358 protein-coding genes, 5 tRNA genes and 1 pseudogene (2 of these 364 only partly in view) are annotated in these 461,373 nt (G+C 43.2%); 184 read left to right on the top strand and 180 right to left on the bottom strand.

Going from position 1 to position 461,373, the window contains the following annotated elements; all coding sequences use genetic code 11:
- The 4 genes in view from SIO70_RS15285 to SIO70_RS15270 are tightly spaced (at most 31 nt apart) and all read right to left on the bottom strand, a layout consistent with a single transcriptional unit that may run on beyond the window.
- On the bottom strand, positions 1-407 hold the 5' portion of the coding sequence (locus tag SIO70_RS15285) for a thioesterase II family protein (protein WP_320581719.1). It extends 331 nt beyond the left edge of the window; the window shows 407 of its 738 coding nt (coding positions 1-407); the start codon lies at positions 405-407; the stop codon falls past the left edge of the window.
- A 31-nt stretch (positions 408-438) separates the two neighbouring features.
- Positions 439-618, bottom strand: a complete 180-nt coding sequence (locus tag SIO70_RS15280) for a hypothetical protein (RefSeq protein ID WP_143708814.1) — start codon at positions 616-618, stop codon at positions 439-441.
- Between the two features lie 10 nt (positions 619-628).
- Entirely contained in the window at positions 629-1,180 is a 552-nt protein-coding gene (locus SIO70_RS15275; RefSeq protein WP_320581718.1) for a YcjF family protein, read from the bottom strand.
- A 31-nt stretch (positions 1,181-1,211) separates the two neighbouring features.
- Positions 1,212-2,090 (bottom strand): prohibitin family protein, encoded by an 879-nt coding sequence (locus SIO70_RS15270; protein WP_320581717.1) that lies wholly within the window; start codon positions 2,088-2,090, stop codon positions 1,212-1,214.
- A 618-nt stretch (positions 2,091-2,708) separates the two neighbouring features.
- Here SIO70_RS15270 and SIO70_RS15265 point away from each other — a divergent pair.
- Positions 2,709-3,290, top strand: a complete 582-nt coding sequence (locus SIO70_RS15265; protein ID WP_320581716.1) for a response regulator transcription factor — start codon at positions 2,709-2,711, stop codon at positions 3,288-3,290.
- A gap of 269 nt (positions 3,291-3,559) precedes the next feature.
- On the opposite strand, the gene SIO70_RS15260 is transcribed toward SIO70_RS15265, so the two are convergent.
- Positions 3,560-3,946, bottom strand: a complete 387-nt coding sequence (locus tag SIO70_RS15260; RefSeq protein WP_320581715.1) for a cellulase N-terminal Ig-like domain-containing protein — start codon at positions 3,944-3,946, stop codon at positions 3,560-3,562.
- Between the two features lie 186 nt (positions 3,947-4,132).
- On the opposite strand from SIO70_RS15260, the gene SIO70_RS15255 reads away from it, so the two are divergent.
- Positions 4,133-7,060 (top strand): T9SS type A sorting domain-containing protein, encoded by a 2,928-nt coding sequence (locus SIO70_RS15255; protein ID WP_320581714.1) that lies wholly within the window; start codon positions 4,133-4,135, stop codon positions 7,058-7,060.
- Positions 7,061-7,246: 186 nt separating this feature from the next.
- Here SIO70_RS15255 and mrdA read toward each other — a convergent pair whose 3' ends face one another.
- The 12 genes from mrdA to hxlB form a co-directional block, all read right to left on the bottom strand.
- Positions 7,247-9,202 (bottom strand): penicillin-binding protein 2, encoded by a 1,956-nt coding sequence (mrdA, locus tag SIO70_RS15250; protein ID WP_320581713.1) that lies wholly within the window; start codon positions 9,200-9,202, stop codon positions 7,247-7,249.
- A 156-nt stretch (positions 9,203-9,358) separates the two neighbouring features.
- On the bottom strand, positions 9,359-11,512 hold the full coding sequence (locus tag SIO70_RS15245) for a S9 family peptidase (RefSeq protein ID WP_320581712.1): 2,154 nt from the start codon (positions 11,510-11,512) through the stop codon (positions 9,359-9,361).
- Positions 11,493-12,584, bottom strand: a complete 1,092-nt coding sequence (locus SIO70_RS15240; protein ID WP_320581711.1) for a thioredoxin family protein — start codon at positions 12,582-12,584, stop codon at positions 11,493-11,495. The genes SIO70_RS15245 and SIO70_RS15240 overlap by 20 nt, the downstream gene beginning before the upstream one ends.
- 2 nt (positions 12,585-12,586) lie before the next feature.
- Positions 12,587-14,764 (bottom strand): zinc-dependent metalloprotease, encoded by a 2,178-nt coding sequence (locus SIO70_RS15235; RefSeq protein WP_320581710.1) that lies wholly within the window; start codon positions 14,762-14,764, stop codon positions 12,587-12,589.
- Positions 14,765-14,777: 13 nt separating this feature from the next.
- Positions 14,778-17,129 carry a zinc-dependent metalloprotease gene (locus SIO70_RS15230; protein WP_320581709.1) on the bottom strand — a complete coding sequence of 784 codons (2,352 nt, stop codon included), beginning with the start codon at positions 17,127-17,129 and terminating at the stop codon, positions 14,778-14,780.
- 43 nt (positions 17,130-17,172) lie between these two features.
- A complete protein-coding gene (locus SIO70_RS15225) occupies positions 17,173-18,105 on the bottom strand; it encodes a hypothetical protein (RefSeq protein ID WP_320581708.1) in 933 nt (310 codons plus the stop codon).
- A 2-nt stretch (positions 18,106-18,107) separates the two neighbouring features.
- The gene (locus SIO70_RS15220) at positions 18,108-19,577 is read right to left on the bottom strand and encodes a RagB/SusD family nutrient uptake outer membrane protein (protein WP_320581707.1); all 1,470 of its coding nucleotides are present in this window, start codon (positions 19,575-19,577) and stop codon (positions 18,108-18,110) included.
- Positions 19,578-19,595: 18 nt separating this feature from the next.
- Entirely contained in the window at positions 19,596-23,162 is a 3,567-nt protein-coding gene (locus SIO70_RS15215; protein WP_320581706.1) for a SusC/RagA family TonB-linked outer membrane protein, read from the bottom strand.
- A gap of 281 nt (positions 23,163-23,443) precedes the next feature.
- The gene (locus tag SIO70_RS15210) at positions 23,444-24,583 is read right to left on the bottom strand and encodes a FecR family protein (protein WP_320581705.1); all 1,140 of its coding nucleotides are present in this window, start codon (positions 24,581-24,583) and stop codon (positions 23,444-23,446) included.
- Positions 24,584-24,824: 241 nt separating this feature from the next.
- A complete protein-coding gene (locus SIO70_RS15205) occupies positions 24,825-25,415 on the bottom strand; it encodes an RNA polymerase sigma factor (protein WP_320581704.1) in 591 nt (196 codons plus the stop codon).
- Between the two features lie 422 nt (positions 25,416-25,837).
- A complete protein-coding gene (gene hxlA, locus SIO70_RS15200) occupies positions 25,838-26,473 on the bottom strand; it encodes a 3-hexulose-6-phosphate synthase (protein ID WP_083722465.1) in 636 nt (211 codons plus the stop codon).
- Between the two features lie 125 nt (positions 26,474-26,598).
- Positions 26,599-27,183, bottom strand: a complete 585-nt coding sequence (gene hxlB / locus SIO70_RS15195; RefSeq protein WP_320581703.1) for a 6-phospho-3-hexuloisomerase — start codon at positions 27,181-27,183, stop codon at positions 26,599-26,601.
- A gap of 145 nt (positions 27,184-27,328) precedes the next feature.
- On the opposite strand from hxlB, the gene SIO70_RS15190 reads away from it, so the two are divergent.
- The gene (locus SIO70_RS15190) at positions 27,329-28,195 is read left to right on the top strand and encodes a helix-turn-helix domain-containing protein (protein WP_320581702.1); all 867 of its coding nucleotides are present in this window, start codon (positions 27,329-27,331) and stop codon (positions 28,193-28,195) included.
- 488 nt (positions 28,196-28,683) lie between these two features.
- Here the strand turns inward: SIO70_RS15190 and SIO70_RS15185 are convergent, their stop codons facing one another.
- The 14 genes from SIO70_RS15185 to SIO70_RS15120 form a co-directional block, all read right to left on the bottom strand.
- The gene (locus SIO70_RS15185; protein ID WP_320581701.1) at positions 28,684-29,397 is read right to left on the bottom strand and encodes an MbnP family protein; all 714 of its coding nucleotides are present in this window, start codon (positions 29,395-29,397) and stop codon (positions 28,684-28,686) included.
- A 1-nt stretch (position 29,398) separates the two neighbouring features.
- Positions 29,399-30,508: a PepSY-associated TM helix domain-containing protein gene (locus SIO70_RS15180; RefSeq protein ID WP_320581700.1), complete on the bottom strand. Its 1,110-nt coding sequence runs from the start codon at positions 30,506-30,508 to the stop codon at positions 29,399-29,401.
- A 3-nt stretch (positions 30,509-30,511) separates the two neighbouring features.
- On the bottom strand, positions 30,512-32,851 hold the full coding sequence (locus tag SIO70_RS15175; RefSeq protein WP_320581699.1) for a TonB-dependent receptor: 2,340 nt from the start codon (positions 32,849-32,851) through the stop codon (positions 30,512-30,514).
- A gap of 16 nt (positions 32,852-32,867) precedes the next feature.
- Complete coding sequence (locus tag SIO70_RS15170; RefSeq protein ID WP_083722471.1) at positions 32,868-33,794, bottom strand: transporter; 927 nt, start codon at positions 33,792-33,794, stop codon at positions 32,868-32,870.
- 2 nt (positions 33,795-33,796) lie between these two features.
- The gene (locus SIO70_RS15165) at positions 33,797-34,846 is read right to left on the bottom strand and encodes a cytochrome-c peroxidase (RefSeq protein ID WP_083722472.1); all 1,050 of its coding nucleotides are present in this window, start codon (positions 34,844-34,846) and stop codon (positions 33,797-33,799) included.
- Positions 34,827-35,624: an MbnP family protein gene (locus tag SIO70_RS15160; RefSeq protein WP_320581698.1), complete on the bottom strand. Its 798-nt coding sequence runs from the start codon at positions 35,622-35,624 to the stop codon at positions 34,827-34,829. The genes SIO70_RS15165 and SIO70_RS15160 overlap by 20 nt, the downstream gene beginning before the upstream one ends.
- Position 35,625: 1 nt before the next feature.
- Positions 35,626-36,627: a cytochrome-c peroxidase gene (locus SIO70_RS15155; protein WP_083722474.1), complete on the bottom strand. Its 1,002-nt coding sequence runs from the start codon at positions 36,625-36,627 to the stop codon at positions 35,626-35,628.
- A complete protein-coding gene (locus tag SIO70_RS15150) occupies positions 36,624-37,400 on the bottom strand; it encodes an MbnP family protein (RefSeq protein WP_083722475.1) in 777 nt (258 codons plus the stop codon). Before SIO70_RS15150 ends, SIO70_RS15155 begins: the two co-directional genes overlap by 4 nt.
- A gap of 257 nt (positions 37,401-37,657) precedes the next feature.
- Positions 37,658-38,032 (bottom strand): hypothetical protein, encoded by a 375-nt coding sequence (locus tag SIO70_RS15145; RefSeq protein ID WP_143708815.1) that lies wholly within the window; start codon positions 38,030-38,032, stop codon positions 37,658-37,660.
- Positions 38,033-38,262: 230 nt separating this feature from the next.
- The gene (locus SIO70_RS15140; RefSeq protein WP_320581697.1) at positions 38,263-39,714 is read right to left on the bottom strand and encodes a DUF3526 domain-containing protein; all 1,452 of its coding nucleotides are present in this window, start codon (positions 39,712-39,714) and stop codon (positions 38,263-38,265) included.
- Complete coding sequence (locus SIO70_RS15135) at positions 39,714-41,105, bottom strand: ABC transporter permease subunit (protein WP_320581696.1); 1,392 nt, start codon at positions 41,103-41,105, stop codon at positions 39,714-39,716. Before SIO70_RS15135 ends, SIO70_RS15140 begins: the two co-directional genes overlap by 1 nt.
- Complete coding sequence (locus tag SIO70_RS15130; RefSeq protein ID WP_320581695.1) at positions 41,105-41,812, bottom strand: ABC transporter ATP-binding protein; 708 nt, start codon at positions 41,810-41,812, stop codon at positions 41,105-41,107. The genes SIO70_RS15135 and SIO70_RS15130 overlap by 1 nt, the downstream gene beginning before the upstream one ends.
- Before the next feature lie 5 nt (positions 41,813-41,817).
- Positions 41,818-43,920, bottom strand: a complete 2,103-nt coding sequence (locus tag SIO70_RS15125) for a TonB-dependent siderophore receptor (protein ID WP_320581694.1) — start codon at positions 43,918-43,920, stop codon at positions 41,818-41,820.
- Positions 43,921-44,035: 115 nt separating this feature from the next.
- Entirely contained in the window at positions 44,036-44,500 is a 465-nt protein-coding gene (locus SIO70_RS15120; RefSeq protein WP_320581693.1) for a hypothetical protein, read from the bottom strand.
- A gap of 516 nt (positions 44,501-45,016) precedes the next feature.
- On the opposite strand from SIO70_RS15120, the gene SIO70_RS15115 reads away from it, so the two are divergent.
- Both SIO70_RS15115 and SIO70_RS15110 read left to right on the top strand, forming a co-directional pair.
- Entirely contained in the window at positions 45,017-45,178 is a 162-nt protein-coding gene (locus tag SIO70_RS15115; RefSeq protein ID WP_320581692.1) for a hypothetical protein, read from the top strand.
- Between the two features lie 4 nt (positions 45,179-45,182).
- Positions 45,183-45,356, top strand: coding sequence for a hypothetical protein (locus SIO70_RS15110; protein WP_320581691.1), 174 nt, complete (start codon positions 45,183-45,185; stop codon positions 45,354-45,356).
- Between the two features lie 89 nt (positions 45,357-45,445).
- On the opposite strand, the gene SIO70_RS15105 is transcribed toward SIO70_RS15110, so the two are convergent.
- From SIO70_RS15105 to SIO70_RS15075, 7 genes are all read right to left on the bottom strand, one after another.
- A tRNA-His gene (locus tag SIO70_RS15105) sits at positions 45,446-45,519 on the bottom strand.
- A 349-nt stretch (positions 45,520-45,868) separates the two neighbouring features.
- A complete protein-coding gene (locus SIO70_RS15100; RefSeq protein WP_320581690.1) occupies positions 45,869-48,292 on the bottom strand; it encodes a zinc-dependent metalloprotease in 2,424 nt (807 codons plus the stop codon).
- Between the two features lie 21 nt (positions 48,293-48,313).
- Positions 48,314-50,848, bottom strand: a complete 2,535-nt coding sequence (locus tag SIO70_RS15095; protein WP_320581689.1) for a zinc-dependent metalloprotease — start codon at positions 50,846-50,848, stop codon at positions 48,314-48,316.
- A 245-nt stretch (positions 50,849-51,093) separates the two neighbouring features.
- A complete protein-coding gene (locus SIO70_RS15090) occupies positions 51,094-52,479 on the bottom strand; it encodes a RagB/SusD family nutrient uptake outer membrane protein (protein WP_320581688.1) in 1,386 nt (461 codons plus the stop codon).
- A 71-nt stretch (positions 52,480-52,550) separates the two neighbouring features.
- Positions 52,551-55,853: a SusC/RagA family TonB-linked outer membrane protein gene (locus SIO70_RS15085; RefSeq protein ID WP_320581687.1), complete on the bottom strand. Its 3,303-nt coding sequence runs from the start codon at positions 55,851-55,853 to the stop codon at positions 52,551-52,553.
- Between the two features lie 317 nt (positions 55,854-56,170).
- On the bottom strand, positions 56,171-57,316 hold the full coding sequence (locus SIO70_RS15080) for a FecR family protein (RefSeq protein WP_320581686.1): 1,146 nt from the start codon (positions 57,314-57,316) through the stop codon (positions 56,171-56,173).
- Positions 57,317-57,567: 251 nt separating this feature from the next.
- Positions 57,568-58,164 (bottom strand): RNA polymerase sigma-70 factor, encoded by a 597-nt coding sequence (locus tag SIO70_RS15075; protein ID WP_320581685.1) that lies wholly within the window; start codon positions 58,162-58,164, stop codon positions 57,568-57,570.
- A gap of 170 nt (positions 58,165-58,334) precedes the next feature.
- Between SIO70_RS15075 and SIO70_RS15070 the strand changes: the two genes are divergently transcribed.
- Positions 58,335-58,727, top strand: a complete 393-nt coding sequence (locus tag SIO70_RS15070) for a glycoside hydrolase family 97 catalytic domain-containing protein (RefSeq protein ID WP_320581684.1) — start codon at positions 58,335-58,337, stop codon at positions 58,725-58,727.
- A 243-nt stretch (positions 58,728-58,970) separates the two neighbouring features.
- Here the strand turns inward: SIO70_RS15070 and SIO70_RS15065 are convergent, their stop codons facing one another.
- From SIO70_RS15065 to SIO70_RS15025, 9 genes are all read right to left on the bottom strand, one after another.
- Positions 58,971-59,366, bottom strand: coding sequence for a DUF1573 domain-containing protein (locus SIO70_RS15065; RefSeq protein WP_320581683.1), 396 nt, complete (start codon positions 59,364-59,366; stop codon positions 58,971-58,973).
- Positions 59,367-59,442: 76 nt separating this feature from the next.
- A complete protein-coding gene (locus SIO70_RS15060; protein WP_320581682.1) occupies positions 59,443-60,432 on the bottom strand; it encodes a BT_3987 domain-containing protein in 990 nt (329 codons plus the stop codon).
- 11 nt (positions 60,433-60,443) lie between these two features.
- A complete protein-coding gene (locus tag SIO70_RS15055; protein WP_320581681.1) occupies positions 60,444-61,661 on the bottom strand; it encodes a DUF1735 and LamG domain-containing protein in 1,218 nt (405 codons plus the stop codon).
- A 33-nt stretch (positions 61,662-61,694) separates the two neighbouring features.
- A complete protein-coding gene (locus SIO70_RS15050) occupies positions 61,695-62,687 on the bottom strand; it encodes a glycoside hydrolase family 18 (protein WP_320581680.1) in 993 nt (330 codons plus the stop codon).
- Between the two features lie 90 nt (positions 62,688-62,777).
- Positions 62,778-64,394: a RagB/SusD family nutrient uptake outer membrane protein gene (locus SIO70_RS15045; protein WP_320581679.1), complete on the bottom strand. Its 1,617-nt coding sequence runs from the start codon at positions 64,392-64,394 to the stop codon at positions 62,778-62,780.
- A 22-nt stretch (positions 64,395-64,416) separates the two neighbouring features.
- Positions 64,417-67,764, bottom strand: a complete 3,348-nt coding sequence (locus SIO70_RS15040; RefSeq protein ID WP_320581678.1) for a SusC/RagA family TonB-linked outer membrane protein — start codon at positions 67,762-67,764, stop codon at positions 64,417-64,419.
- A gap of 109 nt (positions 67,765-67,873) precedes the next feature.
- The gene (locus tag SIO70_RS15035) at positions 67,874-68,965 is read right to left on the bottom strand and encodes a FecR family protein (RefSeq protein ID WP_320581677.1); all 1,092 of its coding nucleotides are present in this window, start codon (positions 68,963-68,965) and stop codon (positions 67,874-67,876) included.
- Positions 68,966-69,077: 112 nt separating this feature from the next.
- Entirely contained in the window at positions 69,078-69,644 is a 567-nt protein-coding gene (locus SIO70_RS15030; RefSeq protein WP_320581676.1) for an RNA polymerase sigma factor, read from the bottom strand.
- Positions 69,645-70,841: 1,197 nt separating this feature from the next.
- A tRNA-His gene (locus tag SIO70_RS15025) sits at positions 70,842-70,915 on the bottom strand.
- Between the two features lie 161 nt (positions 70,916-71,076).
- Here SIO70_RS15025 and SIO70_RS15020 point away from each other — a divergent pair.
- Positions 71,077-73,515 (top strand): outer membrane beta-barrel protein, encoded by a 2,439-nt coding sequence (locus tag SIO70_RS15020; RefSeq protein ID WP_320581675.1) that lies wholly within the window; start codon positions 71,077-71,079, stop codon positions 73,513-73,515.
- 9 nt (positions 73,516-73,524) lie between these two features.
- On the opposite strand, the gene SIO70_RS15015 is transcribed toward SIO70_RS15020, so the two are convergent.
- Positions 73,525-74,181 carry a protein-L-isoaspartate(D-aspartate) O-methyltransferase gene (locus tag SIO70_RS15015; RefSeq protein WP_320581674.1) on the bottom strand — a complete coding sequence of 219 codons (657 nt, stop codon included), beginning with the start codon at positions 74,179-74,181 and terminating at the stop codon, positions 73,525-73,527.
- Between the two features lie 208 nt (positions 74,182-74,389).
- Here SIO70_RS15015 and SIO70_RS15010 point away from each other — a divergent pair, with 208 nt between their 5' ends.
- Positions 74,390-76,114 carry a phospho-sugar mutase gene (locus tag SIO70_RS15010; RefSeq protein ID WP_320581673.1) on the top strand — a complete coding sequence of 575 codons (1,725 nt, stop codon included), beginning with the start codon at positions 74,390-74,392 and terminating at the stop codon, positions 76,112-76,114.
- Positions 76,115-76,240: 126 nt separating this feature from the next.
- Here SIO70_RS15010 and SIO70_RS15005 read toward each other — a convergent pair whose 3' ends face one another.
- Positions 76,241-76,738: a phosphoribosyltransferase family protein gene (locus SIO70_RS15005; RefSeq protein ID WP_320581672.1), complete on the bottom strand. Its 498-nt coding sequence runs from the start codon at positions 76,736-76,738 to the stop codon at positions 76,241-76,243.
- A gap of 429 nt (positions 76,739-77,167) precedes the next feature.
- Between SIO70_RS15005 and SIO70_RS15000 the strand changes: the two genes are divergently transcribed.
- The 7 genes from SIO70_RS15000 (at position 77,168) to SIO70_RS14970 (ending at position 82,592) form a co-directional block, all read left to right on the top strand.
- The gene (locus SIO70_RS15000; protein WP_320581671.1) at positions 77,168-78,451 is read left to right on the top strand and encodes a (Fe-S)-binding protein; all 1,284 of its coding nucleotides are present in this window, start codon (positions 77,168-77,170) and stop codon (positions 78,449-78,451) included.
- A gap of 12 nt (positions 78,452-78,463) precedes the next feature.
- Positions 78,464-79,243, top strand: coding sequence for a (Fe-S)-binding protein (locus SIO70_RS14995; RefSeq protein WP_320581670.1), 780 nt, complete (start codon positions 78,464-78,466; stop codon positions 79,241-79,243).
- Positions 79,244-79,424: 181 nt separating this feature from the next.
- A complete protein-coding gene (locus tag SIO70_RS14990; RefSeq protein WP_083722487.1) occupies positions 79,425-79,928 on the top strand; it encodes a hypothetical protein in 504 nt (167 codons plus the stop codon).
- Positions 79,929-79,974: 46 nt separating this feature from the next.
- A complete protein-coding gene (locus SIO70_RS14985; RefSeq protein WP_320581669.1) occupies positions 79,975-80,334 on the top strand; it encodes a hypothetical protein in 360 nt (119 codons plus the stop codon).
- Positions 80,335-80,358: 24 nt separating this feature from the next.
- A tRNA-Gly gene (locus SIO70_RS14980) sits at positions 80,359-80,431 on the top strand.
- A gap of 141 nt (positions 80,432-80,572) precedes the next feature.
- A complete protein-coding gene (locus SIO70_RS14975; protein ID WP_320581668.1) occupies positions 80,573-81,652 on the top strand; it encodes an ATP-binding protein in 1,080 nt (359 codons plus the stop codon).
- A gap of 319 nt (positions 81,653-81,971) precedes the next feature.
- Positions 81,972-82,592, top strand: coding sequence for a hypothetical protein (locus SIO70_RS14970; protein WP_320581667.1), 621 nt, complete (start codon positions 81,972-81,974; stop codon positions 82,590-82,592).
- Here SIO70_RS14970 and SIO70_RS14965 read toward each other — a convergent pair.
- The 4 genes from SIO70_RS14965 to SIO70_RS14950 form a co-directional block, all read right to left on the bottom strand.
- Entirely contained in the window at positions 82,589-83,209 is a 621-nt protein-coding gene (locus tag SIO70_RS14965; RefSeq protein WP_320581666.1) for a hypothetical protein, read from the bottom strand. The two genes, SIO70_RS14970 and SIO70_RS14965, sit on opposite strands and share 4 nt — an antisense overlap.
- A gap of 413 nt (positions 83,210-83,622) precedes the next feature.
- On the bottom strand, positions 83,623-84,720 hold the full coding sequence (locus SIO70_RS14960; RefSeq protein ID WP_320581665.1) for an MFS transporter: 1,098 nt from the start codon (positions 84,718-84,720) through the stop codon (positions 83,623-83,625).
- Positions 84,721-84,907: 187 nt separating this feature from the next.
- Positions 84,908-85,837, bottom strand: coding sequence for an AraC family transcriptional regulator (locus SIO70_RS14955; protein WP_320581664.1), 930 nt, complete (start codon positions 85,835-85,837; stop codon positions 84,908-84,910).
- Between the two features lie 96 nt (positions 85,838-85,933).
- A complete protein-coding gene (locus tag SIO70_RS14950; protein WP_320581663.1) occupies positions 85,934-86,887 on the bottom strand; it encodes a hypothetical protein in 954 nt (317 codons plus the stop codon).
- Positions 86,888-87,041: 154 nt separating this feature from the next.
- Here SIO70_RS14950 and SIO70_RS14945 point away from each other — a divergent pair, with 154 nt between their 5' ends.
- The gene (locus SIO70_RS14945) at positions 87,042-87,587 is read left to right on the top strand and encodes a hypothetical protein (protein ID WP_320581662.1); all 546 of its coding nucleotides are present in this window, start codon (positions 87,042-87,044) and stop codon (positions 87,585-87,587) included.
- Positions 87,588-87,701: 114 nt separating this feature from the next.
- Entirely contained in the window at positions 87,702-88,568 is an 867-nt protein-coding gene (locus SIO70_RS14940; protein WP_320581661.1) for a Calx-beta domain-containing protein, read from the top strand.
- 111 nt (positions 88,569-88,679) lie between these two features.
- Here SIO70_RS14940 and SIO70_RS14935 read toward each other — a convergent pair whose 3' ends face one another.
- Entirely contained in the window at positions 88,680-89,174 is a 495-nt protein-coding gene (locus tag SIO70_RS14935; protein WP_320581660.1) for a lysozyme, read from the bottom strand.
- Positions 89,175-89,303: 129 nt separating this feature from the next.
- On the opposite strand from SIO70_RS14935, the gene SIO70_RS14930 reads away from it, so the two are divergent.
- Positions 89,304-89,447 (top strand): hypothetical protein, encoded by a 144-nt coding sequence (locus SIO70_RS14930; protein WP_320581659.1) that lies wholly within the window; start codon positions 89,304-89,306, stop codon positions 89,445-89,447.
- 156 nt (positions 89,448-89,603) lie between these two features.
- Here SIO70_RS14930 and SIO70_RS14925 read toward each other — a convergent pair whose 3' ends face one another.
- The 3 genes from SIO70_RS14925 to SIO70_RS14915 form a co-directional block, all read right to left on the bottom strand.
- Entirely contained in the window at positions 89,604-91,364 is a 1,761-nt protein-coding gene (locus tag SIO70_RS14925) for a DUF885 domain-containing protein (RefSeq protein WP_320581658.1), read from the bottom strand.
- Positions 91,365-91,376: 12 nt separating this feature from the next.
- The gene (locus SIO70_RS14920; protein WP_320581657.1) at positions 91,377-91,856 is read right to left on the bottom strand and encodes a GNAT family N-acetyltransferase; all 480 of its coding nucleotides are present in this window, start codon (positions 91,854-91,856) and stop codon (positions 91,377-91,379) included.
- A 632-nt stretch (positions 91,857-92,488) separates the two neighbouring features.
- The gene (locus SIO70_RS14915; protein ID WP_320581656.1) at positions 92,489-93,289 is read right to left on the bottom strand and encodes a helix-turn-helix transcriptional regulator; all 801 of its coding nucleotides are present in this window, start codon (positions 93,287-93,289) and stop codon (positions 92,489-92,491) included.
- 181 nt (positions 93,290-93,470) lie between these two features.
- Between SIO70_RS14915 and SIO70_RS14910 the strand changes: the two genes are divergently transcribed.
- The 10 genes from SIO70_RS14910 (at position 93,471) to SIO70_RS14865 (ending at position 102,518) form a co-directional block, all read left to right on the top strand.
- Complete coding sequence (locus SIO70_RS14910; protein ID WP_320581655.1) at positions 93,471-94,286, top strand: sensor histidine kinase; 816 nt, start codon at positions 93,471-93,473, stop codon at positions 94,284-94,286.
- Position 94,287: 1 nt separating this feature from the next.
- Entirely contained in the window at positions 94,288-94,956 is a 669-nt protein-coding gene (locus SIO70_RS14905) for a response regulator transcription factor (RefSeq protein ID WP_320581654.1), read from the top strand.
- Between the two features lie 15 nt (positions 94,957-94,971).
- Positions 94,972-96,393, top strand: a complete 1,422-nt coding sequence (gene miaB / locus SIO70_RS14900) for a tRNA (N6-isopentenyl adenosine(37)-C2)-methylthiotransferase MiaB (protein WP_320581653.1) — start codon at positions 94,972-94,974, stop codon at positions 96,391-96,393.
- Positions 96,394-96,452: 59 nt separating this feature from the next.
- On the top strand, positions 96,453-97,709 hold the full coding sequence (locus SIO70_RS14895; RefSeq protein WP_320581652.1) for a sigma-54 dependent transcriptional regulator: 1,257 nt from the start codon (positions 96,453-96,455) through the stop codon (positions 97,707-97,709).
- A gap of 9 nt (positions 97,710-97,718) precedes the next feature.
- The gene (gene lptE, locus SIO70_RS14890) at positions 97,719-98,234 is read left to right on the top strand and encodes an LPS assembly lipoprotein LptE (RefSeq protein WP_320581651.1); all 516 of its coding nucleotides are present in this window, start codon (positions 97,719-97,721) and stop codon (positions 98,232-98,234) included.
- A gap of 45 nt (positions 98,235-98,279) precedes the next feature.
- Entirely contained in the window at positions 98,280-99,434 is a 1,155-nt protein-coding gene (locus SIO70_RS14885; RefSeq protein ID WP_320581650.1) for a hypothetical protein, read from the top strand.
- Between the two features lie 12 nt (positions 99,435-99,446).
- The gene (gene secG, locus SIO70_RS14880; protein ID WP_320581649.1) at positions 99,447-99,788 is read left to right on the top strand and encodes a preprotein translocase subunit SecG; all 342 of its coding nucleotides are present in this window, start codon (positions 99,447-99,449) and stop codon (positions 99,786-99,788) included.
- A gap of 67 nt (positions 99,789-99,855) precedes the next feature.
- Entirely contained in the window at positions 99,856-100,920 is a 1,065-nt protein-coding gene (gene mltG / locus SIO70_RS14875; protein ID WP_320581648.1) for an endolytic transglycosylase MltG, read from the top strand.
- A gap of 18 nt (positions 100,921-100,938) precedes the next feature.
- Positions 100,939-101,883, top strand: a complete 945-nt coding sequence (locus tag SIO70_RS14870) for a YihY/virulence factor BrkB family protein (protein WP_320581647.1) — start codon at positions 100,939-100,941, stop codon at positions 101,881-101,883.
- A 53-nt stretch (positions 101,884-101,936) separates the two neighbouring features.
- Entirely contained in the window at positions 101,937-102,518 is a 582-nt protein-coding gene (locus SIO70_RS14865) for a redoxin domain-containing protein (RefSeq protein WP_320581646.1), read from the top strand.
- 134 nt (positions 102,519-102,652) lie between these two features.
- Here SIO70_RS14865 and SIO70_RS14860 read toward each other — a convergent pair whose 3' ends face one another.
- From SIO70_RS14860 to SIO70_RS14850, 3 genes are all read right to left on the bottom strand, one after another.
- Complete coding sequence (locus SIO70_RS14860) at positions 102,653-105,175, bottom strand: M14 metallopeptidase family protein (RefSeq protein WP_320581645.1); 2,523 nt, start codon at positions 105,173-105,175, stop codon at positions 102,653-102,655.
- 40 nt (positions 105,176-105,215) lie between these two features.
- Positions 105,216-105,560: a hypothetical protein gene (locus tag SIO70_RS14855; protein WP_320581644.1), complete on the bottom strand. Its 345-nt coding sequence runs from the start codon at positions 105,558-105,560 to the stop codon at positions 105,216-105,218.
- Between the two features lie 127 nt (positions 105,561-105,687).
- Positions 105,688-108,459 carry a TonB-dependent receptor gene (locus SIO70_RS14850; RefSeq protein ID WP_320581643.1) on the bottom strand — a complete coding sequence of 924 codons (2,772 nt, stop codon included), beginning with the start codon at positions 108,457-108,459 and terminating at the stop codon, positions 105,688-105,690.
- Positions 108,460-108,580: 121 nt separating this feature from the next.
- On the opposite strand from SIO70_RS14850, the gene ggt reads away from it, so the two are divergent.
- The 5 genes from ggt (at position 108,581) to SIO70_RS14825 (ending at position 113,177) form a co-directional block, all read left to right on the top strand.
- A complete protein-coding gene (gene ggt, locus SIO70_RS14845) occupies positions 108,581-110,266 on the top strand; it encodes a gamma-glutamyltransferase (RefSeq protein ID WP_320581642.1) in 1,686 nt (561 codons plus the stop codon).
- An 11-nt stretch (positions 110,267-110,277) separates the two neighbouring features.
- Positions 110,278-110,799 (top strand): DUF1572 family protein, encoded by a 522-nt coding sequence (locus SIO70_RS14840; protein ID WP_320581641.1) that lies wholly within the window; start codon positions 110,278-110,280, stop codon positions 110,797-110,799.
- Between the two features lie 69 nt (positions 110,800-110,868).
- Positions 110,869-111,273: a hypothetical protein gene (locus SIO70_RS14835; protein ID WP_320581640.1), complete on the top strand. Its 405-nt coding sequence runs from the start codon at positions 110,869-110,871 to the stop codon at positions 111,271-111,273.
- The gene (locus SIO70_RS14830) at positions 111,274-112,323 is read left to right on the top strand and encodes a hypothetical protein (protein ID WP_320581639.1); all 1,050 of its coding nucleotides are present in this window, start codon (positions 111,274-111,276) and stop codon (positions 112,321-112,323) included. It begins immediately after the preceding gene.
- Between the two features lie 2 nt (positions 112,324-112,325).
- A complete protein-coding gene (locus tag SIO70_RS14825) occupies positions 112,326-113,177 on the top strand; it encodes a TraB/GumN family protein (RefSeq protein ID WP_320581638.1) in 852 nt (283 codons plus the stop codon).
- A gap of 3 nt (positions 113,178-113,180) precedes the next feature.
- On the opposite strand, the gene pstB is transcribed toward SIO70_RS14825, so the two are convergent.
- The 4 genes from pstB to SIO70_RS14805 all read right to left on the bottom strand — a co-directional run bounded on the left by pstB (position 113,181) and on the right by SIO70_RS14805 (position 116,621).
- Positions 113,181-113,936 (bottom strand): phosphate ABC transporter ATP-binding protein PstB, encoded by a 756-nt coding sequence (gene pstB, locus SIO70_RS14820; protein ID WP_320581637.1) that lies wholly within the window; start codon positions 113,934-113,936, stop codon positions 113,181-113,183.
- Positions 113,937-113,938: 2 nt separating this feature from the next.
- Positions 113,939-114,772 (bottom strand): phosphate ABC transporter permease PstA, encoded by an 834-nt coding sequence (gene pstA, locus SIO70_RS14815; RefSeq protein WP_320581636.1) that lies wholly within the window; start codon positions 114,770-114,772, stop codon positions 113,939-113,941.
- On the bottom strand, positions 114,769-115,656 hold the full coding sequence (pstC, locus tag SIO70_RS14810) for a phosphate ABC transporter permease subunit PstC (protein WP_320581635.1): 888 nt from the start codon (positions 115,654-115,656) through the stop codon (positions 114,769-114,771). The genes pstA and pstC overlap by 4 nt, the downstream gene beginning before the upstream one ends.
- A 137-nt stretch (positions 115,657-115,793) precedes the next feature.
- Complete coding sequence (locus SIO70_RS14805; RefSeq protein WP_320581634.1) at positions 115,794-116,621, bottom strand: substrate-binding domain-containing protein; 828 nt, start codon at positions 116,619-116,621, stop codon at positions 115,794-115,796.
- 224 nt (positions 116,622-116,845) lie between these two features.
- Here SIO70_RS14805 and SIO70_RS14800 point away from each other — a divergent pair, with 224 nt between their 5' ends.
- Positions 116,846-121,594, top strand: a complete 4,749-nt coding sequence (locus SIO70_RS14800) for a translocation/assembly module TamB domain-containing protein (protein ID WP_320581633.1) — start codon at positions 116,846-116,848, stop codon at positions 121,592-121,594.
- Between the two features lie 60 nt (positions 121,595-121,654).
- Here SIO70_RS14800 and SIO70_RS14795 read toward each other — a convergent pair whose 3' ends face one another.
- On the bottom strand, positions 121,655-122,857 hold the full coding sequence (locus tag SIO70_RS14795; protein WP_320581632.1) for a bifunctional 3,4-dihydroxy-2-butanone-4-phosphate synthase/GTP cyclohydrolase II: 1,203 nt from the start codon (positions 122,855-122,857) through the stop codon (positions 121,655-121,657).
- Positions 122,858-123,328: 471 nt separating this feature from the next.
- Here SIO70_RS14795 and SIO70_RS14790 point away from each other — a divergent pair, with 471 nt between their 5' ends.
- The 7 genes from SIO70_RS14790 (at position 123,329) to SIO70_RS14760 (ending at position 133,194) form a co-directional block, all read left to right on the top strand.
- Complete coding sequence (locus SIO70_RS14790) at positions 123,329-126,511, top strand: carboxypeptidase regulatory-like domain-containing protein (RefSeq protein ID WP_320581631.1); 3,183 nt, start codon at positions 123,329-123,331, stop codon at positions 126,509-126,511.
- Positions 126,512-126,719: 208 nt separating this feature from the next.
- A complete protein-coding gene (locus SIO70_RS14785; protein WP_320581630.1) occupies positions 126,720-127,973 on the top strand; it encodes a M12 family metallopeptidase in 1,254 nt (417 codons plus the stop codon).
- Positions 127,974-128,046: 73 nt separating this feature from the next.
- Entirely contained in the window at positions 128,047-128,754 is a 708-nt protein-coding gene (locus SIO70_RS14780; RefSeq protein WP_320581629.1) for an alpha/beta hydrolase-fold protein, read from the top strand.
- Between the two features lie 93 nt (positions 128,755-128,847).
- Positions 128,848-129,972: a hypothetical protein gene (locus tag SIO70_RS14775; protein WP_320581628.1), complete on the top strand. Its 1,125-nt coding sequence runs from the start codon at positions 128,848-128,850 to the stop codon at positions 129,970-129,972.
- A 169-nt stretch (positions 129,973-130,141) separates the two neighbouring features.
- Positions 130,142-131,242, top strand: coding sequence for a carboxylate-amine ligase (locus SIO70_RS14770; RefSeq protein ID WP_320581627.1), 1,101 nt, complete (start codon positions 130,142-130,144; stop codon positions 131,240-131,242).
- 3 nt (positions 131,243-131,245) lie between these two features.
- On the top strand, positions 131,246-132,019 hold the full coding sequence (locus SIO70_RS14765; RefSeq protein ID WP_320581626.1) for a glutamine amidotransferase-related protein: 774 nt from the start codon (positions 131,246-131,248) through the stop codon (positions 132,017-132,019).
- Positions 132,016-133,194: a hypothetical protein gene (locus SIO70_RS14760; protein ID WP_320581625.1), complete on the top strand. Its 1,179-nt coding sequence runs from the start codon at positions 132,016-132,018 to the stop codon at positions 133,192-133,194. Before SIO70_RS14765 ends, SIO70_RS14760 begins: the two co-directional genes overlap by 4 nt.
- Before the next feature lie 90 nt (positions 133,195-133,284).
- On the opposite strand, the gene SIO70_RS14755 is transcribed toward SIO70_RS14760, so the two are convergent.
- From SIO70_RS14755 to SIO70_RS14740, 4 genes are all read right to left on the bottom strand, one after another.
- On the bottom strand, positions 133,285-133,593 hold the full coding sequence (locus SIO70_RS14755; RefSeq protein ID WP_083722532.1) for a rhodanese-like domain-containing protein: 309 nt from the start codon (positions 133,591-133,593) through the stop codon (positions 133,285-133,287).
- Between the two features lie 46 nt (positions 133,594-133,639).
- Entirely contained in the window at positions 133,640-134,449 is an 810-nt protein-coding gene (locus tag SIO70_RS14750) for a PASTA domain-containing protein (protein ID WP_320581624.1), read from the bottom strand.
- Between the two features lie 45 nt (positions 134,450-134,494).
- On the bottom strand, positions 134,495-135,484 hold the full coding sequence (locus SIO70_RS14745) for a D-alanine--D-alanine ligase (RefSeq protein ID WP_320581623.1): 990 nt from the start codon (positions 135,482-135,484) through the stop codon (positions 134,495-134,497).
- A 175-nt stretch (positions 135,485-135,659) separates the two neighbouring features.
- On the bottom strand, positions 135,660-136,007 hold the full coding sequence (locus SIO70_RS14740) for a 4Fe-4S dicluster domain-containing protein (RefSeq protein ID WP_083722535.1): 348 nt from the start codon (positions 136,005-136,007) through the stop codon (positions 135,660-135,662).
- A 92-nt stretch (positions 136,008-136,099) separates the two neighbouring features.
- Between SIO70_RS14740 and SIO70_RS14735 the strand changes: the two genes are divergently transcribed.
- Complete coding sequence (locus SIO70_RS14735; protein ID WP_320581622.1) at positions 136,100-137,098, top strand: acyl-CoA reductase; 999 nt, start codon at positions 136,100-136,102, stop codon at positions 137,096-137,098.
- A 308-nt stretch (positions 137,099-137,406) separates the two neighbouring features.
- Positions 137,407-138,945, top strand: coding sequence for a trypsin-like peptidase domain-containing protein (locus tag SIO70_RS14730; RefSeq protein WP_320581621.1), 1,539 nt, complete (start codon positions 137,407-137,409; stop codon positions 138,943-138,945).
- 280 nt (positions 138,946-139,225) lie between these two features.
- On the opposite strand, the gene SIO70_RS14725 is transcribed toward SIO70_RS14730, so the two are convergent.
- The 3 genes from SIO70_RS14725 to proS form a co-directional block, all read right to left on the bottom strand.
- Positions 139,226-139,987 (bottom strand): LytR/AlgR family response regulator transcription factor, encoded by a 762-nt coding sequence (locus SIO70_RS14725; RefSeq protein ID WP_072363242.1) that lies wholly within the window; start codon positions 139,985-139,987, stop codon positions 139,226-139,228.
- Entirely contained in the window at positions 139,984-142,902 is a 2,919-nt protein-coding gene (locus SIO70_RS14720; RefSeq protein ID WP_320581620.1) for a two-component regulator propeller domain-containing protein, read from the bottom strand. Before SIO70_RS14720 ends, SIO70_RS14725 begins: the two co-directional genes overlap by 4 nt.
- Positions 142,903-143,033: 131 nt before the next feature.
- Entirely contained in the window at positions 143,034-144,509 is a 1,476-nt protein-coding gene (gene proS / locus SIO70_RS14715; RefSeq protein WP_320581619.1) for a proline--tRNA ligase, read from the bottom strand.
- A 277-nt stretch (positions 144,510-144,786) separates the two neighbouring features.
- Between proS and SIO70_RS14710 the strand changes: the two genes are divergently transcribed.
- The 4 genes from SIO70_RS14710 to SIO70_RS14695 all read left to right on the top strand — a co-directional run bounded on the left by SIO70_RS14710 (position 144,787) and on the right by SIO70_RS14695 (position 151,591).
- Positions 144,787-145,767, top strand: a complete 981-nt coding sequence (locus SIO70_RS14710; protein WP_320581618.1) for a hypothetical protein — start codon at positions 144,787-144,789, stop codon at positions 145,765-145,767.
- An 88-nt stretch (positions 145,768-145,855) separates the two neighbouring features.
- Complete coding sequence (locus tag SIO70_RS14705; protein WP_320581617.1) at positions 145,856-147,436, top strand: hypothetical protein; 1,581 nt, start codon at positions 145,856-145,858, stop codon at positions 147,434-147,436.
- 101 nt (positions 147,437-147,537) lie between these two features.
- The gene (locus tag SIO70_RS14700) at positions 147,538-149,415 is read left to right on the top strand and encodes a transglutaminase domain-containing protein (protein ID WP_320581616.1); all 1,878 of its coding nucleotides are present in this window, start codon (positions 147,538-147,540) and stop codon (positions 149,413-149,415) included.
- Positions 149,416-149,428: 13 nt separating this feature from the next.
- Complete coding sequence (locus tag SIO70_RS14695) at positions 149,429-151,591, top strand: DUF3857 domain-containing protein (RefSeq protein WP_320581615.1); 2,163 nt, start codon at positions 149,429-149,431, stop codon at positions 151,589-151,591.
- A gap of 9 nt (positions 151,592-151,600) precedes the next feature.
- On the opposite strand, the gene miaA is transcribed toward SIO70_RS14695, so the two are convergent.
- From miaA to SIO70_RS14670, 5 genes are all read right to left on the bottom strand, one after another.
- Positions 151,601-152,503, bottom strand: a complete 903-nt coding sequence (miaA, locus tag SIO70_RS14690; RefSeq protein WP_320581614.1) for a tRNA (adenosine(37)-N6)-dimethylallyltransferase MiaA — start codon at positions 152,501-152,503, stop codon at positions 151,601-151,603.
- Positions 152,504-152,508: 5 nt separating this feature from the next.
- A complete protein-coding gene (locus tag SIO70_RS14685; RefSeq protein ID WP_320581613.1) occupies positions 152,509-153,087 on the bottom strand; it encodes an IS1096 element passenger TnpR family protein in 579 nt (192 codons plus the stop codon).
- Positions 153,088-153,220: 133 nt separating this feature from the next.
- The gene (locus SIO70_RS14680; protein ID WP_320581612.1) at positions 153,221-154,654 is read right to left on the bottom strand and encodes a CCA tRNA nucleotidyltransferase; all 1,434 of its coding nucleotides are present in this window, start codon (positions 154,652-154,654) and stop codon (positions 153,221-153,223) included.
- Between the two features lie 70 nt (positions 154,655-154,724).
- The gene (locus SIO70_RS14675) at positions 154,725-155,300 is read right to left on the bottom strand and encodes an L-threonylcarbamoyladenylate synthase (RefSeq protein ID WP_320581611.1); all 576 of its coding nucleotides are present in this window, start codon (positions 155,298-155,300) and stop codon (positions 154,725-154,727) included.
- Between the two features lie 145 nt (positions 155,301-155,445).
- Entirely contained in the window at positions 155,446-156,576 is a 1,131-nt protein-coding gene (locus SIO70_RS14670; RefSeq protein ID WP_320581610.1) for a glycosyltransferase family 1 protein, read from the bottom strand.
- 294 nt (positions 156,577-156,870) lie between these two features.
- On the opposite strand from SIO70_RS14670, the gene SIO70_RS14665 reads away from it, so the two are divergent.
- From SIO70_RS14665 to SIO70_RS14645, 5 genes are all read left to right on the top strand, one after another.
- A complete protein-coding gene (locus SIO70_RS14665) occupies positions 156,871-157,683 on the top strand; it encodes a 2,3,4,5-tetrahydropyridine-2,6-dicarboxylate N-succinyltransferase (RefSeq protein ID WP_320581609.1) in 813 nt (270 codons plus the stop codon).
- A gap of 150 nt (positions 157,684-157,833) precedes the next feature.
- Positions 157,834-157,917, top strand: a tRNA-Leu gene (locus SIO70_RS14660).
- A gap of 563 nt (positions 157,918-158,480) precedes the next feature.
- Positions 158,481-159,923 (top strand): IS21 family transposase, encoded by a 1,443-nt coding sequence (gene istA / locus SIO70_RS14655; RefSeq protein WP_320581608.1) that lies wholly within the window; start codon positions 158,481-158,483, stop codon positions 159,921-159,923.
- 65 nt (positions 159,924-159,988) lie between these two features.
- On the top strand, positions 159,989-160,690 hold the full coding sequence (istB, locus tag SIO70_RS14650; protein WP_320581607.1) for an IS21-like element helper ATPase IstB: 702 nt from the start codon (positions 159,989-159,991) through the stop codon (positions 160,688-160,690).
- A gap of 103 nt (positions 160,691-160,793) precedes the next feature.
- Positions 160,794-161,588 carry a hypothetical protein gene (locus tag SIO70_RS14645; RefSeq protein WP_320581606.1) on the top strand — a complete coding sequence of 265 codons (795 nt, stop codon included), beginning with the start codon at positions 160,794-160,796 and terminating at the stop codon, positions 161,586-161,588.
- A gap of 236 nt (positions 161,589-161,824) precedes the next feature.
- Here SIO70_RS14645 and SIO70_RS14640 read toward each other — a convergent pair whose 3' ends face one another.
- The 4 genes from SIO70_RS14640 to SIO70_RS14625 all read right to left on the bottom strand — a co-directional run bounded on the left by SIO70_RS14640 (position 161,825) and on the right by SIO70_RS14625 (position 166,334).
- Entirely contained in the window at positions 161,825-163,003 is a 1,179-nt protein-coding gene (locus tag SIO70_RS14640; protein ID WP_320581605.1) for a phage exclusion protein Lit family protein, read from the bottom strand.
- Positions 163,004-163,629: 626 nt separating this feature from the next.
- Positions 163,630-163,989, bottom strand: a complete 360-nt coding sequence (locus SIO70_RS14635) for a hypothetical protein (protein ID WP_320581604.1) — start codon at positions 163,987-163,989, stop codon at positions 163,630-163,632.
- Positions 163,990-164,152: 163 nt separating this feature from the next.
- Positions 164,153-165,922, bottom strand: a complete 1,770-nt coding sequence (locus tag SIO70_RS14630) for a hypothetical protein (protein WP_320581603.1) — start codon at positions 165,920-165,922, stop codon at positions 164,153-164,155.
- Positions 165,923-166,190: 268 nt separating this feature from the next.
- Entirely contained in the window at positions 166,191-166,334 is a 144-nt protein-coding gene (locus tag SIO70_RS14625) for a T9SS type A sorting domain-containing protein (RefSeq protein ID WP_320581602.1), read from the bottom strand.
- A gap of 533 nt (positions 166,335-166,867) precedes the next feature.
- Here SIO70_RS14625 and SIO70_RS14620 point away from each other — a divergent pair.
- The 14 genes from SIO70_RS14620 to SIO70_RS14560 all read left to right on the top strand — a co-directional run bounded on the left by SIO70_RS14620 (position 166,868) and on the right by SIO70_RS14560 (position 184,845).
- Positions 166,868-167,314: a hypothetical protein gene (locus SIO70_RS14620; protein ID WP_320581601.1), complete on the top strand. Its 447-nt coding sequence runs from the start codon at positions 166,868-166,870 to the stop codon at positions 167,312-167,314.
- A complete protein-coding gene (locus tag SIO70_RS14615) occupies positions 167,311-167,877 on the top strand; it encodes a plasmid pRiA4b ORF-3 family protein (RefSeq protein WP_320581600.1) in 567 nt (188 codons plus the stop codon). The genes SIO70_RS14620 and SIO70_RS14615 overlap by 4 nt, the downstream gene beginning before the upstream one ends.
- Before the next feature lie 84 nt (positions 167,878-167,961).
- The gene (locus tag SIO70_RS14610) at positions 167,962-168,168 is read left to right on the top strand and encodes a hypothetical protein (RefSeq protein ID WP_320581599.1); all 207 of its coding nucleotides are present in this window, start codon (positions 167,962-167,964) and stop codon (positions 168,166-168,168) included.
- Entirely contained in the window at positions 168,168-168,629 is a 462-nt protein-coding gene (locus SIO70_RS14605; protein WP_320581598.1) for a DUF6036 family nucleotidyltransferase, read from the top strand. The genes SIO70_RS14610 and SIO70_RS14605 overlap by 1 nt, the downstream gene beginning before the upstream one ends.
- A gap of 1,202 nt (positions 168,630-169,831) precedes the next feature.
- A complete protein-coding gene (locus SIO70_RS33415; protein WP_414017920.1) occupies positions 169,832-169,981 on the top strand; it encodes a hypothetical protein in 150 nt (49 codons plus the stop codon).
- A 573-nt stretch (positions 169,982-170,554) separates the two neighbouring features.
- Positions 170,555-171,796: an exonuclease SbcCD subunit D gene (locus SIO70_RS14600; RefSeq protein ID WP_320581597.1), complete on the top strand. Its 1,242-nt coding sequence runs from the start codon at positions 170,555-170,557 to the stop codon at positions 171,794-171,796.
- A gap of 4 nt (positions 171,797-171,800) precedes the next feature.
- Positions 171,801-175,532, top strand: a complete 3,732-nt coding sequence (locus tag SIO70_RS14595) for an AAA family ATPase (protein WP_320581596.1) — start codon at positions 171,801-171,803, stop codon at positions 175,530-175,532.
- A 57-nt stretch (positions 175,533-175,589) separates the two neighbouring features.
- Positions 175,590-176,864, top strand: a complete 1,275-nt coding sequence (locus SIO70_RS14590) for an ABC-three component system protein (RefSeq protein ID WP_320581595.1) — start codon at positions 175,590-175,592, stop codon at positions 176,862-176,864.
- The gene (locus SIO70_RS14585; protein WP_320581594.1) at positions 176,857-177,522 is read left to right on the top strand and encodes an ABC-three component system middle component 1; all 666 of its coding nucleotides are present in this window, start codon (positions 176,857-176,859) and stop codon (positions 177,520-177,522) included. Before SIO70_RS14590 ends, SIO70_RS14585 begins: the two co-directional genes overlap by 8 nt.
- Positions 177,519-179,828, top strand: a complete 2,310-nt coding sequence (locus SIO70_RS14580; RefSeq protein WP_320581593.1) for an AAA family ATPase — start codon at positions 177,519-177,521, stop codon at positions 179,826-179,828. Before SIO70_RS14585 ends, SIO70_RS14580 begins: the two co-directional genes overlap by 4 nt.
- Before the next feature lie 95 nt (positions 179,829-179,923).
- Entirely contained in the window at positions 179,924-181,216 is a 1,293-nt protein-coding gene (locus SIO70_RS14575; protein WP_320581592.1) for an SIR2 family protein, read from the top strand.
- Positions 181,213-183,015: an ATP-binding protein gene (locus tag SIO70_RS14570; RefSeq protein WP_320581591.1), complete on the top strand. Its 1,803-nt coding sequence runs from the start codon at positions 181,213-181,215 to the stop codon at positions 183,013-183,015. The genes SIO70_RS14575 and SIO70_RS14570 overlap by 4 nt, the downstream gene beginning before the upstream one ends.
- A 16-nt stretch (positions 183,016-183,031) precedes the next feature.
- Positions 183,032-183,250: a KTSC domain-containing protein gene (locus SIO70_RS14565; protein WP_320581590.1), complete on the top strand. Its 219-nt coding sequence runs from the start codon at positions 183,032-183,034 to the stop codon at positions 183,248-183,250.
- A gap of 458 nt (positions 183,251-183,708) precedes the next feature.
- Positions 183,709-184,845, top strand: a complete 1,137-nt coding sequence (locus SIO70_RS14560; RefSeq protein WP_320581589.1) for a TlpA disulfide reductase family protein — start codon at positions 183,709-183,711, stop codon at positions 184,843-184,845.
- 758 nt (positions 184,846-185,603) lie between these two features.
- Here the strand turns inward: SIO70_RS14560 and SIO70_RS14555 are convergent.
- The 3 genes from SIO70_RS14555 to SIO70_RS14545 form a co-directional block, all read right to left on the bottom strand.
- Complete coding sequence (locus tag SIO70_RS14555) at positions 185,604-187,124, bottom strand: glycosyltransferase family 39 protein (protein WP_320581588.1); 1,521 nt, start codon at positions 187,122-187,124, stop codon at positions 185,604-185,606.
- Positions 187,125-188,014: 890 nt separating this feature from the next.
- A complete protein-coding gene (locus SIO70_RS14550) occupies positions 188,015-188,767 on the bottom strand; it encodes an SDR family oxidoreductase (RefSeq protein WP_320581587.1) in 753 nt (250 codons plus the stop codon).
- A 61-nt stretch (positions 188,768-188,828) separates the two neighbouring features.
- Positions 188,829-189,428 carry a Crp/Fnr family transcriptional regulator gene (locus SIO70_RS14545; protein ID WP_320581586.1) on the bottom strand — a complete coding sequence of 200 codons (600 nt, stop codon included), beginning with the start codon at positions 189,426-189,428 and terminating at the stop codon, positions 188,829-188,831.
- Positions 189,429-190,092: 664 nt separating this feature from the next.
- Here SIO70_RS14545 and SIO70_RS14540 point away from each other — a divergent pair.
- The 3 genes from SIO70_RS14540 to SIO70_RS14530 are packed head-to-tail and all read left to right on the top strand — an operon-like array spanning position 190,093 to position 191,863.
- The gene (locus SIO70_RS14540) at positions 190,093-190,659 is read left to right on the top strand and encodes a phage tail protein (RefSeq protein WP_320581585.1); all 567 of its coding nucleotides are present in this window, start codon (positions 190,093-190,095) and stop codon (positions 190,657-190,659) included.
- Between the two features lie 35 nt (positions 190,660-190,694).
- Positions 190,695-191,249: a phage tail protein gene (locus tag SIO70_RS14535; RefSeq protein WP_320581584.1), complete on the top strand. Its 555-nt coding sequence runs from the start codon at positions 190,695-190,697 to the stop codon at positions 191,247-191,249.
- Between the two features lie 32 nt (positions 191,250-191,281).
- Positions 191,282-191,863 carry a phage tail protein gene (locus tag SIO70_RS14530; protein WP_320581583.1) on the top strand — a complete coding sequence of 194 codons (582 nt, stop codon included), beginning with the start codon at positions 191,282-191,284 and terminating at the stop codon, positions 191,861-191,863.
- Positions 191,864-192,016: 153 nt separating this feature from the next.
- Here SIO70_RS14530 and SIO70_RS14525 read toward each other — a convergent pair whose 3' ends face one another.
- Together SIO70_RS14525 and SIO70_RS14520 are read right to left on the bottom strand one after the other, a co-directional pair.
- Positions 192,017-192,898 (bottom strand): NAD(P)H-binding protein, encoded by an 882-nt coding sequence (locus tag SIO70_RS14525; protein ID WP_320581582.1) that lies wholly within the window; start codon positions 192,896-192,898, stop codon positions 192,017-192,019.
- Between the two features lie 3 nt (positions 192,899-192,901).
- Positions 192,902-193,342 carry a nuclear transport factor 2 family protein gene (locus SIO70_RS14520; protein ID WP_320581581.1) on the bottom strand — a complete coding sequence of 147 codons (441 nt, stop codon included), beginning with the start codon at positions 193,340-193,342 and terminating at the stop codon, positions 192,902-192,904.
- Positions 193,343-193,430: 88 nt separating this feature from the next.
- Here SIO70_RS14520 and SIO70_RS14515 point away from each other — a divergent pair, with 88 nt between their 5' ends.
- The 19 genes from SIO70_RS14515 (at position 193,431) to SIO70_RS14425 (ending at position 216,691) form a co-directional block, all read left to right on the top strand.
- Complete coding sequence (locus SIO70_RS14515) at positions 193,431-193,853, top strand: helix-turn-helix domain-containing protein (RefSeq protein ID WP_320581580.1); 423 nt, start codon at positions 193,431-193,433, stop codon at positions 193,851-193,853.
- 503 nt (positions 193,854-194,356) lie between these two features.
- Positions 194,357-195,319 carry an aldo/keto reductase gene (locus SIO70_RS14510; RefSeq protein ID WP_320581579.1) on the top strand — a complete coding sequence of 321 codons (963 nt, stop codon included), beginning with the start codon at positions 194,357-194,359 and terminating at the stop codon, positions 195,317-195,319.
- 93 nt (positions 195,320-195,412) lie between these two features.
- Positions 195,413-196,135 carry an AraC family transcriptional regulator gene (locus SIO70_RS14505; RefSeq protein WP_320581578.1) on the top strand — a complete coding sequence of 241 codons (723 nt, stop codon included), beginning with the start codon at positions 195,413-195,415 and terminating at the stop codon, positions 196,133-196,135.
- A 475-nt stretch (positions 196,136-196,610) separates the two neighbouring features.
- Complete coding sequence (locus tag SIO70_RS14500; protein WP_320581577.1) at positions 196,611-197,105, top strand: hypothetical protein; 495 nt, start codon at positions 196,611-196,613, stop codon at positions 197,103-197,105.
- A gap of 38 nt (positions 197,106-197,143) precedes the next feature.
- A complete protein-coding gene (locus tag SIO70_RS14495; RefSeq protein ID WP_320581576.1) occupies positions 197,144-197,695 on the top strand; it encodes a flavoprotein in 552 nt (183 codons plus the stop codon).
- A 12-nt stretch (positions 197,696-197,707) separates the two neighbouring features.
- Entirely contained in the window at positions 197,708-198,295 is a 588-nt protein-coding gene (locus tag SIO70_RS14490; protein ID WP_320581575.1) for a hypothetical protein, read from the top strand.
- Positions 198,296-198,305: 10 nt separating this feature from the next.
- Entirely contained in the window at positions 198,306-198,602 is a 297-nt protein-coding gene (locus tag SIO70_RS14485; protein ID WP_320581574.1) for an SCP2 sterol-binding domain-containing protein, read from the top strand.
- A 9-nt stretch (positions 198,603-198,611) separates the two neighbouring features.
- Positions 198,612-199,610 carry a DUF1028 domain-containing protein gene (locus SIO70_RS14480; RefSeq protein ID WP_320581573.1) on the top strand — a complete coding sequence of 333 codons (999 nt, stop codon included), beginning with the start codon at positions 198,612-198,614 and terminating at the stop codon, positions 199,608-199,610.
- Positions 199,607-200,542, top strand: coding sequence for a DUF1702 family protein (locus SIO70_RS14475; protein ID WP_320581572.1), 936 nt, complete (start codon positions 199,607-199,609; stop codon positions 200,540-200,542). Before SIO70_RS14480 ends, SIO70_RS14475 begins: the two co-directional genes overlap by 4 nt.
- 1 nt (position 200,543) lies before the next feature.
- The gene (locus tag SIO70_RS14470; RefSeq protein WP_320581571.1) at positions 200,544-202,385 is read left to right on the top strand and encodes a VCBS repeat-containing protein; all 1,842 of its coding nucleotides are present in this window, start codon (positions 200,544-200,546) and stop codon (positions 202,383-202,385) included.
- Positions 202,386-202,390: 5 nt separating this feature from the next.
- Positions 202,391-203,308, top strand: a complete 918-nt coding sequence (locus tag SIO70_RS14465) for a hypothetical protein (RefSeq protein WP_320581570.1) — start codon at positions 202,391-202,393, stop codon at positions 203,306-203,308.
- Positions 203,298-208,733, top strand: coding sequence for an SDR family NAD(P)-dependent oxidoreductase (locus tag SIO70_RS14460; protein ID WP_320581569.1), 5,436 nt, complete (start codon positions 203,298-203,300; stop codon positions 208,731-208,733). The genes SIO70_RS14465 and SIO70_RS14460 overlap by 11 nt, the downstream gene beginning before the upstream one ends.
- Positions 208,720-209,136 (top strand): acyl-CoA thioesterase, encoded by a 417-nt coding sequence (locus SIO70_RS14455; protein WP_320581568.1) that lies wholly within the window; start codon positions 208,720-208,722, stop codon positions 209,134-209,136. The genes SIO70_RS14460 and SIO70_RS14455 overlap by 14 nt, the downstream gene beginning before the upstream one ends.
- An 11-nt stretch (positions 209,137-209,147) precedes the next feature.
- Positions 209,148-211,535, top strand: a complete 2,388-nt coding sequence (locus tag SIO70_RS14450) for an outer membrane beta-barrel family protein (protein WP_320581567.1) — start codon at positions 209,148-209,150, stop codon at positions 211,533-211,535.
- A gap of 87 nt (positions 211,536-211,622) precedes the next feature.
- Positions 211,623-211,997, top strand: coding sequence for a nuclear transport factor 2 family protein (locus SIO70_RS14445; RefSeq protein WP_320581566.1), 375 nt, complete (start codon positions 211,623-211,625; stop codon positions 211,995-211,997).
- Between the two features lie 82 nt (positions 211,998-212,079).
- The gene (locus tag SIO70_RS14440) at positions 212,080-212,838 is read left to right on the top strand and encodes an ABC transporter permease (protein ID WP_320581565.1); all 759 of its coding nucleotides are present in this window, start codon (positions 212,080-212,082) and stop codon (positions 212,836-212,838) included.
- A complete protein-coding gene (locus SIO70_RS14435) occupies positions 212,825-213,544 on the top strand; it encodes an ABC transporter ATP-binding protein (RefSeq protein WP_320581564.1) in 720 nt (239 codons plus the stop codon). The genes SIO70_RS14440 and SIO70_RS14435 overlap by 14 nt, the downstream gene beginning before the upstream one ends.
- A 17-nt stretch (positions 213,545-213,561) precedes the next feature.
- On the top strand, positions 213,562-214,578 hold the full coding sequence (locus SIO70_RS14430) for an ABC transporter substrate-binding protein (protein ID WP_320581563.1): 1,017 nt from the start codon (positions 213,562-213,564) through the stop codon (positions 214,576-214,578).
- 328 nt (positions 214,579-214,906) lie between these two features.
- Positions 214,907-216,691, top strand: a complete 1,785-nt coding sequence (locus SIO70_RS14425; protein WP_320581562.1) for a hypothetical protein — start codon at positions 214,907-214,909, stop codon at positions 216,689-216,691.
- A 215-nt stretch (positions 216,692-216,906) separates the two neighbouring features.
- On the opposite strand, the gene SIO70_RS14420 is transcribed toward SIO70_RS14425, so the two are convergent.
- Both SIO70_RS14420 and SIO70_RS14415 read right to left on the bottom strand, forming a co-directional pair.
- Positions 216,907-217,230, bottom strand: a complete 324-nt coding sequence (locus SIO70_RS14420) for a nuclear transport factor 2 family protein (RefSeq protein ID WP_320581561.1) — start codon at positions 217,228-217,230, stop codon at positions 216,907-216,909.
- A 19-nt stretch (positions 217,231-217,249) separates the two neighbouring features.
- Positions 217,250-218,044 (bottom strand): SDR family oxidoreductase, encoded by a 795-nt coding sequence (locus tag SIO70_RS14415; protein ID WP_320581560.1) that lies wholly within the window; start codon positions 218,042-218,044, stop codon positions 217,250-217,252.
- Between the two features lie 119 nt (positions 218,045-218,163).
- Between SIO70_RS14415 and SIO70_RS14410 the strand changes: the two genes are divergently transcribed.
- Both SIO70_RS14410 and SIO70_RS14405 read left to right on the top strand, forming a co-directional pair.
- A complete protein-coding gene (locus SIO70_RS14410; RefSeq protein ID WP_320581559.1) occupies positions 218,164-218,544 on the top strand; it encodes a helix-turn-helix domain-containing protein in 381 nt (126 codons plus the stop codon).
- 177 nt (positions 218,545-218,721) lie between these two features.
- A complete protein-coding gene (locus SIO70_RS14405) occupies positions 218,722-220,638 on the top strand; it encodes an alpha/beta hydrolase-fold protein (RefSeq protein WP_320581558.1) in 1,917 nt (638 codons plus the stop codon).
- A gap of 404 nt (positions 220,639-221,042) precedes the next feature.
- Here the strand turns inward: SIO70_RS14405 and SIO70_RS14400 are convergent, their stop codons facing one another.
- Positions 221,043-221,438, bottom strand: coding sequence for a response regulator (locus SIO70_RS14400; protein ID WP_320581557.1), 396 nt, complete (start codon positions 221,436-221,438; stop codon positions 221,043-221,045).
- 309 nt (positions 221,439-221,747) lie between these two features.
- Here SIO70_RS14400 and SIO70_RS14395 point away from each other — a divergent pair, with 309 nt between their 5' ends.
- The gene (locus tag SIO70_RS14395; RefSeq protein WP_320581556.1) at positions 221,748-223,160 is read left to right on the top strand and encodes an SDR family oxidoreductase; all 1,413 of its coding nucleotides are present in this window, start codon (positions 221,748-221,750) and stop codon (positions 223,158-223,160) included.
- A gap of 349 nt (positions 223,161-223,509) precedes the next feature.
- On the opposite strand, the gene SIO70_RS14390 is transcribed toward SIO70_RS14395, so the two are convergent.
- The gene (locus SIO70_RS14390; protein WP_320581555.1) at positions 223,510-223,869 is read right to left on the bottom strand and encodes a hypothetical protein; all 360 of its coding nucleotides are present in this window, start codon (positions 223,867-223,869) and stop codon (positions 223,510-223,512) included.
- Positions 223,870-224,381: 512 nt separating this feature from the next.
- Here SIO70_RS14390 and SIO70_RS14385 point away from each other — a divergent pair.
- Complete coding sequence (locus tag SIO70_RS14385) at positions 224,382-224,891, top strand: ribonuclease H (protein WP_320581554.1); 510 nt, start codon at positions 224,382-224,384, stop codon at positions 224,889-224,891.
- Between the two features lie 93 nt (positions 224,892-224,984).
- Here the strand turns inward: SIO70_RS14385 and purL are convergent, their stop codons facing one another.
- Positions 224,985-228,641 carry a phosphoribosylformylglycinamidine synthase gene (gene purL / locus SIO70_RS14380; RefSeq protein ID WP_320581553.1) on the bottom strand — a complete coding sequence of 1,219 codons (3,657 nt, stop codon included), beginning with the start codon at positions 228,639-228,641 and terminating at the stop codon, positions 224,985-224,987.
- 622 nt (positions 228,642-229,263) lie between these two features.
- Here purL and SIO70_RS14375 point away from each other — a divergent pair.
- The 5 genes from SIO70_RS14375 to SIO70_RS14355 all read left to right on the top strand — a co-directional run bounded on the left by SIO70_RS14375 (position 229,264) and on the right by SIO70_RS14355 (position 231,849).
- On the top strand, positions 229,264-229,449 hold the full coding sequence (locus SIO70_RS14375; RefSeq protein ID WP_320581552.1) for a hypothetical protein: 186 nt from the start codon (positions 229,264-229,266) through the stop codon (positions 229,447-229,449).
- Positions 229,450-229,487: 38 nt separating this feature from the next.
- Positions 229,488-229,718, top strand: coding sequence for an SHOCT domain-containing protein (locus SIO70_RS14370; protein WP_320581551.1), 231 nt, complete (start codon positions 229,488-229,490; stop codon positions 229,716-229,718).
- A gap of 120 nt (positions 229,719-229,838) precedes the next feature.
- Positions 229,839-230,201, top strand: a complete 363-nt coding sequence (locus tag SIO70_RS14365) for a cupin domain-containing protein (RefSeq protein WP_320581550.1) — start codon at positions 229,839-229,841, stop codon at positions 230,199-230,201.
- Between the two features lie 149 nt (positions 230,202-230,350).
- Positions 230,351-230,890, top strand: a complete 540-nt coding sequence (locus SIO70_RS14360; protein ID WP_320581549.1) for an AraC family transcriptional regulator — start codon at positions 230,351-230,353, stop codon at positions 230,888-230,890.
- Positions 230,891-231,141: 251 nt separating this feature from the next.
- Positions 231,142-231,849: a PRC-barrel domain-containing protein gene (locus tag SIO70_RS14355; protein ID WP_320581548.1), complete on the top strand. Its 708-nt coding sequence runs from the start codon at positions 231,142-231,144 to the stop codon at positions 231,847-231,849.
- Positions 231,850-232,297: 448 nt separating this feature from the next.
- Here the strand turns inward: SIO70_RS14355 and SIO70_RS14350 are convergent, their stop codons facing one another.
- Entirely contained in the window at positions 232,298-232,852 is a 555-nt protein-coding gene (locus SIO70_RS14350) for a hypothetical protein (RefSeq protein WP_320581547.1), read from the bottom strand.
- Positions 232,853-233,094: 242 nt separating this feature from the next.
- On the opposite strand from SIO70_RS14350, the gene SIO70_RS14345 reads away from it, so the two are divergent.
- The gene (locus SIO70_RS14345) at positions 233,095-235,368 is read left to right on the top strand and encodes a GH92 family glycosyl hydrolase (RefSeq protein ID WP_320581546.1); all 2,274 of its coding nucleotides are present in this window, start codon (positions 233,095-233,097) and stop codon (positions 235,366-235,368) included.
- 145 nt (positions 235,369-235,513) lie between these two features.
- Here the strand turns inward: SIO70_RS14345 and SIO70_RS14340 are convergent, their stop codons facing one another.
- The gene (locus SIO70_RS14340) at positions 235,514-236,779 is read right to left on the bottom strand and encodes a HipA domain-containing protein (RefSeq protein ID WP_320581545.1); all 1,266 of its coding nucleotides are present in this window, start codon (positions 236,777-236,779) and stop codon (positions 235,514-235,516) included.
- Between the two features lie 10 nt (positions 236,780-236,789).
- A complete protein-coding gene (locus tag SIO70_RS14335; RefSeq protein ID WP_320581544.1) occupies positions 236,790-237,107 on the bottom strand; it encodes a helix-turn-helix domain-containing protein in 318 nt (105 codons plus the stop codon).
- 298 nt (positions 237,108-237,405) lie between these two features.
- Between SIO70_RS14335 and SIO70_RS14330 the strand changes: the two genes are divergently transcribed.
- Both SIO70_RS14330 and SIO70_RS14325 read left to right on the top strand, forming a co-directional pair.
- Positions 237,406-238,305, top strand: coding sequence for a helix-turn-helix transcriptional regulator (locus SIO70_RS14330; protein ID WP_320581543.1), 900 nt, complete (start codon positions 237,406-237,408; stop codon positions 238,303-238,305).
- A 95-nt stretch (positions 238,306-238,400) separates the two neighbouring features.
- Complete coding sequence (locus SIO70_RS14325; RefSeq protein ID WP_320581542.1) at positions 238,401-239,039, top strand: biopolymer transporter ExbD; 639 nt, start codon at positions 238,401-238,403, stop codon at positions 239,037-239,039.
- A gap of 237 nt (positions 239,040-239,276) precedes the next feature.
- Here SIO70_RS14325 and SIO70_RS14320 read toward each other — a convergent pair whose 3' ends face one another.
- Positions 239,277-239,816, bottom strand: a complete 540-nt coding sequence (locus SIO70_RS14320) for a hypothetical protein (RefSeq protein WP_320581541.1) — start codon at positions 239,814-239,816, stop codon at positions 239,277-239,279.
- 221 nt (positions 239,817-240,037) lie between these two features.
- Here SIO70_RS14320 and SIO70_RS14315 point away from each other — a divergent pair.
- Positions 240,038-240,364 (top strand): annotated as a pseudogene (locus SIO70_RS14315) (transposase); the annotation flags it as partial.
- A 229-nt stretch (positions 240,365-240,593) separates the two neighbouring features.
- Here SIO70_RS14315 and SIO70_RS14310 read toward each other — a convergent pair.
- The 4 genes from SIO70_RS14310 to SIO70_RS14295 all read right to left on the bottom strand — a co-directional run bounded on the left by SIO70_RS14310 (position 240,594) and on the right by SIO70_RS14295 (position 244,264).
- Positions 240,594-240,839 carry a hypothetical protein gene (locus SIO70_RS14310; protein WP_320581540.1) on the bottom strand — a complete coding sequence of 82 codons (246 nt, stop codon included), beginning with the start codon at positions 240,837-240,839 and terminating at the stop codon, positions 240,594-240,596.
- A gap of 84 nt (positions 240,840-240,923) precedes the next feature.
- Complete coding sequence (locus tag SIO70_RS14305) at positions 240,924-241,805, bottom strand: SPFH domain-containing protein (protein WP_320581539.1); 882 nt, start codon at positions 241,803-241,805, stop codon at positions 240,924-240,926.
- A 208-nt stretch (positions 241,806-242,013) separates the two neighbouring features.
- A complete protein-coding gene (locus SIO70_RS14300) occupies positions 242,014-242,190 on the bottom strand; it encodes a hypothetical protein (RefSeq protein ID WP_320581538.1) in 177 nt (58 codons plus the stop codon).
- Between the two features lie 295 nt (positions 242,191-242,485).
- Positions 242,486-244,264: an ABC transporter ATP-binding protein gene (locus SIO70_RS14295; RefSeq protein WP_320581537.1), complete on the bottom strand. Its 1,779-nt coding sequence runs from the start codon at positions 244,262-244,264 to the stop codon at positions 242,486-242,488.
- Between the two features lie 19 nt (positions 244,265-244,283).
- On the opposite strand from SIO70_RS14295, the gene SIO70_RS14290 reads away from it, so the two are divergent.
- From SIO70_RS14290 to SIO70_RS14255, 8 genes are all read left to right on the top strand, one after another.
- A complete protein-coding gene (locus SIO70_RS14290; RefSeq protein ID WP_320581536.1) occupies positions 244,284-244,562 on the top strand; it encodes a VF530 family protein in 279 nt (92 codons plus the stop codon).
- 379 nt (positions 244,563-244,941) lie between these two features.
- Positions 244,942-248,121: a reprolysin-like metallopeptidase gene (locus tag SIO70_RS14285; RefSeq protein WP_320581535.1), complete on the top strand. Its 3,180-nt coding sequence runs from the start codon at positions 244,942-244,944 to the stop codon at positions 248,119-248,121.
- A 140-nt stretch (positions 248,122-248,261) separates the two neighbouring features.
- A complete protein-coding gene (locus SIO70_RS14280) occupies positions 248,262-249,116 on the top strand; it encodes a hypothetical protein (RefSeq protein WP_320581534.1) in 855 nt (284 codons plus the stop codon).
- A 392-nt stretch (positions 249,117-249,508) separates the two neighbouring features.
- Complete coding sequence (locus SIO70_RS14275) at positions 249,509-251,701, top strand: ribonucleoside triphosphate reductase (RefSeq protein ID WP_320581533.1); 2,193 nt, start codon at positions 249,509-249,511, stop codon at positions 251,699-251,701.
- Positions 251,694-252,374, top strand: coding sequence for an anaerobic ribonucleoside-triphosphate reductase activating protein (locus tag SIO70_RS14270; RefSeq protein WP_320581532.1), 681 nt, complete (start codon positions 251,694-251,696; stop codon positions 252,372-252,374). The genes SIO70_RS14275 and SIO70_RS14270 overlap by 8 nt, the downstream gene beginning before the upstream one ends.
- A gap of 427 nt (positions 252,375-252,801) precedes the next feature.
- A complete protein-coding gene (locus SIO70_RS14265) occupies positions 252,802-253,377 on the top strand; it encodes a hypothetical protein (protein WP_320581531.1) in 576 nt (191 codons plus the stop codon).
- Positions 253,378-253,606: 229 nt separating this feature from the next.
- Positions 253,607-254,146, top strand: coding sequence for a prolyl-tRNA synthetase associated domain-containing protein (locus SIO70_RS14260; RefSeq protein WP_320581530.1), 540 nt, complete (start codon positions 253,607-253,609; stop codon positions 254,144-254,146).
- 249 nt (positions 254,147-254,395) lie between these two features.
- Positions 254,396-255,136, top strand: a complete 741-nt coding sequence (locus SIO70_RS14255; RefSeq protein WP_320581529.1) for a lysophospholipid acyltransferase family protein — start codon at positions 254,396-254,398, stop codon at positions 255,134-255,136.
- Positions 255,137-255,312: 176 nt separating this feature from the next.
- Here SIO70_RS14255 and ric read toward each other — a convergent pair whose 3' ends face one another.
- The 7 genes from ric to SIO70_RS14220 all read right to left on the bottom strand — a co-directional run bounded on the left by ric (position 255,313) and on the right by SIO70_RS14220 (position 262,306).
- Positions 255,313-256,008: an iron-sulfur cluster repair di-iron protein gene (gene ric, locus SIO70_RS14250; RefSeq protein ID WP_320581528.1), complete on the bottom strand. Its 696-nt coding sequence runs from the start codon at positions 256,006-256,008 to the stop codon at positions 255,313-255,315.
- Between the two features lie 20 nt (positions 256,009-256,028).
- Positions 256,029-256,796 carry an ABC transporter permease subunit gene (locus SIO70_RS14245; protein WP_320581527.1) on the bottom strand — a complete coding sequence of 256 codons (768 nt, stop codon included), beginning with the start codon at positions 256,794-256,796 and terminating at the stop codon, positions 256,029-256,031.
- 182 nt (positions 256,797-256,978) lie between these two features.
- Positions 256,979-257,686 (bottom strand): ABC transporter ATP-binding protein, encoded by a 708-nt coding sequence (locus SIO70_RS14240; protein ID WP_320581526.1) that lies wholly within the window; start codon positions 257,684-257,686, stop codon positions 256,979-256,981.
- Positions 257,683-258,903, bottom strand: coding sequence for a nitrous oxide reductase family maturation protein NosD (locus tag SIO70_RS14235; RefSeq protein WP_320581525.1), 1,221 nt, complete (start codon positions 258,901-258,903; stop codon positions 257,683-257,685). Before SIO70_RS14235 ends, SIO70_RS14240 begins: the two co-directional genes overlap by 4 nt.
- Positions 258,882-259,841 carry a hypothetical protein gene (locus tag SIO70_RS14230; protein WP_320581524.1) on the bottom strand — a complete coding sequence of 320 codons (960 nt, stop codon included), beginning with the start codon at positions 259,839-259,841 and terminating at the stop codon, positions 258,882-258,884. Before SIO70_RS14230 ends, SIO70_RS14235 begins: the two co-directional genes overlap by 22 nt.
- A gap of 10 nt (positions 259,842-259,851) precedes the next feature.
- Positions 259,852-261,813, bottom strand: coding sequence for a Sec-dependent nitrous-oxide reductase (gene nosZ / locus SIO70_RS14225; protein ID WP_320581523.1), 1,962 nt, complete (start codon positions 261,811-261,813; stop codon positions 259,852-259,854).
- Positions 261,814-261,820: 7 nt separating this feature from the next.
- Positions 261,821-262,306, bottom strand: coding sequence for a cytochrome c (locus tag SIO70_RS14220; RefSeq protein WP_320581522.1), 486 nt, complete (start codon positions 262,304-262,306; stop codon positions 261,821-261,823).
- Between the two features lie 178 nt (positions 262,307-262,484).
- Here SIO70_RS14220 and SIO70_RS14215 point away from each other — a divergent pair, with 178 nt between their 5' ends.
- Both SIO70_RS14215 and SIO70_RS14210 read left to right on the top strand, forming a co-directional pair.
- The gene (locus SIO70_RS14215) at positions 262,485-263,075 is read left to right on the top strand and encodes a Crp/Fnr family transcriptional regulator (RefSeq protein WP_320581521.1); all 591 of its coding nucleotides are present in this window, start codon (positions 262,485-262,487) and stop codon (positions 263,073-263,075) included.
- 44 nt (positions 263,076-263,119) lie between these two features.
- Positions 263,120-264,274, top strand: a complete 1,155-nt coding sequence (locus SIO70_RS14210) for a hypothetical protein (protein ID WP_320581520.1) — start codon at positions 263,120-263,122, stop codon at positions 264,272-264,274.
- A gap of 662 nt (positions 264,275-264,936) precedes the next feature.
- Here SIO70_RS14210 and SIO70_RS14205 read toward each other — a convergent pair.
- Positions 264,937-266,034: an NAD(P)/FAD-dependent oxidoreductase gene (locus SIO70_RS14205; RefSeq protein ID WP_320581519.1), complete on the bottom strand. Its 1,098-nt coding sequence runs from the start codon at positions 266,032-266,034 to the stop codon at positions 264,937-264,939.
- 90 nt (positions 266,035-266,124) lie between these two features.
- On the opposite strand from SIO70_RS14205, the gene SIO70_RS14200 reads away from it, so the two are divergent.
- Positions 266,125-267,054 (top strand): AraC family transcriptional regulator, encoded by a 930-nt coding sequence (locus SIO70_RS14200; protein WP_320581518.1) that lies wholly within the window; start codon positions 266,125-266,127, stop codon positions 267,052-267,054.
- 616 nt (positions 267,055-267,670) lie between these two features.
- Here the strand turns inward: SIO70_RS14200 and hypE are convergent.
- From hypE to SIO70_RS14165, 7 genes are all read right to left on the bottom strand, one after another.
- Positions 267,671-268,711 carry a hydrogenase expression/formation protein HypE gene (gene hypE / locus SIO70_RS14195; RefSeq protein WP_320581517.1) on the bottom strand — a complete coding sequence of 347 codons (1,041 nt, stop codon included), beginning with the start codon at positions 268,709-268,711 and terminating at the stop codon, positions 267,671-267,673.
- Positions 268,702-269,796: a hydrogenase formation protein HypD gene (gene hypD, locus SIO70_RS14190; RefSeq protein ID WP_320581516.1), complete on the bottom strand. Its 1,095-nt coding sequence runs from the start codon at positions 269,794-269,796 to the stop codon at positions 268,702-268,704. Before hypD ends, hypE begins: the two co-directional genes overlap by 10 nt.
- Positions 269,797-269,863: 67 nt before the next feature.
- Positions 269,864-270,109 (bottom strand): HypC/HybG/HupF family hydrogenase formation chaperone, encoded by a 246-nt coding sequence (locus SIO70_RS14185; protein WP_320581515.1) that lies wholly within the window; start codon positions 270,107-270,109, stop codon positions 269,864-269,866.
- Positions 270,110-270,111: 2 nt separating this feature from the next.
- Positions 270,112-272,289: a carbamoyltransferase HypF gene (gene hypF, locus SIO70_RS14180; protein WP_320581514.1), complete on the bottom strand. Its 2,178-nt coding sequence runs from the start codon at positions 272,287-272,289 to the stop codon at positions 270,112-270,114.
- Complete coding sequence (gene hypB, locus SIO70_RS14175; RefSeq protein ID WP_320581513.1) at positions 272,265-272,975, bottom strand: hydrogenase nickel incorporation protein HypB; 711 nt, start codon at positions 272,973-272,975, stop codon at positions 272,265-272,267. Before hypB ends, hypF begins: the two co-directional genes overlap by 25 nt.
- Positions 272,976-272,985: 10 nt before the next feature.
- A complete protein-coding gene (locus tag SIO70_RS14170) occupies positions 272,986-273,318 on the bottom strand; it encodes a hydrogenase maturation nickel metallochaperone HypA (protein WP_320581512.1) in 333 nt (110 codons plus the stop codon).
- The gene (locus tag SIO70_RS14165) at positions 273,311-273,505 is read right to left on the bottom strand and encodes a hypothetical protein (protein ID WP_320581511.1); all 195 of its coding nucleotides are present in this window, start codon (positions 273,503-273,505) and stop codon (positions 273,311-273,313) included. Before SIO70_RS14165 ends, SIO70_RS14170 begins: the two co-directional genes overlap by 8 nt.
- A 134-nt stretch (positions 273,506-273,639) precedes the next feature.
- Between SIO70_RS14165 and SIO70_RS14160 the strand changes: the two genes are divergently transcribed.
- Genes SIO70_RS14160 through SIO70_RS14145 form a run of 4 tightly spaced genes read left to right on the top strand, consistent with a single transcriptional unit; the run spans position 273,640 to position 277,681 of the window.
- On the top strand, positions 273,640-274,752 hold the full coding sequence (locus tag SIO70_RS14160) for a hydrogenase small subunit (protein ID WP_320581510.1): 1,113 nt from the start codon (positions 273,640-273,642) through the stop codon (positions 274,750-274,752).
- A gap of 14 nt (positions 274,753-274,766) precedes the next feature.
- Positions 274,767-276,491, top strand: coding sequence for a nickel-dependent hydrogenase large subunit (locus tag SIO70_RS14155; protein WP_320581509.1), 1,725 nt, complete (start codon positions 274,767-274,769; stop codon positions 276,489-276,491).
- 10 nt (positions 276,492-276,501) lie between these two features.
- The gene (gene cybH, locus SIO70_RS14150; RefSeq protein ID WP_320581508.1) at positions 276,502-277,245 is read left to right on the top strand and encodes a Ni/Fe-hydrogenase, b-type cytochrome subunit; all 744 of its coding nucleotides are present in this window, start codon (positions 276,502-276,504) and stop codon (positions 277,243-277,245) included.
- Positions 277,232-277,681, top strand: coding sequence for a hydrogenase maturation protease (locus tag SIO70_RS14145; protein ID WP_320581507.1), 450 nt, complete (start codon positions 277,232-277,234; stop codon positions 277,679-277,681). The genes cybH and SIO70_RS14145 overlap by 14 nt, the downstream gene beginning before the upstream one ends.
- Before the next feature lie 36 nt (positions 277,682-277,717).
- Here SIO70_RS14145 and SIO70_RS14140 read toward each other — a convergent pair whose 3' ends face one another.
- Positions 277,718-278,908 (bottom strand): hypothetical protein, encoded by a 1,191-nt coding sequence (locus SIO70_RS14140; protein WP_320581506.1) that lies wholly within the window; start codon positions 278,906-278,908, stop codon positions 277,718-277,720.
- A gap of 308 nt (positions 278,909-279,216) precedes the next feature.
- Between SIO70_RS14140 and SIO70_RS14135 the strand changes: the two genes are divergently transcribed.
- The 3 genes from SIO70_RS14135 (at position 279,217) to SIO70_RS14125 (ending at position 284,576) form a co-directional block, all read left to right on the top strand.
- On the top strand, positions 279,217-282,627 hold the full coding sequence (locus tag SIO70_RS14135) for a PA14 domain-containing protein (protein WP_320581505.1): 3,411 nt from the start codon (positions 279,217-279,219) through the stop codon (positions 282,625-282,627).
- 159 nt (positions 282,628-282,786) lie between these two features.
- Positions 282,787-283,815 carry an aldehyde reductase gene (locus tag SIO70_RS14130; protein WP_320581504.1) on the top strand — a complete coding sequence of 343 codons (1,029 nt, stop codon included), beginning with the start codon at positions 282,787-282,789 and terminating at the stop codon, positions 283,813-283,815.
- Positions 283,816-283,829: 14 nt separating this feature from the next.
- On the top strand, positions 283,830-284,576 hold the full coding sequence (locus tag SIO70_RS14125; RefSeq protein WP_320581503.1) for an AraC family transcriptional regulator: 747 nt from the start codon (positions 283,830-283,832) through the stop codon (positions 284,574-284,576).
- Here SIO70_RS14125 and SIO70_RS14120 read toward each other — a convergent pair.
- Positions 284,557-284,691 carry a hypothetical protein gene (locus tag SIO70_RS14120; RefSeq protein ID WP_320581502.1) on the bottom strand — a complete coding sequence of 45 codons (135 nt, stop codon included), beginning with the start codon at positions 284,689-284,691 and terminating at the stop codon, positions 284,557-284,559. The two genes, SIO70_RS14125 and SIO70_RS14120, sit on opposite strands and share 20 nt — an antisense overlap.
- A gap of 402 nt (positions 284,692-285,093) precedes the next feature.
- On the opposite strand from SIO70_RS14120, the gene SIO70_RS14115 reads away from it, so the two are divergent.
- The 3 genes from SIO70_RS14115 to SIO70_RS14110 all read left to right on the top strand — a co-directional run bounded on the left by SIO70_RS14115 (position 285,094) and on the right by SIO70_RS14110 (position 287,217).
- Entirely contained in the window at positions 285,094-286,419 is a 1,326-nt protein-coding gene (locus SIO70_RS14115) for a serine/threonine protein kinase (protein ID WP_320581501.1), read from the top strand.
- Between the two features lie 9 nt (positions 286,420-286,428).
- On the top strand, positions 286,429-286,857 hold the full coding sequence (locus SIO70_RS33410; protein WP_414017919.1) for a MauE/DoxX family redox-associated membrane protein: 429 nt from the start codon (positions 286,429-286,431) through the stop codon (positions 286,855-286,857).
- 123 nt (positions 286,858-286,980) lie between these two features.
- Positions 286,981-287,217 (top strand): hypothetical protein, encoded by a 237-nt coding sequence (locus tag SIO70_RS14110; protein ID WP_320581500.1) that lies wholly within the window; start codon positions 286,981-286,983, stop codon positions 287,215-287,217.
- A gap of 122 nt (positions 287,218-287,339) precedes the next feature.
- Here SIO70_RS14110 and SIO70_RS14105 read toward each other — a convergent pair whose 3' ends face one another.
- Positions 287,340-288,728 carry a RagB/SusD family nutrient uptake outer membrane protein gene (locus SIO70_RS14105; protein ID WP_320581499.1) on the bottom strand — a complete coding sequence of 463 codons (1,389 nt, stop codon included), beginning with the start codon at positions 288,726-288,728 and terminating at the stop codon, positions 287,340-287,342.
- A gap of 13 nt (positions 288,729-288,741) precedes the next feature.
- Positions 288,742-292,101, bottom strand: coding sequence for a SusC/RagA family TonB-linked outer membrane protein (locus SIO70_RS14100; RefSeq protein ID WP_320581498.1), 3,360 nt, complete (start codon positions 292,099-292,101; stop codon positions 288,742-288,744).
- A 253-nt stretch (positions 292,102-292,354) separates the two neighbouring features.
- On the opposite strand from SIO70_RS14100, the gene SIO70_RS14095 reads away from it, so the two are divergent.
- A complete protein-coding gene (locus tag SIO70_RS14095; RefSeq protein WP_320581497.1) occupies positions 292,355-292,888 on the top strand; it encodes an RNA polymerase sigma factor in 534 nt (177 codons plus the stop codon).
- A 58-nt stretch (positions 292,889-292,946) separates the two neighbouring features.
- Positions 292,947-294,062 carry a FecR family protein gene (locus tag SIO70_RS14090; RefSeq protein ID WP_320581496.1) on the top strand — a complete coding sequence of 372 codons (1,116 nt, stop codon included), beginning with the start codon at positions 292,947-292,949 and terminating at the stop codon, positions 294,060-294,062.
- Between the two features lie 217 nt (positions 294,063-294,279).
- Here SIO70_RS14090 and SIO70_RS14085 read toward each other — a convergent pair whose 3' ends face one another.
- Complete coding sequence (locus SIO70_RS14085) at positions 294,280-295,035, bottom strand: DeoR/GlpR family DNA-binding transcription regulator (RefSeq protein WP_235643958.1); 756 nt, start codon at positions 295,033-295,035, stop codon at positions 294,280-294,282.
- A 192-nt stretch (positions 295,036-295,227) separates the two neighbouring features.
- Here SIO70_RS14085 and SIO70_RS14080 point away from each other — a divergent pair, with 192 nt between their 5' ends.
- The 6 genes from SIO70_RS14080 (at position 295,228) to SIO70_RS14055 (ending at position 302,530) form a co-directional block, all read left to right on the top strand.
- Positions 295,228-296,790, top strand: a complete 1,563-nt coding sequence (locus SIO70_RS14080; protein ID WP_320581495.1) for a glycerol-3-phosphate dehydrogenase/oxidase — start codon at positions 295,228-295,230, stop codon at positions 296,788-296,790.
- Between the two features lie 111 nt (positions 296,791-296,901).
- On the top strand, positions 296,902-298,404 hold the full coding sequence (gene glpK / locus SIO70_RS14075) for a glycerol kinase GlpK (RefSeq protein ID WP_320581494.1): 1,503 nt from the start codon (positions 296,902-296,904) through the stop codon (positions 298,402-298,404).
- 167 nt (positions 298,405-298,571) lie between these two features.
- Positions 298,572-299,303 carry an MIP/aquaporin family protein gene (locus SIO70_RS14070; RefSeq protein ID WP_320581493.1) on the top strand — a complete coding sequence of 244 codons (732 nt, stop codon included), beginning with the start codon at positions 298,572-298,574 and terminating at the stop codon, positions 299,301-299,303.
- An 8-nt stretch (positions 299,304-299,311) separates the two neighbouring features.
- Positions 299,312-300,082 (top strand): hypothetical protein, encoded by a 771-nt coding sequence (locus SIO70_RS14065; RefSeq protein ID WP_320581492.1) that lies wholly within the window; start codon positions 299,312-299,314, stop codon positions 300,080-300,082.
- A 145-nt stretch (positions 300,083-300,227) separates the two neighbouring features.
- Entirely contained in the window at positions 300,228-301,250 is a 1,023-nt protein-coding gene (gene glk / locus SIO70_RS14060) for a glucokinase (RefSeq protein ID WP_320581491.1), read from the top strand.
- A gap of 53 nt (positions 301,251-301,303) precedes the next feature.
- Positions 301,304-302,530 carry a WG repeat-containing protein gene (locus tag SIO70_RS14055; protein WP_320581490.1) on the top strand — a complete coding sequence of 409 codons (1,227 nt, stop codon included), beginning with the start codon at positions 301,304-301,306 and terminating at the stop codon, positions 302,528-302,530.
- Positions 302,531-302,576: 46 nt separating this feature from the next.
- On the opposite strand, the gene SIO70_RS14050 is transcribed toward SIO70_RS14055, so the two are convergent.
- The 3 genes from SIO70_RS14050 to SIO70_RS14040 form a co-directional block, all read right to left on the bottom strand.
- Positions 302,577-302,939: a helix-turn-helix transcriptional regulator gene (locus SIO70_RS14050; protein ID WP_320581489.1), complete on the bottom strand. Its 363-nt coding sequence runs from the start codon at positions 302,937-302,939 to the stop codon at positions 302,577-302,579.
- Between the two features lie 96 nt (positions 302,940-303,035).
- On the bottom strand, positions 303,036-304,370 hold the full coding sequence (locus tag SIO70_RS14045) for a sigma 54-interacting transcriptional regulator (RefSeq protein WP_320581488.1): 1,335 nt from the start codon (positions 304,368-304,370) through the stop codon (positions 303,036-303,038).
- Positions 304,371-304,520: 150 nt separating this feature from the next.
- On the bottom strand, positions 304,521-305,360 hold the full coding sequence (locus SIO70_RS14040; protein ID WP_320581487.1) for a hypothetical protein: 840 nt from the start codon (positions 305,358-305,360) through the stop codon (positions 304,521-304,523).
- 74 nt (positions 305,361-305,434) lie between these two features.
- On the opposite strand from SIO70_RS14040, the gene SIO70_RS14035 reads away from it, so the two are divergent.
- From SIO70_RS14035 to SIO70_RS14015, 5 genes are all read left to right on the top strand, one after another.
- Positions 305,435-308,002 (top strand): discoidin domain-containing protein, encoded by a 2,568-nt coding sequence (locus SIO70_RS14035; RefSeq protein WP_320581486.1) that lies wholly within the window; start codon positions 305,435-305,437, stop codon positions 308,000-308,002.
- Positions 308,003-308,182: 180 nt separating this feature from the next.
- Entirely contained in the window at positions 308,183-309,781 is a 1,599-nt protein-coding gene (locus tag SIO70_RS14030; RefSeq protein WP_320581485.1) for a hypothetical protein, read from the top strand.
- A gap of 318 nt (positions 309,782-310,099) precedes the next feature.
- Positions 310,100-312,520 carry a hypothetical protein gene (locus tag SIO70_RS14025; RefSeq protein WP_320581484.1) on the top strand — a complete coding sequence of 807 codons (2,421 nt, stop codon included), beginning with the start codon at positions 310,100-310,102 and terminating at the stop codon, positions 312,518-312,520.
- 4 nt (positions 312,521-312,524) lie between these two features.
- Positions 312,525-316,976, top strand: a complete 4,452-nt coding sequence (locus SIO70_RS14020; protein ID WP_320581483.1) for a TonB-dependent receptor plug domain-containing protein — start codon at positions 312,525-312,527, stop codon at positions 316,974-316,976.
- Between the two features lie 156 nt (positions 316,977-317,132).
- A complete protein-coding gene (locus tag SIO70_RS14015) occupies positions 317,133-318,293 on the top strand; it encodes a threonine synthase (RefSeq protein WP_320581482.1) in 1,161 nt (386 codons plus the stop codon).
- On the opposite strand, the gene SIO70_RS14010 is transcribed toward SIO70_RS14015, so the two are convergent.
- Complete coding sequence (locus SIO70_RS14010) at positions 318,288-318,806, bottom strand: TlpA disulfide reductase family protein (protein WP_320581481.1); 519 nt, start codon at positions 318,804-318,806, stop codon at positions 318,288-318,290. The genes SIO70_RS14015 and SIO70_RS14010 overlap by 6 nt on opposite strands.
- Positions 318,807-318,832: 26 nt before the next feature.
- Between SIO70_RS14010 and SIO70_RS14005 the strand changes: the two genes are divergently transcribed.
- Together SIO70_RS14005 and SIO70_RS14000 are read left to right on the top strand one after the other, a co-directional pair.
- Positions 318,833-319,216, top strand: a complete 384-nt coding sequence (locus SIO70_RS14005) for a helix-turn-helix domain-containing protein (protein WP_320581480.1) — start codon at positions 318,833-318,835, stop codon at positions 319,214-319,216.
- Between the two features lie 52 nt (positions 319,217-319,268).
- Positions 319,269-320,018, top strand: coding sequence for an SDR family NAD(P)-dependent oxidoreductase (locus SIO70_RS14000; RefSeq protein WP_320581479.1), 750 nt, complete (start codon positions 319,269-319,271; stop codon positions 320,016-320,018).
- A gap of 100 nt (positions 320,019-320,118) precedes the next feature.
- Here SIO70_RS14000 and SIO70_RS13995 read toward each other — a convergent pair whose 3' ends face one another.
- The 10 genes from SIO70_RS13995 to SIO70_RS13950 all read right to left on the bottom strand — a co-directional run bounded on the left by SIO70_RS13995 (position 320,119) and on the right by SIO70_RS13950 (position 332,009).
- Positions 320,119-321,135 carry a cytochrome d ubiquinol oxidase subunit II gene (locus tag SIO70_RS13995; protein WP_320581478.1) on the bottom strand — a complete coding sequence of 339 codons (1,017 nt, stop codon included), beginning with the start codon at positions 321,133-321,135 and terminating at the stop codon, positions 320,119-320,121.
- A complete protein-coding gene (locus tag SIO70_RS13990; protein WP_320581477.1) occupies positions 321,132-322,454 on the bottom strand; it encodes a cytochrome ubiquinol oxidase subunit I in 1,323 nt (440 codons plus the stop codon). Before SIO70_RS13990 ends, SIO70_RS13995 begins: the two co-directional genes overlap by 4 nt.
- A 109-nt stretch (positions 322,455-322,563) precedes the next feature.
- The gene (locus SIO70_RS13985) at positions 322,564-323,367 is read right to left on the bottom strand and encodes a DUF4249 family protein (RefSeq protein WP_320581476.1); all 804 of its coding nucleotides are present in this window, start codon (positions 323,365-323,367) and stop codon (positions 322,564-322,566) included.
- Positions 323,368-323,372: 5 nt separating this feature from the next.
- Positions 323,373-325,694 (bottom strand): TonB-dependent receptor, encoded by a 2,322-nt coding sequence (locus SIO70_RS13980; RefSeq protein WP_320581475.1) that lies wholly within the window; start codon positions 325,692-325,694, stop codon positions 323,373-323,375.
- A gap of 81 nt (positions 325,695-325,775) precedes the next feature.
- Positions 325,776-326,477, bottom strand: coding sequence for an ABC transporter ATP-binding protein (locus tag SIO70_RS13975; RefSeq protein WP_320581474.1), 702 nt, complete (start codon positions 326,475-326,477; stop codon positions 325,776-325,778).
- Between the two features lie 11 nt (positions 326,478-326,488).
- Positions 326,489-327,727, bottom strand: coding sequence for an ABC transporter permease (locus SIO70_RS13970; RefSeq protein WP_320581473.1), 1,239 nt, complete (start codon positions 327,725-327,727; stop codon positions 326,489-326,491).
- A 3-nt stretch (positions 327,728-327,730) separates the two neighbouring features.
- The gene (locus SIO70_RS13965; RefSeq protein WP_320581472.1) at positions 327,731-328,825 is read right to left on the bottom strand and encodes an efflux RND transporter periplasmic adaptor subunit; all 1,095 of its coding nucleotides are present in this window, start codon (positions 328,823-328,825) and stop codon (positions 327,731-327,733) included.
- The gene (locus SIO70_RS13960) at positions 328,822-330,129 is read right to left on the bottom strand and encodes a TolC family protein (RefSeq protein WP_320581471.1); all 1,308 of its coding nucleotides are present in this window, start codon (positions 330,127-330,129) and stop codon (positions 328,822-328,824) included. Before SIO70_RS13960 ends, SIO70_RS13965 begins: the two co-directional genes overlap by 4 nt.
- Positions 330,130-330,216: 87 nt before the next feature.
- Positions 330,217-330,960, bottom strand: coding sequence for a LytTR family DNA-binding domain-containing protein (locus tag SIO70_RS13955; RefSeq protein WP_320581470.1), 744 nt, complete (start codon positions 330,958-330,960; stop codon positions 330,217-330,219).
- Positions 330,957-332,009, bottom strand: coding sequence for a sensor histidine kinase (locus SIO70_RS13950; RefSeq protein ID WP_320581469.1), 1,053 nt, complete (start codon positions 332,007-332,009; stop codon positions 330,957-330,959). The genes SIO70_RS13955 and SIO70_RS13950 overlap by 4 nt, the downstream gene beginning before the upstream one ends.
- Before the next feature lie 305 nt (positions 332,010-332,314).
- Here SIO70_RS13950 and SIO70_RS13945 point away from each other — a divergent pair, with 305 nt between their 5' ends.
- On the top strand, positions 332,315-334,546 hold the full coding sequence (locus SIO70_RS13945; protein ID WP_320581468.1) for a hypothetical protein: 2,232 nt from the start codon (positions 332,315-332,317) through the stop codon (positions 334,544-334,546).
- Positions 334,547-334,730: 184 nt separating this feature from the next.
- On the opposite strand, the gene SIO70_RS13940 is transcribed toward SIO70_RS13945, so the two are convergent.
- Together SIO70_RS13940 and SIO70_RS13935 are read right to left on the bottom strand one after the other, a co-directional pair.
- Positions 334,731-335,156 (bottom strand): 6-carboxytetrahydropterin synthase, encoded by a 426-nt coding sequence (locus SIO70_RS13940; protein ID WP_320581467.1) that lies wholly within the window; start codon positions 335,154-335,156, stop codon positions 334,731-334,733.
- Between the two features lie 756 nt (positions 335,157-335,912).
- A complete protein-coding gene (locus SIO70_RS13935) occupies positions 335,913-337,088 on the bottom strand; it encodes a DUF1028 domain-containing protein (protein WP_320581466.1) in 1,176 nt (391 codons plus the stop codon).
- A 255-nt stretch (positions 337,089-337,343) separates the two neighbouring features.
- Here SIO70_RS13935 and SIO70_RS13930 point away from each other — a divergent pair, with 255 nt between their 5' ends.
- Both SIO70_RS13930 and SIO70_RS13925 read left to right on the top strand, forming a co-directional pair.
- A complete protein-coding gene (locus SIO70_RS13930) occupies positions 337,344-338,162 on the top strand; it encodes a class I SAM-dependent methyltransferase (RefSeq protein ID WP_320581465.1) in 819 nt (272 codons plus the stop codon).
- Positions 338,163-338,295: 133 nt separating this feature from the next.
- On the top strand, positions 338,296-340,542 hold the full coding sequence (locus SIO70_RS13925; protein WP_320581464.1) for a glycoside hydrolase family 2 protein: 2,247 nt from the start codon (positions 338,296-338,298) through the stop codon (positions 340,540-340,542).
- Between the two features lie 162 nt (positions 340,543-340,704).
- Here the strand turns inward: SIO70_RS13925 and SIO70_RS13920 are convergent, their stop codons facing one another.
- From SIO70_RS13920 to SIO70_RS13880, 9 genes are all read right to left on the bottom strand, one after another.
- On the bottom strand, positions 340,705-342,042 hold the full coding sequence (locus SIO70_RS13920; RefSeq protein ID WP_320581463.1) for a DEAD/DEAH box helicase: 1,338 nt from the start codon (positions 342,040-342,042) through the stop codon (positions 340,705-340,707).
- A 35-nt stretch (positions 342,043-342,077) separates the two neighbouring features.
- Positions 342,078-342,965 (bottom strand): glycerophosphodiester phosphodiesterase family protein, encoded by an 888-nt coding sequence (locus SIO70_RS13915; RefSeq protein ID WP_320581462.1) that lies wholly within the window; start codon positions 342,963-342,965, stop codon positions 342,078-342,080.
- 4 nt (positions 342,966-342,969) lie between these two features.
- Positions 342,970-344,523, bottom strand: coding sequence for a SusD/RagB family nutrient-binding outer membrane lipoprotein (locus SIO70_RS13910; RefSeq protein WP_320581461.1), 1,554 nt, complete (start codon positions 344,521-344,523; stop codon positions 342,970-342,972).
- 19 nt (positions 344,524-344,542) lie between these two features.
- Entirely contained in the window at positions 344,543-347,896 is a 3,354-nt protein-coding gene (locus tag SIO70_RS13905) for a SusC/RagA family TonB-linked outer membrane protein (RefSeq protein ID WP_320581460.1), read from the bottom strand.
- Between the two features lie 85 nt (positions 347,897-347,981).
- The gene (locus SIO70_RS13900) at positions 347,982-348,908 is read right to left on the bottom strand and encodes a FecR family protein (protein WP_320581459.1); all 927 of its coding nucleotides are present in this window, start codon (positions 348,906-348,908) and stop codon (positions 347,982-347,984) included.
- Between the two features lie 60 nt (positions 348,909-348,968).
- Positions 348,969-349,502 carry an RNA polymerase sigma factor gene (locus SIO70_RS13895; protein ID WP_320581458.1) on the bottom strand — a complete coding sequence of 178 codons (534 nt, stop codon included), beginning with the start codon at positions 349,500-349,502 and terminating at the stop codon, positions 348,969-348,971.
- Positions 349,503-349,564: 62 nt separating this feature from the next.
- On the bottom strand, positions 349,565-350,527 hold the full coding sequence (locus tag SIO70_RS13890; RefSeq protein ID WP_320581457.1) for a polyprenyl synthetase family protein: 963 nt from the start codon (positions 350,525-350,527) through the stop codon (positions 349,565-349,567).
- Between the two features lie 77 nt (positions 350,528-350,604).
- Positions 350,605-351,948, bottom strand: coding sequence for an alpha-L-fucosidase (locus SIO70_RS13885; RefSeq protein ID WP_320581456.1), 1,344 nt, complete (start codon positions 351,946-351,948; stop codon positions 350,605-350,607).
- A gap of 61 nt (positions 351,949-352,009) precedes the next feature.
- Entirely contained in the window at positions 352,010-353,458 is a 1,449-nt protein-coding gene (locus tag SIO70_RS13880; RefSeq protein WP_320581455.1) for a PLP-dependent aminotransferase family protein, read from the bottom strand.
- Between the two features lie 80 nt (positions 353,459-353,538).
- Between SIO70_RS13880 and SIO70_RS13875 the strand changes: the two genes are divergently transcribed.
- The gene (locus SIO70_RS13875; protein WP_320581454.1) at positions 353,539-353,937 is read left to right on the top strand and encodes a GNAT family N-acetyltransferase; all 399 of its coding nucleotides are present in this window, start codon (positions 353,539-353,541) and stop codon (positions 353,935-353,937) included.
- Positions 353,938-354,187: 250 nt separating this feature from the next.
- On the opposite strand, the gene SIO70_RS13870 is transcribed toward SIO70_RS13875, so the two are convergent.
- A complete protein-coding gene (locus tag SIO70_RS13870; protein WP_320581453.1) occupies positions 354,188-355,345 on the bottom strand; it encodes a hypothetical protein in 1,158 nt (385 codons plus the stop codon).
- Positions 355,329-356,336: a DUF2157 domain-containing protein gene (locus SIO70_RS13865; RefSeq protein ID WP_320581452.1), complete on the bottom strand. Its 1,008-nt coding sequence runs from the start codon at positions 356,334-356,336 to the stop codon at positions 355,329-355,331. Before SIO70_RS13865 ends, SIO70_RS13870 begins: the two co-directional genes overlap by 17 nt.
- 266 nt (positions 356,337-356,602) lie before the next feature.
- Here SIO70_RS13865 and SIO70_RS13860 point away from each other — a divergent pair, with 266 nt between their 5' ends.
- The 11 genes from SIO70_RS13860 to SIO70_RS13810 all read left to right on the top strand — a co-directional run bounded on the left by SIO70_RS13860 (position 356,603) and on the right by SIO70_RS13810 (position 369,515).
- Positions 356,603-357,262 (top strand): hypothetical protein, encoded by a 660-nt coding sequence (locus tag SIO70_RS13860; protein ID WP_320581451.1) that lies wholly within the window; start codon positions 356,603-356,605, stop codon positions 357,260-357,262.
- 101 nt (positions 357,263-357,363) lie between these two features.
- On the top strand, positions 357,364-357,819 hold the full coding sequence (locus SIO70_RS13855; RefSeq protein WP_320581450.1) for a DUF6934 family protein: 456 nt from the start codon (positions 357,364-357,366) through the stop codon (positions 357,817-357,819).
- An 11-nt stretch (positions 357,820-357,830) separates the two neighbouring features.
- Positions 357,831-358,004: a hypothetical protein gene (locus tag SIO70_RS13850; protein WP_320581449.1), complete on the top strand. Its 174-nt coding sequence runs from the start codon at positions 357,831-357,833 to the stop codon at positions 358,002-358,004.
- A 140-nt stretch (positions 358,005-358,144) separates the two neighbouring features.
- Positions 358,145-358,384 (top strand): hypothetical protein, encoded by a 240-nt coding sequence (locus tag SIO70_RS13845; protein WP_320581448.1) that lies wholly within the window; start codon positions 358,145-358,147, stop codon positions 358,382-358,384.
- A gap of 393 nt (positions 358,385-358,777) precedes the next feature.
- On the top strand, positions 358,778-359,374 hold the full coding sequence (locus SIO70_RS13840) for an RNA polymerase sigma-70 factor (RefSeq protein WP_320581447.1): 597 nt from the start codon (positions 358,778-358,780) through the stop codon (positions 359,372-359,374).
- Between the two features lie 54 nt (positions 359,375-359,428).
- Positions 359,429-360,637 carry a FecR family protein gene (locus tag SIO70_RS13835; RefSeq protein ID WP_320581446.1) on the top strand — a complete coding sequence of 403 codons (1,209 nt, stop codon included), beginning with the start codon at positions 359,429-359,431 and terminating at the stop codon, positions 360,635-360,637.
- Positions 360,638-360,910: 273 nt separating this feature from the next.
- Positions 360,911-364,165, top strand: coding sequence for a TonB-dependent receptor (locus SIO70_RS13830; RefSeq protein WP_320581445.1), 3,255 nt, complete (start codon positions 360,911-360,913; stop codon positions 364,163-364,165).
- A 21-nt stretch (positions 364,166-364,186) separates the two neighbouring features.
- Positions 364,187-365,626, top strand: a complete 1,440-nt coding sequence (locus tag SIO70_RS13825; protein ID WP_320581444.1) for a RagB/SusD family nutrient uptake outer membrane protein — start codon at positions 364,187-364,189, stop codon at positions 365,624-365,626.
- Entirely contained in the window at positions 365,626-367,575 is a 1,950-nt protein-coding gene (locus SIO70_RS13820) for an FAD-dependent oxidoreductase (protein WP_320581443.1), read from the top strand. Before SIO70_RS13825 ends, SIO70_RS13820 begins: the two co-directional genes overlap by 1 nt.
- A 336-nt stretch (positions 367,576-367,911) precedes the next feature.
- On the top strand, positions 367,912-368,496 hold the full coding sequence (locus SIO70_RS13815; RefSeq protein WP_320581442.1) for a Crp/Fnr family transcriptional regulator: 585 nt from the start codon (positions 367,912-367,914) through the stop codon (positions 368,494-368,496).
- Between the two features lie 71 nt (positions 368,497-368,567).
- On the top strand, positions 368,568-369,515 hold the full coding sequence (locus SIO70_RS13810) for a zinc-binding alcohol dehydrogenase family protein (protein WP_320581441.1): 948 nt from the start codon (positions 368,568-368,570) through the stop codon (positions 369,513-369,515).
- A gap of 33 nt (positions 369,516-369,548) precedes the next feature.
- Here SIO70_RS13810 and SIO70_RS13805 read toward each other — a convergent pair whose 3' ends face one another.
- Positions 369,549-371,918 carry an ABC transporter permease gene (locus SIO70_RS13805; RefSeq protein WP_320581440.1) on the bottom strand — a complete coding sequence of 790 codons (2,370 nt, stop codon included), beginning with the start codon at positions 371,916-371,918 and terminating at the stop codon, positions 369,549-369,551.
- A gap of 189 nt (positions 371,919-372,107) precedes the next feature.
- Here SIO70_RS13805 and SIO70_RS13800 point away from each other — a divergent pair, with 189 nt between their 5' ends.
- Both SIO70_RS13800 and SIO70_RS13795 read left to right on the top strand, forming a co-directional pair.
- Positions 372,108-373,283, top strand: coding sequence for an ATP-binding protein (locus SIO70_RS13800; protein ID WP_320581439.1), 1,176 nt, complete (start codon positions 372,108-372,110; stop codon positions 373,281-373,283).
- Positions 373,284-373,287: 4 nt separating this feature from the next.
- A complete protein-coding gene (locus SIO70_RS13795; protein WP_320581438.1) occupies positions 373,288-373,917 on the top strand; it encodes an RloB family protein in 630 nt (209 codons plus the stop codon).
- Between the two features lie 178 nt (positions 373,918-374,095).
- On the opposite strand, the gene SIO70_RS13790 is transcribed toward SIO70_RS13795, so the two are convergent.
- The 8 genes from SIO70_RS13790 to SIO70_RS13755 all read right to left on the bottom strand — a co-directional run bounded on the left by SIO70_RS13790 (position 374,096) and on the right by SIO70_RS13755 (position 385,018).
- On the bottom strand, positions 374,096-374,320 hold the full coding sequence (locus SIO70_RS13790) for a hypothetical protein (protein ID WP_083727198.1): 225 nt from the start codon (positions 374,318-374,320) through the stop codon (positions 374,096-374,098).
- A gap of 249 nt (positions 374,321-374,569) precedes the next feature.
- Positions 374,570-375,085: a hypothetical protein gene (locus SIO70_RS13785; protein ID WP_320581437.1), complete on the bottom strand. Its 516-nt coding sequence runs from the start codon at positions 375,083-375,085 to the stop codon at positions 374,570-374,572.
- Between the two features lie 8 nt (positions 375,086-375,093).
- The gene (locus SIO70_RS13780; RefSeq protein ID WP_320581436.1) at positions 375,094-376,170 is read right to left on the bottom strand and encodes an alpha/beta hydrolase; all 1,077 of its coding nucleotides are present in this window, start codon (positions 376,168-376,170) and stop codon (positions 375,094-375,096) included.
- A gap of 100 nt (positions 376,171-376,270) precedes the next feature.
- Positions 376,271-378,229, bottom strand: a complete 1,959-nt coding sequence (locus tag SIO70_RS13775; RefSeq protein ID WP_320581435.1) for a TlpA disulfide reductase family protein — start codon at positions 378,227-378,229, stop codon at positions 376,271-376,273.
- Positions 378,230-378,236: 7 nt separating this feature from the next.
- A complete protein-coding gene (locus tag SIO70_RS13770; RefSeq protein WP_320581434.1) occupies positions 378,237-379,616 on the bottom strand; it encodes a RagB/SusD family nutrient uptake outer membrane protein in 1,380 nt (459 codons plus the stop codon).
- Between the two features lie 18 nt (positions 379,617-379,634).
- Positions 379,635-383,270, bottom strand: coding sequence for a SusC/RagA family TonB-linked outer membrane protein (locus tag SIO70_RS13765; RefSeq protein ID WP_320581433.1), 3,636 nt, complete (start codon positions 383,268-383,270; stop codon positions 379,635-379,637).
- 86 nt (positions 383,271-383,356) lie between these two features.
- On the bottom strand, positions 383,357-384,352 hold the full coding sequence (locus tag SIO70_RS13760; protein ID WP_320581432.1) for a FecR family protein: 996 nt from the start codon (positions 384,350-384,352) through the stop codon (positions 383,357-383,359).
- A gap of 90 nt (positions 384,353-384,442) precedes the next feature.
- The gene (locus SIO70_RS13755) at positions 384,443-385,018 is read right to left on the bottom strand and encodes a sigma-70 family RNA polymerase sigma factor (RefSeq protein ID WP_320581431.1); all 576 of its coding nucleotides are present in this window, start codon (positions 385,016-385,018) and stop codon (positions 384,443-384,445) included.
- A 425-nt stretch (positions 385,019-385,443) separates the two neighbouring features.
- Between SIO70_RS13755 and SIO70_RS13750 the strand changes: the two genes are divergently transcribed.
- The 10 genes from SIO70_RS13750 (at position 385,444) to SIO70_RS13705 (ending at position 401,494) form a co-directional block, all read left to right on the top strand.
- Positions 385,444-387,114: a C1 family peptidase gene (locus SIO70_RS13750; RefSeq protein WP_320581430.1), complete on the top strand. Its 1,671-nt coding sequence runs from the start codon at positions 385,444-385,446 to the stop codon at positions 387,112-387,114.
- 63 nt (positions 387,115-387,177) lie between these two features.
- Positions 387,178-387,483: a protease inhibitor I42 family protein gene (locus SIO70_RS13745; RefSeq protein ID WP_320581429.1), complete on the top strand. Its 306-nt coding sequence runs from the start codon at positions 387,178-387,180 to the stop codon at positions 387,481-387,483.
- Between the two features lie 135 nt (positions 387,484-387,618).
- Positions 387,619-390,066 carry a PKD domain-containing protein gene (locus tag SIO70_RS13740; protein WP_320581428.1) on the top strand — a complete coding sequence of 816 codons (2,448 nt, stop codon included), beginning with the start codon at positions 387,619-387,621 and terminating at the stop codon, positions 390,064-390,066.
- Positions 390,067-390,097: 31 nt separating this feature from the next.
- Positions 390,098-392,047: a gliding motility-associated C-terminal domain-containing protein gene (locus tag SIO70_RS13735; protein ID WP_320581427.1), complete on the top strand. Its 1,950-nt coding sequence runs from the start codon at positions 390,098-390,100 to the stop codon at positions 392,045-392,047.
- Between the two features lie 201 nt (positions 392,048-392,248).
- Positions 392,249-393,292, top strand: a complete 1,044-nt coding sequence (locus tag SIO70_RS13730; protein WP_320581426.1) for an NAD(P)-dependent alcohol dehydrogenase — start codon at positions 392,249-392,251, stop codon at positions 393,290-393,292.
- Positions 393,293-393,678: 386 nt separating this feature from the next.
- Positions 393,679-394,362: a response regulator transcription factor gene (locus SIO70_RS13725; protein WP_320581425.1), complete on the top strand. Its 684-nt coding sequence runs from the start codon at positions 393,679-393,681 to the stop codon at positions 394,360-394,362.
- 8 nt (positions 394,363-394,370) lie between these two features.
- Entirely contained in the window at positions 394,371-395,711 is a 1,341-nt protein-coding gene (locus SIO70_RS13720; RefSeq protein WP_320581424.1) for a sensor histidine kinase, read from the top strand.
- 27 nt (positions 395,712-395,738) lie between these two features.
- Complete coding sequence (locus SIO70_RS13715; protein ID WP_320581423.1) at positions 395,739-397,127, top strand: TolC family protein; 1,389 nt, start codon at positions 395,739-395,741, stop codon at positions 397,125-397,127.
- Positions 397,128-397,131: 4 nt separating this feature from the next.
- The gene (locus tag SIO70_RS13710; protein ID WP_320581422.1) at positions 397,132-400,371 is read left to right on the top strand and encodes an efflux RND transporter permease subunit; all 3,240 of its coding nucleotides are present in this window, start codon (positions 397,132-397,134) and stop codon (positions 400,369-400,371) included.
- A gap of 4 nt (positions 400,372-400,375) precedes the next feature.
- Positions 400,376-401,494 (top strand): efflux RND transporter periplasmic adaptor subunit, encoded by a 1,119-nt coding sequence (locus tag SIO70_RS13705; protein WP_320581421.1) that lies wholly within the window; start codon positions 400,376-400,378, stop codon positions 401,492-401,494.
- Positions 401,495-401,738: 244 nt separating this feature from the next.
- On the opposite strand, the gene SIO70_RS13700 is transcribed toward SIO70_RS13705, so the two are convergent.
- From SIO70_RS13700 to SIO70_RS13685, 4 genes are all read right to left on the bottom strand, one after another.
- Complete coding sequence (locus SIO70_RS13700) at positions 401,739-403,151, bottom strand: T9SS type A sorting domain-containing protein (RefSeq protein ID WP_320581420.1); 1,413 nt, start codon at positions 403,149-403,151, stop codon at positions 401,739-401,741.
- Between the two features lie 87 nt (positions 403,152-403,238).
- Complete coding sequence (locus SIO70_RS13695; protein WP_320581419.1) at positions 403,239-404,846, bottom strand: glycosyl hydrolase family 18 protein; 1,608 nt, start codon at positions 404,844-404,846, stop codon at positions 403,239-403,241.
- Positions 404,847-404,993: 147 nt separating this feature from the next.
- Complete coding sequence (locus SIO70_RS13690; RefSeq protein WP_320581418.1) at positions 404,994-407,420, bottom strand: cellulase family glycosylhydrolase; 2,427 nt, start codon at positions 407,418-407,420, stop codon at positions 404,994-404,996.
- 389 nt (positions 407,421-407,809) lie between these two features.
- The gene (locus tag SIO70_RS13685; RefSeq protein ID WP_320581417.1) at positions 407,810-408,643 is read right to left on the bottom strand and encodes a S1 RNA-binding domain-containing protein; all 834 of its coding nucleotides are present in this window, start codon (positions 408,641-408,643) and stop codon (positions 407,810-407,812) included.
- A 58-nt stretch (positions 408,644-408,701) separates the two neighbouring features.
- Here SIO70_RS13685 and SIO70_RS13680 point away from each other — a divergent pair, with 58 nt between their 5' ends.
- The gene (locus SIO70_RS13680; protein ID WP_320581416.1) at positions 408,702-409,688 is read left to right on the top strand and encodes an ion channel; all 987 of its coding nucleotides are present in this window, start codon (positions 408,702-408,704) and stop codon (positions 409,686-409,688) included.
- A gap of 145 nt (positions 409,689-409,833) precedes the next feature.
- Here SIO70_RS13680 and SIO70_RS13675 read toward each other — a convergent pair whose 3' ends face one another.
- Positions 409,834-410,343: a YdeI/OmpD-associated family protein gene (locus SIO70_RS13675; RefSeq protein WP_320581415.1), complete on the bottom strand. Its 510-nt coding sequence runs from the start codon at positions 410,341-410,343 to the stop codon at positions 409,834-409,836.
- A 58-nt stretch (positions 410,344-410,401) separates the two neighbouring features.
- A complete protein-coding gene (locus tag SIO70_RS13670; RefSeq protein ID WP_320581414.1) occupies positions 410,402-412,654 on the bottom strand; it encodes a GH92 family glycosyl hydrolase in 2,253 nt (750 codons plus the stop codon).
- Positions 412,655-412,771: 117 nt separating this feature from the next.
- On the opposite strand from SIO70_RS13670, the gene SIO70_RS13665 reads away from it, so the two are divergent.
- Positions 412,772-413,272: a GNAT family N-acetyltransferase gene (locus tag SIO70_RS13665; protein ID WP_320581413.1), complete on the top strand. Its 501-nt coding sequence runs from the start codon at positions 412,772-412,774 to the stop codon at positions 413,270-413,272.
- 383 nt (positions 413,273-413,655) lie between these two features.
- Here SIO70_RS13665 and SIO70_RS13660 read toward each other — a convergent pair whose 3' ends face one another.
- Positions 413,656-415,395 (bottom strand): alpha-glucosidase, encoded by a 1,740-nt coding sequence (locus tag SIO70_RS13660; protein WP_320581412.1) that lies wholly within the window; start codon positions 415,393-415,395, stop codon positions 413,656-413,658.
- 113 nt (positions 415,396-415,508) lie between these two features.
- On the opposite strand from SIO70_RS13660, the gene treZ reads away from it, so the two are divergent.
- The 6 genes from treZ to SIO70_RS13630 all read left to right on the top strand — a co-directional run bounded on the left by treZ (position 415,509) and on the right by SIO70_RS13630 (position 424,383).
- Positions 415,509-417,329, top strand: a complete 1,821-nt coding sequence (gene treZ / locus SIO70_RS13655; RefSeq protein WP_320581411.1) for a malto-oligosyltrehalose trehalohydrolase — start codon at positions 415,509-415,511, stop codon at positions 417,327-417,329.
- Positions 417,316-420,222 (top strand): malto-oligosyltrehalose synthase, encoded by a 2,907-nt coding sequence (locus tag SIO70_RS13650; RefSeq protein ID WP_320581410.1) that lies wholly within the window; start codon positions 417,316-417,318, stop codon positions 420,220-420,222. The genes treZ and SIO70_RS13650 overlap by 14 nt, the downstream gene beginning before the upstream one ends.
- Before the next feature lie 62 nt (positions 420,223-420,284).
- Positions 420,285-420,368 (top strand) — tRNA-Leu (locus tag SIO70_RS13645).
- A gap of 356 nt (positions 420,369-420,724) precedes the next feature.
- Complete coding sequence (gene dgt / locus SIO70_RS13640) at positions 420,725-422,107, top strand: dGTP triphosphohydrolase (RefSeq protein WP_320581409.1); 1,383 nt, start codon at positions 420,725-420,727, stop codon at positions 422,105-422,107.
- Between the two features lies 1 nt (position 422,108).
- Positions 422,109-422,915 carry a hypothetical protein gene (locus tag SIO70_RS13635; RefSeq protein ID WP_320581408.1) on the top strand — a complete coding sequence of 269 codons (807 nt, stop codon included), beginning with the start codon at positions 422,109-422,111 and terminating at the stop codon, positions 422,913-422,915.
- A 517-nt stretch (positions 422,916-423,432) separates the two neighbouring features.
- Positions 423,433-424,383: a hypothetical protein gene (locus tag SIO70_RS13630; protein ID WP_320581407.1), complete on the top strand. Its 951-nt coding sequence runs from the start codon at positions 423,433-423,435 to the stop codon at positions 424,381-424,383.
- A gap of 630 nt (positions 424,384-425,013) precedes the next feature.
- On the opposite strand, the gene SIO70_RS13625 is transcribed toward SIO70_RS13630, so the two are convergent.
- From SIO70_RS13625 to SIO70_RS13600, 7 genes are all read right to left on the bottom strand, one after another.
- Complete coding sequence (locus SIO70_RS13625) at positions 425,014-427,626, bottom strand: glycoside hydrolase family 3 C-terminal domain-containing protein (protein ID WP_320581406.1); 2,613 nt, start codon at positions 427,624-427,626, stop codon at positions 425,014-425,016.
- A 224-nt stretch (positions 427,627-427,850) separates the two neighbouring features.
- Positions 427,851-428,186, bottom strand: a complete 336-nt coding sequence (locus SIO70_RS13620) for a nuclear transport factor 2 family protein (protein WP_320581405.1) — start codon at positions 428,184-428,186, stop codon at positions 427,851-427,853.
- A gap of 5 nt (positions 428,187-428,191) precedes the next feature.
- Positions 428,192-429,109, bottom strand: a complete 918-nt coding sequence (locus SIO70_RS13615; protein WP_320581404.1) for a helix-turn-helix transcriptional regulator — start codon at positions 429,107-429,109, stop codon at positions 428,192-428,194.
- A gap of 22 nt (positions 429,110-429,131) precedes the next feature.
- Positions 429,132-429,959, bottom strand: a complete 828-nt coding sequence (locus SIO70_RS13610; RefSeq protein WP_320581403.1) for an SDR family NAD(P)-dependent oxidoreductase — start codon at positions 429,957-429,959, stop codon at positions 429,132-429,134.
- A 21-nt stretch (positions 429,960-429,980) separates the two neighbouring features.
- Positions 429,981-430,442, bottom strand: coding sequence for a VOC family protein (locus SIO70_RS13605; protein ID WP_320581402.1), 462 nt, complete (start codon positions 430,440-430,442; stop codon positions 429,981-429,983).
- A gap of 366 nt (positions 430,443-430,808) precedes the next feature.
- On the bottom strand, positions 430,809-430,934 hold the full coding sequence (locus SIO70_RS33405) for a hypothetical protein (RefSeq protein ID WP_414017927.1): 126 nt from the start codon (positions 430,932-430,934) through the stop codon (positions 430,809-430,811).
- 131 nt (positions 430,935-431,065) lie between these two features.
- On the bottom strand, positions 431,066-431,416 hold the full coding sequence (locus tag SIO70_RS13600) for a helix-turn-helix domain-containing protein (RefSeq protein WP_320581401.1): 351 nt from the start codon (positions 431,414-431,416) through the stop codon (positions 431,066-431,068).
- A gap of 70 nt (positions 431,417-431,486) precedes the next feature.
- Here SIO70_RS13600 and SIO70_RS13595 point away from each other — a divergent pair, with 70 nt between their 5' ends.
- On the top strand, positions 431,487-432,353 hold the full coding sequence (locus SIO70_RS13595; protein ID WP_320581400.1) for an SDR family NAD(P)-dependent oxidoreductase: 867 nt from the start codon (positions 431,487-431,489) through the stop codon (positions 432,351-432,353).
- 292 nt (positions 432,354-432,645) lie between these two features.
- Here SIO70_RS13595 and SIO70_RS13590 read toward each other — a convergent pair whose 3' ends face one another.
- From SIO70_RS13590 to SIO70_RS13560, 7 genes are all read right to left on the bottom strand, one after another.
- Positions 432,646-433,659 (bottom strand): terpene synthase family protein, encoded by a 1,014-nt coding sequence (locus tag SIO70_RS13590; protein WP_320581399.1) that lies wholly within the window; start codon positions 433,657-433,659, stop codon positions 432,646-432,648.
- Positions 433,660-433,733: 74 nt separating this feature from the next.
- Entirely contained in the window at positions 433,734-434,732 is a 999-nt protein-coding gene (locus tag SIO70_RS13585; RefSeq protein ID WP_320581398.1) for a terpene synthase family protein, read from the bottom strand.
- A 554-nt stretch (positions 434,733-435,286) separates the two neighbouring features.
- Positions 435,287-435,859, bottom strand: coding sequence for a hypothetical protein (locus tag SIO70_RS13580; protein ID WP_320581397.1), 573 nt, complete (start codon positions 435,857-435,859; stop codon positions 435,287-435,289).
- 4 nt (positions 435,860-435,863) lie between these two features.
- Positions 435,864-436,313 (bottom strand): hypothetical protein, encoded by a 450-nt coding sequence (locus tag SIO70_RS13575; RefSeq protein ID WP_320581396.1) that lies wholly within the window; start codon positions 436,311-436,313, stop codon positions 435,864-435,866.
- A gap of 147 nt (positions 436,314-436,460) precedes the next feature.
- Entirely contained in the window at positions 436,461-437,732 is a 1,272-nt protein-coding gene (locus SIO70_RS13570; protein WP_320581395.1) for a mandelate racemase/muconate lactonizing enzyme family protein, read from the bottom strand.
- Entirely contained in the window at positions 437,733-439,277 is a 1,545-nt protein-coding gene (locus SIO70_RS13565; RefSeq protein ID WP_320581394.1) for a gluconokinase, read from the bottom strand.
- An 11-nt stretch (positions 439,278-439,288) separates the two neighbouring features.
- On the bottom strand, positions 439,289-440,173 hold the full coding sequence (locus SIO70_RS13560) for a helix-turn-helix transcriptional regulator (protein WP_320581393.1): 885 nt from the start codon (positions 440,171-440,173) through the stop codon (positions 439,289-439,291).
- Positions 440,174-440,350: 177 nt separating this feature from the next.
- On the opposite strand from SIO70_RS13560, the gene SIO70_RS13555 reads away from it, so the two are divergent.
- The 3 genes from SIO70_RS13555 (at position 440,351) to SIO70_RS13545 (ending at position 445,884) form a co-directional block, all read left to right on the top strand.
- Positions 440,351-443,521 carry a SusC/RagA family TonB-linked outer membrane protein gene (locus SIO70_RS13555; protein WP_320581392.1) on the top strand — a complete coding sequence of 1,057 codons (3,171 nt, stop codon included), beginning with the start codon at positions 440,351-440,353 and terminating at the stop codon, positions 443,519-443,521.
- A 2-nt stretch (positions 443,522-443,523) separates the two neighbouring features.
- Positions 443,524-445,044: a SusD/RagB family nutrient-binding outer membrane lipoprotein gene (locus tag SIO70_RS13550; RefSeq protein WP_320581391.1), complete on the top strand. Its 1,521-nt coding sequence runs from the start codon at positions 443,524-443,526 to the stop codon at positions 445,042-445,044.
- 141 nt (positions 445,045-445,185) lie between these two features.
- Positions 445,186-445,884, top strand: coding sequence for a hypothetical protein (locus tag SIO70_RS13545; RefSeq protein ID WP_320581390.1), 699 nt, complete (start codon positions 445,186-445,188; stop codon positions 445,882-445,884).
- 174 nt (positions 445,885-446,058) lie between these two features.
- Here the strand turns inward: SIO70_RS13545 and SIO70_RS13540 are convergent, their stop codons facing one another.
- A complete protein-coding gene (locus SIO70_RS13540) occupies positions 446,059-446,847 on the bottom strand; it encodes a polysaccharide deacetylase family protein (RefSeq protein WP_320581389.1) in 789 nt (262 codons plus the stop codon).
- Positions 446,848-447,025: 178 nt separating this feature from the next.
- A complete protein-coding gene (locus tag SIO70_RS13535) occupies positions 447,026-447,421 on the bottom strand; it encodes a DoxX family membrane protein (protein ID WP_320581388.1) in 396 nt (131 codons plus the stop codon).
- Between the two features lie 83 nt (positions 447,422-447,504).
- Between SIO70_RS13535 and SIO70_RS13530 the strand changes: the two genes are divergently transcribed.
- Positions 447,505-448,353: an AraC family transcriptional regulator gene (locus SIO70_RS13530; protein ID WP_320581387.1), complete on the top strand. Its 849-nt coding sequence runs from the start codon at positions 447,505-447,507 to the stop codon at positions 448,351-448,353.
- A gap of 110 nt (positions 448,354-448,463) precedes the next feature.
- Positions 448,464-450,827 (top strand): TonB-dependent receptor, encoded by a 2,364-nt coding sequence (locus SIO70_RS13525; RefSeq protein ID WP_320581386.1) that lies wholly within the window; start codon positions 448,464-448,466, stop codon positions 450,825-450,827.
- 128 nt (positions 450,828-450,955) lie between these two features.
- Here SIO70_RS13525 and SIO70_RS13520 read toward each other — a convergent pair whose 3' ends face one another.
- Positions 450,956-451,483, bottom strand: coding sequence for a VOC family protein (locus SIO70_RS13520; protein WP_320581385.1), 528 nt, complete (start codon positions 451,481-451,483; stop codon positions 450,956-450,958).
- A 129-nt stretch (positions 451,484-451,612) separates the two neighbouring features.
- Here SIO70_RS13520 and SIO70_RS13515 point away from each other — a divergent pair, with 129 nt between their 5' ends.
- Both SIO70_RS13515 and SIO70_RS13510 read left to right on the top strand, forming a co-directional pair.
- Positions 451,613-452,224, top strand: a complete 612-nt coding sequence (locus tag SIO70_RS13515) for a class I SAM-dependent methyltransferase (protein ID WP_320581384.1) — start codon at positions 451,613-451,615, stop codon at positions 452,222-452,224.
- 136 nt (positions 452,225-452,360) lie between these two features.
- Positions 452,361-455,459 carry an Ig-like domain-containing protein gene (locus SIO70_RS13510; RefSeq protein ID WP_320581383.1) on the top strand — a complete coding sequence of 1,033 codons (3,099 nt, stop codon included), beginning with the start codon at positions 452,361-452,363 and terminating at the stop codon, positions 455,457-455,459.
- 147 nt (positions 455,460-455,606) lie between these two features.
- Here SIO70_RS13510 and SIO70_RS13505 read toward each other — a convergent pair whose 3' ends face one another.
- Positions 455,607-456,104, bottom strand: coding sequence for a hypothetical protein (locus SIO70_RS13505; RefSeq protein WP_320581382.1), 498 nt, complete (start codon positions 456,102-456,104; stop codon positions 455,607-455,609).
- Between the two features lie 115 nt (positions 456,105-456,219).
- On the opposite strand from SIO70_RS13505, the gene SIO70_RS13500 reads away from it, so the two are divergent.
- The 4 genes from SIO70_RS13500 to SIO70_RS13485 form a co-directional block, all read left to right on the top strand.
- Positions 456,220-456,798: a ferritin-like domain-containing protein gene (locus SIO70_RS13500; RefSeq protein WP_320581381.1), complete on the top strand. Its 579-nt coding sequence runs from the start codon at positions 456,220-456,222 to the stop codon at positions 456,796-456,798.
- A 768-nt stretch (positions 456,799-457,566) separates the two neighbouring features.
- Complete coding sequence (locus SIO70_RS13495) at positions 457,567-458,733, top strand: glycosyltransferase (RefSeq protein ID WP_320581380.1); 1,167 nt, start codon at positions 457,567-457,569, stop codon at positions 458,731-458,733.
- Complete coding sequence (gene glf / locus SIO70_RS13490; protein WP_320581379.1) at positions 458,726-459,856, top strand: UDP-galactopyranose mutase; 1,131 nt, start codon at positions 458,726-458,728, stop codon at positions 459,854-459,856. Before SIO70_RS13495 ends, glf begins: the two co-directional genes overlap by 8 nt.
- An 8-nt stretch (positions 459,857-459,864) precedes the next feature.
- Positions 459,865-461,373: the 5' portion of a family 1 glycosylhydrolase gene (locus tag SIO70_RS13485; protein ID WP_320581378.1), read on the top strand. Its footprint extends 255 nt past the window's final position; 1,509 of the gene's 1,764 nt are visible here — the first part of the coding sequence; the start codon lies at positions 459,865-459,867; the stop codon falls past the right edge of the window.

The raw sequence follows: 461,373 nt of genomic DNA, 5'->3' as shown, positions 1-461,373 counted from the left end.
GCCGACAGGTGTGTAATTAGTTCGCCGTCTGCTAATTTGTGTCTTTCCATGTTAACGGGAGCTTCACAAGGGCCGCTTCTGCCGGTGAAGAAAACCAGCTCAGGCAGTCCTGAGCCGGATGTACGTAAACACTTTATTGTTTCATAAGCCACCAGTGCTCCCAGGCTATGACCCAGGAAAACCATCGGCAGATCATGTTGTCTGTTAAGCGTAATAATATCCATACAATCCTTTGCCAAAGACGGGACATCCTTTGCGAATGGCTCATTAAAACGTTTTGCTCTTCCCGGGTAACAAATTGTAAATGTGGTACCTGCTATCTGCAATTTTCGTTCTAGTGAGCGATAGGACAAATCGCTTCCACCGGCATGCGGAAAAATAAAAAGCTGTACGCCATTAACATCCATGGCAATAAGGATTAGGTAGATGTAAAGGACATTATCCTTTTTTTACAGGTTGAAAGATCATCAGCATGATCAGTACCAGGAATGGAGAGACGATCATGGCCAACCAGAAGGTTCCCCAGAAGCGTGTACGTCTGTTAGCTCCAAGGATGGCGCATATCAGGCTAAGAATGATCCAACCGATAAAGAAAGGAGTAAAAAGAATGTTCACCATAATATAGTGCTTATATGGTCTCTTCTTTTCCCTCTTCTGTTAAGGATTCAGTTTTTGAGGTAAATGGTTTTGTAACAGTTTTTTTAACTTTACCTGCAAATTCCTTTCCTTTATCCAGTTCCTCTGCAAAATAGGTTTTCATATCAGAAGCTTTTAAATCCAACATTGTTCCTCCACCTGCAAAGTGTTTATCGAATACCTGTCCGATAGCATATGTTGTGGCACCGGCAATAGCAGGGAATGTAACAGCTCCGACAGCAGTACCTACAACCGGGATGAATTTAATGAAACTGCCGATAGAAGCCATTACGAGTGCTTTACTACCTGCACCGCCAACCAGGGAAACGATAATAGATTTACCCAGATCATTAGAAAACTGCACATTGTGGTGGGCGGCCAGTTTGCTGATCATGGAAAGTTGTGTAGCTGTAATTGCAGCTACATCTACAAATGGAATAGGTACTGCACCTACACCCATAGAAATGAGCACGTGTTTCTTGATGATTTCCTTAGCGGTTTTACCCGTGATGACCGTTTCCTGCAATTGTTGATTTTCTGTCATTAGTATGATTTTTATAGTGATAAAAAATTATTTACGGAATTATAACTGGTAGTCGTTGTGCTGTCGTATCCTGACCAGCAGCCATCTGATCGCTTAAGAGAATGGGTAATCCCTTGGCGCCACTACCCATGAAAATCAATTTTGAGTTGGGGGAGGTACCTATTTTTTGTGTTACGTCAAGTGCTTTCCATAATAATGGAGAGATTTTTGAAACAGAACTGAATTCTCTCAAACCCTGGGCTTCTATGCCTTTCCGTGTACGCTCTTTATCTTCCACAGCCAATCTGTAATTATACTCTTCGTTTAACTGTTGCTGACGATATACTGATTCAATGGCTTTGTTTACAGAATCGGGTAAGGAGATACTTGTTATATAATAACCTTCAATAATGACCTGATCTTTAGCTAGTATCTGAGAAAGTGTGCTTCTGCTATTCTTTTCAACAACACCTCTGTCAATCATAAAAATTTCTTCCGGTGTAAGGCCTGCAATCTCCTTCCTCATCATTGACTTCACGCTCGGATCAACAATAAGCTGCTCATAACCGGGGCCGATTTGCTGATGGAGTGAAGGTAATAAACGTACATCCGGCTTATAGAGAACAGAATGTAATACATGAATAGTAAGTCCGTTTGCACTAAGTAAGTATTGATCAAAATTTATTTTATGAGTACGAACATTATAAACGATCATGGTATTAACCGGGCTGATTATATGTAATCCTTCACCGTATGTTCTGCTCATATCTGTACCGGTAAATATATTATACAATACACCAGCTTCTCCTGGCTTAATGGTAATAAATATCCTTTTTGAAAAAAGTGCCACCACTAATAATAGCAACAGCAATATAATGCCTGTATTTCTTATTATCAGACCAGTGTTGAATCCTCCAATTTTTTTCTTCATGTTGTTATATCTGTATAACTATTAAACGCATCGGATGTACAGGGCATAACTTTAACGCTGCTCATTTTTTAATTAAATGATACCTGCAATAATTAATGGAATTTTCCGCAGAATTTATCTTACGGTAGCATGTTGTGTCTGTTTTTAATTTATTTTTCTCTAACGGAGAATTAAATATTTAAGGGCTAAAATAGTGTTTACATTGTATAAAAATTGACTGATCATATAAATCAATATTCTATTGTAAAATATAAAATCCAACAATCAATATATTTAACTCACTTTTTCATATTTTGCTCATAAGCTAAACATAGCATTTTAATATTTGTTCTAAGGATTTATAAAATTTCCCCAAATGAGTTTAACAATATTAAAGATCGTCTGTTATAATTATGACATCTACCTAGCATATTTGTCACCTCAAAATTAAATTTCGGATTTATACAGGTTATTTTTACCACATAAAAGTGTAGGACGCTAAGATCTTTGTTCTGCATGGGTTCGTAATACCGGAAATCGACAAAACAACTAATCCAAATGCCTAATACTTACTTAACGACCAATCGCATATATCAGATTGGAATTATTGATGAAGACCCCCAATTTAGCGACAATTTAATGAGACATTTCCTGCAGGATAAACAATTTTCTTCATGCCTGCATTCGCTCAATCTGCGTAACGCGATACAGTTACTATATAATACTCCATCTCTGAATCCTGATCTTTTACTGTTAGACATTTGTTTGAATGAGATTCAAAAAGAGGATACGATTAAGACGCTAAAGCAGATAAAACCTGAAATGTTGATTGTAATACTTACAAAGGATGAGAACAAACACCTGATTAAGGCTGCATTTGACAGAGGGGCTGATGGTTATCTTCAGAAATCAGAGAACTTCAGCAGTATTTATCATAAGATCCTTAATATGCTGTTATATGGGCAACCGGTAATGAGTCAGCAGATATTCAGGTATATGGTTGTCAGAAATGATCTTCCTCAACCTGCTGTAAAGGAGAAGCTGACAAAAAAAGAAAAAGAAGTCGCGCAAATGGTATTGGAGGGATTATCTCACAAAGAGATAGCTGCCAGGTTACATCTTAGCCTGAATACTATACAATATCACATGAAGAATATTTACTTTAAACTTGATATTAAAACAAAAACAGAGTTGTTTAAGATGCATTTCCATAAAACCTAACAGTGCGATTATTTCGCATTGATAATCTTTCCTTCTGCGATAATCAGCCAACGACAGAAAAGATAAACACTACATCTTTTCTGTCGTTGACTTCTTCATTTCATTGGGTATTTTTCATGCATACTGTCATGGCTAATGCAGCTATTGATAAGCCAAGTCCGTAGCAATAGCTACACTGGAAACTGTGCCAGTTATGTTCGTCTATGGTAATGCCACCATGAGACTGGTCTTACGACTGCTTAATGTGATATCTTTATCTTCTGCACGGATCAACCTATCCTTCGCCAGCTTGCCGGGACCCGGCGCGCTGCGCCAAAACGATAGCAGGAACCCTTATTTACCTGCATGCGCGCTAAGTAATCCGCCCCATAAGTAACTTCGTCCATTATTCTTCTCAGGTATTGACGATAATCGATGCCGGGTTTCTGCTGTAGTAATGCGTACGTCTTGAACAGACGATAAGCCGTCAGTGAGATCTGTTGAGGATTGAATAGGTTGAAAAAGACAGGTCCGCTGTATACTGCCGAACCTTCATAGACTGTTTGCCCGGTATTAGCGGCAATCAGTTCAAATTTATCGATGGACTGTTTGGAATCTGCTTTAATTATAGCATGTTTGGGAAGATTATAGTCGTACCCCACATGATTAGTGATCACCTGTACAGATTGTGCAGCTACACTTAACGGGAGTCAATAAGTGAATAGCCGGAATAGGGTCCTGGCTATTTTGGACAATATTGAATTTACTGCTTTTTTTCGGGAGGGGCATATATATTATAACCATATAATATACAACATTTACTACAACAAATTTCCACATAAAGATTAATTTTAGTCCTTTCTATGCGGTACTATTTTTTTATGCTGGTATTATGTATGGCCAGTCTGACAGTGAATGCCAACGATACCACTTTACATGCAGGAGTATATAGGAACAGTGATAACACCTTTACCTTACGTTGGAATACAAATGACAAAACCCTTACCAACAGTCCGCGTGTAGTAGGGCTGGGATCTTCTACCCTTGCAGGTTATTTATTATCTTATCCCGATCGTCTCGGTGATAAGATCAGTGCATGGCTCACAAGTAATACATCCAGTCCTACCTGGATCAACCTCGCTGTGGCAGGGTATGCCAGTGCGAACCTGATGCCGGTTTCCAAAGGGGGTACGACAGGTACGAATATCGATAGTGCGCTGAACAGTAACCCTGATTTTATGTTCATCTCTTTGCCTACAAATGATGTGGCAAATGGGTTGACGAATGCAGAGATCATGGCGAACTTAAGATACCTGGATGTACTGGCCCTGAATAGTGGTGTTCCTATTTTCTGGGAGACCACCCAACCACGTACAACCTTCAGCGCTACTTTGCAGACACAATTGAAAGTGCTGGCGGATAGTATCCGTGCAGCATGGCCTACCCGGTATATAGAGGGGTTTAATAATGTTGTGAATACAGCTGCCAGTACTGATGCAGAGATCAATCCTGTGTATGGTGCAGGTGATGGGGTACATCTGAATTCGGCGGGAAACCAGTTTATTGCTGATAGTTTATTTGCACGCTGGCAACAATACTTTCAGGCAGGGACAGGGATATATATTATTGAGACATCTTCGGACGGGAGTACATGGAGCACCTTTGATACGGTGACCGACACCGTTAAAAAGACTTATTCTAATACTTATACGACTACACAATACTTCAGGGTGAGGACTCAATATACGGATGGGACTTATTCTACCTATTCCAATATTGTGACATTGACGGCTACCAGCACTTCGGCCAGTGTAAGAGTACGGAATACCAACAGGATCCTGGTCGATTTAGGGGGGGATGGTGTGAATACTGTTTTACCAAGTGGTACGGCTATGGGCCAGCCAACAGCTTCCCCGGATGCATATGGTAATTACTGGAATAACTGGTATGGTAGTGGCGGATCGGCGGGCTTCAGGGATGGCGCAACTATTAGCCAGCTCCTTACTACAGGTGATAGTACGACAACGATTTCAATGAAAATTATAGGTACCCCGGATGGAACTTATAATACAACAGCTATAACCAGGGGGATTAATAATAACGGGGTTTCTGTAGGTGTGGATGATTATCCTGCAACTGCCTTGTCAGATAATATGTTCCTGTATAATTCTATCAATCCCAATGGAGTGATACTCCGCATTAAAGGATTGTCGCAAAATAAGATCTACAATTTCAAGTTGTGGGGCGCGAGAGTGGATGCAAGTAGTACGCCAAGGATCTTGGAAACCCGTTTAGGAGCTGAAGACTGGAGCGCAGCTAAGAGCATTGAGACCAGATATAGTACCAGTGCCAGTCCGGAGTATGACAGAGCGATCAATTACACAGGCGTTTCCGGAGTAGATTCGCTGGATATTTATTTAAGAGTGGGCACCGGGAGCACCTTTGCGTCTCTGAGCCTGGTAGATATCACTTTTGGTAAGATAGATACGGTAGCGGTGTGCGAAGGAGGCAGTGTTACATTGAACACCAGCGCCAGTGCATCTGCTTACCAGTGGCAGCAAAATACAGGCAGTGGGTATGTAAATATCAGCGGGGCCACTTCGGCCACCTACACATTGAATAATACCTTGCTCACATGGTCCGGTTATCGCTATCGTTGTGTGGCGAATAATGATAGTTCGGAGGTGCACTATCTATTAGTGAATGCTACAATCACGCCCACTATCACCATTAGCGGTACAACTGCTATGGTACAGAACACAGCTACCACATTAAGTGCTACTATCACTAATGGCGGCACCTCTCCTACCTACCAATGGATGGATAGCACCAGCACGCATACATGGGCAGGCATCAGCAATGCAGTCTATAATACACTCACTTATATCCCTGCCAAAACAGGCGATAAGATCCGTTGTATACTCACCAGCAATTTAACTGGTTGTCTTACGACCTCGCAGATAACCAGCAACGAGCTTACATTTAAAGTAGATGTTATTACCACTGATACCGTGACTGTGTGTGAAGGAACAACATTGACATTGACTTATAACAAGTACGCTTCCTCCTATCAATGGCAGCAAAATACGGGGAGTGGGTATGTAAATATAAGCGGGGTAAATACAAGCAGTTTAAGCTTAAATAATGCCTTACTATCATGGTCGGGCAACCTGTATCGTTGTATGGCAGATGATGACAGCACGGCTGTGCATTATCTAAAAGTAAATGCTGCTGCTACACCTGTCATCACCATCACTGGCACTACTTCCGTAAGACAATATGTATCTACTATTTTAACATCCGCCATCGCCAACGGTGGTAGCTACCCATTCTACCAATGGATGGACAGCACCAATACACATACCTGGGCTAACATTAGTGAAGCCACTGCCGATACTATTAATTACACACCAAAGAAAACAGGAGATAAAATTCTTTGCCTGCTTACAAGTAGTTTAACGGGTTGTATCACAGCGTCACAGGTATCCAGCAATCAACTTACTTTCAATGTAGATGTGATCACTGCTGTGGATCCGGATCCAACGGTTACTACAGGGCCTCGATTATATCCCAATCCGGCATATACCTCTCTTACTATCGACCAGCTATCTAACTGGAAGTTATTGGAAATATACGGTATGGATGGAAAGACCTACCTGCGTAGAGAGGATATGCTCACCAAAACAAGTCTGGCATTGTCAGTTTCTCATTTACCAAATGGCATGTACGTAGTGGTGCTTACAAAAGCCAATGGTATTACTAATGTGATGAAGTTTATAAAAGCGGATTAATTATTGAAGTACCCTTTCATGATCTGATCTGTCGTGAGATGAACTGTTGCGACATTGATATGACCCAATCCAATGAAGTTTATAAATCAGATTAATTCCTGAAATACTCCTTCAGAATCTGCTCTGTCGTGAGATGAGCCGTCGCGCCATTGATATGACCCAATCCAATGAAGTTTCTAAATCAGATTAATTCCTGAAATACTCTTTCATAATCTGCTCTGTCGTGAGATGAGCCGTCGCGCCATTCAATGAATCCAGCTTGGACTTTGTAAGCACTACCGGATCCATCGTCACCGTCTCCAGCATCTTTTGCACCACCGGCTTCTTCTTTACTGAAATCGTATCATTCAGATACTTCTCCATCATCAATCCTGCAATCGGCGCCGCAAAGGTGCCCCCATAACCAGAATTCTCCACAATGACCGCCACCGCTATCTTCGGATGATCTCTCGGTGCAAAAGCCACAAAGAATGCATGGCTCTTCATCTTCTTCAATTGCCCGTTTACGATGCCATTGTTCTCTGCCGTACCTGTCTTTCCACACACGATCACCCCTTCTATCTGTGCATTTCTACCCGTACCACTTTCCACCACATCTTCCATTCCCAATATCACCGACTGGTAAGCCGTATCTTTTACATGCGCTACCGTATGTTTATCCCTGAACTTCTTCAGCACATCAGAAACATCATTATCAATACTATTCACAAAATGCGGCAGGTAGTAAAATCCTTTATTTGCAATGATACACATCGCATTCGCCATCTGCAAAGGCGTGACCGCCACTGCGCCCTGTCCCATTCCTACATACAACTCTGAACAGGAATTCCACTGCCCATGATACCGCTTATTCATGCCCACGGTATCAATCGCATACCCCGCATATTCTCCCGGTATATCAATGCCTAACCGGTGTCCCAAGCCAAATGACGTCATGTATTCATACCACTTCTGATGCCCCTTTTCTACCCCACCCCATTTCTTTGCATCCACTTCCATCCTGTACAGGTTCACAAAGTAAGAATTGCAGGAGTGCGAAATAGCCAGTCGCAAATTTGCTGCATGGCCTGCTTCACTATGCTCACAGGCAATTCTTCGCCCGCAGGACAAATAAGCACCATGACAGGGATAACCAAAATCAGGAGTAATGATACCTTCATCCAGCGCTACCAACGCTGTCAATGGTTTCATGGAGCTACCCGGTGCGTACGTACCCTGAATAGCCCTGTTAAACAATGGCTTGGTCGTATCACTAAATAGTTTATTAAAATTGCGTGCCCTGTAAGACCCCGTCAATAAGTTAGGATCAAATGAAGGACCACTTACCATTGCCAATATACCACCTGTTTGCGGATCGATGGCGACAATACTACCTATCTTGTTATGCATCAACCGCTCACCCAATACCTGCAAATCAATATCCAATGATAGACGGAGGTTCTTGCCCGCTATTGCCGCAGTGTCAAATTCACCTTTCTCATACGCCCCCTGTGTGCGATTCAGGTTATCCTTCACAAGGTATTGAATCCCTCTTTGCCCCATCAGAATGTGCTCATAGGTTTTCTCCAATCCTGTCATCCCCAGATAGTCACCCATGTTATAATCTTTATAAGCAGGGTTCAACTGCATTTGTGGCGAGATCTCACCTATGTAGCCCAATATATTGGCAGCACCACTATAAGGATAAGAACGGATCTGCCTGGGCATCAGCTCAAAACCCGGTTGAAACTGGTACATACTTTCCTGCAACTGCCCATATACATCCGGCAATAACAACGGTGCAAAAACCGACTGTCTTACCCGGCCATTCCTGACAATTGCCGCCACGATGCGTTTCTTAAACTCTGGCATATCAATCCCTAAGATCTTACACAGGTAAGCCGTGTCAATTTTCTTTACATTCGATGGAGTGACCATCAGGTCGTACATCACATCGTTGCGCAACACACTTCTCCCCTTTCTGTCAAAGATGATTCCACGGCTGGGATAGACGACTTTTCTCACTACGGAGTTGGCATCTGCCAGCTTGGAATATTTCTTATCAATTATTTGCAGTATAAATAAACGGGAAACAATCAGCAGTACGAGACCGATAAAAATAAACTGGATGACACGCCTTCTCGGCTGGTTATAAATGGACATTTTTAAACAATGTGCGGTTTTTTCTGATAGATGGTTATTCTTTGTTGGCAAAGGTTTTCAAAGGTACGTGGGGATCGTGGATAGTAATGATCAGAATAGGAAGGATGGTTATTATATAATATGAAAGGCGAGTCTGATCTGACTCGCCTTTTTTTATCATAAGTGGAACTTAAAGTATTGTCTTAGCCGTTGTTGAAAATATGCTTTGTAAGTGTCTTCGTAAGTATGACTTTGCCCCGGCAATACGAGCATGTCAAAGTCTTTTCCCGCCTGTATCAACGCATTCACCATTCTATAGGTAGCCGCCGGATGCACATTCGTATCTACCTCTCCGGTCACTAATAATAAATGCCCTTTCAATTTCGAAGCGAGTGCCTGGTTCAGCGCTACATGATACGCAAAACCGGAATCGATTCCCTGAAAGGTTTCACCCCAGGTACGGTTATATATATTATTATCATGGTTACCGGAGGAGGCCACTGCTACCTTATAAAAATCAGGGTAGGTACATATTGCCGCTACCGCCATCATTCCCCCGCCGGAATGACCAAAGATACCGACACGGGTGGTATCAATAAAATGATACCTGGCAGCCAGTTGGATGATCCCATGCCTGTCATCGTCCAACGCATAGTCACGGAGGTTGCCATAACCATATGTATGATATGCTTTATTGCGGTAAGGCGATCCACCCCTGTGCCCCATACAGACCACGATACTCCCCGTCTGTGCCAGGGCGGTATTATTATACCTGTCCAGCACTGTAAACGAGGACCATACTGTTTCTGTCTGCGGCCCCGGATATACCTGTGAAATGATGGGGTACTTTTTAGTACTGTCAAAGTCAAACGGCTTCCACATCAGTCCATAAATATCCGTTACCCCATCGGCAGCTTTGATGGTGAACATCTCCGGTCTTTTCCAGCCATATTTGTACAACCGGCTCAGGTCTGGTTTCCAGATTTCCATCTGCCAGTTGCTACTGGTACTTCTGATAGTAGTGCGGGGATCCATGTCTATCCGCGAATAGTTGTCAACAAAGAACTGATTGCCAGGCGCCATGAACACCTCATGGTTGGCATTTTCAGGCGTGAGCAACCGCAACCCTTTGCCATCGAAATTTACGGCGTACACAAAGGAGTAGTTAGGATTGATACCCTGTTCCCTGCCATAGCCATAAAAGTATAGTCTTTTTGAGGCCGTATCTACTCTTAGTAACTTGCCCGCTGTCCAGTCTCCCGCTGTAACTGCACCCTGCAAATGACCGGAACCATCATATAAATAATAATGGCCCCAGCCACTACGGTCTGACCACCAGAGAATATCTTTGCCATCATTGAGAATTGCAGCGGAGAATACATCATCATTAATAAAAGGACGGCTCACCTCATGGATCAGTACCTGCACTGTACCTTTCCAATCTACTGCACATAAGTCCATTTCATCCCTTGTACGCTTCTTCCGCAGGAAATACACTTTAGCACCGCCATACAGCACTTCCAGCTCCTGGTCTTTCCAATCGCCCGTATTTACAGGTAGAAAGGTTCCTTCCGAAGCATCGCCCAGGTATAACTCATACTGCGTCACATCCTTATCGCCCGGCAGTTCATATTTATACGTCTCTACCCTTGGGCGGGGAGTAGACAAACTATGCACGACAGTCATTGTACCAACCTTACGCCGATCCTTTCTGACTACGTAAAATTTTGAAGTACCTTTTATCCATATCGCCTCTGTATTTGATTCGCGCAAAGTACCAGTGTCAGCATCATTCATGTTAAAAGAGTGATATAACTCCCCATCAAAAGACAACTTTAACATAGAACTATCCGAATTTTTCCGCAGAAACAGGTTATGGTTCTTCGCCACCAGCTGCCATTTCTTATCTGGTGATAAACCATTACGCCAGCCGGAATGAGGATAATCATGGGGGATGGCGGGTACCAGTTTCCCATTCGCCAGGCTATAAGAATAACGGGCTTCTTTATAATAGATTCCCATATCATTGCTACCAGGCATTTCTACTTTGATAGCTGCCGTATCCACAGGTTGGTGCAATAACTCCTGTAGCAAGCCCCCCAGGTATTTTTTATCAGAAATACACTGACGGGTGCCGCGCTTCGCATCCACCAGGTAATAGTCCTTGTCCGCACTAAACCAGCATTTATCAGTACCCTTTACAAAAAAAGGAATAACGGTCAGAGATCCCATCTGTTTGGCCAGATTTGGGGCATCATAATAAGTATCCTGTGCATACAGACTACCAGCAAGTAAGACCAGCAGGCCTGTTTTAAAAATACGATTTAACATGATCGACGAGGAAATGGTTTTGAGAATGAGCGGCTACGGTATGAATGATTTCTTCCCAACGCGGATATTCCTTCTTTTTATAGGATGGAATGAAAGACAGGTAAGCAAATATAATATCCATATTCGGACTACTGAATTGGGCTATATGATCTGCAATCAGGTTGGTAACAAGCTGTGCATCTCCCTGACAGGCGGCTTCGGCAATGTCCATCATGATCATCAGGTCTTTTTTATCTGGCACCTGTGTGTGTTTGATTTGCTTACGATAGACAATAAAGTCTTCTTTTTGATACCCGATATCTTTCTGGTAATAACCTTGCAGGCAATAGCTGGTAAGTTTACGGAATACGCCTGAGATCTTGAGATTGATAGAATCAATGCCTTTTACTTTGGCAAAGTCCTGCCAGTGTTCTACCAGGTATGTAAAGTTTGGGCTATGCATATCGGAGAGCTCGCGGGTAAACTGGTTCTCTCCATACAGAAACCAGTTTTCAGGCAGCAGCTTCTGCTGCGCGGTAAGAGATTGAGTGTATTCTATATTGAGTTCCTTTCCCCGCTTTATTTCCTTGTTCCTTATAGTTAATACAATGTATTCCCGCATTAACGCCGGGCTACGATCTCCCGCCTCATACCTGCGGAAGATCTGTGCCACCCTGTTATCAGGGTCCATTCCTTCGGATACCTTTTTGAGAAATTCTTCTGCTGGCATGCCTCCAATGAATTTATACACGAGCTCTCCTTTCTCATTTAATAAGAGATATGACGGATATGCTCCTACCCGGTATTTTTTGCCGACTTCCGGACCTTCTCCCTTTTCCATATCCAGCTTTAAAGAGATCAGCTGCGTGTTAAAAAAGTCGGCTACAGTATCTTTTGTGAATACATGGGTCGACATCTCTTTACAAGGACCACACCAGGAGGTATAGCAATCTACAAATACAAGTTTATGTTCTTTTGCCGATCTGGCCAGCAGATCAGATAACGGTGTATGTTCAAAAGCGATCTCCCTGTGCTGGGCCATCAGCGGACTAAACACGCATGCCAGCAGTAAGGAATATATGACATTCTTCATAGTCAGGCTTTTATTTTATTAAAAAATTCATGTTCTGCTTTCAATTTCATCAGGCGGAAGTTCTCCCTGGTGAGCATATCCGGATGCGTGTTTGCCATGTCTTCCAGTTTCTTCATCGTCGTGATCATATAATAATGCAGCAGTACATTGGCATCATTTAAACCAGTACTGATATTTGCTTTGTAAGTAGCCTGGGCAAGCTCGTATACAAATTTTGCCTGCATCGTACGTTCTTCTGTATTCAGCACCTTTTCTTTACTGAAGGAAAAGAACACTTCTTTATCAATGAAATTAAAAATCTCATTTGCATCTGCCACCTGGTCAAGTTTTCTTATGTCAATAAGTGATTTCAGAATCGCAATCTGCATGTGGGTAAATGACTCCTCTACGCTGATCACACGACCACCAGGAGTACCATTTATTTTCATCCACGCAGCAGGGCCGCTGAATACATATTGTTGTAAGAAAGCCAATGCCTGTTTTTGTACAGCAGCATCTGCCTTTATCTTTTCTTCTCCCAGCGAAAGTGGCTTGCGGCATACCCCACCAATCAGCGCTGACACATCCATACAGTATTTCTCATAGCTGATCAATGCCGCACCATACAGGGATCCATTGCTTTTAAAAAGGTCTTCCGTACCATCCAGTTGTTTGCTGATAGTATCCAGTTGCAGGAACACGCGCTGCAAATTCTTAATGGCAAGTGTTGACGCCATGATCTTATCAGCAGCAAGGTCATAATGCTGTGTAAGCGGGTTCAAAGAATCTTCCGGCAAGTACGTAGGTGCCGGCCCTTGTCCGTATCCCCATTCGATCGCAGCAATGTCTGCTTCACCAATGCCCGGCATCAGTGTACTCACAGGTACGTGATCTTCGGGTTGAGCTACATAGTTAAATTCTATGTCATCCATGATAGAAGCCGAGAAAGCATGCGTCTTCATCCATGCGGGATTCCGCAGTTGTGCAGTGGTATAAGCAGCACTGCCGCTCAGGTTCGCACGTAAGCCCAATGCTTCACCTACGGTTTGGGTCATGAGCCACCTTAAAATCTCACCCTGGATCTCCGGGTTCCTGATATCTTTTATAATTCTTTTATCATTGGCGCCACATTGCAGCAAGTATCGTAACATCAGTTGATCCGTTACCGCTTCGGTCACATTAATACGGGCTGCGAGTATTTCACCTGTTTCAGGATGCTCAACGGTCGCAACGATGGGTGAATTATATGTATTACCCCAGTTCACCAGCATATACCCAGGGCTTAACTGCTGATCCTGTACAATCTTTAATACATCTCCATGAAAAGCTACATTCCATGCCAGTACTCCCTGCTCAATATACTTTCTGAAAAAAGCAGGAATATTCGGGTCTAGTGCTACACTAATTTTATTACTGATATTCCATTTATGAATAAAAGATGTTTTGCGGGCGGTATAAGCTGTTCTACCATAGTCCATGAAGCTAAATGTTTCAAATGGAGATGCTTTCTCTGCCAGTTTTCTTGGCATCTTTTCGTCAGGCAATTGCTGGAATACAAGTTCTATTTCGTAAGTATTGGCATTGTCCATATCCCGGCCTGATACAAAGTCTTTGTTAAAATCTGTCTGAGACCGTTCTACTGTAAACCGTACTGCCTTTTCTGTAGTTTTAATATCTTCCACCACCGAACGCTCCGGATCGGGATGACTCAGGAAAGTCAAATCAGGAAATGCAAACCAATCTCCTCCTTCAAGAATCTGACGGGAAATCTCGATAATATACCCCCCTTTCTTTCCTGTTGCTACTATTGAATAACCGTAACTGATAGGCAATAAACCCGACCGTTTTATTACTGGTTCCATATCCCCATTGATATCACCGCTGGCACCTTCATTAAAACTAATACGGGTTACATTCAACGAGTTATTGATACCTTTACTGAACCGGATAATACCTGCTGATTTTGCTATCGCAGAAGAATATCCTTTCCTTACATATCCCATTACCAATACATCTTTTTCCAGTGCATTGTCTGGTATTTCCAGGTAATAGTGTTTATCCTTTTTGTAGATAGAATAATCTCCTTCTATCTTCTTCATGCCATCCTTATAAAACTCTTTATAGGATTTCGGTGATTTATTTTGTGCAGTAGCCAGTGCTACATTAAATAGCAGACAAGCTGTTATCAGTGGTCTTCTCATATGCCAATATTATTTATTTACCTGCTGCCAGTGAGGAAGCATTTCCTTTTTCCCAAATGGTAATCATATCTGCCAGTGACTCCCAATGTGCTTTCAAGAGCACGTCAGTACTCATCTGTAATTCTTTCCTGCTTTTTGTACCTATCTTATCAATTATAGCCAGCAGTTGTACACTTACATCATCAGAAAAACCTGAAGATGATGCTACTATTGACAATGATTTTATGAGTAATGTACGTTGCAGCTCCCTATTGAATTTACTGGTAGCAGGTTTACTGAATATAACTGTATATAATCTTTCGTACAGTTCCTTTGTAGCATAGCCCTTTGGATTGACCACCAGATTATCATTTATATGGCTGTATGACATGATCAAACGGGACAAAGTAATATTGAAAGGCTCCATACCATCCCTGTCAAATTCGAATGCAGCTTTCCTCATAATAGCTGTATCAAACAACCATTTGGGATACTCCAACAAATATTCCTCCAAGAAAGCAACAGCCGCTTCCTGTCTTGCCCTGGGTACCGGCTCGTAAGAGGGGAAGTTTTCCTCAGGCTTTGCTTCCCTGTTATTATACCGTCCCCCAACCTCAACCAATGCATGCAACAGGTAATTATGATATCGACCTAACAGGCTCCTGTATTGCTGTCTGTAATGGGCAGGATCATTCTCAGACGTCTTCATCCATTTATTAAAATGCTGCATGGTAAGCTGGAGGTTTTTAATACCCAGTTTGCCGGCTTGTACCGGGTCACTCCCTACATCTTCCGATTGATAACGTGGATCCATCTGGTCATTCTCTCTACCAAAGCGAAGGCGAATATCTTTTCGCTTTTCCGTCACCCAGCGTTCCAATGAATCGGAAGTCGCTTTTGGTGTTGTAAATTGTGGCAGGTAACGATATCCCCATTCAATCGCAAACAAATCATACACACCAATACCGGGTACCAACAGGGTGTCTGGCATATGATCTTCCGGCTGTGCAGTATAATTGAATCGCATATAATCCATTATGGATGCCCCAAAACCATTCTTTGCCACATAAGCCGGTACACGAATACTATCTACTTCATAAAATGCGCTGCCACCAAAGTTGTGTTTTAACCCCAACGTATGCCCCACCTCATGAGTGATGACATTCTGTATCAGCCGGCCCATCACATCATGGCTCAGCGGATAGTGACGAGCTGCTGTATCGGTCGCAGCACACATAGAAAAATACCAGCGCTGTATCAGGTCTAACACACTGTGAAATACCGCGACTCTACTACTGATGATCTGACCGGACCGTGGATCGCTTACATTGGGACCAAAGGCATTCTCAATAGGAGAACCTTTGTAAGAAATATAAGAGAACCTGACATCTTCCATGGCATAGGTACTATCTTCTTCAGATGGTTCCGGCAACGCATAAATGGCATGTCTGAAACCAGCTTTTTCAAATGCCTGTTGCCAGGCATTCACCCCTTTTATAAAATAAGGAACCAGGTAAGCAGGCGTATGCTTATCGATATAAAACACAATCGGATGTTCTGGTTCTACCAACTCTCCTGCCAGGTAACGGGGCACATCTGCCGGCTTAGGGTGCAAGTCCCAGCGGATAGTCAACTGTACCATCCTGGGATTAGTTGCATAATTATCGTAGTCTCTGATTGTCTTTGTAAAATAACCTACCCTGCTATCCTCAAAGCGCTGCGGCATAGGGTGCAGCGGCAATAATACCCAGGAAGCACCGACCTCCCATGCAGAAGAATTTTTGCTTTCCCCTCCAGGACCATAAGTACGCAGAGACCGAAAATTCATGTTAGCAGGAAAGCAACGAATACTTAGGATGGAAGACTTGTCTGCTTCAAGATTACCTAAGCTCAACTCTTTCTTTGCTCCTTTCAATGCAAAGAGATCTCCATCCCCAGTAAGTGTCTCTGTAAAATCAATCAGTACAGCATGATCACTCTTTGCCATTACAGGAAAAGACAATAATACAGGCATCAAAGTATTGTTAGCTACCTTGTAATAGATGGTGGTTGAATCCTGTGCATTCTGAAATATAGGTTGTACGATATTGAGTTTGTCCCCTGCTTTCACAAAGCGGATCACTCTTTCAAACACCGCATCTCCGGCATAACCGAATCGCTTTTCGGGCTTACGTTCTACCTGCGCAGCACCTTTTACAATCGTAATAGCAGAGAGGATATCACGTCCATTAATACTATCCGGCACTTCCATGAGGTAACGCCCTTCCTGTATATAGATATTACACATTCCCTGGTGACGCACAGCCGTCGATTTAATAAAACTTTCCATAGATGGAATACTATCAGCAGACTGTGCTGACAATGACAGGGGGGCTGCATAGAACATGCAGATAAGGATTAATCGATTTAAAGTCGTCATCTTTCTTCAATCATTGCGGGATAGCGGCATTGCCGATGGCCTGCAGGTCTACATTATAGTTTGTGATGAAATAATTCCGTACGATGTTATACCGCTTTTTTATTTTCCCACTGGTATCCTTGAGGGGGTTGAGAATACCTTTATTGCTGTAGGATGATGCTGCTTCTGCCTGGTTTAGCATGGTTTCGGAACAACTCACCATCGCCAGCATAAATTTTTCCCAGTCATTCTGTGCAGATGCGCTGTAATAGGTAGAAATGGATCCTGCCGCATAAGCCGCTGCCTGGGTGGTAAACTTCGTTGTATAGCTGGTAAGCTTTGTAAAATCGTCTGTAGCAGCAACAGGTTTTGTTGCGAAGATTTCTGCCATAAATGCCTGCGATACTTTCCAGATGAAATAACCGGAATCTTTTGCGGTCATATTTTCTACATTGGCATTACCAAAATTAACAGTGATATTGTCATAGTTGTACCATGCAGCAACCTCTTTATAGTTCAGGTAAAAAGTAGCTGGGGTTGTAGAAAAATCATACCCCAAATAAGAAGAGTCTACTTTGGAACAGAGCAGGATCTTCACAGGTAAAAACTGCTTCAGGAACTTATCGGAATAATACCTGAACCAAAGGCGCTGTATTACTTCCAATTGTTTACCTACGTACGTTTCCTCAGCTTCAATAGCCAGGAACCCCACATTCCAGTAGGCACCTGCTGAATCATACCTTGCATTTTTCCAGCCGGTTGGTGTCCAGTAGGCGTCCCTGTCTGTGAATTGATACAATAGGTAGGTGCCATACTTCTTATAATAATCCAGGATAGTCGTATCATAATCATGACTACCTTGTGGTAATGTATAAACCAGGCTCGCAGAAGGGGTGAGCGTTTCTTCCTGCTTCTTACAGGCAACCAATGCCAGCAAAAGGAATATATAGATTGCTAATTTCATTTTTAACGGGCGTTTTGAGTCAGTTTATTATTTCTCTCTAAAGCAGTAACAGGAATAGGTAATGCATACAACGGACTGTTTGCCGCCAGTGTATAGATGGTGCTATTCCCGTCTGCATCAATGAAATTGTGAGTCACAGACAATCCCAACCGCTTGATATCTGCCCATCTGAAGTTTTCTTCAAGGCATAGCTCTCTTCTTCTTTCTGCCAGTGCAAAACTGATAAGCGAGTCAGCATTCTGTATATCGATCGTGGTATATGGAGAAGAAAACCTGTTTTGTCGCAGGGTATTCAGGTATTGCAATGCGCTGGTACGATCGGCTTCCTGGCCGCCGGACTTGAAGCGACGGGCCAGTCCTTCCGCTGCATTGAGGTACATTTCTGCTACACGGATCCCTTTATCACCGCCTTTACTGTTTAAACCAATCTTGGAACTACGGGTGTTATAACCAGCTCCTGAAACGGTAACTTTATAAAAGTAAAACTTATACCGCAGGTCATTATTTTCATACAGCTGGCCCAGTTCATCAGCTACTTCGTAAGGTGCATGCATGCCCGAATAGCTAATCGGAGAAGGGAAAAACGTGGTAACACCACTGGGATTAGACCCATATTGAAAAATCACTTCTGCGCTCTGTGACTGATCATATATATATAATGAACCGGAGGAAGAAGAGAGGCTCATATCAGTCAACTGGGAACGTTCCGCCAGCACTTTTTCAGCATAGTCGATCGCTTTGTCCCACTCCCCTTTATACAGGTATACCCTGGAGAGTAATGCATAGGCGGCTATGTAACCTACGCGATAAGCGTTGGGCGTTTTATAGTTTGCTTCCAGCAATGTCGCTGCCTGAGTAAGGTCTTTTTCTACCTGGTCAAAAGTCTCCTGCAGGTTACTGCGGCCAATGTGTTCGTCACTCACTTGCATCGACAAGATCAATGGCACACCAGGCGTAGATGCTGCACTGGCAACATATGGCGCACAATACAACTGCAGCAGCTTAAAGTAATAAAACGCTCTCAGCAGCAAGGATTGTCCTACCAGTGCATCCTTGTCCTTCTGTGTTCCCGATACATTGTCTATATAGTCAATTATGATATTACAGCCTTTAATTTTGCTGTAATATCTTGCCCAGGCATTCAGAGCCGTCGCTGCTGTACCCTCGGAACCATCCAGCTCTTCAGCATCATATTTGAATACACCTTGTCCATTCTGGTAATAGCTGGAATAAGTGGTGTTCTGTTCTCCTGTCGATTTGCGGGGCATACCGTAACTACGCACATCATCTGTGAGCAAGTCAGAAAAATCTTCCAGGTTAGCTGTATAAGGATAAGCATCACTGATCATCAGTGCATACAGATCATCAGTAGTAGTAGGCTTGATCTCGTCCGGGCTCGTCTCCTTCAGGAACTTCTTGCAGGAGCTGAATAGCAGGCAGATGGGAAGAAAATATATAATAAGTTGCTTCATGTTCGTACTGTTTGACAATTAAAAACTAACGGAGGCGGATAAGGTATATGTGCGGGTACGGGGTTGCGCACCGGTAGCCACTTCGGCATCCCTTCCCTTATAGTCTCTGCTCACAATAGAGAATAGCTGCGATACGCCACCTGACATGTTCAGCGTTTTGCACTTCAGTTTCTTTATTACCTGTTCAGGAAAACTATAGGCCATAGACAGATTGTTACATCTCAGTGTGCTGGCGTTTACTACACGTGCGGTACTGTAGTTATACATATCATATACCAGGGCATACTTGCCATTCGGCAACTTTGTATAGGGAATTCTATTATCAGGCAGTCCGGGGAAATTGGAATTTGTATTATCGGGCGTCCATCTTTGCAACAGTTCAGCAGAGAGGTTTTCGTCTTCTCTTGGCAACAACGGATTTAATCGATACGCCGCTTTCAGGAATCGCTTGCCTCCTACCTGCAGGTAAAGGTCTGTAAAAAGCGTAAAACGCTTATACCGGAAACTCATACCCAGGCCACCTGTAATCAATGGATCCAGCTTACCCATATAGCGCATATAACTGGTAGGATCATTCAAAGAATCGGCACCTTTAGGTACGGCAAGATTGATGATTGGTAAACCATTCTCAGGGTTTATACCTTTAAAATCAAAGGCCCAGAAACCGGATACGGGATAACCTTCTTTGTACAAAGTGCCGCTGGCAGCCGTAGTGTAAGAATTCAACTGTGTCCCTGTCTTTTTAACCTGGTTGAAGTTCTTAGCTGTATTTGCACTTACCGTCCAGGTAAAGTCACGGGTACGGATGGGTACGAAGCTGGCGCTTACTTCCAGGCCGTGGTTGATCATAGAACCACCATTGATCGGCATGGTTTCAACCCCGTATTCTACGGGCACTGCCAATTGGGTAATGAGGTCTTTGCCTTTCTTCCAGTAATATTCAAATGAAGTTTGTATCCTGCCACGGAAAATGCTGAGGTCAAATCCCAGGTTAACTGAAGTGTTCTTCTCCCAGCGCAGATCCGCATACGGTAATTTGCTTAAAGTCAGCATCGACTCACCGGTAAACTGGTCTACTGAAGCACTGGCAGCACCTGTAGGTGTTTTGATAATCAAGTCAGGGCTGATACCTGCTACAATGTTACGCTGAAAACCATAGCTGGACCGCACACTCATATCAGACATCCAGCCACTGTGGTCAAACCATTTTTCTCTGCCAGCATTCCAGCGCACACCACCTGCCCATACAGGGTTGAATTTTTCCCCTGTAAACTGACCAAAACGGTTAGACGCATCAGAACGTACACTAGCATTGACAACATAACGGTTGTCGTATACATAATTGACAGTTGCGTAGAGACCTACATTATTTACCAGGTTATCTGTGTATACATGCGTATTTTCAAGTAAGAGTGGATTAGCGGTCCCATTTGCAGTATATGTTAATGGCAGGCTAACAAAAGATTTACCTCTGCCATAGAGGAAACCCAGTGTACGTGCAGACAATCCTGTAGTCTTGCTGCTGTTGGCCTCCTGTCCGATCATGGCCGTAAGCGCATGTTTCTGTGCAAAGAGATGGCTATAGGAAAGACTGTTACGCCAGTTCCAGGTAATGTTACGGCTATCGTCATCATTCAGTTCTCCGCCTACAGGCATTTTACTGTTGATATACGCAACATCAGTAGACTTTGCAGTACCATAGTCATAATTCCTGATGCCGGCAATATACTCAGTACGTTCTGTTGCATAAGATTCTCCATTGGTACTGCTGGTACTGTAGCCAAATAAAGTCTGAAATACCAGCCCCGGAATGATTTCATAGTTTACATCCATGCTGGTATTGGCTGAGAGCGTGCTGGTGCGGAGACCAGTATTGTTCCTTTCATTGATGATATTATATTGAAACCCACTGGATGCAGTATAAAAAGACAGATCACCATCGGTAGTATATGCTTCAATAGCCCTGCTGGTACCGGAGGCATATCCATAAGGGTTGACCTTATAGAAGCCGTTGATCACCTTGTTGCTGGCAGAGAGACGCAGTCCTACATTCAGCCTGGGAGAGAGGCGGGAATTAATATTTATATTACCAGTATAGGCTTTGCTATCATTACCGATGGCAGTACCATTGGTAGTATTGTACCCAAAGCTGGCATAGTAGCGGGTGTTCTGGTTACCTCCTGAAATGCTCAGGTTATGGTTCATGCTGACAGCATTGCGGAAGAGCAGTTTGAACCAGTCGGTATTGACCGTTTCCATTCTTGCTACTTTGGCATCAAATTCTTCGGCAGTAATCTGTTTATTCAGGTATTGAGAGAGCGCACCGGCATAGCCGACATTGTTACTGATACTGTTGGATACAAGTCCGCGTGCATAAATTTCTTTGGATACGGCCACTCTTTGTTTGGAGTTCATCATCTCCAGGCGGTCATAATTTACTTTGTCAGTCATGCTGGTATTGAGAGAGTAACTAACGGTAGCGGGTCCGGACTGCCCTCTCTTGGTATTGATCACGATTACGCCATTTGCCGCTTTTACGCCATAGATAGCGGTGGCAGAGGCATCTTTCAGTACTGTGATTTCATCGATGTCATTAGGGTTAAGCCAGCCGATGGAATTGCCTACGAAGTCCCGGATATAATCAAAGTTATCTCTCGTAATATCACCCAGTGAATTCAGGGTAGTGGCTTTGAATGGCAAGGGATCCTGCTGGATGATACCATCTACCACCCATACCGGCTCCTGCGAACCTAATAAGGTAGAGGTACCACGTACGCGGATTTGCTGTCTTACACCAGTAAGGCCGGAAGTGTTGGTAACAACTACACCGGGGAGTTTACCCTGTAGTGCCTGTTCGATGCTGTTCACACCATTCAGGTAGAGATCCGCAGATTTTACCGAACTCACAGAACCTGCTACGCTCGATTTACGTAATACCTGGTAACCTGTTACAACGGTTTCATCTAATGAAGTGACTACGGGTTCGAGGCCGATCAGCATTTCGCCGGATACCATGCGGGTATAGTTGCCACCGGGTGTTTTCTCCATCTTACCCATCGTCAATGCATCTAACCTGGATACAGGGATTTCAATACGGCTATAACCAATATAAGAGACAATGAGGGTTTCATTGCTCAGAACATTGATTGAGAAATGTCCCTGGGCATCGGTGAGTACGCTCACGGGTTTTCCTTTTACAGTCACCGTGGCACCGGCCAGTGGCTGACCGTTTGGCGACATGACCACACCATTGACAGGGCCGTCTTTTTTCATCTCCATGGGGAAGAAGTCTACCTTGCGGGAGATGACCACAGTTTTGCCCTGGATGTTGTAGTCAAATGGTTGGTTTCGCAAAACCTGCGGCAGGGCGGTGTTCACTGTTGCGCCAGACAACTGTATGTTTACAGGAGCGGCGTTTTTAATGTCAGCATCATCATAAAAGAACACATAGCCTGTTTGTTCTTTGATGGCTTCAAATACTTTTTCAAGCTTTACGGACTTTCCGGTGTAATTGATCAACTGAGCGTTTGTATTGGCACTCAGTTGCAGGAAGGCGCCGATTAAAATAGCAGTTGTTAGTTTCATGACTAACATGATTTTGGTTGAGAACAGCGGTCTCTCCTTAAAAACGGAGCCGCAATACGCCTTAATTTGCATACTTTTGCAATGTTTAGGTGGTGGTTTTAAGCTGTAGAAATTTCTTAAGAGATCGCCTGAATATCAACCGGGGGCAGGGTCCAATCTGAATCCCCGGTTTTTTTATTCATTCAATTCTTTGTTCCTGTTTTCTGCAGGACTGATTTTAGTTGACGGTCGGTATTATCCCTTCTTAATGTTGCATGAAAAAAAATTGATGGTTGGTTTTTTTATTCTGTGATAATAATTTCCCTGTTGTTGATTTTATAATGAATTTTCATTGTTTCAAGAATGGCCAGTACCTGCTGCAGACTGAGATCACGGCCGATCTCACCTGAGAAGGAACGGGTGGATGGAGCACCTTCGAAGCGGACGGTTACATCATACCAGCGAGCCAGTTGGCGCATGACGGCGGGGATGGAAGCGTTATCGAAATGGAAGAGGCCATTGCGCCATGCGGTGATGGCGGTGGGTGCTATTTCTTTTAACTGCATGGCCCCATCAGCTTTGACAATTGCCTGCTGACCGGGATGCAGGATGGCTTCGTTTTGGTTGTTGCCTGCCTTTACAGCACCTTGAATTAAGGTAGTGGCGATGTAAGGTTCATCTTTGTAGGCGTTAATATTAAAAGTAGTTCCCAGCACCTGTACCCAAGCTCTGTCGTCGATGTTCACTTTGAATGGTTGATTGACAGCATAGGCAACATCAAAATAGACTTCTCCTGTAATGCTGACTTCTCTTGTTTTGCCGTTGAATGCAACGGGGTATGTGATGGAGCTACCGGCATTCAGCCATACGCCGGTGCCATCCTGCAGGAGGACATGAAAGGTTCTGCCATTGGGAGTGTGAATGGTATTGTAGACCATGTTTCCTCTGTTGTTCGAACCTTCATAGGCCAGTAGTCCTTTGTTTAATTTAATAGCAGTGCCCTCTTCTTTACCCAGGTTGGTGGACTGTAAGGTATCGAGGTTGATTTGCCGGCCATCACCACGGGTAAGGATAGCGCCGTTGATGGCAGGTGTAATAGTTTTAGCAATAATAGCCGGCTGGTGGTTCTCTTTTAACAGATTGTATAATAATACACCCATTAACAATGCGATGGCAGCTGCATATGATAGTATGCGTTTAATGGGGAAGACCTTGCGGATGACAGGTCGGTCGGTGGCCAGAATTTTACTGGCAATGTGTTGGTATGGTTCCAGGTTAGTGGTGACATGCTGATTGGCGAGCAGGAATTCCTCTCCCACTTCTTCCGCCATGGGATGATTGGGATGGGTTTCGAGCCAGGTAAGCAATTCGTCGGTTTCTTCCAGGGTGATGGAATTGTCGGCATAGGCTTTTAGTAAATCAGCTAATCTTTGGTGGTCCATATTTAATTGACCCTTGGAAATGGAAAAGGGGGGTATAGGGGGGAAAATATTTTTTATGGTGATATAGGGGGAGGAGGTTTTTATGATAATAAGGGGGAAGGAGGTTTTATAATGATATAGGGGGAGGCGTTTTTATGATAATATAGAGGGAAGGAGGTTTTAATAATGATATAGGGGGAGGAGTTTTTATGATAATATGGGGGGAGGTTTTTTTTATGATAATATAGGGGGGCGGAGGTTTCTATAATAATATAGAAGGGAGGAGTTTTCCGGCGGCGATAAGTTTTTTCCTTACTTTTTCAAGTGCGGTGGCGAGGGTTTTCTTCACGTAGTCGTTGCTCAGGTGCAGTGTTGCTGCAATTTCTCTGGTGGTTTTACCTTGTATGCGGCTCAGGTTATAAATAGTGGCCTGGCGGGGCGACATTTCGGCCACAGCGTCCTGAATGATGCGTTTAGTTTCATTGAAGGCGACTTGTTGGATAGCATTATCATAGCTATCATCGTCTGCGAGGGAGAATAAATCTTCCTGCAGGCGATCACGCAGTTTTCTTTTTCTGAGCAGACGGTAACATTCATTGATCACTATTTTCCTTACCCAACCTCCTGGGTTGGTGATGTCAGGGATGCTGTCCCTGTTGAGCCAGATTCGCAGGAATGCTTCCTGGAGGGCTTCTTCCACGTCTTTCTCAGATTGGAGGAGGCGCATCATAGCGCCGGCCAGTAAGGTCATGAAATGCTGGTAGATAATCGTAAATGCTGTTTCGTCGCCTTCTGCTACTTTTAGAAAAAGGTCATTCTCGTCCATTCCATTGTATAGAAACTGATTGGTCATCCTTTGTGGTACAAGTATACCTAATTTTTGAATGAAATAAAAGACGGCTCATTGCTGAGCCGCCTGGTGGTGATACCCTTTGAAAGATCACCTGAGGGGAAGGTGGTTTTGGAAGTATGTTGGTGGATGGAAGATTTGTTGTTGAGGAGGTAAACTTAGACGCCCTGTGTGTTTTTAAAAGGATTATTTAAAGGAAGGTAGTGCAGGTGGGAGGAACTGGGGTAGCAGGGAAAGGATAAAAATATAGGACTCCATATCAAACGCTTCATTTTAATCTTCCTGGAGCCAGTCTAAACATAAGAATCCTTTCCCCTACCTCCAACCTAAAACAAATTCCTCCCCCTGCCGCCATCCATTCTCCCAAAACCAAAAGGCCGCACCTTGACAGGTACAGCCTTATTTGAGAAGAATTTACCCGTAACTTAATTAACAGCATCAATCGCCTCGCGTAGTGCCTTCGCTGCAGCAGCAGGATCCTGAGCAGCATAAATCGCCGCACCAGCCACCGCAACCTGTGCACCGGCTTTAATCACCGCCTGTACATTCTGGAGATTTACACCACCCGCGATAGATACCGGTGTGTTAGCTTTTGATGCTTCATCTATCAAAACCTGAATTGAATACCCTGGTGTCCATTGTTCATCCAGACCTGCGTGCAGTTCTACGAAAGTAGCACCCAGTTCAGCTGCTTCTCTTGCTCTTGTCACACGGTCAGGAGCGCCGATAGTATCTACGACCACACCTTTACCATGTGCCTTTGCAGCTTTCACTGCACCTGCGATAGTCGCATTACCTGCTACGCCTAATACAGTTACCAGGTCAGCACCTGCTTTGAAAGCGATATCTGCTTCCAGTTCACCTGCATCAGCAGTCTTCAGGTCAGCAAATACGATTTTATCAGGATGCGCTTTTTTCATTGCAGTGATTACACTGACACCCATATTCTTGATCAGGGGAGTACCCAGTTCAATGATATCTACATAAGGAGCTACTTTACCCGCCAGTGCCAACGCTTCTTCAGTAGTGAGCAGATCTATTGCTACTTGTAATTTTGCCATATTGATAGTTTAAATTTTTTGTTTTATTTTTTCTATGAGGAGGTTGTTTTATCCGAAGGAGGCTATTCCATGTTAGCATGTTATTTCTATAATTTTCACGGAGATGTAACCCTGTCCAACAGACATTACTCCATGTTAGCATGTTGTTTCCACATAATTTCAGCAGGGATATTACTGAACTTCCATAGTGTCTGGAAGACAGCATCCCCTACAAACAACACATTTTGTTCAAATAGGCTACCTGCATATTGTTCAGAGATCGCGCCGTGAAAATCCTGTTTCTGTGCCGCAGGGATGATCACCACCAGTTGTGCAACATTTGCCAGCGGCGATGTATTTGTAGTAGACAACACAGCTACGCGGGCACTTACGCTATGTGCTTTCTCTGCTGCTTTTACAATAGCGCTGGTAGTACCAGAGCCGGAAGCTGCCAGTAACAGATCATCCTCCTGGATAGCTGGTGTAGTGGTCTCTCCTACTACATGTACATTCAATCCAAGATGCATGAAGCGCATCGCGATGGCGCGCATCATCAGTCCGGTTCTGCCTGCGCCTATTAAAAATATCCTTTTTGCCTGTTGGAGCATGAGTGCGAGAATGGCCAATTCATCAATTGATATTTGAGTGGCCAGTTTTGTATTTTCTTCCAGGATCATGGGCAGGTCGGCGCGTAATCGCTCTGCCAGTGCGCTTTTATCAGATGTGAACATGTGCACAAAATTAGGTGTTATAGTACCGTCTGCTTTATACAATCACCGCAAACACTTGGATAATAAGGAAATGTGGGCGATCCTTTTTCCCTAAAATCCCACCTAATGGGAAAATTATCCAATGCGGGGTTCGTACCTTTACAAAATGAGAGTCGAAGAGAATAATGTGCAACTGGACCGGGCGTTGTTATATATCCGTAATCTGGATAGTTGTCCGCCGAGTTATTTATATGATCCTGCGAGGAAAGATTTCTTTGAAGTATTGTGGTTACAGGATGAATATCCTTTGCACCAGACTACGCCAGAGCTGGCGGCAGTACGTGGGCAATGGGTATACCTGATGCCGCCGTATAGGATACATCAGTTAAATAAAGCGGGGAAGAAGGGGATCTTGTTCTCTTTTAAAAGAGAGCTATTAGAAGAAGAAGATAAAGAGTTTGCGCTGGATGTATTCAGGATCTTTAATATCAGTGGAGAGTTTACGATCATGCAGTTGACACCTGACAAGGTGGAACGGTTGAATAAGGTATATGAACTACTGGAAGCCGAATACAAAGACAACTCCGGCAATCTGGCGATGATCAAGTCATTATTGAAAGTGTTCCTCTTACATCTTATAAAGATGAAGAATGAGGAGTTCACCTCACTGAATATAAATCAAAAGCGTGCATATGAGTTCTTATTATTGCTAGAAGATCATTACATAGAAGAACGGAATATGCAATTCTATGCAGACAAACTGGGGTTGAGTGCAAAGCGGTTGAACCAGGTGCTGAAAGAGGTGCTGAATGCAACAAGTATTCAACTCCTGCATGACAGGCTCATTTTAGAAGCGAAGCGACAGATTATACATAGCGAGAATAGTATAAAGGAGATCGCATGGGTGTTAGGATTTAAAGACAGGCCGTATTTTAGCAGATTCTTTAAGGTACATACCGGGCAGACGCCGGAGGCGTTTCAGAAGCATGTGAAACATCATGTAGAGACGTTGCAGAATACATTGGTTAGTTAATTATTTTAACCCTGTAGCAAGTAATAATAAATAGAAAAGGACTCCTTATTCAGAAGTCCTTTTCTACAAGGTGGGTCGTTGGCGGGACGATAATCGAACACTCCGACCCTTTATTTACTTGGATTGAACAAGTCAAACACGCAATACACCTTGATTTTCAACTCTTTAAAAAAAACAACAACAATTTATACTAAAAAGCTATCTTCATTAGCAGAACATCATCTAAGTTGACCACTCAATTCTTATACCTAAGCATTCTTAATCTTCCCCAAACTCATCTATCGTGCAGATCTGGCCAAAGATATGCTGAGCGGTACCCATCAGTTATTTGGATATTAAGGTAAAAATACGATCCGGACCGATCCGGCGAATCCTACTTATACGATACAGGAAGTACACAATATGGCAAAGGTGTTGAGATGGACCTGCAAACCAAGGCGCTGAAAGGATTAATTATTCATCAAACAACGCTATTCTCAATATCTACTTTAGATCCCGTAAAAAGAAAATAGACTCACACCATAGTTATCCGCAATTTTCACCGATTTAGCACCACCCATCACCTTATATATTGCAGAAAAATCAATCGTCTCTTTACCTCTGAAAAGGTCCGCAAGATCAGCCTGTAAAGTGATCTTCCCATTATCCGATTTTCCGGCCGGTATCTTTACCTCCTGCACACGGATAGAATTTGCTGCAGCTTTAATTCCACCTATATCAAATGATATTTTCCCTGTAGGCGACTGCGGTGAAGTACCTTCCAGTTTCAGGAAAATATAACCACTATTCCAGGTCCAGAACATTTTATTAGCAGGATCAAGCGCCCCGGTTTGTGCACCCGATACATTGCGGGCACTATCTACTCCAAGAATAAATTTAATGCTGGCGATTTTTTCTTTGGGAAAATCTGCAATTGTGATGCTGGTACTGCTGTTATCTTCAGCATTGACCAGGTAATAGGCTGCCGGCAATATGATCTCATGACCATTAGCTGTGACCATACTAAAATTGCTTACATAATATTTCAATTTTGACACAGTAAAGGTGTCACCATGTTCGTTGCGATATTTTTTATTGTTCAATACCAGTGGCACACCATTAATCATATGCTTAAAGGAAATAGTCATTGTCCTTTTTGCATGCGTTGAATATCCACTAAACTGCACAGCCAATAAAACAATTAAAATGAATAAACGTTTCATACTATCCTTTTTTAGATTTAAATTTCCGGCCTAACCATATGAGTGTGCCAGTAACTGGCAGACTGGCGGCAAAGAGAGACGCAAGAAAAGCGATCACCTTTCCGGGAAGCCCACCTATAGCACCCACATGCATGTCAAAATTCATCCGTTTGATCTTATCTGCCGGAGTTGCATAGGCATATAAACCATTGCCAAAACCACTTCCCTTCCCGTTTACTTCTTTACCTGAATACTGATCAAAGTACCTGGTATCGCGCCTGTAACGGGTGGTATGATCAGGGTTAAAATACAACGTGATTACATCCTCCCGTTTCACAGGAAAGTAGATCACTACACTGTTGGATTCATTTAAAGGCACCTGTGCCATCTGACGCATCCAGATACTATCGACCATATTTTCAACCGGCATTGGCTTCCCGGATTTCCCTTTATGCGTCATGACCATTTTACGACCACCAGAACTTATGAAATATACTGATCTGGCAAACCATTGATAACCGAATACAAGACCGGTCAGACAAATGATCAATAAAAACAGGACGCTGTAAAAACCCAGCACATTGTGCAGGTCATAATTGACCCTTCTCCACCTGGCTGTCCATCGGATGGTTAAACCCGCAAGCAGCTGGTTCCTTTTTTTGGGCCACCATAATATAGTGCCAGTGATAAGCAGGAACAGGAACATTAAAACGGCAGCAGGGACAATCACTTTACCAATATTTTCAGGCAACCATAGGTAATAGTGTCCTTTCAGGATAAAGCGAAAAAAGTCCTTTTTCATATCCATAATACCCAATACCCTACCGGTATGGGGATCGAGGTATACCACTTCTGATTCCGAGCGCTTTTTCGCACCCTGCATATTGACTGCTACCGGATGTTGAATACCCTCCCAGGTAATGTAGGCCGCCTTTTGCCCATGGGCTGCACGCGCCTTTTCAGCCAGTACGGAAGGGGGTAATAAGGAGCCGGCAGAAGTAATATTTTGGAGATAAGGATTGGTCGCATACCTTATCTCATCTTCAAATACAAGTATGCAACCTGTAACACTGACAATGAAAACAACTATTCCCGAAACCAGGCCCAGCCATAAATGCAGCTTTCTGATCATGGTTTAAAATTTTAATGCCAGTGAACCTGATATGCGCAAAGGCATTTGCGGTGATAAACTCAGCCAGTAACGTTTGTCTGTCAGATTATCAGCTTTCAGCGCGATACGGTACCTGGATCTGTTGTAAAAAACAGATGCATTCAGGATTGTAGCTGCCGGTACGTTCAGGCTATTGGCGTCGTCATAAAAGGTCTGACCATAGTAGTTGGCACCCAATCCGGCGCCAAGGCCGGCTGCAGCGCCCTGCTGTAGTGTATAACTGACCCAGCAGTTTGCTACATTGAAAGGTACATTGGCCGGACGATGACCTTCTATATCCGCATCAGCTGCTGTATAACGGCTGTCATTGTAACCATAACCAGCTACGAAATTCAATCCTCTGGCAGGAGTCGCGATCATCTCTATTTCAGCCCCTTTGCTACGCTGGGTGCCATCCTGGATAGAGAAGTCTGGTTGTTCCAGGTTGGTACGCAACACATTTTTAACCTCAATATCATAATAACTAATACTGGCAGTCAGCTTTTTTTCGAACAGTTCTGCCTTTATACCTCCCTCCCACTGATTGGCCTGTTCCGGCTTGAACGCTTTACCATTGGCATCTTCTCCCGTCTGGTTGGTAAAGCCATTCATATAATTGGCGAATAATGACAACTGATTTTTTACCACCTGGTACACAATACCCAGCTTAGGTGACCATGCACCCTGATGATAGGCGCCTGTAGTAGCCCCTGTAGTAGACTTATAGGAACCACGGTTGTCGTAATAATCATATCGCAAACTTAACATCACATCTAAACGGGAAGTTAATTCTATGACATCAGATGCATATGCTGCGTAAACATTGGTTTTATTAGCAGAGGGGGATACGGCCAGCCCTTTTGCCACTGCGAGTAACTGTTCCCTGTTCACATACGGCGTCGCTGCTTTTCGGAAATTGACAGTATCATAAATACCTTTGCTGGCGTTGTTATAAAGGAAATACTGGCGCTGCAGCACATCCAATCCCAATAATACGCGGTGCCGGATACTTCCTGTATAAAAATTACCTGTGAAGTTCTGCTGAATATCCATTGCTTTGGTGTCGTAATTGATCTTACCCGTTCTGCGCTGGATCATGCTATCGTTCATGACATATGGAGTAAAGGCCAGCCTGTCGTACTTATTATTGGCCCAGGATACGTTGGTTTGCGATGTCCAGTTATCATTGATACGATAATTGATCTGTCCATAGTAGCTTACCGCCCCTCCTTCCATATAAGCTTCGTTGGTAAAGAAAGATCTTTTATAAATGCTGTTCAGCTGCCGTACGTCCGTGACGCCGGAACCTGAAATAATATTATACAGGGGAACCTGTGTGGCATTGCGGTGGTAATATTCAGCTTCCAGTATAATCGTCGTGCGATCATTCACCTTGTACGAGATAACAGGATTGACCAGGTAATTATGGGCATACCCATAATCCTGGAAAGATTCTTCCCTGTGTGCTGCAGCATTTATCCTGAGCAGCAGGCTGGAATCTTTGTTGACTGGCGTATTCAGATCGGCAGTGAAACGATTCAGTCCAAATCCGCCGTTGGTATAACTTACTTCGCCGCCAAAGGCTTTAAAAGGGCGTTTTGTAACCCTGTTCACCAATCCTCCATAAGAGATCAGGCTACTGCCGTATAAAGTTCCTGAAGGACCTTTAATGACCTCTACCCGTTCCAGGTTAGCAGGGTCTATATCCATGTACAAAGGACTTGTAATACCATTGCGGATATATCCTGATTCGGCAAATCCCCTGAGCATATATACGTTTCTACCGTTATCGACCCTGGCACCGGGCGCAGCACCGGGTGCATTGCGCATGGCTCCTGCAAAATCAGTGGTGACCTGTTCCACCATCAGCTCTTTGGAGATCGTAGCATACACCTGCGGATTTTTTAAATTTTCCAGCGGCATTTTGGCCACATAAGGAGACTCCTTTTTGTAAAATTTGTTTTGCCTCGCGCTGTTGACTGTGATTTCCTGTAGTTGTGCGGCAGACTGGTCGAGTGTTACGACAGATAGTGCCGTCGTTTTTCCGGCTGTCACCTGTACCTGCCGGTGTACAGGTTTGATACCGATGTAAGAAAAAATAATTTCGTAATTACCCGCAGGTAATTTTAACTCAAAGTAGCCCTCCTCAGAGGTAATGGTCATAAATTTTGTGTCTTTTGCAATGATACTGACACCTTCTGCTGGCTGACCATCTGATGATAACACCTTCCCTTTGATAGTGCCTGTAACTACAATGCCCTGTGCATTTGCACAAAACAGCAACAACATCACAGTTAGCAATGCTTCTCTGAACAATTTCAACATGATTCCCGATTTTTATTTAAAACAAATATGTCACATGTACCATCGCACGGTTACCCGCTTTTACCTGCAGGTTAGCCAGGTGCTGAGAAATCACCGGCTGAAAGTTAGCGCCTGCCGATATACGGCCAAATGTTGCCTCTCCACCAATGGTCCCCATCAATGAATAACCTCCGGACTGATCGATGGTATATTTTTTATTTTCTGTGTCTTTGACGGCGGTCTCATAGAGTATACCGGCGTTTGGAGCGATAGATACTTTATTATTGATCCTGAATTTATAATAAGCCAGAATATTGCTGCTGAACTTATTACCATACCGGTAATCATACTTGTTACTGGTGTTCATTTTATAACTCAGGTTCATATTTACCCCAAAGTCCATAAGTCGTACATCATACATCAGATGTACTGAGAAGTCGGTGCTGGCTGTACCTAACTGGAAGTTATTCGGTGTATTTTCATTCTCTTCATGTTCTGTCGATTCATATTTTCCGGTAGGCACTTTGATACCTGCGCCCACCCAAAGGGATTGTACCAGTAGCTGGTCATTACCGGTGGTGGTCCGGGTATCTAACAGTTGATAATAGCCTACTACGGCAATGTCACCAATACCTGAACGGTGCATAGTTACACCCTGATTTTCCCTGCTATTAAAATTAACCGGCACAAATCCCAATACCCGGAACCGTTTACCAATGTTCCAGCCACCCCACAGCTCTGCTGTCTGGTAGGTTTCATCTGTGGTGAGGTAAGAAGTGGTTCCCCCCACGCCAAGATGAGACCGTAGGGTTTTATATTGGTAACGTAAGCCCAGAAAACGTTTTTTAAAGTCGGGTAGAATGCCTATATAATAACTGCCCACACCGCATCCGCAGATGTCACAGGCACGTACTATGTATGATGCCATTAACAATATTACCAGCAGCGTCAGTTTCTTTTTCATAATTACTGTGATTCTTCTGAGAATCGTTTATCTGTGATAAATGTTTTATCGTTGAGGGTATTCAGAAATGCCAGCAGGTAAGTTTTCTCATCTGCGGTGAGCGGTATCCCCAAAACACCATTTTGTTTTAGCAAAGGGTCGAGGGTCGTCATATCCTGCACTTCGCTGTTGTAATGCTCTAATACACCAGCCAGTGTGTAAAACCTGCCGTCATGCATATAAGGCGCCGTATAGCCAAGATTACGGAGGCTGGGCACCTTAAATTTGTACATATCAGCAGCATTTACAGTCACATCGTACCTGCCCTGGTCATTGTTCGGACCTACCCCGATACCATTGTTCCTGAAGCTATAATCAGTGAACAGTGGTGCAGGATGACAGCTGCTGCATTTCTGTTCAAATAGCACATAGCCTTTCTGTTCGTCCGCAGTGTAAGTAGCTCCCCATCCATTTTGTACAGAGTCGTATCTGGAATGGTTGCTCACCAGCATCACCATGAACTGCGAAAAGGCTTTCATCAACCGGGAGGTGGTGATCTCTTCACTGCCATAAGCATTTTTAAACAGCGCCGGGTATTCTGAAGTAGCTCTGAGTTTATTCATGACATTTTCCACAGTTTCATCCATTTCTACCTCGTTGGTGATAGGTGCGATGGGTTGAAGATCCAGGTCAAATACCCCACCGTCCCACATGAATGAAGTATTCCATGCAAGGTTCATGATGGGAGGCGCATTTCTCTTGCCCAGGCGATCGTCAATACCATGACTTACATCATGACCGTGGTGGGTGAAGGCAGATGTTTGTAAATGACAGAAACCACAGGAGATAGTATTATTCCGGGACAGGCGCGCATCATAAAATAGTTTACGGCCGAGAATGAACCCATCTTCGGTGATTGTATTATTGGCAAGGTTGTATACAGGCTCCGGGAAATTGGCTGGCTGTTCAAAGCCTATAAAGGCCGAAATTTCGTCTTTTTTGTCACAGGCGTACAGGAAGACCACAAACGCCAGTAAGAGCCGGTATTTAAGGCTAATTTTCGGTATGGTCATGTGTAAACATTTTCTGGTAATTGTTAGCCACATTCACACTATAATCGCTGACCATAATAGTAGACCATTCTGCAAGGCTGATATTGGTGGTGCCGTTAAAGACCTTGAGTATATCTGCCATGAGGTGAATGTTAGGGACACGGCCATCTACTACTTTGGCAGTACCGGCAGCTGTGAGGTCTACTGTGATCGTTTTAATGTTATTGAAAGTAACAGCATTATAACCACCAAAACCACCGATATGGTAACGGAATTTATGCTGACCACTGGCATCGATCGGAGCTGCATCAGAAGTTCCCTCCATTTTCAGGAAGATGTAACCGCTGTTCCATCCCCAATACATGCCCTCATCCATACCGCCGGAAGGATCGAGTACACCTGTGCGTTTAGAAATATCCATCGTGCTGCGCAGGCTGTCTACCCCAAGTACAAAGGTGAGGGAGGTATATTCTCCTTCGGGAACATGGACTTTTACGAACTGACTTGTGCCATCTTCTTCTGAGATGAGGAAATAACTGCTATCCTGTGGCACGGTATAGGTTTCACCGCTACTGTTCTTTACACTGATATTGCTTACAAAATATTTGAGAATATCCACAGAGAATTTTTCTCCTGCGGCGTTCGTATAAACACCTGTGCCCAGCTGAAGATTTCTATCTCCTGCAATGTTGTCAAACTGTATAGAGAGGGTGCCTTTTACACTGCTATCCGGCGTAACGGTTTCTTTGCTACAGGCAGTGAATGCGATAAGGGCCAGTAAGAATAATTTCTGCTTCATTTTATGGTTGTTTAAAAGCTGTATTGTGAATAAAGGCGGTATCTGTCAGTGTATGCAGGAATGCGATAATAGCAGCCTGGTCATCTGAGCTGAGTGGTTCTTTGTTCAATAAAATAGTATCGGTAGTTGGCGAATGCTTTATACCATTGCTATAATGTTGTAATACGGCAAACAGGTCTGCAAAGCGGCCATCGTGCATATAAGGAGCCGTAAGGGCGATGTTTCTGAGTGTTGGTGTCTTGAATTTTCCAAGGTCGGCAGAATCGTACGTGATCCGGAACCTGCCCTGGTAAATTCCTTCCAGTGCATCGCTGGAGAAATCGCTGTCAATACCATTATTATGAAAACTATTGTCAGTAAAGAGTACTCCGCTGTGACAGGAACGGCAGTGATTATTAAACAAGGTCAATCCTTTCTGCTCCTGTATATTCAGTTGCTGTTGATCATAGGCAGAGTTAGCCGAGATTAGTGTTCTTTCAAACTGTGACAGTGCTTTCAGAATATTAGCGGTTGTAATTTCACTATTGAAAGCTGATTTGAACCGGCGCACATACTCCGGTACTTCATTCAATTCGGAAATGAGTTCGTACAGGTTCTGGTGCATTTCATCTTCGCTGGTAAGGGGGCCAAGGGCCTGCGATTCCAGGTTGGTAGAGCCTCCTTCCCAAAACAGGCCGTTCGTGGCCCAGGCAAGGTTAATGAGTGCAGGTGCTGACCGGTGAAGCTGTTTGCCTGATACGCCGATATCGCTCAGCGCAACCCCGTCAGTAAATGCCAGGTTTTGCTGATGACAGCTGGCGCAGGATAGTTTGTTATTACCGGAAAGCCGGGTATCATAAAACAACAGGCGTCCCAGTTCAATCCCCTCTTTAGTCAGCGGATTGTCTGGTGTAGCTGGCAAAGCAGGGAAATACCCCGGAATGCTGATGACAGCTGCCGGGGTATTTTGTGTTTTTGAACAGGCGATTATGGCCAGTGTAAATATGCAGATCAATATTCTCATTTGGCAATAGTGGTGGCGGTGATAGCCTTAGTGCTGTAGTTGTCTGCAACCTGTGTCATCACGGCTGGCACTGAAGCGCCTATTGTCGGAGTGGTTGCCAGATCCAGGCCGTCAATGATCTTCGTAACATCCACAGAAAATTTGATATTTGTTGTGGAAGCGGCATTGATGGTAACACTGCCGGGCAACGTAATGGTGATCGTACGGTAGTTGGTATTCAAACCAGTTTCTACGGCTATAGCAGTGCTGTTACGGGTACCTTTCAGGGAACTGAAGATATAGCTGGTGTGCCACATCCAGGATACATTCGTCATACCGTTTAACTGGGAGAGTTCGCCTGCCTGCAGACTTAAATTATCATTATATACGGCGTCTATACCGATGGAAAAAGTAATGCTCTTATACGTTCCGGCAGGAATGTCGCTAATGGTCACATCTTCTCTTTTTGTGGCAGGATATTCAAAACTACCGTCCTGCACAGCGATCGCATTATTCTCTTCCAGCAGGTAATAAGAAGAAGGCACTTTATAGGTGTTCCCATCAGTATTGGTAAGCGTTACATTACTCACCCAATAGCGCAGCTGCGTGAAATTGTAAGTAGCGCCATTGATCGTGACATCCTTATTTAAAGTAAAATCGTCGCTACCCACCTTTGAGTCGAAGGTCAGTACAGTCTGACCATTCAGCGTATCAGAGGTGTCTTTGTCATCATCTTTGCTACAGGCCGAGAATAATATAGTTGCGAACGACAGCAGAATAGAAATTTTCTTCATGAATGATTGTGTTTGAAATTGGGCAATAGAATATTATCATGCATTCGGGTGAATGCAAATCAGGTTGAATTTTTATGATATAAAGATTTCCTGCTTATCCGCAGCGTTGACTGCGCATAAGAAAATCAGGATCATGCTTTTTCAGCCGCCGGAAAGAAATGATTCAATTCCGCATACTGAAAAGACATGAACATACCGGAACAGGTACCGGCAGGTACTGCATTTAAAACTGAAAAGTAAATTTTATGGAACAGACACTAGGCTCCCGGGGGATGAAATATAGATGTAGAGCCACTTATAGGGTATCCTATGATAAGAGGTGTATAATATGCTTTTGAAATAGTAATAACAGGTGAAGCTAATGTAATAGTGGCCAGGCCAGGTATAAAATGTTCGCTTTTATTTTCTGCGCGACGTTCAGGGTTTTCCTGGTTTCTCTTTTCTTCCTCATTCAGTTGTTTCCTCATCTGGCAATGACCATTACAGTGCATCTGAGGGTTATTCCTGTTGATACAAAGGTTTTTGGCTATATATTCCTGGTTAAGGTAAAATTCAAACATTACCAGATAACGGCCCGACAGCTGACAAAGCCAGAGCAGCAGCAGGAAAGCCGTTATTAGTTGTTTGCGCATTAAGTTCCTGAATTTGTAGAATTGTATGCAAGTTATATATAAATTTCGAAAAGAAGGTGGCAAAAGTCATACGATTGCACACTCACTTAAAAATAATATTTACAGCAATGTACCCATTATTGATTTTGAATGAAGCATTACCTTAAATTTATTATATTTTGGTAACTGCATAACTCAGGATATGAAAAGTATGCTGCTCAAACCGGCAACATACTTTTCAAAAAAACAGCTTACTTTACCACTGCCAGCAAGTTCCTATATCCCGCAATCAACACCCCGACCGTAATCAATAAATAAATCAGCGCCGACCTGGATAAAGGACTCCATCCAAATCCTGCGTACTGCTTTGGCACGAACCTCGGAATAGCATCCACATCGTCATTATTAAATGTGCGATACGTAGAATCATACGCCATTTTAGGATAATAAAACCTTTGCGTCACCTTCCTGAAAGTATCCACATCTGTACTAAAGCTGTTAAACTGGTGCCAATGCGTGCCCGCCAGTGTCGTCAGCTGCTCCTGTAGCATCAAAGCCGGACTTGCCAGCTGAAAACTACTGATCGCCTCCTGCTGCCGCTCAATCTGCCCATACAATTTCCGCTCCGCCACTTCAGCCGCCGCATCTTTAATCTCCTGGCTCTTATACACAATCACTCCATATCCATACACCATCCCTGGCGTAACTATAGATGCCTGGCGTATCATTGTACGTGGATTATTGAATACATCCTTCGTCAGTTCCTGCCCATCCTTCTCAAAATAACTGTTCAACGCCTTCCTTTCCTCAATCACCATCGAAATTCTGCTTGGAATAGGATACATCTTATTTAACCCGATCTGCAAAACATTTGGTACAATGATTCCCGTAAACAACCAGATAAAGATCAACGTCATCGCATTCACGGCAGAACTCATCGAAAAGCTATTTACCAGCATCGACAATGAAAACCAGAAAGCAAAATACAGCGACACACACGCCACCATCCACCACCAGTTATCCGAAAAAACAAATGCACTCCCTATCAAAACCATTAATACGGGAGTCACCACCAGCCAGAAGAAAACAGTAAACAACAAAAATCTTATCCCCACTCTTGAAAAGATCAACCTCGCCAGTGATTGATTGCTTGTTTTCAATAATACCCATGTACCCTGTTCCTTCTCTGAAGAAAGCACATTATAGGAGAAAATAATAATGAGCAAAGGAAACAGGTACACCACCACAAAAGAAAAATCAAAGTTTCCAATGAACTGCAAAAAACTATTCTCAATCTCCCCGTCATACGTCAGGTATTGCTTCTTATTGATATACACCTTGTAGTAAAAAGGCTGAATATCACTTTGTCCGATACTCAATGCCTGCAAAGGGAATGGTTGCTTGATCGCAAACTGCGGGCCCTCATTCCTCGCAGTATTATAAGCAAAAGTAGGATCGTCCCAGATAAATCCCGGGTACACCATAAGATTCGATTCAATACGATGTATCCTTTGCCGCAGACTATCCGTAATCTCAGTATCATACTGCTTAATTTTCTGAATCGTCCCCAGCTGCTTTTTATACATACTGCTTCCAATCCACAAGGAAGCCAGCAAAATAAAAAAGATGATCGTAAATAAATATACCAGCACCTTATTTCTGAGTAGTAACTTTATTTCATGTTTAATAATAATTCGTAGCATCACACAGACATTTTACGGTAAGAGAAGATCATTAGCCCTATAGTCAACACCCCCCAGCAAACCAGTACTGCCATCGCACTCCATGCTGCTGAAAAACGCATACCGGTACCAGGCGGCTCATATTTAAACTGTGGCACCGTTTTCCAGAAATCATTAGAAGCTTCCACATGATCCTGATAAAAATCATCAACAATAACTCCCACCTTCCTGCGGTGTATCTCAGCCTTCTCTGCAAAATCATTGTGCGTGTTCATGTCTGTAGCAGTCATATGCATAGAAAAATCCCTGAATGCCAGAAACGGGGAGAATATCGCCAGCGAACGTACTAATCCATCCTGTCTTGCCTGGTTCTGCTCCACCGCCGAATACGCTCTATCCATCACTTTTCCATCAGATTCTTCAAAGAACTCAATAGTGATCGGGATAAAAAATACCGGAAGCCGCTGAATACTATCGACATGATACGCCGCCAGGGTTCTCTTCAGCAATTGCTCCCGGCGTTGATCTTTCGTTCCTTCACCTTTCACGCCATATTGCATTTCATTGAAAGTCCTATGCTCAAACTCAATAGAAGTAATAGAAGGGAAGGTCTGCTTTGATACCTCCGCAGATAACCGTGGGGTCAAAAATACTCCTGTCAGCCAGAAACCGGATAAGATCACCAGTGATAACGTCGCACTCCTTGTGAGGAGCGATACAGATACCGCAATACTGGTCATAATTATCGCAAAAAGACAAAGCCCCACGACAAAGATCAGGAAGCTGGGTAATACTGCCCCGAAATGCCCGGTACCTGTCAGCAACAACCCAAAAGCCGCCAGCACGATAATACCTATGATCATAAAAACAACACTCAGACACGCCAGCAACTTTCCCATATACAACTGTAATTTCCCGGCCTTAGAGCTCAGCAACATCTTAATCGTTCCATTTTCCCACTCTTTGGAGAAAATGTTATGACATATTAAGAACACAAACAGCGGAAAGATAAATTGTACCAGGTAAGCAATATTGAAGAACCCAAAGCTCTTCAGACTCGTCGCATCTGTCACCTCCCTGAATTTTATAATGCCCCGCTTATGCGGTTCGAGGTAAAACGAATTGCCGGTATAATCCTCAATCCCATTGTCAATCATCGCCAGATCAGCAGTAGGCTTATATGCATAAAAACCAAAGTGAGCACCTAAATGCGGGTTTTTATTTCCCTGTGAAATAAACTGCTGATAAGTCACTTCCTGCGATTCCTTCAGCAACCGGCTATGGTTTTTATAATAGGTATATCCATTATAAACTGAAAGGATCGTAAGGATCAGCAGTCCGCCAATCATCCAGGATATTTTGGAAGTGCGGAAGATCTCTTTCAGCTCCTTTTTAAAAATAATCCTGATCATTACAAATTTTCTTTAACAACATCAATATAAAGCCTGGTCAGATCCGCATCAGAAACATCTGCTGCATGCATCTCATGCCGTAGTTTGCCTTTATGCATAATACCAATCCGGTTCCCGAGATTCTTCGCCATCAACAGATCATGGGTCGCCATCAGGGTAGATACGCCCTGTTCACTCAGCCGCATAATGATCTGTGAAAACTCATTGCTGGCGTGTGGGTCCAACCCTGAAGTAGGTTCATCCAGAAAGAGTGCTTTCGCTTTTTTCACTAACGCAATCGCGATCCCAACCTTCTGACGCATCCCTTTAGAATAAGAGTTGACCCTTTTATCAAATGCAATGCTTTGCAGCCCCGCAGTGTGCATATAAGCAGTCAGTTCATCACGGGTGTATTTAAACCCGGAGAGCGCACTAAAATATTCCAGGTTCTCCATACCTGTCAACGTAGGATAAAGATTCACAATCTCAGGAATATAAGCGACCATATTTCGTGTGGCAGCATTATTGACATCCACTTCCTGTCCGTCAATCAAAGCCCGGCCTCCCGTAGCAGGAATAAATCCAAGAAAGATATTGATCGTAGTGGATTTCCCGGCTCCATTAGATCCCAGCATGCAGTATACTTCACCTGTCTTAATCTCAAGATTCAATTTATCCAAAGCGGTATAATCGCCGTATTGTTTTGTTAAGTTCTCTGCTATTAGCATAAAGTTTAAATATTATAACTGATAGATAGGCGTCCGTTAATGCCGGGCTGTGGTACCCAGTAATAAAGCCCGTTTCTATACCATGGTGTTGCAATCAGGTGTTTGTTCAGCAGGTTATTTACCAGCAGGTTTACCTTTAACTTTTTATACTTATACCCCACCCCTGCATCTAACCGGAAATAATCCGGGGTTTTATGCTGTGTAGCAGTGGCATATCGTTCGCCACGCTGCCCCTGGTACTGGTAACCCAATGAAAAAGACAAGGCGCAGGGTAGCTCATAGTTCAGCCATGTGTTCTGTACATGTTTTACATACATCGGCGTACGCGTATTGATGAGTGCTTTGCTCACATCCTTTTCTACTTTCGCATCATTGAAGGCATAGTTAATGATCACATTCATCCCTTTAAACAATTGTCCCATTACATCAATATCCACCCCACGGGCAACCGTTTCACCTACCTGCACTTTGTACAGGCTGTTATCGGGGTCAGTCTGCATGATATTGCTCCGCTGAATATCGTAAAGTGCAAACGTTGTATTCCACCTTCCATTCATCCAGTTCTTTTTCATCCCTATCTCTGCACTGCGCCCTTTCATTGGCTCAATACTTTCCCCGGAGCTGGTCATACCTGCCTGTGGTACGATCGTTCTGTCATACAAACCATAAGCAGTAAACCCTTTCAGAATGGTATAACTCAATCCAACCCGCGGTGTAAACACCTTATCGTCAGCAGCTGTCGTCACACCAGACACCACGTTATTTGTTTTGATAGACGTATACCTCACACCCAGTGTCAATCTTACCTTATCTGCGAAAAACGACAGTTCGTCCAGTGCATATAACGAGTAATAATTGATCTTTTGCCGGGTATTACCATTTTTCACGCCACCAGGCGTATGATAACCCGGGATGTCCGTCCCATACACCGGGTTGTCAATATCCAAAGGATAATAGTTGGTATCATAGGAAACATAACTATCCGCAATAAATTTCTTCTGGTTCACATCCACACCGGCTAGCAGCTGGTGCGTCACCAACCCGGTAATAAATTTCCCGTTAACAAAGGCCTGTTCGGAGAATACCTGTGTTCTGTCCAGATCGTATTTGGGATTGCGCAGCAGTGTACCGGAATCCGCTGTATTTACGCCGGTTACCCACATATATATCCCTTCCTTATCATCTCTCATCCATGCCCCTCTGAGTGTAAAGCGCCAATTGTCACTAAAGCGATGAAAGTAGGTGAGGAAGGCTGTATGGTCAGATACATGATAGGGAGGCAGACTCTTTTCTGAAATCGTAAAGTCATTCGGCAGCGTACCAAACCCTTTTGGTGACATGACGATCGGACTCATTAAGCCATATCTGAATTGCTGAAAGGTATATTCCGCCGTAATCTCAGTTCGCTCACTCAGGTTGTATTTCAGCACTGGTGCAATGAGGAATCTTTTATTAAAATCATACTTCACAAAGGAGTTGGCTGTCATCGCCATTGCATTCAACCTGTATTGAAGCTTCTTACTTAAATTCCCATCAAGGTCAGCCGCAATCCGATAAAAATCCCAGCTCCCCAGCATTACATCCACCGTCTTCCTTTCATTTCCGGTAGGCTGCTTCGTCATCACATTGAAGGTCCCTGCAGGGTCTCCTATATTGCTCATAAAGAGGGATGGTCCTTTGATAAACTCCACCCTGTCTATGATCGAGACATCTTCTGGTACAGGTCCCCTATAAATAGGCGTCAGGTCGATCCCATTCCGGAGAGTAGAGATCTGTCCCCCTCTCATAAACATATAGGGGCCGAGGTTATTAGACACCTCTTGCCTCACCACCCCACTTACATTCCTGGAGACTCCCTCTGTCATATTAAAACTGGCCTGGTCCCGGATCACGTCCTGACTGATCTCCTGGATATTCTGTGAGAGGCTGACCAGTGGCGTCTGCAGGCGTAGGGCGCTGGACACCGTATTGAGACTATATGGCTTATAGTATTTGGAAGAAATACTGATTTCCTTCAGCTGGGAAGAAAACCCAATAGTAGTATCCTGTGCTGCAGCAATAGTTGTGCATAACAGGAATGCTGTTGTGATCTTAATAGCAGGTTGCATTTTCGAATAGTTATAAATGGGAAATAGCATCCCATGTCACTCACGTGACCATAGTAATAGAAATACCAGTCCGACGACGCGAAGCGCTTCATCAAACAAAAGAAAAAGGGAATAGCTATAATCGTGGTGGAGGATAATCAATGTCGGGGTAGGCGACAGCGCAGGATGCATTAAATATTATAAAAGTTTGCGTCAATGCTATAGACGGCTTTAAATCATAAATCAAATTGCTTTCCGGTCTATGCACCAGGTCATCCATACCTGCCTTTTGACCATTGCTGCCAGTCTCCTTACCGGTTTGATTCTCAGCTTTCTGCACCTCTCTACTCACATGGTTATTTCCATACAAGTGATGCGCAGTCGAAAGGTGGTCCTTCTCCCAAAAGGTATGGGCAACTAAATCAGCCACCAGCGGCATAACAGGAGCAAGTATAAAAAAGGTGTAGGAAAACAAAACAACATAAGACAGATCCTGCATCAGTATTCCTTTCAATGACCTACTACCAGCAACGGAAGTAGCTCTTTCCCCCGATTCATTCAGGTCGTACATGAAAAGAAACCAATATATTCTTTTAATCAAGATCGCAGTATATGTTGTTAATTATAGTAAAAACAGCAATGTTTGACGAATAATTGCCAAGCAGGTTTAAGTACCTGCTATGAGTATGTAAAAGTATTACTGTTCCTGAAATAATACAATCTTTTAATAAAAACAATTCAGACACCCTAAAAATTGTACATAATTTTCCCGATGACTGCCTGCTTTTTTCATTTTATCCCCTTCTTATCAGATTCAATTCAGACCTTTCTTCAGCGCCTCGGATTCTCATAATTATTTGCAGATTTCGTTCATAAACCGTGATTTTATTGGCGGACGTACCCGGCTTTAAGGTGTCTCTATATATCTCTACCAGCTCCAGTCACCCTAACATTCACACCTTTACATTAAAACAAAAGTATAATCCGTACTTTTGCCCTGCCTTTTTCTGATTTTCAGAAAAGTATTAAGAGGAAACCCAGGTATAAATCCTGGACAGAACATTTGCTGTAAGTTTCTCAATGGTCAGGCAAATCTCACGTCATTGTCCCCCGGAGGATGGAAGACCGCCAAAGCCAGAATAAAGCACAACATTATATTGATAAAGGAGTAAATGTTCGCATAGTTAACTTTGATGATGAGGAATCTTTGGAACAGGCCATGAAAGGTATCGCCAAAGTTTTATTAATTCCTACCATTGCACCTCAATCAGCAATTTGACAATATGCTTCATGAACTAAAGCTATCTGATAATCAAGTAGATTATATAATTACAACCGCCCGAAACCATATGACATCAGAATTAGAAAACCGGGTTACCGAGTTAGCTGGAAGTAAAGAAGCTTTAAAACAGGTAAACGAAGAAATCGAGTCGTTGGAGATGAAATATAAAAAATAAGATCAACGATTATACCTATAATAGGTTCAATAATCAAAGAAAAAAGGACTCCTGTGTACAGAAGCCCTTTTAAAGAAAATTCCCGTTAGGGTGGATGATGGGGTTCGAACCCACGACCCCCAGAACCACAATCTGGTGCTCTAACCAACTGAGCTACAACCACCGTTTTTCTCACACCGTTTTTAACTGTGCGGGGCGCGAAGATAATAATATTTTCAAAATTGCAATAATTTTTCCTTCTTTATTCTACATTTTCAAAAATACCACAGACTTTACCTTTTTTTTTCCTCCTTAACACCACCCAATAAAACCTATTATCAACCGTTTGTTGTGCATTGACAAACAGCGGTAAAAACAACCATAAGGAAGGAGGCAGGTAAAAGCTTCTTCTGTTGTATAAAAAAAAACTCCAGCATCAGATCTTTTACCTACCACTTTAATAAAAAGATACAATATTGAACCCTGCGCGCTTTGCGCATTTTCTATATCCACCTCTTATTAATTCCCAATAATCAGGAAGCAGGGTGCCTAAGGGCGTCCATTTGCAACAAAATGTCGTTATAATGGTAAATGGTTTCCTCATCTCTAACCATAAGTAGTATTCTTCGGATCTTCCCTTCTATTCCCTGAATGTGTCCCCTAATGGTGGCTGAAACAGCGCCATTTTTAACTTCTTTTATCATCGTCAGCATAGAGCTGATATAGTTCTGCTGTAGGAACCGGTGATAACTACTTACGGGTTGCGCACCAGACAGGTCGTTCCATATACCCTTATTCATATCTGCTAAGAAATCATGCAGGCTATAAGTTTTTTCTCCATACAGTGCTTCGGCATTGTCCAGGTTAATCAGTTTCTGTGGAACCAGCAGTTCGTTTAGTACGTCGTTAGCCATTGCCTGAGTGAGTACACCGGCATCCGGAGGCCAGACCAGGTCAATAATTGCATCAGGTGTAAGCCATTCAGGTTCCTTTGCAAATAACTGTGCGTTTAAAAAAGCAACCGCTGCCTGTTGTTTAGCTTTAGGAATTAAATTAAATACAGGCACACAGTCTGTTGCTGTTATGTTGTCATAAAATCCCAGGCCGATCGTGTTGATGACGTGACTCTGATATTTGGCAAACTGCGATAAAAAAGCAGAATATTCCCTGCGTAGCCCGTTTCCGGATCTTTTACCAAACTTATCGTCCGGCATGCTCGTCCATGCATGGAGTTGCGTAATCACCCGTTTCAGATTTTTTATACCATAATCATTGGCTGTCATTACATCTTCACTCAAATCCTCATCCTGGCACCTGGAATCAATCAACCCAAAAAGAGCCTGTTCACCATAATACAACCGCTTATTATTACGCAGGCTGTCAGTGGTCATTTTAAATAGCATGTCAGCGTCAGCACGTGCATCCGCTAGCTGTGGAAATAACCGGTATCCCCATTCAATCGCCCATTTATCATAGTCCCCTACCCTTGGGAATATACCTTTTTCTGATATACTATCTTCTGGTTGTGCTACATAATTAAAACGCGCATAGTCCATGATAGAAGGCGTATGTCCGTGTGCTTCCACCCATTTTTTGTTACGCAGGCTATCTACCGGAATAATGGACGACGAACCAAAATTATGCTTAAGACCCAGTGTATGCCCTATTTCATGAGAAGATACGAAGCGGATCAGTTGTCCCATAAGCTCATTGCTGAATTGCTGATGTCGGGCTCCCGGATCGTTGGCACCAGCCTGAATCATGTACCAGCTGTGAAGTAATGTCATAACATTATGGTACCAGCCTACATGTGATTCGATAATTTCACCACTGCGGTAATCATTGACCGAAGGCCCTTGTGCATTTGCCAGTAAAGATGGTTTATACACTATTACACTGTAACGGGCATCGTCCATACTCCAGGCGGTATCATCTGCAGGCACTTCTTTCGCGATGATGGCATTCCTGAACCCTGCCCTTTCAAAAGCTACCTGCCAGTCGTTAACGCCCTGAATCAGATATGGCACCCAGACTTTTGGTGTAGCCGGGTCGATATAGAATACAATAGGTTTTACCGGCTCCACTAACTCTCCGCGCATATACTTATCTATATCCTCCGGCTTAGGCTCTAATCTCCAGCGGTTAACTTTTAATACCATCGCTGCCCGCTGCGGATCTTTGTCATAATCAAAATTGAAAGGCGTAAAATAACCTACCCGCGGGTCATAAAACCGCTCTCTCATCGGGATGACCGGCAGCAATAAAATAGAGGTATTGAGTCGTAATGTAGCAGTGCTATCTCCCTTTCCGGTGCCGTAAGTTTTTATCGTTTGAATTTCCAGGTTAGTTGGGAATGACCTGATCCTTTCAATATAAGACTTGTCTGATTGAAATTGAGAGGAATTTAAACGGCCCACCAACAAAGCACTATTTCCTGAGAATAAGTCGGTCACGTCGATAATAAACGATTTGTTGTCACGTCCATAAGACCTGATAGCAAATGCGAAGTCAAAACTCGAAATGGTATTCCTGCTCAGTACATTGGCCATACCGTTGGGAGTGGTATCCCGCGAGCGGTCAAAAGAAAAAGAACTACTCAGGTATATTTTGTTATCGCTACCTTTTAAAAAGACAATGGGAGTATTACCAATTTCGTCACCAGCATACCCCTCTTTTATTTTATCGACTGCTGCAGAGGCCTGCAGAATACGGTTGACAAGATGAAATTGTCGGTTTATAAGTGAGTCACTGATTTCCAGGTAATATTTCTCCTTTACCTGGTAAATGTTAAATACGCCATGACTGATTTTAGCATCAGCTGGTATTAGTTTGTCGAATGGAACGATTTCATTAACAGGTGTCGAAGCAGCTGCTCCTATTATTCCTCCCTGTGATCGCCCAGCTAAAGGAAATGCAATCAGCAGCAAAAGCAGGGATAATATTCTTTTATCAAGCATTTTTGAATAGTTTAACATAGATTAATAAGTCACCTCGCTATCATCATCACCATTTATTGCCTTATAAAAGCTGCTGATACCTTGATTGTTTCCAGGCAAAACAGGCATTGCTGGCGTCGTCCTTTTAGGATCTGTCAGATTATCCAGTTTTGCAATAATATCTTTATAATGTTCTTTGGTTTTGCTATCCTGGCTCAGGTTGGCAGTGGTAGTCACCTGATTTTTCAGGTTTATCAAATGCCCCCTGACGATGGCTATCGTATTCATTGTGGCTCTGTCGCGCGGGGTATTAATCACCTTTTCCATACTCTGAACATAGGTTTGCTGTAGGCGGCTGCGATAGCTGCTCACGCTTTTAGAAGTACCCAGTTCAGACCAGATAGCCTTATCCAGGTCATGTAAGTAAGAGGTTAGATTATAAGTGACTGTTGGTCCAAAACGTTCGCCCATTAAATTCACGTTCTTCAATAGGTCCATGCTAAGCAAGGAGTTTCCAAGCAAGTCAATTCCAGGTTGGTAAATGAGATTATTATATGGAAGCGCCAGGCACTTATTCTCAATTTCCTTCGTCAGCAACCAGTCCGGTTCCTTGTCAAACACATTGGTGCGCAGGAATGACATGGCATTTTTTTGTTGGATAACAGGTACACCCTGATATACTTTCTGATCGGAACCTGGCCCTTGTGGTGAATAGTAATAAGTGCCGAAAATATTTACCACATTTTTAAGGTACCTGTTAAAAAGTTCATTCACCGCGTACGCTACGCCAGCTAATCGGCTATTACCATTAGGACTGTAAATCTCACCTGGAAGGAATGTCCAGCCGGGTAATGCAGGGATGATTCTCTTCAGGTTCTGAATACCTAATGTAGCCGCTGCAACTGCATTGTTTGCTAAGTCGTGCAGCTGTGCCCTTGGATCCACTACAGTTTCATTATTAAGGCCTCCGTAAACCAGTCTGGGGTTAGCCTTTAAACTATCTGCGATCAATTTCAATATTAGTTTCTGTTCGGCCGCTGTACCTGCTATGCCGGGGAAATAGCGGTAACCAAAATAAACAGCCCAAATATCATATTCTCCCAGTTGTGGTAAAATCCCTTTCCTCGAAATATGATCAGATGGCTGTGCAACAGAATTATATACATCATCTTCCATGATCGTTGTACTAATGCCATGGTTTTCCAGCCAATGCATGTTTCGCAGACTGTCTACCGGTACGGTAGAAGAACCTGCCGCATTTGGTAACAGGCCAAGGGAGGAACCTACCTGGATGGATACCGCACGTTGTAAAAGTTCCCCCATCAGCTGATCATCAAATATTGGTTTTCTTGCACCGGTATCAATGGCGCCGGCATAAGCTATATATGAGTAATACAGGTTACCCAGTACGTTGTGCTCAATGTGAATAGTTGCATGTATGATTTCTCCGCTCCTGGAATCTGTTACCATATTTGACGAAACGGTACTACCTATAGATGGAGTGTAAGTAATGGTGTTAAACCGGTTATCCTCGCTATCCCAGGTAGTATCATTTCCGGGTGTTTCCAATGCATAAATAGCCTCTTTAAAGCCCGCATGTTCAAATGCTTTTTGCCAGTCGTTAACAGCCCGTATCAGATACGGCACCCATTTTTTGGGTGTAGCGGGATCAATATAGAATACAATAGGCTGAACAGGCTTTACCAGTTTACCATTTATATAGTCCTGTATGTCTGCAGCCTTTGGTTCCATCCTCCAGCGGTTAATAATACCTACCATTTTAGCCCGCTGCAGGTCCAGGTCGAAGTCGATAAGGGTATAGCTTTTATAACCTACACGTTCATCCTCATACCGGCGGGGCATTGGTATTGCGGGCAACAGCGTGAACGACATATTTACTTGTGTTGTCAACGAATTGTTGTTCTGTGTTGAATAAGTCTTCACCGCACTTACAGCAATATTCATAGGATAAGCATGCACCGACTCAACGTAGGACCGGTCACTTTGTAATGACTGTGCGTTGAGTATTTTTTTGATATTGCCGGTGATGATGCCCTGATCTCCATTCAGGTAATCTGTCATATCGATCACCATAGCCGAGTCTTTTCCATAAGCCTTAATATCCATTACATACAGAACCGGCTGAAGGGCATTTTCAGATAATGCCTTCTTCAGGCCGGCATTAGAGGTATCATAGGCAGCCTCATTGTAAATTGGCTCGGTTATGAACAAGCGGTTGCCTGGCGCTTTTGCAAAACTGATCTGAGCACTACCTAAATCGGCGCCGGCATATGAATCTTTTCTTCTTGCCAGCATTGCAGGAGCTTTTTCGAGCCTGCTAATGATCTGGAAGTCCCTACCAATAAGAGAATCAGGAATTTCGAAATAGTATTTATCTTTTGTCTTATAAACAGTAAATAACCCTTTGAATACCTGGGCGTCTGCTGGAATCACTTTGTCAAAAGGTTGCACATTTCCAGGTCCGGCTATTGAATCCGTTTTGGGTGAAGTCTGACTTTTTGTTGTGGTATCTGATTTTTTATCAGCCGTTTTCTTTCTCTGCGCGTGCGCTGGCATGATTCCCAATAAAAGGAATCCCATAACCATACTTATTGTAATTACGGATCTAAATGGATATTTTAATTTTATAAACATGATAATTGAATTATTTAAATTGGTATACATGCCTGGTGTATCGTTATATAGCAAGTGTTTCCTGATGTGATTGGCTGAAATACGGTTAATATAAGGCCTGTCATTCCTGTTATTCTTCCGTAACTACGTGTAGAATAACAGGAATGAAGGGAACCCTCCAGGTATAATTAATACCCGGGATTCTGCGTTAAAGCAGGATTGCTTTCAATTTCATCGATAGGCACTGGGTATAGTACAGCTGTAGATGTCCATGTAGCAGGTTTTGCTGCTGCCATCACTGTATTGGCAAGGCCAGTCCTTTTAAGATCGAGCCAGCGATGGCCGTATTCCAGAAAAAGCTCCACACGACGTTCCTTCAAAATAGCAGTCAGGAGTGATGCCTGTGTACCAGCTGTCGTATTGGCTAATCCAGCCCTGTTCCTGATCACATCCAGGTCTGAAGCAGCATTGGAAAGATCATTCAGTTGTGCACGTGCTTCCGCCCTGATCAGGTATTGTTCACTTAAACGGAACATGACACTATATTCAGTTGGTTGTTGCGAATAATTATAATCCTTATACTTGGTACTGTAATAATAGGTGGTTCCATTATACACAAAAGAATCAATCCAATGGGAATAACGAAGATCTCCACTTTCAAATGCGTTCACAAGACTGTCTGTAAGCACATAGTTGGATCCATACAATGAACCATACTGCAGGCCATTGCCGTAATAATATGCATCACTAAATATTACCTGCCCTGTAGCGGTGGCCGGGTTTAGTGCAAACATACTTTCCTCACTTTCTTTTAAAAATATGTTGCTGATATCGTCACCCTGTAACAGGGAATACAAACTGCTGCCAAGGGCTATCGTGGCCTGTTTTTCCGCATTGGTATAGTCGTCGGTATATAAATATACCCTGGCCAGGAAAGCGGCAGCTGCATATTTGTTAGGGCGGTCCCGTTCATTACTGTAATAGGAATAATCTTCAGGAAGGGCATTTTCTGCTTCCAGCAAATCTGCTATTATTTGCTGATAAACGGTAGCCGTGGCAGTGCGTGCCATTGTTGCATTCACTTTCACATCTGTAGAAGTGATCAGGGGAACGTCACCAAAAAAAGAAACCAGGTAAAAGTGGCTCAGCGCCCGCAGGAACTTTGCCTCACCCGTCAGTCGAACTTTGATAGAGTCACTCATTCCGGTGGAGACTGCTGCGCCTTCAATGATGCTGTTAGCCTGGTAAATCGTCTTGTAAAGTCCTGTCCACAAGCCCGGGATATTATAATCCGAAGGTGTTAAAGTGTTATTAGCAAAATTTATGTATAAGTAGGACGTGTTCGTTGGGTCCGTCTCGTCTGCCGATAGACTGCTGTAATAGCCAATATATGGAAATGCCTGCAAATTGATCATGTTGGCATAGGTACCCGTTATTACGGATTGTGCACTGGCATCAGTGCTAAAAACCGATGTACTAAGCACTTCTGTTTTCGGAGCATCCAGTTCAACGAGTTTTTTACAACCTGATGAGATGACAGATAAAATAAACAGGCATGTGATTGTTGCTTTCATCTGATGATAGTATTGACTGATTCCCTTACGTGAGGAAGATTGTAAAGTTGATTTTTTTTGTTTCATGGCACTTAGAATGAAAATTGTAAACCTGCATTAAATACTTTCAACGGCGGAACATTGACAGGACCCGTTTCAGGATCAATTCCCCTGTATTTGTTGCCTGATAATGTAAAGACAGCCAGGTTCTGGGCCATGATGTTTGCACTCAGGCCAGCCACTCTTAATGCCTTTGCATATCGTTTAGGAAGGTTGTAGGACAATGCCATATTGGTGAGTCTTGCATATGAGCATCTGTTCAACAATATATCAGATTGTTTGAGCCTGGAAAAATCATTGGAATAGGAATAAGTAGTGAACATTTTAGACAGATCCAGTTCGCGCATTTTGTCGATAACAGCTTTAGGTAAATTAGCCAGGCCACCCGGAGGAGCCGAAATGTATTTCAGCAGCCCCTGATCGACCGCGCCAATGGTGAACTGGAAAAAAACATCTAATTGAAGGGCTTTATACTTCCAGGTATTAGAAAGTCCGCCATACATTTTTGTAGCTGAACTCCCCATATAAAGCATGTCACCTTTCAGACCATTGATGGCTGGATTCAGTGTATAAGTACCATCATGGTTCACATCTGTATAAGTAGGGGAACCATTTGCATCAGTACCTGTATAATGGAACAGGTAAAGGCCACTAACGGGTTTGCCTATTTCATAAGAGTTTGCATAAGGGGAGCTTCCTAAGTTTGGAAAGGCGATGAGTTTATTCCCGGCAAACGAAACGTTGGCTGATGTCGTCCAGGTAAAGTTAGCCGATTTAATATTTTTTGTGTTCAGGGTAAACTCAAGGCCTGTATTTTGCACCAGGGCAGGCGAGTTTGCAACATAGCTGTTAAAGCCTGTCTGGGAAGCAAGTGGGAAGCTGAGCAACTGGCTATTAGTCCTGTTGCGGTAGAAGGCAGTGGCTAAAATTATTCTGTCTTTAAAAAAACCGAGATCCAATCCTAATTCAAGTTTATGGGTGGTTTCCCATTTATAGTCCTGGTTCGCCAGTCTGACAGGTGTCACACCGTTTGAACCCGCGTAATAGCTGCTGGAGGTGGTACTATAAGTAGATAAGTAAGCGTAATTTTCAACTGCATCACTTCCTACTACACCGTAGGTACCGCGTAATTTTCCAAAATCAAACCATACAGGTTTATTTTTAAGAAAGGCCTCTTCGGTGAAGATCCAGGCTAATCCTACGGAACCGAAATTGCTATATAAATTATTCAGGCCAAACTTGGAAGAACCATCCCGGCGGAAATTGGCCGACAGTACATATTTACTGTCCCACAGATAATTGATACTGCTAAAAACAGATGCATAATTGTAGGCATTGTATCCGTTGTGAATCACATAACTACTGGCAAGGGCCAGGTTAGACAAGTAAAGGTCAGAAGGAAATCCATACGCCTGGATGTTATAAGGTTGTTCATTCACTGTTTTTTGTAAGGTTCCACCTAACAAAGCTGTCAGGTTACCTTTGCTAATCGTAGTATGGTAGTTCAGCTGAGGTTCTACAGCCAGATTTTGTGAATAGGATTGTACAAAATTTGCACTAGGCTGAAAATACGTTAACAGCGAAGCAGGTACAGCCGAGCTGGGAGACAAGGAGGTCTGTGTAGATTGTGTTTTATTATACCCGATATTAGTTTGAAAATCAAGGCCAGTTAAGATCTTATAATTTAAACCCAACGAGGCATTAGTTGTCATCATTTTGTTCTGGTAACTCGCATTCAGGTTTAATAGCGGATTAGTAACATTAGGATAGGTGCCGGTCCACGAATATAATTTCCCATTTTCATCCCGTAATGGGAAGTTGGGGGGCAAAGAAAATGCATTGGTATAGAAATCCGTACTGGCCAGGTTGCTGTTAAGCGCCCCTATAAGGGCAGAGAGTGTAGTACTGAATTTTTGATCGGGGGTACTATAGCTAAAATTAAAATGTGTGCTATAACTGTTGGAAGACCTGTGATCGTCATATACAGAGTTCTGACGACCATAACTACCAGACATCAGAAAGGTAAAACCACCACCGCCGCCGGAAATAGAGGCACTACCGTTAAATGTTTTTGCGGGCGATCCGATTAACACTTTTTTAAAATCAGTTGCATTCGTCTGGCTCCACAAGGTCAGGTCTGGTGCATTGCCAGAGGTAATGGTCAATCCATCATTGGCAAATGCTTCCTTTCTGAGTGCCAGATAATCAGACAAGCCAAGTACCTTTAATTTAGTAGGAACAATACTTATTCCCGATCCTGCAGATACCGACATTCCTATTTTCCCCGGTTTACCTTTCTTGGTCGTGATCAGAATGACGCCATTAGCCCCACGGGAACCATAGATAGCAGTTGAACTGGCATCTTTTAATACGGTGATGCTTTCTATTTCACTGGGACTAAGGGTTGAAAGTGGGCTACCATTACCGTTAGGTCCTGTGAGGTAGTTATAATTTCCATTGCCATCGTTGCTAGAGGCCTGCTGATTGACTGCAGCGCCCGGAAACGGCACTCCGTCAACAATATAGAGTGGTACGTTTTTGATAACGTTGGTAGCATTGTCCCTTTCTGAATTAGGATCCAGTGAGTTCTGACCACGTACCTGCACGCTTATGTCAGATCCAATTAAACCGCTTGACTGGGTAATTACTAAACCTGCGACCCTGCCTTCCAGCGCTTGCAGAATATTTCCTACCGGCTGTTTCCCGATGGTTTCACTGGTTACTTTAACAGAGGATCCAACATCAAAACGCTGACTGGTTTTTTGACCGTAGGCAAGCACATTGATCTCGTCCAGTTTACTGATATTGGGGCTTAATCTGACCGTCCCAATATCAAACCTGTTCTTCACCGCTACTTCCTGTGCTGCATATCCCAGGTATGTAATTACAATGATTGCATCTGCATTTACACCGGGTAGGGTAAAAGAGCCATTAGTGCGGGATACCGTAAAGTTTTTAGTTCCTTTTACAGTTGCCGTAGCACCACCTAGTGCTACCCCCATCTCACCAACGATGACCCCCGAAATCCTTGCAGGAAAACTCGGGCTGTTATCAACCAGATTATCTGATGCTTCTTTCCTTATGACAATTATTTTGCCGACGATCTCATATTGGAGGCCTGTTCCACCCAGACAGACGCTCATTGCCTGATCTATACCGGCATTATTAACCTTTACATTAACGGTGATGCCATTCAAGCTGACATCGCCACTTACAAATGCAAATCCTGTCTGTTGCTTGATTGCTTTAAATACTTTGGAAAGTGGTGCGTTTTTAAAATCCAGGCTGACTTCATTCTTTCTTTGTCCGGATGCAGCACTAAATACTGCTAACAAGAGCAGAACAAAGGTTAGCCGTGATCGTAGACGAGTATAAAGTACAGTTCGAAAATTTTTTCTACCCAATAGTAGTAGGTCGGCAATTAATTTCATTAATTTGCTGATTGAATTGGTTAATAAAATAGTATGAATGCTAAATGTGGCTATGGAACCCCCAGAGTCCATAAAACCAATTGTCTTGCCGTGATAGTGCTTCCGACACTATCACGGTTTTTTTCGGCCATCTGCCGGATTTACAAAAAAATTGTGGTGCCTGCTGTCAGCTCATTTGATGAATTAAAAAATTGATTGATGATTTTATTGGTTGGTATTGATTATGCTGCCTTGATAATTACTTTACGTCCCTCGATTCTGTAATTAATCTGAAGTGCTTTTAGAATCATGAAAACTTCTGAAAATTTGACGTCCCTGTATATTTCCCCATCGATAGTCTTTTTAGGAATGCTGCCCTCATATATTACTTCCAGGTCATACCATCTTGCCAGTTGCTTAAGTACGAGATCGATACTTGCGTTGTTAAAATGGAATAATCCATTTTTCCAGGCCAGAACAGATTCAGTATCTGCAGATTGAACCTTGATTTGATCATTCCCTGTTTCGGTCAGCGCCTGTTGTCCCGGCGTTAAGGTGACAGCATTTTTATTTACCTGGACTTTGGCGCTTCCTTCCAGTACTGTCACTGCTATCGCCCCATTATCGTTGTAGCTATTGATATTAAATTCAGTACCGATGTCTTCTACTACCTGTTTGTCTACCTGCACTTTAAAAGGCATCCGGCTATTATGCACCACTTCAAAATAAGCTTCCCCGGTGAGTTTTACTACCCGTTCAGATCCACTGAAAACCACTGGATATTGCAGGCTTGACGCTGCATTCATAAATACTTTGGTGCCATCCGGCAATACAATATGGAACTGTTTCCCATTCGGTGTAGTAATGGTATTGTATGCTGTGGAGCTCATCTGACATTTGTTTGATGAGCTGTAAACGACAATGCTGTCACCATATTTTTTTATTCTGTCCGTGTGTTCAATATCTGGTTTAATTGTGCCCCCCTCTCCCAACTGAATTTTTTGTCCGTTAGCCAGTGTCAAAATTGCTCCGTTTGAACCTGGGAGTGCATCATTGTGAAGAAGACTCGCCTCCTGGGGACCAGCTTTCTTGTCGGGCATATAAAAATAAAAGCCGACACAAAAGAGTAACAGGACAGAAGCCGCGGCAGTAAGTGGAAACCATAGTCGCCGAACTGGTTGCCTGTTTGGTTGTATGCCAGTTCGGTTCCTGATTACTTCGAATATTTCAGTTTTAATGACCCTTTCTTCATCTAAAGAATCGGCTTCCCATACCTTATTGACTAGCTGTTCTTGTTGATACCACTGGTTTAGCAACTGAATTTCACTTTGAGTAGCAGTACCATTCAAATATTTATGGACTAATATTTCTAACTCATCAATTTGCATATGTTTAACATTGGCTATAATTATAAGTAGGATAACCAGGGGCTTAACCCTTGCTCAGGTTAAAATAATTTTAATTTTTTGTTAGCTTTTGTATTCTATGGATGAAAACCTAATAATTAATAGTATAAATCACATACTTTAACTAAAGATATTCGTTAGATGATGGACTTTAATAATGTTAGGGGGAGGTGTGGAACAGGAGGGTTGAATCAAAGATTGTAACTATATTACAATAACTATGCTAGCACCTGCTACAAAGAATGCAGGTAAAGAAGAATAGGCAAAACTGCCAGTGATTTGCGATTTTTAAAATTCGATCTTAGCAGTTTTAGTCCTTTAGTGAGATGGCCTTCTACCGTCTTTTCAGAAATGTTCAATTTTTCTGCTATCGCCGAATTGCTCATGTCATGAATACGGCTATAAGTTACGATAAGCCTGCATTTTTCAGGTAGGGAAGTCAAAAGGCTGGTAAGATATTCCTTCATAAAAAGTGCCTCGATTCCTAAATCTAATTCTGCTTCTTCTCTTTCTCCAAATTTTGCTGATGCCAATACACGTCGTCTTCTTTCTTTTTCAATGAAGTCAAAGAAAGAAAATTTCACTGCTGTGGCTAAATAATTGTTTAAATTTTTAATTTCCAGTGAATTTCTGCGATTCCATAGGCTGATAAAAATTTCCTGGACAATTTCCTTTGAGACACTTTTATCATTTGTGAGATTGAATGAAATGGCCAGGAGTTTATTCCAATATCGTTCATATAACATAGAAAATGCAGCATGATCGTTATTAAGTCTGATTAAATCAAGCAAGTATTCATCGGACTCATATTGAAGATTCTTCTTACCCATTTATTGCCAATTTCAGCAGAAATGTATATAAAAAGTATAAAAATTCAAAATATTGCGCATTCGGTAATATATCAACACTCCTAATTCCAAATAAAATATTGATAATAATACACAAATGATATATTGCTTATTACCTGGATATTCTTCAAGATGCCGCTCAATATAAACTTATGGTTGATTTTCACGGTGCTACGGTACCTAGAGGATGGTCCAGAACATTCCTTAATTTAATAACTACAGAGGCTGTTTATGGAGCTGAATGGTATAATAATGGTTCTACAATGACAACGAAGGCAGCCTGGCACAATACAGTGCTACCTTTCACTCGCAACGTTGTAGGTGGAATGGACTACACGCCGGTAACCTTTACTAACTCACAACATCCTCATATTACGACTTATGCTCATGAATTAGCATTGGCAGTTGCATTTGAATCAGGATTGCAGCATTTTGCAGATAGCCCATCCGGGTATCTTCAATTGCCTTTACCTGCTATGAAATTTTTACAGGAAGTCCCCGTCGCATGGGATGATACTAAATTAGTAATAACTGGATTCATTTAAACCTCCATTTAAACTGATAAGCCGTTGGACGCCGTTTATTAGTGGCATGTGAGATTAGGGGAAATACCTTCACTGCCTTTGCCATCTATATGTATAATTGCCGCATGGGTATAAAGCCACATTGCCTGACATTGAAATGTTTTTAGATCGTCTTCGCATTTCACGGATGGAAATTAGAGAAAGGATGTGGCGATAAAAAGCGAATTCCTAAATCTCATTGTCCTAGTCATCAGAAAAATCTTACTACTCAGGAACCACAATTGGAATAACATTCCCTTTTATCCAAATCCTGTTCACATTATTATGTTCATTAGTGACTACATCAATTTCTTTCGAGAATAAATATTTCCGGTAAGCAGGGTTATAACACACCGTTATCCGCCCCTGTTTCCCCGTTTTGACCGGCGCTTTTGAAAAAGTAATAGCCGTACAGCTACATCCGGTTATAACGTTTTCAATAACCACCGGTGTTCTTCCGGTATTGCTGAAAATAAAAGTATGCGTCACCTTACCATCTTTCTCTTTTATATTTCCGAAGTCATATTTTATTTCACGAAATACCAGGCTGTTGTTGGCTGTTTGTGCATTAAGCTGCGGAATAGAGACGCCTGTAAAAAAAAGAAGAATATAAAACCTCATTTCGAATATATATAATAACCTACAGTAGAATCGGATAGCTCCATGCAATTCATGAAACTATCCGATCTATAATCACTTATAACATAAATACATCAAACTCAGTCAGGATAAGAATAGTTGCCGACTTCCATCCTGTGATTTTCAACTTCAGATATTGCGCATTGATAGCAGAATAAAACTGAATGTACTGATATGTTGCCGCTGTTGACAACGTAACATTGCCCTGCGACACCCAGGTAACTCCATCTGTACTGGAATAAACAGTCATTGTTTGCAAAGAGTAGCTGGTGCTATAGCTATTAAGGCGGATGCCTGTTATATTGGAACTCACGGCGTTCATATTCACTGTTAACTCACACGCTGCCGCAGGATTTACATACCAATACGTTTTCGTGTTTCCATCAAACATATTTTCCAATGTTCCGGCGGTAGGGATGGTACTAAGGGTGGCAGACCAACCTGTCCTGTCTCTTAGTGCTGTTCCGGCAATACTGGTCGCATTGTTCACACAATTAGAAAAAGCTACATCAACAACCAGGAACACAGACTTTAAATTACTACTCACCTGAGCGCCTGCTGCAGACGAGATCTTAACAGGAATCATGTATGAGCCTACTCCCAATAATCCCAGTTTAGCAGAATCAATAGAAATAGTGATGCTATCATTCGATATTGTGGCGCCTTTAGGAATCGTTAATTCAGTCTTATCCATGTTTAATGTAACACCGTCCGGAAGACCTTTGTAGCCAGCTGAAATCAGAGAGGTATCTATTTCAAATTTCACCTGAATGTCTGTGGTAGCTTCCAGTGTACACTGTGCAGCAAACTTCGCAGTTATACTGCTTACATCCGAAATAATACTTTTTTGCCCGGTTTGGGTAACATTGAATTGAAAGCTGTTTTCAGGCATATTGATCGGGCTCCATGAATGTACATTCATATACACCATATTTTCAGCCGATCCTGTTACATCATATATTTTGTCTTTGCTGCATGACTGGAATATGAAAACACCAGCTGCAGCAAAACAAAATGCTATATATTTTGAAATTGCAAACATTTTCATTTTCGTAGTTTTTATTGGCTACATTTATTATTGTCGTCATAGAGCCAGTTCACATAACTGCTTTTATTATATTGAATCTCATTTTGCCATACCTTGCTCCAATCCATATTATACCCATGCCCTGTGGCATCGTTAAACACAAATCCCTGTCCTTCATTAAACTTCCAATAAGCTACCAGATCTGTAGCTCCAGGGTCTACACCACATAAGCCCACTGCTATTTCGCTGGCTGTAAGTGCCTTTTTCCAAAGCCGGACTTCTGCAATCCGTCCCAGGAAACGTTGTTTATAAGGGTATGAAGAAGATGGTGTTCCGCTATCATAATAAGACATGCCTAACTCCAGACGCTGGAATGAAGTACCACTTGTTCCTGTCAGTTCAGCATCCTTCACACCATTCACATACATGTAATAATGATTGCCATCGAAAGTGACGGAGATAGTATACCATTGCCCCGTATTAAACCTGGTAGTTGAAACCAGGGCACCAGCCGGCGTCACCCATTGAAGCGAGTTTATATCCAGTCCATTTTCACCAAAGCGAAGCAGGTTTGTAATAGATTCATCTTTGGGACCAAAATTCGACAACCTGCTTATCGGCTCACTACCCGCATGCCATCCGTTGATGTAGCATTTTATTTCATAGGTATAATTCGGGAGATCAACTGGTGCATCCGCATAATAATTCCCGTAAAAATTAACGTTAGTCATGTCCACTGAGCTAAACTCGATAATTCTGGATACACGCAGGAAGATCGTTTTTGATGCCCCCAGTACCTGAATATCTGCACCGCTCACAGTACGAATGGTTACAGGAATCATATAAGCACGTCCATCCACAAAATCCTCTGTAGAAACAACACGAACCGTAACGCCTGTTGAAGATGCTGTACCTGCATGAATGGTAGCCTTTGTAGTATCCATAGTAACAGATGATGCGGGAATAGCATAATAGCTTGTTTTATTTGCCTTATTATAGGTACTTACCAGCGCTGTATCTATTTCAAAATTGACAGTCACATCTTTCGTCACTTTTCCTGTTGCTGATGCAGTTACTACATAAGAGGCAGGTGTATCTTCCACGGTAAACTTCACAAGTGGATTACTTTCCGTTCCGGTAACCAGGATAACTTCTTTGTTATAATCAAAGTGATCAGGCGTGCATCCGCACAGGAGGAATATGCTTCCCAATATGGGAATAATTAGCTTTATATATTTTTGTATGCTCATTTCATCAATACTTTAAAGTGATTAAACCGTACATTATCTGATAGCCGGATTGGTTATCTGAATGCAACGCCTTACATTATAGTAAGTAATGCCGGTGCTTGAATAATAATCCCTGTCAAAGTAAAAAGCCCCAAAACCTCCTTTAGCTCCCTGTGTAGGGTTCCAGCGAGCCATTCCTTCAAGAGAATACATTTGGGTGCCTTCTTTGGTAAAGGTATTCCCATCCACTTCGGTAAAGGGAACCCCTCCATTCGCGTAATTCTCTCCAAATGTTTCTGTCACTATAAATTTTGAAGGTGAAGTCCAGTTGATCGTATTAAACTGGCTCTGCAGCGTAGCGGCGGAACCAGCAGAATAAGATTGCCTCACGTAATAATTCACATAAGGATCTGTTTCTTTAGGCGGCGCCTGATTGTAAAAGTCCACGCAAAGTAATTTGTCAGGATACTTTCCCAGCGGTCCAAAGTATTGACCGATATACTGAACAAACTTTGTAAAATTATCACCTTGCAACCAGTCACCTTCGGGTTCATAGTCCAGATCTACCCCATCTATTTTGGCATCCAGTACCTGGTCAACCAGATATTGTGCAAAAACATTAATTCCGTCATCCGTATGATTGGCGCTCAGATCATATTTAGTTCCATCTTTCAGTGTGATCACACTATTCATCCTGACAATGGTAGGCGCTACAAAACGGGTTCCCTTATTATTCTTAGCATCCCACATATCCTTATAAGCTATGGGCGCATAGTCATCATTAGCGGGATCATTTCCGGGAATCCCCATCCATAAAGACACAATGTCGATACTGTCTGGAATACCAGCAATCCGTTCTCCCCAGGATGCCGGATCTTTATAACCGGAAACGCCTTCTACCGGCGCATAGGCCGCATACCAGCCAAAAAATATAGTATGATTTGACTTCTTATATTCTCTCAGGTTCTTATAATACTGTGCATTATACGTAGTCAGATCCTGAACAACCAGGGCTTCCGGATCTGTTTTGCAGGATGAAAAAAACACTGACAGGGGTATTAAAAAAAGGAAAAATCTTATCCCTAATATTTTTATATTCATTTCGACGAATTTTAGCCATTGATTGTAATACATTCATTATTTTTTATCCCACCAGAGTTTGGAACCGCCATTATCCTGACCGCCCAGTAAATTAACACCTGTAATAACGCCTACGGCATTGTTCGTATATTCTGATTGTGGATAACGAATACGGCGCACTTGTTTATCCGTATTAATGGTACTACCACTATTATTAGTTACAACCGGGAGCAGCCTTGGGTAGCCTGTTCTCCTAAATTCAGCCCATGCTTCAGGGCCGTCCGGATACATAGCTATCCATTTCTGAGTGATGATCCGTTCCTGGTTTGTTTCAAAGCTGGCACTGCTATTCCAGGCAATCGTTATAGTACCTGGTGCAGCGGTACTGAAATCTGAGCCGGCGGCATTGTCAGTAAAGGCAGCTGGCGTGCTTGTTGCATCTGCGATATAATTTGTCGCACTGCCAGCGTTGTTTTCCGCAAAAGAGGTCTCAATACCCTGTTCATAAAGAGACTGTGCAGATCCTCCCATATTCCAGCCCCAAAGTGCCCCTTCCGCGCGTAAAAACCAGGATTCTGCAGCCGTCATCCACACAATACTCGTACTTTGATCTACGTTCAGGTTGGAAATATCATTGCCTACATACTTAGACCAAACTGAAGTCTGTATGCCAAGCCGCACGCCATGATATTTACCGTCTGTAACCGCAGGAACAAAATAGGCTGATAAACGGGGGTCTTTATACCCATTCAGATAAGCATCCATTGATGCGCTCATGCGCGCTTCACCCGCATTAAAATTATAGGCGATATCGTAAAGCGGATGATGGTATGTTAAATTGGATGTATGCTGCAATGCTGCGCGGTCAGTTACTTCAGAAATAAGCCCCATCTGGTGATTCACTGATTTCTCAGCTTCTGTTTTGGCGAGTGCAGGATTAACATATACAATACGCATAGCCAGGCGCAGGCGGAGTGTATTGGCAAATTTGATCCACTTTGTAACATTACCGCTATAGATATAATCATATCTTTTAAAAATGGTGGCGCCTGGATTACCGTTTGCATAGTTTGTCAGCACTGTGATAGAAGAATCTAACTCAGTCAGAAACTTTGTATATACATCTTCCAGTGAATTATAATCATTCTGCAGTGAACCACTTCCGTAATTAAGATAAGGAATAGGACCATAAGCATCTGCTACGCGATGCATACCCTCCACTTTCACGATGGTGGCAAGTGCTGACACTTCCTCAAGACCATCTGCATCCGCCGCTGTCACGATGGATTGCCAGGCAGGCATAATACCCGAAAAACCAGCAGTAAATGTTTTTTCAATCCAGCCAGTAATGAAATAGTAGGATCCATTATGGATGCCGTTATACCAGGTACCGGTAGGCGCGTAATAACCGGCGTAAATATCCGAGGTAAGCCCCTGGCCAACTTGGTAGTCACTGCTCAGATTCTTACCGTCGTCAAAGATCACTACATTCCTTTCCATCTGCGTAAAGAATGCGCCTGTTTTTAAATTATCGTAAGAGAGCATATCCTCTGTCGCTTCATGCTGATTGGTGTTATAATCTTCAAAAGATTTCGTGCAGGAATTTAGCATGATCAGCAAAGCTCCTGCTACAGGTATGATGCTGTTTCGGAGAAAGGTCTTATGTTTTATCATAGCTACCATTGAATTAAAAGTGTTAAAAATGAACTTTTAAGGAAAAACCAATACTACGGAGGCTTGGCAGCATAAAGTAATCTACGCCCTGGTAATAGGTACCAGTATTAGCTGTTACTTCCGGGTCGTAAGGCGCCTTGTTGTAAAGGAAGAATAAGTTACGACCTACCAGAGAGAGATTCGCTCCATTGACCCAGGATTTCCATTTTCTCAGTGGCAGGTCATATCCTACGGTGAGTTCACTTAACCGTACGTTGGTGGCACTATAGGTGTACATAGAGCCAATTCCTCCTGTTACGTTTCCAATGGTGGTATAATAATCCTTTGCAGGGATACGCTTTCCATTTACCAATGCTCCGCCAGCATCTCGCGCACCTGCAGATGCTTTTGATACGCCAAATGCATCCAGTATGGCCTGGGTATTAGATACCACAATGCCACCAACCCTGGCTGAGAAGAGGACATTCAGAGAAATGCCTTTCCAGTTAAATTGGTTGCCCCAGCTGAGGTTGTATTTTGGACTCGCGTTCCCGGCGTAAATAAATGTATTAGACGCCGCTACAACTGTCTGTGATGTGGGATCAACGTAAATCGCGCCATGTTCGTCTGTTCTCAGTGTATTGACGTAAATGTCTCCCATTGAGCCTCCTTCTTTCAGCATCATCTTATAACTGCCTGTTCCCCCCATATCAAATTCAGTCAATGAAATCACCTCTCCTGTTTTGGGGTTCTCCCAGCCATCAAGCAGGCGCACAATTTTATTCCGGTTTAGTGAATAGGTGACGTAAGAATTCCAACCCACACTACCTATTTTTTCATTTAACCTGGCTGAAACTTCTATACCCTTATTCTCAACACGGCCGGCATTGACAATTACACTTGTATAACCGGAAGAAGCTGACAGCGTTGGCTCAAAGAACTGGTTATAGGTATTGGATTTATAGACAGTTGCGTCCAACTTTAACTTGTTTTTGAAGAAGGAGAAGTTCATACCGGCTTCCCATGATTTGGTCCGTTCAGGTTGCAGATTCGTATTGGGCATACGGGTCTGGGTCTGCGGATAACCGCTGGTAACGATATAGGTTGGGATAGTCAGGAAAACATTCGGTTCATTACCTACTTCTGAATAAGACATCCTTACTTTCCAGTATGGCATCAGATCAGACCCGATTCCCAAAATATCGGTAAGAATACCAGACAAACCTACTGACGGGTAAAAGAATGATTTAATGCTTGAATTGGCCAGTGTAGACGACCAGTCATTACGGCTGGTAAGATCCAGATAGACCATCCCTTTGTACCCTAACTGTGTGCTGGCGAATATAGATTGCTTCTGTTTGTGATACCCGGTTTGTGATGCTTCAGAAGTAGAAACATTTACATTGGAATATGTAAATAAATTCGGAACTCCCTGCAATTTGCCACCATACAGATCCTGATCAAACTGAACATCTTCGATATTCGCACCAACGTTCGCTGTAAGCCCAAACATCTGATGATGGAAATATTTATTAATATTCACCAGAAATTCTCCGTAGATCTGCCGGGTGGCTTGTTCATTCAGTGAATAATAGCCGTTATCTGAAGCAAAGAGCGTATTCGTAGAAGCAGCAAACTTTTTCTCATAACGGTCACTGCTCTTATCCATTTTGGCACGACCGGAAAGATTGATCCAGTCCGCCAGTTTGTAGTTCAGGGAAGCGTTAGTCATGTAACGATCCTTATGATTGATGAAGTTATCCCGCTCTGTGATCCAGTAAGGATTTTGCATGGATAAACCCTCATCCCCGTAAGGCCAGAACTGCACCTTAAAATTGCGGGATGCATCATAACGTTCAAACACCTGGACTTTGGAGAAATCATCTCCCGGAGGAAAAAGATACGCTTCTACCAGTGGATTAAAATACTGCCCCTGAGATATCATGTTCTGCTCTTTGACGATACTGTTCATGAATCCAAGATCCAGCGTCAGTTTATCATCCAGGAAAGTAGAAGTATTCCGCACAGAGAAATTATAGCGCGTGTAATCATTGTTATGAACAATACCCGTTGCATTCACATTACCTGCTGACAGGTAAGTCTGATTTTTATCCGAACCCGTAGAAAGACTCACTGAATTGGAAAAATTTATACCTGTCTGGAAAAAATCCTTAGGTTTATAAGAAGAGGGAGTTGTGAGCTTGTCTCCCCAGCTGTTATAACTACCCTGTTCAGACGGCCCGTAGGTATTCTGAAAATGGGGTAATATGAGCGGTGAGGAATAAGTAGTGCTATTAGTCAGATCAAGAGACGTTTTCTTCTTCTGTCCCTTTTTTGTTGTGACCAGCACCACACCATTTGCTGCAGAACTACCATATAAGGCAGCTGCCGCCGGACCGGCTAATACGGAAATGCTCTCAATATCATCCGGGTTTAAATTTGAAACACCATCCCCGGTTTGTCCGGCTCCTTCAAATACACCGGAAGGCTGTTGGCTGGCAAGGTTCATCATAGGTATGCCATCAATCACATACAAGGCGTTATTATTACCGTTGATGGATTTCAGTCCGCGCATAACCACACGGGAAGAACCACCTACGCCAGCTGAGGAGCTGTTAATGGTGACGCCTGCAACTTTACCATTCAGGTTATTGACGAAATTGGCATCGTTTACTTTAAATGCATCCGCACCGGTCAACTGCTGTACATTATAAGAAAGTGATTTGGATTCCTTCTTAATACCGAGCGCAGTTACTACTACCTCATTCATGCCAACGGATCCATCTTTCATAACTGCATCCACTTTTGCTCTGTCGGTTACAGGAAGTTCCTGTTTTTGCATGCCTACATACGAAAACACCAGTACAGCATTGTCAGGAACGTTTGATAAAGCATAATTTCCTGTCGGATCAGTAACAACACCTTTTGCAGTTCCCTTGACAGACACAGACACGCCAATTATAGGATTTCCATGGGCATCTGTTACCCTGCCCGCTATTTTTTTGCCGGGTTCAGGTCCATTATTATATTCTGGGGAGAGCACTATTTGCTTGTTAATAATGCGATAACTGATGTTCACTTTAGCAAAAAGCAGGTCCAGCACATCTTTAATGGAAGCATTCTCAACTTTGATTTCGGTCTTTTTCGTAACGTCTATTATCTGCCTGTTATACATGAAAACGTAGCTACTCTGTTTTTCAATCAGTGTTAATACGTCTTCTAATGCGGCATTTTTAACATTCAGGGTCAATCGTGTTGCCTGCGAGAAACCAGATACGGCCGTTAGCTCAAGGCCAAAGAGCAATAACAAAAAGACAGTTGGCTTTATAAGACGTAACATCTTAGCATAACAAACCCTTTCGGATTTACTGATCCTATCAATTTTTTTCATACTTTTGAAGTAGGTAATTTTTTACAATCAATTAAGTTTCAATTCGTGTAAGTGCAGGCAATGTTAGCGCATTACCTGCATTTCGTTTTTTTACATACGCAGTTGTTTTTTAGAGTTTAAGATTCCTTTGCTTATTCAGGTATATGTGGACTTGTCCTGTTACATAAGATCCGTTTTCCATAAATCGCCCTTTTATATATTCACATTTTATAGGAGCAGAAAATTCCAGTAACTGCAGGATCTGCTCCAGATTTTCATACTGGAAAGTGGCATTATAGCGATAGCTGCCCAGCGATGGGTCTTTCATATCAATAGATACGTTGTACTCTCTTTGCAGTATTCTAAGGATCGCATCAATAGGTGTATTTCTGAATATAAATTTCCCATCCCGCCAGCAAACGAAACGATCGGGTTGCTCGTCTTTAATGGCAAGGGTTTTCTTCGTTTTATCGAAGTATGAAACCTGGTCCGGCTTCAAAAACTGTTCCCCTTCATCTGTTTTTAGAGATACTTTTCCTTCTATTAATGCAACTGTGACCAGGTTTTCATTAACATATGCATTTACATTAAAAGAGGTACCATACACTTTTACTTCCGGGCCGGCATTTTCTACTATAAAAGGAACCTTACCTTTCTGGACTTTAAAGAATCCTTCTCCGTCTAAATGCACTCTTCGTTCGTTATTCTGGAATAATGCCGGGTAGCTTAGCCGCGAACCTGCATTCAGCCATACTTTACTCCCATCCGGCAGATCAACCTCCGCTCTTGTTCCCATGGGGGCCTGTACAGACACCATCTGATTATTCAAATGATCTGAAATGTGTGCATAGGCAGATTTGATCCGGCTATTATCAATAGTCAACCACACTGTATAACTCAGTAAGCCTAATATTAAACATGCGGCAGCAGCCTTCATCCAGATAAAGAAGCTTCTTCTTTGTGTCAGATTTTCCTTTTCCTTAATGCGGTTATCAACCTGGCTCCATAGATAGCGGATTTCTTCGTCGCTTATCTCCGGTTCCCGCATCGTAAGATCCTGGACCATGGCCAATGCCTCATCAAAAGTGCCGGCATCCTCCGGATGGTATATTTTCCAATTATTCCAGTAGTTTTCATCTTCTACCACCCTACCTCTTGCCCATTGTATAAAGCGTAGATCGGCAATTAATTGCTGAAATAATTCCTGATTGAAAAAATCCATGTCCTAATCTGTTTATAACAAAGAGTAGGAGAAATCATTTTATACTCACTTCAGTGAAAAAAAAATTTAAAAATTAAGAGAGGGATATTTGTGGGTTATAATAATTCTGTGGTTAACATTTCTGGGTGGTCATATTGCTCCGGATCTTCTGGAGTGCCCGAAAGAGCAAATTGCGAACAGACTGTAGGTTCATGCGCATGATCTGTGCAATATCCTCAAATTCCATTTCCCGGTTAAATCTTAATAAGATGACTTCCCGCTGCCTGTCAGTTAGTTTTTGAAGGCTCTGACCCAGCAGCAGCCTTTTGCTGGAATCATTTTCTTTCTGCATTATAAAATCTTCCATTGAAAAATCAAACGGCTCAACACCCATTAATTCAGCCCGGTCTTCAACTTTTAGCTTTTTTATATGCTGCAGTAGCTCATGCCGAAGTGATACAAACAAGTATGCCCTGATATTATTGACTTTGATGAGTTTTTCCTTTCTCGACCAGATATCTACGAAAATGTCCTGGATAGTATCACGCACAACTTCTTCCATGGGTATAAGTTTCACCCCATAATAGAAAAGCTCTCCGTAAAGCTTACGGAAAATTTCGCCCAAAGCGATATACTCTCCCTCCTGAAACCGCTTCCAAGCGGAATCTACCAGGTAATATTTACCCTTGGATATATCCATTTTGTATTAGACAATCTAAATTAAAAGCCCTGCTGTGGCTTTCGTTTCTCATATGATAACGTTATAAAATTCTTTTGAAAGGATACATTTCAGCATGGCGTGCCCATGCTCAGATTATGATGTCTTAACTTCTTTAGCTTTTTCATTTCCTGGAATCCGTAAATTAAACTCTCCCCCTTTCACCCTCTATGATGTGAACCACTTGCAATGCCGGGCGATGCAAATGATAGCCATATCTGTTATGATTATTATATTTTATGATGATTGGTTGTCAAATATAGATTTTCATTTTAACGTTGGCATATTTCAGGTATAATCATTACTGCTGACAGTAAGCAATTCTATTCCAATTTATAAAAGTAAAAAATAAAAATTATAAAAATATCAAATTATTTTTCCCAAGGAGGGTTGTTGTATTTTTCCTACAAATAGTAAAAGAGAGGAATTGCTGCTGGCTATTTTGATTTCTTTTCCCTTACCAAATTCCTAATAATGAACATATCCATTTTACCGTTAATCCTGTTACCTCAGTTAACCAGTTACGCTCAAACCAACAAATAGAAATACGACAGATATTTAGGAATCTGGTCGGCACCGTACAATTGACCAGCGAAACACACCCTGGATTTTACAGAGTTTTTTCATTCCGCAGTGTCAATAATTCACTGATTTTAACGCATTCTACCACTATTATTGACAGATAATTGATACACAAAATTTGTGGTACTTCTCCATCAATCTCCGACCCGAAGGTTGTAGTTAAAAATCAACCTCCCCACTTTATTCCGACTGACGACTACCTGCCACCTACCTGGTAAATACCGGGATCTATATTATTATACTGGCAGTTTAATGACGGCAAATTTGTCAGTACTGACAACAGTGTTTAAAAAATCAGGGGAAATTTCTTTCTTGCTCTTATTCTCACATTTTCTCCTTTTTGTCAATACAACTTCACTAATGCCTGGTAAACATCTACCACCCTGTGACACGGCATATACATTAATTATTGTTCCCATTAACCAAAAATTAATTGAGGTCAAGAAAAGTCAGGTAATAATAGAGCAACAGTCAAATAGCTTAGCTATGCTTAAATACGTGGGCGTTGGAGAAAAAGGCAGGAATATTTCATAAAAAAGGATTGTCACAAACAAAAAAAAGGACCTCTTATTCAGAAGTCCTTTTTTCAAAAAGGTGGGTGGATGATGGGGTTCGAACCCACGACCCCTAGAACCACAATCTAGTGCTCTAACCAACTGAGCTACAACCACCGTTTGAATTGGGATTGCAAAGATAAGTAAAACAATTCTCTACTTCCAAATATTTTTAGAACTTTTTTTCCCTCACACACCTAATCCTCACCTTTCATCATTTTCCATTCCCTATTCCCCCCCACTACTAATATATTTGTTACGGTCTCAACTTTCTTTCCATGCGGTATTCCCTGTTAATAATAACAGCGGTCCTGGCCACCTGTTATGTTTCTGTAGTAGCCCAAACCACTAACAAGCTGACCGGCAAAGCTATAGACGCCAACACCGGTAAGCCCGTTGAATATGCTTCCGTAGTCATCCTACAGGAAAAAGATTCTTCCGTGCTCACAGGTATGTACACCCAACCAGATGGAACTTTCAGCTTCAATTCGCTGCAAACCGGCCACTACATACTCCGTATCTCCTTCATGGGTTACGACCACCTCTATAAAAACATTACGACCAATAAACCGTTGGGCACCCTAAAGCTCACCCCCACCGGCAAAGTCCTCGCTACCGTCGAAATCAAATCCGAAAAACCCGCATTCTCTATGCAGATCGACAGACAGGTATTCGACGCCGGCGCTTTCGTAACCGCCGAAGGAGGTACAGGCACTGATATTCTAAAAAACATTCCCAGCGTGGACGTGGATATAGACGATAACGTTACCCTCCGTGGCAAAAGCGTCACCATCTATGTAGACGGCAAACCCTCCCCCTTTGGAGATGCTAAAACGGCCCTGCAAATGATTCCCGCAGAGACGATCGACAGAGTTGAAGTAATCAACAACCCCTCTGCCAAATTCGACGCCAATGGCGGTGGCGGTATCATCAATATCGTGCTGAAAAAAGATAAAGCTATCGGCTACAATGTCATGTTCAACGCCGGCATAGCGACAAGAGGACAAGTTAACGGAACGGCAAACGCCAGCTTAAGATTGAAGAAATTCAACTTCTTTGGTAACTACAATGGCCGCTATGAATCGACCACCGGCTCCGGATATAGCTACCGCCAGAACCTGATCGCCGATACTTCCGGCTCCTGGTTCTTTACACAGGATAGCCATAATAAGAACACCAGTCACCAAAACGGCGGCCGTATTGGACTCGACTATTACCTCGGTGAGTATAATACTTTCACCCTCTCCGAAGGCTTTAGCAGTAGCGGCGGTAATAGCGAAGACAACATTTTGCTCGATTACCTCAACCAGGTCAAAGACCCCGTCAAATCAGGTGAAAGACATAATACCAGCAGGAATAAAAATCCCAACAATAACACTGCATTCAATTTTCGCCACACTACCAGCAGGCAGAACGAAGAGTGGACTGCCTACGTGAGCTATAGCAACAACAAAGGCAATAGCAACAGTAACTACTTCACAAAGTATAACACTGCCACCAATCCCGATCTGCAGGCGAATACCGGCCGCTCTCAAAATAAGTTCTGGAACATCCAGACAGACTATACCACCCCATTCGGGAAAAAAGGTAAATTCGAAACAGGAGGTAAAGTCACGCTACGGAATAACAACAACGACTATAACGCACAGGTCTACAACTGGGACTCTATGGAATACCAGACCAGCAGCCTGCTTTCCAATACCTATTATTATAAGGAAGACATTTACGGTGCCTACGTCAATGTATCCAACGCCATCGGCAACCTCGGTTACATGGTCGGCACCCGCGTAGAACAGGCTTATCTCAATGGCTACTCATACACCAAGGATACTTCTGTGAATAATAAATTCTTCAACGTATTTCCCAGTGTATTCCTGAAATACAACCTGCCACATAACCAGGACCAAAGCCTGATCTTCAACTATTCTACCCGCATAGACAGGCCGAATTTTGACCAGCTACTCCCCTACGTGAACAACTCCGACCCGCAGAACATCCGCGTGGGTAACCCGGCTTTACGCCCATCCCTGACCCATAAGTTCGAAATGAACTACTCAAGATATTACCCAGGTTCAAAAGATTTCCTGAATACCGGGGTATACTATTCCCAGGCCAATGACGACATTGACCGCATCAGTGTGTTGGATACCACTACCGGTATCACCACGACCAAACCTATGAACCTGGCGACTGACAAAGACTGGGGAGCTAACTTTACCTACAACCTTCACATCCTCAAAGGCTGGAATGTATCCAGTAACCTGAACCTGGAATACAGCAAACTGACCGGCGCCGCCATCAGCAACGAATATTTCTCCTGGGGTATCAATGTGAACTCAAATTGCCGCCTGCCCGGCCGTTTTAATATACAAATGAACGCACACTACCGGTCACCCCGCGTACAGCCACAGGGTACCTTCAAGGCAATGAACGGTATTGACATGGGGGTGCGGAAAGAAATGCTGAAGAACAATGCACTGGCCATCTCTCTCAATATCTCCGATATATTAAATACACAACAATATAGCTCCCACTACGAAACTGACGCCTTTATACAGGACTACAGCCGTAAGAGGATGACCCGTTTTATCAGGTTGAACATCCGTTACCGTTTTGGAAAGATGGATCCAAACTTATTCAAAAGAAAGAAGAAACAGGAAGATCTGGAAGAAACGCCGGAAATTGAGGACAAAAAGCCACAAAACGAAAGGTTATAACCCCCTTCATCAGGCTTTTTTCCCTGCCAGCATCGGTACAAACGAGAAATTGTCAAACATCTCCTGCTCATAATCTGACTCACTTACCTTGGTAATGCGCAACATACGTTGCACTTCCTGTCCGCCGACAGGAATCACCATTTTGCCACCGATCTTCATTTGCTGCAACAGGCGCTCCGGGATCTGGGGGGCCGCTGCGGTGACAAGTACCTTGTCAAAAGGTGCATAGGTAGGTAGACCTTCATACCCATCTCCATAAAAGAACCGGAGATTAGGATACTTTGCTTTAAAAGGAAACAGCTTTACCTGGTCAAAGAGACGTTTCTGACGCTCAATAGTGAAGACCATCGCCTTCAGTTCTGCCAGTACACAGGCCTGGTAAGCACTACCGGTGCCTATTTCCAGTACCTTTTCAAATGGCTTTACCTCCAGCAACTGTGTCTGGTAGGCCACTGTATAAGGCTGGGAAATAGTCTGCCCCTCCCCGATGGGGAACGCCCTATCCTCATAAGCAATGCTTTCGAATGCCGTATCCAGGAAATAATGCCGGGGAATGTTGTTGATAGCTGCTAAAACGCTTTGGTCTGTTATGCCCTTTTGCAGGATAGTATCTACCAGCTGCTTGCGTAATCCTTTTTGTTTATAGGAGTCTTCGTACCGCCTCATGCACACAAAAATAGGCAATACCCCCCACTTTCAATAACCTATGGGAATTTCTATTTATCCCCATTACAGTTGAATATGGTGCAATAATTGCATATCCTTCCATCTGGCGCCAAATTGTAGCGCCAAATTGTAGCGCCATATTTCAGGATTTTAGCTTTAATTTACAATCTTGTTTCTGACACAATTTTCAGACAAACCCAATTTTTTTATGGATAATGTAATCGAAAGTAAGGTATCACAATGGCTGAACGGCCAGTTTGATGCGGAGACGGTATCCGCTATCAAAAAATTGCAGCAGGAAAACCCCGATGAACTGGCTGATTCCTTTTACCGTAACCTTGAATTTGGCACGGGCGGTCTACGCGGTATCATGGGCGTAGGTACCAACCGTATGAACAAATACACAGTGGGTATGGCTACTCAGGGTTTTGCCAACTACCTGAAACAGGCTTTCACGGATGAAATCAAAATCGCGATTGCACACGACAGTCGCAACAACAGTCGTTTCTTTGCCGAAGTGGCTGCCAATGTTATGGCTGCAAATGGTATCAAAGTATACCTTTTCGAAAGTCTCCGCCCTACTCCGGAGCTCTCGTTCACCATCCGTCATCTCAAATGCAAAGGTGGTATCGTACTGACAGCGTCGCATAATCCTAAAGAATATAACGGCTATAAAGCATATTGGGACGATGGCGCCCAGCTCATTCCGCCTCACGACAAGAACGTGATCCGCGAAGTAGAGAAAATCGCCAATGTGGAAGATGTGAAATGGTCAGGTGGTGAAGCAAATATCCATCCGATCAGCACTGAAATAGACGAAGCTTACATGCAGATGCTAAAAGGCCTGAGCATTCAGCCTGAAGCAATTGCGGCACAGAAAGACCTTAAAATTGTATATACGCCTATCCATGGTACTGGTATCACCCTGGTGCCTGAGACGCTGAAACGCTTTGGTTTTACCAATGTACATGTGGTAGAAGAACAGGCGACTCCGAATGGCAACTTCCCAACCGTGGTATATCCAAACCCGGAAGAATCTGAAGCCATGAGCATTGGTCTGAAGAAGGCAAAGGAACTGGATGCCGCTATCCTGCTGGGTACCGATCCGGATTCTGACCGCGTAGGTATTGCTGTGAAGGACCTGAAAGGGGAATGGATCCTCCTGAATGGTAACCAGACCGCCGTACTGCTCTTCAATTATATTATAGAAGGCCGTCGTGCAAAAGGATTGGCAGGTGCAACGGATTACGTATGTAAAACCGTGGTAACCTCCGACCTGATCGACGTATTTGCTGCCAAAAACAATGTAAACTGTTACAATGTACTCACTGGTTTTAAATGGATCGCTGAACTGATCCGTACCAAGGAAGGAAAAGAACAGTTCATTTGTGGTGGTGAAGAGTCTTATGGCTACATGATCGGTGACAATGTGCGTGACAAAGACGCGATTGCTTCCGTAGCCCTGATTTGTGAAATGGCTGCCGTAGCTGCGGGCCAGGGTCGTACCCTTTACCAACAGCTGATTGACATCTATATAAAATATGGTTATTACAAGGAAAACCTGATCTCTATCACCAAGAAAGGGATGAAAGGTGCGGACGAAATTGCTGATATGATGAAAGGGTACCGCGAAAATCCACCTGCTACGATTGCTGGTGTGCCGGTAGTAACTACTTACGATTACCAGCTGCAACAGGTGAAAAACCTGAAGACCGGTGAGATGAAAGCTATCACCCTGCCTAAGTCGAATGTGCTGCAGTTTGTGCTTGAAGACGGTAGTAAGATTTCTGCCCGTCCTTCTGGTACAGAGCCGAAGATCAAGTTCTATTTTAGCGTGAACCAGAAACTGGAAAGCGCGGAAGGATTTGAGGCGGCTACGCAGGCACTGGATGCAAAGATCCAGCAGATCATTCAGGATATGAAACTGAAATAAAAAGGAGGTTCTGTCATAAATAAAACCTCTGAGAATCGAATAAATAGAAACCTGGCTTCATTAGGTATCTGAACAAAAAGAGCGTGTATCTTCTGATACACGCTCCTTTTTTTATAGTCTATATTATTATTGTAAGTAAGCAGACTGAATCACCTCTCCTGCTACGTCTACCATTACCATCTCCTGGAGTGTTGTAGATAAAGAATAACCCACAAAATCCACTGACAGCGGGAAAGATTTATGTTTACGGTCTACCAGTACAGCCGTCTGGATCTTTTTTGGCAGGAATTCCAGTAACGGTTTCAGGGCGTATAGCATTGTTCTGCCTGAATTGGCGACATCGTCTATCAGTACTACTACTTTTCCATTGAAATCCAATGATTCAGAGAGATGCACCTTGTCAGGATGTTGTTTATCCAGTTTTAGTTCAATGAGTTTTATTTGGATGGGAGAGATCTCTTTCAGGATAGCCGCGATTTTTTTGGCGAGAATTGTGCCCCGGTCCCAGATACCAGCCAGTATGATGTGCTGTTCTTCACTGTTATGCTCATATATTTCGTAAGCAATACGTTTGATTTTTTTATCGATTATATCCTGGGTGAGGATTACATTCTTTGATTCCATGTCAAAATTAATTGAAGGGATAAAAGTAGGGATTTTTTAGGTATGGTGGAGGGATAGTGGAGCTATAGTGCTATTAGTTCACCAAATGGGCACTAAAAGGGCATTAGAAGGTCACTTCAATATCCGGGGGATAATGAGGTGAGCTTGTGGTGATGGGTTAGTGAGGTATTAGTGGCGAAGGAGGGTTAAAGAAGAGGCGAAGGAGGGTTGGTGGAAGGAGGGTTGAAGGAGCGTTTAAGGAGTGTCGAGGGAGAGGCTAAGGAGTGGGGGAATTGTTGGAGGAGTGTTGGAGAATTGCCGGGGACGTGCCCATTGGGTAGCGGGTTAGCAAGATGTTAGTGCCGGCATTCTGCACTTATAGTATTATAGTTGCGTTAATATTCTATGCCTTTTTCCCTTATATTGCAATAGTCAAATCTGATTTGAAGTATGCATATAATTCAGGAAATCCTGTTTGTATTTGCCTTTGCCATTGCTGTGTACCTCTTTTACCGCAAAGCCAGGCAGATCAGGCTTAATATTTTGCTTGGAAGAGATGTGTCATTGAATGATCGCCCCGATCTACGTTGGAAAAATGTACTTCTCCTTGCCTTTGGGCAGAAAAAAATGTTCCGCAACCCGTTGGTAGCTGTGCTACACTTCTTTGTGTATGCTGGTTTTCTGATCATTAATGTGGAGATACTTGAAATTATCCTGGATGGGATATTTGGTACTCACCGGTTATTTATGCCGCTGTTAGGGTCATTATATCCAATATTGATAGGGTGTTTTGAGGTACTGGCGGTATTGGTACTCAGTGGTTGTGCGATCTTCCTGGTCAGGCGTAACATTGTGCATGTGCGCCGGCTGGCGATGCATGAACTGGATGGCTGGCCAAAGTCAGACGCGAATTATATCCTGGTAACGGAAATTGTGCTGATGGTGTTGTTTCTCACCATGAATACGGCGGACCAGGCATTGCATCCGGAGGTGGGACCATTTTTAGTATCCGGGGCTTTCAGGGGGTCTTTTGAGGGGTTGTCTCCTGTTTCGCTGGAGGCGATTGAACGCACCTGCTGGTGGCTGCATATATTGGGAATTCTGGCGTTTTTGAATTACCTGCCTTATTCCAAGCACCTGCATATAATACTGGCATTTCCGAATGCTTACTTTAGTGACCTGCGTCCAAAAGGGAAGATGGAGAACATGCCAGCGGTACAGAAAGAGGTGACCCTTATGCTCCAGCCTGAGCTGGCTGCGGCAGAACCTGCGCCGGCAGAAATGCCGAAGTTCGGGGCGAAAGATGTACCTGACCTGACATGGAAGAATATTCTGGATGCGTATAGTTGTACAGAATGTGGGCGGTGTACAGCTGCTTGTCCGGCGAACCTGACGGGGAAGAAATTGTCTCCCCGCAAGATCATGATGGATACCCGTGACCGTGCGGAGGAAATAGGGAAGGTAGGGAATACGGAAGGTAAAACACTGCTACGTGATTATATCAGCGAAGAAGAGCTAAGGGCTTGTACCAGTTGTAATGCCTGTGTACAGGAATGCCCGGTCAGCATCAATCCTTTGCACATTATTCTACAACTGCGCCGCCACCTGGTGATGGAAGAATCCAGTGCGCCACAGGAGTGGAATATGATGTTTAGTAATATAGAAAATAACATGGCCCCCTGGAAGTTTAGTCCTGATGACAGGGATAAATGGGCGGTTGAAATGAATGCATAAACTGATAATTCCATGCAAATAAAAACGATGGCAGAATATTTCGCCAGTGGCGAATCGCCGGAGATTCTTTTCTGGGTAGGATGTGCGGGGAGTTTTGATCAGCGTGCACAAAAGATTACGAAGGCGTTTGCAACGATCCTGACGAAAATTGGGGTGCGGTTTGCGATATTGGGGAAAGAGGAAAGTTGTACGGGAGATCCGGCGAGGAGAGCGGGGAATGAGTTTATATTCCAGATGATGGCACAGAATAATATTATGGTGCTGAATAATTATGGGGTACAAAAGATAGTAACGACCTGTCCTCATTGTTTTAATACATTGAAGAATGAGTATCCGGAGTTGGGAGGAAATTACGAGGTGTTGCATCATGCTTCGTATTTGCAGCAGCTGATAGATGCGGGAAAGATCCGGTTGAAGGAAGGTGGGGCTTTTAAGGGTAGGAAGATTACCTACCATGATTCCTGTTATTTAGGGAGGGCGAATGAGATCTATGAGGCGCCAAGGAAGGTATTGGAGGCGTTGGATGCAGAGTTGGTGGAGATGAAAAGGTGTAGGAGTAATGGGTTGTGTTGCGGGGCAGGTGGGGCGCAGATGTTTAAGGAGGAGGAGAAGGGGAACACGAGGATTAATTTTGAGAGAGGGAAAGAGGCGGTGGAGACGGGAGCGGCTGTGATTGCTGCGAATTGTCCTTTTTGTATGACGATGCTGACGGATGGGGTGAAGGAGCAGGGGAAGGAGGAATCTGTAAAAGTATTGGATATTGCGGAGCTGATAGCTCAGCAATTGGAATAGTAGGGATTTATATATTTAAAATAAAACCCGGCTTTACCAGCATTTTGTCTTTAGTAAAGACTCAATAGCTACTGGATTCCGAAGTATAGCTGCTGGATTCGTATTGATGCTAATCTTCGGACCCTTTGGAAAGACTGATTTTCGTCAGTTTATGGAATCAGGAATTTCGTAAATTTGCGATATGGATATTCGACAAATACTACCAACTGACTTTAACCCTGCCTCGAGGGTTTGGATATATCAAAGCAACCGTCCTTTTTCTGAAAAAGAGCAAGCGGAGATTGCTGAACAACTGGATCAGTTCACCGCTCACTGGCAGGCACATGGGGCTCCTGTGAAAGGTTGGGCGAAGCTGCTGTTTGAACAGGCTATCCTGGTCATTGCAGATGAAACAGATACACACGTAAGTGGTTGCAGCACTGATAGCTCAGTAAGAGTGATCAAGAGCATAGAACGCCAGTACGAAGTGAACCTTTTCGACCGCCTGTTGCTGGGTTTTGTACTAAAAGACAAGCTGCAATTGCTGCCGATGATGCAGGTCCCTTATGCACTGGAAAAAGGGTATATAGATGAAAATACTATCTACCTGAATAATACGGTGCTGACTTTAAAGGAATTAGAAGAAAACTGGCTTCAGCCATTAAAGAATAGCTGGCTGGCAAAGAAATTTGCTATTGCACAGTAAGTGAATACAAAACGGGCAGTTTCACCAGCTGCCCATTTTATTTGTTATGAATGTTCTTGAAATAGATGTAGATATCATCTGTCCTGCTTGTTCCCGCAAAGCTTTGTTAAGTGCCAGCTGTGAGATCACAGGTTATATGTTCAGACCCAAAAAGATTATTGGCAAAGCTTCCTGTATACATTGCGGATATAGTCATCCTAAACTGACGGTTGTAAATGCGGACTTTTACTATCAGTTTCCGGTTGGAGACAGGATGTTTTATGCGAGGAATAAAGAGAATCTGAGGGAGTTGTTGCGCTTTTTTAAAGAGGGGAAGAAGTGGGATAATGAGTTGTGTTTTGATTTTCCTGCAACGTTTTATGTGCATAAGGATGAGATTGTGAAAAAGATAGAAAGCCTTTTGTAAAATATTATTACATTTGAAATAGAAGCGGGAATAGCTCAGTTGGTAGAGCATTAGTTTCCCAAACTAAAGGCCGCGGGTTCGAGTCCCGTTTCCCGCTCAAATTGAATCCCTCACTTATGCTGGCAGATACCATGTGCTGATTCTCCAACCCAATAATATCAAAATTACTCACTTAAGAAAAGACTCGCTTTTTGCTACAGCTTTTATGCTTTAGCTATTTTAGATGTACTTTAAACTCATGAAAATCAAGCAACTTCATATCCAAAACTATAAATCTCTTGTAGATTTCAAATTAGAAAATCTACCTGCTTTTGCGGCAGTCGTTGGACCAAATGCCAGCGGTAAGAGTAATATTTTTGAAGCGCTTGAGTTTACAAATTATGTCTGCAGATTTCCATTTGAAGCTACTTCGTTTTTTGGGGGACTAAAAAACATTTATTCTTATCAGGCAACGCCAGGCAAAAAAATGAGTTTTTATTACAAATTTGACAATGATATAAACATAAATTTCAGCCTGGGAATCACTCCGCAAAGGAACCTTGATGGCTTTGAGGACGTTTATAGTATTGGTCAAGAGCCGATATTGGATTTAGGAAAAGAAGAGAATCCGTTTCTTTTTTTGGATATAAGAGACAAAAACAAACGAGATAATTTTCTTGAAGTAGTAAGACAAAAACATCTAACATACAATAATGAATTTGAAATATTCATTGACAACTTTTCAAGACTACTTGTTGGTAAAACCTTCCTTAACAGGAGCTTTCAGTTACAATCAAGACTTCACACGAATGCATCAAATCTGTCCCAAATTCTGGCACAAATCCTTGATAGCGAAAAAAAGGATGATTTTTTTGAATGGCTACGAATACTAATTCCTGAATTCAGAGACATTGAAATCAGGAAATCTAATATTGATGGTAGTTCTGAATTCTTCTTGTATGAAATGACTTCAACCAGACCATTTTCCAGACACTTAATATCTGACGGTACTTTCAATATACTTTCGTTAATGGCAGCTGTATTTCAGAATGAAAATCCCCAGTTTTTATGTATTGAGGAACCGGAATATGGGCTTCACCCACAAGCCATTGAATTATTGGTGAATTTTTTAAGAGAAAAAAGCGAAGAAAAAGGACACCATATCTTACTTAATACACACTCCCAAACACTCGTAAGATGTCTGGAACCACATGAAATTATACTCGTAAATAAAGTAAATGGAGCGACTATTGCCAAACAACTCACTGCAGATAATGCTGTGAACATCAAAACTGATGAAGCATGGCTTTCTAATGCTTTTGGAGGGGGTGTTTTATGATCAATGTTGGCTTTATGTTGAAGGGTTTACTGAAAACTTCCTGCTCAAATCTTCTGACACTAATATCCCATTGAAGGAAGCATCTTTTGAGATTTATTACGAGAGAAAAGGGGGAAGACTGGATAATAATAAATACAAGCGATATTTTGAAATACAAGGGAATTATTAAAATTACTGTTTAGCCATGCGTCAATTATTAGCCGGAATATTATTTTTAGTGACTGCTTGTAGTACCCAACCATCTGTCACGGCCTCAAGCAATACGCATGATTCTGCTACAACACAGATAACATTCTCCGGCGATTCCGGTTATCTGACTATGGAAGAAATATTCCCCTTTGTTCTGCAAAATAAAATAATTGATACAACAAACAGCGAAGGCCGCTGGGCAAATATTACCGCCCGGGATACCATAGGAAAATACTATAGATATAAAGATGGTTATATCGCCTGCATTGTGAATGTCAACCCTCCTTTTGAATCACTTATTCTATTCCAGACAAACGCTAATGGCAAGGTTGAAAACATCCAACCCTATTATCATGGAAACTATTGCAATTGCTGGAATGGTGAATTTGGTTTTGGTAAAATAAAGGATTGTTTTTATTTACGGATTTGTGGTACGGGTACAGCGTTTACGTCAAGTACATTATATATATTCAGAGAATTGACTAAGCAATCAGAAGGACAGGGTATTTATGAATATATATGGAGAGGTTCAAGTACAGAGCCAGATGGATATAAAATAATGGAGCTATCATCATTAGAGCTGGATAATAATAAAATCCATGCTTCATATGTAGAAACAAAAGGTAATAGAGGAAACAAAGCATCTAAGAAACAAACCGGGCACTTTGCAATAAATTACACCCTTACAAATGAAGCATGGATCCCGGATGATTGTATCACCCTTGATTCACATGTCATGAACTACAATTAATTCAGAGACGCAGCATACAGCTCCGCTGCCTTCATCCTCAACTCCCACAACTCCTCACCCGGCATATAAGCATAGTGCAACAACGCCAGCACATACGCCACCTTTGCATTCAGTACATTCCCACTCCTGATATCTTCCTGCCAGTTCCTGCCTTCTGCCTGGTATGCTGCACGCATTCTTTTAAACAACGTATCACACATTTCATCCGGCAACCATTCTGCCAAGGCATAAACACCGGTGAGACTACCAATCAATTCTCTCTCCTCGTTCTCCGCCTGCGTACTGGTACCATAATAAAAAAACAGGTACACTGTAAATGCACCCAACGCTAACGCCAGTATCAGGTAAAATGTAGTCTGATCCATCATCCAAAAAAGAGACGCCAATGCCGTTACCGCCAACATCCACATACGGCCATAACCAGCCTTTAAACTGGTACTGTTTTGTTTCAGATAGATGCCCTTCCGGGTGCCCCAACCCGATTCGGTGACCAGTAATGAATCTCCCTCTACCGGGAACAGCGGCATAAAACAAAAATGAAAAAACTTAGTCTGGATCTCCTGGTTATTGTAGCTCTTCACGCCACCAAGAAACTTCGTTCCAAAAACAAAAAACATAGGTATAGGTATTAGGATTTTAACAATAGCTCTATATGTGCATATAGCTCCGCAGCTATATGTCTCAACTCCTGACTTTCGATGCTGTAATTAGCTCTTCACATCACCAGGAAACTTCCTTCCAAATACAAAAACATAGGTATTAGGATTTTAACAATAGCTCTTTACATGCATGTAACAATGCTATTGGACCACCAAATACATAAAATTTACTCTGGATCTGTTGCGATTTGAACTTCCTGACACCACCCATAAATACAGTACCGATCAGCATAGGGTTATAGGGTTTTTTAGGATTAATTTGTATTGTCCGCTTATTTCGGGTGTAATATTAATAATTTTTATTAAGTAATATATAAAAATAGGGAGAGAGGGCATTTTAAGCCCTCTCTCCCTATTATAAATTGCTGATCTTAAGCGATCGCCGGTGTCTTCGCTGCCCGCATTCTCACCACAGCTATCACTGCACATGTCAGGATCGCTGACATCAATACGTATCGCAGCGACATATCTCCCGACGTTGTCATTTTGCCCGTGGTTGACAATACATAACTCGAAAACGATGTCACCACATACACCATCCCTCCCATCAAACCACTCGCCAATCCTACATTCTGCGGGAACACCAGCATACTATGTGTGAAGAGATTTGTAAACAAAAACCCTGAGCAGATGTGGATCACAAATGCAAACATCACAAACCACCACAACTCATGCATCACAAACCCTGTTACAAACAACATCACTGTCAATATAAACTGCGTAAACCCAGCTACTATCAGCTTCCTGTTGAAATCAACATTTATCAGCCGCTTGCTTACGATCCCACCTACCATCCAGGAAAATCCTAATATCAGGGTACAATATCCAATCACTACTGAATTGAAATGGAAGCTATTTTCTATCACAAAAGGTCCTGCAATATTAAATACCATCACCACTGAATAACTCAAGCCTAAGATCACGATGCCCAGTAAGAATGTACTATTGCTCAACATATGCGCATAGTTATCGCGGATCTTTTTCAACTCAAGCGGCTTTCTGTGCACCAGCGTCTCTCCACTGAAACTCAATTCCAATACAAACATGATAAACGCGTAGATCGCAAGAAAGTAGAAGTTAGACTGCCAGTTCAGGTACTGCTGTAAGAATCCACCTAAAAACGGCGCTACAATAGGCCCTAATGACCACGTAATGGTGAGATAACTCAAATAATGCTTGCGCTCCTCCCCTTCGTACAAGTCTACAAAAAACGCGCGCTTGCCGACTATCACAAATGCCGTAGCCGTACCCTGCACGATGCGTAGAAAACAAATTAACGCTATACTGTGGGTAATACCTATTAATAATGAAGACAACACCAGCACACCCAGTGATATTACCGCCGGTCTGTACCTGCCGAGGCTATCCAGCAGACTGCCCACAAACATCTGGGAAATACCATAACTCATGAAAAAACAAGTCAGTGTAAGCTGGATCTTATCTGCTGATACCCCCAGATCCTTTGCCATAGCAGGAAATGAAGGCAAATAAATGTCTGTAATAAATCCCGATAATGGGATGCAAATGAACGCTAAAATCGTCGCAAACCGCTTTCTGCTTGCCGAGGCACTTTGTAACATATCCTTAATTTGACAACAAAATTATAGCAGCTGGGAGGATCTGCTGTTAAGAGAATCAAAGCAATAATTGCAAAAATCAAATATGGACGATCCGGGTAGTCTGTCGATATTGTAATGGAGTAGTGCCCGTAGATTTCTTGAAAAAGTTATTAAAATGCGCCGGTTCTTCAAACCCAAGACAGTAGCCTACTTCTGAGATATCCCATTGCGTATTCAGCAATAACGTCTTGGCTTCTTCTAGGATCCGGTTCTTTATAATGGAGGTGGTCGTATTGCCTGTAATACTCTTGATTACATAATTCAAATGATTCACATGGACATTTAAAGCCCCGGCAAAGTCTGCCGCGGAGCGCATTGTCAATGGGTTTTCAGGTGAATCCAGTGGGAACTGCTGGTGCAGCAATTCATCGAAGTTCCTGAGCAGGCGGGAAGAAGCAGAGAGTTCGCCGGATGAAAGACTGTCTGCAGGCTTATCTACCAGCAGCGCATGCATCATCAGGCACAGTAGGTTGCGGATCGCTTCGTACTTAAAGGCATATTCGCCATGCGCCATTTCCAGCATCTGCTCAAAGTAAATCTTCATCAATGCCAGTTGCTTATCATCCAGGAAGATGACGGGCTCCGCCCATGCCTTGAATAATGGAGAGCGTTTGAAGATATCAAACTGGTAATGTTCATTGAAGAATTCCTGGTTAAAAAGGCAGTAATAGCCATCCTGATCTTCCGAAATACTGGTCCAGGAATAAGGTACGGAAGGACAGGGAATCAATAATGCCGGACGGTCTACCAGAATCGAATTGCCCCCGTAGTTGATTTCGCCGACACCGAGGATGAGGGTGATCTTGTAGAAGTCCCGTCTGTTATAAGGGGTCTTGAAATTACAGTGCTTGCGTACGTTGACATTAAAATGAGATTTCCCTTTTCCTACATCTGTAGTACTGAAGGGGAATTGTATAAATGACCGTTCCCGGTAAAAATCTCCTAATGTCTCCAATTGCTCGCTCATGATACAAAGGTAAAAAAAAAGAGCGTGCACTTCAAAGTAAGATACACGCTCTATTATTTCGGAGACTTTATGCTGTTCTAAGGAGTTGCAATTAAGTTAACTTCCTGATTGCGCCAGTGGCACAGTAGCCATCGGTACTATCACTGCATTGTTATATCCACCTTCAAAATGGGAGTAATCCAGTTGCTTTGTATACCCGAGTACACGTCTCAGCAGGGCCTTTCTGCACCATCTTTTCCAGGTCGCCGCTTTTCGTTTTACAATCACTTTCAGCGTGTTGCTCTTCTGCACATCTATCAATCCTTCATTCAGCAACTTGATATGATCATAAAAGATATCATCGCGGGTGATACGGATCAGGCCATTGCAGGCCATATAACTATACATACGCTTCTCAAACAGTTCTCCTGCATAGTAAGGATACTTTTCAGAACCGTAGTTATAGCAATTATAGATATCTCCCTGCAACCTTTCGGCTTCTACCAGGAAACACTGGTCAGAAAACCCGGTGGAGTGGATAAAATGATTAGCTGTTTTGATGATCTTCAGTTCTGCCTCATAGGTAAAATCCGTCCACATGGGGTTTGCTACGAAGATGTACCGGTTACGTTTCATCTCTTCAATAGCCTCCCATACCCATTTACCACCCGCTCCTTCCTGCATCATACAATCGCAGGTGAAGTAGAGTAAATATTGACCCTTACAGAAGTATGCCGCTGTAAGGGGACCTATACTATAGTAATATCCGTCGAAAAAATCGAGTTTGAAGCTTTCCCTGGTCATATTATACTTGTCCAGGATTGCATCCATATGATCTTCAGCAAAGTAATAGGCATCAATGACCTTGCGGTTCATTGCACTGATCGCATATTGTTCTACAGTAGCGCGGTCTTTTACATTGTTAATGATTAGAATTTTCTCATAAAACGTTAGTTCGCATCTATCTACCATTTGTTCCAGTCTATCTCCTTTCAATACTCTTTCCCAGTCATTTTCATAACAATTTGTGAAAAATGACACGGTTGATTGGCCTCCATTGTTTTCACTCATAGAACTCTTTAAATTGTCGTAGGTTGATAATTAGGTTAAGAATGTATCGTAATATACGTAAATATTATTATCTGTTTAACTACTTCTTAACAAACTCATGTACGCATATTTGCGAAATTCACTATGGCAGGGCATTTGCATTTAAAAAATTATCATGATCAGGTTCATATTCATCATTTTCATTATCTTTTTAACAGCTTGCTCCGGCGGTAAGCATTCATATCGTTCTCAGCAGCCGGCGTCCATTCAATGGAATCCCCTTCGCAAACTGACCTGGTCAGATTATAAAGGCACCCCATACCGGGACCAGGATACCAATATTGCCGCGAGAACAAATTGCCGTTTTGGTATTAAAATAAATGGGTTAAAAGTCGACGTAATCAGTGAATTTATCCCGGAAAGGAGCAATGTACGGCCCGGAAAGGAAACGGCGGCTTTACTCGCGCATGAACAATTGCACTTTGATCTTTGCGAAGTATATGCGAGATTATTGAGAAAGGAATTACGCAGATCTCCCCTCACTACAGCCAATATAGAAGCTGTATCAAGAGATGCTTTCCTCAAGTATTATGATGCCTATAAGGAAAGGCAAATCATATATGACAGCGAAACTCACCACGGGCTTAATCAGGAGAAACAAAATTTATGGAACACACAAGTCGCCACTGCACTCACAGATCTGGTTGCGTATGCTGAGTAGTCATACTCATCGATAAAAGATTAGCATTCAACGATTACTCCAATTGTTGGGGCAACAAAGTTTTTTGCATTCCGTTAAACCTTCAAAAACATCCCTAATTTTAAAAACTAAGTAATGCAAAGAAACCTTATTAGCGTCTCAACAATGGTGTGTGTCATGCTGATGACCCTCTCCTGTAAAAAAGACGATTCAACTGCGACCCAGCAAACGGCATCCCTCAGTGCCACTTCTCAAACGGTGACTGAAGCAGCCGGAACAGCAAGTATCACGGTAACCCTGCCTGCTACACAAACCAGCGATGTAACTGTCAAGGCTACATTGGGAGGTACAGCTATCCTGAACGGGGACTATCAGCTAGCTACAGACACAACGTTAACCATTGCTGCAGGTAGTACTTCAGCTACTTTGACTTTTGACATCTTTGATGATGAAGTGGTGGAAAGCAGCAAGACGATCAATGTTACTTTCAGTAGCAGCAATGTTAAGCTGAGCAACTCTACTGCTACTATCACTATTACAGACAATGATACGGATCAGTCCTCAGATGGCCTGCTCTCTGAGCTGACATGGGATGCAGGTACGTTGGTAGATATGGATCTTTATCTGGTGAACAATTTAACGACGACCAGTGATGGTTCTATAGACACTTACAATGTATTGTCTGGTTCTACTAACAGCACAGGTTTTGAATCTTACCTGCTGAGCAATGACCTCGATGATGATACTTATTATGTAGTGGTTGCTTATGCAGATGGCTCCAGAGAAGTAAATTATGAACTGACTATGAAAGTATCCGGTAATACCATTCTGGAAGATAGTTATAACTTCCTTGCAAGTGAAGTGGGATATGGTTACTTCTATGGTCCGCTTACCAAAAGCGGTACAGCTTATTCAGTTGGCAAAGCGTCGAATTCAGTGTTGTGGGATGTGAAATTGTTAGTGCCGCATTTGTATAAAGGGAAAATTGCTAAAACTAAATAAGTGCAGTGGGGGAAACTCGAAGTAAAATCAGGCACAGAGATTTGATTAAATAACTACCAGTATCCGAATAAAAAGGGAGTGTATCATTCTTTTGATACTCTCCCCTGATTATTATTTCTCATAATACTCCAACGTATTATTCGTATATAAGTTTGCTTCAGACTTCCTTCTCCGGGTCAGTCCGTCCAGTACTTTGCCACCGCTTGTATTCCATTTCAGGAACTCAGCTGCGATTTTAGGATCTTTGGGGTTCGCTTTTACCAGCTTTAATAAGGTACTGTCGCCCAGCCCTTCTGCAATGCCGTTGTTGTTCATATCGCTGCCTACATTGTAAGCGAAAGATACTAATGCATCGAATTGATTTTGTTTTAACACAACGCCTTTGGTAAGTTTGTTTACATCATTTACGAACCCTTTTACAATCACTAAGAATAACTCATCCGCGCCATCCTGTGTCAGTACATCGCCTTTCAGTACAGGGGAATCATCGATATAGCGGGTATTGCCCCAACCGATTGTCCACACACCCTTGCTATCCTGGTATGCCGACAAGCGGCACTTTTCATAATGCTTTATCAGCGTTTCTCCGTTAGCTCCTAAATTCATTGGTATAAGTATTTTCACATTAAAGATATACCAAATATATTTAATATTCAAGAATATGAGGGTTGTCCACTCTTAACTTATAGTGTCAATCAAACAATAATAATTCCTGTCTTCCCTCAAATTCCAAATATGAAACCTGTACTGATAGCCTTTATCTTGTGTATAGCCCTGTCATTGAACGCCCAGGTGTTTTTTGAGGATGTGGAGTTTGTTACTGCGGGTAAGATTGTGACGAGTATAAGCGGAGAGCTGTTTAAAATATTGTATTCCTGAAAAGCCAGCTGACTGGAATTATAAGAGTTTGGGGAAATAAGCTTTCATAAGTTTGAGGAATAGGATAACATTAGTTTGAGGAAATAAGCTTCCATTATAGTGGAGGGATAAAGCCGGGCTATTACACCCGGCCTTTTACATCAGGAATAGAATGGGCTATTTACCACCTTGTGCCGCCCAGTTGTCCAGGTAGTCTTCCAGTACATACAGTGGCATATCTCCATTGGCTAACAAGGCATCGTGAAATGCTTTGAGACTGAATTTATCACCGAGTTGTTGTGCATATTTATCACGCAGTGCTTTTATTTTCAGTTCTCCTGTTTTGTAAGAGAGGGCCTGACCGGGCATGGCCATGTACCGCTCTGCTTCTGCTACAGCGATATCTTCGCTTACCGCTTCGTGCGAGAGCATGTATTGAATGGCTTCTTTTCTCGTCATCTTTCCCGTGTGAATGCCAATGTCGGTCACGATCCTGATAGCCCTGTGAATTTCATTATTCAATGCGCCCATTTTTTGATAAGGGTCAGTATAGCAGCCTAACAGTGCTCCCAATGATTCACAGTACAAAGCATATCCTTCTGTGAAAACGCTGAAACCCGGTTGTTTGCGGAAGCGGGGAATCTGCTCATTTTCCTGCTGTAAAGAGATCTGGAAATGATGACCCGGTACTGCCTCATGTATAAAGGTTGCTTCCAACCCATAAAATGTAACATTGAGCTTAGTTGCATCTCTGACAGGCACATAGAAGATAGCCGATCTGTTTTCCTTCAGATTGCCGGTTACGTATGAGGGGCCTGCCTGTGAAGCTTCTCTGAAAGCCTCTACCCTTTTGATTTCGAAAGCAGTGGCAGGTTGGAGACCAAACAGTTCATCTACATGAGGTTTTATTTTTGTGTAGATGTTGTTATAGGCCTGCAATACTTCGTCCGGTGTTTTAAAGGGCATGAATTGCGGGTCTGTTTTCAGGAATTGGAAGAATTCAGAGAGGGTGCCTTTGAAGCCTACCTGCGTTTTTATTTCTTCCATTTCGGCAGTAATTCTGGCTACTTCATGTAATCCGGTTTGGTATAGTTGCTCAGGTGTTAAACCTTTGGTGGTGGTAAAGCGATTGAAATAATATTCGTATAGTTCCCTGCCGTTTGGGAGTGCATTCAGGCCATCGTGGTCCTGTGCAACGGGGAGGTAGGTATTCTTTAAATAAGCTATCAGTTTATCGTAGGAAGGGAGCAGTTTTGTATTGATCACTTTTGTATACAGTGATTTTAATCGCTTTTTTTCTGCTGAGGAAAAGGATGTAGGGAAATTATTAAGTGGTTTATAAAAAATACTTTTGGCGGTATCTCTTACTGCCAGTGTTTCCAGCTGGGGGATCATTTTCAATACCAGTGCTTTGGGCAATACCATTTTGATGGCAATACCATGATTGAAATTTGCGATGGTGGTATCCGTCCATTCTTCAAAGGCAGTCATTCGCTTTGCCCAGTTTTCATAATCCTTTACTGTTTTGAATGGCTGTACACTGCTGCCAGAGCCATATTGGCCCATGTTCAAAGCAGTACTGTAAAACTGTGTCATCGGAAAATATTCTGTGTGGAGGCGGATGCCTTCCAGCATATCATGCAGGTTAAATGCGAGAACATCGTAGGAGATGCGATCAGGTTCGCTTAAGGTAGTGCGATCGATGGCCTGCAATTGTTTTTGATATGAGACGAAGAATTGTTTTCTCTTTTCGTTGGTGTTAGCGCCTTCTATATCCAGCTGGTCGTCAAAACGGTGATCGCCGCTGTAGATGGCATACTCACGGAACAAAGGCAGTGATTCCTGGTAGTATTTTTCGAACAATTGCTGTATTTGTCCGTAGGTGCAAAGCATGGGTGACATCATCAGTAGCGATAATGCAATTGTTTTCAGGTGCATAAAGTGTATGTTTTAGATCAATGTTTTTTGCATCCAGATGGTGCAGGCAAAATGGCCGGAGTCTCCTAATGGTGCTGTTAAATGGCGGAAACCATTTTTTTCATACAGGGGAATGGCGTTGGTGAGTTCAGGCATTGTTTCGAGGTACATAGCCTGGTAGCCCATTTCTTTTGCGCCGGAGATGCATTGTAGTAATAGCTCTTTTCCAAGGCCTTTTCCACGGGCTTTGGGTAGTAGATAGAATTTTACCAGTTCTACACAATCATTGTCTAATCCTTTTGTGGGGAAGATACCTCCGCAACCTACGATTTCGTTGTCGATTTCAACGACCCAGTAGTTGGAACCGGGGGTTTGGAATGATTCGTATAATGAATATAACTGTGGGTCGTAATAAGCGGTGCCCGGGCGGTCTATGCCGAATTCTTTTAAAACGGTTTGGATAACTGCGCCTAAGGTCTGGTTGTCGTTGAGTTGTATTTTTCTGATTGCCATGGGGCAAAGGTATGGAAGGATGGGGTGAGAAAATTGTATGATATTAGCGTGGGGGGTGGGGGGAGGCAAATTGGGATTGGACTGGGAGATTGGATTAGGAGATTGGATTAGGAGATTGGATTAGGAGATTGGATTAGGAGATTGGATTAGGAGATTGGACTGGGAGATTGGATTAGGAGATTGGATTAGGAGATTGGATTAGGAGATTGGATTAGGAGATTGGATTAGGAGATTGGATTAGGAGATTGGATTAGGAGATTGGATTAGGAGATTGGATTGGGAGATTGGATTGGGAGTTGGCCTGCGGCAGCAAGGAAGATCTATTTTTTAGGCTGATGCCTGTAGAGCAGGAATGATTGCAGAGGCTCGTGGGGGTATAAAGGAAAAGTATTTTTTAGGCTAACGCCTGTAGAGCAGGAATGATTGCAGAGTTTCGTGGGGTATAAAAGAAAAGCTATTTTTTAGGCTAACGCCTGTGGAGCGGAAATGATGGCAGAGGTTCGTGGGGTATAAAAGAAAAGCTATTTTTAGGCTGATACCTGTAGAGCAGGAATGATGGCAGGGAGGAGTATATTTTTAAGCTTTCTTGACGAATGGGAAACAGAGAGGTTTGCGCTTTAGCTATTTTCAATTTATAATTTTTCATATTCCTTTGGCAACATCCCGGTTATCCGCTGAAACGTCTTTGTAAAATGCGCCTGATCCGCAAACCCACATTCATATGCAACCGATGTCAGTGAATACTGACCACTGCGGATCATACCCACCGCCCTTTCTACTTTTATGCGCCGCAGGTACTCTCCTGCTGAACAATTAAAATACTTTGAAAAATACTTTGAAATCGTAACCGGGTGCAACCCTAACTCCTTCGCCAGTTGCGGCAATGACAAGGGCTGATCCCAATATTCCTGCATCACTGCTTTTATCTTTGGCACCCATTCAGGAAATAGTTTCTCATCCGGCTGTATCAGGCTGATACAGATCTGCTCCATCGCCATCTGGCTCTGCGCATCATGCAGGTAATGCTCCTTCATCGCCCTGATCAATCCTCTTGCATTTAACTGCGCCTCCGGGTCAAACATCAAGGCCGCAGCCGGTATTTCCAATTCATATTGTTTAAAAAATTCCGGTTCCAGTTCAAGATTAAAAATCCGCGTACCTTGCGCATACCCCACATTCTGGTGTGCAATACCCGGATAATAATACAATCCCTCTCCCACTACATTGATGCCGGACTGCCCCTTCACCAGCTCTTTACTACCACCACAAAGTATATGTGAAAAATGCGGATTCGCATGATAATGCCATTCAGAAGTATACCCCGTGGCATAAGTCGTCTCGGTGGTAATAATATGGTTAAAGACATGTTCCTGAACCGTCCGGCCCACGTACGTACCTTTCTCCATCTGAACAGGGCTTTGTGGCATTATCATTTATTCCTTAATTGATTATTACAATAAATATAAACAATCCCACATAGTTGACCACTTGAAAATTATTTTTATCCAAACCAATGTTGCAACCTTTTTTTTTCTTAGAATTGTAGAAGATTTGGGACAAACTTTTCTACTTCTCTCATAATTAACAGGATCTGACCCCTTATTCTCTGTAACTATGAGCACTCATCTGTTCACGCACTTTATCCCCTCAACACCGCTGCAGGCGGCCTTGCATTTTTTTGAGTATAAGTCAGGGGATGTTATCGGATTGCTGCCTTTACTAGGCATATGGAGTTTCATTTTTGTATTGATCCTCATGCTATACAAAATTGAAAGTTACAAAAAGAAAGAATTCCTTCTACTCAACCGCATTCACGAACAACAGGAACATGAACTGAACATCCAGGAAGCAGAACGCCGCCGTATTGCCGCTGACCTGCACGATGAAATAGGCAGTAGTCTCGCCGCTATCAAAATCAACCTCCAAAGCCTGCACTACAGCTCTGCACACGATGAACAACGTGCTACTACGCTATTGGAACTGGTAGACCAGACCAGTCAGAATGTACGGAGGGCCACGCACAACCTCATTCCCCCTCATTTCGAAACCACTCCCTTTACGTCTATATTGCAATCGTATTTTTCTTCCCTCGATTCCCGGAACACGATCGCTTTCCATTATTATTGCAACGCCTATCAGCATCACTTTACCACCAGACAGGAATTACTGCTTTATCGCATTGTCATGGAACTTACGCACAACATTATCAGGCATGCAAAGGCATCGGAAGCCACCATACAGGTGCTCTTCTGCCCTACTTACCTCGAAATTATGGTAGAAGATAATGGCATCGGGTTTTCTACTACTACTCATCAGGGTATCGGTTTGAGCAGTGTGCATACAAGGGTCAGATCGCTGGGAGGAAATATTCACATAGACAGCGGAAGATGTGGTACAACCATCATCATTCATATACCTGTAAGCTGCTAACATGCCTGTTAACATTATGCTGGCGGATGATCACCGGCTTTTTACCACCGGAATCCGCACCCTCTTAAATGCCGACCCTGCCCTCAGGGTCACCCATATTGCCACCAATGGCCAGGAATTACTGGATCTGCTCCGCCTCTGCCTGCCCGACATTGTACTGATAGACGTAAACATGCCTGTCATGAACGGTCTGGATGCCACCCGGTTGATCAGGGACCTGTATCCTAAGGTGAAAGTGATTATTATAAGCGGGTACAACGACGCCCACCTCATTGCCGAAGCCATGCAAGCCGGCGCCCGGGGTTACCTCCTGAAAGATTGTAATGCTGACGGCCTTTACCACACCATTCACCTCGTGAATTCGGGGCAGACCAGCTTCCCTTTCCGCCCCCACCTCCCCGGTCAGAACTTCGAAACCGACAACGCCTTCTTGCAACAATTTAACCTCACCCGCAGGGAAAAAGAAATTCTCCAGCTCATTAGCAGCCAACACACCAACCAACAGGTGGCCGACCACCTACACCTTAGTATATATACTATTGAAACCCACCGGAAAAATATAATGAAAAAACTTCAACTCAAGACCCCAGCGGCTCTCATGAAGTTTATATTGACTCATCCATGCCATTCTGTCATTTTCGGATTTTATTGCTTAGTTTTGCTATCCTAAAATGATAAGAAAAGAATGCTGGATCAGGTAACAAAAGTGCATGACGAAAACCGGCAGGGCGAGGCTTTCGCTCCTGAGGCTGCAGATATTCAGACTTATACCAAGAAATTCTACATAGAAAGTTATGGTTGCCAGATGAACTTCAACGATAGTGAAATCGTGGCTTCCATCCTGAAAGAAGAAGGTTTCGGTCCTACCCGCAATGTGGAAGAGGCCAGCCTGGTACTGCTCAATACCTGTTCTATCAGGGAAAAAGCGGAAACGACTGTGCGTAAAAGGCTCACTGAGTTCCAGAAGGTAAAGCAACGTAATCCTGAACTCCTTGTAGGCGTACTTGGCTGCATGGCAGAAAGACTGAAAGCCAAACTGTTAGAAGAAGAAAAACTGGTAGACATGGTCGTTGGCCCGGATGCCTACCGTACCCTCCCTGCCCTCATAGAAGAAGCCGAAACCGGCCAGAAAGCAGTGAATGTACTGCTGAGCCGTGAGGAAACTTACGACGACATCAGCCCTGTACGACTGGATTCGAATGGTGTAACTGCCTTTGTATCCATCATGCGTGGTTGTAATAATATGTGTTCCTTCTGCGTAGTACCTTTTACACGTGGTCGTGAACGCAGCCGTGACTACCGCTCTATTCTCCAGGAAGCTACCGACCTCTTTGAAAGAGGTTATCGCGAAGTGACCCTCCTGGGTCAGAACGTAGACTCCTACTACTGGGTAAACCCTGTGAACGACGCTGAAACTGTGACTTTTGCCAACCTGATGGAAAAAGTAGCGCAGATCAGCCCACTTCTCCGTGTTCGCTTCAGCACCTCCCATCCGAAGGATATTACGGACGAAGTGCTGCACATTATGGCGAAGTACGAAAATATCTGCAATTATATTCACCTGCCGGTTCAAAGTGGCAGCAACAGGATATTGCAGCTCATGAACCGTACTTATACCCGTGAGTGGTACATGAAAAAAGTAGACCGCATCCGCGAAATACTCCCCGACTGTGGCATTTCTACCGATGTCATCACCGGCTTCTGTACAGAAACGGAAGAAGATCACCAGGATACCATGGAGGTAATGGCGTATTCCCGTTATGATCTCGCATATATGTTCTTCTACTCTGAGCGCCCGGGTACCCTGGCTGCCCGCCGTTACCAGGACGATGTACCGGAAGATGTGAAGAAGAGAAGACTGGCTGAAGTAGTGGAACTGCACAGGGGTCAATCGCTGGCAAGTATGCAGCAGGATGTAGGCAAGACCTTCAAAGTGCTGGTAGAGGGTACTTCCAAAAGGTCAGCAGACCATCTGTTTGGAAGAACCAGCCATAACAAGGTGATTGTTTTTCCTAAAGAGAATTTCCAGAAATGTGACTACGTTTGGGTGAAAGTAGATAGCTGTACCTCCGGCACCCTGATAGGTACCGCTACAGGAAAAGCATAAGAAGAAAATAAATTGGATCACAGCCGGGACTGATACCCTCAGCCTCGTAAATTAAGGATATGGATAACATACAGTCCATTAAAAACAGGTTTGGCATTATAGGAAATTCACCGGTACTCAACTACGCCCTACAGGTGGCCGCCCAGGTGGCCAATACAGACCTGACGGTATTGATAGTCGGAGAAAGCGGCGTTGGTAAAGAAGTGTTTTCCAATATTATCCACTCATTAAGTGCACGTAAACATAACCCTTTCATTGCTGTCAACTGCGGAGCTATACCCGAAGGAACAATCGATTCCGAATTGTTCGGACATGAAAAAGGATCATTTACAGGTGCTGTCGATAGCCGTAAAGGTTACTTCGAAACCGTGAGCGGTGGTACCATCTTCCTCGATGAAATCGGCGAAATGCCATTAGGCACACAGGCCCGCCTGCTCCGTGTACTGGAAACAGGTGAATTCATCAGAGTAGGTTCCTCCAAGGTGCAAAAAACAGATGTACGCGTGATCACGGCTACCAACCGCGATCTGCTGGATCATACCCAGGATGGAAAGTTCAGGGAAGACCTGTACTACCGTCTGAATACCGTACCTATCCGGGTACCCTCGCTACGTGACAGGAAGGAAGATATTCCCCTGTTGTTCCGCAAATTTTGCCTTGACTTTGCCGAAAGATATAAGACTACTTCTATCCAGCTGGATGAAGAATCACGTAATATCCTTGTCAACTATCCATGGAGAGGAAATGTGCGTGAACTGAAGAATATGGCGGAACAGATCTCCGTACTGGCCCATGATAAACTGATCACCGTTCAGGAACTGAGAAGATTCCTGCCAGAAGTACCGGAAACGCCTCGTCTGCCTATGCTGGCAGCGCCACAGGCCAAGGCAAACGGTGATTTTTCGAACGAAAGGGATATCCTCTACAAGTTGTTTTTCGACATGAAGAAGGATGTGACAGAACTAAAGAAGATGTTCTTCGAAGTACTGCAGAATCCTAACCTGGCGCATAGTGCCCCGGCCAATTTCCAGGATAGTCATGTGCTACACAATTTCCATCCTCAGCAGGAGGTGAATACGAATATGACATCTACGGCGATTGCTGCACCGCAACAACCGATCATCCTGCAGGACAATAATAAGATAGACCACCACGAAGAAGTAGAAGAGACACTGTCTATTGCCGACAAGGAGAAGGAACTGATTGTAAAAGCGCTGAAAAAACACAAGGGCAAAAGAAAAGATGCCGCGCTTGATCTGGGTATTTCGGAGAGAACATTGTATAGAAAACTGAAAGAATACAACATTAACGAATAAAGTATTGCAATGACCAGATTATTCCAGGGGATAATGGCCATCAGCCTGTTGCTGATGATGGGGGGATGCTCCGTTAAATACTCCGCCAACGGCGCCAGTATAGATCAGGGGGCAAAAACAGTGAATGTACGGTTCATTGATAACAGGGCGCCAATTAATAACCCGACCCTGAGCCAGAACGTAACTGAAAAACTGAGAACGAAAGTCACTTCACAAACAAGGCTGGTACAGGTGAATGAAGACAATACCGACTATGAATTCAAAGGAGCGATTACAGGGTATGCTTTCAGCAATGCGGCTGTAACCAATGTGGACAAGGCGGCAACTTCCCGTTTGACGGTGACCATCAGCATCACTTTTGTAAAGAGAGTAGGTGATAAGAAAGGATGGACCCAGGCCTTTACCCGGTCGGCTGACTTCTCGGCCACGCAGTTGCCCAGTTCAGTGGAAAACAGCCTGTTAGAAAATACAATTCTCCCCCAGGTCGTGGATGATATTTTTAATAAGGCCTTTGCAAACTGGTAAAATGTAGCTTTCGTATTTAAATTTTTTTCATACTTTAGCAGCTATATGACCGCAAACAGGATCATTCAACATATTTTCCAAACGCCTGATATTAAGCAGGTAAACGAGCCGGATATAGATTGGGTTATTTCACAATATCCATACTTTACGGCGGCCAGGCTATTATTAGCCAAAAAACAGTATAGCGAACAAAAGAACCTGCTGGCGCCGGCTGTAAAGAAGGCACAGCAGTTTAGTAATAATATGCATTATTTCTATCGGTTTATTACTACGGATGAGGCAGTGGCAGCACCTGTGGTAATGGAGCCGGTAACTTCGATAAATGAGGAGACGGTTAATGAGGTAACTGAGGAGGAAGCGGGGTATGAGGCACGTGAGCAGGAAGCAGCTTATGAAGCGCCTGAGCAGAATGCGGGGTATGAGGCACATGACCAGAAAACAGCTTACGAAACACCTGATCAAAAAGCAGCTTACGAAGCACCAGCCTATGAAACTCGTGAGCAAAAAGCTGATCCATACGAAGCTCCAATAGAAGACGAAATAACGACATTTATTGCTGATGACGAGCTCACCGTGACACCTGATAATGTAACAGTTACAGAAGAGGTACCAGAGCCGGAACCAGAAATAATAACCGAACAGACAAAAGCAGAAGAGCCAGAGATGGAACCAGAACCGATTATAGTAGCGTCCGACCTTCCGGTAGCCATCACAGCTGAAGAAGAGCCAATTAAAATATTCCCGCTGAACATGCCGGCGTTGGATGATAATTCTACCCTTACATTCCAACCACTTTTTTCAGATGATTATTTCGCCTACAAGCGCCTGAAAGATCCTGAAAGAGCAGATGAACTGAATGAAAAGGGCAAAGCGGAGATGAAGAGCTTCACCTCCTGGCTGAAAGAGATGAAAAGCAGCTTTGCTGATAAGGCCAGTAAAGACTGGTACCGTCAGCAGATCAATATTAGTTATCAGGATGCAGATCCTGAAGTATCTGAGGCTGTAGAGAAAATGGCGATGAATTCAATCACACTTAATAATGATATGGTCACCGAGACGCTGGCTGAGGTATGGGCGAAGCAACGCCAGTATAGTACAGCGATCCTGATATATCAAAAATTAAGTTTGCTTAATCCCGCCAAAAGCGCTTATTTTGCGCAAAAGATCAAGGAAATACAAATTCTAACAGACAAAAATTAACACATTTATAATATGTTATTGATTTTCGGTATTTTAATCATCCTGGCCTGCGTGCTGTTAGGCTTTTTTGTGCTGGTACAAAACCCAAAAGGTGGCGGTTTGAGCGGCACTTTTGGTGGTTTTGGTAACCAGGTAATGGGTGTGCGCCAGACTACCGATGTACTCGAGAAAGGTACCTGGATCCTGGCTGCTATCATTGCTGTACTTTGCATGACCTCTTCTATCTTCATTTCAAAGGGGACTGTAAAACAGCAGGAAAAGTCAGTGATCGAGCGCAATGTACCAGCTTCCGGTGGTATGCAGCAGCAACAGGTGCCTGCTCCACAGGGTGGTGCTACTCCGCAATCCAAATAATCTGGCTAACTAAGCTATTAATAGAACCTCGCCAAACCAGCGAGGTTTTTTGTTACCTATCCTTTTTATGGCAAAGAAAAAGACCAGCAAATCAAAGCAACAGCAACATAAAAGCCTATGGATCAGACGCGCCCTGGTGGTCGTGATTGCCCTGGCCGCCGGAACGCTTGTTTATTTTGGATATCGCCTTTTTGGCCCTAATACCCGGTCATTTGGCGATAACAAATTCTTTTATGTCCGCACCGGCAGTACCTATACCGACGTTCTCAATGGACTCATGGACCAGGAAATCATCCGCAGCCGTGGCAGCTTTGACTGGGTGGCACGGGAACTGGGCTACCCTGACCGTGTTAAGGCAGGTAAGTATAAGATCAACAGGGGCATGAGCAATTTCGAAATTGTAAAACTGCTCCGCTCCGGCCGTCAGACACCCGTGGTGCTCACCATCACCAAACTCAGAACAAAACGAGACCTGATCCATAAGATCTGTGCAAACCTGGAGGCAGATTCTGCTACTTTCCAGGCACTGATCAATGACAATGTATACCTCAGACAGTTTGGACTGGATACCAATACGGTGATGTGTGCCATTATGCCAAACACCTACCAGTTTTACTGGAACACTTCTGCAGAGAATGCATTTAAGAAGATTGAAAAAGGAAGAGAAGACTTCTGGACGACAGAAAGAAAAGAGAAAGCACAACATTTGAACCTTTCCATAGACCAGGTGACCATACTGGCTTCTATTATAGAAGAGGAATCCAATAAGAATGACGAAAAACCATTGATTTCCAGCGTATATTTGAACAGGTTCAGAAAAGGAATGCGATTGCAGGCCGATCCGACTGTGAAATTTGCCCTGCAGGATTTTGCTTTGAGAAGAATCAGGGAAGGACATCTGCAATTTGATTCTCCTTATAATACCTACAAGTATGCAGGGTTGCCTCCGGGTCCGATTTGTACCCCATCCGTAAAAACACTGGAAGCGGTGCTCAATACGCCCGAGACAGATTACCTGTATTTTTGCGCTAAATCTGATTTTTCTGGTTATCATGCATTTGCGGCCACCTACGCAGAGCATATGAAAAATGCCCATTTATATCAGGCAGCCCTGAATGCAAGAGGTATATAGTGGCTTACCTGCTTAGCTATGAGAAAAATAGAATCTATCATACTTGCAATCAAACCTATCAGCTTCCTTATCCACAGGAGTAAGGGGATTGTATTGCCCGGTTTTGAGGGCCTGCCCCTCTATGATGTAATCCATTATTTCTTCAGGGAGATCAGGAATAAAAGTCTCGGAGAGAGAGCTGCCGCCATATCGTTCAACTTCCTGCTGGCGATACCACCGTTCTTTATCTTCCTGTTTACATTGGTGCCTTATATCCCCATGAATAATGTAGAGGCGACCCTGTATGAACTGGCGGAAGATGTGACCCCGAATTACAACACTTACATCATAATGCGGGATATGATCCATGACTTCCTGTATACACATCATAACGGGTTGTTGTCGATCTCATTTGGGATGAGCTTTTTTGCGTCTTCAAATGCCGTAATGGGGGTAGCCCGTTCGTTCAACAGAAAGCAACCTGGATTCAGGAAACGGAAGTGGTGGCAGAAAAGATTACTGGCGTTGCAACTGACCGCAATATTAGTTTTTTTGCTGTTGCTGACGGTGGCATTGATCATTGCGCAGGGTACGGTGCTGCATTATATATTTGATACACTGGGCATTAAAAACAAGTCGGTTATTTCACTGGCGGAGACAACAAGATGGGTATTGATTATCTTCCTTTTTTATTCTATCTTGTCTGTATTGTACCGGTTCGTGCCAGCGACAAATAAGCGTTGGAAGTTTATTACGGCTGGAAGTACCCTGGCCACGATTTTAATGATTTTGGTGACTATTGGCTTTTCAGTGTTTGTGAATAACTTTAGTAATTACAATAAGATTTACGGGTCCGTTGGGACGTTGTTAATATTGATGATCGCGGTTTATTTGAATTCCTTGACGTTATTGATTGGTTTTGAGCTCAATGCGAGTATTAAGTATCTAAAGGAAGCCCACCACTCATCCAATAGATTAAATTAATTTAATACATAAGTATTACCTTAGCCCAACTGTTACCCCGTAAACCTATATTTATGATGAAGTCTCACTACCTAGCGCTATGCTTTGCTCTCACCGCCATGCAGGTGAGGGAAGTCCCTTTGGAAATAGGAGCGCCTATCCCTAAAGGAGATCAGGCACTCAAAGACATTTCCGGAAAAGAAATTACACTCAACAAAGCCGTACAAACCAATGGCCTGTTAGTGATGTTTTCGGGCAATGACTGCCCGTATATTGAAAGGAACAAAGCCAGAACCATCGAAATTTGTCGCTACGCCCTCACCAACCAGATCGGGGTTGTCCTCGTGAACTCAAATGCCAATGTTACGCTGGATGCTATGAAAGCTTACGCACTTTCTCAGCAATTCAACTGGTATTATGTAGCTGATCCTGGTGCAAGTATGGCAGATGCGTTTCAAGCTGCTCATATGCCGGAGTGTTATCTTTTTAACCAAAGCGGTATGCTGGTGTATAAGGGAAGTATTGATGATAGTCCGGGTAATGCGGAGGCGGTGAAGACAAGGCATCTTAATAACGCGATCAATGATTTATTGGCAAAGAAATCGCCAAAGGTGAATACTACGCCTTCGCTGGGGTGTAATATTAAGCGATTTTAGAAAATTGACTCAATCGGGGTTTTTATAAAAAAATAGCCGCGATTGAAAGCTGATACCGTAGGTATCAGCTTTCAATCGCGGGGAGGCAAGGCCTGCGGCCGGCTTTAAAAATTGAAAATAAGTTTTTAAGGGGGTTAGAATACCATGAATACCGCATTGCCAAACAGCAATTTCCCATTCTCCCAGAAACTGCGGAAGAGGGGATCATCTGCCAGCATTACCACCTTACCATTCCCGATTTCCTTCACACCAAATAGCAATCCATCTTTCAGGCGCTTGCGGGTTTCTGTTCCTACAAATCCACTGAGGTAATTATCCTTTTTCAGTATACCTACATTCCAGCCATCACTATCCATAAATTCATACAACCTGTCATCCTGTTTCAGGGTATAATAAGTATCTGAAAATCCAAATGCCAACGGATGCGTATTATCCAGTTGTACCCTGTAAATAGCGCCCGGAATCGCCTGTTTGATACCATCTCTCTCCCTGTTTCCATAACTCTTCAGGAGTGCATATTCATCCTTCTTTTCATCCAGGCCCGGCATGGCATCTTTCTTCACTTTGATACCCCACTCCTGCTGCGCTACCTGGAATAATGCATCCTGCAATGCAATCAGTTTTCCTCCATTGCTCACCCAATCTTTCAGTTTGTTTGCATTCTCCTTATCGGCGAGGAATTTATAATTACCATCCGGCAGGATCAACACATCCACATCTTTCCAGTTCACCTGGTCCAGGTTATTTTGATCAATGATGGTAAGCGGGTAGCCGATCTGCTGTTCGAAATAATACCAGATCTCACCTGCTGCCAGTGAAGATACACCGCTTCCCATTAACAATCCGATTCTCATTGGTTTGATATAATGAACTTTTTCAGATCCAAAGTCAACGCCTTTATCTACAAAACCTGTACTAGCTGCATCCAATGTCACACCCACTGTTTTAGCCAGTCCGGTCACCATCACATCAAAGCCCTCTCCTATCCCCTCATTCCCTGATCTTGTAATGATCAATGTGCCGGCAGAATAAGATTTACCACCTGCTGTAAAAGGGCCTTCTGCAAATCGTACTCTTATTTTTCTTTTCAATAAGGCGGAAAGAAAACGTACATCCCTGATACTATTCCATTTGGCCAGATAGGCATAACTACGTTCTGAATTCATGGGTGCTGTGACCGGTATCAGTAAGGTATCGCGCTCTGCATTCAAAGGTTCTTTCACTGCATAGGATTGTAAGCCATATGTATAAGGCAATGCCCACGCTGTGATATCATAAGTAATAGAATCAGTAAGGCGGCTATCTGGTTCAAACAATACTTTCAGCAGGTTAGAACGGGGTTGCATGGCATTGATCACCATATCTTCTTTATCGACAGCGAATCCTTCTGTCTTACCACTGAAGTAGTTGAAACCAGTGGCACGCGCACCATTTGCACCATACCCGAATTTGATATTATTGCGTTTCAGCAATATGGCCAAAGCAGCTAATTTTTCTGCATTACCACCGGATTTGATCACATATGTTTTATAAGGACCATCGGGGTTATGACTTGCTTCGTAGAAGTAGCCGGAGAAATCTTTCAGCAGCTGCTGGCCCTGACCTGCAGCCACTTCTATGGTAGACATACCGGTGGTAAAGTGGTGTGCAATACGCTGTGCCAGCGTCAGTGTATCACCATCCTGTTTCAGGGCCATGATACCTGCGCGGCCGCCACCACCTTGTTCATACGTCATACCGATGGCGCCATTATACGTAGGATATGTATCGCCATAGCTGGGATAAAACATATCGAATGTTTCTTTCGTAAAGTACAACCAGCCTTCTTTATCAAAGTACTTCGCATTGTTCTTACCGATCATCTTCAACATATCTCTCTGCCATGGTTTGATGATATCGTGCAAAGGTTCTGCTGCAGGGGCAAAGTAATAAGGTGCATCGATGCTTTGTTCATGAAAATCCACATGTACCTGTGGCATCCAGCTGTTGTATTGTTTCATCCTTGCCTGTGATTCAGTTTGTGTTTGCCATGCCCAGTCACGGTTCAGGTCAAAGTAATAGTGGTTTGCCCTGCCACCTGGCCAGGGTTCTTTATGCTCCCTGCCGGACAATACCGGATCGGGTATAATGGTATGTACCTGGTTGTAGTAATTTACATAACGCTCACGACCGTCCGGGTTCAGACAGGGATCGATGATCACCACAGTATTTTCAAGCCATTGCTGTTGCTGTGTATTGCTCTTATTGGCCAGTGTGTACAGGGTTTTCATCGCAGCCTCTGTAGATACTGCTTCATTTCCGTGTACATTGTAACTGAGCCATACGATGACAGGATCATTGTCCGCCACCTTTGCTTCTCCACTCACCAGCTGCAAATTATGCTGCCTGATCTGGCCGAGCCTGGCAAAGTTCGCAGGCGAAGTGATGGTCGCCATCATCAGCGGCCGGCCTTCGTACGTAGTTCCATATTGTTCAAGCTGCATATTGGGCGTAACGGCGGCTACTGCCCTGAAGTATTCCAACACCCGGTAGTGTGGTGTAAAGTGTGTGCCTAGTGGATATCCAAGAAACTGATCCGGCGAAGGCAGTGTTTTAGCAGAAAGGGAAAAAGTTGTGGCAAGAACTGCATAAACCAGTGTCAGTAAACGGTATTTCATCTGTTGTAGAATTACTACATGAAGATAGGAAATATAAGCATCACCTGCTACCGTCTCCCAACAAACCGAAGTACTGCACACAATCCAGCTGCCCATCTTCGCGGTAATAACGGAACTCACCTATACGACGATCACCCCGCCAGTTGCCGGATTCTGATAGCATACCATTGCTGTAAAAGAGTTGACGCGGACCTTCCAGCCTGCCATCCCTGCGGAAATAAAGCTCCTTCAGACCACCGGATCTGAAATAGATCTCTACCCGTTCCCTGTTGGGTGCTGTCGATAATGTAAATACGCGTTTGTATACGGAGCCATCTTCATCGCGCATAATCTGTTTCAAGGTCGCATTGTCGGGTTGCTGGTTATTACAGTGCACTGTAATCATAAACAGCAATAAAGTGCCCGTGCATTTTAAAGCTGTTCTCATAGGTTATTATGTCCCTTACAAACATATATAAAATATCAATAACTCAAAATAGCACGAAAGGGGGGAGCTTCGTGCTCCCTCCCTGTTACAAATTCAGTTCTATCCTGGCAAATAAGAACCGGCCATTATACCCGAACTGGGTGGCACGGCGGCTATATCGGAACTGGTTATTCGTTGTATTGGCTGGATTTTTTACCAGGTCAGGGTACACGTCCAGTACATTGTTGGAGCCGATGCTTACTTTGACCTCTTTTGTAAGCCGGTAACCTATGGCCACGTCTGTGATCACTTTGGCTCCGTAGGTCTGGTAGAAAGCAGGATCATTGGTTGCTTCTTCCACGCTACCGAAATGCACATTTCTTACAAACAGGTTCAATTTATGGATGGTATATGCCAGTGTGAGATTGACCTTTTCCCGTGGTACGCTCCGTTCTAAATAAATACGGCTGGTACGGCTGAAATAGATATTCTCCTTGCCTTTCAGTTTGGGAGAAGAATGAATATCGCCCACCTGCTGGGTGTAACTATAGGTCCCTGACAGGTCTGCACGGAAAGTACCTTTGCCCAGCCGGGTACTGTATGTAGCTACGAGGTCGACACCCTTTGTTTCTGAGTTGATGGCATTCGCAAAGAAAGCTGCCCTGTTGGCATTTGCGAGGGAGAGTAGCTGGTAAATTTCCTTATCTACTGCAGAAGCGGTATCGGCATTGCTGCCGGAAAACTGATCGGTGTATACGATCCTGTCATTGATGCGGGTATAGTATCCATCCAGGGTGAAACTGAATTTGCCTGCAATGGTGGTGAAACCTGCACTCACGCTCTTTGACTTCTCTGGCTTGAGTTTGGGAATACCGAGCAGTTGTGCCGGCCGACTGTCGTTTGTAAAAGTGCCAACTTCATAAGCTACGCCATCTACAAATAAAGTACTTGTAGAAGAATAATACTGCTGATGTAAAGAAGGTGCTCTGAAGCCGGTGCTGGCCGATCCACGGATAGCAGTGCCTTCACTGAGTTTGTAACGGGCAGTGATCTTACCGTTTGTCGTGCTACCGAAATCATTGTAGTTTTCAAAACGGATGGCTCCCCCTAATAAGAATGCCCTGCTTAAATTGGCTTCTACATCCAGGTATGCGGCAATGGCCGATCGGGTGGCAGTGATCGCATTCTCTGGTCTGAAACCGGGAAATACCTGTGCACCACCGGCTCTTGCGGAACCATCAGGACCAAATAATGTATTGATCGGGCCTTGTGGATCTGGAATCAAAATATCATGACCATTGGCATCTACACCTATTTTGGAGGCACGGCCATAGTCTGTATAAGAGTTCTCTGCACCTGCTACCAGCTGGTATTTTTCAAAGCGATGTTCTGCACCAAAAGCGATATCAAAAATATCTACCCTTCTTGAGAAATCAAGGTTCGTGGTATTCTGTGCGAAGATCGGTCCTCCACAGGTGAACTTAGTAGGAGATGCATTTTCCAGCGATGCATTCAGCGAATGCTGTACGGAGAAATCAAATTCATTTCTGCCATAGGTATTGCTAAAATCTACTTTCCATTCACCGAGTGTTCCCCTGATTCCCGCGCCGAATGAGCGATCATAAATATCGCTATTGATCTCTGGCAGGAACCCCAGTGGATAGATGTCTATCACATTGCGGCTATCATTGGGCAGGCGGTATACACCTGCTGCATTACCAGCCCTGTAACCAATGCCACCAAAGAAGTACACTTCACCATTGTTTTCCAACGGAATTTTTGCATTCACAAACAGCTGTGCACTGCGTAGTTTTGACTGTCCTACCCGCATGCGGATATCATTGCGGGTGATGTGATTGGCTACGAGAAAACTATCTGTCTTATCTACACCACCGGGGTACGCTTTGTAGATCGTACCTACCCATGCACCTGAGCGATTGGTATAATTCCTGAAATCATAGGAACCGCCGAAGTTGATATAGCCTCCTTTATTACCAATGGGAATACCATAATTGACGGCGGTTTGCACAGTTTGTCCATCTAAATTGTGGTCTGCCTGCGAAGTGACATTCCCTCCTGTAGTAACGTTGATGCCTAATTGATTGACGCTACTCTTCAGGATAATGTTGATCACACCTGCAATGGCATCAGAGCCATATTGCGCCGCAGCGCCATCTCTTAAGATCTCAATACGATCGATGGCGGCAGTAGGAATAGAATTCATATCAGTACCTACTGCACCACGGCCAAAGGTGCCGTTTACATTCACGAGTGCTGTGGTGTATCTTCTTTTACCATTTACCAATACCAGTACCTGGTCAGGTCCTAAACCGCGCAGGGATGCGGGATCAATGTGATCAGTACCATCTGCCACTGTTTGCACCCCGGAGCTGAAAGAAGGTGCTACATAATTCAGGATCTGGTTTACACTCACCTGTGGTGCGTCTTCCACTATGCGCTTGATGTCTATCACATCTACGGGCACGGGTGTTTCTGTCTGACTACGTGGCAAACCGCGGGAACCCAGTACTACCAGTTCATTCATGGTCGTACTTGCCACCAGGGAGATGTTGAGTTCGAAGGTACTTCCGGCTTTTACAGTAACAGGTTGATGTTGTGTTACAAATCCCACGTAACTCACCAGCACGGTGTAATTGCCGGGGATGGTCTCCAGCGAAAACCGTCCCTGGGCATTGGTATAACCACCTTTGTTGGTACGTTCGATCTGTACGGTAGCCCCGGGTAATACAGCGCCATTGCCGTCTTTGACAATGCCTGTAATGATGCCTGCTGTCTGGGAAAATGTCAATTGTGTCGAGACGATTAATAGAGAAAAAAGGAGCAATAGCCCCCGAAAATGGTTAACTGGGTAAATCATACGAAGTAGATTTTGGGTTTTATATTTAGATTTGTTCTTTGAAGTTGGCGAATATGGGTTATAGACTATAGGCTGTTAACCAAAATACTAAATTGATCGATAAGAATAAAATACGTTTCAGATGCGCACAGTATTACTCACGCTTACGTTGTTCTCCTGCACCAGTATTTATGCGCAGGACGACGCAATCCACTACAAAATTGAAAAAGAAACAAATGCTTCTCATGGTGCCGTTGTCTCGGCCCATCCCCTTGCCAGTCTGGCTGGGATTGAAGTCATGAAACAAGGTGGTAATGCTGTAGATGCTGCAATTGCAACCCAGCTGGCGCTGGCAGTTGTATATCCCGCCGCCGGTAACCTGGGTGGTGGTGGATTTATGGTGGCCCACCTGAAGACGGGTAAAAACGTAACGCTTGACTATCGGGAAGCGGCACCAGCAAAGGCAACCAGGGACATGTACCTGGATGCTGACGGTAATCCTGTCAGGTCGCTCAGCATCGACGGTCACCTGGCCTGTGGTGTACCAGGTACTGTAGCCGGCCTGTTTTCGTCCCTGCCTTATGCCAGATTACCTATGAAGAAACTGATTGCCCCGGCAATACGGCTGGCCGAAAAAGGCTTTGCGATTACAGCTGCTGAAGCCCGTAGCCTCAATGCGACACAGGCACAATTTAAAAAACTCAATACCGAAGACAACGCATTTATGCGCGACACTCCCTGGAAGGAAGGAGATATACTGATCCAGGAAGACCTGGCCAACACACTGAAACTAATACGAGACAAAGGTCGTGAAGGTTTTTATGAAGGTGAAACTGCCCGGAAGATCGTAGATGAAATGGAAAGAGCCAATGGCCTGATCACATTAGAAGACCTGAAATCTTATCGTGCGGTAGACAGAACACCGGTCGTGTTTAAATATAAACAATACGACATTGTCACTATGCCGCTGCCAAGTAGTGGTGGTATTGCGCTGCAACAGCTTATGGGCATGGTGGCTCCTTATCCTTTAGCTTCATGGGGCTTTCATTCTGTGAAATCTATACAGCTGATGATAGAAGCAGAAAGACGCGCTTATGCTGACAGGGCACAGTTCCTGGGTGATCCTGATTTTGTAAAGGTACCGGTGAAACAACTGACTGATGCTACTTATATCCGATCACGCATGAATAACTTCGACTCAACCAAAGCTGGTTCCAGCGAAGTTGTAAAGGCTGGTAGCATTCATGAAAGTGATGAAACCACTCACCTCTCTGTAATGGATGCCGAAGGAAATGCAGTATCTGTGACCACTACATTGAATGGTGGTTATGGTTCTAAAGTAGTAGTAGGCAGTGCAGGTTTCCTGCTGAATAATGAAATGGATGATTTCAGTGTAAAACCAGGCGTACCCAATATGTATGGCCTGGTAGGTAATGAAGCCAATGCCATTGCCCCTGGCAAAAGAATGTTGAGCTCCATGACGCCCACCATTGTTTTAAAAAACCAAATGCCCTACATTGTAGCAGGTACACCGGGTGGTTCCACAATCATCACTTCAGTATTCCAGACATTAATGAACCTGCTGGAGTTTAACATGTCTCCGAAAGACGCTGTAGATGCGCCTAAATTCCATCATCAGTGGCTGCCGGATGAAGTAGTGGTAGAAGAAGATTTCGAGAAAGCACCATTGCCAGACCTGGAAAAAATGGGGTACAAGATCACGACAAGAGGACATATCGGTCGTACTGAAGTCATTAAAGTAAACGCAGATGGACAGATGAATGCTGTTGGCGATAAACGCGGTGATGACAGTGCTGCTGGTTATTAATACATACTATTATGCTTGGAAAGATCTACCTGGACAGCGCACTTGAAAGACTGTCCTACTACAAATCACTGGGCGACAAAACCATCGCCCAACTGACAGGTGAGCAACTGCTGTGGCAACCGGAAGGTGAGCCTAACAGCATTTACCTGATCGTAAAACACCTGAGCGGGAACATGCGTTCGCGTTGGACAGACTTCCTGACATCGGATGGAGAGAAGGCATGGAGAAACAGGGACAGTGAGTTTGAGAATGACGTCGCTTCGAAGGAAGCCATTATCCAATTGTGGAATGAAGGCTGGACAATAATACTGGATGCTATCGGCAGTCTTACACCGGATGACCTGGAGAAGAAGGTATTGATCAGGAGTGAGCCACATGTAGTCGTAGATGCCATCAACAGGCAACTGATGCATGTACCGTATCATGTAGGACAGATTGTATATTTAGGAAAGATCCTGAAAGGCGACAAGTGGTTGAGTCTGAGCATTCCGAAGGGCGGCTCACAGGCATTTAATGATAGTATGATGAAATGACTTTTTGCGTTACTGGCGGCTGCCAGTAACGCAAATTGCTTTAACTTGTTCCCATAAAATTATTCTCCCGTGAAATATATCGCTCTATTAGCCATCCTTTTTCTCTGCTCTTGTGGCGCTGGCGACAAACAACTCCTCCATAAAAAATGGAGAGTGTACGATGTAGTTGTTCCACCCGGCTCCGGTTATGACATCACGCAAATCAACCAGGCGACTGAACTGAAAAGAGGCTATTATACGAACGTGTTCTACCAGTTCCTCGACAACAACCTCTTCATTGCTACGATCGATAATAAACCTGATTCCGGCAAATACAAGATGCTCAGCGCCGGAAAGGTCATCTCCATCACTGCTAATAACGGAGATCGTACTTACGAGAACCTTGTCACCGTTGTTACCCTCGATGATATGCACTTCGATATGAAAGTGAAATCAGGTGATTACTATTTCATTTTGAAAACAAAGGCTGAATAAATGTATTTGCACACAAATTCGACTCCTGACAAGGTAACCCACATCAGCGGAAAAGAATACCTTTTCTTCTCCGGCTTCTCTTACCTGGGGCTGCACGCGCATCCTCATTATAAAGAAGCACTCCGTAACGGCATAGACCTGTACGGAACCGTATTTGTGTCTTCCCGCATTGCTAACTTACGCCTTGATCTATATGAAGAACTGGACGATACACTTGCTGACATGCTCAAACACCCCGCAGCAGCTTCCTTTTCTTCCGGCTACCTCGCCTCGCAGGCAGCGGTGCATTACGCTGCCACACAGGGTGAGCTTTGCTACTCTCCTACCACACATCCCTCGCTCCGTTTAGGTAAAGCCATTATACCCAATCTGACATGGGAAGAATGGACAGCACAAACGATTGAGAAAGTAAATGCCTGGCCGGATCGCACCTTTGTGATCGTGGCCGATAGTGTGAATCCACTCACCAGCACTATCAACGATTTCAACTGGCTGAATGAAATTAATAAAGAAGTGATGGTAGTGATTGACGACTCTCATGGCTTTGGTGTATTGGGACCCAACGGTAATGGTATTGTTCATGTACTGCCACAGCACCCGCCACTCCGCTACCTGCTCTCCGCCTCGCTGGCCAAGGCATTTAGCATACAGGGAGGTGTGGTCTCGGGTAGACTGGAAGACATTATCGCTATAAAAAAAACACCCGCTTTTACAGCCGGTACTTCATTGATGCCAGCCAGTGCCTGGGCATTTCTGCAAAGCAAAAAACTACATCATCATCAACGGAAACTGATGCAGCAAAGCATCGCTGAGTTTGCAGCGATGACGGCTGATATGCCTCAGCTACATAATCCTTTTCAACTGCCTATCTTCCTGGTGAAAGCGCGTATTGAAAAAGAGCTGGAACACAAAGGAACCATCATCTCCTCTTTTGGCTACCCTGATCCGGATAGTCCACCCATTAACCGTATTGTCGTAACTGCACTGCATCAAAAACCCCAGCTGGAAACATTGCAACAGCAATTAAAACAAGCCTTCAAAACTGCCTGATCATGTTCACAACCTTACTTTGCCTGTTAACGACCTTTTTGCCGGCAGCACACAAAGATTCGTCTTCCCTGCTCTGGAAAATCTCCGGCCATGGCCTGTCTAAGCCATCTTACCTGTTTGGCACCATCCACATGCTCTGCACCGACGATCTTCCTTTTTCTGTCGCCATTGGCAAAGCGATGAAGGAGACCAAAGCCTTCTATATGGAATTCAACATGGACGATACGGAAGCCATGACCCGCATAGCCGGTGAAATGATGATGCCTGAAGGTTATTCATTCAAAGCATTGTTATCTCCTGAAGATTATACAATACTGAGCGATTACTTTCGCGACTCAGTCGGCACATCATTGCAGTTATTAGACAAGATGAAACCCATGCTCATTATGAGTATGCTATTGGAGAAAACAGCTACCTGTCCGAATCCTGTCTCCTGCGAAAATATGCTCCTGCTACTTGCCAAAGACCAGGGACTCACCATACATGGACTGGAAAATGCGGAAGATCAGATCGCGATATTTGATAGTATTCCTGATAAAGAGGAAGCAGCAAGTCTTGTAAAGCAGGTGAAAGATATGGCAGCTTCCAGAACGGAGTACCAACAATTGCTGGATGCTTATTATAAGGCTGATCTCAACCAGCTGCTTGGTTTAATCCTGCAGGAAGAAGATGTGGTCCGCTACAAAAAGCTCATGCTGGATGATCGTAATAACAACTGGATACCTGTTATCACCAAACAGATACAGCAGACACCTTCATTCTTTGCCTTTGGCGCTGGTCATTTAGCCGGCAAAGGCGGGGTCATCGCACTGCTCCGAAAAGCAGGTTACAAGGTAGAGCCGGTGGCGTTGTAAGCATCATCCAAAATGGCCGTTTACATAATTCTTTGTCAGCTCCTGTTGAGGAGAATGGAATATCTGTTTGGTATCGCCATATTCAATCAGTTCGCCCAGGTACATAAAAGCGACTTTGTCTGATATACGCTGGGCCTGCTGCATATTGTGGGTGACGATGACGATGGTATAATCCCGCTTCAGACTGAGGATGAGTGATTCTATTTTATTTGTGCTGATAGGGTCCAGTGCAGAACAGGGTTCATCCATCAGGATGACCTCGGGGCGCAGTACCACCGCTCTTGCTATACACAATCGTTGTTGCTGCCCACCGGATAATTTTACGGCAGGTTTCTTCAATTCATCTTTTACTTCATCCCACAGGTAACTTTCTTCCAGTGCCCGCTGTACCAAACCTGGAATTTCATGTTTGGAAAACTGATGGATACGCAGTGGATAAGCGAGATTATCAAAGATGCTTTTGGGCAAAGGATTGGCCTTCTGAAACACCATCCCGATCCTTCGTCTCACTTCATTGACAGAGAGCTGGTGGTCATAAATATCCTGGTTATCCAGTAGGATCTCTCCCTTAATCTTTGCATCAGGCGATAGATCATGCATGCGGTTAAATGAACGTAGTAAGGTAGACTTTCCACATCCGGAAGGCCCGATCAGCGCCGTCACCTTGTTTTCAGGGAAGTCGATGTTCACCTGTTTCAGGATCTGTTTATTACCAAAATATAAATCCAAATGGTGTGCTGACAATTTGATCTTATCCATAATCAATCCTGCGTTCTTTGTTTAAACCTGAAATAAAAAGCGACCATGTTCAGGAGAAACACGAGTATAATGAGCACAACAGCCGTTCCATACGCCAGGGGCCGTACGGCTTCGATAGACTGGTGCTGCGTGCACAACATATACAGGTGATAGGGCAATGCCATGAACTCCTGATCCAGGGCTGTTGTCATGCCATTGATATAAAATGCGGCACCGGTAAATAAGATAGGTGCCGTTTCGCCTGCGGCTCTTGACAGGGTCAGAATAACACCTGTGAGAATGCCTGGCAATGCCTTGGGTAAAACTACGTCCCTGATCGTTTCAAACTGTGTGATACCCAGTGCCAGCGTAGCTTCGCGCATACTGACAGGCACCCGCTTCAGCGCCTCTTCGGTGGTAGTAATAATATAAGGCAATGACAGTAACCCTAATGTAAGACCAGCAGCAAATACAGAAGTACCGAGCCTGAAGGTCTGCACAAAAAGCGCCAGCCCAAACAAGCCATAAATAATAGAAGGAATACCAGACAGGTTGCGGATAGAACCCCTGATCAAATTCGTCAACATAGAAGGTCTGGCATATTCATTCAGGTACACGGCACAGGCTACACCGAAGGGCACAGAAAATAATGTCGTGATAAAGGTGAGTAACAATGTACCGGTAATAGCTGGCAGAATCCCTCCTTTAGTCATAGCAGCTACCGGGGGCTGGCTCACAAATTGCCACGATAATACAGAAAACCCTTTTGAGAAGATATCCCATAGGATGACGCCCAGAAACAGGCAGACGATGAACGTACTTCCTGTCAATATTAACCAGTTAAACCATTTTCTCATGCCTGAAATTTTCTCAACCTGTTAGCGGCATATTCCCCAACGAGGTTGATGAGTAAAGTAATTAAGAACAACACAGCTGCGATAGCAAATAGCGCAAAGTAGTGGGTAGTGCGGTAAGGCACCTCTCCCATTTCGATGGCAATGGTAGCGGTGATGGTTCTGATAGAATCCAGGAAACCAGTGGGCATCTCGGCAGTATTGCCGGTGGCCATGAGTACTGTCATCGTTTCGCCCAGGGCTCTGCCTAATCCTAGCAACACGGCAGCGATCAATCCCGGGTAGGCAGCGGGTATGACCACTTTATACAGGGTTTGCCATTGATTGGCGCCCAGCGCCAGCGAAGCTTCGCGATGACTACGGGGAATGGCATTGATCGCATCTTCACTAATGGTAATGATGGTAGGTAATGCCATCACTGCCAATAAGATAGAACCATTCAGGGCATTCAATCCATTCGCAATTCCGAATATCTTTGCAATACCTGGTCCTACCAGGGTAATACCCAGGAAACCAATGGCCACAGAAGGAATGGCGGCCAGCATTTCGATAACAGGTTTTAATATGACCTGCAATTTTCGTGGCGCCAGTTCTGAGAGAAAGGCGGCACATAATATACCCAATGGCACCGCGATGATCATAGACCCAAAAGCCACCAGGCCCGTGCTCACGAGCAATGGAATGATGCTATAGGCATTCTTGGAATTATCCGGATCCCACTGTGCCCCAGTAAAAAAGTCGATGGGAGGTACATCGAAAAAGAAGCTCACACTGTTGTAAAACAACATAATGAAAATACCTGCCAGCAAGGCAATGGTGAGTAAGCCAGTCGTTTTGAACACCTGTTTCATGAGCCAGTCCATCCTTTCCCGCCTTTTCATATGCATAAAGATCATTTTTTGGGTAGAATAAAACAGTTTGAAAATCAGTATCAGGTTATAGAAGCATCGAAGAATAATCGAACAACCGTCGAAGAACGGTCTAAGAGCAGTCTAAGAACGCTTATAGAAATGTAATACATTATCTATTTTCCAACTGGATAATACCCTCCTGTCTTGATTATTCGCTGGCCTTCCGGGCTTTGTTCGAAAGCGATGAAAGGCCGTACATGTATTGAATCTTTCGCTCTAAAGTATTGGAACAGGGGGCGCTGGAAGAAGTATTTTCCTTCTCCGATTTTTGCAGCATCCAGGGGCGACACCGCATCAACTTTGTCTGTAGTATACACCGGTAATACTTTTATCCCTTTGTTAGACCCGGCGCTTACATAGCCGGCACCTACATAGCCTATGCCGGAGTGATCTGCACGAATGGCTTCCACGATCTGTGCATTACCATTCATTTGTTTTGCGCGTGGAGAGAAAGCGATATGCAAACGATCTTTTACAAAATCATGGGTTCCGGAATTACTTTGACGCCCATAAATGTTCACCGGCAGGTTCTTTCCAGTAATCTGCTCCCAATTCCGGGCCCTTCCACTCAGCACATCAGCCAGCTGTTGGGTACTGATAGATTCCAGTGGAAGATCATCCGCTACGATAAAGGCGATGGCATCCTGTGCAAAAATGAATGAATCGAGAGCGATGCCTTTTTCCCGGAACAAGGCCACCTCTTTATCATTGATCCTCCTGCTGGCATTGGCAATATCTGCCGTGCCATTCAGCAGGGAGGCGATACCCAATCCGGAACCACCACCGGATACGGAAACGAATAATGAAGGCTGGTAATGATGAAATGACTCTGCAAACTGTACGGCAAGGTTAACTTCGGTATCTGATCCCTTCACTTTCACTGTCTTATTGCCCGAACAGGATAACAGCACAATGCCCAGGATGAGGAATGAATACTTCATATTGATAAGATATCAATTCCCACTCCAAAAACTTTAACAACTGTATTAACTTACTATTAATTAAACTTGTAAAACAGGGGCATGTCGCTTAAGAAAAATTGCTAACCTGATCGCTCCAAGAGCCCGGTATTATCAACTTATTCAATTAAATTTGCCGCTTAAACATTGCTGCGCTGAAAAAGGTACGTAAAATAATCACGATTGTTCTCCTTAGTATATTGGGTTTGGCTATCCTTCTGGGTATCCTGATCAACATTCCTGCAGTACAGAATTTCCTTGTTCAGCAAGCAATCACCCGACTCTCGCAGCAGCTGAAAACAAGGGTAGACCTCAGGCATGTGGATATCCGTCTTTTCAACAGCCTTCGCCTGGAAGGTCTTTATATTGAAGACAGGCACAAAGATACTTTGCTGTATGCCGGTACTGCCCAGGTAAAGATCACCGACTGGTTCTTCGTACAGGATAAGCCGGTGCTCAAATACATCGGCCTGGATAATGCCAGCATCAACTTAATTCGTACCCGCAAAGATTCTCTCTGGAACTACGAATTCATCATCGACGCCTTTGCCAGTGCACCTGATACATCGAAAACAAAGAAACCTTCCGGCGGCGTATCGTTTGACCTTCGTAAGGTCGACCTCACGAATGTCAGGATCAACCAGGTAGACCAGTGGATTGGTGAAGACTACTACGTAACTGCCAAACAAATTTACCTGGATGCCAAGAACCTCGATCTGCAGCAACACAATATTGACATCCAGGAGCTGAAACTGGACAAGCCATCGTTTATTATTTCCAGTTATAAGTCCTCCCCCCTGCGTCACAAAAAACCCAAAGCAGACAAAGAGGAGCTGACAGATACTACCGCTATTCCTGAGCTTCGCTGGAACAGCGCCAACTGGAAACTGCTGGTCAAGGAAGTCTCCATCAAAGACGGCCTCTTTGGCGTAGACGACCCGGATGATACCACAGCTGTAACAGCCGGTTCTTTTGCACCGAATCATATACGCTTCCAGAAAATAAATCTACAACTCACCAATACGACATTAGTAAAAGATAGTATCCTGGGCGACCTGACCTTCAGTACTAAAGAACGAAGCGGATTTGAAGTAAAGAAACTCTCTGCACGGTTTAAGATGTCGCCAGTGGAAATGGAGTTCTCTCACATGGACCTCCTGACAGCCAACAGCCACCTCCGTGATTATTACACCATGCAATATGCAGATATCAGTGATATGAATGATTATATCAACCTGGTATACATGCGTGCACATATTGTAAACAGTAAACTATCTTCTGACGATATTGCTTTCTTTGCCCCGGAACTGAGCGACTGGAAAAAGGTAGCCACGCTCTCCGGCGATGCCCGTGGGCCGGTGTCAAACCTGAAAGCGAATAATATAGAACTTTCTGACAATGCAGGTACACATCTGAAAGGAGGTCTGGAAATGCGGGGGTTGCCTGATATCGAAGAAACCTTCATCGACTTCCGTGCGGACGAACTGACCACTAATGGCGGAGAGATCCTCAGCATTGCCCCTTCCCTGCGCAACGTGGAGCCACTGCGTATTGACAAACTGAGCAACATCCTCTTCCAGGGTAGCTTTACAGGGTTTATCAATGACTTTGTGGCCTATGGTAAGTTTCAGACCAACCTGGGTAACCTGAATTCTGACCTGAACTTCAAGACCAGCAAGGATGTGCCGGTATACTCCGGTAGTCTGACCATGAATGATTTCAATATGGGTACCTTGCTGGATGTACCCCAGCTATCCACCGTGTCGCTGAGTGCGAAGGTAAACGGCGCCGGTTTCAACTTTAAAACACTGAATGCAACAGTAGATGCGGATGTACAGAAAATTACGCTCTACGATTATACCTATACCAATATCAGGACGAAGGGTGAGATGAACAGGAAGTTCTTCAACGGTTCGCTCGCAGTGGGCGACCCTAACCTGGATATGGACTTTGCCGGTACCATTGACTTCAATGCGCCGGTGCCCGTGTTCCGTTTTGATGCTGATATCCGACACAGTAACCTGAAGGCCATGCGCCTCACGGATGACTCGCTCACTTTCCAGGCAAAAATGGACCTGAACTTTGCGGGTAGCAATATCGATAACTTCGATGGTTCTGCCCGTGTGTACGATGTATCGCTGTACCGCAAACTACACAGGCTGGAATTTGACTCACTGAATGTATCTACACACCTGGAGAACAATATCAAGGTACTGGCTATTCAGGGTAGTGAGATCACCGGGTTTGTGAAAGGGAACTATAGTTTTATGGACCTGCCGGATGCATTCAAACTGTTGCTCAATAAATACTACCCCAGCTATTTCCCTACAGTACCTGCCAAAGAGATTAAGCAGGATTTCTCCTTTTCATTCCAGATGGGAGAAGTGGATAAGCTGATCAAAGGTTTCACAGACAAGGTGACGGGGTTTGACCAGTCAAAAATAGATGGGTCGCTGAATACGGTGAATGGCAACCTTTCGCTGAATGTATTTGTGCCACAGGCTGGCTATGGCGGGTATATGGTGAATGACCTGCAACTGAAAAGCTCCGGTAATTTTAATAAAATTGACATCAGTACAAGTATAGGCAGGGTGACCAGTGGAGACAAGGTAATACTACAGCACCCATTGATCCTGGCCAGCTCCGGCAAAGATACTTCTTACCTGAAAGTAGACCTGCAGGCACAGGACACCACCTCCCTGGATGGTTTTTATGCCAGGGTGATCACTGTATCGGATGGGGTGAAAATCAGCTTCCTGAACAGTGCCTTTACCGTAAATGAAAGACAGTGGAATGTGACACCGGGCAATGAAATTTATTGGAGTAAGAACTTCCTCACTGTACATAACCTGAAGGTAACGCGCAATGAACAGAGCGTGTCCGTAGAAACCAACGAATACAACCCGGATGAATCTACCTTCATGATCACCCTGAAGAACCTGAACCTGGCCGATGTAATTCCGGCGCAATTGACGCCTATGCGTATAGAGGGACAGGCAGACGGGAAGATCCTGATCACAGACCCGATGCGGAACCTGGATATAGATGCGGATATTGTGACCAAAGAATTACGACTGGACAATGACTCCATCGGGCTGGTATCTTTTGCAGGGGGATATAGTCAGGGCACCGGCGAAGCCACATTTGAACTACATAGTGATAATGCCGGTAAGAACCTGGATGCAAAGGGAAGTGTGGGATTAACGAAAGAAAATAATAACCTGGAAGGTACAGTAAACATGAAGGGTGTAGACCTGGTATTGCTGGATCGCTTTGTAAAAGATTATGTGACAGATCTGAAAGGGCAGGTGAATGGCCAGATCAATGTGAGTGGCACTACAGAACTGCCTTCGGTGAAAGGAAACCTGAAAGTAGATAGTGCGAAAGTAAGGGTATTGTACCTGGGTACAAATTATACCATTCCTAAGTTGAACATCAATATAGATGATAACCTGATTGAGTTTGGCAACTTCACCATCATTGATAAGAACAACAGTAAAGCAAATGGCAGTGGCTATATTTCTCATGACCATTTCAATAAACTGAACTTCGACTTTGATGTAACGGCGAGGAACTTTGTGTTCCTGGGTACAGGTGCGGCGGATAGTGATCTCTTTTATGGAGATGTGATTGCGGATGGAAAGGTTTATTTCCAGGGTCCGTTAGAAGATATGGTATTGAAAGTGCAGGCAAAGCCGGATAAGGGTACCCATTTCTACCTGCCATTGTCGGATAGTAAGGACATCGGGAAGTCGGATTACATTACCTTCAAAACCTATGGTACAGAGATGAAGGAAGAGAAGCGGAAGAAGAAGGATAACGTGAAGCTGAATGTGAAACTCGATATATCTGCTACCCCTGATGCACAGATAGATGTGATCATGGATGCTGCGAGTGGTGATATGATTTCTGCCAATGGTACCGGGAACCTTCAGATCAATGTAAACCTGGATGGAGACTTTACCATGTTTGGAAACTATGAGATCAACCTGGGTAGTTATAATTTTACCTTGCAAAGGCTGACCAGCTGGAAGTTTGATATCGATAAGAGCAGTTCAATCACCTGGAATGGCGATCCGCAGGCAGCGAAGGTAGATATCCATGCAAAGTATTCTTTGCCAAAAGTGAGTTTGTACAACCTGGTAGGAACGGCTTCTACCACAACAGATAAACTGGCGACCCGTACAGAACGGGTGGATATCCTGATTAACCTGCGTGGGGAGTTGATGAAACCTGATATTTCTTATGAGATCAATCTGCCGGAGGTAGGGTCACTGGCATATGAAAGTGGTGTGGCAGCGAAACTGAAGGAAATCAACCAGGATCAGAATAAGGCCCTGCAACAGATGGCAGGTTTGCTGCTCTTCAACCAGTTCCTGCCTGAAGATCCGAATTCGGCAGGTGCGAGTGTGGCGATCACAGGTAAGAATAGTGTGGGACAGGCATTGAGTGCGCAGGCACAGGCGATATTGAATAATATAACCGGGGCACTGCTCAAGAACAGTGGTATTGGTGTGAATGTGAACTATCGTGCTTATAATATTGGGAATGTGGATAATACGGCGATGGACCGGAACCAGGTGAGTGCGGGTATTACCAGTACCTTATATAATAATAGGGTAAGGTTGTATGTGGGTGGTGATTATGACTGGGGGAAAGCGTCTACTTCGTCGAATACGAACCGGCTGGCGGGTGACTTCAGGGCAGAGTACCTGTTGACGCCGGAGGGCAGGTTCCGTATCAATGCATTTAGTAAGTCGGATTATGACGTATATAATTTAGTGAACAGGAATAAGGCGGGTTTGGGGTTATCTTATGTACGTGAGTATAATAAATTCACCGAGTTGTTTAATGAGCGGGCGAGAAAGCGGATGATAGATAGTATGAGGAGGGCAGAGATGCTGCGGTTGGAGGAGAAGGATACGGTGAAACCGGCGAGGGATACAACGCATTAATAGGGATACAACGCATTAAATAACAAAAGGGTCCTGCCAGAGGCAGGACCCTTTTGTTATTTATCCTTTCAGGATCTCGTGACCCATTTTATCTCTCTTTGTTTTCAAATACACTTCATTATGCGGGTTAGGATGAATTTCGATCGGCACATTTTCTACCACCTCTAATCCATATCCTTTCATCCCGGCTCTCTTTTTGGGATTATTTGAAATCAACCGCATTTTGGTAATATTCAGATGCCTCAGGATCTGGGCACCCACACCATAATCTCTTTCATCCATCTGGAAGCCTAATTCGAGGTTTGCCTCCACTGTATCTCTACCTTCTTCCTGTAGTTTATAGGCTTTCAGTTTATTCAGCAAACCGATACCTCTGCCTTCCTGGTTCATATATAATATAAGGCCTTTCCCTTCCTGTTCAACCATTTGCATGGCTTTGTGGAGTTGCGGGCCGCAATCACATCTGAGGCTATGGAGAATATCGCCGGTTACACAGGAAGAGTGGATGCGCACCAGTACGGGTTCATCTTTCTCCCAGTCTCCTTTTTTCAGTGCCATATGGGTTTCGCCGGAATTCAGTTGCTTAAATGCAATCAATTCAAAATCACCATATTCAGTCGGCATCTGTACGCGTACCTCTTCTTCGATCAGGGATTCCTTTTTGAGCCGGTATTCGATCAGGTCTTTGATGGAAATCAGTTTCAGGTTAAACTTCACTGCTATTTCCTTCAGTTCCGGTAGTCTGGCCATGGAGCCATCTTCGTTCATGATCTCCACCAGTACGCCGGCAGGCTCAAATCCTGCTAACCGGGCCAGATCGATGGTAGCTTCGGTATGTCCGGTGCGGCGCAGCACTCCTCCTTTCTTAGCTTTCAGGGGGAAAATGTGCCCGGGCTTCCCTAATTCTTCAGAACGAATATTAGGATCGATCAGGGCCTGTATTGTTTTTGCCCTGTCATGGGCGGAGATACCGGTGGTACAACCGTGTCCGAGTAAGTCGACAGAAACTGTAAAAGGTGTTTGGTGTAAAGCTGTATTATCACGCACCATCATTTCCAGACCGAGTTCCTCGCATCTTTCTTCAATTAGTGGTGCACATATTAATCCACGGCCGTAACGGCTCATAAAGTTGATAATCTCCGGAGTCACATTCCTTGCTGCTGTGATGAAATCGCCCTCATTCTCCCTATCCTCGTCGTCTACTACTATGACCAGTTTACCGTTCTTTATATCTTCTATGGCTGATTCTATTGTATCTAACATATCACTGTTGTTATATTGATTGCAAAGTTAGGTTAAAAAGAGGCATGAAACATTGGACTAATCCCGGATTTTACGCCCTTTTGACAGCACAAAAAGTCACCTTCCAGCGGTGTTGGAAGTCCAATATTTCCTTAATTCCTCCCAAACACGCTCCCATCAGTTTAATCCCCTTCATTCCTTATCACATAATAAATATAAACATATAAACATTTGTCAGAAAACTAATATAAAAACAGCCCTTGCCCGACAGAGAATTAAGTATTTCAACAAATCATTATTCGAAATATTAGAATTTCTTACTCTATTAGTTGAACAAACTACATTTAAAGGCTGTTTTCCCATATAGTTTCGAATTTACAGAACCATCTACTCAATCTTTTAATATGGCTTAACAATTTGTTAATTTCAAGTTAAAATTTCTAAGTAATTTTTTTTAACCTTTGCGGTCTTACAAAATCAAACTGCTCAAATATGGGATGTAAAAAACTACTGTTAACATTCATTGTCTTGTTTAGCGTTTGCTATTCTTTCGCGCAGGTAACAACAAGTGCTGTTACCGGTCTGGTGAAAGATGCAAAGGGGGAAGGCCTGATTGGGGCCACAGTTAAAGCCATTCACGTTCCAACCGGAACCGTTTATGGTACCACAACACAAGAGGGAGGTCGTTACACCATTCCCAACATGCGTGTAGGGGGTCCTTACACCATTACAATTACCTATGTAGGCTACCAGGAACAAAACATTAAGGACCTGTATCTAAGCCTGGGTACTGCATTGACCCAAAACGTAAAACTTGAAGATGGTAGCAAATCTCTGAACGAAGTAACTATTACCGGTCAAAAAAGCAGCATCATCAGCTCAAACCGCACGGGTACGCAGACCAACATCAGCCAGCGCCAGTTGACTGAATTGCCAACTGTAGGCCGTAGCATCCAGGATTTCGCCCGTTTGACACCGCAGGCTGTTGCTACTTACAGCAGCTCGAACGGTAGTCCACTAGGTATTTCCTTTGCAGGTCAGAGCAACAAATTCAACTCATTCACTGTGGATGGTGCGAATGCAAATGACGCATTTGGTCTGACAGCTACAGGTACCAATGGTGGTCAGGCGAATGTAAACGCTGTTCCACTGGAATCGGTGCAGGAAGTACAAATCGTACTGTCTCCATATGATATTACTCAGAGTAACTTTACGGGTGGTGGTATCAACGCTGTAACAAAGAGTGGTACTAACCAGTTCCATGGTTCTGCTTACTTCCTGAATCAAAACCAGAGTTTTGTAGGCGAAAATGTTCAGAGCAAAACCAAATACCCTACCTATAATAATACTACATGGGGTGCCAGCCTGGGTGGTCCAATTATCAAAAATAAATTGTTCTTCTTCGTAAACGCGGAAAGAAACGATACCAAAACACCACTTGGTTACAATCCTGCTGATGCTGGTTCAGGTTCTAAATTCAGTACTGCAAGACTGGATTCTATCCGTACTTATGTAAAAGATACTTATGGATTCGATCCGGGTAGCTATACTGATATTAACTCTGAATCATATGCAACTTCAGTATTTGCTCGTATCGACTGGAACATCAGCGAAAAGCATAAATTAACCTTCCGTCATAGCTATGTTGATGGTAGCCTGTACAACATTTCCCGTAGTGCAACTACTATGACTTTTGCTAACAGTGGCTACTATATGCTCAGCACTACTAACTCGACTGTAGCTGAACTGAACAGTAGCTTCAATGCTACTACTTCAAACGTACTGCGTGTGACCTACAACCGTATCCGCGACAGACGTTCTACTGTTGAATTCCCATCTGTATATATCACTGAAGGTGGTCTGAACTACAACCTGGGTGCGGATTACTCCTCTCCACGTAACTCACTGAATCAGGACAACTTCACCATCGTTGATAACCTGACTATTCAGAAGAAAAAACATACCATCACTGTTGGTACTGACAACCAGTTCTTTAACACAAGCAACGTGTTCCTGCAGTACTACTATGGTTACTATACTTACAGAAACCTTAATACCTTTTTGAATAACTCTGCTGCGCCTACTACTTATGCAGTTGGTTATTCTAATAAAGGTGGTAATGACCTGGCTCCTGGTAAGATCCGTGCTGGTCAGTTCAGCTTATATGGACAGGATATCTGGGATATCAATGACAGGTTCAGACTGACTTATGGTCTGCGTATCGACCTGCCGGTATTCTTCAACAAACCTGACGCAAACACTGGTTTCAATGCTTCTGACATCGCTACTACTTATGGCATTAAGAACAATACTATTCCAAAAACAAGGTTGATGTGGGCTCCAAGAGTTGCATTTAACTGGGATGTAAATGGCGATGGTACGACTCAACTGAGAGGTGGTGCCGGTCTGTTCACAGGTCGTGTTCCGCTGGTATGGATCTCCAATGCATATTCCAAAACTGGTGTTGCATTCACATCCTTCAGTGGTACTCCTCCTTCAACAGTACGTTTCAACTATGATCCGGCTGATACACACCTGGGTGCTTATATTCCTACTACCGCTGCTGCTCCTACTGAAATTGACGTTACTGACAAAAACTTCAAATATCCTCAGGTACTCCGTGGTAACCTGGCTATCGACCAGAAACTGCCATGGTGGGGTCTGATTGGTACAATCGAAGCTTTGTACACCAAAACGCTCAATAACATCCTGTATAAGAACCTGAACGTTGGACCTCAGACAGGTCAAGTTACTTTAGGTAACACCACCAGACCCTGGTACAACTTTGCACGTGCAAACTCTTCTTATACTGATGTCATCTATCTGACTAACACCAGCAAAGGTTATTCTTATAACTTAACTGCACAGATTCAGAAACCAATGGATCATGGATGGTCTGGTAGCCTGGCTTATACTTATGGTGCTTCTTACTCTATGAACGATGGTACCAGCTCTACTGCTTATTCCAGCTGGCGCTTTGCTTACAACGTAAATGGTATGAACAACCTGAGTCTGGCTCGTGCTAACTTTGATCCAGGTCATCGTGTGGTAGCTAACGCAAGCAAAACTTTCCGTTATGCTAAGGGTCACCTGTCTACCACTATCGGATTGGTTTACCAGGGTTACACCGGTCAGCGTTACTCTGTAATGTTCAACAACAACATTACCGGTGATGATGCTTCTGGTAAAACTGGTACAAACAGCTTAGCTTACCTGCCTACAGACGCTAGCCAGTTCAGCACGCTGACACTGTCTGACGGTACTGTGGTAACGCCTGCCCAGCAGTTGGCTGACTTCCAGGCATTTGCTGCCAATAACAAATACCTGAGCTCTCACATGGGTCAGAATACAGAGCGTAACGGACTGAGAATGCCATGGGAAAGCCACTTCGATCTGAAGCTTGCACAGGATTTCATCCTGAAAAATACACACAGAATTGAAGTTGGATTCGACATCCTGAACGTAGCTAACCTGCTGAACCGTAACTGGGGATGGTCTTATTACCTGAGCAATCAGTCAGTATCTCTGTTCACAGTAACATCTCAGAGCACTACTCCGACTTACACATTCAACAAGAACCTGATGAACAACATCAATGGTACACTGAGACCATATACAGTGAATGACTACCTGTCACGCTGGAGAGGTCAGTTGAGTGTTCGTTATAACTTCTAAGAATTGCTAAAAAGGTCCTGCAGATTGCAGGACCTTTTTACTTATACCCTAATTTAACCCATACCTTACTTTAACCCGTATCAATTAACCTATACCGTTTAACCCATAGCATTTAACCCATACCATTTTTCCTATATCATTTAACCCATTATTTCACAATCTATATCGACTTTTTAACTCAACCTATACATTTAAATTTCCATCTCACATGAAAACAAAAAAAAGCCTATTGATTCGCCCCCTGTTGCTGACAGGTCTGGTATTGGCCATGTCATTCTCTTCCTGTAAGAAACAGGAGGCAACAGACACCTCAACTACCACTACAAAAGACTGTGGATGTTCTTCGATGGAAGCATTTCCCAATATTAAAGGGGAGCCCGTTACCATTACCAACAAAAAGACCGGGGAGCAATACAGCCTCATTAAAAAAGGAGATCGTTATCTACTGGACGATGACATGGTGCTTGGCGAAAGCCAGGTAAAATTCCTGAAAGGAGAAACTGATGACGCTACAGCCCGCACCGGCAGGGCCAATTTCGTAAATCTCTGGCCGAACAGGATTGTGTATTACTCCATCAATGTCGGATTACCTAACAGCTCCCGGGTTACGGATGCTATTGCCCACTGGCAGGCCAATACCAACATTCAGTTCGTACAACGTACCAACCAGGCAAATTATATAGAATTCATCAAGGATGATGGATGCTATTCCGATGGTATTGGTATGACCGGGGGAAAACAGCTGATTTCACTGGATGACGGCTGCTCCTGGGGAAATGCGGTTCATGAGATTGGCCACGCCCTTGGCTTCTTCCATGAACAAACACGGGCAGACCGGGATAACTATGTTATCATCAACTGGAGCAATATTGAAGATGATGAAGATCACAATTTCCAGACATATGCAGCCCGTGGATATCAGGGGTTTGAATTGGGCACATTTGACTGGGAGTCTATTATGTTGTATGGTCCTTACTTTTTCAGTAAAAATGGAAGTCCTACAATCACCACACTGGGTGGAGGCACTTACTATTATAATTCTTCTGTTCTCTCATCTGGTGATATTCAGACGTACAATTACATGTACAATCCGGGGATTTATGCCAAAATGGTACAGGTACCTATCGAGTACCAATGGAATGATGGTCCTAATTACCTGAATGTATATGAAGCTGTAGATGTATACATCAGGTTTTACTCAGATGCAGCATGCACAGTACCTGCCAACCTGTCTTTCCAGACAAATGTTACCTGTTTAAGCTCCAGATATACCTATGGTGGCAGTGGTGGTGCAAATTCAGAAACTGTAAGTTATCATAAGCTGGCACCAGGTTCTAATTCCTATAAAATCGTTGACCTGTATATCAAGCAGGCCTGGGAACAGGAATATGGTAATTACAGAGAAGGCGGTTATTATCAGGATATAATCCTGCAGAACGGTGTAGGCTACATTGCGAAATAAAGTAGAAAATACTACCTGACAAAAAAACGCTTCGGCCTAACAGCCGAAGCGTTTTTTTATTATATTTATATGAATGCATGAACAATATTACAAATGGAAATCCCCTCATCTCGGCCGTGAATTCGAGATGCTGGTATTCGGAGAGGAAGGCTATCCCCTCATCCTCTTCCCTACCTCTATGGGGCGCCATTATGAACATAAGGAAAGAGGCCTTATTCATGCATTACAATGGTTCATCGACCATCAGCTCATTCGGGTCTATTGCCCTGATAGTATAGATGCCCGGAGCTGGTACAACAAACAGGTCTCCCCTGCTCAACGCACCCTCAATCACATTGCTTACGACAACATGCTGCGCCATGAGGTGCTGGAAAGGGTCATATACGAAACCGGCGTTTACCGCGTAGCCGTAGCCGGTTGCAGTTTCGGTGGGTACCATGCATCCAACTTTGCCTTCCGCTACCCGGAGCAGGTCTCTTACCTTTTTAGCCTCAGCGGCATTTTTGATATTACCTCCCGCCTGGATGGTCATTATGATGATAATGTCTATTTCCATAATCCCATGGATTACATGCGGGACAATCCGCACGAAGCCCTCTGGCGCATGGGAATTATACTAGGCGTAGCCGACGAAGATATAGCCCGTAACCAGAATGAACGGATGTCAGGGATACTCGCTCACAAAGGCATCAGCCACTGGCTGGATATAAGGCCCAATCAAAAACACGACTGGCCCGTATGGAACGAAATGTTACCATATTACCTTTCCCTTATAAAATAAGCTGGCGAAATCCATTGGCGCGAATATTGATCCTCATCCGCTTTTATTGTAAACGGAATCATTGATACACTCAACGTAAAAACATTTTTCAGGATGAAAAAAATAGGCCTTCTCTATGGTCAGGAAAACAGTTTCCCCCAGGCATTCATTGACCGCGTAAACGCTAAAAATGTCAACGACATCTCTGCCGAATTTGTATCTATCGACAAAGTAATACAGGGTATTCCAAATGAATATGCTGTGATACTGGATCGTATTTCGCAGGATGTTCCTTTCTATCGTACCTGGCTCAAACAGGCTGCACTGGAAGGAAGCGCAGTGATCAATAATCCATTCTGGTGGAGTGCAGATGATAAATTTGTGAACAATGAACTAGCTGCACGTACGGGTGTAAATGTTCCTAAAACTGCGTTACTCCCCTCCCGCGATCTGCCGGTAAATACTACGGATCAATCGTTCAGGAACCTGATATATCCTTTTGACTGGGAAAGCATTTTCGCGCACATTGGCTTTCCTGCTTATATGAAACCTTACAATGGCGGAGGTTGGAAACATGTGTACAAAGTCAATAGTCCTGAGGAATTCTTTGCACAACATGCGCATACCGGCCAGCTGGTGATGATGCTGCAGGAAGAGATTGAATACGATTCTTATTATCGTTGTTATTGTATTGGCGGCAAGTATGTACGTGTTATTCCTTACGACCCGCACCAGCCTCCTTACCAACGTTATCTTGATAAGGCACAGGGAGATGATGACCTGGAAGGTGTGATCATCGAACAGGTGGCTAACCTGAACCGTTACCTGGGGTATGATTTCAATACGGTGGAGGTAGCCGTGCGTGCAGGGATACCTTATGTGATCGACTTCTGGAACCCTGCGCCGGAGGCAGATGAAGCTACGATCGGAACAGAGAATTTTGAATGGGTGGTAGAGACAGCGGCGAATTATGCCATTGAAAGAGCGCTGAGGCAGTTGCCCGGAACGGATAACCTGACATGGGGAGCATTTATGACCCATGCAGTGCCGGGAAATCAGACGGCGATAGTACCAGGTGCGAAGAAGACGGCAGCGAAAAAATCGGCGACGCCGGAGGGTGCTGCGCCAGTTGAGAAGAAGGCTACTTCTAAAAAAGATCCTGCTAAAAAGGAACCTGCTGCTAAAAAAGAAGCAGCACCTAAAAAGACAACTACTAAAAAAGCAAAGGCCAAAGAATAGGTTGTTTGTTTGTATACAACCGGCCTGCATTACCAGCTTTCTCCCCTCAGCCGGTATGCAGGCCTTTTTGTTTCTATTGGCGTCAGCGTAAAATAGAGCACACTCCCCTGCTGCCGCAGGCCGTTTTCTATATTCTTCTTATCTTGCTTCCCTAATTACATTACCATCTATGCTCCGGAATTTCACATTAGGCATTGAAGAAGAATACATGGTCATGGACCCCCGGACCCTCGAACTATGCTCCCATGAACAGAAAATTGTAGAACAGGCCCACAAAGTCATCCCGGAAAAAGTAAAAGCCGAATTTCATCAGGCAGTCGTAGAAGTCGGCACCCATATCTGTGCAAACATCGATGAGGCCCGTGCAGATGTAGCACACCTTCGTAAAACGGTGGCTCAGATTGCCGGCGACCTGGGGTATAGTATCGGCGCCTCCGGTACCCATCCGTTTTCCAAATGGGAAGCCCAGCTCATTACAGACCATCCCCGGTATTTCGAAATTGTGAATGAAATGCAGGACGCCGCCAGGTCTAACCTGATCTTTGGGCTGCATGTGCATGTGGGAATGGAGAACAGGGAAATGGCCCTGCATATCGCAAATTCTGTGCGTTATTTTCTGCCACACGTATTTGCCTTAAGTACCAACTCTCCTTTCTGGGAAGGTCGGAATACGGGCTTTAAATCATACAGGGTAAAAGTATTTGATAAGTTTCCCCGTACCGGTATCCCTGATTATTTTGCCAGTATCGGAGAATACGACCGCTATATCCAATTACTTGTCAAGACCAAGTGTATAGACAATGCCCGCAAGGTATGGTGGGACTTACGTGTACATCCTTTTTACGATACGGTAGAATTCCGGATCTGCGATGTGCCGCTCACCCTGCAGGAAACCTGTACCATTGCCGCCATCTTCCAGGCTCTCTGTGCCAAGATCTATAAACTGCGCATGCAGAACCTGAACTTTATTATTTACAACCGCGCACTGGTCAATGAAAATAAATGGAGAGCCAGCCGCTATGGTATAGATGGCAACCTCATTGATTTTGGTAAAGAGGCGGAAGTGAATACCCGTTCACTCATTTTTGAACTGCTGGAATTTGTTGATGATGTAGTCGATGAACTGGGTAGCCGTCATTATATCGAGTATACAAGAGAAATACTGCAGAATGGTACTGGTGCTGACAAACAGCTGGCTGTTTTCAATGAAAACAAAAACATGCACAGCGTGGTGGACTTCATTATTAAACAATTTCTCAAAGACTGCTAGCACATGAAAGTAGCTATACTTGACATGTATGAAGGCGTTCCGAACGAAGGGATGCGTTGTATCAGGGAAATACTCGCGGCGTATGCTGTGCGTCATTCACTGGTATTGCAGTGTGATGAGTATGAGGTACGCATCGCTGCCCAGGTACCTGATCTTTCGTACGATATTTATATTTCTACTGGTGGTCCCGGTTCACCGCTGGATAGTGAAGGCAGTGAGTGGGAACAACGTTATTTTGGTGTGATGGAAGCGTTGATGAAAGCTTCCAGACCGGTGTTATTAATATGTCATTCCTTTCAGCTGATGTGTCGCTACCTGAAGCTTGGAAATGTATGCAGACGCCGATCACCTGCATTCGGTGTGTTTCCTGTGCATAAAACAGCGGCAGGTGAATTTGAACACCTTCCCGATCCTTTTTATATCGTGGATAGCCGCAACTGGCAGGTGATTGGTTTAGACCATGCTCGCATGGAGGCTATAGGCGCTTCTGTTTTGGCGATTGAAAAGGAACGACCCCATGTACCACTGGAAAGAGCGACCATGGCCATACGTTTCAGCCCTCATATGATCGGCACACAATTCCACCCGGAAGCTGATGCGACCGGGATGCGGATGTACCTGCTTCAAAAAGAAAAGAAAGACCAGGTGCTCACCAACTATGGCGCGGAAAAATATTACAGCATGCTGGAACAACTTTCAGATCCGGATAAGATCATGCTCACATATGATACGCTTATTCCTGCATTTCTGGACAATGCCTTATCTATTCAATCATGATCCCTTCTTTACGCAAATATTATAACGAAAATTTTACTGCGGAGAAATACGCGGCATTTATTGAATCAATGGCAGCTGCTGCCGGCGAAGCCCCTGCTTTTAAAGTAGCGGAAACGCCCGTGTTTGTACCTGCTGCACTCACGAAGCAATTAATCGATACCAGCGAAGCGATCATTGATCTGATTACACAACCTGGCTTCAAAGCCAGTAGTGAAGCATCGTTTCCTCCATGTATGAAAGTACCCGGCGAAAATGAGCATGCGCATTTTGTGATCATTGATTTTGCTGTGTGTCAAAATGCAGAAGGTGTGTTGCAACCACAGCTCATAGAGCTACAGGGGTTTCCTTCACTGTATGCCTTTCAGGAGCTGATGGCCAAGGAATTTAAACATCATTTCCAGCTCCCTGATACAGTGAATAACTATTTCAATGGGTATGATGATAATAGCTATTTAGCGTTATTGAAAGAGATCATTGTGGGTCCTTATCAACCGGAAGAAGTGGTATTGCTGGAAGTAAAGCCACATGAACAGAAAACCCGTATTGATTTTTATTATACACAAAAGGTACTGGGAATACCTGTTGTTTGTATTACAGACCTTGAGCAGAGAGGTGATCAATTGTATTATAAGGATATTTTAATCAAACGCATATATAACCGTGTGATCTTTGATGACCTGCAAAGGCAGGCGGCATCATTGCCTGCACATGTGTCTTTATTCCAGGATTTTGATGTAGAGTGGATCACGCATCCGAACTGGTTTTACAGGATCAGTAAGTATACCCTGCCTTTTATTCATAATGAGTTTGCACCGGAGAGCTGGTTTCTGCATGCAAAGGAGTTGCCGGCTGATCTGGAGAACTATGTATTGAAACCGCTTTTTTCATTCGCTGGTCAGGGGGTAGTGATTGATGTAACATTACCAGATATTGCCTCGATTAAAGACCCTGAGAACTGGATCTTACAGCGAAAGGTACAATATGCCCCGGCCATTGAAACACCTGATGGGCCGGCTTATTGTGAGATCAGGATGATGTATATATGGAAAGATGGAGCGGAAAGGCCGTTATTGGTGCATAACCTGGCGAGGCTTAGTAAGAGTAAAATGATAGGCGTAACGAAGGATAAATCGCATACCTGGGTGGGCGGTACCTGCGCATTTTTCGAACAATAAAACATTCATGAAAGAGGGATTCGCCAACGGGGATGGAAACTCTTTTTCAAAAAATAAAGGCTGATCTTGCGATCAGCCTTCTTAATGCTTTTATTTCCCGAACTTCTCCTGCCAGTTCAACATACCACCGGTCAGGTTCTTTACATTCTGAAATCCCATTGTTTCCAGGATCATTGCTGCCTGGCCGCTTCTGCCTCCGCTTCTGCAATACACGATCACTTCTTCATCCTTCAGATCTTCCAGCTCATCTACCTGCATGGCTCTGATTTCGCCCAGCGGCAACAGGATACCTCCGATATTAAATTCTTCATGCTCATGAGGTTCCCTTACATCGACGATGTGCAGGGATTCGCCATTGTCAATACGTTGTTTCAGTTCTTCAGCAGTTATATTTTCCATCGCTGTAAATTTTATAAGTTAAACGATTATGGGGTATACTACTTTGTTATTCCGGTTCTTTTGTAGAGTCGGTTGCACCTTTTACCGGTGCGGTAGGCGACAACCAGACATCCACTACTTCTCCTGCTCTTACCATGCTCAGCTCCTGCAGTGAATTTCTTGGCATTGGATCCTGTTTGATCACAAATGCATTGGCAGTATCTGTTACAGAAGGATCTACCATCACTGTACCCAGGTTCAGGTTTCTGCCACTCAGGGTCACCTTGGCTTCCTGGAAGGTCATCCCGATCAGATCCGGTACCGGATTTTCGATACTACCTGTACCGCTACTCAGTACCAGCGTGATGCTGCTACCTTCGGGCACCTGTCTACCGGCTTTTACGAGTTTACCATTCAGCAACTGCTGCAGTACGGTATTGGTAGCAAAGTCCGGTTTATAAATTGTATCTCCTACATTCAGTCTGCGGCTATGCAGGGTCATTTCTGCACTACGGAAAGTGAGTCCTACCAGGTCAGGCATATCTACCATTGGCGGCACTACCTTATTGATAGTCAGATAAATAGTTCTTCCAACTTTTACTATCGCACCTTTAGCAGGGGTTTGTTCCCATACGGCCAGGGCAGGCAAACTATCGATAAAAATGGAGTCTCTTACATCTACGTTAAACCCAGCATCTTCCAGCTGTTTGGTAGCGTCTTTCACACTCTTACGGTATACGTCAGGCACGGTTTGGGTATCTCCATGCTTGGTAATTACCCCCAGCAGCAGGAAGAAAATCAGCCCCAGTACCAGGAACAACCCTACCACAACGGCCAGGTTGAACCCAAAGGAGCGTTTTGTAATTTGATTGAACACAGATTATATTTTAACTTAAAGATAGCGTAATCTTATACCGCTTTGTTATTTCCTCAGGCACTCTTCAATTAATGTGCCGTAAAACTCCTGCAGGGTTTTACCGGCAGCTCTTACCTGCTGAGGCACGAGGCTGTTATCGCTCTGGCCAGGCATGGTGTTCACTTCCAGGAAGAACAGGCGATTGTTTGCCTCTTCATAGATGAAGTCTGCACGCACAATACCCCTACAATTCAATTTGTTATACAGTTCTTTGGCGGTATTCCTGATCTGCTCACACACGTCGTCCGGAGCTGGTGCAGGGGTGATTTCTTTGGTCATACCCGGCGTATATTTCGCCTCATAGTCAAAGAATTCTTTGCTGCTCACGATTTCTGTCAGTGGCAAAACGTTGATTTCGCCATTCACTTTATATAAGCCACAGGTTATTTCCCTGCCTTTTATAAACTCTTCGATCAGGATCTGTACATCTTCTTTGAATGCCTTGTCGATAGCTGGTTGCAGTTCTCCGGCTGTATTTACTTTAGACATACCAATGCTGCTACCCCCTTCTGCAGGCTTTACAAATACAGGCAGTTTCAGCTGCGCTAATATCTGTTTGGTATCGTATGGCTGGTTACTGAAGATATGCACAGATTTGGATACATTTACCACATTCAGGGCAGCCACTACTTTATTGCAATAGCTCTTATTGAAAGTCAGGGCGGAGGTGACCATGCCACAGCTGGTAAACGGAATACCCAGCATCTCGAAATATCCCTGCAGGCGGCCATCTTCGCCAGGTGTACCGTGAATACCGATGAAAACGGCATCAAAAGTTACCTTTTCTCCTTTGATAGTCAATGAAAAATCGTTCTTATCCACGGCTATCGTCTGCCCGTCGTCCCCCGTATAATTCCAGCCCTCTTTTGTAATAACAATTTTATACACATTGTATTTGCTGCTATCCAGGTTTTTCTCAATTGTTACGGCACTTTGTACGGAGATAACGTATTCTCCTGAGTATCCGCCGGCAACAAGGGCGATATTCTTTTTCATATGATAATTAATAATAAGCGGATAAAGTTAATAGAAAAATGGGGGATGTAAACTTTTTTACTCCAAAAAGAAGGGGAGAAAAGGTAATTAGCCTTTTCTCCCCTTTTAGGTTCGGTATGCGTGCCAGCGATTTACGTCTGACGACCAGTTACCGATAATTCCTTATGCTTCCTGATTAAATATGTAATTTCTCTTTCTTCGCCAGCAGCTCTTCTTCAGACTCCTGGTACATTTCGTCTGGTACACAACAGTCTACCGGACATACTGCCGCACATTGTGGTTCTTCGTGAAAGCCTTGACACTCAGTACATTTATTTGGAACAATATAATAACTGTCAACAGCTATTGGAGCGTTACGCTGGTCGGCATCGATAGAAGATCCATCCATCAGCACATAAGAACCCTTAATCGTAGTGCCATCGGCCATTGCCCATTCAACACCACCTTCATAGATCGCGTTATTTGGGCACTCAGGTTCACAAGCTCCACAATTAATACATTCATCTGTTATTTTGATTGCCATGTTATAAACTTTTTGTTTAAGAAGTAAGCCATTAATTTTGCAGACAAAAATAGAATATCTCCCTTTAAAAAGTAAACTATTTATATAGATTCATGAGCAGTACAGAAAAAGTAGCCGCCCTGGTACGTTTAGGTCAATACCTGACAAGCAATGATCCAGCGCTCCTGGCAGTAAAGGAAAGAGCTTACCAGGCTAACGGCTGGTTCACCCCGGAATTCATAGACCTGGCCATCAGCCAGATTGCTGAGAATTTCCTGGAAGCCGCCCGCCTCAACAGCTGGATCAATGCCTACCCGGAATTGACTAAGAACAAACCTGCCCGTACAGTGGGCATCGTTACCGCTGGTAACATCCCTCTTGTTGGCTTTCATGACTGGCTCTGCGGTTTCGTGAGCGGCCACAATGTACGCCTCAAACTGTCATCAAAAGATGTAATACTTATGCAGCATGTGCTGGATAAGATGAAGGAGTGGCACCCTGAATGGGCGGAGCAGACTACAGTGCAGGATATGTTGAAGAACTGTGACGCTTATATTGCAACAGGCAGCAACAATTCATCCAGGTATTTCGAGTATTACTTTGCCCAGTATCCGCACATTATTCGCCGGAACCGGACTTCCGTAGCTATCCTGACAGGTGAAGAAACGCCTGCGGAACTCGAAGGCCTGGCGGACGATATCAGTATTTACTTTGGACTGGGTTGCCGCAATGTAACCAAGGTGTTTGTACCGGATGAGTATGATTTCACCCGGTTGCTGGAGGCACAGAAGAAGTATAGTTATCTTGCCGATCATAATAAGTATAAGAATAATTACGACTATAACCTGGCTTTGATCCTGCTGAATAACAGTCCTTATATGTCGAATGAGAGCATGTTATTGCAGGAGGCGCCGCACCTGTTCTCGCCAATAAGTGTGCTGAACTATGGGTATTATACCGATAAGGCCACGCTGGCGGCGGAGTTGCAGGCGAATACGGAGTTGCAATGCCTGGTAGGAAGAGGGTTTACACCTTTTGGAACGGCACAGCAACCATCGCTTACTGATTATGCAGATGGAGTGGATACGCTGGAATTTTTGAGTAAGCTATAAAAATATTCATGATAGGATTCCCCAATGGGGATGAAGAAACGACTTTCTGCAGAAAAGGACCGCCATAAGGGCTGTCCTTTTTCTTTTTACATAACATTTTGTCGGGTTCAATCGTTAATTTGTCAGTACCTCCGTTACTTTGTCACCCATTCTATTAAGATGGTATTAACCTTTCATATAATAAACTGTTAAAGTAGTAACAACACTGGTTGAATGAATCACTTACCCCCTTAAATTTGTATCAGAGGCACTAAAATTGTTATATTCCTTATATCAATATTTTTACTTTCAATAAAACTCAAAAAAATATGAAATTCCGGCAAATTGCGGCAACTGTTCTTATCAGCGCGGCCACTGCCTTTGCCAGCGTGTTTGTTTACAGCAAATTTCAGCCCCGGCAGGCAGGTCCCTATCAAAATGGATCAGACAACATTCCAGTAAACTATACCAGCTACATGCCTGGTACAGAACACAGAAACATTACTCCTCCCACCGACTTTTCAGCAGCAGCAAAACTGGCTGTTCCAGGTGTGGTTCACATTAAGACAAAGATCAATCCCCGTCAGGTTACAAACAACCTGCAAAGAAAAAGAAGCGTACTTGAGGACCTTTTCGGCGATGACTTTTTCGGGGACGAATTCCAGGGTGGCGGCGGCGGACGTAAATATTATATCCCCGGCCAGATGGCTTCCGGCTCAGGTGTACTCATCTCCGACGATGGTTATATCGTGACGAACAATCACGTAGTGGACGATGCGGATGAGATCACCGTTACGCTCAATGATTACAAAACTTACAAAGCAAAAGTGATCGGTACCGATCCAAACACCGACCTCGCAGTAATCAAAGTAGATGCGAAGAACCTGCCTTACATGCTGTATGGCAACTCTGACGAGGTTGAAATTGGTCAGTGGGTACTTGCTATCGGTTATCCATTAAACCTGGAAACTACCGTAACTGCGGGTATCGTGAGTGCAAAAGCTCGTTCTATCGGTATCAACAAACAGGCGAAAAGAAACGCTATCGAATCTTTTATTCAGACAGATGCTGCTGTGAACCAGGGTAACAGTGGTGGTGCATTGATCAATACCGCAGGTGAACTGATTGGTATTAACTCTGCGATCGCCTCTCCTACCGGTGCCTATGCAGGTTACTCTTATGCGATTCCCGTGAACCTGGTGAAGAAAGTGGTAAATGATATCATGAAGTATGGTAATGTACAACGTGCTTACCTGGGTATCAGGTACCAGGATCCGAATTCTATTCCTGAAGAGAAATGGGGTGACTATGGTATAAGAAGAGATGTGAATGGTGTGGTCGTGACAGATGTGGTAACAAGTGGTGCGGCGGCAGATGCAGGTATTCAGAAGGGTGATGTGATCACTGGTATCAATGGCGTCAATACACCTTCTATACCACAGATGACGGAGCAGATCGCAAGATTTAAGCCAGGTGATAAGATCAGTATCAGCTACCTTCGTGGTGATAAATCACGCACTACGAATGCAGTACTGAAGAACATTGATGGTAATACCAGTATTGTGAAAGCAACCGTGATCGATGCGCTGGGCGCGGATCTGGTGACACTGGAAAAAGGTGATGCGGCGAAGATCGGTATTCGTGGTGGTGTATATGTAGATAACATCAGCAGCGGTATACTGAAGAAACAAACGAATATGAAACCTTCTTTTATTATTATGAAAGCAGGAGACCAGGTGGTGAGTTCAGTGGAACAGCTGAGAGGAATATTGGAGAAACAAAAGAAGGTGCAGCTGGAAGGTGTATATCCTGAGTTGAATGGTGTGTACTATTACAATATTGATTTGACGAATAGTACTGATTTCTAATTATCGTTTTTCATATAGGTTTATAAGTTAAGGAGAAAAGAGCGCTGGTTGAAATACCAGCGCTCTTTTGTTTTAAGGCCTGCGGCAGCAAGGAAGATCTTCATCTGTTCGGCTGACGCCGATGGAGGAGGATATTTCAGCAAGGGCGTTAGCCTGAAAAGAGCGCGCTTCAAGAATCAGGTTTTCAACTTGATCCCGCCTCCATGCTGCCGCAGGTCATTTCCAATAAAAAAAAATGCCCGGCTTCCGCCAGGCATCTATATTTTTTTATTAATAGCCATTACAGATTAATTACTCCTTTCAACTGCGCAAAAAACTCATCTTTCTTACGGGAGCTGATCGGTATATTCTTCTGATCACTCATCACCACTGCTGTTCCCAGGCCTTTTATAATCTTCACGATATGATGAATATTAATCAGGAAAGACTTATGTACCCTATAGAATCCTTTATCACTCAACATTTCCTCATATTCCTTCAGTGACTTGGATATCAAATGCGATACATTATTGATCAACTGGATTTTTGTATAACTATCAAACGCTTCGCAATAAATGATATCCTTCAGATCTATCACATTATACCCATCATTCACAGGAATCACTATCTTGGAAAACGCGTTGTCATTGTTCTTTACATAATCCTTCAGTATCGACGCCAGCTCATTTAACCTCCCTTTTTTACTCTTCTTTACTTTTTCCAATGCATCTTCTACCTCACTCACCTTAATAGGCTTGAGCAGATAATCTAATGCGGCAAACTTAATTGCCTGCAAAGCATATTCCTGAAACGCAGTGATGAAGATAACTTCGAAGTTCAGCACAGGGAACATTTCCAATAACTGGAATCCATTATGTGGCGGCATTTCAATATCCAGAAACAGTACATCGATCTGGGTATTTTTTAGCATCTCCGCCGCGTCATGAATGTTCTGCGCCTCCCCTACTACCGTAACATCCTTACAGTAATTTTCAAGAATATTTCGCAAAATGTGGATGTTGCGGACTTCATCGTCTACGATCGCAGCTTTTATATTACTCATAACATCTTAACAATGGGAATCAGAATTTCAACGAGCGTACCCTCTTTATTGCCGAAACCTGACTTAAATTTATCAATAATTTCTAACTTTCCAACATTTCCATTAAAAGATTTTATAATCTGCAACCGTTCCCTGATCACGCTCAGGGCTGTAGATTCGTGCTTTATGAGGCGTCCGCTCTTCAGTTCATTTGCCCTGTCCCAACCTATTCCATCATCGTCTACAGAACAGTATAGCATATCCTCTTTCAGCATCAGTCTTACCTCCAGGTTCCCGCTGCCGTTTTTGGGTGCAAGACCATGTTTGATCGCGTTTTCCACGATCGGCTGTATAATCATAGGCGGTATATAGATTGTATAATCTTTCAATGCATCTTCTATGGCAAAGTGGTACGTAAAGACATTTGCAAATCTAATCTTCTCCAACTCAATATAACGGGTGAGGAAAGCTATTTCTTCATCCAGCGAAATATAGGATTTCCGGGAGTTATTAAGCATTTGCCGCATCAAGGTAGCGAAATCTGCTAAGAAATTCAGGGCCTGCTTTTCTTCCTTCTCCATTATCAGGTGCTGCACGCTATTCAGGGAGTTGAATATAAAGTGTGGATTCATCTGGTTTGTCAGGGCTTTGGCCTCCAGTTCTGCAATCCTTCTGTTGTATTCTGTCTTTCGTTTTTCCCCGTCTTTGAACCGCAGGAAGATAAACCTTAAAATAAATGCAACCAGCAGCAATGCCAGCAAAATCACGATGCCCCTCGCCCACCATTGCTGATACCACCGCGGTAGTATCGTCACAGTAATGGCCACTGGCTGGCTCCATTCACTCTTGTACTTCCTCGCCCTGATCTGCAATTCATAGGTATCTGGCTGCAGGTCGGGGAAAGGTACGATATTCGACATTGTCGTGATCCAGCCACTGCTTGTATCGCTGGAAAAATTATACTGGTATTCCACCAGATCCGGCAGATCATAGGCGATCGCACCAAATTCGACTTCGAACGATGCCTTGCGCTGGTATAGTAAAGTGATCTTTTTTGAAGGCATATAGGTACTGTCGCCATACCTGATATGACTCAGGTATACCGCAGGAGGCACCGTATCTACCGGCATATTATTGTCGTTGAAATAACTTAACCCGTTGGAAGTTGCGATGTACAATATCCCGTGCTGGTAATAAACTCCCCGGGTATCGTCACTCATCAAACCATCGTTACTGGTAATATTTCGGATCAGGGTCTGGGTATGCACATCTATCACAGACACTCCTTTGTTGGTAGAAACATACAACCTGCCTACCCCATCATAATATAGCTGCTGACAGATATCGCTCACCAGATTATCGGCAGAGCCAATATGCTTTACGACACGATTGTTCTTTAATACGTATAAACCCTGATCTGCTGTGCCTATCCACAGGTAGCCATCTATATATTTCAGGTCTTTGACCGGTTGGTGCAGTTCTACATCCGTACCCGGAATCACCACTTTGGCCGATCCCTCTTTGCCATAGTACAACCCGGAGCCGGTACCTACATAATAAGAGGAGTCATCCACACTGGCGATAGACGTGATCTGAACATCCGGCACCTCTACTGTATAGTTCTCACCGATCACCTGGTCTTTGGACACTGCGCGGATCCTGCCATCCGGCCCTACGTCCATATCCTTCATATTCCTGATAGATCGTAATACGGATACCCGTTGCTGCAGGGTATTGAAAGTAAATAGTCCATTGTCCGCACCGATCAGGATCTCATTTTCTTTATACGGTAAAATACTGAGTATGCTGTTTCGTCCACTGGTGGTATCCAGGTTAAAGCGCCGGATTGTGTTGTTTTTATCGATGGTATTGAGCACTCCTGCATTCTGGCCTACCAGCAGGATACCGGTTTTGCTATCTTTGCAGATGCTGAAGATAGAGTGGGAATACAGCCCGTTTGTATTATCGAGATAATTAAAGTAAAAATTTTTGTAGGGAATATTGTACACGCCATCACCAAATGTAGTGATCCAGATATTGCCATCACGGTCTTTCAATACAGAAGTGATGTAGTGATTGTCGAGCAACTTCACCATTTGCCGTGCACCTTTGAAAAAGTCTTTCAGGTAATACAATGCACGGGGAGTACCAATCCAAAGGTTATCCTTGTCGAGGCATACGTTACTTATTTCATCGTTAATACCCCAATCCGGGCCATTAAAGAAACAGGTGGCTTCCTTATTATTATAGGTGTAAATAGCATTTTTGAGAATGACGATCGGGTTCTTTCGGATCCTGCCAATGAACACATCATCATCTGCGGAGTATGGAGAAGAGAGGAAGATCTTTTGTGAAATGTTATTGCCATCTTTCAGGGAGCCCAGGTTAAAATAATTCTGGAGGGGTTTGAAGATGGTATCGTTGCGGAGGAAGTAAAAAAGATCGGTGCGGCCCGGTTTATAATCTATTTTCATGCCGCTGTAGCGGATGATCCTGTTATCTGTATTGAGAAACCATACAAAACCTGCATAGTCTTCAAACATGTACTGCATATACTGTCCGTGAGCATCGATACGCAGTGAGGAGTCATTTGCACCGGAGTGAATTTCGTTATTGAAGTAGAAAGAGGGCAATCCATTCAGGGTCGAGAACCATACCCTTCCTTTGGAATCGGCAGATAATTTTACCACATCATTGTCAGTAAGACCATCTTTCTTAGCGTAGTTGCGGAAACGTTTACCATCAAATTTGCTCACGCCTGTGGGTGTGGCGAACCAGATAAAACCTTCTTTATCCTGCACAGCAGCATACACGGTGGCATTGGCCAGACCATCCTTTACATTATAGTTGCGGATCATGAGCCCCTGTGCCGATGCATGATCGCATAAGCACACAGTCAACAGTATCCAACATAGTATGTAACGGACTGCAGGCATTGAACAAGGTCAGATTTTGAATATTATTTATCCGAAGGAAAACAGGACTGATCATCAGATCAGCCCTGCGCCATGAATATCTCTGAGTAGAGGAGTTAACAGGCAGCAATCCAGCCTTATCAACTCATCATTTAATAAGCTCTCGCGAATAGTACACGCTGAGTAGAAGGTTTACCGGTCAGGATGCAGGTACCTGCTTCCTGGGGATTGTTCAAAGGAATACAACGGATAGTGGCCTTTGTACGCTCTTTGATTTTTTCTTCTGTTTCGGAAGTGCCATCCCAGTGTGCGGAGATGAAACCACCTTTATCGTCCAGCAGTTTTTCAAATTCTTCCATCGTGTTGGCAGGTGTAATGTGCTCATCACGGTAGGCTTTCGCCTTATTGTACATCTGCGTTTGGATATCTTCCAGCAATGTGCCGATATATATAGCCAGGCCATCCAGTGACTGACTGGATTTCTCTTTGGAGTCACGGCGGGCTACTTCAGCCACATTATTTTCCAGATCTCTGGCACCAATAGCGATACGTACAGGTACTCCTTTCAATTCGTACTCGGCAAATTTCCAGCCAGGACGGTTGTTGTCTGCATCATCGTATTTAACACGGATACCTGCTTTTTTCAGATCGCTCATGATATCGAACACTTTCGCATCGATCTTTTCTTTCTGCTCTGCACCTTTATATATAGGCACGATCACTACCTGCAGTGGGGCAATGCGCGGAGGCAGTATCAACCCGTCATCATCACTGTGGGCCATGACAAGGGCACCAATCAGGCGGGTAGATACACCCCATGAGGTAGCCCATACATGTTCCAGTTTATTTTCCTTGTTGGTGAAAGTTACGTCAAATACCTTAGCAAAATTCTGGCCAAGGAAGTGAGAGGTACCAGCCTGCAGTGCTTTTCCGTCCTGCATCAGCGCTTCGATACAGTAAGTATCCAGGGCACCGGCAAAACGCTCAGCAGGAGATTTTACACCTCTTACTACGGGCAGTGCCATATAGTTTTCTGCAAAATCTGCGTACACTTCCAGCATCTGCTCTGCTTCTGCGATCGCTTCTTCAGAAGTAGCATGGGCGGTATGCCCTTCCTGCCAGAGGAATTCTGCAGTACGGAGGAACAAACGGGTACGCATCTCCCAGCGCACTACATTCGCCCATTGGTTAATGAGCAACGGCAGGTCGCGGTAAGACTTGATCCAGTCTTTATATGTATTCCAGATAATTGTTTCGGAGGTTGGGCGAACGATCAGCTCCTCTTCCAGTTTTGCAGCAGGATCTACAACTACACCGGGGCCGTCAGGATTCTTCATAAGCCTGTGGTGAGTAACTACCGCACATTCCTTTGCAAAGCCTTCCACGTGATCTTCTTCCTTACTCAGGAAGCTTTTGGGGATGAACAACGGGAAGTAGGCATTCTGATGCCCTGTATCTTTAAATTTTTTGTCCAATACATCGCGCATTCCTTCCCAGAGCGCAAATCCATAAGGTTTGATAACCATACATCCCCTTACGGCAGAATAATCGGCTAAACCGCCCTTCAGCACCAAATCATTGTACCATTGTGAATAGTCTTCGGAACGGGCCGTGATCTCTTTACTCATTTAAAATTTGATTATATAATTGTCGATTATTTTTCTCATTTACAACAACTTGTGCAAGCTGTCCTACTTATTACACAATAATTAGATATTGTGGCGTAATATTTGTGTTAAATATATTACCAAAAGGTAAAATGTCACAAACCTACATGAAAATCAGAAACGTGCAAATAGTTTAGTAAAATATTATGAACGGTTTAGGAATCTTGTAACGTTTACCGACATTTGAACGTTAAAATAGTGTAAATTTATAGTGTAATTCAGGCTAAAAATTCCGACAATGAAATCAGCTCCTTACCTCGCTGTACTGACGCTAATGATATTAAGTAGCTGTTCGTCAGCATATAAAACAACCCAAACACCGGATGATGTGTATTATTCTCCGAGAGTTAAACCTGCCTATGCTTCCTCAAATAATAATAACGGTGGTGACAACGTTCAATATACTGATAGTGAAGATGGGGGAACATATGTTAATTATGACGATGACCAGGGGGATTATGCACGCCGCTTAAGTTTGTTCAATGACAATGCTTATTCCGGTGGTTTCTACGATTATTATGGCACACCTGGAGTTTATTCCAGCATGTATGCCAATCCGTATTACGGTTATGGTAGTTCTTTCAGCCTTGGCTTTGGTTATGGATACGGCTATGGTTCCGCATTCAGCCTTGGTTTTGGTTATGGCTATCCTTACTATGGTTATGGCTTTTATGATCCATTCTACTATCCTTACTACGGATATTATGGTTATGGATATCCATATTATTATGGTGGTTACTATGGCGGTTACTACGGTGGTCATGGCTATGGTTACGCCGGTGGCTACAGACGTGCTACACGCAATACCTCATTTGCTACAGGATCATCAGGAGGTCGAGTAATTGGTAACAGCGGTGGTCGTACTACAAGAACTGACTATCGTCCTTCCAGGGTAGTGAATGGCAATTCCGGCAACAGTGGTGGTCGTATCAGCAACGGTTCTGCAGGATCTTACCAGCCAAGACGTACTTATTCACCATCATCAGGTGAGCGTACTACCACGGTTGACAACAGCGGTGGCCGTACTACCAGTCAGCCATCCAGGTCATCTTATCAGCCTGCAAGGTCTTATTCACCTCAACCTTCTTATCAACCACAGCGTTCTTATTCACCAGCTCCATCCTATAGCCCTGGCCGTACCAGCGGTGGCGGTGGTGGTTCCTTTGGTGGCGGCGGCGGCGGTGGTCGCGTAGGTGGTGGCGGCAGAGGCCGTAATTAATCTTAAAAATGATTTGATCATTGATATTCTTAAAAATCTACCCTGGTCAAAATAGGCCGGGGTATTTTTTAACCCTTAATTCTACCATATGATGAAAAGAATGGTGTTAGCCATTGCTATGACAGGAGCCTGTTTCTCATTGCAAGCACAAAATATTGACGACGCTTTACGTTTCAGCAGCGGCGCTCCTTCAGGAACAGCCCGTGCACAGGCCGTAGGTGGGGCCCAGGGCGCATTAGGCGGGGAAGCCTCTTCCATGTACATCAACCCTGCTACAGTAGGTTTCTTCAGAACAAGCGATTTCTCCTTTACGATCGGTGTTCCTTCTATATCTTCTACCGGCACTTACCAGGGCGAGTCATCCAGTGATTCCAGAACGAACCTGAATATCTCTAATGCCACCATCATCTGGGGCGGTAAAAGAAAGAAACCGGGCAGTAAATGGCAGAACTTTAGCGGCGGTATCGGTGTAAACCGTACGTCAAACTATAACCAGCGTACTTATTATACCGGTGATATCCATAATTCTTCTCTTTCTTTAAATTATTACCTGGCAGCTGATGCAGCAGGCATTACCAATCCGAATGCACAGCTGGGTGGAGATCCTGACCAGACCATCCTGGCTCACTCCTCTGCCCTCGCTTACCAGACATACCTGATCAACCCTGTTACAAATTCAGATGGCTCTTTTGCAGGTACATTCTACTCTGCTGCCGAAGCTACTGACAACAGCGTATACGTACGCCAGGAAAGCACCAGCTTTGAAAGAGGTGCAAATACTGAATTTGCAGGTTCCTTTGGTGCTAACTACAACGATAAGTTCTACATCGGTGGTGGTATTGGCGTTCCAAACGTGCAATACAGAAGAGACCTGACATGGAAAGAAACGAACCTCAATACCGTAGCTACAGACCTCAATTACTTTACTACCACTGAAGTACTGAGAACTTACGGTACCGGTATCAATGCAAAACTGGGTGTTATATACAGACCGGTTAAGACTTTGAACCTGGGTGCAACTATCCATACGCCTTCCTGGATCTGGCTGACAGATGAGTACCATACTGATATGACCACATCTACGAAGTCAAACGGCGTGAATTCATTCTCTTCCCGCGACAGCCGTTATGATGGTCTGGATGATGAATCCAAATACACCATCCGTACGCCATGGAAAGGTATTCTGAGTGCTACCTACCTGTTCGCTCCATCTGCCGATACCCGTAAGCCTACAGGTTTCATCAGCTTTGATTACGAATATGTAGACTATGCTTCCATGCATATGCGTTTCAAAAACAATGATGGTTTTGACCGCGAAACTGAGACTGACAGGAACAATTCGATAAAGGATACATACCAGGCAGCGTCCAACTTCCGCGTAGGTGGCGAGTTGAAACTGCATACCATTGCATTGCGCCTGGGTTACTCCTACTATGGCAGCCCTTACAAGATCAGCAGCCTGGAGGGTGCACGCTCTTACTACTCCGGTGGTATTGGCTACCGCAACAATGGCTTCTATATGGACTTAGCGTTTATCTATGGTTCTTCTACCAATTATAACCAGCCATATACCATGCTGGCAAATAACATGAACTATGTGACACCAGATGCTGCCAAGATTGAGAAAACTTCTTATACGGGACTGGCCACTTTCGGTTGGAAATTCTAAAGTTTTTATAAAATTAGAAAAGCGCTTCTGTTAATAGCAGAAGCGCTTTTTGTTTTCAGCCAAATGATATACTTTTAATCCCATACTTATTTTCCTTATACATGATGAATATCCATTCCTATACCTTGCTAATTTTGTTATTGCTACACTCCGTTTATGCAAAATCACAAGACGACCCGGACAATATCGAACTAGCCAATTCCTCCGAAACATTCGAGTTTCAATACAATACCAAACAAAAGCAGGTCACGGTAAAACAACTTATCCATAAGGACTTTGTCTGCAACAGTTTCCGCGCCACCATCCCCTTCTCCGAGCCCTACAATAACCAGGAAGAAATCACGGACCTCACGATCCTGACAGACGGCAAGAAAAACCGGACGATCACGCCCACTTACGATTACCTGAATATTGACGAATACTTCTACTCTGACCAAAAAATCTGCTACTTTAATATACCCTTTTCCAAACAGGGGGCACACAATGAAGTGAACATCGAAAAAGCCATTCGTGATCCCCGCTACCTGACCACCGTTTACCTCACTGACTACTACCCTTCCAAACAAAAAACCATCACCATCATCGTACCCCGCTGGATGAACATCGACATCCATACTTTCCATTTCGAAAATCAGCACATAAAAACGGAAAAGACGTACGATAAAGACCGGGATGCGGACATCTATACTTATACCGCCACGAACCTGCCGGCCATGAAGAAAAGCTCCATGAGTCCCGGGCCAAGCTGGATCTACCCTCATATTCTGGTTTGTAGCAAGCGTGCAGATTATAAAGGAGAGCAAACCGTTTACTTTAATACGACTAACGACCTGTATCAATGGTGTCATAACCTGGCGTCGCAGCTGCACCCGGATACGGCAACTTTAGGGGCGAAAGCCAGGGAAATTACCGCTGGTATTCCAGACAAATTTGACCAGCTGAAAGCTATTTTTTACTGGGTAGAAGAAAACATCCGTTATATCGCATTCGAAGATGGTCTTGCGGGGTTCCGTCCTGACGAAGCCCACGAAGTATTGCGCAAGAAATACGGAGATTGTAAAGGAATGGCCAACCTTACAAAAGAGCTGCTCGTGCGTTGTGGTTTGGATGCAAGACTCTGCTGGATAGGTACGAATCATATTATGTACGATCATAGCATTCCTTCCCTGAATGCAGACAATCACATGATCTGTGCCGTACAATACAACAATAAATGGTGGTTTCTCGATGCGACTGAAAAGTATATGCAACCCGGCATCTATGCAGAACGCATCGCCGGCAGACAGGTGATGATTGAAAACGGAGACAATTTGCTGTTAGAAAATATTCCTGTCACCACACCGGCACAAAACGCCCGCCTGTTCAAGGAATTCCTGACCATAGAAGGGAACAGTATGACCGGCAAAATAAAATACAAATACAATGGAGAAAGCAAATCTGACCTGCTGTACAACATAAACCTGACAAAAAAAGACAGGGTACAGACATCACTGGAAACATACATCACCAACAAGAATAGTCACTATAAGATATCCAATGTCACCACCACCCAGCTGGATCAGCGGGATGGCGACCTGGAAGTGAGTTTCGATCTGCAATATCCCGATGCCGTATCGTCATTTGGCAAAGAGATGTACATCGATATCGACTACAACAAGGAATATAACAACGCCGTGATCGATACGCTGAAACGTAAGACAGACATCCGTTTCGACTGCAAAAATAATTATATCACAGAGACAGAGCTGCTTATACCTGCAGGGTATAAAATGACTTCGCTGCCGGAGGATCTGCATATTTCATCACCTAATTTCATTTTTGACATCACCTACAAAGCCACCGGCAATAAGATCACTTACCGCAAGCAATTGCAGATCAATAACACTTATTTGCAAAAAGCCGCTTTCGGGGACTGGAATAAAGCGGTATCCGCATTGTCAAAAAAATACCTGGAACAAATAACCCTTACCCAACAGTAAAATAGAACAACCTATGTATAGAAGCATTGTCATAACGGCCCTGCTATTCACCACAGGCCTGCATATTCAGGCACAGTCAAAACAGGAAAGAGCCTATCAGGCAGAAGCTGATGAGGTGAAAAAAGAAATACAGGATGCGAAAGATCCTGCCTTTGCACAAACAGTCGTGCCTGAAAAATACCAGAACGAATCGGCAGTGATACTTGCTGTAAAGTTCTCGCTGGATGCGGATCATAGCCGGCGAAAAGATCATATTACCACGACCTTGCACGAGCGTGTTAAGATCCAGGACAAGGCAGCGCTGGAAGAGTATTCTGAATTCAATATCCAGAAACTGAAGAGCAGCAGCTGGGCCCGCGGGTACAAACTGGTATCCTTTATGGGGATTCGTGTGATCAAGCCAAATGGCCAGCAGCGCGATATCGACATGAATGATGCTGTGAATGTAAAGGATGAAAAAGATGATAAAAAACAGAAGATCGCGATTGCTGACCTGCAGGTAGGCGATATCATCGACTATTACGTACGGATCAATAAAGATGCGGCCAGCTGGTTTACGAATCCTGATCCATTGGATTACAGTGTAGGTGAGAAATACCCGATGCTGGACTTTGCGCTGGACATCAGGGTTTTCAGGAAAATGGGGGTGTCATGGAGATACCTCAATGATGATTCAAGTGTGTTGAAGCGTACAAAGGAAGATGAAGACTACGTATTCTCTATTCATAAAAAAGATGTACCTAAAATTACGGATGAGCGCTGGTTATATGCCAATCGTAGTCTGCCGACATTAAGGTTGACTTACAATGGTGCGAATGACATGGTGAATGGGGTGAATGAAAAAGATATCAAGGAATACCTGACTTACCATATCATCAGTGTAGGAGCGCAGTATATGGCGCTGCCTGCCATATTGAAAGAGTTTCCGGATGTACTGAGCAATTACAAAAAGGTACATAACAAAACGGATATGTCGAAGAGAGAAATTGCGGAACTGGCATATTATTACATTCGTTATGCAGCGCTTTACCGTGAGCAGGTTAGTTTGGGAGCGGATATAGAAGTAGGCCAGAACAGGAAATTATATTCACCAAGGTCTCACTTTGTAGCCAATGCATTTCGTCAGTTATTATTGAAGTATGATATTGATACAGACCTGGCGGCGGCGGTGCCACGTAGTGTAGGTACGCTGCAGGATGCGGTTTCACTGGATGACCTGGAATATTTTATCATTGCCAAGCCAGATGATCAACCCATGTATTGCTACCTCGGATCAATGTTTAGCTATCCTGATGAGTTACCGACCGGGCTGGAAGGACAGGAAGCATATGCGGTAAGTGTGACGGGGAGTAAAGGGGAAAAATCATCCAGTTTCAGAAAGATCACATTGCCTGTAAGTACTGCGGCGCAGAATGTGGATGCAGAGAAACTGAATATCAGTTTTAATGCAGAGAACCTGCAAACGTTGAATATTGACAGGATGATACGTGCGAAAGGGCAATATCGTTACCAGTATGTAGATATGTTGCTGTATGAAGATATGTTGGAAGAGGAAAGAAAAACATTGAGCATGTCTACCACATTCGAGCGTGACCTATCAGCAGATAAAAGGCGTTTCCCTGAGTACAAAGCGGCCTTTGCAAAGGCACGGAAGGATATGGATGAAACGGTGAAAGATAATATCTATACAGATTATAGTATTCAGCCTACGGCGGTGACTTATTATAAAGTGGCGGATCAGGGACTGGAGAAACAGAATAAGCCGTTTACCATGCACCAGTCATTTTCTATGGATGGTTTTGTGAAGAAGGCGGGGAATAATTATATGTTGGATATTGGAAAACTGATCACAGGTCAGATAGAATTGACGCCAGAAGAAAGGAAGCGTACCTATGATGTGTATATGGCGTTTCCGCGGACGGTGACTTACGAGGTGTGGGTGAATATCCCGGAGGGGTATACATTGGAGGGTGTAGAGAATCTGAATAAGTCAGTGGTCAATGAGACCGGGCAGTTTGTGAGTAGTTCGAAGGTAGAGGGGAATAAGCTGGTGGTGAATATTACGAAGAGTTATAATCATCAGCATGAGCATGTGGGTGCGTGGGGGCAGATGATGGCATTTATGGATGCGGCAGCGGATTTTACGAAGCAGAAGGTGTTGCTGAAGAAAATATAAATGCTTGGGCTACGGCCCAAGCGTTTTTTTTATATCTTCCAATAACCCCTCTCCTCTTTCATACCACTTCATTTCTTTATCTTTTTTAAACCAGGTCATTTGTCTTTTTGCATACTGCCTGGTGTGTATGTTTACTAATTCTTCGGCTTCATGTAGGGTGGTCTTGCCATCCAGGTAATCAAAAATCTCCGGATACCCCACCGTCTGCAAGGCATTATGACTTCTGAATTCCTGCACGGATCGCACCTCTTCTACCAATCCATCCTTCATCATCTGCCGCACTCTTGTTGCTATATTAGCATGCAACAGTGGTTTCTCCAACTCAATCCCCGTCCTGATAATTTCAAAATCCCTGTTGGTTTTATTTCCCGTACGGAATTCCAAAATCGACTTTCCGGTAGTTTCAAAAACCTCCAGGGCTCTCATTAATCGTTGTGGGTTCTGGATTTCGCCCACGACATAAAAGCGGGGATCTTTCATTTTCACTTCCTCCTGCAACCACGTCAATCCCTCCTGCTCATACTGTGAAATAATTGATTGTCTAACTTCCGCCGGTGCAGCAGGTATATCATCAATTCCTTCACAAAAGGCTTTTATATACAAACCTGTGCCGCCGCAAAGCACGACGACATCATTGTTTTTCCACACTTCCTCCGCGTATTGCAATGCTAACTTCTCAAAGATACCTGCATTCACTTCTTCACGAATGCTATGAGAATTGATAAAATAATGAGGTACAGCCGCCAACTCAGCAGCACCGGGCTTTGCCGTGCCGATACTGATCTCTCGGTAGCACTGCCTGGAGTCTGCTGATATTACGGCGGTATTAAAATATTGCGCTACCTGTACAGCCATCGCCGTTTTTCCGGCAGCCGTAGGCCCTGCTATTACGATTACTTTCTTATCTCTCATGTAAATTAATACATGTCTTCACTGCCAGCGTCCTCCATACCTTCCTCATCTGCTTCACTGTTTTCATCCTCCTCTCCTTCTTCGCCAAATCCATCTTCGCTCATTCCTTCTTTATTCAGGTCATACTTCTCCTCCATTTCCACAAGCTTATCACCTACCAGTCCCTTTGTACCGTACTGGCTAGGTGCCAACCCTTCTTTCCTTACACATAGCGGATAGGTCACCCTTGAATTTTCATCTTTGGATACCCCTATCAATTCCACCAGGAATGTCCAGTTCTTCGCAAAATCATATAGGTATATAAACTTCTGATTAGGCGTTTTCACTGCTACCCCAATGACAGTTTCTTCCATCAGTAATGGATCGACCTTGCGGACTACATTGTCTTTTTCGAGAATGATCTCCCTTCCCCGTTGCCAGTTATCGTTGCTACGGAAAAAAGTCGCTTTATGTTTATTGTCAAATTCGAATGACTGCAAAATGACTTGGTGGAATTGTAAAAATGTCTGGTCTGGTTTAATGGAAATATCCCTGTACACACTTTCGTCTTCTTCCCAATAAACTCTGAATTTCAAAACAGGCATGACAATAAAGGATTTTATTGAATAATTGGATGTTTCGTTTCTGGTTTAAAGCTAATAATACATAAATAGCTATTATATATCAATCATCAAACCTTAACTCAGAAACATTCACCACTTTACTAAATTAACAATTTTATTTAACTGGTGTCAAATCCATCTCTTTTGCCTTTTCCAGCAGAAAGGCATAAGCGGCATCGTAGGTATTGGGTATTACCCCATCCAGGATGGCTTCGCGGATGGCACTTTTCAGATCACCAACGGTTCTGCAGGGCGTCAGGTTAAAGGTTTCCATGATCATCTCACCAGTTACCGGAGGTTGCCAGTTACGCAGGCGGTCATTTTCCTCAATCTCCTTCATGCGCTGTCTTACCAGTTCATAATCATCGAGATATCTCCGTACTTTGGATACGTTCTTCGAAGTGATATCTGCTTCACAGAGCATCATCAGTGCTTCAACATCCTCTCCTGCTTCGAATAGCAGGCGGCGTATGGCAGAATCAGTGATATTCTCTTTCGTCAGGCTAATAGGCCGCTGGTGCAGTTCTACCAGTTTCTTCACAAAGCGCATAGGTTCATGCGTAGGTAGTTTCAGTCTTGAGAAGATGCGGGGAACCATCTTGGCACCGACCATCTCATGTCCGTGAAATGTCCATCCATGACCCTGCTCATAGCGCTTGGTGGCTGGTTTACCGATATCGTGCAGCAGGGCAGCCCAGCGTAACCAAAGGTCTTTTGTATTCCTGGAAATATTATCGACTACCTGCAAGGTATGTGAAAAGTTCTCTTTATGCCGCTTGCCATCAACCGTTTGCACACCAGCAAGATCTACCAGTTGCGGGAAGATGATCTTCAACAACCCGCTCTTAAACAACAGGTTCAAACCTACAGAAGGCACAGCAGACAACATGATTTTATTCAGTTCGTCGGTAATACGTTCCTGTGAGATAATCTGGATGCGGTCTGCCTGCTCTTTGATAGCCTGAAAGGTATCGTCAGCAATGGTAAACTGCAATTGGGAGGCAAAGCGGATGGCCCTCATCATACGCAGGGGGTCATCGCTGAAAGTCTGGGCAGGTGCCAGCGGGGTACGGATAATTTTTGCATCCATGTCCGCCAGCCCATTAAATGGATCTACCAGGCTTCCATAATCTTCATCATTGAGGCTGATAGCCAGGGCGTTGATAGTAAAATCTCTGCGCAGCTGGTCGTCCTCCAGGGTACCCGGTTCCACGTCGGGATTGCGGGATTCCTCTCTGTAACTTTCTTTGCGGGCGCCTACAAATTCAACTTCAAATTCATTCCACTTTACCTGAGCGGTGCCATAGGTTTTAAAGAAGCTCACTTTAGCATTATCAAAGTAAGTAGCCACTTTGTGTGCTAAGGCAATGCCATCTCCTACGCACACCACATCCATATCTTTGGTCCGGCGGTTCAGCAGTTTATCACGCACGAAGCCCCCGATCAAATAGCAGGGCACGCCCAGCTCCTGGGCTGCTAACGCTATCTGCTCCAACACTTTGCGTTCCTGTAAGGTACAGGGTATGTCAATAGGCTTTCTGCTGATCATATTTAAATAAAACGGCAAAAGTAGCTTTTTTTAGCCGATAGTCCATGGTCTCCTCATCAGGGTGTGCGTACTACTCCCTTATTACTTGTAAGGTACCGTCTTTCAATAACTTAACAATACGGGATGGCTGTCGGGGGGTAGTATCTTCCTGTCGGTAGGATACAACATAATCCACGCCATTTTTTACGGCAGGGTCAATGTCTGCGTAAAATGCGGGGGAAGGTTGGCCGCTCAGGTTGGCGGAGGTGGAAACTAAAGGTTTACGAAGACGTTTTACCAGGTGACGGCAGAAGGGGTCTTGCACGAGGCGGATAGCCACGGTACCATCTTCGTTGATGACGCTGGGAGCGAGGTCGAGGGCGCCTTCGTAAATGACGGTAGTAGGGCGGTCGAAGTTAGCGATCAGATCGGCAATGGATGGATCGGGGTGAGCGACGTATTTGAGGAGGTCTTTTACGTCGGCGAGGAGGATGACGAGGCTCTTTTTTTCCGGGCGTTGTTTGAGGGAGAAGACTTTTTTTACGGCTTCTTCGTTGGTTGCGTCGCAACCAATGCCCCAGATGGTGTCTGTTGGGTAGAGGATTAGTTTTCCGGTTCTTAGGGCGGCGAGAGCGGCCGTTACGTCGTTTTCGAAATCAGTGGTCATGTTTTATAGACTTTGGAACGGGAGGATGTTTTGTTTTAGTTAGTGAATTGGAGGCTTTGGTATACTTTAATTGGTTAGGAAGCCGATCCTTCTGATTTACAAGCTTTGGTATACTTCCATCAGTTAGGAAGCCGATCCTTCTGATTTACAGGCTTTGGTACACTTTCATTACCTCTGCGGCACATTTTTCTCTTGTAAATTTTTGCGCCTGTCTCAATCCCTTTTCTTTCAGCTCTTCCATGAGTGCGGGGTTATTAGCCACCTCTCTCATAGCATACGCTATTGTTTCAGGATTCGACGGATCAATATAAATCGCCGCATCCCCGGCGGTTTCACCAAAACAGGAACCACTGGAAGTGATCACGGGTGTACGGCACCACATTGCCTCCAGAATAGGTATACCAAATCCTTCAAAGAAAGATGGGTAAATCAGCGCTTTAGCTCCCTGGTACAAAGCAGGTAGATCATTATAAGCGAATTTTACCGTATCATTTACGAGGATAACGCTCTTTTGCAACCCATTGGCAGCAATAAAATCCATTACCTTTTTCTTATAACTACTGCCACCACCCACAACAACCAAAGGAATATCTACCTTACCTTTCAGCTGCACCATAGCTTGTAGGATACCTAACAAATTCTTCCGCTCAATCAACGATCCAACATACAGGAAATACTCCTTCGGAAAGTTGTATTTCTCCAGCATTTGTGCAATTTCCGCTTTGCCATGTTGTACACCAAACGACTCATCACAACTTTGATAAGCGACCGCGATTTTGTCTGCCGGTGTGTTATAATACGTAATCAGATCCTGTTTGGTTTGTTCACTGATCGCAATGACCTTATCGGCGTATTGGCAGGCGTATTTAGCCTTTTTACGATACGTCTGCACATCAATGGGATTGTATTGTTCCGGGTTGCGTTCAAAGATCAGGTCGTGCATGGTAACGATACTTTTGACGCCGCTTTTATGAATGCCGAAAGGGATCTCGTGACTTAAACCATGATAGATATCAATGCCTTGTTGCGCCAGTTCACTCACTACAAATTTGCTGCGCCAGAGGCCTTTCAACAGGCGATGCAGGGGCTTTTGAGGCAATATGGTGGTGATATTGCTAAAAGCAGCGGTGTTGTACATACCCGTTAGTTTGGGTGCGTACAGGTAGTAATTGTGCTCCGGGTAATAGGTAGCCAGAGAACTGATCAGGGTCCGGCTGTAATTGCCGAGACCTGTGTTATTCTGGAAAGCCCGTTTGGCATCGAAAGCAATATTCATAGAATGGTTTAAAGGGGGATAAAGGTAATAAATAAAAAATTGGGAGGTGGGGAGGTAAAGAGGTTGAGGGTGTTGGGAGGTTAGGTGGTAAGGGAAGGTTGAGGGTGTTGGGAGGTTGAGGGTGTTGGGGAGTAAGGAAGTTGAGGGTGTGGGGGAGGTTGAGGAGTAAGGAGGTTAGGTGGTTGGGAGGTTAGGGCATTAACGCCTTCATTGTGGTTTTCAGGCTAATCAGGAAAAGCATCAGTGAAAAATTCCCCCCTCTTTTACTATGTTTGTGAAAAATTTCGATACACAATGGAGCTACAAGAACTCATCCAGGCTGCCTGGGGAAACCGCAGCCTGCTACAGGAATCTACTTACAGCGATGCTGTCAAAGCTGTTATTGAAGCTGTAGATAAGGGAAAGATCAGGGTAGCAGAACCCACAGGAGAAGGCTGGAAAGTCAATGAATGGGTAAAGCAGGCCATCCTGATGTACTTCACCATCCAAACGATGGAAACCATAGACCTCCCACCATTTGAGTTCTATGACAAAATGAAGCTGAAATCCAACTATAAAGATCTGGGTGTTCGTGTAGTACCTCATGCGATTGCACGTTATGGTGCATTCATTGGTAGAGGCGCGATCCTGATGCCATCTTACGTAAACATCGGTGCATACGTAGACGAATGTACCATGGTGGATACCTGGGCTACAGTAGGTTCCTGCGCACAAATAGGTAAGAATGTACACCTGAGTGGTGGTGTTGGTATTGGTGGTGTACTGGAACCACTGCAGGCTAGTCCGGTGATCATCGAAGATGGTTGTTTCCTGGGTAGTCGTTGTATTGTGGTAGAAGGTGTGATAGTAGAAAAAGAAGCGGTGCTGGGTGCGAATGTAGTATTGACTAAGTCTACCAAGATCATTGACGTAAGTGGTGCTGAGCCGGTAGAGTACAAGGGTCGTGTACCGGCACGTAGTGTGGTAATTCCTGGTACATATACTAAGAAGTTCCCAGCTGGTGAATACCAGGTTCCTTGCGCGCTGATCATTGGTCAACGTAAAGAATCTACAGATCTGAAGACGAGTCTGAACGATACGCTTAGAGAGTTCAATGTAGCTGTATAAGCTGGATGGCTCTTGAAAAGAAAGGCTGACCTTTTAGGGGGTCGGCCTTTTTTGTGTATGCATGGTCGGTAGGTTGAAAATTTTCTATATAAATATTTGGAATATTGGGAAAAGTGTATACCTTTGCAATCCCTTAACACGGAATCAGTTGCCCAGATGGCGAAATTGGTAGACGCACTGTGTTCAGGTCGCAGCGCTCGCAAGGGTGTGCTGGTTCGAATCCAGTTCTGGGCACATAAAAAGCAAAACCCGCTCATAGAGCGGGTTTTGCTTTTTATATTATTCTACAATATTTTGTAAGTATTTCAAAGTCAATCTCAAATTGGTTCGATCTAGTTCCCAAACCAAGTTTATTTTCGAAAATATTGTTTTTCATGGAAATTTTGAACTCCCTATCTTAGATAATGATTATGTACAATTGAGCAAATGAAAATATAGAATATGGTGTAGATTCTGGAGGATGTTGACCCACTTCTCTGAATTATGTTGACCCACCATTCTGGAATGATAACCCACCTAAAAGGTGAATCAAATTCTGGGATGTTGACCCACCTCTTTTTTGAGATTTCATAGGTTGATATGCCCGAATTCTGGGATGTTGACCCACCTGGAATTTTATTTTTTTAAAATTCACTATGTCATTCTGGCATTTTGACCCACCCTGCAGGAGTAAATAGTAAGAGCTTTTTGTATTATATGCTCCTTAAAAATATGGGAGCATGGGACAAAAGCCAATAGCAATGGAACAATTAAAGTAACTTTTACAGCTTAAGAAGGATGGTGTAGGTATAAGGGAAATGGCTCGTCGGTTAGGCATTAGCCGCAATAGTGTGCGGAAATATTTAACCTTGCTTACGAATGAGAATGATAGCACTCAAAACAATCAAAATGATGTAGCACTGGCGGAACGAGCTTATGGTAACGAAAGCATGGCTCATGATGCACAACGGTTAGAGCAACTGATTAGCCATTTTAAGGATATACAGCATGAGCTGGGAAGAACAGGTGTTACCCGTCAATTACTTTGGCAGGAATATTTACGGCAAAATCCTGATGGATATGTATATAGCCACTATTGCCATCATCTGAATCAATTTCTTAAGAGGCTGGATGTTGCCATGCACATGGATTATATTGTTGGAGACATCATTATGATCGATTTTGCAGGCAAAAAGCAATCATATATAGATACAGATACGGGTGAAAAAATTGAATGTGAAGTATTCATTGCAATCCTTCCATTTAGTGGTCTTATATTTTGTATGTCGGTTCATACTCAACGTACAGTTGATTTTATTGCCTGCATCAATGCAATGTTACTTTTCTTCGGTGGTGTTCCGATCACGATCTTATGTGATAATTTAAAGACTGCTGTAATAAAGCCGGACAAATACGAACCAGTATTTACTGAAATATGTGGCCAGTTAAGTGAATACTATGCAACTACTTTTAGTGCGACCAGGCCGTATAGCCCAAGGGATAAGGCAATGGTTGAAAAAGCTGTAAATATAATATATAACCACATTTATGGCCCCCTTAGAAACAGAGAGTTCAACAGCCTGCAAGCTCTTAATGCAGCAATGTATGATCAGCTTATTCTTCTCAATAATAAACCTTATAGAAATACCCCTTATAGCAGGTGGTACTATTATGAGCAACATGAGAAAGCATGTTTGAAACCACTTCCATCCACGCCCTTTATTGTTAAAAAAGTTGTCCTGCTGACTGTCCAGCGTAATTATCATATTCAGCTTTCTGACGACCATCGCTATTACAGTGTACCATATCAATACGTGGGGAAAAAAGTTAAGGTGTTATATGATAAACATTCCGTAGAAGCATATTTTGAATATCAAAGAATAGCTATTCACTTTAGGAACGACCAGCAAAAGTCTTACAATACTATACCTGATCACATGCCACCCAATCATCAGCGGATGCAGCAGATAAAAGGCTGGAACCGGGATGACTTACTAGCTCAGGCAGCTCGTATTGGGCCATCAACGCAACAAACAGCCGCAAATATCCTGGAAAACAGCATTTATATTGAACAAAACTATAAAGCCTGCTTTGGCATGTTGATGCTTCAGAAAAAGTATGGGGCTGACCGCCTTGAGCGAGCTTGCAAAAGAGCATTGCTGGGCACACGCGTTAATTACACTATGGTCCGAATATCCTTGAACGGGGCCTGGATAGATCAGAGGAATCAAGAGATAACTGTATTAATCACCATGGACTAATTCAGGGGATAGGATCACTATAAATAAAAAAGTCAAATGATGAATGCACACAAACACTTGAGCAAATGAAACAACTTCGCCTGCAGGGAATGTATCAGGCTTATAATGCTCAACTGGAATTACCTATGAATCAACAATTACAAGGACATGATCTTATTGCTTACCTGGTTCAATCAGAAGAACAGAATAGGAGCAATGAAAAGACTGCATACTATTTAAAACTGGCAAAGCTAAGACTGCCTGTAACAATAGAGCAAATAGATTGCAGCCCCGGACGGAATCTGACTAAACAGCAACTAGCTGTTTTAACCAGTAGCGATTACATAAATCAGGGGCAAAACATCTTAATTACAGGAGCGACAGGCTGTGGCAAGAGCCACCTCGCCTGTGCTCTTGGCCATCACGCATGCCTGATGGGATTTAAAACGACATATTTGAATATGAACCGGCTAATAGAGAAAGTAACACTCTCTAAACTGGATGGATCATATATCAAATTACTGAATCATCTTGAGCGACAGACTCTCATTATCCTCGATGACTTCGGACTGGCACCGATGGCACAGGAGATCCGTCTTACTTTACTTCAGCTACTTGAGGATCGATATGGAAAGAAGAGTGTAATTGTGACATCACAACTACCTGTCGCGAAATGGCATGAGTATCTTAATGATCCGACCTTGGCCGATGCAATCCTTGACAGATTGACAGCAAATGCACACAGGGTAGAATTAAAAGGAGAATCACTAAGACGAAGAAATAAATAATCATTGTATTTTACATAGCATTTAGCTCTTACTTTTATTACCTGCTACGCAGGTGGGGCAACATCCCAGAGACCCGGGTCAACATAAACAGAATCTACAGAATATGGGAAGTATCGAATTCTATTATGAATTATCCTATAACGCAGTATTTGTCATACAATCATTGAAGATTGGTGATCGTGAAACAGGCGATGAGCTATATAATAATGTTATTAAATGGAAGTGTCTAAAAAATAATACAGCCGCTTATCTGATAATTATAAAGACAAAGGAGGACTTGTTTAACTTCTTTCAAGAGGTTAAGATTCTAGTTATGAGAGGGATGTTGATACCCATCTTGCATTTTGAAATGCATAGCTCTGAGCAAGGTATTCAATTAACGAGTATGGAAGTTGTTACTTGGGAGGATCTTGGACTGTGGTGCAGGGAGTTGAATGTCTTAATAAAAAATCAATTGGTAATAAGTATTGCAACTTGTATGGGGGTATACTTCTATAAAGCAATCGACATTTTGAAGCCAGCTCCATACTGGGGGTATATTGGTCCTAAAGATAAAATATCTGGATTCTATTTATTACGTGATTTTACCAACTTTTATGACATTTTCCTTGAATCCGGTAATTTGGAAGGATCCATAACTTCATTAAATAATGAGAGCACAAGATTTGAATATTTATTCATGAATGGCGACGTGCTTTTTACTCTACTTTATGAACAGCTTGATAAAATCCCATATAATAAGGAGAGCAAATTCCACAAGTTAAAAGGTTTCACTAAGAAGCAATTTCCTTTGTTGAATAGAGCACAGAGAAGGTCACAGTTAAAGAAAAATATTGAAGAGCATGATCCAATAGCATTTAAGAAAAAAGTAAAAGATCACTATTTAATGAAAGATTGAGTTAAAATATCCAAAGTCGCTAATAATTTTATGTTTTACCTCACCTAAGCTCACCTGGATAATTTCTATGACAACAGATTCAGGCATATTCCTAAAAATTGGATCTTGGGGCTTTATAATCTGATTTTCTGAACTGGTTATCATCAAATCAAAAAATCTATAAAAATCAATGTTATAGTAGAGGCTAAAATTTGTATAAGCGAAAGCATAGTTATTTGTATCTCACTAAATCAATATCACTGCACTTGATCGCCAGAAGAACCGTTATCAATTAGCCCTGAAAGAGCGGTTATAAAATCTGAAATTTTCGTCGGATCAATATACTGGTCGTTCATTATGGGTTTTACTGTCCCTCGTAATTGGTCTGCTTCAAACCAAACACCAAAGCCATCTATTTTGGTATAAAATTGCCTTCTATCTCCCACATCATAGCAGGTAACGCCATAAGTTCCTTCCGGTACAATAACTTCGCAGTATTGAACTAACGTTTCCTCTTTAAGCTGTTTGCGAATTTCGTCATATATGAGCTTTGCCGAATCCAGGTTTTGAAAAAAGAATATACCATGCCCATAATGATCTGCCCAAAGGCGGTAAGCAAGAACAGCGATACCCCAAAGATGGCTATGATTGTCAACAATTATATGTTCTATGAAAGCGCCAATACGGTCGTCACTATCAGGATGCCCCCCTCCAGAAAGTTCGGATTTCATAAGTAGTAGAGTACATAGAGCCGCAAGTACTCCAAGTTCAGCCGTGTCTTTATTAATTGTAGTCATGCCATCTTTTATCAATTCGACACTGCGGGCATCAGCCTGTATTTCCATGTCAAGTTCGGTTAGGTCTAAAGCTGCATTGTCAGTAACATGATCGAGCTCGATATGTGCCACTTCATGAGCGATAACGAAATTCATCGCATGCAGATATACGGCATTCACCTTAGTAATCGTGTCATGCATCTCATCCGAATAGTATGCCGGATTAGGTAAACTAATATCCCAAGGATGATAGCCTTTTAATAGACTTTGTGCATATTCCATCAATTTCATGGCAGTTTTCAGTTTCTCCATATCGACACCATCCATAACATCATCATTTTCTTCATCTCTGTTTGCTTGTCGTTTTACGGTCATTTCGGAATGATACACGACAAAACAATAACACATACACCAAAGGTACATCTGAAATCCATCATACAGCAATACCATGCCGACTCCCGCCGCTGGTCCATTCGTCGCAGGGTATTCACTGTCACTAAATTGAATATTACTGGGATCCAACTTGCCTTCCGCAGCTGCTTTACGGAGCACCGCAATAAAGGAAGGACTTAGTCTAGAAAGTTCCTGGTAAACATTACCGCGCAATACGCGAATCGGATTTTCATTAAGGTTGTCTGGATCGGAAAAGAAATTTTTCATTTTATTTTTTAAATATTGGCTTTAAAAAATCTACGACAGCAATTCAAAACTTATTCATGATGGACATATAACTCATTCCAATCACATATTGGCCATACTTCCCTGAAAGACTGTTTCTAGAACACGCCCTCGCTACGTCCTTCCAAAATTGTAATGAGAGAAACATTACGTTGGGCCAAATTTTATCAATTGCATTGATGACTTTAACGTAACACAATTTATTCGAGTTATTGAAATTTTATTTAATCTAAAAAAGGAGACGCTGTAACTTGCAAATACAACTAAAATAAATTATATGAAATATCTTATAGTTGTTGATTTCCAATCCTAACCATTGAGCATCTATTGAAGATATATATGCATGCAATTTCTTTATAATCAACACAAATTGGTTCGAAAACCTACCGTTACTGAGCACAAAAATAATAAGACCCGCTCTAGGAGCGGGTCTTATTATTTTTTACTATTTCTTCTTGTTTTACAAGTATTTCATATTCAAGCTAAAATTGGTTCGATCAAGACGAGGTGACCTTAATTGACAATATGGTCCGAGGTTATTAATGACCGACTGTGCGATCAAATCTGAATTATTACATCTAATAAATGCACACTTAATTCTCAGGTTATCACCTGTCACTTTTAGATAGGATCTCCCCAACAACATCAAAGGGTAATGTATAGGGTATCCTCATGCTCAATGTCTCGTTGGCAAGCGTAATCTCCATAGCCCCCTGAACACCCTCGTATACCTGCATTGGTCTTTTTTTTAACAGCACTATCTGCGGACGTCGAAGCTCGGGATCAGGAATTTCATGGTATTCACTCCATTCCAGCACATTTTCTTCATCAATCTTATATTGTTTATTATCTGCCGGAAAGTTCACCGTATTGTTTAACGTATATGCCTGAAATACGTCCAATTGTTCCTTTGTGAAAGGAATACCTATTTCATCTCCCTGTTCATCGACATCAAGTAGATACCACATAACCGTAAATGGACCACTGATCGATCGTGAACCAAACTTAAAATGGGTGAATAGCGTCTGAAGTGTATATATGCTTTGCATGATGGAGTACGATTTTGTTGGATGATGATAATTGTAATGTGCTACTGCTGATTACACTAAAAAAGAGGCATTATCAGCGATACTACACAATTCCATAGCTGATCAGCAATGCATTCAGCCTGGACAGGTCAAGAGGCAGGTTCCGCTCCATACAGACATCCCCTATAAATTTGCTAAAAGACATACAGGACTGTTCGGCGAACTGTACTATGTCCGTTATGTTTACTTTCTGGTAATTCATCGTTTGCTGATAAGCCCGTAGCAATCCTATGTAATCCAGCGTACCATTAGCGAAGTAGCTTTCGTAGTTGATCAACGTATCGATCTCTACCAGCGTCACTGGGTGCACACGGCTGAAGTCAACACCCTCAAACTCAGGCTTTGCCTTCAATTTGTTGATCTCATCTTCCATCCAGTAGTGTACCCGGAAATTAAGGCCGGCAGCGCTATACAATGAATCGTACACTACAATAACAGGGAAGATCTCCACAACAGCCGGATCGTAGTCAGTATCGCCTGCTATCTGCATTTTCAGCACTCTTTCGATATTGGCCGCTACCTGTACCACAGCTTTACCCAGACGGTCCGGCTTCGGCGGCACAGAACCCCTACCGTCTGTTTTCAGCAGCTTCTCTATTTCATCAATATTGTACGACAGCTTGGTTTCTCCGGGTATGAAGAAGTCCTTCGACTCATGCAGCACCACTGTGTTTCCTACTCTCAGATAATAGTCAGGTTCCCGTATCATTCCCGCTGCTTTCAGCACCTTTCCCGTCAGCCGCACCGTAGCCGTCTTTGGATACAACTGATCCAGGACATCATATAACAGTACTTCTTCCGAGAAATCTGCCCGAATATGGCCCAGGAAACTGCCACTCAGCAGTTCCGGACGCCTTTGCTGCAAATCAGACAAGAGGAAGATGGTCCCGTTAAACAGCTTCTTTATCAGGAATAACGGAAACAGGGAGATATACTCTCCATCATCAATACGTTTAATGGGCCGGGAACGGAGCGACAGGTAGTCATTTTGCTCATCCAATACGTCGTAGTCAGGCGTGATAGCCACCTTATCCAGAAAAGCACAGTTTTCAGCGTATAGATCATCTTTAGGAACCTGTATGACATTCCAGCCATCCTGTCCTTTGGAGCCAGCCACGATCGCGAGACCAAGCAGTTTAAAATAGTCCTTTTTGCTAACCCCAAATTCAGCCAGAAAGGCCTGGAACAGGGGTTGGTACTTTGGTGTAGCCTCCAGGAAGTCCAGCAATCGGATGGCCTTGTAAAACTGGGTATAGAAAAGCTGCGAATAATCAATATTGAACAAATCTGCCTGAGAGAAGGACAAACTAAGTGTTACCCTTTGGAGGTAATTGTCATCCTGCACCAGTCTGGTGATTTCTGCCCCTTGCTGATAGAAAGCCAATACATCATCATTGAACAGCAGATTGAGATGAAACAGATGAATGGTCACGCCAGCATCCTCCGCTACCTCTTCCGGCAGGTCCGGATTGTTTTCCAACCATACAAGCAGGTTCAGTAATGCCTCGGAATTGATCAGGTGCAAATGCTCTCCTGCATGGAAATTCCTGATTCGCCTTAAATGATCGTAAATGTAGGTGAAGGAAGGACTTTGCTGGTAAGTGTGGTTTCCATTAAAGGTAAACCATTGCGCTATCAGCTCTTCCAATGCTATATCCTCTTTTTGTTTGACCGGACTTAAATACAGCGCAGCAAACTGGCGCAATCTCTTGCTACCAATCCGTTCTGCATAATGCCGTTTGGTTGACAGCGCTTCATTGGGGTATATATCCTTTGAACCCAGCAACCGCGAAAGCGATAGATGACTTTTCATATATATAGACAAATAATCGTGAAATTAAAGATCGCGAAGGTAGGGAAAGTTAGCACAACTACGAAGACACTCGTCGCAAAACCTTTGTCAGCGAGGCATATAGTCTAAAATGTGCAACAAAACATATCAATATATGGCTACGTGACCAAGAGCTTTTACAATTGGTACATGTGGACCAGTAGATAGCGAATAGGAACCAACTGTCTCTCCTTTAAATAAAAGAGCTGCCACCATTGGTGACAGCTCCTTTATTTATCATCCGTTACACTTATTGCTTAACGACTTTGTAGCTTACCTTCCGCCCGTTGTTGGTTTGCATGGTAAGGATATAAATACCAGGGCTGGCATTGGATAAATCTAATTCACCGGTAGCGCCTTTCACTGTCGCCTGCTGACAAATCCTGCCATTCACATCAGCGACAGTTATTACCGCACTTTTTACAGGTTGATCGAACTTCAGATATACAACGGGTAACCCCGTACCTTGGACCAGACCGCCCTTAACATAAGGTCTTCACTTAGACAGACCTTGACTACAAAAATCTTTATATAGCGTAATAGTATAAAGTTACGTTAATCATTATCCTTGACGGAGCAAATTTGGTGTAATCGAAATGGCAGAGACGGGCAAATGAAAATATGTAAATAATATATCATTTCTGTTTGTGGGTTCAAGCGCTTAATAACCGTAAATTAATTAATATCAACAGTATTTGGTTCGAAAACCTACCGTTACTGGGCACGAAAGCCTTACAAGTAATTGATTTGTAAGGCTTTTTAAATTTAGTGAGTGTCAGATTTTCATGTTTCTAAATCTTATATATCAGCATATTTAGATGTAGCCCCTTATATGCTAACTTCATGTAAAATGATTACCCAGTTCACATAATCCTTTCAGAATTAACCAGAATTTACGATGTTTGCCGTTCATCAAGACTAAACACAATGCATACCGCTTTTGGTGAATATTTCCCTGAAATCGCCAATAGAGAGACCAGGGTCCTAACTTTCATGGATAAAAACCTATGGGGCCTTCCAGCCGGATCTTATGCATTAATTGATCTTTATTGCACTGATCTGGATTGTGACTGCAGAAACGTTTACATCAATATTGTTAGTGAAAGATCATCCAGTCCAATTGCGACAATTACCTATGGTTGGGAAAGTCTCAAATATTATAAAGAATGGATGGGAAACGAAGAAGATGATAAAATGCTCATTGAATTCAAAGGACCAGCATTAGTAACATTTGCCAACCAATCAAAATTTGCAGGGAGCTTCCTTGAAATTTTTCAGGATATATTGAACAATGACAAAGACTATGCTAATCGGTTAAAACGCCATTATCAGTTGGTCAAAGATTATATTAAAGATAAACCTGTCCGGAGATGATTTATGTTTTTCATATTAAATTGGAGGAAACGGAACCAGAAGTTTGGAGAAGGATTGTAGTTCCTACCGATTATACCTTCTACCAATTGCATAAAGCCATTCAAGGTGCATTTGGATGGGAGAATAGTCATCTTTTTCAATTCTCTCAATCAGGATTCATGGACAATATTTGTTATGGCTACCCAGGAGATGATATTGATCCGGAAATAACAACTATTGATGCCCGAAAAACTAGGATAAGTAAAATATTCAAAAAGGCAGGCCAGACATATTGTTATATCTATGATTTTGGTGATGGATGGACCCATCAGATATTGTTGGAGAAAATCGAAAAGAAAGACATGTATGTTCCTTATTGTCTTGATGGAGGTGGTGCTTGTCCGCCAGAAGACGTTGGTGGAATTTCCGGCTACTACGAAATGGTGAAAATACTAAAGAAAAAACAACATCCGGAAAAGGCCAGTTATATACAATGGCTTGGGTTGGTAGAAGGTGAAAAATGGGACGCAGAATTTTGTAGTATTCGAGAAATAAACAAACGATTAGTATTATTGGAAAAATAAACAATATCTGCAACCTTTTCGCCTCCTTTTGATACAGGTTGACATCTTGCATCATAATTCGTACATTTATTACAAAATTTCACTATGGCTGATTATAAATTCGATAGAACTGCATTTAGGATGATGACATTCCAAGAGGCAGATGCTGCAAATGTGTATAACAAAAACGTTTCTTATCCAGAACGATTACGCCAGGCATACTATCTCATCTCTCAAGCCTATGGTTTTTCTATGACCAATCAGCCAAAATTAGATAAAACCTTCCATTCCTGCAGAAAACTTAGTCATTAATGGGTACAATTTTCAATGATGATTTCCGGGATTTTATTCAGGCAATGAATCATCAGAATGTTGAATACATTCTGGTTGGAGGTTATGCTGTTATCCTGCACGGTTATAGAAGAGTTACTGGCGATATGGATATTTGGGTTAATAGAACCTCAGACAATTATCAAAGACTGGTTAAAGCATTTGCCGAATTTGGTCTCCCGCTATTTGACATGACGGAATCTAAATTTCTTGATGTAGAAGTAGCAGATGTTTTTTCTTATGGCCGTCCACCTGTTAGTATTGACATAATAACAAAATTAAAAGGGGTAGAATTTTATGATGCATACCCACAAGCACAAGTTTTCAATGAAGAAGGATTAGAAATCAGATTTATTCATTTAAATAATCTGATAGAAGCTAAAAAAGCTGCCGGTAGACATAAAGATCTGGACGATATTGAAAAATTGACTGGCGGCGAATAATTCAGGTCAAATTTAACTCAACTTATTTATAATCAATGCCAGTTGGTTCGAGAATGTACCGCTACTGGGCACTTGGAAAGGTTGATAATCTATTGATTATCAACCTTTTTTCTTTTATGCTTGTCGTAATTGTCGTGTGGAAATTTTAGGTAACGGATAACCTGAATCGAATGAATTCTACATCTCTAACCCCTCTCATCGCATTTCTAAACGATTTAATCTTCACGTTAAACAATTATTCCGTGGCTGCATTGGCATCTCTGTTGTTTAAGAAGCTGAGGATCCCCAGGTAATATTGATAGCACCTAATTGAATTGGTACCATTTTATTGGAATTTACGCTCTGTAATCATTAGCAGTTAAAACTGATTAATTGCTTTACTGTTAACTCTTGTAAAAGAAATAATATATGTCGATCGTTGGGGATTATAAACAGGATCAAAAACACTGAACCATATCTATAGATTTCATTTATAAAATACAAACTAGTGGGTATTTTTTTGAATATTACTATTACCTAGATTTACAAATCATTAAACTCAAAAAATTGCAACATGAACTATTATCCACTACATTGCACTCTTTAAAGAAGGCATTGCCTGTAAATCATGCAAACGATCATATAACAAGGAAGACCACAACAAATTCTGTCTATTTATGGAGCCGGTAATAATAGATTAATAAATAAAGCCCTAGCATAATACTAGGATTTCATTTATTAATCTTCCGCTACTTCTGCTTTATTATCTTTTCCTTCTATATTATTTTTTTCACCTATTGTATAGACACTTCTTCTATATCCGTTGCTATTATTAGTCATTAAAAAGTAGATAAAGTGCATTGGAAATGCAAAAGAAGTCAGTAAAACACATGCGGCGTATACAAATCTGAAATATACGCATTGGGCTGATGATTTGATAATCCAGCTTAGTTGGCACGCTGATGGAGATACGTCAGGGAAAAAAAGTAAATCTAAGATTACGGGAGAATTGGCCTTGTTAGATGTCAAGATCAATGAGGAGAAAACTTATTGTATTTATTTGGGTAAGGTAGAGTGCATTAAATTCTTGGTATCACTTTCAGGAACCTATGAGCCGTAATGGCAAAGCTAGTCTCCGGGGACAGCCTAAAGCAATAAAAGCTATATGCAATAAGATTAGAGCAATTTTTATATAATTTAAGTCCCAGCAGCTATACAAGATTGTGAAACTCATCATTCCAGCACTAAGAGGATTACTGAACTACTTCAGAATAGAAAACTTAGGAAAGACTTTTAACAACATGAATAACGGCTTGATAAAAGAGATGTGCAGACACCTGATCCGAAGTGCTGGAAGAAAAGGGTATGGCTGAAATAAGTGGATTACAAAAGTACTATGGTCTATATACCTTGCATACTCAGATTTTGAAGCGCCTTGTTGAAAAGCGTGACCAGGAGTGAAAATCAAATAAACCGATGAAGAAGATTAATAGGGTAAACGTCTGCTGTAAACCGGCATGCACAGTTTGATGAGGTAGTTAGTGGAAATGCAGCCTATTAAGCCGGAACACCACTACTTGATCTACAAATCAGAAGTTTCTCCCAAACTTAGATTTTGAATTGATGATATGATAAAAGCAAAGAAGGGGAAAAATCCTGTTTTTAGTGATTGTCAATTATAATAACTTGCATACAGTTACCAAAGAGTGAAAATAAAAATAGTTAAGAAATTCGATAAACATTTCTTAACGTTATTATCACACACATGCATTTATTGAGGTGGGTCCAGTTAAATTTTAAGGTAGAAACTAACACTAAAAAATTCAACCTATCCTTAAAGTTTAAATAATACGGCGCTAATCGGCAAATGTGACGTTGTCATTGAACAACTTAGAACCGTCTACACCAGGTAAACTAATTTAAATCATTCAAGTGATTGTTATGTTATGAAATTGCTGCATACCGCCGATTGGCATATCGGCCAATTATTCCATGAGTATGATCGAACATACGAGCATCAACAATTTTTAAATTGGCTGGTAGAAACCCTGACCAATGAGCAAATAGACGTATTGCTTATCAGTGGAGATGTTTTTGATCTCTCTAACCCTTCTGCCAATGCGCTAAAAATGTTTTATACATTTTTAAATCGCGCTGTGAAAAGCAATCCAGGATTGCAAATCGTAGTTACAGCCGGGAACCATGATTCTGCGTCCCGTTTAGAATCTCCCACTCCATTGCTGGAATCCTCCAACATACATATCATAGGACTAATAGAGAAGGATACAGAAGAAAACTTTGTATACGAAAAATTGACTATACCTCTAAAAGACAAGCAAGGTAATATAAAGGCATGGTGCCTGGCAATACCATTTTTGCGGATGGGAGATTACCCGGTAATTGCGGATTGTGAAAATCCCTATACAGAAGGCGTTACGGCCTTATATAAAGCCGCTTATGAATACGCACTTGAAAATAAACAGCCCGGACAAGCAATTATTGCGATGGGGCATTTACATGCGCAACAGGCGGAAATAACGGAGCAGGATAAAACGGAAAGACTGATAATGGGTGGCGTGGAATGTATTTCCGCTTCAGCCTTCCATGAGGATATTAAATATGTAGCATTAGGGCATATTCACAAAGCACAGCGAATTGGAGGAAAAGAACATGTTCGTTATTGCGGTAGCCCGCTCCCCATGTCCTTCTCCGAAATTAATTATAAACACCAGGTAATTGTTTTTGAGCTAAACGACGAAAACATTACTGCACTAGCCCCCATCGACGTTCCAGTAGTAATCCCATTATTACGTTCCCCGGCAGTGCATAGCAAACTTACTGAAGTACTTACTGCATTAGAGCAGTTGCCCAACATCAACAGTCAGGCAGAACCAGCACCTTACCTTGAAGTAAGAGTACTGCTGGATGGTCCTGAGCCAGCTCTCCGGCATAAAATAGAAATGTCTTTGACCGGGAAACATGTGCGTTTAGCAAAAATAGATGTCAGATACGCCAGTTCAACAACTACTGATACTCAACCAGAAATGGTGGCAAGTCAAAATTTGAATGACTTACAACCGCTGGAAGTTTTCTCCAAAGTATACCAATCAAAATATAACAATACTGTACCACCAGAATTGCTTGAAATGTTCAATGCAATCGCTCAGGAAGCAACCCTAACCGATTAACGAGATGAAAATACTTGCCATTCGCATAAAAAACCTTGCTTCACTGGAAGGTATTACTGAAATTGACTTCACACAGGAACCACTTTGTTCTGCCGGAATCTTTTCTATTACTGGTCCTACCGGGGCAGGTAAGTCTACTATATTAGATGCATTGTGCCTGGCACTTTATGCCAAAACGCCGAGATACAAGCAAGCTGAGAGTGGCGTTGACATATACGATGTACAGGGAGCTTCCATCAGCCAGAATGATGTACGTGGTATACTGCGGGATGGTACAGCAGAAGGGTTTGCAGAAGTTGATTTTGTAGGAGTAGATAACCAGCCTTATCGCGCGACCTGGATGGTAAGACGAGCACGAAACAGGGCGGATGGAAACTTACAGGCCTTTGACGTGGCGCTTAAAAATATCAGTACAAATTCACCTGCTCCGGGAAGAAAAACTGAACTGCTGACAGAAATTGAGCGCCTGGTGGGATTAAGCTTTGAACAATTTACCCGTTCTGTATTGCTGGCACAGGGTGATTTTACAGCCTTTCTGAAAGCAGGAAAGGACGAAAAATCAGCACTCTTAGAAAAACTCACAGGTACGCACATCTATTCTGAAATATCCAGGCGCATTTATGAAAAGCACAGGGAGCAGGCGCAGCAACTACGGGATCTCAATTCACAACGGGAAGGGATCCAAACAATGACCAGTGAAGAGTTAACTTCCCTGCAAGAACAAAAGGACACAGTTGAAAAAGACATACAAGCCCAGGAAAAGTTACTACTTGAATTAAGCAAAGAGATTTCTTGGCATGAACAATTAAATAACCTGCAATCCAGATTAGACGCTGCAAAACTTGTCAGTGAACAGACCTTTGCGGTTAAGCAGGAAGCCATTCCCCGCGAACAGCAACTACAGCAGATTGTAAGTGTGCAATCTGTAAAACCGGTAGTTGCCCAATTAAATACCGTACAAGGTCAAATCAATGCGAAGAGAGTCAGCCTGGAACAAATTAGGGTTCAGCTAAATGCATTACAGCAAAAAAAAGATGCGCTCGACATTACGCTACAACAAACAGAGGATAACCTCACAGCAAGAATAGCGGAAGAAGAGGCAGCTTTGCCACTTTTAAATGAGGCAAAGACACTAGATGTACAATTGGCAGAAAAAGAACTCCAGACATCCCAGGCCCAAACAACGTTTAATACTGCGAGCCAAAAGTTGCAACAGCAGCAGCAACAACTTACGCAGAAACAACTGGATGCGGAACAGTTAGAAAGCAAGGTTAAAGAATTACAACAATGGAAAGAAAGCAACACTGCCCGCCAGCCGATTGCGGAACAACATAGTCTTATTATATCTAAGCTGAATGATGCAGGTATTCTGCTTGAAACTCAAAAAAACCGTTTTTCTCTCGTGCTGGCCGCGGAGGAAGAAATCAAGGTGCAAGAGCAGGAGCGGCAGCGATTGAGCAATGAATTTGCAACCCTTCAGACATCATTACAGCAGGCCAGACAAGAATATGAAAGTCAGAAAGAAGAATTTTCTGTAATTTCTATTGCCAGTTTAGACCAGCAAAGAAGCGCCCTTGATGAAACAATTGAAGACATTATTGCAGCAGAAGCACACTGGAAAATACTAAGCAGCGCTATTACAGAACAAACTAAGATTACAGAACAACTTGAAGAAAACAGGAAACAACTAAAAGCAGATATTGAACAACTTGGCAATACGAAAGCATTACTTGAAACTAACGTAATACAGCGAAATACTTCACTAAGTATGCTGGAGAAAGCCCGCCTGGTTGCGGCAGAAAACGTTGAAAGTTTGCGTACAAAATTGGTAGCTGATGAACCTTGTCCTGTTTGTGGCAGTACCTCTCATCCTTATGCCGGGCTTAATACCCAATTGGATCATGTGCTTAAAGAGTTGGAAATAAGCCATCAGAAAATAGAAACAGCTTATACAGACACCCTTACTACACATAGCCGTCTGACGCAGGTATGCGATCAATTAAATAAAACGATAGCTACTCAGGAGAAAGATCTTTCATTAAAGGAAAAATCTGTTAAGCAGTTAGAGGACATATGGGGCCGGTTTAAAATACATGCTTCGGCTTCATCAATAGCCTTTGACGAAAGAGCAACATGGCTACACCAAAAACTACAACAAGAAAAAGACCAGCAACGTGAGTTACGGGATACAATATTGTCTTATAATAATAAGAAAGAGCAGCTGGAAAAGCAAAAAGGCATGCTTGATGAATCTGACAAGCAACTTGTCAACATTGCAAATGCGTTAAAGGATACTGAAAGAACACTGAAATCTATAGAGGAACAACGAGATAATCATAAACTAGAAAGAGAAAAAGCAGAGACTGGTCTTGAAGATCTTCAGCAAAATCTAGCTGTCTATTTTACCTCTGAACAATGGTTCCAACAATGGAAAAAAGAAGCTGATAAATTTGTACTACAGATTCAGGAGTTTGCAGCACAGTGGATACACAACATCCAACAATTAGAAGAAGGCTTACAGCAAAAGGAAATACTAGCTGCCACGTTGAAAGGTATACAGGAACAACTAATTCATCTATCAGAAGAAACAAGTCAAAAAGAGCAAGCGTTATTAAAAATACGGGAACAATGGAACGATCTTTCCGGGAAAAGGAAAGCTATTTTTAATGGGGCGCCTATATCAGCTATAGAAAAAGGTTTCAAGGACGCAATTATTAAAGCCCGGCAGGTATTGGATCAACAAAAATCAGAAAAAGAAATTCTGCTGGCTAGTCTCACCCGTACCACAACTCAGTGTGAAGAAACAGAAAAAGAACTATCTGTACATTCAGAACAGGAAACATCCTTTAAACAGCAAATTCAAGAATGGCTCAATTCCTACAATCAGCGACATTCAGCCAGTCTATCAAAAAATGAATTAGATCGCTTATTGTCTTTCACACCGGATTGGATAGAAAAAGAGCGCTTAGAACTACGTGCCATAGATGATGCAGTAACCCAAGCGAAATCAGTATTGGCGGAGCGGGAAGAAAATCTAGATAAGCATCGACAAGAGTGGATGTCAGAACGCACGGCTGAAGAACTGATAACATTACATACAGAAGCCAAATTACATCATGAGCAAAATAATCAGACTAGTAACGAAATAACCTTTCGACTAAGGGAAGATGCCACTAATAAACAACGCATAGGAACGCTCTTACAATCTATAGAAACGCTATTACTGGTAGTAGATAATTGGGCAAAGCTGAATGAGGTTATTGGTTCTGCGGACGGAAAGAAATTCCGCCAGATCGCCCAGGAATATACCCTGGATGTATTGCTCAGTTATGCAAATGTTCATTTAGTTATTTTAAGTAAGCGCTACGTCTTACAACGCATACCCAATTCGCTAGGTTTACAGGTGTTAGATCAGGATATGGGTGATGAAATACGTACCGTTTATTCTCTTTCAGGTGGAGAATCTTTTCTTGTATCGCTCGCACTTGCATTGGGGCTGGCATCGCTTTCTTCCAGTCGTATGAAAGTAGAATCCCTGTTTATTGATGAGGGGTTTGGATCACTAGATCCGGCAACACTAAATATAGCAATGGATGCATTAGAGCGCCTGCATAATCAGGGGCGCAAGGTTGGAGTGATTTCCCATGTACAGGAGATGACGGAACGGATACCGGTGCAAATAAGAGTTAGCAAGCAGCAGAGTGGGAAGAGTAATGTTGAAATCTTAGGTGTATAAATCAGAGATACTTCCTCAAAAAAAGAATAGTAAAATAGTCATATAAAAAAGATCTACATGGCAAAACAGCTTTTACCACATACAGCAATTTCTACCTGGAGTGGCTTTCTTTATCAAGGACGCGTTGCACTATACCATGTACTTAAGCTGTTAAATGAAAAAAACGAGCCCCAGCTAAATGAATTATATGTTCAGATTGATTCGATAGAGGATTTTTCAATTATAACATATAACGATAATGCCGAGGTAACACCTATTACAATACACCAGGTAAAGGCTATAAAAAGTGAGCTGTACTCAACATATAAAGAAGATTTTAAAAAACTAGAAACTAAAAAGATTAAATTAGGGAACTTAAATGTAAATGCTTTTTTTCACCTTGCTGTGAAAAATGAACAAACAAAAGACGAGATCAAAGCAAGACATCCTCAGATCGAAATTTATTGCTATGAAGATAATGAAGAATTTTGTCCCTTAAATGAAATAGACAGTAAGATAAGAAATCAACTGACTCTTGCATTAGTTAAATATAATATTATTGGACATGATAACGTAAGGACTATTGAGATCTTATATGACGTATTAGAGAAAATAGTTTCAGACAAAGTTGTTCATATTCATTCATTAAACCATGGTGGCATAAAAATAGGAATCGCAGCGTATGAAAATCCAATTCCATTAAGTGTATTTCTAAATGTTATTCGTGAGGACATTTCTGCCAACATTCAAAACGAGTCCTATTTTGAAAGAAAAATAAGAGCAAATTTAAATCGGTATTACCAAGAATATTGCTTCGAATCAGACAGTATTGGAATCGAACCGAGCGTAAAAGATAAAATGGATCATTACTTATACTATTTTAATGCTTTAAGCTCAAAAGAGTTCAAGTCTTTTTTACAGAATATCCGACCTCATAAAAAGATTCATTTCAAAAACTTACAAGAATATACAGACGGAAGCTTACATGAGGATGAGATCAAGGATGCTTTTCTTGTAATTCTATCGGAACTCAAAGAATCAAACAATAACCATGGGGTAGGATGGAAATGTGATAATAAAAAAAATTACTTCCCCACCACAATAACATTATCTAATAATCTTCAAAATAAAAAAAGGATAAGCGAAAGGATTTTAAACGTAGCACTGTCCAATATGATAGACGTTCCATTTAATTCTGATTACCTGGTTACTACTGAATGTAATGTAGAGAGTATTCAGCTTTTAGCAAATAAAATCAGTGATGTTTCAGAGCCTGACAGTGATAAAATAATTAATTGGAAAAAATTAGCATTAATCGATTTAGAAACAGCTAAAATTAAATTAAATGGATAATATAGTTAATAAAATATTCGAAGAAAGAAATCACGAAAGAAAAGAAGGCTCTGGTTTTATAATATTCTCTCTTAAGGATCACTATAATTATTGGATTGTAATAAACAGATATGAATTAAAAAGTGTCCTAGAGGAACAAATAAATCTTTTTTTAGAAGCTAAGGAAATAATTGGTGATGCACAGTTTGATAAAAACGCAAACCTATTAATTCTAAACAAGGTAAACAGCATTGATACTGTCAACAAAGACCATTTGCTGCAAATTGAAGAAGATCTGTTCCATTTCAAAAAAAACATTATTTATTACACGGAAGGTGAATTGGATAAATTAAAGCACGTTTTAGATCCATCTAATATAGCAGCATCTATTGAGTCCATGTTGCTGCAAGATATTGTTTTTGAGCAGCATAAAACCCGATTTGATGTCAATGAATACCAGTCACTACTTTATCGGATAGCACATAAGATCCCATTTCTAAAAATAAATATAACACAATTAAACAACCTTGATTCACTAGAAGAAATAAATCAGAAGGCCATTCGTGAAAGTAAGCTAAATGATCTATTGCAGAATGATTTCTTTTCTATTACTGATGAAGAACTTACCACATTGACTGACGATTTTATATTGCAAAAATTAAAAACAACACAGTCATGAAAATAGATAAGATAAAAATTTCAAACTTTAAAATTTTTAGAGAATTCGAAATTGACTTTAGTTCCTCTGACACAATTGTTTTTGATGGGCCAAATGGGTTTGGCAAAACTACCATTTATGATGCTATTGAATTGGTTTTTACAGGGAGAATAAGGCGATACAGTGCTCTGAAAAAGGATCTGATTGATGGAAGGCAAACGTTTTCTGAAAATCCATTTTACAATGAAAATGCAATCGGCGAGAATATTACAATAACCGTTCAACTGACTAAAAATGATCAGACTTATATTTTGGAAAGAAGTGCTGAATCAAATGATATTGATGGGAGCCTTGATTTTTCAATATATAAGCTCCATACGAAAAATAGTTTCGAATCACAAGATAGATTATTAATTGAAGATGAGGTTACATATTTGACCAATTTATTTGGGAAAAACTACGATTCCAACTTTCAATTTTTAAACTATATAGAACAAGAAGAATGCCTTTTTTTACTGAAGCATTCCGACAAGACAAGAAAGAACTACATTGGTCATCTTTTTGATTTAAAAGAGTTCGAAGCTAAAATAAAAAGAATAGAGGATTTAAAAAAAAGAATAGATGCTATCTGTCATCAAACAAAGAAAGCTGAAATTGACGAATTACAACTAGAAGTAGGAAAGATAACGGAAAATCTCACCTTGGGAAACTCCACTAGTCAATATATAAAGTTATTTATTAACCGAGATATAGATTGGGACAGAGATAATCTGGATATAACAAAGATTAACTACCAAAGTATAGCGGAAACTGATGGGATATTAGAGAGGCTGAAAGTTTTCATTTCTAGAAAAGAGATTTTCAGGCGGTATCAAATCAATAATGGCGTTAATTATTTACTAGAACACGAAGAACAAGTAAAGTCCTTATTCAGATTTAAAAAGTTTCTTGATAGGAAAGATGAATTTCGCGCTTTAAAAACCAAAAACATAAGCTTACAAACCTTAATCGAGCAGTTGAATAAGCTGAGTAATACTAATCTTGAAGGAACCATTGATATTAATATTCACTCCTTTATTTCGCAAGAAATCAGGGAGCGTTTCGTTAAATCAAAAGATGAATTACGGGAGAGTATTAATGAATTATCAGGACTTGATAAGATATATTCGGACATTTCTGCTTCTAGGAATCAATTAAAGGATAAACTTGACGCACTTAAAAATATCGGAAATTCAAATGGTGAATGCATGTTGTGCGGATACGACTGGGGATCTATAGAAAACCTTTTAAACCAAATCGAACTAAAGTCCATCCAGATTAAGGAGATTAATTCAGAGAAGAGTAACCGATTTAATGAAAGTTTTTTATCATTCAAGTCGGGCATTGTTCAAGAACTCGTCGAAATTATAGAGCAGGAACTTTCTACAAATACCTACGATATTCCATTTGTTGAAGAATTGCTTAATACCGAAAACAACAGTTTAAATAACATATTAAAGACTTTTGACTTTCTTCAATTTGACTATTCAAAATATCTCAGCGAGAATCAAAACTCTAACGCAGTTCTTTTAATAGACGAGTTTAAAAGGGAGCTATTATCATTAAAGACTGACATAGAGGAGCTGTTGATAGAACCTTATTTTAAAGACTATTTTGCTCAGTATTTTGACAATAAAATCGAATCAATCGATTTTATTAGTGTGGAAAACATTGAAATGAAGAAAAATCACTTACATTATCTGTGGTTATTAAGTCAAAATGAACTTCTAAATACCAAGAACAAAGAACTAGCGGATAAAAGCTTGAAATACAAGGATGCTAAAATAGCATCTGATCAACTGAACACATTGAAAGGAATCTATCAAAAATCATTAAAAGAGTTTCAGAAAAAGATTATCAAGGACATAGAAATAGTATTTCACATATACTCCGGAAGAATCATGCAATCCTTCCAGGGAGGCTTGGGCCTTTTCATTTTTTCGGAAAAGGAAGGTATCCGTTTTCAGTCCAATCCTTATAAAACTTACGATGCAGTATTTTCAATGAGTTCAGGTCAATTATCTGCACTTATCATTTCATTCACTTTAGCATTACATAAAAAGTATTCCCAAAATAGAATAATTCTCATCGACGATCCAGTACAGACTATGGATGAGCTGAATCTATATGGATTTGTCGATCTACTCAGAAATGAATTTGGAAATAATCAAATAATTATGTCTACTCATGAGGATATGATGTCTGCATTTATGAGATATAAGTTCAAAAATTATAATTTATCTGAAAAGCGAATTAACCTAAAGGAAATGTTACAGGGTGAGTATTGATGATAATTTGCAAGAAACATATTAAATACTACAAATTCGATAAAATTGAATGATTAATTAAACAATTATATAACCAGGATAAGAAAAAAATTAATATGGAGAAAGGTCACGATCCTCGAGAATTTATCCGAGGTATTCAGCAAATACTTATAAATAATACAATACGAATTGGTTTTTTATTCGGTGCAGGTACCTCAATGGCTGCTCCACTAACCAATAAAGATGGCAAAGATCAATTCGATGAAAAAAACAGGCGTAAGCCTTTGATTCCTGGAGTTTGGGCGATGACAGATCACATTATTTCGTCTATAACTGATGAATCTTTTCAAAAAGCATTATCTATCATAAAAGAGGAATTGGAAGATGCCGAATTAGATGAAGAAAAGAAAAAATCAGTATTTATGCTGGAGAATATTATTTCATCCATTGATCAGAAACTTCGAGTTATTGGCAAGGGCACTTTATGTGATTTAAACAAAGATAAGTTAAAGGAATTAAGGACTCTTTTTCAAAAGGAAATTAAGGGTTTAGTAGCTGTTCACAATAATGAGGATATAAATCTTAATGCGTCTTGCCGCTTACATCATAATTTTGCACGATGGATAAGGTACGCTGCCCGAAAGCATGCCGTTGAAGTTTTCACTACTAATTACGACTATCTTTTTGAAATAGGATTTGAATCGCAACATTTACCCTATTTTGATGGGTTTGTTGGCGGTTACAAGCCCTTTTTTGATCCGATAAGTGTTGAAAACGATCGCTTGCTTCCTCAGTGGGTAAGGCTTTGGAAATTGCATGGCTCATTAGGTTGGGGATATGACTCTGAAGAAAGAAGGATAATAAGAAGTAGGGAAATCAGTGACGATGGCATTGTAATATATCCGTCAATGCTAAAGTACGATGATTCCAGAAAACAGCCATATTCCAGCTATATAGAGAGATTGTCGTCCTTTCTAAAGAAAGATGACGGAGTTTTATTTATTTGTGGTTACTCCTTTGGAGATGAGCATATTAATGACACAATAATGAATGCCCTAGCACAGTCAAAATCCACAACAATTATAGCATTGGTTTTTGATGAAAACTTGAACGAGAAATCAATTCCGGTAAATATTGGGAGACGCTCAAATAGAATAATGGTATGTGGGAATAAGAAAGCATTAATTGGAGGCGCATTTGCCGATTGGATATTGAAAAGAGAACCTGCAAAAGAAGACTTTGAATTTATAGATCATTTCTTTGACCGTGATGCTCCTACTCCTGAAAATGATAAAGGTAAAGGAGATGAGCAAATGAAAGCTACCGGAAGGCTTAAACTGGTCAATTTTATGGATTTTGTCGAATTCCTTATTAAATTATCTTATCCATCTAAAGAAATGGTATCATGAGGGAAGAAAAATTCTATACAATAATTGGTCATGTGAAAAGTGTGAATGGAAGTCGCTTATCCGTTAAGCTGTCAGACGATTTTAAGTCGTCAATGCCTATTATCAATGGAATAGTATACAGAATAGGACAAATTGGTTCTTTTGTAAGAATACCTTTAGGATATGCACATTTATACGGTATTGTTACACAAGCAGGGGCTGATGCTATACCTGAGAAGCTAATAGGAAATTCAAATTCAGAAAGCAACCATCAGAGTTCCCGATGGATAACTGTAGTACTGGTTGGAGAACGCGTACGATCCAAATTTGAGCGTGGAGTAATTCAATATCCTACGCCCGATGATGAAGTGCATTTAGTTACCATTGATGATCTAAGAATTATATACAGTGAAATCAACGAAGATAGTTCCTTAACAATAGGCCATATCAGTGCCTCGGAAAGTTTGCCAGCACACATTGATCTGAATAAATTTTTATCCAGGCATGCAGCTATTGTTGGCAGCACAGGAAGTGGGAAGTCTAATACAGTATCTGTTATTTTGGAAGCAATTGCTTCCAATAGTCGTTATAAATCTTCAAGAATTCTTTTAATAGATCCTCACGGAGAATATAATGAAACTTTAAAAAGATATAGTAAAGTATTTAAAATAAACGCTGATAAATGCAAATTGGAGGCAGAACTTTATATTCCGTTCTGGGCGCTACCGTTTAACGAATTATTCTCAATATTTCCCGGAATGTTAAAGGAGAACGCATTGGATATTATTCGTTCAGAAATACAGGAAAGGAAAATAACAGCGTCGAAGCTATTAACTAAAAAACCAAAAGAACATTCGATTAATGCGGATAGTCCTATACCTTTTAGCATAAATAACCTGTGGTATGAGTTGGATGACTTTGAAAAACAGGTTTATAACAAGGTTCAAGTCTCTGGAAATTGGGAACTACAACTTGTCGAACGTTTAGAACAAGGAGATCCTGATAAGCTGATCTCAAGTAAACATCAATCACCTGCTCCCGGTGGAGGGAATCCAAATTTGAATAAAGGAGCTTTGGGAATACTTACATTCTTAAATGGGATGAGAAATAGGATCACTGACGATAGGTATAAATTTCTATTTAACCCAGGTGATTATTTGCCGTCTCTTAATGGCAAATCAAAAAGAGACTTGGATATGCTTTTAGCAGATTGGCTAAATCATGACAAACAAATCACTATACTAGACCTATCCGGTATTCCTTCCGAAATAATGTCTTCGATTTCAGGAACGATCATTAAAATTATATATGATTCTCTTTTTTGGGGCCAGGAGTTAAATGTTGGTGGTAGAAAACAACCTATTCTTATAGCATTAGAAGAAGCACATAGTTACTTAAAAGCGGGAGAGGATTCGATTTCCTCGCGAACAGTACAAACTATTGCTAAAGAGGGAAGAAAATATGGAGTAGGTTTATTATTGATTACACAAAGGCCTTCAGAACTAGATGAAACTGTTTTAAGTCAATTAGGAACATTAGTGGCGTTAAGAATGACAAATTCTAAAGATAGAGCTCATGTCGGAAGTGTTATGCCAGATGACTTAAATGATTTGGTCTCTCTTCTTCCTAGTCTAAGAACCGGTGAAGGGCTAATTATGGGCGAAGCTGTTAAGATTCCGTCACGAGTAAAGTTTGATAAAATAGCATATGCTCCCAAAAGCAGTGATCCACTGGTATCTGAAAGATGGATTTTGGAGAAGCCTGACTCAAAAGAATACGAAGAATTAATTCTAAGATGGAGAAACAGAAAATTACATTAACATAAAAATAAATAAAATGGAAATTGAAAAAATTCATGTATCGTCCTCAAATATTGAAGCCATTGGTTATCATGAAGATAGTCAAACTTTAAGAGTCTGGTTTTTGAATGGATCAATCTATGATTATTCTGGTGTAGGATTGATGGAATTTGAAGCCCTAAGAGATGCCCCATCTATCGGATCATATCTTGCAAGAAATATAAAAGGTGCCTATCCTTATGAAAAAGTAGGTTAAGAATAATCTTGAAGAGATTATTCTTAACCTACATCATTAGAGTAGGGAGGATTTATTATTATTTATCAACCATCTCACTATCTGAACAGCGAACAATCGCAAAAATTGTTGTATAAATTAGTATATTTGTTCTGACAGGTGAAGAAGGGTTAAAAAGAGTGACGAATAGGCACACTTTTCCAACGCCTAAAAAACAGTGTCAATAACTTGACACCCCGCGACTGTAAGATATTAATAACCAAACGGATAGCATTCCACTACTGGGCACATAAAATACAAAACCCGCTCGTAGAGCGGGTTTTGTATTTTATGTGGTTTTGAAAGTTTGATTGAATCAAATAAATTGTGGGCAAGAAAGTTTGACATTACAGAAGACGTTACTATTGTTAACCGGCTAATGGAAGTTATTAAAGAATAAGCATACACGTGAGTTTTGATGCTACAATATTATTGTTTTTATGAAATATATCCTTTGCATACTGATCACACTTGTTAGCCCAGTTTTAATATTGGGTCAGAAAAAGTTCAATGTAACCTTTGTACTTCCGGATAGTGCACATGTCAAAAAGATGAATTTTTATTATTATGATTGCATACAAAGGTCATATATTCCTGTTTCTGCTACTTATACTAATAACACGGCAACTATTTCTCATAGCTATAATACTGTATATGCGAAGATTTTCATAGATTATAATTTTGGTAAAAGAAGGCCCTTTATGTCAATAGTTACTACTGAGAAACCGGCTTCAATAACGCTCATGTCACCTATTAATGAAGATGATCCGTTTAACAATGCTAAAATAATAAACGCACATGATTGTAAACAGGAGATTTCAGCTATGACAGCCTATATCAAGGAACCTCAAGAACGATATAATCAAATGTATGATTCCATTACACCTGGATGGGCTCCACATGATAGCCTTGCTTTTGAAAGGCTTGAAGAAGCCAAAATAGCAATTGAAAACAAACGATTGGAATACATAAGGAAACACTCATATTCTTATTATTCTTTTTCACTGTTTGAAAAGTTTTCTATTAGTACCTTATCTCCGGATCTTCTTTTACAACAATTTGCAACAATTTTTCCAGCCAGATTTAAGAATAGTGAAGAGGGGGCCAGTGTTAAGAACTATTTATTAAACAGAGCTATTTTGGAAGATAAGAAAAAAGCCTTATCATTTACAGCCACAGACATTGATAGTAACAAGATCATATTGAATGAAATTTATAAAAAAAAGCAGGTATTGCTTGTATTTTGGGGCACCTGGTGTAAACCGTGTATAGATGAGATTCCTTTATTGAGAGCAATAAGAAAAAAGTATCCGATAGATCAATTAGAAATAATTGCCATTGCCACTCAATCGCCGCCTGAGAAAGTCCGGCAATTAATTAAAGAGCAACAATTGGACTGGACTCATATTGTTAACAATAATAGTATCAATTTACTTTATCAGGTCATTAGTTATCCCGAAATTTACCTAATTGACACTAATGGGAATGTTAAATATAAAAAAAGCAGTTATCCAGATATTAATTTAGAGAATTTAAACAAAACAATAGACATTGGCTTTCGGTCCATAAAAAAATGATAGCACGCCACTAACCGAAGCCATTCACTTTTCTTTGGAGGGAACAACATTATGCCCCAGAGCATAAATAAGCCTATAACGTTTTACTTTTGCATTATTCGTCTTTTTATAAGCATCAAACTTAATCCTCAGGGCACCTTATCAACCAGCACCAGCATATCTATCAGTTTAGAGAGACTAGCCCGCTAATTGGTGTAATACCCTATTAAGGAGCTTTATACCGGATAAAATACGGTTATAATTGGCATCAACTTGGAAGGAATCTATTTGCAAATGACAATTAATGAACAGGAGGTGTTTGAAGATTGTCTGCCGGATAATGTAAAATCATACCTTTTAGAATTATCTCAATTAGGCAAATTCGAAATAAGTGATGATAATAATGATTTCCTAATAATGTGGCCATATGAGAGCTTTTCTATAATTGACATTGCTACTAATGGCAATATTGCTTTTCCCCTGATGTATAATCTATGTCAGGAACTGAATAAGTTTGAAAATTAATGACAACATGCCTGGTAGACTTAATTATAGGGTTCATTGAAGTTTATTTCATAAAGGGTTCATTGATCATTAGGAAAGTGCGTACCTAGGAATAGAAGAGCTAATACTCTATTTAGTATCGTATTGAAAAGCCAATTTAGAATATTAATGAAATGTTACAATCATATAAAGGGATTTTAATTGACGAATTTTTTATAAATCATCTATCTGGTTTTTACAAGTGATAATGCCCAAAAAACAAGCGCAACAATCTGCTAATACTTTCTTTCTTCTACAATTTCATCTTTTATTCGCTGCCTTATATCGATTTTGGCGCCCGTAAAAAGGAAAATTGTTGTTCCGTATTCTCTTGCATTCGGATTGGTGATAGAATCAGCTGCCACCCCAGTAAGGAAATAAGCACCTGTTTTTTGCAGTTCATCATCCCTGTCAAAATAGTCTTTCACTCTGATCAGGTTTTCATACCGCTTATTCAGCACAAACCAATTGATATAATCGGCATTAAATGAAACTGCCTGTATACCTTTTTCTGAATAATAATTTATGGCGCCTGCCTGTCCATAATTATCACAAAGCACCAGGGTCTTGCTCGGAGTGGGAAGCTGCGCATAGATACTATCCACTTTGTGTGCCAGTTCCTTCCATCCAAGCATGTCTGCAAAGTCCTGCGGTAAAGGATGGTCTTTACCATCCTCCCAGCGAAGACGTCCTAATCTTTTATATTGTTGCTGGTGTTTCAAGATATATTCGGGACCATTATTTGGGAAAGCAACCTTGTACATTGGAAAGAAGACAACCAGTGGGATAATTATTACAAAAGGGCGTAAATATCTTTTCCAGTCTCCTGACAATGCCCTTGAAAGAAAAACAGCGCCAAAAGCCATGTAAACCGGATATACTCCCATGGCATAATAATCTTTTGCCCTAAAGTAGATGAAAATAGTTAAGGTGAAGATGAATGTCCAGAAGAAGAGCCTATATTTTTGAAACGGCTTGTATAATACCAAAGCACCTAATCCAGATAAAATTACAACAGCTGCACCAAAAAAGAATAGCACCTGGGATTTTAAAAAGGCCGCCCTGCTTACATTCACCAATTGGTAGCGCGATAACTCTTTCATGTGGCGAACAATCGGAAAATCGTTGATGTATTGCCATAGCAGATTCGGAAAAATAAGTACTAATGCAAGTAAAGCTGCCAGATAAAATCCCTTACGGGTAAACACTTTTCGTTGAGGTGATAGTACAACGGCTGGAAGAAGCCCAAGGAGCAGGAATACTATGTTGTATTTATTCAGGAATCCAACGGCGAAAACAATGGCGGCAAGCAACAGCCATTTCTGCTTTTCGGAATTTATATATCTTATAATGCAGTAGTAAAAGGCCGTCCAGCTCAAAACATCCAATGAATTAGGCTGATAGAGGGTATTTAAAGCTAAAATAGCTGAAAATAAAACACAGGTTGCTCCTGTAGTTAAGGCGAACAGATCTCCGTCTAATTCTTCAATTGCCTTCCATACTATCAGGATAGTCAAGGCTCCGAATAGCGCAGGAAAGAACTTAATCCAGAAGATTGTATTTCCTAGTAGCATGATCAGGAAGGAAATCCAGGAAGTCACGGGAGGTACTGATAAATAGCCCCATGCCAGGTGGTGTGCCTGATCAAGATGTAAATATTCATCCCGTTGTAAATCATATTCAGGACTTATCAGAATATATTGCAATAAGAATTTTAATATTATGAATCCGATTAAAACTATTGTTCTCTTTTTCATAAGCTATTCATTAATACGAGTTTGTAATAAACGACATTTATTACAATTGTCATGTGAGCTCTTTATAAAAAATTGAAAACTAATATTCCGATACTGATACGGAATTTTATTCCAAAACTGGTGCGTTTCATACACTAAGTTTGGATTGCGCAAAAATCATTGTATTCTCTTTGTGAAAGTCCAATTGAAATGCAAAGGAACATCTCGGCAGATATTCAGTATCGCCTTATACTAACGTCAGAACAAAAGTATTGCATAAATGCATTTTCATCGCAGGTCAAAGAATTTAACTATAAACAATCCAGGAATTTGCGCTCACATTTTACGTAATTTCCTGATAACTAAAGCCATTTGGTTCGAAAACGCTCCACTACCAGGCACTTAAAAAACCTGCAAGTCAATAACTTACAGGTTTTTATTTCTTCGGTTGTCAGAGAATTACATACACTGTTATGGTAGATTTTTAATCGCCCTGCTGTCAGCAATTACTGGTATTTAAACATTCGCTTGTAGCATCTTTCCTCCTGCATATGATTCTAACTATCCTAATAGATTTATCTCATACTGAGAATCAAATTCACCGTGTCACGAATTTTAACGACCTGGTTTCTTCACCAGCGATAATAATCATCTATTATTGGGCAATCCATCTGATGCACAACCATACATGGCGTTTTTCATCAAATGAAACCTGTTACCTAACCTCTTACAACAGTCAACTCTACACCTGGATACCAGTGGCAGGACGCTATACTCAATAATTTTTATAACTTCCAGCCCCCCAGACTGTTATAGATGATTGCCTTTCCAGACAGTGTGCCTGGGGTTATTTCAATCATCTTCTTCATGTACTTTATTTTATCCCCTTTGACCAGGGACTGTGAAATTATTTACCATGGATTATTAACTATATGCTCATCTACATGGGTAAAAAAACAGCCGGTGGGGCCATCATCCTCCAGGCAGGCTAACCATACTGCTGGTCTCGCACCTTGTTCTACGGTATAAGGAGCATTCGGGCCACCTGCATCTGTTTGAGTAAGACCGGGATCTGCACTGTTCACCTTAATCCCTTCAGGTCTCAATTCCCTGGCTAATAAGACGGTGAACATATTTAGAGCAGCTTTCGATGCAGCATAGGGAATCCGGGCCGGCTTAGGACCATTCTGGTGGAGGTGTTCGCTGGATATAGTCACAGACCCGATTGATGAGGACATATTAACAATACGACCAGCTTTGCTTTGTCTTATTAATAGTAAAAAAGATTGCGTTACACTTACCTGTGCCAAAAAATTAGTTTCTAAAAATGCCTGTAATTGTTGCTGGGTTACAATACCTGGAGAGTCTTCATCAGTTGCTTTAGGTAAGATGGCTGCGTTATTGACCAAAATGTCTAAATACCCAAATTCCCTCTTGACAACTTGTACAGCATTCTCAATACTGTTGGGATCTGATATATTAAGCAAAAGAAATATTGCATCGATTCCTTCGGCGATTAATCGCTCTGCAGCTGCCTGGCCGGCCGCTGCATTTCTGGCACCAATTAATACTTTGATCTGCTTTCTGCCCAACTGACGCGCGATCTCAAAGCCCAGTCCCCTGTTAGCTCCGGTAATCAAAGCTATTTTTTGTCGTAATTCCATCTTGTTTTTTGGGCAAGGTAATACCGTCAAATGTGGTTTACGCTTGTCAAATGACAAGAAATTACAGATCTGCCTGCCGCGTTTTTCGGCGAATCCGGCTCAAGCTGCTATCAGTTACACTTAAATAAGAGGCAATATATTTCAAAGGAACTCTTTTAATCAGTTCCGGCTCGCTTTTTAAAAAGTGAAGATACCGCTCCCCTGCGTTAAGTCTTACCCTAAAAAGATTGTGTTGTTTGTAATTTACAAGCACCTTTTCATATAGTAATCGTCCAAATTTTTCAAATTCAGAAAAATTTTTGAATAACAGATTCAATGATTTCTTATTTACATAAAGGAGGGTAGTATCTTCCAATGCTACCACGTTTGTCTGACTGACAGTTCCGCCGTGGAAACTTACCAGCTCACAGGTGAATGAACCTTCTCTCAAAAAGGAGTTGGTATATTCGTTTCCCCGTACATCACATGAATAAGACCGAAATAATCCTTTATAAACAAATCCCCACCAATCACCATACTGGCCTTCCTTAAGCAGGTATTCCCCCTTGTAAACTATACGGCAATTGAAGGAAGATGCAATGTTGATAGCATCCTGATCGGAGACCGGAATGTAAAGGCGAAGTTGTTTGGTGAGCCAGCTGCAAATTTCTTCTTCTGACATGATTAATAAAAAGTTTATCAAAACTAAATGCAAAGGTAGGATATCAATAAAAGGAAATGACCTCATTCCTTCAATCCGAAAGATTATCTGTGAGGGATAAAATTTTAAAGATAAATGCGTAGCCCCAAAAACCCTGGCAGTTGATAAAAGGAACCCATAATTGTTCTATTTTCAAGGACATAAATTAATCATTTAAAGAGAAAAGTGATTTTGATTTAATTTTTCCTTAATTTAGAAACATCAAAGACACAATGGTATAAACGAAAAAAAGAGAACGGATTATAAGAATAAATAATTTAATTAAACCTTTGAAATGACATAACTGGCTATAACAAGGTAGCCCAGGATTGGCCCCAGAAGTTGTTCGTGAAGGAGTAATATTTTCTACCCCAGGGTTACCTTATCTATATTATGTACGATTAAACATTAGTTCCATGAGCATTTATTCCACCTTATCCTAATTGTCAATTATGCAGGCGCAAGCAATATCCAGCTTAGCCTGGCAGGTTATTCCATGTTAATAAATTGCAAAAACTGTTTTGTGAACGTTTAAAATCTACACAGCTTTAATTGCATTTAACCCCCTCCTTATACTAGATAACAGGAATGGTGGTTGAATTATAACTCCATACACACATTCTATTATTCACAAAAATTAAAAATTATGGATGGTTTTATCGGCGAAATCAGAGCTTTCGCACTCAACTACACGCCTTCTGGCTGGGTGCCTTGTGATGGCACTACTTACACGCTTCTGTCTCAACAGGCCTTATATGCAGTAATAGGTAACTATTATGGTGGCACGCCGGGTCAAAACTTTAAGGTACCGGACCTGCGGGGAATAACACTGCTGGGAAAGGATCCGGCAGCAAGCGGGTATAATGTGGTAGGCGCTACAGGTGGTGTTGATGCGGTTACCCTTACTGGAAATACCATGGCTGCACATAATCACCAGCTGAAGGGTGTAACACGTACCGGTAACGGACAAACGACTGCAGCGCAGTCACAACCAGGCCCTACCGTTTATTTAACCAATGCTTATGCGCTTGGTACCAGTAAAGGCGTTATAGCCTATTCGAACACTGTTGACCTGAATGTGCCATTTGCGCCGCAAACGATTAGCTATAACCGGCTTACACCAGCCGTTACGCCTCACTCAAATGTGTCTCCCTATCTTGCACTCAACTATTGCATTTGTGTGGAGGGTTATTTCCCAGTCAATGGCAATTAAAAATCATTGTTTAAACTCACCTCAAAAACATTACTATGGACAATTACCTTGGCGAAATCCGCATCTTCCCATACTCCAGAATTCCTTCGGGATGGCTGCCTTGTAACGGGCAGGAATTACAGGTAAGCGGTAATCAGGCATTGGCTGCATTACTGGGACAAACATATGGAGGAAATGGCTCTACTACCTTCAAATTACCAAACCTCAATGGTCGCACGATTGTTGGTTATGGAGCCAGTGCAAGAGGTCTGAATTTTCAACTGGGACAATCCGGTGGTACAGAAAAAGTAGCCCTTACTGATCCCAATACTATACCGCCACACATGCATACAATGTATGGCAGCAATGTATATAACATTGGCGGGCCTAACAACAATTACCTGGGAAATCCAAATGTACCTGCCAGCAGTACTCAAACTGCAAAAAACACAGCACAGGTCAACCTCTACGCGCCTCCGGCCACCCCTACCGTAAATTTCCCGGATGTGATCACCAGCGCAGGAACCGCAACCCCGCATGAGAACAGGATGCCTTACCTGGTAACGAATTATTGTATCGCATCTGTAGGGCTTTGGCCTTCGCGCGATTAACAGCCTTTATTTAACGTTAAAAAACTGATCATATGGATTGTTATATAGGAGAGATCCGCGCGTTTGCGGGCAATTATGCGCCTGAGAACTGGGCGTTATGTAATGGAGCTGCATTGCCCATTGCTGGTAATGAAGCATTGTACTCCCTGCTGGGGGTAGCATATGGCGGAGATGGTGTTACCAACTTCAAACTCCCCGACCTGCGTGTGAAATTACCAGTTGGTGCAGGCACCATCAGCACGCAGGGAGGCACGGGCAACTATGTGCTGGCAGCTGGCGGAGGTGCTACCACGGTAACACTTACTGCAGCTAACCTGCCACCACATACACACACCTTCACAGGTATAAACACTCCTGCTGTCAGCAGCTCGCCTGCCAATAATATGCTGGCAGCTTCAAACGGCAATAACAGCACAGTGACTCCTCCTTATCCAGACGTAAACCTTTATACAACTTTGCCTTTGCCGGCAGGAGGCACAACCACACCGAATGCCACGCTTGGAGCCAGTGCTATAGGTAATACCGGTGGTAGTCAGGCACACCAGAACATGATGCCTTACCTCGTTGTGAACTTCATTATTGCGACCAATGGTTTATATCCTCAGCCGGCTTAACACAGAAAATGTGTATAGCCATTGTTTCAGACAGTGACAAGTTCATACCACCGACATACACACTTGCGAGACAGGGTCAGCAAGTGTGTATTTTTCTGGCTCCGCAGTAAATAGCAGTACATTCAATCCCCACAAAAAGAACTTTTATGAAAATTATATTAACACCGGCATTAGCTTATTTATTACAAACTGCTCAAATGAGGTAGCTGTGTATGCCTCGGGGGTACGTGGAGTAGCATAAGCGCCATTGGGATCACCCAAGGCCTTAAATAGATCTATTAATTCGTTTCGTATTGTTTCTCCAACCCCCCAATTGTTTAAACGGGATTCGATTTCCTCAAAGGACTCCTGTCTGTAACGTACTGGTTTTTCTGTTAATGAAGATAATCGGCGTGCAACATCGCTAAGGGTTAAATTTTCAGGTCCCATCAGGTTGAGTTTCCAATGCCCTGCCCAGCTCTCATCCAGCAGGTATTTTGCTGCTATATTCCCTACATCCTCTGTACTTAAAAACGGGATGTCATGCAGGGCGTCATAAGTAAAACTAAATTCTCCCTTTTCTTTTATGCTTTGAGCCTGCAGTAGAAAATTTTCCATAAAGTAGCCGGGCCTTAAAGCAAGCACATTTACCCCCAACTTATCAAATGCTTCTTCCATTATACCGCAATAACTAATAGTGCCCAGGTTAGGTTTTGTGCTCACCCCAAGAGAAGAAATCAACACTACTCTTTTGATGTCATTTTGTTGAACAGCGGCAATACCTGCTGTAGTTATTTTATCATACCACTCCTTTAGGCTTGGAGCAGCCGCAACCGGGGGTACAAGCCAAAGCAAGGCATCGGCATCATGAGTAGCCTTAATCATCTCCGCCATATCACCCAGATCTGCAACCTTAGCAATTGCCCCGGTAATATTTAATTGGTTTAATCTATCTATATTCTGACCAAGTAGTATTGGTATAGCGCCATTTAATACAACCTGTCTGGCAGTTGCACTTCCAATATTTCCTGTGGCTCCCGCAATAGCTATTTTCATAAGTTATTTATTAACGTTAAACATATCCAGGGTTGCCTGAGCTCCGCCAAATGCTTTAAGTGCAGGTAACGGATTAGAGTATTCGCGATAAAAACTGAACTTGCCGCCCTTCAGTTTGAAATACATCACATAATCCTGTTGATACAATATTCCCGTAGAAAGGATAGTGCATTCTCCGTGTGCTTCTGCCCAATAAGTACCTTCCTCCTGTAAACGATATACCCTGATATCTGAAAACTTCAGGTGGGGCATGTTCTTCAATCCTCCTTCCAGGTGATTACGATATGCCTCCATGTTCTGTTTACCCTTTGCCCCAATGGATGGGGCATAAGGAAATTCAATTGTTGCATCGTCATTGAAAAGTGCAGTAACAGCCTCTGCCCCTACTCCAAAAGCTTTCAATAATGCCTCATATATCTGGTATCCCAAAGAATTATTTGCCATATTCTAGATAATTTATCCAAAGCTAGGCACAAAAGTATATATTTGAAAGTAGGCACCTGAAAGTATAGTAGGAACTTTAAAGTAACATATGAGCGCAGCAACACAAGCATCAGCTAAGAAAAATGAAAATTTTTTAAAATTGCAGCAAACGCTGATGGTAAAATCAACTTTAGATGAAAGTTGTATCCTCAATCAGGCTTTAACGCTGATTGCTAATAAATGGACATTACTTATTTTGGTGGCACTGATGCAGGGAACTAAACGCAACAGCGAGTTGTTGCGGCAAATCAAAGGGATCTCTCCAAAAATGCTTACACAAACACTAAAAACCTTAATGGAATACAATATGGTAAAACGAAGTGTTTATCCAGAGGTACCTCCGCGTGTTGAATATGAGTTAACTGAATTTGGGGAAAGCACGGCTGATCCCCTGATAGCACTGCTGCAATGGTCTATTGACTGGGAAAATCAAATAAGTAATTTATATAATGCGCATTTGAATTTTACTTAATTGCTACTAGCCTGATCAACGTCACTCCGTAATACTACCTGGTAAGCAAACTCTTCAAACAATATTCGTGCATTAAATAAAATAATGCGCTCGCAATAAGTCTAAAAATTGTTGGATTGAATTTAGAAATGCTATGAAACCTTCATGAGCGTTTTTGAAGGAGCTATATTTCATTGATTAAGATCTGAAAATGTAAAAAACGTAAGTTGGTCTTTGTAATGCCTCCACCTCCAATAGGCAAATATTATTTCAAAATATTTGTAATGAAAATGATTGTATCTCCCCCTGCGTTATTCATATGCAATCATTTCTCGCAAGCACAAGATTTCAGTGCATACAAAAGGAATTCTTTACAAGCGGTTCTGATAAATAGCTTATTTCACCTGGCGCACAGGAATTATCATCTACATACACATTGAGCCATACAGGCAAGTAAATTGAGCCATAGGAAAAATCTGGCTATCCATAAAAAGCTCATCTTTACATCGTTAAAAATAGCTAAAATGAAAATGATAAATCTCGGCATAAATGGCCCGCTTGTTTCTAAACTGGGATTAGGCTGCATGCGCATGTCTTCAACCTGGGGAAGACCGGCGAATGACGAACGTGAAAGTATCGCTACTATTCAATCCGCATTAGACAACGGTATTAATTTCCTGAATACAGGGGACTTTTATGGTGCCGGACACAACGAAATCCTGGTTGGCAAAGCTATCAAAGACAGGAGGCAGGATGCGTTCATAAGTGTTAAGTTTGGTGCTATTTTCTACGGTGGTCATCCAATCGGAATGGATTTGCGTCCCATCGCTATTAAGAACTTCATCAATTATTCATTGACCCGTTTGGGTATCGATACAATTGATCTTTATCAGCCGTGCAGATTAGATGGCAGCGTTCCACTGGAAGATGTAATTGGAACGGTGGCTGACCTTATCAAAGAAGGAAAGGTACGCTATCTCGGCGTTTCTGAAATCACGGCAGATCAACTTCGCAGGGTTAACAAGATACATCCCCCAGCGGCATTGGAAATAGGCTATTCATTGGCAGATCGTCAGATTGAAAGCGATCTGCTTCCTACCGCAAAAGAGTTGGGTATAAGCATAGTAGCATTTGCCAATACTGCCGAAGGCCTGCTTACTGGGGAGATGAAGGCCCCACTTGCAGATAATGCCTATCAGCAATTCTTCCCGCGTTTTCAGGGAGAAAATCTGATAAAAAACCTGGAGAAGGTTGAAGTACTGAAAGAAATGGCTAAAGAAAAAGGATGCACACCGGCTCAGTTGGCAATTGCCTGGGTGAATGCACAGGGAGAACATATTATGCCATTAGTAAGCATGAGCCGCAGGTCCCGTTTGCCAGAGAATATACAGGCAATGGAAATTGTATTCAGTAATGATGAACTGGATATTTTGAATAATGAATTTTCTCCAGGTGCAATACTTGGCAATACATATCTCCAGCGGTAATATCTTTGCATAATGATAAATCCGAGTGAAATAATTCCGGGAATACTGTTTTATTCATATAGCTCTACCATAAAGAAGGAGAAAGTAACATTTATGAATCACACCACTTTGGTACTGCAGGTGTCAGGGCATTTTGGAATGGAAACAGCTACCGAAAGATTTTCCATCGGGGCAGGAGAAATGTTGCTTATTCGCAGGAATCAATTGGGAGAACTCACTAAAACACCCTTGAATGGCGAGGCTTACCAAACCATCATTATTTGTCTGTATGAAGATCTGCTCAGGCAGATCGCGCTGGAAGAGCAAATAGAAATAAAGGAGAAATATACCGGGCCTTCTAATATTTCTATTTCAGGGAATGATTTTCTGCATTCCTTTTTCCAATCCGTGATTCCTTATATACGCCATTCGGAAGAAAAGATAACCAATGCCGTAGGCATTTTGAAGGTAAAGGAGGCAGTACTGCTACTCCTTCATACGATGCCTGAACTCAAGAGATTCCTGTTTGATTTTTCTGAGCCGTATAAAATGGACCTGGAAAAATTTATGCTTAATAATTTTCACTTTAATATCCCTGTTGAAAAATTTGCCCAGCTTACTGGAAGAAGTCTTGCAGGATTCAAACGTGACTTTCGAAAGATATTTGATATGTCTCCCCGGCATTGGCTACAGGTTAAGCGGCTTACAGAAGCCCGTTATCTTATAGAGAAGAAGAACAGGAAGCCATCTGAAATCTATATTGAATTAGGGTTTGAAAATCTTTCTCATTTCTCTCGTTCTTTTAAAAAACAGTTTGGTAAGTCTCCTACAGCGTAATAAGATATATTTTCCTTCAAAATTGAATTATCAAAAATTGATCATTATTCATCAAAGAGGATATAATTGAGCATGAATAAAGGTAGACCATGTAAAATTTCATTTCCTGCTTTGGGCAGATTTGGGGAAAATAATGCCGGATCATGTCAAGTTTTGTCTACTATACGCCATATAGGTGGAAAGCTCTAATTGGCACTTATGAAATAACTTCATCCTGTATCTACTCAGAAAAAATATTAGTTGTTCTAACTTGTTTTATTAAAAATAAAAATTTAACTTAGGTATATTCTTTAAGGATTTATCAAGTTGCCCGGATATATTCAACCTATAGCTACATTTACGACCCATAGCGAACTAATTTAATAATTACCTATATGTACCCTAATTCATGTAACCATTGAATTACTTGCTGTACAATAGATCCTATCTCCTTTCGGTAATTACTCCTTTTTGTTTACACTTTAAATCAAATTGTATGTCGACATCTTCAAATGAAGTAATGTTCCCTTCCGCAAACACTTTTCTTATCAACTCCAATCCAATTTTCCTGATTACACGTAAAGGGGAACGTGAAATTCTCGTTTTTGATGCTAAAATGGAAGTAAAAACATCTGACCCTAAAAAAAATGAAGGAGGCAACCGCCATGTGGGCGTGGATGTTAAGTACTGGGAAGCAAAAGCTACCAGTAAATTATTAGGTTGTGATATCGGATTCAGAATCACAGACCTGGGCGACAATAGTAAAGTTACCGCCCTTCAGTTAAACAAAGACTTCCCTTCTAAGCTCGAATTCAACATGGAATACGAGGTAATGGTAAATGGTGAAGTAATCAAATCCGGCCTCAGTGGCTCTGCTGAAGGTCAGATCAACAGCTTCCCGCCAAAGCCCAATGATATGTTCCGTGTAGCCGGGAAAAGCATGACACTGGGAGAAGACACTACTGTTGATGTAGTTGCCTGTGCCTGTTAATGTAGTCCAAAATCATTCTTACAGGTAAATCAGAATTTTTGAAGACCATTTTAGTCTGCATTACCGGGGCTGTCGCTGCGGTTGTAATGCCTTCTTATGTCCTGCAGATAAGGAAAGAATTGAATGCACGCGTCTTCATCATGGTATCAGATAATGCTACAAAGTTTGTCACTCCATATGCATTAAAAATACATTCAGGTAATGAAGTATTTACCAACACTTACGATGTAAGTGATGATACCCTCGTGCCTCATATCAAACTTACACAGGAAGCTGATCTCATCATGATAATGCCTGCTACTGCTAACATCATAGCAAAAGCTGCCAATGGCATTTGTGATGACCTCATATCTACTACCATCGTAGCTGCCAAGGCCCCGGTAATTTTTGTTCCCTCTATGAACGAAAGCATGTGGTATGCCAGCTCCGTTCAGCGCAACCTCAAAGTGCTGCAGAACGATGGACACTACATCATGGAACCCCGTCGGGGGATAGAGATTGAAGGAATGAAAGAAACGTTTGGCGTCATGCCACTATTAAAAGACGTTATCTCCGTTATCAATCATGTATTGAGTATGTCTAATCCTTAAAATCTTAAACAAATGAAAAGAAGAGATTTTGGTAAAAACATGGCCATCTTCCTTGCTGGTGCCCCATTAGTACCTGGCGCATTCTCCTTCCCCAAAAAGGAAAAAATGAAAGTTACCATAGGCGAATCCCAGGAGACATTCCCTACGACTGCCGCCTATTACACCAATACAAATCCAACTTTTGCCATCACTAAGAATGGACACACAGAAGTACTGGTGTTAGATGGCACGCTCCACTTCACAACTAAAAATCCCGGAAAAAAACGTGATGGCCTCCGCTATATTGACATCACACTCGATAGCTGGAACGGTAGCGCATACAGCAATTTACTAGGTAAAGAAGTTCGCTTTGAAGTAACCAATACCCTTAAAAGCGGCGTAAAATCCCACTACCTCAACCAGGACTTCCCTTCTACAATGGAAATGAATTTCGAGTATAATATTTATTTCGATGGTGAGTTAGCCATCAAAGATGCATCTGCCAGGGCCTGCTCACAACTGAACACATTCTCTGCCACAAGCGCTAACCTGTACCAGATAGAAAGTAATAACCTGGTTACAAAAAATAATAATATCGAAATCATCTTTTGCGCAGCATAAAATAAATTTAATGGAATTAACTGAAATCTTCGACCAGATGAGAGTTCAGGTAGAAGATATGGATCCCATTCAAGCTAAAATGAAGCTTGTAATGGGAGATCATATCTTCCTTATTGACGGCACAGGGGATAAAAATATTATTAGCCAGGATGATGTTGAGGCTAACTGTGTCGTTAAAACGGATCTGAACACCTTTTATAAAATGAAAAGCGGAAAGCTCAATCCCATACTGGCATTGATGGAGGGAAAAATCAACATTGACGGGAGTATGGGACTGGCCTTTAAAATGAAATCCTTACTTGCTTGATTAATTCCTATGGTGAAATTCAGATTCCATGTGTTGTTCATCTGTATGTACCTGCTCATACATCCTCAATGGATGCATGGACAATACATTAATGAAGAACCTTTTGCGCATACATTCTCGATTGTAGCATTTGATCCGGAAACAGGAGATATGGGTATAGCCGTTCAGTCCCACTGGTTCTCTGTAGGTACTACAGTAGCATGGGGAGAAGCCGGGGCCGGTATTATCGCTACGCAGGCTGTGGTGAATATTGGCTTTGGACCTAATGGCCTGGCCTTGCTGAAAAAGGGTATATCGCCAGACAGTGTATTGCACAAACTGTTGCAGGCAGATCCTGCCAGAGATATAAGACAGTTGGCTATTCTCGATACCAATGGCAATATCGCTGTCAATACTGGTAAAATGTGCGTAGCGGAAGCCGGTCATCAGCAGGGTAGGTTTTACTCCGTTCAGGCAAATACCGCTGAAAGTAAAGACGTGTGGAAAATGATGGCTGCTGCTTATGAACAAACGGATGGCCCGCTGGCCGCTAGAATGATCGCTGCTTTGGAGGCCGCTCAAGACGCCGGTGGTGATATCCGGGGAAAGCAATCAGCATGCCTGCTCGTTGTAAGAAAGAAGCCTACCGGAAAAATATGGTTAGACCGTAAAGTTGATATCAGGGTGGAAGATAACCCCGATCCTATCAAAGAACTGAAAAGGATCTATACCATTAAAACAGCCTACGATGCTGTGAATTTGGGATACTACTACCTGGAAAAAAACGATCCCGACGCTGCTGATGAAGCCTTCAATAAGGCTGAAAAATTAAATCCCGGTAATAGCGAGATGAAGTTCTGGTATGCAGTAGAACTTGCTAATAAAGGAATGGATGATCGTGCCCTCGATGTGTTCAAAACAGTGTTCCGCCAGGACCCCGTCTGGAAAATTAAAATGCTGCCCCGTATTGTAAACGCAGGCGTACTGAATGTACCATATGAGCTGTTAAAAAGAATTGAAAAATTATGATCTACAACCTGTTCAAGGTATCCTACGAAGAAGCCTCCCTGCAAAAGAGAGGATTTTTTGTAAAGGATGCCCATGCTGCCAGCTTACTGGAAAATATAGGTATTGCTTTCCTGGATGGTTACCATCATTGCCTGGATATTGATGACCAGGCCGTGTTATGCCGATCGCTGGACCAGAAGACAAACCTGTTCAGAGGTTTTTCCTATGAAGGTGCTGCTATGGGCATGGCTGTGAAAGATGCTTTTAAGGCCAAACAGAACAAGTGCATTCCTGATTTTCTCAGTGGTAAAGGCAACCATCATATATATATGCTGCATGTTGGTATAGGATGGGCTTATGCCAGACTGCCTTTTCATGTAGAAAACATATTATCCCGTTATGATCCCCTATTAAGATGGCTGATCATCGATGGATATGGATTCCACGAAGCCTATTTTAAAACTGAAAAAATAATCCGGCAGCAAATATTGCCTAAACTCTCCCAGGCTGCCACACATGTTTTTTATCAGGGTGTAGGGCGTGCTCTTTGGTTCATCTGCGGTACAGAGGTGGATAACGTGGCAAAAACGCTCTATGCATTCCCTACCCATTATCATGCCGATCTGTGGGCTGGTGTTGGACTGGCTGCTGTATATGCCGGCGGTGCTCAACCAACCGAATTACAGCGCTTAAAAGGCCATACGGGCCCCCATCTGCCCTTCCTTTTACAGGGTGTAGCATTTGCAGCCAAAGCCAGGGAAAGGGCTGAAACGGTCACCGCAGATACTAATAACGCCATTGCCGCTATCACTGGTTATAGCCTGTCCTCTGTAGCCGAAATAACCGACCGGGCACTTCTGAAAGTGGATGCGCAACAGGATGCTTTTACGCAATACTACTCCTGGAGAAAAATGATCGCTGAAGAATTATACTCAAAGACCCTAATCGCTTAATATGATTAACAATTACCTGATCAAAGCACTGGCCGTCATCGTCGTATGTGTATGTTTCATTTTTGCCAGAAAAGCGCAGCTTACACCAGCAGAAAGAGCAACGCTGGCCACTGATTTCTCCTTTTCGAGAATGGACCTGCCTGTGACAGAAGGAACACCGAAATTAATCCGGAATGTACACCCGCAATATAAAAATATAGCCGCATGGATCTCTTCCGTAGGTGCTGCGGTGACGATTGCCGATCTTGACAATGATGGCCGCAGTGATGATATCATACACGTAGACCCCCGGTTTGATGCAGTGCTCATCTCTTCTATCAAAAAAAGGGAGCCACCTGTAAGACTGGATGTAAAGCTCCTGCCTTATGACTCAGCTACTATGGCCCCAATGGGCTCCCTCACTTATGATTTCAATGCTGATGGCAAAACCGATATACTCGTCTATTACTGGGGCAGAACGCCTGTTATTTTCTACGCCGACAGCATTGGCTTCAAAGAGACTGAACTGGTGACAAGCGGTGAAAGATGGTTCTCCAATGCAGCTACACTCGCTGATTTTGACGGCGATGGCAAAGTGGATATCCTCATCACCAACTACTTCCCTGATGGCTCCCGTGTACTGGACAATGTAGCACCTGACCAGGACCAGACCATGCAGCACTCCATGTCGAGAGCAGCAAATGGCGGAAAAAATCACTTCTTCCTGTGTAAAGGTGTTGAACTGCAAAACGCTGTCTTTACTGAAGATAAAACATGGTCTGATGGTATCAAAAACCCGGAAGACTGGACACTGGCTGTTGCTGCTGTAGACCTTAATGGTGACATGCTACCCGAACTATACCTGGCCAATGACTTTGGGCCGGATAAATTCCTGCTTAACCAGTCGGTTCCCGGCCGGTTAAAATTTAAGCTACTGTACGGTGAACGTAAACTGACTACAACTGCTTCCAGCGTTTTAGGCAAGGACTCATATAAAGGAATGGGCGCCGGAATAGGCGATATCAACAGCGATGGCTTACTGGATATCTACGTCAGCAATATTGCCGCTGAATATGCACTGGAAGAATCGCATTTTGCTTTCATCAACACTGGTGAGATAGACAAATTCAACAGAGGTATTGCACCCTTCGTCAACCAAAGTGAAGAACTGGGTTTATCAAGAAGTTCCTGGGGATGGGATTCGAAATTGGGAGATTTCAACAATGATGGTGTCAACGAAGCCATTCAGGCAACCGGTTTTATGAAAGGTACTGCCGATCGCTGGCCGGAGCTGCAGGAGCTGGCTTTAGGTAATGACGATCTGCTGGCCTACCCGGCTTCATGGCCCAATTTCATACTGGGAGATGACCTGTCCGGGCATTATCACCATCCTTTTTTTGTCAGGTCCGTATCCGGTCAATTCTATGATCTCGCTGCTGAACTGGGTATGGATGATACACAGATTTCCCGTGGCATCTCAGTGGGTGACCTGGATTATGATGGAGACCTGGACTTTGTAGTCGCCAACCAATGGGAGACTTCCTATTACTACCAGAACAACTACAAAGGTAAGAATGGCTTTATCGGCTTAAGGGTTTTGCTACCGGTAAATGATTCCTGTTTAAGACCCGCTATTGGCGCCATTGTCCGCTTATATGAAGGCACCCAGTTAAAGCAAACCAGCTTTGTCGATGGTGGCAATGGTCATTCAGGCAGAAACACAACTGATATCTTCTTTGGCCTGAAGAATGCCACCACAAAGCATATGCATCTCGAAATAAAATACCTGGACAATAGTGGAAAAAGCCAACAGCAGGTATTTGCCGCTAAAGAAGGCTGGAATACGATCACCCTATCAAACTAATCTACATGGAAAAAGTGTATAACCCGCTTCCCGCGTTAAGAAGATTTGCACTAGCTATCACTGTACTCAACATTGCCGGACATTTCTTCCTTGGTTTTGAACAATCATGGGCATATCCGCTGGCAGCATTAGCGACCACCTATTCACTGGAATTGTTGTATGAATACCTTTTTGCAACCGCTAATCATAAGCCCCCCCGTTTTAGCGGTAGCTGGAAAAATCTTGTCAACTTCCTGTTGCCAGCACATATTACAGGGATGGCCACTTCTATGTTGTTATTTGCCAACAGCGATTTATCACCGATAGTATTTGCATCTGCAGCAGCTATTAGTTCAAAAGTGATTTTCAGGATCATCATCAATGGCAAATCAAGACATTTCCTTAATCCTTCCAATACAGGCATTGCACTGACATTGATCATGTTTTCATGGGTCGGCATTTCACCCCCATATATGTTCACGGAAAATGTGACTGGCTGGGGAGATTGGATCATTCCTGCTATTCTGGTGACAGCTGGAACATTCCTGAATTTCAAATTCACCGGCAGAATACCACTGATCCTTGCCTGGCTCACAGGCTTTGTGGCACAGGCCGTGCTAAGAAGCATCTTCTTTGATGTATCACTGACAGCTGCTTTACTACCGTGTACAGGTGTGGCGTTTCTGTTATTCACATTTTATATGATCTCTGATCCTGCCACTACCCCTTCCGGTATTATCGAACAAATGCTGTATGCATTTTCTGTAGCCATGGTGTATGGTTTGCTGATGATTTTCCATGTGGTATTCGGGTTGTTCTTTGCGTTGTTTATTGTATGTATCCTGAGAGGCATACTGCTCAGTATTCCAAAGGTAGGCGCTGCTAAATACGCATTATCGCCCCGGTTAAATATTTCTTCAAGCGGGTTAACATATGAAAAATGAAATAGCGATTATCGGAATGGCCTGTAAATATCCTGATGCAAATAGCTACCAGGAGTTTTGGGGAAATATCCTGGCGCAACGAAGAGCCTTCCGGAAAATTCCGGATGTGAGATTGAACGCCGCGTATTTTTCAGATAAGGATGATGATAAAATACGTACTGTTATGGCAGCCGTATTGAGTAATTATGCCTTTGACAGGAAGAAATATAATATATCAGGAGAAGTGTTCCGGGGCACAGACCTTACCCATTGGTTGGCCCTGGATGTAGCCTCTGAAGCTATGGAGGATGCGGGTTTATTGCAAAATAACCAGCTCCCGAAAGACCAGGTAGGCGTGTATGTAGGGAATACGCTGACAGGGGAATTTTCCAGAGCGAATACAATGCGTTTACGCTGGCCTTATGTACAACGAAAGCTCATGGCCAACCTGCATAAACTGGATCTGAACCCGGATATGCTGGCGACCTTTATGCAGGATATGGAGGCAGATTATAAGTCTGCTTTCCCCAGAATGTTCGAAGATTCGTTGGCGGGCGGTTTATCCAATACCATCGCGGGGAGAATATGTAATTACTACGATTTTCATGGTGGTGGTTATACAGTCGATGGAGCCTGCAGCTCTTCTTTGCTGGCGGTGATAGATGCCTGCCGGCATATTGCCGCAGGAGATAATGAAGTCTGTATTGCCGGAGGCGTAGACCTGAGCCTGGATCCTTTTGAGCTGGTAGGCTTTTCAAGAGCTGGTGCTCTTGCCTCGAAGGAGATGCTGATCTATGATAAAGATGCCAATGGCTTCTGGCCGGGTGAAGGATGTGGTTTTGTGGTCCTTTCCACGCTGTCTTTTGCGATTTCCAATAATTTAAAGGTCCACGGTCTTATCAAAGGATATGGAATTTCTTCTGATGGACAGGGAGGTTTGACACGCCCTTCTGTCAATGGTCAGACGCTGGCCATGGAAAGAGCTTACGCCAAGGCAGGTTATCAGCCGGATAAAGTCGCTTATTTTGAAGGACATGGAACAGGTACGCTAGTCGGTGACCAGGTTGAATTACAGACCCTGCTTGGCAAAATTAGAAACACAACTTCCGCGCATTATATCGGTTCTGTAAAAGGTAATATAGGACATACAAAAGCTGCTGCAGGTATTGCCGGGTTTATTAAAATCATAAATGTCGTTAAAAACCGGATCATCCCCCCGGTGACCGGTTGCCGGAATAAAAATAACTTACTGGATGGCACAGCCCTGAACCTTCCATTTAAAGCCATCCCTTATGCGGAGAAGGAAGCGATGAGAGCAAGTGTGAGTGCAATGGGGTTTGGTGGTATCAATACACATATCACTATAGAAGAATATCAGCCCACAATGCCGGTTCGTGTAGCGATTCCTGCTGCCCCGGACACCGAGCTATTCCTGTTTGCAGCCACCACTCCGGAGTTACTGCTGGCGCAACTGGATATGGTCAACACTTATGTTGGGGCGTTGTCTTTTGCAGAACTGGGTGACCTGAGTACGCACCTGATGAAACAATTACAACCTGCTTCATTCAGAGCAGCGGTAGTAGCTGCTTCGCCGGCAGAACTCTCGATGAAACTCGGCAAATTGATACACCTCATAACGCAGGGGCATGATTTTATAGAAAATAAGGGATTTTACTACAATGCAGGCACCACTAAATCCCGTATCGGGTTTTTATTCCCCGGTCAGGGAAGTAAACGATTTGCTACTGCAGGACGCTTTAAGCAAATAGCTATACCTGAAAGTTATCCTGCCGGCAACGAAAACAGTCAGCAGCTGGATATGATCCAGGCTGGCATTGTCGGTACATCGATGATTGGATTACGCATCCTGGAACAATTAGGTGTGCAGGCCGAAGTGGGCATAGGACATAGCCTGGGCGAAATATCAGCATTGCACTGGAGTGGTTATCTGCGTGAAGAACAAGCTATACAGCTGGCCCAAAAACGGGGTGAGATCATGCAAGATACCCCAGGTATTGACGGCTTAATGCTCATAGTTCCACTACCAGCTGACCGAATTACAGTGAAGAATGTGGAAATTGCAGCTGTTAATTCACCTACACAAACAGTCTTATCAGGTACTGCTGATAATATCAATGCCTGTAAAGCCTACCTGCTGTCACAAAAGGTCCCTTCGATGTTATTACCTGTCCGTTATGCATTTCACAACAGCAGGATGAAAAAGGTAGAAGATCGCTTACGTGAAGTGGTCAGCGAACTGTCCATGCAAAAGCCTTCCCGGAAGATGATCTCTACTGTCAGCTCCTCAGATGATATGAAAGAAAACCTGATACGACAGCTGAGCAATCCTGTTTTATTTATGCCTGCTTTTCAACAGGCTGATGATTTGGTGGATCTATGGGTGGAGGTAGGAGGAGATAAAACGCTTACACCAATTGCCAGAGATCTTACGAAGAAACCTGTGGCTGCCATTACGATGGATGGTCAAACCACACAGGGATTGTGTGAAACAGCAGGCCTGATCTGGACTGCCGGTACAGATATACAGCTTGATATCTTCATCAAAGACCGGCCAATTAAGCAATTTGACATCAACTGGCAGGCCAGGTTCATAGCCAATCCCTGTGAGGACGATACTTCCATCACTGTCGGTAATATGCCAGTAGAAGCGCCTCAACAGGATACCGGACTACTGGCATCTTTCAGCGCATTGATCGCACAAAAGCTGGAATTACCAGTAGCAGAGATTGATATCAATGCCCGCTTTCTGGATGACCTCCATTTGAATTCCTTACAGGTTGGCCAATTGATTGCTGGATTTGCTTCCAGCCAGAAAATTGTCATGCAAGGCATTCCAACCGAATATGCCAATGCCAGTATTGCGGAAGTGGTAGCTGTATTGTCTGTATCCCAAATGAATGATGCACCGCGAACAGATCAGTTGCCGGGCATTGAGCCATGGGTACATTTCTTTCATACATCATATATCAACACACCACTTAAAGTGGACTCCCAGCCTGCGGCTGATGGTATATTCCTAAATCTTATTGGTTGTTCACATAGCGATGTGTTGGACATGCTGCCAGCCGTTTTAACATCTCTGCAGGAGAAGGATCTGCTGGTTATTGTACAGGATCGCCCATTGGTAACCGGATTTGTCAAAAGCCTTTTCCTTGATAAAAAAGGACTACGCTGTGTGGTTATCAATACTGATGTAGTACCAGACGCAACTCTTATCAACAGTGAAGTAAATGCCAATAAAGGCTTTACGGAAGTAAAGTATATAGAAGGTGTTCGCTATACACCCATGTTCTGTCCTGTATTTAATTATCCTTCCCGTGGCCAGGTGCCGCTCACAGAGAAGGATGTCATATTAGTCAGCGGTGGCGCAAAGGGTATTACAGCGGAATGTGCTTTATCATTAGCTACCAAATATGGTGTAAAGTTATTATTGATAGGTCGTGCAACCAATGACGATCGCCTTAGCCAAAGCCTGGAACGATTTGATGCAGCGGGTATCACTTATGAATACCACAGTGTGGATATCTGCGACGAAAAAGCGATCAGCAAAGTGATACAGACAGCTAGTGTTAGATTGGGCCCGGTCACAGGCGTTATACATGGCGCAGGCAGGAACATACCTACTCCATGGTTCAAATTAACTGCTAATGATTTGCATGCCACTGTTAATGTGAAGATAGATGGGTTCCGAAACCTGGTAAACAGTGACCTTAAATTACTGATCACTTTTGGATCAGTGATAGCAGAAAGTGGGATGAATGGTAATGCCGACTATGCACTGGCCAATGAATGGCTGAGAGAAGAAGTTGCTAATTATGCTTCTACTCATCCAGCATGTTTCTCTTTGAATGCGGAATGGTCTGTGTGGAGCGGTGCTGGTATGGGAGAACATCTGGGAGTGATGGAAAACCTGATGCAACAAGGCATTCAACCAATCAGCCTGGAAAAAGGCGTCGATATATTTATGTCGTGGATGGAAAATTTCCCTTCCGGACATAACCTCATTATCTCCGGGCGTTACGGTAAAATGGAGACGCTGAAGACACCACCGCTTACGTTGCCCTTATATCGTTTTCTGGGACATGTGCGACTGTTATATCCCGGTATTGAACTAATAACTGAGTTTGAACTGTCTGCTATCAATGATTTGTACCTGAAAGACCACATGCTCAACGGGGGATATGTGTTTCCTGCCGTCATGGGGTTGGAGTGTATGCGGCAGGTAGCTGCTGCTTTTTTCCCTGCAGAGAGCAATTATATCTTCCTTGATACAAGTTTCAGTTACCCGATCATATTGGAAGAAGGCGAGACACAAACTATTAGAGTGATCGCTTTACGCTTATCGCCAGATGTGATAAAAATTGTACTTAGAAGCAGCGCCACCGGTTACGGCAAAGATCATTTTGAAACATATATCACTGTAAAACCGGCCGCGATCAAGCCATTTATTCTTACCGACAGTAATATGCCGGATCTGAATGTCGCTGAAGACCTCTATGGTCAGTTGCTTTTCCACCGGGGCATTTTCCAGGTGATTGATCATTATGATGCTTTATCTCCTTATCAATGCGGGGTAACCTTACAACCGTCTACCAACGTCAACTACTTTGGCGAGTTTCTTTCTCCGGAAATACTCTCCACTTCTCCTGTAGCAAGAGATGCTGCGTTACATTGTATACAGGCCTGTGTACCTGATTACAGATTATTGCCAACAGGTGTGAAAAGAATATATACGGTCAGTACAAAAACGGTTCACCGCATCGAAGCAAAAGAAATATCAAAATCAGGCAATCTATACACTTATGACCTATTGCTGCTGGATGAAGAGGGGCAGCCCGTGGAATATTGGGACCAGGTAACCTTCCAATCTTTCACACCACAAAAAGATCCTGTACTTCCTTTGGTACTGATTGAAGTCATTGCCCAGCGACGTATGGATGAAATCAGCGGTCAGCAGGATAGCACGGACTGGCGTCGACAGGACTACATTCTCCGGCGCTATGATGGCAAGCCCTCTCTCAAAAATAGCTTTGTTTCCAGGACCCACCTGCAAGACCTGACCCTGCAGCTACAAGCTGATTATAAAATAGGTTGTGATCTTGAAAAAGTAACTTCTTTTAAAGAAACATTGCTGGGGAAAGAACGTTATGAGCTGGCCCGGTTTGTCAGTACCCATACCGGAGAAGAGCTTTCCGTAGCCGGAACCCGCATCTGGGGAATCATGGAGAGCATTAAGAAAGCGGGGCTTAATCTGCTGGAAACAATCCTGTTTGAAAAAGAAGAATCATCTGCTATACATTATTACAAATGTGGCCAATCCTCCATCCTGTCTATCGCTTTCAAATTAAAGGAGGTGGAGGGAAAAGCCGTATTCACAGCAGTATTAGGTGATATCCATAAAAACGTCTATAGTGAAAAGATTTGAATACTTCCATACTGTCACCTTTGAAGAAACAAATGTAGTCGGGAACGTTTATTTTTCTAATTATGTCAAATGGCAGGGTACCTGTCGGGAACATTTTCTGCTGGAAAAAACACCACAGGTCCTACAGGATATGGAGAACGGTCTTGCGCTTGTTACCCTGAGCTGTAGCTGTAACTATGTGGGAGAGTTACATGCGTTCGACAAGGTCCTGATCGCAATGTATCTCATCAGTATATCTCAAAATAAGCTAAAGCTAAAATTTGAATATTTCAGAGGAGAAAACATTGTCGCGCAGGGTACACATGAAATAGGTTTCTTTACCAGAAAAGAAGAACGCTTATACCCGGCCCATATACCCGAATACATTGTATCTGAGCTGTCATTTTATACCCTTGCTGAATGAAAATTAGCACTATGAAAATCATATTTACCTGTTTACTATTAATAACTTTACAACAAGTCAGGGCCCAATCCATCCTGAGTGGGAAGGTGTTGGATGAAAGTGGCAGTCCCATTGAGCTGGCAACGATCACCCTGTTGAAAACGACAGATAGCAGCTATATTGCTGTGGCGGTGTCAGATACAAATGGTGCTTTTTCATTTAAGGATTTAAAAGAGAAAGACTATTTTATCCGTATCACCCATCTCTCTTTTGAAAAAAAAGAAATGGTTGTCACACCGGGAGTAAGCATCAATGTGCTATTGGGAAAAAGTTCTGCTCAATTATCTGAAGTTGCTCATCATGCACGCAAACCACTGTTTGTAAAAGAAAAAGACCGGCTTATATTCAACGTGGAGAACGGCATTATCAGCTCATCCCAATCAGATTTAATTTCCTTGATTCGTAACTTGCCAGGCATATTTATAGACAATCAACAAAACATCTTGTTAAATGGTCAGGAGAAAGTGCTGGTAACCGTCAATGACAGATCTGTATATATGAAAAGAGGTGACCTGATGCAGTACCTGAAGACAATTCCTGTCAATATTGTTAAAAGCATAGAGGTGATCGCACATCCTTCCGCAAAGTACGATGCTGAAGGTACGGCAGTTATCAATATCAGGACAAAAAGTAAGATCGCTACCGGTCTGGCAGGAAACCTGAGTGTAGGAACAGGGTCATCTTTGGGATATGATAAATATTATCCCAAACACAATGCTGGTGTCAACCTTTCATTAGGACAGCAATGGTATTCATTGTATGCCAACTATAGCGTAAATTATAAGGAGTCGCTGGGTGACATTCATGAAAAGCTATCATTCTACCAGAACTCCTCACTGGAGCAAAGTGTATTTTTTGAGAACATCCCGGATAAGGTACATAACTATTCAGCGGGCATAGATATAAAACCTACAGCCAGGCAATCCATTAGCCTCTTTTACAGTGGTAGTAATAACAGCAAAAAAGTCGATCAGGTCAATGCGATCCGGCTGAAAACCAATGATACAATTACCGACGTCAGCTCTACTGCTATCGAGCATTATAGTTCCGGGCAGAATGCTGTGAATCTGGTATATCGCAATAGTATAGATTCTGCGAACACTATTACATTTAGTTCAGATTACCTGTCCAGTCACAAAAATAATCTGGGGGATTACTACAATGAATATACAAAAGGAAATAACTGGCAGGAGCTGGTACGTAACAATTCTTTTACGAATATCATGATATGGGCTACCCAGCTGGATTATGCAGTAAATCTGAAAAAAGGGACAAAGTTAGATGCAGGACTTAAATACAGTCATGTGGCTACAAAGAACAATGTGGAATATAGTGACTATATCAACAATGAGTTTAAAATGGATAGCCTGAAATCAAATGCTTTCAGGTATAAGGAAAATCTTATAGCAGCTTATGTTGAAGTTAACACACATATCAAAAAGCTGGAGATAAAGGCTGGTTTGAGATATGAGGATGACAAGGTAAATGGGAATTCAACGGTCAATCAGTTTCGTGTTTCGCGGGATATGTCCGGACTTTTCCCCAGTCTTTCTTTAATTTACCCGCTCAACAAAACCTGGGAAGTCGGGGCTGCCTATGCTAGAAGAATTGCCCGCCCTAATTATGTGGATATCAATCCTTTTGTTTACTATGTAAATCCTTACGTGGCATTGGAAGGAAATCCTTCGCTATTACCGGCATTTACAAACAAAATCACCGTGAATGCACAGTGGAAGCAAATGTATACAGCAGCCCTCACCGTATTCCGTACGACCAATTACTTTACTACCGCACAATTTCAAAATGTAGATACCAAAGAACAGAAGCTGAAACCGGCCAATATCGGGGACCTTACTAATATAGATTTGAATATTTCGGTACCATTAGATATTACAAAGTGGTGGGAAAGCTATTTTGATGTAAATTTAGCTTACCAGAAATTTGCTGAAACCGGAGCGAAAGTACTGGGCTATCCGGACAACTCACGTGTTACCCTCCAGTTGTTCACCCAACACTCTTTTGCTTTGCCCAAAGGATTATCACTGGAATTCAGTAATACATTAATAACACCATCCGTTCAAGGCCAGTTTAAGTTTTCAACAATCTGTTCATTTTCAGCCGGCGCCAAAAAGACTATATTGAAAGATAAGATTGAGCTAAAACTGAGTGTGAGCGATTTCCTGAAAACCTTAAAGTATGTAGGAACGTTGCAGGGCGTCTACTGGAAATCCAATTACCAGGAGAAAGCAGACAACCGGCAACTTATACTGACGTTAAAATATAACTTCATCAACAAAGGCAAAGTAAAAGTGAAGAAGCCCGCATGGATCAGCAATGACGAAAAAACACGTATGAAATAAACCATCTGTTTAAATATGAAGAAAGTATCAGGATTGTTTTTATTAATGTGGATATTCATTTCATGTAACAACCAAAAATCGACAACTATGAGTAACGACAATGAGGCCCTGGTAAAACAGTATTTCGAGCATTTTAACAACCACGACTGGAAGAAGATGGCCGAAATGTACACGCCCACAGCTGAATTCAAGGATCCCTCATTAGGAAATGGATTAGTGAAACAGACCATCGCCCAGGTTATTGAAAAGTACAGTGGCTTGCAGCAGGCATTCCCGGATGTCAGGGATGAGATAGTAAAAATGTACCCATCAGGTGATCAGCATGTCATCGTAGAGTTTGTATCCAAAGGCACTGCCCCGGACAGTACCACGTTTGAATTACCTATCTGTACAATTTTTACATTCCAGGACGGCAAAATTTCAGGAGATTATACCTATTACGATAACTTCGGTGAAGAATAAATAGTATTTCCGCCTGACATCTACAGAAAAAAGATCGCAGCAATGCGGTCCAGGCAATTCTTGCCCCAAAAACACGCGCAATATGATACATAAAAATTGGCTGGCACCGCTGGCTATCCTGTTTATCTTAGTCTGCTGGCAGGTGATTTCTTTATTAAAGATCTTCCCTGAATATGCATTCCCCTCTCCCCTGTCCGTGGTGAAAAGTTTCCAGGAGGAGCTCTCCTCCGCTCGCTTATTGAATGATATTGTTGCCTCTTTATGGAGAGTCGCCATCGGATTTTTATCGTCAGCATGCCTGGCTATCCCTATCGGGTTGTGGTTGGGAAGGAACCGAAACTGGAATACGGCCATACTTCCGATACTCAATTTCTTCCGTTCCTTATCTCCACTGGCATGGATCCCCTTTGCAATATTATGGTTCCATATCGGTGACAAGCCAGCTATCTTCCTGATATTCCTGGCCACTTTTTTCCCGCTTACCTTATCAGTAATATCAGCTGTTGCTACGATCCCTGATATTTATTTCCGCGTGGCCAGAGATCATGACTTTAACAGTACCGAATTGCTGTTTAAGGTCACGTTGCCGGCTATTATGCCGCAATTACTGACTTCCATGAGAATTTGCTATGGTATCAGCTGGGTGGTCATTGTAGCCGCTGAAATGGTCGGTTGTCAGGATGGATTGGGATATGGGATATGGGATGCCAGAAACGGCTTACGACTGGATACAGCCGTCTGTTATATGATTACGATCGGGACCATCGGTATGGGCATCGACAAATTATTCCAAAGATTTACAAAAGCTGATAATTTAAAATGGGGTTATGGTAAACAATGATCACGCACATATTTTACTGGAGAAGGTTTCTTTTACATACGGCAACATGAAAGTACTGGACAATATCACTATCGAGGTCAGGCGTGGGGAAAGGGTAGTGATTGTAGGCCCTTCCGGGTGTGGAAAAACGACTTTGCTCAACCTGTTAACGGGGTATCTGCAACCTGCCAGCGGTCGGGTAAAGGTTACTAGTTCCGTACGTACGGTCTTCCAACAGGGCGGTCTGTTTCCCTGGCTGACGGTGGCTGAAAACGTGGGTATTGGCCTGCGTCACATGAAAGATATTGTACGTCGGGATGCAGAAATACAGGACCTGATCAATCTGGTCAATCTGAAGGGCTTTGAAAAATATTATCCCCATGAGTTGTCCGGCGGGATGAAGCAGCGGGTGGAACTTGCCAGGGTATTGGCAGGTACTTCAGATATCATTTTCTTGGATGAACCTTTCTCTTCCCTGGATTATCTGTCCCGCATGGAAATCAGGAAGGAACTTATCCGATTATTGGATAAGCGACCCAAGACACTCGTCATGGTGACCCACGATATTGATGAGGCAGTGCAGATTGCGGACCGGATCATCATTTTGACAAGCCGCCCTACCAGTGTTTGTCATGAAATGTATGTAAATGTAGCCCATCCAAGGCATAATACCCAGCCCGAGCTGCTGGAAGTAGCTGCCCATGTAATGGAGAAAATTCTTGTATAACCCCTGAAATATAAATTATGAAAAAGATACTATTGGGTATAGGACTGGTAGTGGCCCTGCTGGCTATCCTGCGCTTCCGTGTCCTGCCATTGGAAAAGACAGCTTCCGGCACTGCCAAGAAACTGCCGCAGGAATTACAGTTAGGCTATCTGCCTGTTACCTGTCATCTGACCTGCCCGGTGGTAGACTATGCCACCAAAACTTCCGGCGCAGCCATTCATTTCAAGTCTCAGAAGTTCTCCGACTTCCCTACCATTGCAAGTGCTATACAATCTAAAAAATTACAGGTTACCTTTATGTTAGCCCCGCTGGCTATGAAACTCAGAGAAGACGGCGTGCCGGTAAAGATCTGCTACCTCGGTCACCGGGATGGCTCAGAACTTGTAATACCTATCAATAGCAGTGCTAAAAACCTGCATGATCTCAAAGGAAAAAAGATCGCTATTCCCAGTCTTTACAGCAATCAGCATTTTGTATTATTGAAGCTGCTGGAGAAGCAGGGCCTATCACCAGATGATCTGCAATTTGTACCATTACCACCACCTGATATGCCTACAGCGTTAGCCGCCAAGGCCATAGACGGATATTTTGTAGGTGAGCCTTTTTGCGCAAAAGCGGAGAAAGAGGGAATAGGGAAGGTGCTCTATTACGCCAGGGATATCTGGCCTAATTTCATATCATGTGTCTTGGTCGTACATGAAGATCTCATTAACAATCAACCAGAAGTAGTAAAAGAACTTGTGCGGGGTATAGCAGAGTCAGGGGCCTGGGCGGAGATCCATCGTGCCGATGCTGCAAAAATCATTTCAAGATATAATAGGCAGGATTCCTCACTGCTGAATTATATTTTGACATCCACACCCAGACGCGTATCATATGTTCGCCTGACGCCAGATGAAAAAGAACTGCAGGAAATTTATAATGTAGCCCAAAGAATTGGGTTGCTGAAAAAGGACCTGCCTGTTAAAGAAATGTTCACTACGGAATTTATTCCTGATCATGTTTTGCCTGCGAACATTGTGATGAATAAGTAACATGGCTGACCGGATCTGATGTTAAAGCAGTACTCAGATTGCATCAGTTTTTCAAAATCAATAACACCTGGTTTAACTTACCGGCAGGGATCTTTATGTATTTTACCACCGATTTCCCTACTTTCTTCCCGGGTTTCCTTTTTTCCCTCAGGATCTGAAACTTAAATTTGACTATTATATAAACCAATATTTTCTCAACTTCCCAAAAGGGGAAAAGAAGAAACTTCAAATTGCTCACATTCCCCTATCTTTAGTAATAATCATAACCTATACGACATCTTCAAAGGACACGATTTCTAATTATTTCCTCAAAACCAAAATGAACACGATGAAAAACACTATTATTGCACTCCTTTTCCTTACGGTTACAGGCGCCGTCCTACTATGGAGCGCATGTAAAGACAATAGCAAGAAGCCTACTGTACTTTCACAAAACAAGACCGCCTATTCCACCATTCAATTACCACAAGACGCATTATCTTCCTGTACCGTCCCACAAGACACATTTAACACATGGTTCCTGACAGGCAAAGCAACAGAAAACGGACATGTTACTCCCGCCAATAGTATCACGTTCGGTCATCAAAACAATTGCGACTTCTACCAATGGTCCGAACGCATGTTCTTATGGGTCACGTCTCCTAACACCGGCGAGTATGGATCTACTGGAAGAGTACTGGAATCACCGGTATTTTATACGGTCGCTCCTGATACTTCCGGAGGTATGACACTGATTAAACATCTTCCGGGTACCATCCTACCGGTAGTCCCTGCTCTCAGAAAAAATGGTCCCAACAGACTGCCCTTATTCTCTGACAGGAAAGGCCATCTATTTGAAGTGTTGTTCCACAAAGCCGGGGAAAAAGTGCTGGTAAAAAACAGTTCAGGCAAAATAATTGAACTAGGCCCTGTCGGGAAAGATGCAAATGGGATTATTCTTTTAAAAGATAAACAAGGGGCAGTCATTGAAAAACCGCAATTCGTTACTAAGCTTACAAAGCCCCAAAACGTCATCCATGCATTGGCTACCCCCAATGGAAATGTTTTCTTTGATATGAATGGCAACCAGGTAGAAACAGAATTGGCACAGGCTACACAAGATGCACTAATGGCACAAAATGGCTCGCTCGTATATTATATAACATTTGTCAATGACGTGTATGCTTATTTCCTGGCCGCCGTGCAGGCTAAATATATGTCAGGTTACCAGTTCCCAACTACCCCCTCTGACCTGGATAGCATTATGACTTACGCAAAACAACAAGGCTACAGTCTGCCTCCTGATTCCAATGCACTGGCCATTGAATTAAAAACTTCGTGGATCATTGCAGATAGCCTCAGCGACGCAAGTGGTTTTGTCACAATAGACGCGATCATCCCTACTTACAATACCAGCTCCCCTTCACAATGGCCTGTCACCGGTCAACAAAAGGTAAAACTTGCATTGGTAGGCATGCACGTAGTAGGCAGTGTGGCTGGTCACCCGGAAATGATATGGGCTACATTTGAACATAATAGCAATACACCTAATCCGTCTTATCAATATATCAATACCAACAAAGTGGTAAAAACTGTTCCAGCAGACAAAGGCAACTGGCTCTTTAACGGCAATACTTCTCTGCCGGCGGACTCCTTCAATAACCCTCACATGACTGCTGACAGCGTTAATACACTGTTTGCTGAAGCACCTTATACAACTATCAGCGCTAGCAATACACTGCGTCTTTTCCCTTTCGGTGCAGCTTTTAACCTTGTTCCCAACCAACAGGATACCAGCGCTTCCGCTTCTAATACTGAAGTAATATCAATCAACAATAATATTATGGGTATGATCCCCGGCAATGATATTCGCAAAAACTATGTATTTATTGGTGCCACATGGACGAATAGCGGCACTGCTCCTAATGGAAACGTCTATTCCTCTGATACCTCCAAAGGCAGCGCAATAGGTACCAGTCTGCTGGCAAACAGTACCATGGAAACTTATCTGCAAGGAACTACTTTCAGCTGTTTCACATGTCATAACAACAACAATTCCCTGGCACCTGGCGCCCTAAGCCATATTTTTGATTCTATTAATCCAGTTAAAAACATATTGAAGAAAATGAAATAACGGCAAACATCAGGAGCCTGAACAACTCCACCTCCTTTTCCATCATAAAAATGCTCCTAAAAACTGTTAGTTTTTAGGAGCATTTCATATTATAAACCAATCCTTCATTTTAATCGCTGTCTTTACCTTGCCTGGTCCGGTTGCTAATCTGTTGCATTTCTTGCTAACACCTACCATCCGCCTTAATACAATACCGGGATTATACATCAAACTCATTACGATGTTATCCTCAAAGAACTGATCAATCCTTCGGTAATTTCACAATGATAATACAGCACAATCGGGCTACCCGGAAATGTTCCTGACAATTCTGCTGTTAGTAAAGATGTAGCGCCTTTTTCCTCATAGGCTATTGGATTCATCGTTGTTTTATATTTCCTGTTTGCTTCGGTAATCCATTGCTGTATTTCTTTTTTTCCTGTATGCATTTTGCCTTCGTCATATACCACCGCTGTTTCAGAAAAACAATTGGCGTAAGCGATACTATCAAAACTGTCCTGTGCATGAACTAAATCTGCTATTACTTTTGGTAAATTCATTGTATCAATATGATAATTATTAAATCGTAGGGATTGTTCCTCCGTCAATGATGAATTCTGTTCCGGTTAGATAATTCGCCCTGGATGAAACCAAAAAGCCAACCAACTCGGCCACTTCCTCAGGCTGTGCCGGTCTGCCGTAAGGTATTCCTCCTAACGCGTCCATAATGCTTTGCGTGGCTTGCTGCATAGTGGTGTTTGAGCTTTCTGCTATCCGTTCTACCATGCGGGTGGCAGCTGTGGTCATGATCCAACCTGGTGATACGGTCAACACCCGTATGCCTTTGGGAGATACTTCTTTCGACAACCCTTTGCTGTAATTGATGAGCCCTGCTTTTGCCGCCGCATAAGGTAAGGTGGAATCGAACAAAGGTAATTTCCCCTGGATGGATGCAATATGGATAATTACGCCGCTTTTCTGTGCCAGCATTTGTGGTAAAAATGCCCTGTCTAAACGCACTGGCGCCAGCAAATTCGTTTGAAGCGTATGTTCCCAATCTTCATCGCTCAACACCGCAAATCCACCACCAGGGGTTTCAGCGCCACCAAGATTGTTTACAAGTATGTCAAGCCTGCCATATGTTGACAAAACCTCCTCTGTCACTTTCTTTGCTCCTTCGGATTTACTGAGATCTGCTGCAATAAAATGAATTTGCACATTCGGCTCTTCCGGGGCTTTTCTTGCTGTAGTAATTACTTTAGCACCCGCATTTAGCAATCTTTCAGCGATGGCTTTCCCCGCCCCTTTTGTGCCACCTGTTACCAATGCGATCTTACCTGATAATTCGTTATTGAAATGGAATCCGTTTTGCATATCTTAACATTTGTACAAAATTGTACCATCGTATCACTATAAACAAGTACGGAAATAGAATTCATATAGGGATAAATTTATCCCTGTATGAATGCGGAACATCAGTTATTTTTGTTATTATGTATGAAAGAAAAATTTTACCGAACCTGAATTGCGGACTCGATCTAATTGCGGAGGTCTTGTATGGAAAGTGGAAGATAAGGTTATTATGGTTTATCAACGAAGGGCACCGGCGGCCAAGTGAACTCCAACGGAAAATTCCGGATGCTTCCCGGAGAGTCTTAAATATGCAGTTGAACGAGCTTGAGCAACATGAACTTGTTTCAAAAATAATACACCCGGTAGTACCTCCCAAGGTTGAATACTATCTTACCGATTTTGGGAAGACTTTAATTCCCATCATCTCCGCTTTAGGCCATTGGGGTGATGAAAATGAAGACCGGCTGAGAAACCTGATACTGAGATCACACGAAAAAACATCGTTAAATGATAAGGAATGAGTATCTCCGCAGTTGATAACATCATATCCTTCCATTGACTTCAATCTTTCAAAACAGCACTGATTTCTTCGGAAAATACCTTACTATTGTTTGGTAAAAATAAATTCCACCCGCCACTGTTTACGCACGTCTGTATGAACGTAGTATTAAACTGTTTAAACTAAATCCATAATAACCATGAATAGGTTGATCCTTGCCATTGCAGCTTTTTGTATGGCCTCTATGTCTGGGCATACTCAGGCGATTGTTACCCATGCGCCTCAGGGTTTTGATTCCCTGCGCAATGAGATTCTCCACGGAAAAATCGATACCATCCAGTACCCGTCCAAAACAGTTGGTACTACCCGCAAAGCCATCGTGTATACGCCCCCCGGCTATTCCAAAAAAACCAGATATCCTGTATTGTATCTACTGCATGGCATTGGTGGCGATGAGAAGGAGTGGCTCAACGGCGGCACGCCGCAGGTGATCCTGGATAACCTGTATGCTGCCGGCAAACTAGCGCCCATGATTGTCGTTATGCCAAATGGAAGAGCGATGAAAGATGATCGCGCTACAGGCAATATTATGGCACCTGATAAAGTGCAGGCGTTCGCGACTTTTGAACAGGACTTGCTACAGGACCTTATCCCCTTTGTTGAAAAGCATTTCCCGGTTTTTACTGATAGAGAACACCGTGCCATTGCGGGTTTATCTATGGGTGGAGGCCAGGCGCTTAACTTTGGCCTGGGTAATCTGGACCGGTTTGCCTGGGTTGGCGGTTTTTCTTCCGCTCCTAATACCCGAAGCCCCGGGTTACTGGTGCCTGATCCGGAAATTGCAAAAAGACAACTCAAACTACTTTGGATTTCCTGCGGCGATAATGATAACCTGATTAGCTTTAGTAAACGTACACATGACTACCTATATGAAAACAAGGTGCCACATATTTATTATATAGAGCCGGGTGTACATGACTTCAAAGTCTGGAAAAACAGCCTTTATATGTTTTCCCAGTTGCTTTTTAAGCCTGTTAATCCGAATACGTTTACACAATATACACTGCTTGGTTCGCCTGCGGCTACTAATGTACGCAATGCCAGTTTCCCACAGGTATTGCCTGACAACCATGTCGTGTTTCGTTTGAAAGCCCCACAGGCCCAAAGGGTACAGATCGATCTTGGTAAAAAATATGATCTGATAAAGGATACTGCAGGCTATTGGACGGGTACGACTGATTCTATCGGTGAAGGCTTCCATTACTATTCACTGTTGATAGACGGTGTCGCCGTTGCTGATCCGGCCAGCGAAACTTTTTATGGAATGGGTCGTATGGCTGCTGGTATTGAGATACCTTTTGCCGATGGCGCTTTTTATGCTATTAAAGATGTGCCTCATGGTGATGTACGGATCAAGCGCTACTTCTCAACGGTCACCAATTCGTGGCGTCGTTGTCTTGTATATACGCCTCCAGGATATGATAGTGCTATAAATGAGCGATACCCGGTGCTCTATCTGTTGCATGGCGGGGGCGAGGATGAACGAGGATGGAGTGCGCAGGGCAAGACAGACCTGATCCTCGACAACCTCATTGCCGCACAACAAGCTAAACCTATGCTGGTGGTGATGATGGATGGCAATGTATCTTCAGGAACCTTCAATGAGCAATCGTTGAGAACTTTTGAAAATGAACTGATGCGCGTTATGGTTCCTTTTATTGAAAAAAATTATCGTACAATAGCCAACGCGGAACACAGGGCATTGGCAGGCCTGTCCATGGGTGGTATACAAACGCTTTATGCAGGTGTTAATAACACGGATCAATTTGCTTACCTGGGCGTGTTCAGTTCCGGTTGGTTTGGTGGCAAACAACCGGCGGCGGAACAGCAATATGCTTTTATGAAGGAGTCAGCCAGCAAAATCAATGGTAACCTGAAACAATTCTGGATCTCTATGGGCGGCAAAGAAGATATAGCCTACAACAACTGCAAGAATATGCTGGCAAAGTTTGATGAAATGCAGATTAAATATAACTACAGCGAATATCCTGGCGGCCATACCTGGCCGGTATGGCGTAATAATCTCTACAAGTTTGCCCAATTGTTATTCAAATAATGCCATTTCAACAAGACGCAAAAATTACATTATTGTAAATAAGTGATATAACCGGCTAGTGATCAATAGCATTTGGCTCAAAAACCTGCCGTTACCGGGTACTTGGCGAAAATGGATGTATCCAAAATAAATAAACCTCTTCAGAATTACATAAAGGACTACTTATCTCCATTAGGTACCCAAATACAACGAGGCCGCATCTTACTCCTGATACGGCCTCGTTCTAGTATTAGGTCTGCCAGATCTTTGCCGGGCCTGCTTGTTATCTCTAAATATTACTTTTAGTTCTAAACGTCGAAGTGATTAAGTTAAAAACCTGGGAGATTATAGGCATCAGGCTGTTCGTGGTTGATTCGGTATCCGATAATCACCTGCCATCTATCTGAAAGATTCACCCTAAATTATTAGGCAAAATATTCAGTAATTGTTCCAATGAAACTTAATTCCCTGACAGTATCCGGTTTTACAAGGTAAGCATTGGCCCCATCCCTGTAAAAACTTTCAATCACCTCATCGCTTTGTAATGCACTAAACATAATTATCGGAAGCCCTTTTAACTCCGACATTGCGCGGATCTCCCGTAAACAAGACCTACCATCTTTAAATGGTAAAAACACATCCAAAAATAATATGTTAGGAGCATTTTCCACTATCGTTCGGATCAGCTCCTCCCCATCATTTACTATGCTAACATTTATTTGATTGTCAATCTCATTAACAACATCCATGAAAACAACATTATCGTCCAGATCATCATCAGCAAGCAGACTTCTTTTTACAGCCTGAGTAAGGTTCGACAATTTGTTTATATAGCACATTAGTAAATTAAACAAAAACATAATAAACCTATGAAACAGCCAATGTGAATATCAAGCACAATAGACCATATATATCTTGTGACTTATCGGTACATAATAAAATATCAAAACCGCTATCATGTTTATTTACCGAATCATTCATTAAACAACAAATTTCCAGTATATTTACTTATATACTCTTTTAAAACTGTCAATAGATGCAGTCCTTTTCCTCCTGACCTCCTATTTATTATCTGCAAAGAAGCTCCCTATATGCTGTATTAAGATTAATACTGACAATAGATATTATTTATGAAAATTTTACTAACCGGTAGCACAGGTTATATTGGCAAAAGATTACTCTCCGTACTCCTTGAGCAAGGTCATGAAGTGTACTGCCTGGTAAGAGATCGCAACAGGGTAAACCAGGAATTATATACACCGCATATTATTGAAGCAGACCTGCTGAAACCCATATCCCCCGGGTTGATCCCTCGTGATATAGACGCTGCATATTACCTGGTACATTCCATGAGTAAAAAAGGGGATTTTACTGAAATGGAAAAACGCTCTGCAATGAATTTTGTATCCGCTATGAATTACACTTCCGCCAGACAAATCATCTACCTCGGCGGAATTGTAAATGCAGATAACCTTTCCACACACCTGCATTCCAGAAAGCAGGTGGAAGAAATACTCGCAGATTGCAAGGCAAGCATTACAGTATTACGCGCTGGAATTGTAGTTGGCTCAGGAAGTGCATCCTTTGAAATAATCCGCGACCTGACAGAAAAACTACCCGTTATGATCGCTCCTGCATGGCTCAATATACATACACAACCCATTGCCATCCGAAACGTAATTGAATTCCTGACAGGTGTACTCCTGAAAGAAGAAACTTTCGGAAAAACTTACGACTTGTATGGTGCGGATAAGTTAACATATAAAGAAATGCTCCAGATCTTTGCTGAAGAAAGAGGATTGAAAAGATACATCTTAACAGTGCCCGTAATGACACCAAGACTTTCGTCTTATTGGCTATATTTCGTAACGTCTACCTCCTACATGCTTGCCAGAAACCTTGTCGATAGTATGAAGGTAGAAACTGTTGCACGCCCCAATAACCTGGCAGAAACATTAGGAATCTCCCTTATCAACTACCGCATGGCTATCAGGATGGCCTTTGATAAAATAGAACAGGATATGGTATTATCTACCTGGAAAGATGCCCTCAGCTCTGGCAACAATCTTCATAGCCTGCCATATCATATCCAGGTGCCTCAATATGGTTGTTTTAAAGATTGCCGATACCTCAAAGCTGAAAACATCCAAAGTTCAATTGATAAAATTTTTTCTATAGGAGGAAACGTTGGATGGTACTACGCAGATTGGCTTTGGGAAATCAGAGGGTTTATAGATAAATTATTTGGCGGCGTCGGACTTAAACGTGGAAGAAAACATGCAACACGTCTGGCAATAGGAGATAGTCTTGATTTTTGGAGGGTGCTGTATGCGGATCATACCCGAAACAGGTTATTGCTATATGCAGAAATGAAATTACCAGGTGAAGCATGGTTAGAATTTAGTGTCTCCGATGCAGGAATAATTCGCCAGGAAGCCACTTTCAGACCTGTAGGGCTTACCGGACGTTTTTACTGGTACCTGATGCTCCCATTTCATTATTTCATATTCCGCGGCATGCTCCGAAAAATAGCAACAACCTGATAAATTTAAAAAAGTCAGGAATGGGTAGGTTGCCGGCATTCAGATATCCATCTTTCCCTGGCAAACAATTCGTAGAAAACAATCTGTGATCCGATCAACTTATCCATAAAACACATCTTCTACAATACCAGGTCCTTGATTTCATAGCCTGGTTCAAAAACTTACCCTACCAGGCACAAAAAATGCAAAATCCGCTCTAAAAGCGGATTTTGCATTTTTTAGCTATTTACTTTATTGTAAGCTTCTCATTTTCCAATCTATATTGGTTCGCTCAATGGTCAGTAAACCAATTTATTTTTCATCACTATTGTATGAACTGATTGGCGACGCACATCGGAGCTATTTCCACTTAATCGCAAAAAGGATAAAGCGGACAAAGTTTCAACTTCGCTTTCTTTATAGATTCGTAGCTAACTTCAAACTCTTCGGTATTGTTGGCTTTAGGTGTCTGTGCACCTTTGATTTCTGTTAACAATGTCCGGTAGCGTTCCAGGATCTTAGCCAGGTTTTTACTTGATCCATCGTGCTGGTACGCCTCTGTTGCTTTCTGTGTTAACGCATCAAATGCCTTATTCGCGTTGTCGTTAATAACGACATTCGCCAATATCTCACGTTTGGCGTCAGCCAGCTTTACATTCAATGAATCTTTAGATTGCGCTTTGGTTTGCAGGCAGAAAAGCAGCAGAAATCCACATAATAGTTTGTACATTTTCATAAGATTTAGTTAAAAAGGAATTAAATAAGTGCGGTATATGCAGACCCAATAGTAGCATCTGGTGTTTTACTTTTGACAAGCACTTAATCCCCGAAGTTGTAAAAATACCAACTACCTGCTAACTTTACAAAATCCCTTGCAGTTCGGGTTCCAAATTTCAGGATTTAATGATCGGTCTGCACAATCGGCTTGTTCCGATAGAATGGTGATTTTTAGTTGATACCGAACCTCTTTCATAAGTTCTAATTGGAGCATTCCCAGATCATCCGCTGGTTGCCTAAATTTCTAACATTTCCAAAAAACATTCCCTGAAAACTTTCCCGAAAAAACATTCACCGAAACATTCCCTGAAACATTCACCAAAACATTCCCTGAAAATATTTCCCGAAAAACAACCACTTCAATACCCGCACCTTTCATCTTCGCCCAATATCCAACTTAGTATGATCCCGCCCTATTTTATCAAATATTGATGCACAAACATTGGCTTGCACATAACAACCTGTATGTCAACCGACGAAATTCATCTTACCTTTGTAAACATGATCAATAGAGCGGCTATATATACAGATGGAAGCTGTCACACCCAAAGTGGCCAGGGAGCATGGGTTGCCATCATATTGACTGACGGGGAGAAAGTGGTTTTGTCCGGCAGCGTACAAGACACTACACATAACAGGATGGAATTATCCGCTGTTATAGAAGGTATAAAATATGCTCAAAACAATTTTAAAGGCATCCAATACCTGTACATTTACTCTGATAGCCAGTATGTAACAGGATTGATGGAGCGACAATATAAACTTAGCAATGCAAACTTCACCACCAGTAAGGGGACTTTAATACGTAATGCTGACTTGGTACAGGAACTCTATATCCTGGGGGCACAGATTCAATTGATATTTACCAAGGTAAAAGCGCATCAAAAACAGGGTATTGATATCAATTATAATATTGATGCAGATAAACTGGTCAGAAAGATCATGAGAGAAGAGCTACGCAGAAAAGGCTTTTAATGGACTACCTCCATCAAGCTACCCGAATTAAAAGAGGCCGTATCTTATTAATGATACGACCTCTTCTTATAATAAACAAACTTAGTCAGATACTTACTTCTCCAGCCATTCCCTTGCATTTACAAACGCTGTCAACCAAGGAGATACTTCATCCTTACGTCCGTCAGGATAATGCGCCCAGTTCCACTGAAATATGGAACGTTCTATATGCGGCATCATTACCAGGTGCCTGCCTGTTACATCACACAGCATAGCCGCGTTAAAACCAGATCCATTTGGATTAGCCGGATAACCGTCATAACCATATTTACCGACGATGTTGTATTTATCTTCTTCATATGGGAAGTCAAATTTCCCCTCTCCATGTGAAACCCACACACCTAAAGTACTACCCACAAGATTTGACAACAGTACCGATTTATTCTCCTGGATTGTCACCGATGTAAAGATGCTCTCATGTTTATGGCTGTCATTATGCAACATACGTGGCTTTTCTCCATGATCCAGGTTGATTAATCCCAGTTCTACAAACAACTGACAACCGTTACAGATGCCCAATGAAAGGGTATCTTTACGACTAAAGAATTTTTCGATTGCCTCCTTTGCCTTCGGGTTATAAAGGAATGCTCCCGCCCAACCTTTTGCAGATCCCAACACATCAGAATTGGAGAAACCACCTACAGCTCCTAAGAACTGAATATCTTCCAGCGTTTCACGCCCTGATATAAGGTCGGTCATATGCACATCCTTTACATCAAACCCAGCCATGTACATCGCATTCGCCATCTCCCTCTCAGAGTTACTCCCCTTTTCACGCAATACTGCGGCCTTGATACGGGGTTTTGTACCATCAATGACAGGTCTCTTTCCCGTAAATCCAGCTGGGAACGTAAATTTCAGCGGCTGGTTCTTATAATTTTCAAAACGCTCTTTTGCTTTTACGGTACCACATTGCTTTTGGTCCAACAGGTAGGATGTCGTAGACCATACATCCCGCAGGTGGTTGATGTCAAATTTCCAGTCGCCCGTTGCATGCTTCACCGTTAATGCAGCTGTTGCAGTCACTTCCCCTATCTTATGATAAGCAATGCCAGCTTTTTCAAGTAATGCTTCTACCGAAGCGTCTGCCTGGAAAACCACCCCATTATTCTCTGCAAATAAGATCTTAATAATATCCTCCTCTCCCAATCCGCTCAGGTCAATATTGGCACCCAGGTCACGATCTGCAAAGCAAAGCTCCAGCAGCGTCACAATCAAACCACCACTGCCTATGTCATGACCTGCCTGTATACTTCCGGCTTTGATCAGCTGTTGCAGGGTGTCGAATGCCTGCTTAAAAGTAGCGGCATTCACCACATCAGGTGTCTGGTCTCCAATCTTATTTACGATCTGCGCAAAAGAGGACCCTCCTAATTTATATTTATCTCCTGAAAGATTGATGTAATAGATACTGCCACCACTTTTTCTTAATACAGGCTCCACGACAGCCTTAATGTCATCGCAATGGCCCGTTGCTGATATAATCACAGTGCCAGGTGCAATCACTTCCTTATCAGGGTATTTCTGCTTCATGGATAATGAATCTTTCCCTGTAGGGATGTTGATGCCTAATGCGATAGCAAAGTCGGAACACGCTTCTACCGCTTCATATAATCTTGCATCTTCACCTTCGTTCTTACATGGCCACATCCAGTTGGCCGATAATGATACACTGGTAATGCCATCCTTCAAAGGTGCCCAAACGATGTTGGACAACGCTTCTGCAATCGCATTACGGCTACCTGCAGCTGGGTTGATCAGTGCTGACAGCGGGGCATGCCCAATTGAAGTAGCAATACCGTGCTGCCCCTGAAAATCCAGGGCCATTACCCCACAGTTGTTCAATGGTAACTGTAGCGGGCCGGCACATTGCTGTTTAGCTACACGGCCACTCACACAACGGTCCACTTTATTCACTAACCAGTCTTTACTGGCTACAGCTTCCAGTTGCAGCACCTGTTCCAGGTATTGCTGTAATTTTTGTACATCGTAGGTTACCGGCTGGTAGCTGCGGGTAATGGTTTTATCCCGCATGTATATTTTCGGAGAACTGCCAAACATGTCAGCCATGTCCAGGTCCATTGGCTTCGCCCCTGTAGTGGCAGACTTAAATGTAAAACGATGGTCGCCGGTGACCTCCCCTACTACATACATAGGAGAACGTTCACGTTCAGCAATACGCTGCATGGTTTCAATATTCTCCTGGCCGATCACGATACCCATACGCTCCTGTGATTCGTTGCCAATAATTTCCCTGGCAGAGAGGGTCGGATCGCCTACTGGCAGTTTATCGAGGTCAATCAGCCCACCCGTTTCTTCTACCAGTTCTGACAGGCAGTTCAGGTGTCCTCCCGCACCATGGTCGTGTATAGATATAATTGTATTATGATCACTTTCTACCAGGCCACGCACTACATTCGCTACACGCTTCTGCATTTCAGGGTTAGAACGCTGTACGGCATTTAACTCTATTGCTGAATCAAATGCACCTGTATCTGCAGATGAAACGGCAGCTCCGCCCATACCAATACGGTAATTGTCACCACCCAGGATCACCACCTTGTCATGAACGGATGGCTTCAGTTTAGTAGCCTGACTCGCTTTGGCATAGCCAATACCACCTGCCTGCATTATCACTTTATCGTAGCCAAGGGTCATCCCATGCTCTTCATGCTCAAAAGTGAGCAGAGAACCAGTGATCAGGGGCTGTCCGAACTTATTTCCGAAATCAGATGCCCCGTTTGACGCCTTGATCAGGATATCAACAGGGGTCTGGTACAGCCATTTACGTTCCGCTACCTGGTTTTCCCAATCTCTGCCTGTAGTAAGACGGGAAAGCGCCGTCATGTACACTGCTGTTCCTGCCAACGGAATAGATCCCTGACCACCTGCCAGCCTGTCTCTGATCTCACCGCCAGCACCTGTGGCTGCCCCGTTAAAAGGTTCTACGGTAGTCGGGAAGTTATGTGTTTCGGCTTTTAATGAAATAACCGATTCGAATTCTTTAACCTCATAGAAATCAGGCACATCCGGACGTTTTGGTGCAAATTGCTGCACCATAGGGCCTTTTACAAAAGCCACATTGTCCTTATAGGCAGATACAATACTGTTTGGATTGGTTTCGGATGTTTTACGAATAAGCTTAAACAGGGATAATGGTTGTTCCTGCCCATCTATCACAAATTTTCCGTTAAATATTTTATGGCGGCAGTGCTCAGAATTTACCTGCGAAAAACCAAATACTTCAGAATCCGTCAGTTTACGCCCCATTTTCAGGGACAGATTATTTAAATAATCAACTTCTTCCTCACTTAATGATAAGCCTTCCTTTCGGTTATAGGCGGCAATATCCTCAATTTCGATAATTGGTTCTGGTACAATGCTGATGGTGAAGATATCCTGGTTCAATTCAGCATATTTCTGCAACAGCATAGGGTCAAAATCGTTAAAGTCAGGATCTACCCTACTGTAGGTTTCAATACGTGTGATCCCTTGAATTTCCATATTCTGGGTGATTTCCACCGCATTCGTACTCCAGGGTGTAACCATAGCCGCACGGGGCCCCACATAATAATCTTTCAGTACTTTTTCCTGGTGTAATTGTGCATTCCCGAACAGCCAGCACAGCTTTGAAATATCCGAGGGTGTTAGCTCCTGTGCTTTCTGAACCCCAAAAATTGTATTAAAACTATTTGAAAAAAAATGGATCATACCTGGTCAATTATTTGCAAAAGTAAAATAAAATATGCCAAATTACCTTTCCATTTAAAGGTGGTGAAATCGCTATTTATTTTTGCTAAAATTTTAATGGTTTTAGCTTTCCCTTTAAATTGACAAAAGCAGGTAAAACTTTCCACCCTTTGAGCTATAAGATATATGATGCCCGCCTCCGTCCTTCACTAACCAGGATTTGATAAATATTGCATATTGTTAGCCAATGATCGGGGATCATAAACGGAACCTTTCAATAAAACAATAAATCAATCATATCGGACAAATTTCAATTTTTTCTTGCCTGCAAAACTTACATGCAGGAAATAATGCATCATGAAGAAGTTGTGATTTAACCTGGCAGGATCTCCTTAGTAATTCCTTTTTCAGGTGATCGCAATCTATTCAAGAGAAGGCTATCATCGAATCATTACATTCCAGGAATGTGTGAATGATACAACGATTTTACATTATTACGTAACACTTTCAATTAAACAATCATTGACCTTTACCTGGGTTCAGTATAATCCACAGAAGATGTTAACCAGCCCTTGAACAATTAATATGTAATAGCAGTGTTAATTTCTTCTAAAATAAAATATCAAATTAAATCTACCAGATCATGGGTAAAAAAAAGCGCTTATTAAAGGAAAAGCTTACTAATGCTGTAAAGAAAGTATTAATAGCTTATAATGTTTCTCTTATTAGTGAAATTACAAAGGCCGTTGAAAAATCCATCAACCAGATTGTAAGTAAAACTAAAAAGAAAATAAAAACCAGTAAGAAACCAGTTGTTGCCATAACTTAATATTACAGTTCTCATATTCACATTTTTAAATAAATACTATGTTTTACGACGGTTATCATTTTTGGGGAATGCACCTGGTATGGTGGTTTGTGTGGATGATTTTCATCTTCTGGATATTCGCTATCCCTTACGATATTCCCGGGCAGCGAAGAAAGAGAGAGGCGCCACTCGATATTCTAAAAAGGCGGTTTGCACTTGGTCAAATCACTAATACTGAGTACCAGGAAAAGAAGAAAATACTGGAAAATGATTCTTCCAATTTGTCCTGAAAAATTATTAAATATAAATCAGCAACCCACTATTTATAACCATAGCACTGCCAGGAATTGTTTACTGTACAAATATTGTTAAATAACAGGCCATATGCCTGATAACAAATTGTCAAATAAATGGATAAACACAAAAATATACCTGATGCCAGCGAAATGAATAAAAAGGAAATTCATTTCATTGTTGAAATCATTGAGTATATGCCCAACTCGGTACTAAACAGAATTATTTTAAAGAAAGATACTGGCAATATAACAGTCTCTGCCTTTGCAGCAGGAGAAGAATTGGTAGAAAAAACACTTCCTTTTGATAACTATATTCAAATAATAGATGGCGTTGCTACAATTACCATTGATAATAAACTATACAAATTAGCCCAGGGACAGGGAATTATTATACCCGCGCACTCCACACATTGCTTTAGTGCTGATGAACAATTTAAAATGATTTCGACAATTATTAAAAGCGGTTATGAAGACTAAACCCCTGTTCGCCGCAAGTATGCTTTAAAATTCAAGCATCAGGACTACCGTGGGTAGGTATTCTTATAAGAATTTGGCCTGTCATTTGTGACCTATAAGTGTCAATAAGCCAACATAACTTATAAACATTGAGATTATACATCAAATACATGGTTAGCATCCGTTGTAAGATGGTTGTTAAAGAAGCATTTAAAGAATTAGGTCTTCACTATGTAACTGTAAACTTAGGAGAAGTAAATGTATTGGAAGAAATCACTCCAAAGCAAAGAGAAAAATTAAAGGTAATTCTGCTAAGATCAAAGCTCGAACTGATAGACGACAAAAAAGCTATTCTGATTGAAAGTATAAAAAATGTGATTATCGAAATGGTTCACTATGCTGATGACCTGCCTAAAACAAATTTCTCTGATTATTTAAGTAAAAAATTAGGCTATAACTATACCTACCTGGCAAATATTTTCTCTGAAACACAAGGAACCACTATCGAGCATTTCATAATAATGCATAAAATAGAAAGAGTAAAAGAACTGATTATTTACGACGAACTTAACCTCTCTGAAATAGCTTACAAACTCCATTATAGTAGTGTCTCACACCTATCCCATCAGTTTAAAAAAATAACAGGTTTAACCCCTACCTATTTCAAAACCCTGAAAAATAAAAAGCTTAACCTACTCGAAAATTTATAAAAGATTTTCCAGCTATCAGTACAGCATAAGTTAATGCCCGGACCTGTGAATTATACAAGTTAATTCTATAATAGTATAATTATAAGGAACACAATTAGGTGACCTTTACTAATAAGGAACCATGGCAGGCATAACTGCATTAACAATGGGTATCGGATAGGATAAACTGAATAAAGGAAGTAGCAAAAATGGTACGGTCCCACATTCAAAATTGAAAGGGAGCTGTACACTGATATCAAAAAATTACAATCATGCAAATCAATATAAGTAGTCTGATAGGCTATCACCTGGAAGCCACAGATGGTGAAATGGGAAAAGTAACAGCGTTTTATTTCGATGATGTCACCTGGACGATTCGTTACCTGGTTGTTGAAACCGGCAATTGGTTGTCTGGCCGAAAAGTATTGATATCTCCCGATACCATCCTTAAAGAGTCCGGCAAAACCGGCTTATTCAGTGTAAATCTTACAAAATCGCAGGTAAGCAACAGTCCGGCTATTGATACAGAGAAACCGGTATCGCAGGATCAGGAAGTTGAATTATTCAACCATTACCCCTGGCCAAATTACTGGGAGGGTGGATTTTCTGCCAGTGGTGTTTGGGGGATACTCGCCCCTACTTCTTCAACGAATATTACCTTTGAGACAGATACACACCATCCTCTTTCTTCAGCCGATAGCAATACGCACTTACATAGTACAAAGGTTGTTGCAGGGTATGATATTCATGCTACAGATGGCGATATCGGCCATGTAAAAGACTTTATAATAGAGGATCATACCTGGAAAGTAATATTCTTTGTAGTGGATACACATAACTTTTTCCCCGGAAAAAAAGTATTGTTACCTGTCAGTAATATCCAGGCGATACAATGGAAGGACTCCAAAGTGATAATAAATATTACACTGGAGGAAGTTAAACAAAGCAGGTTATTTGATATAGCGGAATTCACCCAATAGTAAAGAGCACTGATGAAAAATAAAATAATCATAACAGACCATAGACCTATCCGACCAGTTACCGAAAGCCGGACATCCCCCCTCCGGCTTTCCTTCTTCTACAAATTCAACCGCCCTTGCGCTGTCTCCGTAGCACCACTCCTTTCCCTCGCCGGCATTACCTTCTTCCCGAATTTATAATACACACTTACTACCCCTCTCCTGCTATCATATCGGCTATATCCGTACGATTTTAAAACTAAACTTACATTTTATAAAGGCAAATTAACTACTCGTCAAGAAAGTTTCTATATCCTTACACACCACCCTGGTTTAGGACTCATCATCACAAAACAATGCGCCAACGTGATCATAAACGGTATACTAAATAACGCCGAAGAATTAATCTCCGGCGTTAGTATTCAATTATCTTCATCTGAACAATACCCATTTATCCAGGTTCCCCCTCTTACTGACACACCGGCGTTACCACCAGCAATGTCAACGGTACCTGGCGATATTTCTTAAACACATCAAAATTCAATTCAGCAGGTAAATCCTGGAAGAACCTTTCATCGGCCTGCAAAAACACATTATCCTTCTTGATCTTGAAAAATATCTTACTCCACTCTTTTGTCACAGCCACCTCCTCATTCTTGTCAAACAGTTCCCCTATGGTGGTCCCGGCTCCATATCCTGATGTTGTAATCAATTTAGCAGAATTTGTTGACAACCGCTGTACCTTACCTCCATTGATATCTGAAGTTTCCATCAGCAGGTAGGAGCTATCTTTCAATGTAGCCTTTACATAATACCATTTCCCCTTCTCATAATCCGTATTGGTAGTATCAACCCTTGCAGGGGCTAGTGTTTTAATGACATCGCTGATACTACATAAGGAAGTAGTCCCTAAAAGCTTGTCTGTGATGACAAGTCCCTCTGTATTTACATGTTTCTTACTCTGAATGCTGGTGCAGGCAGTAAAACATAACGTGGAGAGGGCGAAATAATAGAATAATTTCATAGTTCTTTAATGTTAATTAGTCACTAACGTAAGAGTAATAATTGGCAATAACTATGTTTCTCGTCAGTCCGGGAGTTGATTTTGTAAGGAAAGCGAAAATGCACGCTTGAATTGATAGAAATTGTTAACCCGGGAAATTGCCCCCTAACCAGCTGGCAAATTTATTCCCCACCCTGATGAAAAAAACAAAAGACCGCCCTATCTTGTAAACGACATCGGTCGTCAGACAAAACACAAACGTTATGAAACGGATTATTCTATCATTCGCAGCGGTCTCTGTATTTTTTCAATATACAGCAGCACAATCCCCCTTATATACCTCCGTAGATCCTTTCATCGGCTCCGGTGGAGATGGACATATCTTTGTAGGCCCATCTACCCCCTTTGGCATGGTAAAACCAGGCCCGGATTGTAAAGGCCATAGCAACAGCGGATATATTGCGGATAAGAAAGCCCCCCTCCTGGGCTTTAGCCAGACCCATGTAAGTGGTACCGGTGGCGGTCCCAAATACGGGAACATCCAGATCATGCCTTTCTCCGGCGATTTTGATTCCATCTACCAGGAATCCCCCAGGGGTGAGGAGATCGCCAAAGCCGGCTATTACAGCATACTACTGGAAAAGTGGAAGATCAAAGCAGAACTGACCACCGCCGACAGAGCCTCCTTCTATCGTTTTGTATTTGACAAAAAAGGAAAGAAAGCCATAAAACTGGATGCCGGTTTCTTCCTCGGTGAACCGTCTACCCCCGATCCGGATGCACGCGAGGCACAGCAGTTCGTAGGCGCTGAAGTAACAGTAACGGGCAATAACGAGATAAGGGGCTACACCCGCATCAGGGGAGGATGGAATAACGGTTCAGCCTATACAGTTTATTTCACCCTGTTGTTCGACCATCCTTTCAATACCTTCTCCACCTGGAAGAACAAACAATTATACCCCGGGAAAAACACCCAGTTTGACTCCGGCGAAAAGACCGGGGCTATCGCCTATTTTGATGGCGCAGCCGGAGATACGATACAGGTAAAAATTGGCATCTCCTACATCAGCGCAGAGAAAGCCCGCTATAACCTGGATCAGGAAATTCCTGACTGGCAGTTTAACAAAGTACTGGCAGCCACCCAGCAAAAATGGGAAAAGCTACTTAACAAAGTAGAGATCGACCAATCCGCTACACAGGAGCAGCGCATTATGTTTTATACCGGCCTGTATCACACCATGCTGATGCCTGTGGACAGAACCGGAGAAAATCCTTTATGGATCTCTAATGAGCCTTATTATGACGATTTCTATGCCATATGGGATACCTTCCGTTCTTCCAATCCATTACTCACCCTCATTACGCCTTCCAGGGAAGTCAGTATTGTCAATTCCCTGCTGAACATCTACCATCGTGATGGTTACATGCCTGACGCACGCAGTGGTAATTACAATGGCCGTACACAGGGAGGTTCCAATGCCGATGTGCTGATTGCCGATGCCTATGTAAAAGGACTTCAGGGCATTGACTACAACCAGGGCCTGCAGGCGATGCTGAAAAACGCCGACGTGCCCCCGGGAGGAATTGAAGAAAAAGAAGGCCGTGGTGGATTGACGGATTATAATACCCTGGGCTATGTATCTACACGCTTTGTAAGAGCAGGCACACGTACGGTAGAATATGCATACAACGACTATTGTATCGCCACCGTTGCAAAAGGGCTGCAACAGGATAGACTGTACAACCGTTTTCTAAAACAATCTGATAACTGGCAGAATCTATGGAGACCCTATGAGAACAATGGTGCTACCGGGTTTATACTCCCCCGGAATTCCGATGGAAGATGGGTGGACACCATTGACTGTAATGTGCTGAATGCGCCTGTCAAAAAGATGGAATACAATCCGCTGGCAGTAGATTATCCGATGTGTGTATGTTGGTGGTGTGCATTTTTTTATGAGGCCAGCTCATGGGAATATTCTTTGTATGTACCACACGATGTGAAAACGCTGATCAGCAAAAGTGGCGGAGAAGAAGCATTCAGAAAAAGACTGGATATATTCTTTAACAACAAGTACTACAATGTATCCAATGAACCCTCCTTCCTCACGCCCAATTTATATCACTGGATAGGCAGACCGGATCTGAGCTCTATAAGAATCCATCACATTATAGACAGCAGTTATAATACATCTGCTGCCGGTTTGCCCGGTAATGATGATTCCGGCGCGATGTCTTCCTGGCTGGATTTTCATATGATGGGGCTCTTCCCAAATGCAGGACAGTCTTATTACCTGATCAATGCACCGTATTTTAGTAAGACGGTAATTCATCAGGAAAATGGAAAGGATTTTGCCATCATCGCACATCATCTTTCAAAAAAGAATAGTTATATCAGGTCGGTAAAACTGAATGGGCAGGATTATGATAAGTCCTGGTTAGAGCACCAGGATATTGTAAATGGAGGAGAACTGGTACTGGAAATGGGAGATAAACCTTCTACATGGGGTACACAGGTGAGGCCACCATCAAAATAAAAGACTATTGAAAAGCCCCCGGAATATTCGGGGGCTTTTCAGTATTAAAGCTTACGCTCCTGTGCCAGCTCGTGGGGGCTTATTCAGAACTATTATTTTTTAAGCAGATGGCGTATAATGAATGCCTAAGGATTAGAAATTGGATTTAAAACTGGTCAGTAAATGCTCTTTCCATCAAATCCTGTTCCCGCTTAGGCAACCCTTTTTTCACCGCAATTCTTCGCCAATTACAAACTGCATTTAATACCTGCTCAATTATTGCTTCAGCCTTATGATTGGATACCCGAAAATATGTAATCACTGATCGTACTAAATCCAGGTCCAAAGAATTATCGTCATCTGAAATATTCAGCGTCAGGCCAGTTCCATCCGGAAATGGGTTCACGTCATATACCGGAGAAAGTATCCACCCTTGTTCCGTTAGGAGGAAGCCATGATTACGCAAATGGTCATCTGTATTTTTCATACAAACATTCAATACAATTCTACGCCAAAGCTCTTCAAGATCTTCGTTTACATTTGCGCCATTTCTTATAAGAAACGCAGCCAATTCCAGGTAACTTACACCAGTAGTATAGTCCGCACCATCAGTATAACCAAGCATGGTCATTGCTGATGCAAAATGAGTTCTTTCCCCATTCGGATTGCGATCAAAGCGTTGACTTAAAAAAGTATGATACTTATTGGAAAATTTCTGAGCTTTACATGGTGCCACTTTTACCCCTGCATTCATAGCTATTTCCATTGCGACAGCTTCCCACCCACCAATGTCAACTATATCACCGCCACTTGGAAATTTAGCAATCCATAATTGGCCATTTGGATCTTTTACACTTGCTTTAGGGCGTGCACCACCCAGTGAGGATCCTGGCGCCATCAGCATATTCAACCATTTTAATGCTTCATCATCATCAAAGTCATCTTGTTCTAATTGAAGACTAGCTTTTTCAAGTTCTCGCAATGACGTCCAGGGCGGTGCCGCTAATTCTTGTTCCCCACTAACAAAACCACCATCCGGGTTTAATTTAAACCGTAATGCACCTATGCGATGTTCATCGTATACGCCTAATAAATAGTCGGATTCGAACAAAGTTGCTTGCTTACGATTCTCTTTCCTTGCTATGATAGCTTCACATCTTTTCATTAATACCTGGCCCCATCTGTCTGGTGAAGAATCGAGAAATAAACCGAAATTTAGTTTCCCGCCACCTCCATACTGACGTCCTGCATAAAATTGAAGATCGGGGTCTAACACCTGACCATTGCCAGATGAAAGCCATTTTTGTTCATATTCGAAAGAAAAAATTTCTTTACCCTTGTTATGTACACTATTTAAGGTGCCCATAAGTAATGGCGCTCCATTCAGCCCATCCCAATCTGCGTATACATATATTGTCTTTTCATTTTGCATGATCTCCTGTTTACTTTGTATTTCGTTTAGGAGCTCTTTGAGGAGTTACCAACCCGGCATCCTGTAACTTCCGGCCAAGCTGATCATCTTCAGCAAGTTTAAGAAAATCTTTCTCTAAGCCTAATACGAACAAAACCATAAAGTAATTGCCGATCGTTACAGAAGGTGATCCTTTTTCAATTTGCCATAGAGTAGCCCGGCTCAGTCCGGCCCTATCAGCTACTTGCTGAGCGCTTATTTTTCGCCTTCTTCGTGCAAGGTGAATGTTCTGTCCCATTTGCTCCATCACTCGGCGAGCTCGTGGTAACAAGGGGGAGGATTCTTTCATAATGTTTAATATTATTGACAAAATAAGCGTTTTTGTTTAATATTATAAACATTATAATTTGGGTACGCCGCTTTTACGTACGTGATCCTTTTGAGAAGCTTGTAAATATCCTTGCTCATATAGATTAAAGGAGAAAATGTTTAATATTACACTCCACCAACAACTTTGGCTTAATCGATCACTATGAAAAAGCCATGGATATAAGTGATAGACTGTATGAAAATAATCCAGGCGAAGACCATGCAAATACAAATGTAATTGCCATATGGAAACATCAGACAATTGGAATTAACGCAACATGAAAAAAGGCACATCAGTAAGGCTACTCACCATACAGGAAATCATGGCTGCTGCCGGCACTAAACATGGCAAAGAATTCAATATTTTTAACAACGGCGAACTTGTAATAGAACCGGAAATATCCATTCCATTTCTTTTAGACCATTATACAATTATCCTTGTCACAAGTGGAAAATTGAAAATGCGCTTAAATCTTGTTGAATACGACATCCCTGCTAATTCCCTTATCATCTGCAACCCCAATATAATTTTTGAGTTCTTAAGCGACATGCATCAATGCGCTTTCATCGCCGCTGATTTTAGCACAACGCTATTGGCAGAAACTGCGTTGAATAAAAAATACATGGATGGATTTGGTATTTACACAAGACAACATATACCCGTTCATTGTCTTAGTCCTACAGAAGTCCGCAGTATTAAAGCTATTATGGACCTTCTCGCCATCAAAAATAAATTGCCCAAAGAACACCCTTTTATCAGTGAACTGCTCCTTAATCTATTCAGGGTATTATTTTTCGAAGTTGCCTCAGTACTGCATGATAAAATAGCGGCCCAACAAATTCAGTTAAACGGTAAAGAGGTACTGGTCAAAAAATTCTACGCAGAGCTGACATCCAATTTTAAAAAAAGAAGGGATGTTGAATTCTATGCTGAAAGATTAAACGTCACACCCAAATACCTCACTAAATGTGTGAAAGAGATGTTTGGTAAATCAACCAGCGAGGTCATTACCCAAATGGTCATTGTAGAAGCCAAATTTATGTTAAGCGACCTCTCAGACCCTATCAGTAAAATCGCAGAAAGGCTAGCATTCAGTGACCAGTTCTTCTTTAGTAAATTCTTTAAAAGAGCCACCGGTATCAGTCCCAGTGAATATAGAAGCCTGGTGTCGGTTTAATTACCCCAAGGAGTGAAATAGACATATACTGGAGCAATATGGCCATTTGTTGACACCACTGCAAATTGCAACTTGCAATAGAAAAAAGCAATGTTATGGCCAGAGCTAAATTAGCAAGGAAATCTACATCAGTTGATATGACAGCGATGTGTGACGTGGTGTTCCTTCTCCTGAATTTCTTTATTATGACGACCACCTTTAAACCGGATGAACCTGTTGCAATCGTTACACCTTCCTCTATAAATACATCGCTCTTACCTGATGCGGATGTAATTTTAGTCAGTATCGATAAAAACGGACGTGTATTTTTCGACATGCAGGGCCAGGGCCAACGGCAAAAGTTAATTCAGGATATCAATGATCAGTTTAAACTGGGATTATCAGATGCGCAGATCATTAACTTTACAATGGGGGCATCAGTAGGAACAGATTTTAACCATCTGAAAGAATATCTTTCCTTAAAATCAAATGACAGGAAAAAATCACCGTTGGAAAAAGGGATTCCAACTGATTCAACCAATAATGAATTAGTAACCTGGATTGAATACGGCAGGGCCGCTCAGACCAGTAATATTAAGCAATTGAAATATTGTATCAAGGCGGATAATGAAACACCTTATCCGGTAGTGAGGAGAGTACTGGAAACTTTTAAAGAGAAAAATATACAACATGTGAATCTGGTCACGAATCTGGAAGCAGCACCGGAAGGGACGGCAGCGGCGGCAAAGAGTTAATGTAGGTAGCTTTATGATTCGACACAAGTAATTACTCAGACAGGTGTCCAATTCACAAGCAGTCGAGCAGACTGCGCTGGCTGGTTCAACACAAGCATTCACCCAGACTGTGCTGGCTGGTTCAACACAAACATTCACCCAGATAGCGTTGTCCAATTCAACATAAGCATTCACACACACCCTCCACAAACATTTGTTTCTGTTTTCTAAGATTACAGGGACAAATGTTCCCCTTATTTACTCCAATCTCACTTCCCTGACCGTTTCATTCCCCGGCAAATCCACCGCCACCACTATTATCTTACCACCCGGTGGCTGACTGGCTACCTTATAATACCAATCCACGCCATTCCTGCCTAAAACAGCGGCGCCTCTATCCACGATAACACCATCAGCATCTACCACCCGTACTTCCACTGCTGCTACCCTAAATTCATCCTTCGCAGTCACTACCACAGTCTCTTCTTCGAATCTGATATTCTGAATCTCCGGGGACTTATAAGCATCCTTCACCGCCATATTATAAGCATTCTGCCCAGGCCCAGCCAGCGACTTATAATAAGCCTTCAGGTCCGGATCTTTCAGGATCGCCAGCGCATAAGCCGCCGCTATCTTCATCTTATACCTGGCTTCCAGCTGCTTTATTGTCGGCTTATTCTTCGACGGACCGCGTTTTTTGGCAATAATAATCTGCCCGTTCCTTTCGTAAATCGTGAGTTGATCACCGAGGGAGCCTCGGATGCATTGGAGGAGTATGTTGTCTTTTACAAGAGCCATAACAAACAGTTTTGAGGTTATAAAATCAATAATAAATATAGGTATGCTAATATAGTGAATCTTTATCACTATACCAATACTAAAATATCATTATAAGGTCACTTCAATATCAAATCGATATTGAGGTGACCTTATAATGACCTTATAATGTCCTTATAGAAATATAGTTATGTTATATTGTATTTGATTTGGTAGTACTCCGCACAGATGAAAGTTCCAATCTAAAGAAAGGAGATTATTCTGTAGGCGTAACGCGCCAATATTGTAGTACAATTGGGAAGGTTGATAACTGCCATGTGGCGGTCTATGCGGGGGTAAGTGCAGAAAATTATTACGGTTTAACAGATAACCTTCCGGAAAGCCGGACATCTTACCCTAAGCGCTGTAAAGTCACGGGAGTACCCAAAGAAAGGTATAAACATAAAACTAAATTTGAACTGGTAATAGATATTGTAAAGTACCAGATAGAGATAGGCACCAGCTTTGATTTTTGTAGGAGCAGATGGACTATATGGCAACAATCACCAGGTCAGAAAAGAATTGGATAATATGGAAGTACTGTTTGTGCCAGACATTCATAGGGATCACCTGGCATATTCAATGACTGAGTAGTTGTAAACCTAATTTATCTATACATCCTCATGTATCAGAACAAATCACAAAATTACATTTATTTAAAGGCCGTCCGAACATCTTCCAGCTATCAAGTATGATTTCTGATTTTATTAAGATTCGCTGCAATTGCAAGGGCCAATAATCCCGGAATCTTTAATCGGGTCAATACCTGAATATAGCAGCTAGTCCCGTACGTGTTGTTGGCATATTTTCAGGAGGCATAACTATTACTTGTCCACCCATTTTGGTTACCAGTTCACCAATGTCATCCAGCAGGTCGTCTGTTTGAGGGTCGCTCAAAGTTCCTATATGAATAGCACCGGTAGTACTGTCGGTTATATTACCTGCAATTATAAAATCCTCCAGAAAGAGCAAAGTATCCACATTGGTCGTTGTTCTAAATATCACCTGCCTGAAAAGTGCTTGTCTATATCCTGAAAGAATCGGGTGAGCAAAATATATTTTTGAAGACGTAAAAACCGATGATTATTCTTAACCATTAAGGTTCTTCCTTTGTGGAACGGGTAACATTCCAGCCATTTCACTAATAATATTTATCAATTCAGTTCCAGACGGAATAACGATTTTCGCATTAGACATTAGAGAGTTTTCAACTGCTTCTAACTTTCGTAACAACTGGGCGTTCCCTGTAAAGAATTCATCAGCAGCTACATTCACCAGTTTAATGGCTTCGGCTTCGCCTTCAGCATGTAAAACCTTTGATCGTTTATAACCTTCAGCTTCTTTTATTTTAGCCCGTTTTACTCCATCTGCTACAGTTTCAGCAGCAGTTGCATAGTCAATGGCGGCAATCTTTTCATTTTCTGCTTTTACCACTTTATTCATAGTTTCCTGTACGTCTGAAGGTGGATCAATTTGTTTTAATTCAGTTCTAACAATCACAATTCCCCAGCTGGCAGTTTCATTTTTAAGAGTGGTGTGCAACTCCGCATTTATTTTCCCTCTCTCGCTATTAGCTGACCTTAACGTAAGTGTGCCTATAATGTTTCGCAAAGTAGTACGGGCAAGGTTTACAATTTGTAATTTATAATCGTTTACATTATACAGTGAACTTTTTACATTTTCTTCTTCTTCAAGCACCCTGAAATATATTTGAGCATCTACACTGGCATTCAGATTATCGTTTGTGATAATTTCCTGTGGCTGTGCATCGACCATTTGTTCTGTAATATTGACTATAAATATTCTATCTATGATAGGAATTACCCAATTAAAACCAGGATGCGCGAATCTAGTATATTTGCCAAGCCTTTCTATTAAACCTCTGTGCGTTGGTCTTACGATTTTCACTCCTGAAAAGAACAGTAATAATATTGCCCCGATCGTTATTAATAATATTTGTGTAATCATCATTTTTGTTATATAGTGTTGATTAAAGAATTTATATTAATTTAAATGCCCAGCTTTTAGTTGTGAAGTTGGCTTAAATTAATCAGGGAAGTATTACAGCATTCTGGTAAATATTTACATAATTCACACATTTGAATCATAATGTGTGAATTATGGAATTTCGATTTTGGGAACGGGAAATGAATAGATCCTTATGCCAGCCTGCTGCTTTTTAAGCTTCGATCAGGTTATTTATATGTTGAAATCTCAATTCTAATCCCTCTTCAATAATTATTTGCGCCATTGGAAACGCTTCATCAATTTCTTCTCCTTTCAGTCTTGTTATTATTTCAATGCTCACTGGTGGCCGTCTATAAGTAGAATACATCAGCTGCAATATCCGTTTCAATGCAAATACGGGTAGAAACTTGGGATGTGGCGGCGAATGTTTTTTTAGTCAAGCGTTCTGGTTAAATTAGTGGGCTGGCCCCAAAAGTGTCTGAACTTTTGGGGATATTTTATAGTAGGTGGTCTTTGTTTCTGAAAATGGTTTTCATCCCCGTTTGTGAATTTCCGCCTTCATGAATGTCTTTATTTTTCTGGATGTTCTTTTATGAAACTACTTCACATCCAAATAGAACCCCTGTGGATGCTAAACAGGAGTATATGCAACGATTAACCACAATAGCAACCGGTATTTCAATTTACTGAAAATGCTTCCCCATCGTATCCTTCTGGTGTTTCCATAACTCCTGAAAGATCGGACTATTATTCCGAAGATGTTCAAATGTCCCTTCATCTGCAATACGCCCCTGATGTAACACATACACATAGTCAAATTGTGGCAACAGGTGCAGGCGATGAATAGAAGAGATCACCGCCTTATCTGCAAATGCCGCAAACAGCTTATTGTAAATCATGACTTCCGTCTTAGGATCCACACTACTGGTAGGTTCATCCAACAATACCACTTCACTCTCGCGTGCCGCGAGTATACCTCTGGCCAGCGCCAGTCGTTGTTTTTGTCCACCGGATAGGTTCACCCCTTTTTCACGGATATCCGATTCCAGGCCCATAGGCAACTGGCTGATCACATCTGTAAAATGCGCACTTTCACATACTTCTTTGATATCTGCTTCGCTGAAAGGCAGGCCCAGGGTCACATTGTAGGCAATGGTATTCTCAAAGATCTCAGGTTCCTGTGGAAAGAGGGTCACTGTTTCATTGAGTGTATCCAGGTCGTATGTCTTTTCATCTACTGTCAGCTGCATACCCGGGCGCGGCTCATATAGTCCTCTCAATAATGACAGGAGCGTACTTTTACCACTACCACTTTCTCCTATCAGTGCAATCCGTTTACCACGGGGTATACGGAGGTGCAGGCCATGCAGACTTTGTGGTCCATGTTCGGCATCGTATTGTTCCCTGTGAGAAAAGCTCAGGTCTTTTATCTGAATCTCCTGCCAGGTATGCGGCAGGTCTGTATGTGCATCAGGGCGGTGCTGTTCGTTGAATGCGCTATCAATATTGGCGGCAGTTTGTACGGAGGTATTGTATTGTGTAATATCAGTATACTGCCAGGCAAAATCATAGAACACGCTGGTGAATTGGTTCACATATCCCAACAGCGTAACAAGGCCGGCTACATAAAATACCGATCCCTGTTTCCAGTTTTGCAATACGTATCCTACCGCTATTACGCAATAAATAAGGGTGATCAACATATCAGCCACAAACCATTTCCATTCATTGATCCGGACATTCTTTTTAAATGGATGTAGTATCAGGGCTACTTTTGATAATAAGCCAGTTTCCATGCTCTTTTCCAGCCGCAGGGTAATTACCGTCATGATATTGGAAAGACTATCGAACAGGGTTGAAGACACCACATGCTCTCTTTCATTCACCTCATCCAGTGTACGGATAAAAGGCTTGTCAAATTTAAAGATCACCCAGATGGTGATGGCACCGAGCACAACACCGATGGTACCGAATAATGGTGAGAAATAAACGATGGCAATGACAGAAAAGATCAGTTTTCCTAATGCTCTTAAATACATAAAGCCATGATCGAAAAAGGTTTTCAGGGCTTCGTATGCCTTACGGATACGATTGATGGTGGCACCACTATGGTGGTCCTGGTGCCATTTTACGGGCAGGTGCAGTACCTGGTGATACCGGGTTTGGAGAAAGTTACGGCTCAGGTTAAAAGCAAGTTCCCGTTCCATTACACGGGCAGGGCCATGAAAGCACCATTCCAGCACTTTGAGTCCGAAATAACTGGCAGCATAAAGGAAGGCAAAGTGTAATACCTGCTGGGTATCCTGTTGGATCTTGTTGATAAACCATCCCAGTAGCATTGGGTATAATGCATTAATAATGGCAGAAACTGTAAACATGGCATACACCAGTACATATCTCCTCCTCTCCTTTCGTGCGTAATGCCAGGCAGTGCGCAGCAGGGAGATATATGGGTTAGCCATAGCGATAAAATTAGATAAGATGCAAAGATATAAAAAATATTGTGCTGTATATTTGCGGCACAAACAATATGAAATGGAATCAAAAGATCCTTTACACGGTATTACGCTTGAGAAATTGCTTACCCAACTGGTAGATGCTTATGGGTGGGATGAGTTGGGTTACCAGATCAGGATCAATTGCTTTATTAGTAATCCTTCCATTCAATCTTCACTCAAGTTTCTTCGCAAAACACCGTGGGCAAGAACAAAGGTAGAAGAGTTTTATAAAGATGCGCTGAAAAGCGGGAAGGTGAAATAATTATTACATCTTTCCTTACAACTAATAAATCTTTCTTTGGAATTAATGCTCCTTTCTTTGCGATTAATGCTCCTTCCCTTGCAAATAATACATCCCCTTCACAATTTATACTCACCCTTCGCAATTTATGCTCCCTCTTCGCAAAATGCGCTGCGCTAAATCCGTAAAACTCTCTGCGCAAACCCCGTAAAACTTCCTTCGCAAAACTCGCCAACCACTGCCTCCTCTCTCCGCAAAACGGCCCCCATAAAAAACTCCATACACCCAAATAAAACCCCCACTCAAAAAACAGCTTTTTCAAACCTTCAATACACCCGAGGCTGCAGCGAATTGCACTACATTCATAATAGAGCAAATTATTGACCAAAAAACCCTACGCATGAGACAAGTTTTACTATTCGTCGCTGCATTACTATGCAGTACCCTATCTTTTGCCCAAAACTACTGGAGACCCCACACCGACGGCGCCAGAATTACCCCCGACAAAGCCGTATCCCGACTCGCATTTCCAGCAGAATACAAACTATTCGACCTGGATCTGACACCCCTGCGAACCGAGGCATTCAGAGCTGTCGGCAATACTGCCACCCATGGAACCATCATCTCCCTACCCAATGCAGACGGCCAGATTGAACAATTCGAAATCGTTGAAGCTTCGAATTTCGAACCTGCCCTGCAAGCGAAATTTCCTGACATCAGAGCTTTCTCAGGAAAAGGTATCACCGACAAGTCCGCTATTTTAAAGCTGAGCATCTCCCCACAGGGAATACAAACGACCGTATTCCGGGTGGAAAAAGAAACTGAATTTATCGAACCCTTTTCTGCCGATCACACTGTGTACAGCGTGTTTAAAAAGCAGCCAAAGGCATTACCCTGGAAATGCGGTACGCCCGATCAAAAACTGGCTACTGACCTGAGTAATAGTGTTGCCGCCCGCTCTACCGGTGACCTGAAAACATTACGCCTGGCTCAATCCGTGACCGCTGAATACTCCAATTATTTCGGCGCTACCAGTTCCAGCCAGGTTGCATTGGTACTTGCCGCTGTCAATGCCACACTGACCCGTTGTAATGGCGTGTATGAAAAAGACCTCGCGCTCCACCTGAACCTGGTCTCGAACACGACCAATGTATTTTACTACAACGCCTCTACCGATCCGTATTCTAACGCCAGCTCTGGCGCCTCCGGATCATGGAACAGTGAGTTACAAAGTACCCTCACCTCTGTAATCGGCGCTGCCAATTATGACATCGGTCACCTGTTTGGTGCATCTGGTGGTGGTGGTAATGCCGGTTGTATTGGTTGCATCTGTGTCGATGGTTCAAAAGGTAGTGGTTTCACCTCTCCTGCCGATGCAATTCCCCAGGGCGATAACTTCGATATCGATTATGTAGCCCATGAAGTAGGCCACCAGCTGGGTGCCAACCATACTTTCTCTTATGGTAATGAAGGTACCGGCGTCAATGTGGAACCCGGTTCCGGTATCACTATTATGGGTTATGCTGGTATTACCAGCTATGACCTGGCACCACACTCTATCGATATCTTCCACGCCGTTTCTATTGGACAGATTCAGACAAATCTTTCCAGCAAGACCTGCCCGACCACTACCAGTATCTCTGCCAATAACGCAACTCCTGTAGTGAGTGGAGGTAGTAGTTATACCATTCCTATCAGTACCCCATTTGCGCTGACGGGTTCTGCTACCGATGCGAATACCAGCGATGTGCTCACTTACTGCTGGGAACAGATTGACAATGCCTCTTCTTCACAAACAGGCAGCAGCAGCGTAGCCAGTGCGAGCAAAGCATCTGGTCCTAACTGGATTTCATTTGCACCGACTACTTCTCCTACCAGGTACTTCCCAAAACTGGCCACTATCCTGGCAGGTAGTTTAGTATCCGGACCATTGACCGGTGGCGATGCAAGTGCGAATACGGAAGCGCTGAGTTCTGTGTCAAGGACTTTGCATTTCCGGTTAACTGTAAGGGATAATGCACCTTATAGTTCTACTGCACCCGTGTCTGTCGGTCAGACGAATTATGCGGATGTAACGGTAACCGTTTCGAATACATCAGGACCGTTTGCAGTAACAGCGCCTAATACCGCTGTATCATGGGCAGGCAATTCATCCCAGACCATCACCTGGAATGTAGCCAGCACCACCGCATCACCAGTGAGCACAGCCAATGTAAAGATCTCCCTCTCTACCGATGGTGGTACAACCTTTAGCACACTGGTGGCCAGTACGCCGAACGATGGTAGCCAGGTGGTAACAATTCCAAATACCCCTACCACTACTGCCAGAATAAAGGTTGAAGCTGTTGGCAACATCTTCTTTGATATTTCTAATACCAACTTCACCATCACTGCCGGTACCGGTTGCGCTGCACCAACAGGGTTAACCTCCTCTTCAGTGACAACTACATCCGCTACCGTAGGATGGACAGCTGTGAGCGGTGCGGCATCTTACAAAGTAGATTACAAAGCTTCCTCATCCAGTACCTGGATCAGTGCAGCGACTACGACAACCGCTACTTCTGTAAGCCTGACAGGTCTTACACAGGGTACTACTTATGACTACAGGGTAAGAACCACTTGTACCAGCGATACCAGTGTGTACACTACTGCGCAGTTTACCACCATCTCTACAGATAGCTGTAATGTGCCTACTGCACTGACAAGTTCTTCTGTAACATCTACCGGAGCTACTGTAAGCTGGACGGCAGCAAGTGGTGCAACAAGTTATAGCGTAGATTATAAACTGAATTCGTCTTCTACCTGGACAAGTGCGGCGACAGCCACTACTGCTACCTCTGTTACCTTAAGTGGATTAACAGCTGCTTCCCTGTATGACTGGAGAGTAAGAACCAATTGTGCAAGTGGCAGCGGTTCATATATTGCAGCACAATTTACGACCCTCACGGCTTCAGGTTGTGCGAATACATTGGATAATTCTACCAATGGTACGACTTCAGGTGCGGCTACCATTCCATTTAATACAGATGTTACTGGTCTGATCAGCCCAAGTGGAGATGTGGATTATTATAAATTCGTGATCACTACCAGCGGTACAATTACCATTACCTTAGGCACATTGCCTGGTGATTATGACCTGAAACTGTATAACAGCTCAGGTACACAGCTGAATGTTTCACAGGCATCCGGTACGACGAGTGAAAGCATCAGTCGTACAGTCAGTGCAGGTACTTACTATGTGCAGGTATATGGTTACAATGGTGCGAATAGTGCGACTACCTGTTACACCCTGCGGGTAGCATTAGGTACTGCCACCCGTTCTGTTGACATTACCACCGATCAGGACAAGGTGCAGGTATATCCAAATCCTGCCAATAGTGTGGTGAACATTAACCTTGCTGGTGTGAAAGGAAAATCAGAAGTAAGCCTGTTTGATATCAACGGCCGCCAGGTAATGCGTCGTGAAGTGAATGCGGCAAATGCACAGCTGGATATTTCTTCATTAACTCCGGGTGTGTATATAATAAGAGTGAAGAATGGAACAAAAGAAGTGAGTATGACGAAGATCGTTAAGCAATAAATATCTTCAAGAGGTAATATGCCCCCAAAAAGCTAGATGCTTTTTGGGGGCTATTTTTTATTGACACATCTGCTTTTTTATTATTTTTGAGAATGCACCTTTATAGACATCCCTATAAATGTTAAAAATCTAATTGAGAAATGAAATACTATCGATTGTACATGTTACTCCTGCTGAGCGCATTTATGCAATGTACCAATGCTCAGAAAAAAGTTTTGCTAAAGGGTTCACTGTCGCCGAATAAGGTTTACAAAACCGAAATGAGTAACCAGATGAACATGGTCATGAACATGAGCGGAGACTCAGCGATGATGGAACAATTAAATGCCAGCGGCATGAAAAGCCCTATGACCATGACGATGAACCAGGGTATGTTTATGACCACCAAAACCGGTGCCACGCAGGCAGATAAGAAGATCCCTGTGACGATGACCTACGATAAAATGAGCGTGACCACCAATATCGGCGGACAGGAAAATACACAGGATACCAATCCGTTTTCAGGTGCAGTGATAAAAGGTACAACCGAAAGTGATGGAAAAATAAAGGTGGATACGATTATAGGTAACCTGGATGAAGGGATGAAAGCCAATCTGAAAACCATCGTCAACAATATACAGGCGGCGATCAAATTTCCTGAAAATGAATTGAAGATCGGTGATTCTTTTGACCAGGAGACACCGCTGGTAATGCCTATTGCGCAGATGGAGGTGAAGATGAAAGTACATGCTAAGTATACGCTGAAAGAGATTAAGGGGAGTAAAGCGATATTCGATCTGAAACAGGATATTGCAATGGATATGAGTATGACAGATACGCCTTACAAGATCACAGGTACTGGTAGTGGAACAGGTGTGATGATCTTTGATATAGACAAGAAGATGATGGATAAGTCTGATGCAGATACGAAGTATAAGATTGATATGGAGATAAATGGAATGAAGATGGATATGGATTGTAATGCGAAGACGAGTGTAAAAATGGAAGTAGAATAATGAAAGAGCGGTTGCCTCAAATATGCTATGATGGTTTGGAAATACCCTTCACCGAAAAAGGATCAGTTACACGCGTAGGAATATTTTGAGGTTCGCGCTCCAAAGAGATAAATTTATTAACGTCTGAATTTAAATAAATTCAGACGTTAATAACAACACAATCAAAGACAATACTTATCCCGCTCAATTACAACCACTTAGAAAAACCTGACCACCATCATGGTTTAATAATTGAACCTTGCCAGTCTTAATTCTCAGGCTGTTATTTCATCCGATTTCCCCTCAAAAATGGCGGCTGAATGCCATTTATTTTCGCACCTCTGTTGACAAGTTTTAAAGAGCTTCTTCCCCCGATCAGGTATTTTACACCCCGAAATAACCCATTATAAGCCATGAATTACGTTATCAAAAGAAACGGTGAGTTTGAACCTTTTAAACCCTTTAAGATAAAGGACGCCATAGAAAAGGGATTCATCGGTGTGAATAAAAAACCTGATGAAACAATCTACCAACAAGTTACCGCTCAACTGCTGCACAAAGAAGTGTGGTCAGTAGAAGAGATCCAGGATATCATCGAAAAAGAATTGTTTGCACACAGCCATTTTGAGGTAATGCGGGCTTTTATGCTATACAGGCACACCCGTAAATTGCAACGGGAACATGTACATGGGCTCACGCCATCTACAACGCTGGTGGATAGCACGCAAACAATTGAAGAATACATCTCCCAGACTGACTGGCGCATCAATGCCAATGCGAATACTTCTTATTCCAACGCAGGACTGGTAAACAATGTAGCGGGCAAGATCATTGCCAACTACTGGCTGGATAAAGTATATGCTAAGGAAGAAGGTTATGCACATCGCAATGGTGATATTCACATTCATGATATCGACTGCCTTACAGGATACTGTGCCGGATGGAGCTTGCGTTCATTATTGAACGATGGTTTCAATGGCGTAAGAGGACGCGTGGAAAGCCGCCCTCCGAATCACTTTCGCGAAGCACTGGGACAGATGGCGAACTTCCTCGGTATTCTCCAAAGTGAATGGGCCGGCGCACAGGCGTTCAGCTCTTTCGACACCTACCTGGCTCCGTATGTTTTTAAAGATAATCTTCGCTATGAAGATATCCTGAAAGCAGTGAGGAGCTTTGTATACAACCTGAATGTACCTGCCCGCTGGGGACAATCCCCGTTTACAAATATTACTATCGACTGGACGGTGCCGGAAGATCTGAAGTTACAGTTCCCGACCAAAAAAGATATACATCTCTTTGATGGCATCACTGATCCGGCTATCCTTCAAAAGGCAAAAGACAGGGGTGTAGATCAACTCAGCGAACTGACCTACATTCATTTCCAGCCTGAGATGAACCTGATCAACAAAGCGTATTATTCCGTGATGACAGAAGGCGATGCCAGTGGGCAACCGTTTACCTTCCCGATCCCTACGGTGAATATTACGGAAGACTTTGACTGGTATGGGGAGAATACAGATTTGTTGTTTGAAAACACAGCACGAATCGGGTCTTCTTACTTCCAGAATTTTATCGGTAGTCAATACATCTTTGATGACAATGGCAATCGGGTAGAAAATCCGAATGCTTATAAACCCAACGCAGTGAGAAGTATGTGCTGCCGCTTACAGCTGGATCTGCGTGAATTATTAAAACGCGGTAATGGGCTATTTGGTAGTGCTGAAATGACAGGAAGCATTGGTGTAGTGACCATCAATATGGCCCGCCTGGGATACCTGTACAAAGGAGATCAGCAGGCGATGTACAAGCGATTAGATTTCTTACTGGACCTTGCTAAATCAACGCTGGAAAAGAAAAGAGTCTTTATACAGGATATGTTCGACAGGGGATTATTTCCTTATACCAAACGCTACCTCACACATTTCCGGAATCACTTTTCTACCATTGGGGTGAATGGGATCAATGAAATGATCAGGAACTTCACGAATGATCAGGATGATATTATTTCTGAAACAGGTCGTGACATGGCAGCTGCTATACTGGAACACATCCGTAAAAAAATGACGCAGTACCAAACGGAGACCGGCAACCTATACAACCTGGAAGCCACGCCTGCAGAGGGTACTACGTACCGGTTTGCGAAAGAAGATAAAAAACGCTTCCCTGAAATTATACAGGCGGGGATGGATAATAATATCTATTATACCAACAGTTCACAGATTCCGGTGGATTATACCGACGATCCATTTGAAGCACTCCTGCTGCAGGATGAACTACAATGTAAATATACAGGAGGCACTGTGCTGCATTTGTACATGAGAGAGAAAATCAGTACGCCTGAAGCATGTCGTAATCTCGTAAAAAAAGTACTCTCACAGTTTAGGCTGCCTTATATCACGGTGACACCGGTGTTCAGTATTTGTCCTGAACATGGGTACCTGTCAGGTGAGCATGAGCATTGTCCGATATGTGAGGATGAAAGCCGGAAATGTTTGGTATATACACGTGTGATGGGCTATCACAGACCGGTAGAGAGTTTCAATATCGGTAAAAAAGGGGAACATAAACAAAGAGTGCATTTTACGGAAATGACCCATTGTGAGTAAGCCAATACATAGTATTACGCCCTTTACATTACTGGATTATCCGGATAAGACAGCCTGCATACTTTGGTTTGCAGGCTGTAATATGAGATGTTTGTATTGTTATAACCCGGGGATAGTGGAGGGGAAAGGGAAGCTTAGTTATGCCGATGCGTTGCGTTTTTTACGTAAGCGGAAGGGGTTATTGGATGGGGTGGTATTGAGTGGTGGGGAATGTACCTTGCATAAGGAGCTGGTGGCATTTTGTGCACAGCTGAAAAAAGAGGGAGTTTTGGTGAAGGTGGATACGAATGGGTCTAATCCTTCTTTAATGGCTGATTTGATGAAAAATGGATTGATCGATTATGTTGCGCTGGATTACAAAGCACCTGTTTATAAATATGAGGCAATTACCCAGTCTTCATTATATGAGAATTTTGAAGCGACGTTAAGATTGTTACTGAATGGGGTGGTACCTTTTGAGGTGAGGACAACTGTACATACTTCATTACTGAATGAAGAGGATCTGCAAAATATGGTGGATTATTTAGCGGAGCAAAAATTTAAGGGGAAGCTTTTTATCCAGCATTTTATAAACGATACAATTACGCTTGGTAACCTTGCCAATACTAGCAATAGAATTGATCCTGGTAAGGTTTCCAGGAGTAATTGTATCGGGTTGGTATTAAGAAACTAAGGTTTAGTATTAAGAATAAGATGCCCTGAGCCGCATTCATCAGTAACAATACAGGTCAATAAAATAAGCAAAAAGTAAAGTTTGAACTTCATAAATGAGGCTTTACAGGTTTGGGTTCCTATAAAAATACACTCCCCAGCCAATTAAATAATACTGAATTATTAGCAGTAAATATCAGCGCTCAATCCTTAAAAAGTGGCCCTTTATTAACATAAACCATTGACTACCAATAAAAACACCTCCTCAATTGCACTAATCTGTAAGAGTTATTATATTTGTAACTGAATCTATACTATGAAAATGCAGGTGCAGACCACAACATTATCTGGAAACCATATTTCAATTCTTCAGCATCTATATAGATCGAAAGATTAGAAAGTTCCATTTACCTAAGCATTTGACCTGGTTAAACAACTAAAAACTCAACATGGCTGAAGAAGCAAAGCTGGAAAAAGAAATACTCGCCGAATTAAAGAAAGATTACCCAATGACGAAAGAGTCTACGAGGGAAATCAATCTGGGGCATTTCTCCTCTTTCCGCAACGGTGATAATTTCAAAATTACTTACGCCTGGAAACTCACTAATTCTTTACAACAAGTAAGTTTTGTAAAATATCGGAACGTGGCCAAAAAGGATAAATCCAGGTATGCAGGCGTATGCATTGAACTAACCCACTTACTGCCTGAGTTTAAGATCACCGCCAATACTGAAAATGATAAATTCCTCAATTTATACCTCCCCAATTCTGTCAAGGTAAAGGCAGTACCAGCATTTAATCACAAATACATACTTGAAGCTGCTGACGCAGGTACGATAGAACAAACGATCGGTATTGAGTTTTTTAATAAGATGATGAGTGTTCAGGACCTGAATGTAGAGGTAAAAGATCATAAATGCCTGATCTATGGGGTGTATCCATTTAACTATGATAGTTGTAAAGTGATGTTTCAGTTAGCCGAGGATATTGTTAAAATGGATCAGCCTAATCAAACTATACAATGAAATGTTTCTACATCCTGGTAGAAACTATTGGATTTGCAGGTGTGACCCGGCGACTGGTTGTACAGGTTAAGATTTTGCAGCTGTTGCGCCGCCTTCGGTAGCCACCGATGCCCTTCCGCGGAAGACAGATAGCTATCTTTGTTCCTTGCAATATCTTTGCTTCCAACAGGCTTCCCCGATACCTGCAAATGCACTAAAATATCGGTTATCTTTATTAAAAAAGTCATCAATGTTCTATATCAGCGAAATACAGACCGCGCCACCGGCCGAATTCAAAACACCCCTACAGGAACTGGTGTATAATACCTTACAACACCTGCAGGTACCTTTTGAACGCGTTGATACAGACGAAGCCATCACCATGGAAGACTGTATACTGATCAATGAAAAACTCAATGTGCAGATTGTAAAGACACTCTTCCTCTGCAACCGCCAGCAAACAAACTTCTATCTTTTCATCACAACAGCAGACAAGCCTTTCGTGACCAAAGATTTCAGCAGCGCCGTAGGTATTCCCCGCGTATCATTTGCTTCTGTAGAATTATTGAACAATCTTTTAGGCACACCGGTAGGCGGCGCCACCATTTTCGGCACCCTGCTGGACAAGGAAAATAAGGTACAGGTACTCATAGACAAAGACATACTCAATGAAGAATGGTACGGTTGCAGCGATGGTACACCCAAAGGCTATATGAAAATTAGCAGGGAATGGATACTCAATGACTTTCTCCAGCATACCAAACACACACCTACATTTATAGAGGTATAAAAAACTTTCGCCCGCCCATAAGATCTTTGGATTACCCGCTTCATTTATTCCTTTTACAGCAAGCGGAGCATAGCATAAATTTTGCTATTCTTGTTATAATACGCTGCATATTGTACATTGCTTTCCAATTCGTACTGGGTAAGCATAGGTAAACATATAAAACTAAATGCATCTCTGATCAATATCAGATGCAATTAGCCTTATTCTCCCTAAATTTGTCCCCGGATTATTGAAAAAAGCATCGATATAATGAAGAAACTGCCCGGATACATCTTATCCCCCCTCCATTATTTATTCTTTGGTGGATTCCTGCTGATTTTCCACCCCATCCAGTGGCTCTGTCTCAAATTAGGAGGCTATAAAGCCCATAAGACCTCTGTTGATATTCTGAACGGATTGCTATCCAGTACCTATATGATCCTGGGCTGTCGTGCCCGCTTTGTCAATCACCAGGCATTGCCCACCGACCGTCCTATTATTTTCGTGGCGAACCACCAGAGCATGTACGATATTCCACCATTGATCTGGCACCTTCGGAAGCACCATGCCAAGTTCGTTTCCAAAATTGAACTGGCCAGTGGCATACCCAGCATCAGTTTTAACCTTAAATATGGTGGCGCGGCCAACATTGACCGCAAAGACAAAAAGCAATCTATGGGTGAGCTACTCAAACTCGGTGCCCGTATGCAGGAAAAGAACTGGTCTGCCGTTATCTTCCCCGAAGGTACCCGTAGCCGGAAGGGAGAAATGAAGCCTTTTATGACAGGGGGTGTTAGCATCCTGCTTAAAAAAGTTCCTCAGGCACTCATTGTTCCTGTCGCTATTAATGGTAGCTGGAAGTTTTTCAGGTATGGAAACTTCCCATTGGGCACCTTCGAAAAAATGAGTTGGACCGTACTCCCCCCTATCGAACCCGCCGGTCGCTCTGCAGAGGTGGTTTTGCAGGAAGCAGAAGACGCCGTTAGGAATAGTATTGAAAATCAACACTAAATTTTACTTTTTTATCCTGCAATTTTATAGACTATTCCGTCTATATGGGATTATTTTATGCCCATCATTTACCACTACAATAAAGAGATTGGAATTTATGGTAAAGATGTAAAATAAAAACCGAAGGCTGGAAAGCCCCCGGTCACTCATTAGCTCTTTAACGAAAAAACGCTCATTTAAGCTTCCTGCAACAATGCCAAAGCCTTCGGAAATAAAATGTTATTCTCTAAATGAATATGTTGTCTTAAATCTGTATCGAACTCCTGCAATTTCTCAAAGAGAAATCTGTATGAATTACACGCACCTTCCGGCACCTGGTAATTATTCGTCAACCGCCGCCATTCTTCCAGTGATTCTCCTGATGAACTATGTTCTTTCATCATACATTCTACCGCACCTTTTACATATGGCAGCCCTGGTTCGCCAGCAGCCATTTGTTTGATAGCCGGGAACAGTACCTGTTCTTCTTTTTCCAGATGATCCAGCAGGTCTTCTGCTTCATGCAGCACAGCAGCTCTTAGATCAATCAGCTCAGGATGCGTATCACCATGATGCCCTGCTACCTTCTGTGCAAACTCCCAAATCACTGGCAATGCTTCTTTCACATATTTATGGTGTGTACTCAGAATGTGTTCTGCCAGTAACTGAGGTGCTAATACACTAAAGTCGTTCGCTGGCTGCTTCGCCTTTAACGTTGCTGTTTCCAGGGCTGTCCACAGCTCTTCTTCTGTAATACCACCCTGTGTTGCCGCCTGCGCAATGGTCTGACCACCACCACAACAAAAATCGACACCAAAACCTCTGAAAACATCGGCCATGCGATAGTCCTTTCCAGCCATTTCTCCGACTGTGATTACATTATTTCTTACCATGTTGAAATTGTTAAATTTGATTACAAGTCTTTTCTATTAAATCGCCGCAGCGCCCAGCATAACGGCCATCCCATCCATAATAACAAGAGTGTAAAACCCGTGAGCATACCACCCACGCTTCCGAAAAATGAGGCAAACACCGCGCCTGTATACCCCATCATCGCAGCACTATCCAATCTTAATAAAACTATAATTCTACCCAGATCTATCGGGTTCAATGCCCCCATCACAACGGCCGGTTTCTCCAACGGATAGTCGCTGAACTGAAATAAGAGAAAAAGCACCAATCCATCATACAACAAGGAGAAATAAAACCACGCCAGTATCGCTACCCCAATGCCTCTCGCCTTGTCACGCATGATCACAGATCCTAAAATGGCCAGCGCAGAAAAGATCACTGTCAGCGCCATACCTACTAATATCAACAATACCGCCGTCATACTCCCGTCAAAGATCATCAACGGTACACCCACTCCTACTACAAATGCTATCAGCAATGACAATGCTAACCCGATATAGACACTTAATAATATCTTCGTTCTTCGCAACGGCTGACAAACCAGCAACTCGATAAACGCCGATGCATTGTAATAATAGATCGTTGAAAAAATAATACTCACCAGCGGCAATACAATCAGCACGATATTCAATAAACTCAGTAATGCTTTTGTGCTGTTGTCTGTGAGACAAAGTAATAACATTGACACGACCAATAGCAGTACTGTATAGCTTACCAATATCCTGTTGCGTAAGATGTCCAGTACTACGTATTTAATAATCTTTTTCATAGTCCTTCATTTTCCATGACAAATGCTATTACATGTATTGTGTACTTATTAACCTTCTTCATAGTCCTTCATTTTCCATGACACGTGCTATTACATGTATTGTGTACTTATTAACCTTCTTCATAGTCCTTCATTTTCCATGACACGTGCTATTACATGTATTGTGTACTTATTACCCTTCTTCATAGTCCTTCATTTTCCATGACACGTGCCATTGCGCGTACTAACTTTTGCTCCCCTGTCTCCGCCTGCAGCTCTGCCACCTGCTTATGAAACTGTACTTTACCATCCTGCAGATACGCCACCTCATCTACCAGATCATCCAGTTCGGACAAGATATGTGAAGTGATCAACACCAGCTTTCCATTCCTCGTCTCCTGCAGGATCTTGTCCTGCAAAATCCCTGATGCTACCGGGTCCAATCCTGCTGTAGGTTCATCCAGCACCAACACTTCCGGATTGAATAAAAACGCCAGGCAAGCACTTACCTTCTGCCTTGTACCACCAGATAATGTCCGCATGCGCTTATTAGCCAGCTGTGGCAATTTAAAGGCATGTACCAGGTCTTCATCCAGCGTTGTAAACTGCCTGATATCCTTCATCATGTCCACCACCTGTGCAATAGTCATATTCTCAGGATAACTGCTTACCTGCGGCATATAACCAATATTGCCCCTGTATTCACAACTACCTGATACGGAAGCTCCTTTAAAAGCAATATCTCCTTTATCAGGCACCACCATTCCCAACAGACTCTTGATCAATGTAGTCTTCCCACTACCATTAGGTCCTATCAAAGCAATACTCTTTCCTTCTTCAAAAAAAAGATTGATATTATCCAATGCCTGCAGCCGGCCAAATCGTTTGTATATATTTGTAAAACGAATCATAACGAAAGGGGTTTCATAATCGGTGCACGATCCACCAGGTTCACAGGCGTGATACCCGGCATTACTTTTTCCGTCCGGTCCAGCAAACTCACCATGAAACTGTGAAACAACATCATCACAGCCGGGTTCTTATCTGCCACCATTGCATACAAACTCACCGGGTGATAAGGCACGTCTCCTTTTCCATCTCTGTTCAGATCATACCCTTCATATTTGTCCCAGTAATTATTATCAAAATTGTTTAGTACCAGCGAGCCATTCGTTGCTACATCGAATGTGTTGCCGACAAAGTTATTGCGGGTGATCCTGTTCTCAGAACAACTTGCCTGCACCTTCATAGCCCAGCCATTTGCCTTAAACACATTGTCCATCACCTGCACTCTCGTGGTACCTTCCATATAAATTCCAACCGTATTGTCTTCAAAGTGGCTCTTCTCCATTTTGCTGTCCGTAATCTCTTTCAGCAATATCCCGTACGCACCACCACCCTGGTTGCCAGCGAATGTATTCCGCTTCATATCCACACCATGTGAAAACATCACAGATACGCCCGCCTCGTTGTGATCAAAAATATTGTCTTCATAGTGGTCATTGTGCGAAAACATAAAGTGCAAACCATACCGCACATTTTTAAAACTATGATTCCCTTTGATCAGTGAATTCGTTACAAACTCAAAGTAGATACCGTCTCTGTGCTGCGTAATTACATTCCCTACCAGTTGCATACCATCGCAGTGCCAGCAGTGAATACCGTTGCCGGATTGAATACGCTGACTCGCGTTGGAACGCAGGGTATTGTTTTGTATGGTACAGCTATCAGACTGCTGGCAGTAAATGCCAAAGAATGTTTCTTCCAGTACATTGTTTTTGATCGTCACATGCCGCACATTGCCCAGTTTAATTCCTGCCAGGTCTTTCCAGTCAGAAAAACCGGAATGCCTGATCACAAATCCATCTACCGTTACATGACTGGACAGTATTAATATCACTTCATATTTATTCTCTCCATCCAGTACAGGCTTGTTGATCCCTTTCAGATAAATGGCTTTATCAATCACCAGCCCTTTCTCGTAGTAAACGCCTGCGGGTACTACGACTGTATCGCCTGCCACTGCCCGCTGCAAGGTTTCTTTTACAGATCCTTTCACCGTCAATACCCCGGCCCATGCCTGTAAAGGCAACAACCACAAAATTATTATCGATATAGCTCTTTCCATGTGAGTGATTCTCCGTTAAAATCCTTCATATGCACACTGTCTGCAAACGCAGCAATGTCACTACCCATTGGAGAATGAAATGTAGTACTGTGCAATAACCTGCTATCTTCCGCTTTGATCCATTGTCCATCAGTAAAGTCCAGCAACCAGATCCCGCCTGCTTCCTGTCCGCCAGCCTTTAAAGCCGCCAGCAAACAATGCACATCGTCATACTTAAAAACCTTTCCCTTCTTTGTTACGACCTCTGCACCAAAACGCTTGTCTGTAAAACCCATTTTACAAAAGTCGCAAGCATCCTGTCCATACCTGATAGGAGCAGGACCTGAACTACAACTCTGTAATCCCAACGTCAACCCTGCCACTACAAAGAAACCTTTCTTAAATTTAAATGACAGCAACACCAACAACACGCCTACACCAATAAAGATCCATCCACCTACATCGGGAATAGAATAAGCCCCGAAATTCAACAACTGTTTATAACCCAGTAATGGAGGCTGATACGCCATGCCCGGTACCCTGATCGGCGCTTCGGGATCCAGGTGGTGACCATAGTTATATTCCCATCTGTAAAAATCAACCATCGCAACAACCGCTACCAGCAGGAATAACGCCACCCAGCCATAATATACTTTCCTGTTATTCAGCGCACATACTACAAAGCCCAGCACAGCCAATCCACCCAGAATAAAAGGTAAAATCTTAAACTCAATAAAATCTTCGGTGTGCAATGTTTGCATTCCTATGTAATGGTTCAATCCATTCACGATATCCACATCGCCGCGTAATCCATTAGCAGCAATTTTCAACGTCAGGCCTTCCGGGTATTGGGGGGCGGCCAGCTCTATTTTCCAGATAGGAAAATAGAGCACTGCCACCATTGCCAATGAAAGCATGAAAATGACTGCCCGAAATCGGGTTGACAATTTTCTTTGCATAATGATCAGTTTAGTTTTTCGCTACTGCACTATCAGGCAGGTTAGTACCGTACTTGAGCGGTGTATTTGCACCAGCTTTAGATACTCTTACATAACCCTGCATTTCCTGATGCAGCGCGCTACAGAAGTCAGTACAGTAAATAGGATAAACACCTTCTGCATCTGGTACCCACTTCAGTGTACAGGTTTCGCCAGGCATGATCAGGATCTCTGCATTTGCAGCGCCTTTCACAGCAAAGCCATGTGGAATATCCCAATCCTGTTCCAGGTTAGTAACATGGAAATATACTTCATCACCAACACGTACACCTTCGATGTTATCAGGCGTAAAGTGGGAACGGATAGAAGTGATATACACATGTACCTTGTTACCTTCACGAACTACCTTGGCTTCTTTCTCACCCTTAGTGACATAAGGATGTTTGTTTTCCTCGATCTTGAAATACTTCACAGAGTTATTCTTAATCAGGTCAGCAGGAAGCGCCTGTGCATAGTGAGGTTCACCAACGGTAGGGAAGTCCAGCAACAGTTCCATCTTATCGCCTGAGATGTCGTACAACTGTGCACTTTGAGCCAGCTCAGGACCCGTAGGCAGGTAACGGTCTTTTGTGATCTTGTTATATGCAATCAGGTATTTACCAAAAGGATGTTTGGTATCACCACCTGGAATACACAGGTGACCTACAGAATAGTAAGTAGGTTTTCTGTCAAGTACTTTCAGGTCTTTGAGACTCCATTTCACCACTTCGGAAGAAACGAAGAAGGAAGTATACGCATTACCCTTTCCGTCGAACTCAGTGTGTAATGGACCAAGGCCAGGTTTCTGTACTTCACCGTACAGGGCGGATTCGTATTTAACAACAGGGATACCCTGGTAGTCGCCATCAAAATCTTTCTTCTCAATTGCCGTCATCAGCTTAGTGAAAGAGAATACAGGAATGAGTGCAGCCAATTTACCACTACCTACGATATATTCACCACTTGGGTCGATGTCAACGCCATGTGGAGATTTAGGACAGGGAATGAAGTACACGAAATCATTAAGTTGAGATGGATCCAGTGTCAGCACCTTTGTTTCGATAGTAGAAGTAGCATTGTGAGTGGTTTCATTATATACGTTGTGTGCATAACGGGAATTCTTCAATGTACCTTTGTTTTTACGGATGAATTCTTCCGCTTTCTTCCAGTTCACCGCCATGATGAAATCCTTATCACGCTGAGAAGCGTTGACTTCAAGCAGGGTATGTGCCTGTTCTACATTGTAGCAGGAGAAGAAGAACCAGTCATGGCTTGGGCCTTTACCGGCATGGCTCAGGTCAAAGTTGATAGCAGGGGTCAGCAACTGGAAAGCCAGAGACATACGGCCATTGCTGGAATCAATTTTGATAAAGCTCACTGTACCGTTGAAGGACTTCTTGTAATCAGCGATAGGAACGTCCTGATTGTCACCAATAGGAACGCTGAAACGGGTACCTGCTACTATGTATTCGGTGTTTTCTGTACAGAAAGGAGAAGAGTGGTTACCGGCGCTGTTAGGCAGTTCGAGGATCTCTTCTGTTTTGAATGTAGCGAGGTTGATACGTGCTACCCTAGGCGTGTTGTTGGCATTAGCGAAGAGCCAGCGACCATCGGGGGTACCATCTTTCTGAGACAGTTCCAGGTGATGTTGGTCATCCCAAGGCAGAGAACCGTGAGAGGTTTCCAGCATAGGTTTAGTTTCTTCGCTGTATCCATAGCCATTTTCAGGCATTACAGAGAATACAGGGATAATCTTGAGCAAACGGCCTGAAGGAATACCATAAACAGACACCTGACCATTAAAACCACCGGAAACGAAGTTGTAGAACTCGTCGTATTTACCCGGTGCAACGTAAACCTTTTCAGCAGCACCTGCATTGATAGCGCCGGCTTCATTACGTGGTTTACAGGATGCGAGTGCTATGATAAGCACCGCTATTGAACATAACCGCATAGAATAACTATTTAGATGAATCATTGTTACGCATAAATTCAAATACGTTTCTTGTTTCCTCATCAGTCAGGTGCTGGTTGGGCATGCGAACCATGCAAACTGCCAGCATAGCCTGTGCATGAGGATCTTTGTCGATCATCTCGTCAGTGTTGGTGACGAAGTTCATGATCCATTCAGCGGATTTTTTCTTCGTAACACCTTTCCAGCCGGGTCCCACCAGCTTTTCGTCGGTTAGCTTATGGCAGGCGGCGCATTTTACTTCGTACACGGTTTTGCCTGCGGCAATCATTTTCTGATCTAATGTGGCACTGAGGGCTACATTCGTAAATTTCCCTGCCCCTTTGGTGGAATCGTACGCTGATGCAGAATTGGACCCCGCAAGACTATTGTCTTCAACTACAGGTGCCGGGGATTCCTCTTTGGGAGGTTGGCTGTTATTTGAGCAGGCCCAGGTCAGCCCCAGGAGCACTGCTGTGTAAACGTACTTTTTCATTTATTAAAGATTGTGTTCTGACAATTCCTGAGTACAACATTACGCTACTCAAAGGTGCGTGGATATGATCCAGATCATAAAAACGGTCTTGATGTTAATCATCAGAAAAACTGTTTTCAATCATTTATCGGGATGACGGGCAGGGCTAGCTTTGGAATAGTTAATAAAATCGTTCACAATGATTATCCACACCGACCTGCTGCGGGAATGGGGTGCCATCCGGTTAACAGCGGAAAAAGGCCGGGTTATCTTTACCGAGGGGGAAGAAGCGCATTATTACTACCAGATTGAATCGGGAGAAGTCCGGATGGTGAATACGAGCCTGAATGGGAAGGAGTTTATACAGGGGATATTTGTAGCAGGAGAGTCATTTGGAGAGCCGCCGCTATTTACGGGTATGGGTTATCCGGCAGCGGCTGTAGCTGATAGTGATAGTGTTATTTTACGATTGCCGAAGCCCACGTTTATCCGGTTGCTGAAAGAGAATCCGGAGATACATTATGCATTTACAACTTTGCTGGCGATGCGGTTGAGACAGAAGTCTATTTTGTCAAGGGAGATGACATGTAGTGAGCCGGCGGTATTGATAAGAGGGGTATTGAAACGGTATACGGTGCCAGAGTTATTGCAGGGAAGGTTACGGGTAACGTTGACAAGGCAGCAGATTGCGGATATGACAGGGTTGAGAGTGGAAACGGTGATAAGAACGATCAGGGGGATGTATAAAAAAGGAGATTTGTTGGTGAATAAGGGGAAGGTGTATGTGTAAAGACATATGGAGTGATTTTTCAACATTGCGATTTATTAAAGTGTATGTCTAAAACCATTAAGAAATGGGCATATTTGTCCCTGGTGAATTTACTGATAGTATCTATCCTTGGAGTGATACTAAGATATAAAGGCGCCTTTTCACTGCCAGTGCTGGATTATAAATATCTATTGCACGCGCATTCTCATTTCGCCTTTTCAGGATGGGTGACCACGATATTATTTACCTGTTTTGTTTATTTGATCCCTTATAGGAAAACATATGCTTACCAGTTCTGGCTGAACCAGGTAGCCAGTTTCGGCATGTTGGTCAGTTTTACGATACAGGGATATGGACCTGTGTCAATTGCGTTTTCGGCATTGTCTGTAGTATTTAGTTTTTGGTTTGCTATTGCATATCTGAATGATATTGCTGATATCAGTTTTCCTCCTTTGGTAAAGTCTTGTTTGCGGCTGGCGATTGCGTTTTTGTTAATTTCCAGTGTGGGGCCTTTCATGCTGGCGTTTGGCAAGGGGGATATGGTGTATTATAACAATGCTATTTACTTCTACCTGCATTTTCAATACAATGGTTGGTTCACCTTTGCAGTGATGGCATTGTTCTTTTGGGCGGCGCCGCGATTTCACATTTACCTGGCACCTAACTTCAGTAAGGTGTTTGTTATATTGATGGCGATTGCCTGTATACCGGCGTATTGTTTGTCTATGTTATGGTCTCATCCGGCAGGGTGGATTTATACAATCGCAGGGGCGGCAGGGCTGATACAGTTAGCGGCATTGGTGTTTTTAATACTGGCGGTACCGGTGATAAAGCATTTACATCCGTTGTGGGTATTGGCTTCACTGGCGTTTATCATTAAGATTGTATTGCAGGTGTTGACGTTGGTAACAGCCCTGGGAAGGTTTGCTTATGGGTTCAGACCGGTGGTGATAGGGTATTTGCATTTGGTAGTGTTAGGGTTTGTGAGCTTTTTGATTTTAGGGTTTTTGATATTGAATAAGTTGGTGAAGGGGAATAAGGTAGGGTTGGTGATATTTATTACGGGAGTGATTGCGAATGAGGTGATAATGATGACACAGTGTGTGATGGCTTACTTTTGGGGGAGTGGTACGCCGACGGTGGTGTATTGGTTGTTTGGTGCGGGCGTGGTGATGATGACGGGGATTGGGGTGATGGTGGCTAAGGGCAGATCCTATTAAATAAAGGGATCGTATCAAATTCTTTAAATGCATAGGTATAGAATATTGCTACAATTACAGAAGCAAGATTTCCCATTAAATAGTAGTCATTGAACTTATTGTTGTGGTTGCGCTGTTCTGCTTCCAATAACATCTGCCATTAAAATAAAATGTAATTGTTTTTTCATCTTATTTCACATTTAATGAAATCACCCAACTTATTTCACATTTAATGAAATAAAAATATAAATTTCACAATAAATGAAACGAATTAATTTTTACTTTTTGTCAATTTGTGTGGAATGAAATAAGGAAAAGTGGAACTTCCCATATTGTAGCTGCTGCGAAAAAATGGGATAAATGTCAAAGTAATATTACATCAACGAGATGTTTTGGGTCGGTCTCTCCACAAATCCTAACATCAGGTTTTACTTCCTTGTAGAATACAGCTACATCGTCACACTAGGTTTAGTTATTTTTACCTTCCCTTTTTTATTATGGATAGGAAAAAAATGGGCTATCCGTGTAAACTGGTTCTTAAGTGCGCTATTCCTTCTTCCTATTATACTAGTTCAAATCCGTTATCCTTCAGAAAAAACCTTGAAACTTATATAAAACAAGAAGACCCCAGTGCTGTCGACAATCCCGAAAGCTTCTGGGGGCTTGTATTGAGAAGAATAAATTTATGACACTAGCGCCAACATATGCTGCATCGCATCCGGCCCATGCAACACCTCCGTCTGCTCCAACGTCATCGCTGCTGTAGCCGACGCCCGCTCCCTCATCGCTCTCTCATACTTCGCAATCGCCGCAAGCATATCCTTCCCTTCCGTCAAACAACGACTCAACTCCAACGCATCCAGCATCGCCATATTCACTCCCTCTCCTGCATAAGGAGGCATCAAATGCGCCGCATCCCCCAACATTGTCAAATTAGCCTGCGCCTCCCAATCCTGGTCCAATGGCATACAATATTGCGGCCTTGGTATCACACCTCCTGACACATTCGCAATCAAACTTTCATATATAGGCGCCCATCCTTTGTACTCAGCCTTAAACCAATCCAACAGAGTACCATGTATCCCCCAATCCGCCGCAGATTGAAACCCTGCATAAAAAGACAACGTCCCATCTCCCTTCGCACTTACGATCAGCGTCTTACTATCCCCAAAGATGAACAACTTCCCTCCCTTCACCAATTCAACCATTTCAGGCACTTTTTCAGAGGCATCATACACACTTCCTTCTACCGCTGTCATCCCAACGAAAAACGGCTTTATCGGGGTTAAAAACGGCCTTATTTTAGAATTCGCCCCATCAGCACCCACCACAATATCCGCATACGCCGTCGTACCATTCTTAAATCGCAGTAACCACCCGGCTCCACTTCTCTCCATATCTGCAAACTGACTATCCCATACCACCGTATCATCAGCCAGTGATTCGAGGAGGATCTTTCGCAAAGGCCCCCTGTCTATCTCCGGCCTGTTTTCCTCTTTCTCCCCTGCATGCTCGTCCACTATGATATTCGCATCCTTATCCAATATCCTGATCTTATCAGCCCCCGGACGATAATTCGCCATAAACGCCGGTATTAACCCAGCCTCACGCAATGCCGCCAGACCTGACTCTTCATGCAAGTCTAAGGTCGCACCCTGCACCCTCGCATCCTTATTGATATCTCTCTCATATACTTTTACTGACGAGACACCCTTTACCTGCAATAGACGCGCTAGCGTCAATCCTCCAGGGCCTCCACCTACAATGGCTATTTTTTTCATAGAATTTCGTTTTTGACAAGACAAAGTTCTGTAACGGCATCCGCATAAAATAGCTACTTTTAAGCAAAAAATAGTCCTAATCAGTCAGAAATGATCTTCGAATTCAATTCTCATGAACGCATTGGCGCCCTGCGCGCCTTTGTGAAAGCTACCGGCAGCACTATCATAGCCAAAGGCCATATCGTGCTCCCTCCTTCCCTGGGCAATGGTTATATGAAAGGCTTTGACTTCGGCCCCAACCTCCGTATGATGCTCCATCATTACGAACTCAAAGAAGAACTGGTTTATAGAAGAAGCCGTATGGGAGAATCACCCGATACCCTCACCCTCGCCTTCCATAACACCCAACCCCGCAAAGGAGACATCCGCCTCCTCCCCGCCGTTCAGCTACCATCTCCCAACCTTCCCATGGAAGTCATTTTTCCCGCCAATACCCTCATCACTACCATCATGATCTCTATCGAAGGGGAACTACTGAAGGAATTGCTAAATAATCATTCTCTCTTACAACAACCCTCATACCTCTATGAAGAGATCATTTCTCCTGAGATTCAAAATGTAGCTGCCCACATTATTACTCCCCAGGCGCCTGCAGCATTATTAAATTTCTACCTCCGCCTCAAAGCTGAAGAGTTGATATACCTTTTCTTTGTAGATTTACAAAAACGGCAACACACCACTTCTTACGCACTGAATGGAGAAGATGTAAAAATCATTTATCGTGTAAGAAATGAAATTATAAAAGACCTGAGTATTACACCCGATGTCAAAGCACTGGCACTACAAGCCGGTATGAGTGAAAGTAAGATCCAACGGTTATTTAAACAGATCTTTGGGGATAGTATCTACAATTATTACCAGGCGCTGAGAATGAAGGAAGCTGCGTACCTGATTAAAGAACAACAACTATCAGTGTCGGAAACGGGGTACAAATTAGGATTTAGTAATCTCAGCCACTTTACAAGATTGTTTGAAAAACATATAGGGATGAAACCCAAGAAATACTCCTACACGAACTAAAATAAAAACGCCTATGCAAATTAAATCTTCGAACAAATTTATAGACCTATACCTCTTTACGATAGGCTTTACCATTATCTTCATCCTCATCGCTTTCCACATGCATAAATTCAGGTGGGTTGCGCTTATTCCGGGATTTGGCATTATACTCTGGCTGGTGGTATTAAAACACCGATTTGCTACCTCCATAGTAATAACCGACAATACCTTAACTGTAAAATACTTTCAGACGTTCAGAAAAAAACACGAATCCTTTCCCATCAGTAACTGCCAGTTTAACCTATACATGCATACGCGTTTATCAAGGAAAAATCCTTCGAAAAAAACCTACCGCTATGAACTGACTATCTCCACAGAAAATATAGTCAGATGGAAATTCTACACAGATGAAGGATTTCGCGTCGAAGACTTTCAAGCTTTATTACAAAAAACTACTCCATCCCAATGAATGCCTGCCAATTTAAACTGGGCAAATGCATCCTTCAGGATGGAGACTACTAAATTTTCATTTTATATTTCTACACAGCAAATCCCTGATAAAAAAATCAACGCTAAAACCTCCCCAGCAACTCCTTCATCAGCAAAACTCCATCACGCGAACCTCACCTACTCTCCCCTAGCAAATCCTCGGCAACTGCTCACCCGGCAAAAAATTCACCACCCTATGCCCACCTATCCTACTCTGCAACACCACCTTCCCCGCATGTTCCTTCGTCACCGTTCCAATGATCGCCGCCTGCTCTCCTCCCTTCATCCCTCTCAATACCCCCAACAATGTGGGCGCCACCGCCTCACTTACGATCGCTACCATGATCCCCTCATTCGCCACATACAACGGATCCAACCCCAACATCTCACAAGCCGCCGCCACCTGCTCATTCACTGGCAAACTATCCTCATTCATCATCACGCCCAGCTTCGTCGCCTCTGTCATTTCATTCAACACTGACGCCAATCCACCCCTTGTCGGATCCCGCAAAAACTTTATCTGCTCGCCAAAACAATCCAACAACTTTCCCACCATCTCATGCAATGGCCTTGTATCACTACACACCTCCGTCTCAAACTCCAATCCCTTCCTTACACTCATAATCGCCATCCCATGCGTCGCAATCTCCCCACTCACGATCACCACATCACCCGGCACAATCCTGTTATGATGAATAGCCGCCCTCGGATGTATATGTCCAATGCCCGATGTATTTACAAACAACTGATCTCCCTTTCCTCTCTCCACCACCTTCGTATCGCCTGTCACTATCGCCACTCCCGCTGCCTGTGCTGCCGCCTTAATATGCTGCAACACCTCTCTGAATAAAGAGATCTCCAACCCCTCTTCGATGATAAATGACAATGACAGATACCGCGCCATCGCCCCACACATCGCCAGATCATTGACCGTACCATTGATAGCCAGATCCCCAATATTCCCACCAGGGAAAAATAAAGGAGACACTACATAACTATCTGTACTAAAAGCCACCTTTCCATTCAATGAAAAAGTAGCCCCATCATGCTGCTGATCCAGCCAGTCATTTTGTAATAAATCAAACACCTCTGTTTGTAACAACTGATGTGTCATCAATCCACCACTACCATGACCCAGGGTAATGATTTCACCAACACCAGAAGAAGGTAAAGGACAAGTTAACTGCATACTGAACTTTTATATTGGTAATAAGCGGCACATGCCCCCTCGCTGCTCACCATCGGCGCCCCTAAAGGATGCTCTGGTCTGCACCTGCCTCCAAAGGCAGGACATTGAACCGGTTTTTTATGTCCCCGCATTATATCACCACTAATACAATCAGGGTCTTCCTTTCTTACAGGCAAGTGTATATTAAACTTTAACCTTGCATTATACTGTTTGTAAGCGTCCTTCACTTCATACCCACTATCTGGAATGTCTCCTATCCCTCTCCACATTCTATTGCTTACATCAAACACTTCATGGATCGCCTTCATCGCCATCGCATTTCCTTCACGGGCCACCATGCGTGCATACTGATTTTCTACTTTGTATGTACCTTTCTCCAACTGTGATACCGTCATCAATATCCCCTGCAGCAAATCTGCCGGTTCAAACCCTGTCACTACAATAGGTACTTTATATTTCAATGCAATCGGATCGTACGCTGTTGTACCCATAATGGTACATACATGTCCTGCGGCCAGAAAACCATCTATTACATTAGATGGATCACCTAATATCGCTTCCATCGCAGGCGGCACCAATACATGCGAAGAGAGGATGCTATAATTAGCAACACCCCTTGCCGCTGCCTGCACTACTGAAAGCGCATTCGCAGGTGCTGTCGTTTCAAAACCTACTGCAAAAAACACCACTTCCTTTGAAGGGTTATCAATTGCCAGCTGCACCGCCTCTAAAGGAGAATACAAGATCCGGACATCTGCCCCCGCTGCCTTTGCATGCAGTAAACTCTGCGATGATCCCGGCACTCTCAACATATCTCCAAATGAACAAAAGATCACATCCGGTAGCTGTGCCAGCCACAATGCCTCATCCAGTACGCTTACACTCGTTACACATACCGGACAACCCGGACCATGCACCATATTGATCTGGGGCGGCAACATATCGAGCAGACCATTCTTCACCAGACTATGCGTTTGTCCTCCACAGATTTCCATCAGTGTCCATGGCCGTGTTGTGACACGGTACAATTCATGCAGATATTTTTTTACCAGCTGTGGATCGCGATATTCACTGATGTATTTCATAACAATTCCTTCAGATCACAAATGTATTTACCGACTTACTTCTTTACAGGAAATAAAAAGATCTATCTCACAATAACTCCTCCAAATCTCCCATCTGCTCCAAATACGAGAAGATCTCCTTCGCCTCTTCCTCATTCACCACTCCAATAGCCACTCCCACATGCACCAACACATAGTCACCCAGCGCCGCTTCCGGCACCATACAAAGACTCACTTCTCTTGTTATGCCACTGAAAGAGACTTTGCCTTTTCTGAACAATGCATCTTCTCCTTCATGAATGGCGATGACTTTTCCCGGTATAGCCAGACACATAATTAATCGTTTTGTATACTAAAGCAAGCCAGTTGTCCGGCTGCTATACATTCATCATTTGGGGAGAGCATCCTGTGAAAGTGTCCCTGCATCATCCCTGATAACAAAGGACTCTGAAATACCCCGCCACTAAACGCCACCTTCTCTGTCTGAAAATGTCTTTTCAATTTCGTTACTAAATGTGCTAAAGAGTAATATACTTTATAAGCAATCTCCCGCTTATCCATGCCTCCCTCCATATCATCCATCACACCCAGTATCAAAGGTCGCCACTGTATCACTTCTCCATGAATCGGCATGTCATAATAAGTATGCGTTACTACATCACCAATACCCGCTTCCATCTTCATCACGGCTTCTCCTTCATATGTATTGATACCTGTTACGCCCAGTATCGCCGCCACTCCATCCAGCAAACGCCCCATACTACTGGTCTTTAACGCTATATGCCCGTGTAGCAACTGATGATAATACCGCCATTCCTGGTCAGTAAAATAATGCCTGATTATGCCGTGCCGTCCGGGGAAGTTTTGTAATAAAGCCAATGCCGACAACCGTGGTTCTTTGTTCATTTTGTCTCCCATTAACTGAGGAAAATAATCAAGGTGTCCCACCCGCTTCATCTGGCCTTCTTTATATACAAAAACTTCCCCACCCCATATCTGTTCATCTTCACCATAACCGGCACCATCCCATATAATGCCCAACACAGGATGCCGTTGCTGTAACAGGTTATTTTCTGCCAGTACAGCTCCAAAATGCGCTTTGTGATGCTGTATTGTCGTCAGTGTAGCGCCGGATGCCTCAGCCATTTGTTTGCCCAGTCTGGAAACAAAATAGCCTGGATGCATATCCGTCAGGATCTGTACTGGTCGTTTATGTAATAGTTGTAATAAGTTCTTTAATGTCTCTTCAAATCGCTCTTCTGTTTCCAGTGTACCATGGCTACCCAGGTACTGACTGATCAGCCAGTAGTCTTCGCCGGTCAATGCAAATGTGCTCTTTAATTCCGCCCCCATGGCGAGAACGCCATCTCTGCTATGCTTGTGTAAATACACTGGAGCCAGGCCCCGTCCTCCTCTCAGGATGATACGGCGCCCTTTCGATGTAAAGCAGATCACACTATCATCCTGTGGAAATACAATTTCTCTGTCAAAGCTCAGGACCAGGTCTGCTATTCCAACCGCATCCTCATCTTTGTAAATAATAGGCACACCATGACCATTTGCACTTGTGGCAATGAGTGGTTTCCCATATTTCGATGAAATTAATTGTAATAAAGGTGAATAAGGTAATATCACACCTAATCTGTCCAGTCCCGGCGCTAAGCCCTCAGCGGGCTTTTTGAGCTTACACAATACCACTGGCGCTACAGGTCCTAATAATTCAAGCGACTCCTGCGCAGTGAGGTATACATCTTCTGCAGCCCGCTCAAGTGATGGATATAATACTGCAAAAGGTTTTTGTGGTCTGTTTTTCTTAGCACGCATTACCGACGATTGCGACACATCGCACAGCAGCAAATAGCCGCCGATCCCTTTCACCGCGACAATGCCGCCTTTGCGCAGGCAATCATCTACTTCCTGTAATGAGGGCCCTGATACAGGCACACCACATTCAGGACAGGAATTCGTTTCGCTATGGAAACGCCTGTCAGCACTATTCAGGTATTCTTCATTGCAATCATCGCACTGCTGTAAGTGCGACATACTGGTATGCTCACGTTCATAAGGCAACGCCCGTATGATCGAATACCGTGGACCACAATTTGTACAGGTAGTAAATGCATATTGATAACGCCGGTTAGAACTATTATTCAGTTCCTGCCTGCAGGTATCGCAAAGTGCAATATCCGGCGTCAGTAAAAGACTGGTAGCTGAAGCAGCTGTACCAGGCAAAATCGTGAAGGTAGTAAAGGGAAACAATGGCGCTGGTCGCATATGGTGATGGGTAATCAGGGCATGTACGGGAGGTTGCGAAATAATAGTGTTATAAAAATGAGCTGCTTCTCCTGCCGAGGCGTTGAATGCAATATGGACCCCATCCGGACTATTGCTTACCGCTCCCAGTATATGCAGGTCTTTTGCTACCCGGGCCACGAATGGTCGGAAGCCAACTCCCTGTACACGACCGCTGATATGGATATGATACGAGTTCACGATTTTTTTGATTCCAGCCATTGATACCATTTATCCAGTCCCTCTCCTGATGTACAACTCAGCGTAATCACTTCCAGTTTTGGATTAATCCGCTTTGCATTGGCAATTGCCTTGTCAAGAGAAAAAGGGACATAGGGCAATAAATCTATTTTATTAATTATGCACAGATGAGATGTATGAAACATATCCGGATATTTCAACGGCTTGTCATCACCCTCTGTTACACTCATCACGACAACTCTTTCTTTCTCTCCCAGATCGAACATCGCAGGGCAAACCAGGTTGCCCACATTCTCTATAAATAATACACCATTATCATGCGGATGCATTCCCTGTAAGGCATGCATTACCATATGCGCATCCAGATGACAACCTTTACCAGTATTGATCTGAACTACTTTGGTTCCTGTGGCATGTATCCGGTCAGCATCACGGGTAGTTTGCTGATCTCCTTCAATTACGCTAAAACTCACTTGTTCTTTCAGGTCCGTCAATGTCCTTTCTAATAATGTCGTCTTTCCTGACCCCGGTGAGCTGACCAGATTGATCGCGAGTATGTTCTTTGCATCGAAAAAACCACGATTCCTTGCCGCCAATAAGTTATTCTCATATAAGACGTCCTTCTCTACAGCTATATGTTTTTCATCATGAGCATGAGAATGTGTATGAGTATGTGTATGTGTATCGCATCCACAAGTAGCGCACATAACTTTCAATTTAATAAATGATCAATGAACGTACCTTCAATTCCTTTCCCTGTGCAATTTGTATCAGGTGACTTCCGCATCCTGTACAGGCATCATATACTTCATTAATAGCAAATTCCTCCCCACACTCCAGGCACACGGCCTTTCCTTCGATCCGGTTTATGTCCAGCGTAGCGCTTTCAAGTAGTGTACCTTTGATCGCCTGTTTCCATGCCATATCAAAAGCAAATAGCTCGATCGTCGTGAGGCAACCAATATCCAGTGTTACCTCTTTGACGGGTGCCCCCTGTGCATATTCCGAGACTACATCAATGATGCCCATTACTATGGACAACTCATGCATTCCCCGTGTTTCTCTTTGCTCTTATTATTAATCCGACAGTCAGCAGTATCACCGGCCATGTAAACATAGCATGGTTCCATTCTGTAAAGTAGTGGATGATTGTAAAGCCTTCAGTCGTTCCATGACCGGGATGTGCCGACGCCATAAGTGGCAATAAAATGATTGAGAGTATTAGTGATCTTTTCATTGGGCTCGTTTGTACCCTCAAAGTAAAGATTGAATTGCCGCAAAAAGGGTAACTAGGATCAGTCTTATTTCTGATGGTTGTCATCTCCGGCCCCTGCCGTTTGCGGTAACTTCAATGACGATAAACATAAGCTCATGAGCCAGCCTTTAACGTATTACGACGAAATGAAAAACAAGGGCTACAGCCGGCGTGACTTCATGAAATTTGCCACTATGATGGCAGCCTTCATGGGGTTGGAACGGTCTGCAGTCGGCCAAATCGCTCAATCGATGGCCAGCAAGCCCAGAATACCGGTGATATGGTTACATTTCCAGGAATGTACCTGTTGCAGCGAAAGCTTTATCCGGTCCTCCCACCCTATTGTTGCCGATATTCTCCTGGACCAGATATCGCTTGACTACACAGAAACCCTGATGGCCGCGTCCGGTTTCCAGGCGGAAGAAGCGATGCACAATACCATGACCAAATATAAAGGAGAATACATCCTTTGTGTGGAAGGTAGTGTGCCTGTAGAAGCTGATGGTGTATACTGTATGATAGGGGGTAAAACCTCCATGCAGATCCTGGAAGAAGCCGCAGCCGGCGCCAAGGCAGTGATTGCCTGGGGTAGCTGTGCATGCAATGGTTGTGTACAGGCTGCAAAGCCGAACCCAACCGCTGCCACCCCTATTCACAAACTCGTGAAAGGGAAACCTATTATTAAGGTACCTGGCTGTCCGCCAATCGGCGAGGTAATGGCCGGGGTGATCGTTCACCTCGTCACCTTCGACCGTATTCCTCAACTGGATGCTTTGGGCAGACCAAAAGCTTTCTATAGCAAACGCATTCATGATACCTGCTATCGCAGACCATTCTTCGATGCCGGATTGTACGTGGAAAGTTTTGACGACGAAAACGCAAAGAAAGGATACTGTTTATATAAGGTAGGATGTAAAGGTCCGGTTACTTACAATGCCTGTGGTGTCACGAAATGGAATGGAGGTACCAGCTTCCCTATCCAGTCAGGCCATGGATGTATAGGATGTAGTGAAGAAAACTACTGGGACAACGGACGCTTGTACGAGCGCGCTTCTGCATTTGCTGGCTTTGGTATCGAAGCCACTGCCGATGTGGTAGGCGGCATCGCTCTCGGAGCTACCGCAGCCGGTGTATTGGGACATGCTGTGATGACGAACATCCGCAAAAAAGACAACATCCATATGTTGGAAGATGAAGGCAGAAAAGAAGAAAAAGAATTGGATCACTGAGAAATTCCACCATTATGAATAAAAGAATTGTCGTAGATCCTGTCACTAGGATTGAAGGACACCTTCGTATAGAAGCAGAAATTGAAAATGGGAAAATAAAAGATGCTTACAGTAGCGGTACCATGGTGCGCCTGCTGGAAGAAATACTCCGGAACCGTGATCCCCGCGATGCATGGGCTATTGTAGGCCGTGTATGCGGTGTGTGCACTTCTGTACACTCGCTCACCTCCGTAAGATCTGTAGAAGACGCTTTGAATATCACCGTCCCGCCCAACGCTGAACTGGTACGCAATATTATGTATTGCACGTCTTTTATGCATGATCACGTAGTCCATTTCTATCACCTCCATGCCATGGACTGGATTGATGTTGTGAATGCGCTCAAAGCTGATCCGCAACAGACATCTGCTCTTGCGCAGAAAATATCCAAATGGCCTAAAAGCTCTCCAGGTTATTTTAGTGACTTGCAAAAGAGAATTAAAAAACTTGTAGACAGTGGCCAGTTGGGTATTTTCTCCAATGGGTATTGGGGTCACCCCGCTTACAAACTACCTCCCGAAGTAAATCTGATTGGTCTGGCTCACTATCTCGAAGCACTGGAATGGCAGAAAGAAGTGGTGAAAGTACAGGCCGTATTTGGTGGTAAGAACCCACACCCTAACTACCTCGTAGGGGGTATGGCCTGCGCCATCGGTATGGACGATGTAAGCGGTATCAATGCAGAACGGTTGTCATTAGTAAAAAGAATTTTAGATGAAGCCAAAACGTTCATCGAACAGGTATATATTCCTGACCTGATGACCATTGCTTCTTATTATAAGGAATGGGGCAGCATCGGTGGCGGTCTGGGCAACTTTATGGTGTATGGCGATCTGCCATGGAATGGCTATCGCGATGTATCCTCTTACAAGTTCCCTCCTGGTGTGATTTTAAACAAAGACCTCAGCAAACTCTATGAGGTAGATTTACGCAACGATGGCGATGTACAGGAATTTATAACACATAGCTGGTACGAATACAAAGGGGGAAAAGATATTGGGTTGCATCCATGGAAAGGAGAAAGCAAGATCAGGTACACAGGTCCTAAGCCACCGTTCGAACACCTGGATATGACTCAGGCCTATAGCTATTTAAAAACACCCCGCTGGCAGGGACATGCTATGGAAGTAGGCCCGCTGGCACGTGTGCTGGTAGGCTATGCCAGAGGTCGCGAAGAATTTAAAGATGTTGTAGACAGAGCTTTGAAAACACTGGATATTCCTGCTACTGCACTCATCTCTACTTTAGGTCGTACAGCTGCAAGAGGTTTTGAAGCTTCACTGGTGTCTCAGTGGGCATTGGACTTCTACTATCAACTGGTAGATAATATCAAAAAAGGAGATACCCGTATGGCGAATATGGACATGTTCAACCCGGATACCTGGCCAAAGAAAGCCATTGGTGTAGGACATGCCGAAGCACCACGTGGTGCACTCGCCCACTGGATCAATATCGAAGATAAAAAGATCTCCAACTACCAGCTTGTAGTACCTACTACCTGGAATGCATCTCCACGCGACAGCAAAGGCCAGCTTTCTGCTTATGAATCTGCATTGGTGGGTACACCGGTGGCAGATGAAAAGCAACCGCTGGAAATACTGCGTACGGTGCATTCATTTGATCCATGCCTGGCATGTGCCGTGCACCTGTATGATGAACATGGTAATCATATCAACAGGGTGAGTGTATTAGAAGCATAAATGCGAACTTATGGCTAAGAAATATGTCCATATACACCGGCTCAGACGTGTGTATACATGGGAATTGCCGGTACGACTGTACCATTGGCTCAATGCATTGGTAATGGTGGCGCTCATCGTCACCGGCTTTTACATTTCCAATCCACTGGTGATCAGTAGTCACCAGGAGGCGTCGAACCGGTTTGTAATGGGATGGATGCGAGCTATCCATTTCATTGCAGCCTATGTTTTCTTCTTCAACTTTATCTTCCGTTTGTACTGGGGTTTTGTGGGTAATAAGTATGCTAACTGGAAGCAGTTTATCCCTACGGGAAAGTTCTTCTTTAAAGAGATCTGGCAGGTGTTGAAGATCGACATCTTACAACTCAAAGGAAAAGAGCACCTGAGTGTGGGACACAATGCACTGGCGGGGCTTATTTACTTCTTTACTTTCATTGCTTTTGGTATTCAATCACTCACCGGCTTTGGGTTGTATGCGTCTATGAGTAACTGGTGGTTCCCTAAATTATTTTCATGGGTACCGGCTATTCTGGGTGGAGATATTATGGTAAGACAGATTCATCACTGGACCATGTGGTTCTTTATATTGTTTGTGGTGATACATGTGTACCTGGTATTTTATCATGATTATGTGGAAGGACGTGGTGAGACGAGTAGTATGGTGGGTGGATGGAAATTTATTGAAGAAGAAGCATTTCAGAAAGATAAACAAACAGCTCCTGACAGAAGCATGTTAACAGATGAGAAAAAGTAAGACATTATTATTAGGAGTTGGGAATTATCTGATGGGGGATGAAGGCATCGGTGTGCATGTGGCACAACGGTTAGAGATATCGCAGGATATTCCGGGGATTGATGTAATTGATGGTGGAACCGGTGGGTTTCATTTGCTGGAATATTTTGAGCAATATGAAAGGGTGATATTGGTGGATGCGACTTTGGATGGGTTGAAGCCGGGAACGATCAGGTGTATTCAGCCAAAGTATGCGAGTGATTTTCCGCCGGAGATCAGTGCGCATGATATTGGGTTGAAGGATTTGGTGAGTGCGTTGCAGTTGTTGGGTAAGATGCCGGAGTTGTATTTGTTTGTGGTGAGTATTGAAAGTATACAACAGCAGGGGATGGAGTTGACGGAGGAGATTGAGGGGTGCATACCTTTGTTGTTAGAGGAGATAAGAAGTGTTGTTTAGTAAAAAGCCGGTCAATGTTTTGACCGGCTTTTGTTTTTATTTATTTTCTATTTTCCTTTTCAATTCTGCTACTTCCTGTTGTAATTTAAGATTCGCTTTGTGTTCTTCAATCAGGTACAAAGTCAGCTCTTCTATCTTTTGCATTTGTAATTTCTGCATTTCGGCGACGTCCAGTCCTTTTTCTGAAATTTCTTTCTCTGAGGGGATTTCAGGTAATCTGTGATTTGCCTGGATATGGGCTTCTACTTCTGCTAATGAAGGTAGTTTGTAACCGGGATTGAATACATAGTCTGCCCAACCGGATTGTGTAATTTGGAGTTTCTTTGCACCAATGGTACCTGCTACTGCGAGTTTAAAGTTTCCCGTTATTGTAGTACCGATCAGCAGATTTCCATTCTTATCCAACCGCATCTGTTCCGTACCATCATTTGTCAGGAAAGTTAGATACCCCCCAATCGTATTACTACCTTTATTAAAGATAATCCCACTATTCAAAAATGCTGCATATTTACTGATCAAACCAAACATTGGTATGTTAGTCCCCGAAGCACTATATGATTTCACGCCAAGATACGTACCATCTGCCACCGTATTGCCCGGAGCCAGCCTTCCTAATACCGAGGTCACCGTATCAGGCAACGTTGTGGCCACATCCAGTGAGGCCCTTGGATTCAGGGTACCTACTCCAAATTTGCCCGCACTGGTAGCAGTAATGCTATCCGGCAAGTACACCGTACCAGCATAGTTATTCCTGTAACTGACAGTCGTCACCGGACTTGCGTCCGTTATCAACGCAGAGTCAACAACCGTCCAGTTTGAAAAATTTTCCGCTGTCTCTGCAGTCAGCCCTTTCGCAAAAGCCCGTACATGGAAACGCAGATAATAACTTTTGTAATCCAGGAATATTGAAATTTTCCCATTCTCGTTTGCCAACGTAATGGGAGGATTTGATCCACCTGCCGTAGCAACAGAACTCTTATAAAAGACGTTATTAAAAACGTACCATGTCAGCGTCAGATTCAAGGGGGAACTTGTTGAATAATCAAATCCCTCTATAATTAGTGTTGGCATAGCAGAGCTGTTTGTAAAGGGAATATTTGTTTTAATCTTTGCCCCATAGGTAGGTGTCTGATTAATAGAAAAGGAACAAATATCCTCATAATACTGCGCATGCACTGACAATACCAAAGAACAGGTAAGGAATAAAACCAGTAAAAATGATCTCATAATAGAAGATTAAAAAGTAAAATGTGAAGATTGGGTTTACACTCCTTTTATTAATACGGGATAAATCTAATATAAATCGGCACTTTTGAATTAACTACTCACTATGACATGTTTTACAAATTTATCAATAAATAACAAAATCACAAGTTCAAAATTCAATGCCTTGCAAATTCCCCGAACAAAACATATCTTAGTCACGTGCTGTAAACGACACTAACCCAATTCCACGACTTACCTATCATTTTACATATTGAAAAAGCTTTCTATTCAAGAAGTACTCTTGTTTCCAAACAAAAACCCGTTCCATCATGAAAACACATTACCTAATCCCCCTGGTAATCCTGCTATCCGTACTTTCTGCACAGGCACAACGAAAACCGCCCCGTGTAGCCGGTAGTCCATTCACGTTATCTGCCGTACCCGATAGCCTCTTCGTCACCTCAGAGAACATGTCTACCTCTGAAAAGGTCGCCCTACAAACCCTGCAAGGCGTCATTGCCCAGACGAAACCAGAAATCCTGCGGGACACCTATGGTCACCGTACCCTGGTAGAAAACGCCGGTATTAAAACCAATACCACGTACTACAACAACTTCGCAGGTCTGCTGGCCCACTATGCCAACCGCCTGGCCGGTTACATCCTTTGTAACCCAAAAGACAAATCTACGAATGCAGCCATCTCACTGGCCGGTGTGATGAATGCTGTCGCCATTCCTACCGACATCGAATCTGAAGCCATCAATGCTGGCCTCACCAAACTACTGGATGTGACCACCCACGACGAAGCCTGGGTGCTCGCTAATTATGGTAGTCTCTTCAACAAGAACGTAGCTACCTACCAGCAAAGTTCTGATGACAGGGTCTACTTCATGGGCGACTTTTCCAGCTACAGCAAAGCTTTTCAGTTCTGGTCTGATACTGTCACCGGTGTGCTGGCCAACAATGTGTACAACCGCATGAACAAAGGCGCTGCCTATTTTGGCTGGGGGCCATCTGAGTACAATACCGTAGAGCAGTTATCCCTGCATACTGCTTTGATACTCCCATCTGACTGGGCGCCGAATATGTCTGCCCTCTCACAGGTCCCACCTAAAAAAGATGGCTTCCAACAAAAGCCGGCTATCAAACCATACGAGGTAGTACCGAATGTACACACCGTATGCTTTGTCATTACTGACGGCGATAACCTGCAATGGTTACTCGGCACTTCGGACAATACCAACAACTGGGCAAACCCTAACCGTGGCCACGTGAACCTCGGCTGGACCATCTCCCCTTCTTTGTCTGAAGCCGCACCGCTCATGTACGAGAAGTATGTTGACAACTGTCTCACTACGCCTGATGGTCGTAATGTGCTTATTGCAGGCCCTTCTGGCAGGGGCTACTTTTTCCCCGGTCGTGTGCCTGATGCCGACCTCACTACAGAATGTAACCTGCTCAATAAATACATGAAGCAGGCAGACCTCCGTATCGTGAATATCATCGATGCAGATGACAGTGATAACGATCCTACTCCTTACCTGAAGCAGGATAATATCGATGCACTTTTTTACTATAGCTACGGCGCCAACTACACAGGCAGAGCCGGACAAATAGACTGGTACAAAGATAAACCGTCTATCGGTGGCAGGTATACACTGTGGGGTACCTTGTCCTCCCCCGCTTCGCTGGCAAATACGCTCAATACAGCATCTACGAATATCAACTCACAGGATGGCTATAGCCTGATTTCTGTACACGTATGGGATAGAAGTGTAGATGATGTCATTGATTGTATCAACCGGCTGAACAGCAATGTACGTGTAGTAGCCCCTGATGAATTCGTGTGGCTCATCCGCAAAAATATCAAAGGATTAAATGTTGGACAAGGTAATGGATTGCGTGCTGACTTCTACAGCGGTTATCACCAGGATACACTCAGGTATACCCTGTTTAACCAGAACATAGATGCGGACTGGGCGAACCTTTCTCCCAACAGTCAATACCTGGGATATAATAATTTCTCTGTAAAATGGTCCGGACAAATTCAACCTTTGTATTCTGAAACGTATACCTTTTCCTGTTATTCCGATGATGGAGTGAAGCTCATTGTAAATGGACAAACCCTCATCAACGATTACGAAACACAGGGCGCTTATACCCGCACGGGCACTATTGCGCTCACAGCGGGTCAGAAATACAATATTGAATTACAATATGGAGAAGGTGTTGGTGATGCCTTCTGCCATCTCTCCTGGGAAAGCGCTTCACAGTCTAAACAGATCGTTCCGGCCGCGCAATTATTCAGCAGACCAGATACCAGCTCAGGACCGGTCACCTTATACCAGGATGTGAATTACACGGGCTTCCATGCAGGATTCAATATCGGAGCTTATAAATTATCCGGTCTGAATTTAAAGGGCATCAACAATGAAGAAGTCACTTCTGTAAAGATTGCCAAAGGTTACCAGGCAGTACTCTACTGGAATGACGAATTTGGTGGTGACAGTCTTGTTCTGACCCGTGATACGGCTTTCCTGAACAGCTGGAACGATAAACTCAGTTCTTTGCGGGTACGTGCTAACGGTGATCCTAACCTTACAGGTTCTTATACTTTAAGAAACGTAAAAAGCAACTACTACATGGATGTACGTGGTGGTCTTGGCGGCACAGGCAATGGTGCGAGTCTGCAATTATGGACGCCTACCGGTGCGGCAAACCAGACTTTTACTTTCAAACATATGGGCGATGGTATCTACTCCCTCACCGCGTATCACAGTGCCAAAGTACTGGATGTGGCCAATTCCAGCACGGCAGACAATGCATACATATGGCAATATACAGATCAACATGCCACGAATCAGCAATTCATTGCGATCGCTGCAGATAGTGGATATTACAAATTCATCAATGTACTAAGTGGAAAAGTGATCTCCATTGAAAATGAAAGTACGGCTGCCGAAGCACGATTGGTGCAAAGAGCAGATACCGGCCAGTTGTCATCCAGGTGGCAATTGTACAAAGGCGCCACTGTAGGTAATGGTAATGGCCTGACCGGTAACTATTACAATGGAATGAACTTCGATACCCTGAAACTATCCCGGATTGATCCGAATATCAATTTCGACTGGGGTGAAGGTGCACCTGCTCCGGGACTTACAATCGACCACACCTCTATTCGCTGGACGGGTAAGATTGAACCTCGCTACACGGATACATATACATTCTATATCACCAGTGATAATGGCAGACGTTTATGGATCAATAACCAGCTGGTGATAGACAAATGGATGAATGACTGGGACATTGAATATAGTGGCACGATTGCGTTGACGGCTGGCCAGCAGTACGACTTTAAGATGGAATACTTTGAAGACTATGGCGGAGCAAATGCAAAGCTGTCATGGTCAAGTAGCTCACAGGTAAAAGAAATCATTCCAACCAACCAGTTGTATACAACCGGTTTGACAGGCACAGCACGGGTAGCGGCGCTACAACCGGCTACTACGGCTACAAAAGTGATGATTTATCCAAACCCTACATCTAATGATGTACACCTGCAATTTAATGCTACACAGGCAAAGGTGACGATCTTTGATTTACTGGGCAGACAGGTGATGCCGGCAAGACCGGTGCAATCAGGAGAAACGTTGAATATATCTGCATTACCGCAGGGTGCTTATCTGATTACTATTGATGCGAATGGTACACGAACGACAAAAACGGTCGTAAAGAAATAGTTTAAAAAAAAGGGGTGGTGAGACGACTAATAATTTCCATCAGTCCCTAAAAAAGACAGGCTGTATCGAATTTTTGATACAGCCCGTCTTTTTCTAAAAAAATGACTTCTCAACAAAGCCACCAACTTAAATACACCTGACATTTGTACAAAAACAACAATGCAACAGGTACTCGTCACCGGTGGCACAGGATTCGTAGCAAGTCACTGTATATTGCAACTCTTACAGCAAGGATATCAGGTAAAAACCACCATCCGCACACCTGATAAAAAAAACAAAGTACAGGATATGCTCCGTACCGGTGGCATTACAGACTTTCAGCATATTCAATTCATAGTAGCCGACCTTACCTCCGATTCGAACTGGTCATTAGCAGTAGCGGACTGTGAATATGTTTTGCACGTCGCCTCTCCTATCTTCCTGCGTGTACCCAAAGACCCTGACGAAATGATCCGCCCTGCTGTGGATGGTACTCTCCGTGTGCTGAAAGCAGCCAGAGAGGGGGGTGTAAAACGGGTAGTCATGACCAGCAATTTCGGTGCGGTAGGATATAGTCACAAAGACCCCACTACATTGATCACAGAGCAGGATTATACAGATCCTAATGAAAAGGGGCTCTCTGCTTACAATAAATCAAAGGTGATGGCAGAAATGGCTGCCTGGCAATTTATTCGTACGCAAGGGAATGGTCTTGAGTTTTGTACGGTGAATCCGATGGGGATTTTTGGTCCTTCATTGGGGCCTGACCTTTCCAGTGGTTTTGAATTATTACGCAATATTATGAATGGCGAAATGAAAGCCATTCCGAATATGGTACTCGGTATTGTGGATGTACGGGATGTGGCAGATTTGCATATCAGGGCTATGACCAGTGCGCAGGCCAATGGAGAAAGGTTCCTGGCATTAGCGGGTGGAACCATGAGCCTGTTGCAGATTGCGCAGTTCATAAAAGATAAAATGCCTGCTGTGGGGGTTAAAATATCTACAAAACCATTAGCTGACTGGAAAGTAAAAATCGCTGCGCTATTGGGTAATCAAAAAGCAAAAGCAGTAGCACCGTTATTGGGCATTAACCGTAATGCCAGCAATCAAAAAGCGAAAACGGTTTTAGGCTGGGCTCCCCGCAGTAATGAAACTGCTGTATTAGCGGCGGCAGAAAGCCTGATTAAATATGGTGCAATTCAGTAAATTTGGTCATGCTCATGAAAATCGATCAGATCAAGTCCTGCTACATTGGTCCTCATATTTCACCGGAAGCATTTATTGCGGAACATATTTTTATTTATTTACTGAAGGGAAAGATGGAGGGATATGATGGGCATAAAAGCTATACGCTATTGCCCGGACAGTATTGTATTGTCCGCAGGAATCATCTCGCGAGGTATAATAAACAAAGAGACGAGGGTGTATTTGAAAAGATTGTTGTCATTTTTGACGAAGCATTTCTGAAAGCGTATTCGAAAAAGCATGGGGTGAATAATAGGAGTTATGTATCCGATGATGTATTTATTCATTTGAACAAAACGGATCTTATCCCTCAATTGTTTTTACAACAGGAGAATGATTCGACAAGGGAACGGTTATTAAGTATTCTATTAAAAGCCAATCCTGGTGTAGAAAATATTCTCTTTGACTTTGGTACGCCTTCTAAAATAGATCTGGAAAGTTACATGAACAGGAACTTTCGGTTCAATGTTGCGGTTCAGCGATTTGCTTATCTCACAGGCAGGAGTCTGACAGCATTCAAGCAGGATTTCAAAAGAGTATTTAATGATACACCTGGTCGCTGGCTGGTACAGAAGCGATTGAAAGAAGCGTATTTTTTAATAGACAAACAAGGGCAGCGGCCTTCGGATGTATACCTGGAAGTTGGGTTTGAAGACTTATCGCACTTTAGTTATGCGTTCAAGAAGTTATTTGGTTTCCCACCTACACAATTGAGGAAGTGATCTGGTGGATACGGGGATCCTCTCCGGAATCATAGTTATTACCCAGGTATTCATTAAGCGGTTTGTCAGTTTTAGGTTTCACTTCTGCAATGAGTGGCATGGCGTAGGCAGTCATGACTTTTGAGGGAGGTTGCTTCAAACAGGATACTACCTGTAACAGGGGAATGGGTAGTTTAGTCGGCAGAACCGAAATGCCCGACCCATTATGCCTGTCAGTTAGCAGATCATGCTTTAAAAACCCCTACAGTTCCGGGGAATTAGGTAAAAAATTACTTTATCATAAAAAACAATTCAAAAAAAAAATCATGTCCCGAACTTTTTTTTATGGATTCTGTTATATTTTCCATATAATTGGTCTTTCGACTAATATTTCAAATTGGGGACGAATAATAATATCATACTATACTCAGAGGACAACGTTTATTTTACTCTTATATCTATTATATTTAAACGTACTTTATAAACGCCTGTAAGCGCACACAGGTCTATGATGAACTAATTCACATAACTGCTATTTATGTCAGTTTTTCAACTGAATAATGGATATTCTTTGGGCACACTTGAAATAAAAGAGTTTGCAAGCGATCTGTCATCATATGGTATACCTTACCAGGAATGTGAGCATTGGCTGGAGGTAGGCAATTGTGAATTGCGGAATAATTTCACGCTGTATATCTCAGTGCTTTCGCAACATGCCCAATCATTATTACATCAGGTAATCCCTGTATTGAACCTGCATGCTGTATCGTACCGGTTGCTGAAAAACGACAGACTGGTGGATCAGAGTAATGGATTGACCATGGGTATAAAAGAAGCGGGCAAGATCATCATGATCTATCCAAAGCATGCGAAACAGGCGATGCAACTGGTCCGCGAACTCGAAAGCGTGACAAGCACCTTTCAGGGTATTACACCATATGACAGTCTTCGGTTAGGCAAGGTGTTATATACAGCATTGGATACCGAAATCAGGTACCATATACCTGCGGCCTACCGGAATAAGCGGCGCAAGGGGATTATCGGGAAATATTATATACCGACAAAGTTATTACGGTTTAACCCCAAGGGGGATATCTATTTGGGGGTGAATATAAAGCAGTTTGTATTTTCACATTGTATCATTAAGCAGGCGAGAGCAGGGTCATTTATAGATAGGTATGGGCGGGAATCGGCGCATAAGTTATTCTGGCAAAAATCAGTACTGGAAGCCGTACAACATGCATTGCCCGTACCACAGGTCATAGATTTTTGCAGTAAGGGGGAAGATCATTATTTAGTGACGAGTTATATAAACGGACAAGTATTGCCGGAGCGATTGAAAGATGTGTACAGGGATCGCATCTGGCGTGATTTGGGGTTAGCTGACAAAGTAAAGATCTTAAGTTATTTTTTGCAGATAACGGAAATCCTCAAACGATTACATGAGCTTGGATATTTACACAGAGATGTTCAGATTAATAATTTTATAATCAAGGAAGATAAAGTATACCTGCTGGATTTTGAGTTAGCGTATTATATGCCGGCGGGTACACCCGATCCACCGTTTGGCTATGGAACGGCGATGTTTATGTCGCCACAGCAAAGGCTGAGTGAGCAGCCGGATCCGGCGGATGATATTTATTCAATTGGTGTTGTATTAGCATTTATGATTTTGAATCCTGGAGATCAGGAGAGTTTTTCAGGAAATATTTATAATGCGCTGGTAAATGCAGGATTAGAAGCAGTTTTATTAGATGTAGTTACTAATTGCCTGGACCCTGATCCTGCCAACAGACCGACTCTTTCCTCAATAATAACCTTATTAAAGACAGGCGTCATACCGGAGAAGATAGAACTGGTATAAATAAAGACTATGAAAACTAGAACGCTGTTCTTTAATGCAGTAAGTTTACTGTTTATTACTATGTTTGTGTACGCTGCTGTAAGCAAGTGGATGGAATTTAATGTATTTGTTTCCCAGATGCATAAACAGCCGTTTCCTTCCCAGTTTTTGCCCCTGCTGGTATGGGGAATCCCTTTGACCGAGTTATGTGTATCATTGCTGTTGATGTTGGAGAAGACCCGATTTACGGGACTGAAGATTGCGACGGGTATGATGATACTTTTTACGGGGTATATTATCCTAATAAAGTTAAGATATTTTGGGGAGATCCCCTGCTCATGTGGCGGCGCCATCGTTCAGTTCACGTGGGTACAACATTTGTATTTTAATTTGTTTTTTGTTATAATTGGACTAGTTGCTATCCTATTGTTTAGGAAGATTAATATATTCTCCCGGTAACCAATAAAAGTGTATTAGATTGGAATGACTATCACGGTCTGGATTTCGGTTCGGATAGGGATGGGTATGTCTGATACTAATTACAGCTTGACGTTTTTCTGTCACTTTTAAACATTTAATCTTATGAACAAAATGAAATTAGCATTCGCAGCGCTGGCTGCTTTAATTGGTGTGGGAGCAGCATATGCGACTAAAATCAAACCCGATGTAAGAGCAGAGAATCATTATTGGATTACTATTGGAGGAACTACAGTATTATATGGGACGACGGCACAGGCTGAATTAAATTGCCCGGGCTCAGGCATTACCTGTTTAAAAGCCTTAGACAATCCCAATCTTGTAGCAACCAGAACAAATTAATAAGGGACTTACAAAAAGAGCGTGTATCAATTAAGATCCACGCTCTTTTCATTCGGCTACCTGGTAAGGCAAGGTTCGTATTTATGCGATGATCAGAAATTTTATTTATGATACATCCCCAATTAATTATATCCAGGATTTTGTGTAAGGTTTGCATTTAACTTAATCTCTACACCTGGAATTGGATAAAGCGTATCTACATCCGTCCACGCTGGCTTTCTGTTTAACAAAATGCTTGTTGCAGTTTTATTACGTTTGAGATCAAACCAACGATTTCCCCATTCTGCAAATAATTCTATTTGCCGTTCTTTTTGAATGGCTATCAACAAACTGTTACCGTCAATACCAGGATTTACAGCCGATATCATGGGCAGCCCTGCCCTATTTCTAATACTGTCTACATCTGCTATAGCTCCTGGCAAATCACTTAAGTGAGCTCTTGCTTCTGCACGGATTAAATATTGCTCAGCAAGACGGAGCACTATTGTATATTCACTTACTACATAGCCAGAACTAAAATTCATCCGTAACTTATATTTATACGGAAAGGTGTAAGTAACTCCATTCACTACCTTCGTACCGATCCAGCTACCTGCTCTTTTATCGCCGGCTTCAAAAGCTTTCAGCAAATAATCCGAGACGCTGTATTGTGGTAAGGAAGTGCCATTGGGACTGGGTACGAACTGAGCACCTTCAGATGTATTATATCCAACTTCAACAGGCATAAATTGTAATATAGCTTCCTTACTATCTAAGAGAAATACCCGGTTAAGATCGTTTTCTAATCCATAAGGGCCGGCATTAATAACCTGCGACGAGGCACTTTCTGCATCTACCCAATCTCCTTCATACAAATATAATTTTGCGAGCAGGGCTTTAGCTGCCCATTTGTTAACCCGTACCCTTCCATTACTTGGATAATTTTCAATCAGCAATCCTGTCGACTTTAGCAAATCTTGTTTTATCTGTGAAAAAATAACACTCGTAGCAGTTCTTTTCAATTTTGCATTTGCCGTATAATCGGTAGAGGTCACCAACGGCACATCACCAAATAGCTGTATCATCTGAAAGTAAATCAGCGATCTGATAAAATAGGATTCTCCCAACAATTGATTACTTACATCTACTGACATGGAAGTACTATTGGTTATTCCCTCAATAATAGCATTTGTCTGGTAAAGTAAGCTATATCCATAATACCATAAGTATACTCTATTAAATGTGCTTGTAGTTGATATTGAATTGTTATAAAATTCCAGCATCGTATTGGCCAGGTTAGTGGGCTCTATTTCATCGGCAGACAGACCACCACAAATGGATAGGCCTCCATTTAATATATTGGGAGAGTATACCATAATTTTAGCGTAGACACCACTGACAGCAGATAATGCAGATGTATCATGGGAAAATACATTTTCCCCAACTACACTATTATCCGGATCTCCCACATCTATTAATTTATTACAACCAAGGAGCCAGATCGGTAACAGTATAACAATATACTTTTTCATTATGGGGAATTTATTAAAATTGCACTTCCAATCCTGCCGTTACTATTCGTAATGTAGGCAATGAGAAATAATATGGTGTTTCAGGATCTAATCCCTTATACTTAGTAAGAATAAATAAATTTTGGCCTTGCAAATAAAATTTAAGATCAGACAATTTTAATTTCTTTACCACATTCTTATTCATTGAATAATACAATGAAATGTTCTTCACCTTTATATAAAAATTATTCTCATAAACTGCATCAGAAGTATAAATATTATAGCTTTGGTTTTCTCCATTCAGAATATTAGCAGTCACAAATCGTTGGACATTGGTCTCATCTCCGGGATGCTGCCATCTATCCAGTACCCATTTAGGCTGATTTGCCAACACTCCCGGTGCAAGCATATTATAATATGCAGAGTAGAAATAATTAGGCACCGTCTGTTTTCTCACAGTGAGAAATATATCTAACCTGAATGCCTTATACTGAAATGCGTTTCCAATACCACCATAGAATGTGGGGTCAAGATTTCCTTCATTTTTATAATCCGGATCACCCAGTGCACCATCCTTGTTAACATCTTCAAATTTATAAAGGCCGTCAGTTTTATCCACACCCAAATTATGATAATGTTTCAATACATTCAATGGATATCCTACCGAATAATAGAGGGAATAATCATAATGACTTATATCAGGGAATACCACTAACCTGTTCTTCGGAAAGGTCATATTTGCATTTACTCTCCAGCTAAAATGTTTTCTCCTCATCACTTCAGCCGTCATATCAAATTCCCATCCTGAATTCCTTACCACGACCCCTTCATTTTTGATAACATTCAAAAATCCGGTTTGGGCTGGTAATCTATAGGCTATTATTTGTTTATCATTCGTATTATTAAAATAGGCAATGGTAGTAATTAACTTATTATTCAAAAATCCAAGCTCGATAGCCGTTTCAATTTTCTTACTTCTCTCCCATGAAAAATTGGTATTTAATAATGCATCAGGAGTTAATGGAATGATCCCTTGATATGGCCTAGGGTTGACGCTAGACGACCAGGTATCCAAATATCGGTAATCCCCAATTTGATCATTACCTGTGACCCCATAACTACCTCTCAACTTTCCGTAGTCCAAAAATTTTACATTATTCATTACAAAATCTTCATTACTAAACAGCCATGCCCCTCCTATTGATCCAAAATTCGACCATCTTTTTCCGGGTCCAAACCGACTCGATCCATCTCTTCTCGCTGAAAAATTCAGGATATAGCGATCCTTATAATTGTATATCAAACGTCCGAATAAGGCCGCATACTTGTATTTCGAGGAATACTTACTTAACAGAGCTGTTTTACCCGCTGCTGATATATCATCCAATCTTCCATCATCCGTAAACCCATCTGCATCTATCACCATATTGGTATTCGAACTATATTGCCATGTAGTTCCTACCAACGCATTCACCTTCCCAAACCCAAACGTCTTTGTATAATCCAACTGCGGTTCCAGAATATAACTCTTTATCTCCTGCGTCCCAAACGTAGCAGATCCATTTGTCGCCGAATCTTTATTCGGGTTGATGGAATAAACCGGTACCTGCGAATTCTCATTATCCCTATACCTATTCAACCCTGCAGACAACAGGAATCTTAAACTATCCACAATCCTATACCCCAATTTCATACTCCCCAACAAATTTCCGGACTTTATACTATACTTCTTATACAAATCCGCCAAAGGATTACTTGACTCCGCCCCATTCTCCTGCCATACCAACTTTCCATTATCATCCCAGGGGCCAGGTGCATTCGGTGGCGCCACCGTACCTAACAAGTTGCCATTGAACATTTCATTCCGATCCTTTCCATAATTTCCATTCAAATCCGCACTCAACCTTTTATTCTTAGACAAATACGTCACCGACACATCCCCCGTACCTCTCAAATAAGGCATATCTATCGGAAACACCGACGTCCCTTTCAACACACTCCCACTCAACCGATACTGTACCACCTTACTTCCTCCACTCAGTGCCATATTCAAATTCGTTAAGTTGGCCGTTCCACCAATTATCATCTTCTGCCAATCCCTCTCCCGGTTCTGATTCCACGCCATCAGATCCGGCGCATACCCTACGCTCCCTTCCTGGTTATCCGGCGTAATCCCATCATTTACAAACGCCTCCTTCCTCATCGCCATATATTGGTCTTTTGAAAGCAAATGGCTTGTACCAGGCACCTTTCCTATCCCCGTACTCAATTTCAGATTCAACGACGCATTCCCTACTTTCCCTCTCTTAGTCGTGATCAATACCACCCCATTCGCACCTCTGCTCCCATATATCGCCGTCGCATCGGCATCCTTCAAAATCTCTATGCTCTCAATATCCTCCTTATTCAAATTATTAAACGGGCTAATCCCGCCTGCATCAAAATTCTGCACAGCAATCGATCCTAACAGATTGATAGTCTTGCTGGAAATGTAAGGCACTCCATCTATGATATATAAAGGATCCGAACCATTTGCAAAAGAATTCCTTCCCCTGATCTGCACCGTAAAGCTCGTTCCATTTACCCCACTTGACGGTGTCACTGCCAATCCGGGAATTCGTGCTTCCAAAGCACCTAATAAATTTACCACCGGCTGGCGGGAGATCTCGCTGGAAGATACTTTGCCGATACTGCCGGTATTCGTTCTCCGGGTGGTAATACCATACGCCATGATCACCGTCTCATCCAGCACATTATTCGCCAACACTAATTTTATCCTGATAGAATCATCAATATTCGCCTCCACCCCGGCAGGCATATATCCTGTATATGTAGCATACAGGACCACATCTTCCTTTTCCGTCATAAAAGTAAACCTTCCCGTCTCATCCGTGGTACCACCCAGGTTCGTTCCACTGATCCTTACTGTTGCTCCAGGTAACACCGCTCCTTTCTCATCCATCACAATACCCGTTACGACATTTAATTTGCTGGAAATTTTCTTTGCAATCGAATTCGGTGGTAATGGAATTAATGGTCCTGACCGGCTAAATACCACCATATTCCCTCTGACCGTCCAGGTAAAACCCTGTCTGCCCAACAATTCAAACAATATTTGTGTTACTGAAAAGTTACTTGCGTAAATAGAATAATGATCCGTTACATCCAGCTGATTTGCGGAAGCAATGAAGTGCAAGCCGGTCGTGGAACTGATCAGCTTAAAGATGGCTTTTAATGATTTATTGGACACCGAAAGATCCATCCTCTTATTCAACATCTCGTTCACATCAGACGGAGCCGGGGTTTGCGCGAATGCAGGTATGCTTGCTCTCAGTAAGAATAGCAGGCATAGTACTACATAAAAAGCACCATTGGCCGCAAAAATTCTTCTCATATTTGATAAGGGACCTTACTGGCAAAAATCAGAGGATAGATAATTTGGACAACAGCACTGGGGCATAATAGACAACTCTGATCGCCAAAAAGTATGATAATATGAGTGGAAAATTAATCATTTTTATACTCATAATGACATTCTGAAAATTTAACTATTTTTGGCAGGAATAATTCCACTAAAACAAACCCCAATAATAATAATGAACCAGATTAATCAGGATAAGTAAATCTTGTACCTAAATCCGAATATAATGATTCAAGAGCAGGACGTAAAGCTATTTCAGCTTATTAAAGACGGAAACGAACTCGCATACGCTGAGATATATAACAAATATCGCAGGGATGTGTTCGTGGCTGCCTTCCGCATCCTGCGTAATATTCATGATGCAGAAGATGTGACCCAGGAAGTATTTATCAACCTGTGGAATAAAAGAAAAGACATTGAAGTGAACACCGCAGTCAGGGCATACCTCACCCGTATGGCTGCAAACAGTTGTTTGAACAAGATAAAGCATGACACCAACCTTACCAGGCGTAACCAACAGTACTCTGACATGAACACAGAGGTACAGTCCCCTGAAAAACCTGAAAATGAACAAATGGAAGACATCACCCGGCTTATGCAGGAACTCCCTGACAAAAGCCGCCGAACAGTGGAAATGGTATATATGGAAGGCCGCCCGCACAAGGAAGTGGCCAAAATTGAAGGTATTTCTGTCAATACCGTGAAAACTCAATTGTACTCCTCACTGAAGATTATCCGCAATAAACTACAGTTAAAATAATTTTTTTCTCCTCACTCATACTTTTTGGATTTTAGGATTGTCTATAATTATATCAACTATGGATATTGAAGCTATTGACATACAAACCTTGATCGTGGCAGACATTCTGGGAACGATCACACCGGACGAAAAAATTCAACTGGACAAGTTGATGATCGACCGGCCGGAGCTTCAGTCGCTGTATGATGAGATCCGTGAAGACATGGAAAAAGAAAACCTGGTCACCTACGCAGGTGGCAGCATCTCAGCAGCAGAGTTGATTATCAATGCCAAAAGGCGCGTGCGCAACCGGTATATCCGCGTATTTGCCGCCGCTGCCTGCTCGATTGGTCTTGTTGGTGGATTGTCTCTTTATTTATTGACCCAACAACAACCGACGGCCCTGGCATCATGGGAAGATGGTAAAACCATTTTATTGAAAATAGGCCAGCAGGAAATTAACCTGGAAAACAATGCTCCCACAAATGTGAACGGCATAGCATTGCATCCGGAAACCGGCTCGCTCACCTTTAGCTCTTTGAATAGTACTAATCACGATTTGGGTGTGTTGACCGTGCCAAAGGGCAAAAACAATTATAAAGTCATACTGGCTGACGGATCAGAAGTATTATTAAATAATACCTCCCGCCTGTCTTTCCCGTTGAAATTCGAAGGGACCAAAAGAGAAATCAGTATAGATGGAGAAGCTTATGTAAAAGTCGCCCCTAAGGCAGGTCAGCCCTTTATCGTACACCTTCCTCTGAACAGGCAGGTAGATGTATTGGGTACAGAATTTAATGTCAATACGTACGATAACGGAATCGCCAGAATTAGCCTTGTACAGGGTAGCGTAAAAGTAGCCGAAGGCGAAAGCAATGCGCTCCTGGTTCCGGGCAAAGCCGCTACCATCAACTCTACGTCCATCTCCATCAGTGAATTTGATGCAGATGAAGTACTGAGCTGGAGACAAGGTATTATCGTATTTCCTGATAATGTCACTATCGAACGGATAGCAGAAGTAGTAGGTAGAAATATGAAAGTGAAAATGATTGTAGAAAAGTCTGCTGCCGGCAAGAAATTTATTGGTGTAATCCTGGATAAGAGCAAGCCGATTATCCACCTGTTGCAACAACTGACTGACACAAAAGAAGTGTCTTATAATATTTCAAAAGATGGAGTGATACATATATTGTAAAATTCCTTCTCCTATGCAAACCCTCAGCATTCATTGATAACGAGATAGTTCCTCATAATAACCACGCTTGCCCACAACAACAGGGCAATTATATAGCTTTCGTCGTTTGTTAACCCTCTTTTTTTACGACAAAGCAGCAACCCGAATCAGAACGGGAAGCAACGCAATAGAAGGCCACCTTCCCGGGTTGGCCTTCATCTTTTTATAGGGATACTCCCTACACAACAATTACTTCCACCCCCATGTTCTCCAGGTCCCGCATCATGGCAGGACTAATCCCATCATCTGTAATTATCTGATCTATATCCCCTAATGGGCAAATCTTCCCAAACCCACGTTTGCCAAACTTCGAAGAGTCAGTCACTATGATGGTTTTCTGAGCCGTGCGGATCATGGCCTTATTGAGTAGTGCTTCCATCATATTGGAAGTGGTACATCCCTGTTCCATATCAATACCATCTACCCCGAGGAACAACTTACTACAGGTAAAGTGATCCAGGATTCCTTCGGCATAAGTGCCTGTAACAGAAGTAGATGTTTTGCGTACGATCCCTCCCAGCTGCACAATCTCTATATTAGGTTTGTCCAGCAGCGCCATGGAAATATTCATGGCGGAAGTGAGTACGGTGACCCGCAACTCCGGCGGTATCGCTTTCGCTACCTGCAATACAGTGGTGCCCGATGCGATAATGATCGCATCATCCGGCTCTATCATTTCTGCGGCCCGCTTGCCAATGAGGATCTTCTGATCCGCCAGGATGTTCTCTTTTTCATTGACATTCCTATCCTTTGTATAGGGGTTAGCCCTACTGATATTTCCATGTGTGCGAAACAATAATTTCTTGTCCTCCAACATCTTAAGATCCTTACGGATAGTTACCGCCGAAACATCCAACGCCTCAAACAGATCGGCCACCCGAACATTCCCTTCTGCCTGCAGGCGTTCCAGGATATAAGCGTGCCGTTGTGACATAGATTCGAATTTCATAACTATGGCCTGGTATTAAATTGGTAAATAGTAACTGAAAAGTAATGCAAGGTTGACTTTTTTCCTAAAAAAAGCTTAAATCTCAAGAAAAATTTGGAAATAATAACAAAACGAAACAACTTTATAAAAGCAAAAGAAACATTTAGAAAGTTTCTTTTAGTTTAAACTCCTTACTTTATGAACAGATTGCAGTTAATATCGGACCTATCCTCCACTAAGTCATGGGATGTTATTGTTATTGGCGGCGGCGCAACAGGTCTTGGCACCGCGATGGACGCTGCTACCAGAGGGTATAAGACCTTGCTGGTAGAGCAGGCAGACTATTCGAAAGGCACTTCGAGCAAAGCGACCAAACTTGTCCATGGCGGCGTGCGCTATATGGCGCAGGGAGACCTTGGCCTGGTAAGAGAAGCCTGCCACGAGAGGGGATTATTACTGAAAAATGCACCTCACCTGACAAAAAACGAAACTTTCGTTATTCCGAATTACTCCTGGTTTAATAATATTAAGTATACACTCGGTCTGAAATTTTACGATTTACTGGCCGGTAAATTAAGCCTTGGTGCTTCTAAGTATATAGGCAAAAAGAAAACTATCGAAGCCCTGCCTACTATCAGACAGGAAGGGCTGAAAGGTGGCGTAGTATACCATGATGGCCAGTTTGACGATAGCCGTCTGGCGCTGAACATAGCCCAGACCGCCATCGAAAACGGCGCCACCGTGCTGAACTACGTGAAGGTAACCGGCTTATTGAAAGATAATAATAAGAAAGTGAGCGGCATTATTGCGAAGGACATCGAAACCGGCGAAACTTACGAAGCAACAGGCAAGGTAGTAATCAACGCTACCGGAGTATATGTTGACAACATTCTGCACATGGACCGTCCGGATGCTCCACACATGGTAAGACCAAGTCAGGGGGTACACATCACCCTGGATCATTCTTTCCTGCCTGGCGACAATGCCCTCATGATCCCTGAAACAGATGACGGCCGCGTATTATTTGCTGTGCCATGGCATGGTAAACTGATCGTAGGTACAACCGATACCCTGCGCGATCATCCTGAACTGGAACCACATGCACTGGAGCAGGAAATTGAGTTCATTCTCAACACTGCTGCCAAATACCTGACAAAAAAACCTACCCGCAAAGATGTGCTGGCAGTATTTGCCGGTCTGCGTCCACTGGCTGCACCAAGTAAAGATGGTGCTAAAACAAAAGAAATATCACGTAGTCATAAGATCATTGTATCCGAATCAGGACTGATCACTATTACGGGGGGTAAATGGACTACCTTCCGCAGAATGGCACAGGATACAATAGACAAAGCCATTGAAACAGGTGTGCTGACCGCTAAGGAATGTAAGACAGAACACCTGCCTATCCATGGTTATGTACAACTGAGCGACGAGAATGATCCGCTACGTTTTTATGGTGCAGATATAACTGCAATCAACAAACTGGTTGCTGAAGATCATTCACTGGGAGACTTGCTGGTGTCTAACTTTCCGTACAATAAAGCAATGGTTATCTGGGCCATTCGGAATGAGTATGCACGCCGTGTAGAAGATGTGCTGGGACGCCGTCTTCGCTTACTATTCCTGGATGTACATGCAGCCATAGCTGCGGCACCAGTCGTAGCACAAATAATGGCAAAAGAATTAAATAAAGATGCCGCCTGGATACAGGCAGAACTCGCCGATTTTGCAATACTTGCGAAGGGATATACGCTGAATTAACCAGCGTATTCCCCACCACGTTATACTTATACAATTTTAGAGCATCCCCCGAGGGAATCAGGCGGTAGCTTTGCTACACGCCACTTTGGAACAAAATTAAAAAACTGAGGTATGAACAAGAACGAAAAATTCATCCTGGCCCTCGACCAGGGTACCACGTCATCACGCGCTATCATCTTCGATCACAATGGAGAAATAAAAGCGATCGCACAAAAACCTTTTGAACAGATATTTCCACAACCGGGATGGGTGGAACACGATGCAAACGAAATCTGGGCCTCCCAATCTTCTGTGGCGGCAGAAGCCATCGCGAAAGCGGACCTGAACGGTACCAACATCGCCGCCATCGGTATTACCAACCAGCGTGAAACCGCCGTGGTATGGGATCGCGAGACGGGTACACCTATCTACAATGCGATTGTATGGCAGGACCGCCGCACAGCAAAATACTGTGATGAACTGAAGGAGAAAGGTCACACCGACATGATCCGTGAAAAAACAGGTCTGGTGATCGATGCCTACTTCTCAGGTACCAAAGTAAAATGGATCCTCGACAACGTAGCTGGTGCAAGAGAAAAAGCAGAGAAAGGTGAACTGTGTTTCGGTACGATCGACAGCTGGCTGGTATGGAAATTTACCCGTGGCCACATGCACATCACCGATGTAACGAACGCTTCCCGTACACTGCTCTTCAATATCCATACCATGCAGTGGGACCAGGAACTGCTGGACCTTCTTACTATTCCTGCCAGCATGCTGCCTGAAGTAAAACAAAGCAGTGAAATATATGGCGAAACTGCCACTACCCTCTTCGCATCTAAAATTCCTATTGCAGGTATCGCCGGCGACCAGCAGGCTGCCCTGTTCGGACAGATGTGCGTAGAAGAAGGTATGGCAAAGAATACTTACGGTACAGGATGTTTCCTGCTGATGAACACCGGTCACAAACCTGTTTATTCCAAAAACAACCTGCTCACGACCGTAGCATGGAAGATCAATGGCGAAGTAACATATGCGATGGAAGGTAGCGTGTTCGTAGGTGGTGCAGCCATTCAATGGTTGCGCGACGGGTTAGGTATCATTCATAACTCTTCTGATAGTGAAACGCTCGCTGCTTCTGTAAAAGATAACGGCGGCGTATACTTTGTACCTGCACTGACAGGTTTAGGTGCTCCTTATTGGGATCAGTATGCACGTGGCGCCATCTTTGGCATTACCCGTGGTACAACCGCCGGCCATATTGCCCGCGCAGCACTGGAAGGTATTGCATTTCAGGTGTACGACCTGCTGAAGAGCATGGAGTCTGACTCCGGCAAGCAGAGTACCGAGCTGAGAGTAGATGGTGGTGCGGTAGCGAACAATGCACTGATGCAGTTCCAGGCAGATATCTTTGGCAGTAATGTAGTACGTCCGAAAGTGCTGGAAACAACTGCACTCGGTGCTGCATACCTGGCAGGTCTGGCGGTAGGCTATTGGGAAAATATTGACGAAGTGAAGAAGCAATGGTCTAAAGACAGAATATTCAAGCCTGAACTGGATAGACAGAACACTGAAAAACTGCTGGCCAACTGGAAGAAAGCCGTAGAACGCACCAGAGGCTGGGCTAACGAATAATCAATAAGAGCGCCTGACTCCGTAATCTACTTGCGGAGCAGGCCATACTGAAACTAACTAAATTTCACCTATTCCACTTTGAAAAAAATGTGTACGATGACCTGTTTATGAAAAGACCTGCACAATAGTTTCAGAGGAAATAGCACCACTAAATTAATCATCAAGTTATGACACCATTTATTTCAGAATTTATAGGTACAGCATTGCTCATTCTTTTGGGCAATGGTGTGGTTGCCAATGTCGTGTTAAAGGACACGAAAGGAAATGGAGGCGGATGGATTGTGATTACAACAGCATGGGGATTGGCCGTATTCGTTGGTGTGTGTGTAGCAGGCCCCTATACCGGCGCACATTTGAATCCGGCTGTGACGCTGACCATGTTAATACTGGGAAAAATCAACCTGGCAGTAGCAGGTGTATACTGGGCTGCACAAATGCTGGGTGCCATGCTTGGCGCATTCCTGGTATGGGTATTTTATAAAGACCATTTCGATCTGACCGAAGACGGACCTACCAAACAGGCTGCATTTTGTACTGCGCCTGCTGTGAGAAACCTGGGCCGCAATTTCATCAGTGAAGTGATTGGTACATTCGTACTGCTGATCACTATCCTCTACTTTACCGATCCAAAAATAGGAGATACTACACAAACTATCGGCATGGGTTCCATGGGTGCTTTGCCAGTAGCCTTCCTGGTATGGGTGATTGGCCTGTCACTGGGTGGTACTACCGGTTATGCAATCAATCCTGCCAGAGACCTGGGACCAAGGATTGTACACGCCTTGCTGCCGTTTAAGAAATCTAAAGCTGGTGCAGACTGGGGTTATGCCTGGATACCAGTGCTGGGCCCTGCATTAGGTGCAACGCTGGCGGCTTTATTGTTCATGTATTTAAAATAAGAATCGTTATGAGAAAGTTATTGATTGCAACCCTAACGGTTGCATGCGGGATATTCTTTGTCCAAAATGTAAGCGCACAGGATAAAGACACAACGATGGTGAAGGAGAAAAAATATGAGCCGTTTGGATTGAATTTGCAAGTGAGGAATTTATACCTGTGGCGTGGATTCAAGGTGTCTAATGCGCCGATCTCTGATGTGGATATGTATTACAAATCAAAGAATGGACATTGGCAGGCAGGATTTTGGGGAGGTGCAAGTTTCACTGGCGATTACAGGGAGTTTGATTACTATGTGAAGTACATGAATAAGGGATTTAGTGCGGCGATCTGGGATATTAACAACTTTAGTAATTATCCAAATGCTGATCTGTTTGATTATAATAAAGCAACGACTTCACATTTTGTGGATGTAGGGGTGGCTTATACTTTCCAGAAAATGAAGTTGCCGCTGACATTGAGCTGGAATACGATTGTGCTGGGTAGAGATACTTATTATAAGGCGGATAGTAGTCTGGCGAATGCGTATTCACATTATGTGCAGGTAGATCAGGTGTTGTTTGCGGATGAGGTGTATAATGTACATGCGTTTGTGGGCGGTGGATTTTCATTTAGCGGAGATAAGAATTTTTATGGGAACCATCCAAATGTGGTGAATGCAGGGATCACGGTGAATAGGGACCTGACCATATTTAAATATCATATTCCTATTTCAGCGACGGCGATGTTCAACCCGGAGAAGAAGTATGGGGCTTTGCAGCTGATTGCAAATATATTCTAAGTTAGAGGTTACAATAAGATCTAAATCGGAAAAGCTCCCCCGCTCTGCGAGCGGGGGAGCTTTAAAATTGACTTTGTTCATAACTGGTGGTGGTTTGCTATCCCATGAAAATAAACTAACTTAATTTTGTAAAAAATGAAAACGAATGATACCCATTGGCATATCCTCCGACAATTCATGCTCATCCACTCACCCACCCCACACCCTGCTCGCTGCTGACATAGGCGGTACCAAATCAAACCTGGCACTTTACAATTACGACGGCAGCAAGCTCACCCTTACAAAGGAAGAAAAATACCCCACAAAAGATCTTCATGGCCCCGACGACCTCATTAAAAAATTCCTTGGCAATGCTCCCACTCCCGATCGTATTTGCCTTGCCGTAGCAGGTCCTGTTCAGGATGGGAAAGCAAAGATCACAAACGTACCCTGGGAAATAGATGCAGCACAGCTATCCGCACAATTTGACAACCCTCCTGTGTTCATTGTCAACGACCTTGAAGCAAACGCTTACGGTCTTGCTACCCTGGAACAAATCGATATTCACCCATTACATACCGGCCAGCCACAAAAAGGGAATATTGCATTGATATCTCCCGGTACTGGTCTGGGCGAAGCCGGATTATTCCGGGACGGCACCCAATACTTCCCCTTCGCAACCGAAGGTGGTCACAGTGACTTTTCTCCCATTACGGATCTGGATGACGACCTGCTGGTATACCTACGCAGAAAATTCGGGCATGTAAGCTGGGAAAGAGTGCTCAGCGGCCCCGGCATCGTGAACATCTTTAACTTCCTGAAAGAAGAAAGAGACATGGACGCCCCCGGCTGGCTGCTGGACAGAATGGCCGTACACGATGTAGCTGCAGAGATCAGTGAAAATGGCGATTCTGTTGCCATCTGTGTAGAAACCATGCGCATCTTTTTCCGCTACCTCGCCACCGAAGCCGGTAACCTTGCCCTGAAACTGAAAGCCACCGGGGGGATCTATATCGGCGGCGGCATCGTCCCCAAAAATGTAAAGAAAATTGATTACGGTGCTTTCATGAAAGCATTCCGTGAAAAAGGCAGAATGAAACCCCTGCTGGAAGATATTCCCGTACAAATCATCCTCAATGAAAAAACGGCGTTGACAGGCGCCGCATGGTATGCCATCAATAAGTGCTGAGTTATATTATAATTTTTCCCTATTTTTACTCCAACACAATCAATCACATACCTATGAAAACCGCATATTTCTTACCGGTGCTGCTATTAAGCGCCTGGTGTAAGGCGCAGGGACCCTATCCCTATACCGAAAAAGGCAAATGGGGCCTGACTGATAAGAACAAAAGTGTGCTGCTAAAACCACAATTTGACAGCATTGACGTATTCAGAAACGGCTACGCCCGTGTAGAAAGCAGTAAAAAGGTAGGACTGATCAACACCAATGGTGCTGTGATGGTCGCTCCTTCTTATACTAACATTACCAACGCCTTCCAGGACTTTACCGCCATTGCCAGAAATATCAAAGGCTACCAGATCATAGATATCCGCAGTGACAAGCCGATCGGCGGCATGTTTACAGACGTTTTACCGGAAAGATCCAGCTATTCCAAGGGTAGTTATTACTTCGTGAATAAAGACGGGAAAATGGGCATCTTTGACGCTCAGAGCGGCAAACTACAGAACGGTAAGGCGCCTTACAACCAGGTAACAGGCTTTAACGACCCCGCACTGGAACAATTTGCCCTTATCACCATGGGTGACACTTACGGTGTGGTAGATGTAAGCAGCGGCCGGGAAATCCTGAAACCTGAATATGAAGATATTGAAGAAGTATACGCAGGTAATACCGTGTATGTAGCCGCTAAAAAAGGCGATGACAAGGTTTTTTATTTCGATGCTAACTTCCGCACCGCTTCTCCGGGCAATGTACAGGACAAACCTACTTCCGCTATGCCTGTAGAAGGCGAAGTGCTGAACAAGAAAGCCAAAGACATGTACATCTATAAACTGGGTAATAATAAATGGCGTGTCGTACTCGAAAACCGTGAAACCAGTAAATACAAAGGCCTGGATAGTACAGATCTGAATGGGTATACCCAGCTGGAATACCTGTCTTATTACCCAAATGATAAGAGCTTCCCTTCCAGGATCAAAGCGGTGAAGGATGGCAAAACAGGGGTGATCGATATGACCGGTAAGGTGCTTATACCATTTATCTATGACGATGTACATTTCAGGGAAGATATGGTGGGTCGCTATGCATTTATCGAAACCTACCTGGACAATAAGAAAGGGGTAGTGGTAGCTGCTACCATGAAGGAACTGAAAAAGCCGGTGCTGAAAGCGATCCTGGATGAAGATCATGACAGAAATGCCCTGCTGGTAGAGATGCCGAACGGACAAAAAGGTTATATGGACAAGAATACAGGAGAGATATTTATTCCTGGTATAAAGGAGTAGTCTGCTCCCGGCCCAAACGCTTTTGTATGCAGCAAAAGCGTTTGGGTTATTGTTTTAACCGCCTGAATTCAGAAGGCGTATACCCCACATTCTTCTTGAAAAACAGGTTAAAATTCGGCTGGTCAGAAAACCCCACACAATAGCTGATATCCTGCACGTACCAGTTCGTTTCCAACAGTAAATGCTTCGATACTTCCAGCAACCGGTTCCTGATATGTGAACTCACATTCTGTCCTGTATGCCGCTTCAGCAGGGTATTCAGATAATTAGGGTGCAATTCCATAATGGCAGCAAACTCCTTCACTGTTCTCATCCTGATAGGTGATGCAAACCTGATATCTGCAATGGCCGTATCCAGCAATAAGAAAAACTGGTTTACATGGTTGAACTGGTCTGTGATGTATAGCATAATCATGTGGGTTGTGCGAACAAGGCAAAGATGCATTGAATCAGGACATGGTTGTTTGTAGAATCACGTCCTTTTGTTGGCTGTTTAATGGATTTTTCAGATAAATAGCTGATCTATTACAGCACCGCTGGTCAGTAACACGCTTCTTTCTATCAGGTGTTCTAATTCCCGCACATTACCCGGCCAGTGATAGGCCATCATTTTTTCCTGAACGTTATCTCCCAGCCGCATAGCAGGCTTGCCTGACCTTCGTGTAAAGCGTTGCAGAAAATAATCTGCCAGTTCAGGGATCTCCTCTTTCCGTTCTCTTAAAGGAGGTATTACAATAGGAAATACATCTAACCTGTAATACAGGTCTTTTCTGAAACGGCCGGCTTCCACTTCTTTCTTCAGGTCGCGGTTAGTGGCGGCAATGATGCGGAAATCGACCTGGATAGGACTTTTGCCACCAATGCGCTCTATTTCCTTCTCCTGTAGTACACGGAGTAATTTAGATTGCATTGCCAGCGGCAGCTCTCCTATTTCGTCTAAAAACAGGGTACCATTGTGGGCTATTTCAAACTTACCGATACGACGTTCAGTAGCACCGGTAAAAGCACCTTTTTCATGTCCGAATAGTTCACTTTCAATGAGGTTGTCGGGGAGGGCGGCGCAATTCACTTTCACCAGCAATTTATCTTTGCGGGGAGAATGATTGTGAATGGCCCTTGAAATGAGTTCTTTGCCTGTGCCTGTTTCGCCGAGGATCAACACCGTACTGTCTGCAGGAGCTACCTGCGATATAAGGTGAAATACCTGTTGCATTTCGCGGCTGTTACCAATTATATCTACAGCTGCTATTTCTTTTTGCAGGTGCTGTCTTTGCTTATAGCTTTCGATCTCCTTCAGTTGGGTGGCTATGCGCTCATTAGCGAGGATGTTGGCCAACGCGATGGAGAGCTGGTGAGAAACGCCTTTTATAAGTTGTAAAACCGGGTCGGGGAAGGTGTCTGTCTGTTCTGAAAATAAAAACAGGCAACCAATTTCCTGTGTTGCGCTGCGCAAACGGATGCCTGAAAATTCCACGATACCCGTTTCCCGGAATAATGGAATATAAGCAGGAGGCGATTTAGCCTGTAAGAGCTTTCGTACATTGAATACCTGTGGCTGTTCGGCAGCCATGACAGCTTCGAAGATATGATCGCTGCTTATTTTACTGTGTCCACTGCATTGAAATGCAGGATGGTGCCTGCGCCGGCCTTCCGAATAATAAAGATATGGTACCAGGGACTTACCATCTTCACCAAAGATATTGATGACGATGTCATTGAAATGGATCACTTCTTTTAACCGCTCCCGCAGTACCCTGAGAAAATCGTCTTTGTCACGAATCAGGGCAATGTCATTACTGAGCGATAAAAGAAATTCCACCATCATGTTGCCTTGCTTCATGAGAATATAAGTTAATCATGAAAAAGCAAACAAAGGCCATTCCAGTAAATAAAGTATTGTAATTTAGCTAGTTAGTATTTTAAACATGAAAGGCAGCTTACGATATTTCGTAGATTTTGACAGTTTTACGAATAGTCGTAAAAAAGGAGGTTATTGTTTAGTGGCTTTGCTGCCATCCCAGGTATAGATTTCTCTTTCTACTTTTTTGCTTTCCACCGTTTCTCCATCTTCGCCGTATTGTTCTGATACTTTCAGTTTCAGGATCTTACCGGGTTGGCCATTCACTTCCTTTGGAAAGATCAGTGTTTCGGTATAAGCAAATGCACCTGCATCGACGATGTTGGTTTTGCCGGGGAGCGTGAGCAATTTGCTGCCATTCCAGCCAAAGTAGTAGTAATCAGTTGGTAAACCACAGGCATCGCCACTGAAGTTGAGCCGGAAGATCTCTTTTACACTATCCAGCCCCATTTCTCCCAGTAGTTTGCTTTCGGTGCTTCTCGCATTTTCACCACCACTCACCGTCCATTCTTTCATGTCCAGTATACGATGGTCTTTATCCACTGCTTTGACACGCACTGTCAGGGATTCTTCTTTTTCGGATACAACCGTTCTTTTCTCTAACCCGTATACGAAACTGACATCATCTTTTGTAAATGTACCCAATGAGAGCAGGCCTACCCAGATATATCCTTTCACCTCTTTGCCCCCGGCAGTATAGTGCGTTTTCAACCAGGCAGCGGTCAGCCCTTTCATAGTAAGCGGAGATGCGGTCATCACTGAATCGGCTACCACTTTACTACCTGGCAATAAAGAGTCTACTATGGTACCCTTTACCGAAGGTGTGCTACGGATATAAGCCTTGTCAGCATATACAGAGAGGGAAGTACCTTGTTCCAGTTGCCAGAGGGGAAAATCTAATCTGTCAGCTGTCTGCGCAATAGCGGGCGCCATAGCTACCAGTAATAATGAGGTAAGGAAGATGTATTTCATATGAGGAGCAAAAATATGTTTTTTTATCATCATCTTTTTTATACTTTACCCATACATTATTAAAACAGGTCTCAATGAAGAAAGTCATGCTGAGTGCACTCCTATGCATATGGGGGGTGGTATTACATGCACAGGTCAAAGTCTTTACCAGGTACAATTATTATCTCACTGAAAAAGAAGGCAGTATCATTTGCATATTGCCCGATCAGGCGAATTACAAACTCAATTTATCGCTACGCAACGAAAAACTGGCAATCACTGCTAAAACAGAAGGGCAGCGGCTTTCAACTCAATTCAACCTGGATGCATTACCAACGGGTACCACTGCCTTGCATTATGTATTGGAGAAAGATGGCGCTACTGTGCAGAAGGGTGACGTTAACATTGTCAAACTCGCACCAAAAGCAAATGCTGTACAGATAGACCAGCTTACAGGCGGGTTAATTGCCGACGGATTGCCCTTTTTCCCCTTTGGATTTTATTGCGTTCCTGCCGGCGATCTGCCTGAAAGAGAAGTGACACATGGATTCAATATGATCGGTGTATACCAGGGCAACCTGCCTGAAGGACTGGCAGAACGTAAAGGTTATATGGACCGTTGTGCACAGGTAGGTGTGAAAGTTCAGTATGGTGTGAACTCCCTCATAGGCAGTGGGCATAACGGCGATAAAGGGCTGGATAAAACGGAGGAAGAAAAACTCGCTTTATTAAAAAGTGAAGTGCTGGCATTCAAAGATCATCCTGCGCTGTTATCTTATTATATCAATGACGAACCGGATGGACAGGGGCGTCCACCTGCTATACTGGAAGCGGCGTATCAGCTGATCCACGAACTGGATCCTTACCATCCTGTTTCCATTGTATTTATGATGCCGCAAAAAGCAAATGATTACAGGAACACGATGGATATAGCGATGACTGACCCCTATCCTATTCCGGGTCCTGCTGATAAGGTGATGGACGACCTGACCCAATATACAACTGCTTATCAGTATGAAAAATCAGTATGGCTGGTGCCACAGGCATTTGGCGGTCAGGAAATGTGGAACAGGGAGCCGACAGGTGCGGAGATCAGACTGATGACCTATATGGGATTGATTGGAGGTGCAAAGGGTATTCAATACTATGTACATGCACCGGGCAACCTGAACCCACAGTCTGTTTCTGCATGGTCTGCCGCCAGCAATGTGGCGGTAGAAACTGCACAGATGACCTCTTTTTTATTATCTGCTGATGTGGCGCCTGCAATACATGCAGATGATCCAAAGATCTTAACGAAAGCATACAGTTATCAGGGAAATACGTTGCTGATTGCGGTGAATAATGAGAATAAACCCAAAGCATATACCCTGACTACTTCCTTGCAGGAGAATGCAACTGCACGATGCTGGTTTGAAAACAGGGAGGTCGCTTTGGAAAATGGGGTTGTGCATGATATCATTGATGCATATGGCACAAGGGTATATTTAATTCTTAAGGATACCTTATCGGCCATTCCTGCAGATAACATGACCCTGAATCCCAGCTTTGAGAAGATTGTGAGTCCAGGGTTGCCGATAGGTAGCAATGTGACCAGCACCAGTCATCGTAAAGCGGATGTAGGCGCTTCATTTTTTGTAGATCCCCGTCAGCATGCAGATGGTATGTTTAGTCTGCGACTGATCACACCGGTAGACAGTGGTGGCAATAAAATCAGGCTGATACCGATGGTGATGACGAAAGGTAACAGCTATACCGTATCTATCCGGGCCAAAGCCAAAGCACAGGAACATATGCCCACGTTCCGCATGACTATTGATGCCATGGAACAGGATCATACGTATACACTCACACCTGAGTGGGAAGCATACAATTTCACTTTTCAGGCACCGGTATCTTCTACCACGGCTATTTTGACGTTGGAACTGATAGAGCAGGGTACCGCATGGTTTGATCTGTTCACAGCCAGTCCTGACCCGGTGATCACTTATAAGATAAATGACGACCGGACGGCCACGGTGAACATCAATACTAATTCCAATAAAGAGATCCGGTATGCCATCAATCAATTGCCGGATGCACAGTCACCTTTGTATACAAAGCCAGTGGCAATGCATGCAGCCGGCACTATTTCGGCGGGTATTTTTGACCATGGCAAACAGATAGCAGGCTCCAATACTTTTGTGCCTGTAAACCTGGCTTTGGGCAGGAAAGTGACCATTGCACAACCTTTTGCGCCTCAGTATGCAGCGGCTGGCGATAGTACGCTCACCGATGGCAACATGGGCACTACGGCTTTCAAATGTGGTAAATGGCTGGGATTTAATGGCAAAGATCTGGATGCTACTGTAGACATGGGTAATACCACACCTATGAAAAGAGTGATCGCCAGTTTTCTCTGTGATCCTAACAGTGGCATTTTCCTGCCAAAAGAAGTGGCGGTATATACATCCAGGGATGGGAAGAAATATAAACTGGCAGGTAAGGTATATAACACCAGGAATGTGCGGGGAGAGCCTTATTTACAACAGTTTAGCATACCGGTGAAGGGAAATGCAAGATATGTGCGGATAACAGGCAAGGCCTTTGGTGCCATACCGGAAGGATACCTGTTTGTCGGGTCCACTTCGTGGTTATTCACTGACGAAATCCTTGTACAATAACACTTTAGCAAGGGGATGTACCATTAGTTGCCAGAAGGCGCTGAGAATTGCATGTATGAAAATTCTCTCCATCATGTACCCGAATAAAAAGGGGCTGTCTCGAAGTTTTGAGACATTCCCTTTTTATTCACATATTAAATAAATCTATCTATCTTTACCCCGTCATATACCTATGAAACAATGAAGAAATCTTTCCTGATTATCCAGTTCGTAATCATGTTGGCTATAACAGCCTCTGCACAATTAACGATGGTATCCCAAAGCCCTCTTTTCAAAGAACCGGTTTCTGGTTACGCCCGTATTCTGCACATGAAAAATGGCAATACCATTTTTCTGCAGATCACCAGCAGAGATGGGCTGTATGTAGACATCTATGACGATGACAATAAACCCAAAGCACAGACTCACCTGAGTACGAACTTTGGTACGCTCCTTGGCAGCTGTGTCAATGCATTATTTGAAACGAACAACGACCTCGTGCTGTTTATTTCAGAAGTCGAATCCAGGCAACCGGTACTATACCGCATTGTCATCGATGGTAATACCGGCAATATCAAGAGAGATGAGAAAATGGCTATGACAAACCGTTATGCTTACTTAGCTCAGCCATTCATCACCCAGTACGACCCTGTTACCTCCTTCTTTGTGCGCAAAGATCCAAACAGTGATAACTATGCGCTGGTGGTACTACACAACAATGACCAAACGGTAAACGGCAACCTGGAAATGATCTGGTATAATGGTAACCACAAGGAGCTTTCAAGAGCCTATTACGCTAACAGCGATACCCGCTATAAAAATATCAACTACCTGGATATGGTCGTACTGGGCGATGAGAAAGTATGTCTCTTCGCACACCTCTTCAATCAAACGCAGGTAGGAGATAAAAAAGGTCAGCTCATCATGGCCACCCTTTCCAAAACCGTCGATACACTTACACTCGACAAACTGAATATCGGTGTAAAAAAAGTGATCGACAGCGGGCTTGTAAGGTATAACCCTGTTACCAAAAAAATCTTATTCATCGGTTATGCACATGCAGAAGCTGGTGATGAAGAAAAATATGCAGGTATCTTTGGTTTCGTAGATCCTACCAGACAAACACCTGATAAGGAAATAGACATCTTCCCGGCCAAAGCCAATGAGAAGACAAAGGCCCTTGCAGGCAGAGCGTACACAGGTATGCCACAGAACATCTTTGTACGCAGCGATGGCGGTTTCTCTATTATCTATGAAGAACTGACCCGCAAAGAAGTAAAACCACTCAATGCCGCTTCTTATTTGTACTGTGTGAAGGACTGGCTCGCAGTGGCATCTTTTGATGTAAACGGACAACCCACGTATAGCTGCGTGATACCAAGACATGCGGAGTTGCGTAACTGGGAAATCAATGCATTCAATACAGAGAGAGTATCCCGTAGCGCCCAACCCCTCATCAAAAGTGAACAATACAGAGGTTATACATGCTTCCAGTATAAAGACAGGGTGTATGTAACCATGAACAATACAGAAGCCAACATGAAGAAAGCTGCCAAAGGGAAAGGAGAAGGTTTCAACAATGCGAGAGACACAGATGGATACTATTATATATGCGATGCCAACAATGAGCTGCCGGATTACGCACCGCTGTTTGGTTTAAATATTAATAAGGATGATGATGGCCACCCGCTGGTGATGGGCGTATCAGACTACGACAGTGATAAAGGCAGGTTTATTACCCTGAAAATGGATAAAACTGCGGATCACAGAGGTGTAAGAGTAGTATGGTTACAGCCCTGATCATAATCAATGCCTAACCGGCGTCAAGCTGCCTGTCCGACCGACAGGCAGCTTTTTTTTGCCCTAACCGGAAAAGGTGTTACCACTGCCTGAAAAGGTTTTCTCCACTGTCTGAAAAGGTGTTACCTCTACCTTAAAAAGGTTTTCCCCACTGTCTGAAAAGGTGTTACCTCTACCTTAAAAAGGTTTCTCCCCTATCTGAAAAGGTGTTACCTCTGCCTGAAAAGGTTTCCCCCTATCTGAAAAGGTGCGGAAAATTTTTTTCCTACATTTATGCAATTCTGATTTTTTCAGCATCATACCTCCAAACTGACTACCTTGAAATATTTTTTACTCCTATTATTGCTACCCATATTATCAACCGCCCAGACAAACGAGGATTATATCCGGCTGGTGAAAAAGGTGGATACCCCACGTACTTATTTTTCATTGCCCAACAGCAGTGCCAACAGAGATCAGGTGCAGGTGCAGGGAGATCTTTCGGACCCTGCATCCATGCGCAGGATTACAGTAGGCAGGAATCAGATATTGGTGATCACCAGGGCCAGAAGCCTCACCTTTTCAGGCAATTTTACAACCAGTGCAGCGCTGAGCCAGGCCAACCGTCTTCCCGCCCTGCAACAGCATTACGCCCAGGGACTCAATAATCAATATATCGGTCCGGAAACAGGTACCCTGTTCAGTTATGGACCTGCTATTTCTTCGCTTGAATATGATGGCAGTAACTATGCCTGGGACAACAACGGACAACTGGTGACGAAAGGCAGCGGCAACGGAAAGGCCGCCAATGTATATAATAACAGTATCCTGAGAACAGGCATGACCGTTACAAACGACATCTCTGTCAAAGTAAGCTATTTCGCGTTAAGGGGCAAACCATGGGACCTATACTTAAAAGCCGGTCAGGAAAATGATAAAAGTATTATCAGGCAAAATGATAACCTGCGCCAACATGGAGGACTGGCACTAAGTCATGAGATAAATAATAAAAAACTCACCCTTAAATATGATTATGGGGTAGATAGGTTTGACTATGCTAACAGGAACAGATTGCTGAACAGGGTGTATCAATATTCACTATTGACACCTGTGAGTTTTCAGAATGCACAGGGCACAATGATCGGCAATACGCAGCGTAGTTATAGCAAAGGTGCAGACAATCCACTGTTTTTACTACAGGATCATGATAATGGTTATAGCAGACGATTCCACAATGCCAGTTTTAAACTGGAAAATAACACGGAACAGATTTCATATAGTCTGACACCATCTATTCAGGCCTATCGTACTACCAGTACAGAAGCTTATGCACCAGGTACTACCGGGTTCACAAATGGCAATATCACCCGCAGACAGCAAAATGACCTGACTTTCCAGGCAAGGGGCAATGTAAGATTTGAATTGCCGACGATACTATATAAGCAGACATATTCCTGGATTAACCTGAGCTATAACTATGCACATGTACACACAGATATCTGGTACCTGGGATTATTGCCGGAATATAAATATAATCGCAGCACACATGAACCAATTCTAAGTTATAATACAGGATTACGCACCTATACTGACTGGGAATTCAACATGGAACTGGGCAATAAAGTATACATCTCCAATACTGCAAACAGACAAAGTTTTTGGCTGCCTCTTGCTGCTCTCAGCGCAAAGAAATCAATGAAGATCGGAAGCAAATGGTCCTCAGCTAAATTAACATCAAATCTACATCATTTCAACAGCGAGTTGCCCATCAATCAGTCAGTAGCAGCTATTAACCTGTTCAATTATTCCACTACGACGGCAACTGGTTTTTTGCCTATCATGGAAGCAAGCCGCTTTACCGGTTTACAACCTGTTTATCACCGGGAATGGTCCAATGACCTGGAGGTTAATTATAGCGCCTTCAACCTGAATGCATCCTATTATATACGTGCTACCCGTCATGATGTATTGCCTGTGATCAGTAACAATACGATCCTGCTCCAAAATGTAGCAGATCACGTTACCAATGGGTTGGAAGTTCAACTCGCACATGGCAACAGGTTCCGGATAGGTGGAAAAACGATCAATTACCGGAACACCCTTTCGTTCAGCACGTATAAAAACCGTATTCAATCAGTGAGCGATGGGTATAACTATACGCCTACTGCGGGTTTCAGTGATGTATATACAGCTATTGTAGCAGGCGCCCCTTCCAATGTGATTGTGGGTAGCGCCTACCTGCGCGATGCCAATCATCAGATTGTGACGGGCACAGATGGCAATCCTGTTGTAGATCCTCAACTCAGGGTATTGGGTAATCCGAACCCGGATTTCATGCTGGGCATGGGCAATTATCTCTCTTACAAATCGCTTTCGCTCAACCTAAGCTGGATGTGGAAAAAAGGAGGAGAAAAGTGGAATGGTACAGCTGCCATGCTCGATTATTACGGACGCTCTGCCAGCTCTGCCACACAACGAAAATCAGAAACTACGCCACAAACACCGGTAGCGGAAAACTATATAGCACGTGCAGATTTTATCCGCATCAATAATATCTCCGTTTCGCTGGACCACAGCTTCAGAGGGTATGTGAATAAACTGAAGGTAACGGCATATGTGCGCAACCTGCTGATCTGGACACCTTACAAAGGCGTTGACCCCGATCAGTCATTGCTCGAACCGGGCAACACCACCGGCCTTGATTTTTTTAACCTGCCAGCGACTACCAACGCAGGTATTGAAACATCCATTTCATTCTGATACCATGAAGAAAATAATAAGCTCCATTATATTTTTCCTGTTCCACCTGTCTGTACAGGCACAGGTACAGGATTATGCAACGTCCAAAGAAAAAGTGTACCTGCAAACGAACCATGTGTACTTTGTACCGGGAGAAACAATCTTCTATAAAGCATATGTAGTAGATGCGCAAAAAAATACACCGACACTGACCAGTACTATTCTCAATGTAGATATCATTAGCCCGGCAGGCAGTGTCCTTGCCCAACTGAAACACCCTATTACCATTGGTTATTGTGAAGGAGGGTATAAATTTACCGACGACCTGCCCGGAGGTATTTATAAGATAAAGGCATATACCACCTGGATGCAGAATGAAAAAGACAGTACATGGTTTACAAAATCTGTTACCCTGCAAAAAGTGATCGCCCCTAGGTTACTGCTAAAACTGGATTTCCCTGAAAAAGGCTATGGGCCGGGCGATACTATCCGGGCAAAGTTCTCCGTACGCACGCCAGACAACCAACCTTTACGAAATTATACCGGCCAGTTCACCATCAATATTGAAGGTAAGCAGTACAAAGCAGATAATTTCAAAACAGATACCGCCGGCAAGGCCACCATCAGTGCAGTACTACCTGCATCACTCAGTACGAATGACGGGTTGCTCAATGTAACGATCACCAACAGTGGTTTTACTGAATCTATTTCAAGGAGTATCCCTATTGTGCTGAATAACATTGACCTTCAGTTCATGCCGGAAGGAGGCACTTTTGTAGCGAACCTGCCTACAATATTAGCATTCAAAGCAATTAACGAATATGGCAAACCTGTAGACGTACACGGTACGATCAGTGATGACAAAGGCCAGCAGGTGGCTACATTTGCCAGTTATCAAGGAGGTATGGGCTGTATCCCTTTTACACCTGCTGCAGGCAGGAAATATTACGCACTCGTATCTGGTAAAAAATATCCAATACCGTTGTCCACCCCAACCGGCATCGTACTCAACATGCTGCATAAGAATGGACAACTGTATGCCAAAATAAGTTCGACTGCCGCAGAAGACATTACACTCACTGCCACTGTGCGGGAACATGTTTATTACACGACCAATGCCAGCATACACAGCGGAGCGCAATTAATTAAAATCGATACGGCAGATTTCCCGACTGGTATTGCCAGGTTCACCCTGCGTGACAGCCGCCGGCTCAAAGTAGCAGAGAGAGTGATATTCCTGAATAAATACAATGTGCTGCATGTAAACATCACGACAGACAAAACCAGTTACCAGCCAAGGGAAAAAGTAAAAATGACCCTTACCACTACGAATGCCGAAGGCCTGGCTATTCCAGCCAATATGTCCCTGACTGTTATTGACGATAAGCTGTGGACCATGGCTGATGACAAGCAGGATCATATTCTTTCCTGGTTGCTTATGAGCAGTGAACTACGCGGTAAGGTAGAAGAACCCCAGTTATATTTTAAACAGGATGAACCCAAAGCTGACAGTGCGCTTGATATGCTGATGCTGACGCAGGGTTACCGTTACTTTGCATTTACAGATATCGTCAACAACGGTAACAGGCTTGCTTTCACTCCTGATAAATTAAATATCCTGAGTGGTATGGTGACAGATAGTAAAGGCATGCCAGTAAAAAGTAAACTTTACCTGTTTAATCTAAGCAGGCATACCGGTGTAGTGAGAAGGATCCCGGCCAACGGTCAATTCTTTTTCTCTGATGTAGACGCCGGCACTGATTATTGCCTGATAGGCGAAGCAGAGAACCATAGAGATACACTCAATATCAATGTTTCTCAAAATGGTATTGGTTTTAATAAACAGGAAGCGGGCATGTTTAAACCGCTGAAAACAGGGTTGAAAGAAAGTGTTGCAACATATCCTTCATTGGTCATCAACGACCTGAAATGGGCAGATGATAGCAAAGCCCTGAATGAGGTGGTGGTAACAGCATTAGGTATCAGGAAGGAAAGCAGGGCATTAGGCTACTCTGTCAGCATTATAAATGCGGAAACACTCCTGACTCCCGGTTCAATAGCGTCGGCATTGAATGGGAAAGCAGCAGGTATAAAGATTACAACAGCCCCCAGCAATCCCGGAGACGGAACCAGGGTCCAGATACGTGGCATCAATTCATTAAACACGAATAGCCAGCCATTGTATATTGTGGATGGTGTACCAACTGAGCTGACCGATATCAACCAGTTCAATCCAAATGATATAGAATCGCTCACTGTATTGAAAGATGCCTCCGCCACAGCTTTATATGGTGCCAGGGGTGCAAATGGCGTGATATTGATCTCAACCAAAGATAAAAGGTATGCAGACAGGATTCGCATATCACTGGGGAAATCGTATAACTACTCCTTTAAAAAAATCAAAACTCCGGGTCTCAATGAGATCTTTACACAGGTGCCTGTTTTCTATGCACCTAAATACCTCACACCGGAAACCAATGAAAGAAATGATTTCAGGGAAACGATCTACTGGAATTCTACCATACAAACAGACAGAAATGGTAAAGCCAGTGTAGAGTTTTATAATTCAGATGCCAGTACCACCTTTAGAGCTATTACAGAAGGCATTGGCTACAATGGTGCTATTGGCAGGGCAGAACAAACCTATGCCGTACACGATGCTGTGAGTGTGGATGCCAAAATTCCGCCTTATATCAATGCAGGTGACAATGTGAAGATCCCCATCGTGTTAAAAAACTATGGCTTCAGTGACATCGTGGCACGTGTACATATCCAATTGCCTCCTGAGGTAGATGGCGATACTACGCTGAAAGAAGTACCTGTGACAAAAAATGGAGATGCCCGGTTGTATGTCGAAGTAAAACCTCAACATGCCATGTCTGGCAATATCCGGATCAATGTGAATAACCAGGCGATCTTCCTGCCATTTACGGTCGAAGAAAAAGCATTCCCTATGCATGTGGTCTTCTCCGGAAATCAGTCAAAGGATACGTCCTTTACTTTTTCTGGTGTGGGGGGATTTTTCAACCCGGAAATGTCACTTGAACTACATACCGTAAGTGCACAACTCATGGATGGTATAAAGAGTATGCTGCGTGAGCCCTATGGTTGCTTTGAACAAACATCCAGCAGCACCTATCCGAATATCCTCATTTTGCAGTTGCTGAAAAATGCCGCCAAACGGGATGATGAGCTGGAAAAGACAGCAAGAGGAATGCTGGAAAGAGGATACGACCGACTGATCAGTTTCGAGACTTCAGAGAATGGGTTTGAATGGTTTGGAGCTGCTCCTGCACATGTGGCACTCACTGCCTATGGATTAATGGAATTCACTGCCATGAAAGATTTTATACCTGTAGACAAGGCGATGCTGGCCAGGACAGAAAAGTTCCTGTTGGACCACCGGGATGGCAAGGGAGCATTCAAACCCTCTCCGGGAGGCTATGATCAATTCCGTGCCGTACCTCCTGCTGTTGCCAATGCGTACATTGTGTATGCGCTGTCACAAACAGATGCAGGAAAGCAGATTCCATTAGAATATGCAACAACCCTGAAAGCTGCGCAGGCAAGCAACGATGGCTATCAGTTAGCTATCATGGCACTGGCGGCAGACAACCTGCATAAAACAGATGATTTTAATGACCTGATGCAGCGATTGGATAAATTGTTCAAAGACGGCCAGGTAACCGCCCGCACAACTGTAGTCGGTTCACAAGGCATATCCCTATATGTTGAAACAATGTCCCTGTACGCTATGGCATTGATGCGCGAGCCAGCACCCCGTAAGGCGCGGATTGCGCAACTGATTTCCACCATTCTTACCAAAAAGAGTTATTATGGATTTGGCTCTACACAAGGTACTATTATGGCCTTGACAGCAATGGTGGCTTACAGCAATATGGAAAAATCAGTTGGGGATGAGAAGGGCACTATTACGCTGAATGGGCATGTTCTTCAACCGGGTGCAAGCGTATCTACGATGTACCTGAATCAAGAGAATAACTTTGCTGTGAAATACGCGGGTCCGGAGGGAATACCTTACACTTTCCGCTGTGATTATTTTACCAACATTCCTCCTACCAGTGACAAGGCTGTAGTGAAATTCCAGACCATGCTCAGTTCACACAGCGGGAAAGTAGGTGAAACCCTGCGCATGAATATCAATGTGACCAATACCAGTCGTGAAGCACAAGGGATGGCTGTGGTAAAAATCGGTATTCCCGGGGGATTATCCTTACAACCCTGGCAGTTGAAAGAATTGATGGACAAAGAGCAGGTAGCCTATTATGAGATATTTGACAACTACCTCGTATTCTATTGGAGAGGTATGGAAGCAAAAGAAACGAAGAAAGTAGCGCTGGATCTCAAAGTAGAGGTACCGGGAAGTTATCAGGGTAAGGCAGGTGCGGGTTACCTGTATTATCAGCCAGAAGATAAGTACTGGCAACCGGGAGAGACAGTAGATATTATTCCTTAAAAGAGGGAACCTTATGGCCTGGTCATGGTTGGATTTTCTTCCGGCCATGACCGGCTTTTTTTTGTGTTAACAGCAATCAATTTGCAGCCTTTCTGCATAACTTTAGTCAGAAGATACACCATTGTTACTTTGTTACCCCACACCCCAATTAAGTCTATGCATATAACCCAACACAGCACCTCGCTCGCCACGGCACTACAGTGCCCCAATTGTGGGCGGTTATACAACATCGGCGATGTACAATCTTACGCTACCTGCTGTAATCAGCCGCTTTTTACCCGTTACAGGCTGGACCAGCCTTTGCACCAGGTTGTTGACATCAATTACCACACCATCTGGCGATACAACCGGTTACTCCCCGTTTTTGAAGAACAAAACATCGTTAGTCTGGGCGAAGGCGGTACGCCCTTGTATACCCTCTCTGCCCTCAGCCATCAACATGAGGTGAACATCCAGCTCAAGGATGAAAGCGTGAACCCGACCGGCTCCTTCAAAGCCAGGGGTATCAGCGTGGCTGTGTCTAAGGCCAAAGAGCTGGGTATCAACCATTGTATCATTCCCACAGCGGGTAATGCCGGAGGAGCGCTGAGTGCTTATTGTGCCAAAGCTGGCATGAAAGCGACGGTGGTCATGCCCCGCCATACGCCGCTCACCCTGCAGACAGAATGCCGCATGTATGGTGCAGAGCTCATTCTTGTAGATGGGCTGATCAGTGATTGCGGGCGGCGCGCCCAGCAACTGGTAGCACAAACCGGTGGTTTTGATATGTCTACGCTGAAAGAGCCTTACCGGCTGGAAGGCAAGAAAACTATGGGGTACGAGATTGCCGAACAGTTTCACTGGCAACTGCCTGATGTCATCATCTACCCTACCGGTGGCGGCACCGGATTGATTGGCATGTGGAAGGCATTTGCCGAAATGAAACAACTGGGTTGGCTGACGGGCAAACTGCCCCGGATGGTGGTAGTACAATCTGCGAATTGTGACCCGGTGGTACAACTGTTCCAGCAGGGCGCCATTCCTACCGATTTCTGTGCTACGCCTTCTATTGCCTACGGGCTGGCAGTACCTACACCATTTGCCAAAGACCTGATGATGGATGTATTGCAACAGAGCAATGGTACAGCACTCACCGTGACAGAAACAGAAATCACTATCGGGATGCGCAACATTGCGTCAACAGAAGGGTTGTTATTATCACCGGAGGGCAGTGCGACTTATATGGCCATGCAGCACCTGGTCGCAGATGGCTGGATCCAGGAAGGAGAAAATGTGTTGTTGTTTAATACCGGGTCCTGGTATAAGTACAGATCATAGTTTGCTGTCGATCAGTTTCACCAGTTTATTGAACTCCGCTTCTTCATAGCCAAAGCTCTGGTAGATGATCTTGCCTGCAGGATCAATGACTACATTCCTGGGAATACCGTTTGGTGCGAACAGGGAGAAAATGCTTCTGTCCAGGTCGGGGAGCAGGGGGAAAGTAAATCCTTTCTTTTCCCTGAACGGGTCTAGTTTTTCCCAGCCCTCTTCCCTCCCGAATACAATAAAAGCAAACTTTGGGTTGTCTTTGTGTTTTTCCCATACCTGCTTTTGTGCGAGCGGGAGTTCCTGGTTGCAGGGAGGGCACCAAGTGGCAAAGAAGTTGATCAGCACATATTTACCCTTATAATCCCTGATATTGGCTTTTTTACCCTTTTCTATCTCAAAGGAAAAGGAAGGAACCTGTTGGCCGATAATGGTCCTGAAATCACCAATTGGTGGGTCTGTTTGTTGGGCAAAGGTATGGAGGGAGCAGATTCCCAATATGAAAAGGAGAAAAGCGTGCTTCATGATGGACAAATATATAACTTTGTAGCATGCCTATTCCGGAAAAAATACTATCACGCAAGGATGAAATCACGGCAGTATTTATGCAACTGGTGGATGCCCACCTGGATGACCTGCTACAGGGCCGGACAGAAGAACGGTACAAACCGAGTGACTTTGCAGCCCGTATGCATATTGCACCGGTACACCTGACGAATACCATCAAATTAACATTGAATACTTCTCCCTGTGAGATCATGGAAGACAGGGTCATTCTTGAGGCCAAGAAAATGTTGGAAACTACCACACTCAGCGTAGCGGATATCGGGAATACATTTGGGTTTCCGGAGCCGACCAACTTCAACCGTTTTTTTAAAAACCTGACGGGTATAACCCCACTGCAATATCGCAAAAGCAAAATACTGAAGTATTGATCATTTTCGCTGGTCTGGTTGTTGATACCTTTGTTTTACAAAAATCGACATCATGATAGCATTTATCACCGGCGGCAGCCGTGGATTAGGGAAGGATATGGCATTGAGCCTCGCTAAAAAAGGCGTGGATATTATCCTTACGTACAACAGTAATAAAACAGAAGCAGACGCTGTAGCTGCTGAGATACAAAAACTTGGACAACGTGCAGCTGTATTGCAATTGAATACAGCGATTGTTAGTTCCTTTGATCACTTCATCACTACATTTACAGCTATCCTGAAAGATACATTTCAGGCTACACAATTCAATTACCTGATTAACAATGCGGGCATTGGTCTGCACGCCAGTTTTGCAGAAACAACAGAGGCGCAGTTTGATGAGATAATGAATATTCATCTCAAAGGACCGTTTTTCCTCACACAGAAATTATTACCACTGCTGGCTGATGGTGGAGTGATCATCAATGTGTCTACAGGACTGGCGCGGTTTACGATTCCGGGTAGTAGTGCGTATGCGGCTATGAAGGGAGCAATAGAAGTATTGACACGTTATCAGGCGAAGGAGTTGGGTAGCAGGGGGATTCGGGTGAATACGATCGCACCGGGTGCGATACAGACGGATTTCGGTGGTGGTGTGGTGAGAGATAATGCTGAGTTGAATAAGATGGTGGCAGCTAATACGGCATTGGGCAGGGCTGGTGTGGCAGAGGATATAGGTGAGGTTGTGGCGTTTTTATGTAGTGATCAGGCGAGGTGGGTGAATGCACAGCGCGTGGAGGCGAGTGGGGGGATGTTTTTGTAAGTCGACACTGGATGAGTTACGAAAAAGACATGCCAGGTGTAATCTCGAAAAATAACAAAGCGGGGGCATTTCACATTTCGATGAACTGCCCCCTCTTCCTTTAATGCTCTATCGCCTCACCCTTCCTGAAACTATACAACAAATAAAATAACGCAGGCAATATCAATATACTTCCCAACAACAACGCCATACCCAGTGAATGAATCGTCTTCTCCTGTCCGGCATGCTCCAACAAAGACAAATACTTCCCTCCTTTTAAGATCACAATATTCGGATAGTGCCGGATCGTTATCGCCAGTAAGATCATCGTGACCTGAAAACCTGCCAATACACGAATGATGATAACCTTACCTTTTTTCAGCAACAAATACCATAATAGCACAAGTGATAATACTGCCGTAATAATGGCAATGATCCCGATCGGATTATCAAACATCCATTTATCCAAAGGGATGTTCTCTGCATGTGCCGCCCAGAATACCAATGCCCCAAATACCGCTGCCGCCACATTCATCTGCCTGGCCTTCCTGATAAAACGTACACGACTGTTATCGTCATCAGTTTCGCCAATGATGAATATAGCCGCGAGATAACCACAGATCGCTACGGTAAAAAATCCAACTGTAACAGAGAACCAATTGAACCAGGTATATACATACGCATGCAGAAAATCATTTGCCCCCGGATCTATTCTACCAGATACCGCACTACCTGCGATCACCCCCAAAAAGAAAGGCGTGACGAAACTGGAATATACAAAGATGCGGTTGTACACCTTTTGCATATTATCCTTCACAGCATCGTAGTGTCTGAAGGTAAATGCCGTACCACGGGCAATGATGCCAAACAGCATGATCACAAGTGGTATATGCAGGTGTGTGGATACGGTCGTATAAATTTCCGGAAAACCTACAAACAATACCACGATAGCAATGATCAGCCACATATGGTTGGCTTCCCATATAGGCCCGATGGCCTGGTACATGGTATTGCGTGTATATGCCTTGTTCTTTTCCGAAGTAAATAATTCTATGATCCCTGCACCAAAATCAGCTCCTCCCAACAATATATACAACAGGATGGCAGCCCATAAATAAGCCATTACTACAAATATCATAAAGCAGGCGTTTGAATATCATAAATCTCAGGTACCATGCGGATCTGTCTGTACAACAGGAATGTCACGATCAGGGACAATGAAATATACACTGCTGTAAAGATGTAGAAGGAATAAACAATCCCCGGCATGGGCGTCACTGCATCAGCCGTCCGCATCACACCATTTATAATCCATGGTTGTCTGCCGACTTCCGTCACTGTCCAACCAGCTTCTACGGCAATGAATCCCATCGGTGTGGCGATGACGAACAGGCGTAGCAACCACGACATTCTGAGCCAGCTCTTTTTCTTGATAATGGCTACGAAATAACAAACGGAGATCAACAGCATCACCATCCCCAATCCCACCATGATCTGGAAGGCGTAGTGTGTAATTGCAACCGGGGGCTGATCATTTTCAGGTATCTGATCCAACCCTGTTACAGGGGTATGGAAATCATTATGCACCATAAAGCTCAGTAAACCGGGTATTTCAAGCCCATATTTCACCTCTTTTGCCACTGGGTCTGGTATACCCCCAATTACCAGCGGAGACGCTGCTTCGGTCTTAAAATGGGCTTCCATAGCAGCCAGCTTTGCAGGTTGTCTGCGTGCAACGTCTTTTGCAGAGATATCTCCGCTCAGTGGTTGCAGCAGGGCTGCTATACAGGCGAATAAAGCGGGTATTCTGAAAGCGGTGGTATGAAAGGCGATGTTCCTTTTTCTTAAGATCATGAGGGCATGGATACCAGCTACAGCAAAACCGGTTGCAGCAAATGCCGCAATACACATATGCAGTGCCTGTGAAAACCAGGCGTCATTGAACATCGCTTTGATCGGATCTATATTCAGGTATTGTCCATTTACGAAATCGAATCCTGCCGGACTGTTCATCCAGGCATTGGCAGCAACTACCAGGATACCGGATACTAACCCGCTGATACCTACAACCACACCGGTGATCCAGTGAAACCAGGGATTGAATCGTCCCCAGCCATAGAGGAAGAAACCGAGAGCGATCGCTTCGATGAAAAAGGCGGTACCTTCTAAGGAGAAGGGCATGCCGAAGATCGGGCCGGCGTGCTTCATGAATTCAGGCCAGAGAAGGCCGAGTTCGAAGGAGAGTACGGTGCCGGATACAGCGCCGGTGGCGAAGAAAATGGCTACGCCCTTGCTCCATGCACGGGTGATGTTCTTATAGATATCATTGCCTGTGCGGATGTAGAGGAAGTGAGCGACGGCCATAAAGAAAGGCATGACCATGCCTATACAGGAAAAGACAATATGAAAACCTAACGATAAAGCCATTTGTGATCTGGCTGCTAGAAAATCGTTCATTGGCGCAATGAGTTATTACGGGTCAAAGCTACTAAATCTACATTATGAGGGGATGATAAAAGTCATATTAGATTATTCTGACCTGCGGCAGCAGGGAAGATGGGCTTATCTACTCCGCCACTATCGTCCTCGTCTGCACACTATGCGCACTAAAATACCCCAATGCTCCCCCTGTTATATTCGTTACCGGATTTGCCGGCGTAGCACTCTGTCCCTCTCCTGTCGCACCCGCATCCAGACTATACCAGTATTTATACACCACGGGATCTATACACTGCATCTCTACCGAGACCGTATCCCCCGCCTTTATCTGCTTATCATCATCATCACTGTCACTACTGAACGATACCAGCTGTATACTCAAACTCTTCCCATCTGTATTCTCATCATTCCTTACAAATATAGTACTCTCCTGCACCCCATTGTGCCACTCCACAAAATGATAGGAATTCCCCTTCCCTTCCGGATCTGTATAATACACTGCCGGCACCCTTCTGGTCTCGCCAAACACCACCCTATCTACCAAAGCCAGGCTATCAAAATGCACCTCCCGCGGCATGGTGGATACCGCCGTAAATGTATCCGTACCTATCTGCACATACATACTATAACTATGCCCCACCCTTCCTTTGAACCCCGTAGTTGTATACACCCCGGCTGTAGCCGTTTCCTGCAACTCATACTCCGTCGCATTATCAGCAGTAATAGTCACCGTAGCCCCACTTACTCCTTCAAAGGTATTATCCTCATTAAAATCCATCGTCTGTGATATCTTCACACTCACACCATTCACATCATCCGTGACCACCCCCTCTATCACATATTTCTTCGCCGCATTATTCAAATCAATATCGATCACCTTCTGACAGGCGCCAAAAACAAATATGATCGCGATATACAACAACTGTTTCATCTCCACTAGAATTTAAAGTTGTATGAAATAGAAGGTACAAACCTGAACAATGACGTCCTCACGGCCTCCGTCTTATTCGGATCATCCTTACTCTGCCTGAAGGTAATGGTATACGCATTCTCTCTGCCATACGCATTATACAAACTGAAAGCCAGCTCTGAAGAATACCTGCCCCGCTTGCGCAACTGCTTTGTCGCTCCCAGATCCAACCTGTGATAAGCCGGCATACGATAGCCATTCCGCTCCGTATAGTAATAATACACTGTATTATTGATCAGGTATTTACCACTGGGAAAAGTTACTGCATCACCCGTATAATACACCCAACTGGCACTCAGGGACCATTTTTCATTCAACTGGTACATGCCCACTACTGCAATATCATGGGTTCTGTCCTGTCGCGCATTATACCATTCCCCATTGTTAATCCCATCTATCTTCCTTTGTGTCTTTGACAATGTATAACTCACCCATCCGGTCAGTCTGCCAGTCTTCTTTTTTAACAGCCACTCTATGCCATACGCCCTCCCTTTCCCAAATAACAATTGTGTTTCAATCGCATCATTATTCAGCACATCTGCCCCATCCCGGTAATCGATCTGGTGCTGCATGGTTTTATAATAGGTTTCTACTGTCAACTCATACTTATTCCCAGCCAGGTTTTTATAATAACCCAATGATACCTGGTCTGATATTTCCGGTTTGATAATGTTCGTACTCGCTACCCAACGATCGGTAGGACTGGAAGATGTACTGTTTGCAATCAGGTGCAGGTTTTGCACATTGCGTGCATAAGAAGCTTTTACTGAAGAAATATCCGTGAGCTTATAACTAACTGCCAGCCGGGGTTCCAGGTTAATATAGGTTTTCACAAACTCGCCACTCTTATAATGCAGCGTATCCAGTATATTCCCATCTGCATCTATATTAAAAAAATCACCGGCACCCAGTATACTGAATGCCGTAAGGCGTGCGCCATACGATAAATCTAATTTATCCGTTGCCTTCCACACATCAGATACATACACGGCATTCTCCCATGAATACCGCTGTTGCAAACGGGATGAATTAAAATTAGATAACTGTGAAGATGTGATCTCTCCCGGGCGCATGGTATGATAAATCGTATTGAAACCAATACGCAGGTTATGTCGCTGGCTGATATAATATTGTAGTTCCTCCTTCAGGTTCCAGTCACGGATCTGCGAGAAGATATTCACATCGTTCGCCCCACTCTTTACATTGATCTTATAATTGTAATTACTAAAGATCAGGGAGGTGTTGGAAAACATTTTGCTACTGTAAATATGGTTCCATCTCAGGGTACCAGTGCTATTCCCCCATTTCAAACCAAAGTTATTGCCCACAACCAGGTTATCCGCCCCGAAATACCCGGAGGCAAACAAACGATCCCGTTTGCCCAGCTGGTAATTCAGCTTGGCATTGAGGTCATAAAAATAAAGGCTGTTATTCCTGATAGAGGAGTCATTTGATAAACGCAGGAAAAGATCTACATACGTTCTTCTGGCAGATACTAAAAAAGAAGACTTGTCCTTTTGCAAAGGTCCTTCTATATTTACTTTGGAAGAGATCAACCCAATGCCCCCACTCACATTATAATCCTGGTTATTGCCGTCATTCATCTTAATATCCAGTACAGACGAAAGCCGGCCACCGTATTGAGCAGGCATGCCTCCCTTGTATACCGTCACATCTTTGATGGCATCAGAATTAAATGTAGAAAAGAAACCAAACAGATGCGAAGCATTGTACACGGGTGCTTCATCCAATAAAATCAGGTTCTGGTCTGCCGCCCCGCCCCGTACATAAAAACCACTGTTGCCATCGCCGGCTGATTTAATACCTGGTAGTAACTGGATCGTTTTCAACACATCCTTTTCTCCCAACAGTACCGGAATATTCTTCATCTCCTTTGTCGTCAGTTGTTCCATACCCATTTGGGGGGTACTAAGATTACGTTGCCTGGTATTGGCAGTAATCGTCACCGACTTCAATGATTGTGCAGCATCGTCCAGCGAAATATTCCTGATCGTATGCCGTGTCAGCGCAATTTGCTCCTGTACCGGTTGCAACCCCACCGTACTGAACTCTATGGTATAGGTCCCTGTGGGCAGGGTAAGGGAATAAAAACCATACTCATTGCTGACAGTTCCGATGGATTGACCTGCTACGTGCACTGTAGCACCAATAATGGTTTCCCCGGTTTTCTTTGATCTGATGGTTCCGCTGATAGTAAATTTTGCCTGTGCAATCGCTCCTAAACATGACAATAACACACAACAGGTAATGATAAGAGACTTACTCATATTCATTTATGTGGCAGTGCTTCCGCGTCCGAAAGTACTGCCTATCGGGTTTTATTTTTACAAGGCTTCCTGTTGCAGTTCCTATTTTCCAAACTCCTTCGCGGTAGAAATGATTGCGCCATCCTGCATTTCAATAGTACGGTCAGAGCGCTCTGCGAAATCATTGTCGTGCGTTACTGCTATGATCGTCTGGTTATATTCGTGCGCCAGTTGTTTAAATGTGTCAAATACGATCTGTGAATTCTTTGAATCAAGGTTTCCGGTCGGCTCATCCCCCATTATAATCAGGGGATCATTGATCAGGGCCCTGGCAATAGCGACCCTTTGTTGTTGGCCTCCTGATAACTTGGAGGCGGGTTTCAGTGCCTGATCCTGTAGTCCCAGCAGGGTCAGTTTCTGGTAAGCCCTCTCCTCTATTTCCTGCCTGGAATACTTTCCTAACCGCAATGCTGGTATCATCACATTCTTCAGACAGCTAAATTCGGGTAAAAGATAATGGAACTGAAACACAAATCCAATCTTCTCATTCCGCAGGGCGGCCAGGTTATTTTGCCTTTGGCCGGTGGTTTGCTCCCCGTGGATGTGCAATTTTCCCTCATAATCAGTATCCATCGTGCTCAAAATATACAGTAAAGTGGACTTTCCACTCCCCGATTTTCCTACCAATGTTACAAATTCTCCTCTATAAACTTTAAAAGAAATATCATTCAGCACCCTAAATTTTACCGGGTCATAAAAATACTTCCCGATATTTTCTGCTTCCAGCATGAGCTCTCTTTGCATAGTCGTAATTTTTACCGCCTGAAAATAGATACCGGGTCTACGTTTGCCGCTTTCTTTGCCGGAATATACCCGGCACCCAGGGTCACGATCAGTCCGAATATCAGCCCCCTGAAAAATACGGACCACTCAAAGCGAATAGGGAAATAACCAATATCCCCGCCCACATAGGTCCTGGACAACTGGAATACCAGCAATGCCGCCAGCAGTACACCTATCAGAATGCCGATCATGCCAATGATCATGGCCTGTTGTACAAATATGCGTACCACATCCCTGCCCCGGAAACCCATGGCTTTCAGAATGGCTATATCATTGATCTTCTGGGTGATAGTCATATTCAGGATATTGTAAATACCAAACCCGGCCACCAGCAGGATGGAGAGCGCAATGACCGTGATCATGATCCGGCGCATATTGGATGCCGCTACAAGTGTGGCATTGGCAGCTTTCCAGTCTTCTGCTTTATACCCTGTAAGGTCAGAGAACTTCGCTGAATAATTCGGGGCATTGTCCGGGTTAGTGACGGAAACATTGATATCGCTTACATAATCGGCCCCTTCCTGCAGGAGTTGCTGGGCAGCGCTGATATTGATGTAAGACTTGGTCTTATCGACCTGGGAATTGTTTGACTGGAAAAGGCCCACTACCTTCATCACCTTGGTCACATTCCTGGAAGAAGTAATGGTAATGTTATCTCCCGGGCGCACACTCATCTTTGCTGCAATACCTACTCCCAGCAGTATCCCATTAGGGGTATTCTTCAGGTCCTGGATAGAACCTTCCACTACGGTAGTTGCAATATTGAACATCTTATCAGCCTCTGCTATCCTTACACCATAGGAACTACCTGTGATCTGGGATTTGCCGTTATTGTAAAACACACTGACAGTGACCTGAGGTGTTACCATCGTTACATCCGGTTGCTGTCTTAGCAGGGATATAATTTTCTCAGGGTCTACGATCTTGTCACTCTCCGGCACTACGCTGGGATTTATGATCACAGGTATGTTGTTGCCCTTCTCTGGCAATAAAGGCAGACTCATCACCTCATCTTTATACACCCGGATATGTGCAGTACTTCTGAATACCAGCTCTGTCGATTTCTTATCAAATCCCACCATCATCGAGTTCATGAAGATGTAGATCGCAATCCCGATCGTCACCCCCAATGCCGCTACCAACGTCAACTTTTTCTTGGTGACGATGTAGGTCATGGATATTTCAGAGTTGATATTATGACGGTATCTCATCACTTATTTTTTTTCTGGTACCAGTTCATCATTTTCTGTAAGACCGCTGGTCACTTCTACCCAGTCGTTGGATATAATGCCGGTCTGAACTACGATTGCTCCTTTCCCTTTCAGCGTTACCTTATTGCCATAAGATAAATAGCTACGTGGTATGACCAGTGCATTTTTCTTTTCGCCGACAATGATGTTGGCTTCCAGTTGTGTGCCGGTGATCCTGAAATCAAGACTGTCTGTAAAGTATGCCTTTACGATGAATGACTGGCTGGAAGTTTCAAAAGCTGGCAGGATCTCATGCACAGTGCCTTTGTAAATATGTCCTTTGTTGGTATTCAACTGGATGGCGGCTTCTTCACCTACTTTTACTTTTGCCATATTGGTTTCGTCCACATTCAGGCGGGCATATATGAGCTGTGGGTTCGCGATCACGGCGATCACATCACCTTTACGTACATAATCGCCCAGTTGTTTTTTCTTCTCGTATATCTGTCCGCTGATCACCGCTTTGATCTGGTTCTGTTCCTTAATCACCTGGTTCACGTCACTCATGGAGCGCTGTGTTACTTCCTGTTGTCTCGCAGTTACCAGTTGTGTATTATACTGGTCTTCCAGTGCTTTCAGGTTGGCCTTAGAAGTAGCGAGGGTGAGCTGGGTATTTTCATATTCCAGTTTAGATACACTGTTGCTTTCCATGAGACGTTTGTACCTGTCTGCCTGCAACTGATCCAGGCGGAGTTTTTCTCTGGCAGCAGTGATATTGGCACTGATCTGTTGCAAAGCAGGCGCTGTAGGCAGGGTATTCTCTCTTGCAATGTTGTGGAGAGCGCCGGCGCTTTGTGCATTGATGATGTTCTGGCTGTTGTCAATTACTGCCAGTAGCTGACCGGCATTGACCATGTCTCCTTCTTTAAAATCCAGTTTGATGAGGTAACCATCTGTTTGTGCAGTCAGGTTGTTCTGATCATCGGCTTCGAGCACACCGGAGGCAAATACCATTTCAGTCAGGTCTTTGTGCACAGGTTTGACAGGCGCCGTTTTCTGACCACAGGCAGAAAAGATCAGGCATGCAGTGAAGATCCCAATAGTTTGCTGTATGTTCATTTGACAATATTATTAATCATGATCTTTGATTTTGCATAGTCGCTGTTAGCCTGTTGGGATACAGCATTCAGACTATTGTTCAACCAGTCGTTAAAGGCGGTGAACAGGTCCGTGGCAGAGAGAATCCCTTCTTTATAGATATTCAGGTTTTTGTAGTAGGAATCTTCTTTTAGCGCGGCGATTTCACCCGCCAGCCGGGCGCTTTTGAAAGCCTTCTGATATTCGAGCTGCAATTGCTGGTTGTTCACACTATCCTGACGGGCTGCATGTTCAAAATTATTCTTCGCTACAGCAACATTGATACGATCATAGCGTACAGCTGCCACCTTGCCTACATCCGGTATAAGCGGAATCGCGACTTTAACGCCTATATAGTTGCTGTTGATCCATCTGCTGCCATCAAAAGGATGGTTATTGGTATTCTGCTGCCATCCCAGGCTACTGAAGAGGGTCACCGTAGGGAGGAACCAGCGTTTATTGGCACGGAGGTCTGCTTCCTGATATTTTAACTGCCACTCAGATTGTAACTGGGTGAGGTAACCTGTAGCGGTAAGGCTCGCATCGAAATTACCCTGGTCAGCGGTTTCCTCAATAGAGATGGGGGTACTAGAATCAATATCACAGAGTAGTTTCAGGCTGCTGTATTGTTCTTCCAGGTTCACTTCCAGTTGTTGCAGTTTATCCTGTATGGATAGCTGGTTTGCTTTTGCATTGTTCACATCCTGCTGCCTGGCGATACCCTCCTGTTGTTTGTTCACCATGATGGTAGTGAGCGTATCTGCATTATCAAGACTTTTCTTCGTCACCTTGATCTGCCATTGATAAGACAGGATGTTATAATAAGCACCGGCCACACTTTCGTACAGGCTTTTCTTATTGAGCAGGTTCGTGGCATTTGTCACCTGTTCGCTGGCACGGGCCGTTCTGACCTGTGCCATGGAAAAGGGATTGAGGATGTCTATCTGCGGTGCAAAGTTAGCGCTGGTTACATATTGTTGTCCAAAGGTCACCTGTCTGTAGGTACCCGAAGGCCCCCCAAATATTTCTGCAGGAATAAAGGTGACACCTAGTTTGGTATTGTCGGTGCTGGTGAGATTTGCATCGCCCTTGATCTTCCATTTGTCAAGTTTTGCCGCCAGGGTCTGGTATTTATTCATCAGCACCTGTTGGGTGGCATTTTTGAAAGTGACGCTATGCGCATCAGCGTATACAAAGACTTCATTGAGCGAGCGAAAGGATAGTGTGCTCTGGGCTCCTGCTGTCAGGCTACAACTAATGAGAAAAATGATTAAAATCCGGCGCATCAGGCAATTGTTTACGACAACAAATATTCAAAACAATCAGCAACTGTAAAAATCGGGTTTGCTGAAGTAGACAAATTGGGGGATGGATTAGTCTTTTATGAGCCATTCCAGGAACTCTGTCGCCTTCTCTTTCCTGATCGTTACCGCTTCATTGTATTCCACGAGGAGATTCAATAATAGCTTCCTGCCCAAAGATTGAGAAACATCCCGGATGGCCTTTCTGTTCACCAGGTGCTGCCTGTCTGCCCGGTAAAAGCCGGGTCCTACAGTTGCTTCCAGGTCATCCAGCGGCTGACTGATAATATATTTATGTTGTTCAAAATCAATGAGGGATACCTGGCCATGCTGGATATAAAAAAGGGCGATATCTTCCGTTTTGATGGGAATGATCTTATCCCGCAAACTCACCAGCAGCCGGGAGGTAGCGGTAGGCTTTTGCAGTAATTGAATAAGGGTGTGATAATCCGGAGAAATACCCTGGCGCAGACTTTCATAATGCGCAATGGCATCATTGATCAGGCGCTGTCCATAAGGCTTCAGGATATAATCAATTCCATTATTTTTAAAAGCCTGGATGGCGTATTCATTAAAGGCGGTGCAAAAGATGACGGGGACATTGAGTTTTAACTGATGAAAGATTTCAAAACTCAGACCGTCACCTAGTTGAATATCACTGAAGACCAGCTGGCAGGTATTGGTTTCAAACCAGGCCACGGCTTGTTTTACAGAAGGGAGTATTTTTACGACGTTCCATTCTTTACGTGCGATGAGAATATAATGCAGTAATTCTTCTGCCAGGTTCTTTTCATCTTCAATGATCACTACATTCATTTGCGAATCATTTTTATACTTACACTAAATGTTTCTCCGTCGTTATCGACAGTGATGGGTTCATTATACAGGAGGCGGTATCTTTCTTTCAGGTTTTGCAGCCCTGTTTTGGAAGACGCATCCAGCAGGAATCGTGGTTGTATATTATTAGTTACCTGTAGCATAGTATCATTATTGGTAACAGATATTCTCAGTGGTTCTTCCTCTGTCATGGCATTATGTTTCACTGCATTTTCCACGAGAATAAGGATGGCGAAGTAAGGTACATAATAGTCAGAGAATTTTTTATCAATCTGTACATCGAATTGTAAGGCGGAACCGAACCTCATCTGTTGCAGGGAGATATAGTCCTTACAGAGGGCCAGTTCTTCTGCTACAGTGATGGTATCAAATCGTTTATTCTCTAACCCCAGCCGCAGAAAACTGGATAATTTCACCAGGTATTCATCTGCGATAGCGGGATCCTTCCGGATCAGGGCTTTGGCAGTACCAATGGCATTAAAAAGAAAGTGTGGATTCAGCTGGTTGACCAGTAGTTCGTACCGGGATTGGAGGTTAGCGAATTTCAGGTGTTCATTTTCAATGTCCAGTTTCTTTTTGGTCCTGTTTAATAATATAACTACGGAAATAATATATATCATGGAATTGACAGCAATGATATTTACTACCCTGTAAAGGAAAAAAGAAGTTTCGGATATAAATATGTTCAGGTTATGTCTCCTGCTTACGAAATAGGTAATAGTTGTAATGGAGATCATGAAGAATGTAGAAATGAAAAAACGGGTTTTATGCAGGCGTGTTCTTCCGATGAGCAGAATATGAAACAGCCAGGTGATAAAAATGCCGACAGAGGCGCCGGGAAAGGCGAGCCACATATGACTGATATTCACATTTCTGACCAGGTATACGGGGGTCACCAGCAGCATCGCAATGACCGGGGAGGTGGTAAGCGCCGCGCGGAATAAGGGCCAGCGTTCTTCTTTGGTAAGTTTAGTACTAATAGTGTGAATTTTATATGTGAAGATAAAATGAATTAAGTCCGGGGACAAAAATAAATCTCTATAAGAAATCCAGTGCACGACCATAGTGCTGCTTCGCTACCAATTCGTCACTAAAAGGGCACCTCAATATCCCTGGGATATTGAGGTGCCCTTTTAGTGACCTTTTAGTACCCTTAAAGTGATATAGTAATACTATATTCCAGGTGGCAATTAGTTATGCACACATGTGTTTAACTTTCTCCCCTCCATCCTCCCCAATCAAATACCTTTGTAGGGGTATCATAACGCCAAACTTCGCTGTTTATTCCTAGCCAATACCATTGTTAGGCATTAAAAATCAAGACTTTTAGAGCATGCAGAACTTTTTATCAGAATTTAAGCTACAGACCGGCTATTTAAAGTACCGTCCTGAATTAAGCAGGAAGGAAACCTGGGAAGAAGCCATCCGGGAGCGGGTCATGAAAATGCACCGTGACAAATACGCACACCTGCTTGATAACAAGGTGTTGTCGGAATACATGGATTTTGCAGAAGATGCTTATGTTGATAAACTGGTATTAGGTTCTCAGCGGGCATTACAATTTGGCGGGTTCCCCATCCTGCGTCACAACTCCAAGATGTATAACTGTCTGACCTCTTATTGCGACAGGGCTGAATTCTTCAGAGAGTCCATGTGGTGGCTGTTGAGCGGTTGTGGAGTGGGTTTTTCAGTACAGCAGCAGCATATTGCAAAACTCCCTGAATTACAGGCACGTGACAAAGGAACCAAAACCTTTATTATTGAAGACAGTATAGAAGGCTGGGCAGATGCGATTGGCGTATTGCTGGCATCCTATTTCAGGGCAGACAAAAAGTTCCAGACCTATTGGGGATATGAAGTAAGACTGGATTATTCCCTCATCAGACCCAAGGGTGCATACATCTCTTCCGGGTTCAAAGCGCCGGGTTCTGATCCGTTGAAAATAGCGATCCAGAAAATAGAAGAGATCGTAGAACAGTGGTTGAAATCACAGGGCGGTACCATGAGAAGCATTCTCGCATACGACATCGTGATGCATGCTTCAAATGCAGTACTGGCCGGTGGTGTAAGAAGAAGCGCTACCATCTGTATCTTCAGCAAGGATGACGAAGAAATGCTGAATGCCAAAACTGGTAACTGGTATATCACACAACCCCAACGTGCACGCTCTAACAACTCAGTCGCTCTCCTGAAATCAGAAACTACTTACGAAGAGTTTCAGTCCATTATGGAATCAGTAAAAGAATTTGGTGAACCTGGTTTTGTTTGGCTGGATGATCTTGAAATTCTGTACAACCCATGTGTGGAAGTAGGGATGGTACCTAAGCTGAAAACAGAAGATGGATGGGTATCCGGCTGGCAGGGATGTAACCTGACAACGGGTAACGGTGCGATGTGCAAAGATAAGAAGACGTTCCTGCGCATGTGTAAGGCGCTGGCTATCTTAGGTACATTGCAGGCAGGTTATACGACCTTCGATTATGTAGGTAGTGTAACAGAAGAGATCTTTAAAAACGAAGCCTTATTAGGTTGTGCTATATCAGGTTGGTTAGATAATCCTGATGTACTGCTGAACAAAGAAACGCTGGCAGAAGGTGTACAACTCATCAAAGATATCAACAAGGAACTCGCTGCTGTATTAGGTATCAACTATGCAGCACGTACTACCCTCAGTAAACCTGATGGTAATGGCGCTATCATTCTCGGTTCTTCATCAGGCGTAAAACCGGTGGAAGGCAAACGCTGGATCCGTTATGTACAGGTAAATCCGGATGAATACGGTGTAGAATTCTTCAAGTCACAGAATCCGGAACTGGTAGAGAAAAGTGTGTGGGATTTCAATGGTCGTGACTATGCCATCGGCTTTGCCATGGAAGCAGAACCAAAGGCCATGAGCAAGCATGATGTATATGGTGTGAAACACCTTGAGATCGTAAAGTTCATTATGGAAAACTGGGTGTATCCGGGTACCAATATAGAAAGATGTGTAATACCATCTGTACGACACAATGTTTCCAATACGATTTCAGTAGATAACTGGGAAGATGTAACTGATTATATCTATGTCAACCGTCAATACTTTGCAGGTATTTCTCTGCTGGGTATGTCTGGTTCACTGGAATACAATCAGGCGCCCTATTCAGAAGTGTTTACACCGGAGGAGCTGATCAAAATGTATGGAGATGGTGTGATCATGGCATCAGGTCTGATCGTGGATGGTCTGCATGCATTTGACCAGGATCTTTGGAAAGCCTGTATGTATGTGCTGGACAGGAACCTGCCACTGGAAGGTAGCCGTGAAAAGATCTTCTATCAGAAAGACTGGATCAGACGTGCAAAAAAGTTTGCGAAGAACTACTTTAAGAAAGATCTGAAAAAGATGACTTATGCATTGAAAGATGTGCATCGTTATTATCGCTACATGACGATCGTGAAGAATGCAAAGATGATCGACTGGAGCAAATATAAAGAGGAATTACCTGATTATGTGGATGTGAACACCCTCGGTGCGATCGCTTGTGCAGGCGGTGCGTGCGAGTTGCCACAGGCACAATTGACAGTATAGAACAGTGGCAAGCCTGCATATATAGGTTACAACAAAAAGGCCTGAGCATTGCTCAGGCCTTTTATTGGAAAAAGGGTGTATCAGTTTACCATAATGTTGGTCCTTAAAGCTATGCGATGATTCCCTTGATACAACCACCAGTTTGTGACTTGATCCACTCTATTGCGGCTTAGATTCAAATATATTACTTGATCCATTCGGCGTAAGAATCGCTGGTTTCGTACAAAACCAGTTTAACTAACTCTACATCTTCGGGGAACCCACCTTGCAGTTCCTGTTTGATATACAGGATAATGTTTTCTGCGGATGGTTCGATGTCCCAGATTTCGAGGTTTTCCAGCTCTCCCAAATTCGGATTTGCTGCCAGGTAAGCTTTGGACAGAATAAGGCGGTGATCGAATTTATCAACCACTTTTTCATTCACCAGTTTTTTCAGGTCTTTAAAGTCCATCAAAATTCCCGTGCCCCCCAGGTATCCTTCTTCAGGTGTTTTACTGCTGACAGTTACATGCAGCTTATAGGAATGCCCGTGTAAGTTCCTGCATTTACCGGCGTATCCATGCAGTGCATGTGCCGTTTCGAAGTTGAATATTTTAGTGATTTGCAACACTGATCGTTCTCAAATTTTTGCAAAGCTACTGCAAATAACAATCGACATTCATGATTTATGTCATTTTAACAAATGGGTTGATTTAAATTATCATATCCTGATGCTATATTCACAAATCTGATATACATTTCATTAATTGTAAAGTTAACACTATAGCTCCCTGGTATCACCTTACGTCTACTGGCCTGATCGATTGGACTATCGACTCCACGGTTTTTGCATCCGGTACCTGGCCCAGCCGGATCAATACGTGTGTTATGGACTTTGCCGGCACCTTACGGGCGCCTGAATGTGTGTACATGAATGGCAAATACTACCTGTACTATGCCTGTTCTACCGGTGGCCGGGCCTTATGAAGATAAAAGCGGTACCAGCCTGTTCTACCGGTGGCCTGGCCTTATGAAGATAAAAATGGTACCAGCCTGTTCTACCGGTGGCCGGGCCTTATGAAGATAAAAGCGGTACCAGCCTGTTCTACCGGTGGCCTGGCCTTATGAAGATAAAAATGGTACCAGCCTGTTCTACCGGTGGCCGGGCCTTATGAAGATAAAAGCGGTACCAGCCTGTTCTACCGGTGGCCTGGCCTTATGAAGATAAAAATGGTACCAGCCTGTTCTACCGGTGGCCGGGCCTTATGAAGATAAAAGCGGTACCAGCCTGCTCAGTGGTGGCAGAAGTACATGGTGTGATGAAGAAGATAGTTATTCAATAAGGTTTTTATTTATAATCAACAGGCCGGCGATTTCATTCTCCGGCCTAATTGTTATTTAATGCGGCAAGTGCTTCAACATTATCTTTATCCAGGTTCACAGCTCTTTCAAAACATTTATTCCCTTCTTTCATTTTGCCTTCATCTTTGTATGCCTTTCCTAACAAATACCAGCTATAAGAATCGGCCGGGTATTTTATTACTACATCTTTTGCTACACGCACTGCCTCTTCATTCCGTTTTAATTGTATCAACATTGCTACTGCACTGTTCCAATCTTTACTATCAAATTGGGCTGTATCTATATCAATATAATTTTTCAGGCAGTAAAAAGCGGGGATATATTCTTTATTTACGCCTTCTAAAATTTTAGCTGCCTGCGCTTCTCTACCTGCCAGTATATTCGCCATGGCTATTTTGGACTGCATCCCTTTCCATCCTTCCAGCATTGTAGTGGCCTGTTCCAGCAATGCGATTCCTTTTCCCATATTCCCTTTTTTCAATTGAAAGATGGCCTGATTCAACCTGATCCTCCCATAATGAAAACTCAATAACCTGCTCAGGTCTTCAAAAGGAGTCAATGAATGATCAACTCTTACATCTATCTGGTTGTACCATTCATTGTGCGTGCCTTTTACCATCAACGCCGCAGATTGTTTGCCGGTGATCATACCACCCGCCTGTTGTCCTGCCACTAATGCTGCCAACAGACGTTCTGCCAGGGTGCCTTTAGTCCGTTCAAATACGCTGCCCATACTATCCAGCACACCGGCTGCCAGTTGATTACCTATTACTACATAGTTCTTACCGCTTTTTGCACCCGCTATTCCTTTCCAGTAATTCAATTCTTTTCCAACATATGCATAAGTATTTCCTTCTTTATCAATCCCGGCCACCTGTCTCAATCCGGCATCTTCATCATGTGCGCTTGTATATTCAATAGCTTCTTTTAATGGCATTTTTTTCAACTGCGCCAATCCATTTATACCATATGCCGGTTCCGTCTCCGCAATCACAGAAAACGCGCCCACTCCCGGCTCAATATAAATAGTGGAATTTCCCACATAAATATTATTCGTGGCCACCGCAATTCCCCACTCCGCAGCAGCAGGATCATAGGCCGTAATTGAAAAGGTGGCATTGATATCCTTATTTAGTAAGAGAGCCGGCAAATTTTGTCCGAATCCAGGGATGGTCAACAAAAGGAAAATTATAGTTCTCATACCTGAACAAAGTATCCATTTTATAAAAAAGGTTGCATCCTCACCGCACCTTTATTTATCATCACGCTATTCTTCATCAGCCCACCGTCAACTTCCCCACATCCACCCACCTACAAATCAAATATTCTATAATTTATAATTCCTTTACCAATGAGGCTACCGCCGGTCACTTTCTACTTGCAGATTCAGTTTCTTTCCTCACATTTGATTCAAGTAATGCGTAATAATTCCCTATCAGCCTAATGCCCAACTTTCATGCGTCTGATTATTAAAAAAATCCTGAAAAGGACAGCTTTACCGCTGTACCTGAAATTCCGCGGCATCTGCTATCGTGGCACAAATGTAACCTGCCCTTGCTGCAATCATTCGTTCACTCGTTTTCTCCCTCTCGGCGTTGACAGACGCCCGGGACAATGTCCGCGTTGCCGCTCCAATGAACGCGATCGCGCACTCTGGCTCTACCTGCATCGACATCCGGGATTTATTGCGCCTGGTAAGAAATTGCTTCATGTTGGTCCTGAAACAATTTTCTACAATTATTTCACAAAGATCAAAGGGCTACAATACACGCCGGCAGACAAATTCGCCCGGATGTTTGAAAGCACTTACCCTGCAGACACTATCTATCTGGACATCACAAACATGCCCGAAATTCCCGACAATACGTATGATGTGATCCTCTGTAGCCACGTGCTGGAATATATTCACGACGATGAACGGGCCATGCGCGAACTACGCCGGGTACTCAAACCCAATGGTACTGCACTCATCCAGGTGCCAGTCAGACATGGTATGAAATCTACCTACCAGGATGATTCCATTACCTCTCCCGCACAGAGAGCTATCGCATTCGGAGATCCGGGGCATATCCGGTTCTATGGAGAAGACTATGCCGACAAACTGGCTTTACAGGGCTTTAAACCTGATTTCATTCCTTTTACAACACTGTTCACAGCAGAAGAGATCAGGCGTTATGGCCTTGTGAAAAATGATGAATTTCAACTGACCTGCAAAGGGGAATTGTACCAACAACTCGCCGGTGTACCCTTATTGCTGCTTTCTATGCTCGCCTGATATAAGCAAGTAACATCGCGTAGGGCGATGTTACTTTTTCTCATTATCCGCAACTAATCATATTTCACCTTTTATGACTGCGGATATACTTCCCCTCTGGCCGTTATATTCGTTAGCCACTTAAACCTTTATAATGAAACGTTTTGTTAAACACCTTGCTGTTTCTCTCACTTTTTCCTGTACAGCACATGTTTTACACGCGCAGACCAACTGGCAGCTACAACCTGTAGCCCTGCAAACCCGCTGGGCCAAACTGGTATCTCCCACGAACGCACTGCCTGAATATCCACGTCCCCAGATGGTCCGTGACAACTGGCAAAACCTGAACGGACTATGGGAATACGCCATTACTGACAAAGACGCTACAAAGCCTGTAATTTTTGCCGGAGAGATCCTGGTGCCTTATCCTATCGAATCGGCATTATCGGGCGTTAAAAAGGCTGTATTGCCCTCGCAACGGCTTTGGTACAGACGTACCCTGCCCCCTATTTCACGGCTTGAAGGAAAACGGATCCTCCTCCACTTCGGCGCCGTGGACTGGCAAAGCACCGTCTATGTGAATGGTAAACAAGCCGGTACCCACTCCGGTGGCTACCAGAACTTTACTTACGACATCACCCGCCTGCTGAAAGAACGCGACAATGAAATACTGGTAAGCGTATGGGATCCTTCTGACCAGGGCATCAATCCCCATGGCAAACAGGTTCTGGCTCCCAAAGGCATCCGCTACACGGCTACCACCGGCATCTGGCAAACTGTATGGCTCGAAACCGTACCTGACACCTACATCTCATCTCTCGTGGTTACGCCTGATGTAGACGGCGGTTTCCTTTCCCTCACCGTCAAAACCGGTGGCATGACTGGAACCTATAAGGTAGCGGCATTCGCCAGCACCAATGGCAAAATTATCAGCTCCGTCAAAGGTAAAACCAATGAAACCATCAAAATCCCTGTTCCCAAAGCACACCTGTGGAGCCCGGAAGATCCTTTTCTCTATGACCTCTCTGTAAAACTCATTCAGAATGGGGATACTTCCGATGTCGTTTCTTCCTATTTCGGCATGCGCAAAATCGCTGTCAAAAAAGATCCAAAAGGACAGGAAAGGATTTACCTGAATGATAAATATACCTACAACCTTGGTGTACTCGACCAGGGTTTCTGGCCGGATGGTCTTTATACCGCACCTACTGACGATGCCCTCCGCTTTGACATCGAAGCCATCAAAGCCATGGGATTCAACACCATCCGTAAGCACATCAAAATAGAACCAGCCCGGTGGTACTATTACGCTGATAAGTTAGGCATGCTCGTTTGGCAGGATATGGTGACCTGCGCCAGTCTGAAACCTGAAGCAAAGGAAGCTTTTGAAAAAGAAAGCGCTGCTAACGTAGCCCAACTTTACAATCATCCTTCCATCATTTCATGGGTACTCTTCAATGAAGGCTGGTTTACCTACGATCAGCTCCGCCTGACCAAATGGCTGAAGAGCACAGATCCTACCCGTCTTGTAAACGGTCATACCGGCGAAAACTACGAGATGGATGGACAAGAAGTTGCAGAAAAATGGGCCAATGCCGACTTTGCAGACGTCCATGACTACCCGGGTCCCGGTATTGCTCCGGCTCTACCCGGCAAAGCAAGGGTATTGGGTGAATGGGGTGGCATCGGTGTACCTGTCAAAAACCATGAATGGGATGCTGTAGCCGGTTGGGGATATGTAAAGATCACGCCTGCAGAGTTAAGTTCCCGCTATGCCTCCATGGTTAAAAAACTAAAAGAATACGAAACACAGGGCCAGTCTGGCTCCATATACACTGAACCCTACGATGTAGAAATTGAGGAAAATGGCCTCATGACTTACGATCGTGAGATCATCAAAGTGCCGCTCGATACCCTGCGTAAAATACACGCCGCCTTTATTCCACAGACATTCAATATGGATCTGGGGCTTAAAAATGCAGATACGACTTCTATACCCGATCCATTCCGCCCGCAATTCCTCGCTATACTGGAAATGGAAGCTGATGCGAAAAAGACGCACGACTGGCAGCCGATGACGGAAAGCGTGACCGACTACCTGAACAAAGGCGGTACCAGCTTCTCCCCTACCAAAATCAGTAGCATGGCGCAAAAGGTATTCAATGGCACAGCCGATACTGTCTTATTAAACCAGGCCCTGAAATGGATGGAAAGAGTGGTGGAGATAGAAAGGAATACGTTTACCATGGGTACTTATGCGAACCTGTTGTATAGGCTGGGAGATAAGGAAAATGCCCTGAAATGGATGGTAAAATCAGTGGAACTGGCGCATGAGGAAGAGATACCGGAGTATCAGGCGATTTATGACAAGATGAAGAAAGGCGAAAAAACATGGAAATAAAGGGGATGTTCTATAAGGTTTGTTCGATGCTTCTATAAGCTTTCTTCGACCTTTCTATAAGCTCTGTTCGATGCTTGTTCGACGCTTCTTCGATGCTTCTATAATTGAAAAGACCCGGCTGTATAAGCCGGGTCTTCTTAATTATTTCCTTTTCTTCTTTAGTTATTTCCTTTTCTTCTTGGCCCCTCTTGTCTTAGGCTTACCATATTTCATCTGCATCTTCTCCTTATGGGAGATCTTTACATTCACTTTCTTGTTCTTTTCCTTCTTCTCATGGAAAGCAGGTCCATAAGTTTCCAGCTTGGGTAATGCCACCAGGAAGTTCTTCATCTTCACCTCCGGCTTTTCATCATCTGTCAGTACATCAGAGATTTCCAGCTCTTCCGGCAATGGTTCCAAAGGAATCTCATAATTCATCAAGGTCTGAATTCTTTCCAATGCCTCTTTCTCACGTTCTGTATGGAAAATGATAGACTTACCATGCTTGTCCGCACGACCGGTACGACCAATCCGGTGCAGGTAGCTCTCCGGTACCTCAGGTACATCAAAGTTCAGCACATGACTCACATCCTCAATATCAATACCTCTCGCGATGATATCTGTTGCAATCAGGAAGCGGTATTCGCCTGATTTGAATTTCTTTACCGTATTAAAACGATGGTTCTGCTCCTTATTGGAGTGAATGACACCCACCCGCTCAGGAAACTTCGTTTCTAACTGTTCATACAGCTGGTTGGCCAGTTCTTTGGTAGCGGCAAAGATCAGCACCTTGCTCATCTCCTCTCGTGTTTTCAGCAGCAGTTCCAGCAGGTTCACCTTCGTATTGAAGTTCGGTACCGCGTACCCTGTCTGACTGATATTCTCACGTGGCGTACCCACAGGTGCAGCTTCTATCGTTACCGGTGCATTGAAGTACACCTCCATCAGATCCTCTACTTCCGGGGTAATAGTCGCCGAAAAAAGCAGGTTTTGCCTTTTAGCCGGCAGTAAATCCAGGATATGTTTCAGTTGCGGACGAAAACCAAGGTTCAGCATTTCATCCACCTCATCGATCACCAGTCGCTTAATAGCTTTCAGTTTCAATGCACCACTCAGCACCAGGTCTACCAACCGGCCAGGGGTCGCTACTACCACATCCAGTTTTTCATTGGCTGTCACCATCTGTGGGTTCATATTCACCCCACCAAAAAATCCGGCGACCTCCACATTCATATAGGGTGTCAGCTTCTTTACCGCCTCCACTACCTGGGTAACCAGCTCGCGGGTAGGCACTACTACCAGGATCTGGGCATAGCGCTCTTTGGAAAACTTCCACTGCCGCAAAGCCGGCAGCAGGTAAGCAAAGGTTTTACCCGTACCGGTCTGTGCAATGCCACATACGTCCTGACCGGACATGACCACAGAAAAGGCCTTCGCCTGAATGGTGGTGGGCGTTGTATAGCCCAGGTCACTCAGGGCATTCAATAAAGGCTTGCTGAGGTTTAGTTCATCAAAAGTCATAATTCGATTCAAAATGAACCGCAAAGGTACTGAATCTATTTCTTCTGATAACTTCCGGCCAATTTCACGAGGGATTCCGGATCATCCGTAATGATTCCATCTACGCCCAGGTCTATCATCTTTTGCATTTCCTGCGGGTCATTTACCGTCCAGGGCAATACCTGCACCTTCTTGTTGTGGGCGGTGGTGACCAGGTCCTTGTTTACCAGCGCGGAATAAGGACTGTAGATGTCCGGGGTAAAGCCTAACTTCTCAATATTCGTATCGAAACTGTCCTTTCCGTATACCAGCAGTGCGAGTCTTTGTTTTGGGTATAGTTTGTGGATCACCTGCAAGGTCCGGATGTCAAAAGATTGTATGGTCACCCTGTTCTGGATACCTTTGTCCCTGATCACCTTCATCATCAGCGCCACAAACTCATCCGGCGCCGGGTGAAAAGTGCCATCCCCGTCAGGAGAGCACTTGGTCTCCATGTTGTAATACACCGGCTTCAGGTGATGCGCTTTTACGTAAGCTTCCACGCTGTCAATCAGTTCGGACAACAGCGGTTTATACGTTTTCATCTTCACCTGCTTTGGAAAGTCTTTATGTGGTTTGGTACCGGCATCATATTTCCGGATGCTGTCATATGGCATGGTGTACAACTTGTAGGATAGTTCACCGGCCTTTTCGATATCCTTTCCTTCCGGGGTCCGCATAAAGTCAGCCGACATATACAGATCGTGCGACACGACTACCTTCTTATCTTCAGAGATCACACAATCCAGTTCCAGTGTCCGCGCACCCAGATCTATCGCATGCTTCATAGCAGGAATGGTATTTTCCGGCATCAAAGCACGTCCGCCTCTATGTGCCTGCACATCAATCTGTGCAGCTGCTCCCAGGGAAGCCAGCATCAAAAAACTACCTAATAACCTTTTCATAGTTTTATTTTAAAATCCACATTATACCATTGATGTCGTCTACATTGCCGTATTGTACGATCGCTGCATTGTAATTGGCTGTATTTGCAGACTGATCCTGTGACAGGTACTTATAGCGCATAGCGACCATGTTGTTGTTACCATTTCCTACACCGGTGCTGAAGGTGGGTACTTTCGTTCTTCTCCAGTTAAAATACGGCTCTAAACCACTGTTACAAAAGAAAGCAATATACTTCTGCTGTAGTATTTCTGTTAACCCATCATCATTATTTCCTGCATATTTAACATTGGATTGTGCATAGTAATTTTCGAAATTCACATTCACAGTTGATTGTACATAAGGGCCCGTGATAGGTATGCCCAGTGGCAGTGAATAAGCTGTCATCGCACCTGCCTCAGGTACGCCATAAAAGCTCCAGGATGCTTTAATACCTGCTTTGTAGTAGGCTTCTGCATCTCCTGCCACCCAGCCTCTATTGATACCTTCTGCAATGTTGAAGCACATTTCGATATATCCAATGATAAAAGTATTCTCTGCGGTATAACCTGAATAATACCTCCATCTGTTGATATAGCTGATCACGCCGGCACCATTCTGCGTAGCCAATACACCCATATCTGCACCAATATCCCCACCTTTAAAGGAAGAAAAATCAGTAGGACTGCCACCGGAAGATACAACACCCGGCGCAGGATCTGTGGTAACAAATACCCTTGGATCTTTCAGGGTGGTCAAAAGTCCTACGTAGGTAGATGCACTGTTGTTCAAAGAACCATTCGCAAAGGATTCCTTGTTCAACGGATACTTATTGGTTGGGTTCAGCCATACATATTGCAGATTGTCGGACATGCTGGTCATGATCGGATAGCTGGCAGGATTATTTACAATCGTTGCAAACCGCTCAGGTATTCTCAGGTCTTCGTCTGTATTGGCTTTTTTGCTTAAGTGAATCAGTAATCTTAATTCATACGTGTTCACTACCTTCTGCCATTGTTTCAGGTTATTGGAGAAATACATATCGCCCGATAACGTTTTATCATTTGCTGCGATTAAGGCGGCGAGATCTGTATTGGCGCTATCCAGCCAGTTCAGACATTGGCTGAATACCGTCTTCTGATCATCGTATTTTGGTTTCAGGTTGGTGGCGCCTTCCAATGCATCCGTCATGGGAATATCACCCATTTCAAGACTCATCTTCGCAAAGAAATAGGCCCTGAAAAATTTACCCAATGCGGCATAGGGATTCTTCGCAGCCGCACCAGCCACCAATGCCTGTTTTTCCATATTGACTACATTCGTCAGGTTCAGGTACAGGTTATCACCCGATCCGAAGTTATACTGGTTATTACCAAAGTAAGAGTTATTCTGTAACTGGTACTGACTGATCCTGTCCAGTTGTCCGCCCGGTGCATCGACAATACCGGCCAGCAACCCATTGAATAATAAGGAGGCCTGTACTGAGGTAGGCTTGTTATTATTCACATACAGATCTTCGAAACTTTTTTTACAACTGCTCATACCAATGATAGCAGCTGCGAATATGATGAGCTTTTTCATCCTTTAATTTTTAACAGGTTTAAAACACAACATTCAGATTAAAACCAAACCTTCTCGTAGTAGGTGTTTGCAGACCGGAAGCGGCGCTGGCTGTATTGTACTGTTCTACATCGATACCTTTGTACTTGTTATCTTTATAGAAATAGAGCAGGTTCCTGCCCACCAGCGATACGTTCACATTGCTGATGAAAGTCTTATTCAGCCATGGCTTTGGTAATGCATATCCAATCACTACCTCTCTCAGTTTTGCATAGGTTTTGCTCGTCAGCATACCTTCCTGGATCTGGCCATAATACTGGGTAGCCCAGGTTTGTACTGTGCTGGTCGATGTATTCGGCGCAAACTGCAATTCACTGTAGTTGGTGATCTTTCCGAAGTTGTCATACTTAATAGCTGCCCCATTGGAGACCCGTACACCCTGGCCTACATAGGTACCTTTATAACTGCTCACCCCTGCATTCGCATCATCATCCAATCTTGATTTCCCAATCGCGCCTTCTACTGTAGCGATGTTAGCACCACCCTGCATAGTCAGTGAATACAACCTGTTACTGATCACACCACCCACATTTCCATCAAACTGAAAACTGAGTGACAATTGTTTATACCTGAAAGAGTTGTTGATTGCCCATTGAAAATCCCCGTTCATATAACCCAGGAACTGGTTCACAGGGTTCTTCAGTGGTTTTCCGCCTGCATCGTATACGATCTGTCCATCTGGTGATTTCACAAAACCGGTGTTGTATAATTTATCCGTTCTGTCTCCCTTTTTGAAGAAGGTATTGTAATAAGTCTGACCCGGAGGCAGCTCAGCATACACATCTTTGTAGGTAGACCAGTTCACGAGTACATCCCAGGAGAAGTCTTTTGACTTGATGGCGGTACCATTCAATGTGAGTTCATACCCTGTCTTTTTTGTCTTCAGGGCGTTGATATAATAGCCGGTGTATCCTGAAGCAGGGGATACAGCATTCTGCAATATCTGCGGACCATCTATGTATTGAAAAGCAGTGGCGCTGAAGCCCAGCCTGTTTTCCAGGAAGCGGATATCAAATCCTTCTTCAAAGTTCACACGATTGAACGTCTTGATATTTGGGTCAAAAATATTAGTGGATGAAGACGCGGCAGTTACATTATTATAAGGCTTGGAAGTGGCGTACACAGATTGTAAGGAATAGTCAGGACCATTATATGGGCTCAGGTAGTTGATACCATATTGTGAAAAGTTAGTCGTCAGGGTGCCTGCAGTAGAACCACTTAACTGTGTATAGGTATTATAAGGTGTAGCGCCGATAGTAGCCGCAGTGGCATCACCATGTACAGTAGCATAGGAACCACGTACTTTCAGGAATGAAATAAAGCCGGGCAGTTTAATATAATCAGAGATCACAGAAGCGACAGCTACACTTGGATAGAAGTAGACGTTACTACCTTTTGGTAAAGCAGATGATTTATCTACTCTTCCTGTGAATGATAAAGTAGCATATCTGCCGATGCCCGCATCCATAGAGGCATATGTGCTCAGTACCCGCATGTCTGAATTGAAGTTGTTCGTCATCAGGGCATTCAGGGAGTTACTGAAGTTATATACCTTGGGAATTACGAGATAGTCAGTAGAAGTAAAGTTAGAGCTATACGTGAACTCTCTCCAGTTGGCGCCGACCAGACCTGTCAGGTTCAACAGTGGCGTAACATTGTAGTTATAGTTCAGCATTACATCTGTATTGCTTTCAAACATGTTCCTTCTGTCTTCACGGTAATCACCCTGACCCAATGTTCTGGCATAGGTATAAGCGCCCCACGGCATTTTCTCAGTACGTAATAAGTTGTAGGTCGTGACCTGTGTACGGCCGGATACATCTAGGTGTTTATCCAGTTTATAGTTGGCAGAGATATACCCATTCACATCTGTCTTGTAGTGACCACGCAACCAGTCCTCCACCATCATCCATGGGTTATTGTAATGTACGTGCTCAGGGAAAACAATTTTCACATCCTTATACCCCGGTTGCCATTTGCCCCTGATGTCAGGAGAAGTAACGCTCCACTCATCGCCTGTCCATACAGACAGATCGTACACAAGGCTGTTAGGGCCATATGTGACGTCAGGGATATTGGGTGTATAAGTACGGCTGAAATTAAAATTCGTATTAAAGGTCAAACGGTCAGATGCCTTGTAAGATGCGGTAGCGTTGAAGTTCACAATATTCACGCCTGTATTTGGAACGATGCCTTCCTGGTGAGATTGGGATAAAGAAAAACGCATCGCATATTTCTCACCGGAAGCAGACAAGGAAATGTTGTTGGTCGTTTGAAACCCTGCTCTTAAAAAGCGTTCCAGGTTGCCTTTTCCATTTACATACCCCCTGTTCAGATAAGGTGCTGGTTTGATATGTCCTTTATACACCTGGTCACCGAAAGTAGTGGTGTAGATATTATTTGCATCGTACTCCCCATCATACTGCGGCAGCAACTGACCACGAAAGCGGGGTCCCCACAGCTGGTACTGCGCATCCTGCAAGCCACCACCAAATCCATCAGCATAAGCATACAGTCCATACATACCACCACCGTATTCATGTTGAACATGTGGCACGGCAATGAATCCTTTATCAAAGGAGTTGGTAGAATTTACTTCTACCACGAAACCGCGCTTAGGGTTTGCCTTTTTTGTAGTAATAAGGATGGCACCATACTGTGCACGGCTCCCATACAAAGCAGCGGCAGCAGGGCCTTTCAGCACACTGTAGGATTCAATATCGTCAGGACTGATATTCCAGGTATCGCTGCTGATAGGTACCCCATCCACAACAAACAAAGTGATCTGGTTACCGCGCATCACCAGTGAAGGTGTACCCATTAATTCAGGATTGGCAGCAACGGATAAACCGGCGACCTTTCCTGTAAGGCCGGTTACGGGGTTGGCATCTCTGGCTTTTACCAGGTCAGCACCTTTTACTTCCTGCACGGCGTAACCGATCTTCTTAATTTCCTTTTTCACACCCAGTGCAGTAACAACGACTTCATTCAATCCTTTTGCATCCTCATGCAGACGGATCATGAGGGAATTGTTTCCTTCCTGTTTAATTACAAAGCCTTTATAACTACCGGGCGCATAGCCCATGAAAGTAAAGCTCAGATCATATGTTTCTCCTACAATTAATTTTTTGAATTCAAATACGCCATGTTCATCGGACAAAGCAGCATACTTTTGGTGTGTGCGCTGGTTTTCGGCCTGCACACTTACACCGGGCAACAGGTCGCCTTTATCGCTAAGCACACTGCCTGTCAGCGCCTGTGCCCAGGCAGTCTGACATACAAACAGGCATAGCAGCCAGGTGGCAAATTTCAAAGTCGTTTGTAATGGTCTCATACATAATGTTTGTTTAGTGCAAAAGGGAGCCCTTTGCAGATTGGTATATCTGCATTTCCCCATTATCGTAAGGGCGATGTATTATTTATCTGATTATTACGGTATCATTTACCTGTGTCACTGTCAGTCCGTTCATCTGGCCGATTACATGCAGGATAGTTTGCAATGAATCTGTTGGCATGACGGAACCTGTAAAGTAGTGATGCCTGAGGGGACCCGGATCATACCGGATCACGCTGTTGTATCTTCTGGACAATGCATCCAATACTATTGCTACAGGTGTATTATTGAATACAGAATCACTGGTGGCTACCGTAGGTACAACGAAATCATTGTATACTAACTGTTGCCCTGGCTGCATAACTACTTTTTTCATTGATGCCTGTTGAACCGCTATTTTACCGCTATATAATGTTACAATTACCTGTTTCTGGTGTTGGTCTATATTAAAGCTTGTACCTAATACAGTTGTCGTTACAGGGCCTGCATATACCATAAATGGAGCATGTGCATCTTTGGTCACATTGAAGGTAGCTTTACCTTGCAGGTATACTTCTCTTTCTTTGTAACGGATACTGCCATTTTTAAATAAGTACACGGTGGTACCGTCTGCCAAAAAAATGGTATCTTTTTTATGCTGGTCATTTTTATACACCTGCCATTGTGCAGTCTTATGTGCAGGTGTGTGCAATGAAGCCATCATAGCAGGTTTGCTATTCTTTTTTTGAAAGAGCCCTAAAGTTGCTAATACAGATACAACCGCAGCAGCAGCCGTCCACATCCACTTTTTCATACGCGGTCTGCGTACGGTGTACTTTTCAATCTGATGGTACATCGAATCGCTCAGACCAGCTGGCAAAGCTGTATCCGCATCTGTCCCGTCCCAGTCCTGTTGAAGAAATGCATCTAACACATGCGGGTGCTCATGCAGGTAATCAGCTATGAACTGTGCTTCTTCTGCTGTACAAAGTCCTTTCAGGAACCTGTCTAATTGCGCGTGAGTTATCTGCATGTATAGTTGACTTCAAAATTGTTTACGCATGCCGGCATCGTCATCCCCTGCTGTTAACATTTACTTAATACAAATGAGTAGCAGGATGAGTAGCTGCATGGATTTTACCTGCCGCAAAGCTTTGGTAATGTGGTCTTCTACGGTTTTTACACCAATAGATAAGTGGAGGGCGATTTCCTTGTTGGTAAATCCATGGATTAATCTTAACTGAATTACTTTTTGCCTCACGGGGGGTAAGTGGGCAATGGCAGCATGCAGGTAATCCTGCTGCTCATAGGCCAGCAAAGCCTGTTGGGTACTGGCTGGTTGCAGATCGCTGAAAGAATCCTGTAATTGCTGCCGATGGGCATGACGACGCAGGTGGTCTATCAAAACGGAATTAGCTACAGTAAATAACTTTGTATCGAGTGTGCGGTCTTCCTTTAAAGTTTGACGGTATTGCCATAATCGGATAAATGTTTGTTGGGTCAGATCTCTGGCTGTATCATGTGTGGCATTTCTTTTCAGAAAATAGCGGTAGACTTTTTTGTGTGTCAGGTCATAGACCTGTTCGAACACCGTCTCATTGCCATCTTTCAATTGTAAGATCAACATGTTGCAACAGTATGGTGGTTGCAAGTTGAGGATAATTACTGACTCCTTAAATTAACTTACTGTTAATACTTCCTGTCAGTCGTATAGCGTACTATTTCTTCCAATGCATCTTTCACTTCTGTATTATCAAAAGTATCGAGTATGGCCAACGCCTCGTCTCTGAAGGCATACATGCGTTCAGTTGCATAGTCAAAGCCACCACATTCCTTTACTACTGAAATCAGGTAAGCAATTCTTTGCTTGTTGGTATTCTGGTGCCTGATGATGTGTAATAATTCTTTACGCTGTGCAGGGGAACAATTGGCAATCGTATAGATTAAGGGCAAGGTTACTTTCTTTTCCTGGATGTCATTGCCTACTGGTTTGCCGACATCTTCAGTGCCATAATCAAACAGGTCGTCTCTGATTTGAAAGGCCATTCCTACTTTCTCTCCGAACAATGCAATCTTTTCAACTATGGTTTCATCATTGGTGGCGGAAGCGGCGCCGGCTCTACAGGCTGCCTTTAGCAGCGCTGCCGTCTTTTGACGGATGATGGTATAATAAACGTCTTCTTTTAAATTTAACTTTTTCGAGCGTGTCAGCTGTTCCAGCTCACCGATGATCGTCTCTTCAATGGCGTCCGAAAATATCTTCAGGATCTTATGATCGCCTATCGAGAGAGATTGCAGCATGCCGTTCGAAAACATTACATCGCCCACTAATACAGCCGTGCGGCTCTTCCAGAGGGCATTTACCGAGGCTTGTCCTCTCCTTTCCGCTGCATCGTCTACGATATCATCGTGTACAAGCGAGGCATTGTGCAACAGCTCTACCAATACAGCGGCCCTGTAACTTTGTTCGGTGATCTTGCCCGCCAGGTGGGCGCTCAGCAATACAAATACAGGTCGTACCTGCTTGCCGGAATGTCGTAGAATGTAGTCAGTGATCTTATTAAAAAGCGCACTATCACCCTGCATCCATTCGCGCAAATATTGGCCAAAACGTGTAAGGTCCCCTGTTAGTATCTTCTTCGCTAATTGCATAAAGTGCCCCAAAGATAATAAATTCTGTCAGCAGGTAAGCCAATCTCCATCAGCCTACCTGCTGACAGCCATTCATATCATTTTGCACCGTCGATGGTACTCTGGCGATAGTTCGTTACTACCGGCTTGAATTTTACATGCTCTATCTTTAGTACTACAGGGTTTGGCCACTTGCGATCAGTGTAAAAACGCTGTCCGTTTACAGCACTGATGAAAAGCCCTACAGGGGTATTCTGTGAATAGATACCCGCATCAAAGTTTTCTTTATATTCTACCAGCTCACTGGCATAGCCTAAAATGGACACTTTGGTCTGGGCATTTCCCTCCAATGTGTGAAACACCATATCTTTTCTTTCTCCATATTTCCAGTCCTTACCGCCCTGTACAAAGGCATAGACGGTCGTACTATCCCCACCACGGGTGAACCATACATTGCCTTCTTTGGCTATATGCCAGGGGCGTACGCCTGTCACAGCTTCGTTATTGGCAAACTGCCACAGGGCCAGTTCACGCAGCAGCGCTTCCTGTTCTATCTGGATTTCTCCATCCGGTTTGGGTCCTACATTCAGTAAGAGATTGCCCCCTTTAGCCCTGGTTTCAATGAGCATATTGATCATCTCTGTGCCGGATTTCTGAGGGTCGTTGGTAGGTTTATACTGCCAGTCTGTACCCATGGTAAAACAAGCCTCCCATGGACCGGGTAAAACTGCATCAGGCAGCTCCTGCTCCGGCGTATTCATTTGTCCGCGGGTCACTACGATGTTCGGTTGCAGTTCCCAGGCGTATTCTTTCAGCCCTTCGGCAGGACCATCGAAGAAGATAAAGTCGATCTTACCGTAATTACTTAAGAGTTCTTTCAGCTGCGACTTGTCAAGTGCCATCAGCCCCGGGTTCTTTTCAGGAAAGTGCTGTGGCAGCTGCATTCTGCCTACGGGAATATGATGCTGATATAAGTAATTAAAATCCTCAGGTGAGAAATAGATACCGATCGCGATACCTTGTTTGCGGAAGGCATCAAAGATGGCTTTGGTCGCATCTTTTTTGAAAGGCGTATTCATAATATTGAAAGGCGTAGTCTTTGTATCCCACATACAAAAACCGGAGTGGTGCTTGGTGGTGAATACCACATATTTCATACCCGCGAGTTTAGCGAGCACAGCCCAGTCGTCAGGATTGAATTTATGTGGGTTAAACGTTTTGGGCAATTCTTTTGTAAACCGCTCCAGGTATTCGTCGGAGGCACCCGCCATACTATGGCTGATCACAGCGCCCAGCTGGGCATCCACACTCCAGTGAATAAACATCCCAAGACCAAGGTCCATGAACCATTTCTCTTTTTCAGGGTCGTTGCTGGTTTTTTGAGCGGAAACGTTAAAGGACATGACAATACAGGCTAAAGCCAGGCATAATTTTCTCTGCATAATAAATCCAGTTGATAAGCAATGGATAATAATACAAAGAAAATCCCCGAAATGCAAGGGATTAAATACCGCTGGCTAAGATTGTGATGGCCTCGTCCATTTCCTGTGTAGTCAAAGATGCAAACCCAATCCGGCAGGCATTTTTCACCATATAAAAAGAGCCATCGCTGATGTAAAGACCCTGCTTTGCTGCATGTGCCGACAATGTTTTTAAAGGCACTTTGAACTGCGACCAGATGGCCATGCCACCCATAGGTACAGTATATTCTACTGCCCCCGGCATACATGTATCCAGTAGCGTAGTCAGGTGCTGTAACCGGGTATGATAGACCTTATTCGCCTTTTTCAGGTGGCGGGACATGTCTCCGTTTTTAATCAGTATCGCCAGCGCATCTTCCATCAGGTGGTTGCCTTTCAGGTCCAGTAATTTGCGGAGGTAGATGCCTTGCTGGATAAAGTCTTCCGCACCTACCAGAAATCCGATACGTACAGAAGCCGCCAGCGATTTGGAAAAAGAGCCTATGTAGATCACTCTTCCATCATGCTGCCCGCTGGCCAGCGGCAGATAGGGAGAGGAATTATAATGGAAGCCATAGTCATAATCGTCTTCGATGATGGCAAAATTGTATTGTGCTGCCAGTTCCAGCAGGTGCATTCTTCTGGCAGGACTTAAGGTAACGGTAGTCGGATGATGGTGATGAGGAATGACATAGAGCATGCTGATAGGATGCTTTTTACAGATAGCGGCAACGGCGTCGGTATCTATGCCCTGCTCATCCACAGGTACGGTGAGGAGGTTCGCACCCAGGTGTTGGAATAACTGACTGGCAGTGTTATATCCGGGTGTGCCAGCGATCACATGGGCACCTGGGGTAATGGTAAGGCGTGCGGCAATGTAAATGGCCATCTGGGCGCCATGGGTGATGAGGAGGTTCGGGATGTCAGCTTTGATACCTCTTGTTTCAGAGAGGTAGTCTACCATCGCTTCCCGGAGACTGAGAGCGCCGGCTGTGACAGTGCCAGTAACCGGGTTTTTGTATTTGAATTTCAGGAGACTTCTGTATTCCCGCATCAGTAAGTCCAGCGGTGCTAAACGGGTATCCGGCCAGCCATCGTCAATAATGAGGCGGAATGGAGTATGCGGAGGGTAGATACTACCCTGGTAATTGGATGTCAGCACATTGAAGGGAGCAGACATTTGTTTGCCATAACCACTGGCGCCTTCCTGTTGCCATTCACGGGGTTTCAGTTCCGGTAGATTGCCGGCTACATAAAATCCTTTCCGGGGAGTGACGAGGATCCATCCCTGAATTTGTAATTCACTGTAGGCAGCGACGACGGTTTTGCGATGTACATCCAGCGTTTCAGCCATTTCACGGGTACCTGGAAGGGCCGTTTCGGGCTTTATGATTCCGTTCCTGATATGTTGGGCAATAGCATTGGCAATCTGCCTGTAGACAGGCAGGGCTAAGGTTTTGTTCAGGGGGATGAGGGTCTGAAATGGCAGCATCTGGACTACTTTGTATTTTAAAACTGGGATACAAAGATAGTCCTGACAAGCAGTAATTTTGATAAATAAACCAGAAAAATATGCACATCCATTACAAAACAGACACAGTTCCGGCTACAGCGGATATTATTGAATTATATGACAATGCGGAATTGAAAAGGCCGACAAAAGATGCGGGGAGGATGGCGGAGATATATAAAAACTCAACCCTGGTTGTATCTGCGTGGGATGGGGAGAAATTGGTAGGGGTAGCGAGGTCATTGACTGATTATTGTTTTTGTTGCTATCTGGCTGATCTGGCGGTGAATAAGGATTATCAGTCGACGGGGATCGGGAGGAAATTAGTGGCCTTGACGCAGGAGGTGATAGGGCCAAAGACGATGTTATTGTTATTGTCAGCGCCGACAGCAATGGAGTATTATCCAAAAATTGGGATGACCAGGTTGGATAATGCATTTTATATAGCAAGAAAGGAATAGACTACTACGTAGCCTTTACATTCCGTAGAACTACGGATTATTTTCCGTAGTTCCCCTCTGGTGCTCTTCCTTCCGCCATTTTATCTTTGTATCAGTTTAGTTCTCATCAAAGTTGATGCACCTGCTGACAGCACCAACAAAGGACCGACGGCTAGTAATCGTCGGTCTCTTTTTTTTTGAAAATGGTTTTCATCCCCGTAGGTTAATAACCTCTTTCATGAATGTTTTTATTTGATATTCTGTACTTGCATTAATATTCTCCACTGGCACCACCGCCACTGGCACTACCCCCACCAAAATCAAAGCGATCTTTGCCTGGTGCACCTGTCCTGAATGATTGTGAGATCACAATCGACTCAATCTGTAAAGCTTCCAGCGTACCTTTCTCATCATCTTCCTCAGAAGTAAACCCATGCTTTGGCTCTTTGAGGTATTTGATAATGCCATAGGCTAATAGGATCATGATCAATCCACCGAGTGTCATCGCGACTTCCAGTGGTGCCACGCTATGGTAATATCTTACAGTAAACACAATAGCTGCTACCAATATCATTCCCACACGGATCAGGATCTGGTTTTTATTTCTGATTCCAAAGAATAAATACACGAAAGGAATCACAACAGTCGATATCCAGAAGATCCATCCCATTGGTAAAATAACCACATGCCATCCGGGTTTGTCGTTGTACAACGATTCATAAAACGATCTCACCACAAAATAGTTTCCTCCTGCATATAGGGTCAGCAATGCCAATGCCTGCATCCCTTTCATTACACTTTTATAGTGCCTGCATGCATCATCCTGAGCCAGCTTTTTAAACAGCCAGTACATGCCAAAAGAAACCCCGATTATTATAAAAGGCAACATTAACAAGAGCGACTGCAGGGATTCTACCAAAGTATACAACAAGGCCAGTTGTGCCACCCAACCCATTACCTGGTCAGCAAAACGCAGAAAAAACCAGGTAGCAGTTATAAAAACAAAGATGCCTGTTCCAACAGGGCTCATACTCACACCCAATAACAGCACCCCTCCTATCAAAGCACTTCCACACATCCACATCAACGCGGCATCTGTACCTGACTTATAATGTTTTTTATCTTTCACCAACAGTTCCAATACGATAAATGAACCTGCTGCAAAAAAGATATTAATACCTCCAAACACATTTTCAGAAGCTCCTCCCAACATGATTAAACACAGGAACCCATAAGAAAAGATACCTATTATCAACGTTAGTATAAACAATCCTACCCGCAAGTACATATTAGGAGTATACAATACTACCGGATAGGCAGCTTTAATAGCGGCCAGTTCCTCCTGTGTGATCAATTGTTTCCTGAAAGCCTTTTCAGCTTCAAGGACAATCTCCCTGTTATCCAGCTGTTGCTTATTGTAGGCTATCATGTTTGATCTTTTTATTTGAGTTAATGAGGAATACAATCAGTCCAATAGCAGAGGCGATGAAATACAGGATACCTGCGTAAATACCACCCTCGCTCTCTGTGAGAATGAGCAATCGTACTACTACATAAGATAACCCTATATAACCATATAAAGCCATCATCAGCAGAAAATAAAATGACTGGTGTTTCAATGCCTCCCTGTATATATAGCAACTAATGCCGATCTGAATTATGAACCATACCAGATAACTGGCATTTTCTTCATTATAGTAATTAAAATGAGATTTAAACATCGCCGTTACACATGCCAGCAACACCAGGTGCATACCGAAGTTGCGGTAGGTAAAACCGAAATGAGGTTTCTTTCGCAGATAGTGGGTAAGGTAATCCATCAACAGCAAGGCGGCCCCCAATATCAGTCCTGTAATGATCAGGCGTGTATCTATATACATCGTACCTTTCATAAATGTCAGTGGCGATACATTTACACCCAGCCATGCAGCGAGGTTGGTAATAGCCAGACTCAAAACGCCTAAATGATCAAAGTAATAAGCGCTGAAAAACAACACTGTCAAAGGAATAAATGTAGCCGTACCATAGTGGAACTTAAATACGCCATACGCCCCTTGCAGGTAGGTGATAAAGGTGATGAACAACAAACATCCTAACAGCAGAATGTAATCGAAGAATGGGTTGGGAGCTGGAACCTTTCCCCATGAGAAAGGCAACTTTCGCCGGAAGCAATAATAAAAACAGCCGGCACAAGCCAATGCAATTGCTAACAGTACGACCTGGTGGCCAATGGTATCGATATTCTTGTAAACAAGGACACCCAATCCCCCGCTTAATAACAGTACTCCTAAATAAAGAATGGTTTTCAATTCCCAATGGAGGCTAAACAATTTTTCCCCGGCGGCAGCATGGATGTTGGACATTGACCCGGGGGAGATCAAACCATCCTGCTCCAGTTTCCCGAACATGCGAATATTCATTCAGGAAAAATATAACATTAAATTCATATAAAAAAGGATTGGGGGAAGGGTGTATGCATTAATGTGAAAAATTACCAGCCTAATTTCACTTTGAAATTCATTGACTTAACTTGCAAACCAGCCATGATAGCTAGTTTGGATAAAAGAAAGATTTTATTCACCTGTAAATATGACTTAGCTTTGCCACCGCAAAACCAGCGACCACCCCAGATATATCTCATCTCTGAGTGTACTAATGCCCGCTCAGAATAACCCTAAAACCGGATATGTCGGACGCTGTAAATTCAATTGACCTTCTGTCTGAGCTAGTCTGTTACATCAGCATTAAAGATGCTCCGCTGATTACGCAGGAAGAGTTTGAAGAGCAGAAGAACAAAATTAAAGACTATGAAAAAGACATTCAAGTTGCCATTTTTAACAAGGCAGTGTTATTATCGTCTCCTCAACATTACAATGACTTCATATCGTCATATTCAAGAGTATTATCTCATCTTGCAAACTGCCTGACAGAGGCCCTTCCCGACGTTTCCGAAGATACCGGCGAAGGCTCCTTCACGGTGTATTTATTAAATTACACATTACAGGCGGTTCAGAGATTAAAGCTATTTATCGATAACCGCTTCTTCCATACATCTGGTGGAATACCGGACCCCGATAAACCCCTTACCAGAGAAAAACTCAAATTGAATATTGCTGTATCTGTTATTGCTACGCTGATGTCTGCATTTGTGCGGTCGGGCGATCATATTTCTATAAAACAGGAGACAGCGATCATGCGTTTTGCTATACAGCTGTTTAGCTCAAAGCAGGCGGATGAGATAGCGTTTAAAAGTTTTCAGAATCATTATAGGATGCCTGAGAAAGCAGCGATAGATAAAGCGTTAGAGATATTGAAAGGGATGACCAAGTGGTTGAGGGAACTTTAAGAGGATAAGGAGTTATGAATGAAACAGTTGGCAGGGGTTGTACAGGCCCTTGCAACTGTTTTTTCCGGAGAGAGGGATGTTACTTTGTGCCATTTAAAGTTATGGACAAGGAAATATATAATTTCACCTTCAATAAGGAAGATGCAACTTTTCAGTTTGATAGTATTGGGCCGAAAGGTAAAATAAGGAAATTAATTTCATATATCCTTTTCGATAGAATGGATGATGGTACACCTGTTCTAAATTTAGCATTTGGCGATTTAGAAGGTGATGACCAAAATATCAGCGATACAGTTGTTTCAAATAATTCGGATAGAGACAAAGTTCTTGCGACAGTAGCCAGGACTGTATTGCACATAATTGATTCGTATAATAAAGTAGGAATAATTGCTCAGGGTAGTACTCCATCACGAACCCGATTATATCAAATTAGTATCAATGCTTACAAAGAAGAAATTGACGAGCATTTCGAAGTCAAAGGATTAACGGATAAAGGATGGGAGATATTTAAAAAGGGTACAAACTATTCATCATTTTTAGCAACTAAAAAAGTTTAAAATTTTAAACCATGAAAAAAAAATCAGTATTTTCTGAAGTCTTAAACAAAAAGTATAAAGCAGTTGAAGGAGGGGTAAGCATTTCAATAGAAGACATACGCAAAAGCCCATTTATTATTAAAAAGTTGGAAAATGCTAAAGCTACATTGAAAAAATATCCCATCCCAATGCACTTATTCAAATAAAAAACAACATAGCCTCACCCCTGTGAGGCTTTTTTTCACCCCTAATACCCACATTATCAATCACCTACCACCACCTACGCACCCCTCCACAACTACTCTCCCATCCTCCCATCCCCTTTCTTTGCATAAAACCCAAAATCATGAACAACAAACAAAAACTATTCACCCTTTCCCTCCACCAGCAGGAATCCAACTGGTACAAAACCCTACACCTACGCATCATCACCAAAGGCAGCAAACCATCCGCCTTCCGCCTCATCATGCTCCTCCTCCTCAACTACCGCCACATCCCCAAATATTCCAACTTCCACATTACCATCAACTGTTCCCAACTAAACAGTTATCCAACCCCCACCTTCGATAAATCATCCCTAAACTAACCTCAACCTCTTCATTTTTTGCCACATTCATATTTATCAAACAAGCCGGGTATTCCTACCTGGCTTTTTTTTATCAAAACAATCCCCTGATTATCAAAACACAACTAAGGGTTGCACACCCACCCACAACTATTCTCACATTGAACTTTTCAATTCCTTTGTAGCGAGTTAACAATTTCAGATCTCTTACATCCGATATTTCATTAGGGGTTAAATGTATATCAGACATGTCAGGTATTCTTGCCAGACATCCTTCATTTTTCACGCATAAGTATTAGCCCGGCAATCTTGCCGGGCTTCATTTAACCAGACCTAATATGAATAATTGATTTGCAGAATCTATTTTTATTATTACTTTTAAATCACCAGCCCAAAACATTCCTTATCTATATTATGCATAAAGTTCCACATAGTGACGTTGATTTGCTGAAACTGATCGCCCGGGGAGACCGGCATGCATACCAACTTATATTCGAAAAATACTGGACCTCCATCTATAATACCGCCCTCCTCCTTACCAAATCGCCCGCTTTTGCCGAAGACATCGCACAGGATGTATTCACCATGCTTTGGGAAAAACGCTCCTCCCTTCCCGCTATCGAAAAGCCCGAAGGCTTCCTCTTTATCACCGCCCGCAATATCATCTATTCCCGCCTGCGCAAACTAGCCAGCGACAAAGCTTATAGACAATACATCCAACATTGCTTCCAGGAGCAGCAAGCCCCCACTGCACAAGAACAAGCAGAATACAAAGAACTGGAACAAACCATTCTCAGCACCATTCACAATCTCTCCCCCCAACAACAAAAAGCTTTTACACTAAGCCGCTTCCAGGGCATGCAACATAAGGAAATCGCCCAAAACATGGGGTTATCCCCCGTTACTATCAAAAGCTATATCGTCCAGGCAATCGTCACCCTCCGCAGGGCACTGGCCAATCACCCCGCCCGCTCCATCCTCATCCTGTGGGCACTTTCCTTCCTGCCATAATTTATTTTCAAAACACCACCTCCCTCTGCCCAGGTTGTGCGTCTTTACCTTGTTATGGATCAGAAAACCTTTTCAATCCTTTTAGAAAAATACCTCAGGGGGAGCATCTCCCAGGACGAAGTCAACAGCCTGCTGAACTCCCTGGAAGACGATGCCATGCGACTACAATGGGAGCAGGCCATCGCCGGCATGCTTGCAGCGCAAACGCAGGAGAAAAATATGCTACCAGGGAATACGCAGGGAAAAAACATACTACCTGCCCATATACAAGAAAAAAATCTGCTACCTGCTCAAACGCAAAAGGAAAACCTGCTACCTGCCCAAACCCAGGAGAAAAAACCACATAAAGTAATACTTTACGCCGTAGCAGCTACCTTATTAGCCCTCCTGGCCACCAGCATCCTCTACCTCACCCACAATAACCAACAACCACCCATTCAAATTGCCACCATGCAACCTCATACAATTGCACCCGGTGGTAACAAAGCCATCCTCACCCTCGCCGATGGCAGCCAGATCACCCTCGACAGCGCCAACAACGGCGCCATTGCCCACCAGGGCAACGTCCAGGTCATCAAACTCAACAATGGTCAACTCGCCTATAAAGCCGACGCAGCCGGCACAAACGAACTGCATTACAATCGCCTGGTCACACCCAGGGGAGGACAATTCATGATCATCCTGCCGGATGGCTCCAAAGTCTGGCTCAATGCCGCTACATCTCTCAGGTACCCTACCGCTTTCAGCGGAAATACCAGGGAAGTACAACTCTCCGGCGAAGCCTATTTTGAAATTGCACCCAACGCCCACATGCCTTTCATTGTCAGTGTAAACAACATGGAAGTAAAGGTCTTAGGTACCCATTTCAATATCATGGGCTACCCCGACGAAAACAGCACCCGGACCACCCTCCTGGAAGGCGCCGTTCAGGTACAACACAATACCGCCAGCGTACGCCTCCACCCGGGCCAACAAGCTTCCCTGCAAGGAGAAAATATGACTGTAAAAAAAGATATAGATGTAGATGAGGTAGTCGCATGGAAAAACGGCTATTTTCATTTCAACCATGAATCACTACCCGGCGTAATGCGCCAGATAAGCCGGTGGTACGACGTAGAAGTTATTTATGAAGCTAATATACCCGAAAGGGAATTCGGGGGGAAAATCGAACGCAATAGCAGCTTAAACGACGTTTTGAAAATACTTGAACTCAGCAATGTTCATTACAAGATCAAAGAAAGGAAAATTATAATCACCTCTTAAATAAGAAAATACATCGTCTTATTCAATACGAAAATCATTATTTCCACCTAACAATATCAACCGTTATGAAAAAATAGTACTTACTGCCCGACCAAAAAATAACCGGAGCTGATTGCAGTCTGCTCCGGCGAATGAAAGGGCAAACCTGATGAATTGCTTTCTCAAATTCCACAATCCTGGCCCAAAGCCAGGAGGGGACATTATTTACCCTAACAAATCAAATGTATGCATTTAAATTCTAAACGGCGACTGTACCTCAAAACATTCCTTGTTATGAAGTTATCCGTAATTATTTTGCTATCAGCCTGTATGCAGATCTATGCTAAAGGATATGCCCAGTTTGTATCGCTTTCTGAAAAGAACGCGTCACTGGAAAAGGTTTTCCACAATATCGAAAAACAAACAGGCTATGTCTTTTTCTATGATCACAAATTGATCGATCAGGCGCCAAAAGTTTCTATCGATCTCAGAAATGCGCCGCTGGAAAAAGCTCTGGACCTTTGTCTGAAAGACCAGTTGTTATCATGGTCTATCATAAATAAAAATATCGTTATTAAACCACGGGAAGCACCTGCACAACCTGTGCATCTAACGCCACCGCAAGATACCCTCCTGAATATAAAAGGTAAGGTGGTCACCGACAAAGGCCAACCCCTGCCCGGCGCCACCGTCATGGCCAAAGGCACCAGCAATGGCGTGGTCACAGATGCTGAAGGTAACTTTAGGATTAAAGTCAAACGCAATACCACCATCGTCGTTTCTTTTATCGGTTACAAAAGCCAGGAAGCTGAGATCACTAACGACCAGCCACAAAACTTTAGCCTCGCCGAAGCCGCAACCCTCACGGACGAAATTGTGGTAGTTGGCTATGGCACTGTAAAGAAAAGTGATCTCACCGGCTCACTCAGCCAGGTAAGATCTAAGGATATTACCGCTTATCCCTCTACCAATGTCATGCAGGCACTCAACGGCAGGGCAGCCGGTGTACGCGTCATGCAAAACAACGGTGCCCCCGGTGCCAGCGTAAGTCTGCGTATCAGAGGTACGAACTCCATTTTAGGTGGCAATGAACCCCTCTATGTGATTGATGGCTTTCCCTACAATGGCAATCCGACCTTCCTACAGAACGCCGACATTGCCAGTATTGAAGTACTGAAAGACGCGTCCTCTACCGCTATCTACGGTTCCAGGGGCGCCAATGGCGTAGTGATGATCACCACCAAAAATGGTAAAAAAACCAATATCACATCTGTGGAAGTAGATGCCGGTTACACCATTCAACGTGTATCTAAAAAAATGAAGCTCATGAATGCACAGCAATACGCATTACTATACAATGAGCAGGCTGCAAACGACGGCTTATCCCCCTACTTCACGCAGTCACAGATTGACAGCCTCGGACATAATGCCGGCACTGACTGGCAGGACCTCGTACTTCGTAAAGCACCACTGTATAATATTAGCGCGACGGTGAACGGTGGTACAAACAACACCCGGTTTTCACTGTCCAGCTCTGCCTACTTACAGGATGGCATTATCAAAGGCAGCGACTACAAACGTTATAACGTGCGTGGTAATATTGAACATGATATCAGCAAGGTGCTCAGCGTCTCTTTAAATACTATCCTGACAAGACTCAATAGCTCACGCAAAAACTCTTCCCTTGGCAACAGAGGAAGCGATCTGATATCAGGTATGTTAATGGCGCCTCCCTCACTCACTCCTTATCTGGCGGATGGTTCGTACAGAAGATTGAATACGGCTTATTCCTTTATCTCTAATGTAATCGTCAATCCGTTAGTACATATCTACGAAGAGTCAGACATGATCAAAGGTGATCGTGTGTTATCAAATGCAGCCTTAACGATCAAGCCCATTACAGGACTCACCATCAGGATCTCCGGCGGCATCGACAACCTGAATGACCGCGTTGACGCTTACAACAACATAGAACCTACCGTCAATTCTGTTGGCTATGCCAATATAGAAACCACGCAACAGACAGGCCTCCTGAATGAGAACGTGATCACCTACCAGCGTGCGTTCAATAAGCACTCCTTTAGCATCATGGGTGGCTTCACTTATCAGGATAATACCAATACTACACTGAATGCTTCCGGCACTGGCTTTCTCAGTGATGTATCTGGTACCGGCGATATTGAAAGCGCTTCTACACCAGGCATTCCAAATAGTAGTTATTCTAAATGGGTATTGCTCTCTTACCTGGGCAGAGCGAATTACAGCTATAATGACAAGTACCTGTTCACTGCCAGCATTCGCCGGGATGGTTCTTCCCGCTATTCAAAGAATAACCAGTGGGCGAACTTCCCTTCTGCCGCCATTGCCTGGAAAGTGGCCAATGAAGAATTCCTGAAACAGTCTAAGGTGATCGCTGATCTAAAACTAAGAGCCAGCTATGGCCTCTCTGGCAATACATCTATTAATCCATATCAGACATTGAACCAACTCGGCGCAGGCAATACTATTTTTGGCGATGCCGCTTATGTAGCCTATTCTCCCGGCACTACACTGCCCGGAGACCTGAAGTGGGAAATCACCCACCAGCTGGACATTGGCGCAGATATCGGCTTCCTGCACAATGACCTCTCCATCACGCTTGACTATTACAAAAAGAAAACAGTAAACCTCCTGAATACCGTGCAATTACCGGCTTCCATGGGGTATACCACCACCCTGCAAAATGTAGGTGAAATACAAAACAAAGGTTTCGAACTCGGTATTGACGCTGCCATCCTGAAAGGTCCCCTGAGCTGGAATGTAAATGCCAATATCGCCGTGAACCGCAACAAAGTGCTGAAACTGTACAATGGCCAGGATATCTATGGTGATGCCATCTATACCGGCTCCTTAAACGACTATGTCAATATTCTCCGGGAAGGACAGCCACTAGGCATTTTCTACGGATACAAAGAAAATGGCTACACCGCCACCGGCAATCTCCAATATGTAGATATGAACAAAGACGGTGCGATCACTGCTGCTGACAAAACCTACATCGGCAACCCTAATCCTGATTTTACATACGGCCTGAACTCCGTACTAAACTGGAAAGGCTTTGAACTCACGATCTTCATACAAGGCTCACAGGGTAACAAAATCATGAACCTGAACAAAGCCGTTTCTCTCGACCTCGGTATGGGTCTCAACCTGCCGGCAGAAGTTTACGAAAGCCACTGGACCGCCGAGAACCCAAATGCCAAATATCCAAAGATCAGCAGGACACTCTCTGCCAATATCTCTGACAGGTTTGTTGAAGACGGCTCCTACCTGCGCTTTAAAAATATCCAGATCGCATACAACATACCGGCCAAACAACTCGGCTGGAACTGGGTGAAATCTGCTCAGATATACGCCAGCGGCCAGAACCTGATCACTTTCACAAAATATTCATGGTATGATCCGGAAGTGAATGCCTACGGTGGTTCCAACTCCATTCGGCAAGGCATCGACTACTCTGTTTATCCAACATTCAAATCTGTAACGTTCGGTATCAGATGTGGCTTCTAAAATCATTTAAAATATCAACCAATGAAACAGTCAATTCTCTTTCTATTCATTATATTCCTGATCACTTCCTGTTCAAAAAAACTGGAAGAACATCCAAAGTCTATTGCAGCAGAAGTATTCTACAATACCACCAGCGAAGTGGAAGCCGGGCTTGATGCGATCTATATTCCTATCAGGAGAGTCAGCACTATCGGTGCATTATATCTCTGCCAACAGGAAATATATTCAGAATACCTCTATGGCCGTGGCAGTCACGCACCACTCAATGACTATAATGGTCTGGACAATACGAATATGACCCGTATCAATAGTATGTGGACCGACTTCTATGAGTCTATCCGTGATGCTAATATCGTGATCGAAAAAGCACCACTGGGTAAGTCACTGACTGCAGATGATCTGAAAAAATATGTAGGAGAAGCCCGCTTCCTCCGTGGTCTCTGCTATTTCTACCTGGTGCGTAACTGGAATGGCGTACCATTGCGTACAGAAAATAACATGGATTCCATCAACCTCGCGAGAGCCACTGCAACGGATGTATATAACTATCTCCTGGCAGACCTTGAATGGGCAGAACAAAACTTACCTGACAATCCACGTTTGGTAGGCGCACCTTCCAAATGGGCTGCTAAATCAGTACTGACGGATGTATACATGACCCTGCATCAGTACGACAAAGCGAGAGACAAAGCACTGGAAGTGATCAACTCCGGCAAATACTCCCTCGTAAAAGTAAATGTAGCGGCTGATTTCGATAAGTTATTTGGTCCTGACATCTCCAATTCCACAGAAGAGATCTTTTATCTTAAATATGCGCGTACCCCTTCAGGACAAGGTTTCCCCTATCCTATCTACGCGCATTATCCTAACTCCGGTTATTACCCGCCCGGCGGCTATTATACATTCTACAGTGACTCTGAACAGAACAGCTTTGTAAAGAACTGGGACAAGAATGATCTTCGTTACGCTTATGACTGGTATGCACAAACCTTCGGGCTGGGCGCTACGACTATCCTGTTGAAAAAGTTCAGTGATAAAAGCGCTGTCACCGCCGGCGGCAATGATTATCCCATGTATCGCTATGCAGATATCTTATTGTTCTATGCCGAAGCGGTCGCACAGGCAGAAGGTACCCCCTCCGCTGATGCACTGGAAAAACTCAACATGGTACACCGCAGGGCTTATGGCAAAGATCCACTCACTGCCGATGCTTCTATTGACATTCAGTTGACGGACCAACAATCATTCATTGACCGCGTCGTGCAGGAAAGAGGGTACGAGAATTGTGGAGAAGGTAAAAGGTGGCTGGACCTAAAACGCCTGGGTATCGCCCAACAGGTGATAGCCGCTGTAAAAGGCAAAACCGTTACAGAACGCCACCTGCTCTGGCCCATTCCCACTGTGGAATACAACTACAATACTGCCATTAACCCAACTACTGATCAAAACCCTGGATACTGATGAGAAAAATAATAGTATTGCTTTGCCTGCTAACGACCGGAAAGCTCTTCGCACAAAACATACGGGAAGTAGACATTTGTATTTACGGCGGTACTTCTGCTGGCGTAATAGCTGGATATACAGCTAAAAAAATGAATAAATCCGTACTCATCATCGAACCCGGCACAAGACTGGGGGGCCTCACATCCGGTGGCCTTGGTTACACAGATATTGGTAACAAATATGCCATTACCGGCATTTCCCGGGACTTCTACAGACGTATCGGAAAACACTATGGCCGGTTTGAACAATGGATTTTTGAACCCGGTGTTGCAGAACGCACCTTCCAGCAATATATCAAAGAAGGTGGTGTAGAAGTCCTGTACCAACAACACATCACAGGTGCTAAAAAAACAGGCAACCGTGTCACGGAAATACAAACGGGATCAACCATCATTCGTGCAAAGATGTTCATTGACTGCTCTTACGAAGGAGACCTAATGGCAAAAGCCGGAATCTCTTACACCGTAGGCCGTGAAGACAATGCGCAATATGGCGAGACCTATAATGGTGTACAGCTCCGCGAAAAACACCAGTTCCCCGATGGTATCGATCCTTACAAAGAACCCGGCCAGCCAGCCAGTGGCTTGCTCTGGGGTATCAGTCCGGAACAGGTAGAAAAACAAGGTGCCGGTAATAAAAAAATACAGGCGTATAATTTCAGGATCTGTCTGACCAATGAGCCTGACAACCTGATTCCCATTACACAACCGGCAGACTACAATCCTGCGCGGTATGAACTCCTCCTCCGCGTAGTACAGAAATTACAACCTAAGAATCTAAGCGGCATGTTGAAAATAGACCTCATGCCCAATCACAAAACAGATATCAATAATAATGGTCCTTTTTCCACAGATATGATCGGTATGAACTATAACTACCCTGAAGCTGATTACGCTACACGGGAAAAGATCACAAAAGATCATGAATTGTACAACAAAGGACTACTTTACTTCATCGGTCATGATCCCCGTATGCCTGAACATCTGCGCAAAGAGATGTTGCAATGGGGGTATCCGAAAGACGAATATCCAACGTCCGGCAACTGGTCGCCACAAATGTATGTACGCGAAGCCAGAAGAATGGTTGGCGCTTACGTAATGACACAGGCCAATTGCGAAAGCAGGGAAGTTGTGAAGGATGGTATCGGTATGGCGGCATATACCATGGACTCTCACAACTGCCAGCGGATCGTAGAAAATGGTATGGTCAAAAATGAAGGCGATGTGCAGATCGGCGGTTTTGGCCCCTACCCGATTGCATATCGTTCTATCATTCCAAAACCGGAAGATTGCAGCAATGTATTCGTACCTGTGTGTATGTCTGCTTCGCACATTGCATATGGCTCTATCAGAATGGAACCAGTGTTCATGGTACTGGCCCAGTCAGCTGCCGTAGCCGCCTCTATAGCGATAGACAATCGTCAGTCCGTACAGGATGTCGATGTTTCAAAGCTACAAGCCCTCCTGCGCCAAAAGCCGTTGGCGACAGACGCCACACCTGAGATCCTGGTAGACAATGATGATGCTACCCATGTGATCATAAAAGGCGACTGGCAAAAGGAAACCAAAGGTGCGTATGGCCCCACTGTGTTTATTTCAAACAGTGCCGGCAGCATTCGCTATACACCCGAAGTAACCCGCACCGGTACTTACAAAGTGTATACCTATGTACCCAAACGCACTGATCTGCCAGCCAGCACGCATATCCGTCTTTCTGCAGATGGCAAAACTACCCAACAGGTCTCCTACACGCCTGCCTCCATTAAAGTGGAAGGACAGACTTCCGGTGAATGGGTGGACCTCGGCACTATCAAACTGACCAAAGGCAGTAAGGCATTTGTAGAAATCACCAACGAAGGCAAGGATGGTGAAGTGGTAGCAGATGCCGTGCTATTTTACCCTCAGTAAATTAAAGTCCGGTAAGAATACCGGACCTTGTTCCCTATCAATCTTAGATTTGTTTGGATAATGAAATATCTTAGTAGTAAGTCCGGCAAGATTACCGGACTGTCTGATAGCTGCGAAATCTAAAATTATGTCTGATAGGACTACCAAACATGGGATTTGTTATCACATAAACCCTCATTGAGAATTCACTAGAATCGATGCCTTTATAAGCAAATAGCAACAATTAATGACATCAGAATAGTTGCAACAGGTGGCGCAACCATTCGTAACTAATTCATTATAAAATAATTAGGGCTGGCAATATTGCCAGCCCTAATTATTTCCCTATCTTAACGCATGCTTTTTCATTTCCGCCATCAATTTCCTCAGCTAAACGCCTATTGGGACAAATACCTTCCCTATCAGCAACGGCTTGAAATACCTGCTAAAACCGTCCTTCTTGATGAAGGTAAAAAGTCGCAGCACTACATCTACATCGAAAAGGGCCTTATCCGTACCTACTTCAATAAAAACGGCGAGGATATTACCGTTCAGTTCTTTTTTGAAAATGAAGGACTTTCCTCGTTCGACAGCTTTATCAACAATACACCCAGTCCCATTACCATCGAAACCATAGAACCTTCTGTCGTTTACCTGCTTGCGAAGGAACATGTAAACCAGCTTCTCGATGATCTTAGCCACGAAAAGGGCTTTATACAGATGATCCTCCAGATGACCGCGCAGCGCCAGACACACTATATCAATGAATTTGTCTCCCTCATCAGGGATACACCTGAACAGCGCTACCAAAACCTGGTCAATGACCGCCCTCACATCATTCAAAGGGTACCGCAGCACTACATCGCCTCTTACCTGGGTGTGAGCAAAGTACACCTCAGCCGTATCAAAGCCAAACTGGCCAAAGGTAAATCTCACTTCTGACAGTTGATAACATATGTTATCGTACAGCCCCTTTCCCTGCCCTAATTTTGTGTTATCAAAAACGAGATAACATGAAAGCAGCAGTATTATATCAACCAGGAGAATTGCCTCAATACACAGATTTTCCTGCACCAGCACCTCAGAACGAAAATGAGATAGCTGTTGATGTCAAAGCAGTGGCCATAAAACACATCGATAAATCAGTCGCATCCGGCAAGCACTATTCCAGTGAGGCACCTAAAGAAAACGGCCGTGTGATAGGTGGAGACGGCATCTGCCTACTGCCCGATGGCACAAGGGTATATGCAGTAGGCGCCAGTGGTATGCTGGCTGAAAAGGCCACTATTGAGAAAAACATGATTGTTCCCGTTCCGGATACACTCGACGACGCTACCGCAGCAGCACTGCCCAACGCAGTCATTGGCGCAGCCATGGCCCTTCGTTTCAAAGCTAATATTCAACAGGGAGATACCGTCCTGATAAACGGCGCCACCGGTTTTACTGGTCGCATAGCTGTACAGATTGCTAAGCATTATGGTGCAAAAAGAGTGGTGGCGACAGGTAGGAACCTGGCCTCTTTAAATGAATTATTAACACTTGGTGCAGATGAAATTATCCCTCTCTCTGATGATTTTCACACCCAATTAAACGGCCCTTTCGATATTGTCATTGACTACCTCTGGGGGCATACTGCCGAGAAGATCCTCTCCACCCTGAAAGGTAAAGGCAGGTTCACCCACAGCACCCGCTATGTATCTGTTGGCAGCATGGCAGGAGATACCATTACATTATCGTCCGCTATCCTTCGCAGCGTAGACCTTCAGCTATCCGGTTCCGGCCTGGGCGCATGGCCTAAACAGCAGGTGGGATTACTCTTCTCAGAGATCCTTCCTGAAATGTTTGAACTCGCGGCCAAAGGCAAACTGGTTGTCTCTACCACCACCGTAAAATTAAAAGACATCTCTACCCTCTGGGATAAAGATGTCTCCAACGGCGAACGCCTGGTTGTAACAATATAATCATCAGCACCTAACATTCGGTGGGGCCTGAAATCACTCCATCTTCAGGCTCCTCACCGGATTCATCATGGCCGCTTTTACACTCTGGAAACTCACGGTCAGTCCAGCCACTATCATTGTCAATCCAACAGCGCCTACAAACATCCCCGGGCCTAAGGCGACATGGAATTTAAAATCTTCCAGCCACGTACTCATCATCCACCACGCTACCGGTGTCGCCAGACAAAACGCGACCAGGATCAGTACGGCAAACTCTTTCCCAAAGATCCACAGGATTTCTCCGACACTACTACCCAATACCTTCCTGATACCGATTTCCTTTGTTTTCTGCATCACCATAAATGATACCAATCCATACAGTCCCAAACAACCAATAAAGATGGCGATCACAGAGAAAATACTTACTAACCGTAGCATCGTTTCTTCTGTTTCATAGAATTCTGCGATCTGTTTATCAAAGAATTTATAAGTAAATAATTTATCTGGGAACCTTGCTGACCACAGCTTTTCAATGACTGGGATAGTCGTGGTCAATTGCCCCATATTCAATTTAACGGCGAAGTTCTGGTAGAATTTTCTGAATGGTGTAATCATTACTGCGCCTATATCATCATGCAATGAGCGTATATGAAAATTCTTTACCACACCTACAATGGTAGCCTGGTTGTCACCATTAAATTTTATCTGCCGGTCTATCAGTTCCAGTGGGGATTTCAGGTTTAGTTTATGGATAAACATCTCATTCACGATACATTCTCTTGCTGCAGAATCAGGAAATAAATTACGGCCTGCGATCAACTGTAATCCAAAGGTCGATACATACTGCTCATCTGCAGCGCGCACATCGACGGTAAATGGTTCATCTTCTGCATCGCCAACCATATGAATATTTGTGTTCCAGTTACTCCAGGAAGAAGGCGCTTCAAAACAAACAGACACGTTCTGTATACCTGTCTGTCGCATGAGCTCATTTTTCAGCGTCGTTACATTTGCATCTAAAGAATCTGCGCCCATAGGCACCATAAGGATCGCATCTTTATTGAACCCAAGATCCGTCTGCCTGGTATATTGCATTTGTCTGGTGATGACCAGCATGCCGATGATCAATATTAAAGTAATAGCAAACTGGGTCACGATCAGTATGCGTCGTATATTGAAACTTCCTACCTGCTGCATAGATACCTTTCCTTTCAATGCCAGTACCGGCCGGAATCCTGACAGGATCAGACCGGGGTAACTGCCTGCAAAAAAGGTGACTATCAGAATCATACCGAAAATAAAAGCAAGCAGCTTTATATCAATTACACTAGCTAAACTCATTTTGGCACCAAACAATGAATTCACATTTGGTAACAACAATACACCCAGTACAACGGCTACCAGCGTGGCCATTACTACAATGAGACCAGTCTCCATCAGGAATTGCCAGAATAGTTGTAGTCTGAAACTACCCAGTGCTTTTCTGATACCTACTTCTTTGGATCTTCTCAGTGCCTGTGCGGTTGAGAGATTGATAAAGTTCAGACAGGCGGTTACAATCAGGAACAGACCTGCAAATACCAGGATCCAGAGGCTACGTTTTTCCATGGTACCACCATAGCGTGCATCAAAGTGCCGGTCTTGTAAAGGGAGCATGTGGTATACATGTTTATTCTTACTTCCCTTTCTGTTCTCACCGTATTTCGGAAATTGTTTTTCCAGGTTGGCTGTTGATACACCGGGCAGGAGGCGTACGTATGTCTTTAATACACTTGTAATACCATTCCAGTTATGTTCTTTACCTACGAATTCATCAAGGTTTTTTACACTTTTGAAAGAGATGAAAATACCTGCACGCTGGTCGGTATTGCCAGGCAGGTTTTTCAATACACCGGTTATCCTCGCGTTCAGCCTGTTTTCAATTTTGATTACTTTATTAATGGGGTCTTCATTGCCAAAATATTTCTTTGCCAGTGAAGTGGTGATCAATACCGTATTAGGTTCTGCCAGCATGTTCTTACCAGTCAGCAAAGGAAAATTGAAAACATCGAAATAGGTAGGATCTACAAATGAGACGCCTTCATCCTCAATGAATTTATTTAGGTCGTAGGAGACAAGGGTTTCGCTGTATGTGGCGGCACGGGCTACTACGCCGGTTTCTCCGAAATCCTGTCTGTACGCTTCTGCGAATGCGGGAGGTACGCTGCCTGTGTAAGAAACAGTTTCTCTGTGTTGTTCGGTTACGAACTGGTAAATGCGGTTCGCGTTTTTGTGGAAGTTGTCGAAGCTGAGGTGATATTTTACCAATACAAAGATCAATAGACCACAGGTCATGCTGAGGGCAAGGCCAAGGATATTGAGGAGACCGTATACTTTGTTCGAGAAGAGGTTTCTGAAAGCGATACGGAGGTAATTCTTAAACATTGGCTGGGTTTTGCAGGCAGATACTCAATAAAAATGCCTTTTGTGAATGAATTGAGAATCAATAACCAATTATTCTAATAATGTTCGGTTTCAAACAAATATTGTTCACAATCGGACATAAATAAATTAAAATTCATATATTACTATTCATTGAAAAACCCGAAACTCAAAATAACCTATACCTCCTGTATGCTACTAAGATTTGTTATATCCAACTACCTGTCCTTTGATGCAATCACCGAGTTTAACACCTTTCCCGGGCCAGGCAACAGTCATCCACATCACATTTATGACCAGGGCAAAGTAAAGGTGCTTAAATCAACGGCTATTTATGGCGCTAATGGTGCAGGAAAATCCAATCTCATTGATGTGCTTGAGAATCTGCAATGTTGGGTTAAAGCTGGCTATATCAGTACGAGTAATAGCCGTCAAAAATTCAGGTTAAAAATAGAAAATCAGGACAAACCATCCTCATTTTTAATTGAATTCTTTACCGCTGAAAAAATCTTCTTATATGGCCTTACTATTGATGATAACAGCGTTCTTGAAGAATACCTGTATGAATCGGGTATTGATAAAGCACCATCTCTCTTATTCAAACACCATGAAAATAAACTCCGTCTAAACACTCATATAGAGGCATACACCTGGATCACCACTCAATTAATTATTATCCGTCATAATACCGGACTCATTGAGTGCCTGCATGAACTTTGCACCAATCCGGCTTTCTTTTCATTTAGCAATGAATTACTCAGAACATTAGATACCGGTATTGATTTTCTCACACTTAAAAAAACACCGCGCACTGAGTTCATGGCTGAGTATGATCCTAAAGATGAGCATCCGGAACTTTTACTTGAACCCCGTAAGATTTTCACCGTTAATAACCGCAGAATATTTACTACCAAAGAGAATGACCAGATAATTATTAATTTAATAACCGCTTTCCATCACAACTTCCCTTTCGATCTCATGGAAGAATCCACAGGTTCAAAAAGACTGTTGGAATTGATGCCGGTATGCTGGTCAATGATACACAGCCCTGTCACTATTATAATAGATGAAGTCGAACAAAGTATTCACCCTGTACTGATTATCGCATTGATAAAGAAAATCATGCACTACTCAAATACAAAGGGGCAGCTGATATTCACTACGCATGAATCAAATTTACTCGACCCCGATATATTTCGTAACGATGAAATATGGTTTGCTGTAAAGGATCAGGAAACCGGTGCTACCGGACTTTACAGCCTGAATGATTTCATTATTAACACCAAATTGGATATCCGCAAAGGTTACCTGATCAATCGCTTTGGCGCCATTCCTTTCACTGCCCCTCTTGAATTATTAAAATGGTAAATCTATGAATATTGAAAACCTATCGTATGCAAAACATCCTCCCTACCGGGATGCATCCCGCATTGTAATAGCCTGCGAAGGCGCACTGACAGAGCCGAATTACTTCAAACATTTCGAAGCAGCTTCGCCCAAACTGACAGTGACTATCGCAACTGATAACCCTACACTATCAGCTCCGAAATGGGTACTTGCGCGGGCAGAAGCACATGCTGAAAAAGTAGGGCTGGCAGAAATTGATGAAGTATACCTTGTGATGGATGTAGATCATCATGATGAAAATGTATTCAGAGAATTATACGAAATCTGTAAAGGAAAGAACTGGCAACTGGTATTAAGTAATCCCTGCTTTGAAGTATGGCTTTATATACATTTCAAAAAGAAACTCCCAACCATTCGTATGAAGCCACAGGAATTGAAGCATATTCTTCCAACCATAATCAAAGGTGGCTATCAGCCGGAAAAAATCTTACCTTATACAAAGAAAGCTTTAAAAAATGCGGCTTCTCTTGAGAAAAACGCAAACTATTTTTTCCCTGCTGACAATACGACCAAAGTATATATGCTGGTTAATAGACTTATCGAAATAATGGGGGAAAATTATTTCCAGAAATTGATCTCAAATAAAAAAGGATAAGCCACTTAGGCTTATCCTTAATTTTGCCATAACAGGTAAAAAATACTTTTACCAGCCGGCTACGAATGGAAACATTACCATGCCATTCGCCGATAAGACCAGCTGGTCTTAACGATTGACGACTTTGCTGTTCACCGCAGTGAACAGCTCACATTTTTTTCCCATGTGAGTTTAGTTTTTAATACCCAGTGAGCGCAATGAAATCAGGAATTAATATGTCAATATCAAAACCATGGTAGGTACAGAATTCGCATAGGTTAACTTGTTCTCCTCTTTCTTTTCCGAGAATAACATGTAAGGAATCTATCCATTCTTTTGCTTCACGAAGGGTTAGGTTAAACAATTGGGAGATGATGTGCACCTCCACTGATTCTATTGCCCAATCCGGGCCAATAGCCAGCATTGAATAAGGTTTTTAAATTAAAAACAATTGTTATGCTATGGCTATAATAAATATAATACTTTCTCATCAATTAACAAAACAAAATAATACCACAAATCTCATTAAATTCTATTCAACAATCACTTCTTCCCCTCATCAAAGCTACGATAAGGTAACTTTCAATACTCTCTATAGTAAAACAAAAGCGGGCAGGAAAAACTTCCTGCCCGCTAATATTAAAATCAAAAATTGCCAATAAAATACCCCTCACTAATTTCCCCAATTCACCTTTATATCATGCGCCGCCGCATACTTCTTCCCCTCCGCAGTCAACACATCAAACAAAGAATCAAACCGCTCCCCATACTTCGCATCAATCTCCTTCCCCAACGATAACACATCTTCCTGCGTACCGCCATCATCACTCATCTTCGCCAGTGCCTTGTACTCATTCTTATATACCGGCAGCACATACTCAAACAAAGCCTCAGACGTCCTCAGCATCCTCTTCGTCTCGTCCGTCTCCTTCAGATCCTTTACTTTCCCCAGCGTCTTCTCTATATACTGTACCTTCCCATCTATCATCTTAGTCGCCGCATTCGGACCATTCGGCAAAGTACCATTGTATTTCACATTCTGGGCAATCAGCATTTTCGTCAATGCATCACTTCCAAAATCGTTGATAATATTAGTATTCAGTACAGCTGTATCAAAATAATTCTCCGGAGTTGGGTTTGAACAGGCTGACATGCCCACCATGGCCGCCAGTATTAATAGTTTTTTCATATTGATGATCACTTTATAAACTGAACGCCGTTTACATCAATTTTCATTCCATTTATCCATAGAACCATCTCTTTTAGTACTTCCGGGGCAAAATCTTCTTTCAATGAAGCTGGTTCCTTCATGGTACAGGTTACACAATGCTGGAACAAATGGTTCAATCCCGGCACTTTAATCACCTTTACCCTATGAACATATTTTTTATAATTACCCAGGTTCTCATCTGCGTCCACCATGATATCTTTATCCCCATTAAAAGCCAATACCGGCACTTTTAATTGCTTCAGCCATGGAACCGGGTCAAATCGGATTTGATACCTGTACCACGGCCCTGTCGCCTGCCTGACATAAGACTCCAAAGGGAAAAAGAAGTGATCCCGGCTCCTGGCATATACCGAATCCTGTGCTCCCTTTGCCAGATCAGCCGCATTCCATGCTGCAAAAGCCCCCCTCAAATGCTGCTCCATATCCGGCGATGCCGCATACGCATATGCCGTATCAAACATAATATTATTAATAGCATTGAACCGCTGCTGCATCAATACAGGAATTCCCGCACCTGCCACAATCGCCCTGTTCTGTGCCTGCAATGCCTTCAACCCGGTTGTAGCCAACCCTGCCAGACTAATCACAAACCTGACGTCTTTGCTATTTACAGCCGCCATATAAGCCGCAGCTCCCCCTTCACTATGTCCAACCAGACCTACACCTTTCACGCCTTCAATCGCCTTTAAAAATGCAGCTGCCGTTACTGCATCTGCCGCAAAATCTGCTGTTGTCGCTTTTTCATAGTCACCAGTAGTTGTACCAGTCCCCCTGTCATCTACCCTTAATACAGCTATTCCATTGGTACTCAGGTATTCAGCGATTACTTTGAACATTTTGTGTCCCGCCATGGTACCGTCGCGATCCTGCCTGCCCGTACCCGATACGATGACCACTGCCGGAAATGATTGCTTCCCGGATGGTATTGTTAACGTACCCCCAAAATGTATACTGCTATCCGCATTGTAATAATCTACGGTTTGGGAATTGTACTGCCCCATTCCCTGTATACTGATTAAAAGGAATATCAATAATAATCTCATGTCATTTATCTTTAAAAAGAAGCAGCGCTCCCCCGGTTAAGAAGAAGCGCCTGCAACCGGGGTTCATCACTCTTTGTTATCAATTATCAATTATCAATTATCATCTTGCCAGAGAAACCATGGTTTCAATTTCATCTGCCAAACCGCTTGGACTTCCCATATATCCTATCTGTGCAAATCGTACCTGCCCTTTTCCATCTATCACCACCTTAAAAGGAATACCGGATGTCTGGATCAGTTTCGCATACTTGCTGTAAAATTCATCTCCATTATCAAACAACACTTTAAAAGGATATTTCTTCTCTTTTATAAATTGCGCTACCTTTTTTTTATATTCCGGATCGCGTTCCTGTGTATCTATATAAAAGAACACCACATTACTGTCATTCTTAAAATGCTCCTGTGCCAGCTGCATACCAGGCATTGCTGCCTTACAGGGTGCACACCACGTAGCCCAGAAATCCATCACTACAATCTTGCCTTTCTGCGCAGCCAATGAAACCGTTTTCCCTTCCAGGTCTGTCATCTCAAATGGCACTGCTGCTCTATCCATTTTACCTTCCAGTACATGCGCACGCAGTAACTCCATTGTATGTGCGTCTTTCATGGAATTCAGGTAATCATCAAATCCTTCTGTGTCCTTATGCGTTTGCAGGTATTCCTTTTTCATCATGTCCAGCATCTGTGCCGAAGCCTGGTTCATGCGCACACTGCTGTGCAGTACTTCCGTCAGTTCTTTTTTCCTGCCGGCTTTTTCCAGCAAAGCTGCTTCCAGCTGATTCAATGCAGCATTACTATATTGCAGATCTTCCTGTAGTTTTAATGCCAGTGGCAAAGCTTCCTTTTCCCGGCCAGTCTCTTTCAGGATGGAAATATGTGTGATATAGTCATGCTTGAAAAGACCGTCTATATAAGCTTCAAATTCTAATGGCGTATAGTAATAATATTCGGCTGGTTTATGCGCTTTCAGGTAAACCAGTTTGTCCATAATGCGCTGTGAAAATGGATACGCCTGCTTTGCAGGCATGGTCTTCCAATCTGCATAAGGGATTTCTACCATCTTGTAGTAGGCAAATGCCAGCTGGTTCAGGTTAGTGGCATCAATATATTTTGCCAGTACAGCGGTATCTCCTTTTGCGATTGAAATAGCAAAGATGTTTCTCCACACGCCCCTGTCATAATCGATCCCTGCCAGGTCATCCAGTTCTTTGTCAGGTGTATAATTTTTCAGGAATTGTTCAGACAGTGCCAGTTTTTTATCTGCATCCCGTTCATTTACGATGGCTTTGTAGTCACCCAGTTTCTTTATTATCCCATTTGGATATTGAGCGCTGATAGCCGCGCGGATAGAATCGCTCCTTTCTTTCCTGAGGAGATAGTGCTCGTTAATCAGTGCCAGGGTAAATAAATCCTTCTGAGAAAGATTAGGTGCATGCAACATATAAGAGGATGCCTTATTAATGGAAGAAGAATTTTCCGGGTTCATACCTGCCTGCCGCTCCATAGCTGCCCTTGCTTTTACATAAGGCCAGATAAATGTTCTGCCCGCGCTCCAGTAACCGATCTCCTGCCCCATCCAAAAGAACATGGCAGAATCGCCGATACTAAAATCTTTGTAATAACCAGGTATCCCCATCTCATAATTCCGCGCACGCAGTGAACCATATCCGGCATAAGCACCTTTCGCCTGCCGCCCCGGCAATGAACCCATTAGTATGTAACCGGTATCATGCGCATTATCAACAGCATCACCTGCCCTGAATTTAAATGCCCATAGTCCTTTATCGCGGGTCAGGGGCACTGTAGCTGTATATCCGCTGTCCGTTTTTGTCAATGGTAAATCCAGTGCATTCCAGTGATAGGTTGTATCATATATATATACAGACCCTAGTATCGGCTTGCCTGTTTTCAACAGTGAGGAATCAGGCCGATACAACAGGTGAACGGTATCTCCAATGCCAGGTCGTTCTGGTGTCATCTTCAACCTTTTCTGCGCCTGTGTGCTGGTAATAGCACACAGGGCAAGCAGAACAAGGCCACTAATTTTCATTCCTTTCATTATATAATCACGGATTTTGTTCTATTGCAGGATTTAATCCTATCACATAAGTCGCAATCGGGAATACATACCTGTTACTGGATGGGTCCAGTGTATAAGTCTGCCCCTGCCAGGTACGTGTAAATGTTTTTGTAAACAAAGGATCATCTTTCAAACGACGCTGATCCATCCATGGCAGCAGGCGGCACATGAACTCACGACGACGCTCTTCTACCACTTTTACAATCGCATCATTTTTATCGGTAGCTGTCATGGCTACATAATCAGCTGCCTTGAAACGTTTTTGTCTCAGCACATTTACCTGATCCATCGCGCCACCGGCATCACCTGCCCGTGCCAGACTTTCTGCTTTGATCAGGATCATCTCAGGCACAGATGTACCAATGTTCCTGCTCTCATAATTGATCTGCTCACGGCAGAAATACCGGCCTGTATAGTTACTTCCAAAATAGCTGGCTGCATCTCTTGTAAACAGCTGGTAACGCATATCATTGGTGCCCAGTAAATTTAGAATATCATCGCTCAGGCGCAGGATGAAGGGAGAATACGTAAAGCTGCTACCAGCCACTTTTCCGAATATGATCTCCGGATCATTCTTCCTGTATGGCATAGTGGTAATTGTACCCAGGTCATTCAATGTACTCTGCAATGCCAGTGTACTATCTGCATACAACCCTGCATTTACATAATCACTTTTCAATAAGTAGAAACGCGCCAACAGGGAATATGCCGCCGCCTTATCAGGCAGGGTATTGAAATCACTCGCCTTCGGTAAAGAGAGCAATGCCTCTTTCAGGTCTGTCTCTATCTTATTGTATATAGTAGCTACTGAAGAACGACTCACTTTCTGGTTCAGGTCCTGTGTCAGCACCAGCGGTACACCCAGGTCTGAAGATGCTGTCCCGCTATTGTAAGGCTTTGCGTATTCATTCACCAGGTTCAGATAAGCGTCAGCCCTGTGTGTCAAAGCTTCGGCCATCAATTCTGCCTTTGCAGAATCAGTTCCCCCCGTACTGGTGGGCACCTCATTCATAATGATATTACAATTATAAATACGGCCGTAATAATTATCCCAGTCCGGGTCATGACTTGTAGATAGTTCAATGATCGGCGACTTCCAGGTATACACATTCCGGATAAAGAAATAGTCGCTGTACCCTTCTACCGTCGCCTGCTGTGCACTATCCACGATGGCGACATCCGCAGCAGCCAGGTCCGTCATTTTACCACCATACTCAAAGGTGGAAGTATTGTTCAGTATATAACGGTAATTGTCAATCGCACTTGGTATTAAACTACCCTGTGTTTTTATATCTGTATATTTACTACAGCTGCTGGTCAGTGCAAGACCACCTAACAACAGCATTGAGAGATATTTTTTGTTCATTGTAATTTTAAATTTTGGTTAGAAGCCTACATTCAACATCAGGTTGTACTGCGGTGTAGCCGGCAGGTGCAGTACGGTGCTGGCCAGTACCGGTACGTAATCAGGATCAAGACCTAATTTGTTTTTCTTCCAGATCAATCCCAGGTTACGCACGGCACCACTGATTTTGATATTCTTTGCAAACACCTTTCCTGCCATTTCTGAAGGCAACTGGTATGACAATGAGATCTCACGCAGACGGATATAATCACCAGGCTGAATATTCACATCGGAATACGCATAGCGAAATACTGAAACGGATGCATAAGAACCTGCTACACCTGGTACGATGGTTTTTGCTTCATCACCTGCATTCTGCCATCTGTTAGCTATATCTCCAGAGGTATTGTAGTAAAGCTTCCTGGAAGTAGGATATTGTGTGGCAACCGGTGCACGGAATACTGACCCAAAACTATAGGTAGCCATTACAAACATGGACCAGTTTTTATACCGGAAAGTATTCTGCCATGAACCATATACAGGAGCCGTTCTGCGACCGGCATATTTTACCGCGCCCATATCTGTCACCGTCTTGTTCGAACGTACTTTATTACCATCCTGATCGTAGATCATGGTCCAGCCTAAACTGTCAAGACCTGCATTTCTATAGGCAAACACCGCATCAGATGCATATCCCTCTACTATACCGGAAAAGCTGGAATAAAATGAGCTGGTTGGTTTCAGCTGGCTGCTGGTTACCTTGTTTGTATTATAGGAGAAGTTCAGCCCCATGTTCCAGCCAAAACTCTTTGAATCCACAATCGCACCATTGATACCCAGATCGACACCTCTGTTGCTCATGGTTACACCATTGCGGTAGATGGAGTTGCTGGAACCCAGTAAGGTAGGATCCACTTCCAGATAGTATATAATGTCGGTACCTTTCTTGTTATACAAATCGATCGTACCACTGAGGCGGCCATTCAGCACACCATAATCGATACCAAAGTTAGTCACATAGGTATTCTCCCATTTCAATCCCGGGTTGGCAGGAGAAATAATTGTAGCAGTTGGTAAACCTGTCTGAGAATCGGAACTTCCGAGTGATATATTTGTAAACGGACGGAGCTCCTGGTTGATATTACCATTGATACCAAATGTTCCACGCACACGCAGTGAATTCACCCAGTTCACATTCTGCATAAAGCCTTCTTTGATTACATTCCACGCCAGGCCTGTAGACCAGAATGGTTTTGCACGGTATTTCTTTTCCAGACCAAAGTTGTTGTAATCATCATAACGTACGCTACCAGACAATGTATATTTACCCTTGTAAGTATAGGCAGCATTGCCATAGTAGGATAAATAGCGCTTCAGGTAATCGGTCTGAGAAGGATAACCTCCCAGGTAACCACCGGAATAATCCATCGTCGCATAATAAGTACCATATGCCGTAGTGGTACCGATACCCGTCTCCGGATTATATCCATAAATGGTATAGCTGTTGGCAGAGTTCAATGTCTGCCTGGCCTCCATACCTGCCAGTGCACTGACCTGGTGATCCTCTTTTATAGTTCTGTTAAACGTTAGCTGGCCACGTACACTGTAGTTATTCATATTGTTGTTAGTCGCCTGCAGTACACCACCGTCAGGGAAATTATGTGTCAGTGTCGTGCCAGACATCACAGTACCTTTGTTGTACAGGTCTCTTACATAAGCGCTGTTCTTATTCTGCATGTTACGGATGGTGAAGAAGTCACGCTCCTGCATATAGGCGCCGTTAAAATTCAACCCTTTGTAGATAGGAATGTCCAGCGTCAATGTACCTGAATAGTTATTATCACGGGTATACTTTCTATTCATTTTCAGTTCATCGAGGTAGTTGGTAGACCAGCTTCTGTAACCCAGGTTTTCCAGTGAATCTGCATAATGCTCTCCGATGGTATAATAGAAGTTGTCATGAATATCATCGTATGGCATAAAGGTGTTCGAGCCATTCAGCAGTGGGTTCAGGCCTATACCGTTATTGGCATAATTAAAGAACGCACCCTTCAGACTTACACCCAGTGTGATTTTCTTCAGAATTTTAAATTCCTGGTTCGCCACTACATTAATACGTTCGCCATAGTTACCAATAGTGCTGGTATTTTCTTTGGAATACGCGCCTGATAAATAATAGGTATGTACATCTGTACCACCGCTTACTGACAGGTTGTAGTTTTGTGCATTGGCGGACTGCATGAGGTAATCACTCAGCTGGCTATAGTTATTTCTTTTACTCAGCTCAGCAACCTTTGTATCATATTCACTCTGTGTAATACGACCTGACTTCAGCTGAAATGCAAGGTCTACACCTTTGTCTACATAATACTTAAGACCGGAAGTATAGGGATTATAGGACGAAGCAGTTACGATACCTTTATCAACCAGTTCCTTATCGAATGCCAGCGCCTGTGCACTATTCATCAGTTTAAGGTAACCAATATCAGGGCGTGCCTGGGTGCTGTAGGCTACTCCGAAATTCACTGCCGGCGTACGTAAACGGCCTTTTTTAGTTTGAATCACGATCACACCATTGGCAGCACGTGCACCCCAGATAGAAGCAGCAGCAGCATCGCGCAGAAAAGTGATCTGTTCAATATCGTTAGGATTCAGGGTTTTTAGATCGAACTCAGTTGGGAAACCGTCTACGACTACCAGTGGAGAGGTTTCACTCTTCAGGGTAGTTGTACCACGGATATTATAATTGTAGTTATTGGCCCCGATGGTACGGGTATTACTTGCAGGAGCAGGGGTTACATTGTCGTACACAAAGGAGTTATCACCAGCAGTTAACTGCATTTGCAAACCAGGTACCATCCCTTCCAGGCGATTGATCACATTCGCTGAAGGAATTTTTTCCAGCTCCTTCGTAGTGACTACGCCAAAGGAACCTGTTGCACGCTCTTTAGGCAGGTTTACATAACCGGTAGATACCACTTCAACCGGCTTCAGGTAACCTGTTTTATCTTTCAGTGCCACTCTGTAATACACTGCATTATTTACAGGCAGCACCTGGCTCTCATATGCAATGCAGGATACCTGGATCTTAGTAGCGTTCACTGGCACATTGATGGTAAAATCTCCCCCACGGCCTGTTACAGTCATGTACTTTGTACCAGGCACCATAATAGTTGCAGAAGAAACAGGGGCCATTGATTCATCGGTTACCACACCAACCAGCATACGGGTCTCTGTACCCGATGTATCAACAGATCTGTTAATCTGCACCTGTATCATCTGTACAGCAGGCTTCTGGGAAGCTGTCTGTTCGGAGACAGCTTCTTCAGGAGCCACATGGTTGGTTTTATCCTTTTCTTTAGTTTTATCAGAAGTACCGTAAATAGCATACTGAGAGCCGCCCAGTTTCCTGAACTTCAGGTTGTATGGCTTCAATACAGCAGACAGGTAATCTTCTACCTTCTTAAAACTGTCATCGGCAGGGTTATCCACCCGCTTATTACTGACCAGTTCATCTTCATAGATAAAGGAAACATGAAATAGCCTTGAAGCTTTGTTCAACGCTTCTTTCAATGTGAGTGTTGGTTGATTTTGGCTGGCTACGGCAGCAAACATCTGCAGGCTGATGGCAAGCATCAGACAACAGAAGGCCGCAACCTTTTTCAGATTGATCATGCCTGTAAGCAATTTTGATTTACAAAAAATAAAATGGTAGCGTACCTGTTTCGAAACTTCAGTTTAGCTGTCCCTTGTCCTTAAAATTAGTTGGGTGTTACAATGATGGTTGATCCCTGCTGTGTCACTTTTGCATCTAATATTACAGCAAGCGCGTTCATAAGAACTTCTTTGTCGGTCATTTCGATTTCTCCGCTGATGGTCTTTTTTAAGAGCGAAGAATCAGTTGCCTGAATCTGGTAGCCCCAGTCGTCTTCCAGTACACCAAAAAAGTCGGCTACAGGGGTCTGGTCCAATTGCAGCTTGTGCTGCTGCCAGCCCGTTACTTTGGACACGGGTACTTTCTTTTGTACTAAATCCTTTTGTTCACTATCATAGCGGGCCATATCACCCGGTTGGGACAGGATCAGTTTTTTCTCAGCAGAAGCAGCTACCATTATTTTGCCTGTATTTAATACAACAGCGGTAACCCCTCTACGGTTGCGAATGTTGAAAGATGTTCCCAGTACATGTACGTCCACGCCATTGCTGTGTACGTCAAACTGCTGGTCTACATTCTTCTTCACATTGAAAAAAGCTTCTCCATCTATCCACACTTCTCTGTTGGTCCATTCTTTTTTGTACATGATAGCTGAGTGCCCGTTCAGGGTCACTTCTGTGCTGTCAGGCAGATACACGGTTTTAATTTCTCCAAAGTTGGAGGTTATGTTCACCTCTTTGTTTCCCGGGCGGAAGATCAGCCAGGAAGCGGCGGCAATAACGCCTACGGCTACAGCGGCACGGGCAATGTATACCAGCGGACTTTTGCGCACATAGATCTTATTATTACCTATATTATTATAGATCTCATCCCACATTTCACGTTGTTGCAGGGCCGTTGGGCGCTCATGCACGACGTACAGGCTACGGGCTATAGATACGGCGGCATCCACATCGGCAGCTTTGTGGGGGTAGGCAGTCACGAATGATTGCCAGAATGCGGTATTAGCTGCGTCAGGGAACTTAACCCACTCCAGGAAGTAAGGTGATGTAGCCAGTTGGTGGCTGGTATAATTACGATAACTATGTTTGGAATGGTGCATCCGTTCGTTCTGTTTTAAGGCCCTTTGAATATATAAAGACAAAAAAGGGGCAATTGTGCCCCACGTTCTTTAACTTTTTTTTAATTTTTTTTATCCTTTCAGGATTGTCAGCAGCAGTGCGGTGCCTGCGGCCCCACCCATCAGCTCTTTCAGCGCAGCCAGTGCACGGGCGGTGAGCTTGTAGGTACCTCTTATCTGCATGTTCATCAGATCCGCAATTTCCTCGAAAGAGAGGTTTTCAAAAAAGCGGAGGTAAATGATTTCCCTTTGCTTGCTGGTGAGTTGGAGGAGGGCTTCCTGTACTTTCTTTTGCAGGAAGGCCTGTTCTTCACCGGCGATCAGGTGAGTATCTACGCCTATTTCGAAATGAAATTCCGGCTGTTCATCCGTATAAGTTGTATTCGCCCTGGATTTGAGTAAACGAAAGAGGTGGTTTCTGAATGATTTGAGCAGGTAGAAGCTATAACCGCTTTTTACCTGCAAAGACTGCCTGTATTTCCACAGGGAGATAAAAGTCTCCTGCACAGCGTCTTCTACCAGGTGCATATCACTGGTAAATTTCCTGCCATAACTGTACAACTCATCGTTATATTGAAGGTATAACGCTTCAAGACTGTTTACATGACTTTCACGAATGCCATCCCATAATGATTGTTCTCCTGACAAACTGAGCAGATTTTTATGATTGTATTTTTTTTATCTGATTATAAAAAAAATATAAAAGATTTTTCCCCTTGCTGCCGCAGGCCATATTCGATTCAAACCAGCCCCTTCAAAATTAACATATTATACGTACAAATACCTTTTTTTCCCCTTGCAATCAATTGCGTTCACAATTTATTTTGTTGATTACCAACATAGTTATACCTTTAAATCGCATGCATGCAATACCAATTTTGTCACTGTGAATGGCACTAATTACACATCACCCCAAACACTGATACACTAGTTAAGGCAATATTCACTTCCATATCTTTTCGTTTCCTGACAGCGGTCCCGATCACTGCCGCGATAGCTGGCTGTCCCAATTGAATTCACCCTGAATATTAAGACGCATATTTTTAGTTCACTCCCAAAAAACACCACAGGAAATGTCTAACATTAAGATTTCCGATCTGGTAGCTGATTTACAAAAATCCAGCACCCAGTGGCAGGCAAGAGAAACCATTATTTCTCAACTGCCTACCCCACAGCAGAAAGCCCTATTAGGCGTAGTCGTAAACCAGGCAGAACTTGCAGCCGTAATGGGCAAGAAAGCCGCTGCTGCTCCTGTCGCTAACTTTGCACAGGAAGTAGACTGGCGCAACAGAAACGGTAATCACATCACCCCCGTAAAAGACCAGGGTGGCTGCGGATCATGCGTTTCCTTCTGTACCACTTCCGTAGTCGAGGCCATGGCTTCTATAGAAAAAGGACAACTCCTGAATCTCTCTGAAGCTGACCTCCACTTCTGTTCTTCCCACGGTGCTAACTGTGGCGGATGGTGGCCTACCGATGCTTTCAATCAGATCAAATCACGTGGTATTCCGGACGAAGCATGTTTCCCATACGCAACCGCTTTCCCGGATAATAATATCTGGAAACAACCTCCTCACTGCACCGTAGGCCCTAACCGCGATGCAAGAGCTGTAAAAATTACTAACTCTACCACCATCGCAAATGTCACTGAGCGCAAAAACTACCTGACCAACAATGGTCCATGCTCTGCTGTCATGCACGTATACGACGATTTCTTCGCATACGCTGATGGTGTATACAAACACGTAAGTGGTGTGGACAATGGTCTCCACTGCGTAACAGTTATCGGTTTCTCTGAAACTGAAAAATGCTGGATCTGCAAAAACAGCTGGGGTTCCGGTTGGGGTAAAGGCGGATTCTTCAAAATAGGTTATGGCGAAGCCGGTATCGATACTGAATTCCCATTCTGGACTGCCAGTGGCGTAAAACTCCCTACTCCTGCTCATGGCTGGTATGGCTATGAAAACCTGGGTGGCCTGCTTTCTTCCAGACCCAATGCCGTATCGTGGGCTGCAAACCGCATCGATGTGGTAGTAAGAGGTATGGACAGTGCCGTATATCACAAATGGTGGAATGGAACATCCTGGAACGGTTATGAAAACCTGGGTGGTCAGATTCAGGGCGCTCCTGCTATCTGCTCATGGGCCAATGGCCGCCTCGATATCTTTGCTGTAGGTCTCAACCATCACCTGTACCACAAATGGTACCAGGGTGGCTGGAGCAACTGGGAAGATCTCGGTGGTATGCTCTCTTCAGAACCTGCCTGTGTAAGCTGGGGACCTAACCGTATCGATGTTTTTGCACGCGGTATGAACTCCTCTATGTGGCACCTCTGGTGGGATGGCGCATGGCATGGATGGGAAGACCTGGGCGGCGTGATCACTTCTGCACCGGCCGTATCTTCATGGGCGAATGGAAGACTGGATTGCTTTGCCCGTGGTCAGAATAACCACCTCTGGCACAAATGGTATGATAAAGGCTGGAGCAACTGGGAAGACCTGCAATCAAATATGTTCGGTAGCCCTGCCGCCGTATCATGGGGTCCAAACCGCATAGACGTATTCTACCCTGGCCAAACCTACAATATGATGCACAAATGGTGGGATGGTCACAACTGGAGTGGCGACGAAAACCTTGGTGGTGTGCTCTCCTCCGATGTGGGCGTTTCCTCCTGGGCCGCTGGCAGATTGGACTGCTTTGTGGAAGGCACCGACTCGCAGATGTATCACAAATGGTATGTATAAAATACCTCCCCATAAATCGCTTCTGCCTCCGGGCGGAAGCGATTTTTTCCTAAATTATATCCCATGAACGCTGAAATCAAAGAACTCACCCTTGGTACCTCCCTCCCTGTTGTGCTTCCTGGCCTCGGCACTGCCGGCTTTCAATGGTTTGTTACAGTCTCCAATCCTGACTGTGTAGAAGTAGTACGCTACAACTATACCGTCGATACCATGCGCATGGAAGCAGGTAATAGTCTCGATGTTGTATTCATGATCCACTCCAAAGCACCCGGTCAGGCCACCATCATATTCGAACAAAAAAGAATATGGGAAAAAATGAACCCACCCCTCAATACCAAACAACTCGATATAACCGTAGTTAGTCATTAGAATAAAAAATATATTTAAGCCTCCCCACCCTTTTCCCTTCTCGCACAGTATTTATTTAGACGCACTATATCTATTTCCTGCTACGGCCTATGCCGTCGCATATTTTCATTTATAGCTAACCTATAATGACCATTCATGAAGCACTTCTTTACCCTGATACTGCTGACCGCGTTAACCGGTTGGCAGTCCCTATTTGCCCAGACCTTTGTCCCTATTCCTGTCTCCGGCTTTAATGCAGACATTGTAGCAGAAGCCGGGAACAGCGCACTGGCTGCAACGTCTACAGTCATTGATGGTAGCAATCACGTGATTCATACTACAGCTTTCGCTACAGCTAACGGCGTATCCGGAGGAATTACACCTACCGGCAATTTTGTAAGTGGTACCAAAACATGGCAGATGGCCGCCTTCAATGCAAACAACGCTTTGTATATGGCAGTACCCGCGAATGCTGTGCCCAATACTGTTGGAACAGGAACACTGACACTTACTACACCAGCCATCTACAGCAAATTAAGTCTGCTCGCATTTGCTACAGAAGGTACCGCTACGGTTTCTGTATTGCTCACATTTACGGATGGTACTACTTCCAATGCAGGCACCATCACTATCAAAGACTGGTTCAATGGTACACCCGCTGTAGTGACCGGCTATGGCCGCATCACACGTACTAACTCCCCCATGACAGTGGATGGATTGACCACCAACCCCCGATTTTATGGTTTTGATTTCAACATCCCCTGTGCGGTACTCGGTAAGTCACTGGCATCTATTACGTTTACTCAGTTAGCCGCCACTGGTGGTACTTCGAGAGCGCTCATCCTTGCACTGGCGGGTGTTCAATACACACCTATTGTTTACAGCAGCACACATACTAATGCCGTATGTGGTGGTGCCAATGGTACACTTACGCTTACAGCAACGAATGGTTCTACCCCTTATACATTCAGGTGGAATACCACGCCGGCACAAACTACAGCTACTGCTACAAATGTACCTGCAGGAGCATACATCGGCACACTCACCGATGCGAATGGTTGTGTATTCACGGTGAACGATACAGTGGCATTAATCTCTTCCGCCACGATTACAGCGAGTGCCAGTGCTGCGGCTGTTTGTGCAGGAGATCCTGTTACATTGACGGCCACACCAGTCAGCGGCACGGTCACCGATTATTCCTGGTCGCCGGGAACCCTCACCGGACAAACAGTTACGGACAATCCAACGGATACTACCTCTTATATTGTATCCGCAAAAGATGCTTTTGGATGTATCATAAAAGATACGGTGGATGTAGCAGTAAAGCCAACGCCTACATCATCCTTTACTGTCACACCTGCTATTATTTGTCTGGGTGGTACGAACACGGTAACCTTCGATGGCACGGCGACTACAGCGGCTACTTACAACTGGAATAACTTTGCCGGCGCCACTGTACAAAGCGGTGCAGATAGCGGGCCTTACCAGATCTCATTTCCAGGTGCAGGTAATTTCAATTTGCAATTACAGGTCACAGCTGATGGTTGTGCATCTACCGTTACTACACAACCGGTGACCGTATCTGCCCCACCACAATTAAATATCACTGTAAGTAAATCACCCATCTGCGCAGGAGAAACGACGACCATTTCCTTTTCTGGTACTGCTTCTGCTGATGCTGTACCCACATGGGATTGGGGGGGCGGAACTGTACAAGCAGGTACAGGCTTTGGCCCTTATGATGTAAAATATGCGAACACAGGCTTTATCAACCTGACCGTAGTGGATGGTGCGTGTACAGCGACAGCCATACCTGATACCGTCAAGGTAATTCAACTACCCGTACCTGCATTCACACCTGACATCACACAAGGCTGTGCACCTGCTGCCATTACCTTTAACAACACGTCGCGCAATGCAGATAGTTACCAGTGGACATTCGGTGATGGTGCAACCTCTGTGATGGAAGATCCTTCACATACTTATAATAATACCGGCGTATATACTGTCACACTCACTGCTACCGCACAGGGCCAATGCCCGGTCACCATTACAAAGACATCGCTCATCAGCATTGTTCCCATGCCCGTTGCATTGTTTAGTTCAGCACCGGGACAAAACATCACGGTTGAATTCAAGGATGCGGATTTCTTCTTCACAAACAATTCTCAGAATGGCGGCAGTTATGAATGGGACTTTGGAGATGGAACCAGTTCGGCTGATTTTTCACCTGAACATAAGTATGAAATGACCGGCGACTTTCGTGTTACCCTCTATGTGACCAATGATATCGGCTGTACAGACAGCATCAGCCGTGCTTACTACAAAGTGATCCCCGACCTGGTGCTTGAGATTCCCAATGCTTTCAGCCCGAACGGCGATGGCATCAATGACCGTTGGGAAGTAGATGGACTCAAAGCCCGCCCGAATGCGACAACCGAAATCTTTAACCGCTATGGCCAGATTGTATTCAAAGGTATTGGTTACTCACAATGGGACGGTACCTGGAAAGGACAGTTGATGCCATTCGGTACGTATTACTATATCATAAAACCAGCCCCCGGGGAAAAGACTTATTCCGGATGGGTGACCCTGCTTCGTTGATGTTAGTCCATAATTATAATAATATATTTCCATGACACGAATCTACTTCGCCTCTCTTTTCTTACTACTCTGCCTATGCAAATCCTATGGGCAAACGTATACCCCCGTACCGATTACCGGGTATGCCATCGATGCCTTTGCAGAAACAGGTACCGATGCATCGGCAGTGACCACTGTCGGACTTGACCTCCAGCTAAAAGTATTGTATACAGCTACCTTCGCAGCCACGAATAGTCTTGCAGCCGGGTTACCGGATAACGGGACGATTGTAAATGGTACGCGTACTTACCAGCTGAAAAACTATGATAGTTTGAATGCAATATTTCTTTCTGCCAATGCAACTGCACCGGGTAGTGCCACTACAGGTACCTATACATTGCTCACACCTGCGGCTTATTCCAAGATCAGTATACTGGCATGGTCTACAGAGCAGTCCAGTACGTTCAATGTGACACTGCATTTTGTGAATGCACCTGATATCAATGTGGGTACATTCACAGTGGCAGACTGGTTTGGTGGTAGTAACCCTATGATCAATGCCATTGGTCGTATACCAAGATTGACAGCGCCTCCTTATACTGTAGAAGGATTAAGCAGCAATGATCCACGCATGTATGCAGTGGATATTCCTGTGCCCTGTGATAATCAAGCACAGTTATTATCGTCTGTTACCTTTGATTACATCGTTGGCGGTGGTGCGGATTCCCGTGCTGTGATAGCAGCTATATCTGCGGTGCCATTTGTACCGTTGACAACAACGGCGACCACGGTACCTGCTACCTGTGGGTATTCCAATGGTAGTATTACGGTAGCTGTAAGTGGAGGTACTGCGCCAATAACGCTGGCATGGAATACAAACCCGGCCCAGTTTACCAATACAGCTACAGATCTGGCTGCCGGCGCGTATACAGTAAGTATCATGGATGGGAATGGTTGTGTAACGCAGTTTGATACCACGCTCTCGCAGAACTCACCGATCACGATTGCGGCAAAGGCAAGACCTGCGGCAATTTGTGCGGGGGCATCTACTACGATATATGCAGTGCCTACAGGTGGCCAGATTGTAAAGTACACATGGGAACCCGGTGCCATTGGTGATTCCAGCATGATCATCACACCTGCGGCATCTACACAATATACAGTGACGGCAGAAGATGCTTTTGGTTGTATTGTAAAAGACAGTGTTGAAATCACGGTGAATGCACAACCAGATGCACCTGTTGCTACAGCGCCTTCAGTATGTCCGGATAGCACAGCAACGTTACTGGTCACTAATCCTGTTGATAGCCTTACATATAACTGGTACCCCTTGATCTCTGGTGGTGATAACCTTGGTTCAGGTGAAAGCTTTACAACACCTGCTATTATTGGCAACACATCTTATTTTGTAGAAGCAGTGAATGGTTCCTGTGTGAGTCAGCGTACGCAAGTGACAGTGATCCCATTTGAAAAAGTAGATGCGCCGAACATTAAAGCAGATAATACATCAGGCAGTACGATCACATTTACCTGGGATCCGGTACCAGCTGCTACCGGTTATCTCGTATCTGTAAATGGCGGTGCATATACCGATCCTAGTTCGGGGCCAACAGGTACTACCCATACAATCACGACACAGATGATAGATAGTGTGACGCTCACAGTAGTCGCACTGGGTGCACTGAATTGTGAGAACAATGCGAATAGTCTGACAGTAAAGCTGAAAGCAGATCCGATTTATGTGCCGAATGCCTTTACGCCAAATGGAGATGGATTAAATGATATCTTCAAAGCAGAAGGCAATACAATTGCCGCACTGGATATGATGGTGTTTAATCAGTGGGGAGAATTGATTTTCCATACGACAACGTTAGGCACCGGCTGGGATGGTACTTATAATGGGAAGAAACAACCGACGGGGGTGTATATGTATACCATCCGGGTGATACAAAACGATAAAACGATCATTACAAAGAAAGGTGCAATCAATCTGTTGAGATAAATAAAAATTCATTTTGTCGGCCATGGCCGACAAAATGAATTTTCCTGCGGAGAAGGATCACTTCCGCCAAAGGCGGAAGTGATCCTTCTCCGCTATCTTTTTTAATAGTCCTCCCCCCCTTTTTAATCCCCCCCATCCCCCGTACCTTCGCGCTCGTAGAGAAGCAACTTCTATTTCCTCACGTTTATTAATTACAAAGAAATGATTCCAGCTAAAGGATATGCTGCGTTTGACGCCCAGGCACAGCTAGGACCTTTCAATTTTGAAAGAAGAGAACCAGGCCCTCACGACGTACAATTCGACATCTTATATTGTGGTGTATGTCACTCAGATCTGCATCAGATCAAAAACGAGTGGGGAAATTCCATCTATCCAATGGTACCCGGCCATGAAATCGTAGGCCGTGTCACTGCGGTAGGTGCACATGTAAAGAAATTCAAAACCGGTGATCTTGTAGGCGTAGGTTGCCTGGTAGACTCCTGCCGTGAGTGTGAAAGCTGCGCAGATGGCCAGGAACAGTACTGCCTGAATGGTTCTTCCGGCACTTACAACAGCTATGAGCAGGATAAGAAAACCGTTACCTACGGTGGTTATTCCAACAAGATCGTAGTAAGCGAAGACTTCGTATTACTGGTATCTGACAAACTGCACCTGCCTGCAGTCGCACCATTATTATGTGCAGGTATCACTACCTGGTCTCCACTTCGCCACTGGAAGGTCGGTAAAGGCCATAAAGTAGGTGTACTGGGTCTTGGCGGCCTCGGCCACATGGCAGTGAAATTTGCCGTGTCCTTTGGCGCAGAAGTGACCATGCTGAGCACCTCTCCATCCAAGAAAGCAGATGCTGAGCGCCTGGGCGCCCATCACTTCCTGCTCACCAGCGACCAGGAACAGGTAAATGCTGCGAGGGGCAAATTTGATTTTATTATCGATACCGTATCTGCAGAACATGATTATGGTATGTACCTGGGACTGCTCAAGACCAATGGTGTACATATTTGTGTGGGTGCACCTCCAACACCGGCTTCTGTGCATGCTTTTGCACTGATCGCAGGCCGTAAGTCTATCACTGGTTCTATGATCGGTGGTATTCAGGAAACACAGGAAATGCTGGACTATTGCGCCGAACACAACATTGTGTCTGATATCGAACTGATTGAGATGCCTTATATACAAAATGCGTACGACAGAATGCTGAAAGGCGATGTACGTTACCGCTTTGTAATTGATATGGCAACACTGTAATAATTAAAATAAGCAGGCTAAAAGCCTGCTTATTTTAATTCCCAAACACCCTACCACTCATCCCCTCATTCCGCCATCCATATATTCCATTTTTACAACCCAGCCCTTCCCCAAATTTTAAGCGCTTTTTAAGGAAACATTAATTCTGGCCGAATTGTCACGGTATTTTAACAAAGTGACTTAACTATTTTCAAAATCTTTGAATTTTACAATTTTTTGTTTGAATAGCACAATAAAAATCGCCCGGATTCTTACCATCTTTGCGTCATGATTGCAATTTTCAAAAAGTATAAGGCAAAAAGGATCCACGTTTCTCAACTGGGTCCTTTTTGTTTAATACCCACCTTCAAAATTGCTTCAAATTTTAAAACGAATCTTGCAGCTGTATGAAAGTACTGCTCATTGAAGATAATATAGAGCTGGCTGCCAGCATCACTAGTTTCCTTGAAAAAGAAGGATATCTGTGTGAGGTAAGCTACACCAGCAATGACGCGCACAATAAATTAATCTCATTTCAATACGACTGCATCCTGCTCGATATCACTTTGCCGGATGGAAATGGTCTTGACCTCTTACAACTGATCCATGCCGAAAAGCTCGACAGCTGTGTGGTCATCATCTCCGCAAAGAATTCACTGGATGACAAGATCAATGGATTGGAAGGAGGTGCCGACGACTATCTGACAAAGCCGTTCCACCTACCCGAATTACACGCAAGACTAAGAGCAGTATACCGGAGAAAGAAACTACAAGGCAGTAATATTGTCACTTATAATGAGATCCGGCTGAATACAGATACACTGGAAGCGTTGGTTAATGATACAGCACTTGACGTAACCCCCAAAGAGTTCGACCTGTTGTTGTATTTTATTGTGAATAAGAACCGAGTACTTTCCAGGCAATCAATAGCAGCACACCTGTGGGGTGATTATACCGACAACCTTTCCAATTTTGATTTTGTGTATCAGCACGTGAAAAATTTACGTAAAAAGATTCATGCAGCAAATGGAGGTGATTATATCAACACAGTGTACGGATTAGGCTATAAGTTCAATACAACCGCATCATAACAAAGGTCATGAAACTCGTCAACAAATTTACTTTATGGTATCTATGTATCACGCTGGCAGCAATGCTGGCAGGTATAGGCATTGCCTACTATAAAGTGAAAGCAGAGATAGATGAGGCAGAAATAAGCCGTCTGAAGGTCTACAATGACCTCATGGCCCAGACTATGCGCAACGGCGTAAGTCCGGATACTTACCTCCGTGGCAGACCCGCCGAAATTAAAATACTGAACAAAAATGAAGTGCCTGTAAATAAGTATGAAGTGTACGAACATACCTTCTACAACTCGCTGCTTAAACACAGGGAATGTCGCCTCACGGTTACCTCCTATTATAATATAAATGGCACCTACTATAGTATCGGTTCCTATAATTATATTACGAAGGCAAACGAAATCCTTACGGGACTGGCCAGCTCCTTTATCTGGATCTTCTCCATCCTGTTCCTGCTCACAGCATTGTCTGCCAGGTTCGTATCCCGTATCATTCTGGCACCGTTCAACAGAACACTGAAAAAAATACAGCGCTTTAATGTAAAACAGAAACAAAGACTTTCATTGCCGGTACCCAATGCCAAAGAGCTGAAAGCCCTCAATAGTTTCTTAAATAACATGACAGACAAAGCACTGGATGACTACCGTGCGCTAAAAGAGTTTACAGAGAACGCCTCCCATGAATTGCAGACTCCACTTGCTATATTGCGCAGCAAACTGGAACTGCTCACAGAATCATACCTGCATGGCAAAGACGTAGACACCGTTATGTCACTCATCAGTGATATGCAGAATGCCATCGAGAAATTATCAAGGATCAATAGCTCCCTGACACTGCTGGCCAAAATGGAGAATAATGAATATGATGATAAACGCACCATCTCCTTCTCCGGCCTGGTAACAGAAACATTAAACAGCTTTTCGGAATTGCTGGATATGAAATCCATTTCATTGTCCACCAATATAAATAAAAGTATCGCTCTTCAGCTGCATCCCGCCCTTGCAGACATTCTCCTGGGCAACCTGATGAGCAATGCCATCCGTCATAATATCACTAATGGAAAGATAACCGTCGGCCTCACCAGGGAAAAATTTGTGATCAGTAATACAGGTGTCCCTCCTGAAGTCCCTACCAGTGAACTCTTCCACCGCTTCAAAAAAGGCAACAGAAGAAGTGATTCCATTGGTATCGGTCTCGCAATCGTAAAACAGATCTGCGATCTCAACCACTTCACCATCCAGTACGACTACGCCGAAGGATGGCACACTATTCAAATTATTTTCGATGAATCAATAAGTACTTTAAAGTCAGCGACTACGGAGGAAGTGCTCACGCCACGTCCAAAGCTCCTACATTGAAGTACTATGGTCTAATGTTCAATTATCATGCAAAGAAAAAAACTCGTCTGCCTCTTTCTCCTGCTCCTGTACGGACCAGCGAAGATGGCGCACGCACAGGTGTTGACGCTAAAGGATGCAGTGCAGACAGCCCTCGCCAACTACGGGACCATCAAGGCTAAAGCCAACTACTTAAAAGCCTCCCAGTCAACAGCGCAATCCGTGAAGCGGGAATACCTTCCTAACGTGAACGTAGCTGGACAGCAGGATTACGGTACTATCAACGGTATCTATGGTCCCTCCTACGGTTTGAATGGTCTTGCCGTTGCATCATCAGGCCCTACCCTGGCACAGAACAACTGGAACTCCGCTTTTGGTGGATTATACCTGGCTAATGTAAACTGGGATTTCTTCTCCTTTGGCCGTATTAAAGAAAAGATCAAAACCGCACAGGCCACTGTTCAGAGAGACTCTGCTGACCTGACACAGGAAAAATTTCAGCACGAAGTAAGGGTAGCTGCTGCTTACCTGAACCTACTCGCTGCACAACGCCTCACCCGTAGCTGGAAGAACAACCTGGACAGGGCTGATACCTTCCGCGCTGTAGTCGTGACACGTGTGAACAATGGACTGATCGCCGGCGTAGATTCATCCCTTGCCAATGCAGAAGTATCCAATGCACGTATCGCCTATACTAATGCAAAAGACAATGAGCAGACACAGGCCAACAACCTGGCAGTACTCATGGGAGTGCCGGTACAGGAGTTCGTACTCGATACGGTGTTCATCAAGCAGATCCCTTCTTCTGTTGCAGATTCTGCTGACATCGCAAACAACCCTACCCTGAAGTACTATGAGCAACAACTCAGGGTAAACCAGGAACAGGCTAAGTATTTGCAAAGACTGTATTACCCCACCTTCTCCTTCTTCGGTACGATGCAAACAAGAGGTTCCGGGTTTGGTACCAACTACGCCGCAGATCAGTCAGATTATACACATGCTTACTGGGATGGTGTGAAGCCCAGCCGTAGCAACTATCTGCTGGGAATCGGCGTAACATGGAACTTAACTTCTATACTCAGGGTCAATAAACAGGTATCTGCCCAGCAATTTACTGCATCAGGTATACAGGATCAATATGATCTCGTAAAGCAACAGCTCACCGCGCAGTTAAAACTGTCAGAAACCAGAATGAAGAATGCACTGAACAATTACATGGAAGCGCCCATCCAGGTAGCATCAGCATCTGATGCTTTCAACCAGCGCACTGTATTGTACAAAAACGGGCTGAATACGATCGTGGATGTGACACAGGTGTTATACACACTGAACCGTGCAGAAACAGACCGTGACATCGCGTACACGAACGTATGGCAGGCATTGCTCCTGAAAGCAGCCGCCAGTGGTAATTTTTCTCTTTTCATAAATGAATTCTAATTAGATGAACCTGATAAGATCAGCATTACGTAAACCTATCACCATCCTGGTGATCGTGGCCGCCATGTTCTTCTTCGGTGTGGGCGCGGTTAGGACCATCAAGGTGGATATCTTTCCAAAGCTGGACCTCCCGGTGATGTATATATCGCACCCGTTCGGTGGTTACACCCCTACCCAGATGGAAGCATTTTTTGGTAAACAATATGTAAACATCCTCCTCTATGTAAATGGTATCAAAACCATAGAGACGAAAAATATACAGGGCCTCTCACTCCTGAAAGTGAGTTTTTATCCGGGTACTAACATGGCACAGGCACAGGCGGAGCTCGCAGCCTTCTGTAACAGGGCCCAGGCCATCTTCCCACCTGGGTCGCAACCGCCGTTTATTCTTCGCTTTGACGCCTCTACCCTGCCTGTTGGTAACCTGGTATTGAGTAGCAAAATCAGGAATAACAACGAACTGCTGGACCTCGCTAATACTTATGTGCGTTCGTCCTTCACACAGATCCCAGGTCTCTTGTCGGCTCCTCCTTTTGGTGGTAACATCCGTACCGTGGTGATCAAAGTGGATCCTACCCTGCTCCGCTCCCACAACATGACTCCTGACCAGGTAGTTGAAGCCCTTCGCCTCAACAACCAGGTGTCTCCTTCCGGTAATGTGCGTATTGGTGAAAAGAATTATATCACACCAGTAAACACGACCATCCATACTATAAAAGATTTCGAAGATATTCCGCTCTTCAGGGGTGGTGCCCAAACACTCTTCCTCCGCGACGTTGCGACGGTGGAAGATGGTGCAGACATCACTGCCGGTTATGCACTGGTAAACGGACGTCGTTCTATCTACCTCTCCGTGGCAAAGAATGGTGATGCCTCTACATGGGATGTGGTACAAAAACTGAAAGCAGCGATTCCAAGATTCCAGGCACTGTTGCCAGATGACGTAAAGCTGTCTTTTGAATTTGACCAGTCCGTATATGTAATCAACGCTGTAAAGAGTCTGATCAGTGAAGGTACAATTGGTGCGGTGCTTACAGGTCTGATGGTATTACTCTTCCTGGGTGACCCACGGGGTGCACTCATTGTAATCCTCACGATCCCCACCTCTATCATTGCGGCAGTACTCTGTCTCAAGTTAGCAGGGCAGACGATCAACATTATGACACTGAGTGGTCTTGCACTGGCCATCGGCATATTGGTGGATGAAAGTACCGTGACGATAGAAAACATACACCAGCACCTGGATATGGGTAAGCCGAAGGGCCTCGCGATCTGGGATGCGTGTAAGGAAATCGCCTTCCCGAAACTCCTCATCCTTTTCTGTATCCTCGCCGTGTTTGCACCGGCATTTACCATGGGTGGTATCCCAGGTTCATTGTTCCTGCCACTGGCGCTTGCAATTGGTTTTGCGATGATCGTTTCTTATTTCCTGGCGCAGACCTTTGTACCAGTAATGGCCAACTGGCTCATGAAAGAACATGGTCATGGCACTCCACAGGATTACAAACCTGATGGCCTGGAAGACGATACCTGGGATGAAAAGAAAGTACTTGTTGAACATCCGCATGGTGGTCACGATGCGCCGCTGACTAAATTCGATAAATTCCGTAACCGTTTTATGCGTTTCATGGAGCGTATCCTGCCAGCGCGTAAGCTGATCGTTACCGTATATATTATTGGCGGTCTGGGTCTGGTGGTATTGTTGCTGAACCACATTGGTCGAGATGTATTGCCACATAGTAATGGAGGTCAGTTCCAGCTTCGTTTGCGGGCACCGGACGGTACCCGTGCCGAAGTAACAGAAGCTAAAACACTGAAGACGATCAATATGATCAGAGACCTGGTAGGCCCTGAGAATGTGTCTATCACCTCGGCTTATATCGGTCAGCACCCGGGTCTCTTCTCTACTGCACCTATCTACCTGTGGATGGCAGGTCCGCAGGAAGCAGTTATCCAGGTAGCCCTGAAAGAAGAATATAAAACGAATATAGATGAACTGAAAGATAAGATCAGGGCAAAACTAAAACAGGTAGAACCTGATGTGCGGCCATCATTCGAACCAATTGAACTGACTGAAAAAATCCTGAGCCAGGGTTCACCTACCCCGATCGAGGTACGGTTCTCCGGCAGAAACAGGAAACAGGCGGAACAATATGCAAATAAAATGATCGCGCGGCTGAAAGAAATCCCTTTCCTCCGCGACGTACAGCTGGGACAATCTACCAGGTACCCTTCCCTGAAGATCGAGATTGACCGTTTAAGAGCATCGCAACTGGGCATTGATCTGGCGACCATCTCCCGTACCATCACGGCATCTACATCATCTTCCCGCTATACAGAGAAAAACGTATGGGTAGATGAAAAGCAGAACCTGAGCTATAACGTACAGGTAGAGATCCCGGAAAATAAAATGACAGACATTCATGCCATCGAGGAATTACCATTACTGCCCAACAGTGCACGTCCGGTATTGGGCGATGTAGCGACCATCACACCAGATACTACACTGGGTGAAGCAGATAACCTTGGTGCGATGCCTACCTTGTCAGTAACAGCTAATCTCAATAACATTGACCTGGGTACGGCGACTACAGAAGTGAACAAAGCGATCAAATCACTGGGCGAAATGCCACGTGGTCTGAACGTAGACCTGGTAGGTCTCACGTCAACGCTGACAGATACGCTGGATAGTTTGCAGAATGGCCTGGTTATAGCGATCATCGTGATCTTCCTGATGCTGGCGGCCAACTTCCAGTCCTTCAAGGTATCGGCGGTCGTACTGGCATCCGTACCTGCGGTACTGTTAGGTTCGCTCTCACTGCTTATATTAACAGGTTCAACCTTGAACCTTCAGTCTTATATGGGTATCATCATGTCTGTGGGTGTATCGATATCCAACGCGGTATTGATGGTCACAAATGCAGAGCAGTTACGCCGTCATAATGGCGATGCATTGCTCTCTGCAAAAGAAGCAGTGGCACTGCGTCTGCGTCCGATCCTGATGACGAGTTTAGCGATGGTGGCGGGTATGATCCCAATGGCGAGTGGCCTGGGTGAAACCGGTGACCAGACATCTCCGCTGGGTCGTGCGGTAATTGGTGGTCTGATTGCCTCCACCTTTAGCACCCTCTTCTTACTGCCACTTGTATTCTCATGGGCACAGGGTAAGGCAAGCACGAAGTCTGTATCACTGGATCCGGAAGATAAAGAAAGTAAAAACTATGTACCATCCTTGTATGAATAGTCATATGAAAAAGAATATAATAATATTACTGTGCAGCTTACCCGCAATGCTGCTGTTGACCAGTTGCGGACACACAAAAGGTGAATCAGAAAAAGAAAGTGCCGCAACTGAAGCTCCGGCTACACCAGTAGTTGCCATTCAGAAAGGAAAGCTCTCGTCTACCCTGAAGCTGCCGGGTGAGCTGGTTGCTTTTCAGCAGGTAGATATCTATGCAAAGGTGAGCAGTTTTGTAAAGAAGCTGAATGTAGATGTAGGTTCTGAAGTAAACACCGGCGATCTCCTGGTGACCATGGAAGCTCCTGAGCTGACGGCTCAGCTGAATGCGGCTGATTCCCGGCTGAAATCACAGGAGGCGATTTACCTGGCCAGCAAAGCGAATTACGATCGTTTATATACCACCAGTCTTACACCAGGTACAGTGTCTAAAAACGACCTGGATCAGGCAAAGGCGAAGATGAATTCAGACCTTGCTAACCTGGAAGCAGCCAGGTCTTCTTACAGAGAAGTGTCAGATACCAGAAATTACCTGGAGATCCGTGCACCATTTGCCGGTATCATTACGGCACGTAATGTAAGTGCGGGGGCATATGTAGGTCCTACCGGTAAAGGTTCTGAATTGCCTATCGTAACACTGCAGGAACAGCGAAAACTGCGTCTCGTTATCTCAGTGCCTGAGTCATACACCAGCTATCTGGGTAGCAACAGTGAAGTGAATTTCACAGTAAAAGCATACCAGGGTAAGCAGTTCACCGCTAAGGTAAACCGCCTGGCCGGTGCGCTGGATGCAAGACTGCGGTCACAGCGTATAGAAATGGATGTGACGAATAATGACAAAAAGCTGTTGCCGGGTATGATTGCAGAAGTGAACATCCCGATGAATACAGCGGATAGCGCGTTTATTCTGCCTAAGACCGCGGTGGTGAATTCTACAGTGCAGGTGTTTGTGGTGAAGGTAGAGAATAACAAGGCGGTACATGTGCCGGTGTCTACGGGTCGTGAAGTAGATGGTAAGATAGAGGTGTTTGGCGATCTGAAAGCAGGTGATATGATTGTGGCGACAGCGACAGAAGAGAACAGGGATGGTCAGGAAATAAAGAAGACAGCGTTACAGAAAGATAAATAATCAGATAGGTACCGATTGGTTAAGATGACTATAAAGGAATAAATACTCAACAGGTTAAGATATTGATAAACGGAAACCATCGGGGAATAACAGAAAGAATAGAAGGAACGAAAGACTGGAAAAAGCATCGGGAAGGGAAGCATCTCAATTGAGATGCTTCCTTTTTTTTGAATGAATCAATCAGGGTAAAAAAAGAGGGTGCCCCGAAAAATCGGAACACCCTCTTTTTACTAAAAGTAAAAATTTACTGAATCACTATCTTCTTCGTATAACTCTTCCTGCCATTCGTGATAATCACCACATACACCCCGGCAGGCAAATCCTTCACCTCCAGCGCAATCCTGGCCGCATTATCTTTCCGCTCTGCCACCACTTTCTTATTCACATCTACAACTGATACATATACCGGCTCCTTCCCATCATACTTACCCACATTCACGGTCAGCATACCACCTTTCAATACCGGATTCGGATATACCGTCACATCTGCACTCTCTTTTTCTGCCGCCGCCGTTGTCACCGCTTCTACTTTTACTGAACTTACCTTGTCATTCCAGGTGCTTACATCCAGCAATGATACATCTGAGGTAAGTACCAGTGATGCACCGGAGAAATTGTCATCTGCATACAAAGTCACCTTATAACCAGCTGTTACTTTTACAGATGTAATGTCGTCATTGATAGCACCATAGGCTTTTAAAGCCGTCAGGTTATAACTACCAACTGGCAATGAGATACCATAACCGCCATAATTGATGTCCTGGTACATGTACGCAGCGATCGTCACTGGTGCATATGTGATTGGAAAATCAATCTGTGCCTGGTTAAATTGGCTTTCGTACGTGGAATTCCAGCCGAATGCGGTGGTTGCCTGTGATTTCAGACTTACGCCAGCCGCAGCGCTCCAAAAATGAATAAACTCACCCATGTTGAGTGAACGGGCATAATCGCTACCGCTCTTGGGGAAATAAGAAGATAATAATACAAAATACCTGTTCAGTACTTTGCTGCCACCATACTGGCTGTAAATAGGGTAAAACCAGTCGCGGAACCAATGTGTACCGGCAACAGGAAAGTTGTCAGTCGTATTGGTAAATGTGGTATAAACCCTGGCCGCATCGCTGGTCATACCCAGACCATTGTATACGTCGTAGATGTAGATTTCCGCCCACTTGCTATCTCCCCATATGCCGAATGCAGGAGAGTTATGCGCATTTTTGGAATCCCCTTCTACGATATGACCTACTTCGTGCGTGAGCAGGTCATGATCACCACCTGTGGCACTTGTCCATGGACCCGGACCTACGTCTGCCACGTCGCGGTTGTCATGACTGGCATCGAAATAACCGGAAGGGTGCCCACCACTGTACTTGTTGGTATGAAGTACGGCAAATAAATGCGGATCGGAGCCAAACCAGCCATAGGTCTTCTTGGTGTACCGCCATACATCGCCCATGTATTGGTAGGGCCAGGTAACAGCAGTGCTTACGTCACTGTCGTAATACACAGCGACATCGTTGTCGTAAAATACCCGTGTCAATAATTGATTGTGCTCAAACCAGTGCTCCTGCCAGGTAGCAGGTGGCGTTTGTGCATCTACCCGGTTAAAGGCTGAGCAGCCCATCAATAAAAGCGCATACAGTACTTTTCTTTTCATGGTTATTGATTATAAGGGGGTGATAAAAAAATCGTGGAAACACAGGACCGGTCATATGCGCAATGACCGGTCCTGTAAGGATACCTTTTACAGTATCAGGACCTGTTTTGTAAATATCTGATTGCCATAGGTGATCACAACTACATACATCCCGGGGACCAGGTTACCAGTGGAAATACTAACGCGGGCAGTTCCCGCTTTCTTATTTATTAAAGTTCGTTGATAGATATCTTTTACGAATACCTGCAAGGGGGATTTTCCGTCATATCCTGCTACGTTTATGGTCAGTTCAGTACCCTTGCTGACAGGATTGGGATATACGACCAATCCCTTTTCGGTTTTCAAACTTACCACACTATCTGCACTTGCTGCTATTCTTGCAGCGGATACTTCTCCCCATGAGAAAGCTTCCCATCCCTGTGCGGTCGTACGGGTGCAGGTCATAGCGGCAGCTCCATTTTCGGAGGAGACATATAAACCGTTATTTCCACGTAAAGATACCGTACCATCCGAATTTTGTATCCAGTCAAATTTCTCCCAATCGTCCGCCACGGCACGGTTACAGTTCATGGCCTGCTCTCCGTTTTCAGAAGATACAAAATATCCGCCATTGCTTAATGTAATTTTTCCGTTACCACCATCACCCACAAGGAACTGGTTCCAGCCGGCAACTACGGTTGCATTGCAATACATAGGATTGACGTTGCCTTTTGAGCTTACGTACTGACTGTTGTTCCCTTTGAACCAGATGGTTTTGCCAATAGGAGCTGTGGAAGTATTGCCGTTATTAACGACATCCCTGATGTTTGTCAATAATGAATTGGCACCTGTAGCATCCTGGGCGATTTCCCATATCATGATGCCAGCTCCTACATTGAGGGCAAGTGTCGTCTTGTTACGGATAGTGGTAATGCCATTGTAGCCGATATCTCCATAGCGGTCAGCATATGGGTCAGCACCCATGCTTAAGAGGTTGGCAAAACTGAAATCGCCACTCCAGTCACGACGACCGTAAAATGGCACGCCCAGTACCGCTTTTTCTTTTGGTAAACCACGGCCCAGCCAATAATTCATACATTGAACGGCGAGGTTGTAGGTGGAATGATCTGGTGGGTTATCATCATATGCCATGATGTTGAGCCAGTCTACCACCGGAAACAAAGTACTTAAAAAACTATCATCACCGTAAAGACCGATTACAGCTGCTGTAGCGACACGACCATTGGCATGCATGGCGGTGGCCAGCTGGGACATTAAGGTCACAAATGCAGTGGCCTGGGTACCGGCGTTGGGGTATTCCCAATCGAGGTCTACACCATCTAAGTTGTAAGTGTTACAGAAGGCCACCATGTTGTTGACAAAGGTGGTTCTGCCACTGGATGTGAGGGAGAAGGTGCGGAAGCCAACGTCTCCACCTCCACCACCTACAGAGATGATAACCTTTACGCCTGCGGCATGGGCGGCTGTGACGAGGTTTCTTAATCTTGTAGGATCGTCCGGTGCCTGCAAACTACCGTCGGAATTAGGGATGAGGAAGGCGTAGTTGATGTGGGTCAGTTTGCTGTATTGGATAGCGCTGACACTTCCTTCCCAGGTAGGGAAATAACCGATTACCTTGAATTGGGAAAAGGCGTGTATGGTAAGGGTAAGGAGGATTGCCATGAGACAAAGGCTCCTGCGGTATAGTGATTGCATGTGCTATTGGTTGTATGGTCTATTGGCCAGTGGTCTAATGGGCATTAGATTATTGGCCTCCGAATGATTAACTATTGAATTTTTGACCATTGAATTATTAGCCATTAGATTATTTGCCGTTAGATGATTGAATGATTGAACGATTGATTATTGGATCAGTACTTTTTGTGTATAGGATTTGTTACCATTGGTCACCATCACCACATACAATCCGGCAGCTACATTTCCAGTGGTTAAACTAACCCGTGCGGTGTTTGTTTTTTTGTACAGGATCACCTTTTGGTTCACATCTACGACGGCTATTTGCACAGGGAAATTGCTGTTGTAATCCTTTACTGTAATATTGAGATTACCACCTTTTGCGACAGGGTTTGGATAAACAAGCAACCCTGTTTCAGTGTGCGGGGTCAGGACTGCATCTTCTTCATTTGCCACACCTGCTTCATTCGTCTTTCTCGCAGCCGCCACCGGCACTATCCCAAACTTAAACTGTTCCCATCCCTGCGGATACGTTCTGCTACAAGTCATCTCTGCCGCACCATTTTCAGAAGAAACATACAACGCATTACTACTCCTTAATGATACTGTACCATTATCATTTACTATCCAGTCAAATTTCTCCCAATCCTGCGCTGTCGCCCTGTTACAATTCATCGACTTTGTACCATCTTCAGAAGAAACAAAATACCCGCCATTACTGAGGGTCACTTTGCCATTTCCGCCATCACCTATTAAAAACTGGTTCCAGCTTTGTACTGCTGTGGCATTGCAATACATCGGATTCACATTGCCTTTGGAACTTACGTACTGACCGTTATTTCCCTGTAACCACACCGTTAGCCCTACAGGCGCTGCGCTGCTCACTTCTCCCCAGGAGAAAGCTTCCCACCCACTGGCGGTAGGCCGGTTGCAGGTCATAGCCTGTGTACCATTTTCAGAAGAAACGTATAACCCATTGCTGGCTTTTAAAAAGATCGTTCCATCTGTATTTACGATCCAGTCGAACTTTTCCCATCCCTGGTATACATTCCGGTTACACGTCATGGCCTGTGTACCGTTTTCGGAAGAGACGAACAGTGCACTGTTCCTCAATGCTACCTTGCCATTGCCGGCATCCACTACGTAGAATTTATTATAGGTGCCTACTGAGTTACTATCACACCACATAGCACCACTGCCCCCCCTGGAACTCACGTATTTTCCATTAAAGCCTTTCAGCCAGATCGTTTTACCGACAGGCCCGTTAGCAGCTTGTCCGGGAGCTACAGCGGCAATTGTGTTTGTGTTTTTGATATTATTAGCAAATTTGATGTTGTTCAGCACAGCAGCCATATTACCTGCGCCATCCAGTACAGAAGGACCCGTGAGCCTTAGCAGTGCAGCATTTTCACCAGCCGTGAGGCGCTTGTAAGTCCAGTGACACCAGCCTACACCGATACTATTCATGGCAGCGATATTGGCGGAGAGCCAGTCATTGCTGTTTTCGCCGGTTTCGCCTACCCATACCGGTACATTATACGTATTTCTCCAGGCAACGATATTGGCAAGGTCAGAGATCTGGTTAGGATCGCTGTTACCTACAGTGACGTCGGTGGAATTCCAGTAACGGTGTGAGTTATACACAAGGTTAGTGGGGTTGGTAAAAGTATACGGCTGCATACTACCATAGTTATTACCATAGCCGTTCCCTTCTACCATGAGGAGGTGGGTATCGCCTTCGGCACGCACCGCGTTGATCAGTCTTTCGAAAATGTCATGTACGGTTGTGTTGCTGGGTACCTTGTGTGGTTCATTGATCAGGTCATAAAAAGCCACACCATCGTTATTAATGTAATGACGGGAAAGCGCCTGCCATAAACGAACGGTCATGTTGCCATAGATGGCCTGGTTGTACAGGTCATTGCCCACAAAGCCATCGTTGATGTTGTGGTCCAGACCTTGTGAGCCAGGGGCGGCGTGGAGATCGAGGATGACGTACATGTTGTTGGCAGCCGTCCATTTCAGCAGACTATCAGCCAACCGGAAACCTTCGGTGTTCGTGTCTGTAAACAGGGTATTGTTGTTATACCATGTGGTGAGTGCACTGATGTACGTGGATACAGAACTGGCACTGGCATTGGCACGGATCACTTTCAGGCGTTCTGCCCTCTGGGCAGTGGTGAGAAAGAGTTCGTAGTGCATGGGTAGCCGCACACAGTTAAAACCGAGGGAGGCGATGTAATCGATGTCGGCTTTGGTGATAAAATTGTCACGCCAGGATTGGTAGAAGGCTTCTACCTGGGCATCGGTTTGCCCCTGGTCGTAGAGGTACTTTTTGACGGACCACTGAGGGCCGTCGCCGCCTTCTTTCATCATATAGCCTTCCTGGAGGAGCCAGGCACCGAGGCCGACGCCTTTCAGGATCACTTCCTGGTTGGAGGCGTTGACGATTCGTTTGCCATCGGCATGGAGGCGGGAAAGTTGGGCGGTGGCTGGTGTTAGCTTCAGACAAGCTAACAGACAGACAATAACGAGAAAGGAGTGCTGTACGCGGCGGAGTTGCCCGTACAACCGGTCTTTGTAATGGATCATCATAGAGGGTTTGTTAAATGGTTTTTTGAATAAAAAATGGTACAGCGCTTAGGTCAGATAAGGAGTCGTTTGGGAGGGAATATAGTACCAGTCAGGAGGGAAATTTCTTTAATATAATAAAAAGCCGGATCGTTGGTCGATCCGGCTTTTTGAATGAATTAGAAGTATAATAACTCAATGATTATAAAGGATGATAACTCAATGATTTAGAAGGATAATACCTAAATGATTCAAAAGGATGATAACTCAATGATTCAAAAGGATAATACCTAAATGATCTACAAGGATAATACCTAAATGATTATAAGGGATGACACCTAAATGATCTACAAGGATATTCCCCCCGGCGCAAGCCGAAAGAGAGATGACTGCCTTGTTGCCGCAGGGCAATCCTATTCCTCTATTAACTTGATCCCTGTTTTTGTAAACTCAATCTTTCTTGCTTTGTAAAGACTTCCTGTTGTCATCTTAAACGTTTTTTTACTCATACTAAAAAACGAGTAGATCTCCTCCGGATCGGATTTATCATGATAAGGCAGATAGCCGTCGTTTTCTTTTAGTAATCTTAAGATCTTCTCCCCTTCATTCTCTACTCTCTTATACCCCATCTCACCCGCAGACACATCCAGCTTATTCTCCTCCTTTACCGCCTTCACAAACCCCTTCAGTTTATCTCCGATATCCACGGTTCCAAACACATCTCCATAATGTAATAGTCCTGTATGTTTCTGATTTACAATACATACAAACCCCAGATCCGTTCTTCTATATATAATTAGTTCTACCGGATCCTGCTCTTTTACCGTCAGCTCCTCATTACTCAGGAATGGATCTAATTTTTCTGTAGCTGCGACCCTACCGGTACGCTCATCCAGGTAAATTTTGACCAGGTAATCCTGTCCGATCACCATTTTGGTCATCTGTTTACTTGCCGGTACAAACAAGTCTTTCATCAGTCCCCAATCCAGGAAAGCCCCCTGTTCGGTCACTCCTGTACACTTCAGGTTCACAATATCCCCTACTATACCATAAGGTTCCTGATTCGTGGCTGTAAGGCGATTCTCCGAATCATGATAAATAAACACCCTGAGCTCATCCCCCCGTTTTGCGCCTTCCGGTACAAAACGTTTTGGCATCAGTATCTCCTGCTCCACACCATCGAGGAACAAGCCGAACTCACTCTCCTTCTTCACTCTTAAAAGGTTAAATTCACCTACCTTATACATGTAATATTATATTTGGATATTCGCAAAGGTAAGTAGATTTGTGGTCAAACGCAGGTTTATGGCCTTACTCAAACATATCAATCCATTCTCGAAAACAAATGAAGATACCGGGTTCAGCGCTACGATCAGTAGTTATGGGGATCGTTTTATCAATAAAGACGGGAGTTTCAACCTCCGGAAAGAGGGTAATCGTATATGGGACAGGTATTCCCTTTTCCATATTATGCTGAACCTGCCAATATGGGCTTTTGTGCTGGTAATAGTGGGGGCTTTCATTGTGGTGAACCTTATTTATACAGGTATTTACCTGCTGATTGGGGCAGCGGAGTTACAGGGGATTAGTTCACATAATGCGTGGGGGATATTCAGGGAAGTCTATTATTTCAGTACAGAAACATTTACGACAGTGGGGTATGGCCGTGTCAACCCGGTAGGTGACGGGGCTAATTTTCTGGCTTCAATTGAGGCGATGAGTGGGTTTCTCTCATTTGCAGTGGTGACGGGGTTGATCTATGGACGTTTTGCCCGGCCAAAGGCGCATCTGGCATTTAGTAATCATGCGCTTATTACCCCTTTCAAGGGTGGTAATGCATTGATGTTCAGGTTTGCCTGTTATAAAGATGGGCATACGCTTACTGACGTGACGGTGCAGGTAAATGCGGCCATGCGGATACATGAGGAGGGGAAACAAACGTATCGGTATTATGAGTTACCGCTGGAAAGGCATAAGATCCAAAGTTTGCCGATGAACTGGACGGTGGTGCATGTGATAGATGATCAAAGCCCGTTGTTAGGGTTCACAGCGGAAGATATTAAGGTGGCGGATCTGGAATTGTATGTGTTGATCAAAGGGTTTAATGATATTTATTCAAATGTGGTGCAGCAAAGGACTTCGTATACTTTTCAGGAGATAAAGTATAATCATAAGTTTGTGCCTATGTATAGGGAGACGGAGAAGGGGACGGTATTGGAGATGCAAAAGATACATGATACGGTGGAAGTGGACGTAAATGGGGGGAGGATGGCAGTGAGTGCGGTGAGCTGATAAGATTTGATGGATATGCCCGTGAGTGGTGGTAGTTGAGAGGGCTTGATGCATTGACCGTGAGAGCGGTTAGCTAAAGGATTTGGTGGATATGCCAGTGAGTGGTGGTAGTTGAGAGGGCTTGATGCATTGCCAGTCAGTGCAGTTAGCTAACATTTTTATTCGCCCTGATCATTTCAGCGTACCCCATTTTTCTTGCGAGCCCGGTCACTGCCATCGCAATTCTTTTTGCTTTTGTACCCGGGGTTTTGGCACTTTCAATCCATTTCATAAAATAATTCCTATGGCCCTTAGGGAGTGTATTAAAAAAGGCCAAGGCATCCGGTTCATCTGACAAGCATTCCATAAATTCAGGAGAACTCACCGGATCAGGATTATCATCTACCTGGATCTGAACCTGCAACTCTGCACCTGCGCGCTTGCCCACACCTTTTCTCAGATCGGCATTCATCGCCATGATAAAATGTCCCTCACCCATAGGTATCAACGCGATACCTGCTATCTCAAATTTATCGAGCTTGCCTTTTACCCTGAAGGACTGCTTGTACCCGGGCTTCAGTTTTTCTGACAACTCAATGGGGATTTCGATATACGACCAGCCGGTCTTCTCCCCCATTTGTTCGAACTTTTTGATAGTGGCTTTGAATTTTATCATGCCGTAAATATAAAAAAAACGGTTTTGCCTCACGGCAAAACCGTTTTTTAAAATCAGGTTATATTGCTCGGTCAGTTTTCTTCACACCGAATGTAGCGGAAGGTTTGCTGCCCATATAAATTTCCATCTTACCACCTTTCATTACATCCTTATACAGGAAGAAAGACTTATTATAGTTTATACCATTCAGCACTACTTTCTGGATATACTTGTTCTCTTTACTATTGTCTTTTACCACAATATCAAATTTCTTATTCCCAGCTAATTTAATCACGGCTTCATCCATCAATGGAGAACCAAATACAAATGTACCGTTCATTGGGTTCATCGGATAGAAGCCCATTGCAGACAATACATACCATGCACTCATCTGCCCTGCATCTTCATTACCACACAATCCATCAGGCGCATTGGTATAATATTTCGTCATTACCTCTCTCACAATTTCCGCAGTTCTCCAGGGGCTACCGACCGCTGCATACAGGTAGCTTACGTGATGACTAGGCTCATTACCCTGTGCATACTGGCCAATCATACCAGATATATCAGGAGAGCTACCTTGTCCCAGGGAAGAAGACATATTAAAGAAAGAATCCAGTGTAGTTTGAAATTTCTTTTCACCAAACAGGTTTACGAGCCCTTTTGCATCCTGTGGTACCAGCCAGGTATATTGCCAGCCATTACCCTCGCAGAAGTCATTTGAACGATGTTTTGCTTCCAGCGGATCAAATGGTCTTTTAAAGCTACCATTTGCCAGTCTACCTACAAAATGCCCTTCTGAAGCGTCCCAGTATTGCTTATACAAACCCGCTCTTTTGGTGAAGTATGCAGCGTCTTTTGTTTTACCCAGTTTCTTTGCCATCTGTGCCACACCGAAATCAGCGATCGCATATTCCAGGCCCCAGGCTACAGATTCAATCGTCATACTATCCGCAGGAATGTATTTCAATTCCTGTACAAACTGTAAGCCGCTTACTTTTCTCATGGCAGTGTTCCTCACAGCTTCATATGCCAGTGCTACGTCCGCAGGATCGATCAGGCCTTTCTGGTAAGCATCAGCAATAATCGGAATAGCAGGATTACCAATCATACAATCAGTTTCGCAACCTTCCAGTGGCCATACCGGCAGGCGTCCCTGCTGTTGGTAAATCATCAGCATGGAGTGCACTATATCTTTTACCAGTGAAGGATCGATCACAGACATCAAAGGATGCAGACCGCGATAGGTATCCCACAGAGACATGCCGGTGTAATTTGTGAATTTCTGGTTGGTGTACACTTTTTTATCGGTGCCACGGTAATCGCCATTGTGATCGTTGAACACAGAAGGGAAGAAATGGCTGTGGTACAGGGCAGTATAGAAGGTTGTTTTCGTTGCATCATCTGCAGAGAAATCGATCTTGTTCAGATCTTTATTCCATGCCAGATCAGCAGCTGCTTTTACCTGTTCAAAGTTCCATCCTGGTATTTCGGCAGCGATGTTGCCCAGTGCATTCTCTTCACTCACCGGAGAAATACCTACTTTCAGGTAAATGTCAGCATTTTTAGCTGCATCAAAATACATCACGGCCTTTACACCTTTACCTTTTACGGCACCACCGGCTACTCCGTTATTAAGGTCGTAAAGATTTAACTGTGTGATAGGCTGAGATGTTTTGATCGCGAAGAACAGGCGTTGATCATTGGCCCATCCTTTGGAGAAGCGATAACCTACAAAAGTGGTATCATTTATTTTTTTAATAGTTGTCTCTACCGGAGCATCCCAACACATGGCAAATTCCAGGTCTATCAGCAGGTGAGCACTATCAGTATTATCATAATGATAATGGTGAAAACCTACTCTGGTAGTAGCTGTCAGCTCCGCCTTTACCTTGTATTTGTCGAGGTATACAGCGTAGTAACCTGGTTTTACCACTTCGCTGGCTTTTTTGAAATTGGAGCCATAACCGGTGTTCATATCCAGGCGGTGAGCGGGTTGTAATTCCAGGTGACCGCTGGCAGGCACGATCATCAGGTCATTGAGATCTCCGATACCGGTACCACTCAGGTGGGTATGCGTAAATCCAAGAATATCTTCACTGATGTAATTGTAGCCACTGCACCAATCCCATCCATTGAACTGATCCCAGGTCTGCATGGTTTGGCTGGGTCCGAGCTGCACGGCGCCGTAAGGCACGTTTGCACCAACGAACACGTGTCCATGGCCACGCGAGCCGATATAGGGATTAACGTATTGAGTAAGTGGTTTATCCTGTGCATGACCTGCCAGTGGCAACAGGCTGGATACCAGTAAAAAAGTTGAAAATAACATTGAAACTGTGCAATTCTTCTTCAATTCACATTAAATTTAGACCTGTTTATAAAATAAGTTGGCAAATAGCTTTCAAAACGTGACTATTGCCAAAAATAATAAAATAATCAGCAAAATATGTTAATCTGCGAAACAGCCCGACTGATTGTACGCAAGTTTACTATTGACGACGCTCAATTTATCTGTTCGTTGCTCAATTCTCCTACCTGGATCCAGTTTTTGGGTGACAGGAATATTCAGACAGTGGCGGATGCCCAGCAATACCTGACCAATGGCCCGTTGGCAAGTTATGCGTTGAGAGGGTTTGGATTGTATTTGGTAGCGATGAAAGATAGTGGAGTGCCCATTGGGATGAGTGGATTAATAAAAAGAGATGGGTTGGAATATGTAGATGTTGGTTTTGCGTTGCTGCCGGAATATATGGGACAGGGATACGCGTACGAGGCTACGAAAGCGGTGATGGATTATGGATATAATACGCTGCAGTTGCCACATATTGTGGCAATAGCGAGAGCGGATAATAAGAATTCACTGGCGTTGTTGGCGAAATTAGGGTTGAAATTTTCTGAAACGGTTATGTTGGCGGGGATTGAGCATCCATTGAGTTTGTTTAAATAGTGTGCATATTGGGTTTGTTAAATAGCGGATTCATTGAATGGTTGTGCATTCATTGGATTTGCTTTTAATAGCAGATCTTTTGAATGGCTATGCATTCATTGGATTTGCTTTTAATAGCAGATCTTTTGAATGGCTATTCATTCATCGGATTTGCTTTTAATAGCAGATCTTTTGAATAGCTATACATCCATTAGATTTGCTTTTAATAGCAGATCTTTTGAATAGCTATGCATCCATCGGATTTGCTTTTAATAGCAGATCTTTTGAATAGCTATGCATCCATCGGATTTGCTTTTAATAGCAGATCTTTTGAATGGCTATCATTCATCGGATTTGCTTTTAACAGCAGATCTTTTGAATGGCTATCATTCATCGGATTTGCTTTAAACAGCCAGCTCTCCTGATTCTTCCAATGGCAATACTGTTGCTTTAACCTCCACGGCAGCGGCAGTAGGCATTACTGGTGGCAAAGGTCCGAATATCAGCGCCTGATAAGGCGCCAGGGTTAAGTTCCCTCCTTCCAGTTCAAAAGTCAGCATATTATTGACTAAAGGTTCTATATCCGTTTCCATCAGGAATGGCAGCTTGTAGACAATGGTTTCTTTTGAAAAATTAAGCACCATTAAAAACATTGTCTTGTCCAGCGTACGCGTATACGTATATACCTGTGGATGCTCCGCATCATACAACTGATATTTCCCGTAAACCAATACCGGCTGGTGTTTGCGCAGCAGGACGACCTGTTTAAAAAACTGTAGTATAGACCGTTCGTCTTTTTCCTGCGCAGCTTCATTAATGAAGGTATAATTGTCATTTACTTTGATCCACGGCGTGCCATTAGTAAAGCCTGCGTATTTACTATCATCCCACTGAAAAGGTGTACGACTGTTATCCCTGGCCGCCATTTGCTGATCCAGTAAAAAGCGGGTGGTATCCTCCCCTTTGCTTTGCAGGTATTTGTACATATTGATGGTATCGATATCCTTATAGTCATCGATAGATTCAAAGCGGATATTCGTCATGCCAATCTCATCGCCGTTGTAAAAAATGGGCGTAGCGCGCATAGTGAGCAAAAAAGTAATCAGCATTTTCGCAGAGATCTCTCTATATGTTTCGATATCGCTCCCCCAGCGGCTCACCATTCTTGGCTGGTCATGATTGGTAAGATAAATAGTACCCCATCCACCTGTTTCGTAAATGCTATCCCAGCTTGTGTAGAGGCTTTTCAGTGCTACAAGGTCAATACCTTTTGGATCAGGACGTTTGTAGGCATCTTTGAGATAACCCAGGTGCATGCCTTCAAAATGGTAGAGCATGTGGAGTTCTTTCCTGTTTTCTTCAACAAAGTGTAAAGCCTCGTCAATCGTGATTCCTGCAGCTTCGGCGAGGGTAGTGATATCAGTACCTTCGAGCACTTCCTTATTCATCTCCTGCAGGTAGTCATGCAGATGAGGTCCATGTGCGTAATACGCGCCCCAGTCGTGGGTCCTGATCTCCGGCCAGGCGGTATCTTTACTAATGTAGCAAATAGCATCCAGTCGGAAACCATCTACCCCTTTTTTGATCCAGAAGCGCATAATATCGTATACTTCTTTTCGCACCTGTGGATTTTCCCAGTTCAGGTCCGGCATTTTTGCAGAGAAGTAATGAAGGTAATAGCTATCAGTCGCTTTGTTGTAAGTCCATGCCTGGCCTGTTGGATCAAAATGACTGAACCTGAAAGGTGGTTTCCCTTTTTCAGCGGGCCACCAGTGATAGTAGTTGTAATAACGATTTTCTCTTGACAGGCGGGCTTCTTTGAACCATGGATGTTCATCACTGGTATGATTCACAACCAGGTCCAGCAGCAATTTTATTTTTCGTTGATGCAGTCCTTGCAATAAGGTATCGAACTCCTGCATGGTGCCATACTCTTTCATGATATCATAATAGTTGCTGATATCATAACCATTGTCATCGTTGGGAGAGCCGAAAATCGGGTTGAGCCATACGGTGTCTATACCCAGGCTTTCAAGATAATCCAGTTTCGATATAATACCCGCCAGATCGCCAATTCCGTCATTGTTACTGTCTTTAAAGCTACGGGGATATATTTGGTAAATGATACTTTCTTTCCACCACATAGGAATTATTTTTCCTGGTGAAGGTGCAATTTTTAAGCCGGTCATACTGTAGAAATATAACATCGTAAACCCACTGGCATATTATTTTCAGTAAGTTGTTAAAACTGACTTCATTGAGAACTACATATACATTTACCGGATCTACTATTCTTGACAATGGAGCCGGATTATTTAGTGTTTGGGCGCCCTTCAGAGAATCTGTTGCATTGTCAGTGATAACACCGGAGTCCGCCACGATCCCCATGCAACGGGATGACGATGGCTATTGGCAGGTAGTGGTGCCTTCGGTTACACCTGGTATGACTTACAACTATATACTGGATGGGCAGTTGAAACGTCCTGACCCTGCATCGCGTTATCAGCCTGAAGGTGTACATGGGCCGTCAGCACTGGTAGAGGACAATTTCAAATGGTCTGACGAAGGGTGGAAAGGACGCGAGTTGAACGAGATGATTATCTACGAATTGCATGTAGGAACTTTCACACCGTTGCAGAATTTCAAGGGTGTGCTTTCAAAGCTCAGTTATCTCCGCTCATTGGGGATAAATGCCATCGAGATCATGCCCATTGCTCAGTTCCCCGGTCATCGTAACTGGGGGTATGATGGTGTATATCCTTATGCAGTGCATAATACCTATGGTACACCGAATGAACTGAAAGCGCTGGTAAACGTTGCACATCAATATGGGATTGCAGTGATACTTGATGTAGTATATAATCATCTGGGGCCGGAGGGAGCGTACTTTTCAGATTTTGGTCCATGGTATACGGAGAAATACAGAACACCGTGGGGTGCAGCGATCAACTTTGATGATCACTATTCAGATGCGGTGAGGGCGTATTACATCCGCAATGCGCTGATGTGGCTGGAAGAGTTTCATATAGATGGATTGCGGCTGGATGCGGTGCATGCCATCTGGGATAGCAGTGCGAAGCATTTTACAGAAGAACTGGGTGAGGCGGTGACAGCATTGTCGCATGCCACAGGCAGGAAGAAAATTCTTATAGCAGAAATAGATTTCAACAATCCAAGGTATATCATGCCAACAGATCAATGTGGATATGGTATGCATGGACAATGGGTAGATGAGTTTCATCATGCGCTGCATGTGGTGCTGACGAAAGAGAAGGATGGGTATTATGAAGATTTTGACGGATTGCCTTCGCTGGCGAAAGCATGGAGAGATAGTTATGTGTATACGGGGCAATATTCACCACATAGAAAGCGAAAGTTTGGGGTGATGCCACAGGCGATACCTTACGACAGGTTTATTGTGTTTACACAAAATCATGATCAGATAGGTAACAGAATGTCAGGAGACCGGTTGGCATCACAATTACCATTGGAGGCGAATAAACTGGCGGCAGCGATGTTATTGTTATCTCCGCATACGCCGATGTTGTTTATGGGAGAGGAATATGGGGAGAAGCGGCCATTTTTGTATTTCACGGATCATGGGGATGAAGATCTTTCCAGGGCGGTGAGTGAGGGGCGTAAAAATGAATTTAAAGCCTTTTCATGGGCGGGCGATGTACCTGATCCACAGTCGGACCATACATTTTCGCAGTCCATTCTTTCGTGGCCGGCGCCGGGACCGTTATTAGAATATTATCGTTATCTGATAGCGTTGAGAAAGACGAGAAGAGCGTTGTTGAATACAGATAGAGATAATATATGGGTGAACATGCCGCAACCCGGAGATGTTATATTATCGGTAGAACGTGCGGGCAATGATGACCGTTTGTTGTTACTGTTTAATTGCAGTGAAGAGCAGGCGGTGTTTGTGCATAATCGTCCTCATTTGTTACATAAAAAGTTTGATTCTTCTGTCGCTATCTGGCAGGGGCCTGGGCCTACGGCGCCGGATGAAGTGAAGGAGGGTATTGCTATTACTTTACAACCATACTCAGCTATAATTTATGAGATCTTATAATCCGCCAACCGCTACATATCGTATTCAGTTTCATGCAGGGTTTACATTTAAGCAATTGAAAGAAATCATACCGTATTTGCATGCACTGGGTATCTCGACTATCTATGCGTCGCCTATCTTCAAAGCGGCGCCGGGGAGTGAGCATGGATATGATGTGACGAATCCGCATTGTATCAATCCGGCTATCGGAACGATAGATGAGTTACGAGAAATTCATGTGCTTTTGCGGGAGCATGATATGACCTGGCTGCAGGATATAGTGCCGAATCACATGGCTTTTCATGCAGAGAATACGCGATTGTATGATGTAATGGAGCGGGGGCCGCTTTCTCCTTACTACGCTTATTTTGATATTGACTGGCATCATCCTGATTTTGCGGGCAAGCTGATGACACCTTTTTTGGGAAAGCCTTTAGAGGATTGTATTCGTGATGGGGAGATAAAGTTGGGGGTATCTTCGGCAGGGTTTACAGTGAAGTATTTTGAACAGGTGTTTCCGTTGTCGGTGACGGCGTATGATCTGATGAGTGAGCAGCTTGCTGACAGTGATGCAATGCCGTTGATTAAGTTGTTTTCATCATTGTATCAGCGGGCTACTGCGGGAACCTCACTTGATGACTGGAGCAATCAGAAGCTGGCATTGATGGCGGAGGTACGGGATCTTTCGATGTTGCAGGCATTGATGGATAAGGTGAATAATAACCTGGGGCTATTGGCTAAAATTTTAGGGAAACAATATTATCAGCTGACGTATTGGGGGGATGCAGATAAGGCAATCAATTACAGGCGGTTCTTTACAGTGAATGAGTTGATTACGTTGAGGATGGAGACGCCCGAAGTGTTTAATGAGTATCATACATTTCTGCATCGTTTGTATAGGGAGAATCTGGTGCAGGGGTTGAGGATTGATCATATAGATGGATTGCAGGATCCTGGGGGGTATATAGACAAATTGCAACAGTTATTTGGGAGTAAATGCTATATGATAGCGGAGAAGATATTACAGGAGCGGGAGAGTTTGCCGAGGGAATGGGCATTGCAGGGGACGACGGGGTATGAGTTTCTTTCATTTACGAATCATTTGTTGAGTAACCGGGAGGGGGTGTTGGCGCTGCAGCAATTTTATCAGACGCTGGTACCGGGAGAATATGATAAGCTGGTTTTGGAGAAAAAGAGGCTGATTTTGGAGCGATATATGGGTGGGGAATGGGATAATCTTGTTCGGTTGTGTTATTCGCTAAAATTGGCGGATGCGCGGGTTAACAGGGATTTATTGAAGGAGGCGATTGGGTTGTTTATGATTTGTTTGCCGGTGTATAGGTTGTATTTGAGGCCGGATAGTGGTTATGGGTTTGGTGGCGGTTCGGGGAGTGGTGCTGGTTCAGGCGCAGGTGGAGGGTTTGGTTTTGGTGGTGGGTTTGGGTCGAGTGGTGGATCGGGTGGTAGTTCGGGTGGTGGGTTTGGATTTGGCGGTGGGTTTGGGTCAAGTGGTGGTTCGGGAGGCAGTTCGGGTAGTGGGTTTGGATTTGGCGGTGGGTTTGGGTCAGGTAGTGGTGCAGGTTCAAGTGGTGGTACGGGTGGTGGTTTTGCTGGTTTTGGCGCTGGTTCGGGTTATGGATCAGGTTATGGCTCGGGGGCTATTTCAGGGTATGGATCAGGGTATGGCTCCGATGCAGGTCAGGGAGATGCATCCCTTTCAGAGCAGGTAGCTTTTACATTTGCGCGCATGCGTACATTGAACAGATCGGCAGAATCGGCGATATTATTATTGGAACAATGGTGGGAGCAAAATAAGTTGCCGTTTTTAATGCGGTTGATGCAGTTTACGGGGCCATTAACGGCAAAAGGTGTGGAGGATACGACTTTTTATGTGTACAATGCCTTGCTGTCGCATAACGAAGTGGGTGATAGCCCGGTTGCTGCGCCTGTCAATTTCCATCAATTAATGATTTTCCGTCAGCAGCAGACGCCGCATTCATTAAATACGACAACTACGCATGATACCAAACGAGGGGAAGATGGGCGGATCAGGTTGAATATGTTGAGTTTGTTTGTAGACGAATGGAAGGACCTGATTGGGCAATGGCGGGAAATCAATCAGCCGGCACCGCTATTGAATGACGAGTATTTTATTTATCAGAGCATTATCAGTGGGTATTCAGATGGGATTTCTGTTGAACGGCTGCAACAATATGTAATCAAAGCCCTCAGGGAGGGAAAAGTAAATTCAAGCTGGGCTTCGCCGGATGAGGAGTATGAACGGAACGCGACTGAGTTCATTTCCAGAATATTGCAAAATAAACGCTTTTTAGATACCCTGGTGCCCTTTATAGCAAAGCTGGATAGCTATGCATATACCAGTTCACTGGCACAAACACTGGTGAAGCTAACAGCCCCTGGAATTCCGGATACCTATCAGGGTACAGAGTTATGGGATTACAGCTATGTAGACCCTGATAACCGCCGGCCGGTGGATTATGGAATACGCTTTGACCTTTTAAAATCATTAAAAGACCTTTCTGGTCCGGCATTGTTTGACTATTTGGGGAGTCATCGTAAACAGGGTGCAGAGAAACTTTTTCTCACTTACAAAGCGTTGCATTGCAGGAAGGATTTTCCCAACCTCTTTTTAGAAGGTGATTATCTGCCATTGCAAAGTAGTGGGTCAAATGTGTTGGCATTTGCGAGAGTATACCGGCAGGAATGGGTGATTGTGATTATTCCCCTCCCCGATTTACAACCGGTAGTTGCTTCGATCTTATTACCTACGGGTGCACCGGAGCGTTGGAAAAATATTTTTTCGGAGGAAGTAATTGAGGTAAAAGGCAGTATAGGAGCGGAAGTAGCGTTAAAAAACTTTCCAGTAGCGATGTTAATTCCAGAAAATAGCTAAGGAAAAATTTGGAGGAAAAGAAAAAGTGCGTACTTTTGCAATCCCTTAACACGGAATCAGTTGCCCAGATGGCGAAATTGGTAGACGCACTGTGTTCAGGTCGCAGCGCTCGCAAGGGTGTGCTGGTTCGAATCCAGTTCTGGGCACAAAATGGCTCTGTAATCAATTGATTTACAGGGCCATTTTTAATTTCTGCTTGTCAATAATTCATAGGTTTTAACGCATTCTACCACTATTATTGACACATAATTGACAAGCAAAATACTACCTATAACTTACCTTCACTATGTAGGGAGCATCAAAGATTTTTTTCGAAAAAGAGCTCTAATGAGAAGATCAAAAAACTAACTGTCCTTTCTTATTGAATACAATGTATGACGGCAAACCTTTATGCCACCAGCGTAAACGCCCCATTTATACTTATAATTATTGATATTTCTTACCTTACATAACTTTTAATTAAAAGTTCTTTGTTGTTTCATACTTAAATTATTATCGAATTATGAATTGGAATCAACTTCTTTTAAATGAGACCTTCAGGCCGAGAAGTCCCCTTAAATCATTTGACGGTAGAGATCATTTTGAAAATGACTATAGCCGAATTATTTCTAGCTCATTTATTCGACGCTTACAGGATAAAACCCAAGTTTTCCCTTTGCATGAAAGTGATTTTATAAGAACGCGTCTCACTCATTCCCTGGAAGTATCTTCTATAGCTAGATCTCTAGGAAAAAGTGTAGAAAAAGCACTAGTGGAGAAGAAAGAATTAAGCGCTGACTTATCAGGTCAAATTCCCTCGCTATTAGCGGTAGCTGGCTTAGTTCATGACTTAGGCAATCCACCTTTCGGACACTTTGGGGAATCTGCAATAAGACATTTTTTTGATGCTTTTTTCTCGAACACTACCTTGAATGAGAATTGGACTTCTCAAGAAAAGGAAGATTTTTTAAAATTCGATGGAAATGTTCAAACACTAAGAATTTTACGAAAGCTTCAGTACTTAGGAGATGATTTTAGCTATAACCTTACTTTGCCGACTTTAGCAAGTATCATTAAATATCCAAGGAGTTCTATCCATGGTAATAAAGGAAAAAGTACTGGTAATATTGCAGACAAAAAATTTGGCTATTTTACTACTGAAGAATTAGACTACAAATACATCAACGATAAACTTGGTTTACAGAATGAAAGACACCCCGTTGTCTACTTACTCGAAGCAGCCGATGATATTGCCTATTCAGCTGCTGATATAGAAGATGGTGTAAAACTAGGAACTTTAGATTTTGAGAAAATCTATGAAATATTTGAGAATGTATTAAAAGGAGGAACTGGCTTAGAAGAAAAGACCCTTGCTGAATTAAAAAATATTTATGGCGAATTTAAGCATGCAGGTCCCGACAGGTTAAATTTAACCGTTAATAAATTTAGGATATTCACACAAGGAATAATGATTCAAGAGACTATTAATGAGTTTTTAAACGGCTATTCCACAATCATGAATGGTAACTATAAAACAGAATTAATATCAAATTGCGCAGCTAAAAACATTAGAAAAGGGTATCAAGAATTATCTAATTTAGTATTTAAACATAAAGGAATTATACAAGCGGAATTAGCTGGTTGGGAAGTGCTTCAAGGGTTATTGAAAATTTTCGTCCCAGCTTCATTGAACAAAAAATTTTGTGCTAATGGTAATAGTTATGAATCAAGACTATATAACATGATTTCTATTAGTTTAAGAAATATGTTTGAGAACCATACAAATATTTATTCAGGAACCAATCAAGAATATAGAAAATTTCAACTTATAATTGACTTCATAAGCGGAATGACAGACTCGTATGCATTAAAATACTATCAAAGATTGAAGGGCATCATATTATAAAATGATTTTAAAAGAAAGTCAACAAAAGAATGAATTTATTAAGCTTTTCCTTGCGCAGTTTGAAAAAACTCGCAAGGAGAATCCTTCTTTAAACAAATTTATCTATGAAGTAAGTCTTTTCAACAATATATATATTGTTGGCGGATTTCTCCGCAATGTTATTAATGAAGATACGCCACGAGATCTAGATATGATTATAGGTATGAGTAAAGGCGAACTAGACGATGTTATAAAAGCCTGTTTCACTGACTTTGACGAAAACCGCTTGGGGGGATATAAAATAAAATTAGAAAAAATAGCTATTGATGTTTGGAGTATTGACGATAATTGGGCTTTTAAGGAAGATCTTATTAAAAATATAAAAATTAATCACATTGAAAAAATAGCTCAAGGAACATTCTTTAATTTTGACTCATTAGTACTCGATCTTCATAAACTTAAAAGCAGTTTTAAATATTACAACAGCTGCGCAATTAACAAAGAGTTAGATATTCTAAAAAAGAATTCAAAATATAAGAAGCTAAATCCAACAAGAGAGGCAAACGTATTACGTGCTTTTTACCTCCGAGCTAAGTATGGTTTGTCATATTCTCCACAATTAAGAAATTATATGATTGAACAATTAAACTATTTAGCTCAGGTAAATTCTAATCCATTACCCAAATTACTGCAAACTTTGGATAAATATAAAAAATATCAAGACCTGTTATCAAAGGCATCAATTGAATTTCTAATCAATGAAGTATATAATTATCCAGATCAAAAGAAACAAGATGATAAAAATGATACGCAACAAACACTTTTTTAAAAAAATTAGGAACTATTTCATGAAGTATGTAAACTTGGAAAATCGAGGATTTTAACTAGCTAAATTCGTACCCAACTCCCAAATATAGTAAAGAACTGATTAAGGATCATGCCCCAGTTTCTAATGGGCTTCACTGCAGTCCAAAACTGCCGTTTTGTTGAAATGGATCAACGTTCAGGTTTAGGGACAAATTAATAAGCTTACAACAGTTAAACGTCAGATGTACGGAAGACGTAGTTTCGATCTATTAAGACGCAGGCTGATATTGAATTTTGATTAAACTTATAAAGTGTCTTTTATCACCAAAATTGACGAAAAGCCGGTATGCTACGTTATGGGTGGACCAATGACCTCCGTTTTAGACACTGTGTTAATGCAGAAGAATGATGGTTCTGTAAAAAGTTACTTGTTACTATCATAACTTAGGGACGAAAGCTAAAATACAACGGCCACCAATAACCATAATGCTTTTCAATAAATCACGTCTTGAATTTTTATATTCGTATAAATAGGTCATATGAGACAAGGCTCTGATGCCACCATCTTCTGGAAAAAATATAGCTTGTTAAATACGTCTGCATATTTAACAGAAAAAAAATGTGATAAAAAAAATTATTGCCGATTCTGCAAGGGAGATTCTACACAAACAGTCTTTTCGGAAATCCCCCTATTACCAGAATTGCTTGGCAAAAACCAGGTGCATACCTGTGAGGAATGCGATAAATGCAACGATATATTTAGTGATTATGAGTCACATTTAGCTACATTCATTCGTCCTTTTATGACCATACTAGGGATTAGGAGCAAAAATAAAGTTCCTACTTTTCAATCCAGATCCATTGGCGGAAATAACGGTTCGGTTACCAGGATTAGCTACCATGATGAAAGTAATCGTAAATTATACGTAGGTCTAGATAAGGATTTAATAATTGATAAAGACAACCATATGCTGAGCATTCTTTTCAGATATCCTCCTTATATTCCGACTAAAATTTACAAAGCGCTAGTTAAAATCGGAAGGTCCTTATTACCTAAAGACTTTGACAGTCATTGTTCGCATATTTATCAATGGCTCTTATCAGAACACGAAGATCTGGACTATGTCAGATATGGATTTATGACAACACTCAATGGTATGTACTGGCCGAGTCCTTCAGCGGAGTTATATCAGGCAAATCGTTTACATACAAAACAGGAAGAATATCCAGAATACACACTTGTTTTAAGGTTTGCTAACCAAGTGTTTCAGATATTTTTACCCTTCACCGATGTTCAAAGGCGTATTCATAACAACAAACGTACGCTATGCTTAGAACTGATGCCGGCAGCGATTTACAATTTTTCAAATGGGAAGCAGAAAGTTTACCAAATTATACCTTTCGAATTTGGATGTAATTATCCGGTAACTGATAACAGAAAGCTACAATTTAAATTTTCAGAGATGCAGTCATACCATACAAAAGAATAATGCAGCTCCATAAGCTGCGAACATCCAGACCTTGTTATAAGAATGTAAATGTCGGCTTCATTTAGCCTCTCTTCAACTCAACAACCTGAGCGGTAGTTTATTTAGAGGTAAAGAAGGGATTAGAACCCATTTACTATTAATATAGCTTAATTACTTATATTTACTTCGATAGGTAGAAAAAGTAAGGAAGTTTCCAAAACTGACCATTTTTCTGTGAGTTCTAACTCTTTGACAAGCATTCGACATACAATATCCGCAACTAATTGATAATCATAACCCACGAACGTTCCAGTTCTGGGCACTTGGCTAACGCCGGGGATAGTATCTCCGGCGTTATTGTCTTATTCCACACCCAACTCCCCTCTCCTGAACTATGGATCAAGTCAAATTCTTGGGCGAAAACTGAAAATTCGCTGCTTTGCAATTCATAACCCAATACATTTAATTCCTTTCTGAGACTCACTTCTATATTCAGTGTGTCATTATCAATATCATCCTGAAAGATAAGTGTTTCAATGGTCCCGGAGGGATTATAGCGATGAAATTTGGGAAGATTGATTAGCAGCTCAAGCTATTTTAAAATGTAAAGACCGGAGATATCTCCGACCTTTTCATTTTACATTTTTCAACTTACCGGACCATTACCGTATGCAATAACACCTTATTTATACCACCATGCTCCTGCCCCGGTTGTCCTCCTCCTATACTGATCACTGTTTTTCCGCCAGGTTGATATTGTTTTCCATTGTCATCAACCAGAGAAAGATCTTCTGTCGTTAATGTGAATGATACTTTTTTACTTTCACCATGTTTCAACGATATGCGCTGAAAACCTTTTAATGCCCTTACAGGTGCATTTGCCTCCCCGGGGTGACTTACATAGAGCTGTACCACCTCATCCCCATCAAATTGCCCTGTATTAGTCAACAATACACTGATACTAACTGGCGTCCCTTTGCGGACACTTTCTGCTGCCTTTAGCTCATTATAAGAGAAATGAGTGTAGCTTAATCCATATCCAAATGGGTATAAAGGCTTCCCCCTGAAATAGCGATAAGTCCTATTCTGCATTGAATAGTCTGTGAAAGAACGCAGATCTTTATCTGATGCATAGAACGTCACAGGCAGGCGTCCCGAAGGATTATAATCACCAAAAAGCACATCCGCAATAGCAGTACCTGCCCGCTGCCCTCCATACCAGGCGTTAATAATTGCAGGTAGCTTCGCCTCCTCTTCAGGAATAGCAATAGCGCTGCCAGTCATCATCACAAAAACGACCGGTTTACCGGTTTGCTGTAAGGCTTTCAGCAGCGCTGTCTGGACCTTGGGCAACATAATGGTAGTGCGGTCTCCACCGTCAAACCCGGGCACACTTACAGGCATCTCTTCTCCTTCCAGTTGCGGTGAGATACCGCCGGCAAAAATGATGGCATCTACATCCTTCAGCCTTCCTGCCAAAGCAGCAAAGTCAGTTTTTACCCTGTCGCCGGCTTTGACCTGGATAAAGGCATTGCCCTCATTCTGATGAAATTCCACCACGATTTTGTAGCTGCTGTCTTTCCTGGCAGATAATATAAAGGGTCTTGCACCCCAGCGGTTCTTTGTCCAGGCATCAACGATCAAAGAGTCATTGATAAACAGGCGATAGCCGTCATCTCCATCTATCTCAAAATTCATTACCTCCGTTGCTGCTGCTTTCAGAAAGGTGGTGTACCTGGCTGAATAATGGATGGTCTTCAGGTTAGGTGCAGGTGTCTGTCCTTCCGCCCAGTAATGGTCAATATCCTTTTCAATGAGGGTCTGCAGGGGTGTACCTTCCAGCCGCTCATTGTCAAAATACGCTGCCTGCACACCCGGACTCCCATTAAAGGATAGCATAGCGGTAATATCCCGGTAATTCAGCAGGGTATCGTTAGTATGATTGATCGCCTTTTCGTAAATAAGTGTTACATCCGGACCCAGCTTTTCCCTGATGCCTTCCACAACGGTCACAACCCGGGAGGGGGTTCCGTTATAGTTGCCAAGAACTGCTATTTTATTATCAGCATTGGGCCCTATCACCGCTATCTTTTTTATCTTTTTACTAAGCGGTAGTACGCCTTCCGAGTTTTTAAGTAAAACAATGGATTCTCTGGCCATTTTCAGGGCATGGGCATCATGCTCCGGGCTTTCCAGTACTGAAGCGGGCGTTTGTGCATACCTAACCTGTGATACCGGGTCGAACAAACCCAGCCGGTACCGTATGGTGAATAATCTACTGAGAGAAGTATCCAGCTGCGCTTCGCTGATCAACCCGGTTTTTACTGCATTGATCAGCGAATAGTAGACCGAGGTGCCGCACTCAATATCTGTTGAATGAATGAGGGCATCTGCTGCTGCTGCAGTAGCATCCTTATGGGTCTTATGGTATTTGAAAAAATCATCCAGCGCCCAACAATCGCTGGTTACATAACCGGTGAACTTCCATTGCCTTCGCAGAATGCTGGTCATCAGCAGATCATTTCCACAGCAAGGCTGACCATCTACGGCATTGTATGCACACATCACGCCGGCAACACCCGCATTGACAACCAGTTCATGAAAAGCAGGCAGGTAAGTATCCCAGAGATCATGCAGCGAAGGATGAATATCATCGGAATGCCTGCTGGGTTCCGGACCGCTGTGTACAGCAAAATGTTTGGCGCAGGCAGCAGCCTTCAGGTATACAGGATCATCACCCTGCAGTCCGCGTACAAAGGCAGCTCCCAGTTTAGCGGTCAGGTAGGGATCCTCTCCGTAGGTCTCCTGTCCTCTGCCCCAACGGGGATCACGAAATATATTGATATTGGGTGTCCAGTAGGTTAACCCCATATAGCGTTCATTGTTCTTTCCTTCAGCGGTAGCCCTGTTATGAATGGCCCTACCCTCGGTGGCCGAGTAATCTGCCATCAGGAACAAAGCAGCAGTATCCCAGGTGGCTGCCATGGCAATGGCCTGCGGATAAGAAGTAACGTGATAAGGAGTACGGGCAACGCCATGAAGCGTTTCATTCCACCAGTCATAGGCAGGTATACCCAGATGGGTGATAGCAGGTGCCGCATTGACCATTTGCCCCACCTTTTCTTCCAGCGTCAACCGGTGAACCAGATCATTAACACGTTGCTCCACAGGCAGCGTGTGATCCCACATAGGAAAACTCTTATACTGCTGGCCCAGGGAAGATCCGGCAATAAATAATCCAATAAATACGATTAGTTTTTTCATAACATGAGGGTTGTCTTTAACGGAAAATAAGTAAAATTGTCAATCAGACAGTCATTAAACTTATTCCAATTAACCCAATTGACAAACTTATTTATGTTAACCCGATTAAGCATTTCAGCTGCATGCACAGATTGGCAGACAATTTTCTGCAAAGAAAAAGTATTCAGTGGATGAAAAAGTTCAAAAATGACCGCTGTTTATTTTTAGAAGTAGGTGACTACTCTCTATATCAAGTCGGCTTTTGCTTTTGCAATCTTACAATCTTTGAATGTGATTTCAAACATACCACCGATTTTATTGCCAGGAAACTCACCTGTAAATTCCACTTCAAAATGAGCTTCATTGTCCGAGATGATGTCTAATTTAACAAGTCGGGTTTGTGTCTTGTAACCAATAAAATAATCTTCAAAATATGTTTTAATGGCTTGGTGTCCTTTAAAAATCTGTCCAACCGAAGGATCGTTAAGTATGGCGTTTTGATGCCATTGTTCTACAAATTTTTTTGTTTCATAAGCGTTGGCAATTGTAAGCCAGTTTTGTATAAATTTGTTGATGTTCATTAGGTTTAATTTAAAGATTGCTTATATTCCAGTGGTGTGACACTCGTTTTCCTTTTGAATAATTTGTTGAAGGATTGTGAATGTTCAAACCCTAATTGATAGGCAATTTCTGATACTGATAATTGCGTGGTTGCTAAATATTCTTTTGCCTTTTCAATTAGTTTTTCGTGAATGTGGTGTTGTGCATTTTGTCCGGTTAAGGAACGAAGCATATCGCTTAAATATCTTGGTGAAACGTTTAAACTCCCTGCCAAATATTCTACTGTTGGAAGTCCTTTTTGCGAACTTTCATCTTTGTCGAAATAATCATTTAAAATTTGTTCCATTTGGGTAAGCAAATTGTGGTTTACCGCTTTTCGTGTAATGAATTGGCGTTTATAAAAACGGTTGCTATAATTGAGTAAAACCTCAATATGCGAAACCATTACATCCTGACTAAATTCGTCAATAGATGTGTTTAGCTCATCTTGTATATTTTCAAAAACAGATAAAAGCGTTTGACGTTCTTTGTCGGAAACAAATAACCCCTCATTGGCTGCATATGAAAAAAAGCCAAATGTTTTAATTCGTGTTGAGATTGAGTAATTGCGAATAAAATCGGGATGAATAAGTAGTGTATAGCCTGAATAATCAGTATCCTCTTCGGCACTTGCTATAATTTGGTTGGGCGAATAGAAACACAAACCGCCTTCATTAAAATCGTAATAGCCTTGTCCATATCTGATTTTCCCCGTAAAATTAAATTTGAATGAAACTTTATAGAAATTGAGCAACAACAATTTGGGCATCTCTTCATCGGGCAGTTTTATATCGGCATAGTTTACCAAACTTACCAATGGATGTAAAGGCTTAGGCAAGCCCAATGCTTTATGTAACTCTGAAATAGAATTAAATGATTGTGGTAGTCTTTCCTGTTTTCCCATTGCTACAAATTTACAAAATGCATTATAATGTCCTTTCAAAAGGTGACTTAATATGAAGTGACTGCCTCAATTTTATTCTGAAATTGTCTGCACCTTCTTGCAACCGTTCTTGAGCTGTTTGTTCAGCATCCCTACCCGCTAAATATCTTAATTGATCTTTACCATCTGTTGCTGCTTTATATACCACTTCTGCTATTTCTTCTACTTCATTAAACTGAAAAAGCTGCCCATTACTGATAAGTTTGCCCATACTTTCGTTTAGAACCTCATATTCCTTACCTCCAGCAAATTGCATTGCATTTACAAAATTACTTTTAATGCCTCCTGATGCCACGGTTTTAATTCCAACATTAAATAGAGCAAGGTCGTATGAAATGCTTTCGCTAAATCCTTCTAATGCCCATTTGGTAGCGTTGTAAACGCTAGACAAAGGGCAAGACGAAAATCCAAAAACAGAGGTGGTTGTAATAAAAAGCCCTGCTTCTTTTTGTTTGAAATAGGGAATAAAAGCTTTAGTAACTCTGATAACGCCTGTAAGGTTGGTTTCTATTTGTTGCAAAATTTGTTCATCAGTTGCATACTCCAAAGCTCCTCCTAAACCATACCCTGCATTGTTGAAAACAACATCCACGTTCTGGTGGGCAATGATGCTCTTAACTGTTTCATTAATCTGTGAAACATTGGTGACTTCCAACGAAACCAAATTTATATTTTCTAATTGATTGAGTTCTGTTTCTTTTGCGGGGTTTCGCATTGCAGCAATTACATTCCAACCTTTTGATTGAAATAATTTAGCTGTTGCCTTGCCTAAACCTGCCGATGCACCTGTAATAAATATTGTCTTTTGCATTTCAATTTATTCTAATGATTATTAACCAATTGTTTCTGCCAACTCAATAAGGTTGCCATCTAAGTCAGCAAAAAATGCAAGTCTTTTGCCGATAACGGGTAGGTCGAAAGGATCGCCAATAATGGAAACATTTCTTCTTTTTAATTCGGCAAGTGTTTCATCCACACTATTTACATTTAAACAAAAATGATGATAACCAGCAGGGTGAAGGCTTTCGTTTAGGTCGGTAAAAATGTTTTGTGGTTTTGGGTTAGCTCCTGCCAATAGTTCTATCCAAAAATTGTCATCCTTTGGAGGGGCCAAATAAGCCAATTGAAGGTCGCCAAAAGGCCATTCATGAATAACCCGAAAATCTAGTTTTTCTACATACCATTTTTTACTGGCTTCAAAATCAGGAACTCTAAGAGCTACGTGTGCACCTCGAATACTACTGAAAATACTTTGGGCATTTTTAGCAGGGATTTGAATTGTTGTCTTGTCCATTTTATAATAATTTTTATGGAACAAAATTCTGCAAATGGTTACGATTGGTTGTGTCTTAAATGAGTATTGTTGTAGTTGAAATGACGTTTTTCTTTATTACTTCCTGTCATGATGTTATGGCTGTCGGTCGTTGCCATTGCCACTAACATTACATTTCCGCTATTATACGCTACTTTTAGCGGGAAACAATATTTGCAAGTTATCATTTTTGAGCTTTTTATCCCAAAAAAGCGTTTATCACCGGGTAGCGCAAATACAACTTAGGTTAGTTTTAAATCATCTAATGGGCTAATAATTTTTAGTAAGTCTTTATTACTTGTATGTAAATAACGAAGCGTAGTTTTCAGATCATTACGCCCTGGCAATTTAGGTAGCATATCTTTCGCATCCAATTTCCAGCATCATGACCATTTGGTTCATATAAGAAAGCATAGATTTACTATCTGTCTTTGCCACTATATAGCTATCTATTTGCGTCATTTTTGAAAGGATGAAAGTTTGTGAAAATTGAAACCTCTCTAATAATGCAGGTAAACGTTTACAAAATCATCCCACGTCCCTCTACACTTACTCCGCAAGCCTACAGGATGCAGAAGTAGTATTATAAGGTACTTTATCAAATTTTATGCTTTTTTTACCTTTTTCAATTCAGTGCGGTGATTTTCTCCCCACTTAATCATTTCATCTACCAATGGTTTCAGGCTTTTACAGTAGGGAGTCACTGTATATAAAACAGATACAGGTAGCGAATCATATACTGTACGGATCACAAGCCTGTTTTCTTCAAGATCTTTTAACTCCTTTGATAGTACACGGGTAGTGATACTCGGAACAGCCCGCTGCAAATCACGGAATCTGTTATTACCATTATTAATAGCTATAAGGATAGGCAATTTCCACTTTCCACTGATGACAAACAATGTATCCTGTACGTATTTTATTTTTTCTTCAATGCTTAATTCTTTCTTTGCCATACTGGTATACTTTAAGTAACTGGCATCAAAAGTATATCAAAGTACTGTTAATTTTGTAAAAAATATAATAATGCAAAAGACAGTATTTATCACAGGAGCCACCAGCGGTATTGGTAAAGCTGCCGCAATTACCCTTTCCCGGCAAGGCCTACAAGTTATTATACAAGGAAGAGATGTTAAAAAAACAGAACAAGTAAGGCAGGAAATCATTACTGAAAGTGGCAATAGGCAAGTAAGTGCTGTTACAGCGGACCTGTTCAGTATGCAGGACATTCGTAAAATGTGCGTACACATACATGAGCAATGTTCTCGTATTGACATCCTGATCAATAATGCAGGTGGCCTGATGAGTGATGCCAGGGAAATCAGTACAGATGGTATAGAAAAAACTTTTGCTGTGAATGTGACAGCGCCGTTTCTAATTACTCATCTGTTGTTAGATCTACTTGAAAAGAGCGATGATGCCCGTATCATTAATGTTGCATCAAACTCTCACCAGCTTAATGCACAACCTGACTTTAAAGATATACAACTTAAAAATGGATATAACCCATTACGGGCGTATGGCAATGCTAAATTATTCCTGATCTGGAATACCCAGCACCTGGCTAATTATCTGGCGCAGGAAGGTCTTGCTCATGTAAAGGCATATTCACTCCATCCAGGTGCAGTTGCTACCAGCTTTGGAAAAAATAGTAACCTGGGGCCTTTGTTAAATGTGATAAGCAAACTCGCCCGGCCGTTTTTCCTTAGCCCGGAATCCGGGGCAGACACCATCGTTTTCCTTGCAACTACCACTACTGTTCCGGGTAATTCTGGTGATTATTATGTAAAAAGAAAACCAGCGAAGAAAAGCAATAAATATTTTAGCCAGGAACGGGAAGATCTTATCTGGAAGTATTGTTTACATCAAATCGGCATTAATAAATACATTTAAATATTAGAATATGAGCACTATTTTAGTGAAAAAAGTTTTTGGACATTGCTGCTCGTTCTTTTCCCTGCAACCAAAACTGGTCTCGCGCAAACGAAAAATAATATTGTATTTCAATTACACCATACCGGGCTGGCAGTTCACGACCTTGATAAAATGGGAAAACGTTGACAACAACACAAATCACTGGCACTTTACCAGCACACTACTTATACAATTTGCATTTCTGCGGCCTCTTCTAGCTAAGTCTTTCTGGCAACTTCCCCTTTTAAGATTGCTATTCCGGCTACCTGGTTTAACATCCATTTGACTGAATGTTTGCGGTACGCCCCTCCCCGGGCCAGGCGAAACCCACTCCTCCATGCAGGTATCTTTCCGTTTGTAGATAAAAAGTATTCACTCCCTGGATCCCGACTCCTGCGTAATAAAAGAATTTATCGACGTGTTCCTGATATTCACCAAACTCACGATACTCTGTGTGTAAAGCAAGCAATTCCCTCATTTCCTCATTATGTATACGGAAGGCCTCTGTGCAAGCATCCTCCAGCGAAAGATTATATTGTTGCTGCAATACAAAGACCAGATTAAAAACTTCTGTCCCCTTCGCCATTTCTTTTGGCAGGGAATGAATGTCATTTTGCCATGCAATAACCAAAGTCAGATGAGATATGATCTTTTGAACGACAATATGCTCAAAGATATGTCCTGGCAGCACAAGGCCCGATTCAATCTCTCCAAAAATCAGATACGGACGCATAAGAACGGAATATTCACGAATGGTTTTGAAAAGAGTGAGCGATGGTGGGCGCTGGGCTATTTTATAAGGATACTCCAATTCAATCCCATATCTGACGGATTGATAGAAATAGTAAACAAATCGTTCGAACCATATTTCAGGCATTAAAGCACGGAATTCATCCCTGATCAATGCCATATGTTGATAGATTGCGTTTTCTTCGGGCCTTGGTTGATCGCCCTTTAGAATGGCTGTACAACGAATCCGTAGCTGTTGTATTTCCTCAAGAGACGAATTTTCCACCTGGTCGTCGAAAGCCACATATTGGAGCATGAACCTATTGCAGGGAATACTTTGCTCATAGGTTAAGTCTGGCCACATACGGGCAGTGCAGATATGCAGCCTCATTTTTTTGTATTTTTCCCGTTGTTCTTCAGTCAAAAAAGTGTAGTCATTATCAATCCAGCCATCCATATCTTTCCCCATTTGTTCTGCATGTGGACTAATAAGGTTCGGCCAGGGATAATAGCCATGTGGCAGGTAATCTTTTGAATTAAATTCTTCTGGTTTCATCTTGTTTGAAGTTTGAGTTTTGTAGATTGTAAAATGAATAACTGTAACAGGTTTATTCCAATTTAATATCTACCTTATACCTGGTTGAATTTTTCTCTTAGTTCCGCAGCATTCGGGAAAGCAGTTCCATTATACCGGTCCAGCCTGGTAGATACATTTTTCCAGCCGCTGAGCACCATGCTCATATAATGCACCCAGTTAACCACAGCATCCTGCCATATCCCAAAGTCGGGTAAGGAAGCCTGCAAGGTGACAAATTCTTTCAGGTCTTCATTATGCAAACGCAGGTCTTCCAGGCACGCTTCTTCCAGCGAGATTCCGTACTCATGCTGGATCACCTTTACAATGTTATAATAAATACTACCGGTTGCTTCGTCTTTAATCACCGATTGCACCTCGTTAAAGTAGGTTACCAGGTGGCAGGCAAGTGCCTGCAAGCGCCGGATCACCGGATGTTGGTGGATTTCTGGTGGTAAGATTATTTCTGTTTCGACTTCTGTTAATTGCAGGAAGGGATAGAGACAAATGGAATCTTCTCGTAGGGCAATACATTCTGCCACAGTAGGGAAGGTCTTATTCCTTTTGTAGGTCAGCTCCATTTTCAGACCGGTAAAATACCGGCTGATCATTTCCGAAAAACGAATGATCGATTCCTGCGGGATAAACTGCAATAGTTCCTGACGTAGCGATTCGAGCAGATGGCCTAAAGGGATTTCTGCTTCGTTAGCTCCTATCTCACCATTCAGTATAGCCACTGTTCTATTGTGGACATGCCCGATATCCTCAGGAGTTCCTTCTTCATACAGATCGTCGTTGTACAAGGTCCAGAGCATAAGCCTGCATATGGGCTTCAGCCGTTCAAACGAAGCCGTAGGGAACCAATGAGAGGCGATGTAGGCGGTTTTAGTATTCTTGTACTTTTTTCGAAGATCTGGATTTTGCTCATACAGCCATAAGTATTCCCCGTCTATCCATTGCGTTTCTGTAATTTCCTGCAACTGGTCCGCATAGGGGTTTTTAAGGGCCGGGAACGGATAATTGAATTTAGTGCGAAGCAGTTCAAGTGTGTTCATGGATGAGTAGTTAATTGAATGGATGAAATAGAAATAGAATCTGGTCATTGGTTAAAGCCCCTATCGTCATAATCTATTATGAAATTATTACAGATTATTGCAGTAGAGCTGCAGTGATGTATAGATAGACTGATCCTGGAATATATTCTATCAGGCCCTGTGTATTTCTATGTAAAATATCAATATAGGTCGATAGGTAAGAAATAATGAAATACAGCACCTGCTGTATCCTTTATTGACTCCATGCTCATATCGGATGTAAACCGGCAGAAAATTGCATATGAAAACGCGCAAAACATTTTCGAGATTAAGGCAACATAAGCCATATCACGATCCATTAAAAAAAATATACCCGCCAGCACGTGAATATTTAGTCAGTACAGATCCCACTGCTGATAGGATTTGATCCCAATTTATAAGCTAAGCCTGAAAGCCTTGTAAGAATTTGAAGAAATTGGTTCGCAAACACGCCACTACTAAGCATATAAGAAGGGAAGGTCGGAGAATTCTCCGACCTTCCCTTCTTATATGCCTACGGCTTTTTAATTCAACAATTAATCTCTGTCTTTGCCCTGTCTGATCCAGTCGATATACCAGTATTCACCAATATGTGTGAGTGAAACCTTCATGTCATATCCTGCTTTCTCGAAAGTGGATTTAAATATACCATGTCCACCTCTTTTTAAGGAGCTCCAATAACGGCCAAAAAAATATCCTGGCTTATTTTTACGCAACAGTAATTCTTCCTTTACAGCTTGTGGATTGCTGCCATAAAATTTATCTTCAATAATCTCGTCTGTATGCCCTGTTTTGGACAATTGCTTTTTGATAGATTCAAACCACTTTTTTTCATGGTTAAGATAGTCTTCAGAAAATAAATCTAATGACTTCAGGTAGGCCAGGTATTCGATTACGGATCCATCATTTACAGCTTTAATACTATCACCATTTATAGTGAAACATTTTTTGTAACCATAGAGTTTTTCTGCGTTTGCAGTTTGTTCCAGCAGCGTATATAACTCTTTTAATTTATCAGTATCATATTTGATTTTTGACTGCGCTGAGGAAGAGTAAGAAAATACCGTAATAATCGAAATGAATAGAGTACAGAATAATTTAAATCTCATAGAGTTATTGTTTTTTCTTTTTTAATTCAAGATTACCAGGAGATGTAGAATCAGAACCATCACGGAATTCACCACGCAAGGTGAGCATTTTGTTTGATTGCCTTATTATTTCATATGGCGTAGGATCAAAGCCATCATCATCGGCGATGATCAGATAGGTTTTCATTTCTTTGGTTTTGATCTTCCACTTAATGGCTTTCTCTTTTTGTCCAACAATATATTTGCCGGTACCATCAGCATTAAAATCATACTGAATATTCAATGAAGATGCACTTGCTTCTTCCTCGAATTTGCGGGAAGATTTGCCATCTTTATTAAGATCTATAGGGCTATCAAAAAGCAAAGAACTGAATACGTAATGTCCGGGAATGCTTTCTTTTTGAGTTGTTTGGGCAGTACAATTTGCAGAATATAACATAATTATACCTGCAAGTATAGGGGATACTTTCTTCATGAAATGCTGTGTTGTCCTTTTAGCAGGAGCAAGATACATTATAATTAATAATTATACAATGTTAATTTATTGTTACTGCACCAATAATTTACCAATTATCTCACATACCTGGTTCGAATTTGCCTGATTCTTATATCAGCTAAATCCTTACTCAAAAAACGGCATCCCTGCTATCGCATACTTTCTCATTCCTTCTTCATTGATTTCTACACCTATGCCAGCCTTTTCTGAAACAGTGATGAAACCGTTATCCACCCATTCACCGTCATAGGATACAATCTCCCTGAACATAGGTTGTGTATGAAAATAACTCTGCCATTCCAGGATCATGAAATTAGGTACTGCAGCGCAGACATGTGCTGAAGCCATAGCGCCCAGAAAAGAGGCTACCATATGTGGTGCAAACGGCACATAGTAAAGGTTAGCCAGGTTCGCAATCCGCTGGCCTTCGCCTAACCCACCACATTTTTGCAGGTCTGGCATAACGATATCTACCGCACCTGTCTCAAGCATTCTTCTGAACCCATAAGCCAGGTATTGGTTTTCCCCAACGCAAATAGGTGTACTGGTGGAATCAGCTATTAATTTATAGGCTTCTATATTTTCAGCCGGTACGGGTTCTTCCAGCCACATCAGGTTCAGGGGTTCCAGTCGTTTGGCAATGGTATGGGCAGTGACTGCATCATAACGACCATGCATATCTGCACAGATATCAATGTCCGGACCTACTGCCTGACGGGCAGCTGCCAGTTGATCATACATACGTTGCAGTTCTGCCGGACTGGCTGTCCAGTTATATAGATCATATTTATTGGGATCGTTTACCTGATCCAGGTCGAACTTGATGGCGTTGAATCCCATTTTTCTGGCATTAAGGGCTGCTTCTGCAAAATCATTGGGTGTAGGCAAATTACGTTGATACAGCGCGGTATCACAATATACGCGTACCTTATCACGGAACTTACCACCCAGCAACTGGTAAACGGGAAGTTGCAGCGCTTTGCCTGCAAGGTCCCACAACGCTGTTTCTATGGCCGACAATACTGCTATATACATCCCTGCCTGGGCACCCTGAAAAAAGCCTGATTTACGGATATCTTCAAACAAGCGGTGCACATTCAGCGGACTTTTCCCTACTATCCGCTCGCCAAAATTCTTTACCAGGTAATATGTGCCGGCTATAGCATCCACTCCTTCTCCACAACCCCAGATATCCTGGTTGGTGTAAATCTTTACAAACAAACTACCTCTAATATATCCGCATTTTACTTTTGTGATCTTCAGATCAGCAGGTGCGGACGCTTTGGGCGTGCGGTCAACTGCTTTTTCATAAACCTGGCCAAAAATGGACAGTGGAGCCAGCACGCCGGCAATGGCGGTCTGTGTTATAAAAGACCTTCTTGAGTGATGGGTTTTCATTTACAGGTGTTTTATTGGAGAAGCATATTTTTGCTGCAGATTGCCGATTGCTTCAAATTCATCGAACAATTTGGCACTTAACTTTTCAAATATGCAGAAGTAATCAGCATAGATTGTATGATGCTGTTTATTCGGTTTAAAAACATTGGGAATATCAGCCACTGGTGCTACATTATCCAGTGATGTATAAATTCCCATTTCGGTAGCACTTAACAAATAGGCACCAAAGCTCACACTATGAAATTGTTGCCTTACCTGCACTGGCTTACTGAATATATCAGCAATCAGCTGGCTGCAAAAAGGAATAGTACCAAAACTACCATTTACTGAAAGACTGTTGATGGTTTGCTGTTCGCTCAGGGTTTTACCGATGCTGTAGATTTCATACAAAATACCTTCTATTGTAGCCCTTATAAAATGCCTGCGTTCATGTTTAATGTTAAGTCCAAAATAAGCACCGCGTGCATTCGCATTCCAGATGGGCGCACGTTCTCCTAAAAGATAAGGCAGGAACAACAATCCATCTGATCCCGTTGGCACATTGGCGGCTTCTTCCATCAGTTGCTGTATGCTGTTCTCCATATCAAACGGATTGGTAAATTCTCCGAATTGCCGGGTGAACCATTCAAAAATATTTCCTCCATTATTCGTAGGTCCACCTGATACATAACAATTATCAGTAAGGAGGTAATTGAAGAACCGCATTTGTTCATCTTTCAATATATTTGGCCCCATTACCCTTACAGCACCACTGTCTTCAATTGTTATGCTGGCTTTCTCTTCTCCTTTTATGATGCCGTCGCCTAAAGTAGCCAGGCAACCATCACTGGAACCAATAAGTATCTTCGTTTCTGCAGACAACCTTAATGATTGCTGATACGCGTTTTTCAATTTACCTGCTTTTGTAAACACAGGCACCAGCACTGCTAATTGATTTGCGGTAATACCTGCGTACTGTAATGCATCATCTTCCCAATGCACGGTATGAATATTCAATAAACCTGTGGCAGAAGCAATGCTGTAATCTATCATATACTCACCGGTGAGCTGATGAATAACGTAACTTTTGATGGACAGGAACTTGCTGGTATGCCTGAAGCGCTCCGCATCACGATTCCTGATCCAGACTATTTTCACCAGAGGCGACATAGGATGTATAGGCGTACCCGTTAACTCATAGAGCTTTTTCCCCAGCTGCGAATCACGTAACTCCTGCGCTTCATTTTTGGCCCGGTTATCTGCCCAGGTAATAGCATTGCCGATGGGATTCCCATTCTTATCGACAGCCAGTACGCTGTGCATGGATGCACAGAAACATATACTGGCCACTTTGTATTTTTTCGGGTGTATATATTCGTTCAGCATATTCTTTAGTACATATAAAGTTGTAATAAAGATCTGTTCGGGATCCTGCTCACTGTGATCAGGTTCGGCATGAAATGTAGGATAGTGACCCTTCATAGAGCCAATGATGCAGCCACTGAGATCATAGGCAAATATCCGTATCCCATTTGTTCCTAACTCAATTGTTATGATGCATTCCATATTACTGGATATTATATATTACGCAAATGATTTTTTCTGAATTCGCTGGGACGGTAACCTGTTAGCTTTTTAAAAGTGGTTGAAAAATGTTGGGAGGAATAAAATCCCGTATCCAGCGCTATATTAGTTACCGTAATATCTGCCCGCTTTAATAATTTAATAGCCTCTGAAATGCGGATATTAATCAGGTAATTAATAGGTGAAAAACCTGAATAGCTTTTTACTTTTTCCGTGAACAACGTTGTGCCCATACCTACCAGACCAGCCATCTCTTCTACCGTCCACTGATGCGCCAGATCCTGACGCAACAATACTTCCAGCTGCGTAAAAGTTTTAGGAAAATCACGGGTAGAATGTGTTTGTTGAGTCATTTTACGGGTAATCTGTATCAGTAATTCATCTATCTGGTGATTGACACGAGCCTGAAAAGCTACTTCCATCTCTGATAATTCCGTATAAATACATTTAATAATCCTGCCCACTTCGTTGAAGCGACTCAATGCAGGCAAATTGTTTAATGATAAGATCTTCCCGATGGCGGCAGCCTCACTATCAGACAATCCACTCCATTTACCTGGTTGTATATGCCCATCCTTCTTAGGTAAGGCCAGGTGTATCCAGGTGAAAGAACCGATCTTCAGCACGTCATTGTCACAACCAAATGGGATATCAGGCATGATCAGCGCTACATCACCGGGATAAAAAACATAGGGTTGATGATTGATGTGCCACTCAAACCGACCCTCAATTATATGATATATACGTAATCCTTCCATAATCGTGGTAGGAAACATATTCAGCTGGATGGAGCCATTCTTCTTCATGCCCAACTCCAGAATATGCGGAAACAGATGCATTTCTGCCGATTTCCCATGTTGTAGCACAAATTGATTCATATGGGTTATATACAAATTGTCATGGAATCTTAATTCGCTGCATAGGCTTCTATAAAGAAAAGGAATTTGTTCTAATTGCACGTACAAAATTCACCTCCGTTTTATTTTGGAAGTTTTTAAATGTAATACCAGATAATTTGTAGCCCTAAGAATTCCTCACCCCCACCAAGTTGCGTTATGAAAAAGTATTTCTACTGTAGTGCATCCCGCTTTGCGAGGTGCTGGCTGTTTGTCATTTTCAATTTAATCAGCTCTGTTACGTATGCACAAAATATCACAGGCATTGTATCGGATAATAAAGGAACAAAAATGCCGGGGGTTTCAGTGGTAGTTAAAGGCAGCTCGCTGGGAACCACTTCTGATAACACCGGCAGATACAACATTCATGCTGCTGCTAATGCTACACTCGTGTTCAGTTTTATAGGATTTAAAACTACAGAAGTGAAAGTTGCGGACCGCACGGTGATAGATGTATCTATGATTATTGATAACCAGAACCTGGGTGAGGTGATCGTAACCGCCCTGGGTATTAAAAAACAGGCACGTAGTCTCGGATATGCTGCAACCAGCGTCAAACCCGAAGAAATAAGTGTAAACCGCAGCAGTAATGTCATGAATGCATTGCAGGGTAAGGTGGCCGGAGTAAATATCTCCTCGCTCGGCACAGGCCCTGGCGGTACTTCAAAGATCCGCATCCGCGGCCAGTCATCCATTTCAGGACAGAATAATCCGCTGATCGTTATAAACGGTGTTCCGGTTGACAATACGAATTTTAACGACAATACCATTGGTGTAAAAGGTGGTGGTGTGTTTGCTGATGGTGGAGACGGATTGTCAAGCATTAATCCTGACGACATTGAAAACATGACCATCTTAAAAGGGGCCCCGGCATCTGCCCTTTATGGGTCACGTGCCAAAGATGGGGTGATCATGATCACAACTAAAACGAAAGGGAAAACCAAAGGGATCGGTGTTACTTATAACCTGAATTATACGAACGATACACCACTTGACTACACCGATTACCAGCATGAATACGGTCAGGGTGAAAACGGTGTTCGTCCTACTGCGCCCAATCCTACTTCTGGCCAATGGTCGTTTGGTGAAAAATTTGAGCCAGGTATGACGCAAGTCCTTTTTAATAATTTAACTGTCCCCTATACACCACAGGGCAGCCGCATAAAAGAATTTTATCGCCATGGGCAAAATATTGCCAATACAATTGCCTTTGAAAGCAGCAGCGATAAAGGTGGTTTCCGGATGTCATTAAACAATACCAGTAATCAGGGTATTATGCCCAATAATACGTTTAACCGCAAATCCATGAACCTCGGTTTTAGTTACAATCTGTCTGAACAATTTCTGATAGCAGGTAACGTAAATTATTCACGGGAAATCAATACAAACCCTCCCAATATTGCCAACCAGGATAATTCCATTCCCACTACGCTGATGGCGATGTCTACCTCTATGCCATTGCATGTGCTGGATGAAAACAAATATAATGCAGCAGGTGATGAATACAATTGGTCAAGGTTCACCAACCGCACCAATCCGTATTGGGTAGTGGCAGAACAATTCCACAATATAAAACGGGATCGTATTTTCGGTAATGTAACCCTGAAATACAACTTACGCCCGTGGCTGAGTGTACAGGGCCGGTTTGGGCAGGACTACTGGTCCAGGGATGAAGACGTAAACAACTTCCCGACCGGTCAGGCATCCAGGGCGGCCGCACCACCGGGTTTTGTAAACGGTGTATATACGCAGGAGTCTCGCCGTTTCCGGGAAACCAACCTTGACTACCTGGTAAATGCAAATAAAAAATTCGGTGTGGTAGAAGTGAACCTGAATGCCGGTGGTAACCGCATGCGCAAAAGGACTGACGCCAACAATGTAGTTGTAACCGATTTTATTACCCGCGGAATATATACCGTACAAAACGGACGATCCAAAGACCCGGTGTATACATTGATAGAACAGGGTGTGAACTCCCTGTATAGTTCTGCTGAATTGAACTTTAATCAAACTTACTACCTGACCGGTACCCTGCGCAACGACTGGTTTTCTACGCTTTCACCGGAGAACAGAAGTATTATGTATCCATCTGTTTCCGGTAGTTATATTTTTTCTGAACACCTCACTCATGTTAAATGGTTGAATTTTGGTAAACTCCGGTTAGGCTATGCCGAGGTGGGCAGCGATGGAGATGTAGCTCCGTATTCCAACCAATTGTTTTATACTCCTAATGCCAATTTCATTAACAACCCTAATGGACAGCCCGTGCCTGTTGGCACCAGTGCTATCAGTAATAATGTGACTGGCACTACCTTACCTAATGCTAATCTGAAACCTAGCCGTATCGCCGAAGTAGAAGCCGGTTTGGAAATGCGGCTCTTCAGCAACCGTGTAAATATTGATCTGGCAGTTTACCGCAAGATTACCAGCGACCAGATTGTACTGGTGCAAATCTCCGATGCATCTGGTTATCTGAACACGCCAATCAATAGTGGTAAAAGCCGTAACCATGGGTTTGAAGCTATGCTGAACCTGGTACCAGTTAAAAGCGCTGACTGGAGCTGGGAATTTACCGCCAATACCTCTTACAATATTACCAAAGTACTCAGCATTATTACTAACAAACCTGGCGAACGCATCACCACCGGTACACATGTATTTAACGGGGAAACCAGGCATGTAGTAGGCCAGGAAATAGGGCAGATTGCCGGCTATGGATATGCGTATAATGAAAAAGGCCAGCAAATATTTCAATCAAACGGTTTGCCACAGCGTAGCACCGACTTTAAATTATATGGCAGCGCGCTGCCAAAATGGGTAGGTGGGTTTTTGAATACTGTCAATTACAAAGGATTTAGACTAAGTGTTTTCATAGACTACAAACTCGGTAATAAAATGCTGTCGGGCACCAACTTCAATGCAGTGCGGCATGGACTGCACAAAATGACGCTGGAAGGACGTGAGGGTGGCGTAAAAGGTGCCGGTGTAGATGCGGGTGGCAATCCCAATAATGCCGTGGCAGCTGTGCAAACCTATTGGGAACACCTTCGTTCACAACAGATCATCGCTCCTGTTGTATACAACGGTGGTTACTGGAAATTGCGGCAGGTGTCCCTGGGTTATGACCTTACCAAACATATTCCGGCCAGATGGCCCATTAAAGGGGTAAAGCTTGACCTTGTAGCCAACAATGTATTGCTATTAAAAAAGTGGGTTGATAATATTGATCCGGAAACATTTGGTTTTGGCTCTGACAACCAGATAGGGCTTGAATCTCCCGGATTACCTACCACCCGCAGCCTTGGATTGAATCTGAATATTAAACTCTAGTCATGAAAAAAATCATCTTTGCAATATTATTATTCTCTTCCTGTGAAAAGGGATTGAGCGATCTGAATATAAATGGAACAAATTCCACTTCACTCGACCCTGCCCTGTTACTGAACCAGGCCATTATCAATACCTCTTTCCCGGTGAAATCCCTGGTATTCGATATTGGAATTGTACAGCAAATGATATCACCTAATGGTGGTGTGGTGGCGGGTGCCAATTTTAACCAGGACAGTCGCGATATAACCACACAACCCCTGTGGACAGCTTACTATCAAAGCGTGATCAAAAATACCTATGATGCCCTTACCCGATCTAAAGATCTGCCGAATAGGAGCAATATGTATAACATGGTGCGCATTTACCAGACTTACGTATTTATGATCCTGACAGATGAATATGGAGACATCCCTTATACAGATGGTGGCGCTGGGTTAGTGAAAGCCGCTCTGTTTCCCAAATATGACCGGCAGCAGGATATTTACCCATTACTCATTCAGGAGCTGACGGAGGCCGCCGCAGCACTTAATACAACGGCGGTTATTGAAACCGGTGACATATTGTATGCCGGCAATGTAGCTAAATGGAAAAAATTTGCCAATTCCCTGTTGCTGAGAGCCGGTATGCGATTGAGTAAAGTAGATCCCGCCAGCGCACAAAGTATCGTGCAGGCAGCTGTAGCAGGCGGGGTAATTACTGATAATGCCGACAATGCATATATACGACATGATGCCAATTACACTCAACCCATTGGCAATACATTGAATGGTGGTGAGGCGGCCAATTTTTACCTTGCCAAACCATTTGCAGATCAGCTGAAGAACACTGCCGACCCGCGCCTAACCGCCATCGCCATCAGGTATGTGGGTGCTACCAGCGGCGCCGGACAAACTGTAGCAGTAGGCACTACGGACCCCACTCAACAAATTGGAATGCCTATTGGCTACGACAACGGTACCATTGTTGCTGCAGCCGCAGCTGATGGTCTGGCCAGCTTTTATGACTATAGCCAGGTTGACCGTCGCAGGATGCTCAAAATTTCTTCGCCTGTGTTCCTGGTGACTGCCGCACAAACCAACCTCTTACTGGCAGAAGCCCGTTTCCGGGGCTGGATCACCACCGGCAGTGCTGCTCAATATTTTGCTGACGGTATTAGTGCCCATATGGACCAAATGGTAGTCTATGATATGAATTCTGCTGTTAGTACAGCAGCCCGTGATACTTACATAGCCGCCAATCCGCTTACAGCCGGCCATGAACTGGAGCAGATCAATACCCAATACTGGATTGCCTCCTTCCTGAATGGTCCGGAAGCCTTTGCTAACTTCAGGAGAAGTGGTTTCCCTGCGCTCACGCCTAACCCATACGGGCAACCTAATAATCCGGATGTGCCCAATGGCACTTTTATTAGGCGACTCACCTATCCTACTTCCGAATTGAGTGTAAATAGCGAAAATGTGAACGAGGCCATTTCCAGGCAGGGACCTGATAAATTGAGTACAAGGATCTGGTGGGATAAATAATAAAAATAACTGGTATGAAGTTAAGAGTTGCACATTGACCCGGGCAGGGACATTATCTCTTATTTTTTGTTGTTATCTTCATCAAAATTTATTCAATCAATCGGCTGATATCCGCATACTTCGTTATCTAAGAATTGAACCATGATAGATATATCTCATGCTGAGAATCAAATTCACCGTGTCTCGAATTTTCAAGACCTTGTTGCTACACCATTTACCGGGGAAGTTAATGCCATCTGCTGGACCCGTATACTAACAGGTGATTTTTCTGAGATTGTTAAAAAAGTAACGCTAAGCGGAAATATAACGGTCATTGAAGAAGAGGAACTTTGTGAACTTCAGTTAAGTGAACAAGGTCAACTTGCCCGTGAAATTCTATTAAATGACCTGGAATTATTGAAAGCTCATGGCGCATCGCCACTCCTTAATGTAATCAAATACTATGACCAGGATGACTCCTACCCTTTTTTCCCAACTGATGTTTACTCTTTTCATGTAGATCGCTCCCCTATACCAACCGATACCTTTTTATGCACTTACTATGGCGAGTCAAGTGAAATATTGCCAAATTCTCAAGGCAAAAAGAAAATACTTATTCCTGAAATACGTGATGAACTCAAAAAACTTTATCATGGACCAGATGAAGGTTTTGATTCATTCCTAAGTGAACATTTCTTTGATCTGCACTACCAGGCTGAACCTGATGCGCGTATTATAAACTTAGGCACTGGTAACCTATGGAGGTTAGCAGTTGATCATCCTGAAAGTCAGGTTCCTCCTTGTCTTCACCGTGCGCCAAAAGAAAAATCCGGACAGAATAGGTTGTTGATGATCTGTTGAGGCAATTCATAAAAAAAGCACACAAATACGATATAAATTCCCTCTAACGCTTAATTGAATCTCTATTTCTTTTGAAATCCCCTCCAAATTCCGAAGGAGATTTCAAAAGAAATAAAAAATTCATGCTTCATGTAACGATACCAGGAACTATAAGGATAAATAATAGCAATCACGTTATTCTCTAATAGTTGTTTTATCCTCCATTGATAGGCGTGCTATCTCATCTTTGCGCTTAAAGCTCACACCACTGTGCTGCTTCATATAAGTAAATAATTCTTTGGTCGCCTGTACCATTTGAGGAGTGCCCCCTATACGATCGTGAAAACTGATAGACATCTGCCTGCGATTATTTTCGGCTTCTTCGTATAGCTGATCAAATTCCATTTTCACCTGGCTTAGAAATTGTTCTGTCGAAAAATTTTTCCCCTCGATTAATAGGATATCGTTACACCGTAGTGTGTAAGGAACTGTCACAAAATCTTTTCCGTTTACCTTTTGTATAAAAGGTTCATCACGGCTCAAATCGTCAATATGGTATAAAAAACCCAATTCCTGTAAAATCTTTAGCGTGTTTTCGCCCCGGCGAAGCCAGTTTGCATTATAACCTACCGCAGTAAAGCCTGTTACCTGTTTAATTGCATCTACTCCGTCTTTGATGAACTTTTTCTCCTCCTCATAAGTCATTGTATATTGGGTTGACCAGTTCATACCATGTGCTGCAGCTTCATGGCCCCGGTCAACAATTTCTTTTGCAAGCTTAGGATTTTTAAGTACTGCACTACCTACCATATGCGAAGTAACTTTGACCCCTAATTTGTCCCAATTGTCCAACATGCGGAGAATTCCCTCTTTGTATCCATATTGATACCATGTTTCAGATGGCAGATCCCTGTAACCTTTCTGCATATTTTGAGGAAATGGACTTTCAGCATTTTCAGGTTGCCCACCAGCTTCGAACTGCATAGAAACCGAAATCACTAACCTGGAACCATCAGACCATTTTGATCTTTTGGGTTGAGGTGCGGAATCTGAATTTGTTTGCGGTTGTGCTACAGCTGGCAACGGAACCACCCCAGCCAGCAAACCCGCTGTTGTGAGTAACCCGCTTTGTCGGATAAATGTTCTTCTACTATTCATAATTCTAGTATTTCCTTAATAATTTATCAAGAGAAATATTGTTACTGGCTATAAACTGCAACAGCATAATAAGTACAAGCGCATGAATAATTTGAGAAGGAAGGGCTTCCCAGTTTTCAATCATACAAGTACCAAATATTAGTAGTAGCATCACGATAATGCCCGCTAGTATAGATTTGTTGGAAAACAGACCAAGAATCAAAAGAAGACCTATCATAAATTCTGCTACTGGTAACATATAACTAAAGGGCATAACCAGGCTTTGGGGCAACATTGATTTTGCAAAGGTACTGGTCATCCACTGGCTAAACCCAGCAAGTTTGGGTAGCCTGACCAATCCGTGCCCAAAAAGACTAACACCAGCCACCAGGCGTAACAGGAGATAACATAAATCAGTCATAAACATAATTTTTATACAAATTTCTACTAAAACACACACCCGAAACAAGGATATATGCAGGAAAAAATTGTAAAATTGCAGGTGTGGAAACAAAGAATTTATATACTACGTACGATCTGGAATTATTAGAAACTTACAATTACAGTGCAAGGGTACATAAAAACACCTTCTTTGAGATGGTATTTGTGCTGGATGGTACCGGGATACAAACGATCAATGGGCATCAACTTCCTTATGCACCTAATAAGTTGTTTCTCATTTTCCCACAGGATCAACATAGTTTTCAGGTTGATTCTTTTAGCCGGTTTTTCTTTATCCGATTCAGTAATGACTACCTAAAGCTACAAACAAGTCAAAACATTAAGGATTTAGAATATATTTTCAACAGTTATAATCACTTGCCGGGATGCATTCTAAAAACTATTACAGATAAACCATTCATCAGAGCTGCCGTTGAAGCATTGATCAGGGAAAAAGAAACCCAATCTCCCCACCAGGAACAGATCACACAACAACTTATCAATACCATTATCTCTTTTGCTGCCCGTAACCTTACCTTACAGGAAATAGAAGTTTTTAATGGAAATATAACCAATATAATGCCTGTAATAAACTATCTGCACCAGTTTATCTTTCAACCTGAGAAATTAAAAATTGAACAAATTGCAGCAAAATTTAATCTATCGCCCAATTATGTCAGTGAATATTTTAAAAAGCATACGGGCGAAAGCCTGCAACAATACATTACGTTGTATAAAATGAAATTAATTGAAAGCCGCCTGCGGCTTACCGATATGCGAATAAATGAAATTGCCTTCGAATTTGGCTTTACCGATCAAAGCCATCTGAACCGAATTTTTAAAAAGTACAAAGGCGTGGTACCATCTATATATCGTAAAGATCACAATCCCTCCCAGGCAAACCAGTATTAAATGAAAAAGGGTGAAAAAATTCCCGATCCGATTAAAAAATTTCCACTTTGGATATAACTATTTCCGGCGGCCTGTGCACTTTTGCATTCTAATTTAATTTTGTAATGGGAATGCATCTGAGGAAACTGTATTCAGTTCTTACGCTAATATTATCACTTTTCTTATTTAATAAGCCTGCCATCTATGGAAATGATATAGACGACAAGCCAACAGGTATTTCTGGTATTGTTGTGACTAATAATGGAGAACCTGCTCCAGGAGTAACAGTTATTATCCAGGAACTGTCAAAAGGGGCGATTACCAATGAAAATGGCCTATTTAATTTCAAAAATATCCGGGGCGGTACCTATCATCTGAAAGCATCATTAATAGGGCTGGAAGCTGTTGTTGTAGAAGTGAAGGCTGAAGAAGGCCGGGAAAACTATATTAAAATTGTTTTAAATACTTCTTCACAGAAGCTGGAAGAAGTTGTGGTAACCAGTGGTGGCAACCGTTTTGGGAGAAAAGAAAGCATGGATGTTTCCAAAATGCCACTGGGCAATATGGAGAACCCACAGGTATATACTGTTGTAAGCAAAGAGCTGATGAAAGAACAGCTGATCACTGACTATAACAGCGCTTTTAAAAATGTACCAGGCGCCGGTATCGCAGAAATAAGAAACCAGGGTAGAACAACCTTTATCTCAAGAGGTTTTGCGACACCTCAGCTCGTACGTAATGGTGTAAGCAGTTTTACCTACACAACTATTGATCCGGTAAACCTTGAACGTATAGAGGTGATCAAAGGACCATCTGCTACATTGTTCGGTAGTACTGTATCTTCTTTCGGAGGCCTGTTTAACAGGGTAACAAAAAAACCTTTTGAGAATTTCATGGGAGAAGTTTCATATTCTGGTGCGAGCTGGAACCTGAACCGTCTCACTATGGATATCAATTCCCCGCTAAATAAAGAGAAAACCGCATTGTTGAGGGTTAATACAGCTTTACATAGTGAGAATAGTTTCCAGGATGCAGGCTTCACCAGAAGCTTTTTGATTGCCCCCAGTTTCTCATATGCTGTGAACGACAGACTGACACTTTCCCTTGATATAGAGTTCGGTCTAAATAAAGCCACTTCTCCTACCCGTCTGGCGCCTTATGCCAGTGGAAAGGCGAAAAGCATCGTGGATTACCATATTCCTTACAAGCTTTCTTTTGCGAACAATACTATCAACTATAACAGCCAGCAGTATAACATCTTTGCACAAGCGAAATATATACTTTCCAAAAGCTGGACTTCTCAGACAATTGTTTCGAGAACACGATCTTCTTCTGAAGGATATGTTGTGCAACTGACAATGACATCAGATACAACATTGCGCCAGTCTGTAACCAACCAGGATTATCCTTATTATGGAACCGATATTCAGCAAAATTTCATCGGCGACTTTAAAATTGGCGCATTAAGGAATAGAATTGTTGCTGGTCTGGATTATTACAGCCTCACATCAAACCGGAATGATGCTACTGTAAACATGACCCCTATTGATGTCAGAAAGCCCGGTACAGCATATAATAACTTTACACGTGAAAAGGTAAGGCCGCTCTTTGCAAATGCTACATATACCAATTATGTATCCGGAAGAGAAGAAACCTATAGCGCTTATGTGTCTGATGTACTGAACATTACCGATAAATTACTGGTAATGGCCAGCCTGCGGGTAGACAGGTATATGAACAAAGGGGCTTATTATCCTGCGCAGGATTCAACAGCAGGGAATTATAATCAGACAGCGCTGTCACCTAAATTCGGTGCCGTATATCAGGTTGTTAAAGATAAGGTCTCCATCTTCGGTAACTATATGAACGGGTTCAACAACGTTTCGGGATCTGACTTTGAGGGTAACACTTTTAAGCCAACGGAGGCTAATCAATGGGAAGGCGGGGTGAAATTAGACCTCAACAAGGTGAGTGCAACATTGAGCTACTACAATATTTCTGTTACTAACGTGACCCGTGATGATCCGGACCATGCTACCTACTCCATTCAGGATGGTACACAGTTAAGCAAAGGATATGAGGTGGAAGTTATCGCGAATCCAATAAAAGGTCTAAACATTATAGCTGGTTATACTTACAATGATAGTAAATACACAAAAGCCAATGCTTCTATACTGGGACTGAGACCCACAACCGCCGGTCCTCCTAAAGTAGGGAATCTGTGGATCAGCTACCGCCTGGCTTCCGGAGTAGCCAAAGGACTTGGTTTCGGTTTCGGGGGCATCTATGCCAGTGAATATTACCAGACAAATACCACTTCTTTTAAGTTTAGCATTCCATCTTATACCGTGTTGGATGCGGCTGTTTTCTATGACAAACCGAGCTACAGAATTGGGTTAAAGGTGGATAACCTGACCAATGAAAAGTACTGGTCATATCGTCTGGCAGCGCAAAATCCTACTCGTGTTACCGGTAGCATGACCTTCAAGTTTTAAAAGAACTACTTACAAACAATATCAGGGGCTGACCATAATAGTCAGCCCTTTTTTTTGATCAGGAAGTATACGCTATTCTACTTCCTCTTTCTCGAAGTAGCGTTTAAATAACCTCCTGGCTTTGATGGCTAATAGTTTAAAAATGCCCGCTGCGCTTTCAATGCTTCGTCCAGCGATTGCTGAATATAGGTTATACCGGCTACTGCATCTGGCGTGGAAGCCCGCTTTCCAACTTCTTCAGGATTGGTAAAGTCCACATCTTCAACACGTTCGTTCATCCACCAAAGATTACCAAACGGGTCTAAAATTCTGCACACCTTTTCACCGAACCATAACATGGTAATGTTAGTAACTAATGTTGCACCAAGCGTAATTGCTTTTTGACTGGTAGCTTCAATGTCTTCCACATATAAATTCAGAAAAACCGGCGTAGGCGCCCATCCTGCTCTTGCATCAAACAACATGACCATGGCATCTCCTATCTTAACCACCACATGAATGATTATGCCATCAGCATTCACTATCCTGCTATTCGGAATTTCCTGCGCACCAAAAGCCGCTTCTAAAAACTCAATTAATTTAGCCGACGATGGTGATATGATCCATGGCGTTACTGCCGTGTAATGATCTGGTATGCGCTTGATATTTTTTTCCATGTTTTTATATTATGACACAAAGGAAAGGCAGGGTAATGACAACCCTATGTCAGGAGTGCAATGATTTTTTATTGCCTTCCCCGGATCAGTCAGATTTGCTATTCAAGGCTAATCCTTTAACTTTGAGCCATGCAACCGAAACTTCAGGAACTTTATGGAAATATAGATATCTACCTCTTCGACCAACTACTTAAAGGTACTTATGATAATTGCAAAAAGGTGCTTGATGCAGGCTGCGGAGGCGGACGTAACCTGATCTACTTCTTAAGAAACAACTATGATGTATACGGCATTGATCCTAATCCCAATGCGATATCAGCTGTTAAAGAATTATCACAAATACTATCCCACACTAACCCTAAAGAGAATTTTGTAGTTACTTCAGCTGAAAACCTGCCTTTTGAGAATAATTACTTTGACCTGGTGATCAGCAGCGCAGTGTTGCACTTCGCCAACACGACTGAACATTTTGATAATATGATCCACTCAATGTGGCGGGTGCTGAAACCCGGCGGCTATTTATTTGTAAGACTTGCATCGGATATCGGGATTGAAACGCTGGTACATAGCATGGGCAATGGTCGCTATCGTTTGCCAGATGGCAGTGAACGTTTTTTGGTAAACCTGCAATTGCTGCTTCAATATACCGAAAGACTCAACGCCTGGCTTCATGAACCTATAAAAACCACCAATGTGCAAAACCTACGGTCCATGACCACCTGGTGTTTGCAAAAAATATAATAATAACCCACACACAAAAGAAACCGTTAGCCCAAACAGGACTTCCCGGTTTTTTGTTACCTTTATTACGACTTGTTTGTTGATCCGTTATTGCTGCACTATCATCCAGGAACCACGTTCATTAAATAGCATAAATATGAAAACACCTATGTGCATGCTGGCTTGTCTTATCCTGACCCCCATGCTTTTATTAGCCCAGCAAAAACTGGTCTGGGAAGAAAATTTCGACGGCCCCACCCTTAATCCACTGAACTGGACCTATGAGACCGGCGATGGTTGTTCCAAAGGCAATTGCGGCTGGGGCAACGCCGAGCTCGAATATTACACCAGTAGTAGCAACAATGTAAGAGTGGAAAATGGTCACCTTGTCATTGAAGCCCGCCGGGAAGCTGTAGGCGGCAAACCATTTACCTCCGGCAGAATTAAAACCAGCGGACGCGTGGCCTTCCGCTACGGCACGCTGGAAGCCAGGATCAAAGTACCCCAGGTAGGTAACGGCCTGTGGCCAGCCTTCTGGATGCTGGGCAGCACGGGCGGCGAATGGCCCCACAATGGAGAAGTAGACATCCTGGAAATGGGATTTGCCGGCGCCATTGCTGCAGGGAAAGCCAATAGTACGCTTAGCTCAGCTACCCATTGGTGGACGGAAAATCCAGGTGGCTATACCGGCCACGCAACCTATGCCAAAGATACCGTCACGCAAGGCATCAATCTCAACGATGACTATCACCTGTATAAACTGGTATGGGACACCGCCTTCCTAACCATTTACCTGGATGGCAGCCCTTTTTACAAAATCGGGATTAATGGCGGCAATGGACTGGATGCATTTCAGCAACCATTTTATATACTACTCAATCTCGCAGTAGGTGGCAACTACCCCGGTATCTATTCTGAAAATGACGTTACAGCTCCATTACCGGGCCATATGGAGGTTGATTACATCCGGCTTTATCAGGACATCACCAAAGGAGATAAGCTGATCCTGAGTACCAATGATGCACCTGAAGGCAATTTTGGTATTTTCACTGACAACACGGTTGTAAATAATCAGGTCACCCTGGGCAAGGATGCGAACCTTTATTATTGGAATAATATTTCCAACATCTCCAACCCGGTTCCTTTCGAAGGCAGTCATGTCTGGGGCCTACACGCCGCCGCCGGTAATTGGTTCGGACTGGGTGTAGCCAATGACAACAGGAATATGGCCAACTACGCAACCAGTGGCAGCCTGAAATTTCACATGAAGACCAGCTATACCGGCACGTTCAAAGTCGGCATTTCTACTGAAGCAGCAGAAGGCTGGATACAGTTCAACGGCACAAACGAACATGGATTGGTACGCGACGGACAATGGCATGAAGTGACAATACCTGTCAGTGAATTTGGAACTGCCATCGACCTTATGACTGTAAATCAGCTATTCATGCTCTCCGGCGATGCACCTGCTACAGATGCTGATTTTTATATTGACAACATCTACTATACCGGCGGCGTATCTGACAACCCAGCTCCTACCGTAGCTATCACGAACCTCAGCAACGATACCCTATTCACCACACCGGCTGCCATTCCTATCATTACCAATGCCAATGACAGCAATGGTGCTGTAAGCAAAGTAGATTTCTATAATGGTGAAAATTATCTGGGCACAGACAGCATTGCGCCCTTCAGTTTTACATGGCAGACCAGTACTCAACAGGTAGCGACACTGATTGCCAAAGCAACAGACAATCAGCATAAACTGACTACCTCCAAACCTGTCACCGTATTCATTGCTGCACCAGGCAACACACCACCAGCTATCAGCATCACAGCTCCTACTGCCAATACCGCTTTGATACAACCTGCTGATGTAACCATCACCACAGCTATATCAGACGACGGTACTATCTATAAAGTGGAATTTTATAATGGTGCCACATTACTGGGTACAGTCGACAAAGCGCCTTATTCATTCACATGGAGTGATGTTGCACAAGGTACTTATACCATTACAGCAAAAGCCTTTGATAACGGAAAACTGAGCACCCTATCCGCTCCTGTTACATTTACGGTCCAGAGTAATGTCATCACGGCTGATAAATACGGCATTTACACCAATGATGCCGGTATTGCCACTAAACTGACTTTCGGACAGGATGCCAATCTGTATGTCTGGAATAACCTGACTACCATCAGCAACGCGACTCCTTATGAAGGTACCGATGTCATGGCATTTACTGCGGCAGCAGGCAATTGGTTCGGACTTGGTGTTGCGAATGACCTGAGAGACCTGTCTCATTTCAGCAACGGCTACCTGAAATTCTGGTTTAAGACCAGCTATACAGGATCATTCCGCTTTACGGTCATTGCTTCAAACGCAAGTGCCGCCATTGAATATGCAGCCGGGGAACAGAAACTCGGACTGATTCGTGACGGACAATGGCATGAAGTAACTATTCCTGTGAGCAGCCTGAGTGGTATCGATCTCACCGCTATTACACAGGCATTTACCTTCTCTGGTGATGCGCCTGCAGCAGCTGCAGATTTTTACATCGACAATGTATATTACACCACCACTGAAAACGAAGTATATGGCGATAATCTGGCATTGAATAAACAGGTTACCGTATCTTCTCTGGAAAATGAGGTGTATACAGGTGCAAATGCTGTCGATGGTGATACGACCACCCGCTGGTCCAGTACCTTCGCTGATCCGCAATATATTACTGTTGACCTGGCAGCTGATTACAACATCAGGGAAGTGAAAATTAAATGGGAAACAGCAGCAGCACAGAATTACATGATACTTACTTCTACCGATCTGAACAACTGGGATACCATAAAAACAGTCACAGGAAACTCCACATTGAATAATGACCTCACCGGTTTATCAGGTCATGGACGATACCTGCGGGTATATGGTACCAGCAGAGTAACGGTGTATGGTTATTCCATTTTTGAACTGGAGGTATATGGTAGTCTGCACACAGCCAGTGCCCTTACCTACAGCAAAGCTGCAACTCCATGGCAGGTGAGCATATATCCCAACCCGGTAACAGGCGACCAGCTGCAGGTAAAAAGTACCCAGCTTCCTAAACTACTGCGGGTGATGGATGTGAATGGTAAAGTTGTAGCTGTGAAACTACAAACATATACCGCAGATGTAAGCCAATTGCCACATGGCATGTATATCCTGCAGGTAATAAATGATAAAGGTGAAACACGGATCTTGAAATTTATCCGTCAATAATCTACTTTGGGGGGACATTACTTTTTACTGTTAATACCATTTGTAGAAAATGGTGCTCTAATACTTATGAAAATAGAAAAATAACACATAAAACCTTATTACTTTTAAGGTTTTAATGCCTGCTTGTATTTCAGTTAAATATATAATTTAGGTTGTCCGCTTCTCCAGCAACGATACCCCAAAAAGCGCCACAAATATCCCCAATGTTAAAATCATCTCGAACCAGTATTCGTAAGGTTTCACCCATATCTCATCCAGCACATTCCATCTTCCCATAATCTCCACGAAATTCCAGAATATTATTACCGTTGGGATAGCATATCGGATGGCATAACCCATTTGTTTTACCCTGAATAAATTGCGAATCAGGAATAATGACCATAACAATGATCCGAAAGCAATCAGGTAGGTTACGGGATGACGATCTCCAAAGAAAGTATGATCATAAGTGAATAGTAATACCAAATAGAATGTCCAGAGTAAGGCTATTAATTCTACTGTGGTAATAACAGCAAAGTTCTTTTGCGCTTTAATGGGTTGAGTACGGGAAACTGGTATCCTTAAATGAGTCTGCAGCCAGGAGAAGAATACACATCCTGTTTTTGCGCTGAACAGGATCACCTGTTTTAATCTCCTTATGGGCAAGGTTATCTACACCATCCAACACCTAAGCAGCCCCGTTTTCCACCTGGTAGTGGCTTTGCCAAGGAGGGCATGAATATTGGCTCATTTAGTTATAAATAATAATCAAAAAAAATTTATGGCAAATACCACAGGTGGAAAACCTACAACTGAAAAAAATAATAAGTCCTTAGCAAAGTCTACCGGCAAAAACGAAAAAATGGGAAATAACGAATTCCATAAATTCTTTGTTGACGAATTAAAAGATATTTACTGGGCAGAAAAACATCTTGTAAAAGCTTTACCTAAAATGAAAAAAGCAGCTACCAGTACTGAATTGGCGAGTGCATTCGAAAAGCATACACAAGAGACACAAACTCATATCGAAACGTTGGAACAGGTATTTGGCCTATTAGGAGAAAAACCAGCTACGAAGAAATGTGATGCAATGGAAGGTTTGATAGCTGAAGCAAATTCAATAATTGAGGATACCGACAAGGATACTATGATCAGAGATGCCGGTCTGATTCTCGCAGCACAAAAAGTAGAACACTACGAGATTGCTACTTATGGTACACTGAGAACTTTTGCTCAGAACATGGGCCATTCAGATGTCGAAGATCTATTACAACAAACGTTGGAAAATGAAAAAGCGACAGACGTTGCTCTGACTGAAATAGCAGAAGCAAGTATTAACGAAAATGCCAGCGAAGAATAACGAACATTGTTTTTTCTAATATAGCGTTACTCCCGGAGCTTGTATCAAACAATGGTACAGGCTTCTTTTTTGCCCTGATAAATCCCTAATAAAAAAAAAGAAACCAGAAATAAATCCAGCCTCTTTTCTTCTACCAAGAATTGCATATATCCTCAGTAATTAAACGCTCCTTTTCGATGCAGAAGAGCAAATAGTCTGTATCCGCAAAAAGATGGCAGGCAATAACACCCTATCAAAATATCTTATTACGTCAGCATATGGTCCAATGCTACCCCTATACCTTTCAGGCAACTCAACAGCAATGGCTGTAGATCGGGATGCCATTCTATGCAGTCTAAAGTCCTTTTTCTGGTAAAACATAAGTATAAAATTTATTGTGAACTTATATATAGTGCCCCCAATATCGTTCCCCCATTATTACAAACGCAAAAAATAATGGGGAACCAGTCAGTGAAGAAGCCTGCCTATAGACAACCTGGCAAATAAAATAGGAAGCAATTATATTTTTATAAAGATATATTTCGCAGTAATGTCGCTGTTATTATTGCCCAAAACGGGAATTCAGGGATTTAATCAGTCCTGCGCCTTTTTCTCCCACTTCCTGTAAATGCACGCCTGTCAATCTAATACTTTAAAATTATCACAGCAGCTTAAACCGGGTATATTTTTTGGCTATATCCTTTTAACTCTGTAAGTGTTAAAACATAATTTTTCTTATTTCACGCCTTCACGAGTCTCCAGGAACACTATCATTATAAATAATTACGTATGGATAATTTACCAAATAGACAGCCAAAGGCTGACTTAATATGCTTTTCACATTTACGCTGGAATTTCGTATTTCAGCGGCCACAACATCTAATGACGAGATTTACCGGATATATGCGCGTCTTTTATGTAGAAGAATATGTTATCGATACCGTAGAGATTCCTTTTCTCCAGGTGAATAACATTGATGAAAATCTCTGGATTGTCACGCCACATTTATCTGAAGACTTAATCAAAGAAGAGAAAAATATCATCACAGGACTCATTGAGCAATTAATGGAAACATACCAGATAACCAGATTTATTAGTTGGTATTATACTCCTATGGCCATGAATTATAGCCGTAACCTGCAACCTGAAAAAATGATTTTTGATTGCATGGATGAATTGTCGGCTTTTAAGTTTTCACCACCGGAGCTAAAACAACGGGAACATGAATTACTAAATCGGTGCGACATGGTATTTACTGGCGGAGATAGTCTTTTCCAGATCAAACGTAATCAGCATGATTCTGTGTTTCTATTTCCAAGTAGCATTGACTTTCAGCACTTTTCATCAGCACGGGCTTCCCTTCCGGATCCAGAAGATCAGCGTGATATCCCATTTCCAAGAATGGGCTTCTTCGGTGTCATAGATGAAAGATTTGATATCGCCCTATTAAAGAAAATGGCTAATAAAAGACCAAACTGGCATTTTATTATGCTGGGACCAATAGTTAAAATCGATCCGGCTTCATTACCCAATAATGCAAATATTCACTACCTGGGCCTGAAGACTTACGATCAGCTCCCAACCTATATTAGCAACTGGGAAGTAGCATTAATCTTATTCGCACTCAATGAATCAACCCGGTTCATAAGTCCTACGAAAACGCCTGAGTACCTGGCAGCAGGCAAACCAGTTGTATCTACCCCAATTGCAGACGTAGTTAAAGCATATGGAGTAAAAGACCTTGTACAGATAGCGACCAGTGCAGAAACTTTTATAGTAGCCATTCAAAAAGCTATGGACAACCAGAACAATCATAAATGGAAAAAAGCTGTTGATGCAAATCTGGCAGCCAATTCATGGGATCTTACCTGGCAAAAAATGGCCACACTGATTGGCATCGACTTAGTTAAAGGTAATCAAGAGGCTCATTCTAAAAACACTAAAATATATGTATGATTATGTGATAATCGGTGCCGGTTTTGCAGGAAGTGTACTTGCTGAAAGACTCGCTAATGATGGTAATAAGAAAGTTTTATTGATCGATAAACGCAATCATATAGGCGGGAATGCATATGATTTTTACGACGATGCAGGTATACTTATTCATAAATACGGACCTCATATTTTCCATACTAATTCCCCGGAAATATTTAAATATTTATCCGATTTTACAAAATGGCGGAGTTATGAACACAGGGTCTTATCGGCTGTAGATGGCCAGTTGCTACCTATGCCCATTAATCTGGATACTGTAAACCGACTATATAATCTCAACCTCACCAGTGAAGAACTTGTCACCTACTTCGCTGAAAAAGCAGAAGATGTTGACATCATTAATACCTCCGAAGATGTGATAGTGAGCAAGATCGGACGGGATCTGTATGAGAAATTTTTCCGTGGATATACCCGCAAGCAGTGGGATGCCGATCCTTCGGAATTAAGTGCCATGGTAACTTCCCGGATTCCCGTTCGCACAGACCGGGACGATAGATATTTTTCAGACTCGTTCCAGGTAATGCCATTACATGGTTACACCCGTATGTTTGAAAATATGCTGACCCATCCTAATATCAATATCATGTTACAAACCGACTATCATGATATCAAGGATGCGATTGTATATAAACAGCTGATCTTTACAGGACCTATTGACGAATACTTCGATTATTGCTATGGTAAGCTGCCATATCGTTCATTAAAGTTTAAACATCAGACACTGGATCAGCCAGCTATGCAAAGTGTAGCAGTCGTAAACTATCCAAATGAACAGGAATATACACGTATCACCGAGTACAAACATCTAACAGGCCAGGTTCATGCCCAAACTTCTATTACTTACGAATATCCCTGCTGGGATGGAGATCCTTTTTACCCTGTTCCAAAATCAGAAAACCAGGAACTATATCGTAAGTATGCAGCGCTGGCCAAAGAAATTCCGGATGTACATTTTGCCGGCAGATTAGGAACATACCGTTATTACAATATGGATCAGGTAGTAGCACAGGCCCTCACACTTTACAAAAAGCTTATCACCAATGATTCTCTGATAAGGGAGGCGATTGCAGAGACATTACCATAAACCAGATAATGAAACAAAATAATACAGGTCCGGAAATATGGGCCGGAATTGAATGTACTATCAATCGTATCGGAAATGTCTATCATCAACAACTGGAGAAAAGTGGCCATTTAAAAAGACTGGATGACCTGGATAAATTTGCAGCATTAGGTATTAAAACAATCAGGTATCCTATTTTATGGGAGCAGATAGCCCCGGGTAAACTGGAAGATGCCGACTGGAGCTGGGCAGATGAACGCCTGAACAGATTGCGTCAATTAGGAATTTGTCCTATCATCGGGTTCGTGCATCATGGCAGTGGCCCAATACACTCAGATCTTACAGACCCTGAATTTCCGGTTAAACTTGCTGCATATGCAACTGCCTTTGCAGCAAGGTATCCGTGGATTAAATATTACACACCAGTTAATGAACCTTTGACTACAGCAAGATTTAGTGGTTTGTATGGTCACTGGTATCCTCATGGGCATGATAATTATATATTTTCCACCACATTGATCAACCAATGTAAGGCCATTGTCCTTTCCATGCAGGCCATCAGGAGAAAAATACCTGATGCAAAATTGGTGCAAACAGAAGATCTCTGCAAAATTTATAGCACCCCCATGCTCGCCTATCAGGCAGCGTTTGAAAATGAAAGACGATGGCTGAGCTTTGATCTGTTATGCGGAAAAGTAAACGAAAGCCATCCTATGTGGGATGAACTTTTATCTTATAATATTTCCCCGGACACTTTAACCTGGTTCACTGAAAACATATGCCTGCCGGAAATAATAGGGATCAATCATTACCTTACCAGCAACAGGTTTCTGGATGAAAATCTTAGTCTATATCCGGATCACTTTCATGGTGGTAACTCCTACCAGCGCTATGCAGATGTGGAAGCTTTAAGGGTGCCCGATATCGAATCCTGCCAGCTCTACTCATTATTAAACGAGGTGTGGAGCAGATATGGGCTACCAATTGCGGTAACGGAGGTACACCTGGGAGGCCATAGAGAAGAACAGTTACGCTGGTTAAAAGAATGCTGGCAAACTGCACAGCAATTATATACTGAAGGTATAGACATAAAGGCAATCACTGTATGGTCACTTTTAGGTTCATTTGACTGGAATAGCCTTGTGACCCGGAATGATCATTTTTATGAATCAGGCGTTTTTGATATAAGCAATAATACCCTTAGACCTACGGCCTTAAGTACGATGGTGAAAGGCCTTATTAATGGGCATAATTATGATATGCCATTACTGAATAAGCCTGGTTTCTGGAAAAGAGCAGACCGGTTTTTATTACAATATCAATCCGAACTGGTGCTTTCCGGTTTCGATGATGATATGGATGATGAGCCGGTAGCACCTGTTCTAATAATTGATGCGGATAATGATATATCAAATGCCATTGCTACCTGTTGCAGATCGAGAGCAATACCTTATCAGATGGTTTCAGTGCAGGGGCCAGATCCAATAGATTACATGATGGTCAGGGAAATGACTGAACGATATAAGCCATGGGTAGTG

Source organism: Chitinophaga sancti (genome assembly GCF_034087045.1).
Taxonomy (GTDB): domain Bacteria; phylum Bacteroidota; class Bacteroidia; order Chitinophagales; family Chitinophagaceae; genus Chitinophaga; species Chitinophaga sancti_B.
The sequence above is the reverse complement of the archived record's forward strand: the minus strand, read 5'-3'. Positions and strand labels throughout refer to the sequence as shown.

Coding starts and splice junctions, on each gene's coding strand:
- SIO70_RS14140 (WP_320581506.1), bottom strand. CDS start 278,908: ATGAGATCATTTTTACTGGTTTTATTCCTTACCTGTTCTTTGGTATTG.
- SIO70_RS13525 (WP_320581386.1), top strand. CDS start 448,464: ATGCATCTGAGGAAACTGTATTCAGTTCTTACGCTAATATTATCACTT.
- SIO70_RS13890 (WP_320581457.1), bottom strand. CDS start 350,527: ATGCAATTAGCGAAGAAGATACTAACAGGGGACCTTACACGTTTTGGC.
- SIO70_RS13725 (WP_320581425.1), top strand. CDS start 393,679: ATGAAAGTACTGCTCATTGAAGATAATATAGAGCTGGCTGCCAGCATC.
- SIO70_RS13600 (WP_320581401.1), bottom strand. CDS start 431,416: ATGGCAAAGAAAGAATTAAGCATTGAAGAAAAAATAAAATACGTACAG.
- hypB (WP_320581513.1), bottom strand. CDS start 272,975: ATGTGCGCTACTTGTGGATGCGATACACATACACATACTCATACACAT.
- SIO70_RS15095 (WP_320581689.1), bottom strand. CDS start 50,848: ATGCCAGCGCACGCGCAGAGAAAGAAAACGGCTGATAAAAAATCAGAT.
- SIO70_RS14155 (WP_320581509.1), top strand. CDS start 274,767: ATGAATAAAAGAATTGTCGTAGATCCTGTCACTAGGATTGAAGGACAC.
- hxlA (WP_083722465.1), bottom strand. CDS start 26,473: ATGGCAAAATTACAAGTAGCAATAGATCTGCTCACTACTGAAGAAGCG.
- SIO70_RS13925 (WP_320581464.1), top strand. CDS start 338,296: ATGAAACGTTTTGTTAAACACCTTGCTGTTTCTCTCACTTTTTCCTGT.
- hypE (WP_320581517.1), bottom strand. CDS start 268,711: ATGCAGTTAACTTGTCCTTTACCTTCTTCTGGTGTTGGTGAAATCATT.
- SIO70_RS14240 (WP_320581526.1), bottom strand. CDS start 257,686: ATGATTCGTTTTACAAATATATACAAACGATTTGGCCGGCTGCAGGCA.
- SIO70_RS14145 (WP_320581507.1), top strand. CDS start 277,232: ATGAGAAAAAGTAAGACATTATTATTAGGAGTTGGGAATTATCTGATG.
- SIO70_RS13995 (WP_320581478.1), bottom strand. CDS start 321,135: ATGATATTTGTAGTAATGGCTTATTTATGGGCTGCCATCCTGTTGTAT.
- cybH (WP_320581508.1), top strand. CDS start 276,502: ATGGCTAAGAAATATGTCCATATACACCGGCTCAGACGTGTGTATACA.
- SIO70_RS13570 (WP_320581395.1), bottom strand. CDS start 437,732: ATGAAAACCCATCACTCAAGAAGGTCTTTTATAACACAGACCGCCATT.
- SIO70_RS14965 (WP_320581666.1), bottom strand. CDS start 83,209: ATGTTTTTTGTTTTTGGAACGAAGTTTCTTGGTGGCGTGAAGAGCTAC.
- dgt (WP_320581409.1), top strand. CDS start 420,725: ATGAATTGGAATCAACTTCTTTTAAATGAGACCTTCAGGCCGAGAAGT.
- SIO70_RS13550 (WP_320581391.1), top strand. CDS start 443,524: ATGAAAAAAATCATCTTTGCAATATTATTATTCTCTTCCTGTGAAAAG.
- SIO70_RS13840 (WP_320581447.1), top strand. CDS start 358,778: ATGCATAAAGTTCCACATAGTGACGTTGATTTGCTGAAACTGATCGCC.
- SIO70_RS14010 (WP_320581481.1), bottom strand. CDS start 318,806: ATGAAGCACGCTTTTCTCCTTTTCATATTGGGAATCTGCTCCCTCCAT.
- mrdA (WP_320581713.1), bottom strand. CDS start 9,202: ATGTCCATTTATAACCAGCCGAGAAGGCGTGTCATCCAGTTTATTTTT.
- SIO70_RS13955 (WP_320581470.1), bottom strand. CDS start 330,960: ATGAATGTAGTGATCATTGAAGATGAAAAGAACCTGGCAGAAGAATTA.
- SIO70_RS14580 (WP_320581593.1), top strand. CDS start 177,519: ATGAAAATAGATAAGATAAAAATTTCAAACTTTAAAATTTTTAGAGAA.
- SIO70_RS15075 (WP_320581685.1), bottom strand. CDS start 58,164: ATGGGTAAGAAGAATCTTCAATATGAGTCCGATGAATACTTGCTTGAT.
- SIO70_RS13895 (WP_320581458.1), bottom strand. CDS start 349,502: ATGTTGATCTTACAATTGAAAGATGGCAATGAGACGGTGTTCGAACAG.
- SIO70_RS14730 (WP_320581621.1), top strand. CDS start 137,407: ATGAAATTCCGGCAAATTGCGGCAACTGTTCTTATCAGCGCGGCCACT.
- SIO70_RS14220 (WP_320581522.1), bottom strand. CDS start 262,306: ATGAAAAAGTACGTTTACACAGCAGTGCTCCTGGGGCTGACCTGGGCC.
- SIO70_RS14775 (WP_320581628.1), top strand. CDS start 128,848: ATGAAAAAAATAGGCCTTCTCTATGGTCAGGAAAACAGTTTCCCCCAG.
- SIO70_RS14445 (WP_320581566.1), top strand. CDS start 211,623: ATGAGTAACGACAATGAGGCCCTGGTAAAACAGTATTTCGAGCATTTT.
- SIO70_RS15030 (WP_320581676.1), bottom strand. CDS start 69,644: ATGGATATATCCAAGGGTAAATATTACCTGGTAGATTCCGCTTGGAAG.
- SIO70_RS14505 (WP_320581578.1), top strand. CDS start 195,413: ATGAATCACACCACTTTGGTACTGCAGGTGTCAGGGCATTTTGGAATG.
- SIO70_RS14620 (WP_320581601.1), top strand. CDS start 166,868: ATGCATACCGCTTTTGGTGAATATTTCCCTGAAATCGCCAATAGAGAG.
- SIO70_RS14540 (WP_320581585.1), top strand. CDS start 190,093: ATGGATGGTTTTATCGGCGAAATCAGAGCTTTCGCACTCAACTACACG.
- SIO70_RS13595 (WP_320581400.1), top strand. CDS start 431,487: ATGCAAAAGACAGTATTTATCACAGGAGCCACCAGCGGTATTGGTAAA.
- SIO70_RS14500 (WP_320581577.1), top strand. CDS start 196,611: ATGTCGACATCTTCAAATGAAGTAATGTTCCCTTCCGCAAACACTTTT.
- SIO70_RS14865 (WP_320581646.1), top strand. CDS start 101,937: ATGATGAAGTCTCACTACCTAGCGCTATGCTTTGCTCTCACCGCCATG.
- SIO70_RS14265 (WP_320581531.1), top strand. CDS start 252,802: ATGGCTGAAGAAGCAAAGCTGGAAAAAGAAATACTCGCCGAATTAAAG.
- SIO70_RS14940 (WP_320581661.1), top strand. CDS start 87,702: ATGCAAAGAAACCTTATTAGCGTCTCAACAATGGTGTGTGTCATGCTG.
- SIO70_RS14520 (WP_320581581.1), bottom strand. CDS start 193,342: ATGGCAAATAATTCTTTGGGATACCAGATATATGAGGCATTATTGAAA.
- SIO70_RS13870 (WP_320581453.1), bottom strand. CDS start 355,345: ATGATAGCCTACAATAAGCAACAGCTGGATAACAGGGAGATTGTCCTT.
- SIO70_RS14095 (WP_320581497.1), top strand. CDS start 292,355: ATGATTCAAGAGCAGGACGTAAAGCTATTTCAGCTTATTAAAGACGGA.
- SIO70_RS13750 (WP_320581430.1), top strand. CDS start 385,444: ATGTCTAACATTAAGATTTCCGATCTGGTAGCTGATTTACAAAAATCC.
- SIO70_RS14420 (WP_320581561.1), bottom strand. CDS start 217,230: ATGAATTTACCAAAAGTAATAGCAGATTTAGTTCATGCACAGGACAGT.
- SIO70_RS14135 (WP_320581505.1), top strand. CDS start 279,217: ATGAAAACACATTACCTAATCCCCCTGGTAATCCTGCTATCCGTACTT.
- SIO70_RS14935 (WP_320581660.1), bottom strand. CDS start 89,174: ATGAATTTAGGAGCTAACGGAGAAACGCTGATAAAGCATTATGAAAAG.
- SIO70_RS15225 (WP_320581708.1), bottom strand. CDS start 18,105: ATGAAATTAGCAATCTATATATTCCTTTTGCTGGCATTGGTTGCCTGT.
- SIO70_RS14885 (WP_320581650.1), top strand. CDS start 98,280: ATGACCGCAAACAGGATCATTCAACATATTTTCCAAACGCCTGATATT.
- SIO70_RS14575 (WP_320581592.1), top strand. CDS start 179,924: ATGGAGAAAGGTCACGATCCTCGAGAATTTATCCGAGGTATTCAGCAA.
- SIO70_RS13665 (WP_320581413.1), top strand. CDS start 412,772: ATGTTAATCTGCGAAACAGCCCGACTGATTGTACGCAAGTTTACTATT.
- SIO70_RS14005 (WP_320581480.1), top strand. CDS start 318,833: ATGCCTATTCCGGAAAAAATACTATCACGCAAGGATGAAATCACGGCA.
- SIO70_RS13605 (WP_320581402.1), bottom strand. CDS start 430,442: ATGGACAAGACAACAATTCAAATCCCTGCTAAAAATGCCCAAAGTATT.
- SIO70_RS14405 (WP_320581558.1), top strand. CDS start 218,722: ATGAATAGGTTGATCCTTGCCATTGCAGCTTTTTGTATGGCCTCTATG.
- SIO70_RS14665 (WP_320581609.1), top strand. CDS start 156,871: ATGGAGCTACAAGAACTCATCCAGGCTGCCTGGGGAAACCGCAGCCTG.
- SIO70_RS13635 (WP_320581408.1), top strand. CDS start 422,109: ATGATTTTAAAAGAAAGTCAACAAAAGAATGAATTTATTAAGCTTTTC.
- SIO70_RS15020 (WP_320581675.1), top strand. CDS start 71,077: ATGCGGTATTCCCTGTTAATAATAACAGCGGTCCTGGCCACCTGTTAT.
- SIO70_RS14410 (WP_320581559.1), top strand. CDS start 218,164: ATGTATGAAAGAAAAATTTTACCGAACCTGAATTGCGGACTCGATCTA.
- SIO70_RS14090 (WP_320581496.1), top strand. CDS start 292,947: ATGGATATTGAAGCTATTGACATACAAACCTTGATCGTGGCAGACATT.
- SIO70_RS14670 (WP_320581610.1), bottom strand. CDS start 156,576: ATGAATATTGCTTTCGATGCCAAACGGGCTTTCCAGAATAACACAGGT.
- SIO70_RS14830 (WP_320581639.1), top strand. CDS start 111,274: ATGTATTTGCACACAAATTCGACTCCTGACAAGGTAACCCACATCAGC.
- SIO70_RS14525 (WP_320581582.1), bottom strand. CDS start 192,898: ATGAAAATAGCTATTGCGGGAGCCACAGGAAATATTGGAAGTGCAACT.
- SIO70_RS14470 (WP_320581571.1), top strand. CDS start 200,544: ATGATTAACAATTACCTGATCAAAGCACTGGCCGTCATCGTCGTATGT.
- SIO70_RS15060 (WP_320581682.1), bottom strand. CDS start 60,432: ATGAAAATGTTTGCAATTTCAAAATATATAGCATTTTGTTTTGCTGCA.
- SIO70_RS13730 (WP_320581426.1), top strand. CDS start 392,249: ATGATTCCAGCTAAAGGATATGCTGCGTTTGACGCCCAGGCACAGCTA.
- SIO70_RS14460 (WP_320581569.1), top strand. CDS start 203,298: ATGAAAAATGAAATAGCGATTATCGGAATGGCCTGTAAATATCCTGAT.
- SIO70_RS14605 (WP_320581598.1), top strand. CDS start 168,168: ATGGGTACAATTTTCAATGATGATTTCCGGGATTTTATTCAGGCAATG.
- SIO70_RS13700 (WP_320581420.1), bottom strand. CDS start 403,151: ATGAAAAGAAAAGTACTGTATGCGCTTTTATTGATGGGCTGCTCAGCC.
- SIO70_RS13780 (WP_320581436.1), bottom strand. CDS start 376,170: ATGAGATTATTATTGATATTCCTTTTAATCAGTATACAGGGAATGGGG.
- SIO70_RS14950 (WP_320581663.1), bottom strand. CDS start 86,887: ATGAGTGAAAACAATGGAGGCCAATCAACCGTGTCATTTTTCACAAAT.
- SIO70_RS14615 (WP_320581600.1), top strand. CDS start 167,311: ATGATTTATGTTTTTCATATTAAATTGGAGGAAACGGAACCAGAAGTT.
- SIO70_RS13500 (WP_320581381.1), top strand. CDS start 456,220: ATGGCAAATACCACAGGTGGAAAACCTACAACTGAAAAAAATAATAAG.
- SIO70_RS14995 (WP_320581670.1), top strand. CDS start 78,464: ATGCAAATAAAAACGATGGCAGAATATTTCGCCAGTGGCGAATCGCCG.
- SIO70_RS14355 (WP_320581548.1), top strand. CDS start 231,142: ATGCAAATCAATATAAGTAGTCTGATAGGCTATCACCTGGAAGCCACA.
- SIO70_RS13935 (WP_320581466.1), bottom strand. CDS start 337,088: ATGAGAACTATAATTTTCCTTTTGTTGACCATCCCTGGATTCGGACAA.
- SIO70_RS13825 (WP_320581444.1), top strand. CDS start 364,187: ATGAAACAGTCAATTCTCTTTCTATTCATTATATTCCTGATCACTTCC.
- glf (WP_320581379.1), top strand. CDS start 458,726: ATGTATGATTATGTGATAATCGGTGCCGGTTTTGCAGGAAGTGTACTT.
- SIO70_RS13615 (WP_320581404.1), bottom strand. CDS start 429,109: ATGGGAAAACAGGAAAGACTACCACAATCATTTAATTCTATTTCAGAG.
- SIO70_RS15165 (WP_083722472.1), bottom strand. CDS start 34,846: ATGACCATACCGAAAATTAGCCTTAAATACCGGCTCTTACTGGCGTTT.
- SIO70_RS15070 (WP_320581684.1), top strand. CDS start 58,335: ATGGTTGATTTTCACGGTGCTACGGTACCTAGAGGATGGTCCAGAACA.
- SIO70_RS13900 (WP_320581459.1), bottom strand. CDS start 348,908: ATGCAGATAACTCACGCGCAATTAGACAGGTTCCTGAAAGGACTTTGT.
- SIO70_RS14705 (WP_320581617.1), top strand. CDS start 145,856: ATGATGAAAAGAATGGTGTTAGCCATTGCTATGACAGGAGCCTGTTTC.
- SIO70_RS13740 (WP_320581428.1), top strand. CDS start 387,619: ATGAAGCACTTCTTTACCCTGATACTGCTGACCGCGTTAACCGGTTGG.
- SIO70_RS15125 (WP_320581694.1), bottom strand. CDS start 43,920: ATGCAACCTGCTATTAAGATCACAACAGCATTCCTGTTATGCACAACT.
- SIO70_RS13985 (WP_320581476.1), bottom strand. CDS start 323,367: ATGAAACAGTTGTTGTATATCGCGATCATATTTGTTTTTGGCGCCTGT.
- SIO70_RS13515 (WP_320581384.1), top strand. CDS start 451,613: ATGCAACCGAAACTTCAGGAACTTTATGGAAATATAGATATCTACCTC.
- SIO70_RS13920 (WP_320581463.1), bottom strand. CDS start 342,042: ATGACTTTTGATGAACTAAACCTCAGCAAGCCTTTATTGAATGCCCTG.
- SIO70_RS14785 (WP_320581630.1), top strand. CDS start 126,720: ATGAAAACAAAAAAAAGCCTATTGATTCGCCCCCTGTTGCTGACAGGT.
- SIO70_RS14050 (WP_320581489.1), bottom strand. CDS start 302,939: ATGCTATACATCACAGACCAGTTCAACCATGTAAACCAGTTTTTCTTA.
- SIO70_RS14255 (WP_320581529.1), top strand. CDS start 254,396: ATGAAGAAACTGCCCGGATACATCTTATCCCCCCTCCATTATTTATTC.
- SIO70_RS13960 (WP_320581471.1), bottom strand. CDS start 330,129: ATGCGCCGGATTTTAATCATTTTTCTCATTAGTTGTAGCCTGACAGCA.
- SIO70_RS14230 (WP_320581524.1), bottom strand. CDS start 259,841: ATGCAAAGAAAATTGTCAACCCGATTTCGGGCAGTCATTTTCATGCTT.
- SIO70_RS14780 (WP_320581629.1), top strand. CDS start 128,047: ATGCATGAACAATATTACAAATGGAAATCCCCTCATCTCGGCCGTGAA.
- SIO70_RS15000 (WP_320581671.1), top strand. CDS start 77,168: ATGCATATAATTCAGGAAATCCTGTTTGTATTTGCCTTTGCCATTGCT.
- SIO70_RS13965 (WP_320581472.1), bottom strand. CDS start 328,825: ATGAACATACAGCAAACTATTGGGATCTTCACTGCATGCCTGATCTTT.
- SIO70_RS14805 (WP_320581634.1), bottom strand. CDS start 116,621: ATGAAGTATTCATTCCTCATCCTGGGCATTGTGCTGTTATCCTGTTCG.
- SIO70_RS13830 (WP_320581445.1), top strand. CDS start 360,911: ATGAAGTTATCCGTAATTATTTTGCTATCAGCCTGTATGCAGATCTAT.
- SIO70_RS14345 (WP_320581546.1), top strand. CDS start 233,095: ATGAAACGGATTATTCTATCATTCGCAGCGGTCTCTGTATTTTTTCAA.
- SIO70_RS14360 (WP_320581549.1), top strand. CDS start 230,351: ATGGTTAGCATCCGTTGTAAGATGGTTGTTAAAGAAGCATTTAAAGAA.
- SIO70_RS13555 (WP_320581392.1), top strand. CDS start 440,351: ATGAAAAAGTATTTCTACTGTAGTGCATCCCGCTTTGCGAGGTGCTGG.
- SIO70_RS13710 (WP_320581422.1), top strand. CDS start 397,132: ATGAACCTGATAAGATCAGCATTACGTAAACCTATCACCATCCTGGTG.
- SIO70_RS14390 (WP_320581555.1), bottom strand. CDS start 223,869: ATGTACAAACTATTATGTGGATTTCTGCTGCTTTTCTGCCTGCAAACC.
- SIO70_RS13510 (WP_320581383.1), top strand. CDS start 452,361: ATGAAAACACCTATGTGCATGCTGGCTTGTCTTATCCTGACCCCCATG.
- SIO70_RS14860 (WP_320581645.1), bottom strand. CDS start 105,175: ATGAAATACCGTTTACTGACACTGGTTTATGCAGTTCTTGCCACAACT.
- SIO70_RS14855 (WP_320581644.1), bottom strand. CDS start 105,560: ATGATTACAGTGCACTGTAATAACCAGCAACCCGACAATGCGACCTTG.
- SIO70_RS14235 (WP_320581525.1), bottom strand. CDS start 258,903: ATGGAAAGAGCTATATCGATAATAATTTTGTGGTTGTTGCCTTTACAG.
- SIO70_RS13975 (WP_320581474.1), bottom strand. CDS start 326,477: ATGCAAAGAGAGCTCATGCTGGAAGCAGAAAATATCGGGAAGTATTTT.
- SIO70_RS13800 (WP_320581439.1), top strand. CDS start 372,108: ATGCTACTAAGATTTGTTATATCCAACTACCTGTCCTTTGATGCAATC.
- SIO70_RS33410 (WP_414017919.1), top strand. CDS start 286,429: ATGAAAACTAGAACGCTGTTCTTTAATGCAGTAAGTTTACTGTTTATT.
- SIO70_RS14850 (WP_320581643.1), bottom strand. CDS start 108,459: ATGATTTACCCAGTTAACCATTTTCGGGGGCTATTGCTCCTTTTTTCT.
- SIO70_RS14475 (WP_320581572.1), top strand. CDS start 199,607: ATGATCTACAACCTGTTCAAGGTATCCTACGAAGAAGCCTCCCTGCAA.
- SIO70_RS14565 (WP_320581590.1), top strand. CDS start 183,032: ATGGAAATTGAAAAAATTCATGTATCGTCCTCAAATATTGAAGCCATT.
- SIO70_RS14630 (WP_320581603.1), bottom strand. CDS start 165,922: ATGAAAAGTCATCTATCGCTTTCGCGGTTGCTGGGTTCAAAGGATATA.
- SIO70_RS14295 (WP_320581537.1), bottom strand. CDS start 244,264: ATGGCTAACCCATATATCTCCCTGCTGCGCACTGCCTGGCATTACGCA.
- SIO70_RS13575 (WP_320581396.1), bottom strand. CDS start 436,313: ATGAAGAAAGTATCCCCTATACTTGCAGGTATAATTATGTTATATTCT.
- SIO70_RS14280 (WP_320581534.1), top strand. CDS start 248,262: ATGAAATACTATCGATTGTACATGTTACTCCTGCTGAGCGCATTTATG.
- SIO70_RS14365 (WP_320581550.1), top strand. CDS start 229,839: ATGGATAAACACAAAAATATACCTGATGCCAGCGAAATGAATAAAAAG.
- SIO70_RS14045 (WP_320581488.1), bottom strand. CDS start 304,370: ATGAAGCAAGGCAACATGATGGTGGAATTTCTTTTATCGCTCAGTAAT.
- SIO70_RS14910 (WP_320581655.1), top strand. CDS start 93,471: ATGAGCACTCATCTGTTCACGCACTTTATCCCCTCAACACCGCTGCAG.
- SIO70_RS13520 (WP_320581385.1), bottom strand. CDS start 451,483: ATGGAAAAAAATATCAAGCGCATACCAGATCATTACACGGCAGTAACG.
- SIO70_RS14535 (WP_320581584.1), top strand. CDS start 190,695: ATGGACAATTACCTTGGCGAAATCCGCATCTTCCCATACTCCAGAATT.
- SIO70_RS13680 (WP_320581416.1), top strand. CDS start 408,702: ATGGCCTTACTCAAACATATCAATCCATTCTCGAAAACAAATGAAGAT.
- SIO70_RS14485 (WP_320581574.1), top strand. CDS start 198,306: ATGGAATTAACTGAAATCTTCGACCAGATGAGAGTTCAGGTAGAAGAT.
- SIO70_RS14960 (WP_320581665.1), bottom strand. CDS start 84,720: ATGGCAAAGGATCTGGGGGTATCAGCAGATAAGATCCAGCTTACACTG.
- secG (WP_320581649.1), top strand. CDS start 99,447: ATGTTATTGATTTTCGGTATTTTAATCATCCTGGCCTGCGTGCTGTTA.
- SIO70_RS13745 (WP_320581429.1), top strand. CDS start 387,178: ATGAACGCTGAAATCAAAGAACTCACCCTTGGTACCTCCCTCCCTGTT.
- SIO70_RS14160 (WP_320581510.1), top strand. CDS start 273,640: ATGAGCCAGCCTTTAACGTATTACGACGAAATGAAAAACAAGGGCTAC.
- SIO70_RS15190 (WP_320581702.1), top strand. CDS start 27,329: ATGAGAGTCGAAGAGAATAATGTGCAACTGGACCGGGCGTTGTTATAT.
- SIO70_RS15110 (WP_320581691.1), top strand. CDS start 45,183: ATGCTTCATGAACTAAAGCTATCTGATAATCAAGTAGATTATATAATT.
- SIO70_RS13805 (WP_320581440.1), bottom strand. CDS start 371,918: ATGTTTAAGAATTACCTCCGTATCGCTTTCAGAAACCTCTTCTCGAAC.
- SIO70_RS14340 (WP_320581545.1), bottom strand. CDS start 236,779: ATGCAAAATGAAAAGACAATATATGTATACGCAGATTGGGATGGGCTG.
- SIO70_RS14970 (WP_320581667.1), top strand. CDS start 81,972: ATGGAAGAAATATTCCCCTTTGTTCTGCAAAATAAAATAATTGATACA.
- nosZ (WP_320581523.1), bottom strand. CDS start 261,813: ATGCGGTTATGTTCAATAGCGGTGCTTATCATAGCACTCGCATCCTGT.
- SIO70_RS14840 (WP_320581641.1), top strand. CDS start 110,278: ATGCTTGGAAAGATCTACCTGGACAGCGCACTTGAAAGACTGTCCTAC.
- SIO70_RS15080 (WP_320581686.1), bottom strand. CDS start 57,316: ATGCAAATTGATGAGTTAGAAATATTAGTCCATAAATATTTGAATGGT.
- SIO70_RS13540 (WP_320581389.1), bottom strand. CDS start 446,847: ATGCAGTTCGAAGCTGGTGGGCAACCTGAAAATGCTGAAAGTCCATTT.
- SIO70_RS13990 (WP_320581477.1), bottom strand. CDS start 322,454: ATGAACGATTTTCTAGCAGCCAGATCACAAATGGCTTTATCGTTAGGT.
- SIO70_RS15005 (WP_320581672.1), bottom strand. CDS start 76,738: ATGGAATCAAAGAATGTAATCCTCACCCAGGATATAATCGATAAAAAA.
- SIO70_RS15155 (WP_083722474.1), bottom strand. CDS start 36,627: ATGAGAATATTGATCTGCATATTTACACTGGCCATAATCGCCTGTTCA.
- SIO70_RS14395 (WP_320581556.1), top strand. CDS start 221,748: ATGAAAATTTTACTAACCGGTAGCACAGGTTATATTGGCAAAAGATTA.
- SIO70_RS13760 (WP_320581432.1), bottom strand. CDS start 384,352: ATGCACCATTCCAAACATAGTTATCGTAATTATACCAGCCACCAACTG.
- SIO70_RS14015 (WP_320581482.1), top strand. CDS start 317,133: ATGCATATAACCCAACACAGCACCTCGCTCGCCACGGCACTACAGTGC.
- SIO70_RS15245 (WP_320581712.1), bottom strand. CDS start 11,512: ATGTTAAATCGTATTTTTAAAACAGGCCTGCTGGTCTTACTTGCTGGT.
- SIO70_RS15040 (WP_320581678.1), bottom strand. CDS start 67,764: ATGAAAAAAATTGATAGGATCAGTAAATCCGAAAGGGTTTGTTATGCT.
- SIO70_RS14765 (WP_320581626.1), top strand. CDS start 131,246: ATGAAAGTAGCTATACTTGACATGTATGAAGGCGTTCCGAACGAAGGG.
- SIO70_RS13865 (WP_320581452.1), bottom strand. CDS start 356,336: ATGAATATTCGCATGTTCGGGAAACTGGAGCAGGATGGTTTGATCTCC.
- SIO70_RS14040 (WP_320581487.1), bottom strand. CDS start 305,360: ATGAAATACATCTTCCTTACCTCATTATTACTGGTAGCTATGGCGCCC.
- SIO70_RS14680 (WP_320581612.1), bottom strand. CDS start 154,654: ATGATCAGCAGAAAGCCTATTGACATACCCTGTACCTTACAGGAACGC.
- SIO70_RS14745 (WP_320581623.1), bottom strand. CDS start 135,484: ATGAAAAAGAATATCGCCCTTGTTGCCGGCGGATACTCAGGAGAATAC.
- SIO70_RS15235 (WP_320581710.1), bottom strand. CDS start 14,764: ATGAGAAGACCACTGATAACAGCTTGTCTGCTATTTAATGTAGCACTG.
- SIO70_RS13580 (WP_320581397.1), bottom strand. CDS start 435,859: ATGAGATTTAAATTATTCTGTACTCTATTCATTTCGATTATTACGGTA.
- SIO70_RS14635 (WP_320581604.1), bottom strand. CDS start 163,989: ATGTGGTATCTACTTGATGTCGATGAACAGGGAGATGAAATAGGTATT.
- SIO70_RS14325 (WP_320581542.1), top strand. CDS start 238,401: ATGGCCAGAGCTAAATTAGCAAGGAAATCTACATCAGTTGATATGACA.
- SIO70_RS14725 (WP_072363242.1), bottom strand. CDS start 139,987: ATGAGTAATATAAAAGCTGCGATCGTAGACGATGAAGTCCGCAACATC.
- SIO70_RS13980 (WP_320581475.1), bottom strand. CDS start 325,694: ATGAGTAAGTCTCTTATCATTACCTGTTGTGTGTTATTGTCATGTTTA.
- SIO70_RS13630 (WP_320581407.1), top strand. CDS start 423,433: ATGAGACAAGGCTCTGATGCCACCATCTTCTGGAAAAAATATAGCTTG.
- SIO70_RS14710 (WP_320581618.1), top strand. CDS start 144,787: ATGAAATCAGCTCCTTACCTCGCTGTACTGACGCTAATGATATTAAGT.
- SIO70_RS14375 (WP_320581552.1), top strand. CDS start 229,264: ATGGGTAAAAAAAAGCGCTTATTAAAGGAAAAGCTTACTAATGCTGTA.
- SIO70_RS13790 (WP_083727198.1), bottom strand. CDS start 374,320: ATGCTGGCTATTGGCCCGGATTGGGCAATAGAATCAGTGGAGGTGCAC.
- SIO70_RS13795 (WP_320581438.1), top strand. CDS start 373,288: ATGAATATTGAAAACCTATCGTATGCAAAACATCCTCCCTACCGGGAT.
- SIO70_RS14555 (WP_320581588.1), bottom strand. CDS start 187,124: ATGAAAAAGAGAACAATAGTTTTAATCGGATTCATAATATTAAAATTC.
- SIO70_RS14600 (WP_320581597.1), top strand. CDS start 170,555: ATGAAATTGCTGCATACCGCCGATTGGCATATCGGCCAATTATTCCAT.
- SIO70_RS14305 (WP_320581539.1), bottom strand. CDS start 241,805: ATGATGATTACACAAATATTATTAATAACGATCGGGGCAATATTATTA.
- SIO70_RS15090 (WP_320581688.1), bottom strand. CDS start 52,479: ATGAAAGCAACAATCACATGCCTGTTTATTTTATCTGTCATCTCATCA.
- SIO70_RS14720 (WP_320581620.1), bottom strand. CDS start 142,902: ATGCCTGCAGTCCGTTACATACTATGTTGGATACTGTTGACTGTGTGC.
- SIO70_RS14350 (WP_320581547.1), bottom strand. CDS start 232,852: ATGAAATTATTCTATTATTTCGCCCTCTCCACGTTATGTTTTACTGCC.
- SIO70_RS15065 (WP_320581683.1), bottom strand. CDS start 59,366: ATGAGGTTTTATATTCTTCTTTTTTTTACAGGCGTCTCTATTCCGCAG.
- SIO70_RS14450 (WP_320581567.1), top strand. CDS start 209,148: ATGAAAATCATATTTACCTGTTTACTATTAATAACTTTACAACAAGTC.
- SIO70_RS14285 (WP_320581535.1), top strand. CDS start 244,942: ATGAGACAAGTTTTACTATTCGTCGCTGCATTACTATGCAGTACCCTA.
- SIO70_RS14515 (WP_320581580.1), top strand. CDS start 193,431: ATGAGCGCAGCAACACAAGCATCAGCTAAGAAAAATGAAAATTTTTTA.
- SIO70_RS14290 (WP_320581536.1), top strand. CDS start 244,284: ATGCAAAGATATAAAAAATATTGTGCTGTATATTTGCGGCACAAACAA.
- SIO70_RS14490 (WP_320581575.1), top strand. CDS start 197,708: ATGAAAAGAAGAGATTTTGGTAAAAACATGGCCATCTTCCTTGCTGGT.
- SIO70_RS14065 (WP_320581492.1), top strand. CDS start 299,312: ATGAGAAAGTTATTGATTGCAACCCTAACGGTTGCATGCGGGATATTC.
- SIO70_RS14760 (WP_320581625.1), top strand. CDS start 132,016: ATGATCCCTTCTTTACGCAAATATTATAACGAAAATTTTACTGCGGAG.
- SIO70_RS15185 (WP_320581701.1), bottom strand. CDS start 29,397: ATGAAACGTTTATTCATTTTAATTGTTTTATTGGCTGTGCAGTTTAGT.
- SIO70_RS15100 (WP_320581690.1), bottom strand. CDS start 48,292: ATGCTTGATAAAAGAATATTATCCCTGCTTTTGCTGCTGATTGCATTT.
- SIO70_RS14585 (WP_320581594.1), top strand. CDS start 176,857: ATGGATAATATAGTTAATAAAATATTCGAAGAAAGAAATCACGAAAGA.
- SIO70_RS14530 (WP_320581583.1), top strand. CDS start 191,282: ATGGATTGTTATATAGGAGAGATCCGCGCGTTTGCGGGCAATTATGCG.
- SIO70_RS14510 (WP_320581579.1), top strand. CDS start 194,357: ATGAAAATGATAAATCTCGGCATAAATGGCCCGCTTGTTTCTAAACTG.
- SIO70_RS14795 (WP_320581632.1), bottom strand. CDS start 122,857: ATGTTAGATACAATAGAATCAGCCATAGAAGATATAAAGAACGGTAAA.
- SIO70_RS14425 (WP_320581562.1), top strand. CDS start 214,907: ATGAAAAACACTATTATTGCACTCCTTTTCCTTACGGTTACAGGCGCC.
- SIO70_RS15150 (WP_083722475.1), bottom strand. CDS start 37,400: ATGAAGAAAATTTCTATTCTGCTGTCGTTCGCAACTATATTATTCTCG.
- SIO70_RS15180 (WP_320581700.1), bottom strand. CDS start 30,508: ATGATCAGAAAGCTGCATTTATGGCTGGGCCTGGTTTCGGGAATAGTT.
- SIO70_RS13775 (WP_320581435.1), bottom strand. CDS start 378,229: ATGAAAGGAATGAAAATTAGTGGCCTTGTTCTGCTTGCCCTGTGTGCT.
- SIO70_RS13620 (WP_320581405.1), bottom strand. CDS start 428,186: ATGAACATCAACAAATTTATACAAAACTGGCTTACAATTGCCAACGCT.
- SIO70_RS14100 (WP_320581498.1), bottom strand. CDS start 292,101: ATGAGAAGAATTTTTGCGGCCAATGGTGCTTTTTATGTAGTACTATGC.
- SIO70_RS13590 (WP_320581399.1), bottom strand. CDS start 433,659: ATGAAACCAGAAGAATTTAATTCAAAAGATTACCTGCCACATGGCTAT.
- SIO70_RS15240 (WP_320581711.1), bottom strand. CDS start 12,584: ATGAAGAATGTCATATATTCCTTACTGCTGGCATGCGTGTTTAGTCCG.
- SIO70_RS14955 (WP_320581664.1), bottom strand. CDS start 85,837: ATGAGCGAGCAATTGGAGACATTAGGAGATTTTTACCGGGAACGGTCA.
- SIO70_RS14550 (WP_320581587.1), bottom strand. CDS start 188,767: ATGGAATTACGACAAAAAATAGCTTTGATTACCGGAGCTAACAGGGGA.
- SIO70_RS13835 (WP_320581446.1), top strand. CDS start 359,429: ATGGATCAGAAAACCTTTTCAATCCTTTTAGAAAAATACCTCAGGGGG.
- SIO70_RS14020 (WP_320581483.1), top strand. CDS start 312,525: ATGAAGAAAATAATAAGCTCCATTATATTTTTCCTGTTCCACCTGTCT.
- SIO70_RS13880 (WP_320581455.1), bottom strand. CDS start 353,458: ATGCTGCCATTTCAGACCCTCATCCCCCTGAACAAAACCTTAGCCCTG.
- hypD (WP_320581516.1), bottom strand. CDS start 269,796: ATGAAATACATCAGTGAATATCGCGATCCACAGCTGGTAAAAAAATAT.
- SIO70_RS14330 (WP_320581543.1), top strand. CDS start 237,406: ATGAAAAAAGGCACATCAGTAAGGCTACTCACCATACAGGAAATCATG.
- SIO70_RS14275 (WP_320581533.1), top strand. CDS start 249,509: ATGAATTACGTTATCAAAAGAAACGGTGAGTTTGAACCTTTTAAACCC.
- SIO70_RS14915 (WP_320581656.1), bottom strand. CDS start 93,289: ATGATAATGCCACAAAGCCCTGTTCAGATGGAGAAAGGTACGTACGTG.
- SIO70_RS13625 (WP_320581406.1), bottom strand. CDS start 427,626: ATGAAAAAACTAATCGTATTTATTGGATTATTTATTGCCGGATCTTCC.
- SIO70_RS14675 (WP_320581611.1), bottom strand. CDS start 155,300: ATGACCACTGATTTCGAAAACGACGTAACGGCCGCTCTCGCCGCCCTA.
- SIO70_RS14030 (WP_320581485.1), top strand. CDS start 308,183: ATGAAGAAATCTTTCCTGATTATCCAGTTCGTAATCATGTTGGCTATA.
- SIO70_RS14610 (WP_320581599.1), top strand. CDS start 167,962: ATGGCTGATTATAAATTCGATAGAACTGCATTTAGGATGATGACATTC.
- proS (WP_320581619.1), bottom strand. CDS start 144,509: ATGAGTAAAGAGATCACGGCCCGTTCCGAAGACTATTCACAATGGTAC.
- SIO70_RS13765 (WP_320581433.1), bottom strand. CDS start 383,270: ATGATCAATCTGAAAAAGGTTGCGGCCTTCTGTTGTCTGATGCTTGCC.
- SIO70_RS13715 (WP_320581423.1), top strand. CDS start 395,739: ATGCAAAGAAAAAAACTCGTCTGCCTCTTTCTCCTGCTCCTGTACGGA.
- SIO70_RS14335 (WP_320581544.1), bottom strand. CDS start 237,107: ATGAAAGAATCCTCCCCCTTGTTACCACGAGCTCGCCGAGTGATGGAG.
- SIO70_RS14640 (WP_320581605.1), bottom strand. CDS start 163,003: ATGAAAAATTTCTTTTCCGATCCAGACAACCTTAATGAAAATCCGATT.
- SIO70_RS14415 (WP_320581560.1), bottom strand. CDS start 218,044: ATGCAAAACGGATTCCATTTCAATAACGAATTATCAGGTAAGATCGCA.
- SIO70_RS13850 (WP_320581449.1), top strand. CDS start 357,831: ATGAAAAAAAAATCAGTATTTTCTGAAGTCTTAAACAAAAAGTATAAA.
- SIO70_RS14825 (WP_320581638.1), top strand. CDS start 112,326: ATGTTCACAACCTTACTTTGCCTGTTAACGACCTTTTTGCCGGCAGCA.
- SIO70_RS14085 (WP_235643958.1), bottom strand. CDS start 295,035: ATGTCACAACGGCACGCTTATATCCTGGAACGCCTGCAGGCAGAAGGG.
- SIO70_RS13970 (WP_320581473.1), bottom strand. CDS start 327,727: ATGAGATACCGTCATAATATCAACTCTGAAATATCCATGACCTACATC.
- SIO70_RS13855 (WP_320581450.1), top strand. CDS start 357,364: ATGGACAAGGAAATATATAATTTCACCTTCAATAAGGAAGATGCAACT.
- SIO70_RS14440 (WP_320581565.1), top strand. CDS start 212,080: ATGATACATAAAAATTGGCTGGCACCGCTGGCTATCCTGTTTATCTTA.
- SIO70_RS13610 (WP_320581403.1), bottom strand. CDS start 429,959: ATGCAAAAGACAATATTTATTACAGGTGCATCGGCAGGTTTAGGCAAG.
- SIO70_RS15280 (WP_143708814.1), bottom strand. CDS start 618: ATGGTGAACATTCTTTTTACTCCTTTCTTTATCGGTTGGATCATTCTT.
- SIO70_RS13885 (WP_320581456.1), bottom strand. CDS start 351,948: ATGCAGAGAAAATTATGCCTGGCTTTAGCCTGTATTGTCATGTCCTTT.
- SIO70_RS14385 (WP_320581554.1), top strand. CDS start 224,382: ATGTCAACCGACGAAATTCATCTTACCTTTGTAAACATGATCAATAGA.
- SIO70_RS13685 (WP_320581417.1), bottom strand. CDS start 408,643: ATGTATAAGGTAGGTGAATTTAACCTTTTAAGAGTGAAGAAGGAGAGT.
- ggt (WP_320581642.1), top strand. CDS start 108,581: ATGCGCACAGTATTACTCACGCTTACGTTGTTCTCCTGCACCAGTATT.
- SIO70_RS14895 (WP_320581652.1), top strand. CDS start 96,453: ATGGATAACATACAGTCCATTAAAAACAGGTTTGGCATTATAGGAAAT.
- istB (WP_320581607.1), top strand. CDS start 159,989: ATGAAACAACTTCGCCTGCAGGGAATGTATCAGGCTTATAATGCTCAA.
- SIO70_RS14735 (WP_320581622.1), top strand. CDS start 136,100: ATGAGCAGTACAGAAAAAGTAGCCGCCCTGGTACGTTTAGGTCAATAC.
- glk (WP_320581491.1), top strand. CDS start 300,228: ATGATACCCATTGGCATATCCTCCGACAATTCATGCTCATCCACTCAC.
- SIO70_RS14770 (WP_320581627.1), top strand. CDS start 130,142: ATGCTCCGGAATTTCACATTAGGCATTGAAGAAGAATACATGGTCATG.
- SIO70_RS14645 (WP_320581606.1), top strand. CDS start 160,794: ATGGGAAGTATCGAATTCTATTATGAATTATCCTATAACGCAGTATTT.
- hxlB (WP_320581703.1), bottom strand. CDS start 27,183: ATGTTCACATCTGATAAAAGCGCACTGGCAGAGCGATTACGCGCCGAC.
- SIO70_RS14990 (WP_083722487.1), top strand. CDS start 79,425: ATGGATATTCGACAAATACTACCAACTGACTTTAACCCTGCCTCGAGG.
- SIO70_RS14080 (WP_320581495.1), top strand. CDS start 295,228: ATGAACAGATTGCAGTTAATATCGGACCTATCCTCCACTAAGTCATGG.
- SIO70_RS14430 (WP_320581563.1), top strand. CDS start 213,562: ATGAAAAAGATACTATTGGGTATAGGACTGGTAGTGGCCCTGCTGGCT.
- SIO70_RS14070 (WP_320581493.1), top strand. CDS start 298,572: ATGACACCATTTATTTCAGAATTTATAGGTACAGCATTGCTCATTCTT.
- SIO70_RS13720 (WP_320581424.1), top strand. CDS start 394,371: ATGAAACTCGTCAACAAATTTACTTTATGGTATCTATGTATCACGCTG.
- SIO70_RS15205 (WP_320581704.1), bottom strand. CDS start 25,415: ATGACCAATCAGTTTCTATACAATGGAATGGACGAGAATGACCTTTTT.
- SIO70_RS14205 (WP_320581519.1), bottom strand. CDS start 266,034: ATGAAAAAAATAGCCATTGTAGGTGGAGGCCCTGGAGGATTGACGCTA.
- SIO70_RS13930 (WP_320581465.1), top strand. CDS start 337,344: ATGCGTCTGATTATTAAAAAAATCCTGAAAAGGACAGCTTTACCGCTG.
- SIO70_RS13905 (WP_320581460.1), bottom strand. CDS start 347,896: ATGAGACCATTACAAACGACTTTGAAATTTGCCACCTGGCTGCTATGC.
- SIO70_RS15160 (WP_320581698.1), bottom strand. CDS start 35,624: ATGAAGCAGAAATTATTCTTACTGGCCCTTATCGCATTCACTGCCTGT.
- SIO70_RS14740 (WP_083722535.1), bottom strand. CDS start 136,007: ATGGCAATCAAAATAACAGATGAATGTATTAATTGTGGAGCTTGTGAA.
- SIO70_RS13785 (WP_320581437.1), bottom strand. CDS start 375,085: ATGAAAAAACTATTAATACTGGCGGCCATGGTGGGCATGTCAGCCTGT.
- SIO70_RS14055 (WP_320581490.1), top strand. CDS start 301,304: ATGAAAACCGCATATTTCTTACCGGTGCTGCTATTAAGCGCCTGGTGT.
- pstC (WP_320581635.1), bottom strand. CDS start 115,656: ATGCATATGAAAAGGCGGGAAAGGATGGACTGGCTCATGAAACAGGTG.
- SIO70_RS14370 (WP_320581551.1), top strand. CDS start 229,488: ATGTTTTACGACGGTTATCATTTTTGGGGAATGCACCTGGTATGGTGG.
- SIO70_RS15135 (WP_320581696.1), bottom strand. CDS start 41,105: ATGATCAGGATTATTTTTAAAAAGGAGCTGAAAGAGATCTTCCGCACT.
- SIO70_RS14170 (WP_320581512.1), bottom strand. CDS start 273,318: ATGCATGAGTTGTCCATAGTAATGGGCATCATTGATGTAGTCTCGGAA.
- SIO70_RS13495 (WP_320581380.1), top strand. CDS start 457,567: ATGGATAATTTACCAAATAGACAGCCAAAGGCTGACTTAATATGCTTT.
- SIO70_RS14185 (WP_320581515.1), bottom strand. CDS start 270,109: ATGTGTCTGGCTATACCGGGAAAAGTCATCGCCATTCATGAAGGAGAA.
- SIO70_RS15270 (WP_320581717.1), bottom strand. CDS start 2,090: ATGAAGAAAAAAATTGGAGGATTCAACACTGGTCTGATAATAAGAAAT.
- SIO70_RS13815 (WP_320581442.1), top strand. CDS start 367,912: ATGCTTTTTCATTTCCGCCATCAATTTCCTCAGCTAAACGCCTATTGG.
- SIO70_RS15140 (WP_320581697.1), bottom strand. CDS start 39,714: ATGCTACGAATTATTATTAAACATGAAATAAAGTTACTACTCAGAAAT.
- miaB (WP_320581653.1), top strand. CDS start 94,972: ATGCTGGATCAGGTAACAAAAGTGCATGACGAAAACCGGCAGGGCGAG.
- SIO70_RS13535 (WP_320581388.1), bottom strand. CDS start 447,421: ATGACTGATTTATGTTATCTCCTGTTACGCCTGGTGGCTGGTGTTAGT.
- SIO70_RS14120 (WP_320581502.1), bottom strand. CDS start 284,691: ATGACTGCCTACGCCATGCCACTCATTGCAGAAGTGAAACCTAAAACT.
- SIO70_RS15215 (WP_320581706.1), bottom strand. CDS start 23,162: ATGAAACTAACAACTGCTATTTTAATCGGCGCCTTCCTGCAACTGAGT.
- SIO70_RS14260 (WP_320581530.1), top strand. CDS start 253,607: ATGTTCTATATCAGCGAAATACAGACCGCGCCACCGGCCGAATTCAAA.
- SIO70_RS14975 (WP_320581668.1), top strand. CDS start 80,573: ATGAAAATCAAGCAACTTCATATCCAAAACTATAAATCTCTTGTAGAT.
- SIO70_RS13915 (WP_320581462.1), bottom strand. CDS start 342,965: ATGAAAAGGTTATTAGGTAGTTTTTTGATGCTGGCTTCCCTGGGAGCA.
- pstA (WP_320581636.1), bottom strand. CDS start 114,772: ATGAGAAAATGGTTTAACTGGTTAATATTGACAGGAAGTACGTTCATC.
- SIO70_RS14165 (WP_320581511.1), bottom strand. CDS start 273,505: ATGAAAAGATCACTAATACTCTCAATCATTTTATTGCCACTTATGGCG.
- SIO70_RS14105 (WP_320581499.1), bottom strand. CDS start 288,728: ATGAAAAAGTATATTGTTATACTGTTACCGATCTGGCTCCTTGGTTGT.
- SIO70_RS13945 (WP_320581468.1), top strand. CDS start 332,315: ATGCAGAACTTTTTATCAGAATTTAAGCTACAGACCGGCTATTTAAAG.
- glpK (WP_320581494.1), top strand. CDS start 296,902: ATGAACAAGAACGAAAAATTCATCCTGGCCCTCGACCAGGGTACCACG.
- SIO70_RS13565 (WP_320581394.1), bottom strand. CDS start 439,277: ATGGAATGCATCATAACAATTGAGTTAGGAACAAATGGGATACGGATA.
- SIO70_RS14930 (WP_320581659.1), top strand. CDS start 89,304: ATGAAACCTGTACTGATAGCCTTTATCTTGTGTATAGCCCTGTCATTG.
- SIO70_RS13910 (WP_320581461.1), bottom strand. CDS start 344,523: ATGAAAAAGCTCATCATATTCGCAGCTGCTATCATTGGTATGAGCAGT.
- SIO70_RS13770 (WP_320581434.1), bottom strand. CDS start 379,616: ATGAACAAAAAATATCTCTCAATGCTGTTGTTAGGTGGTCTTGCACTG.
- SIO70_RS14545 (WP_320581586.1), bottom strand. CDS start 189,428: ATGTCAGAAGAAGAAATTTGCAGCTGGCTCACCAAACAACTTCGCCTT.
- SIO70_RS14200 (WP_320581518.1), top strand. CDS start 266,125: ATGATCTTCGAATTCAATTCTCATGAACGCATTGGCGCCCTGCGCGCC.
- SIO70_RS13560 (WP_320581393.1), bottom strand. CDS start 440,173: ATGAATCAATTTGTGCTACAACATGGGAAATCGGCAGAAATGCATCTG.
- SIO70_RS15265 (WP_320581716.1), top strand. CDS start 2,709: ATGAGACATTTCCTGCAGGATAAACAATTTTCTTCATGCCTGCATTCG.
- SIO70_RS14985 (WP_320581669.1), top strand. CDS start 79,975: ATGAATGTTCTTGAAATAGATGTAGATATCATCTGTCCTGCTTGTTCC.
- SIO70_RS13705 (WP_320581421.1), top strand. CDS start 400,376: ATGAAAAAGAATATAATAATATTACTGTGCAGCTTACCCGCAATGCTG.
- SIO70_RS15255 (WP_320581714.1), top strand. CDS start 4,133: ATGCGGTACTATTTTTTTATGCTGGTATTATGTATGGCCAGTCTGACA.
- SIO70_RS14755 (WP_083722532.1), bottom strand. CDS start 133,593: ATGGAAAATATAACTGCTGAAGAACTGAAACAACGTATTGACAATGGC.
- SIO70_RS14905 (WP_320581654.1), top strand. CDS start 94,288: ATGCCTGTTAACATTATGCTGGCGGATGATCACCGGCTTTTTACCACC.
- pstB (WP_320581637.1), bottom strand. CDS start 113,936: ATGGATAAGATCAAATTGTCAGCACACCATTTGGATTTATATTTTGGT.
- SIO70_RS15145 (WP_143708815.1), bottom strand. CDS start 38,032: ATGCGCAAACAACTAATAACGGCTTTCCTGCTGCTGCTCTGGCTTTGT.
- SIO70_RS14035 (WP_320581486.1), top strand. CDS start 305,435: ATGAAGAAAGTCATGCTGAGTGCACTCCTATGCATATGGGGGGTGGTA.
- mltG (WP_320581648.1), top strand. CDS start 99,856: ATGGCAAAGAAAAAGACCAGCAAATCAAAGCAACAGCAACATAAAAGC.
- SIO70_RS15010 (WP_320581673.1), top strand. CDS start 74,390: ATGGATAATGTAATCGAAAGTAAGGTATCACAATGGCTGAACGGCCAG.
- SIO70_RS13695 (WP_320581419.1), bottom strand. CDS start 404,846: ATGCAATCACTATACCGCAGGAGCCTTTGTCTCATGGCAATCCTCCTT.
- SIO70_RS14125 (WP_320581503.1), top strand. CDS start 283,830: ATGAAAATCGATCAGATCAAGTCCTGCTACATTGGTCCTCATATTTCA.
- SIO70_RS13545 (WP_320581390.1), top strand. CDS start 445,186: ATGATAGATATATCTCATGCTGAGAATCAAATTCACCGTGTCTCGAAT.
- SIO70_RS14110 (WP_320581500.1), top strand. CDS start 286,981: ATGAACAAAATGAAATTAGCATTCGCAGCGCTGGCTGCTTTAATTGGT.
- SIO70_RS13690 (WP_320581418.1), bottom strand. CDS start 407,420: ATGATGATCCATTACAAAGACCGGTTGTACGGGCAACTCCGCCGCGTA.
- SIO70_RS14000 (WP_320581479.1), top strand. CDS start 319,269: ATGATAGCATTTATCACCGGCGGCAGCCGTGGATTAGGGAAGGATATG.
- SIO70_RS14700 (WP_320581616.1), top strand. CDS start 147,538: ATGATGAATATCCATTCCTATACCTTGCTAATTTTGTTATTGCTACAC.
- SIO70_RS14560 (WP_320581589.1), top strand. CDS start 183,709: ATGAAATATATCCTTTGCATACTGATCACACTTGTTAGCCCAGTTTTA.
- SIO70_RS13670 (WP_320581414.1), bottom strand. CDS start 412,654: ATGTTATTTTCAACTTTTTTACTGGTATCCAGCCTGTTGCCACTGGCA.
- SIO70_RS13875 (WP_320581454.1), top strand. CDS start 353,539: ATGCACATCCATTACAAAACAGACACAGTTCCGGCTACAGCGGATATT.
- SIO70_RS13650 (WP_320581410.1), top strand. CDS start 417,316: ATGAGATCTTATAATCCGCCAACCGCTACATATCGTATTCAGTTTCAT.
- SIO70_RS15275 (WP_320581718.1), bottom strand. CDS start 1,180: ATGACAGAAAATCAACAATTGCAGGAAACGGTCATCACGGGTAAAACC.
- istA (WP_320581608.1), top strand. CDS start 158,481: ATGGCTCGTCGGTTAGGCATTAGCCGCAATAGTGTGCGGAAATATTTA.
- SIO70_RS14945 (WP_320581662.1), top strand. CDS start 87,042: ATGATCAGGTTCATATTCATCATTTTCATTATCTTTTTAACAGCTTGC.
- SIO70_RS15170 (WP_083722471.1), bottom strand. CDS start 33,794: ATGAAAAAGAAACTGACGCTGCTGGTAATATTGTTAATGGCATCATAC.
- SIO70_RS15130 (WP_320581695.1), bottom strand. CDS start 41,812: ATGCTAATAGCAGAGAACTTAACAAAACAATACGGCGATTATACCGCT.
- SIO70_RS14210 (WP_320581520.1), top strand. CDS start 263,120: ATGTCTAAAACCATTAAGAAATGGGCATATTTGTCCCTGGTGAATTTA.
- purL (WP_320581553.1), bottom strand. CDS start 228,641: ATGATCCATTTTTTTTCAAATAGTTTTAATACAATTTTTGGGGTTCAG.
- SIO70_RS14130 (WP_320581504.1), top strand. CDS start 282,787: ATGCAACAGGTACTCGTCACCGGTGGCACAGGATTCGTAGCAAGTCAC.
- SIO70_RS14320 (WP_320581541.1), bottom strand. CDS start 239,816: ATGGCTCTTGTAAAAGACAACATACTCCTCCAATGCATCCGAGGCTCC.
- SIO70_RS13585 (WP_320581398.1), bottom strand. CDS start 434,732: ATGAACACACTTGAACTGCTTCGCACTAAATTCAATTATCCGTTCCCG.
- SIO70_RS15015 (WP_320581674.1), bottom strand. CDS start 74,181: ATGAGGCGGTACGAAGACTCCTATAAACAAAAAGGATTACGCAAGCAG.
- SIO70_RS14920 (WP_320581657.1), bottom strand. CDS start 91,856: ATGGCAATCAGAAAAATACAACTCAACGACAACCAGACCTTAGGCGCA.
- SIO70_RS14925 (WP_320581658.1), bottom strand. CDS start 91,364: ATGCACCTGAAAACAATTGCATTATCGCTACTGATGATGTCACCCATG.
- SIO70_RS13675 (WP_320581415.1), bottom strand. CDS start 410,343: ATGATAAAATTCAAAGCCACTATCAAAAAGTTCGAACAAATGGGGGAG.
- hypF (WP_320581514.1), bottom strand. CDS start 272,289: ATGGCTGGAATCAAAAAAATCGTGAACTCGTATCATATCCATATCAGC.
- SIO70_RS14480 (WP_320581573.1), top strand. CDS start 198,612: ATGGTGAAATTCAGATTCCATGTGTTGTTCATCTGTATGTACCTGCTC.
- SIO70_RS14595 (WP_320581596.1), top strand. CDS start 171,801: ATGAAAATACTTGCCATTCGCATAAAAAACCTTGCTTCACTGGAAGGT.
- SIO70_RS15210 (WP_320581705.1), bottom strand. CDS start 24,583: ATGGACCACCAAAGATTAGCTGATTTACTAAAAGCCTATGCCGACAAT.
- SIO70_RS13810 (WP_320581441.1), top strand. CDS start 368,568: ATGAAAGCAGCAGTATTATATCAACCAGGAGAATTGCCTCAATACACA.
- SIO70_RS15115 (WP_320581692.1), top strand. CDS start 45,017: ATGGAAGACCGCCAAAGCCAGAATAAAGCACAACATTATATTGATAAA.
- ric (WP_320581528.1), bottom strand. CDS start 256,008: ATGGTAAGAAATAATGTAATCACAGTCGGAGAAATGGCTGGAAAGGAC.
- SIO70_RS14695 (WP_320581615.1), top strand. CDS start 149,429: ATGTATAGAAGCATTGTCATAACGGCCCTGCTATTCACCACAGGCCTG.
- SIO70_RS15230 (WP_320581709.1), bottom strand. CDS start 17,129: ATGTTCTATGCAGCCCCCCTGTCATTGTCAGCACAGTCTGCTGATAGT.
- SIO70_RS13860 (WP_320581451.1), top strand. CDS start 356,603: ATGTCGGACGCTGTAAATTCAATTGACCTTCTGTCTGAGCTAGTCTGT.
- SIO70_RS13735 (WP_320581427.1), top strand. CDS start 390,098: ATGACACGAATCTACTTCGCCTCTCTTTTCTTACTACTCTGCCTATGC.
- SIO70_RS14115 (WP_320581501.1), top strand. CDS start 285,094: ATGTCAGTTTTTCAACTGAATAATGGATATTCTTTGGGCACACTTGAA.
- SIO70_RS15055 (WP_320581681.1), bottom strand. CDS start 61,661: ATGAGCATACAAAAATATATAAAGCTAATTATTCCCATATTGGGAAGC.
- SIO70_RS14570 (WP_320581591.1), top strand. CDS start 181,213: ATGAGGGAAGAAAAATTCTATACAATAATTGGTCATGTGAAAAGTGTG.
- SIO70_RS13845 (WP_320581448.1), top strand. CDS start 358,145: ATGAACAACAAACAAAAACTATTCACCCTTTCCCTCCACCAGCAGGAA.
- SIO70_RS15045 (WP_320581679.1), bottom strand. CDS start 64,394: ATGATAAAACATAAGACCTTTCTCCGAAACAGCATCATACCTGTAGCA.
- miaA (WP_320581614.1), bottom strand. CDS start 152,503: ATGAGAGATAAGAAAGTAATCGTAATAGCAGGGCCTACGGCTGCCGGA.
- SIO70_RS14215 (WP_320581521.1), top strand. CDS start 262,485: ATGATTATCCACACCGACCTGCTGCGGGAATGGGGTGCCATCCGGTTA.
- SIO70_RS14465 (WP_320581570.1), top strand. CDS start 202,391: ATGGAAAAAGTGTATAACCCGCTTCCCGCGTTAAGAAGATTTGCACTA.
- lptE (WP_320581651.1), top strand. CDS start 97,719: ATGACCAGATTATTCCAGGGGATAATGGCCATCAGCCTGTTGCTGATG.
- SIO70_RS14435 (WP_320581564.1), top strand. CDS start 212,825: ATGGTAAACAATGATCACGCACATATTTTACTGGAGAAGGTTTCTTTT.
- SIO70_RS14870 (WP_320581647.1), top strand. CDS start 100,939: ATGAGAAAAATAGAATCTATCATACTTGCAATCAAACCTATCAGCTTC.
- SIO70_RS14685 (WP_320581613.1), bottom strand. CDS start 153,087: ATGCCTGTTTTGAAATTCAGAGTTTATTGGGAAGAAGACGAAAGTGTG.
- SIO70_RS13660 (WP_320581412.1), bottom strand. CDS start 415,395: ATGTGGTGGAAAGAAAGTATCATTTACCAAATATATCCCCGTAGCTTT.
- SIO70_RS14245 (WP_320581527.1), bottom strand. CDS start 256,796: ATGAAAAAGATTATTAAATACGTAGTACTGGACATCTTACGCAACAGG.
- SIO70_RS13820 (WP_320581443.1), top strand. CDS start 365,626: ATGAGAAAAATAATAGTATTGCTTTGCCTGCTAACGACCGGAAAGCTC.
- SIO70_RS14590 (WP_320581595.1), top strand. CDS start 175,590: ATGGCAAAACAGCTTTTACCACATACAGCAATTTCTACCTGGAGTGGC.
- SIO70_RS15220 (WP_320581707.1), bottom strand. CDS start 19,577: ATGAAGCAACTTATTATATATTTTCTTCCCATCTGCCTGCTATTCAGC.
- SIO70_RS14790 (WP_320581631.1), top strand. CDS start 123,329: ATGGGATGTAAAAAACTACTGTTAACATTCATTGTCTTGTTTAGCGTT.
- SIO70_RS15035 (WP_320581677.1), bottom strand. CDS start 68,965: ATGGATTTTTTCAATCAGGAATTATTTCAGCAATTAATTGCCGATCTA.
- SIO70_RS15175 (WP_320581699.1), bottom strand. CDS start 32,851: ATGTTGAAATTGTTCAGAGAAGCATTGCTAACTGTGATGTTGTTGCTG.